The organism is Kosakonia sp. BYX6 (assembly GCF_038449125.1).
Classification (GTDB): Bacteria; Pseudomonadota; Gammaproteobacteria; order Enterobacterales; family Enterobacteriaceae; genus Kosakonia; species Kosakonia calanthes.
Map to the genome: position 1 here is coordinate 3,954,392 of NZ_CP151800.1, position 461,373 is coordinate 4,415,764.

A 461,373-nucleotide genomic window follows, 5' to 3' on the forward strand; every position below is an offset into this window, starting at 1 on the left:
GATTTCGCCGCCGAGCGCCGCCATGGCAAAGTTGATCGGCACTTCACAGTACAGGTTGTTACCTTCGCGCTCGAAAATCGGGTGCTGTTTCACCTGCACCTGAACGTACAGATCGCCCGCTGGTGCGCCGTGTTCGCCCGCTTCGCCTTCGCCGCTTAAACGAATGCGATCGCCGGTGTCCACACCCGCCGGAATTTTAACGGACAGGGTTTTGGATTTTTCAACGCGACCGTGACCGTGACATTTGTTGCACGGATCCTTAATCAGCGTACCGCGTCCCTGGCAGTGCGGACAGGTTTGCTGCACCGCGAAGAAACCCTGACGCATCTGCACCTGGCCGGAACCGTGACAGGTCGGACAGGTCTGCGGCTGCGTGCCCGCTTTGGCGCCGCTGCCGTGGCAGATGTCGCACTCTTCAAGCGTTGGGATGCGGATCTCTTTGGTCACGCCGCGAACCGCTTCTTCCAGCGTCAGATCCATGTTGTAGCGCAAATCCGCGCCACGCGCTGCGCGCTGACGTCCACGGCCACCGCCGAAGATATCGCCAAACACATCGCCGAAAATATCGCTAAAGTCCGCGCCGCCACCAAAACCGCCGCCGCCGAACCCACCGCCGCCCATGCCGCCTTGCTCAAATGCCGCATGACCGTACTGATCGTAAGCCGCACGTTTTTGGGCGTCGGTCAGGACTTCATAGGCTTCTTTGATCTCTTTAAACTTACCTTCGGCCTCTTTATCGCCCTGATTGCGGTCCGGGTGATATTTCATGGCCAGGCGTTTGTACGCCTTTTTGATTTCACGCTCTTCCGCTGTTTTCGGAACGCCTAAAATCTCGTAATAATCTTGCTTCGCCATCGGTTTATCTGCCCCTTAACATACGAGCACGGGCGTGGAGAAAACCCCGACGCCCGTGCTGGTTATCTACCCTGCATCAGGGCGATTATTTTTTGTCTTTAACTTCTTCGAACTCGGCGTCGACAACATCGTCGTCTTTCGCGTTGTTCGCGGAAGCGTCAGCGCCCGCCTGCTGCTGTGCGTGCTGCTGCTGTGCGATTTCCAGCAGTTTCTGGGAAACCTGCGCCAGCGCCTGCATTTTCGCTTCGATTTCAGCTTTGTCTTCGCCTTTCAGCGCAGTTTCCAGCTCGCTCAGCGCAGACTCGATAGCGGTTTTGTCTTCTGCCGGCAGTTTATCGCCTGCTTCTTCAACCTGCTTACGGGTGCTGTGCAGCAGATGGTCGCCCTGGTTACGTGTTTGCACCAGCTCTTCGAACTTACGGTCAGATTCAGCATTCGCTTCCGCGTCGCGAACCATTTTCTGGATTTCGTCTTCGTTCAGACCAGAAGATGCCTTGATGGTAATCTTCTGCTCGCGGTTGGTATTCTTGTCTTTCGCAGAGACATGCAGAATACCGTCGGCGTCGATATCGAAGGTTACTTCGATTTGCGGCATACCGCGCGGAGACGGGTTGATGCCATCCAGGTTGAATTGACCCAGCGATTTGTTATCGGACGCGCGTTTACGCTCACCCTGCAGCACATGGATGGTCACTGCAGACTGGTTGTCTTCCGCAGTAGAGAACACCTGGCTGTGCTTGGTCGGGATGGTGGTGTTTTTGTTGATCAGCGCCGTCATTACGCCGCCCATGGTTTCGATACCCAGCGACAGCGGGGTAACGTCCAACAGCAGAACGTCTTTGACTTCGCCAGTCAGAACACCGCCCTGAACCGCAGCACCGATAGCAACGGCTTCGTCCGGGTTAACGTCTTTACGCGGCTCTTTCCCGAAGAACTCAGCCACTTTTTTCTGCACCATCGGCATACGCGTCTGGCCACCGACCAGAATCACGTCGTTGATGTCAGATACGGACAGGCCCGCATCCTGCAGCGCAACTTTCAGCGGCTCGATAGAACGGTTCACCAGGTCTTCCACCAGGCTTTCCAGTTTCGCGCGAGTCACTTTAATGTTCATGTGTTTCGGACCGGTCGCGTCTGCGGTGATGTACGGCAGGTTCACGTCGGTCTGCTGTGCGGAAGAGAGTTCGATTTTCGCTTTCTCTGCCGCTTCTTTCAGGCGCTGCATTGCCAGCGGATCGTTACGCAGATCGATACCCTGATCTTTCTTGAACTCTTCCACCAGGTAGTTAATCAGACGGCTATCGAAGTCTTCACCACCCAGGTGGGTATCACCGTTGGTTGCCAGAACTTCGAAGGTTTTTTCACCGTCAACTTCATCAATTTCGATGATAGAAATATCAAAGGTACCGCCGCCCAGGTCGTATACCGCGATAGTACGGTTGCCGGTTTCTTTATCCAGACCGTAAGCCAGCGCAGCCGCTGTCGGTTCGTTGATAATACGTTTGACTTCCAGACCGGCAATACGGCCAGCATCTTTGGTCGCCTGGCGCTGTGCATCGTTAAAGTATGCCGGTACGGTGATAACCGCTTCAGTTACCGGTTCGCCCAGGTAATCTTCAGCCGTTTTCTTCATTTTTTTCAGCACTTCAGCAGAGATCTGCGGCGGTGCCATTTTGGTGCCTTTTACATCAATCCATGCGTCACCGTTGTCGGCGGCGATGATTTTGTACGGCATGATAGATTCATCACGCTGGACTTCTTCGTCCTGGAAGCGACGGCCAATCAGGCGTTTGATCGCAAACAGGGTGTTTTGCGGGTTCGTCACTGCCTGACGTTTAGCCGGCTGACCTACCAGAGTTTCGCCATCCTGTGTGTAAGCAATAATTGAAGGCGTGGTGCGATCGCCTTCCGCATTCTCAAGCACGCGCGCCTGAGTACCATCCATAATGGCTACACAAGAGTTGGTTGTCCCAAGGTCGATACCAATAATTTTACCCATCTAAACGTCTCCACTGAAAATTCGTCATCATGTGCTCGTGAACCTGTAATAAGGGCGAAACGTGCGGTTTCAACTACCTTATGGCTTTTTTTTCAGATTCACCGACTGCGGTTGACTACAACATGGGGTCACTACGCGTCTCATCAAGGGGGAGCGATAAAAAATATTTTAATTTACACCTGTTCAGATCATAGACAGGTTAATTAGCCCTAATTATGATGCCGCGCCTCGCCTGCTCATTTTTGACGCGGTGCGATCATTTATCTTTTTTTCTTACTTGATTTATTTTGAGGAATTATGGGCAACACTAAGTTGGCTAATCCGGCTCCGCTGGGCTTAATGGGCTTCGGCATGACCACTATTCTGCTTAACCTGCACAATATTGGTTTATTCCCGATGGATGGCATTATCCTGGCAATGGGCATTTTCTATGGTGGTATCGCGCAAATCCTCGCGGGCCTGCTTGAGTACAAAAAAGGCAACACATTTGGTTTAACCGCTTTCACCTCTTACGGTTCTTTCTGGTTGACGTTGGTTGCTATTCTGCTGTTTCCGAAAATGGGTCTCACGGATGCGACAAACGGCCATTTCCTGGGCGTTTATCTGGGTATCTGGGGCGTGTTTACGCTGTTTATGTTCTTCGGCACACTGAAAGGCGCACGCGCGTTGCAGTTTGTCTTCCTGAGCCTGACCGTGCTGTTTGCGCTGCTGGCGGTTGGTCACGTGACCGACAACGAAAGCATCGTTCATGTCGCGGGCTGGATCGGCCTGGTATGTGGCGCCAGCGCCATTTATCTGGCGATGGGCGAAGTGCTGAACGAGCAGTTCGAACGCACAATTTTGCCGATTGGCGAAAAGCACTAATCCCCGCGTTGAACAGTAAAACGGAGCCTTTCGGCTCCGTTTTTTTATGACTGCTGTACCGGTCTTTCTAACACCTGATCGTCATGATAGATGTCCTGGCGCAGCCAGATCCCCAGCGCCAGACCAATCAGCGACAGCGCCAGCACATACCAGGCCGGCGCCATCGGCGAGACGCCCATTAACATGGTGACCGCAATCGGCGTCAACCCACCGAAAACAGCGTATGAAACGTTGTAAGAGAAAGAGATGCCGGTGAAACGCACTTCCGCCGGGAACGCGCGCACCATCACATACGGTACCGCGCCGACAACGCCAACGCATAACCCCACCACGCCATACAGCATAAACAGTTGTTCAGGGTGGCTGCCCACCAGGTGATAGAAGAACCAACTAGAGCAGGCGAGCAAAATGCTGCCGACAATAAAGGTGCGGCTCGCGCCAAACTTGTCGACCAACAGCCCGGCGGCCAGGCAGCCGAAGCACAGCATAACGGTGGCGACACTGTTGGCCTGCAATGTTATTGCGGGCGCGAAACCATACTGTTTTTGCAGCCAGACGGGCGACATCAGAATCACCACCACAATGCCTGCGGAGAGTAACCAGGTCAGTAGCATTGATATCACCACGGCTTTTTTGTGGTTCAGCACCACCGATTTCACCGGCAACTCTTGCGCCAGCGCTTTACGCTGCTGCATTTCCAGGAAGATCGGCGTTTCCCGCAGCCAACGGCGCAGATACATAGCCACCAGGCCAAAAACCCCGCCCAGCAGGAACGGGATTCGCCAGCCGCCATCGTGGATCCCCTGCGCCGTCATGCTGGTGTTGACCAGCGTCGCCACAACAGAACCCAGCAAAATCCCGACCGTTAAACCCGCTGTCAGCATGCCACACGCAATACCGATACGCCGCGCCGGAACATGTTCGGCAACAAACACCCACGCGCCAGGTACTTCACCACCAATCGCCGCACCTTGCAGCACGCGCATTAACAGCAGCAACAGCGGCGCGATAATGCCCATTGAGGCATACGTCGGCAGCAGGCCAATCGCCAGCGTCGGCAAGGCCATCAGCAGAATGCTCAGGGTGAACATCTTTTTGCGCCCGACCAGATCGCCAAAGTGCGCCATCACAATCCCCCCCAGCGGACGTGCCAAATAACCGGCGGCAAAAATACCGAAGGTTTGTACCTGTCGTAGCCATTCGGGGATGTCAGCGGGGAAGAATAATTCACCGACCACGGCGGCGAAAAAGACGAAAATGATGAAGTCATAAAACTCCAGCGCCCCGCCGAGTGCGGCGAGGGTCAGCGTTTTATAATCTTGTCTGTTCAGAGGGCGTGTGTAGTTTGACATAGCGAACCGTTTGTAAAGAGGAGTGCTGATTTAATTTTTACACATTATGTAAAGTAAAAATGACTATACCGTAAATGAATCAACACGCCAGAGCTGGTGCCGTTTATGTCAGAAAAGCACTGCTTTTAGGATAATGTTTCGCGTTTTGCACTTTTTGGCCGGAAAGATGCTACAATCTGCGGATCGGTTTCCACATATGGCCCGTCAAGCAGCTGTACACAATACGGTACACTGGCAAAAATGCCTGGCACTTTCACTTCGCCGCTATCGGTTTTAACCCCTTCCAGCGTCTCTTTGATCGACTTCGGCTGACCGGGCAAATTGAGGATCAGCGCTTGTTTACGAATCACGCCCACCTGGCGCGAGAGAATGGCGGTAGGAACGAAGTTGAGGCTGATTTGGCGCATCTGTTCGCCAAAGCCCGGCATTTCGCGATCGGCAACCGCCAGCGTGGCATCCGGTGTCACATCACGGCGCGCTGGCCCGGTGCCGCCGGTCGTGAGCACCAGATGGCAGCTCATCTCATCCACTAGCTCGCATAACGTTTGCTCGATAATGCTCTGCTCATCGGGAATCAAGCGGGTTTCAATCTGAAAGGGTGTGGTGAGCGCCGTTGCCAGCCACTCTTCCAGTGCGGGCAAACCTTTGTCCTGATAAATGCCGCTGGAAGCGCGATCGGAAACCGAAACTAAACCAATGCGTAGTGTGTCCATAAATCATTCCGTTCTAAAAAAATCATTTCCGAAATGATACACGCTGAGGGGAAAGGCAAACAGAGGAGAGAGAAGAAGCGTGACCGGGAACCCGGCCACGCCTGATGATTACAGCAGATCGCCGATCATTTTTTCCAGTTTTTCCTGGTCAACGGCAAACTTACGGATACCGTCCGCCAGTTTATCTACCGCCATTGGATCCTGGTTGTGCTGCCACAGGAATTCCGCTTCGGTGATGCGCTCCGGACGCGCTTTCACGTCACCGGTGTAAGCCAGTTTGCGCTCAATCGCGCCTTCACTTTCAGACAGCTCTTTCAGCAGCGCCGGGGCGATGGTCAGGCGGTCACAGCCAGCCAGTTCAATGATTTCGCCGGTGTTACGGAAGCTTGCGCCCATAACCACGGTTTCATAACCGTGTTCTTTGTAGTACTGGTAAATTTCGGTCACAGACACCACGCCCGGATCTTCTGCCGGCGCGTACTCTTTCTTATCAGTATTGGTTTTGTACCAGTCAAGGATACGGCCAACAAACGGGGAGATCAGGAATACGCCCGCTTCAGCACAGGCACGCGCCTGAGCGAAGGAGAACAGCAGCGTCAGGTTACAGTTGATGCCTTCTTTTTCCAACTGTTCAGCGGCACGAATGCCCTGCCAGGTGGAAGCCAGTTTGATCAGGATACGATCGTTGCTGATGCCCGCATCGTTGTACATTTTGATCAGGCGTTTGGCTTTCGCGATAGACGCTTCGGTGTCGTAAGAGAGGCGTGCATCCACTTCGGTGGAGATACGGCCCGGGATCAGTTTGAGGATTTCCAGACCGATGTTAACGGCCAGGCGGTCAGTCGCGTCAACAACCTGCTGAGCGCGATCGCTGCTCTGAGCGCGAGCCCAGCTCACAGCTTCATCAATCAGTTTACGGTATTCCGGGATTTGGGCAGCGCCAAGAATCAGAGAAGGGTTGGTTGTAGCATCCTGCGGCTGGTACAGCTTCATTGCCGCGATATCTCCAGTATCAGCCACGACTGTTGTGTACTGACGCAGGGAGGTCAATTTATCCGTCATGATAATGTTTCTCTTTAAACGATACCCTGAATAAATCCCATAAAGACCGATGACGCATTTGCGGCTTGTTAACCACAAATGCTGCCAGCGCACCTGAACGAGAAGTATGACGAGTATACTTGTTAGGGGGATGTAACCGGTCTGCCCCGATGATAACACGACGTACTGCCAGCGCAACCGCAGACAATGCTGCGAAAATTGTATGGTAAACTCCCCAAATTAATTGCCTGCGAAGTGATGTGCTTACCCTAAAAGCTTCGTCACAGGCCAGATCCACGGCATAAACAAGAGGGATGTTAATGCCAGAATTTTTCTCGTTTATCAGTGAAATTCTTTGGGGCTCATTGATGGTATACCTGCTGGCGGCGGCAGGTATCTGGTTCGCGTTTCGCAGCCTGTTTGTCCCCTTCCGTTTCATTACCGACTTCGGTCAAAGTCTGAAAAGCAGCCGTACCGCCCAGCGCGGTGCGCTTTCGTCTTATCAAGCGTTATGCCTGAGCCTTGCGACCCGTCTGGGTAACGGGAATCTGGCGGGTGTGGCCTTTGCGCTAACGTCCGGCGGCCCCGGCGCGATTTTCTGGATGTGGGTTTCGGCGATTATCTGCATGGCGACAAGCTTTGCGGAATGTTCGCTGGCGCAACTCTATAAAGAGCGCGACGCCAATAACCAACTGCGCGGCGGCCCGGCGTGGTATATGGAACGTGGGCTGGGCATGCGCTGGATGGGCGTGCTGTTCTCCGTTTTCCTGCTGCTGACTTATGGCCTGGTGTTTAACACCATCCAATCCAGCGCGGTATCCCATGCGATGAATTACGCCTGGCACATTCCAGGATTTGTTACCGGGCTGGTGCTGGCGGTGGGTGCTTTTCTGGTAATGCTCAAAAGGTTGAAAACCGTTGCTCGACTTATGCAGTGGATGATCCCAACGATGGCGCTCGCCTGGCTGCTCGTCAGTTTCGGCGTCAGCCTGTGGCACGCCGATCTGCTGCCCGCAGTCTTTTCGAGCATCATTAAAAGCGCCTTCGGCTGGCAGGAAGCGGCGACCGGAACCATGGCTTACACCTTGAGCCAGGCGATAACCAGCGGGTTTCAGCGCGGCATGTTTGCTAATGAAGCCGGTATGGGTTCGTCACCCAATGCGGCCGCCATGGCGGCTTCCTCGCCGCCGCACCCTGTCGCGCAGGGCATTGTGCAGATGATTGGCGTACTCACCGACACGTTTTTGGTGTGCACCGCCAGTGCGCTGGTATTGCTGCTTTCGGGCGTCGTACCGGCGAATGGCGCGTTTGGCGGCACACAGTTGATGCAACAGGCGATGGTGTCGCTGACCGGCACTTGGGGCGCGGGCTTCGTTGCCTGCATCGTTGCCCTGTTTGCTTTTACCTCGATCGTCGCGAACTACCTCTATGCGGAAAACAACCTGATCTTTTTACGCTGCAACATCCAGCGCAATATTTGGCTGCTGCGTATGGCGGTGCTGTTGATGGTGCTGCTGGGGTCCACCATCAACTTGTCGCAAATTTGGCATATTGCCGATGTCGTGATGGCGTTAATGGCAATGATTAACCTGACGGCGATTTTGTTACTCTCGCCCGTTATTAGTGTGTTAGCGCGGGATTATCTGCGCCAGCGCAAACTTGGCGTTGTACCGGTGTTTGATCCACAGCGCTACCCGGAAATTAACCGGCAACTGGCGCCAGGTGCCTGGGATGAACGCCCTCCTTCGTCGCGCTAATCGCAACTATCGATCAAGTCTGTTGGTTTTTTTGCTAAAGTCAGCGGAATTTTCTCGCACAGCAAGGACTGAGTATGCTGATTTTAATTTCACCTGCTAAAACACTCGATTACCAAAGCCCGCTGGCGACCACGCGTTTTACCCAGCCGGAACTGCTGGATTATTCACAGCAACTGATTAAGACCGCCCGCAAACTCTCCGCGCCGCAAATCAAAGCGCTGATGGGGATCAGCGACAAGCTCGCCGACCTGAACGCGACCCGCTTTCATGACTGGCAGCCGGATTTCACGCCGGAAAATGCCCGCCAGGCGATTCTGGCATTCAAAGGCGATGTCTATACCGGTTTGCAGGCTGAAACCTTTAGCGAAGCGGATTTCGACTTCGCCCAGCAGCACCTGCGGATGTTATCTGGTTTATATGGCGTGCTGCGCCCGCTGGATCTGATGCAACCTTACCGCCTCGAAATGGGCATCCGCCTTGAGAATGCCAAAGGCAAAGATCTGTATCAGTTCTGGGGCGATGTGATCACCAATAAGCTGAACGACGCCATTACCGCGCAAGGCGACGAGATCGTGGTAAATCTGGCATCCGATGAATATTTCCGCTCCATTAAAATGCAGAAGCTGAAGGCGCAAATCATCAAGCCAGTGTTCCTTGATGAGAAAAATGGCAAATTCAAAGTGATCAGTTTCTACGCCAAAAAAGCGCGCGGGCTGATGAGCCGTTACATCATTGAGCACCGTTTGACGAAACCTGAGCAGTTAACGGGGTTTAATAGCGACGGGTATTTCTTTGATGAGGAAGCCTCTGCACAGGGCGAATTGGTCTTTAAACGTCACGCGCAGTAAGCGCTACCCTCTCCCGGGCGGGAGAGGGTAAGAAGGTTATGGATGGCGGTGCCAGTCCCGATCCGGGCCGTCATGGCGATCATCGTGACGATCGCGGTGGTCATCATGGCGGTCGTCAAAATGGCCGTGCGGCTGCCAGCGGTTTTCACGCCAATCGTAGTGTTTTTGCCACCAGCCATGGTCGCGCCAGTGGCCGCCATCCCAATAATTACCGCTGTTATCGCGGTCGCCGATTTGCAGTTTCACCGCCGGCACAAGGGTGATTTCTGCGGCCTGAGCCGCCAGCGGAGCCACCAACATCATAGAAAGCGCTAACATCACAGGTTTCAACATAGGTTACTCCTTTGCATCATCTTGCCCGTTATGGGCCGATGTAAGGAGAGTATGCAAAGCCGGTTGAGGTTGTTATTCTCCGCAATCCTAATCTCTGAACGCCCGCATTTATTGGGAATCCCTACGTTTTTCCTGCCAGATCTCCACATAATCTCTCCCTGATTCCCCCACTTGTGGGCAGGGGAACCAGAGAAATTACGCTTTGCTCATCATCAACTGGCGTAACGCAGCGAAATCCGCCGGTAAAGAGTGCGACAGCAGCGGCAGATCCGCACGGTCTGCCAGCTCTTTTGGCAGCGGCAGCGATTCACCGAGGATCGCTTCCACGCTCTCTTTGAACTTCGCCGGATGCGCTGTACCGAGGAACAAACCATACTCGCCCGGATGCAGCTGATCGCGCAGCGCCCGGTACGCCACGGCGGCATGCGGCTCAGAAACGTAGCCTTTGTCTTTCAGCTCGCGAATCGTGCCTTTCGTGGTTTCGTCGTCCACGGCGGCATAACCCAGTTCATTCAGGCGCCAGATTTTACGGCGGAAAATCTCTTCAACGCGCGGCCAGTTGTTCGGCTGGCTAACATCCATGGCGTTCGACAGCGTAGCCTGCGTCGCTTTTGGCTGCCATTCGCCCGCTTTCAGGAAGCGCGGAACGGTGTCATTGGCGTTGGTCGCGGCGATAAAGCGTTTCACCGGCAGACCCAAAGACTTCGCCAGCAGGCCGGCGGTTAGATCGCCGAAGTTGCCACTTGGCACTGAAACCACCAGCTGATTGCGCGCTTCTTGCGGTAATTGAGCAACCGCTTCGAAGTAGTAGCAAATCTGCGCCAGCAGACGGCTGATGTTGATAGAGTTCGCCGAGTTCAGACCCAGCGCGGTTTTCAGCTCTTCGTCGTCGAAGGCTTTTTTCACCAGCGCCTGGCAAGCATCGAAGTCCGCGTCGATCGCCACGGTTTCGATATTGCCGCCCAGCGTACAGAACAATTTTTCCTGCAACGGGCTGATTTTGCCCTGCGGGTAGAGGATCACCACGCGGACGTTTTTCATGCCGAAAAACGCATGCGCCACCGCTGCGCCGGTATCACCGGAGGTTGCAGTCAGAATCGTCACCGGTTTATCGCCGCTGATCGCACTCAGCATCTGCGCCATAAAACGCCCGCCGAAGTCTTTGAACGCCAGTGTCGGCCCGTGGAATAGCTCCAGGCAGCCGATGTCACTTTCCACTGGCTGAACCGGCGCCGGGAAAGCGAAAGCGGCGCGAACACGGGCTTCCAGTGCATCTTGCGGAATTTCGTCGCCGATAAACGCAGCGAGGATTTTCGCGCTGCGGGTGACGAAATCCTGGTTCAGCATGTCGTCGATTTCGGTCAGGTTAAATTCCGGCAAATCGTGCGGGAAGAACAGCCCCTGATTTTTGCCCAGCCCCTGCGTTACGGCCTGCGCAAAGCTGACCTGCTCATTGTGATCTTTTAAGTTGTAGAGTTTCATTGGTTATCCCACTACGCGTGCGCCCGCCGTGTCCAGCCGGCAAATATGAACGAAGCCTTCCTGATTTTGCAGATAGTGTTTGCCGAGCCAGTCGGCTACGCGCTGGGCGGTATCCGGCTTGTCGCATAACGCGAACAACGTTGGCCCGGAACCGGAGATCCCGCAAGCCAGCGCGCCAATATCAGCCACTGCCTGACGCGCTTCACCAAAGCCTGGCAGCAACTTCATGCGGTACGGTTCGGCAATCACGTCTTTCATTAGTTTTGCCGCCAGCGCGGGCTGGCGGGTATAACAGGCATGAATAAAGCCTGCCAGATGACGCCCGTGAGCAATACAGTCCTGGCGGCGATATTGCGCAGGCAGAATCGCGCGCGCCTCCGCCGTTGAGACTTTAATGCCCGGATAGGCAAGTACCCACAACCACTCATCAAAGCCTGGCACCTGCTGGCTGATAATGCCGCTTTCCTCAATCATCAGCTGCATGCCGCCCAGGAAGCACGGCGCGACATTATCGTAATGCACGCTGCCGGAAATACGCCCTTCTAGCTCGCCCATTAACGCCAGCATCCGCACATCGTCCAGCGGCTTTCCGCAGAACTCATTCATTGCTACTAGCGCCGCCACAACGGAGCAGGCGCTGGAACCGAGGCCGGAGCCAATCGGCATGTTTTTTTCTAACGTCATCGCGACCGGAACCTGCTTGCCAATCTCCTGGCAGAATAGCTCCCAGCATTGATAAACGATATTCTCCCGCGGCTCGCTCGGTAATTTACTGGCGAAACGGCCAATATTGTTCAGGCTAAATTGCTCTGCGGCTTCCACAGAAACATTGTCACCCAGCAACGTGCCATCAACCGGCGTTACCGCCGCACCAAGCACATCAAATCCTACGCTCATATTGGCGCTTGAAGCCGGAGCATACACCTTGACCATCTTAGACTCCCAACTTCCAGGACAGGGTACGCAGCAGGTCAGCAAACACCCCCGCCGCCGTCACATCGTTACCCGCGCCGTAACCGCGCAACACCAGCGGCAGCGGCTGGTAATAATGGCTGTAGAACGCCAATGCGTTCTCGCCGTTTTTCACTTTAAACAACGGATCGTTGCCGTCAACCGCCGCGATCTTCACGCGACAAGTGCCATCTTCTTCGATATTGCCAACATAGCGCAGCACTTTGCCTTCGTCACGGGCTTGCGCCACGCGGCTGGCAAATTCATCGTCCAACGATGGCAGACGCGCCATAAAGCTGTCGACATCGCCGGAATCATCAAAGGTCGCAGGCAATACAGGCTCAATCACGATATCGGAAAGCTCCAGCTCACGGCCGGTTTCACGGGCCAGGATCAGCAACTTACGCGCCACATCCATGCCGGAGAGATCGTCTCGCGGATCCGGTTCGGTGTAACCCAGCTCGCGTGCAACGTTGGTGGCTTCCGACAGGCTCATGCCCTCGTCCAGTTTGCCGAAGATAAACGACAATGAACCGGAAAGGATCCCGGAGAAACGCTGCAACTCATCCCCGGCGTTAAGCAGGTTTTGCAGGTTCTCGATCACTGGCAAACCCGCACCAACGTTGGTGTCATACAGAAACTTGCGGCGGGATTTTTCCGCTGCGCGACGCAGCTGATGGTAGTAATCCATCGACGAGGTGTTGGCTTTTTTGTTCGGCGTGACGACGTGGAAACCCTCGCGCAGGAAATCGGCGTACTGATCGGCAACCGCCTGATTGGATGTACAATCGACGATCACCGGGTTCAGCAAGTGATACTCCTTCACCAGGCGAATCAGGCGCCCCAGATTGAACGGCTCCTTCGCGTTGGCCATTTCGGCACGCCAGTTATCCAGATTCAGGCCATGGACATTGGTCAACAGCGCTTTGGAATTCGCCACGCCGCAGACGCGCAGATCGATATGCTTGTTTTTCAGCCACGCTTGCTGACGCTTAAGCTGCTCCAACAACGCGCCGCCAACGCCGCCGATGCCAATAACAAACACTTCAATGACTTGATCGGTGTTGAACAACATCTGATGCGTTACGCGTACGCCAGTGGTGGCGTCGTCGTTGCTCACCACCACCGAAATTGAACGCTCGGAAGAGCCCTGGGCAATCGCCACGATATTGATATTGGCGCGGGCCAGCGCAGCAAAGAATTTCGCCGAGATGCCGCGCAGCGTACGCATACCGTCGCCCACCACGGAAATGATCGCCAGATGTTCCATAACGGCCAGCGGTTCCAGCAAACCCTCTTTCAATTCGAGATAAAACTCATCGTTCATGGCGCGCTGTGCGCGGGCGCAGTCGGACTGCGGCACACAGAAACTGATGCTGTACTCCGAAGACGATTGGGTGATCAACACCACGGAGATCCCGGAGCGGGACATCGCGGCGAAAACGCGCGCCGCCATGCCGATCATGCCTTTCATCCCCGGCCCGGAGACGCTAAACATCGCCATGTTATTCAGGTTGGAAATGCCTTTAACCGGAAGGCCGTCTTCATCGGACGTCGCGCCAATCAGCGTGCCTGGTGCTTGCGGGTTTCCGGTGTTTTTAATCAGGCAAGGGATTTGGAACTGGGCAATGGGGGTGATGGTGCGAGGGTGAAGAACTTTAGCGCCGAAGTAGGAAAGCTCCATGGCTTCCTGATACGACATCGACTTCAGCAGCCTGGCGTCTGGAACCTGGCGCGGGTCGCAGGTATAAACACCGTCGACATCAGTCCAGATCTCACAGCAATCGGCACGTAAACAGGCGGCAAGAACGGCAGCGGAATAGTCGGAACCGTTACGCCCGAGCACGACCAATTCCCCCTTCTCGTTACCGGCAGTGAAACCGGCCATCAACACCATATGATCTTGCGGGATACGGCTGGCATCAATGCGACGCGTGGATTCTGCGATATCAACCGTTGATTCCAGATAGTGGCCGACTGCGAGTAATTTTTCGACCGGATCGATAACCGTCACTTTATGACCACGCGCTTCCAACAGCCCGGCCATGATGGCGATGGAGAGTTTTTCACCGCGGCAGATAAGCGCGGCGTTGATGCTGTCCGGGCACTGGCCAAGCAGACTGATGCCATGCAGAACGTGTTTGATCTGAGCGAATTCAAGTTCAACGAAGTTTTTTAACTGGGCGAGTGGAAAACCAAGCTGTGCGTCCGCCAGGCCTTGCAGAAGCTCAGAGAAAATATGTTCGGCATCGCTAATATTCGGTACTGCATCCTGGCCGCCGATCGTTTTTTCGATCATCGCGACCAGGTGATTGGTGATTTTCGCCGGGGCAGAGAGCACAGTCGCGACCTGCCCCTGCCTGGCATTGCTTTCCAGGATGTCGGCAACGCGCAGAAAACGTTCCGCATTTGCCACTGATGTACCGCCGAACTTCAACACTCGCATGGTTTTACCCCTTGATCTTTGGTCGAAAAAAAAGCCCGCACTGTTCAGGTGCGGGCTTTTTTCTGTGTTTCCTGTACGCGTCAGCCCGCACCGTTACCTGTGGTAATGGTGATGGTTGTAATCGTGGTAATGGTGCCGATGCGTGTCATGGATGTTGTGTGCTCTGTATTATTATCTGTCTGTGCTGTATGCCTATATTGGTTAAAGTATCTGCCTGCTTAAGTCAATTTATTTTTGATTTCTGCTCTTTTTGTTGAATCGTCGCCTGAACTGAAACCAGTCTGCCAGACAACCATTAGAGCCATTAATATTGCTAATCGCAGCATCATTAACTATAAGCAAGTCATATTGCGGTAACTTACTCGATAAGCTTTTTTTCGATGTCGTGGAGTAAACGATGCAACATTGCGGTGTCGCGCTGCTCAAGTAAGCCAAGCCGCTGATCTAACCAGTCAGCCATTTTGATATCATCCGCCACGCCCAATTTTTCCAATAACTCACGTGCACGCAAGCGCAACGCCCGCAGCTGATTGTCGTCGACCGGCGCTACTTCTTTGGGAGCATTTTGCATTAAAGATGCTAATTGGTAGCAAAAAACCATTACCGCCTGGCCCAGGTTAAGCGAAGGATAATCCGCCGCCATCGGCACACCGGTTAATACGTCCGCCAGCGCCAACTCTTCGTTGGTCAGCCCGGAATCTTCACGCCCAAAAACCAGCGCCGCACCGCTAAGCCATGCGCTTTTCTCTTGTAATAGCGGCACTAATTGCGCTGGAGTGGCGTAATAATGGAATTTCGCCCGGCTGCGCGCGGTTGTAGCAATGGTGAAAGGAATATCTGCGAGTGCGTCGGCAAGTGTTGAATAAGTTTTAGCATTATCAAGGATATCGCCGGAGCCGTGCGCAACACGCCGCGCAGCTTCTTGCAAATGTGCCTCACTATCCACGATGCGCAGGTCGTGAAACCCCATGGTTTTCATTGCCCGGGCAGCCGCGCCGACATTTTCCGCTCTCGCGGGGGAAACAAGTACTACAGCCAGTTGCATCTTAATCTTCTCTTTTTACTGATTCGCGTAAAATGTGACTTATATCAACATACTACGCGGAGCGAATTTACAATTGTGTAACACCAGTCACTGATTTTACCCGCGTCTAAGCTTAAAAAAAGCTAAACTGTTTATCAGTAATATTACCTGCTAAGATGTTAACAGAAGGCGCTTATCCCTCTGTTTATCCTTGGCATTTTAATACAGAATTTTGCAGTTGTGTTGGATTCAGGCTATTTATCAATTAATATGCGCAACTAGTTGGTTTATTGAAAAATTGTAAGAAAAGCTAGCAGCTGGCTATCAGGATTTCGCTAAACTGTTAACGTGCTACAATTGAACTTGATATATGTCAACGAAGCGTAGTTTTATTGAGTGTCAATTACGTCTTGGCCTGTTATGTTGCTGTTAAAATGGTTAGGATGACAGCCGTTTTTGACACTGTCGGGTTCAGAGGGAAAGTGCCCACGACCAAGCTAATGATGTTGTTGACGTTGATGGAAAGTGCATCAAGAACGCAATTACGTACTTTAGTCATGTTATGCCGTCATGTTAATTTTCGACATGTACCAGGCTGGTCAGGGACTTTTGTACTTCCTGTTTCGATTTAGTTGGCAATTTAGGTAGCAAACATGCAGACCCCGCACATTCTTATTGTTGAAGACGAGTTGGTAACACGCAACACGTTAAAAAGCATTTTCGAAGCAGAAGGCTACGATGTCTTTGAAGCGACTGATGGCGCTGAAATGCATCAGATCCTTTCTGAAAACGATGTCAACCTGGTGATCATGGATATCAACCTGCCGGGTAAAAACGGTCTTTTACTGGCGCGTGAATTGCGTGAGCAGGCGAATGTCGCTCTGATGTTCCTGACAGGCCGTGATAATGAAGTCGATAAGATTTTGGGCCTCGAAATTGGCGCTGATGACTATATCACCAAACCGTTTAACCCACGCGAATTGACTATCCGTGCACGTAACCTCCTGTCTCGTACCATGAATCTGGGTACCATCAGCGAAGAGCGTCGCAGCGTTGATAGCTATAAGTTCAATGGTTGGGAACTGGATATTAATAGTCGTTCGCTGATTAGCCCGAACGGCGAGCAGTATAAACTGCCGCGCAGTGAATTCCGCGCTATGCTGCATTTCTGCGAAAATCCGGGCAAAATTCAATCGCGTGCTGAGCTGTTGAAAAAAATGACCGGTCGCGAGCTGAAACCGCACGACCGTACTGTGGACGTGACCATCCGCCGTATTCGTAAGCATTTCGAGTCCACTCCGGATACCCCGGAAATTATCGCCACCATTCACGGTGAAGGTTACCGTTTCTGCGGCGATCTGCAGGAATAAGCGAATCCAAACGAAAAAGCGGCGCAATGCGCCGCTTTTTTATTCTCTTTTTATTTCAGAGACGTAACTCATCTTCCGTTTCAGGCGCTGACGTCGCCATTTTTTTCCTGCCGCCGAGATGCATACCAGTCAAACTTACGCACCAAGCAACCTTGCTGTATCTGGCAAGACGTCATCGACCCATATGATCATCCGCTCGCTGCACCGCAGCGTCAAGAACCGGCAACCCTCGCTCAAACGCCGTAACCGTGAACTCATCTTGTTGCAACATGTAAATCAATGTTTCGGCGATACTGACTTCCTCTTTCACCGGCCAAATCAGCAGTTGCGGCATAGACATTCTGTTTACTTACTCCATGGCATGATCGGCACCGCGCTCAAGGCGTTTTTCGGCGAACCTTCAACCACTTTATCGGAATAAGCTAAATAGGCCAGGGTGTTACGTTTCGCATCGTAGAAGCGCACCACTTGTAATTTCTTAAACACCAGAGAGGTGCGCTTCTGAAATACGACATCGCCCTGGGCTTTGCCATTTCTGACCTTGTCGCTCAGCTCGACCGGCCCGACCTGCTGGCAGGAGATCGCCGCGTCAGAGGTATCTTCTGCTAACCCCAGCCCGCCTTTGATGCCACCGGTTTTAGCCCGGCTGATGTAACAAGTAACATTCTTCACATCGGGATCATCGAAAGCCTCCACGACGATTTTGTGATCCGGGCCAAAAATTTTGAATACGGTATCCACCGAGCCGATCTGTTCCGCCTGTGCAGAACTGAATACTGCCAAAACCAACGCCGAGAGTATTAACTTTGTGTATTTCATATTGTTACCATTTTTAAATATAACGTGATGCAACTATTCAGTTTCCGAATGAGAAAATGTTTGCAGATCACCGATTTACAAAATTTATGATGAAAATCAGGCACAATGCGAACTTGTGCACAAAAAAAACACTGAATGCTAAAGCCTTAAAAACCCGCTATCATCCCTCTCCTGGTATCTGGCGGTCATTACTGCCGTGTTAAGGAAGAGGATATTGTATGGATCAGGCTGGGATCATTCGCGACTTACTTGCCTGGCTGGAAGGCCATCTTGATCAGCCATTGTCTTTAGATAATGTGGCGGCAAAAGCGGGCTATTCCAAGTGGCATCTGCAAAGGATGTTCAAGGACGTTACAGGTCACGCTATCGGTGCTTATATTCGCGCCCGTCGTCTGTCTAAATCCGCCGTTGCGCTGCGTCTCACCGCTCGCCCTATTCTCGATATCGCCCTTCAGTATCGCTTCGATTCGCAGCAGACATTCACTCGCGCATTTAAAAAACAGTTTGCGGTTACGCCGGCGCTTTATCGTCGCTCGCCGGACTGGAGTTCTTTTGGCATTCGCCCGCCAATGCGACTCGGCGAGTTCGCCATGCCGAAGCATGAGTTTGTCACGCTGCCGACGATGCATCTTATCGGTACCACGCAAAGCTACACCTGCGCATTGGAAGAGATTTCCGATTTCCGCAATCAGATGCGTATTCAGTTCTGGCGTGAGTTTTTAAGCAATGCGCCGACTATCCCGGAAGAGATGTACGGCCTGCATGAGCCGCGTCCGAGCCTTGAAAAAGATGACGAACAGGAAGTGTTTTACACCACCGCGCTGACGCCAGAACTGGCGAACGGGTATTTGAGCAGCGCACAGCCGGTGCTGCTGGAAGGTGGAGATTTTGTTGCGTTTTCTTACGAGGGCAGCCCGGACGGCTTGCAGGATTTTATCCTGACCGTTTATGGCACCTGCATGCCAATGCTCGAACTCACGCGCCGCAAAGGCCAGGACATTGAGCACTTTTACCCGCAGCGTAACGATATCAACGACCGCGAACCGCCGTTGCATATCCGCTGCGAGTATCTGGTTCCGCTTCGCCGTTAACGCTGCAACTCATCCAACGCGGGAGCGTCAAGATGCGAGACGTCTCCTGCGGTTTCCACTACCCAGCCGGAAGCTAGCCACGGGCTGTGCTGGTAATCAATACGAGAAATGGAACAGTTGCGCAGGCGCAAGCGGCGTTCTGCATAAGCGGGAAGACCAAGGATAGTGCTCACCAGGCAGCCCAGCGCCATACCATGGCTAACCAACAGCGGGCGGCTGCCTTCCGGCAATTGCAGGCAAGCTGCCAGCGCCGCGTGCATCCGGTCGCTTAACTCCTGCATTGATTCGCCATCAGGAATGCGACCATCGTCGGTGCCATTCACCAACTGGCGGCGCCAGCCCTCTTCTTCTTCGGTCAGAGAATCGATATGACGGCGCTCAAGCACGCCCATGTCCAGCTCGCGCAGTCGCGGTTCAAACACAATGTCGCAACCACAAACATCAGCGATGATTTCAGCGGTCCGGCGGGTACGACCAAGGTCACTGGAGATGATATGGGTAATGCCCAGCGCTTTCGCGCGTTCAGCAACCTGCCAGGCCTGCTTTTCCCCTTTGTCGGTTAACGGACTGTCTGACTGGCCTTGAATACGACGCTCGGCGTTCCACTGCGTTTCACCGTGGCGAACAAGGTATACCTGTAACATGCTTTTTTATCCATTATACTGCGATGAATTTATTTTCTGAGGAAGGTCATTGTCCGGGATAGAAAACGCGTCTCATGTCGGACATGCCGTTATTAATTATGCACCATGTTGTCTCAGCTACCACAAATCCCGCCAAAATTCGGGCGATTCTGCACGCTTTTAACCAGATTTTCGGCGAAGGATCCTGCCATATCGAAGCTATAGCCGTCGAGAGTGGCGTGCCGGAACAGCCGTTTGGCAGTGCGGAAACGCGGGCTGGCGCACGAAATCGCGTTACCAATGCACGTAAAGAAAGGCCTGAAGCTGACTTCTGGGTTGCCATTGAAGCAGGTATTGATGAAGGCAGCACATTTAGCTGGGTGGTTATTGAGAATAATCACCAGAAAGGCGAAGCCCGTTCGGCAACGCTGCCGCTACCGGAGGTCATTTTGCAGAAAGTCCGCGCCGGGGAAGCGCTCGGGCCGGTGATGTCACGCTATACCGGCATTGACGAGATCGGTCGCAAAGAAGGGGCGATTGGCGTCTTCACCGCGGGCAAACTGACCCGCGAAAGCGTTTACCACCAGGCAGTGGTGCTGGCGCTCAGCCCCTTCCATAACGCCATTTATCGCTGATCGTTCAGTAACGTTTGTTCCAGCCATAAGCGCAAATCCGCCGGCGCGGCTTTCAGGCTGTTCGATCCTCGCGTGATGGTGGCGATGCCAGCACCGAGCTCATTTTTAAGCTCGCGCTGGCTCATTTCACCACGCAGAAGCTCTTCAATAATCCGCACGCGCGTACCCAACGCTTCACGTTCATCCGGCGTAAGCATCAGGTTAAGTAATGGGATATGCAGATCCTTTTCGTAAGATTGCCGAACCAGCTCAACAAAACGTTGCCACTCCTGTTCACGCTGTTCGGCCATCGCCGCTGAATAAGGGGATTGCTGAGTCATAGTTTTCCGCCTGTGGGTTGCTGATGCTGCGTACTCGCGAAAGAGTACGCAGCATAGCATAAACCACACAAATCAGTAACGGCGCTGCCATTCAGCATCGTTAAGCACCACCGGTTTTTCACCGTCCAGGAAGAAACGGTAGTAGGCATCATAGGCCAGAACGTTTTTCACATAGCTGCGTGTTTCCGAGAAGGGAATGCTCTCGATAAACGCCACTGCGTCCAACTTCCCACCACTGTTATTCAGCCAGGTACGTACCCTTCCCGGCCCGGCGTTATACGCCGCCGACGAGAAAATACGGTTATTGCCGAACTGCTGATAGACATACTGCAAATAGCTGGTGCCGATAGTGATGTTCGTTTCAGGGTCGAAAAGCTGGCTGGAGCTGCTGTAACCCGGAATGTTGAACATCTTCACCGTATGCGCGGCGGTCGCCGGCATAAGTTGCATCAGGCCGCTTGCCCCCACCGGCGAACGCGCCGTTGGGTTCCACGCGCTTTCCTGGCGGGAGATGGCCATCGCATAGCTCTGGGTTATATCTTTCCCGCTGGTATAACGCGCATAAAGATCTTGATAAGCCAGCGGGAAACGCTCTTCCAGTTGGTCCCACAGCTTACCGGCAATGGTGGCTTGCACACTCAAATCCCACCAGTGTTGGTCAAAGGCATAACGCGCCAGTTGCGCTTGCTGTTGTTGGCTGCGGCTGGTCACCAGATTCGCCCACTCACTGCGCGCGGTGTTATCCAGCTTCCAGTACATCAATTCCCGCACACGGGCCATTTCGGTACCCTGAATCAGCGTCGGATCGACGCTGCCGGAGGCTTTATCAATTTTCAATTGATAGTTTTCGCCCAGCCGCTGAGCAGCGGCCATCGGGTAAAAACCGCGCTGCTGCATCAGGGCGTGCAGGATCTCTTTCGCTTCGTTTTCACGCCCACGCTCCAGCAGTAAATCCGCCTGCCAGTAGCGCCACTCATCTTTATCTTTCGCGTCCATCGGTAAACGGGAAAGCCAGGTATTCAAACCACGACGATCGCCGGTGCCTAGTGCCATACGCACTCGCCGCTCCAACAGCGAAACAGATTGCGAACGCATAATGGCGTCATCTCGCCAGCGCGCTTGTTCGCTGGTGACGTCATTACCCATCAAACGCCACGCGACAATATCGCGCAGGATCTGAGTTTGATCCTCATTGAGCTTTTGCGCCTGCGCCAACGAGGGGATCATCAAGCGAGCATTTTCCACATCCTCACGCGCCACGCTTGCAAAGGCTTCTGCCGCCATCTGGCGGGTAAAGTCCGTCGCACCCGTGGTAGTGGCGAAGGTCATCACGCTCATCGGATTGTTGGCAAGAGTAATAATCGCCGCCGAAATGGTCTGATAATCTGCCGGCATTTGCCCGGCCAACAGCGTCACCAGCCGGGTGTTACCCGCTTTCATCGCAAGGCGAATACGTTCGAGAAACGCCAGCGGATCTTGCCTACCTGACGCGCGCCAGGCACCAAACAATTGATCGCACGCGTTCGGCTGGCTTTTGCCGCTCAACCACAGATCTTTTGCGCCAGCCCAGGCTTCATCAGCCTGCCCAGTGTTCCATTTCGCAAAATAGTAATTGCACTGCGCTTCGGTGGTACCGGGTTTATCCGGGCTAAACGCCAGCAGGCCGCGCCAGTCCTGACGACGCGCCAGTTCGTTCACAAAGCGGGATTTCAGCGTACGCGCCGCAGGCAGCGTCGGATATTGCTGCACAAAATTCGTAACGGTAATCGCGGGTTGGTTCGTTAGATCGTCAATTATCTGACGATATTGCAGGTACGGGTAAAGTGGATAGTCTTGTAGCGTCGGCAGCAATTGCTGCACCACGTCCATCTGCTTATTGTCCCAGGCACTTTTGATTTGCGCGTAGCGGTTACGTTGTTCATCCAGTGAATCTGCTCGCGCCGCATTGCTGAGGGACAGCAAACAAACGCAGGCCGCCGTCAACCGCCAGGCGGCATGTTTAGCTCTCTGCACAGCTCTTTCCTCTTAGTCTTCCACATTATCTTCAGCATCATGCCGCATAATCAGTTAATGCTAACCGGGCATCCCTTAACGCGCCACGTTGCACACACTTTTTTACCTTTCTGGCGCCATTTAACACAGTGAACGCGGCTAGCTGGGATTAAACAGCGAAAACGGCTACACTCCGCTGTTAAATACAACGCTCAAACAAAGAGGCGAAGTCCAACGTGGCTCAATTCGTATATACCATGCACCGTGTCGGCAAAGTTGTCCCGCCGAAACGTCATATTCTGAAAAATATCTCGCTTAGCTTCTTCCCTGGCGCAAAAATCGGCGTACTGGGCCTTAACGGTGCCGGTAAGTCCACCCTGCTGCGCATTATGGCTGGCATCGATACTGACATCGAAGGCGAAGCGCGCGCGCAACCGGGTATCAAGATCGGTTACCTGCCGCAGGAACCGCAGTTGAACCCGGAACACACAGTACGCGAGTCCGTTGAAGAAGCCCTTTCCGAAGTGGTTAACGCGCTGAAACGTCTGGACGAAGTGTACGCGCTGTATGCCGATCCCGACGCCGATTTCGACAAACTCGCCGCAGAACAAGGCAAGCTGGAAGAGATTATCCAGGCGCACGACGGCCATAACCTGAACGTGCAGCTTGAACGCGCGGCCGATGCGCTGCGCCTGCCGGATTGGGACGCGAAAATCGCCAATCTTTCCGGGGGTGAACGCCGCCGTGTCGCGCTGTGCCGTCTGCTGCTGGAAAAGCCAGACATGCTGCTGCTCGACGAACCCACCAACCACCTGGACGCCGAATCTGTCGCCTGGCTGGAACGCTTCCTGCACGACTTCGAAGGCACCGTTGTGGCGATTACCCACGACCGTTACTTCCTTGATAACGTTGCGGGCTGGATCCTTGAGCTGGACCGTGGCGAAGGCATTCCGTGGGAAGGCAACTACTCTTCCTGGCTGGAGCAAAAAGATCAGCGTCTGGCGCAAGAAGCCTCTCAGGAAGCGGCTCGCCGTAAATCCATTGAGAAAGAACTGGAGTGGGTTCGCCAGGGTGCAAAAGGCCGCCAGTCCAAAGGTAAAGCGCGTCTGGCACGCTTTGAAGAACTCAACAGCACCGAATACCAGAAACGTAACGAAACCAACGAACTGTTTATTCCACCAGGACCGCGTCTGGGCGACAAAGTGGTGGAAGTCAGCAACCTCAGCAAGTCCTACGGCGATCGCCAACTGATTGACAATCTCTCCTTCTCAGTACCGAAAGGGGCGATTGTCGGCATCATCGGCCCGAACGGCGCGGGTAAATCGACGCTGTTCCGTATGATGTCAGGCCAGGAGCAGCCAAACGGCGGCACCATCACCCTTGGCGATACCGTCAAACTGGCCTCGGTTGATCAGTTCCGCGACGCGATGGACAACAGCAAAACCGTGTGGGAAGAAGTGTCCGGCGGGCTGGATATCATGCGTATCGGCAACACCGAAATGCCAAGCCGCGCTTATGTTGGCCGCTTCAACTTTAAAGGTACCGATCAGGGCAAACGCGTCGGCGAATTGTCCGGTGGTGAGCGTGGTCGTTTGCATCTGGCGAAGCTATTGCAGGTAGGCGGCAATATGCTGCTGCTCGATGAACCGACCAACGACCTGGATATCGAAACCCTGCGCGCGCTGGAAAACGCCCTGCTCGAATTCCCGGGCTGCGCAATGGTTATCTCGCATGACCGCTGGTTCCTTGACCGTATCGCCACCCATATTCTGGACTACCAGGATGAAGGGAAAGTGGAGTTCTTCGAAGGCAACTTCACCGAATACGAAGAGTACAAAAAACGCACGCTGGGCGCGGAAGCGCTGGAGCCGAAGCGTATTAAGTACAAACGTATCGCCAAGTAAGCGCTACACAAGCGAATGGGGAAACCCATTCGCTTTTCCCCGCTCATTCACCACAAACCCTCAGTGAAATCCTCTACTGCTTACACCTAAAAAAGTGTTTTTGTTTTTATGCTATCTGCAATGGATATTCGGCAATCAACATATTCGCCATAGAAATACTCTAAAAACAAATTACCTTACAAACACAAACCTACAGAATTAATCACTGAATAAATAATTATTTTAGTTTGTCCGTTTTAGCCTTTATAAAATAAACCCTATATTGAATAACGCTAAGTGCAAACGTTAGTATTACGCCTCCCTGAGCGAACGAAATAATCAATGGATCGATACAATGCATATCATCACGGAGGACCTATTCCTGAAATATGGGTTGCAAACACTGATTGAACAGAAAGTCATTAAGATGGACGACAATGACGTTATTTTTGATTTCGATAATAACGTTATTATTGTTACGACCTTAATGATATTAAAAGAGATATTAATTTGCGAAACACCATTCGAGCGCTTTTTATTACAGCCTTTCTTTAAAATAACAAAAGACGTTACTTTGACTGAGCTGAAACTTAGACTGAAATATAAAGCCTGGCGTCATCGAAAAGCAGAAAAACACATATCACCACTGACCAGAAAAGAGCGAGCCCTGCTGACCTATGTGATTAATGCGTGCTCTCAGGAAGGTATATTTAGCCGCGGCGAACTGGACAGTAAAACCTTAAGTACCCACAAATATAATATGCTGAGAAAAATGAATCTTCGGTCAATTGCGGCACTCACGCAGGTTCATCATCGCTGGGAAAGTTTCCGCCAGCAGCCCGCGACCGATGTATTTTGGCCGGACAGCGCTTACACATATCCGGCCAGAGAATCCGGCCTACGGCCCCACCAGCTGTTTCACCAGCTCAACACACTGTAAAAAGCGCGAGTCATAATCCGCTTCTTCAACACGGACATACTCAATATTATTTTCTTGCAGCATCGACACCAATAAATCCTGGAACTCTTTGCGGTCGACCGAACTACCAAGGCTTCTTAAGCCGTCATTGATCCACGGCGTATTATTTTCCAGCAGGATAACCAGGTCGAAACGATATTCATCAATCAACGCCTGAACAAAGGGATGTTCGCGCCCTTCATATTTTTTACAGAAAGCTTGTGTGGTCACAAAATCCGTATCGATAAAGGCCACTTTATTGGCGTACTTCACCGCAAAATCAATATATTGCGCATGCCCAAGGGCAATTTTATCGTAATCAGAATATTGCAGCGCAATTTCATCGCCACCGAGATGAGAAAAAACATAATCCCGGCCATATTCCCATGCGCTGGTGGTATTAAATATATTGGCGAGCTTATTCACCAATGTTGATTTACCGCTGGATTCGCCACCGAGAACCGCCACCGTTCGCACAAAAAACGGTTTCACTTCAGTAGGAATATATTCCCAGTAGCGGAACGGGTTAGCGCGAATTTGCGAACCGCTAATATTCATAAACGTCCGTTCCGGATCCACCAGCACCGCTTCAATACCGAGATGCTGCAAATACTGCGGCGCATCAGCCTCTTCGGAGGTGTAAATCCAGTTTGGCGTAATGCCCTTTTCGGTCATAAACGCCTCGATGCCTTTACTCCAGACATCCCAACCGTGCGGATACGGCTCCATGCCCTCTTCATTAAAAGCATGAATTCGAATATTTTTTTGATATTTGAACGTCTGTAACAGCCAGCGCAGGCGATCGCTCACCGTTGGCTGCTGCGACATCGCGCTGTCTTCAAACAGCTCGCGGTCGCGCGTCTCATCGTAACCGAGGATGATATGCAACTCATCCACTTGGCTACAGGCGCGCTGAATCAGATAAATATGGCCGGTATGCAGCGGGTAAAACTTGCCGAATACCACGCCAATATTTTTCTGCCGACGGGGAAATTCAAGGTCAAGGAAGCGGTGCAGCGCCTCCAGCTTTTGCGCGCTGGGGCTTTTGATTTTGGCATTCAACAGTTGGCTTAGATAGCCCTTGGTCATGCCGCTGGCATCGGCAACCTGCTGTAACGTGCAGCCTTTCTGGCGAATGGCGGTTTTTAAGTAGTCAAATGACGACATGCTGCCTCCTGCAAAAAACATAAGCCAATTATAAGTCGTCAAAGACGTTTAGCGCATCCGTGAGCTTCTTCACGCCATAAATTTGCATCCCTTCCGGCGCTTTCTTCGGCACATTCGCCGCCGGAACGATGGCACGGCGAAAACCGTGTTTGGCGGCTTCAGAAATACGTTCCTGACCACTCGGTACCGGGCGGATTTCCCCCGCCAGTCCAACTTCGCCGAAGACCACTAAATCCTGCGGCAACGGGCGATCGCGCAGGCTGGAGACCATCGCCAGCAACAGCGCGAGATCCGCACTGGTTTCCGTCACTTTGACGCCGCCCACCACATTGACGAACACGTCCTGATCCGCCATCTGCAAGCCGCCGTGACGATGCAGCACCGCCAGCAAAATCGCCAGACGGTTTTGCTCCAGCCCCACCGCCACGCGACGCGGGTTCGACATCATGGAGTGATCCACCAGCGCCTGAATCTCAACCAGCAGCGGGCGCGTCCCTTCCCACACCACCATCACAGAACTGCCGGAAGTGACTTCATCGCCGCGGCTGAGGAAAATCGCCGACGGGTTGCTGACTTCACGCAAACCTTGTTCGGTCATGGCGAATACGCCAAGTTCGTTGACCGCACCGAAACGGTTTTTGTGGCTGCGCAAGGTACGAAAACGGGAATCGGCATCGCCGTCGAGCAGCACCGAACAGTCAATGCAGTGCTCCAGCACTTTTGGCCCCGCCAGCGAACCGTCTTTGGTGACATGACCCACCATCACAATCGCCACGCCGCGCGTTTTCGCAAAACGTGTGAGATAAGCTGCCGTTTCGCGCACCTGTGCGACACTACCGGGCGAGGATTGGATGTCAGCCATATGCATCACCTGGATCGAGTCGATCACCATCAGCTTCGGCTGCTCTTCTTCCGCGATCATGCAGATTTGCTCAATGCTGGTTTCCGACAGCATGTTCAGATTGGCGGTCGGCAACCCTAAGCGGTGCGCGCGCATAGCGACCTGCTGCAACGACTCTTCACCGGTGACATACAGGGTTTTCATCTGTTCCGCGAGTTTGCACAGGGTTTGCAGCAGCAGCGTGGATTTACCCGCGCCAGGGTTACCGCCGATCAGAATAGCGCTGCCCGGCACAACACCGCCGCCGAGCACGCGATCAAACTCTTTGAAACCGGTGGAAAAGCGCGGCAGCGCCTCAAGGCTGATATCGGAAAGTTTTTGCACTTTCGATACGCCCGCGCTACCGGCGTAACCGGCGAGGCGCTCATTACGCGCCACGGTGGGCGAAGCGGCAACGCGCACTTCGGTAATGGTGTTCCAGGCATGACAGGCGCTGCATTGCCCCTGCCAGCGTGGATAATCAGCGCCGCACTCATTACAGACAAACGCACGTTTCGGAGCTTTCGCCACAATCACCTCTACTTCTTATTCAAACTGCCGGAAAGGATACAAAATACGCCCATCAGATCGGCGTGGCGAATCGTCACTTCCGCTTTCTCATTCACCGTCGGTTTAGCGTGGTAAGCAATGCCCAGCCCAGCGGCTTTGATCATCGGTAAATCGTTCGCGCCATCGCCAATCGCCACGGTTTGATCCGCAGGAATCTCATACTTCTCTGCCAGTTGCTTGAGCGTATTGGCTTTGAATTGCGCATCGACGATATCGCCCAGCACCTGGCCGGTGAATTTACCGTCCATGATTTCCAGTTCATTGGCGACTGCGGCCGTCAGATGCAGTTTGTCGCGCAGGTAGTCAGCAAAGAAAGTGAAGCCGCCCGAGGCGATAGCCACTTTCCAGCCTAGCGTTTCCAGCTTCAACACCAATTGCACCAGGCCCGGCATCAGCGGCAGCTTTTCACGCACTTGCAGCAGAATATTGGCATCCGCGCCTTTCAACGTGGCAACACGGCTGCGCAGGCTAGCAGTGAAGTCCAGCTCGCCGCGCATCGCACGTTCGGTCACTTCGGCAACCATTTCGCCGGTACCGGCAAGCCTGGCAATTTCATCAATGCATTCGATTTGAATGGCGGTGGAGTCCATATCCATCACCAGCAGACCCGGCGAGCGCAAATGGGGAATTTTGCCCAGCGGCGCAACATCCATACCGTCGTCGTGAGCCAGGCGCGTGGCGAGTGGCGTCAAAGAACCGGCCAGGCGAATCACTTGATAATCATCGACGCACCAGGCCGAAACAATCACCATTGCGGCGCCCAGTTTACGCTGGTAGGTCGTCAGACGCTGTTTATCAAGGCTGCGCCCATACAGCAGCCAGCCGCTGCGACCGGCGTGATAATCCAGCGGCATGACCTCGTCACCACTTAAAGAGAGCGGCAATCCCGGCCACTGAGAAACATCGTCGGGCAGATCGCACCAGGTCAAACTGTTAGGCATTAAAGCTCCTGTAAAAACGTTCGCGCCAGAAAGCATCGGAGGGGAAAATAACGCAAGAGGCTACCTTGTAACCAGCGCTTCTGGCAACATTAAGCCTCAAATTTTCAACAGGTGGAATATGACTCGCGCAAAACTTAAATTTCGGCTGCATCGCGCCGTGATAGTCCTCATCTGCCTGGCACTGCTGGTTGCACTGATGCAGGGCGCATCCTGGTTCAGCCAGAACCATCAACGCCAGCGTAATCCGCAGTTTGAAGAGCTGGCAAGAACGCTGGCGCGCCAGGTGACGCTGAATCTCGCGCCGCTGATGCGTACCGAAACGCCGGATGAAAAACGCATCAGTGTCGTGCTGCGCCAGCTTACCGAAGAGAGCCGCATTCTTGATGCGGGCGTCTACGACGCGCAAGGCGACCTGGTGGCGCGATCCGGTGAAAGCATTGATGTCCGCGATCGCCTGGCTCTGGATGGCAAAAAAGCGGGCGGTTATTTCAATCAGCAAATCGTTGAGCCTATTCAGGGGAAAAGCGGCCCGCTGGGGTATTTACGCCTGACGCTTGATACGCACACGCTGGCGACAGAAGCCAAACAGGTGGATAACACCACCAATATTTTGCGCCTGATGTTGCTGCTGTCGCTGGCGATTGGCGTGGTGCTGACCCGAACATTGCTACAGGGCAAACGCACCCGCTGGCAGCAGTCGCCCTTCCTGCTGACCGCCAATAAATCCGTGCCGGAAGAAGAAGAACCAGAAAAGAAAGAGTAACCCGGTTTACTCCCGGTAAGATAACCGAATGTTATAGAAAGGAAATCTGCTATGTCGACGCTTCGCCTGCTTATCTCAGATTCTTACGATCCCTGGTTCAACCTGGCGGTGGAAGAGTGTATTTTCCGCCAGATGCCCGCCACGCAGCGCGTACTGTTTCTCTGGCGCAATGCCGATACGGTGGTCATTGGCCGGGCGCAGAACCCGTGGAAAGAGTGCAATACCCGGCGCATGGAAGAAGATAATGTGCGGCTGGCAAGGCGCAGCAGCGGCGGCGGTGCGGTGTTCCACGATCTCGGTAATACCTGTTTTACGTTTATGGCGGGCAAACCGGAGTACGACAAAACCGTCTCCACCGCTATCGTCCTCAATGCGCTGAATTCGCTGGGTGCCACCGCCGAAGCATCCGGGCGTAACGATTTGGTGGTGAAAACTTCAGAGGGTGATCGCAAAGTTTCTGGCTCGGCGTACCGCGAAACCAAAGATCGCGGTTTCCATCATGGCACGTTGCTGTTGAATGCCGACCTTAGCCGTCTGGCGAACTACCTTAATCCGGATAAGAAAAAGTTGCAGGCTAAAGGCATCACTTCGGTGCGCGGACGGGTCGCCAATCTGGTTGATCTTCTGCCGGACATCACGCACGAGAAAATCTGCGAGGCGGTGACAGAAGCTTTTTTTGCGCACTACGGCGAACGCGTTGACGCAGAAATTATCTCGCCGGACAAAACGCCAGATTTGCCAAATTTCGCCGAAACCTTTGCCCGTCAGAGCAGTTGGGAGTGGAACTTCGGCCAGGCTCCTGCGTTCAGCCATTTGCTGGACGAGCGCTTTACCTGGGGTGGCGTGGAGCTACATTTCGATGTTGAAAAAGGCCATATCACCCGCACGCAAGTGTTTACCGACAGCCTGAACCCAGCCCCGCTGGAAGCCCTCGCAGCACGTTTGCAGGGCTGCCTGTATCGGGCAGAAATGCTTTCACAAGAGTGCGCTGCGCTGTTGGTGGATTTCCCCGAGCAGGAACAGGAGTTGCGTGAGCTTTCCGCGTGGATCGCTGGCGCGGTGCGATAGTGCCAGGCGCCTGATGGCGCTACGCGGATTTTGTAGGCCGGGTAAGAGAGCATTACCTACCCGGCACAACAATCAATTACGCTTTGTCGCCCAACAGGACAGATTCCAGCGCGATCTTGATCATGTCGTTGAAGGTCGTTTGACGCTCAGCAGAAGAGGTCTGCTCGTGGGTACGGATGTGGTCGGAAACGGTACAGATGGTCAACGCTTTCGCGCCGAATTCTGCCGCCACGCCGTAAATACCGGCGGCTTCCATTTCAACGCCCAGAATGCCGTACTTCTCCATCACGTCGAACATTTCGCCGTCCGGGGAGTAAAACAGATCCGCAGAGAAGAGGTTGCCCACGCGCGCGTCAACGCCGAGGTTTTTCGCCGCGTCGACAGCGTTACGCACCATATCGAAATCCGCAATCGCTGCAAAGTCGTGATCTTTGAAACGCATGCGGTTGACTTTGGAATCTGTGCACGCGCCCATGCCGATAACGATATCACGCAGTTTCACGTCCATGCGTACCGCGCCGCAGGAACCCACGCGAATGATTTTTTTGACGCCGAAATCGGTGATCAGCTCTTTGGTATAGATGGAGCAGGACGGGATGCCCATACCGTGACCCATCACAGAAATTTTGCGGCCTTTATACGTACCGGTGTAGCCCAACATGCCGCGCACGTTGTTCACTTCGCGGTAATCTTCGAGGAAGGTTTCAGCAATGTGTTTAGCACGCAGCGGATCGCCCGGCATCAGCACTACGTCCGCGAAATCGCCCATTTCTGCATTGATATGTGGGGTTGCCATCGTTAATTCCTTTATGTCGTGAGAACAGAAAGGGCGGGAAAGCCCCCGCCCAAAATCATCAGAACATGGCTTTGCCATAGTCCATATCAGACACGCCGTAGTATTTGGCGATTGTCTGACCAATATCCGCGAAGGTTTCACGGTGGCCCAGCGAACCCGGTTTAACTTTCGGGCCGTAAACCAGCACCGGAATGTGCTCGCGCGTGTGATCGGTGCCTTTCCAGGTCGGATCGCAACCGTGGTCAGCCGTCAGGATCAGGATATCGTCTTCACCCACCAGTTCCATCAGTTCCGGCAGACGACGGTCGAACAACTCCAGACCACCTGCGTAACCCGCGACGTCGCGGCGATGCCCCCATGATGAGTCAAAATCGACGAAGTTGGTAAAGACAATTGTCTTATCACCGGCTTCTTTCATCTCTTTCACCGTCGCGTCAAACAGCGCATCCAGGCCGGTGGCTTTCACTTTTTTGGTGATACCGCAGTTGGCATAGATATCCGCGATTTTGCCGACGGAAACGACGTGGCCGTCTTTCTCTTCCACCAGTTTTTGCAGCACGGTCGCCGACGGCGGCTCAACGGCCAGGTCATGACGGTTACCAGTGCGCTGGAAATTGCCGGCTTTGTCACCCACAAACGGACGCGCAATCACGCGGCCAATGTTGTAGCCGCCTTCGGTCAGCTCTTCACGGGCGATTTCACACAGCTCATACAGTTTGTCCAGACCGTACGTCTCTTCATGGCAGGCAATCTGGAATACAGAATCCGCAGACGTGTAGAAAATCGGTTTGCCGGTTTTCATGTGTTCTTCGCCAAGCTGATCGAGGATCACGGTGCCGGAAGAGTGGCAGTTGCCAAGATAACCCGGCAGGTTTGCGCGTTTCACCAGCTTATCCAGCAGTTCCTGCGGGAAGCTGTTTTCAGTGTCGCTAAAATATCCCCAGTCGAACAGCACAGGCACACCGGCGATTTCCCAGTGACCTGACGGCGTATCTTTACCGGAAGAGAGCTCATGCGCCCACGCGTAAGCCCCGGTGATTTCAGCATTGGCGTCCATACCGGCAGGAATAAAACCGGTCGCGCCTTCGTGCGCTTTCGCCAGACCCAGGCGGGTCAGATTCGGTAAATTCAGCGGACCTTTACGCCCGATGTCTGCTTCACCTTTCGCACAGGCTTGCGCAATATGGCCGAGGGTATCGGAACCCACGTCGCCAAAACGCTCCGCGTCTTCAGTCGCGCCGATGCCGAAGGAGTCCAGCACCATAATAAATGCACGTTTCATATGTTCTCCGTACCTTGTGCTTTGAAAAAAGCGATCAGATCAGTATACCGTTATTCAGTAATTCGGCGGTAGACCGTCGCTGTCTCTTTTGGTGCGCTGTCGATCATTGTGATAGCGGCTTTCACCGCTTGCGCGGCGTCCTGCCAGCTGGCTTCATCTTTCGCATGAATAATGGCCAGCGGGCGTTGACCGTCTACACGCTCGCCCAGACGCGCCATATCGGTAAAACCAACGCTGTAATCGATGCTGTCTGTCGCCTGGCGACGACCTCCACCCATGGAAACTACCGCCATGCCCAGCGCACGCGTATCCATGGCGCTGATAAAGCCTTCATCATCGGCGTACACCGCTTTGCTGAGCGTCGCGGTCGGCAGGTAGTTATCGTAATTTTCGACAAAATCGGTCGGGCCTTTTTGCGCGGCAACCATGCGCCCAAAGATCTCCGCCGCTTTGCCGTTATCCAGCACCGCCTGCAATTTTGCCCGCGCTTCGCCGTCATCTTTAGCCAGTTTGCCGGAGATCAGCATCTCCACGCACAGCGCCATGGTGACATCAAACAGACGCGGATTACGGTATTCACCGGTGAGGAACTGCACCGCTTCGCGCACTTCGACCGCGTTGCCCGCGCTGGAAGCCAGCACCTGATTCATATCGGTCAGCAGCGCCGTGGTGCGTACACCTGCGCCATTCGCCACACCAACAATCGCTTCCGCGAGCTGTTCAGAAAGCGCGTAGGTTGGCATAAATGCGCCGCTGCCCACTTTCACATCCATCACCAGCGCATCAAGGCCTTCAGCCAGTTTCTTGGCAAGAATCGAGGCGGTGATCAGTGGAATGGAGTCCACTGTCGCAGTAATGTCGCGGGTGGCATAGAAGCGTTTATCCGCCGGCGCAAGCGAGTTGGTCTGGCCGATAATCGCCACACCCACGTCTTTAATAATCTCGCGGAAACGGTTGTCGTCCGGGAAGATGTCAAAGCCCGGGATCGCTTCCAATTTGTCGAGCGTGCCGCCAGTATGGCCAAGGCCGCGCCCGGAAATCATCGGAATATAGCCGCCGCAGGCCGCCACCATTGGGCCGAGCATCAGCGAGGTCACATCGCCCACACCGCCGGTTGAGTGTTTATCAACGACCGGGCCATTGAGATTGAGGCTTTTCCAGTCGAGAACCGTACCGGAATCCCGCATTGCCATCGTCAGTGAAACGCGCTCCGGCATGGTCATATCGTGGAAGAAAATGGTCATGGCAAGAGCGGCAATCTGCCCTTCAGAAACGGTGTTATCGCGAATTCCGTTGATAAAGAAACGGATTTCTTCATCACTCAGCGCGAGACCGTCGCGTTTTTTACGAATAATTTCTTGAGCGAGAAACAAGGTAACCCCCTGAGGAAAGATACGGCCGGGCAACCAGCTCCGCCCGGCAAACATGGATCAGTAGGCCTGATAAACGAAGCGCCATCAGGCAATCACACATTAGTAGCCGCTGGCGCTTTTACCATCACCGTGACCCAGTGCTTTCAACAAGCTCGCCAGCAAGCTAGATGCGCCAAAACGGTAGTGACGCGCATCGGCCCACTCTGCGCCAAACAGCGTATCGGCAATAGCCAGATACTGCTGGGCGTCTTCTGCGGTACGCACGCCGCCAGCCGGTTTAAAACCTACCGTTTTCTCCACACCCATATCGCGGATCACTTCCAGCATGATGCGCGCGCTTTCCGGGGTCGCATTCACCGGCACTTTACCGGTCGAAGTTTTAATAAAATCGGCACCGGCGTTGATAGCGATTTCAGATGCTTTGCGAATCAACGCTTCTTCTTTCAGCTCACCGGTTTCGATGATCACTTTCAGCAACACGTTGGCCGCCGCACAGGCGTCTTTACAGGCTTTCACCAGATCAAAACCGACCTGTTCATTACCGGCAATCAGCGCGCGGTACGGGAATACCACGTCAACTTCATCTGCGCCGTAAGCAATCGCCGCACGGGTTTCCGCCAGCGCGATATCAATATCGTCATTGCCGTGCGGGAAGTTGGTTACCGTAGCGATGCGCACGTCCGGCGTGCCTTGCGCGTTCAGGGTTTTGCGCGCAATTGGGATAAAACGCGGGTAGATGCAGATAGCGGCGGTGTTACCAACCGGGGTTTTCGCCTGATGGCACAGGGCGATGACTTTCTCGCTGGTGTCATCGTCATTCAGGGTGGTCAGGTCCATCAGTTTCAGCGCACGCAGGCTGCTTGCAGTTAAATCAGTCATATTCTCTCCGACGGCAACAAGCCGGTTCTCTGTTCGGGTTTGTGAGTATTTTAACATTCACCCACAATTACACTTCGACACCCATCACAGTTACTGAAAACTTAATTCATGTTTGCAAAACTGCAATGAGACATTCATCAAACTTTCTCACTTCAGAATGGACGCAGCCACGGTTGGCTACATGAGAAGGAGAAGAAGACGCGAATGTTAGAATTCTAACACAAGAGAAATTCGATAGCTGATTAAAACCTATGGCGTTAAATCGGTAACGCGAAGAGTTGTTGTGTGTTTTGTAACAGCGCGTGAGCGATCTCATCGGGCGCTTCCGGGCGCAATTCGCACAACGTTTCAAACACCCTGGCCGCCTGCTCAGGGCGGTTGGGCTGCCCCTGAAACCCGCTGAGCGGCATATCCGGCGCATCCGTTTCCAGCAGCAGCGCGGAAAGCGGCAAACGCGCCATTACATCGCGGGTTTTACTGGCGCGCGGGTAAGTAATGGTGCCGCCCACGCCAATGCAATAACCCAGATCGATAAAACGTTGCGCCTGTTGCAGGCTACCGGCGAAACCGTGAACCACACCGGTACGCGGCAGATCCTGCTTTTTCAGGTGCATCGCCAGCTTATCGTGGGTGCGGCGCGAATGGAGGATCACCGGCAATTCAAACCGTTTCGCCAATTTTAGCTGCGCTTCCAGAAATTGCTCCTGGCGCGCAAACTGCGGATCACCGCGATAGAGATCGAGGCCAATTTCGCCGATCGCCACCACCTTTTCCGGCCTGGCGGCGAGATAGTGCTCCAGTTGGTCAAGGCTTTGTTCAGTATGTTCTTCTATCACCATCGGATGCAGCCCCAGCGCGGCATACAGCGCCTTGTGCTGGCGGGCTAACGCGTAAACGCGTTCGAAGTAACGGGCCGCGATAGCGGGAACAATAATGTGATCAACCCCCGCCTCACCCGCGCGGGCAATGCTTGCAGCCGCATCGCCGGTGAACGGCTCAAAATCGAAATGACAGTGTGTATCGATAAAGCGGAAACTCACGCCGTATCCTCTTTATTAATGGGAATGTCGTTAGCCTGCGGTGCGCTGACCAACGGCGTGTCCAGCGCATCGTTTGCCACAACAGCAGGCGGAACCACAAGCGTCGGCGGAGTAATAATTGGCGTATGGCGCAGCAGCGGCGGTGTTTCCGCCAGCAGTTTCCCGACCGTCGCCAGGAAATAGCGCCCGCACAATCGCCCCATTTTGTAATCATCGCGCAGCGCCGGTAAACGGCTTCCCAGCGCCATACTTTTCAGCAATCTCGGCGGATAGATCTCAAAAATACGCAGTTTTCCCGGCGGCGCGTCAATAAACCGCTGCGTCGCCAGGTAACTCTGTTCGTGATGCTGCACCAGGTTCACCAACGGTTGCAGGCTGCTCTCGCCCAGCCAGCGCTCCATACGCTTAAACCACTGCGGCGTGTAATACATTTGCGAGGGCACCGTGCGGATAACAACAATGGTCGACGCCCCACGTTTTGCCGCTTCCTGCACCGGAATGGCATCGCTCACGCCGCCGTCCAGGTAGTTGACGCCGCTGAGCGCTACGCCCGTGCGGTAAAAACCGGGGATCGCGCTGGACGCACGAATCAAATCCAGCCACGTCTGGTGCGTCGGCGCAAAATACTCCGCTGTGTAATCATCCTGGCGACAGGCGCACATATAAAAGGCTTTTCCGGCATCGAAGGATCGCGCTGCGTAATCCATCGCCAGCGGCATCTGCGTCGAGGTCGACTCCACCAACCAGTCGAGATCGATGAGATTACCGCCACGCACGAAGCGCACCGGGTTGAAGAAATCACGGGTAGTGGTGTAACGCATAATCACTTTGCGGGCGTAACCGGGTTGGTTACAGACATAGGCCGACAGGTTTTGCGCACCCGCAGAAGTTCCGAAATAGAGGTCGAACGGGTTGAAGTCCGCGCGCATAAACTCGTCCAGTACGCCGGCGGTAAAAATACCACGCTGGCCGCCGCCCTCACACACCAGTGCGAGACGACCAGGACGAAATGGTTTTAACGCCAGCGGCGCGATGTTGCCGAGCGTTATGGGAATATGCTGCCCCACCCTGTTTTCCTTTTTATTGTTTGAGGCTCACCAAAGTAGCGCAAATTTTTCGCAGCCGAAACATTAAAGCCAGTCCTGAGGACTGGCTTTAATGTAACCGAAATTTAAGCGTGTATTGCGCTATGGACGCCGACGGCCCATGAACAGGCTAACGAGGAACAGAATGATACCGACGATAAACACAATTTTCGCCGCGCCTGCAGCTGTCCCCGCCAGACCACCAAAGCCCAGAGCGGCGGCAATTAACGCGATAACCAGAAATATGATGCCCCAACGAAACATAAGACTCTCCTTTACCATAGTTAATGTCGACCGCTGAAGATGGGCGCTCAGGATGCCCACCCGCGATATTTCCTGATACTATTTTCTGCTGCATATCAACTACCTATGCATTGTTGTCGCGCCCGGAACCCTTCGGGCGCTGACGATTTCAGGAACTGTTATTTAACTTTAAGATCGTTTTTCACGCTTTTAACGCCTTCAACGGCCTTAGCGATACTTTCAGCGCGCTCAATTTGAGCCTGCGAATCAACCGTACCGGATAACTGCACCACGCCCTCGGTGGTTTCCACTTTCACCTTACGGGAAGGGACAATGTCATCGGCCAGCAACTTCGCTTTGATTTCGCTCGTTGTTGCGGTATCACCCGCATAACCTTTCATTGACTCTGATTTGCCGTCACGCACATGCAGCTTGTCGCTAACGGAGGCTACGCCTTCCACACCTTTTGCAACGGAAACGGCCTGTTCAGCCTGCGACTGGCTTTCGACAAAGCCGCTCAGCGTGACCACTTTTTTGTCCGTTTTCACGGAAATGTCAGTGCTTTTGATGCTTTCATGATCAACCAATGCCGCTTTTACCTTCGCGGTGATAGCACTGTCGTCCATGAACCCACCGACTTTATTCATTGAGCTATCAATTTTATCCCCTGCGTTCGAAGCCGCGTTTTGCGCTTTGTCGGTCGTCGTTTCCGCCGCCAGGGCAGAACCACTTACCAGAACAGAGCCCAGTGCGACAGCCAGCAGCGTCTTGGAAAGATTAAGCTTTGTCATAGTCATCGATGTCATTCCTATTAGTTTGCCCACAATTTGGGCCATCAGCCGCGACAAGGCGGCTCAACTGCTGTGGTGAAAATCACCAAATCAGCGTCCTGGGTCACGATCACAATCCCGCGATACGCTGCGCTGACGCAGTTGTTAATATCATCCTGTGATGTGTTGAATGGATAAAAGACCAATAAATACGCATTGAACAGGACTTTTAGCCACCCAACATGTCATCACTTTGTTAAATATAGATCACAATCGACAAAGATCCTGCGGAAGCGGGTAAAAAGCGAGCAACAGGAACAAAAACGGAGGGTTTTAAGAACATTCCGCAAGGGGCTAAAAAGACAAGGAAAGTGACGGAGCGCGGCGGATACCGCGCTCCGTAGAGGGATTAGTGTTCGCGGGTTTTGTGGAAGGTCACTTCCGGATAACGTTCTTGCGTCAGGTTCAGGTTGACCATTGTCGGCGCGATATAGGTCAAGTTATCGCCACCGTCGAGCGCCAGCTGAATCTCATTCTTACGCTTGAACTCTTCGAATTTCTTCACGTCGGTACTCTCAACCCAACGCGCCGTTGCCACGTTAACGGATTCATACACCGCTTCGACGTTGTACTCACTTTTCAAACGCGCCACGACCACGTCAAACTGCAGCACCCCGACCGCGCCAACGATCAAATCGTTATTGGCGATGGGGCGGAACACCTGCACCGCGCCCTCTTCCGAAAGCTGAACCAGGCCTTTCAACAACTGTTTCTGCTTCAGCGGATCGCGCAGACGAATGCGGCGGAACAGTTCCGGCGCGAAGTTCGGGATACCCGTGAACTTCATCATTTCGCCCTGGGTAAAGGTGTCGCCAATCTGGATGGTGCCGTGGTTATGCAGACCGATGATGTCGCCCGGATAGGCTTCTTCAACGTGCGAACGGTCGCCCGCCATAAAGGTCAATGCGTCAGAAATCACCACATCTTTGCCGGTGCGCACCTGGCGCAGCTTCATGCCTTTTTCGTAACGGCCGGAAACCACACGCATAAATGCCACGCGGTCGCGGTGTTTCGGGTCCATGTTGGCCTGAATCTTAAAGACAAAGCCGGTGAACTTCTCGTCGTCGGCTTTCACTACGCGGACATCTGTTTTACGCGGCATCGGCGCGGGTGCCCATTCCACCAGGCCATCAAGCATATGATCAACGCCAAAGTTACCCAACGCCGTACCGAAGAAAACCGGGGTGAGATCGCCGCTCAGGAACAGCTCTTTGTCGAATTCGTTAGACGCGCCTTGCACCAGTTCCAGCTCGTCACGCAGCTGCTGCGCCAGATCTTCGCCAACGGCTTTATCAAGATCCGGGTTGTTCAGCCCTTTAACAATGCGCACTTCCTGGATGGTGTGGCCCTGACCCGTCTGGTACAGGTAGGTTTCGTCTTTATAAAGGTGATAAACGCCTTTGAACAATTTGCCGCAGCCAATCGGCCAGGTAATCGGCGCGCAGGCGATTTTCAGCTCGTTTTCCACTTCATCCAGCAATTCCATCGGATCGCGGATGTCACGGTCGAGTTTGTTCATAAAGGTCAGGATTGGCGTATCGCGCAGACGGGTGACTTCCATCAGCTTACGGGTCCTGTCCTCGACGCCTTTTGCCGCATCGATCACCATCAAGCAGCAGTCCACTGCTGTCAGCGTGCGGTAGGTATCTTCGGAGAAGTCTTCGTGCCCTGGGGTATCCAGCAGGTTGATCAGGCTTTCACGGTAGGGGAACTGCATAACAGAGGTGGTGATCGAGATACCACGCTGCTTTTCCATCTCCATCCAGTCGGATTTTGCGTGCTGGTTAGAGCCACGGCCTTTTACTGTACCGGCGGTTTGAATAGCCTGTCCGAACAGCAGCACCTTTTCGGTGATGGTGGTTTTACCGGCATCGGGGTGCGAGATGATAGCGAACGTGCGGCGCTTCGCCACCTCTTGAAAATAAGGAGACAACGTCATGATAAAAATCTTCTGTGTAATTGCGCGGCCGCTGGCCACGCGATGAAATACGAAAAATGCGGCTATTGTACTCAACGGCTGAGTGCAGACAATCAATGTTTACACAGGAGTTGCTCCAGTTCGTTCAGGGACGTCACGGTCCAGGTCGGATTAATGCCTTCAGGCAACGTGCGCTCATGCACATTCAGCCAGCATGTCGATAGCCCAGCGTTGATGCCGCCCAGAATGTCGGACTCCGCCGTGTCGCCAACCATCAATACGCGCGCGCGATCCGGGTTACCAGCCTGCTGTAAGGCATAATCGAAAATCTTCGCATCCGGCTTGGCGACGCCAACTTCTTCAGAAATCACTAATAAATCAAAATAGTCGCGAAGCCCGGTGCGTTCCAGGCGGATTTGCTGCAAGGCAGTAAAACCGTTCGTGATGATGCCCAACTTTGCTTTGCCTTTCAGGCTGTCGAGCAGCGATACGGCGCCCGGCAGCGGCGCGCAAATTTCAGCCATCGCGTTAAGAAAGGCTTCGTTGAGCGAGCCTGCGGGCACATTCAGGCGTTCTGACCAGCCCTGAAAACGCCGGTACTGCAACTGTAACGCGCTGATGGCACCGTTCTGGTAATCGACCCATAGCGGCTTATTAACAGATTGATATTCAACAAAATCTTGGTCGGTAAATGTCACGCTATAGTCAAGAAACATCCGTTGTAAGCCGCCGAACGAGTCAAACGTGAACAGCGTTTCGTCAGCATCAAAGAGTATCCAGTCCCATTTCATTACATCACCTTATTCTATTAGAGAGGGAGAGCCATAATGATCGCATCCTCACGCCCGTTGGCCGTGGGGTAGTAATTACGGCGGATCGTCGCCTCGTTAAAACCTAAACTTTCATACAGCGCGATGGCACCCGCATTGGAGGCGCGCACTTCCAGCCACAACGTCAGCACATCGCGTTTTTCCAGCTCACTGATCAGATGCTCCAGCAACTGCCGGCCAAACCCTTTGCGTTGCCAGGCCGGATCGACGGCGATATTGAACAGCGTGGCTTCATCCAGCACCACTTGTGTGATGGCGAAAGCGACCATTTCGTCGCCCACCATCATTCGATAGTTGAGGTAGCGTTCGCCTTGATTACTGGCGAGCGTTTTTTCGCTCCAGGGAAAGGCGTGCGCCCGGGTTTCGATTTGGTATGCGCGGGCTAAATCAGTCGTGCTGAGGGAAGAAATCGTGTTCATGTTCGCAGATTTGTTGCCATAACGCGGCGCGAGCCGCAGGATTTGCGCGTAATTCATCAACCGCAGGCGTTGAGACTTGCGCGCCCGGAAGCGCCAGCGGCGCCTCAACACCCAGCAGCCAGCTATTGCATTGGCTGTCCGGCGGCAGCATCGCAACGCGATCCGGTGTGAGTTGTAACACCTGATCCGCCGTTACAGTCAGCGCGCGCAGCACATCGTTGATTAGCGGGTCGCTCAGCGCGGGTAACGCAGGGGAAACCATCACCAGACGAATATGCGCAGGCAGCGAAATGGCGATCTCACCCTGCAACGCCGCCGGGCGGCGCAGAGTCCACTGGGTGATGCCCAGTTGTTGTAATTGCCAGTCGCGTCGGGAAGTCATCGTGAAACACTCCTGTATCAGGCGCGCAAATATAGCAAACTCGACGAAAATGCGCCATCGAGAGGCGGCGTGAATAATTACGTGTATACACAAGATCATTCGTGATGCGTCGAGGCTGCGTATCCCCATGGGGTACGAAGACGCAGCCAACAAAGAGGCAGCGCGAAGGATAACGTGTATAATCGCCGGCTGAGTTTAAAGAGGAACCATCCATGTCTGCTTTTTCCCCGGCAAGTGAAGTCTTGCTGCGCCACAGTGACGATTTCGAACCAAGCCGCATTCTTTTTGCCGGTGATTTGCAGGACGACCTGCCCGCCCGTCTGGACACCGCCGAAAGCCGTGCCTGGACTCAACAGTACCACCAGTGGCAGACCTTGAGCCAACAGATGGGCGATCGCGCCAGCTACAGCCTAGTTGCCGAGAACGCAATGATCGGCGATAGCGATACGCTGATCTATTATTGGCCGAAAAACAAACCGGAAGCCCTGTTTCAGTTGATGAATTTGCTGTCGCTGTTGCCGGTTGGTACCGATATTTTTGTCGTCGGTGAAAACCGCAGTGGCGTGCGCAGCGCAGAGCAAATGTTGGCTGAATATTGCCCGCTGAATAAAATCGACAGCGCGCGCCGTTGCGGCTTGTATCACGGACGTCTGGAAAAGATCCCTGCCTTTGATGCAAACAGCTTCTGGGGCGAATATGCGCTGGATTCACTGACCATCAAAACCCTGCCTGGTGTATTTAGCCGTGACGGGCTGGATGTTGGCAGCCAGTTGTTGCTGTCGACCTTAACGCCGCATACCAAAGGTAAAGTGCTGGATGTCGGTTGCGGCGCTGGCGTGCTGGCGGCGGTGCTGGCAAGCCATTCCCCAAAAGTGCGTTTGACGCTATGTGATGTTTCGGCGCCGGCAGTCGAAGCCAGCCGCGCAACGCTTGCGGCTAACGGTTTTGAAGGTGAAGTATTTGCCAGCAATGTGTTCTCGGAAGTGACGGGGCGCTTCGATATGATCATCTCCAACCCGCCTTTCCACGATGGCCTGCAAACCAGCCTTGAAGCGGCGCAAACGCTGATTCGCGGCGCGGTTCGCCATCTGAATAGCGGCGGAGAATTGCGTATTGTCGCCAACGCCTTCCTGCCGTATCCGGATGTGCTGGATCAGGTCTTTGGCTTCCATGAAGTTCTCGCTCAAACCGGGCGTTTCAAGGTTTACCGCACCGTGATGACACGCCAGGCGCTGAAATAAGTGCCGTTCCCGGTGGGCATCGCTCACCGGGCCAATTTTTGCCCCCGCCATACAGCGCCCACTTTTACAGCAATCAGCGAAAACCCGCGCAATTAACTATTGACGAAAAGTTGAAAACATCTAGAATGCGCCTCCGTGGTAACGATACTTCTATGGTATCGATGGTATGCGAAGGTGGCGGAATTGGTAGACGCGCTAGCTTCAGGTGTTAGTGTCCTTACGGACGTGGGGGTTCAAGTCCCCCCCCTCGCACCATAATCCACGTTGATATTGCTCGCACTGTGCGAAGGTGGCGGAATTGGTAGACGCGCTAGCTTCAGGTGTTAGTGTTCTTACGGACGTGGGGGTTCAAGTCCCCCCCCTCGCACCAACGAGGCGATATCAACAAGTAAGATGACTGTGCGAAGGTGGCGGAATTGGTAGACGCGCTAGCTTCAGGTGTTAGTGTCCTTACGGACGTGGGGGTTCAAGTCCCCCCCCTCGCACCAGATATCTTATACACTCCCTGTATGCCCCCCTGTTACACCACCGTTTTCAAATTCAACAGCAGCAAAATCATTCCTCCAACCAGCGCAACGCCCGAAGGCAATAAGATAAAATGCCGCAGACTTTTGTGGTAAAGCATTGCTGGTGTCAATAATAAACCTAAGACGATCACCACGCGCCAGGCGTTGATCGACAGGTCCGCCAGTACGAGCGCGGCAACAATAATGCCAGGTAACACAATCCCCCACCGACTTCCCAGCGCCCGCTGCAGCATGGTTTCATCTCTCCAACTAAGAATGATAACCAATACGATATGATATATTTTCTCATTTGTCAGCATCCTGGTGCAGCATGAAGATTACTCATCTTCTAATGACAGCCATTCAGGAAGGTGATAAATTAAGCGCTGCTTAAATTAAAAATCAAATCACTAATTTTTCGCGATGACTGTTTCATTGCGTGACTTTCTTTTTTGACTCATAGCGCAGTGATAATTGCGGAAAATAACGATTTTTAGGTATGACATCACAAACCTGGCAATCTCTTTGCGACAAGAGATATCGATTGTCCCTACGACTCTTTTTACTGCTCAACGCGATCTCAGCGCTGTTTTCCATGGCTTTGCCGCTCTATAACCTGCGCACCTTCACCCCACCGGTGTGTATTATTTTTGTACTGAGCGTCATATTGCCCGCCTGGCACAAATTCCATCCCAAAACCAAAATTAATATCTCGTTCATTTCGCTGCTCTTTGGCTGCCTGTGGGCGTGGCATGTGGTCATCCGGGCCAGGTTATTAAGCGATAATGCCTCAACCTACCTGCTAATTGCCTTGTTGAGCGTCTTGTTCCTTGGCGCAATTGCGTTTTCAAACAATATCGTCGCGTTTCTACTGCATTCATTCCCTGTCTTTGCCGCCTGCTTGTGGTTTGACGGGGCTGAAAACGGCATCAGGCTTATCTTTACCTTCGCGTTGCCGGTGATAGGCATCGCAATCCAGCAAGCGATTCAAAGACGTAATGATAATTTCGCCCGGGCGCTAATGCAGCGGTTAATGCAGGAGAGCAAAACGCTCAACGACCTGAGCATGCTGGATCCCTTAACCGGATTGTACAATCGTCGGGGTTTGCAGCATAAACTCAACAACTTGCTGGCGCTGGATGACAGCTCCTGCTTTGTTTTGCTGCTCGATATTGATCACTTCAAAGCCTATAACGACCACTACGGGCATATGATGGGCGACCAGGCGCTGATCCGCGTTTCTGCCGCGCTGCGCGATGCAGTGCGTTCCCGTGATATCGTGGCGCGTTTTGGTGGCGAAGAATTTATGATTCTGCTGAATAACATGGACCTGGAGCATGCGCGCCAGACCGCTGAGCGCATTCGCCAAAAAGTGTATGACTTAGACATCCCGCATATGTTTAACGAAAGCGTCGCCACCAACGTTACGGTGAGCATTGGCATTGCGCCGTTGCAGGATAGTGATATTGATGCCGCGCTCTCCCTCGCCGATAAAGCGTTATATGAAGCCAAACATTTGGGGCGCAATAACATTCTGGTCAGTGGGGACTTACAAGTCGCTTAAGGCGCGCCAGCGCTAACTTTACGATAAAAATCTTGCTATCGATTTTACCTCTAGCTAGGATTGGCAATCATTATCATTTAGATTCCCTGGTTAGCTGGCGCTATGACCTACCGTACCGCATTGAGCACGCAAAATGTTAGGCGAGGCAGCCTCATTGATGAGCGCGACTCGTTGGCGAATGCTATGCGGGAAACTATCGCCAGTAGCCGTTCGCATCTGCTCGATTTTATTCGCCTTAATGAGCCAGCGCCTTATCGGGCGTTGACGCTGGCGGAATGGTCAAGCCCAACGGCGCTGCAATCGCTTATCGCCACCTACTCCGATCACATTTACCGTAACCAGCCGGCACAACCGCGGGAGAATAAACCGCTGCTTTCGTTGTGGGCGCAATGGTATCTCGGGTTGATGGTGCCGCCGCTATTGCTGACTTTGTTAACGCAAAAAAGCGCCATTGACCTCTCACCAGAACATTTCCATGTTGAGTTCCATGAAACTGGCCGTGCCGCCTGTTTCTGGATTGATGTGCAACAGGATCGCAAGCTGACATCGCAAAATGATGCGCAGCGTATTGAAGCGCTGACGACAAGAGCGATGCTCCCGGTGGTTCAGGCGCTGGAAGCAACCGGCGATATCAACGGTAAGCTTATCTGGAGCAATACCGGCTATCTGATTAACTGGTATCTGGGTGAGATGATTCCGTTGCTGGGCGAATCGCGTGTAGCCGCCCTGCGACAGATCTGTTTCTTTGAAAAACAGTTTTCCGACGGCAGCGATAACCCGCTGTGGCGTACCGTGGTGTTGCGCGACGGCGCGTTGGTGCGTCGAACGTGCTGCCAGCGCTATCGCCTGCCGGATGTTCAGCAGTGTGGTGACTGTACACTGAAGTAAACAAGGGGCGATGAATCGCCCCTTTTGTTTTAGGCAACTTGCTGTTCGTCTTCCGCGCGTCGCGCTTCTTCAGCTTCCTGCTCCAGCAACTGTTTTTCGTACACTTTAAAGAACGGGTAATAGATAACCGCTGAGATACAGGCGAGTAGCACCACCAGAATCATCGCACGGAAATCCCAACCTAATGCCCATGCCCCGCCAATTGGCGCTGGCGCAGTCCACGGCACAACCGAAATCACCCGCCCGATAAGATCCAGTTTCATTGCCGCCCAGGCGATGATCGCGTTGATCGTCGGCGCCAGCAGGAACGGAATAAAGAACACCGGGTTCATCACAATTGGCGTACCGAAAATCACCGGCTCATTGATGTTGAAAATGCTGGGCACAACGCTCAAACGCCCGATCGAACGCAAATGCACAGAACGGCTTCGCAGATAACAGAACACTAGCCCCATGGTTGCGCCCGAACCACCGATCACAATAAAGAAGGTCCAGAACGCCTCCATGAAAATGTGCGGCAGCGGTGCGCTCTGCGCCAGCGCGCTCTGGTTAATACCGAGGTTGGTCAACCAGAACATTTGCAGCATCCCGGAGACAATCGCAGCGCCGTGAATACCCGCAAACCACAATAAATGACCAATGATCACCGCCAGCAAAATCGCAGGCAGAGAATCAGCCGCCGCGACGAGTGGTTTGAACAGCGCCATAATGGCCTGCGGGATCAGCATATTAAATTGCGATTGAATCAGCAGGCTCAGCGGGTACAGCGTTAGCACCACCACCAGCACCGGGATCAACAAATCGAACGAGTTTTTGATCATCGGCGGCACTTGATCCGGCAAGCGGATCCCGATGTTATGCGCCTTCAAAAAGCGCATCATTTCCACGCAATAAATCGCCACCAGGATGGCCGTGAAAATGCCGGTACCACCAAGGCTATCCACCGGCAGCGTGCCGTTGGTTTTCGGTGCCGCAACCAGTAAAAACGCCATCAGCGACAACATCGCGCACATAAAAGGATCGAGCTGATGCGACTTTGTATAGTGTTTACCGAGGTTGTAAGCGATCGCCGCACAAATGTAGATAGACATGATGCCCATCGTCATATCAAAAGGCGTAAGGATGCGGCCTTCATATTGCTTCGCGAGATCCAACCAACCGCGGGCAAAGCCCCAGGTGGTGTCTGGCGAAAACGGCGGGTAAGCAAAAACTAACAAGAACGAACCAACAATCATAAATGGCATCGCCGAGATAAAACCGTCGCGGATAGCCATAACATGACGCTGGGAAGAGATGCGCCCGGCAATCGGGCTGACATAGTTTTCTATAAACCGGAAAATGAGATTAAACGCAGCATGGTTGGCAGACATAGTCGACCTCCTGGCAAGCTAACAGAGTAATAGCGCCGGCGGTGATTTTGCCGGGTAGCGATCCATTGCTGATATTTGAAACCATGCTGATTGGCGAACCAGCAGTACAACAAAGCAGTGTAGGTTTCATAGGTGGCTCTTATTTATTTTATGGACAGAGGGAAATGACAAAATGAGTATTAACCTCGCTTATTAACTCTGCAACCGGTTGCTGTAACCGGTTTCTGCGATTGTGAAGAGGATCGAGAATCTTAATGTGAGACGTTTGTTATGGCGGGATATTTACAGGCATAACAGCCTTGTGACAGATTAATGGCGATCTTTCGCAGGAGAACATCATGAGTTTGCAGTCCGTGCGGCAATTTTTTGCCGACAATGCCCCCGACATCAACATCATTGAAATGAATCAAAGCACGGCAACCGTAGCGTTGGCCGCTGCCGCCCACCATGTCGAGCCGGGACAAATCGCCAAGACGCTGTCATTGAAAGTGAAAAACGAAGTGATTCTGGTGGTAGCAAAAGGCGATGCACGCCTTGATAACAAAAAACTGAAAAATACGTTTGGTGCCAAAGCACGCATGCTGAGTAGCGACGAAGTGGTCACCGTTACCGGCCACCCTGTGGGTGGGGTCTGCCCGTTTGGGCTGGAAACGCCCCTGGCTGTGTATTGCGACGTCTCGTTAAAACAATATCCAGAAGTGTTACCGGCTGCGGGGGCAATCCACAGTGCAGTGCGCATTTCCCCAGAAAGAATGGCTGAGCTAACCCAGGCAAAATGGATTGATGTGTGCTTGTAACGTCGCTGCGCCAGGCGTAAACCTGGCGCTATCACGCGCTGGAGCGGAGTTACATCAATTCAGACGCTGCCCGCGCGCAGGGCGGAATCCAGGTCAAAATATCCGCCGCATCTAACAAACCAACGTCAGACGTTACCCCCAGTTTCGTCATCGCATTAAATTTATGCGCGCGGATGGTTTTGACATTACGGTGTAGCTGCGATGCGATTTCGGCAATGGAAAAGCCACGCGTCATGTAGTTAAGGATCTCCCGCTCGGTTGGGCTGAGCATACGATACTGGCTGACATACCAGTGGTTAATCATGTTCTCATTGACCCGCCGTGTCTCGCCAAGCAGCGTGGTAACTTGCTCCAGCAATACGGGCAGCATGGACGATTTACTCAAAATCCCATGCAAGCGCGACGGCGAAAGATGGCCCACCAGCCGAGCTTCGCGGTCGTCTCCCGCTAACACAATGCGCTGCACGCCGGGATATGACAGTGAAAGCAAATGCAGACACATCAGACATTCCCGCCTCTCCTTACGTTGACCAAACAGCGAATAGACGACAGAAAAAAAAGTGGTGTGCTTTAATGCCTGTCGAAACGCGAGTTGATCTCTAAAAAAATGAAAGGAATAGTTGCAAAGAGTTGACTCGTTGAATAAATTCTGTAGCCCCTCCCGACTCATCATGCATTTTTCTATGATGGCAACGTGTCCCGTTTTGCTAATGTTTTCCATTCATTATGATCTCCATATGCTGATCCTAAATTCAGCTCTTTCATTCCCTGGTGGCTATTAATCCATGTGTACAAGTCCGCATTACTGCGCAGTGACAATCGTCGCATGGCACTATTTTTTTGCGCACTGACGGTCTTATTACTTTTTTTTAGTAGCATTGCGATTTGATTTATTCCCCAGCCTTTTCCGAGAAGCCGTAACACTTTCCGCTCTGAAAATGTCAGTATTTTATCGACAGGGAGAAATTCGTCGTAAGTGTGTTGTGTTGCGTAAAGTAACGTTTGGCTAACCTTTTCCGTATTTTCATGCCCACCGCGAATCGCGTTAATCACGCCCGTAATCGGTTCGACATCAGAAAGCAAAGTTGTTTGTGACTGCAGCAAAAGTTCCGCCGCATCAGGGTAGATAACAGACGAAACAAAGAAAAGCCATCGAGGCCTGGTGCATTGAGAGATAAGTGAAAGATATTGTTCGCAGCGCTGTTTCACCAGGTGCTGTTCACTCGCTAAATCGGTGATAATCAGCCTGGCGCACATTAGCTGCGGCAGCGTTACCTCCTCTAAAGTGGAATAATACGTTAATTCGTATTCAGGAAAATGACGCTCAAATATGCTGCCTATCCCGGCCCTAAGTACGGGTGCCTGGCTAATAATAATCCCGTGATTGCCGCCTGGTGATAGCATAAAAACCTCCGCTTCCATTTGCGATTTCTATCAATCCTCGTAATGAGTATTTACTCAATCGATGCCAATAACGCGTAGGATAACAATAATGTTCCGAACAGGCCGTTGTAAGAATTATTGGAATTTATGATTAGCAATTAAGTATAATTCACCAAAATCATAATATCCCCAACTTGCGTGACAACATAGCACAACGTACATTCAAATACTTCGTGCAAAATTAAAAATAAAATAAGAAACATTAAATAATCAGGGCGCATATAATTAAGACAAAACCAATAACCTTAATAAATATTTAAGCCTTCATTCATATTAAGAATACTAACACTCTTCAATAATATCTTGAGTATGCCAATGCTATTCGCCATTTCTTCCCGCTAATTGCACCGAAAAGCGGCCGCGATTAGGGCATTTCAACAAGAATCATTGGCGAGACTTATTGCACAGTTCTTGATCTGTGTTAACACCATCCCGCCCTTCTCCTGTGCTAAAAATAGACTTTCCGCTCCATGTTTCACGAGCGTCGTTGCATCAAGTCAGGGTAATCATGCAAACAGACCAGTCATCACAGCGAGCCATTACGCGGCTGTGTATTCAGTGTGGCCTTTTTTTGTTACAGCACGGCGCAGAGAGCGCGCTGGTTGAAGAGTTATCAACGCGCCTGGGGCTGGCGCTGGGCATGGACAGCGTCGAAAGCTCAATTTCCTCTAACGCCATCGTGTTAACCACCATAAAAGAGGGGCATTGTCTAACCTCAACTCGCAAGAACAACGATCGCGGCATTAATATGCACGTGGTGACGGAGGTGCAACATATCGTGATCCTCACCGAACATAAGCTGCTGGATTTTCAGGGCGTTGAAAAACGCTTTGCCCAAGTGAAACCGCTACGCTACCCGCGCTGGCTGGTCACGGTGATGGTTGGACTATCTTGCGCCTGCTTTTGCAAACTCAACAATGGCGGCTGGGATGGTGCATTTATCACCTTTTGCGCCAGCAGCATTGCCATGTATGTACGGTTGGTATTGGCCGGTCGCCATATGCATCCGCAAATCAACTTCTGCATCACCGCGTTTGTCGCCACCACGGTGTCAGGTTTGATGTTAACCCTGCCAAGCTTTATCCATTCATCCACCGTCGCCATGGCAGCCAGCGTTCTGTTGCTGGTGCCGGGTTTTCCGTTGATTAATTCCGTTGCCGATATGTTCAAAGGTCATATCAACACCGGGCTGGCGCGCTGGGCGATTGCGAGTTTATTAACGCTCGCCACCTGCATCGGCGTGGTAATGGCAATGACACTGTGGGGGCTGCGCGGATGGATGTGATTCGATTTATCCTGGCACTGGCGCAGGATATGGCGTTGGCGGCGATTCCGGCAGTCGGCTTCGCGATGGTGTTCAACGTACCGCATCGCGCATTGCGCTGGTGTGCGCTGCTCGGCGCGATTGGTCACGGCTCCCGCTTCGCCATGATGTATTGGGGTTTCAATATTGAATGGTCAACATTTGTCGCGTCAATGCTGGTCGGTTGTATCGGCATTCGCTGGTCGCGCTGGTATCTGGCGCACCCAAAAGTGTTTACTGTGGCGGCCGTCATTCCCATGTTTCCGGGGATCTCCGCTTATACCGCGATGATCTCAGCGGTTAAGATCGGGCATTTTGGCTACAACGAAGAGTTAATGATCCTGCTGCTGACTAACTTCCTGAAAGCCTCGTCGATTGTCGGCGCGCTCTCCATCGGCTTGTCGATTCCGGGTCTGTGGATCTACCGCAAGCACCCGCGCGTTTGAGATTTGTTTTCTGTCGCGGCCATGGTGATAATCCACAAACGAATGACGGCCTGTAAGGAGCGGATGTGGAACACCCTGGCAGCGATTTTCCCGAACGTTTTGACGAATCCAACCTGAAAGACAAAATCTTTCTTAGCGCGATCGCCCTGTTTGCCGAATACGGGCTGAATGGTGCGCGCATGGAGCAGATTGCCGAGCGTGCCGGAACCACCAAGCGCATGGTGGTCTATCACTACAAAACCAAAGAAAACCTCTACTTACGGGTTATTGAGTACGTTTACACCATGATTCGCCGCAGCGAGAGGCAGCTCAATCTTGCTGAGATACCGCCCGTCGAAGCAATGGTGCAACTGGTGGAAAACACGTTTGATTACCACGCAGATCACCCTGATTTCATTCGTATTATCTGCATGGAAAATATGCAGCGAGGCCGTTTTATCCAGCAATCCGCGCTGCTGCGCAATGTCAACCGCAGCGCATTGACACTGCTGGAAGAGATTCTCAGCCGTGGTCAACAAAAGCAGTTGTTCAACAAACAGGTCAACGCCCGCGACGTTCACCGCTTGATGAGCAGCTTCAGTTTTCACTACGTTGCCAATAGCTACTCGTTCTCCATGTTGTTTGAAGAGAGCGCAGATCCTATGGCGCAACGTCAGTATTACCGCGAAATGGCCGTTCAGGTTGTCCTGCGTTACACCTGCCCATAAAAATAACTTGCAATATAATCGTGCGCTATCTATATTCAAAACCATGAAGAAAACATCGACTCCAACCGCGAAAGCGCAGCTCGCGTTAGATAACCAGTTTTGTTTTGCGCTCTACTCGACAAACCTGGCGCTAAATAAGCTCTACCGGCAGTTGTTGACGCCGATGAACCTGACCTACCCGCAGTACCTGGTGATGTTGGTATTGTGGGAAAAAGACAATATTACCGTGTCGGACATTGGCGAACGTTTGTTCCTGGATTCCGCCACGCTGACACCGCTGTTAAAACGCCTCGAAAGTGCTGGGCTTATCAATCGCCAGCGCTCGCGTCAGGATGAACGGCAGGTGGTGATTACGCTCAGCGAAAGCGGGCGTGATTTGCAGCAACAAGCGGCCGCCATTCCAGAAGCGATTCGCTGTGCGATGGCCTGTGATGACGCCGCGCTGCACGATCTCAAACAGCAACTGGAACAGTTCCGCCAACAGTTTCAACGAGCATAAACGCCTTCGCGAGGAGTTTATGCTCACCAATAAGTAGCGTGCTATTTTATAGCAAACACTCAAGATAATAAGGAACCTGTCATGTCTTTAGAAAAAGTTGTTTACACTGCCAAAGCCAAAGCGACCGGGGGCCGTGACGGCCGTGCAACCTCTTCCGACGGCGTACTGGACGTCAAACTGGGTGTGCCAAAAGAGATGGGCGGCGCAGGCGGTGAAGTGACCAACCCGGAACAACTGTTCGCAGCGGGTTACTCCGCGTGTTTCCTGGGTGCGATGAAATTTGTGGCCGGTCGCGACAAATTTACCCTGCCAAAAGACGCATTTATCGAAGGTGAAGTCGGTATCGGTCCGTTACCGACTGGCTTTGGTATCGAAGCCAAACTGAACATTCACCTGCCAGGAATGGACGCCGCTGAAGCCAAAAAACTGGTCGACGCCGCGCACATCGTTTGCCCTTATTCCAATGCCACTCGTGGCAATATCGACGTTACGCTCAATATCATCGCGTAACGCGTTTGTTTCGCGGACACTTTTGGGAAAACCAAAGCCGGGGAAACCCGGCTTTTTTCGTGCTTTACGCCCTTTCTGCTCACTGTGTTACTATGTGCCATTATGTCTGTGCGAAAAAAGCACAGTACCGTATCCGTAGTTATCCTGTTTGAGAACGCGTTATGTCTTCCAGAATCCTGACGTCGAATGTCATCGGCATTGATGAATTTGTGCGCGATCACGCCAGCGTACTGGCTCGTACGGAAGGCGGTGCCGTCGCCGTTTTTGCTAATAACAGCCCCGCGTTTTACGCCATCACACCGCAGCGCCTGGAACAACTGCTGGCTCTTGAAGAGCGTCTGGCGCGCCCGGCGAGCGATATCTCCCTTGATGCGCAATTTTATGAAGAACCCACCGCCGCGCCGGTTAATGTTCCAATGGGCAAATTTGCCATGTACGCGGGTTGGCAACCGGATGCCGATTTTCAGCGGCTGGCCGCGATGTGGGGCATTGCGTTAACGCAACCGGCAACCCCAGAAGAGCTGGCTTCGTTTGTTGCTTACTGGCAGGCAGAAGGGAAAGTGTTCCATCACGTGCAATGGCAGCAAAAGCTGGCGCGCAGCCTGCAAATCGGGCGCTCCAGCCAGAACAGCGCGGCGAAACGCGATATCAACGCGCTTTCCGAACCAGACAATCAAATCCCACCAGGCTTTAGAGGATAACGATGAAAAACGTCGGCGAATTGATGAAGCGGCTGCAAAAAATGATCCCTGCCAACGTCGAGCCCGCGTTTAAAACGGGCGAAGAGTTAATGGCCTGGCAGAAGCAACAGGGTGAACTGCGTTCGGCGGCGCTCGAGCGCGAAAACCGCGCCATGAAAATGCAGCGCACCTTTAATCGCTCCGGCATTCGTCCTCTGCACCAAAACTGCTCGTTCGATAATTATCGTGTCGAGACGGAAGGCCAAATGCGCGCCCTCAGCCAAGCGCGGCAATATGTCGAAGAGTTCGACGGCAATATCGCCAGCTTTATCTTCTCGGGCAAACCGGGAACCGGTAAAAATCACCTCGCGGCGGCCATTTGTAATGAGCTGTTATTGCGCGGTAAATCGGTGCTGATCATCACCGTGGCCGACATTATGTCTGCAATGAAAGAGACCTTTGGTAACCGGGAAAGCAGCGAAGAGCAATTGCTGAATGACTTAAGCAGCGTTGATTTGCTGGTGATCGATGAAATCGGCATGCAAACCGAGTCGCGCTACGAAAAAGTGATTATCAATCAGATTGTTGACCGCCGATCTTCCTCCAAGCGCCCCACCGGCATGCTGACTAACAGTAACCTGGAAGAGATGAACAAGCTGCTCGGCGAACGCGTGATGGACAGGATGCGCCTCGGCAACAGTTTGTGGGTGATCTTCAACTGGGACAGCTACCGCAGCCGCGTCACCGGCAAAGAGTATTGAGAGTTTTCCCATCCGTGGCGCCCCCGCGCCCGGGTGTATACTGCCCGCCTTAGCTCTCAATCAGGATTTGCCCAATGAAATTCGCCCAACGCCTGCTTTGCACCGCTGCACTGAGCAGCGCGATGCTCACCAGTTTCGCCCACGCCGCATCCTGGCAAGATTCGCTCTCCAGTGCTGCCAGCCAACTCAGCCAGAACCAATCATCATCACAACAAGGCGGGCTATCGCTCTCTTCCCTTGGCGGTCTGCTTAACGGCGGCAATCAGGCGCTCAGCGCCGATACCATGAACAACGCCGCAGGTGTGATGAGCTGGTGCGCTAAAAATAAACTCTCGTCTTTGACCAACACGGAAAATGTGAAAAACCAGGTGCTGGATAAATTAGGCCTCGGCGCAACCGAGCAAAAAGAGGACACCAACTATCTGGAAGGGATTCAGGGAATGCTGAACACCAAAAATGGTGAACAGTTAAATTTGAGCAATATCGGTAGCACGCCGCTGGCGGAAAAAGTGAAATCGAAAGCTTGCGATATCGTCCTGAAACAGGGCGTCAACTTCCTCTCCTGATTTCCCCCTGCCGCGTTGCGCTCAACGCGGCGTTTTCCCTCTGTGCGCAAATGAGAGGGCGATCACTCTTACGCCTTTCTAAACCAATTCTGAATAAACCGCCGATAAGTTGACACTACAATTGCAGGTATGTGACATCGCCGTTAAATTATATGCCCTGTTACAAAAATTAAAGGCCAGCAATATCTGGTATTGATGAGGAATGACGGTTGTCCGAATTGCTCTCTATTGCCCTGTTTCTTGCTTCCGTGGTGATTTATGCCCTGAAAGCAGGTCGTAATACGTGGTGGTTCAGCGCCACATTACTGGTTTTGGGCTTCTTTATTCTGTTGAACATCACGCTTTACGCCAGCGACTATTTTACCGGTGACGGCATTAATGATGCGGTGTTGTACACCCTCACTAACAGCCTGACAGGCGCGGGCGTCGGCAAATATGTGCTTCCCGGCGCGGGCTTAATTTTGGCGCTGGTCGCGGTGTTTTGCGCCCTCGGCTGGGTGTTACGCCGCCGCCGACATCTCCCCCACCATTTGGGCTACAGCCTGCTCGCGCTCGCGCTGGCTCTCGGTTCGGTGGATGCCAGCCCGGCATTTCGCCAGATAACCGAGCTGGTAAAATCGCAATCGCGCGACGGCGATCCCGATTTTGGCGTCTATTACAAAGTGCCCGCCAAACAGATCCCCAACCCACACCTGAACCTGGTGTATATCTACGGCGAAAGTCTGGAGCGCACCTATTTCAACAATGATGCGTTTCCCGACCTGACGCCGGAACTTGGCGCCCTGAAAAACGAAAGCATCGATTTCAGCCACACGGAACAGCTCCCCGGCACGGATTACACCATCGCTGGGATGGTTTCATCGCAGTGCGGCATTCCGCTGTTCGCGCCGTTTGAAGGCAACGCCTCGGCATCTGTTTCCAGCTTCTTCCCGCAGAACCTGTGTCTCGGCGACATTCTGAAAAATTCCGGCTACGAAAACCATTTTATCCAGGGCGCTAACCTGCGTTTCGCGGGCAAAGATGTGTTTCTGAAATCCCACGGTTTTGATCACCTGATCGGCGCCGAAGAGTTAAAAACGCAGGTTGCCGACCCTCATTACCGTAATGATTGGGGTTTCTACGACGATACGGTACTGGATACCGTGTGGAAGCAGTACGAAGCACTTTCCCGCTCCGGCAAACGATTTTCGCTGTTCGCGCTGACGGTGGACACCCATCACCCGGACGGTTTTATCTCCCGTGGCTGCGAGCGCAAAAGTTACAGTTACGACGGTAAAGCGAACCAATCTTTTAGCGCGGTCACCTGTAGCCAGCAGAACATCGCGAAGCTGATCAACAAGATAAAAGCCTCGCCGTGGTTTAAAGACACGGTGATCGTGGTGTCGTCGGATCACCTGGCGATGAACAACACAGCGTGGAAATACCTCAACAAACAAGATCGCAGCAATCTGTTCTTTGTCCTGCGCGGCGATGAACCGCAGCAGGATGTTTCCGGCATTAAACGCAGCACTATGGATAACGGTGCAACTGTGCTCGATATTCTCGGCGGCGATAACTTCCTTGGCCTTGGGCGCAGCAGTATTTCCGGCCAGTCGCTTTCCGGCGTATTCCTGAATATGAAAGAGAAAGTGTTGGCGTGGAAGCCGGATATCATCCGCCTGTGGAACTTCCCGAAAGAGATGAAGGCGTTCTCCATCGATCAGGATAAACAGATGATCGCCTTCTCCGGCAGCCAATTCCGTTTGCCGCTGCTGGTGCGGGTGTCCGACCGAGTCGAGCCGTTGCCAGAGAGTGAATACTCCGCGCCGCTGCGCTTCCAGTTGGCAGATTTCGCCCCGCGCGACAACTTCGTGTGGATCGATCAGTGCTACAAAATGGCGCGGCTGTGGTCGCCGACGTTAGCCCTTTCCACCGACTGGTGCGTGTCGCAGGGGCAACTGGGCGGTGAACAGCAGGTTCAGCGCGTTGATAAACCGCAGTGGAAAGGCAAAACCGCGTTCAAGCAAACGGTAATCAGCACCGATCGCTATCAGAAAAATGTCGATACCCTGAAAATCCTCGACGACAGCATTCGCTACAAAGCCGACAGTTTCGTCTTTAACGTGGCGGGCGCGCCGGAAGAGGTGAAGCAGTTTAGCGGCATTTCCCGGCCAGAAAGCTGGGGACGCTGGTCGAATGCGCAACTGGGCGAGGAAGTGGCTATCGAATATAACCAGCCGTTACCGCAACATTTCGATCTAGTGATCACCGCCAAAGCCTTCGGCCCGAACGCCAATCGCCCGATCCCGGTACGGGTGGGTAATGAAGAGCAAACGCTGACGCTGGGTAACGATTTGAGCACCACCACGCTGCGTTTCAACAATGCCTCGCACAGTAACAAACTGGTGATTGTGCCGCCGGATCCGCAATCGACCAACGAGGGCAATATCCTCGGTCATTCACCGCGTAAGCTGGGGATTGGTCTGGTGGAAATCAAAGTGGTGAACCGCGAAGGGTAAGAAAACGCGCCCTGCATCGCAGGGCGCATCAGGCGATTTAGAAGGTTTCCCAGTTATCGCCGCTGTCGGCAGGTGCCACTTTACGCGGCTGCGCTGTTGCCGGAGCCGCTTTTGCCACAGTCGATGCCGCTTTGCGCTGCTCGTTCATCAGGCGGAACACCGCAACAGCCTCGGTCAGACGGCTGGCCTGCTCTTCCAGGGCCGCTGCGGCCGCTGCAGACTCTTCCACCAGCGAGGCGTTCTGCTGCGTGACGCGGTCCATCTCGGCAACGGCCAGGCCAACCTGGTCAATACCGCGGCTCTGCTCGTCAGAAGCCGACGCGATTTCGCCCATGATATCGGTGACGCGGGTGACCGCGTTGACGATCTCATCCATGGTTTCACCGGCGCTTTCCACCAGGGTTGAACCCAGTTCAACGCGGCCAACAGAGTCTTCAATCAAGCTTTTGATTTCACGTGCGGCCTGCGCACTGCGCTGCGCCAAGTTACGCACTTCACCGGCGACCACAGCAAAACCACGGCCCTGTTCACCCGCACGCGCCGCTTCTACCGCTGCGTTCAGTGCCAGGATGTTGGTCTGGAAAGCAATGCCGTCGATCACGCTGATAATATCGGCAATTTTCTGCGAGCTGGCGGTGATGTCGCGCATGGTCTGCACTACGTTATCCACCACTTTGCCGCCTTTCTGCGCGGTTTCTGAGGCGCTCAGCGCCAGGTGGCTCGCCTGACGGGCATTTTCGGCGTTCTGTTTCACCGTCGCGGTCAACTCTTCCATGCTGGCTGCGGTTTCTTCCAGAGAAGCCGCCTGCTGTTCAGTGCGGGAAGAGAGATCGTTGTTACCGACAGAGATTTCGCTGGCGCCGCTGTAAATGGCATTCGCGCCATTACGCACATCACTCACGGTCCGTACCAGTTCACTTTGCATATGGCGCAGGCTGTCGGCCAGTACGCCCATTTCATTGGAGCCCTGCACATCAATGCGCTGCCCCAGATCGCCACCGGCGATGTGACGAATGTTGTCGATCAGGTGGTTCAGCGGCGCAATCAGCGCACGTTTGATGCCCACCCAAACACACACAATCACTAGCAGAACCACAATCAGCACCGTGATGATGATCCAAACCGCCGAACCATAAGAGCTTTCGCTGTCGGCTACCGCTTCGTCATACAGGTGATCGTTCTGTTGCAAATAGTTGACGTACTGCTTCTCAAAACCGTCCTGGTAGCCCTGCGTAGGCTGATCAAAGAAGTCGTTGATCTTGCCCGCGCCGAGCAACTGAATCAGCTCCGCCAGTGCGTTGTGATAAATATCGTAATTGCGCTTAATCTCTGCAGCCGCTTCATCGCTCTGACGCGGATCGCGCGGCAATACCTGATAAGCGTTCCAGTTCGCTTCCGCCTGTTTCAACGAGGTGCTGGCAATCTGCATCAGATCCGACACGGTGGCGCCGCTGCCGATATTGTTCTGATCCATCATGTAGCGGATGCCCGCGCGGTTAAGGGTGTTACGTGTTTGCAAAAGCGCGACCCAACTGCCGTTGAGCGTGGATTGTTGCTGACGAATGGTTTGTAAAACGGTGAAGTTTTCTTTGTCTTGTTTCAGCGAGTTGAAGAACAAGCCGCCGGAAGTGAGTTGTAAAAGGCCAAAAAGTCCAAGTACTAGTAACAAGCTGGTAACGATTTTAATACGGGTTAACATGCTTTCTCTTTCCTTATAGATAGATGTTAGATTTTCGGCCTGACCAGAGAAAACTTTATGGGTGAATGTACTAATTTACATCGCGCAAAATAGCATCATTCGTTTGTGCGTTTTTACGGCTAAACCCTTATGGGACGTGGCTTTGCGTGACCGCTATCACATATTTCCTCACCCCTAAGACATTTCCCAACCGCTTACTACGGCTCTCTTACCGCTTACCCGCTTTTTCTAACCACTCAGACAAATCATCGCCGTTTCGCGCGCGTAATTTGCCATGATCGTCGGCAGCATTCAGCCAACTCAACACCTCAAATCCAATTCACTATTTCTGCTAAAAATCAGGTCTGATATGGATACTAAAAAGTTATTCAAGCACATACCTTGGTTGATCCTTGGGATCATCGGTGCTTTTTGTTTGTCGGTCGTCGCGTTACGCCGGGGTGAGCACGTCAGCGCCCTGTGGATCGTGGTCGCATCCGTTTCTGTTTATCTTGTGGCTTATCGCTACTACAGCCTTTACATCGCCCAGAAGGTGATGAAACTTGATCCCACTCGTGCCACACCGGCGGTGATCAATAACGACGGTCTAAACTACGTGCCAACCAACCGCTACGTATTGTTTGGCCACCACTTTGCCGCTATCGCCGGTGCTGGCCCGTTGGTTGGCCCGGTTTTGGCCGCGCAAATGGGCTACCTGCCGGGTACGCTGTGGCTGCTGGCAGGCGTAGTACTGGCCGGTGCCGTGCAGGACTTTATGGTGCTGTTTATCTCTTCACGCCGTAACGGCGCGTCTCTGGGCGAGATGGTGAAAGAAGAGATGGGCCGCGTGCCCGGCACCATCGCACTGTTCGGCTGCTTCCTGATTATGATCATCATCCTCGCGGTATTGGCGCTGATCGTCGTGAAAGCACTGGCTGAAAGCCCGTGGGGCGTGTTCACCGTTTGCTCCACCGTGCCGATTGCGCTGTTCATGGGCATTTATATGCGCTTCCTGCGCCCTGGCCGCGTGGGCGAAGTGTCCGTTATCGGTATTGTGCTGCTGATTGCCTCCATCTGGTTCGGCGGCGTAATTGCCCACGATCCGTACTGGGGCCCGGCACTGACGTTCAAAGACACCACCATCACCTTCGCGCTGATTGGTTATGCTTTTGTTTCCGCGCTGCTGCCGGTTTGGCTGATCCTTGCCCCGCGTGACTACCTGGCCACCTTCCTGAAAATCGGCGTTATTGTCGGTCTGGCGTTGGGTATCGTGATCCTCAACCCGGAACTGAAAATGCCAGCGGTCACGCAGTACATTGACGGTACTGGCCCGCTGTGGAAAGGCGCGCTGTTCCCGTTCCTGTTTATCACCATCGCCTGTGGCGCGGTCTCTGGTTTCCATGCGCTGATCGCATCCGGCACCACGCCGAAACTGCTGGCCAACGAAACCGACGCACGTTTTATCGGTTACGGCGCCATGCTGATGGAATCCTTCGTTGCGGTGATGGCGCTGGTTGCGGCGTCCATTATCGAACCGGGTCTCTACTTCGCCATGAACACCCCGCCAGCAGGCCTTGGCATCACCATGCCGAACCTGCATGAACTGGGTGGCGATAACGCGCCGATGATCATGGCGCAGCTAAGAGATGTCACCGCCCATGCAGCAGCCACGGTTAGTTCGTGGGGCTTTGTGATTTCGCCGGAGCAGATCCTGCAAACCGCGAAAGACATTGGCGAACCGTCCGTACTGAACCGCGCCGGTGGCGCACCGACGCTGGCAGTCGGTATCGCGCATGTGTTCCATAAAATCATTCCGATGGCGGACATGGGCTTCTGGTATCACTTCGGCATTCTGTTTGAAGCGTTGTTTATCTTGACCGCACTTGACGCCGGAACCCGTGCAGGCCGCTTTATGTTGCAGGATCTGCTGGGTAACTTTGTGCCGTTCTTGAAGAAAACGGACTCGCTGGTGGCGGGTGTGATTGGTACGGCTGGCTGCGTCGGTCTGTGGGGTTACCTGCTGTATCAGGGCGTGGTTGATCCGTTGGGCGGCGTGAAAAGCTTGTGGCCGCTGTTCGGTATTTCGAACCAGATGCTGGCCGCTGTCGCCCTACTGCTCGGCACAGTGGTTCTGGTGAAAATGCAGCGCACCAAGTACATCTGGGTAACGGTGGTGCCGGCGATGTGGCTGCTGCTTTGCACCACGTGGGCGCTGGGCCTGAAACTGTTCAGCACCAACCCGCAGCTGGAAGGCTTCCTGTATATGGCTAACCAGTACAAAGAGAAGATCGCCGCCGGTGGCGGTGAGCTGACCGCCGAGCAGATTGCCAACATGAACCATATCGTGGTGAACAACTACACCAACGCGGGTTTGAGCATTCTGTTCCTGGTGGTGGTGTACAGCATCATTTTCTACGGCATCAAAACCTGGCTTCAGGTACGTAACAACAAAGTACGTACCGATAAAGAAACCCCGTATGTGCCAGTGCCGGAAGGCGGCGTGAAAACCTCTTCACACCATTAATAAGCCATCGTAGGCCGGATAAGGCGTAAGCCGCATCCGGCAAATTGCCCGGTGGCGCTATGCTTACCGGGCCTACGTTCTATCTGGATGAGACAATGTTTGGTAATTTAGGCGAAGCCAAAAAATACCTCGGTCAGGCGGCGAAGATGCTGATTGGTATTCCCGACTATGACAACTATGTTGAGCATATGAAGACCAACCATCCGGATAAACCGTACATGACTTACGAAGAGTTCTTCCGCGAGCGCCAACAAGCGCGCTACGGCGGTGATGGTAAAGGCGGTGTCCGCTGTTGCTAAAGGAGAATCTATGACCCCTATCGCAGTTACTCTGTTGACCGGCTTTCTCGGCGCGGGCAAAACCACCCTCTTACGCCATATCCTCAATGAGCAACACGGCTACCAGATTGCGGTAATCGAAAATGAATTTGGCGAAGTCTCCGTGGACGATCAGCTGATTGGCGATCGCGCCACACAAATCAAAACCCTGACCAATGGCTGTATTTGCTGTAGCCGCGCCAATGAACTGGAAGATGCGCTGCTGGATCTGCTCGACGGCCTTGATCGCGGCGATATCGTTTTTGACCGGCTGGTGATCGAGTGCACCGGCATGGCGGATCCCGGCCCGATTATTCAAACCTTTTTCTCCCATGAAATTCTCTGCCAGCGCTATTTGCTGGACGGTGTGATCGCGCTGGTCGATGCCGTCCATGCCGACTTTCAGATGAACCAGTTCACGCTGGCGCAGTCGCAGGTCGGTTATGCCGATCGCATTCTGCTGACCAAAACCGATGTCGCGCCGGACAACGAAAAGTTACGCGAGCGGTTAAGCCGTATCAACGCCCGCGCCCCGATTTATACCGTCACACATGGCGATATCGATCTGACACTGCTGTTCAACACTAACGGTTTTATGTTGGAAGAGAATGTGGTGGCGGCGAAACCGCGTTTCCACTTTATGGCGGATAAGCAAAACGACATTAACTCGATTGTGGTGGAACTCGATTACCCGGTGGATATCAGCGAGGTTTCGCGGGTGATGGAAAGTTTGCTGCTGAGTTTTGCGGAAAAACTGCTGCGTTACAAAGGGATGCTGTGGATTGACGGCGAGCCGAACCGCCTGTTGTTCCAGGGTGTTCAGCGCCTCTACAGCGCCGACTGGGATCGCCCGTGGGGTGACGAATCTCCGCACAGCACATTGGTGTTTATCGGTGTGCAACTGCCGGAAGAAGAGATCAGAACCGCGTTTGCGGCGTTGCGGAAATAACATAGCAAGGCCCGGAGGCGCTGCGCTTACCGGGCCTGGTGTTTTTGTCGGCCGGATAAGGCGCAGCCGCCATCCGGCGAACAGTGCCAAATCGAACTACTGCCGCACAACCACCAGTTTCTGGTTCACAAATTCTTTAATCCCTAAATCAGAAAGTTCGCGGCCAAAGCCGGAGCGTTTCACCCCGCCGAACGGCAGTTCTGCGGCGGTATCGGTCAACCAATTGATATAGACCATACCGGTTTCAATACGCGACGCCATCTGTTTGGCACGCTGAATATTGCGGCTGAAGATCGCCCCGCCAAGACCATAGTGCGAATCATTGGCAAGCCGTACCACTTCCTCGTCGTTATTGACCACATAAACCTGCGCAACCGGCCCAAAGAACTCTTCGAAGTACGCTGGGTTATCCCGCGTGATATTGGTCAAAATGGTCGGTTCGAAGAAGTTACCCTCGCTTTTCGCTGGTTTCCCGCCGAAGTGCAGTTTCGCCCCTTTCTGTACCGCTTCACTCACCTGCTGGCTCAGCGTATCCAGCGCCTCTTTTGAAGAGAGCGGACCGAGCGTCGTGCCCTCATCGAGCGGATCGCCCATTTTCACCTGCTGAAAAGCGTCGGTGAATTTGCGCAGGAACTGATCGGAGACGTCCTGATGCACAATAAAGCGCTTCGCAGCGGTACAGACCTGCCCGGCGTTAGCCAAACGCGCCTGCACCCCCACTTCCACCGCTTTATCGATATCCGCGTCATCCAGCACGATAAACACATCGTTACCGCCCAGTTCAAGGGTCGCTTTCTTAATATGTTTCGCCGCCTGGGCTGCCACCGCGCTCCCCGCTTTTTCCGAGCCGGTTAGCGCCGCGCCCTGCACACGTGGATCAGCAATGATCGCTGAAACCTGATCCGACGAAATAAACAGGTTGGTCCATGCTCCTTCCGGCGCCCCGGCTTCACGCACCAGGTGAGCAAAAGAGTCGGCACATTGCGGCACGATGCTGGCGTGTTTACACATCACCGGGTTCCCGGCGGCAAGATTCGGCGCCAGTACGCGCATCAGTTGGTAATAAGGGAAGTTCCAGGGTTCAACCGCCATGATGATGCCGATGGGATGATGCTCAACCCAGGCATCGCCGAGTTCAGATTGATACTTCACCGGCGCGAGGAATTGTTTGGCGTTATCCGCGTAGTAGCGGGCGATCTGCGCGCAAAGTTGTACTTCGCTGCGGCTTTGCGCGATCAATTTACCCATTTCGCGGCTGGCGATTTTTGCCAGCTCTTCCTGCTGGCTTTCCAATAAGTCAGCCAGTTTGTGCAGCACCGACAGCCGCTGGTCAATGCTTCCCTTTGACCATGACGAATGGTAAAGGGCATCGGCCTGGCGCAGCGCCACCTCAATGTCTGCATCGCTGTGGCTTGGGTACTCTTTAATGAGCTGATTGTTAAAAGGATTCACTGTCTGGTAAGCCATATTTTGTCTCCTTAATATTTGCCGCTTAGGGTATTAAGGGTAGTAAAAATGGCACAGGCTGAAAGTAAAGTTGGGTATATACGGAGTGTTCTGAATTAATAACCAACGTAATAAACGAGGGAAATGAATAATACCCGCTCAATATGAAATATATCGCCGTTATATTTAACCAACCGAACACCTTAAAAAAATTAAATAACTACTTACGATATTAATGAAACCAGGGCACCGAATCGGTGCCCTTTGAATTGCTTAACGTACACCCGTGGCATTTAAATCAATAACCGGCATCATGGCGGTTTCACCCGAATAGAACTGCGTCGAATTACTAAACGAAAAAACGCGTCCGGTTAATTTCACATTCACCCTTTTATCGCACCCATTTACGGCTGCACCGCCCGTATCAGATACGAGGAAAGGTTCGCTATTGTTAAGTTGCTCAATAGTCTGCTTATCATCAGCCAGGTAGTAGCGATAAACATCCGACATTGTCGCCCCACCGCCGTCATATTTAGTGACGTACAGCGTTACGCTTTCAGAAATTTTTTTCTTACCAATCAGGCTGTCATCTCTGGGACCATCCATCACACGCTGATACAACAAAAAGCCGCCTACCGCGACCAGCAAGCTTACTGTTGTAACCCGATGCAGCCATTTGTACACCGCTTTATCGTACATACAGACCTCCGTGTATTAACTCCCACAGAAGAATGTACGACATTGTTTAAATTTTATCCGCAAATTTTACATTATCATCGCACATTATGCTTTTATTATTAAATTCAACAGGATGAAACATATATTATGTGTTTTCTGATGATGCAGCACTAATAGTAATTAAAGTAAGTAATGTGAATCCTCGGGCAAAGGTCGATATTTGAATAATCAGGGCACCGAATCGGTACCCTTTGCATTGTTTAACGTACACCTATGGCATTCAAATTAATCACCGGTATCACTGCGCTTTCGCCTGCATAGAATAGCGTTGAGTTGCTAAACGAATAAACTCGACCGGTCAATTTCACATTCACCGTATTACCATATCCACTCACATGAGCGCCGCCCGTATCGGATACCAGAAACGGTTCGCTATGATTAAGTTGTTCAATAGTTTGTTTATCGTCAGCGAGATAATAACGATAAACATCCGATACTGTTGCACCGCCACCGTTATATTTCGTCACGTACAGTGTTACGTTTTCAGAAAGTTGTTTCTTACTAAACAAGGTGTCATCTTTCGGGCCATTCATCATGTATTGATAAAGCAGAAAGCCTGCAACAAGCAGGAGTAAAGTTGCCGTTGTTACCCGGTGTAACCATTTAATAACCATGCTTGCGCGCATAATCTATTCCCTGTTTTATCCAAAACTGATCGTGAGGATCATCCCCGTAGGGAAACTTACCATACCACGCCCCCCAATGCGGCAAGGCAGTTTTCGCCCTGGATTGTGCAAAACCTGCTCCTATATAGAGAATTTCTTCAGGAATGCCTGCTGCAAAACCTGCGGCTCCATAATTAAAATTGCCAAAATTAGCCAGATTTCTGGCCCATTGCTTGTAGTCCCAGGGGCCTTTATTTCTTACTTGCTGATAAAACCAATAATAGGTTTGTGGTAATGCCATATTTCTCGGCATACCTTTAATACGTGCTTCGCGCATATTTCTATAAATCAGAGCAAAACCTTCCTCTGGTAATAGCGGTATTACGGCCATATATTCACTCCCTCGATATATAAAGGCGTATCTCCTGATACGCGGCGCTATTTTATTTAACTGCGCAAATAAAGGCGACTTCTTCTCCGTGAAAATATTTCCTCTGTGATCCTTCCGCTATGCTTATTCATAAGAAACCAACAGGAGGAAACATGCAGCAGAGTGTTCGCGGTATCGATCATATTGGTATTACCGTTCCAAATATCGAAGAAGCCACCCGTTTTCTTACAGAGGCGCTGGGCGCGGAGCTAATTTACCAGTCCGTTTCGCCGCAGGATAAAGACCTGGATAACGACGCGCAGCAAAAGACGTTGCGTCTGGTGCCGGGTACGGTGGTGAAAGCGGTGAGCATGTTGAAATTGCAACACGGCCCCGGAATTGAACTGTTTGAAATGCAAGGGCCGTCGCAACGCGGGCCACTACGGGCGAACGATTTTGGCCTGCAACATTTTGCGGTGTATGCCGACGATATCGATGCCGCGTTGCAACGCTTTGCGGATGCGGGCGGCGAGGTGTTTACCGCGCCGCAGCCGCTGGGTTTTGCGACCGAGAAAGGCGAAGGCAACTGCTTTTGCTATGGCAGCACGCCGTGGGGCAGCATCGTCGAGTTTATCTCGCGGCCCTCGCCGATGCCTTACGAACACGAAACCCCGCTTCGCCGCTGGACGCCGTAACAATCAACCGAGCACATCCTGCACGCAGGCTTTAAACACTTTAACGCCGAGTGCCAGCGCGTCGCGATCGAAGTGCATCTCCGGGTGATGTAAACCGGGCGCAAGGTTGGCGCCCAATCCCCAGAAACCGCCCTTCACTTGCGGGCGCAGGCGCAGGTAGTGGAAGAAGTCTTCGCTGCCAGGGGTGGATTTCGGCGCGGTCAAACCCGCGTCGCCAAACACGCTACGGATCGCACGGGAGACCACCGCCGTGGCATCATCATCAATGATGGCGGCGGGCATCTCTTTCATGATGCGGATTTCAGCCCGTGCGCCATACGCCGCCGCGCTACTTTCGATAGCGCGCAGCACCTGCGGTTTCAAAGCATCCATCGCCTCGTTCTCTGCTGCACGCAGATCCCAGCACACCTGCGCTTTATCAGGAATTGAGTTGGTCACCCCGGCGTCGCAGAGAAAACGCGTGGCTTTCGCGCTCCAGGTGAGCGACGGCGCAAGGTGAATGCCGTTCACCGCCTGAACGGCGTGCGCGGCAGCGTCCAGCGCATTCACCCCTAAGTGCGGACGCGCCGCGTGCGCCGCTTTGCCGTGGAACATCACTTCAACAGTGGCTGAAGCGGAGTAGTACATCGCCGGAACGGCCTGGCCCATTGGGCACTCTTCTATCGGGCGCAAATGGAAACCGAGCAACATATCCACATCGTCCAGCACCCCACCTTCGGTCAGGGCAATCGCCCCGGTACCCAACTCTTCTGCGGGCTGGAAGATAAACTTCAGTTTGCCCTTTTTCACCACGCCTTCAGCCATCACTTCCTGTGCGGTGGTCAGCACCACGGTTGAGTGACCATCGTGGCCGCAGGTGTGGCGCGCCACATGCTCGCCATCAATGATGTGCCCGAGCGCGTCCATATCGGCGCGCAGCGCCAGCGTTGGCCCAAGTTTACCGCTGTCCAGCACGGCAACAATGCCGGTGGTATTGTTCACCTGGCGCGTGACCTGGTAGCCCGCCGCCTCCAGTACGCCTGCGATATAGGCGGAGGTTTTGTACTCTTCGAACCCGAGTTCCGGGATCTGATGCAGGTAATTAAAGTGTTCTAATGTGCGTGACACGTCTTACTCCATAGTGTTCAGGCAATAACGCGCATGATCAGCATAGCGATAACGGCGTTGAGAATGCTGACGGCCATCAGTAACGGCCAGTACTTCTTCGGCACATCGGCCACACCCAGCAGGCGGCCCATATACTGGAGTTGCGATCCCATCAAAAAGATAGCGGGCGCGAGAATGGTGATTTGGCCGACATCAAGCTGGCCTTTGCTCAGCAGGCTGATGGCCACGCCGGTGCCCGCCGAGGACGAAAGCCAGGCGGTGAGCAGCACGGTGATAGCTTCGCCCGGCAGGCCGAACAGCCCCATTAACGGCGCGCAAACATGGCCAATAATCTGCATCACGCCCAATAAATTGAGCATTTCGGCAATCACGTAGGCCATTAATACATTCGGCATCAGGTTATTGATGGCGATATTAAAACCTTTACGCGCGCCAATAACGAAAATATCAAACGGGTTGCCAGAGGCTTTGGCGGTATTACTCATTATCGAAATCCCTCTTATAAACAGTATTTAATGCCAGGCGAACCACGGCGGCGCCAACAAATTTGAGGGCAAACATTAGTACCAGCGGAATAATAATCGGGATGGTTAATGAGGCGAACATCGCCGAGCCAATCGAAAAATAGTTATTAATTAACCCCGCGCCGGAATATTGCCACGCCCCCATAATCACCACGTCTTTACGGGTAATTTTTTCGCTGTCGTACAGCTCTTTGGTTAACGCCGCGCCCGCATCGGTGCTTTGCAAATCGGTGATCAGCGCAAGTCCCGTGTAGCCCGGAATACCGAGTAAAGGTTTGAGCAGCGGTGTCAGCAGCTTATGCGCCGCGCGAATAGCACCGTAATGGGTGAAGATCTCCAGCAGCCCCAGCGCCAGCATCACCGTTGGCACCAGCGATAGCGCAAAGAGAAAACCGGCTTTCGCGCTGATGCCGCCGCTGCCGATAAACGTGTTAGTTTCCGGCGATTTCATGGTGCCGAACGCACCGCCGAGGGTGGTGAAGTCGAACGCGCCCAGCCACGCCATGCCGTCAACTTTGAAAAAGAAACCGGAAAACACCAGCAGCACAATCACTAGCGATATCCAGGCGCCTGGCCCTACTTTCCATTCCTCTGCCGTTTCATTGGCGGGCTGCTCCAACGTTTTCGATTCGCTCATATTCTCTCTCTTTAAAATAATTGAATGGCAATATACAGATGCTAAGCAGGATCCATGCCCGAATAGCCCGATGTTAAAATAAAAAGCTTTCACGGCGATTATTTACGCAATAAAAACCCTTCCCGTGAAATACAGAGAATAAAAAGCAAAGTTAGCGAAAAATTATTTAATTAAGACCTGATTCCGCTCCCACTAAAATAATCTCTCACCATTTTCGGGCACCTTTATGGTGCAAAAATCCTAACGCATATTTTCATGCCTGCTTACCCACAAAAATTGGCTGTTAATTTGATTATCACTATTCAATCGGGATGATAAATAGCCTGGGAATGATGTTATTGTTGCTCTGTGGTCAACAGTTACGGGGAAATGTGGCGGATGTTTCAGGACAAACAGGTCGGTTATTTGTATGAAGTGGGGAACCAGGGCGGCATTCGTCGCGCGGCGGATATCCTCGGCGTTAACCCGTCGGTCGTGAGCCGGCAGATAGCCCAACTGGAACGCGCGCTACAGCTTCCATTGCTGGAGCGGCGCGGGCGCAACGTGGTGCTAACCGAAGCCGGGCGCCTGCTGGCAGAAGACTATTTCGCCAGCCGCCAGCGGCGCGAAAAGCTGGAAAGCCAGCTTAAAGATCTGCGCCATATGCGCGGCGGAACCCTTTCAGTGCGCATTGGCGGCGGGTTAATTACCGCGTTTATTGAAGGCGTGATGCGCGAATTTGCGCAATCCTACCCGCAGGTGTTTGTCGATATCGTGGTCGGTAGCATGCAGGAAATGCTCAACGATATCGTCAGTGGTGAAGCGGATATGGCGCTGGCCTTCGGCCCGATTGGCACGCCAGAACTTAAACGCCACAGCTTCCAGTGGGGGCCGATTTGCGCGGTGGTATCGCCCGGGCATCCCATCGCCGATCGTCAACGCATCACCATTGAGGAACTGGTCGAGCATCCGCTGATTGCGCTGACCGAAAACTTCGGCCTGCAACGGCATATGAATGCGATGTTTAAAAGCCAGGGGCTGCAATTTCACCCCGCGTATCGCTGTAACCAATTTTCCACCGCTATGGGGTTAAGCCAGGCAGGGTTGGGGATTTCGTTTATGACGGCGTATGCCGCCGCCGATCCTATCCGCGAAGGCCGGCTTGTCGCGGTGCCGCTCGATCACCCGATTGCCAGCAGCGCGCAGTGCCATTTGCTACGCAACTCTGACCGGCGTTTTACCCCGGCGGCCCACCATATGTGGCGGCTTCTGCACAATGCGTTTCGCGATAAGTAAACGCCTGTATTACACCAAAACCTGATTTTTCTGCCGGTGACTCGCAATATTCAGCAATCGTCAACGGCATGATGTTGGGCGGGTGGATTTTGTTGAAAATCGTTTAAAGTGAATTATTCGAAAAGCTCAGCGTGGGTGCCCAAATCGGTAAACACCACCAGATGTTTTTCGTCATCAACTCGATAAACAAGAAGATAATCGCCACCTATATGCAGTTCACGAAAACCTTGCATATCCCCGGTCAAGGCGTGGTCGCTGTATTGCGCGGGAAGCGGATTGCCAGAGAGCACCATAGACATAATGGCTGCCGTCTCGTGCATATCTCTGCGACCCGCTTTGTTGTATCGAGCCCAGGCTTTAACAAACGTTTTCGTGTAATCAGAGCGGTAAGGAAGTGGCGCGCGTTTACTCTTTCCCATCGTTTAAGCTGTCCATTAGCTGGTCAACACCATCAAAGCGTCCATGCTGGTGTGCGGTGATCTCATCGGCTTCATTCATCGCGTTGCGTAAGCGCGCGGTTGGCCTGCGGGTAACTTCAAATGGGATGCCTTCGTTTTTGACTATTTGCTCAGCAAACAAACGTATCGCCGTACTCCAGTTGAGGCCGCAGCTTTCAAGTACCAGCCCGGCGCGCGCTTTAAGTTCGCTGTCGATTCGCGATCGGATAACGGAATCCATATAACCTCCTGTGCGTTTGTAGCCACAGTGTAGCCACATAATTCATTTTTTGCACCTTCGCCTCGTCTCGCTCTATGCTTAAGCCATGGAAAAGTTAGCCGAACTTAAGCGCGCCAAACGACTGGCGTTGACGTTGTTGCTGATTGCGGCGGCGACATTTGTCACCACATTATTCCTGCCGCCTAACTTTTGGGTGAGCGGGATAAAAGCCATTGCTGAAGCGGCGATGGTCGGCGCCATGGCCGACTGGTTTGCTGTGGTGGCGCTGTTTCACCGCGTGCCGATCCCCTTTATCTCTCGCCATACGGCGATTATTCCGCGTAACAAAGATCGCATCGGCGACAATCTCGGCCAGTTCGTGCAGGAGAAATTTCTCGACACCCAATCGCTGGTCGCGCTGATTCATCGCCATCAGCCCGCGCAGATGATCGGCGTCTGGTTCAGCCAGCCGGAAAACGCCCGCCGCGTTGGGGTTCATCTGCTGCAAGTGATGAGCGGTTTTCTGGAAATGGCCGACGATAGCCGCATCCAGCGCCTGTTGCGCCGCGCGGTACATAAAGCGATCGACAAAGTGGATCTAACGGAAACCAGCGCACTGATGCTGGAAAGCCTGACGCGCAATAATCGCCATCAGAAGCTGCTGGATACGCTGATTAGCCAACTGATTGCGCTGTTGCAGCGAGAAAGCTCCCGCACCTTTATTGCCCGCCAGGTCGTGCACTGGCTGGAAACCGATCATCCGATGAAAGCGAAAATCCTGCCGAAAGAGTGGCTGGGGGAACAGAGCGCCGAGCTGGTTTCCGATGCGGTCAATTCGCTGCTGGATGATATCAACGCCGACCGCACGCACCAGATTCGCCAGGCATTTGATCGCGCCACACTGAAGCTGATCGCCAATCTGAAAACCGATCCAGAGATGGCCGAACGCGCGGAAAACATCAAAGAGTACCTGAAAAATGATGAAGCCTTTAACCGTTATGTCGGTGAAATGTGGGCGGATCTGCGCGACTGGATGAAAGCGGATATGCAATCCGACGACTCGCGAATGCAAAAGCGCATCAGCGACGCGGGTTTATGGTTTGGCGAAACGCTGCTGGCGGACGGCGCACTGCGCGCCTCGCTCAATGAGCACCTGGAACAGGCCGCGCACCGCGTGGCGCCAGATTTTGCCGCCTTCCTGACGCGCCATATTAGCGACACGGTGAAAAGCTGGGACGCGCGCGATATGTCCCATCAGGTTGAGCTGAATATCGGCAAAGACCTGCAATTTATTCGGATCAACGGTACGTTGGTGGGCGGCTCGATTGGCTTGATTTTGTATCTGTTGTCACAGCTTCCCGCGCTGCTGCACGTTTCCGCTTTCTGACCTGCCGGGGATCAATAAAACCACTCATTTAGCGTGCCTATAATGCGGCGTCTTTTCATCATCTCCCGTGTTACGGGGCAGGAAAATCATGACGCTAATCACCGCACTCCCGGAGGTGTTCGAACACTTCTCCGACGCCCGCCAGAAGGGCTTTCTCACCGTAATGGATCTGAAAGAGCAAGGCATTCCGCTGGTTGGCACCTACTGCACTTTTATGCCGCAAGAGATCGCCATGGCCGCCGGCGCGGTGGTGGTATCGCTCTGTTCGACAAATGATGAAACCATCGAAGAAGCGGAAAAAGATCTGCCGCGCAATCTCTGCCCGTTAATCAAAAGCAGCTACGGTTTTGGCAAAACCGACAAATGCCCCTACTTCTATTTTTCCGATTTGGTGGTCGGCGAAACGACCTGCGACGGCAAGAAAAAAATGTACGAGTACATGGCGGAATTCAAAGCCGTGCACGTGATGCAACTACCGAATAGCGCTGCGGACGCCGCTTCTCGCGCCCTGTGGAAAGCCGAAATTAAGCGTTTGCAACAGGCCATCGAACACCGTTTTGGTCAGCCGATCAGCGAAGCCGCGCTGCGTGACGCCATCGTGCTGAAAAACCGCGAACGCCGCGCACTGGCGAACTTCTACCGTGTCGGGCAACTTAATCCGCCCGCATTGAGCGGCACGGACATCCTGAAAGTGGTTTACGGCGCGACCTTCCGTTTCGATAAAGAAGCCCTGATCGATGAGCTAAATACCATGGCCGAACGCGTGCGCGCCGAGTGGCAAGCCGGAAAACGTCTCGACGCTCGCCCGCGCATATTGATCACCGGCTGCCCGATTGGCGGCGCGGCGGAAAAAGTGGTGCGCGCAATCGAGGAGAATGGTGGTTGGGTGGTCGGTTACGAGAACTGCACCGGCGCGAAAGCCACCGAGCGCTGCGTCGAGGAGAGCGGCGATGTTTACGACGCGCTGACCGACAAATATCTCGCCATCGGCTGCTCGTGCATTTCGCCCAACAACGAACGTTTAACATTGCTCAGCCAGATGGTGGAAGAGTACCAGGCTGACGGGGTGATCGACGTGATTTTGCAGGCTTGCCACACCTACGCCGTGGAGTCGCTCGCCATCAAACGCCACGTGCGCCAGCAGCACAACATTCCCTATATGGCGATCGAAACCGATTACTCAACGTCCGATATCGGGCAACTCAGTACCCGCGTCGCCGCATTTATTGAGATGCTATAAGGAGTGGCTGTGGCTTTTACGGTAGGTATTGATTCCGGCTCGACGACCACGAAAGGCATTTTGCTCGACGGCGACACTATTGTGCGGCGTTTTCTCTGCCCAACGTCGTTTCGCCCGGCGACCTCGATTATTGAGGCGTGGGAAACATTGCGTGAAGGTCTGGCTGAGGCGCCGTTTCTGACGCTCACCGGTTACGGGCGGCAACTGGTGGATTTTGCCGATAAGCAGGTCACCGAGATCTCTTGCCACGGCCTCGGCGCGCGCCTGTTGCTGCCGCAGACGCGCACGGTGATTGATATCGGCGGCCAGGACAGCAAAGTGATTGAGTTGGATGAGCAGGGGAATCTCACCGACTTTCTGATGAATGATAAATGCGCCGCCGGAACCGGGCGTTTTCTGGATGTGATTTCCCGCACGCTAGGCACCCAGGTGGAGCAACTGGACGCGATTACCGAAGGCGTGGAACCGCATCCGCTGACCAGTATGTGCACAGTGTTTGCCGAATCGGAAGTGATCAGCTTGCGATCGTCCGGCATTGCGCCGGAAGCGATCCTCGCCGGGGTGATCAACGCGATGGCGCGGCGTAGCGCGCATTTTATCGCACGCCTTTCCACCCAAGGGCCGCTGCTGTTCACCGGCGGTGTCAGCCACTGCGCCACTTTTCGCCGCATGTTAGCCGGGCATTTAAACAGCGACGTGTTGACCCATGACGACGCGCAGTACGCTGGCGCACTGGGCGCGGCGCTGATCGGTCAGCGACAAAGGAAGCGCTAATGGCGGAGTACCTGTTGTTGTTCCATAACACGCCTGGCGTGCTGCAAACCCGTAAAGCGTTACAGACCGCCGGAATGACATTTCGCGTACAGGATATTCCGCGCCAGTTACGCGGTGGCTGCGGGTTGTGCATCCGCGTTCACTGCCCGCCGGGCGAGGAAAAGCAATGGCAAATCCCTGGCGTCACGCAGGCCATTTATCAGTGTGTCGATGAGGAGTTTGTGCTGGTTGGGTGATTCGGCGGGATGACCGGACGCATGGGTAAGGTTGCGACGGTTTTTGTAGGCCGGATAAGGCGTGAGCCGCCATCCGGCAAATTGCCAAATGGCGCTTTGATTGCCGGATGGCGCTACGCTTATCCGGCCTACTGTTTCTCAATCACGAACCGAGTTGCTTCGAAGCGGTTCAAAATCAGGTGGACCAGATAGATCAAGGTGAGCGTCGCCAGCAACGACACAGTGACGGAGACAATGCGGTACAGATCGCTGAACACCAGGTCGGTGTCCGGGTGCAGGTTCTGGCCGAACATAATGCCGATGGTGGTAACGCTCGCAAAACCGACGCCCGCACCGACTTTTTCCATCACATGCAAACGCGCGCTGAACGCCAGGCCGAGGCCGATCAGCGGCATCATCAACAGCATGTGGCTGCTGTGGTTATAAAGAATGAGCTGCACCAGCAAAATATAGAGACAGGAGAGTACCACGCCGACCACGCGCCACAGCGAGCTCAGTACCGAACCGCGATAATGCATCGGAAAAAGAATCAAGATCCCCGCCATCAAGGCTGACAGCGAATCACTCAAGTCACTTATCTGGAACACGACAAAAATCATCGTCGCCACCGTGCCGGACAGCAGGGATTCATGGCGCACGCGAGCGGCGTTTTTCTCGATCATTGGCGGGCGGGTGCGCGGCTCAACATCCGGGATCAGGTAGTTCATCAACGCACTCAGCGCGACCGCCATGATGCTGGCTTCAATATTGGAAAACAGTAACGTGTGCCAGTCGCTCGAAGGGTAGCTCATAAAGTTGAGCATCGTGCTCTGGCAAACCACGCCCGTCGAGCCAAACAAAAACAGCGGGCCTTTGCTCATAAAGCGAAAACGCATGACATACAGGCCGAACACCACCAGCGTCATGATCACTGGCCATTGCACCAGATAGCCGATGATGAACACCATTTCGACACAGTTAATCACCGCGCTAAAAATAAACTGTTTCGCGACATGGCGGTTAAACACCGGCACCAGCGACAGCAGCATCACCGGGTAAACCACATAAAACACGCCGTATTGCGTATTGTAAAAACTCGACACGCTCAGGGCGATCATCCCGGCAAACACAATACGCAGCGTCTGACGGAAGTCATTCGCCGTGTAAACGATATTGCCGTGCGGCGTAAAAACGCGGGCCAGTGTGTTAATAGACATAATGCAGCAGGCTGACCAGATGGATTTGCAGGCCGGAGAAGAAGCGGGCAAACACACCTTCGCTGTTATAAAGCTGCACCGTGGCGCGCGCACCGGTGGGCAACGCTTTTGGCAGCGGCTCGTCGAGCGCGACGTGAATACGCATACGCTGCGCGTCACGCACCCAGCGATTAGACGTTTCCGGTTCAGATAACTCGCCGTTTACCGCTTCCTGACCGGCCAAAATCCCCGCGTCGCTGCTGGTCACATGCGCCCGGAATACATGCCCAGGAAACGCATCAAACACGACTGCCGCATCAGTTCCGGCATGCGTATGACGCAGGCTCTTTTCACGAAAATCCGCCACGATATCGGTTTTCTCATGCACCAGCGCCAGCGACGCGCTGCCCGCCGTCGCGTAAAAACCGGGGCTTAATTGCAGGTTGCTGACCGTGCCATCCACTTCCGCACGCACCTGCGTCCAGCCGAGGTTAAGTTGCGCCTGCTGCAAAGTATTGCGGTATTTTTGCAGCGTCACGTTGCGGGCATCATTGCGCTCGCCGCGCTGAATGCGTAGTTCATCAATGCTGGCGTTGAGGTTGTTAACCGATTGCACACTGCCCTGCCAGGTGGTGCGCACGTTATCGAGATCGGACTGCGAGACATTGTGCAGCGTGCCCAGGCGCTGGTAGCGCTCAAACGTGACGCGATTGTTTTGCGCGGTAAGCTGCGCCGTTTTGAGGCTCGCTTGCGCGGCAATAATTTGCGCGTCCAGCTGTTGGTTGGTCAGACGCGCCTGCTCCAGCGCAATTTCCGCGGCTTCGACCTGGTTGCTAAACGGCGTAGGATCCAATTCAAACAGTAAATCGCCCTTTTTCACGCGGCTGTTGTTCTGCACATGAACCTGGGAAACATAGCCGGAAACGCGCGCGGAAACGGGCGTCACGACGCGCATGACGGTGGAATCTGGCGTCAGCGGGATCCAGATATCCGCCACGATAAAATAGACAAACATCAGCAGGAAAGAGGCAATACTGACCCTTACCCAGCGGGCAAACTTTTGTTCAGGCGTCATCATTTTCTTATTCGGTTTTATTATCTTCTTCACGCATCACGCGCAAATTACAGGCGATTTGGTTCAGGGTGGCGCTAAAAACGTGCAGATCCGTCGCCGGAATATTCTCTGAAGCCCGCACCTGGCAGGCTTCGATCACTTGCGTGATTTTCTCCAGCAGACGTTTTCCGTCTTCGGTTAACGCCAGCAGGCGAATGCGTTTGTCATACGGCGATGTCGTACGCGCGATCAGCCCCTGGATTTCCAGCTGTGTGAGGGTACGCATCAGCGGCGGTAGCTCGATTCCCTGCACTTCCGCCAGCTCGCTGACCGAGACGTTATCCCCCAACTGACGTAACTGCATCAGCACTGTCCAGCTCGACTGGGTGACCCCCGTGTCGCCCAAGGCTCTGTCAATAGTGGCGCGCCACTGACGCACAACCATTGCCATGCGCATACCCAGCGGCCGACGGGAAAACAACGCATCTTCGCTCATGGAAACTCCCCCCATTTCACAGGGGGAGTAAAGTAAAGGTTATCAAGGTAAGTATCAAGAAACGGGAGGGCAAAGAGCATAGATTGCGAAAGGAGCGCGGCTCTCAATCAAAAAATTCCATCCCTTTGTAGGGCTTCTCCCGGCAGGCCGCCAGGCGTTGCGCGAGGTTGCCGACATGGGCTTCCAGCTTGTGCCCGTCCGGGTCGAGGAAATAAAACGACGCGCCTTCGCTTTTATTCTCTTTCCAGGTGACAACGCCCGCCCGCTGCAAACACGCGACAAACGCGGCGAAATCGCTCTCATCAACGCTAAACGCGTAATGAGTGTAGTCGCTGTGCTGAGGGGGAACATACTGGCGCTGGGCATCGACGGATAAGCAGATCCACACATCACCGCAGGTGAGGTACGCGCCGTTATCCCAGCGCGCATGCATCTTCAGGCCGAGCAGTTGGCGGTAGAAATCAATGCTGCGGTTCAGGTCGCTGACGGCCAGTGTGAGGTGGTTCAGGTTACTCAACATAACGTTGTTTCCTCATTAAATGTTAAATGCTGGCGCCATTCTTTCCTGCTCACTGCGTGAAATATTCAATGACTCCGCTAACTTACGCCACTGACTGACACTGGCGAAAACGTCGCTTTTTATGCTCTGCGCTTCAGAGAAGCTAAGTTGGAAGAAATCAATAACTGACATTGCCAGGTCGTAATCCAGGCTGTTGTCTACATCACTAATATTCAGGTGCAAACCCTGAGCATCAGGAACGGGGTTGATATCGTAAGCAGGCGATAACACCCAACCGCCATCCTGATAAATAAAACCGTGGTTTCGTAGATGATCATCATTATTCGAAACGGCAATATTGAAAACAATTCGTCGCCATTATCGCGTTTCTCCTTTCTTCCTTAAAAGTTCAATATCCTGCAACTTGCGTCCCAGCTCGTCGTCCCTGGCCACTTTCAGGAAATCATCCACCAGTCCCAACACGCCGAGCACAGCAACATAATGTCCGAGCGAAACCCGTGGATCGCCCTGTTCGATTTTTCGTATGGTGATGCGACTTAGCCCCGTCCGTTCCGAAAGCATCGTTTGAGTGAGTTTTCTGCGCTTACGGGCAAGTTTGATATTTTCACCCAGCTGCCCAAGAACCTTTTGATTGCGGGGAAAGACGACGGCACTGCGTTTTTCTGCGTTCGACATGGACACTATAGTTACCAAAAAGGTCATAATTGGTAAGTATAGTGTCCATTTACAGAAGGGTAAAGTATAAAAATCGAACACTACAGTTTCCAAAATCTTCAAAAATGGAAACCACAGTGTCCAAAAATTACTTCGCTTCTTTCACGTCGCTGACCAGCTCGGGCAGATCCCAGGTGCCGCCGGCGCGGATGTAGCGGCACATGCCGGTGGTGGATTCGCTGCTCTTACGGAAGGTTTCGCCGTCCCACACCCACTCAGCCGACGCCCAGCAGTCGCCAATGCCTCGGCCGCGCTGACCCAGCGAAATAACGCCGTCGGTATAGTCGGAAGCTGAACTGGTGATCAATTGCGGAGTGCCTTTTAGGGCGTTGTCGATAACCCAATAGCCATAACCTTCGTTATAGGCTGCGCGCCAGCAGAGGGTGGAAATTAGCGCATGTTGGCTATCAAGCGGCGTCAGAGTGATGTCGTTGTCGTCCTCATTCATGGATTCTTGCGGCGACACGAGCCGGTCGCATTCATTACCGTTGGTGAGCGTCGCCAGCAGGCGCGGCGTGATGGCTTTCACTTCTTGCTCGGTCAGCGTGCGGTCTTCGCCGCCTTTTACCGACGCGGCCTGAATCACCGGCGCGGCAATCGCGGCGGTAGCGGTGGTTTCCGCTTTATCGCCCTTCTTGCTCAGCGCGCCTGGCGTGCCGACGCGACCCTGCACATCGTCAAACTTCAGCAGCACGGCATACGCGCCATCGCCGGAGAGTAAAAAGGGTTTCGCGCCGCCTTTAAATTCAACTTTGCCACTGCCTTTAACCGCATCAATCATGCTTTTCGCCTGCGCGTCCGACAAACGCCAGGTGTCGGTATCTTCCGTGGCGAGTTCGCCCTGGGATTGATCGTCAACCCACAGCGTCAGCGTTGTTTGCGGCGCGGTATCGTCGCTGTCCATTTCCGCCAGCACCACGTCGACGGTTATCGGTGTGTCCGGCCCGGCTTTACGGGTGACGAGCACCGAACCGCTGGCTTCTTCTTCCGCGCTGTAACCCGCCGCGCGGCAGGTCAGGGTGTTGTCGCACACCACCTCCCAATCTTTATGATCGAACGAGACGCTATTTTGTTCTGCCAGCGCGGACGCGCTCAACGTCGCTGCCATCACCAGCGCCGCTTTGATACTGCTGTTCATGCCATCACTCCGTAATGAGAAATGCGGACAGTGTGCAGAAATTATGGGGCGGGGAGAAGTCTAATGTGGGGGATAAGTGAGATGAGGCGAGAAAGATTTCTCGCCCCGGGGGAACGGCTAAGTCATTATTCTACGTTCAGTTCCGCGTAGGATTTCACCACGCGGGAAACGATGCCGTAATCGATGGCTTCTTTGGTGTTCATCCAGAAGTTGCGGTCGGTATCCTGCTTCACTTTCTCGACCGGCTGACCGGTCGCTTCAGCGATCATGCGGTTGACGCGCTCCAGCGTGCGGATGATCTCTTTGGCTTCAATTTCGATATCGCTCGCCTGACCACGCACGCCGCCGAGCGGTTGGTGGATCATAAAGCGGGTGTTTGGCAGCGAGTAACGGTGTTCTTTCTTCGCGGCGAGGAAAATGGTGATCCCAGCGCTGGCCACCCAGCCGGTGCCAATAATATGCACTTCCGGGGTGATGAACTTAATCATGTCGTGAATAGTATCTGCCGCTTCGACATGGCCGCCCTGGCTGTTGAGATAAATTTTAATCGGCGCATCGCTAATCCCCTGCAACAGTAACAGTTGCGTAACGACTTTTTCGGTGAGCGCCTGGTTGATTTCACCGGAGATGATGATCGAACGCGCATCCAGCAGTTTTTGCTGCATTAGCTGTGTGGCGTTGCCCGCGTCTTTCTCTTTTTTATCGTCATCATCATTGCTGTTAATAAAGTGCATGTGCTTTCTCCCTTCAGGTTATGGAGCTAAGCATAGCCCAACGCGGAGGGGGCGGAAATAACAAGATGTTATCTCCGCCTCTTCTGGTCATTACCACAGTTCATCACGACGTATTCCCAAATCTTTTAACTGCTCATCGTTTAAGCCGCGTAACAGCCGGCGGGTTTTCCAGCGTTCATACAAGTGTTTCAGGTTACGCCAGAATAAAGTAAATCCGAAAAACGGACGGTTGTGTCGGTTCTCATAAAAGCCCATAACGCTCTCCTTTCCTGAAGAGCCCTATCTTCGCCGCGATCACCCTTAACAATACAGACTCAGAAAATACTTTTCTTTAACATACAGAACCCGTAGAACATCATCTGACTGGCGATTTAGACCTTAATCTGTACCGGTTTTCTTATCTGTATGGTGAATAACAAGGATACAGCATGACACGCTATCAACATCTGGCCGGGCTTCTGGCGGAACGCATTCAAACAGGGTTGTACCTCGAAGGTGAAAAGCTGCCCTCCGTGCGCAGCCTGAGCCAGCAACACGGCGTGAGTATCAGCACCGTACAGCAGGCTTATCAAGTACTTGAAAATCAGCAACTTATTACCCCGCAGCCGCGCTCGGGTTATTTTGTCGCGCACCGCAAAGCGCCACCGCCCGTTCCGGCGATGTCGCGCCCGGTACAGCGCCCGGTCGAAGTGACGCAATGGGATGAAGTGCTAACGCTACTGGAAGCCCGCTCGGATAAAGAGATGGTGCTGTTCGGCGGCGGCGCGCCGGATATCACGCAAGCCACATTAAAACCGCTGTGGCGGGAAATGAGCCGCCTGGCGCAACACCAGGTTCTGGATGCATTGAATTACGACACGCTTAACGGGCGGCGCGAGTTGCGCGAGCAGATTGCCCGCCTGATGCTGGATGGCGGCATCGCGTTGACTGCCGATGAAATTGTTATCGCCAGCGGCTGCCACCCGGCGATGTCGCTCGCGATTCTGGCTGTTTGCCAGCCGGGCGATATTATCGCCGTGGAATCGCCAAGCTATTACGGTACCATGCAGTTACTGCGCGGTTTGGATATCAAAGCCATTGAAATACCGACCGATTCCGAAACAGGGATCAGCCTCGAAGCGCTGGAACTGGCCCTTGAACAGTGGCCGATCAAAGGCGTGCTGCTGGTCCCCACTTGCAACAATCCGCTCGGTTTTATCATGTCGGAGACGCGCAAAAAGGCGGTGCTGGCGCTGGCACAGCGTCACGACATCGTGATTTTTGAAGATGATATTTACGGCGAGTTAGCGGCTGAATACCCACGCCCGAGCACCATCAAATCGTATGACATTGATGGCCGCGTGCTGCTGTGCAGTTCGTTTACCAAAACGGTGGCGCCAGGCCTGCGGGTAGGATGGATTGCGCCGGGGCGCTATCTGGACAGGGTTATCCATAAAAAATACGCCGCGATTGGGACTAACGTCCCCAGCACGCAACTGGCGGTCGCCGCCTTTATTCGCGACGGCCATTATCACCGCCACGTGCGGCGCATGCGCCAGATTTATCAGAACCGGCTGGAAACCTACACCTGCTGGGTGCGCCAATATTTCCCGTGCGACATCTGCGTCACCCGCCCACAAGGGGGTTATTTACTGTGGGTCGAGTTGCCGGAAACCGTGGATATGGTCTGCGTCTCGCGCACGTTGGGCCGCCTGAAAATCCAGATTGCGCCAGGTTCGCTGTTCTCCGCCTCCGGCAAGTATCGCAACTGCCTGCGCCTGAACTGCGCCCTACCGCCCAACGATGAAAACCGGGAAGTGATCAAACAGTTGGGCGAGGCGATCGAAAGCGCGCTGGAGGCGTAGCGTTACTGAATCGCCTCGTTCGTCAGGATTCGGCGCGCGCCGAGGTAGTGATCCTGCCAGTAATCGGCAAGGAAATTGCTGATACGGATATTCAACCCGGTGCGCGGCGCTTCGATAAAGGTATCGTCGCCTAAATAGACGCCGACGTGATCCGCCGGGCCGCGTGATTTGCTGCGAAAGAACACCAAATCGCCCCGGCGCAGGTTAGCAATATCAATCCGCTTCAACCCCTTATCACGGAACATCGCGTGCGTGGTACGCGGCAGCTTGCGGTTCAGCACTTTGTTGTAGGCGTAATACACTAGGCCGCTACAATCGAAGCCTCTCTTCGGTGACACGCCGCCGCGAACATAGGGTTTTCCCAGTTGCTTCGTCAGGCGGTGCACCACCGTGTGGACTGACGCTTTCACGCGGGATTTAGCGTTTTTCGCCTGTTCGCGCTGCTTATCAATAAGCGCGCTGGCAGCAGACGGTTTTAACGCCTGCGAGTCGGTTGGTTTTGTTTGCGCACACCCGGAAGCGAGCACAATCATCAGAATAAGAAAAAAAGGCCCCAAAAACCCTCGGAGCGGACTCCGATTGGGGGCGACGATGGATGACAAAAGAACAAATTTCACGAGGGTAACATCAATAAAATCAAAAAATTAAAATTAAGTACTCACGGTATAGCCATGAGCACCGAGAAAAATTTTATTCCGCGCAAAAACGCTGAACCTTCTGGGCAATCGCCTTGTTGAGCTGGCAAACACGCGCTTCCGAAACCCCGAGCACCAGCGCAATCTCTTTCAAACTCATTTCATGCTGGTAATAAAGCGTCAGGATCATCTGCTCGCGTTTATCAAGGCGCGCAATGGCGCTTCGCAGCGTATAACTGCTTAGCAGTTCATCTTCCAGCGGGCGGCTGTAAAGCGCGCTGGTGTGAATATCGCTTTCCAGCAGGTTGTCGAGACTTTCCAGCGAGCTGGCAGAATCGAGCAGCAAATATTGCTGATACTCCTCTGGCGTCACCGAAAGGCGCTCACTCAGTTCCTCGAAACGCGGCACATAACCCAGTTCACGGGTCAGTTCGCGGATGGCGTCAGTGAGTTTGTGCGTTTGCTGGCGCAACCGACGCGGACGCCAATCTTGCTGGCGTAATTCGTCCAACACCGCCCCGCGAATTCGCTGAATCGCGTACCCGGCAAACTGCGCGTCCGGCGGGCCATATCGGCGCAAGGATGAAAGCAACCCCGTCAGGGCAATTTGCCGCATATCTTCTTTATCCATCACGCTACTGGTCTGCCAGCTAAACTGTTTGACCACTTTGTGTACCAGCGGCAGATAATCGCTGATATAACGCGCTTCATCGGCGGGTGTTAACGTTTTTGTGGCAATCAAGTTCATCGTTTACATTACGTATGAGGAATAGCGGATAAACAATTAATAAAAATATTCACCTACACTTAATTAACATTAAGTGAATTTAAGAAATCAGTATCAACAGACAGAGCATCTTGCTGGCTTAAAACAATACACCACAACCGCTGTTTTTAATCCGCCGAAAAGCGCTTACTAATGAATTCTCATGTAATTTAAAACGCGTATTCCGTATTATTAATGGCTCGAAACGATGAACTGGCGTTAATTATTACATTAATTATCTTATTCGCATTTCGTCATTATTTTCCAGAGATGGAGCCAGCCCGGGTGAACATGGACCATTAACCCACTATGAATAAAAATAATTTTGTCGTTAATAACTGGGTGATCGACCGCTCCTCAGGATCGATTCAACATCGCGTGACCGGGGAACAAAAACGGTTGGGCGTCTTCCAGCTCAAATTGCTGGATATCTTGCAGCAAAACGCGGGGAAAATTTTTACCCGTGAGGAACTGACCCACCTGGTCTGGGAACGCCGTGTGATCGGTAATAACAGCCTGCCCAACGCCATCCACGCCTTGCGCACCGCGCTCGAAGATGATGGCAAGCAGCAGCGAATCATCCGAACCATTCCCAAACAGGGTTATGTGCTGGAAGCGGAATATTGCCAGTACGAAGAAAAAGCAGAAAAAGAACCGGAAGAACGTGCGACTCTCGCCGAAGAAGAGCGTGTTTCGCCTCCTTTATTACCGCCTCTCGACGTTCCGATGCCACAGGAAGAACCGGTTCGCCCGACGCGTTTTACACGCGGAAAAAGAGTGCTGATCGCCCTGCTTATTACGCTCATTATTGCCTGTATCGGTTATCTGGCCATTCATCGTAATAATGTGGCCGTTCCCCGAGAAGTGGCGAAAAATATCTACAGTCATATCCGTCTTTTTGCCCTTCTTGAGCCAGGCACACAAATGAAAGAGCAAACTGTGGTATTCGACAGACTTAAAGAGAGTTATGACATCCTTAATAAAGAGATTAATAAAAAAGCGTTGCGCATGAGTATTTACTATCGCAGTGAAAATCAAATGCTCAATTACACACTACGTCTCTATAATACCTGCGAGCAAAAACTGCTTATTATGCAAATTGACCACTGGCGATCCGACGCGGTCTTATTGAATAAGCTGATCCTGAGCGAAACACGGAGAAAAATCGATGAAATGGCACCCTGCAAAGCCTACTAAGCGCGCGCTTTTTCTGCTGCTTTTCGCCCTGCTTGCGCTGGCGTGTGGCTATGTTTTGCGAAGCGGGAAAACAGCGTTAACGCAGGCAGGCGAAATCTCACAGCAGTTCGGCTTTTATGATTTGATGCTGCAAAAACATGAGCTGTACGATTCGCGCATGAGCACCCTGGGAAATATGATTGTCAGCACCATTAGCAGCCCACTGGATGCGGATTTTGTACTAAAAGGAAATTTTGTGCACTCCCGCTTGCAGGGTGGAAAATATTATTTTTCCTATACACCGGTCTTTTTTACGCCGTCGAAAGATAGCCGCATGATCACCAATAATGTTGATCTCTTGGTGAATTCCCAGATCTGGATGCAGCAAATTAAGCCTGATGGCGTACCGCTGGTGAATATGCAAAACGGCATGATTTTTTTCTATCCGCTGGAAGCCGAGTAAGGGACTTTAAGTTTGCTGCTTTTGCGGCCGTTTTAGATACTCAGTTAGCGACAAAAGATAACAGCCCCGATGAGAAACGCACACGATGAAAGCGCCGCCGATTTCTAATTCCACCCTTTCTCTGCTTAAACAGGCGCAAAAGACCCTCGACACGTTGCCGGATGTTGACCGGCAAAAAATCGAGGCGATTCGCGCGGCGATCGACAACGGTAAATTTACCGTCGACATTGATGCGCTGATCGACGCAATACGCGAATTCCACCAGCGTTGACCGCGCCCGCGCCGCCGTTTCCGCACCATGAACACCGTCACACTCTCGCGATGCATTGACGCCAAGAATAAATTATTCTTATTTTAATTTTGACGAATAATATATTATTCCTGACCGACAACCGCTAAGCGAGACGTTGATGAACATTGATCTATCCAGACTGACTACCGAAGGTCGCAACAGCGCCAGTGCCGATATCGATATGCTCGACACCGAAGCGATGTTGCGGGTGATTAACCGCGAAGACCAGAAAGTGGCTTTGGCGGTGGAAAAGGTGATCCCGGCGATCACCCAGGCGGTGGACGCCATCGTCAATGCGTTCCAGAAAGGCGGCCGCTTGATTTACTGCGGCGCTGGCACCTCCGGCCGATTAGGCATTCTTGATGCCAGCGAATGCCCGCCCACGTATGGCACGCCGCGCGAACAGGTTGTCGGCCTGATTGCGGGCGGTCATCGCGCCATTTTGCAGGCGGTGGAAAACGCCGAAGACAGCCTGACGCTCGGCGTCGACGATCTGAAAGCCCTCAACTTCAATGCAAACGACGTGCTGGTCGGCATCGCCGCCAGCGGGCGCACGCCCTATGTCATTGCCGCGATGAATTACGCCAAAAGCCTGCACGCCACCACCGTGGCGCTGACCTGCAACGAAGGCAGCGAAATGACGCGCATCGCCGATATCGCCATTGTGCCAGTGGTCGGCGCGGAAGTGGTGACCGGCTCGTCACGTATGAAAGCAGGCACCGCGCAAAAACTGGTGCTGAACATGCTGACCACCGGGGCGATGATCCGCAGCGGCAAAGTTTACGGCAACCTGATGGTCGATGTGGAAGCCACCAACCTCAAGCTGGTGCAGCGGCAAATCAACATTGTGATGGAAGCCACTGGCTGCGATAGCGCCACCGCGTCACAGGCGCTGCAAGCCTGCGAAGGCCATTGTAAAACCGCCATTGTCATGGTGCTCGGCCAGCTCAGCGCCGAACAGGCCGCTCATCTTCTGCAAGATAACGGCGGGTTTATCCGCCAGGCGCTGGTCAATGCGGGAGTGAAGTGATGGCCAAAATCACCGAGCAACTTATCGCCACGCTGCTGCAAAAGGTGGGCGGCGAGGAGAACATTAAAAGCTGCGGCAACTGCATGACGCGTTTGCGGCTCACATTGCATAACGATTCGCTGGTCGACAGCGCCGGCATCAAAGCGTTGCCCGGCGTGTTGGGCGTTGTTAATAGCGACGATCAGTTGCAAATCATTGTTGGCCCAGGTAAAGCGCAAACGGCGGTGGAAATGATGAACGCGCGGATCGGAAACCGCAGCACGCCGACAGAAGGGGCTTCGCTGAAAAGTATCGCCAGCGAGACCAAACAGCAGATGAAGGCGAAACAGACCAGCGGCCTGCATCAGTTTCTGGCGAAATTCGCCACCATCTTTACGCCACTGATTCCGGGTTTTATCGCCGCCGGGATGCTGCTGGGCTTTGCGACCTTGCTGGAGCAAAGCCTGCTCACCAACGCCGCAGAAAAGAACGCCACCCTCGCGTATATCGTCGGTTACATGAAAGTGTTCGGCAAAGGGTTGTTCACTTTCCTGCCGATTTTGATTGGCTATAACGCGCAAAAAGCCTTTGGCGGCAGCGGTGTCAATGGCGCGATTATCGCCGCGCTGTTTGTGCTCGGTTACGACCCAAAAGCGACCGTCGGTTATTTCGCCGGTATCGATAACTTCTTCGGCATGGGCATTGATCCGCGCGGCAATATTATTGGCGTGCTGATCGCCACGATCGTGGGCGCGGGGATCGAGCGGCAGATCCGCAAAGTGGTGCCGGATAATCTCGATATGATCCTCACCTCATTGCTCACTTTGCTGGTTACCGGCGCGCTGGCTTTTACGGTGATCATGCCGATTGGCGGCGAGCTGTTTAAAGGCATGTCGTGGTTGTTCCTGCACCTTAACGGCAACCCGTTTGGCTGCGCAGTGCTGGCGGGTCTGTTCCTGATTGCCGTGGTGTTTGGCGTGCATCAGGGCTTTATTCCGGTCTATTTCGCGCTGATGGACGCACAAGGTTTTAACTCACTGTTTCCGATTCTGGCGATGGCGGGCGGTGGCCAGGTTGGGGCGGCGTTGGCGCTCTATTTCCGCGCGAAGCAAGATTCGTTGATTCGTAACCAGATTCGCGGCGCGATAATTCCCGGTCTGCTCGGCGTTGGCGAACCGCTGATTTACGCCGTCACGCTGCCGCGCGTGAAACCGTTCGTCACCGCCTGTATTGGCGGTGCCTGCGGCGGTTTCTTTATTGGCACGATCGCGTGGTTCGGTTTACCGGTGGGGTTAAATACGGTTTTCGGCCCGTCTGGCCTGGTCGCGCTGCCGCTGATGACCTCCGCCCAAGGGATTTATGCCGGGATGGCGGTGTATGCGGCGGGCGTGGTGGTCGCGTATCTTTGCGGCTTTATCGCCACCTGGTTCTTCGGCCACAAAGACGTGGATCTCAGTTAGCAACATCACCCGGCGCACAGGCCGGGTGATTTTTGGCGATCAGAAGGAATACGAGAGGCTGCCGACGATGCTGCGCTCCGCGCCAAAGTAGCAGTAAGAGAGCGAGTTACAGGCAGCGACATAACGTTTGTCGGTCAGGTTGTTGACGTTGACCTGCGCACTCAACCCTTTCAGCCCGACGTTGGTTAAGTCGTAACCCAGCGCCAGATCCACCAGCGTGTAAGACGGCAAGGTGTGCGTGTTCTGGCGATCGGAAGTGATGCCATTGACGTAACGCACGCCGGAACCGACGGTCAGCCCATTCAACGCACCGGCTTTCACGTCATAGCTCAGCCAGGCGCTGGCCTGGTTACGCGGCGCATAAACGGCGCGATTGCCCTGCTCTTCCGCGCTGCTTTTCTTGTAGCGAATGTCGTTGTAGGTATACGCGGCCTGCAAACGCAGGTTGTCGGTCAACTGCCCCACCGCTTCCAGTTCAATCCCTTCCGATTCGATTTCACCGATAGAGCGATACGGATCGGTCGGCTCCACTTTGGTGGCGATATTTTCCTGATTGATGCGGTACACCGACGCGCTGTACATCGTCTGCGAACCTTCCGGCTGGAATTTCAGCCCCGCTTCCCACTGTTTACCTTTCATCGGCTTGAGGATCTTGCCGTATTCATCGGTAAAGCTGGTTGGCGTAAAAGCGGTCGAATAACTGACGTACGGGGCAAAACCGCTATCGAACAGATACATCAGCGCCGCACGGCTGCTGAAATGGTTTTGATCCAGCGTATCGCTGGTGTCGTTGATCTTGTTCACGTTGGTGATTTTCACCTGATCGTGACGCCCGCCAAGCGTCAGGCGCCAGCGATCCAACGACATCTGATCCTGCACGTAAATCCCGGTCTGCTCCAGCTTGTGTTTTTCGCGGCTGTAGACGGAAATTGACAGCGGATCGGCACCGTAAACCGGGTTAAAGGCATCGATCGCCGGGAAGCTGCCGTAAGACGCGGTCACGTTATTGCTGCGGCGCTGGTAATCAACACCCACCAGCAGGCGATGGTTGATAATGCCGGTATCAACGCTGCCATCAAGTTGGTTATCCAGCGTAATGGCGGAAAGGGATTCGGCGGAGCCAGAGTAACCGCGGTTCAATTCGGTATCGTTTAGCCAGCCCGCGGCATAAACCTGATTCAAATCCACTTTGCTGCGCAGGTAGCGCAGTTTCTGGCGCACGGACCAGCCGCTGTCAAAGGCGTGTTCGAAATTGTAACCCACCATATTTTCGCGGCGATCGTATTTGTCGTACTTGTCTTCGCCTTCGAAGAAGGTGTTGGCGATTTTCCCACCGGCGTGCGGTATTACGGTGCCTTCATACGGCAGGCCAGAGTGGCTGCCGCCTTCCGGATCGCGGTGCAGATAGGCCATCAATTCCAGGCGCGTCTGATCGGTAATACGCCAGGTCAAGCTTGGCGCGATGGCGTAACGCTGCTCTTTCAGATGATCAAACTGGGAATCCGCATAGCGGGTCATGCCGGTTAAACGCACCGCCACGCGGTCGTTATCATCCACCGGGCCGGTAACATCAAACGCCGCGCCACGCTGGTTGTTGTTCCCGGCGAACAACTTCACTTCACCGCCCGGATCAAACGACGGTTTGCGGGAGTTGAGCGCCACAATGCCGCCCGGCGAAGAGCGGCCATACAGCACTGACGCCGGGCCACGCACCACTTCTACGCTGTCTAAAAACCACGGATCGATCACCAGCGAACTATGCGAGTTGCTGTCGCCCATCATTTTCAGGCCGTCGAGATAGATGTTATCGAGGCTGCCGTCAGAAAAGCCGCGCATCACGATGTAATCAAAACGGTTCGACGCGCCAATCTGGTTGCTGTAAACGCCCGGTGTGTAACTCACCGCCTGGCGCACGCTGGTGGCGCCCTGCTCCTCATACTGCTTACGCGTGACAATCGATACCGCCTGCGGCGTTTCAATGTCCGGCGTTTCCAGCTTGGTCGCGCCACTTTGCATTTGCGAGGTGACCACCACGGTATCGTTCGTCGTTGAGGTTTCCTGAGCCAGAACCGATACGCTTATCCCACCGGTTACGCAGCCAATCATTAGCGCCAATCGCGTTTTTGCGAACATGAAAATCTCCAGAAGCGGTTATTATTGTAAATAAGAATTATTACCCTTTTGGATTCACCCATAGCTATGCGCAATGACGATTTGCATATGCGCGGTGACAAAACACCACACCAATAAGGAACTTTGGTCTATAGGGGAGAATTCAGGACGCGCGCACTTCGCTGGGGGCTACGCCGTAGCGGCGGCGAAAGGCAGTGGAAAAGTTGGTGGCATGCTGGTAGCCCGACATCCAGGCGGCCTGCTGAACGCTATAACCCTGCGCCAGGTAACGCCGCGCCAGTTCAAGGCGGCAATCGCGCAGGTAATCAAAAACCGAGTGGCCGTAAGCCTGGCGAAACTTCACGCGCAGGCTGCTGGAGCTCATCGCCGCCAGTTGCGCCAGTGCCGTCAGGGTGTACTCTTTTTCCGGCTGCTGCGCCAGCAAGCGGCGCACCGACTCCAGCCGATGTCGCTCGCCGCCTGGCGCGTGATGGCGCTTTTCACAGCCGTGCATACGCTGCGACAAAGCATGCCCCAGCAGTTGCAGCATCACGCCTTCGAGGATCAATTCGCGCGACAACGCCGGTAGCGAAGTCTGCTGCGTGTGTTGCAGGCCGGAAAGCAGAAAACCCGGCACCTGCCATAAAAAAGTGGGCGCGCCGTGGGCTTCCCACTGTTGCAACAGCGCGGTGAGCAGCGGCGATGGCCAGCACGTTTGCGGGTTAACGCCAAGGGATAAGGTGCGTAATTGATAATCCGCCAGATGGCTGGCGTTCATCACTTGCTGCTCGCTGAGGCGCGACGTAAAAGCCATACCGGAGCGCACAACAAACTCTTCGCCGTTCAAACGCAGCATCACGCTGCCTTCCAGCACCACCAGCATATAGAGCGGGCAACTTTGCAGCGACGTCGTTTCATAGGGTTGCAGAACGCGAACATCGGAGCTGGTCAGGCTAAGGCCGGAGGAGAGCGTCATCTCCTGCACATCACCCTGAATGACAATGTTTTTCTCTTTACCGAGCGTGCGACAGGACGCCAGCGCCGGAAAGCGATAATCAATACCGTAGCGCTCGCCAAAGCCGATAAAATCTTCAACCGAAAAGTGTCTGTTTTGCATAGTCGGCAGCCATTCGTTATCTGTCGAACCCAAGCCCAGAGCCGGGCGAAACGGCTTACACCTTATCATTCGCGCCTGGCGGCTTCAATATTATTGAGAATTATTCTCACATGCGATTTTCACCACATCCGCCCGGTTTTATCTTTTTTCACTCCCTCACATTGCCTTCAAATTAATCTCTCATTCCCCCGATATTATTTTCTCGGGTTTTTTCTCCACGCTTTTTCATTATTTCTCCACACTATGAATTTTTGTAAAACATAAAGATTTACCAGGAAAATGTTTACCCAACTCACATAATTTCGATTAATCTATTCACACATGAGAACGATCATTCTCACTACTTATTCAACCGAGGGTTCACCATGCCGCCAAAAATCTCGCAGGAACAGCGCCACCAGCAGCGCAAAGACGAGATTATTGCGGCGGCGCGGCGGCGCTTTCGCATCAGCGGTTTTCACGCGGCGAGCATGTCGCAAATCGCCCTCGAAGCCCAACTCAGCGTTGGACAGATCTATCGCTATTTCACCAGCAAAGACGCGATCATCGAAGAGATGATCCGCCGCATCATTGATTACCGCATCGCCGAAATGGAAGACAAAACCGAGACCAAACACCTGCCGGAAGTGCTGGCCTGGCGGCAAACGCTCAGCCCGGACGACGATGCGTTAATGCTGGAAATGGCCGCCGAAGCTACGCGTAATCCGCAAGTGGAAGCGATGATGATCGACGCCGATGCGCGCATTTTTGAAAAAGCCTGCACCCATATCCAAAGCAGGTATCCGCACTTAACGGCCGAGCGCGTTCGCTGCACCGTGGAGTTTTTGGCAACGCTGATGGAAGGCACGACATTTCGCTACCTCACGCCGCAAAAATGCGACCCGGCACAATTACAACTGCTGTATCAGGAAATCACCACGATGTTATTCGCCGGGAAATAAGTTCCCGCTCAATAAAGAAATCCGGCTTTATTTTGCTCCCGCATAAATAAAGTACTTACTCGCCTGCGCCGAATTCCTGTTTATCAAAACGGGCAGGCTTCGCTAATGCCAGGAATTTGAAAATGAAGTTAATAAAAACAACGTTGGTGGCTGCCATCGCCCTTGTCGGATGCGACAACGCCACCGCGCCTGCACCCCAAATGCCCCAGGAAGTTGGCGTCGTGACGTTGAAAAGCCAGCCGCTGGAAATCAACAGCCAGTTGACCGGCCGCACAACCGCGTCGCTGGTGGCCGAAGTTCGCCCGCAAGTGGGCGGCATCATTCAAAAACGCCTGTTTACGGAAGGCGATACGGTAAAGGCCGGGCAGGCGCTTTACCAGATCGATCCTTCCAGTTACCGCGCCGCGTTTGATGAAGCCGATGCCGCGCTGAAACAAGCGCAGGCGCTGGTCATTTCCGACTGCAAAAAAGCCATGCGCTATGCGCAACTGGTGAAAGAAGACGGCGTATCGCGCCAGGATGCGGAAGATGCGCAATCCACCTGCGCGCAGGACAAAGCCAGCGTGGCTTCGAAAAAAGCGGCGCTGGAAAGCGCACGCATCAATTTGAACTGGACCACCGTCACCGCGCCGATTGCCGGTCGTATTGGTATTTCCTCCGTCACACCTGGCGCGCTGGTCACGGCGCAACAAGACACGGCACTCGCCACCATTCGCGGGCTGGACAGCATGTATGTCGATCTCACGCGTTCGAGCGTCGATCTGCTGCGCCTGCGTAAACAAGCGCTCGCCAGCAACAGCAATACACTCGGCGTGACCTTAACGCTGGAAGACGGCAGCACCTACAGCGAAAAAGGCCGCCTGGCGCTGACCGAAGTTTCGGTGGATGAATCCACCGGTTCGGTGACGCTGCGCGCGGTGTTCCCGAACCCGCAACAGCAGTTGCTGCCGGGCATGTTTGTGCGTGCTCGCCTTGACGAAGGGGTGATGTCCAATGCCATTCTCGCGCCGCAGCAGGGCATTACGCGCGATGCAAAAGGCGATGCCATTGCGCTTGTCGTCAATGCGCAGAACAAAGTGGAACAACGCGCGGTTGAAACCAGCGATACCTATGGCGACAAATGGCTGGTGGTGAAAGGCCTCGCCGACGGCGACAAGCTGATCGTGGAAGGCACCGACAAAGTGAGCGCAGGCGCGACAGTAAAAGCCGTTGAGGTTGAAGACGCGAACGGAGGAAAAGCCTGATGTTCTCCAGCTTCTTTGTACGCCGCCCGGTTTTCGCCTGGGTGATCGCGATCCTTATCATGATGGCCGGGATATTGGCGATCCGCACGCTGCCGGTCGCGCAGTACCCGGATGTCGCGCCACCCGCGGTTAAAATCACCGCCACTTATACCGGCGCATCCGCGCAGACGCTGGAAAACAGCGTGACTCAGGTGATTGAACAGCAGCTTACCGGGCTGGATAACCTGCTCTATTTCACCTCGACCAGCAGTTCCGACGGCCAGGCGACGATCACCGTCACCTTCGAGCAAGGCACCGACCCGGACACCGCGCAGGTGCAAGTGCAGAACAAAGTCCAGCAGGCCGAATCGCGCTTGCCGACGGAAGTGACCCAATCCGGCGTCACGGTGGTGAAGTCGCAAAGCAACTTCCTGCTGATTATGGGGCTGTACGATAAAACCGACCGCGCCAGCAGCTCTGATATCGCCGACTGGCTGGTGAGCAACATGCAGGATCCGCTGGCGCGCGTGAACGGCGTCGGTAGCCTGCAAGTGTTCGGCGGCGAATACGCAATGCGTATCTGGCTGGACGCCGACAAACTCAAATCTTTCTCGCTGATGCCGTCCGATGTGGAATCGGCCATTGAAGCGCAGAACGTGCAGGTTTCCGCCGGTAAAATCGGCGCGCAACCCTCGCCCAACACGCAACAGTTAACCGCCACCGTGCGGGCGCAGTCGCGCCTGCAAACCGTCGCGCAATTTCGCGACATCATCGTAAAAAGCCAAAGTGACGGTTCGGTGGTGCGCATCAAAGATGTGGCGCGCGTGGAGATGGGCAGCGAAGACTACAGCGCGCAGGCGAAACTGAACGGCCACCCGGCAGCCGGTCTGGCGGTGATGCTGGCGCCCGGCGCTAACGCTCTGGATACCGCGACCCTGGTCAAAGATAAAATCAACGAATACCGCCACAGCATGCCGCAGGGCTACGATGTGGCGTACCCGAAAGACAGCACCGACTTTATTAAGATCTCCATTGAAGACGTGGTGAAGACGCTGATCGAAGCCATCATTCTGGTGGTCTGCGTGATGTACCTGTTCTTGCAGAATATCCGCGCGACGCTGATCCCAGCGCTGGCGGTACCGGTGGTATTGCTCGGGACGTTTGGCGTACTGGCGCTGTTTGGCTACTCCATCAACACTCTGACACTGTTTGCGATGGTGCTGGCGATCGGGCTATTGGTGGATGACGCGATCGTGGTGGTGGAAAACGTCGAGCGAATTATGCGCGACGAAGGCCTGCCCGCCCGCGAAGCGACGGAAAAATCGATGGGCGAAATCTCCGGCGCGCTGGTGGCGATTGCGCTGGTGTTGTCCGCCGTGTTCCTGCCGATGGCCTTCTTTGGCGGCTCAACCGGGGTGATTTACCGCCAGTTCTCGGTCACCATTATCTCGGCAATGGTGCTGTCGGTCGTTGTTGCGCTGACGCTGACACCCGCGCTGTGCGGCACGGTGCTTCGCCATAGTGCGCCGCATAAAAAAGGCTTCTTCGGCGCGTTTAACCGCTTTTACAACAACACCGAGCACAAATATCAGCGCGGCGTGCTGCGCGTGTTGCGCCGCGCCGTAACGGTGCTGGGCACGTATGTGGTGTTGTGTGGCGCAATGGCGCTGGTGATGTGGCGTTTGCCTGGCAGCTTCCTGCCGACGGAAGACCAGGGATCGATCATGGTGCAGTTCACCCTGCCCGCGGGCGCGACAGCAACGCGAACGGATGCTGTCGCCAAAAAGGTCACCGACTGGTTTCTGAATAACGAAAAAGCCAACACCGACGCCATCTTTACTGTCACCGGTTTTAGCTTTAGCGGCAGCGGGCAGAACGCCGGGATGGCCTTCGTCTCGTTGAAAAACTGGTCCGAGCGTAGCGGTGCGGAAAATACCGCCCAGGCGATCGCCCTGCGTGCCAGCCAGCAGTTGGGCAGCATTCGCGACGCCAGCATCTTCGCCATGACGCCGCCGTCGGTGGACGGGCTGGGTCAGAGCAACGGCTTTACCTTTGAACTGCTCGCCAGCGGTGGCACCGATCGCGATCAACTGCTGAAAATGCGTAACCAACTGCTGGGCAACGCGAACCAGAGTTCAGCTTTGCAGGCCGTGCGCGCCAACGATCTGCCGCAAATGCCGCAGCTACAGGTGGATATCGACAGCAACAAAGCCGTCGCGCTGGGGCTTTCTCTCAGCGATGTGAGCGATACGCTCTCCAGTGCCTGGGGCGGCACCTATGTGAATGACTTCACCGATCGCGGCCGCGTCAAAAAAGTCTATATCCAGGGTGACAGCGACTTCCGTTCGTCGCCATCAGATTTGAAAAAATGGTATGTGCGCGGCAGCGACGACAGCATGACGCCGTTCTCCGCTTTTGCGACCACCCGCTGGGAGTACGGCCCGGAAAGCCTGGTGCGCTACAACGGCTCGGCGGCGTATGAAATTCAGGGCGAAAACGCCAGCGGTTTCAGTTCCGGCGCGGCAATGACGGAAATGGAAAACCTTGCTGACAAGCTGCCCGCCGGCACCACCTGGGCGTGGAGCGGCCTGTCGTTGCAGGAAAAACTCGCCAGCGGCCAGGCGATGAGCCTTTATGCCATCTCCATCATGGTGGTGTTCCTGTGCCTTGCCGCGCTGTATGAAAGCTGGTCGGTGCCGATTTCAGTGATTTTAGTCATCCCGCTCGGCCTGCTCGGTGCGGCGCTGGCCGCGTGGATGCGCGGGCTGAGTAATGACGTCTACTTCCAGGTAGCGCTGCTGACCACCATCGGCCTGTCGTCGAAAAACGCCATTTTGATTGTTGAATTCGCCGAAGCGGCGGTGCAGGAAGGCAGCTCGTTGTCCCGCGCCGCACTGCGCGCCGCGCGAACCCGTTTACGCCCGATCATGATGACCTCGCTGGCGTTTATCGCCGGTGTCGCGCCGCTGGCGGTCGCCACCGGGGCCGGCGCCAACAGCCGCATCGCCATTGGTACGGGGATTATTGGCGGTACCCTGACGGCAACGTTACTGGCGATTTTCTTTGTTCCCCTTTTCTTTGTGCTGGTGAAAAAACTGTTCGCCGGTAAACGCGCACGCCAGGAGTAATTATGTTGCGTATCAGTGTTCTTTTTCTTGCCCTGCTGAGCGCCGGTTGTGTCTCTCTTGACCCAACCTATCAGCGCCCGCAAGCGCCGGTTCCGGCGACATTGCCGGGTACCAGCGGCCAGGCGCAAGCCGTTGCCGCAGACTGGCAGCAAATCATCAATGATGGCCGCCTGAAACAGGTGGTCAGTAACGCGCTGACGCAAAACCGCGATGTGCAAAAAGCGATTGCCGACATCGACGCAGCCCGTGCGCTGTACGCCGAAGAGCGTTCCGCGCTGTTCCCCACGGTCAATGCTGAACTGAGCAATACCCGTAGCCGCACGGTGGCGAGCGGTGTGACCAACAGCGCCGAAGCCGATGGCGCCGTGTCCAGCTTCGAACTGGATCTGTTTGGCCGTAATCAGAGCCTGACCCGCGCCGAGCGGGAAACCTGGCTTGCCAGTGAATACACCGCGCAAAACACCCGCTTGAGCCTGGTGGCGGAAATCACCACCGCCTGGATAACGCTGGCGGCGGATAACAGCAACCTGGCGCTGGCGAAACAGACGATGGAGAGCGCGCAAAACTCGCTGAAGATCGCCAAACGTAAACAGGAAATTGGCGTTGCGGCAGCCGGCGATACCGCCGAAGCGATGGCGGTGTTCCAGCAGGCGCGTGCCAGCGTCGCCAGCTACCAAACGCAAGTGGTACAGGATAAAAACGCCCTTAACTTGCTGGCGGGCGACACGGTGCCGGACTCTTTGCTGCCGGGCACGCTGGAGAACCTGGCCGATAACAGCATCACGCTGACACCTGCTGGCGTCTCTTCGTCTGTGCTGCTGCGCCGCCCGGATATTCAGGAAGCGGAGCATAACCTGAAAAGCGCGAACGCCAATATCGGCGCGGCGCGGGCGAATTTCTTCCCGACCATTTCGCTGACCGCCAGCGCCGGGGTCGGCAGCAGTTCGCTCTCGTCGCTGTTCAGCCACGGCATGAAAGTGTGGTCGTTTGCGCCGTCAATCTCGCTGCCGCTGTTTACCGGCGGCGAAAATATGGCGCAGTTGCGCTACGCCGAAGCGGAGAAAAAAGGGCTGATCGCCACTTACGAGAAGACAATTCAGAGCGCGTTTAAAGATGTTGCCGACGCCCTGGCGCGCCGCGAAACGCTGACAGAACAGCTTGATGCCCAGCGCGAATACGCTGCAGCCGAGCAGAAATCGCTGGATATCGCCCAGCGTCAGTACAACGCGGGCACAGGCGATTATCTTTCCGTACTGACCGCGCAGCGCTCGCTGTGGTCGGCGCAAGAGTCGCTGATTTCCCTGCAACAAACCGACCTGGAAAACCGCATCACGCTCTGGCAATCGCTGGGCGGCGGCGTGCGTTAATCCCTTCGCGCCGGGGCTACCCGGCGCATCATGCGTGATATGTCACACCGCTTCGGCACCGCCTGGTATGTGGGTTTTAATGTTTGCGAGTGTGCTCGAAAATAAAAATGTTCAGGTTGACCGGCTGGCAGCAAATGCGTACCGTTGACTGATTGGCAACGGACGCACAAGGCAAACAGGAATGCATTTGATATCAATGAAGACGATTCAGGAGGCGATAGTTCGCTTTCCTCAGCACAGAATAGCGCTGCTCACACTGGCTAAAACTATCGAAAAAGCGCACTGCCCAACGCCGGATGATCTTAAAAAACTGTATCCCACGCTGGATAACTTTAAATATTTGAGCAAGCATTACGTTATTGATATTTCGAATAATGATTTAAGAGTTGTGGCTCTCATTTTTTTCGAAAGCCAAAAATTCTATGTTCGCCATGTATTTACGCATAAGGAATATGACCGTTTTACTGAACAACATCGCACGAAGGGGAAGAAAAAATGATCGTCGCCGATGCACTTAAAGCAACCCATGCTCTGATTGCCGCCGTTCCCCTACTGGGGGAACACCCCAGCGAGAAAGATTACCTGGATGCATTAGAACTTGTTGAACAACTTCTCATCGACAATCCCACCAGCCCATTGCTCGATATCGTCTGTGCAAAGATAAGCGCATACGAAAATAATCAGCCTGAGATTGTCGCCCTTCGTGAGGACATGGCATCAATCCCGACAGGGCTTGCAGTATTGAGAACGCTGATGGATCAACACAAACTAACCACATCTGATTTCAAAGATGAAATTGGGAGTAAATCAATGGTATCCAGAGTCCTCAATGGTGAACGCCAGCTTAATATCAACCACATTAAGAAATTATCAGCGCGCTTTGGCTTATCACCGCTGATGTTTATTTCCTGACTTAGCCCTTCTTACCGCCCGGTTTTAACCCACGGTGAAACTCATTTATGCGTTTCACCGTTTTTATTGCCCGCTGCGATGTCGCAGAAGCCACCGACAAAATGATCATCTCCAGGCACAGCAGTACAGTGCCGTGCAGCGGGATTTTGCCTTTTTCGCCGCCGCGCGGAACGTGAATCACCACATCCGCTTGCTGGCTGAAGCGTGAATCCACAGCATTGGTCATCAGGATCACCGGAATGCCCAAGCGCCGCGCTTCTTTAAGCGTGGTCAGCCCTTCCCGGTGCGCCGATTTTTGCGCCATCATGATCAACACATCGCCGCGCTGGAGTGTGATTAACTGCTCCGACAGCGCAATGCCCGTGCGATTAAGCGGCGAAGCGGGCAGGCCGATACGGCTAAACAGCCGCGCGCTGTACTCGGCCAAAATCCCCGAAGCGCCAATACCAAAAATCGCCACCTGCCGGGCTTCAACCAGTAACGCCACCGCCTGCGCGATGGCATAACGGTTGTCCGGCGCAGAAAGCACTTCACAGGTATGCTGATGCCCTTCCAGCACAAAATCGATCCCCGAATTAACGTCGCAAGAGAGCGCATTCACCGTGGTGCTCATCTTTTCCGCCGACGAAATGGACGGGCCAAACCAGTGTTCCAGCGTCTGCTTCAAATCCCTTAACCCGGCAAACCCCAACGCCTGAATGGCGCGCACCACGGTGGCATCAGAGGTCTGCGTCGCGGCGGCGATTTCAATCGCCGTATGCTCCAGCACCACGTCACGGTGCTCGTTGATATAGCGCGCCACCGCCTGCAAACGCGGCGACAGCGTGTGCGCCCGCGCCCGGAAACGCTCACCGTAGACATCCACGCGGTTCTTCGCTTTTTTGGTGTTGAGCATACGCTTTCTCCCTATTTTGCCGCCGGTAGCGGTCGCCCGGCGATTTGCGATTGCACCTGCGCCACCATCAGGCTGAGCGAAGCGAAGGAGTTAGAAATGGCCTCTTCGCGTGAAATCAGCACGTAATGCCCGCTGCGACAGGCAGTGAGGAAATCGCACCAACCGGGCATCACCGCGTCCATGGCGGCGATTTCATCCTGCGGTTTGCCGCCGGTATCGCCGCGCCAGGTGGCAAACACGAAATCCGCATCCAGTTCGGGCAAGCGTTCGGCGCTGACATCAATGCGCCCGCCATCCGGGATGCTATCGATCAGTTTTGGAAAACGAAAACCGGCATCGCGCAATACGCGCCCCAGTGAGTGGTAACTGTGTAAGGCGTTGATTTTGCCGTTATTGGCCTGAATGACCGACACCGTAATCTTGCGGGTATCGAGGGTGTTTTTCAGCGCGGCAATCTGCTCATGGTAGCGACGTTCAAGGATCGCCAGCCGCGCCTGCGTGCCGGTCAGTTGCGCCAACTTGCGGTAGATTTCAGGCGCGCCGCCTTGCAGATGATCGATGCTGACCGTCGGCGCGATCTTTTCAAGCTGCTCCACCGGTGTGTTACGGCTTGGCTCGGTAATGATCAGGTCCGGTTTTGCGGCCGCGATCGCTTCAATATCAATATCCGCCGAGCCGATAAACCTGATGTCGGAATTATCAAAATCCACGCCGGTCAGCATCCCGCTGGATCGCAGCACATGGCTGCCGTCCGGTCGCGTGCGCCCGTGGCTGGCAACGGGCGGGATACCCAGCTCGATCAGCGGAATGGTGATATCCAGGTCGTGCAGCGAAACGATGCGTTTCGGGTGCAGCGGCACGGTCACCACGCGCCCTAAATCGTCGGTGAATGAGTGCGTTGGCTCGGCGGCACTGGCGGTCAACCCCACCAGCAACAGCAGCGAAAAAAGTAAGCGCATACAGATCCTTAAGCGTTATAAACGATCGCGCCGCTGCCACAGCAGCAGCAGGAAAAACGGCCCGCCGACCAGGGAAATCACGATCCCGGCGGGAATTTGCAGCGGCGCAAAGGCAAGGCGCCCGAGCGAATCCGCCAGCAGCACCAGCAATCCACCAAGCAGCGCGCTGCCCCACAGCAGTGCCCGCTGGCCGCCACGCAGCAGAAAACGCGCCATATGCGGAGCAATCAACCCGACAAAACCGAGGCTGCCGACGCAGGAAACACTGGCGGCGGTCAGCAATACCGGGGCGAAAAAGCGCAGCAGTTCAAGCCGCGCCAGACGCACGCCCAGCCCGGTCGCCGCCGGGTTGCCGAGCAGCGCAACATCGGCGGCGCGGGCGGTGAGCAGTAAAATGAGCGTTGCCGGCACCGCCCAGCACAGCGCCACCAGCAACAGCGGCCAGGTGGCGGCGTGCAGGCTGCCTGCCAGCCACATCATCGCGGTTTGCACATCGCGCACATCGGCGGTGGTCATAAACACGCCGATCCCGGCGGCAAAAGTCCAGGAAACGCCAATGCCAAGCAGCACAAAACGCGGACGCGACACATCCCGCGCCAGCGCCATCACCAGCACGGCGGCGAGCAAACCGCCCGCCATGCCCGCGAGTGGTCGCCAGACTAAGCCCACCGCCGGAAAGCTGAGCACCAGCGTTAATACCACCACGCTTGCCCCCTCTTTCACGCCGATCAACCCCGGATCGGCCAGTCCGTTGCGGGTGATCGACTGCATCGCCGCACCCGCCATACCGAGCATCGCGCCGCACAACAGCGCCATTAATACGCGTGGCAGGCGAATATCCCACACCACATAGTGCTGTTCCGGGTTAAGCGCTGAGGGGAAAAAGAGCGCCCGGCCGATGGCAGACGCCGGAACCGCCAGCGACCCTTGAGTCACGCCGTAAAGCAGCAACGCCAGAGCCAGCAGCGTAAGACCCGTTATCCAATACAATGCCTGCGGGCGCAGCAGCCGGGAAAAGCCGCCAACCCGCCATCTGCGTAGCCCGGCGCGGTGCAGGAGCGTGTTCATTTGAAAAACCTCGCGGCCAGCAGGATAAACAGCGGCGCGCCCGCCAACGCCGTCATCACACCGGTCGCCAATTCCTGCGGCGAAAGCAGCGTGCGGGCGGTGATATCCGCCACCAGCAGCAACAGCGCGCCGCCCAGCGCTGAAAGCGGCACCACAACGCGTAAATCTTCTCCCGCGAGGCGGCGCACCATGTGCGGCACCACGAGGCCAATAAAACCAATCGGCCCAGCGACCGAGACCGCCGCGCCACACAGCAGTGCGATGGCGAGCAGTGACAGCACACGCGTACGCGTGAGCGATACGCCAAGCCCTTTCGCCATATTGTCGCCCAATGCCAGCATATTCAGTGCCGGAGTGAGCCACAGCGCCAGCGCAAACCCGCCCACAGCGGCGATTGCCGCATGCTGGATTTGCCCCCAACTCAGCCCGGCGAGATCGCCTGCCAGCCAGGTGCGCATACTCAGCAGTGTTTGCTCATCAAGGATCAGGATCGCGGCGGTAATGGATGAGGCAAAGGTCGACAGCGCCACGCCGCACAGCGTGACTTTCATCGGCGTAAAACCAGAACGGCCAGCGGCGGATAGCAGCATCACCAGCGAAAAGAGCAGCGCCGCGCCGCCTGCGGCAATCAACGGACGGCTGAATGACGCATCACCTATACTGATGCCAAGCGCGGTTGTCGCCACTACCGCCAGCGCCGCTCCCGCGTTTAAGCCGAGAATATGCGGCTCACCCAATGGGTTGCGAATCACCGATTGCAGTAGCGCGCCAGCAACGCCGAGTGCCGCGCCGGTGAACAGTGCCGCCACCAGCCGCAACAAACGCAGGCTGATAATCACGCGGTGATCAAAATTGCGTGGGTCAAAATCCACCAGCGCCTGCACCACCGTGGGCGGCGCGATAACGCGTGCGCCAAACCCTAAATGCGCGATGGCCGCCGCCAGCACGCATAACAGCAGCCCGAAGAACGCGATGCTGGCGCGCCCGGTACAACGCGCGCTCATGCGTTGGAACCGTAAAGTTTGCGAAACGGCATAAAGAAGGGTTTGCCGGTCAATGGGTTAACTGACATCTGTACATCGACATCAAACACGTTTTTGATCAGTTCCGGCGTACAGTCGTCACCTTCGTGGATCACGCCCTGCAAACGCCCCTGTTTGAGGAACACCAGTGTGTCGCCGTAGTTCACGGCAAAGTTGAGATCGTGCAGCACCACAACCACGGTGCGGCCATGATCGCGCGTCAATGAATGCAGCAGTTCGAGGATCTCAACCTGGTAGCGCAGATCGAGGAATGTTGTCGGTTCATCCAGCAAGATCACCGGCGTTTGTTGCGCCAGCGCCATGGCAATCCAGCAGCGCTGACGCTGGCCGCCGGAAAGGCTGTCGACCGTTTGATGGGCAAATTCGGCGGTGCCGGTCAAATTCAGTGCTTCCAGCACCGCCAGTTCATCCTCTTCCGACCACTGGCGCATAAAGCTTTGCCACGGAAAACGCCCGCGCGACACCAGTTCAAACACTGTTAAACCTTCCGGCACAATCGGCGATTGCGGCAGAATGCCCAACTGGCGGGAAACGGTTTTGGTGGGTTGTTGATGAATGGCTTTGCCATCAAGCAGCACGCTGCCGCCGAGCGGTTTCAGCATGCGGGCGATGGTGCTAAGCAGTGTGGATTTGCCGGAACCGTTCGCGCCGACCAGAACGGTCATTTTGCCCGATGGGATCGTCAGGCTGATGTCATCAACAATAATCTGTTTGTGATAGCCCGCCGACAGGCTGTCGAGAACAATGCCGTGTCCTTCAGTTTGTTGTTCCACTCGCTGTGGCATGTTGGCTCCTGCGCCGCAACATCGTGGACTCACCCACGTACGTTAATCTTTTCAAATAAAAATAAATATCATTCTCTTTTGAGATTTTGCAATTTGCCGCTGTAGTAGTCAAGCATCGTCGAGCGTGAATCCAACAACCCTTTTCCTGGTGTGACTACAGGCAAAAACCCTTTTCTTATTACCAATTAATTTATTTATTTTTAATAAGTTAAATAATCATTAATGGTAAAAACAGGAGGTTTTTCATCGCCCAGATTCGCTGTAGCAAATTTCTCAGTTTTTGCATTTACTACTACAAACGCTCGTGATTGAATGATTCTCAATTACATATCCGATGCCAATATGTGCGGCTAACGGATAGATTCACGCAATCGAGCAATAAATATAAAAATGTTCACGCCTGCCTTTTTACGCAGGATCTCTTCGGGAAAGTAGATTAAATGGCTGAGTTAACTCGTTGTATTTCCGGGCTGAAAGGTCGCGCGTTGTTTTCCGCGCTCTTTTTAGGTTCGGTTTTCTCTCCGTTCACGCACGCGGCCGACAAGCCGGATCAAACGAAAGACGGCGATACCTTAACGGTGTTGGCAGATGCGTCATCTGCCGATAAACAGGCGACGTCCGGCTACCAGCCGATCAGTTCGTCCACCGCCACGCTAACGTCGATGCCGCTGCTGGATATTCCGCAAGTGGTCAACACCGTGAGCGATGAAGTGCTGAAAGATCAGCACGCCACCACGCTCGACGAAGCGCTGTATAACGTCAGTAATGTGGTGCAAACCAACACGCTCGGCGGCACGCAGGACGCGTTTGTGCGACGGGGATTTGGCGCAAACCGTGACGGTTCGATCATGACCAACGGCCTGCGCACCGTGGTGCCGCGCAGTTTTAATGCCGACGCCTCTCGCGTGGAAGTGCTAAAAGGCCCGGCTTCGACGCTGTATGGCATTCTCGATCCCGGCGGGCTTATCAATGTTGTCACTAAGCGCCCGGAAACAAAATTCGGCGGTTCCATTTCCGCAACCTCTTCCAGCTTTGGCGGCGGCACCGGGCAGTTTGACGTTACCGGCCCGATTGAAGGCACACGGCTGGCGTATCGCCTGATCGGCGAGTATCAACACGAGGATTACTGGCGCAATTTCGGCAAAGAGAAAAGCACCTTTATTGCGCCGTCGCTGACCTGGTTTGGTGATAACGCCACGGTGAATGTGCTCTATTCGCACCGCGATTATCAGACGCCTTTCGATCGCGGCACGATCTTCGATCTCACCACCAAACAGCCGGTGAATGTGGATCGTAAAACCCGTTTCGATGAGCCGTTTAACATTACCGATGGCGAATCCGACATTGCACAGTTGAACGCGGAGTACCGCTTCAACAGCCAGTGGACCGGCAAACTGGAGTACGGTTTCAGCCAGGATAAATACAGCGACAACCAGTCTCGTGTGATGGCCTATGATGCGGCGACCGGCAATTTAACCCGCCGCGTCGATGCCACACAGGGTTCAACACAGCGTATGCATACCAGCCGGGCGGATTTGCAGGGCAATGTTGATATTGGCGGCTTTTATAATGAGATCCTCACCGGCGTTTCGTATGAATATTACGATCTGCTGCGCACCGATATGATCCGCTGTAAAAACACGCAGGATTTCAATATTTATAACCCGAGCTACGGCAGCGCCAGCAAATGCACCTCGGTTTCCGCGTCGGATAGCGACCAGACGATCCAACAAGAGAGTTATTCAGCGTATGCGCAGGACGCGTTATATCTGACCGACAAATGGATCGCCGTGGCCGGGATGCGTTATCAGTATTACACCCAGTACGCCGGCAAAGGGCGCCCGTTCAACGTCAACACCGACAGCAGCGATGAGAAGTGGACGCCGAAATTCGGCCTGGTCTACAAACTCACGCCGTCGATTTCGCTGTTTGGTAACGTGGCGAAAGCCTTTATGCCGCAGTCGTCGATTGCCAGCTACATTGGCGATTTACCGCCGGAAACCTCCACATCTTACGAAGTGGGCGCGAAGTTTGACCTGTTCGACGGCGTTACCGCCAATATCAGCATGTTTGATATCCACAAACGCAATGTGCTGTACAACGAAATTGTTGGCGACGACACGGTGGCGAAAACCGCTGGTCGCGTGCGTTCTCAAGGCGTGGAAATGGATCTGGCCGGTTCGCTGACGCCGAATATGAATGTGATCGCCAGCTACAGCTATACCGACGCGAAAGTGTTGGAAGATCCGGATTACGCAGGCAAACCGCTGCCGAACGTGCCGCGCCACACCGGTTCGCTGTTCCTGACTTATGACATCAACAATGCGTTTGCCGGGAATACGCTAACCCTCGGCGGCGGCGGCCACGGCGTAAGCCGTCGTTCCGCCACCAACGGCGCGGATTATTATCTGCCGGGCTACGTTGTTGCTGATGCGTTTGCCGCGTACAAAATGAAGCTGCAATACCCGGTCACTTTGCAGGTGAATGTGAAGAATATCTTCGATAAGACCTATTACACCTCGTCAATTGCCACTAACAACCTCGGCAACCAGATTGGCGATCCGCGCGAAGTGCAGTTCACGGTTAAGATGGATTTTTGATTTTTTGCCCGATGGCGCTTCGCTTATGGGGCCTCCCTTTCTCTCCAGCCGGGTCAGGCGAAGCCGCCACCCGGCAAATCCCCCATGAACACCTGTTCATTAAACAGTCACCTTCCCGCCATCCTTTTGCAGCATTTTTTTCACACAATCCCCGCTTTCGAAACCCGTACATTGTTTTCAGGCACTGATGAAAAAATACTGGCTTCCCTGGCTGATTCTGTCGCCTTCGCTGCTGTTTCTGGCGCTGTTTACCTACTTTCCACTGCTGCGTTCGGTGTATGACAGCCTGTTCGATACCCGCATGGCAAGCGGCGACGCGCCTTTTGTCGGGCTGGGAAACTTTGCCCGTTTGCTGGCGGATACGGTGTTCTGGCAGTCGCTGTTCAATAACCTGGTGTATATCCTGCTGACCGTCATTCCGGGCGTGACGCTGGCGTTGCTGCTGGCGGTCACGCTGTGGGAAAACCACCGCATTAACCGCTGGCTGCGCACCGCTTTTTTCTTCCCGATGATTATCCCGATGGTCAGCGCCGCTGCGCTGTGGCTGTTCATTTTTATGCCCGGCCTCGGCATGCTCGACCATTACCTGGCGCAACTTTTCGGCCCGATGAATAACAACTGGCTGGGCCGCAGCAACAGCGCGCTATTTGCGCTGGCGCTGATTGGCGTCTGGAAATTCGCTGGCTATTACATGCTGTTTTTCCTCGCCGGATTGCAGGGCATCCCGGCATCCACCCGCGAAGCGGCGGTGATGGAAGGCGCGACAGCAACACAGGTCTTTTTCAAGGTCACGCTGCCTTTGCTGCGCCCGACCCTTAGTTTTGTCGTCACCACCGCGCTTATCTACTCGATTACGCAAATTGATCATGTGGCGGTCATGACGCGCGGCGGGCCGGATAACGCCACCACCGTGCTGCTTTATTACATCCAGAACCTCGCCTGGGACACGCACGATCTGGGGAAAGCCTCGGCCGCCACCTTTCTGACGCTGGTCGGGCTGTTCGTCTTTTCGCTGGTTAACCTGAAATTACTGGAAAGAGGTGCGCACTATGAGCGTTGACGTTTCACCCGCCATCAACCGCACGGCATCCACGCCACGCCCGCGGTGGCTGCGCTTGCGCCAGTCGCGCCCGATCACCCTTGCGCTGTTGATGAGTTGCCTGGCGCTGCTGTGGATTAGCCCGTTTATCTGGATGCTTTCATCAGCTTTCAGCGCCACGACCTTTGGCGAAGAGATGGCGTCAATCCTGCCGCGCTTCCCGCTGACGCTGGATAACTTTCGTGATGCGTGGGACAGCGCCAACTGGCTGAGCCTGTACGCCAACACGCTGATTTTCGCCTTCGGCACTTTCTTCGTGCAGCTTTTCACCATCACCACCGCCGGGTATGTCTTCGCTTGCCACGCATTTCGCGGCAAACAGACGCTGTTCATCCTGTTTCTGGTGCAGCTAATGATCATGCCGGTGGTGATGATGATCCCCAACATGCTGACACTCAAAACCTTCGGCCTGCTCAACACCCTGACCGGCGTGATGATGCCCTATTTCACCTCGGCGTTCGGCGTGTTTCTGATGCGCCAGGCGTTTCTCGCCATCCCAAAAGAGATTGAAGAAGCCGCGCTGATGGAGGGTTGCCGCTGGTGGCAAGTGCTGTTCCGCGTGATGTTGCCGATGTCGTGGCCGTCGGTGCTGGCTTTCGCCACCGTCAGCATTACCTACCACTGGAACGAGTATTTATGGCCGCTGATGATGCTCAATGACCCGGACAAACAGGTGCTGACGGTCGGGTTGGTCTCTTTTGCGATGGGCGCGGAATCCGGCGGCCAGTGGGGAATGATCAGCGCCGGAACGCTGATGGTCTGCCTGCCTTTGATGGTCGCGTTTATCGCTTTCCAGAAACAGTTTCTCCGAAGCTTTGGCTTCTCCGGCATTAAATAAGGAGCGTAGTAATGTTTTTAGCGCAAATTTCCGATACCCATTTCCGCAGCCAGAACGAGAAGCTGTACGGTTTTATCGATATCAACGCGGGCAACGCCGATGTGGTATGTCAGTTGAACGCCCTGCGTGAACGCCCGGATGCCGTGGTGGTGAGCGGCGATATCGTGAACTGTGGTCGGCCTGAAGAGTACCGCGTCGCACGCCAGATCCTGGGCGGCCTCGACTACCCGCTGTTTGTTATTCCCGGCAACCACGACGACAAAGCCCATTTTCTGGAATACCTGCACCCGCTCTGCCCACAGCTTGGCAGCGACCCGCAGAACATGCGTTACGCCATTGATGACTTCGCCACCCGCCTGCTGTTTATCGACTCAAGTCTTGCCGGGGAATCGAAAGGCTGGTTGACCCGCGAAACCCTGGACTGGCTGGAAGCGCAACTCAGCAGTAGCGGCAGCAAACCCGCCGCCGTGTTTATGCACCACCCGCCGTTGCCGCTCGGCAACGCGCAGATGGATCGCATCGCCTGTGAAAACGGCCATCTTTTATTGGAACTGGTCGCGCGTTTCCCGGCGCTGACGCGTATTTTCTGCGGCCATAATCACAGCCTGACCATGACACAGTACCGCCAGGCGACCATCGCCACCATTCCGGCTACCGTGCACCAGGTGCCGTACTGCCACGAAGATAACCGCCCGTATTACGACATGTCGCCGCCATCCTGCCTGATGCACCGCCAGGTGGGCGAACAGTGGGTGAGCTATTTGCATCCGCTCTCCCATTACGCTGGCCCGTGGCTTTACAGCGAGAGCATCAGTTGCCCGGTGGATGAGCGCTAAAGCCATGTTGAGACTGAACAACGTCAGCAAACTGTTCGATGGCAAAGCGGCGCTGAGCGCGCTGTCGCTGGAGATTCGTGACGGCGAATTTGTGGTGCTGGTTGGCCCGTCCGGTTGCGGCAAAAGTACTTTACTGCGCCTGATTGCCGGGCTGGAGAGCGTCAGCGATGGCGAGATCTGGCTCAACGGCGACGAGATCACAGCTTCTTCGCCCCGCGAGCGTAACTTCGCGATGATCTTCCAGAACTACGCGCTGTTTCCGCATCTTTCCGTGCGCGACAACATCACGTTCGGCATGAAAGTGCGCAATGAAGAGAAGGCCAGTTGGCAGCCACGGCTGGATCGCGTGGCGCAGATGTTGCAGCTTGACACCTTGCTCGACCGTAAACCGGCGAAACTCTCCGGCGGCCAGCGTCAGCGCGTGGCAATGGCGCGCGCCATCGTGCGTAATCCGAAGCTGTTTTTGATGGATGAACCACTCTCCAACCTGGATGCGCGGCTGCGTACCGAAGTGCGCGACAGCATTATGGCGATGCACCAGCAACTGAAAACCAGCACTATTTACGTGACTCACGATCAGACCGAAGCGATGTCGATGGCCGACCGCATTGTGGTGATGAAGGGCGGCCACGTGCAGCAAATTGGCCGACCGGAGCATCTTTATGCCCATCCGGCCAACTTGTTTGTCGCCGGGTTTATGGGTTCCCCGGCGATGAATTTGCTGTCGCTGCCGTGTGCGAACGGCGAGGTGCAACTCGGTGAGCAACGCCTGCCGTTGCCGGCTCACGCCAGCCATTTACCGGAAGTATGGTTTGGTATTCGCCCGGAACATATCACCGACACGCCAGAAGCGGGCCAGTTGGTTTTACCTGCCACCGTGACACAGCGGGAACTGATGGGCGCGGACTATCAGCTTTATGTCAGCACGCCAATCGGCAACCTGCGCTTTATCCGCCGACATCGGGGTGATGTACCCAACAAAGGGGACACCCTCAGCGTCGGTTTTTTCCCCCTTGATAGCCATCTTTTTGATGCACAAACGCAGCTTAACTTACACCAGGAGACAGACCATGCATAAGCCTCTGACAAAGACGTTGCGAGCGCTTACTTACGGCATCACCCTTGCGATAAGCGGCACTGCTGCTGCGCAGGAGAAAATCGACTTTATGTTTCCCGCCCCGGTGGACGGCAAATTGACGATGGAGATGACACGCGTCATCAAAGCGTTCAATGATTCACAAAACGAGGTGGAAGTGCGCGGGATTTTCACCGGTAACTACGACACCACCAAGATGAAAGCCGAGTCCGCGCAGAAAGCGGGCCAGCCGCCTGCGCTGGTGATTATGTCCGCCAACTTCACCACCGACCTGGCATTGAAAGATGAAATTCTGCCAATGGACGAGCTGTTCAAATATGGCGATAAAAAAGCGGGGGATTTCCTGCAAAACGAGTTCTGGCCGGCGATGCGTAAAAACGCGCAGGTGACAGGCGTCACTTACGCGATTCCGTTCCATAACTCGACGCCCATTCTTTACTACAACAAAACGCTGTTTGAGCAAGCGGGTATCACGCAGCCGCCGCAAAACTGGAAAGCGTTGCTCGAAGACGCGAAAAAGCTGACCGACCAGAGCAAAGGCCAGTGGGGCATTATGCTGCCCTCCACCAACGATGATTACGGCGGCTGGATTTTCTCGTCATTGGTGCGCGCCAACGGCGGCAACTACTTCAACGAAAACTACCCCGGCGAAGTCTATTACAACGCGCCGACCACTATTGGCGCGCTGCGTTTCTGGCAGGACATGATCTACAAAGATAAAGTGATGCCGTCGGGCGTGCTGAACTCTAAACAGATCAGCGCCGCGTTTTTCTCCGGCAAATTGGGCATGGCGATACTCAGCACCGGCGCACTGGGCTTTATGCGCGAAAACACCAAAGATTTCGAACTGGGCGTGGCAATGATGCCGGCGCAAGAACAACGCGCGGTGCCGATTGGCGGTGCCAGCCTGGTGAGTTTTAAAGGCATTTCCGATGCGCAGAAAAAAGCGGCCTACCAGTTTCTGACCTACCTGATTAGCCCGGAAGTCAACGGTTCGTGGAGCCGCTTTACCGGGTATTTCTCCCCACGTAAAGCCGCGTACGATACGCCGGAAATGAAGGACTATCTGAAGCAGGATCCGCGCGCCGCCATCGCGCTGCAACAGTTGCAGTACGCGCACCCGTGGTATTCCACTTACGAAACGGTCGCTGTGCGTAAAGCGATGGAAAACCAGCTCGCCGCCGTGGTGAACGACGAGAAAGTCACCCCGGAAGCCGCCGCCAACGCGGCGCAGAAAGAGGCGGACACGCTGATGAAACCGTACGTTGAAAAAACCGCGCTGCAAGCGGGGAAATAAGGTGTGGCGTACCCCGCAGGGAAGCGGGGTTGGCTTGCTTAACGACTGAAACGGTTCATGATAAGCCGGATATTCTGTAAGGAAACAGCCAATGATTAACGAGCAAAAAGCATTAGCAGCAGCCAAAGCCTACGCATTAAAAAACTTCACGAACTGCTGGGATTACGACATTCACAATGCTGCGCTTGTGGAGATCGATGGGGTGCGGTATTGGGAAATTAATACCAATGTGGCCTCGCCTCCTGATACCCCATTTTATGAGCAATTCTTACCATCGCCGATGAAGTACTACGTGAACCCAGAAACCGGGGAGTGCGTTGGTTACAAAAGCCACCGCGATAAACGGATAAACCATCGCAATCGCTAATGCTCCCGTAAGCACTTACTAACTTACAGACTCGTACTCAGCCTGGCTTGCCGGGCTTTGGGGTCATAACACAGCGTATAAAATGCCCCCTTAGCACGCTGAAAATCCACTTCGCCGCTTTGCTGGCACTGCGCATGGCTTGATCCTGGCGTTTTTGCACCTTTAAACGTGCAGTAAATCGTTAATGCCCGTTTTTAGATGCAACACACCCCTTTCACTCTTCCCGCCTCAGAATCTTCTCCAGATATTCATCAAGCTGATGGCGCTGTAAATACGCTTTCACTTCGCGTTCCCAGTCGGCGCCATCGCCCAGCACGGCGCGGCTGTGCGTCGGTGCATAGAGATAACGGGTGTCGTACAGATTCATCAGCGACTGATTCATCGCATCGATGTTTGCAGGCGTTTGCTTGCACCTCTCTTGCTGAATCGCCAGCGACCGCAAAACGCGCTGGCGCGTCTCTTCGTCCGGCGTCCAGCTCTGCTCGCTGAGTTCACTGAGCACCAGAAATTGCGGCGGTATGCCTTCGGTCAGCGCGGCCTGCAATCTGTCGTGCCCGTCGAGAATGACAAACGACGCCAGCCCGGCGATATACCACACCAGAATCGGCGGCAGCGCGTTCTCGCGGCACTTCTTGCGCCACCATTTTACGCGCCCGGAATCGGCATCCACCGGGTAGCGCCCAAGCAAAAGATGGCCGCCCCACCACCAGTCCACGTGCGTCACTTTTTCCGGGTTTTGCAGATCGGGAAAATCTTCGCCGTACAGCGACCAATTCACGCTGATATCGCTATTGCTGGCGGGCGTTTCGAAACGCCATTGCGCCAGCGGCAGTGTCTTGTTGCAGACATACGGCGCTTTCGGTTTAACCAATGACATCGGTCGCAGCAGCCAGCGGCGCGGCGGCAACAATGGCACGGACGCTTCCATCAATTGACGCGCGAAATAGCGGCACCAGTGGCTTATCCCGTTCTGTTCGCCCGCGCGTTTCGCGGTTTCAACGTCCGCTGAAGTCATCGCTGGCAGCAGCGGTTGTTGGCCGGGATGCTCAGCGTTAAACACCAGCCAGACGCCGGAGTGATCTTTTAGCATCGTCGCCCAAAACAGCGCCTCGCCGTTAACCTGCAACGCCATGCGCCCGTTATGCCCGCTTTGCATCTCCATCGCCTGGCCGGTGCCTTCACGCACTATCAGCTCCAGCCCCTGCCAGCGGTCTTTGCGATCGCGAAGATCCTTCCACCAATACTCTGTCATTACGTTCTCCTTGCGATGTGAAGGGGAAAGTGTAAGGCAATCCTTGCCGATCTCGACCTACCAAAATGGTGCGTTTTGCCGCGCCGACCCTAAAGAAATCCCTGCTCTTGCCGTAGAGTTATCACACTGATTTTGTGAAAGGGACGACGATGCTCCACGCCATTCTTAACGGTAAAGCCAGACGCGTGAACCTGAATAATGAGGGCTCGCAAAGCTGGCGAACGGTGTTTCAACATTACGAAGACCTGTTGACGGCGGCATTCTGGGGCCGCATCAGCTACCTGTCAGATGCCTCCATGCGCAGCCTGCTTTCCGCTTTGCTCGTAACCGATACCGCACAGTGGGGCAAATTCGACTCTCTCGTCTTCTGGCCCAAATACTCTTTTCCCGAGGTCATTGATGACGGCGTGCGCCACTGGGTAAATGAAAAAGATGAATTTGCCGAGCCGGATGTGGTGCTGACGTTTGAGCACGCCACGTTGATTGTTGAGGTGAAGCCACCGCAAGGCGGCCAGCAGTATCAGCAGCAATGGTGCAAAGAAATTTACGCGTGGAAAAATAGCGAAGATGCGCAACACGCACTGCATTTTCTGGCCGTCGGCAACCTGCCTAACCGCGCCGCATCGCTATTTGCCGAGCTAGCGGATCTGTTCGACGATGTGGCTTTTTACGGCGTTGAGTGGCGCGATGTGCGGGCGAAAATGGAACATCCCACCAATGACTGGTCGACAGAGCAAGACCAGCGCGTCATTGCGGATTGCCTGAACGCGCTGGATTTATACGGCATTCGCGCACCTTTGCGGCCCTGGCCGCTGTTCACTACTTTCCTCGATAACGCCGACCTTTCGGCAGGCTTCTCTTTTTTGCAAGGAAAACAATGATGTCCGATCCTTTTAGCGTGGTGCGCCTGGCGCACCGTATTTGCGCCGCTTACTATCAGCAGATCCTTCCGTTACTGAATGAAACCGCGCATCGCCTCGATACCGTATTTGTGCAGTGGGATACCTGGAGTTTTAACCTGCCGCCTCAGCGCAATAAAAATCCCTTTAACTCATGGGAGTGGGATTTCCTGCCGATCATGGATCTCTCGTTTGTTTTTAGTCGCCAGCAGGAACCTGGCGCGGCGATGGGAACCGAGGATTTTGTTATCGACTTCAAACTGGTGACCGACAGCGAGTTGAGCTGGGAACAACGCGCTAAGCACTATGGTGAAAACGAAAAACCCATCGCCAGTGCGTTAAACACCGCGCCCGAAGACGCGGAAAGCTACCTTTGCGTCTACCTTTTCGCCGCCGACAAAAAAGGCGTTTACGATTCGCCTTATACGCTGTGGGACAGTTACAGCGGCTACCCGCAAACCGATGGCAGCGTCGCGCTTTCTGATGAAGATCAGCTAAAGGGTATCGGCTTTAAAATGCCGTTACATGAACTGGCACATGACGGCAGTGGCGACGAATTGGTTGCGCGTATTAACGCGAACCTGACGATATTGCAGGCGTATAAAACACCATCGCGACCGCCAGCAAAGAGAACGTAATGAGCGCCAGCGCCGCGCCAGCCTGCGCATAGAGGATGCCAAAAAGCATTGAACCGGCGACTTGCCCGGCAGCCAGCATAAAAAACACCACACCAACGCCCGAGGCCGGGGCGGCGGGCGTGGCGTCAGCACCGCCCACCAGTAGCACACCGGAGAGCGTGATATAACCGATGCCGCACAGCGCAACCCCCGGGAAAAGCCACCAGGAAAAGGCATGGCTGAAGGCGATCAATAACAGCGGAGCAGCCATAAATAACAGCGCCAGACGGTAAACCTGTCGCATGCCGATAGCGCGCGCGACTGGCCCGGTCAGCGCACCGAGGATCCCCGCCCCGCCGCAGATTAGCCATAACAGACTGATCAGTTTGTCTGCCACATGAGCATGTTGGCGCAATACATCCGGGCCAAAACTCCACCACGCCGCACTCGCCATACCGCTGATAAAAGCGATAAGCGCAAGGCGCATCACCCGGCGTTGCAAGAGACTTTCGCCCCCCTGTTTGGCGGCTCGCTCGCTGGCTGCCTGTGGCAGATAACGCAGTACCGGAATCAGGCTCAGCAGCGCAATAACGGCAAACACAGCACAGGCGACGCGCCAGGGCAAAAACAGCAGCAACGGTACCGAAAGAATGATCCCGGCTCCGGTCCCGGCATTAATAATGGTGTTCACCTGCGTCTGGCGATGCGTATGAATAGCCTGGCTGACCACCGCCGCCAGCGAAGGCGAAGAAAGCCCGGCGCTAAGCCCGGCAATAAACAGCCCAATGGCCAGCATGATGGGCGACGTGGCAATGGCAAGCATCAGCAGTCCCACCGTCGCGCTGAGCGCGGAAGCCATTGCCGGGAGGCGCGGGCCGTAACGATCGCTAAGCAACGAAGCGGCGCTGACCGACAAACAATACGCCGCGAAACTACAGGCAGAAAGCACGCCCGCCAGACGCGGGCTGAACGGGATATCTTGCGCCACCGCGGGCAGCATTAGTCCCCATGAAAAGCGCGCCAGCCCGTAAGAAACGGCGATAAGCGCGAAGCCGGTAATCGCAACTGAATGAGACGTTTTCATTGGCCCTCCCCGCTGGCAATCAAGGCCACAGCAGCGTCACCTGCGCGATAAGCAGACTGCGGGCCGACAACCAGCGCTGACGTGATGGCGCCCTCGAAAAGCATCCAGACCGCGTCCGCCCGCGCGGGATTGTTCACACAGGCGGCGATGTAATCGCGCAGCGCATAGCGGAAATCGAGCGCCAACGCTGACAACCGCACGTTTTCCTGAGCGTATTCCCCCCAGGCTTTCAGGAAAAAGCATCCGCCTGCGCCGTACTCCTCCATCCATTCTCCCAACACAGTAAAAAGTGTGTTGATGGCCTGCGGGTGATCCGGCGTTTGCAGTTCGGCAAAAAACCGCTGCTGGCGCGCCTCGAGCACGGCTTCGGTGAGTTGTTCGCGGGAAGGGAAATGGCGATAAAGTGTACGTGTGGAAACGCCCGCCTCACGACAAATGTGGTCAGTACTGGTGGCGTGAAAACCGTTGGAATAGAACAGCCGCTCGGCGGCCTGAATGATATCTTGTCGTTTTTGCATCATTAAAAAGTAAACCGATCGTTTTACTTATGCAAAAAATTAGCGAAGATTTTTTGTGTGGATCCCTGCGATAAGCCTCTGATGACGCTATTTGATAGACGGGGTGCGTCCTGGTGCATTCCCCTCCGGCAACCACAACAAAATCAAATACCGGTAAACATTTTCCTGTCGGGAGATATAACAGATTATCGTCAACACTTTCCCTACAGGACTTACCGCTTTGATATAAAACGAATGAAACATCCTAAAAAAAATCCTTCACCTTGAATCCCTTCCCCCCTTTGCTATTAATTAAAATTCCCACGCAAATTAAATTATCTTCAGAACGATTATTTCCCGCCCCTTTCAGGGAAGTCACCAGAGTACATCTTTATCAAGAGGTTAATATGTCTGACCATGACATCCTGCCCAGGATACTGACCGGTACTGCACCGGAATACGCAGACGTATTTGATTCAGAACTGCCAGAAGCGGGTTTCAGCCCCTCAGCAAAATATGATCTCAGGGAACTTCCCGGCGATATTTATGAAATGTTTTTCGACAGCCTCCGCGAAACTATCAGCGAACATTCAGAAAATAATACGAAGAGTAGTAACCAGATCACTGAAAATACAAAAGACGAACTCAGGGAGTTTATTGCCGGTGCGTTAAACCAGAAATTGCCACAGCTGCTGGAATATCAGGAAAAGGGGTACAACCTTCCCGGGCTGGATAAAAATGCCTTACAAAAAGTGCAGGCGACGCTGCAGAAAAACCGTCCCGACATCCCCGACGCTCTGCTGAAACCTGCGCAGCGCTTTACTCATATCCTGACTTCCGTCGTGATGACCGAAGAGACTTCCCCGCCTGAACTATTACAGGCGTTGCCCGTGGTGAATGCCGTGATCCACCAGCTTGGTGCCGCGCTGGACGATATTCACGCCATCCGGAAAGTCAGCACCCTGAACTGGGAAGACGAAGTCGAACAGACAGCGCGCAGACACAGGGAGCAGCTGGTCACAGGCGCTGCGGACAGGCTTTTTCAGCAGGATATGCCGGCGACAGAACGCCAGGCCGGCCGCCAGTGGATAGAAAGTCTGATGTTTGCACAGAGCAATGCGCTCTCGGCCGAATACAAAAAATTCAGCCTGCTGAAAGAATCCCTGCTCACCGAGAGCCGCATCACCCGCCAGCGACTGACCGCGCATCTGCAGACCCGGGCGCTGTCGCTTCTTCAGGGCGCCCGGGAAGCCCGCGCCGCCGCGCTGGACATGCTGCTTGCTGAGTCTGATGTCGGGCAGATGAGCGCCGAGCAAATAATGCACTGGAGCCAGGGCTACCAGCTGTATGCCGGCTATCTTCAGGCGGTTGACGATGCACCCGATCGCAATGCCATTGTGGGAAACCCGCTGATTGCCGCCGTGCACGTAACCGCCGGCCGGGGCGGTTCGGCCAGGGCGAAGCTCGCCGGCAGTATTGTGCCGGTGGCCGAAGCACTCAGCGCCGTTGCCGTTCGTCTCCTGCAGGAAAAACAGCGCACTGAACCGGCGCCGGACAATTTTCCCCCGGAGCAAAAAGAAGGTGCAGGTTTAACGGGTACCCTCAAAAAATATGTTCGGGACCGGGGCCGCAAAAAAGGGCGCAGGATAAAAGCCACCTCCGCCGGGCTGGCGCAGACCACCGGCAGCCGGCTCAGCAGGCTGGTCCACAAAGCCCGGCATACCCTGCAGCGCACACCGGCGGTCACGGAAGGTACCCGCCAGGCCATTACCAACACCGCCCTGCTGTTACTGGATGAAATTCAGCAAGCCGAGCGGCGCATTAAACTTCTGCCAGGTTATGCCTGGATGCGCCAGGAAGCGGTGCAGCAGCAGCAACGCATCAGCCGGGAAATCGCCGATCCGCAGGAATTACCGCTGCTCAGTGAGCTGCTTTCCCTGCGCCTCGGCGAGGAGGCCACCCGCTGGCAGAACGTTGCAGAGAATGCCGCCAGACAGATTGAAACTCTGGTCGCGCCCCTCACCCGGCTTGCGGATAACACGTGGGCGAACGAGTTTTACTTTGTGCTGAGTGATGAGCTGCGGGCACGCCCGGAGCCGGGAAACGGCGAGGCCCTCAGCAGCATGGATGAGACGATGACCACCGCTGTTGAACAGCTTGCGGATATTGGCCGTCAGCTCAGCGCGTCCGCCGTACGGCTGAGCGGGCACGGGCATGAAGGCGGAAAAGCGCTGCAGGAAAAAACCGGTCACTGGCTGATGGCACTGAAAACCCTCAAGAACCAAGTCAAGACGCAGGCCATCCGGCTCACCGGCCATGCGCCGGATAACTTCTCGCGAAGCGGCATGCTGGCCCGCGGCATCAGTGAATGGGCTGAAAGTCTTAAACAGGACTACCTGGCAGACTTTCCCGTTAATGAACAAACCAGCGCCGGCACGCTTTTCGACACGTTATTCACTGAACTGCTCAGCGGGCACCGCCACCATTTTGCCGACAGTATCGATCTTCAGGGGGAAAGCCTGCTGAAGCGGGTCTCCATCGCGCTGAAACATGCGGGCGAAGGGACAACGGTCTACCCGCCGACGGCCGAGGAAATCCTGGCCGGGACACGCAGCGTACCGGCGGATATTCAGCACTGGGCCGAGAAAAAAATCCTCACCGGCGCCCTGTCCGCCGCCGTTTCAGGCGGCTTTAAACTGCTCACCGGGCCTGTTTCCCTGCCCGTGCGGATTGCCCTGCGGGGCGCAAGAACCGGCTGGACACTGAACCGAAACCTTAAGGCCATGAGCCGTGTCCGGCTCGGTGAGGGGCCGGCAACCGGCGCCAGAAACCGCCTTATCAATCAGGAACTGTCAAAACTGGCCTTCCGGCTCACCCTGTCATTATCACCGGCAGGCGCCTATGGCGTGGCCGCCACCCTCGTTGGCAGCGAACTGATGAACGGGAAAGCAGGCTACGCGAAAAATCTGGCGAAAAAAGTGGTGGCTGACCTGCCGCAGGAAGCAATGTGGTTCGGCCTTGCTTCCGGCGGCTATACCGCCTTCAACGCGGCGGTCAGGGCCAGCGCGGAAAGTGCGATGCAGAAAGTCTGGGAGCAGGCTGCCCGTGAACAGCGTGAGAAAATTGACCGGATAATACAGCAGTTCAGCACGACGGATATGCAGGAAGAAGAAGGTACTGCCGAAGCCAGTCAGGACGAAACCGCTGAAACGGCAGAAGCGACTGATACGACTCAAGCGACTGCGCAGGATGAGAGCACAAAAACCGGTGAGAGTGAAAAGCCTGCGTCAGCCGTCACTGATGAACCCCAAGAAGAGGGAAAACGAATAACTGCAGTACGTCGCAAGCGGATAAAAAGATCCAACCTCAGAGGCGAAGGCCCCGGAACAGGCATATCGCTTAACCATAAGGAAAACACATGGATACCCACCGCAGCAGACGATGCGAAAGGTCATTATCCTGCGCTGCCCGTGAAGCCAGAAAGCCCGGCATCTGAGGGGGATAAAACCGACTCAGACGCCAGTAGTCAGACGGAATCAGCAGTAAAATCCCCCGCCAGTACGGCATCAACCGAACTTAATGAACAGGCAAAAAGCTGGTCAGAAAACAGTGCCTTTTCTTATACCAATATGGATTCCGGTACAGAGGTGCAAATTTATGAGGATAGAAAAACTCAAAGAAACTATATCTATCTTAATGGCCTATACTGGCCCGTTATTATTACAGGTAACTCAACAGCGGTTGTCATATTGGAAAATAATGACCAGGAACAGAAAAAATTTGTCAACATCAGGAAAATTAATGAGCAATGGAGACTGACACCAACGATTAAATCCTGGCCTATACCGAAAAAAACTGCCGGGAATTTCAGTATTGAAACTTATATCAGAGATTTTTTTGATACTAGTCACGCAGTCACATTCGCAAACCGCACTTTACCAAAATTAGATAGCGGACTCTATTTTGACTTTTTCTCTCTCAAGTTTTATATATTGGCGAATGGATATTATTGGCATATCACACCTTTAAAATTTAACGAAAAGTATGGCAGAGAAACTTCACAAATTATTGAAACCGGAGGTAAGGAACATCTTGATGTCGTTTACAATAAAGGCACCAATACATGGGAACCATTACGAATCGAAGATGATGAAACTGATAAAAACGAGAGAACAACAAATAACTTATTGCCTGCGGATTTGATTAACGAGATGAAAAGATGGGATCGCAGTTCATCGGTACGTCCAGATGACTCAGGTCCTGGTTCAGAAGGAGAAGTATATAAAGACAAAACGGGTAGATATTATATTTACATGCAAAATCGATACTGGCAGTTTAGCTGGATAAACGATAAAGTCGGTGGTGTGACAATCACAGTCAATGGTATCCGTAAATTTATTATCCTCCGTAAGGACAATAATCAATGGCAATATTTTGATGAGGAAATTATAACAGATGATTTCGATATGGATATCCTGTTAAGTGATCTGGATAATGCAAATCTTGATAGTAATTCACGAGCAAAAATAGAGTCATTATTATGGACTGATCATTTCACTTCGTTGGACAATTTCCTGCGCGATGTACAAAAAATACTTGAAGATGCATTTTATCTGCACTATGAAAAACCTGACAGTAGTGAGCTCAGGGATATTATCTTTTTAAGTAATAGAATATCTGAGTTTCGTAAATCTTTTGCTTACTATCAACCGGACGAAGATAATGCACAAAATCAATATAACTGGAACGAAGACCTACTCGCTCTATATCGGGAAGAGTTCTCAAACGCCACAGGGCAAAGCACTTATATTTATACCGCACGACAGGCTCTCGTTGCGGCAGAACAGGCAAAAACAAGGGTTACACAATTCAACACCGCAACCATTGTTCAAGAGATCAAGAAACGACATTATGCGATCACAACGCGAAAAGCAGATCTAGATTACTGGCTCACTTTACCTGCAAGTGGCCCGATGGATAAACATCTTCAGTTAGTACAGCCTCAGATAGATGCTTCAAAGGCAGAAATCAAAAAACATGAAATTAGAATCACTCAACTTAATTCGCTAGGAAAGCAGGTTCTAAACCGCAAAGCTGAATATCAGAAGGTTATCGACAACTATGAAAAAAATTATAAGACCGCAAATATTGGTATTGATTTAGCGAAAAAATCACTTGAGCGTCAAAAGACGTTTTCAGGCAACAATGATAAACTGAAAATCACTGAATCGTCATTAATCGATCTTACCCTGCAAAAAATTGCCATCAGAAGTGCGCTAATAGATGCTTATACCACACAAGATCTCGATAAATTAAAGGTATTGAGCGTAGCGCAAACAGTGATAATGCAAATAATCGAACGCCATGCCCTGGGGCAGGAACTGATAGAAAAAATATCAGAATCGTCAGTTAAATTTCCAACACTGAAGAACAGTTACCAGGATATAGAATGGAGCAATACCGAAGCGGAGCGTATTTACAATGAGATGTTTCCTGCTGATGATAATGCTGAAGCGAACCAGTTGTTGGCACCTTTGATCTACTGGTTACTGAAGAACAAAAAAGATTATAACGCACTGCGATCCGCAGACATTGATAATGTCATCGATGTTTATTATACCGACGCCCATTCTTTAAACCCACTCCAGCAAATTAAAAAAATGCCTGCAGGTTATATGCCGTTGTCTGATTTATTGGGTAGCGAGTATTTCGCCTCTGACAGCGAATTTTATCAGCAATTTATCACCTACAAGGAAAAATTTAGCGATTATGAAGCCAGTGAGAATACAAAAAGTCTACTTTTATTATCTGACCTCTCCTTAAATGAAATAACTTCCAAAGTCAAAAAACGTTTCTATTTCAATGTCCTTCAATCCAGTGATGTTAAGGATAAACATGATGGTGCGATGTTATTTATCGAGTTAGAAGATGGGCGATGGGTATTTTTCTCGATTTTTCCCGACGCGCTTTTTAGCCGGATATTCTCACCTGAAGAAATGATGGATAATATCTGGCTACGAAAAATAGCCTCCCTTACCCCGAAAAAAACGCATTACCATGGTATTGAGTCCGTCTTTCTCGAACTTTTCTTCAACGAAAACTTTGATCCTGAAAATAAAGACAGCAAGACCAGAAAATATCACAGCCTTGAAGCCAGGAAAAATAAAGAGTTAACAGATTTGATTGATAATACCTTATACAAAGGCAGCGATGATGTCACTTATAACAATCCTTTCAAAAAACAACAATACTATGGTCTGACCTATGATTCTGAACTTAATTCAGACCAACCTCAGGAAACATTAATTGAAACCCTGAATAAAGCTTTTCGTGATGTACTGAACCGTTCCGCCACCAATCGAAAAAGTTCGCTATATAAGTCAACAATCTTTCAGAAAATAACTGATGTTCTCGTCCCGTTTTATGCTGAGATACGTGGCGCAATCAATGATCCGGAGCACAAGGTTGACGCCGCATCGATTATGCTCGATGTGGTGGGTGTTTGCTTTGTTGCCTCTCAGGCGGGAACCAAAACAGCATCACTACTCAAAAATGCAAAAGGAATTGGTAAAATTATTGGTGAAGGAACCCAAAAAGGATTATTGGGTAAAGAGTTACAAAAATATGTCATTAAGGAAATGGGAAAACAAGGTCTCATCAGTGCAACAAAACTGGCAAAAATAAGCGTCAATTCACTCCTGGATCTTGTCTTACCGGTTAATGTCGAAAGCTTAATAAAAATATCCATGCCAAAGAAAAATTTATTCTCCGGCTTCGACAACATTATTAACACGAATATTCCCGGCGCAATAAATAGCAGAGGTATTAACAGAAAATATATTAATACAGAGATATCTCTTGACGACTTATCTGAGACCAACGTACGTGGAGTGAAAGTTTATATAACAAAGGCGAGTGGAGAAAGAAAGGGGAATTATTACATCAAATCAGATGACAATATCTACCAGATACGCTGGGATGATTACGCGCAAACATGGCGAACCGTCGACCCTAAAAACCCGGGACGATTTAGCTATGGAGAACCGGTTGTCTATGAAGATGGCAAATGGGTGATAAATAAAAATTACGGCGGACTGCGCGGAGGGGGAATAAACGACACGAAATATATTATGGGTGAACAACCCTCCAGAGAGGGACTTCCGTCGGAGAAAGTAACCGAGAACCTTATCAGTACTCCTGACGTTGATGCCCAGGCACACCTGAATGAAATCAAGAAAATCAGTGAATTAAACAGCGCGATATCATCACCCAAGGAAAAATGCGAATCCGTCATCGCTCCGGTTGCCAAATACATGAATGAAAATGGTTTTACCGATATTCGGTGCCGGGCGATGGCAATTTTTGTTAACGGCATGGATACCAACGCCGGTAACCATTTCCTCCTTATCGGCACTAAAGAGGGCAAAGATTACGCTTTTGACATTACCGCCGGACAATTTCATGGCCAATTTGAAGAATTAAGCGGTCCTATTATCATGCCTGAGGAGATGTGGGCACAGAAATATGCCAATGTCACGTCAGAAAGAAAACTGATTATTTACGCTGACTATGATTTGGCAAAAACATCGGACGCAAAAATCGATTTTGGCCCCTATAAGTATTTAAGCGAGGGGCCTAATTGCCAGGTACCTAACGCGAAAGTCATCAAGCGACCTGTCTGGTATTTCCCTAAAAAAACCGTCGATGACCCTCCCGCAGCCACGACAAATACCAGGAAGGCTGGAGGTACAATACGTCTCAACCCGGTACGCGAGGCAGCAAGACGCAGCAGACTGACAACGCAAACATCCGGCGTTTGTTGGGATTATGCTGTCGATCTTCTTGAAAATGCTGAATTACTGGGTAAAGGCCCGGCCACAACCTTACGCACTGGCATCCGTCAGGCAGCCAGGTATCAACGGGAAAGTGCCGCTTCGCCTGGCGCCCTGGATGGCCTGTTTGCCAGTAATCAGGTGATTAACAGCCAGGAGAACCTGTTGCATGTAAAACAGGGCGGAATACTGGTTTTTATGGAAGTTGATCCCAATTTACCGGGCAAGGGTCCACGCCCGATTCATGCCATGGTCAGCCTGGGTAATGGCCGCTTTGCCGGCATGAAAAACAGCGTTCTTAACAGCAGCTTTGGCGATGGCAAGCAAATCTTAACAGCAGAGCAGCTGGGCGAGTTCCAGAACGGGACCTTCAGACGCAGGGGAAATGCGCAGTTACCGGGTCTGCAGCTTATCGCTGGCCGGCCTAAAGACCTGCTGACTGATTCCCCTTCACTAAAATCGTTGGCTGAGAATGCCGCTTTATCAGTCACGGACAACACGGATATCGCGACCACAACCGCAGAATTACTCAGTAAGTCGGGAGAACTGGCAGAAGAGCAGGCCAGCGCATTAAAGCACGCGCTCACGCCCCTGCTGTCATCAACGAGCACCAAACCTGTGACGGGTTTGTTGACGGATGCGGCCTCGATCACTAAGCAACAGCTGGCAACCCTGCCGGAGGGGCAACTGGTTATTTTTGATAAAACGTCCGATATCTCATCGACAAGGCATGTGATATACAGCCTGGGAAACGGCGAGTTTTTCATGGTTAATCCAAGACATCTTGATGCGGGCCTGCCCGCGGATAAAGCCATCGTCAGAGCCGATCAATTTTCCGATGAAATATTTAAAAATCGCAAAGTTTATGCGGGCAAAATTTCGCTCACCAATCTGCGGGTGACATCCCTGCTGGGGCAGGACGCCGAATTTACCGTCAGCGGCAGTAAAATAACCCTTACTGCGCATGGTGCTCCATCCAGCGTAAATTCCCTGGATGCGACTGAACTTGCAGAGGTTATCCGTGGCCTTGGGTTAAGTGAAATATCGAAAGTGGACTGGGCACAAATCAAAGAAATAGAACTCAAATCCTGTTTTGGCGCTTTCGGAACACTGCCGACCGGAAAAGTGCTGGCGAATATTTTGAATAAAAAAGTGACTGCTTATCCCTTCTACTTCAGTGAAAAAATGCGTGACACGACGAATATTATTACCCGTGCCCGAACCTATATCCCCACCGATCTGTCTGCCGTTGACCTCGAGAAACTTATGAAACAGCAAAGCCGCAACCATAATTTCTGGGCAAAGTTACTGCAGTTACGACAGAAAATTGCCGTTAAGCGGGTTCGCCGCAGCGCCGATATTTTTGAGAATACGCTTGAGGATGTGGCAAAACTGGCGAATGGCGATATCACTGTCGAACAGTTCTTTAAAGATTACCCCGATTACAGAACCGGGTTATCTGTCACCGAGGCCGAATTCAGGGCTATGATCACCGAAGCAATTCCTGATGATGAAGCGTTTGCCATGCGGTGCTGGGATATCCTGATGCTGAGCGCCCACACCGCGAATATGGTGAATAAATACCTTGAGGGTTGACCCCTCTCATTGCGAACACTGTTGCCAGCCAGCGCTTAACTTAAAATGCTGGCTGCAATATGTGCGTGCGGGCAGCGTTAGCGTTGATTTCCCCATTTCTCACAAAACGCATCAATATTTTCATCCTGAAAATCAGCCAGCCGCTCGATGATGGTTTCCAGCGGCCAGTCCCACCAGGCGATCTGTTGCAACTGACGCCCAATTTGCGGCGAGAAGCGCAAACGGATGGTTTTGGCGGGTACGCCGCCGACGATGGTGTAAGGCGCGACATCTTTACTGACCACAGCGCCGGCAGCAATCACCGCGCCATCACCAACCGTCACACCGGGTAGCACAATCGCAGCATGCCCGATCCACACATCATTACCGATGATGACGCTGTCGGCGCGGCGGCGGGCAAAAAAGTCGTGATCGCGTGTGGCGCTGGCTGAGTAATATTCCGGGCAATATGTGATGCGATGCTGTGACGGGCGCGCCATTGGATGATTGGGCGCGCCAATGCGCACATGATTGGCGATGGCGACGAATTTTCCAATCTTCGTATCGGCAACGGTGCAATATTCACCGATGTAAGAGAAATCCCTCAGCGAGCTGTATTCCAGCAGGCTATTCGCCAGCACTTCACACTGTATTCCAATCTCGCATTCACGCATGCGCACACTGGGGTCGATCCAAGTTTCGGCCAATTTAACAAGCTTCATCATATTTTCCCTCATCACACATAGCGCCACTGTATGACGCCTGTGTGTAGGGAAAATGACGAAGCGGCCGATCACTTCATATGACCGGCCTCGAACCGAACCCGACATAAGATCAGCCAAGTTTAAATACAGCTACCGCTTTTTCCAGCAACCGGGATTGTTGTTTGAGGGAGTGAGCGGCGGAGGAGGCTTCCTCCACCAGCGCGGCGTTCTGCTGCGTCACGGTATCCATCTGCGCTACCGCCAGGTTGATCTGATCAATACCGCGGCTCTGCTCACCGGTGGACAGGGCGATTCCCGCCATCAGTTCCGATACTTGCTTAACCGCGCTGATAATGCGCTGCATGCTTGCACCCGCGCTGGTTACCCGTTCGCTACCGACCAACACCTGTCGGCCAGACTGCTCGATAAGCTCTTTGATCTCTTTTGCCGCAACGGATGAACGCTGCGCCAGGTTACGCACTTCCGTCGCGACCACGGCAAATCCACGTCCCTGCTCTCCTGCGCGGGCGGCTTCGACCGCGGCGTTGAGCGCCAGGATATTGGTCTGGAAAGCGATGTCTTCAATGATGGTAATGATAGTGCCGATTTTACTGGAGCTGGCTTCAATCTCTTTCATCGACACCACCGCCTCGCCAACAATCACGTGACCTTCCTGCGCAGCGCTGCGCATGTTGCCTGCAAGGTTGTTTGCCTGCTGGGTGTTGTCTGAGGTGTGCTTCACGGTAGAAGTCAGCTGTTCCATGCTGGCAGCGGTCTGCCCCAGCGAAGCCGCCTGTTCTTCGGTTCGCGCGGAGAGATCGGTATTGCCATCGGCGATCTCTTCAGCGGCGTAGGCCACGCTCTGGCTGGACGTGCGTACCTGCGAGATGATCTCCATCAGAGAGTGACGCATCTGCTCCAGTGCGCTCAGCATGTCGCCAATTTCATCTTTCGTGCTGGAAATGATCGGGGTATGCAATTCACCGGCCGCCATTTTCTGGCAGTACAAACGCGCCATATCCAGCGGTGCCAGCACGCGACGGCGAAGCAGAACAAAAATGCCGGCAATAATCAGCGTGAACAGCGCAGCGAAGCCCCCAAGAGTCAGTATGCTGTTTACAAAGCTCGTCTGTGCGAGATTGTTCAGATGCTGTGCATGCTTTTCGCGAAACGCCAGCAGGTTATCCAGTGAGATTTCAAACTGACGATCAAGCTGCGGGATCGTGATGTTAATCAGTTGGTTGAAATGCGCCATGTCATTACTTTTCGCCGCGTCCATCAACGGGCGCAGGCCATTATCGACATAGTCTTTCCAGGCTCGGCGATAAGGCGTCGCAAGATCGTCTTCGCCCGCGACACGGGGAGTGGACTGATAAGCCTCAAACGCCGCTGTCGCCTTTTGCATCACTTCATTTGCGCTGGCAATAGACGTCTGCGCTTTCTGGGTTTCACCCAGCGAGGCATTAATCATCGCTTCCATCAGGCGCACCCGCAGAGTTCGGCTGTGGTTAATCGGGTCGATGACCGACAGCACGACGTGAATGTCGTTGTTCACATTATCTAACGACTGATTGCTACGGGTGAGCGACCAGAGGTTGGATGCGGAGCTGAGGAGAAAGATACAGAGTAATAGACCGAAAACGAGTAATGAAAAACGCCTGACTGACATAATGATCCCTTGGATGATTGAGCTACATAACGACTGGCACCTCGCAGAATGAGTTAGCCGTGAATGAGTAATCGACCAAAAGAACCCGAAATTTAATTTAAATAATTTTTTTTTGCATTTTTGCTGAAGTGCCAAACAGGCCATTTGCTGGTTTTTCAGGCAAGTAGGATCGAAAGCGAGGATCAAAACGATCTGAGTGAAAATTGAGCCGGTAAGGAGAGTGCTCACCGGCGAGAGTGTTGTTAAACCCGCAGGGGTTCACCCCGTACCGGGAGATCGCCCGCCACGAAGTAATCCGCGTCGCTGCGCGCCAGCGGCGTGCGTCCACGAATATTATCGGCAATTTTCTCACCGATCATGATCGTGGTGGCGTTCAGGTTGCCGGTGATAATCAGCGGCATAATCGACGCATCCACCACGCGCAGGGCTTCCAGCCCGTGGACGCGCCCTTCGCCGTCGACCACGGCCATGTCATCGCTGCCCATTTTGCAGGTTCCGCACGGATGATAAGCCGTTTCCGCATGATTACGCACAAACTCATCCAGCTGTTCATCGGTCTGGCATTCAAGGCCGGGGCTGATTTCCCGCCCGCGATAGTTATCCAACGCCGGCTGGTTGATGATTTGCCGCGTGATGCGAATAGCATCGCGGAACTCATGCCAGTCCTGCTCGTGCGCCATGTAATTAAACTGAATGGCCGGATGTTGGCGTGGATCGCGCGATTTCAGGCGCACAAAACCGCGGCTCGGCGAGCGCATAGACCCAACGTGACACTGAAAGCCGTGAGCTTCGACCGCGTTCGATCCGTTGTAGTTAATTGCCACCGGCAGGAAGTGGTACTGAATATTCGGCCAGCTAAACTCTTCCCGGCTGCGAATAAAACCACCGCCTTCAAACTGGTTACTGGCCCCAATACCGGTGCCGTTGAACAGCCATTCGGCGCCGATTTTCGGCTGGTTCCACCACTTCAGCGCCGGGTAAAGCGAAACCGGCTCTTTGCACTCATATTGCAGGTACATTTCGAGGTGATCCTGCAAGTTTTCACCTACGCCGGGTAAATCATGTACCAGCGGAATCGCCAACGGCTCCAGCAGTTCGGCGGCGCCGACGCCAGAACGTTGCAGAATCTGCGGCGAGGCAATCGCACCCGCACAGAGCAGCACTTCGCGGCGCGCATGCACCTGATGCGGCGCGTCGCTGGAACCTTGCAGATACTGCACGCCAATTGCGCGTTTGCCGTCGAACAAAATGCGATCGGTGGTGGCATGGGTGATGATTTTCAGGTTTGGCCGCGTTTTTGCGGTGTCGAGATAACCGCGCGCAGTGCTGGATCGACGACCTTTCGGCGTCACAAAACGATCCATCGGGCCAAAACCTTCCTGTTGATAACCGTTCAGATCCTCGGTGCGCGGATACCCCGCCTGCACGCCTGCATCAATCATCGCCGCAAACAGCGGGTTGTTACCCGGTTTGCAGGTGGTGATGCTGACCGGGCCGTCGCCGCCGTGGTAATCATTCGCGCCGATATCACGCGTTTCCGATTTGCGGTAATAAGGCAGGCAGTCGAGATAACTCCAGCGCTCAAGGCCAGGCTGCTGCGCCCAGTTGTCGAGATCCATCGCGTTGCCGCGGATGTAACACATGCCATTGATCAGCGACGAACCGCCAAGACCTTTGCCGCGCCCGCACTCCATGCGGCGGTTATTCATGTACGGCTCAGGCTCGGTTTCGTACGCCCAGTTGTAGCGTTTGCCCTGCAACGGGTAAGCCAGCGCCGCCGGCATCTGCGTGCGGAAATCAAAACGATAGTCAGGGCCGCCCGCTTCCAGCAGCAGCACCTTGACGTCGCTGTCTTCCGTCAATCTTGTGGCCAACACATTCCCTGCGGATCCGGCGCCAATAATGATGTAATCAAATTCCATTCATCGCTCCTCAGGTGACTACGCTACTCAAAATACGGACTGAAAACGGGTTAATTCGACCTGCACAGATTTCACCTGGGTGTAATTTTGCAATGTCATCAGGCCATTTTCGCGGCCGATGCCAGAGTGTTTATAGCCCCCGACCGGCATTTCGGCGGCGGATTCCCCCCAGGTGTTGATCCAGCAGATCCCCGCTTCAATCTGGTGAATAACGCGGTGCGCACGGTTGAGATCTTGCGTCACCACGCCTGCGGCCAGACCGTAGTCCGTCGCGTTGGCGCGGCGGATTACGTCCTCTTCGCGCGCATAAGTGAGGATCGACATCACCGGCCCGAAGATCTCTTCGCGCACGATCGTCATCTCATCGCGGCAATCGGTGAAGACGGTCGGCTCGACCCAGGCACCGTGGTCAAATGCCGCGCCGGTCAGGCGCTTACCGCCGCACAGCAGGCGCGCGCCTTCGCGGACGCCGGTTTCGATATAGCGCATCACATGATCGCGATGCGGGAAGCTGACCAGCGGCCCGAAGTTGGTGGCCGGATCGTTCACATCGCCTGCTTTGATGCGCGCCACACGTTCGGCAATCTTCGCTTCAAATGCCGCCTGTAATGCCGCTGGGATAAACACGCGCGTGCCGTTGGTGCAGACCTGGCCGGAGCTGTAGAAGTTGGCCATCATGGCGATGTCGGCGGCGAGATCGAGATCCGCGTCGTCAAAGATGATCAGCGGCGATTTACCGCCGAGCTCCATGGTCACCTCTTTCAACGTTGAACCTGCGGCATTCGCCATCACTTTCTTCCCGCTGGCGACGCCGCCGGTGAAGGAGACTTTATCGATGCCCGGGTGTTCGGTCAGCAGTTGCCCGGTGACCGCGCCGCGACCGTTCAGCACGTTGAACACGCCATCCGGCAGGCCAGCCTCGCTGTAAATCTCCGCCAGTTTCAGGGCGGTAAGCGGTGTCACTTCACTCGGTTTGAAGATCATTGCGTTACCGGCCGCCAGCGCGGGCGCCGATTTCCACAACGCAATCTGGATTGGGTAGTTCCACGCGCCGATACCGGCCACCACGCCAAGCGGCTCGCGGCGGGTGTAAACGAAGGAAGTATCGCGCAGCGGGATCTGCTGCCCTTCAAGCGAAGGGATCAGACCGGCGTAGTACTCCAGCACATCGGCGCCGGTCACAATATCCACCGACTGGGTTTCGCTCAGGGGTTTACCGGTATCGAGGGTTTCCAGCGCGGCAAGTTCGTCATTGCGTTCACGCAGAATATCCACCGCGCGGCGCAGAATGCGCGAGCGCGCCATCGCCGTCATCGCTGCCCAGATTTTCTGGCCTTTTTGCGCGCTCGCCACGGCGTTGTCGACATCGGCCTGCTCAGCTTCGTGAACCTCGGCCAGCACGTCACCATTTGCCGGGTTGATGGTCTGGAATGTTTTACCAGCCGCAGCCGGAACGTATTTGCCATCAATATAAAGCTGTTGTTCTGCGAATCGGGACATGATTCCTCCTTCCTCAGTGATTCTTCGCGCCAGCCAGTTGCTGACGAATGAATTGGGTGGTGAGCGTCTTGGCGATCGCCAGATTGAAAGGTTTGCCGCTCAGTGCTGCGCGCAGCCAGAGGCCATCAATCAGCGAGGCCAGCCCGTGTGCCGCAAGCCTTGCCTGTTCGCGCGGAAGTTCGCGGCGAAACTCGGCGGCCAGGCTGGAGAACAACCGGCGGCTGCTGACGCGCTCCAGACGGCCAAGCTGCGGCTGATGCATGCTGCTAGCCCAGAAATCGAGCCAGGCTTTCATCGCCGCGCTGTGTACCTGGGTGTCATCAAAATTGCCTTCGACAATCGCCAGCAAACGCGCTTCGGTACTGGCTTGCGCTAACGGTTGCAACCGCGCGGCCACCGCGTCGCGCAATTGTCGAGTGACATCGCGCATGGTGGCTTCCAACAAACCGTTTTTGTCTTTGAAGTAGTGGCTGATGATGCCGGTCGATACGCCCGCCCGACGCGCAATCTGCGCGATGGTGGCATCGTTGATCCCAACATCGTTAATGGTATCCAGGGTCGCATCAATCAGTTGCCGACGGCGTATCGGCTGCATTCCCACCTTTGGCATGACTCCATCTCCACCGCAATGTAAGGGTCATATTTAATCTTTTTTTGATTGCACGTTCAATATAAAAAAGGATTTTGTTAAGATGTCGTGCTTTAATTGTTAAAAATCGAAGCGGTAGTGAACATGCTAACGCAGGCGAACAAAGCCGTATAAACAGAGGGGGATAAAACTAAAAGGCAAGCAAGGAATTAAGGCACTCATCTGAAAATTAACAGGAAATTAACCAGAGGAACCCGATGATTAATCCACCTGCCAGTGAAAAAGACAGAATCAATCCTGTGGTGTTTTACACCTCCGCCGGACTGATTCTGACATTTTCACTTGTCACCCTTTTTTATAGCGAGCTCGCTGCGGCCTGGATCCAGACCACGGTTAACTGGGTCTCATCCACCTTCGGCTGGTACTACATGCTGGCCGCCACGCTCTATATCGTCTTTGTTATCTATATGGCGTGCTCACGCTACGGCGCCATCAAGCTTGGCCCGGAGCAGTCCAAACCCGAGTTCAGCTTGCTGAGCTGGTCAGCAATGTTGTTCGCTGCCGGGATCGGTATCGATCTGATGTTTTTCTCAGTGGCGGAACCGGTAACGCAATATATGCAACCGCCGGAAGGCGCCGGAGAAACCCTGGAAGCCGCACGCCAGGCGATGGTGTGGACGCTGTTCCACTACGGTTTAACCGGCTGGTCGATGTACGCGCTGATGGGCATTGCGCTGGGCTACTTCAGTTACCGCTACAACCTGCCGCTCACCATTCGCTCGGCCCTCTACCCTATTTTCGGTAAACGTATCAATGGCCCGATCGGTCACACGGTGGATATCGCCGCAGTGATCGGTACCATTTTTGGTATCGCGACGACGCTGGGCATTGGCGTGGTACAGCTGAATTACGGTTTGAAGGTGTTGTTTGATGTGCCGGAAGGGCTAACGGCGCAGATGGCGTTGATTGTGCTGTCGGTAGTGATCGCCACTATTTCTGTGGTTTCCGGCGTGGATAAAGGCATTCGCATTCTGTCCGAACTGAATGTCGCGCTGGCGCTTGGCCTGATCCTGTTCGTGCTCTTTATGGGCAAAACCGAGTTTCTGCTTAATGCGCTGGTGCTCAACGTTGGCGATTACATCAACCGCTTTATGGGGATGACGCTGAACACCTTTGCGTTTGACCGCCCGACGCAGTGGATGAATAGCTGGACGCTCTTCTTCTGGGCCTGGTGGGTTGCCTGGTCGCCGTTTGTCGGCCTGTTCCTCGCGCGCATTTCCCGCGGGCGCACCATTCGCGAGTTCGTGCTCGGCACGCTGATCATTCCGTTTACCTTTACCCTGCTCTGGCTGTCTGTGTTCGGTAACGCCGCGCTGTATGAAATCATTCATGGCGATGCGGGCTTTGCCCAGGAAGTGATTAACCACGCCGAACGCGGTTTCTACAGCCTGTTGGCGCAGTATCCGGCCTTTAAATTAAGCGCCTCTGTCGCGACCATTACCGGCCTGCTGTTTTATGTGACGTCGGCCGATTCCGGCTCGCTGGTGCTCGGCAATTTCACCTCGAAGTTGAAAGACATCAACAGCGATGCGCCGAACTGGCTGCGTATTTTCTGGTCGGTGGCGATTGGCGTGCTGACGATGGGTATGCTGATGACCAATGGGATTTCCGCGCTGCAAAACGCCACGGTGATCATGGGCTTGCCGTTCAGTTTTGTGATCTTCTTCATCATGGCCGGGCTGTATAAATCGCTGAAGGTGGAAGATCATCGTCGCGCCAGCGCCAGCCGTGAAACGGCGCCCTATATTCCGGCGAGCAACGATCGGTTGAGCTGGAAAAAACGTCTGTCGCGCCTGATGAACTACCCCGGTACGCGCTACACCGAACAGATGATGGAAACCACCATTTTCCCGGCCATGCAGGATGTGGCAAAAGAGCTGGAGCTACGCGGCGGCCGCGTGTCGCTAGAGTTTGTGCCGGCGGCTGAAGGTGAACTGTTGGGGCACCTGGATCTGCGCGTACATCTGGGCGAGGAGCAGGATTTTGTCTATCAGGTATGGCCGCAGCAATATTCCGTTCCGGGCTTTACCTACCGCGCGCGCAGCGGGAAATCGCACTATTTCCGTCTGGAAACCTTCCTACTGGAAGGCAGCCAGGGCAACGATTTGATGGATTACAACAAAGAACAGGTGATTATCGATATTCTCGATCAATATGAACGCCACCTGAACTTTATCCATTTACACAGGGAAGCGCCGGGGACGAATATCGTTTATCCGCAGGTGTGAATGAACGGGCCAGGGAGTGGCCTGACATTTTGACGATGGCAGAGATCAAGGCTGCGGCGTTTGATCTGATTTTTCAAGGTGAACGCTTTTTCTGCCGCGAAGCTTAACCAGCACCCTATGTAGCTGGCCGACAGAGAGATCGCGGACCACAGGGTGCGGTATGCCGCGAAGCCATCGGCAAAAATAGCCGATGCCCAATAAATCGAGACCTTCGCTGGTGAAAAGGTATTCGTTGTCCCTCAGGGAAAAGAGCGCGCGAAAATCGTCTTCTTGCGTCGCGAAACTGACAGCGAAAACAGCTTCTGCTTCTGCCAGAAGCTCCACGCCGTCATCCCCGGTGATATGCAGATCGTTTTCCAGCAACGTATTTTCATCAATCGCTTTGCTGTGCCAACCCGAAAATTCGCGCACAAAAGCGATAACGTCTTCTAACCTCGGATCCATATCGGCCTTATCCCCCGCTTGTTATATCGTCATTCGGCAGAACTAAAGCCTCCCCTACTGCCCTTCAAAACCATAGTACTGCACTGGATAACGCTGGCCATTGATTTCCAGATCGAGCCAGGGCTTGCTGACCGTTTTCAGTATGCCTTCCTGGATGGTTTTCTGCTGATTGATTGCAGCATGCAGAAGATCGCAGAACGGCAAGAAGGTTATACGCGCGCAAATCTGTGGGCATATTTTCTGTATACCGACAGCGATATTCGCAATGCGCCAAGAACATCAGAGAAGTATCACTTTACCTTCACCGCAGAAGATGGCTCTCAGCCGGGAGACAGCAGCATTGTTTACGGCCTGGATGCTGACATTACCGTTATCAGGAATTATCTGTCCTCCTTGGGATATATCAGTGTTAAGCGCGAAGGATTGCTGGAAAGATGGCAGCGTGAGGGGGAAATTACGCCCTATTTTCTTATTATCAGAGATCCGGATAAGCATACGCTCACGTGATCAAGTTTCGGCTAAGTAACCAAAGCAAATCAGTGCCTTTTAATCAAGGCACTGATAAATTTCTGCTGTAAAAAGCAATGCTGGTGCTTTATTTTAACAACCGCGTTGATTATTCAAGCGTTACCAGCATCACTTGATAATCATCGCTATCAAAAGCGACACGCAAATCGCGGCGTTTCAACCCGGGGTTCATATTAATTTCAGTGAACTTCTGGTTCAGCAGCGCTGAGGCTATTGTGGTCGCTTTCAAAAAATTCCACTTCACCGGAAAACGCCACCATCGCGTTAATCTTTTGATAGTTGTTTTCAGCGATGTATTTATCAAATGCCAATTTGTAGCGCACCGCCGCTTTACGTGAACTGGTGACAACCATCGCCTTGGCCTGCCCGGCCAGCAGATGCATGACATGCTTGCGATAGTGCTCAACGATGATTTTTACTTTCTGGGAAATATTATGGTCGTGAAGCGTAACCCACTGATTCAGTTTGATCTTGGCTTTTTTGCTGTCGACTTCTCGATCCGGATCACCCAGTTTCTGCAATAGCCTGTAGGCCACTTTGTAGTTGGTGTAGTTCTTCAGGACATCAAGAATAAAACCTTCTTCTATAGCCTGGCGCATGAAGTACACATTGAACGCTTCGGGTTTATTGGTTTTTGAAGCAGATTCATGCGGGTTAGGACGACGACCGAACAGCTCCAGGGTTTTCGCTTTCGGCGTCGCAGTAAAGGCATAGTAGTTAAGATTATTGCTGCCTTTATGTGCAGCGACGGTGGCATCAAGAATATCTTCCGATGAGAGTTCAACATCATCATCCGTCTCGTCGGTCATCAACACTTCTTTAAGCTGACGCGCCGTGGAACCACTTTGCGAAGAGTGGGCGTCGTCGGCAATGACCGCGTATTTTCGTTGCTTCAAGCTAACGCTGTTTTCAATTGCCTTTAGTACAAACGGGAAGGTCTGAATGGTGACAATAATAATCGGCTGCGAGTTTTCCAGCGCGCTGGCGAGCTTTTCTGATTTAGAACCCTCGCCTTCTTTATTGTTGATGCGCCCGACCACACCATCCTGATGCTCAAACTGATAAATAAATAGTGTCCTGCAATTGATCGTCCAGGACGGTGCGGTCTGTAACGACAATCACCGAATAGAACTGTTTCTCGCCATTCTCATCATGCAGTCGGGAAAGCTGATGGGCAGTCCAGGCAATGGAGTTGGATTTACCGGAACCGGCGCTGTGCTGAATCAGATACTTATGCCGGTCCTTTCAACCACAGCGGGCGTGATCAGTTTGTTTACCACATCCCATTGATGATAACGCGGAAAAATCAGGCCCTCTTTCTTGTACTTCAGCCCCTCGAAATTTTCCTTTTCTTCGATTTGCAGATGCACAAAGCTGGCGAGAATTTTCAGCAGATTGTCCGGCAGTAGCACTTCATTCCACAGGTAGCTGGTAGCGTATTCGTTTTCATCTTCCGGGATGTCATTTCCCGCACCACCATATTCTGAACGATTGATGACACCATCGAACACTGGCGATTTCCCCCGGTAACTCGCGCCTGCAACGGTTGTCTCGGATGAGCAAAATCTTAGGGTTTTCACAGCGCCCCCTGACGCACGGGCACGCATATGCGCACGGGGGTGCGGGCAAGCTTTACAGTTGAGGAAGGCGCAACCATAAGCGTTCAATTTTTCAAGCCGGGGAGGCTCAGTTATTCAGAACCTTTGTCAGCTCAACTTCACCCGTTGCGGCATTAAAGTACAGATAGAAAAGATCCCCATTCAACTGATCAGGTTTTGACCATATTTCCTTTTCCCCTAAGCTACGCTTTTCCTTGGTGTAGCCCAGCTTTTCAAGGTAAGAGCGCAACGGTGCAGTCCCGGCAGCTCCCTTGAAGATAATGCTATTTGAAGGCGCATAACCATCGCCGGGGTGCGACTCGAAATAGAAGTCGTCCGTCATACGCGGGGCGTTTTCAATGTCCTTGTCTGTCAGAGTGTGGTAGTTGAAGAAATCATTTTCTTTGTAGACAGTTGTTTCATCAGAGCCAGATGCAACGAGCCAGACAAACAGCCATACGAGAATAAGCACGGTGACAGCCAGTAGTGCGCACCACTTCATGACTTTTAACAGAGTTGTCATTGCTTCGCCCCCATGAACGAGAGCGATGTACCATCATTTGTAATGACCTTAACCACTCCGGATGTGAAATCGTCCCACGGCCTAAGCCATGTCATAAAATGCGGAAGATTCACCGTATACGCCTGATGTCGCACACACGGATCTTCTGGATAAGGAAACAGAATCGGACGGAACCCACGATTTTTATGGGAACCTATAGCGCCGTAGTAATCCCAGCGGCGGACGGCTGATTCATAATTCACAGGCTTGACACGATAACCATACCGACCCGGTATTATAGCCCGATAGAATCCAAACAGATCAGAAACCAAATCTTCGCCACTAAAGCCACTGTCCGTATACCAAGAGAATGATCGTAAGCTTTGCAGCCCCTCGAATCTCGATGCAGTGTTCATCATCATTGCCAGCATGATTCTGTTAATGTCTTCGGTGCTCCGGCCACGTTTAATTTCCCAGCGAGAGAACTTCCCGACCCCAAGCCGCGATTTGAACTTGATGATGCCCATATCCTGCCGATACATGACTACATAAGATGGCTGACCGCTACGTTCCCCCTCAAGAAATTGATTTCTAAGTACAGCCACGTCATTGCCACGGGCATGCCCCATATCAATCCAGCCGAGTACCTCGGTGTAAACTATTCCCCTGTCGAGTACGTCAAATAATGCCCCGTCCTTTATCTCTCTTCTGGTGCTCACGCTTTCATCTCCATATCAACTCTGACCGTCAATGGTATAGCCTATTTTTCAGGCAGTCCAGACGGCAAGCAATAGCATCATATAAGGCCCGTTGGTAAACCTGTTTATCCCCTGCGGCGACTCGCGACGGCGACAGAACGGGAGCATCGGGCTAAAATGCGCTTCACTAAAAGTTTTGGGGATTGTTTAGAGACGGTGGCTACGTCATAGCTTTCAAGTTGAGTCGGTACGTGTTTGACGCATGGAACTACACGCCACTATGAGTTAACATCCCAATTACCACTATCAACCACAGCGGCTTTTCAAGGGACATAACAGAGCATTTCTTACAGGCAAAAGAGACAGATTTTGTTGTCTAACTAGCTGTATTGTAAGGAATTTAGTGGCTTGGCGAAGGCCGGACTCGAATTTAAATATTAACAAACTGAATTGTAAGTAAATTATTATTAATTAATTGGTTATGTATACTCAGTTATATACTCAACAGTTTTCTTTCCAAAATCACCGAGTAACAGAGTATATAAACCAACTCAGATATGATGCAGCAATTATACCCGATAGCATCATTTCAGCCAGGGAGTTTTTTACTATCGAGAGGTAGCCTCCCAGGATAATGTTTCGGTCAGTTAAAACTTCAGTTTGCATGGTATTTTTTCCTATAAAAGCAAATGCCCCCAATACTGGCAGGCATATTATCTAATGAATAAACAAGGAAGAAAGGTCGGCTGTGTACACCGGGAAGACAATTCACAATCCAGAGTTACTACGGTTTCGTCGCAACAAGCCAGTGACATGCCGTGCCCGCAGAATATCGACTGCCCGCAGATATGGGGACTGTTCTTGCCAGTCGAATCCCCTGCGATCAATACGAACCAGCCCGTACTTTTCCACCAGAAAATTAACGGCATCGGCCAAAGATATACCGGCATCGATATGTTTCTGAATTACCGTTTCATCACTGAATGGTGTGTCGTTGAGTGTCAGGCCATAATGTTGTTCCAGCAGGCGTGCAAGCAGCATTTGCCACACTGCCACGGGCGACAGACATAGCGTCGCCGCCTGCGGAGTTGTTGCAGGTAGAGTTTTCATATTTGCTCTTGTGAAAGTAGTTAACGATGAGTGGGGTAAACGGCGATGTATACGTAGCCGCAACTGCCAAGGGTATCGGCTTCGCAGGTGAAACCATTGTGGTACAGGGTGACACAGTGGGCATGGCGAGGATTCATTTCACCAGTAGTCAGCATCGATTCCATCTGGCTGATAAAATGTGGGAATACTTCATCCAACTTCAAAGGTTCTGCGTTACTGAATTCACCGGTAATGCTGGCCCGGTCAACCAGATAGTGCAGCCGATTTCCCTCCTGTACCAGACGAGCGCCAAAGCAAGGCGTCACATTACGATTCAGCCCCCACTGGAGAAATGAATCGTTCTCTGAGCCAGTAGATTTCATTGAAGTACCCTCATATCCAGCCTCGCTCTGCAAACGACACAATGCCATCTGAACCGACAACCAGATGATCGAGAGTGTTCACATCAACCAGTGCCAGCGCTTCTTTAAGCCTGCCCGTAATGTTGCGGTCACATTGACTGGGCTCTGGGTCACCGGATGGATGGTTATGCGCCAACACAACGGCCGCAGCATTGAAGCGAAGCGCTGACTTCACTACCTCTCGAGGATGGACCTGGACATGGTTAATCGAACCGGCAAACAGCGTTTCACTCTCCAGTAAACGGTGCTGGTTATCGAGATAGAGCACCATAAACACTTCCCGTTCTTGTCCTGCCAGCTGTAACCGAAGCCAGTCACGGGCTGCCGTACTTGAGGTAAAGGATATGCCGGGCTGGCGCAGATATTTTTCCAGCAGGTTGATAGCGCGGCGGATGGTCCGTTGTGTAGTGGTCAAGTAATACTGGCCACGGTTTTACAGTAAGAACGGTATCGGTTCTCTGATTCTTCCGGCGTTAGCCCCCCGTTGTAATGATGAGGTCTGACGCTATTGTAGTAATTCAGGATATAACCGCCGATTTGTCGCCGGGCCTCATCCTTACCTGCGTAACCATTCGTCGGCACCCATTCTGTTTTCAGACTACGGAAGAAGCGTTCCATGGGGCTATTATCCCAGCAGTTCCCCCGACGACTGACGCTTTGCTTTATCCTGTAACGCCAGAGAACTTGCTGATATTTAAGGCCTGTATACTGGCTTCCCTGGTCGCTATGGAACATGACATCACGCGGTTGACCACGCGTCTCATAGGCCATCCGCAGAGCACTGCTTATCAGTGCGGTATCGGCATTCGCTGACAGACTCCAGCCGATAACCCTGCGGGCAAAAAGATCCATAACAACCGCCAGATAGCACCAGCGATTTCCAGCCCAGATATACGTAATATCTCCACACCATACCCGGTCTGGCTCCGGTACAGCGAACTGACGCTCGAGCAGATTCGGCAGGCAGGTATGCTCCTGACGGGCATTTTTGTACTGATGTTTTCCGGGCTGGCAACTGCTCAGGCTTAGGTATTTCATCAGACGCCCGGCACGGTAACGGGTCATCGGAACGCCATTTTGAGCCAGCATTTCAGCAAGCGTGCGTGCGCCTGCTGAGCCCCGGCTCTGGTTCCACGCCCGGCGTATTTCGCTGTACAACCTGACTCGCGCCGGATTGACAGTATCGCGTCGTTTTCGCCAGTACCGGTAACTGCTACGGTGTATTTCCAGCGCGGAGCAAAGGCTGACAACCGTGTGGCTGTCACTCAGTCTGGCGGCTATCGTGAACCGTTCAGTGAGTCGGACATCAAGAGTGCGGTAGCCTTTTTTAATATCGTATTCTGTTCCTCCAGGCGGCGAACCTGCTTTTCCAGCTCGCGAATACGTTGCTGCTCTGCAGTAATGGGAGTTGCAGAGGGCGTAATCCCCTGCCGCTCTCGCCTGAGCTGGCGCACCCAGCTCTCAAGCGTGGTAGAACCGACATTCATCGCTTCACTGGCTTGTCGATATGAGTAGCCCTTATCAACAATCAGCTGTGCACATTCCAGCCTGAACTCAGGGGTGAAAGTACGCTTAGTTTTCTTGTTCATTAAGTCACCTGTTTTATGTTGTGGTGAGAATATCACCTTTAATCAGGTGGCCAAATTTACTGTGCCACTACAAAATTACATCTCATCCCAATCCTTTGTACTCCACCTCACAAAGGAAAAATCAATGCACACACCTTACCCCTTCAACCCCAGATACACAATGAACTGGTTTCTACTGTCTCTGATCAATGACCACCTGAATCAGCTAATGAACCGATACTCCCGAATACAGGCACTCAGACTCGACCTGTTCTATCAGAAAGGTACAGAGCGCTATAAACGTCATTCATGGAACGAAACCGAACGAGAAGTACGTATGCTGGTTGAACGCACCCTGCAGCACACAAATCTGGCAGGGTATTTCTGGGTACTCGAGAACTCTGTAGACCACGGATGCCATGCCCATATCGTGTTCTATCTCGACAGGCACCTTAACCAAGCTACCTACCCAATAGCTGAGAGAGTAGGAACAATATGGCGGGAAATAACGCAACGAGAAGGCTATTACAACCGCTGCGAGTACAAACCCACTTATGAAGTCAGTATTAATAGGCCGGTGAACTACGGTGATACCGAAGCCATCGATAACCTGCGCTACATCATCAGCTACCTTGCCAAAGAAGAGCAAAAGCACGGTCATTATCATTACGGAGCCAGTGAGGTACCGCCGCCCAGCGGACTGGGGCGTCCTCGCACGGTATAACGCACATTCTGCACTTTTTTACGTATCAATCCATTGATGTGGAAGGGCTGGTGGTAACAAGAAATCAACTACCAGCTCAGGATAATCCCACAATGGAAGACAGCATCATGACAGAACATATTTCTTTGCTTGATGACCAACTGGTGGATATGCGCTTCATCACGAAGCTTACAGGGCTTACGGACAAGTGGTTTTACAAGCTTATAAAAGATGGCCAATTCCCAAAGCCCATTAAACTAGGTCGCAGTTCCCGCTGGCTACGGAGTGAAGTCGAAGACTGGCTAGAAGAACGCATTGCGGACTCACGAGGCAGTTGATGCAACCTACTCACTCTCACAGCATGCACACTTCACTATTCAGCCCTCTTTGGCAACGAACATTACATAAATGACTCAGAGGTTTCTGGGAAGCCCGTGGCGACTCAGTTTCTCCCTTTTATCTTTCAACTCCAAGCCATCACGCCTTAAAATGGCATGCCCTGCACTAATTCTCATAGTACCAATGCTCCACTGATAGCAAAATCACTTCTGCATGATAAAGAAATACAAGAAGCGCGGCTGAAGGTGAATGTGCCAAAAATCCATTCGAGAGCACAAAATCATTTTTATGAAAAATATGTACTGTACATTGAAAATCTTACTTATTGCGCTTGGCTACAATTGCATGCTTGGTAATATAGATTATAAAACACCAGACTAGCTGCCTGGTAAGTAATGTAATAGCATAGGAAATATCACGATGGATCTTGTAGATAGTGTCGAAGCAGGCAAGCTGACGATCAGTGAATTGATTGATGCCCTGGCGAAAGATAAAAATTACTCAGCTTCCAAGTGGGATCAGCGATACCGTGAATTTACGACCTTGCTACAACAAACCTCAACTTTTGCTGAGCCTGAAACGGATGATTTAGTTAAGAGGCTCTGGTATGAACGTGATAACGGTATTGCCAGTATTCGTCAGGGCGTTCCATCATTAGCAGAATATCAGCAAAGCCTCCCATTGCTTAGAGAACTCACTGAACGTGTTCGTCAGCAACCGAATGAAGCTACCTACCAATATGTAGGCAGTGCGCTGCAGCAGGCCAAAGAGACCGGACAGCTTAAGCGCATGTATTGGAGTTTAAGAAATCGTGTCTTTGCCGCGTTCTCCCCAGAAAACTACACCAGCACTGTGGATGAGAATGCTTTCAATAAAGCAGCAGAATTCCTAAATCAGCACTTCAATCTCGGTTTGGTACTGACCGGAAATTGGTTACAGAAAAACTATGAATTGAAACAAGCCATACACGCCCAATCTCCTAACACAGATCCTTATTACGTGAATATGGCCATCTGGCATCTCTATGAATTGCTCCGTGAACGCGATAATGAACAAAAGCAGGAGAAAGTAGCTAGCACTACATCCACAACCTGCAGTGAGCCCATCGAGAACAAGACCATTCCACATTCACCAACTAACGTGATCTTCTTTGGCCCCCCAGGCACAGGCAAGACCTTCACGTTGCAGCAAAAAATGAAAGATTACACTTCTCATGCTGTTCCTGCTGATCGTGATGCCTGGCTGGATTCTCGCCTTGAATCGTTGAACTGGATGCAGGTTTTAACGCTGGTGCTGCTCGATCTTGGGAAACGAGCCAAAGTTCGCCAAATGACGGAACACGACTGGTTCCAACGCAAAGCGCTGCTAAATGGCCGTAGTAGCAACTTTTCTCAAACTACCTGGGCGACGTTACAATCCTTCACCATTCCAGGATCAACTACTGTTGCGTACAAAGGTCGTCGTGAACCTGCGATCTTCGACAAAACTGCCGATAGTGAATGGTTTTTGGTCGAATCCCAGTTAGAGCAAGTGGATGAGCTACTTACTCTGTACGCAGAATTAAAACAAGGCCCTAAATCTACCGAAGCCATCCAGCGTTTTGCGGTGGTTACGTTCCACCAATCTTACGGCTATGAAGAATTTATTGAGGGTATCCGCGCTCGCTCTGACGAAAGTGGCAACATCTCTTACCCTATTGAGCCGGGTATCTTTATGCGGCTGTGTCAGCGTGCCAATGCCGATCCAGCACATCGCTACGCCATTTTCATTGATGAGATCAATCGCGGAAACATATCCAAGATCTTTGGTGAACTGATCTCACTCATTGAAGTAGACAAGCGTGCGGGTATGTCCAATGCAATGAGCCTGCAACTGTCTTATAGCGGTGATCACTTTAGCGTACCCGCCAATGTCGACATCATCGGAGCCATGAATACAGCGGACCGTTCTTTAGCTCTGATGGACACGGCTTTGCGCCGTCGCTTTGACTTTGTCGAAATGATGCCTGATCTCTCTTTACTGAGTGGAGCTAAGGTGAAAGGCATAGAGCTTGAGTCGTTGTTAGAAAAACTCAATAGCCGCATCGAAGAGCTTTACGATCGTGAACATACACTGGGACATGCATTCTTTATGCCGGTAAAAAATGCACTCGATACCGGCGATGAAGAAGCTGCGTTTAAACAATTGAAGATCGTATTCCAGAAAAAAATCATTCCCCTGTTGCAGGAATACTTTTTCGATGACTGGAACAAGATCAGGCTAGTGCTGGCAGACAACCAGAAACAAGACGACAGCCTGCAATTCGTGATTGAGAAAACCGACGATCTCGATACGCTTTTTGGTAACAACCATGGTTTACGACGCCATGATCAGCAATCGACAGCTTACGAGCTCGAAGCATTTGATCAAGAGGTCTGGAATATGCCACAGGCTTATCGTTCAATTTATCAGCCACAGCAGACCACTCCTGATGAGCAGGCCGTAAACCATGGGTGAAGTTATCTCAGTTTTTGAATATGACCTGCTGGGGAGTGGAAAAGCGGCTTCAGTTGGCGCAAAGCTGGTGCCTCAACAGGTCTTTGATTATTTAGAAACACTTAGCCTAACAAATGATCAAGGAAGCCAGTTTCTCAAACTCACCTCTCGTACAGGTTTCAAATTGCTGCAGGTGCAAAACTACGCGGGGATGCTTTCTACACCTCACGGTTTCCAGCTTGAGATACTGCCCAAGATTGGTAAAAACCTCACGGTTGCGAGTGCGCGAGAAACATTCATTACGATGCTAAGTCACTTGCCTGGGTTTCGACATATTCAAACCCAGCAGGCCACTCTTCAGGCACAACGCATGCCTTTGCTCGAGATTTTTATCAGCCAATTTTTGCAAAGCGTCAGCCAATTGCTTAAACAAGGTTTACGCTCCGACTATGTGAGCGAGCAAGGTAATCTGGCTTTTATGAAGGGCAAGCTGATGCTCTCTGCACAGCTACGACATAACGCGGTAAATCGCCATAAGTTTTGTGTCAATTATGATGAGTATATGCCTGATTGTGCTGCCAATCGGCTCTTACACTCCACACTGGATAAGTTACTTAGTCTGAAGCTGTCATCAGAGAATCAACGCTGGCTTTACGAACTGCGCTTTGCTTTTGACGGTATTCCACTTAGTAGGGATATTGAGAGCGATATGAACAGCTTACGCATTGAGCGTGGTATGACTCATTACAGCGAGCCAATGGCTTGGGCGCAGTTGATCCTGAGAGGAATGAGCCCAAGTGCATTGCAGGGAAACACCAAAGCGATATCACTTTTGTTTCCTATGGAAGCGGTATTTGAATCCTTTGTGGCACAGACCCTACCCTACGAATTACCTTCTCACCTAAAAGTTTTTCCTCAAGCAGCAACTTATTCTTTGGTAAAGCATGGACTTAAAGATTGCTTTAAGCTTCGCCCAGACTTGCTGATTCAATCTCGGCAACCGATTCAAACCAAAGTGGTGATGGATACAAAATGGAAGCAGGTGAATAGCAGCCAGCAAAAAAAATCACTTTATGGACTAGCGCAATCCGACTTCTATCAAATGTTTGCTTACGGCCAAAAATACCTTGGCGGAACAGGCGAAATGTACCTGATTTACCCTGCGCATGATGACTTTAGCCAACCGATACCGCAGCACTTTGCTTTTTCAGAGACTTTAAAATTATGGGTTGTGCCATACCGGATAATGGCAAAACGCGGTGAAAGGATGATGTGGGCGAGTGATGTGTTAACTACATAGTGACTAAGCCATTTGGAATGGGTCAGTCCAAAACATCGACGCTGTCTCAGACAAAGTGGTTGTGTTGATAGGAATGGAGACAGTAGTCCCTCATTAACCCTGACTCGAAGGCCCTGCCGCTAGCAAGAAGCTCTTATCAAAAGTACAATCAAGACCCTAAAACAGCCCTTTTCGAATTAGAATTGCTTTCAACAGGATTTATAGTGAATAAACAACAACTTGCGGCAAAAATCTGGGAATCTGCCAACCAGATGCGGTCTAAAATTGAAGCCAACGAATACAAAGACTACATACTCGGCTTTATCTTCTACAAGTACCTAAGCGACCAGTTGGTGCAGTTTGTCAGCAGACAAGGGATGACACCCGAAGACATCAAAGCCCTGAATGAAGAAGACGCCGACACCGTTGAATACGTGCAAAGCAACCTGGGCTACTTTATTGCCTACGATAATCTGTTTTCTACATGGATTGATCCAACGTCCGAATTTAACGAATCTAACGTACGTGATGCGCTTTCGGCCTTTAGCCGTTTGATTTCACCAACTTACAAAAAACTGTTTGACGGTATCTTTACCACCTTAGAAACAGGTTTAAGCAAACTGGGTGAAAGTGCGGGTAAACGTACCAAAGCTATCAGCGACTTACTACACCTGATTAAAAGCATCCCCATGAATGGCAATCTAGGGTATGACGTACTGGGCTATATTTACGAATACCTGATTGAAAAATTTGCCGCCAATGCTGGTAAAAAAGCGGGTGAGTTTTATACGCCTCATGAAGTTTCGGTACTTATATCGAACATCATCGCACATGAGTTGAAACACAAAGATACCATCAAAATTTACGACCCTACTTCTGGCTCAGGTTCGTTGCTGATCAATATCGGTGAAGCATTCGAGAAATACGCGAAAAATAAAGACTGCATCACCTATTACGCTCAAGAGTTAAAAGCTAACACCTACAACCTAACCCGTATGAACCTCATCATGCGAGGAATTAAAGCCAGCAACATTAAAACCCGTAATGGCGACACCTTGGAAGAGGATTGGCCGTATTTTGATGACAGTGATCCTCAAGGCTCATACTACGCCTTACATGTCGATGCCGTGGTGTCCAACCCTCCTTACTCACAAAATTGGGACCCCAGCTTTAAAGACAGCGATCCACGCTATTCACGGTTTGGCCTGGCGCCTAAAACCAAAGCAGATTTTGCTTTTTTACTGCACGACCTCTATCACCTAAAGCCCGATGGCATTATGGCTATCGTGCTACCTCATGGTGTCTTGTTCCGTGGTGGTGAAGAAGGTGAAATTCGCAAGCAACTCATTGAACAGAATCATATTGATGCCATTATTGGTTTACCGGCCAATATCTTTTTTGGCACCGGCATTCCTACGGTGATTTTGATACTCAAGCAAAAACGCCAAAATACCGATGTATTGGTGGTCGATGCCTCCAAACACTTTATGAAAGAAGGCAAAAACAACAAACTGCAAGCCAGTGATATCAAGCGCATTACTGATGCGGTGATTAACCGCGAAAGTATCGACAAGTTCTCGAAACTGGTGAGCAAACAAACCCTACGCGACAATGGTTACAACCTCAACATACCGCGCTATGTGGATTCCTCTGCGACGGCAGAAAGCTGGGATTTACACGCCACCATGCTCGGCGGTATTCCCAATAGGGAAATTGCCGAGTTAGACAACTTTTGGCAGGCCTTCCCTCAATTGCGCAGTACTTTGTTTACGCCAAAATCAGCTGCTTACAGTGAGCTTGCCATTGATAAACAGGACGTCAACGACCGCATTAGCGGGCACCCGCAAGTGTTAGAGTTTATCAGCGCCTACAACCAGGCTTTTAATGGCTTTAATGACCACTTAAACACCGAGTTAATACAAAACTGGCAAAGCGTAAAGCGTAACCAGCAAGAAGCAGTATTAAGTGCTGAGCTATTTGCCCGCTTAGCACCTATCGCCTTAATCGACAAATACCAGGCCTACCAATGTCTGAACAACCAATGGCAAATCATCAGCGCTGATTTAGAAATGATGCAAACCGAAGGATTTGCCGCCACCAAACAAGTTGACCCCAATATTGTTATAAAGAAAAAAAACGGCCAGGACACCGAAGTACAAGAAGGCTGGAAAGGCCACATACTGCCCTTTGATTTAGTGCTGAAAACTTACTTAAGTGATGACTTAAACGCCCTGGCAGCTAAAGAAACCCGCTTGGCGGAAATGGCTAGCGCGCTGGAAGAAATTTTAGAATCCCTGAGCGAAGAAGAAAAAGAACAAGATACGGTCAAAGAAAACAAAGATGGCTTTGCCAATGCCGAATTAAGCAAAGCCGCTAAGGCCTTCCTGAAAGAACAGAAAGACAGCAAAGTTAAATTCGCAGATGAAAGTTATGAAGCCAAAATCATTCGCGCGAACGAATTAATTGATGAAGAAAAAACTCTGAAAAAAACGGTCAAAGATGCCGCAACTACCTTGCACTCAAAAACCAAAACGACCATCGAAACATTAACTGATGAGCAAGTTAACAACCTGCTGCACCTTAAATGGATTGCTCCATTAAGCACCGAACTCGCAGCCATGCCAAACGCAGTGATTAGCCAACTCACTAGCCAAGTGCAAGCCCTTGCCGATAAATACGCCGTCACCTATTCGCAAGTTGCTAATGATATCAAAACCACCGAGCAAGAACTGGCGGAGATGATGGCTGAGCTCACGGGTAATGAATTTGATTTACAGGGCCTGACTGAACTCACCAACTTACTGAAGGATAAATAAGATGAGTATGGATAGAAAGGTGCCAGAAATCCGTTTTAAAGGGTTTAGTGAGGAGTGGGTTGGAAGTAATTTAGGTGGGTTAATAGATATTAGATCTGCCGCACGAGTTCATAAAGAGCAATGGACTGAAGCAGGCATACCATTTTTTAGAACAAGCGATGTCGTATCTATTTACAAGGGACAGGAAAACACTAAAGCCTATATTTCCAAAGAGGTTTATCACGGTCTATCCGAGAAAATAGGAAAGGTAACAAAAAATGATCTACTTATAACTGGAGGTGGTTCGATAGGTATTCCTTATCTGGTTCCGAATGATAATCCTTTATATTTCAAGGATGCTGATTTGCTTTGGCTAAAGAACAATGAAAAGTTCAATGGATACTTCCTATATACATTTTTCTTTAGCGAACCTTTCAAAAAACACATTAAAAGTATTTCTCATACGGGAACGATTGCGCACTACACAATTGAACAAGCGAAAGCAACACCAATAAATACATGTTGCGACGAAGAACAAACCCAAATCGGCAACTATTTCCAAAAGCTAGACGTGCTGATCAACCAACACCAACAAAAGCATGACAAGCTCAGCAATATAAAAAAATCCATGCTGGAAAAGATGTTCCCAAAAAAAGATGAATCCATCCCAGAAGTTCGCTTTAAAGGATTTAGTGAAGATTGGATGTGTGTTCGTTTAGGTGAGATTTGCGAGTTTATGAAGGGTCAATCATTAAGCTGGAAAGATATAGATGACGCTGGAAAAGAACCATGCATACTATACGGTCATTTGTATACAACTTATGGAATGTCGATTAATAAAATCCTCTATTTGACAAATAATGATAATGCTTCCATACCAAGAAGTCGCCACGGAGACGTTTTAATTCCAGGTTCAGACACCACGCCCACAGGGATAGCGAGAGCAGCATGTCTTGAACTAGATAATGTACTTCTCGGCGGGGATATAAATATTCTTCGCCCAGTTAAAAACATTAATGGTAAATTTTTATCTTATTGTATTAATGCTAATAAAAAAGAACTCATAAAATTAATTAAAGGCACATCGGTAAAGCATCTTGTGAATTCTGATTTAGCTGGTATCAGTTTAAAAACGCCTGCGAAGACAGAAGAGCAAATCATGATCGGTAAATATTTTCAAAAGCTGGATTTACAAATAAACCAACACCAGCAACAAATCACCAAACTCAATAACATCAAGCAGGCTTGCTTGAACAAAATGTTTGTATAGGGAGTGCACATGATCACCTTCAAAAACGAAGCACAATTTGAGCAGGCCTTTATTGAGGTACTCACCAACAAAGGTTGGGAGTCGGAGATACTCAAAAACAAAACCGAGGCCGATTTACTGCAAAACTGGGCAGACATTTTGTTTGAAAACAATTGCCAGCGAGATCGCCTAAACGATGTCCCGCTTACTGCAACTGAAATGCAGCAAATTATTGAGCAAATTAAAGAACTTAAAACACCACTCAAGCTCAACGGCTTAATTAACGGCAAAACCGTGGCCATTAAGCGCGATAACCCAGCCGATACTTTGCATATGGGTAAAGAAGTTAGCTTAAAAATATACGATCGCCAGGAAATTGCCGCAGGTCAAAGCCGTTACCAAATTGTACAGCAGCCTAAATTTGAACGCGGCAGCCCTTTGCGTAACGACAGACGAGGTGACGTGTTGCTACTGATTAACGGCATGCCGGTGATCCATGTAGAGTTAAAGCGTAGCGGGATCCCGGTTAGCCAGGCCGTAAACCAAATTGAAAAGTACAGTACAGAAGGCTTATTTAACGGCCTGTTTTCGCTCATCCAGGTGTTTGTAGCTATGGAGCCAAACGAGACCAAATACTTTGCCAACCCCGGACTAGACGGCAAGTTTAACCCCGATTATCAGTTTAACTGGGCCGATTTTAATAACGAACCCATGAACTACTGGAAAGACATCGCCTCTACCTTGCTTTCTATCCCTATGGCGCATCAGTTGATTGGCTTTTATACCGTCGCCGACGATACCGACGGCGTGCTTAAGGTAATGCGCAGTTATCAGTATTACGCCGCCAATGCGATATCAGACAAAGTAGCCAAAACCAACTGGCAACAGCTGGGTAGCGCTAATAACCCTGATCGTCTCGGGGGTTATGTGTGGCATACTACCGGTTCGGGAAAAACCATGACCAGTTTTAAATCGGCACAGTTAATTGCACAATCGAAAGATGCCGATAAAGTGATTTTTTTAATGGACAGGATTGAGCTGGGTACCCAATCTCTGACGGAATATCGCAATTTTGCTAGCGATGGTGAAACCGTTCAAGCTACAGAGAATACTCATGTACTCATTACCAAATTAAAAAGCAGTGCAACTTCCGATACGTTAATTGTTAGCTCCATTCAAAAAATGAGTAATATTTTTGAAGAAGCTAATGATGAGGGAACAGCAACAAATGCAGCTGATATAGATAAAATCCGTGCTAAGCGCTTGGTATTTATTATTGATGAAGCACATCGCTCAACGATGAGTGGAGGCAAAGAAAATAAACTAGGCATGCTGGTAAGCATTAAAAAAACATTCCCTAAGGCACTCTTTTTTGGTTTTACCGGCACGCCGATTCATGATGAAAATAAAATCAATAGCAATACTACCGCTGATGTTTTTGGTAACGAGTTGCATCGCTATAGCATAGCAGATGGTATACGTGATGGTAACGTTTTGGGATTTGATCCTTACAAAGTACCTACTTTTAGAGATAGTGATCTAAGGAAAGAAGTTGCATTAGAACAAGCCAGGGCTGAATCGGTTGCTGATGCGATGGCTGATCCAGCAAAAAAGAAAAAGTTTAATCACTTTTTAAATGACGTACCGATGGCTGGCTATAAAGATGCCACTGGCAAATACCATAAAGGCATTGAAGATTATGTACCTAAAAGCCAATATTTAACGGCTACCCACCAGGAAAAAGTCGTCAGTGACATTTTAGATAAATGGGATGTACTCAGTCAAGGCAATAAATTTCACGCGATTTTAGCCACAAATAGTATCGCTGAAGCGATTGACTATTACCGGCGTTTAAAAGCGGCCAAACCTGAGCTAAAAATCTCAGCCTTGTTTGACCCAAATATTGATAACGACGGTAGTGGTGACCGAGGCCCAACCTTTAAAGGCGATGGGCTGGATGAAATCATGAGTGACTACAATAAGCGTTATGGCCACGATTTTGATTTTGCCCGCCACGCCGCTTTTAAAAAAGATTTAGCGGCACGCCTTGCTCATAAAAAACCTTACGAACGCATTCATACCGAGCCTTCAAAGCAATTAGATTTATTGATTGTAGTGGATCAAATGCTCACTGGTTTTGATTCTAAATGGCTTAATACTTTGTATTTAGACAAGGTGATAAAATACCAAAATATAATTCAAGCGTTCTCACGCACCAATCGCTTGTTTGGTCCCGACAAACCCCACGGCATCATCCGTTATTACCGCTACCCACATACAATGGAGCAGCACATTAATGCTGCGGTAAAACTCTATTCCGGCGATAAACCTATCGGCTTGTTTGTTGACAAGTTAGAAAGCAATCTTAAAGCCATAAATGAATTAGTAGCTGACATTACTGAGCTGTTTGTTACCGCTGACGTGGAGAATTTTGAAAAACTGCCAGACGATATAGATGCCTGTGCCCAATTTGCCAAGTTGTTTAATACCTTTAACCAGCACCTGGAAGCGGCTAAAGTACAAGGCTTCCATTGGGAACAGTCGGTCTATTCCTTTACTGAAAATAATGCAGAACATGAAGTAACGCTAGCTATGGACGAACAAACTTACCTGAGTCTGGTCCTGCGCTATAAAGAATTAACAGCCAAAGGTGAGCACGATGGTGCAGGTGGTGGCGATGTGCCTTTTGATATCAGTGGTTATTTAACTGAAATAGATACCGGCAAAATCGATGCCGACTATATGAATAGCCGATTCGATAAATATTTAAAAGAGCTGAACAAACACCAGGACCCTGCAAGCATTGAATCCACATTAAATGAACTGCACAAGTCGTTTGCAACACTCACCCAAATTGAGCAGAAATACGCCAAACTCTTCTTGCACGACTTGCAGCGCGGCGATGCTCAGCTCGTTGAAGACCATACTTTCAGAGACTACATCAACATCTACAAAAATAACGCTGAAAATGCGCAAATAAACGCAGTTATTAGCGCTCTTGGTGTAGATAAAGAACTACTCATAGCATTAATGGTTGATAGTGTTAATGAAAAAAATCTAAACGATTTTGGTCGCTTCGATGCATTAAAAGAATCGGTAGACAAGGCAAAAGCAAAAATCTATTTTGAAAAACAAGATGGCATAACCATACCTCTATTTAAGCTTAATATACGCATTGAACAGTTTTTAAAACAGTTTATTTTTGCACAAAAAAATGATTTTTTAAGTGACACAGATGTTGTTGGTGATGTGAAGTGATGGACGTCCCTCAGCATGAGGCCCTATCATACTTATGCTGAGTGATCTTTTTCAGAGATTCTGCACATGAACTCGATAAAAGTGAATAGTCCGGTTATACGGAATACTTACAGTAATCTCACCACGCATGAGTTGCGTAAGGGTCATGCAGATAATTGTTTTTTGCCGCATAGACAATAGTATAAATAAAGTCGTCAATGTCTTTCGGAAAATCTAATTTAGTTTTTTCATGCGTAATCCACCTCCTAATCAGCCTAAGGGAGTCGTAGCCATTACGTTAATTTTATTATAAAACAAAGATGAAAGTTTCTTAGCCTTCACAAATTGCTCAAGCGATTTACAGCATTGCCCGAGCTGATTTATGAGTCTCTAAATAATAAATTAGCAAACACAATAAGGCATGCTCAACGCATGCCTTATAGAAACTCTTTTTAATCAGCTCGCATTTAATTTAGCAAAATCAAATGGGCTAATTCCCTTCAACCGATTTACATCCAGAAAATCCGCCCACCACTGCAGCATCAATCGTCTCTCATCCAAATGTTCAGCCTTATGAATGTAAGCAGCACGTACAGAGTTACGCTCCATATGGCTCATCTGCCTTTCAACAGCGTCCCTAGACCACAGCCCTGATTCAATCAACGAGCTACATGCCATGGTCCTGAAGCCATGACCGCAAACCTCAATCTTAGTGTCATATCCCATCACGCGCAGCGCCTTGTTCACTGTATTTTCACTCATCGGTTTACAAGGATTGTGATCTCCAACGAAAACAAAATCGCGCTCGCCACTAAGCTTATGAACCTGTTTAAGGATTGCCAGTGCCTGACGAGAAAGCGGCACTAAATGAGGAGTACGCATTTTCGAGCCACGTTCCGAATGCTTCACTCCTTCAATAGCTTCTCGTTCTGCCGGGATTGTCCACATTGCCCTTTCAAAATCGATTTCAGACCAACGGGCAAAGCGCAACTCACTGGAACGAATAAAGATTAATAACGTGAGCTCAACAGCCAGACGGGTTAAAGGTCGTCCGGAGTAGCTATCAATTCGGTGGAGTAGTTCAGGTAAGCGTTTCAGTTCAAGTGCTGGTCGATGGACACGATTACTTGAAGCAACTGCCCCAGCCATCTCCTGAGCAGGATTGTAATCGATCAAACCGCTTTGCACTGCATAACGCATAATCGCATTGGTACGCTGCTGAAGACGCGAAGCTACTTCAAGACGCCCTGTAGCCTCAACTCCTTTGATAGGAACAAGGAGATCGCGAGTACTAAAACTATCAATACTCCGCTTCCCAATTGCTGGGAACAAATTATCTTCCAGGCTCTTCAGCACCCGTCGGCTATGTTCCTCTGACCATTTCTTGTTAGTTGCATGCCACTCTCTGGCAACTGACTCAAAGGTAATAGCCTCTTTCGCCTGTTCTTCTTTCACAGCACGTTTATGCTCGCGAGGATCGATTCCAGCAGCTACAAGCCGCCTTGCCTCTTCCCTCTTCTGCCTCGCATCAGCTAATGACGTTTCAGGATAAACCCCAAACGCCATTAGGTGCTGCTTACCGCCAAAGCGAAAGCGGAACCGCCAGTATTTTGAGCCGTTGGGGTGAATCAGCAAAAACATGCCATCCCCATCGACTAGGGTGTACTCCTTTTCCTGCGGTTTCGCAGAACGCACTTTGATATCTGTCAGAGCCATAAAAGTTCTCCTTCCATGTGCCGCTGTGAGTATACAACCATTATCGAACCAGCATATATACTCGGTTCTATACTCACAAGCGACTTGATGTGGATAGACACAGTTGACATCAGTTGAATGAAATTTGGCGGAAAGCCTTACAGATACTGGATTTCAGGCACAAAAAAAGACGTCCGTTGACGTCTATTGATGTTCCGATGGTGCGAAGGCCGGACTCAAATCTCGAATTAACATTCTAATTTATAATGATTTTTAATTTTTATAATTAATATATGCCCCCTTTTGTGCCCCCAGACGTTTTGATGCTATAGCATTGATAATAGGTAGGAGCATATACCTTTTAAGGGTGGTACTTCCTGCCGGTGAGGTTCCGCTGTCAGGATCCTTACCGGAACAAAAATTAACATTCCATTAATTTCAGAGCCGCCCTTACATAACCCTCTTCAGGTTTGAATCGTGACATGTGGCGTACGCAGACAACCGGGATACTTCTACTACTAATATTGGCCATGAAAGCGAAAGTGGTGTGGTAGCCCTTGGGGTGAGAAAATTTGAGAGTAGTTGCATCGCCAAAGTGTTTTAGCAACAGGCTTGCAGCAGAGATGGACTGAAGACTGTTGCTGTATGCAACGATGAGATCTGGTTCGCTCAAATTGGCGGTCACATGCTCAAAAAATGCCATTGATTTTGTTTCGATCTCGTTCATTGTCATATTTCGACAAGCTGCTTCTTTTTTTAGGGTTACTGCATTCTGAGAGCACATCATAAATGCATTGGTATAAATAACGTCTTCCCACCTATAACCGAGGCAAACAGGTATTTGTTGTAATCGTTTTGCAAGATGCGTGATCCCCCATTTTCCTTCTATTCCTTGTTGAACCCCGGAGATAAAAGGATGAGCATAATCTTCAAGAATAGATTGGCGATTTGTCATACATGAATCAGCTAACGAGCCATTAAAGCCCATCACAACTAGCCGCTTTCTTGATGGTTTTGCAGCCAGGAGGTCAAAGGCGCAGTCATAAGGTCGACCCGGCAAATCAGCCAATCCAAATCGGGAGAGCCCTTCTAGAATGAAATCTCTGGTTTTATCCATTGCTTAAATCTTCCCATGATGTGCATAGCATCATCATATGCAAAAAAAGTTTTTTTGCACCTAACTGTTCACACTGTTCACCTCGATAATTTTCCATTAAATTTCATAAAGATAGGAGGTGATGAGTTGGTGAACAGTGAACACTCGACTCTTCACCTGTGCGCGGACTTACGTACTGAGGCAAAGGAATGCTGTATACGGATGTGCAGTGAGGGGGGGTAAAAAGTTTTTTTTGGTTTTATTGTTCACACTGTTCACCCTCCTCTTTTACCCTTTACTTTCATTGACTTGAGTGGTGAACAGAAGGTGAAGGGTGAACAGTGCACTGTTCACCACCTGGGATGTCAGATAAAAAAAGACCGGCGGCTGCCGGTCTGGTGAGGTTATGTCGCTGAGGGTTCGTCGCACTTCGGCAGCCAGTCACTGTTACTGTCTTCCCTGAGCGTGAGATTGGTCTGCGTCCCGTGTTTTGTGTGCCGCTTTTCGTAGTTTATGCCGTACTCTTTCAGCATCATCGGCAGCCCTGTTCCGAACATTTTCAGGCTCAGCACATGCTTAAACCCGTTTGCCTCCATATACACCAGGTAGGCATGATAGAGATAGCTGCGGGGCTGGCGCGGCACGATGTTGGCATTACCCATGAACATCCCGTTAGTCTGCGGCAGCGCCTCCAGATAGCCGCAGAAATCAAAGGCCGGGTCAGCATCGCGCTTGATGCTCAGTGCCTCGTCTGAGTTCTGCTGCGACTGGAGCAGCGTGCGGGCGCTCATCGGATCGCTGAACCGCTGCATAAGCTGGCGCACTATTATCGCCAGTTCGCGGGCGATTTTGTCTTTCAGGTGCGGGTCGCGCTCCGCCGGGGCTATCTGCTCCGGGAAGTGGATAATCACCCGGCGACGGGAGACACCGCCGCTGCGGTCGGTGAAGCGCATCGGGTTATTGTTCACGGCCAGAATGACCGCCGGAATATGCGTGGAATACGCATCGCGGTATTTCGGGTCAACCGACACGGCATCGCCCCCGGTGATGGCCTTGAGTCCTGCCCCGTCCCCGCTCCATTTCTCCTGGTCAGGCAGGCGGATGAGCGAGAAGCCTGTCAGCGCCGCGCGCTCCCGCGGTGATTCCAGCGTCTCGATGGTCGCCGACGTGGCGTTGTCCTCGCCTGCGAGCATGGTCGCAATCTCGGCCAGAATGCTTTTCCCGCTTCCGCCTGGCCCGGTCACCTCGAGGAAGAGCTGCCAGTCATAGCGGTTCGCCAGCACCATAAACAGGGCGGCCAGTATCACATCGCGTTTGCCAGCACTGCCACCGGCGGCGCGGTCGAGCCACTGCCAGAAATGCGGGGCATGGGATGCCAGCGTTTCGCCCGCGACCGGCGGGGTGAAATCCACGTCGCACAGGGTGCGCAGCCAGTGTGATTTGCTGTGCGGGCTGAACGTGCCGGTTTTGGTGTCCAGCACGCCGTTACGGAAGCCAATCAGGCGACGCGCCGGTGCCTCCTGTTGCGGAATAATCAGTTTCAGCGTCTCCACTACCGAGGTAATTTTCCCCGACGAGAACGGGGCGCGCAGGCGCCGGAACAGCCCGGCCACGTCGCGGGCAAAGTCTGAGGGTGGTATCACCTTCCAGATACCGTTTTCATACCGGGACAGGAGCTGGCCGTTCGCATCCACCGCCAGCGCCTCACCGTAGTGCTCTTGCACCCGCAGGGCTTTATCGCTGGAGCTCATGGCGGTAAATTCCGCCTCGCTCATGGTGTCGAACGGACTTGCAACCGGCGGGCGGATGGCGTCGTAAACTGCCCGGCGTGTGGCATCCTCCCCGTTAAGGATAAAGGCATCATTCCAGTCCCCAAACACCGGCGGCAGCGCAACCACCCCGTTGCAGGCATCTGCGGCCACTGCGGCTTTTGTCTGACCGTCACCGCTCAGGTCACGGTCGGCGGCGAGGATAATCTGACAGGCCGGGTGCTGCTTACGGGCAAGGCTCGCCAGAGAAAGGAGGTTCACGGACGAGAGCGCCACCATCACGGTCTCGCCGGTCAGGTGATGCACGGTGAGCGCGGTTGCATACCCCTCTGCTATCCACAGACGTTTTCCGGCCTGTTTCTGGCCTTCGATGATATGGCATGCGCCTTTCACCGCCCCGCCTTTCAGGGTGCGCTTTTCCCCGTCAGCATTAATGAGCTGGACGTTAACCAGCGCCCCGGTGTCGTCATGCAGGGGGACAACCACATCCCCGGCGCGGTAGCTCACGCCCCCGGTTTTGTGCGTGGTGGTCAGGGTCAGGCATTCGCGTTCGGCCAGCCCCTTGCGGGTCAGGTAGGCGTTACCGGTGGCCGGGCGGGCAGATGCCACGAGCTCAGCCGCCCGTGCTGCCGCCGCTTTGCGCGCGGCGTCCGTTCCGGCATCTGCGGTCGCGGTGGCTGCCAGGGCAACCGGCGGCAGGGTGCCGGTCACGGCATTCACCTTCCCGGCGGCCTCGGATGCAGACACACCGAACACCTTTTCAACCAGTTTCAGCCCGTCACCCGCGCCGCACTGGTTACAGAACCACGTTCCGCGCCCCTCTTTATCGTCAAAGCGGAAGCGGTCAGAGCCGCCACAGACGGGGCAGGCCTGATGCCGGTTTCTGATGACCGGCACGCCCAGCGCCGGGAGAATGCGCGGCCAGTGGCCGCACGCCATGTTAACGGTGTCCGTTACGTTCATTTTCATTGGTGTGTTCCTCAGTGCAGGACAGGCACGCTGATATGGCGGGCGCAGAGTTCATCCATCACGGCCAGACCGAGAAAGGACAGCGACGGGGCGGCTTTCAGGGGGCCGGCATCCATTAAATCTTCCAGCAGGGCACAGGCAATCAGGCGGCCTTTCTCCTCGCCGTGCTGGCGCAGGTAGAAGCCCTCCAGCTCGGCGGCAATGGCCGACTCCAGCGCATCAAGGGTGAGGTGGGGGTAACGGTGCTGACGATGGCACACGGTCAGCCAGGCACAGGCCACGGCGCGGCGGTAAAGCGCGGCGCGCAGCACGGGTGTTAGCGGGGTTTTCATGCGCTGACCTCCTCTGTGAGCCAGCGCTGCATGCAGCGCTCCACCACGCCGTCGAGCTGGGTGGTCATGAGGTAAATCACGGAGGAGAGCTGCGCCTGGTGCACCGGTTCCCGGCTGACCGTCACGCTGTCATTTAACAGCGTCATGGCATTCACGAACTGGCCGACGTTACGCAGGTGCTCAAGGCACGCAAGCTCATCACGGGTGAGCGTCAGGGTCAGGTCTTTCACGCGCACACCTCCGCCACCGGCAGACGCCCGGCAAAGCTGAGAATGTAATCCCGGACAAGGGAACGGCGTGCAGCGTGCTCGTCACCGGCAACGGTGCGGAGCATACAGATACGGGGTGTGCGGTCTGCGCGGCGAACGGCTGCGAAGACATAGACAAACTGCGGGTGTGACAGGGTGAGGTGGGTAGCCATGGTGGCAGCCTCCTTTGTTAGCTTATAAAAGCTACCACCGGAGTTCCTACGCTCATGGGTGGTAGCCCGGACGGGGGTAGGAATACCGGCAACAAAGGAAACCGGCCAGCCCGAGGGCTGCCCCGCCCGAGCCACCATTGTAAAAATGCGGCAACGGCAAAAAAACCGGTTCGCAAATAATGGATGCACGAGGGCACGGACACAAAAAAAGACGCCTGGCGCGTCTGGTGTCGCCTTTGTTTCGCTCGGGTTCCTACGCCCGGCTGCCGATTTTGCGGCAGCGGGAAAACTATACCTGGAAAAGGCCAGAAGAAGCAAGCCAGGAAAAGGCAGTTTTTGCAGGTCGAACGTCATCATGCGTCACAGCCCCGGTTACGGTCGGCGATGCGGGCAGCCATCCAGGCCGTGATTTCGCTGTGCAGCCAGGCGACATTTTTGCCGCCCAGGGAGACCTGCTGCGGAAAGGCATTCCGGCTGATGAGATCGTAAACGGTGGAGCGCGACAGACCGCAGAGGTGCATCACTTCGGGCAGGCGCAGAAAACGCTCCTGAGCGGGCTCAGTCCCCGGCATTAACGGGGCGGCAGGGGCGGAAATCGGGGAAGAAAAAGCGGTGTGCATCGGGCTACCTCATAAAGTCCGTGTGGTGCCGGTCATGTCTTTCCGGCGTCAGGTAGCGCTCTATTTTGTGAATATTTTCAGCGGGAGCAACAGGTTATTTTGCTGTCATTCTTCGTTTAACAATCCGGTAACATGCTAATGGCAAACAGTGGCAAACTCTGACAATCTCTGGCATTTCCTGATAACAGTCTGGCACATTGCTAATTATTTATGGTTATAAATAAACATTCTTTTATCGCAATAAAGTATACATGCCGTAAGTGTCTCTAAAAACAGCCGGTGAACAGTGGTGAACAGTGGGTGAACAGTCAGACCTTCAACTGTTCACCCCTTAACTTACTGTATTACTTACTTTTTATATTCTTAGTGAACAGTGTGAAGAGTTAAACACAGAAAAACAAACAGGGAGAGGGGTTTTCCTGCGACCTCTTTCTGGCGAGCCGGTTTTTTCAGCGGCTTTCTGTCCCATCCCGGTCACAACAGCAACAGCTCGTCCTGTTGTGCAGGCCACGGCAGAATGCCCTCACACTGAAAAGAGAGAGCCTGCCATGAAAACTGAAATTATCACCGCCCTGATGAAAACCGTTGCCGGCACCCGGCCTGCCCCCGACCGCGCCCTTATCGAGAATGCCGTTGCGGTCACCACTGAAAAGGCTGCGCAGAAGAATGCCGCCGCCGTGAGTGAAGCGCTCTCCCGCTTTACAGAGGCGAAAGCCGCCCACACCGGCAGCATGATGACGCTGAACGACATCAACGCAGCCATCACACGCAGCGAAAAGGAACGGCAGACTGCGCTCGAGGAAAGTGCGGAGGCTGACAAAAGCTGGCGTACCCGCCTGCGCAGCCTGGGCGGAGCCATGACACCGGAGCTGAAAGCCGAACATGGCCGCCGCATGGCCGGGCGCGAGCTGGCAGAGGAGTTCACCGGCCTGATTGCCGAACTGGAAACAGACAAATCCCGTGCCATGCTTGAGGCGTGTGCGACCGGCAGACAGTATGTCGATGAGCATGCGACCGCACTTACCGTCTGCGCACAGGCGGCCTGGACAGAAGCGATGGACACCATCAGCCCGGCGCTGGTACGCGCTTACCGTCTGCGCCTGCGTGAGCTGGAGCTGAAAGGTGAGCCACGTCCGGGTGATGTGCTGGGTGAGGAGCTGCAACAGCATGTTGCCTTACAGGCACAGTTCTATACCTTCGACATGGACAATGAGCCGGTAATCTCTCAGCTCGGCCTGCACCGCCCGCCGCTGACCGGCGTGGACATGACGCTCTATAAAAGCCCTGCCAGACGTATGCAGCTTGCCGCGGAGCTGGCCGCCCGGAAAAAGCAGGCGGAGAGCTGAGCCATGTTTCACTGCCCGTACTGCAAGCAACCCGCACATACCCGTACCAGCCGGTATGTGTCGGAGAACCTCAAGCAGCGCTATCACCAGTGCACCAGCCTTGAATGCTCGGCCACGTTCCGCACCTCCGAGACGCTCGACGGGGTGATACGTCAGCCCGCCATGCCGGAAAACGCCGTGGCGCTTTTAACCGCAGGAGAGACACCATGACCAACATCCTGACGCAGGCCGCAGAGGCCTGCCTGCAACACCGTGCCGTGTGGCTGAGCCGCCGTGAAACACCTGGTGCCCCGGAGGAAACACGGCAGGCCGCACGGCAGTATATCCGCGCCCATGAGACCGTCCAGGCGCTCAGCATCCGCCACCGGCTTGATGGCTTCATGCATCAGCACGGCGCAGAGCTGGCCGCCATTCTTGCCCCGGAGCTGGTACATATCCGCTGCCTCCCGGCGCACCTGCAACACCGGGCGCTCGACCGGGCAACGCACCACCTGCGCGACGCCCTCGCCTCCTGGCTGGCCGCCGGTAACGGGATTAACCCTGACGGCTGCGCGGTGCTGAATGCCGTCGGAATCAGACCCGATAAAGCGTCGCGCACGGACAGCCAGCAGCAATAAATCCCCGAAAAATGCGCCCCGGTCATCCCCTGCCGGGCGCATCCTCCCGCCCCTGAAAAATAGCCGAAAAATCCCTAAATAATTAAAAAAATACCCTGCATGCATATGCTGCATTTAACTGCATTTATTTCTGCACCCGTCACATTCCCGCCCGCACCAGTCCCGGCGCGGCCTGAGCCCGGTCATGCACCTGCATGTAAACCGACCTGTGAAGCGGGCAGGCGAGGAGGGGAAAGCACTGCGCGCGATAAGTATTTATTAAATATATTTAGAAGGATGTTTGAGACAAAAAAAAGGTTTAAAGTAAGCCCGATTGCACCGAAAAACTAAAAATCATGATAGACCATTAGTCAAACAGGAGGATGTCATGCAGCAAATAGGTTCAAAATGGTGGAAGTTTGATTTCCATACACACACACCCGCATCAATGGATTACGGTAAAGCAGACCATCAACTAAAACAAACCATGACTCCGAGGCAATGGTTGTTGGATTATATTCAAAAAGGAATTGAATGCATCGCAGTGACTGACCATAACACAGGGTCTTGGATCGACAGCTTAAAACTAGAAGCAGAAAACTTAAGATCAGAAGGGCATTCAATATACATATTCCCAAGTATAGAGATCACAGCACATGGTAACATTCACATCTTAGGTATATTCGATGTTGATAAAACATCTAGCTTTATATCTCAGATAATTGGTGCAACAAACTACTCTGGTACAGAAGGGGATAGTGATGCAGTAACTCAAATCAGCCCACAAGGTGTTATTGATTTAATCATTAGTCGAGGGGGAGTGGCGATTCCAGCGCATATTGACAAAGCGAGCGGGCTTTGCACCGTTCATTCATCAGGCGCGACCCTAGAGCAGATACTTACTAATGCTTCCGCAGTTGAAATAATAAAAACGCACGATGAATATGAAATCATCCAGCCAGGTTCAAGCCCACTGCGTGGGTATGTTTCGTTGCAAACAGGACTTCCTGAGGTAATTGGTTCTGATTCTCACCACCCAAACACAGTTGGGAGAGCTTTTACATGGATAAAAATGGGTACACCATCAATTGATGGCTTAAAGCTTGCTCTATTTGATGGTGATGACTCATTGAAAAGATCAGATCAACACCCGAACTCTCCAAATATTTACGCGGAAAATAGAATTATATCCATAAAGATAAACAAAACTAAATACTGCGGAAGAGTAAATGAATTTTCAATACAATTCCACCCATGGTTAAATTGTATTATAGGGGGAAGAGGAAGCGGTAAATCAACTATATTAGAATTTTTGAGAACTGCTTTGGGAAGAGAGAAAGAGCTGGAACAGTTATCATCTAATAAAGAAATGTTTAACTCTTATTCTAAACTCGCTAGAAAAGCTCAAAATAGAGACGATGATGGTGTGTTTTTGGCGGAAAGTAGCATTCACGTAGAATACTTAAAAGGCGAAAATCATTACAGGTTAGAATGGGGATATGGAGATCAACAAATATCCATAAACCGAATTGATGAACAGAACATTATCCTAGAAGAAGGTAATGTAATAAGCAGGTTTCCTGTAAAAATATTTAGTCAAAAACAAATATATGAAATATCTCGTTCACCAAATTATCTTTTGAACCTTATTGATGAATCAAATATCGTTAACTTAACTGAGTGGAACTATAAATGGGAGAATGAAGTAAGCACTATTTTTCAGCTAAGAAGAGAACTTAAAGATTTAAAGGCGAACATATCCAATAAAAGTACCTTAACTGGACAATTAAATGACACTAATCAAAAAATAGCATCTATAGAAAGATCTAGCCATGCCAGCATATTGGCAAATTATCAGAAATCTTTAAACCAAGATAATTTAATAAATAATTTTATTACAGAAAATGTTACCTTTTTAGAAAATATAACTACATACATTTCTCAAACCACACCAATAAAACTTGAAACTAACGCTGGGCTTTTTAGCAATCAAAATGAAACCACGACCCAAAACAAAATACTGGATCTTCAACAAAAAGTTGAAGATAGTATTAGCGCTTTCAATAAGACAATCAATAATGTCACTACCGAAATTAAAGGATTAATCAATTGGTTTGACTCATGTGCATTGAAGCAAGAAATTATTGCCAATAAAAGTCAATACACCACATTAGTAACTAGTCTACAAGCTAGTGGGGTTAATAACCCAAGCGAATATGAAAGCCTCATTGGCACAAGGAAAGCACTATCAGAACGATTAAGTAAAATCGCTGCCGATGAAAAAACTATAGAACAAAAAAAAACAGAACTTATTCAAAGTTACAATAAATTAGTTGAGCTTCGTAAAGAGCTTACAGCCCGAAGACGACAATTCCTTGTCGACATAAATAATAACAATGCTAATTTTAAAGTTAATGTTGATTTTTGTGGAGATAAACAATTCCTTGAAAGTGACTTTAGAAACGTCATCGATAAAAATGACACTACATTCAGCAATGAAATATACAATGAAGACGATAATGGTTTTTTAAACATATTAAACGCTAAGATCAAAGAAATTTCAGAAGACAATGATGGCATTATAAAGAAAATCCAAGAACTAAAAGATGGTTTTTTTGATAAAACCGCTAACACAATACTTGATGTGAAGTTAAGCAAGCGTTTCTTCGATTTTAAAAACTCACTATCTGATGAAGGGATAACCGCCTTAATATGCTGGTTCCCAAGTGATTCAATCACAGTAAAATATAATGATGGTAGAAGGTTTAAAGATTTATCTCAGGGCTCAGCAGGCCAGAAGGCAGCAACTGTTCTTGCATTTTTACTTTCCTATGGAGATGATCCTATAATTTTAGATCAACCTGAGGATGATTTAGATAACCAGCTAGTTTATGAGCTTATTGTAAAAAAAATAAAAGAAAGCAAATGCAAAAGGCAAATAATAATCATAACTCATAATCCTAATATTGTTGTGAATGGAGATTCGGAACTTGTTGTTGCATTAAGCCAGCAGTCAGGTAGTACCGATTTCCTCTCCTTTGGGGGATTACAAGAACGTGAAGTAAGGGAAAACATCTGTGACATAATGGAAGGTGGCAGAGACGCATTCAGTCAACGTTATAGAAGGATTGTTTCTGCTTAAATAGCTTAGCCTCTCTTAGAAAAAGAGAGGCTAAGGCTCCTAAACATCAATATGAATAAATTTTCGCATAATCGAATGGAGTAACAAATTCCTTTTTGTTTGCATCAAGATAATCGGCCCACCACTGTACCATCAACCGACGTTCATCTAAGTGCTCAGAGGTGTGAATATACGCTGCACGCACATTGTTACGCTCTGAGTGACTAAGCTGACGTTCTATTGCGTCGTCACTCCATAAGCCTGACTCACCAAGCGCACCGCGCGCCATAGTTCTGAACCCATGCCCGCAGACCTCAGTCTTCGTGTCATACCCCATCGCACGCAATGCGCTGTTTACGGTATTTTCACTCATAACTTTCGTTGAGTTATGATCTCCTGGAAACAGAAGCTCTTTATCACCACTGATTTGCTTAAGCTGCTCTATCAAGAGCATCGCCTGCCGACTAAGAGGAACGATATGCTCTTCTTTCATCTTCATACCACGATACGAATACCGCACACCCTTAATTTGTTCTCGTTTTGCAGGTACGCGCCAAAGAGATTTATCGAATTCGAATTCATCCCAACGCGCAAAACGTAGCTCGCTTGAACGCACAAAAGTGAGTAAAGAAAGCTCGACTGCAATCCGAGTCATCGTACGACCACGATATGCAGCAATACGAGTAAGAAACTCAGGGAAACGGCTTGAGGGTAAAGCGGGGTAGTGTCGCGCTTTGGTAGTTGATAACGCGCCAGCCATGTCACTGGCCGGGTTTGAGTCGATGTAATCATTCTGTACGGCATAGCGCATAATGGCCGTGACACGTTGTTGTAGGCGCTGCGCGACATCATGCTTACCGCTGGCATCAACTTTCTTAATCGGGGCAAGCAGGTGGCTGGTTTTAAGCTGCCGGATATCAGACGAGCCAATATAAGGAAAGATATACAGTTCAAGGTAACGAAGAACGCGCGATCGATGATCTTCGCTCCAGCGCTTATTGCTCGCATGCCATTCGAGGGCGATGGTTTGAAAAGTATATGCCCCAGCGTTTTCGGCCTGTGCTTCCTTCTGCTCAGCTTTTGGGTCGATGCCCTGTACTAACAGCTTTTTAGCTTCATCGCGCTTAGTTCTAGCCTGAGCAAGCGTAACAGTAGGCCAGACACCAAAAGCAAGGCGATCTTCTTTTTTATCAGAGGGTCGTCGGTATTTCATGCGCCAGTATTTAGAGCCCTTGGCCGAAACCTCAAGATACAAACCGCCGCCATCGGCCATTTTGTAGGTTTTGTCTTTTGGCTTTGCGGTCTCTACTTGTCTGGCGTTGAGCTTCATTTTGGGGGCACATTTCTAATCGAAGTTAAGATGCCCCCAATTATGCCCCCAGTACCCCCTGGATTTCAACGGACGGACTCGGACAACGCCGGATACAAAAACCGCTGAGAGCCTTGATTTTAAAGGGTTTGATGGACTTTCTCGGATGGTCTTGGAAGAGGTCTTGGTGCCGAAGGCCGGACTCGAACCGGCACGTATTTCTACGGTTGATTTTGAATCAACTGCGTCTACCGATTTCGCCACTTCGGCACTGAAGGGGATGCGGAAACGTGTTGGATTATACCTGTCACACGCGTCCATGCAAGCAGCGCCACACGTAAGTTATATCAAGTGCTGAAATTTTCAGCGCTGCCGCCTCGTTACCCCCCTGATCTCGCATCTACAAATTCACCAAACCTATCCCTTGGTGGTTTACATCACCGCGCATTTGTTATGTGATCTCGCCACACTTACCATTACTCTGCCCCAGGAAAACCTATGCGTTTTTACCAAGTCGATCCCTCGCAGGAAAACTACTGGCGGGGCGTGATCCTCTTTGGCAACAACTTCGCGGCCTATAAATTCGCGCTGGCGCATGCGCTGTATGATATCGAGCGCAGCAACGCATACATTTCGTTGCAGGATATGGCGCTGCCATTTCGCCAGCATATCTGTGCGCATCTCAAACAGTCGCTAAAACAGATCCTCAACACCACAAAACCAGGCCCATTTATCACCGCCTGCTTGCGCTTTAATAAGGGTGAGATTGCGCAGGATGAACTGTTGCATGTGCCCAATGCCGGGCTGCCGGATGTCATGAACAATCTGGCGCGCGCTGAAACCCGGCGGCATCTGGTATCTGTCGTTTAAATATGGTGATGGGGAACGCGAGCAAGCAGGCCGCCGTTTTAGTGATATGAATGAAGTACGGCTTGCCGGTTTGCTTGCTGCGTTGCCAACCATCAATGCAGAATCGATGTGGACCACACAAGATAAGCGGCCCGATCGCCACGGAACCAGGCTGAATGTGCTTCTGAGAAAGGCTAAACCGCTCTCAAAAACAGCGCCCTCTCCGCTTCGCGCCGCCGCGTCAGGCCGACCAGCACTTTACCGCCCGCTTTGTTCCAGCGCAGGAACTGCTCGGCAGCCTGTGCGTACTCCTCCTGGTTCAGCAGTTTCAGCAACGTCGAGGTCTGCAAATTGCCCGCGCCGAGGTTAAAGGTGAACGCTACCAGCGCGTCGAACTGGTTCTGATTGAGATCGACGGTCACCAGCCTGTGCACACCGCGTTCGGTCATGCGCAAGTCGGCGCGCAGCAACGAATCAGCTTCCGCCTCGGTGATCGCGTAGGGAAAACTCTCGTTCGGTAGAATCAAGTGACCGTAGCCAATGGTCCACTTATCGACAGCATCTTTGTATTTTTCAAGTCTAAGTCCTTCAAAAGTTTTAATTAACGCCAGCCCGGCCTCGCCGGTAAATTGCGGTTGATTTGCCATGCTCGTCGCTCCTGTTTATCGAACCTGCTGTTGTTTTATGTCACTCTTTGAGGATGGTTCGGACATATCATGTTGCAAAGTCGCCGCGCCGAATTAGCAGTATGGAAATTCCTAAAATCGCGCCTTTGCGAGCGATCTATTAACGAAACGGGCTTTATGTGCGCCGTCTAATCACCGGGGAATCATCTGATGCCCTACACTTCATCCATCTCCCTCCAACAAAGGAATCCATGATGAGCATCATCAAAAACTACGTCGCGCCGCAGGCGGGTGCCGCACTCGAACTACAGGAATATGATGCTGGCCCGCTGGCGGCAGAAGATGTGGAAGTACAGGTGGATTACTGCGGGGTCTGTCATTCGGATCTGTCGATGATCGACAACGAATGGGGCTTTTCCCAGTACCCGCTGGTTGCCGGGCATGAAGTGATTGGCCGCGTGGTGGAATTGGGTAGCGCGGCGCAAGACAAAGGCCTCAAAGTGGGTCAGCGCGTCGGCATCGGCTGGACGGCGCGCAGTTGCGGGCACTGCGATGCCTGTATCGACGGCAATCACGTTAACTGCCTGGAAGGCACTGTGCCGACCATTATCAATCGCGGCGGTTTTGCCGATAAGCTCCGCGCCGACTGGCAGTGGGTCATTCCGCTGCCGGACAGCATTGATGTTGAAACCGCCGGGCCGCTGCTCTGTGGTGGGATCACCGTATTTAAACCGCTGCTGATGCACAACATCACCGCCACCAGCCGCGTCGGTGTCATCGGTATCGGCGGGCTCGGGCATATCGCCATCAAACTGCTGCATGCCATGGGTTGTGAAGTGACGGCGTTTAGCTCGAACCCCGCAAAAGAGGCGGAAGTGCGCCTGATGGGGGCAGATTACGTGGTGAACAGCCGGGATACCGAAGCGCTGAAAGCGCGGGCGGGTCAGTACGATTTGATCATTAACACCGTTAATGTCGATTTGAACTGGCAGCCCTACTTCGAAGCACTGGCGCACGGCGGGAATTTTCACACCGTCGGTATTGTGCTGAAACCGCTGGAAGTACCGGCTCTCACTCTGGTTAGCGGGGATCGCAGCATCTCCGGTTCCGCAACTGGCACGCCGTTTGAATTGCGTAAGCTGATGAAGTTTGCCGGACGGGCGAAAGTGGCACCGACCACCGAGATGTTCCCAATGTCGCAAATCAATGACGCGTTGCAGCATCTGCGCGATGGCAAAGCCCGTTATCGCGTAGTGTTGAAAGCGGATTTTTAACAGACTCAAGGTTTGTAGGCCGGATTAGGCGCAGCCGCCATCCGGCAAAATTGCCCGGAAGTTTCCGGGCAATTGGGTTTATTTGGCGATGGCGGCAAACACGTCGGCAATCGCCACTGCGCCTGGGTCGGTGACCCCGGACAGGTTTTCACTGTTCACATAGGATGAGCGCCCGGCACCGGCTTTTTGCATGGTGGCGGTGCTCTCCGCCCCTTTCTTCGCGGCGTCTACCGCTGCTGCCATCCCGCTGTCGCGCAGCGCTTCCAGCGCCGGTTGCAGCGCGTCGATCAACGTGCGATCGCCCAGATCTGCCCCGCCGTAATGCTTCATTTGCTTTAATCCCAACAGCAACGCGTCCGGCAGCGCGGTGGCGTTATGCACCGCCTGGCCTGCGGCAGTGAAGAAAATCGACATCAACACGCCGCTGGAACCGCCCATCACCGTCGCCAGACGTTCGCCGACCAGTTGCAGCAACTGCGCGGTGTTGTTCAGCGGTAGCGCATCGTTCTCCAGCAGGCGTTTGATCTCCCGCGCGCCTTCGGCAAAGGTCGAACCGGTATCGCCATCGCCCACTTTCGCATCCAGCGCGTTTAGGCGGTTTTCAAGATCAATCAATATTTGCGCCGCCGTGCCGACCAGCGCTTTTACCTGCGGGTTATCAGACGGTTCGATTTCGAGTCCATCGTAAACGGCGCTATGTGACACGGTTTTCATCGGCGCGAAAGGCACCGGCTTCTGCCAGCCGACCGTCTGCACATCCGCGCAAATCGCCTGTTCGAACTCGTCGTTCAGGCGCAGCAACGACAGCGAAAAGCCTTTCATATCCAGCGAACTGACCAGCGGCGCGGGGCCAACTAAGTACGCAAGTTGGTCTTTCAACGCAGAGTGCGCCAGCTCTTTGGTCAGCAGCGCCATTTCCAGCGCGGAAACGCCGCCGAGGTTGTTGATCAGCACCGCCACGCGATCGTCGCCCACCGCCGCTTTTAACGGTTTGACCAGCGTCTCGATAAGTTCCTTGCTGTTGTGGGTGTCCACGGTGGTCGCGCCCGGTTCGCCATGGATCCCCAGCCCCAGCTCGACGTGGCCTTGCTGAATGCGACCTTCCTCGCTGTCGCTGCCCGGCAGGTTGCAGGTCTCCATCGCCAGCCCGAGGCTGTAGACGTTATCGCAGGCTTGCTGGGCGATATCGCGCACTTCGCTGAGCGACTTGCCATGCTCAGCGGCATGGCCGGCAATTTTATGCACCAGCGCCGTTCCGGCGATACCGCGCGGCTGTTTGTTGTCCGGCAGCGCAATGTCGTCGGCGACGATCACCATCTCCACTTTCAGGCCGTAGAGTTTGGCTTTTTCCGCCGCCAGACCGAAGTTTAGCCGGTCGCCGGTGTAGTTTTTGACAATCAGCAGGCAGCCACGATCACCGGTCACCGCCACAATGGCGTTCAGCACCGCGTCGACGCTTGGCGATGCGAAAACATCACCGCAAACGGCAGCGGTGAGCATGCCTTTGCCGACAAACCCGGCATGCGCCGGTTCATGGCCAGAGCCACCGCCGGAAATTACCGCCACGCGGCTTTTGTCCCAGTCGGCGCGAGCCACAATACGGATGGCAGGATCAATATCGAGTCGAACGAGGTTGCCGTGCGGTGCAGAAATCACTAAACCTTCAATGGCATCATTGACCAACTGTTTGCGGTCATTGAAAAAGAATCTGGACATAGTCTTCCGAATATATGTTGTGAATCGTTCTTCAAGCATAGCCCGCGCAATGCGCAGCGGGGCAAAGAACAGATTTTACTGAGAGGCGTTACGGCGTGGTTCGGCCAAAATCTTCCGCATAACCGCGCGCTTTTTGCAGGCGATCAACACGATACGCTTGCCAGAACCCGCCCGCCATTGCCAGCGCCAAAAGACCGCTGTGCAGGTATAGCGCGAGATGCGCATCAAGAAAGATAAACCCGGCGATCGCCGGGGGAAAAAAGGCGTAGAACAGGTACTCAAACGCGGTATCTACCGCTTTGAAGCGCGCCATCACGCGGTCGGCCTGCTTCTCTTCTGGCGAACCGCGACGCACGGTTCCAACGGCACGCGCCAGCTTATCCGCCCGGTTAATCAACCCGCTAAGCAGCCCCAGCGACAACAGCGTGACCAGCAGCTCGAACGACAGCAGCGCGCTATCGCCGCCCAGCGAGGCTAACCACTGCCCGCCGACAACCAGCGCGGTGAAAATGGCATTCAGTACAGCGGAGAAAAGCACGGCGGAAAAGCCAAGCGCAGTGCGCGTTGCGAAACGAAACAAGCTGTGCTCCTTGCAGAAAAAAGAAGAGAGGCCGCAGCCTCTCTTTTCACGATTAATTTTTACGCATCATTAGCCACAGGCTGATCAAAAAGAACGTCGCACTCGGCAACAGCGCACCCACCACCGGCGGAATGCCGTAAACCAGCGTTAGCGGGCCGAAAATCTGATCCATTACGTAGAAGACAAAGCCGAAGCTGATACCGGTGACCACACGCACACCCATCGGCACGCTACGCAGCGGGCCAAAGATAAACGACAGCGCCATCAGCATCATCACCGCTACCGACAGCGGCTGGAAGATTTTGCTCCACATATTGAGCTGGTAGCGCCCGGAATCCTGGCCGCTCGACTTCAGGTATTTCACATAGTTGTGCAGGCCGCTGATGGACAGCGCATCCGGATCCAATGCCACCACGCCCAGTTTGTCCGGTGTGAGGTTGGTTTTCCAAGTGCCGCTAACGGTCTGCGAACCGGTGACCTGTTTTGGATCGGTCAGGTTAGACTCATCCACCTGCGACAAACGCCAGATTTTGTGTTCCGCATCGAACGTCGCCGAAGCGGCATAGCGCACGGACTGCAAACGGCGCTCTTTATTGAACGAGTAGATACTGACGCCACCCAGTTCGTTATCGCCTTTCACGCGTTCGATATAGATAAAGTTATTGCCGTCTTTTGCCCACAAACCGGACTGCGTGGAGAGCAGCGAGCCGCCATACATCGACTGCGCGCGCTGGTTACGCGCCATCTGCTCGCCCTGCGGCGCAACCCATTCGCCGATAGCCATGGTCAGCAAAACCAGTGGAATGGCGGTTTTCATCACCGACAGCGCCACCTGCATACGGGTGTAACCCGAAGCCTGCATCACTACCAGTTCGCTGCGCTGCGCCAACATGCCCAGCCCGAGCAGCGCGCCAAGCAGCGCGGCCATCGGAAAGAAGATTTGGATATCTTTCGGCACGCTGAGAAGGGTGTACATCCCCGCGCCGAGGGCGTCGTAGCTCCCCTGCCCGGCTTTTTTCAACTGGTCGACGAACTTGATAATGCCGGAGAGCGACACCAGCATGAACAGGGTCATCATGATGGTGGTAAAAATGGTTTTACCGATATAGCGGTCGAGTACGCCAAAAGCCTGCATTATACCGCTCCTCTACGCAGAAAACGGGCGCGAACCCGGCGCATTGGCACCGTATCCCACATATTCAGCACCACCGCCAACGCCAGATAGATCACGTTGACCACCCACATCCACACCAGCGGATCGAGCTTCCCTTTCATGCCGTTTGAGCGAAGCGTGGTCTGCAACAGGAAGAAAACCAGGTACAACAGCATGGCAGGCAGCATGGATAATACGCGGCCCTGACGCGGGTTCACCACGCTCAGCGGCACGACCATCAGCGCCATCATAAACACGGTAAAGATAAGCGTTAAACGCCAGTGCAACTCTGCGCTGGCGCGATCGTTGTCGGTATTAAACAGCGTGCGCATATCCATTTGCTCGGTATCCGACGGATCCAACGCGACCGCCTGGTGGCCGATAATTGCCTGATAATCCAGGAAATCCGTAATGCGGAAATCGCGCAGCATCGCCGTGCCTTCAAACCGCGTTCCGGTATTCAGTGTCACGACTTGCGAGCCGTCCTTATGCTGTGAAAGATGACCGGAATCCGCCAGCACCACGGACGGGCGCGCGTTACCTTTCGGACGAAGTTGCGCGAGGAAAACGTTGGTGAATTTGCTGCCTTCAACGCCTTCAATAAACAGCACCGAGTTGCCGTCTGTCGCCTGCTGGAACTGGCCTTGCGCTAACGCGGCGAGGCCGGGGTTCGCTTTGGCATCTGCCAGCACTTGATCCTGATGACGGGATGACCACGGACCAGCCCACATCACGTTGACGGCCGCGACCACGCCGGTAAACAGCGCGAGAATCAGCGCAGCTTTCACCAGCACCGCGCGGCTCAGCCCGCAGGCGTGCATAACCGTGATTTCGCTTTCGGTGTAGAGTTTGCCCAACGTCATGAGCAAGCCGAGGAACAGACTCAATGGCAGGATCAGCTGCGCCATTTCTGGCACACCAAGGCCTAACAGAGAGAGAACGAGGTTTGTGGGGATTTCGCCGTCGGCGGCTGCGCCCAAAATCCTGACTAATTTCTGACAGAAGAAAATCAGAAGCAGGATGAATAGGATCGCAAGCTGGCTTTTAAGCGTCTCCCGCACCAGATATCTTGTGATTATCACTTTAAATACGCCCGTAAAAACCAGTCTTTTTCCTGGAAAATCGCTTGTTTCATGGCTTAAACGTCATTTATTCTCTTGAGTCGTCGAAATCATCGCTAAGATTAATATACTCAGCGGATACGTGCGTGAGACCCGATTCTGACGTGCCGAAACCGAAGTAACATTAAGATTAACACGAAGTCACCGCAACAGCGGACATGCGTTACGTAAGGTTGCAATTCTATCCGTAGCCGCCGCCGTTGTCTTTAAGATTCAGGAGCGTAGTGCATGGAGTTCAGTGTAAAAAGCGGTAGCCCGGAGAAACAGCGGAGTGCCTGCATCGTTGTCGGTGTCTTTGAACCGCGCAGGCTCTCTCCGATCGCCGAGCAGCTCGATAAGATCAGCGACGGTTACATCAGCGCGCTGCTGCGTCGCGGGGAACTGGAAGGCAAGCCTGGACAGACCCTGTTACTTCACCACGTACCAAATGTGCTTTCCGAGCGTATTTTACTGATTGGCTGCGGAAAAGAGCGGGAACTGGATGAGCGCCAGTACAAGCAGGTTATCCAGAAAACTATCAATACGCTGAATGATACCGGCTCAATGGAAGCGGTCTGTTTCCTGACCGAGCTGCACGTCAAAGGGCGCAACACTTACTGGAAAGTGCGCCAGGCGGTGGAAACCGCGAAAGAGACGCTCTACAGCTTCGACCAATTGAAAACCAACAAAAGCGAGCCGCGCCGCCCGCTGCGTAAAATGGTGTTCAACGTGCCAACCCGCCGCGAACTGACCAGCGGCGAGCGCGCCATCCAGCATGGTCTGGCGATTGCGGCTGGCATTAAAGCGGCGAAAGATCTCGGTAATATGCCGCCCAACATTTGTAATGCGGCCTACCTTGCGTCGCAGGCGCGTCAACTGGCGGATACTTACAGTAAAAATGTGATGACCCGCGTGATCGGCGAGCAACAGATGCGCGAGCTGGGCATGCACTCTTACCTCGCGGTTGGCCAGGGTTCACAAAACGAATCGCTGATGTCGGTTATCGAATACAAAGGCAACCCGTCGGAAGACGCGCGCCCGATTGTGCTGGTCGGCAAAGGCCTGACGTTCGACTCTGGCGGTATCTCCATCAAGCCGGCCGAAGGCATGGACGAGATGAAGTACGACATGTGTGGCGCAGCAGCAGTGTACGGCGTGATGCGCATGGTGGCTGAGTTGCAACTGCCGATCAACGTGACGGGCGTACTGGCGGGCTGTGAAAACATGCCTGGCGGTCGCGCGTATCGTCCGGGCGATGTGCTGACCACCATGTCCGGCCAAACCGTGGAAGTGCTGAACACCGACGCCGAAGGCCGGCTGGTGCTGTGCGATGTGCTGACGTATGTTGAGCGCTTCGAGCCGGAAGCGGTGATTGATGTGGCGACATTAACAGGCGCATGCGTTATCGCGCTGGGTCACCATATTACCGGCCTGCTGTCGAACCACAATCCGTTGGCACACGAGCTGATTGGCGCGTCCGAACAGGCGGGCGATCGCGCGTGGCGTCTGCCGATGAGTGATGAGTATCAGGAGCAGCTGGAATCCAACTTTGCCGATATGGCGAACATTGGCGGGCGTCCTGGCGGCGCGATTACCGCCGGTTGTTTCCTGTCGCGCTTTGCTCGCAAGTACAATTGGGCGCACCTTGATATCGCCGGTACTGCGTGGCGTTCCGGTAAAGCGAAAGGCGCAACGGGTCGTCCGGTGGCGATGTTGTCCCAGTTCTTGCTCAATCGCGCCGGGTTCAACGGCGAAGAGTAATTGTCGTTAATGCGAATTGATTGCCGGATGGCGGCCACGCCCTATCCGGCCTACAGATTCGGTCGGCAATTGGGCGTAAAACATTCCGTAGGCCCGGTAAGCGTAGCGCCACCGGGCTTAGCATTTAAATCCTCAACCAAAAGCCCCATATATGAAAAATGCAACGTTCTATCTTCTGGACAACGACACACAACAAGATGGCTTAAGCGCCGTCGAACAACTGGTGTGTGAAATTGCCGCAGAACGTTGGCGTAACGGCAAACGCGTGCTGATTGCGTGTGTTGATGAGCAACAGGCGATTCGCCTTGATGAAGCGCTGTGGGCGCGCCCGGCGGAAAGCTTTGTGCCACACAACCTGGCGGGTGAAGGCCCGCGCGGTGGCGCGCCGGTTGAAATTGCCTGGCCGCAGAAGCGCAACAGCAGCCCGCGGGACATCTTAATCAGCCTGCGCGCGGAATTTGCAGATTTTGCCACCGCTTTCACAGAAGTGATAGACTTCGTCCCTCACGAAGACTCTCTGAAACAACTGGCACGCGAACGCTACAAAGCCTACCGCGTGGCCGGTTTCAACCTGAACACGGCAACCTGGAAATAATGGAAAAGACATACAACCCCAAAGATATCGAACAGCCGCTGTACGAGCAGTGGGAAAAGCAGGGCTATTTCAAGCCGAACGGTGATGAAAGTAAGGAAAGCTTCTGCATCATGATCCCGCCGCCGAACGTCACCGGCAGTTTGCATATGGGCCACGCCTTCCAGCAGACCATCATGGATACCATGATCCGCTACCAGCGCATGCAGGGGAAAAACACCCTGTGGCAGGCCGGTACTGACCATGCGGGTATCGCAACCCAAATGGTGGTTGAGCGTAAAATTGCCGCCGAAGAAGGTAAAACCCGCCACGACTACGGTCGCGATGCCTTCATCGACAAAATCTGGCAGTGGAAAGCGGAATCCGGCGGCACCATTACCCGCCAGATGCGCCGTCTGGGTAACTCCGTGGACTGGGAGCGCGAGCGCTTCACCATGGACGAAGGTCTTTCCAATGCCGTGAAAGAAGTGTTCGTCCGCCTGTATAAAGAAGATCTGATTTACCGTGGCAAACGCCTGGTGAACTGGGATCCGAAACTGCGCACTGCGATTTCCGATCTGGAAGTGGAAAACCGCGAGTCCAAAGGCTCAATGTGGCATATCCGCTACCCACTGGCCGACGGCGCGAAAACCGCCGACGGTAAAGATTATCTGGTTGTTGCGACCACTCGCCCGGAAACCCTGCTGGGCGATACCGGCGTGGCCGTGAACCCGGAAGATCCGCGCTATAAAGATTTGATTGGCAAATTCGTCGTCCTGCCGCTGGTTAACCGCCGTATTCCAATTGTTGGCGATGAACACGCCGATATGGAAAAAGGCACCGGCTGCGTGAAAATCACCCCGGCTCACGACTTCAACGACTACGAAGTTGGCCGTCGTCACAAGCTGCCGATGATCAATATCCTGACCTTTGACGGCGATATCCGTGAAAGCGCGCAGGTGTATGACACCAATGGCAACGAATCCACCGTTTATCCGGCTGATATCCCGGCCGAGTTCCAGAATCTGGAGCGTTTTGCCGCGCGTAAAGCGGTGGTTGCCGCCGTTGACGCGCTTGGCCTGCTGGAAGAGGTTAAACCGCACGACCTGACCGTTCCGTACGGCGATCGTGGCGGCGTGGTTATCGAACCGATGCTCACCGATCAATGGTACGTTCGCGCGGATGTGCTGGCGAAACCGGCGGTTGAAGCGGTGGAAAACGGCGATATCCAGTTCGTGCCGAAGCAGTACGAAAACATGTATTTCTCCTGGATGCGCGACATTCAGGACTGGTGTATCTCTCGCCAACTGTGGTGGGGCCACCGCATTCCGGCGTGGTACGACAACGAAGGCAATGTCTACGTTGGCCGCAACGAAGAAGAAGTGCGCCAGGAAAACAACCTGTCAGCCGATATCGCGCTGCGCCAGGACGACGATGTGCTGGACACCTGGTTCTCCTCCGCGCTGTGGACTTTCTCGACCCTCGGCTGGCCGGAAAACACCGACGCGCTGCGTCAGTTCCACCCGACCAGCGTGATGGTCAGCGGCTTCGACATCATCTTCTTCTGGATCGCGCGCATGATCATGATGACCATGCACTTCATCAAAGATGAAAACGGCAAGCCGCAGGTACCGTTTAAAACCGTCTATATGACCGGTTTGATTCGCGATGACGAAGGCCAGAAGATGTCGAAATCCAAAGGCAACGTGATTGACCCACTGGATATGGTCGACGGGATTTCGCTGGCGGATCTGCTGGAAAAACGCACCGGCAACATGATGCAGCCGCAGCTGGCGGAGAAAATCCGCAAGCGCACCGAGAAGCAGTTCCCGGACGGCATTGAACCGCACGGCACCGACGCCCTGCGTTTCACCCTGGCGGCGCTGGCTTCGACCGGTCGCGACATCAACTGGGATATGAAACGCCTGGAAGGTTACCGTAACTTCTGTAACAAGCTGTGGAACGCCAGCCGCTTTGTGCTGATGAACACCGAAGAGCAGGATTGCGGGTTCAACGGCGGCGAAAGGGTGTTATCGCTGGCGGACAGGTGGATTCTGGCGGAATTCAATCAGACCATCAAAGCCTACCGCGACGCGCTGGACAGCTTCCGCTTCGATATCGCGGCGGGCATTCTGTATGAGTTCACCTGGAACCAGTTCTGCGACTGGTATCTGGAGCTGACCAAGCCGGTGATGAACGGCGGTTCAGAAGCGGAATTGCGTGGCACGCGCAATACGCTGGTAACGGTGCTGGAAGGTCTGCTGCGCCTCGCGCACCCGATCATTCCGTTTATCACGGAAACCATCTGGCAGCGCGTGAAAGTGCTGAAAGGCATTAATGCCGATACCATCATGCTGCAACCGTTCCCGGAATATGACGCCTCTCAGGTTGATGAGAACGCGGTTTCCGATACCGAATGGCTGAAGCAGGCGATTATTGCAGTACGTAATATTCGTGCTGAAATGAACATTTCGCCGGGCAAACCGCTGGAACTGCTGCTGCGTAACGCCAGCGCCGATGCGCAGCGTCGTGTCAACGACAACCTGAGCTTCCTGAAAACGCTGGCGCGTCTGGAGAGCATCACCGTGCTGTCTGGCGATGAGAAAGGTCCGGTTTCGGTCACCAAGATCGTTGATGGCGCAGAGTTGCTGATCCCGATGGCGGGTCTGATCGACAAAGACGCCGAGCTGGCGCGACTGGCGAAAGAAGTGGCGAAAGTTGAGCAGGAAATTGGCCGCATCGAAAGCAAACTCGGCAACGAAGGCTTTGTGGCTCGCGCACCGGAAGCGGTGATTGCCAAAGAGCGTGAGAAGCTCGATGGCTACGCGCAGACCAAAGCGAAGCTGATTGAACAGCAGGCTGTTATCGCCGCGCTGTAATCGTGAAGCATAAAAAAAGCCGGGCTATTAAAATGCCCGGCTTTTTTATTTATCTTGAAAATTCTTAAAACGCCGCCGGATAGAATGACAAACCGCGCGCCAGCAAGTTCGCCGGATCTTTTGCCGGTTTCTCGCCGTGATCCTCTAACGTCAACGCTTCCAGATCGCCATAAACATGCGTGTTTTCCAGCAGATAGCGGGTCATACGCACTTTCGCCCACGGCCACGCCAGGAACAGCGTCACGAAGCAGACCAGCATGTTGCTGATGGAAATCCAGAACATGCGACCCACGGTCACCGTTGAAGAGAAGCGAATATCCCCTTCCAGCGCTAATTGGCTATAGAGATAACTGCGCAGTTTCACGAAGGCGAAAATAAAGCACACAATCGCTCCGGCAATATAAATCAAATAGGCCAGCATTAATTTGCCGTAGAAAGGTCCCATTAGCATTGCTAACTGCTCCGGATCGCCGCCCACCGCGTAGGTATACTGCGACATCATGTAGAAAGCAGGAACAATCATATACAGCATCAGGGCGATAAACGGCACAAACAGCAGCATCGACAGCACAATGATGGTGACGCATTTTTTGATGGAAAAGGTGCCGGAGAATTTCAATTTGCCATACTGCAAATTATTCACCAGCATGCCAAACCATTGCGCCGTGTAAACACCTTGCATAATGGCCACACCCAGCAGTAATACCAGCGAACCAAGACCAATAAGGGTGATAATAGCGCCGATGGAAGTGCTGCTCATGGCCGAGGTGGTAAAGAGAGAGAACACCACCACCGACGCGATAATAATCAGCAGCGGGCAGCCCATCATCACCCACCAGGCGCGCAGCGGGCTGGCGTAAAAGTTAAAACGCACGCCATTAATTTCCGTCATCAACATTTGATAACGCAGGCCCTGGGTGATCAACCACGGGAAGAACAGCAGGAATAAGCCAATCATGCACAGTTGCAGGACCATGTTTTGATACATCACGTTAATGAAAAAGATCACATATAACGCCAGCAAACACAGCCAGCCAATGAAAATAGAACTGCCCGTTGCGTGATAAGAAAAACGCGCGCCGTCGAGGTCAGTATTCGCGTAGAAATAACGACGCGCACGCACTAACGCCCAGGGCAAATATAACCCTAGTGTTATTAGGGTAAGCAGAATATTTACCAGCCATATCACGAAATAACCTTTCCCGCTGCCCTGAAATAGAAAATGGCGCACGGGAGCGGCCACGGAACCATGAGTTTCGGAAGTCATAACAATCCTTATCGTAAAAAAGACAAGCCAAACGGAGTAAAGCACAACAATATTGCTTAAGAATTATCTCCACCATGCAGTCTAAATAGCTTATGGTCAAAAAAATAGCGCCCAATATTCCTGGTCTTGCCAGAACGCGCCTGGAGTGGTATTAAGCAAGATCACGTAAAAAGCAATAAATAGAGTACGAAGATGAATGTGACCGTTCCGGTAGAGGTAAAAATGCGCCGGATTGCTGTTGCCGATAACGCAGCAATCGCATCCGTGATCCGCAAGGTGTCCGCGGAATATGGCCTCACCGCCGATAAAGGCTACACCGTTGCCGACCCTGAGCTGGACGAGCTTTATCAGCTCTACAGCCGCCAGGGGTGCGCATATTGGGTGGTGGAACAAAACGGAGAAATTGTCGGCGGCGGTGGTGTTGCACCGTTGAAATGCAGTGAATCGGATATCTGCGAGCTGCAAAAGATGTATTTCCTGCCCACCGCGCGCGGCCAGGGACTGGCGAAGAAACTGGCGCAAATGGCGATGGAACACGCGAAATCTCAGGGTTTCAGGCGTTGTTACCTGGAAACCACCGCGTTTTTAACCGACGCCATCGGCCTGTACGAGCATCTTGGGTTTGAGCATATCGACGGGCCGCTGGGCTGTACCGGCCATGTGGATTGCGAAGTCCGCATGCTGAAAGCGCTGTAACACAGCGCTTTTTTACACCGGGACGCCGCTGTGAAAACGGAACTCGGCGTCCGGTGAGGAAATCAACGCCGCTTCCACTTCGCCGAAATGGCGCACGCGCGGGCTGATATCAACCGCCGAAATCTGCTGTGCCAGCGCCAGATAATCCTGATAATGACGCGCTTCAGAACGCAATAACGACATATAGAACTTCCGCAAATCATCCTCCAGCCACGGCGCCAGCGCCGCAAAACGTTCGCACGAGCGGGCTTCGATATAGGCCCCGCAAATCAGTTTATCCACCAGTGTCAGCGGTTCGTGCGTGCGCACTTCTTTGAGCATCCCTTTGGCATACCGGCTGGCGGTGATTTTGACGTAGGGGATATCGCGGGCACTCATCGCTTCCCGCACCTGCCAGAAATGGTGCAACTCCTCTTTAATCAGCAACACCATACTGTCGATTAACGCCTGGCCCCAGGCATCATCCGTTTGCGGCATTACGCTTTTACCGATCTGCTTATGCAAAGCGACAAAATCGGGTTCCGGCCCTTCGCGAAACGCGAATTCTTCGTAAGGTTTCAGCCATGCCAGCAACGCATCCGAGCCGCCTTTATCCGCCACATAGCGGCGCACCAGCAGCATCGCGGTTTGGGCGGCTTTCAGTTCGCAGACCATATGATCGGTCAACAGCAGCGGCAACATTGCCGGATCGCGGGCTTTGTCTATCCAGGATTGAGGGGTTGGGCAGTGCAGAAAAGCGAAAACCGGGGCGAGTATTTGCGGGTAATCCATGGCGTTTCCTTACTTTGCGGCAGCGAGCGCTGCCGCAACATTCACTCAGTGACGAACGCCGTCGTCTTCTTCGTCAACGAAATCTTCGTCGTCATCGTCACCTTCTTCGCCTTCTTCGCCGTTCGGGTCTTCGTAGTAAGTGCCCCAACCGTCGTATTCGACGTCGAATTTCTCTGCCAGATTAATCAATTGCTCAACCTGCGCGTCGATCAGGTCAGCATTCAGCGCGCTTTCGCTCAGCACGTCGCAGCAGATAACCACTTCGCCTTCGTCCAGTTCCAGCTCTTCCGGCTCGGTCACTTCATAACCCAGCTTAAAGGCTTCAACTGCGGCTTTTTCCAGCGTTTCGAAATCATCTGCCGACAGGTGATGCTCAATGGTGTACAGCGCATCAGGATCGCTGCCGTCTTCCAGCAATTCTTCAATAATCAAACGCGTTTCTTCGCGCTGCTCTTCCAGGTGTTCCGGGTTCGCCATGGCATGTTCCTCATCAAAGTGGCAGATACTCTTATTGTCACACACCGCCGCCATTGCCTCCACTCTTCGCCGAAAAGATTTCTCACCCGGGGTTGCAAATGAATATTCATACATATAAATTGAATTTTAATTCAATAAGTGGCCTAAGCCATGTGAGGGAAACATGTCTGCGTTTTATCAAAAACATTTTTTAAAACTGCTCGATTTTACACCCGCTGAAATCAACGCTCTGCTGCAACTTGCCGCACAATTGAAAGCTGATAAGAAAAAAGGCCAGGAAGTCCAGAAACTTACCGGCAAAAATATCGCGCTCATCTTCGAAAAAGACTCAACCCGTACACGATGCTCTTTCGAAGTTGCCGCATATGACCAAGGCGCTCGCGTCACTTATCTCGGCCCAAGCGGCAGCCAAATCGGGCATAAAGAATCAATCAAAGACACCGCACGCGTATTAGGCCGCATGTATGACGGCATTCAATATCGCGGTTACGGCCAGCAGATTGTCGAAACGCTGGCGCAATACGCTGGCGTGCCGGTGTGGAACGGTTTAACCGATGAGTTCCACCCAACGCAGTTGCTGGCGGATTTGCTGACCATGCGCGAGCAATTGCCAGGCAAAGCTTTTAGCCAGATGACGCTGGTCTACGCGGGCGATGCGCGCAATAACATGGGCAACTCGATGCTGGAAGCCGCGGCGTTAGTTGGCCTGGATCTGCGCCTGGTCGCGCCGAAAGCCTGCTGGCCGGAAGCGAGCCTGGTGGCGGAATGCCAGGCGTTAGCGGTGAAAAACGGTGGGAATATTCTGCTGACGGAAGATATCGCCGTCGGGGTGAAAGACGCCGATTTCATCTACACCGATGTGTGGGTGTCGATGGGAGAAGCAAAAGAGAAATGGGCCGAGCGCATCGCGCTGCTGCGTCCTTATCAGGTCAACAGCAAAATGCTGTCGCTGACCGGCAATCCGCAGGTGAAATTCCTCCACTGCCTGCCTGCGTTTCATGACGACAAAACCACGCTTGGCAAGAAAATGGCGCAAGAGTTTGGTCTACACGGCGGCATGGAAGTCACGGATGAAGTATTCGAATCACCGGCAAGCGTGGTGTTTGATCAGGCGGAAAACCGCATGCACACCATTAAAGCGGTGATGGTCGCGACACTCTGCAAGTAATGCTTTCCCCTCTCCTTTTCGGGAGAGGGGAAAAAATCAGGCCACAGACAATTTAACGACCACTTTGCGCACCTGCGCCGCCGCATTCACTGCACACAGCGGTTTATGCACTTCGCCTGGATAGAACACCACAAAATCCCCCTCGCTCAGCACCACGGTTTTTTCCTGCTCGCCTTGCGCTAAAAAGGCGATGTCTTTATCCGCCAGCCAGTCAGTATCCGGCGTGCCCGCAGGCTGCGTGCTGAAGGTCATCCCTTCCTGGCCTTTCAGGACAATTTGAATATCCAGGTAACGCGCGTGGTATTCGGCGCGACGCTCAACAAACGGCTGCGTCATATCTTCTGAAACCAGATAAAACAGGCGGCTGCCGTCGATCTCATGTTTGCCGGTAGGCGTCGCGTCGGTAACGTGCTGTTTAACGTGTTCAATGGCTTCGCGCAGTTCTGCCGGCAGCCAGGATTGTAAATTGTGAATATTGCCAACGATCATGATTTAACCCTCAAGATAAAACGTCGTTTCATTTTCAGCTTTTATACGAGAATTCCCTCTGCCATACCACCACTTTTTGCGCGAGATTTGTGTCAGCGCATGTTTATCGCGGAGATGTTATCTGCCTGTTAAGCCATGAGCGGAAAGTATGCGATATTCGTGCATAAAACAGAAATTAGCTGACCCAAGAAGCATGCTGACCTTTTGATTTTTCAGCCTTTAATTAAAAACACGTTATGCCCTCACATTTTGCCATTTCGTTTTTTGCCGCATTTATTCGCGTGTTATTTCTGTTTTTATGGCGAAACGAAACGGGTTAATTCATTTTTTTGCATAGTTATTCTAATAAAAGAGGCAATCATAATAAAATCAATATGTTATAAAATCATAGGATTTTATAAAAAGCCACAAATCGATAACACCCATGAATAAGTTCAGCCATTAATGCGTAGCCATTCAAATATCCAAAATAGCTAATTATCACTTTTCTGATAAACATCATGCATTCGAAAGACGGGTCTTTAATATCTGATTCGACGTGCGCACCATCACATTATTAATTCATACGGCTTCTACTATTAGCCGTGAAATTAATTGAGACTAACCGGCAATGAAATTAACCATTATTCATTGCCCGGCCCCTATTTATTCTGAAAATACAGCTAAAGGAATAATTATGGAAAAGCATTACGTCGGTTCTGAAATAGGCCAATTGCGTAGCGTTATGCTACACCGCCCTAATTTAAGTCTGAAACGCTTAACGCCGTCGAATTGTCAGGAATTGCTGTTTGACGATGTGTTATCCGTTGAACGCGCCGGTGAAGAGCATGATGTGTTTGCAAACACGCTGCGCGAGCAGGGTGTGGAAGTCCTGTTGTTGACCGATCTTATGACGCAAACTCTTGATATTGCAGAGGCCAAATCCTGGCTATTAGAAGTACAGATCTCTGATTACCGCCTCGGGCCAGCATTTGCCGCAGACGTGCGCGGCTGGCTGGCGGATATGCCTCACCGCGAACTGGCGCGGCGACTCAGCGGCGGCCTGACCTACGGCGAAATTCCCGCGTCGATTAAAAATATGGTGGTTGATACCCACACAGCGAATGACTTTATTATGAAACCGCTGCCCAACCATTTATTTACCCGCGACACGTCATGCTGGATATATAACGGCGTATCGATTAATCCGATGGCAAAACCGGCCCGTCAGCGAGAAACCAATAATCTGCGTGCTATTTATCGCTGGCATCCCGCCTTCTCCGATGGGGAATTTATTAAATATTTTGGCGACGAAAATATTAATTATGACCACGCCACGTTAGAAGGCGGAGATGTATTAGTGCTTGGCCGTGGCGCGGTATTAATTGGCCTCTCTGAACGCACCACCCCGCAGGGTGTTGAATTTCTGGCGACCAGCCTGTTTAAACATCGCCAGGCCGAGCGCGTGGTGGTGGTTGAATTGCCAAAACATCGCTCGTGCATGCATCTCGACACCGTGATGACCCACATCGATCTGGACACGTTCTCGGTCTATCCCGAAGTGGTTCGCCAGGATGTGCATTGCTGGACGCTGACCCCGGACGGGCGCGGCGGCCTGCAACGCCGCCAGGAAAGCAGCCTGCTGCACGCCATTGAGAAAGCGCTCGGCGTTGATCAGGTGCGGCTTATCACCACTGGCGGCGACGCTTTCGAAGCTGAACGCGAACAGTGGAACGACGCCAACAACGTGCTCACCCTGCGTCCCGGCGTGGTGGTGGGTTACGAGCGCAACACCTGGACCAACGAAAAATACGACAAAGCCGGGATCACCGTGCTGCCCATTCCGGGCGATGAACTGGGGCGCGGGCGCGGCGGCGCACGCTGCATGAGTTGCCCGCTGGAACGCGACGGCATTTAAAGGAGCCATCATGGAAAGAAAACCGACCCTCGTTGTCGCCCTCGGCGGCAATGCGCTGCTCAAACGCGGCGAACCACTGGAAGCCAGCCTTCAACGCCAGAACATTGAACTCGCGGCTAGCACGATCGCCGGGCTAACCAACCAGTGGCGCGTGGTACTGGTTCACGGCAACGGACCGCAGGTTGGGCTGCTGGCGCTGCAAAACAGCGCCTACACCAGCGTCGCTCCCTACCCGCTCGACATTCTGGGCGCCGAAAGCCAGGGAATGATCGGCTACATGCTGCAACAGGCACTGAAAAACCGCCTGCCGCAGCGGGAAATCAGCGTGCTGCTGACGCAAGTGGCCGTCGATCCTGCCGATCCGGCGTTCAACAACCCAACAAAATACATCGGTCCGATCTACAGCGAGGCGCAGGCACAGAGCCTGCGACAGGAAAAAGGCTGGTTATTTAAAGCCGACGGCAACGCTTTTCGCCGTGTCGTTCCCTCCCCACAGCCGAAACACATTGTTGAAAGCGACGCCATTCGCACGTTGATCGCCCGCGATCATCTGGTGATTTGCAACGGCGGCGGCGGTGTGCCGGTGGTGGAAAACGCCGACGGTTACCACGGCATTGAAGCGGTTATCGACAAAGACCTTTCCGCAGCGCTGCTGGCGCGGCAGATAGAAGCCGATGCCTTGCTAATCCTGACCGATGCCGATGCGGTGTACCTCGACTGGGGCAAACCGACGCAGCGCCCGCTTACGCAAGTCACCCCTGAAATGCTGCGTGACATGCTGTTCGACGCCGGTTCGATGGGGCCGAAAGTCGCCGCCTGCCGCCAGTTCGTCGAAGCCTGCCACGGCATCGCCGGAATCGGCGCGCTGGCAGATGGCCCGGCCATTCTCGCCGGGGACAAAGGCACCTTAATTCGCTACTGATTTCAAAAGGAAGACTGTATGAGCATCAACCTGAAAAACCGTAATTTTCTCAAACTGCTGGACTACACCCCGGCGGAAATTCAGTACCTGATCGATCTGGCGATTCAGCTCAAAGCAGACAAAAAAGCCGGGCGCGAGAAACAAACCCTGGTGGGCAAAAACATCGCGCTGATTTTTGAAAAAACCTCTACTCGCACCCGCTGCGCCTTTGAAGTTGGCGCATTCGATCAGGGCGCCCAGGTCAGTTATCTCGGCCCTGGCGGTTCGCAAATTGGCCATAAAGAGTCGATGAAAGATACCGCCCGCGTACTCGGTCGCATGTATGACGGCATCGAATATCGCGGCTACGGCCAGCACATCGTGGAAGAGCTGGGTGAATATGCGGGCGTCCCGGTGTGGAACGGTTTAACCAACGAGTTTCACCCCACGCAAATCCTGGCCGACCTGATGACCATGCTGGAACACGCACCGGGCAAAGCACTGGCGGATCTGCGATTTGCCTATTTGGGCGATGCGCGTAACAACATGGGCAACTCACTGATGGTGGGCGCGGCGAAAATGGGCATGGATATCCGCCTGGTTGCGCCGAAATCGTTCTGGCCTGAAGCCGCACTCGTTGCGCAGTGCCGCGCCATCGCCAAAGAGACGGGCGCACGCATCATGCTCACCGACGATGTGGAAGAAGGCGTGCAGGATGTCGATTTCCTCTACACCGACGTCTGGGTGTCGATGGGCGAGCCAAAAGAGGCCTGGTCGGCGCGCGTCAGCTTGATGAAACCCTACCAGGTCAATGGCGCGGTGGTGAAAGCCACCGGTAACCCGAACGTCAAATTTATGCACTGCCTGCCCGCCTTCCATAACGAGCACACCCAAGTCGGCAGCGAAATCGAAATGGCGTACGGGCTAAAAGGGCTGGAAGTCACCGAAGAGGTCTTCGAATCGCCCAACTCAATCGTTTTTGACGAAGCAGAAAACCGGATGCACACCATCAAAGCGGTCATGGTGGCAACACTCGGCGACTAACCACCTCCCCGGCGCATCACGGGGTGCGCCGGGTTCAAGGAGCACATCATGGGCAAGTTCAAATTCCCTTCCGCTTATACCATTCTTTTTTTATTGATTGCCGTTGTCGCGGCGCTGAGTTGGGTGATCCCCGCCGGGCAGTACCAAATGGCGATGAACGACGCCCTCGGTAAAGAAGTGCCGGTGGCGGGCACTTACGCGCATGTCGCCGCACATCCGCAGGGCATTATTGCGGTGCTGATGGCACCGATCGGTGGCCTTTACGATCCCGATACCGGCCAGGCTGGCGCCATCGACGTGGCGCTGTTTGTTTTGATCATCGGCGGCTTTCTCGGCATCGTCGGCAAAACGGGGGCGATCGATGCCGGGATCGAACGCGTCACCGCCCGCCTGCGCGGGCGCGAAGAGTGGATGATCCCGATCCTGATGGCACTGTTTGCCGCGGGCGGCACCATTTACGGCATGGCGGAAGAGTCTTTACCGTTCTACACCTTGCTGGTGCCAGTGATGCTGGCCGCCCGTTTTGATCCGGTGGTCGCCGCCGCTACGGTGCTGCTCGGCGCGGGGATCGGCACGCTGGGTTCCACCATCAACCCCTTTGCAACGGTGATCGCCGCCAACGCCGCCGGAATCCCCTTTACCCACGGTATCGCCCTGCGCGTGGCGCTGCTGGTGATCGGCTGGGTTATCTGTGTCGCCTGGGTGATGCACTATGCGCGTAAAGTGCGTGCAAACCCGGCGCTCTCGATCGTTGCCGACAAAGCGGAAGAGAATCGGACGTATTTCCTCGGTAATGTTTCCCCGGAGATGCTGGTGTTCACGCCGGTTCGCAAACTGATTTTGCTGGTTTTCGCGCTGGCCTTTGCGGTGATGATTTACGGCGTGGCGGTACTCGGCTGGTGGATGGCGCAGATCTCGACGGTGTTTCTGGCGAGCGCCATTATCGTCGGCCTGATAGCCCGCATGAGCGAAGAGGAACTGACCTCAACATTTATTAACGGCGCGCGCGATTTGCTGGGCGTCGCGCTGATTATCGGCATTGCCCGCGGTATCGTGGTGATCATGGATAAAGGCATGATTACGCATACTATTTTGCACAGTGCCGAAGAGATGGTCAGCGGGTTATCCACCGTCGTGTTTATCAACGTGATGTACTGGCTGGAAGTGGTGCTGTCGTTTCTTGTGCCGTCGTCATCCGGGCTTGCGGTGCTGACGATGCCAATCATGGCGCCGCTCGCCGACTTCGCTAACGTCAACCGCGATCTGGTGGTCACCGCGTATCAATCTGCCTCCGGTCTCGTCAACCTGGTCACGCCCACTTCCGCCGTGGTCATGGGCGGGCTGGCAATCGCTCATGTTCCCTACGTGCGTTACCTGAAATGGGTAGCTCCGCTGTTGGCGGTCCTGACCGTGGTGATCATGGCGGCACTGAGTTTAGGCGCCCTGCTGTAAGCAACGCCAGCCGTCAGCAGGGATCATTCAGGCAACACCGAGGGAAATGAAGCGATGAAAGAGTACGGAGAATATTCACCGAAAGAGCAGCTCCAGTTGGCGGTCTGCCAGCGCTTGATCAGCGAAAAAAGCTATCTTTCGCAGGAAGAAATCCGCCGTGATTTGCAGGATCACGGCTTTGATGCCATCAGCCAGTCAACCGTCTCCCGCCTGCTGAAACTGCTCGGCGTCATAAAAATACGCAATGCCAAAGGGCATAAAATCTATTCGCTCAATCCACAGTTGCGCCCAGCGCCAGATGCTGCGCGTACGGTCTCGGAAATGGTCATCAGCGTGGAGCACAACGACGAATTTATCCTTATTCACACCGTGGCGGGATATGGCCGCGCAGTCGCGCGAATTCTTGATTACCATCAGTTGCCTGAAATCCTTGGCGTGGTCGCTGGCAGCAGTATTGTGTGGGTGGCACCGCGCGTCGTTAAGCACACCGCGCTGGTGCATAAGAAGATTAGTTATTTACTCAGAACGCATTAATATTCAAAGAGAACCGATTGCATTGCTTAAAATGTGCATCAATCGCTTGATCCGGGCAAACAGCTGCGTATAATCCGGGACAATTTGCCGGGAGGAAGCATGGTCAATTGCGTACGACACTCTGTCTTGCCGCGTCTGAAAAAAGGCGCAGACCTGCCGTTTTCCTTTCCCGTTGCCACCCTATTCCACAGCCCCTCTATTGAGGGGCTTTTTTTTGCGCAGTCGTCAGGAGATAACCATGGCTAACCCGCTATATCAGAAACATATCATTTCCATAAACGATCTCAGCCGCGAAGAACTTGAACTGGTACTCAACACGGCGGCGCGGCTGAAAGCCAACCCGCAGCCGGAGCTGCTCAAGCACAAAGTGATCGCCAGTTGCTTCTTTGAAGCCTCCACCCGCACGCGTTTATCGTTTGAAACGTCGATGCACCGCCTCGGCGCGAGCGTGGTCGGCTTCTCTGACAGCAGTAACACCTCGCTGGGTAAGAAAGGCGAAACGCTGGCCGACACCATTTCCGTCATCAGCACGTATGTGGATGCGATTGTGATGCGCCATCCGCAAGAGGGCGCGGCGCGTCTGGCGACCGAGTTTTCCGGCGGCATTCCGGTGCTGAACGCGGGCGACGGCGCAAATCAACATCCCACGCAAACCCTGCTGGATCTGTTCACCATTCAGGAAACCCAGAGCCGCCTGGAAAACCTGAACATTGCGATGGTCGGCGACCTGAAATATGGCCGCACCGTGCATTCTCTGGCGCAAGCGCTGGCGAAATTCAGCGGCAACCGCTTCTACTTTATCGCCCCGGATGCGCTGGCGATGCCGCAGTACATTCTCGATATGCTCGACGAAAAAGGCATGGCCTGGAGCGTGCACGCCAGCATCGAAGAAGTGATCGCAGAAGTCGATATTCTGTATATGACGCGTGTGCAGAAAGAGCGTTTGGATCCGTCGGAATACGCCAACGTTAAAGCGCAGTTTGTGTTGCGCGCCAGCGACCTGGACAGCGCGCGCAGCAATATGAAAGTGCTGCACCCGCTGCCGCGCGTTGATGAGATAACGACCGACGTGGATAAAACGCCGCACGCCTGGTATTTCCAGCAGGCCGGTAACGGCATTTTCGCCCGCCAGGCCCTGTTGGCGCTGGTGCTTAATCGCGATTTGGTTCTGTAAGGGGAAACGACAATGACTCACGATAATAAACTGCAAGTCGAAGCCATCAAACGCGGCACCGTGATCGACCACATTCCGGCGCGCGTGGGTTTTAAGCTGCTGACGCTGTTTAAGCTGACGGAAACCGATCAGCGCATCACCATCGGTCTGAACCTGCCATCGGGTGAAATGGGCCGCAAAGACCTGATCAAGATCGAGAACACATTTCTGACCGACGAGCAGGTGAACCAGCTGGCGCTGTACGCCCCGCGCGCGACGGTCAACCGTATTGATGAGTATGAAGTGGTGGGCAAATCCCGCCCAAGTTTGCCGGAGCGTATCGTCGGCGTGCTGGTGTGCCCGAACAGCAACTGCATCAGCCACGCGGAGCCAGTTTCCTCCAGTTTTGCGGTCAAAACGCGCGAAAACGACATCGCCCTGAAGTGCAAATATTGCGAAAAAGAGTTCTCGCACCATGTGGTGCTGGCCAATTAATTGCGGTTGGTAATGACCTCTCGCCCTCCCTATAATGGGCCGGAAACTCATTACCGCTGTTAAAAACAGGAGTCATTATGACCAAAGTTATCGCCACGGAAAACGCGCCAGCCGCTATCGGCCCTTATGTTCAGGCCGTCGATCTCGGCAACATGATCCTGACCTCCGGTCAGATCCCGGTTGATCCGAAAACCGGCAGCGTGCCGGACGATGTTTCCGCCCAGGCGCGTCAGTCACTGGATAACGTGAAAGCGATTATTGAAGCGGCGGGCCTGAAAGTCGGCGACATCGTGAAAACCACCGTTTTCGTCAAAGATCTCAATGATTTCGCCACCGTTAACGCCACTTACGAAGCGTTCTTCACCGAGCACAACGCCACGTTCCCGGCGCGCTCCTGCGTTGAAGTGGCGCGTCTGCCAAAAGACGTGAAAATCGAAATCGAAGCCATCGCTGTGCGTCGTTAAGCGTTTTTTTGCCGGGTGGCGCTGCGCCACCCGTCGAAAATGCCTGATGACGGCGGCCCAATTTTTTACCGATTCGCCGTGGCGCGCAGCAGTTTTTCCAGCGGATAGACCGCCGCGATCACCACCTCGTCCTGAACTTGCGCGGCGTTATCCAGTTCGCGCTGAATAGCGGCGATTTCCTCATCATCCAGCGTGCCCTGGCGGGCAACCAAATCGGTCAATCGCAGACCAATTGACGCCAGCTTGTCGACTTCCTGCACCACCGGCTTCATTGCTTTAAGCTGATAATTGCTCTCGCAAAGCGCTAACGCGTCGCTGGTATTGTTCTGCCAACGATTGAACACATGGCGCAACGCCCCGGCGCTGGCGCTGTCTTCCGCGTCGCTGACCAACCGGTTAGCCCACTGGTTCATCTGGCGCACGGTGCTGCTTTCCGCAGTCAACGCGTCGGCAAAGCGGTTAAGCGGCTCGAACTGATGATAATTCCCGGCCTGGAATTTCAGATGCTGGCGCGTGTAATACTGCGCAGGTTCGATCGCCTGCGCGAGAATATGCAGCGGCACAGTATCCGCATTGTTTGCCAGACGCGTGAACTGCACCTGCTGCTGGCTGTGTTGTTGCAGGCCGACCGACACCGCCGACCAACTGTCGATCGCCTGTAACCGCGCGTACATATTGTCGCTGTCGTTCACGTCCTGCGCCGACCACAACCGTTCCGCCACCGCGAAGGCGCGCGGCCACAGTTTGATATCCAGCACCGGCGCGACCACATTTTCCGCCCACAGCGCCGCTTCACCGCCGAGCAAATTCGCCTGCTGGCTGGCGTCGGGCACCACCGGCGCAATGCCTTTTGGCACGTCATCAAGCCGCGCGCCGCTAATCGGGTAACGCACGTTGCCGAGCAGGAAATAACCGCTGATCTTATCGTCATTGATGGTGATGACCGGGCGAGTTTCCCCCATCCAGGTATCGACCCTAAAACTCACCTGGCGGTCGCTGCGCCAGTCAATGTCCTGCACCGCACGGCGTGATTTGCCTTTGAAATCAATAAATCCGCGCCATTTCCCCTCGCCTTTTATCAGCGTAAAACTGCCCTCAAGCGGGCTGCCTTTCAGGCGCGGCAAGGTGAAAGCCCAGCTCTGCGCGCTGTCGTTATCGGCAATCACATCCACGTTGTTTAAGCCCTGCGGCACAATTTCATTGCGGTAGTGGTAGGCGGTGTATTGCGGTTGATCGAGGTAAAAACCGGTGGAGAGAATACCTTTGTAACCTTGCTTCGCCACGTCACCCAGCGCATCTTGCCCCTGCCAGGACTGGATCAGGATGCTTTTGGGCAGATCCGGGTGGAAGATCTCATCCCAGCCGACCATCTGCCGATGGTGTTTTTCAAGAATCGTTTCCAGCTTGCGGTTGAAATAAGCCTGCAACGCGTGGCTGTCGGCAAGCTGATGCTCATGCATAAACTGCTGGATTGCCGGGTTGTTTTTCCACTGCGTGTCGTCAACTTCATCCCCGCCAATATGCAAATACGCGTCCGGGAAAATGGCCGCCAGTTCGCTCACCATGGCTTCAGCAAAGGCGTATGTCGCCGGTTTGGTCGGATCGAGCACCGGTTTCAGCACACCCCAGTGGCGCTCCATCGCATAAGGCCCCGGCGCGCTGAGCAACTCCGGGTAGGCCACGGCAATGGCTGACGCATGGCCTGGCATGTCGATCTCCGGCACCACGCGGATGCCGCGCGCCGTGGCATACCGCACAATCTCGCGCATCTGCGCATCGGTGTAATAGAGCCCATCGCTGGCAAGCTGGGTCAGTCTGGGGTAGCGCTTCGAAGTAAAACGCCAACCCTGATCGTCGGTTAAATGCCAGTGCAGCACATTCAGTTTCGCCGCCGCCATGCCGTCAATCTGGCGTTTGATATCGTCGAGCGGTACGAAATGGCGGGCCGAATCGAGCAACAAACCGCGCCACGGGAAGCGCGGCGAATCGGCAATGGTCACCCACGGCAGCGAGGTGTTCTCGGTGCCGTTTTGTATCAACTGGAGCAACGTTTCCATCGCGCGTAATGCGCCAAAGCGGGTATTGGCGGCAATTTTGACGCCATTGGCGTCGATCGTCAGCGTGTAGCGCTCATCGCTGTCGAGTTTGGGAAGTGGATCCACTTTTTGCGCAATGGTGATGGCAATGGTGGCGTTCGGCGGATTATCGGCCTGCGGTTGCAGCGTCCAGCCGGTTTGTAGGGCAATGCGCTGGCGCAAACGGCCAACCGCATCGTCAAGGTCGTCGCCGCTCACGCTAATGGAAAGGTGATTATTCAAAACCAATGCGCCCTGCTTCGCCGGGCGTTCAACGCTCGCGGGCCAGGGCATGAGAGGAAGATCGCCTGCGGGTGCGGCAAGGGCAGAAGTGCCGAGCAGTAGCCCGGCAGTTAAGAGGCTGTAACGTAACATGAATGTTCCTTAGGCAGCGGCAAGCGAAGCAAAACATCCAGTTAACATGCGCCCATTTTTAGCGTCAAGCGCACGGCCCGACGGGGATCACAACTTATTGTTTTTAGGAGGATCTCCCGGCCAATATCGCAGTGCCACCCGGCGAAATGCCCGATGGCGCTTCGCTTATCGGGCCTACGCGGCTTTTCCGGCGTTTATTGCCAACCATACCGGCGGTAATAAAACCCTTTCACCCATTGGGTCAGTGCCATATAACTCCCCAGAATCGCCACCAGCCATGGGAAATAGCTCAGCGGCAAGGCCTGTAATTGCAGATAATCCGCCAGCGGGGAGAACGGCAGCGCAATGCCGATAAACATGACAATCAGCGTCATGACCACCAGCGGCCAGGCCGCGCGGCTTTGAATAAACGGCACGTGGCGGGTGCGGATCATATGCACAATCAGCGTTTGCGACAGCAGGCCAACCACAAACCAGCCGGACTGGAACAAAGTCTGCGCTTCCGGCACATTCGCTTTGAACACCCACCACATCACGCAGAACGTCACGATGTCGAAGACAGAACTGATCGGGCCGAAGCAGATCATAAAGCGCCCCAGATCCGCCGGGTTCCAGCGCTGTGGTTTGGCGATCTGCTCCTCATCGACGTTATCAAACGGGATCGCCACCTGCGACACATCGTAGATCAGGTTTTGGATCAGCAAGTGCAGCGGCAACATTGGCAAAAACGGCAGGAAGGCGCTGGCCACCAGCACGCTAAAGACATTGCCGAAGTTGGAACTGGCGGTAATTTTGATGTATTTCAGCATATTGGCGAACGTGCGACGCCCTTCGATAACGCCCTCTTCGAGCACCATCAGGCTCTTTTCCAGCAGGATGATGTCGGCCGCTTCACGGGCGATATCTACTGCGCCGTCGACGGAAATGCCAATATCCGCCGCACGCAGCGCGGGCGCGTCATTAATGCCGTCCCCCATAAAACCGACCACATGCCCTTCGCGTTTGAGCAAGCGGACAATGCGCTCTTTATGCATCGGCGTCAGGCGCGCGAACAGCGTGATCGTTTTTGCTTTTTGCGCCAATTCATCGTCGCTCAGGTGCTCAATGTCGCTGCCGATCAGCGCGTCGCCCACGTCCAGCCCAACTTCATGACACACTTTCGCGGCGACCAGTTCGCTATCGCCGGTCAGGATTTTGACGGCGATGCCGCTGGCTTTCAGTGCCTTTAACGCCGGCGCGGTGCTCTCTTTCGGCGGATCGAGGAAGGCGATATAGCCTTCGAGAATCAGATCGGATTCATCCGCGCGCTGGTAATCGCCGCTGCGCGCAGGCAGATATTTGGTGGCAACGGCGACAACCCGCAGCCCCTGGCGGTTCAGCGAATTGGTCACGCGCTCAATGCGCCGCAGCATGGTGTCGTCCAGCGGGACAATCTCGCCATTAAAGCGTACCTGCGCACAGACGCTGAGCATTTCCGTTAACGCGCCTTTGCAAATCAGTTGATGAACATCCGCCTGTTGGGCGACCACCACCGACATGCGGCGGCGTTCAAAATCAAAAGGGATTTCATCCACTTTACGCCAGGTGGCGGCGAGGGTTTGCGCCATGTCGGCGTCAACACGTTCCAGCACAGCGGTATCCAGCAGGTTTTTCAGCCCGGTTTGATAATGGCTGTTCAACCATGCGCTGTGCAGCACTAACTCGCTCACTTTCCCGCTGATATCCGTATGATTTTCCAGCACGATTTTATCCTGCGTTAGCGTGCCGGTTTTATCGGTGCAAAGGATGTTCATCGCGCCGAAGTTCTGAATGGCGTCCAGATGTTTGACGATCACTTTCTGTTTCGACAGCTTCACCGCGCCGCGCGCCAGCGTCGAGGTGACAATCATCGGCAACATTTCCGGCGTCAGACCAACGGCGACAGAGAGCGCAAACAGCGCCGCTTCCCACCAGTCGCCTTTGGTAAAGCCATTGATCAACAGCACGATGGGCGTCATCACCAGCATAAAGCGAATCAACAACATACTGACGCGGCTGATACCCGTTTGAAACGCGTTCGGTTCGCTCTCCTGCGCATTGACCCGCCCGGCCAGCTGCCCGAACCAGGTGTCGCCGCCAGTGGCAATAACCAACGCCTGCGCCGTGCCGCTCACCACATTGGTGCCCATAAAACAAAGCGTGTCGCACTCCAGCGGGTTGCGCTGCGCCGACTGGTGAGTAATGGCGGTTTTCTCCACCGGCAGGGATTCACCGGTGAGCGACGCCTGAGCGACAAACAGATCCCGCGCCTGCATCACGCGCAGATCCGCCGGGATCATGTCGCCCGCCGACAGTTTGACGATATCGCCCGGGACAAGCTGGTCGATGGGCAATTCACACCAGCCGTTTTCGCCCTTCTCATTAATCACGCGCAGCACCGTCGCCGTGTTGCTGACCATCGCTTTTAACGCGTCCGCCGCTTTGGTCGAACGCGCTTCTTGCAGGAAATTAAGCAGCGTGGAGATCGCCACCATCAGCGCAATGATCCCGGCGGCGAACAAATCTTCCGAGGCATAAGAGACAATGCCCAAACAGGTGAGCAGCAGGTTGAACGGGTTGCGATAACAAACCCACAACAGCACCCACCAGGGTGACGGTTTTTGCGCCGGAATCAGGTTTTCGCCGTGCGTTTCCCGCGCCAGTGCAACCTCCCACGGGTTTAACCCTTCCGGGTGGCTGTTGAAGGTTTGCCACAATACGTCCTGCGCCATCGCGGCAATATTCAGGCAGCGCGCGCTCATCGACGGGGAAATGTCGCCCGGCGCGACGTTCGGTTCGCCGGGAAGCAAATCGCGCTGCACTAAACGACGGGGTAAATGGCGGTTCAGGCGAGCGAAAAGCTGCCGGGTCATGTTTTTCAGCATAAGTCTGTCCTTGCCCCCGCATCACGCGGGTGCATTACTGCGGGCGCGACAAATCCGCGCCTGCGGGCGTTTTTAGTGGGGCAGAAACGAAAATAACGTCGCTGCCTTACGCATCCGGTAAGGCAGCAAAAGCGGGCTTACCGGAAAAAGTGTCTCCATCGCGGGAGAGGGGTGGGATCAGGATCCATGTGGCCTCCGGTAAGCTATTGAAGGGTGAATTATTACGCAGCGGTATCATAGCCCTGGCGAATTAAACAGAACGTATACACACGACTATTTGCAACGCCGCAGGGCAATCATATGAATGGAAACCTATAAACCAGACTTTACTCATTGCCGTTAAGCCTTATTCAGGACAAAACTCCCCTATTCCGTAAACAGTCTGAATAAGGCCCAGGACAGCACCCATGCAAAACCGGTTGACCATCAAAGACATTGCGCGCTTGAGCGGCGTGGGGAAATCGACCGTTTCCCGAGTGCTCAATAATGAAAGCGGCGTGAGCCAGCACACCCGTGAGCGCGTCGAGGCGGTGGTTAATCAGCATGGGTTTTCGCCTTCCCGCTCCGCACGAGCCATGCGTGGGCAGAGCGATAAAGTGGTGGCGATTATTGTTTCGCGTCTCGATTCCCGCTCGGAAAACCTGGCGGTGCAAACCATGCTCCCGGCTTTTTACGCGCAGGGCTACGACCCGATCATGATGGAGAGCCAGTTTTCAACAGAACGGGTTGAAGAACATTTGCAGATGCTGAGCCGCCGCAATGTCGACGGTATTGTGCTGTTTGGCTTTACCGGCGTGACGCAAGAACTGCTCGCCGTCTGGCAGTCGTCATTGGTGCTGCTGGCGCGCGACGCCAACGGCATCTCTTCGGTCTGTTATGACGACGAGGGCGCCATTCGTATATTGATGGAAAATCTCTATGCGCGCGGGCATCGGTACATCAGCTTTCTGGGCGTGCCGCACTGCGACATCACCACCGGCAAACGCCGCCATGACGCTTATCTGGCGTTCTGCCAACAGCATCATCTTGAACCGCGCTCGGTGCTGCCAGGCCTCGGGATGAAGCAGGGTTACGAGCATGTCGCGCAGGTGCTGTCCCCCAATACCACCGCGCTGCTGTGCGCCACCGATAGCCTCGCCCTCGGCGCGAGCAAGTATTTGCAGGAGCAGCGCATCGACAACCTTCAGCTTGCCAGCGTGGGCAATACACCGCTCATCACTTTTCTGCACCCGGAAATTATCACCGTTGATCCCGGTTATGCCCAGGCGGGTCGCCAGGCTGCCGCGCAGCTAATCGATCAAATTAACGATCGCGCCTCGCCGCGTCAGATAGTGGTTCCTGCCCGGCTGGTCTAAGCGCAGAAAACTCAGCACTTTTGCAGCCTATTGCAAACACAACGGCGAACCTAATCTTGCTGTTTTTGTTGTATTTATCGCCAAAATGAAAATGAGAAAAATGACTAGTCACGTGAATGCCTTGCCCTCGCTGCGATCAAATTTTTACTTTGTTCTGCATCAATAAAATCGCAAACATGTTTGATGCAAATCACTATATATAGAATTTAGAATGCACCCCGCCCCTATATGTTGTATTAATCGTCTATTATTCACACAAGCCGAACGCTGTAAGCGGAATTTTCGTTGTGGATAATACGGGCCAAAACAGGACAAACTCATTGGTTTTAGTAATGAATAACCAGCCAGTCAGCGCGTCTTTTATTGTGGATAACCTGTTTTCTAAATGGAGTGATCATGACACCGCATGTGATGAAACGAGATGGCTGTAAAGTGCCTTTCAAATCAGAGCGCATCCAAGAGGCAATTTTGCGTGCAGCTAAAGCAGCGGGAGTCGATGACGCAGACTATTGCGCCACCGTCGCAGAGGTTATTAGTGGTCAGATGCAGGGCCGCTCGCAAGTTGATATCAGTGAAATCCAGACCGCCGTCGAAAACCAGCTGATGGCCGGGCCGTACAAACAGCTGGCTCGCGCTTACATTGAATATCGCCATGACCGCGATATCTCGCGCGAAAAACGTGGCCGTCTGAACCAGGAAATCCGTGGTCTGGTTGAGCAGACCAACTCGGCGCTGCTCAACGAGAACGCCAACAAAGACAGTAAAGTGATCCCAACACAGCGCGATCTGCTGGCCGGGATTGTCGCCAAGCATTACGCCCGCCAACATCTGCTGCCACGTGACGTGGTGCAGGCGCATGAACGGGGTGAAATTCACTATCACGATCTCGATTACTCTCCCTTTTTCCCGATGTTTAACTGCATGCTGATCGATCTGAAAGGTATGCTGACGCACGGGTTCAAGATGGGTAACGCCGAGATCGAACCGCCAAAATCGATCTCCACCGCCACCGCGGTGACCGCGCAGATCATTGCCCAGGTCGCCAGCCATATTTATGGCGGCACTACCATTAACCGTATCGATGAAGTGCTGGCGCCGTTTGTGACCGCCAGCTTCGAAAAGCACCGCAAAGTGGCGGCGGAATGGCAGATCCCGGATGCCGATGGCTATGCGCACATCCGCACCGAAAAAGAGTGTTACGACGCGTTCCAGTCGCTGGAATATGAAGTTAACACGCTGCATACCGCCAACGGCCAAACGCCGTTTGTCACCTTTGGTTTTGGTCTGGGCACCAGTTGGGAATCGCGCCTGATCCAGCAATCGATCCTGCGTAACCGCATTGCAGGGCTTGGTAAAAACCGCAAAACCGCCGTGTTCCCGAAACTGGTGTTCGCGATCCGCGACGGGCTGAATCACAAGTTTAACGATCCGAACTACGACATTAAGCAACTGGCGCTGGAGTGCGCGAGCAAGCGCATGTACCCGGACATCCTGAACTACGATCAAGTGGTGAAAGTGACCGGTTCGTTTAAGACGCCGATGGGTTGTCGCAGCTTCCTCGGCGTGTATGAAGAGAATGGCGAAATGGTGCACGACGGGCGTAATAACCTCGGCGTGATCAGCCTGAACCTGCCGCGCATCGCGCTGGAAGCGAAAGGGGATGAAGCGGCGTTCTGGAAACTGCTGGATAGCCGCCTGCAACTGGCGCGTAAAGCGCTGATGACCCGTATCGCCCGTCTGGAAGGGGTGAAAGCGCGCGTGGCGCCGATCCTCTATATGGAAGGCGCATGCGGTGTGCGTCTGAAAGCGGATGATGATATCGCGCCGATTTTCAAAAACGGCCGCGCGTCGATTTCGCTGGGTTATATCGGCATTCACGAAACCATCAATGCGCTCTCCGGCAATAAGCACATCTACGACAGTGCAGAACTTCGGGCAAAAGGCGTGGCGATTGTTGAGCGTCTGCGCCAGGCGGTGGATCAGTGGAAGGAAGAGACTGGCTACGGTTTCAGCCTTTACAGCACGCCGAGCGAGAACCTATGCGACCGCTTCTGCCGTATCGATACCGCCGATTTTGGCGTGGTCGAAGGCGTGACCGATAAAGGGTATTACACCAACAGCTTCCACCTCGACGTGGAGAAAAAGGTTAACCCGTACGACAAAATCGATTTCGAAGCGCCATATCCCCCGTTAGCCAGCGGCGGTTTTATTTGCTACGGCGAGTATCCGAACATTCAGCACAACCTGCGCGCGCTGGAAGATGTGTGGGATTACAGCTATCAGCATGTGCCGTATTACGGCACCAATACACCGATCGATGAGTGTTACGAGTGCGGTTTTACCGGCGAGTTCGAGTGCACCAGTAAAGGCTTTACCTGCCCGAAATGCGGCAACCACGACGCATCTCGTGTGTCGGTGACCCGCCGCGTATGCGGTTATCTCGGCAGCCCGGACGCACGTCCGTTTAACGCCGGTAAGCAGGAAGAGGTCAAACGCCGCGTGAAACACCTCGGCAACGGGCAGATCGGTTAACACGTTGAACGCCGGGTGGCGCTTCGCTTGTCCGGCCTACACCAGTTTGTTATTACGTAGGCCGGATAAGTTGTAGGCCGGGTAAGCGAAGCGCCACCCGGCAATGGCTAAATTATATGAATTATCATCAGTACTATTCAGTCGATATCGTCAACGGCCCCGGCACGCGCTGCACCCTGTTTGTTTCCGGCTGCGTGCATGAATGCCCCGGCTGCTACAACAAAAGCACCTGGCGGCTGAACTCCGGCGTGCCGTTTACGCAAGAAATGGAAGACCGCATTATCGCGGATCTCAACGACACGCGCGTGAAACGCCAGGGCATTTCCCTTTCCGGCGGCGATCCGCTGCACCCGCAAAACGTGCCGGAGATTTTAAAGCTGGTCACCCGCATCCGCGCCGAGTGTCCCGGCAAAGATATCTGGGTGTGGACCGGCTACAAAATCGATGAACTCAACGCCGCACAACAAGAGGTTGTCGCGCTGATCAACGTGTTGATCGACGGTAAATTTGTGCAGGATCTCAAGGACCCGATGCTTATCTGGCGCGGCAGCAGCAACCAGGTCGTGCATCATCTGCGTTGATAGTATTCCTCCCAAAAACTCCGTTCAGTGCGACGAAATGTATACCGATGCTGAATGAAGTGGCGGAACGGCAAAACTTCTCTGCATACGTCTGACCTCTTCGGCGGGCGGCAGGCCGAAGAGGCGTTTGAACTCACGGTTGAATTGCGACGGGCTTTCATAACCCACGGCGTAACTCGCGGCGGCGGCGGTGATCTGCTGGCGCACCATCAACATCCGCGCCTGATGTAAACGTACCGATTTGACATATTGCATGGGCGGCAATTGGGTTATCGCTTTGAAATGGCTATGGAAGGTCGGTACGCTCATCCCGGCTTCGAGGGCGAGTTGCGTCAGTTTTAACGGCTCGGCATAGGTCGCATGAATGCGCTGTAGCGCTTTGCCGATTTTGCCGAACTGCCCCTGCAAGGCCAGCGCGGCACGCATTGCGTCCCCTTGCGCGCCGGTCAGGATGCGGAAATAGAGCTCACGCACCCGCGCGGGGCCGAGGATCGCTGCATCGAGCGGGTCATTGAGCGCCTCCAGCAAGTGCAGCACCGCGCTTCTTACCGCGTCGTCCATCGGGCTGGACATCATACTTTGCGGCGTGGCGTAAAAGGGCGAAAACTCATGCTGCTCAATCTGCAACACCAACTCGGCGGCAAGCTGAAAATCGAGATGCATATAAATCGCCAGCAGCGGATGTTCTGCCGAAGCATCGGTTTCCATCACGAACGGCACCGGAACGGAGACCGCCAGATAATGCTGCTCATCGTATAAATAGGTCTGCTGGCCGAAATACCCTCGCTTGCTGCCCTGGCAGACAATCACAATGCCGGGATCGTAAAGCACCGGCGTTCTGGCAAGCGGGCGGTCAGAGCGCAGAATGCGCACATCGTCCAGCGCTGTCAGGTTATATCCCTCCTGCACCGCCAGTTTTTTTAACAACTCAATCATATTTGCCATCGTGCTCCCTCATAAAATCAGGCAATAAAAAGAGAAGATACGGCCTCAAAAGCCATCACGCCAGAGAATACTATGCAGCTTCCATTTTTCATGGGAGTCAGTTTTATGTCATCTGTAAAAACGATATTGATTACCGGCGTCAGCAGCGGTTTTGGTCAGGCCCTGGCGCAGGAAGCGCTGGCCGCCGGCCATCGGGTGATTGGTACGGTGCGCAACCGTGAAGCGCAACAGGCTTTTGAAGCGCTTGATGCGAATCGCGCTGTTGCGCACCTGCTGGATGTCACGGATTTCGAGCATCTCGATAACGTGGTGGCCGACATCGAATCGACCGTCGGGCCAATCGATGTGCTGGTGAATAACGCCGGTTACGGTCATGAAGGTCTCCTGGAAGAGTCTTCGCTCGCGGAAATTCGCCGCCAGTTCGACGTTAATGTGTTTGGCGCGGTGGCCATGATCAAAGCCGTGCTGCCGGGCATGCGTGAACGCCGCCGCGGGCACATTATCAACATCACGTCGATGGGCGGTTTTATTACCCTGCCGGGGATTACGGATTACTGCGGCAGTAAATTCGCGCTGGAAGGGATTTCCGAGGCGTTAGGCAAAGAAGTAAATCCGTTCGGCATCCATGTCACGGCGGTCGCGCCGGGCTCGTTTCGTACCGAGTGGGCCGGGCGCTCAATGGTTCGCACGCCGCGATCCATTGCCGATTACGATGCCCTTTTCGCGCCGATTCGCCAGGCGCGCGAGGAAAAAAGCGGTAAGCAGCTTGGCGATCCCGTTAAAGCGGCGCGCGCCATCTTAACGGTTATCGGCAGCGACACGCCGCCCGCGCATCTGTTGCTCGGCAGCGACGCGCTCGCGCTGGTGCGCGAAAAACTGGCGACGCTGAGCCAGGAAATCAATGCCTGGGAAGCGGTGACGCGTTCCACCGACGGTTAATCAAAAACGGCTGACGCACGCCATCGCCACGCTTTTAAAGGTGGCGAAATCCGCACAGGCGCAGAGCCTGGCGGTGGCGCGCTCGCGCAGGAAGGTGACAAAAATATCGTAGATCGCCATCGCCTCTTCGTACTCGCTCTTGCTTATCGCCAGCAAAAAGATAACGTGCGCAGTTTCATCCCCCCAGGCGATGCCCTGCGGCGCCAGCACGGTGTAGACGACGGTTTTTTTCGCCAGCAGCCCAAGGGCGTGCGGTAGCGCGATGCCTTCGCCGAGCATGGTGCTGACAATCGCTTCACGCTCGACCACCGAATCGAGAAACCCGGCGTCAACAAACCCTTCGTCCTGCAACTGTTCACACAGGGTGGTGAACAGCGTTTGCTGGTCCATCGCGCCGTTGATAATGCGAAAATGCGCGGCGTCGAAATACTTTTTCAGCATCCACGGGCGCGTTCTGTCCACTAGCACCAGTTTGCCGATCTGCTCGAGTTGATAATCGCTGGGGAACGGCGCGATGGTGACCACCGGTTTGTCTTTTTCACTGACGCGGGCGGTGGAAATCACAAAATCTTCGCCAATGTCGTCGCACTGCTCGTAATCGCGCAGCGTCACCGTGCGGGTCACAACAATCTGCGGGTATTTACGCGCCAGCACCGCTTCAATCATGCGCGCCATCGCGTTTCCGGCATCGCACACCAGCAACACGCGTGGCTGGCGCTGGTAACCGATGTTGTAATGACGCTCCAGCCCAACACCGATATGCAGCACCAGAAAACCGATCTCATTTTCACTGATCACATACGGCGTGTATTTGCCCCAGCTTGAAACCGCCGCCAGCGTCATATCCCACGCCATAGGGTAGTGTTGTTTGATGTTATCGAGCAGCGGATTGGGGATCATGATTTGGTAGCGCACGCGGGTGATCATGGTTTTGATATGCGTCAGCAGGTCCGCATGAAGCTGCGCGTCGTTTTGCAGGTTGTAGTTATAGTGCGTGTTGATATAGCCGAGGATGTAGTTCACCAGCGTTTCATCGTCGTCGGCGCTGATAGCGCTCGGCGCCAGTTCCTGCACGCGTCGCCCGGCAATATGCACGCGTAACCAGTGTTCTTCCGCCGCCGCCAGCGGTTTGCCCGCCAGTTGTTGCAGCGCCGCTGTAATATCCCGCGCCGCGTCACGCACGCTGTCATCGCCATCTTCGGCGGTGAATTCAGAAAGCGGATAACCTTCGCTGATGCGACGTACCGCCACGGCGCAATAGAGGCGAATAAACAGATCGCCTTCATCGGTCAAACGAATGTGGTGGCGGTTAAAGCAGTCGTGCAGGAAAGCGGCCAGCGCTTCCGGCACGCCCGGATTAAGCGCTTCTTCGGTAATTAACGGGTTTTGCGCGTTTTGTTGCGCCAGTTCCCACAGCAGATCGGTCAGGCAAGCGCGCAGCGCCATTTCGCTGCCGAACAGTTTCATACCGTGCCGCGGGCGGGTTTCCAGCGTTAAGCGATAGCGGGAAAACCATTCGCGCACCTCGGTCATGTCGTTTTGCAGCGTGGCGCGGCTGACAAACCATTCGTCGGCGAGATCTTCAAGCTTGAGGGAAAAAGCCGAGGTGAGAAAACGCACCACCAAATGGTGCACACGCTCCGGCCCGCTACGCGGAATGCGCAACGCGCGCGGGCGCGTGGCCTGCAATGATTGATACAGCGTGGCATCGTCGATTTTCAGTTGATAACCGCTGCCCCGGTTCAAAATAAACTGCGCGCCGTGGTGCTCCAACAGTGCGTTTAATGCGGTGATGTCTGCCCGGACGGTACGCGTCGAAACCGACAGCCGCTGCGCCAGTTCATCCTGCGGCAGCGTCTCGTTTTGCAACATTGTGAACAGTTGCGCTAAACGTTGGTTCGGAAATCGCACGTCGTTGTCCTCGTATTATTTTTTGCCCGTTTTTTTGCCGGATGGCGGCTGCGCCTTGATCCGGCCTACGGTGTTCCAGAGCGATTTGTAGGCCGGCGATGTTATTACACCCGCGCTTTGGTCATAGCCAATAACTGGCGAACATCCGCCGGGCGCGTATCCCCGCTCACCTTATCAATAATAGAGCTATAAATATGCGGAATGATTTTACTGACACCCGCATCCAGCGCGATTTGCAGGATCTCGCCGAAGTTCTCCAGATCGATACCGCCGGTCGGCTCCAGCCAGAAGTCGTGGCGCGCACAGGCTTCAGCAACAGCTTTGTACTCGTCGCGGCATTTCAGCCCGCCCATCGGGAAATATTTAATCGAGCTTCCGCCCATATCTTTTAACAGCGCAATCGCCGTTTCCACCGGCACAATGCCGTCTGCCGCCTGGCTGCTCAGCGGCCCGGTGGAGATTTTCACCAGTCCCGGCGTGCCGGTTGGCGATACAAGTCCGTTGACCACAGTGTCGTTTTGCCCGAGCAACGCGCGGCTGGTTGCTACGCCGGTAAACACCTGGTTGACGTGCTGCGGCTGCACCTCGCGAGAGATGGCGCTGACCATCGCCGACTGGTTCGGATCGCCCGCGCCCAGGCCGACCGAGAGCGCGTTATCGATGCGCGTGGCGTAATCGCGCATATCGGCGACTGCCGTGGCGACGTCCGGGTAGTTTTTCGACAGCACGCCCACCAGCACATGCCCTTCGGCAGCTTCATAAATGGCGCTGGCGTTCTCTTTGCTGCCTGCCAGCACGTTCAGGCAGACACGGTCATGGTAAAAATTCGGCGTCAGTTTCATGCGCGTTGCTCCTTGTTTAATTCTTCGGCGATGCGGCGATAAACAATCGCCAATTGCTCAGCGCTGACGCTGCGCACATCGGCTTCAATAATGCCTTCATTGGCTTTGTAGCCACGGAAGTAAATGGCGTATTCACCCTGTTTCAGGGCGCTGACCAGTTCGCCGGTGGCGATGCCGGTCACCGCTTCGTCAAACTTGATTTCGCTGCGCGCGATGTCGCGCCCGGCGCTGTCCCACACCACACGGGCGCTGACGCCGTTGAGGGTATTCAGTTGTTCGATAAACGGCGTCATTTTGGCGACCATCTCCGCCCCGCTCTCTTTGGCGGCCGAGAGATAGTGTTCGATGGCGCACGTCAGGCCGAGGATGCCCTCTTTGCCCACTTTCATCGCGCGGCCAATGCCCGCCGTCTGGCGTTTCACCCACTCCACATACTGGGTTTTGCCGATCACCAGCCCGCTGGTTGGCCCTTCAATCGCTTTCGCGCCGCTGTAGATAACGAGATCGGCACCAGCGCGGTAATAACACTGCAAATCCTCTTCCGCCGCCGCATCGACAATCAACGGCAGGTTGTGTTTACGCGCGACCACCACAGCTTGCTCGACGCTGAGCATGCTTTTTTGTACGCAGTGATGAGACTTGATATAGAGAATCGCCGCCGTGCGCGGTGAGATCGCCGCCGCCAGTTGATCGGCGGAGCATTCGTTGGCGTAACCCGCTTCGACCACTTTGCCGCCGCCGAGCGCCACCATCGTGCCGACCGGCGCGCCAAAGTTAACGTTGTGACCGCGCGGCAGCACAATTTCATTGTTCTCAATTGCGGTGCTGTGCAGGTTTTCCAGCAGCCAGTCGCTCTCTTTTACCAGTACAGCGGCAACGGATTGCGCAATGCCCGCCGAGGCGCACGACACCACGGTCGCGCCTTCCACGTCCAGCAGCTTCGCGATGTACTCGCCGGTTTTGTTGACCAGATCTTTCATTTCGAAGTAGTGATTCATGCCACTTAACACCGCTTCGACCACTTCCGGGCGCGGGGTGGAAACCCCTAACGCCGTCATACGCCCGGAAGCGTTAATCACCTGTTTCAACTGATATTTGTCATAAATCGAAGGCATGTTCTGCACTCCCTTGTTCGGTCAGATAGCCTTTGCCCGCGCGAATGGCGGCCAGCGGCGTGAGTAACTGTTCGGCCTGCAATGTCTCGTTTTCCGCGTCGGCGAACAGCACCGGCTGGCGACGCAAGTCGAAAATGGTCAGATCGGCGTCTAAACCGACCGCCAGGCGCCCTTTGTGTTTCAGGCGCAAACCGTCGGCGGCGTGTTCGGTCACGCAGGCAATCACCTGCGGCAATGACAGGCCGATAGCGAGGAATTTGGACATCACATTGGCAAGCGAACGCACCGGGCCATCGATGCGGTTGCGGCAGTAGATATCGGAACTGATGGTCTGCGGCAAAATGCCCAACCTGATCGCCTGCTTTGCCACCGCAAAGCTGAAACTGGCGCTGCCGTGGCCGACATCCAGGCGCACGCCGCGCGCAATGGCGCGGGTCACCGAGGCGCGCAGTTCGCCGCCCGGTGTCAGAATGCGGTTCGGTTTGCCGTTATAGCAGTGAGTAATGATGTCGCCGGAAGTCAACAATTCGGCGATCTCATCGAGGTTCGGCGGGTTATTGCCGATGTGTACCATCAGCGGCAAATCGCCATTCTCTTTCTGGATCGCTTTTGCGCGTTCCAATGGCGTGATGCCGTTTTCGCCGACCACGCTGCTGCTCATGCGCGCTTTCAGGCCGACGATAAAATCCGGGTGGCGCTGCACCGCGGCGCGCGCGGCGGCGGCATCAATATTGCTCAGGTTCGCCAGTTCGTTTTGCGCGATCAGTCCAACGCGGGAGATATTCAGCAGCGCGTAGACCTCCGTCGACGCCTGGCGGGTAATCGCATAGAAATCATCAATGTCGTCCGCGCCGGTGCTGCCGGCGTCAATCACCGTGGTGACACCGGTGGCAATGCCGACGCTGTCTGGCTGGTCGTGGTAAATCGGGGAGTTTGGATAGCAGTGCACGTGGGAATCAATCCACCCGGCGCTGACGTAATGCTCAGCACGTAAATCAACGGTTTTGCCCGCCGGGCCGCTAATGTCGCCCAGCGCGGCGATTTTACCCGCGCGGATGGCGATATCCACCACCGTATCGTCAACCAGACGCGCCCGGCGCAGGAGTAAATCAAACATGCGTATCTCCAGAAGTGACGGACGCCGCAGCGTCCGTGTGGTTCAGAGGGCTACCGGGAAAATAGAACCCAGCAGCATCGCACCAAGGATCGCGCCCCCGGTGATCGGCTTTTGCCAGAGGTAAAACAGCAGCGCGCCCACCAGCGAACCAATACCAATCGGAATCGAGGCGGTCATGGCGCTGAGAATGATCAAGGGGCCCAGGAAGCGGCCGGACGCATTGCCCGCGCCCATCATCACGTCCGCGCCGTAGGTGGAGTCGCTCTGATTGATGGTGAACTTACGCGCCAGAATAATCAGGTAGCCAATCGCCACGCCAATCACCAGGCCGGTGACCAGCGAAGCCACAAAGTTCGCCACCGGGAAGACAAAACCCGCGCCGAGCAGCAGCGCCGGAACGCCAAGCCCCACGCCGGTTTGGATCGCGCCGCCGATATCGAGAATACCGACCAGCGAACCTTCGATGATGCGGGCAAACAGGAAGCTGGCGCCAAACGCCGCCACCGCGCCGTAAACGCCGGTATCCATACCGGCACGCAGCATCGAGACAAACGCCACTTCGTTAAACGCGCCAATACCATACAGGTAATACATATGCGTCCCGGCGAAGACGCCGGATGAGAGCAGGCCGACAAAAATCGGGAATGACCAGTCGGCATACCAGAAGCCTTTATTCTGTTCCATTTCGGTTCCTTATTTGCCGCTGAGCGAGTTGTGGATGAGCTCCAGCCAGTTCGGCGCGCTCAAATGGAAGGACTCGATCATTTTCAGATCGAAGCCGCGGAAGAACGCGCTCAGCACAAACAACGCGACAATGGCGCTCATCATCACTTTGGTGACGCGGTTCCAGCCACTTTCCTCAACGCCTTTACCGATCAGGATGCCGAGCACCAGGCCGGGAACGGCATTACCCATAATCAACTGCGCTGCACCGCCGAACACGGTGGCCCAGAAACCGGATTTTTTGCCCGCGTCGATGGCCGCCAGCCAGAAGATGACGGGCATCACGGTATTGACCAGCAGGTTCGCCGCTGGCACCAGCACTTTCACCGCGGTGACTTGTAATGCCGCCGGAACCGATGACGCGGTGAGGTTCAGGAAGGTCACCACGACCATGCCGATCAACCCACAGGCGATGGCCATCTTTTTCGGGTCGTGCAGGGTTTCGCCGACATTGCGGTTTTTCACCATCAATGCCGCCGCGCCCCAGTTCGGGATGATGCGGTGGTCTACGTCCTGGGTGAACGAACCCGCCGCAACGGACGAGGCCCAGGCGTTAAAGAAGAAGCCTAAGCCGAAGGAGAAGTGCGATGCCGGATCCCCTTCGCAGGAGTTCAGTTCGCCCAACGTACGAAACGCGCCCATCCCTTGAGTGGTTGGCGCGTGGAACATGCGTGCAGCCCCTGCGCCCACACCAACGCCGACCAGGCCGCCGATAATGAGCGATTTTATTAGTATGATTAAGAACATCAGTCTGCCCCTCTTCTACCCTGCAAAAATGGCTCGCGGGGTATGCGTTGAGTTATTTCGTGACGAAATCCACTTTATCGAGATTGATGGCGGTCACGTTGACGGTAACGTCCAGCTCCACGCTGTACGTGCGTCTTTCGCGACGCAAAAAGAGGAACAAAAAAGCCTCTTTACGCGTCGTTTCCTGCGCCTGAACAACCTGCACATCCTGTGGCTCAATACGCAGTAAAATGTGCGGCGACGCTTTCATCACCGCGGCCTGAACGTGGTTCAGCGCATCAGAAAACGCGCGCGCTTTGGCGTCGCCCTTTCCCTTTACCCTGACCGTGGTGGTGAACTGTTCTTTCATGGTTATGCGCCGTATTTTTTCTGCCACGCCTGCACCAGGCGCTCGCCTAACTCTTCTTTGTCCATAAAGCCGAAGCCCAGCACATTGCAACCTTCATTAATGGCGGTGACGCCTTCATCGACAGAACGCATGCCGTATTTGGCTTTGTAGCCATATTTGTTCTGCGCGGTGATGGCGCCTGCGCCGCCGCTGCCGCAAAACGAAATGCCGAAGGTGGCGTTTTCCGCTTTCATCACATCGCCAAGCTTCATATCCGCCGCCACGCCCGGCACGACAATCGCGCGGCCACCGGCTTTTTCCACCCCCGCCGCAACTTTCTGGCCTTTGCCCAGACGGTCGCCAATCACTACGGTAATCTGTTCCATCGTTTGCTCCTTAAAGGTTGTCTTTCGCCACTTCGAAGTGCACCGACAGCAGCCAGGCTTCTTCTTCCGGGAGGTTGCCAAAGGCCGCCACCACATCGCGGGCGAGGCGCATTGATTCTGCCGAGATTTCGTCAAACAGGCTGGCGTCCACTTCTGGCAACGGTTCGCCGGTAACCGACCGATGTGCCATGGCGCGAAGATGCGACGTCAGCATCTGCTGCTGCACCGCGTTCGGTATGATGTTTTGCTCGTGAAGTAAGGTGTAAACCTCGGTCAGCATGCGCTCTGCGAGGGTTGCCGTTTGCGCGGCCTGCATGGCCGCGTCGTTCATTACCGCTCCGTTATTCACTCGTCGTACCCCGTTAATGGCTTCACACTAAAACTAACGGCGCGGGTGACGAGTTTGTAGCGAGGAGTTTTCCACTTCGAAGTGGAAACGAAGAGGGCTTTAGTGATCTGCACCACAGAATTTGACAGGCCAGGCATTTTTCACTGTGCAGCGGTCACAGGTTTGCGGAAAAAACACGGAAAAGCGGCGATTTAAAAGCACAAAAAATCGCCAGTAAGAAAGCGGAAAGTGTGAGGTCAATAAGGTTTACTTATCATTTAGCTCGCGCAGCAAGAAGTCGGTAAACGACGACACCAGCGCAAGCTGCTGTTTGCCGGGCAAGCGCAATAAATGCATCGGCCTTGCGGGCGGCTGCCAGTCCGGCAGAACGTAGCATAAACGCCCTTCGTCGATATCTTGCTGCAAGGTGATCAGGGAATGCTGCACGATCCCAAGCCCGGCAAGCGCCGCCTGGCGGATTGCTTCACCGGAATCCACCCGCAGCCGGGGCGTGATCACCACTTCCTCTTTGCCGCCTGGCCCCTCCAGCAGCCAGCCGCGATCCGATCGCCACTGGCTGAAGCTGATGCAGTGATGCTGCTTCAATTCGCCCGGCGTTAACGGCGTGCCGTAGCGAGCGAGGTACTCCGGCGAGGCGGCGAGAATCATGTGATAGGGCGCCAGGGGAATGGCAATAACGCCATCGTCACTGAGCGTGCCAACGCGAACCGCGAGCTGAAAGCGCTCTTCAATCAATGAGACTTTGCGGTTGCTGAGCACCATTTCTGCATCCACGCCGGGGTATTGCTGTAAAAAGCGCGACAGGATTGGTGTCAGGACATGGTTGCCCCAGGCAACCGGCGCGCTGATGCGCAGCAGGCCAGAGACGTTTTCATAGAGCAGGTTCGCCAGGCCATCGGCTTCACGTACCGTAGAGAGGATTTGCAGGCCGTACTGGTAGAAACGCTGGCCGGCTTCCGTTAACCCCTGGCGGCGCGTGGTGCGGTGCAGCAACATGCAGCCGGTTCTGACTTCCAGTTCGCGCACGTGTTTCCCGACCATCGCCGGGGTGATGCCAAGCGTGTCGGCGGCGGCGGTAAAGCTGCCATAAGTAACTGTGCTAACAAACGATTCGACGCACTTTAGGTAGTCCATATTGCGCTCTCATTCTAAATTTTGATTATCAAATGAAGATAACAAAGCGGCATTTATCCGCCGTCGATGAGCAGAAATAATAGTCCCATTATCGTCTGCCGGATTTTTGAATCATGCAATCGTTGGTTTTTGATGATTTTGGTAACGCGGAAGTGCTCTATTTGCACAGCAGCCCGACACCGGAGCCTGCCGCGGGAGAACTGTTGGTGGAGGTCTCCGCCGCCGGGCTGAACTTTGCTGATATTTATCGCCGCCAGGGGCGTTATCCGCTGGCCGGCGTTGCGCCGTGGGTGGCGGGCTACGAAGGCGCAGGCCGGGTTGTCGACGTGGGCAGCAGCGTGCGCGGCTGGCGGCGCGGCGATCGGATCGGTTTTGCCGATGTGCCGCTGGCGCACGCCAGCCATATTGTGGTGCCGCAAGATAACGCCATCCAACTGCCTGACTGGTTATCCGAAGCGCAAGCCGCGTCGATACTGCTTCAGGGGCTCACCGCCGATTATTTATTGCATGATGTGTTACCCGTGACGCGCGGCATGCATGTCGCGGTGCTGGCTGCCGCAGGCGGCGTCGGCAGGCTGCTTACGCAAATGTTGACGCATCACGGCGTGCATGTTTTCGCTGTCGCTTCCAGCCTGACAAAACAGAACCTTAGCCTGCGCAACGGCGCCGAGGCGGCGGCAGATTATTATTGCTGGCCTGAGCGGCTTCGCGGTTGGTACGCGCCAGGGTGCGATATTGTTTTTGATTCGCTGGGCAGCACGATGCTGCAAAGTCTGGAAAGCCTGAGAGACGGTGGGCGCGTGGTGCTATTTGGGATGTCCGGCGGCGAGCTGCCTACGCTGAACCCGGAACAGCTTATGCTCAGATCCACCGGCGTTGTCGGGGCGGATCTGTGGACGTATCTGACGTCGCAACAGGAACGCCAGCGCCGCGCCGACCGCCTTTTTGGGCTGCTGAAGGCCGGGCATATTACACTGCCGCCGATCACGTCGTTTCCGCTGTTTCGCGGGAAGGAAGCGCATAATTTGCTGGAAAACCGGTTGTTTAGTGGGAAGGTGATATTGATCCCGCAGGGAGGAATAATCATGTAGGCCTGATGAACGAAGCGCCATCAGGCGATCGCAGCAACATCGGGCATTTCGCCGGATGGCGGCTGCGCCTTATCCGGCCTACGAGATCGTGCAATAAAAAAAGCCGCAACGGTCAGGTTGCGGCTTTTTCACCCTCGAAGCCGATTAACGATACTTCTTGTGGTAGGTATTGCGGGTAGTGGCGAAATCTTTTGCGGCGGCCTGCGCCTCTTTCACCTTACCTTCATTCGCCAGCGTCAACGCGCCGTCGATTTGGCCGACCAAAATATCAAAACCGTGACGGAAATCTTTCATCTCGGGGCTGTCTGGCGCTTTGTCTTCCAGCTTCGGCGGCGTCGCTTTTTGCGCATCCAGCGCCGCGGTGCGCATTTTGCTTAACGCGTCTTTCATCTCAGCGGCATCATCAGTTTTCTGCACCACTTTGAGATTTTCATTCAGGGTATCCATATCATCTTCGAGATCGGCGGCGAACACCGTCGAACCGACAAACAACGACGACACAGCAAGGATCGCTAACAGGTTTTTACGCATTGCTCACTTCCTTTTTTATTATTCACGCTCAAGGCGCAAGTCTTTGCGCCACGGAGTTATTGCCCGGCGATTTTCATCTCCGGAAGTAACACTGAACCACACTGAATATTGCTGCGCTGTTCAATATCGTCACCAACGGTAACCATATTGCGCCACATATCTTTCAAATTTCCTGCAATGGTGATTTCGCTCACCGGGTACTGAATTTCGCCATTTTCGACCCAGAAACCGGACGCGCCGCGCGAATAATCGCCAGTGATGCCGCTCACGCCCTGCCCCATCAATTCCGTCACAACCAGGCCGGTGCCCATCTCTTTCAGCATCGCCTCAAAACTCAAACCGCGCCCGGCGATACGCCAGTTGTGAATGCCGCCCGCGTGGCCGGTGCTTTTCAGCCCCAGTTTGCGCGCGGAGTAGTTGGTCAAAAGCCACTGCATCAACACGCCATCTTTAACAATGTCGCGACGTTCCGTGCGCACGCCTTCGCTGTCGAACGGGGAGGAAGCCAGCCCTTTCAGCAAGTGCGGATGCTCTTCAATGGTCAGCCACTCCGGCAGGATCTGCTTGCCAAGGTAATCCAGCAGGAAAGTGGATTTGCGGTACACCGCGCCACCCGCGATGGCACCCACCAGGTGACCAAACAACCCGGTCGCCACTTCATTGGCAAAAATCACCGGCGCTTTCATGGTCGATAATTTACGCGGCGACAGGCGTGACAGCGTGCGGCGCGCACACTCTTCACCGACCCATTCAGGCGTTTGCAAGTCGTTGATATCGCGGCCAATGGTATAAGCGTAATCGCGCTCCATATCGCCATTTTCTTCGGCGATCACGCAGCTCGACAGGGAGTGACGGGTAGAGCAGTAGCTTTGCAGCATGCCGTGGCTGTTGCCGAAGACTTTGATGCCGTAATGGCTGTTGAAGCTGCCGCCTTCGGTGTTGTTGATGCGTTTGTCGGCTTTTAGCGCAGCCTGTTCGGCGCGCGCCGCCCATTCGATGGCTTCATCCGGCGTCACTTCTGCCGGGTGGAAAAGATCGAGATCCGGCGCGTCAAAGGCCAGCAGATCTTTTTCGGCCACGCCCGCGAAAGGATCCGGCGAAGTGTATCGCGCGATATCCAGCGCCGCTTGCACCGTGCGGGCAATAGCGTCCGGGCTGAGATCGGTGGATGACGCGCTGCCTTTGCGGTTTTGGTGATAAACCGTGATGCCGAGTGCGCCATCGCTGTTAAATTCTACATTCTCCACTTCACCGTAACGCGTGCTCACGCCGATGCCGGTTGTTTTGCTGACGGCAACTTCCGCACCGTCCGCTTTGCCCGAGGCCAGCTCAAGCGCGGTAGAAACCGCTTCTTCCAGAACTTTGCGTTGTTGTGCAACTTGTGTGATTACTTTCATCGCCAATGCCATAATTAAGGGAGAGAATCTTTGAAGTCTAACAGAGAACCGTTTTTCAGTGCGCGCCTTAACTGGTAACATTAGCCTCTTTTTTAAGGAGCCTGAGATGACAAAGCAGCCCGACGACTGGCTCGACGACGTGCCCGGTGATGATATTGAAGACGAAGATGACGAGATCATCTGGGTCAGTAAGAGTGAAATTAAGCGCGATGCTGAAGAGTTAAAGCAGCTTGGCGCGGAAATGGTAGACCTGGGTAAAAACGCGCTGGATAAACTTCCGCTCGACCAGGATCTGCGCGACGCCATTGAACTGGCGCAGCGCATTAAGAAAGAGGGCCGCCGCCGTCAATTGCAGTTGATCGGTAAAATGCTGCGCCAGCGCGATGTGGAGCCAATCCGCCAGGCGCTGGATAAGCTGAAAAACCGTCATAACCAACAGGTGGCGTTTTTCCACAAGCTGGAAAATCTACGCGATCGCCTGATTGAAGAAGGCGATGATGCGGTGCCGGAAGTGCTGAACCTGTGGCCGAATGCCGATCGTCAGCAATTACGTTCGCTTATCCGCAATGCCAAAAAAGAGAAAGAAGGCAACAAGCCGCCAAAAACCGCGCGTTTGATCTTCCAGTATCTGCGTGAACTCGCCGAAGCTAACGAAAACTGATTTCGCGCCAAAACGGCATTTCTGCCCATAAAAAAACCGCGACCGGTAAACCGGCGCGTTTTTTTTTCAGCTTGTCGCAATCAAACGCTTTCTGCGGCGATCTGCGCTTTTTTGGCTAACCCGTCGAGCAACTTCTGGTGGATGCCACCAAAACCGCCGTTGCTCATCACCAGAATGTGGTCGCCCGGCTGGGCGGATTTCACAATCATCTCCGCCAGCGTATCGACATCGGCACTCCAGTACGCCGGTTGCACGCAGGCATCCGCCACTTCCGCAACTTGCCACGGAATATGCTGGGGTTGCAGCAGGAACACTTCATCCGCGCGGCCCAGTGACGGCGCCAGATCGTCTTTGCAGATGCCCATTTTCATGGTGTTCGAGCGCGGCTCCAGCACAGCGATGATTTTCGCGGTGCCGCCGACTTTCCCGCGCAGCGCGGCAAGCGTCGCCAGAATCGCCGTCGGGTGATGGGCGAAATCGTCATACACGTTGACGCCATTGGCTTCACCGCGCAGTTCCAGGCGACGGCGGGCGTTGATAAACGAACCCAGCGCGTTTACCGCGTCGGCCGGCGTTACGCCAACATGGCGCACGGCGGCAATCGCCATCAGGCCGTTATGCATGTTGTGCTCGCCCACCAGGCCCCAGTTGACCTGGCCGACACATTCGCCGTCCAGCCAGACTTCCCAGCTCGATGCGTCGGTGGTCAGTTTTTTCGCTTGCCAGTGACCCTGTTCGCCTACCAGCTCCTGCTCGCTCCAGCAACCCATCGCCATCGTCTGTTTCAGATTGATGTCGTTTTCCGGCCAGATGATTTTCCCCTGCCCCGGTACGATGCGCACGAGGTGGTGGAACTGTTTCTGAATAGCCTTCAGGTCGTCAAAGATATCCGCGTGGTCGAACTCAAGGTTATTAAGGATCAGCGTGCGCGGGCAGTAATGAACGAATTTGGAACGCTTATCGAAGAAGGCGCAATCATATTCATCGGCTTCGATAACGAAAAACGGGCTGTCGCCCAAACGCGCGGAAACGTCGAAATTCCCCGGTACGCCGCCAATCACAAAGCCCGGTTTGTAGCCGCAGGCTTCGAGGATCCAGGTCGCCATACCCGCCGTGGTGGTTTTGCCGTGGGTACCGGCGACCGCCACAACCCAACGGTCGCGCAGGACAAAATCGTGCAGCCATTGCGGGCCGGACATAAACGGAATGTTTTTCTCCAGCACCGCTTCCACGCACGGATTTCCACGGGTCATCGCATTGCCGATAATCACCAGATCCGGCGCGGGATCAAGCTGGCTTGCGTCATATCCCTGAATTAAATCAATACCTTGCTTTTCAAGCAGCGTGCTCATCGGCGGATAAACATTGGCGTCCGAACCCGTTACTTGATGACCCAACGAGCGCGCCAGCATTGCCAGACCGCCCATGAAAGTGCCACAAATCCCCAAAATATGAATGCGCATACGTCATTATCCTTACTTAAACTGGCGCACATTTTACGCATATGTTTAACGTCTGAGAAATGCATTTCAGGATAATCCGTATGTTGCTGGCGCGATTCACCTGTGCGCGAAGTTTTGAATGTTTGTTAGTATTGTTGCATGTCCGCCGCGTTTTCGATTGCGAAAGCTCTGGTCGTTACCGCTTCGGCTGTTTACTATCCGGAACTTGCTGTAACCAGCAACCTGAAAACCACAGGCTACGATCGCTTTACTCCATATTCAAAATGCAGGGAAAGTGTTATGAAAACGTTAGGTGAATTTATTGTTGAGAAGCAGCATGAGTTCTCGCATGCAACGGGTGAACTGACTGCTTTGCTGTCGGCAATAAAACTGGGCGCCAAGATCATTCATCGTGATATCAACAAGGCCGGTTTGGTCGATATCCTGGGTGCCAGCGGCGCTGAAAACGTGCAGGGTGAGGTTCAGCAAAAACTCGACCTGTTTGCGAATGAAAAACTGAAGTCCGCTCTCCGCGCCCGCGATATCGTGGCTGGGATCGCCTCTGAAGAAGAAGATGAAATTGTCGTTTTCGAAGGTTGCGAACACGCCAAATACGTGGTGCTGATGGACCCCCTGGACGGCTCATCCAACATCGATGTTAACGTTTCTGTCGGGACAATCTTCTCTATTTATCGCCGCGTTACGCCTGTCGGTACGCCCGTCACCATGGAAGATTTCTTGCAGCCGGGTAACAAACAGGTTGCCGCCGGTTATGTGGTTTACGGTTCGTCCACCATGCTGGTTTACACCACTGGTTGCGGCGTTCACGCCTTTACTTACGACCCGTCACTCGGCGTTTTCTGCCTGAGCCAGGAGCGTATGCGCTTCCCGGAACGTGGCAACACGTACTCCATCAACGAAGGTAACTACATCAAATTCCCACAGGGCGTGAAGAAATACCTGAAGTTCTGCCAGGAAGAAGATAAGGCCACACTGCGCCCCTACACTACACGCTACATTGGTTCGCTGGTGGCGGATTTCCACCGTAACCTGTTGAAAGGTGGCATTTATCTTTACCCGAGCACCGCAAGCCACCCGCAGGGTAAATTGCGTTTGCTGTACGAGTGCAACCCGATGGCGTTCCTTGCTGAACAGGCCGGCGGGAAGGCGAGCGACGGTAAAGAACGGATTCTGGATATTCAGCCGGAAAGCCTGCACCAGCGCCGTCCGTTCTTCGTCGGCAATGAGCATATGGTGGATGACGTCGAACGCTTTATGCGTGAGTTCCCGGACGCATAATTCGCATTTGCCGCTGTAATGAATGCCCGGTGGCGCTCCGCTTACCGGGCCTACAAAATCACACGTAGACCGGATAAAGCGAAGCCGCCATCCGGCAAAAATCACCTAATGAATGCTAGGTAAAGTCGTAGACTACCTGAACAATCACGCCTATTTCGCTCTTCATTAAACTGACCATGACGGTTTCGTCGGGATCCTTTCCGTGCCAGCAGATATTGTCGATATTACAGTTACCCTGGCGTTGGTATCCTTCCGACGTAAGGTATGCATCAATCTGACGGGTATCTTCCGTGTCATAGAATTTTACAGCATACACATGCGTTGCAGGCCCTGTGATGTTGGCGAAATCGAAGTCATAGCGTGGGGATATCCGCGGCATTTTTTTCAATATATCAGGGGTATAGAAATTATATTCCCGCAAATCTTGCTCTGTGTAATGCGCGCTGCCAGCAAACTCCATTTCGATCCATGGCCAGGCAAAAGTGAATAGAACGGCAATCACGACGACAACCGCGCTGAGTACCTTTATTGATTTACGCATAGGGCAACGTGCCTCCTTTTGCACGGTCCATGTAACTGCCATTAACACTTTGAATGCCAACAATCCCTGAACGGAAATCATCCCATGGACGTACGGACTGCATAAAGTTGGGTAACACTCCTCTGCGCGGTCTCACCGAAGGAAATTTCTCCGGGTCCGGGAATAATAATGGCGTGAAAGACGCGTTTTTCCAGGAACCCGTTTTTCCGTAAAAATCCCACCGCTTGAGTGCTTCAGCTTTGCTTACCGGCCGGAGCATTTCAAAAGGATTATCAATGGAGACTACGCGATAAAAGCCGAGGAGGTCTGAAACTAAATCTTCGCCACTGAATCCACTGTCTGTTGTAAGGCTAACCGGAAATGAAGCCTGCAGCCCTTCGAATTTTCGTGCCAGAGTCATCATCATCGCCAGCGCAATGCTTTTTCGTTCGGGATACGAACGTCCCCGTTTGACAATCCAGGTGATGAATTTTCCCATTTTTATGGTGCGAGTCGGGTCCGTCATGGATTGCGAGTAAACCACTTTATAGCGTTCCTCGCCGGAGGATTCTCCTTCATTTATTTGTTTCAGCAGATTAACAATGTCAGTGCCCTGGGCATGCCCTAAATCAATCCATCCCAGCACCTCTGTATAAATCAATCCGTAAGTGCGGTTTCTGTATTCACGCCCATCAATAATGTCCTCGCGCTTGCTCATCCCTAATTCCTCTCCTTTGAACGGACGAGCGCGATTCTACTGCCGTCACATCATCAATACGGGGCGCTGCGGCAGCAAAGGCATTTTTTCAGATTTTTTATAAGGGTTTCGTCAAGCAGCGTTGTAGGCCGGATAAGCCGAAGCCGCCCGGCCTACAAAATCACCTTACAAACGTGCGTTTTACACGTTCGGAAACGATGAAATACGGAATCCAGATGCACGCGCTCAGCACATTGCGCACCAGCGGTTTCACCGTATCGTAAACGTAGGGTACGTCGAGATATTGATGGCCTAACAGCAAGTCAATGGCGACAAACGCCGTTCCTGTCGCCACCAGCACCATGTAATGGCGCGGAAGCTGACGCTTTTTGCGAAAGAACAGGCTGCTGACAAAAATCGCATACACAAACATGCCGATAAACGCGAACAGCTCGAACAAAACGATCGCTTTACGGGTATTGCTGATGACGTCGTAATGCTCCATCAGCAAACGCACAGAGAAGTTCACCGCCATCATATTGGCGAGGATCGTCAGCACTAAACCCAGCGCCGGAAGGTAGAGCCAGCCACGAATCTTTTTGAACTCGCGCTCTTCGCAAGCCGCGCAAAAATCACTGCCTTTCAGCGCGTCGTTGTCGCATTGAATACACACACCCATCTCTTTTCCCTGTTTATCCTTGTGCCTGCAAACGGAATGACGCCATTGCTTGCAATAGCTCGCGCGACTGTTCTTCAAGCGAACGGGTCGCCGCAGACGATTGTTGTACCAGCGCCGCATTTTGCTGTGCCGTTTCGTCCATTTGGCTTACGGCAATGTTCACCTGCTCGATACCACGGCTCTGCTCTTGCGATGCATTGGCGATTTCGCGCATTAACTTGGTCATGCGCAACACTTCTTCGGCGATTTCGTCCATCGTTTCGCCCGCCTGCATCGCCAGGTCGCTGCCTTCGGAAACTTGCGTCTGCGAGCTGCTGATCAGTTGGCGAATCTCTTTGGCGGATTCCGCGCTGCGGCTGGCGAGGTTACGCACTTCCCCGGCGACCACCGCAAAACCACGGCCCTGCTCCCCGGCGCGCGCGGCTTCAACCGCGGCGTTCAGCGCCAGAATATTGGTCTGGAAGGCAATGGCATCAATCACGCTCAGAATATCGGCGATACGATCGGAACTGCTGGAAATATCGCGCATTTTTTCAATCACATAGCAGACCATTTCGCTGCCACGATCGGCGGTGTCGGAGACCGTTTTCGCCAGTTTATGCGCCTGCTCGGCGTTGTCAGCATTCAGTTTCACCGTCGCGGTAATTTGCTCCATGCTTGCCGCCGTTTGTTCCAGCGACGTGGCGGTGGATTCAGTACGCTGGGATAAATCCACATTACCTGCCGCCAGTTCACGGCTGCCGGTATCAATTTGCGAACTGGCATCGCGCACGCGCATTACCGAGCCGACCAGCGACTGGCGCATCTCTTCGATAGCCGCGTTCAGGCGAGCAAACTCTTTGCTCGCCACTTTGGTATTTGTTGCGGTCAAATCCCCCGCCGCGACCAGTTCAAGCTGTTCAATCGAGGCATCCAGCGGTTTCAGCAGCATATGGCGCAGCGCCAGCCAGGCCAGCACGATAATCCCGGCGACCAGCAGCGCGACAACCATAATCAGCATCATCACGAAACGTTTGCTGTTCTGTACGTCCACCACTTCCGCTTTGCCGCGCGCTTCACCCCACACCTGAAAAGCCTGCATATCGTTGTCGAACTGGCGGGAAATGGGGATCAGCTTGGTTTCCAGAAGATCGTAGTACGTGTCAGCGCTTTGCTGATTTAGCGCATTTTGCATCGGTTTGATGCCCTGGCTGACGTAGTCGCCATAGCTTTTCGCCACGTTTGCCAGCAGGGCTGCACCTTGCTCATCATCAACACCCGTTGCGATCACGTCGGAAAGGGATTTTTCGCCCTGCTCGATTTCGCTGTTGATCATCTTCACGGATTTTGCCGCATCGTCGAGCAAACCGACTTCCATCATGCGCACCGCCTGGCCGGCTTCGTTCCGCGCACGCAGGATCAGCGTATAACCTTCGCTCAGACGCGCGATCTTCTCGCCCTGCAACTGACTGATTCGCTCAAGTGACGAGGAACTTTTATTGAGCGCGTAAATGCCAATGCCGCTCACCAGCAACAGCAGAAGCGTCATTAAAGCCAGCAGAGAAAGTAAGCCAGTACGGATCGAAAGCGTTTTAAGCATGATAAGAATTCCGGTAGCGAAGAGACTTTTGGCGTAAATTACGCCGGATTCGTCAGTTATCGGCCACTACCGGAATTACTTTAGGGGAAACAGTCAGTTCTATGTTTATTGCTTTGTTGCGGTTGTGCTGACGCGGGTAACCGGCGAACTTTGGCGGTTCTCCCACAGCACGGTCAGGCCACGTTGCAACGCGATAAAAATAAACAGCAGAATGCCGATGGCGATCTTCGTCCACCATGAACTGAGCGTGCCGTCAAAGTTGATATAGGTCTGAATCAGCCCCTGAATCGCCACGCCAAACAGCGTGCCCAACACCGTGCCAACGCCGCCGCTCAGCAACGTACCGCCAATCACCACCGAGGCGATCGCGTCCAGTTCCACGCCAACGCCCGCCAGCGCGTAACCCGCCTGGGTGTAAATCGAGAAGACAATGCCCGCCAGCGTCGCCAGCCCGGTGGAGAGCATATAAATGCGGATTGTCGTGCTGCGCGTGGAAATGCCCATCAAATTGGCCGACGTCGCATTGCCGCCAATGGCATACACTTCGTTGCCAAAACGGGTGCGATGCGCGAGGAAAATGCCAATCACCACCACCAGCAGCATCAGCAGCCCCATGGCGCTCAGCCGACCGCCGCCGGGGATCATCCACGCCAGGCTGGAAAGCGAATCATAAATCGGGTGGTTGATAGGAATCGACTCTTCGGAAAGCAAGTAACTGACGCCGCGCAGGAAAAACATCCCGGCCAGCGTGATGATAAACGCGGGGATTTTTAACGCGTCGATCAGGAGCCCCATAAACGCGCCGAAGGCGCAGCCCATCAGTAAAATCAGCGGAAACGCCAGCAGCGGCGAAATGCCCCAATCGCCAATGGCTTTGGCTAAAAATACCCCGGTGAAGGCAATGACAGACCCGACGGACAAATCGATGCCGCCAGACAGGATCACAAAGGTCATACCGACGGCGATTATCCCCAAAAAGGCGTTGTCGGTCAGGATGTTACAAATCACCCGCGTTGACGCGAAACCCGGAAATTGCGTCAGGCAGTAGAGATAGCCGAGCACGAAAACGCCCAGCGTGATCATCAGCGGTAAATTACGTTTTATCATGCCCGCGCACTCCTTTAAGCAGCGCGATAAAGCGCGGCGACTGAACCACCAGCACGCACATTACCACTACCGCTTTTACCACCTGGTTGAGTTCCGGCTGGAAACCGGAGAGCAATATGCCGGTGTTCATGCCCTGAATAATCAGCGCGCCCACCACCGAAAGCACAAGGTTAAAGCGCCCGCCCATCAACGAACCACCGCCGATCACCACTGCCAGAATGGCGTCCAGCTCCAGCCACAATCCGGCGTTGTTGGCGTCCGCACCGCGAATATCCGCCGCGACAATCACCCCGGCAATCGCCGCGCAAACGCCGCTCAGCACGTAGGTCAGCATCACCACAATGCGCGTGTTCACCCCGGCATTTTTCGCCGCGCGAATGTTAATGCCCACCGCTTCGATAAACATGCCGAGCGCGGTTTTGCGGGTAAACAGCCAGAACAGAATCAGCGTCACCAGCGCGATGATCACCGGCGTCGGGAACAGCAACAGCGAGCCGCTGCCGATCCACGCCAGCGACGGCGCGTTAAAGGTGACAATCTGCCCGGAGGTAATCAATTGCGCGATGCCGCGCCCGGCGACCATCAAAATCAGCGTGGCGACGAAGGGCTGAATTTTGAGGATCGCCACCAGAATGCCGTTCCACAAACCGGCCAGCACGCCCGTTGCCAGCGCCGCCAGCAGCACCACCGTCAGGCTGTGCCCGGCAACGGTTAATGACGCCGCCGTGGCGCCAGCGATCGCCATCACCGCGCCAACGGAGAGATCAATGCCGCCAGTGGCAATCACCAGCGTCATGCCGATCGCCAGCAGCGCGACGGGCGCGGCGCGGTTGAGAATGTCGATGGGGCTGCCGAACAGGCGGCCATCTTGCAGCACCACCTGGTAGAAGTGCGGCGCGACCAGGCTGTCCACCAACAACACCAGTAGCAGCGCTATCAGTTGCGGTGTCCCGGTCGGCCAGTTAAAGCGGCGCTTCGGCGTCGTCTGGCCCAATGATTGAGGCATCACACTCTACTCCTTATGCCGCAATGGCATTCATGATCGCCGGAACCGACAGTTCAGCGAGCGGGATCTCGGCCACCTGTTTGCGATCGCGCATGATGATCACCCGATCCGCATACCCCACCAGCTCTTCCAGTTCGGACGAAATCACCAGCAGCGCCAGCCCGTCGGCACATAAGGTTTCGATCAGGCGAATGATTTCAGCATGCGCGCCCACGTCGATGCCGCGCGTCGGTTCATCAAGGATCAGGAATTGTGGGCGGGTCAGCAGCCAGCGCGAGAGCAACACTTTTTGCTGGTTGCCGCCAGAGAGAAACTCAATCGGCTGCTCGGCACTGGGCGTGCGAATGCCAAGCTGGCGAATAAACCGCTCGGCAATGGCGTTCTGCTCTTTGCGCGGAATTGGTCGTAACCAGCCGCGCTGCGCCTGAAGCGCCAGCACGATATTTTCCCGTACCGATGCGGCGGCGATAATGCCGTCGGTTTTTCGGTCTTCCGGGCAAAAACCGATACCCAGGCAAGATGCCCGGTGCGGGGAACGCAAGGTCTGCGGCTGGCCTTTGATCAGCGCGCTGCCGCTGTCGGCCGGTTTGATGCCGAAAATCACTTCCGCCGTTTCGGTGCGCCCGGAACCGAGCAACCCTGCCAGGCCAACAATTTCACCGGGGCGAACCTGCAAATCAAACGGCGCGATAACGCCTTTTTTACCGAAGTTATTGAACGCCGCCACCGGTTTGTCGCTCAACAGCGTGCGCCCGGCGCGTTGCAGCGCGGTGGTGTCCAACTCGCGGCCGAGCATCATTTTAACCAACTCGATTTGCGGCAACTCGCGGGTGGGCCGACAGCCGACAAAACCGCCGTTACGCAGCACGGTGATGCGGTCGCTGACTTGATAAACTTGGTCGAGAAAGTGGGTGACGAAAATGAGGCTGACGCCCTGATCGCGCAACTGGCGCATCAGAGTAAACAGCATCTCCACTTCTTGCGTGTCGAGGCTGGCGGTCGGTTCGTCGAGGATCAGCACTTTCGCTGACAGATCAATGGCGCGGCAAATGGCGACAATCTGCTGCATCGCCACCGAATAGCGGTTGAGCGGCTCGCGCACATCCAGCGAAAACCCGTAGGACTCCATCAATTCGCTCGCGCGCTTTTCCATCTCTTTGCGGCGCAGCAAGCCAAAACGTCGCGGCTCGCGGCCAATAAATAAGTTGTCCGCTACCGACATATTCGGCAGCAGGTTCACTTCCTGGTACACCGTGCCAATGCCGAGTTGTTGCGCGTGGGCGGTGTTTTTCGGGTTGATGGCCTGGCCTTCCAGCCAAATAGTGCCTTTATCTGCGTGGTAAACCCCGGTTAATGCTTTGATGAGCGTGGATTTTCCCGCGCCGTTTTCCCCAAGCAGGGCCATGATTTCGCCGCGTCGCAGCGTGAAATCCACGTTATCGAGCGCTTTTACGCCGGGAAAGAATTTACTTAAGCCTTCGGTTCGCAGGATTTCCTGGTGTGCTTCCGCGTTCATTGTTGACCCCTTACGCTAAGACCCTCTCCCCGCAGGGAGAGGGTTTTCGGGACTCAGTAACCCATATTTTTCTTCTTCTCCAGCTCCTCTTTCGCCGTATCCGGCAGGTAGAGCGTGGATTTGGTAATGGTCAACTTCGGCGGCATCGTGCCGTCTTTTTTGTATTTCTCCAGCGCGTCAAACGCTGGACCCGCCATATTTGGCGTCAGTTCGACGCTGGCGTTGGCTTCGCCATCGATCATCGCTTTGTAGATATCCGGTACGCCGTCGATAGAACCGGTCAGGATGTCTTTGCCCGGTTTCAGACCCGCTTCTTTGATAGCCTGAATCGCGCCGATCACCATGTCATCGTTATGGGCGTAAACCATGCAAATGTTTTTGCCGTTGTTTTCCGCCTTGATAAAACTCTCCATCACCTCTTTACCCTTGCTGCGCGTAAAGTCGCCGGACTGCGAACGAATGATTTTGATGTTAGAAGCTTTGGAAATGGCTTCGGCGAAGCCTTTCTTACGATCGATTGCCACACTCGCGCCGACGGTGCCTTGCAGTTCAACGACATTACACTGTTTGCCATCGACGGTTTTCACCAGCCATTCGCCAATCAGCTTGCCTTCCAGAATGTTGTCGGCGGTGACGGTGGTCATATAGAGCGATTTGTCTTTGACATCAATTGAACGGTCGAGCAGGAAAACCGGGATTTTGGCCTCTTTCGCTTCTTTCAGCACCGGCTCCCAGCCGGTGGCGACCACCGGGGCGATAAAGATGGCGTCGACACCCTGAGCGATGAACGAACGCACCGCTTTGAGCTGGTTTTCCTGTTTTTGCTGGCCGTCAGCAATTTTCAACGTAATGCCGCGCTTGCTGGCTTCGCTTTTCGCGACGTTGGTTTCAGCGGCTCGCCAGCCGGATTCTGATCCGACCTGCGAAAATCCTACGGTTAACGGGGCGGCTATCGCCATAGACGACATGGCTGCCGAAACTGCTGTGACAAGAAGTAAGCGCTTCCACATAAGAGAATCCTCGTAGGGTTATTGTTGGCTACAACTTCACCTGCGGGGAAACTATAGACAATGGGCGATGTAACAGAATGAGTTACATCACAAATCCGAAAAGTGAATGAATTGTTGATTGCCAGTTGCGATCTGGCACGCGAAATGACCGTCTGAAACGCAGCATAAATCTCCCTTGAAATTGCAGGAATTTACCGCAGCAACATCGCAACGAAATGGCGTTGTAATCGGTTTCACAAAATTATTCAGGATGCTGCTGTCGTTATGGACAAAACGACTGAAAAACGGCAGAGGAAAAGGGTCTGAAAAGTGTGAGGAAGGTAAAACACATCAAGACTTTCACCGCGAGTTGGCTATAATACCCGGCACTTGTTTGCCACACATTTCAAAGGAAACAAACATGAGCTTACTCAACGTCCCGGCGGGTAAAGATCTGCCAGAAGATATCTACGTCGTTATCGAAATTCCGGCTAACGCTGACCCGATCAAATACGAAGTCGACAAAGAAAGCGGCGCGCTGTTCGTTGACCGTTTCATGTCCACCGCCATGTTCTATCCGTGCAACTACGGTTACATCAACCACACCCTCTCCCTGGATGGTGACCCGGTAGACGTGCTGGTGCCGACGCCGTACCCGCTGGAGCCAGGCTCTGTTATTCGCTGCCGTCCGGTTGGCGTGCTGAAAATGACCGACGAATCTGGCGAAGATGCGAAACTGGTTGCCGTTCCGCACACCAAACTGAGCAAAGAGTACGATCACATTAAAGATGTGAACGACCTGCCGGAACTGCTGAAAGCGCAGATCACTCACTTCTTCGAGCACTACAAAGATCTCGAAAAAGGCAAATGGGTGAAAGTGGACGGTTGGGACAACGCTGAAGCAGCAAAAGCTGAAATCGTTGCATCCTTCGAGCGCGCAGCTAAGAAGTAATACGGTTTATCTGAAAAAAGCCCTGGCGCGGTTACGCGGCCGGGGCTTTTTTTTGGCTACGTTTTGGGATGTTACGGCTGGATGTCGGATGGCGGCTGTGCCTTATCCGACCTACAAATCCCAATAATACAGACTGCTGGCGCCGTTTGTAGGCCCGGTAAGCGCAGCACCACCGGGCAATTGCCAACACACCCGTGCATAAAAAAACCGCGCCTTCCGGCGCGGTTCTCTGTGACTGATTACTTCTGATACTGGTCGCGGTCGAGCCAGTTACCGCTTTCGATAAAGACTTTACCCTCAACCGAACGCTGGTAGACATACATCCAGGCGCTGCCATACGGCGTCTGGATCAACTGACGTTTATACTCGCCGCCTGCGGTACGCAGCGCGTCCAGCTCACCAAGCGTTGCCGCGTCGATGCGATAGACTTCGCCCATGACGCTGCCTTCCCCCGGCACCGCGCCGGGATAATGCCCGAGGCTGTATAGCCGATGATTTTCGACAACAAAGTCCCCCAGCCACTGAGCGTTAGTCATCCAGTGGCTGTTGCCTTGCTTGCGTCGTAAACTGCCGTAGACAAATATTCGCATTGCTAAAACTCAAACTGATAGAGCAAATCTAGTGCCTGATCTACGCCAGACACCGCTTCAAGATACAGCTTAGGCATCAGGCGATAACGTAACGTGAGAGTCGCCAGTGAGTCAAAAATTCCTACACCATATTTTACTTGTAGACCCGGCAGCACATAGCCGCTGACCACTACTTGCGAAGAATCACCGACGCCTTGGGTATCCAGCGCCAGATTACTGACACCAAATGTCTCGCCGATTTTACCCACAACCTGCCCACTTTGTGCAACCCCTAAGCCAATCAGCATAGAAGTCATCGCCGCGCTGTCGCTCTGCTCACTCTCCAGACCTTGCCCGCGCAGCAGGTAAGAAAGCGCTTCCTGTTGCGACATCGCCGGGTCAGAGAAGATCTCCGCTTTCGGTTCATCGGCAGAACCGGTCACACGTACCCCGGCAATCACGTCGTTTTCGGTCGATTCAGGATTACGAATCGCCTCAATATTCAGCAGCGGTTGATCCGGTGGACCGGAGAACAGCAGCTCGCCTTTGCGCACAATCAGATCCTGCCCGTAAGCATGGAAGCGCCCTTCGGGGATGTTGATCTGCCCATTCAGCCCCAGCCCTTGCTTGTCCTGCGCCACTTTCAGGTCGCCGGTCAGCCGCGCTTTCAGGCCGAAAGCATCCAACCGCACGTTGTTGCCCACATGCACAGTCAAATTGCTGTTGATGGGGATCGAGGTGCTTTTCGGCTCCTCAGGTTGCAGATCCTTGTTGAGCATCACTTCATCGCTGGAAACACCCACCGCGCTTTCCGGCACATCGTGCACCACAATGCGCGCCCACGGCACATCGACATTACCATCTAGCGTAAACAGGCTCGGCGTGGCTTCAAACACCACATCCGGCGACACATCGAGGCGCACCATCGGCGGCACAGTAATGCGCACTTTGCTGCCTTTCGCCGCCACGCGCGCGCGCCAGTTGTCGATTTGGCTCCAGTCAGCGTCGCCGCTCAGGTTGATCTGCCCCTGCCCGGTGCGCACCACACCTTGCAACGTCGAACTCATCCCGTTGAAATTCATCGCCAATTGGCTGGGTTGCATGTCGAACGGCATAAAATTGCCCTCGACATCCAGCCCGGTCAGGCCGAGTTGCCCGAACAGTTGCGGGCTTTGTGCATTGCCCGCCAGGCGCAGATTCGCGTTCAGCGTGCCCGCCGCTTTTTCGCCCCGGCTGAAAATGGCGTTCGCCATCGCCAGCGAGAAGTTGCGGATATTCACATTGCCGCCAAGATTGCGCCGCCCCTGCGGATCAGTAATCTGCACCTGGCCGTCGAACTGGCCGTTATTGGTCAGGCGGATTAACCAGCCGAGATCGGCGCGGTTATTTTGCAGCTTCGCGTTAAGGTTCAGGGTGTCGAACGCCACCGGCAGCGGCGAACCATTCACGATTTGCGTGACTTTCACCCCTCGCCCGGACAGCGTGACCTGCCCCTGCGGCAAGCCCTCTTTGGTGGTGTCCCAGCTTACATCCGCTTTACCGCTAAACACGCCGCTCGCCTGGGTGGTTTCCGGCATAAACGGTTTCAGCATCGCCAAATCGAAGCGGTTGAGATTGACTATCGCGCGGCCTTGCGCGCCCGCATCAATGGTTTGCGGGATGCACAATCCGGCGTTCGGGTTCTGCCAGCAATGCGGACCGATCGCAATCTTCTGTTCCTGATTGCGGTAATCGAGCGTAATCGGCTGGCTGAGCGTCCACGGCCCCACCGGCGTGGCAAAGCGCGTATCGCTCAGCGTGCCTTTCCAGCGCTGCTGCTGGCGGTCAAAACTGCCTGCCAGCGTTAACTGGCCAGACACCGGCTCACCCTGCACGCGCAACTGTAACTTATGCTGCTTCTCGTTACCGTTGGCATCCAATGTAATCAGATTGAGATTGACACCAGGCTGCGCGACGCGCTCAACACGCACGTTCAGCTTGCCGCCGATTTGGTCGCTGGATTTCACATCGCCTTCCACGCGCACGCGCGCGATGGAAAGTTCCTGCCAGCGCAAATTGTTGGCGGTGATATCGGCCAGCGCCTGCGGCGCATCTACCGTGCCGCGCACTTTCACCACGCCCTTCGCGGTGCCGCCCAAACCTGGCAAGGCGTTATTCAGACCTGGCGCATCAATCGTGGCGTCGAGGTTGAGATCTTTAACCCCCAGTTCGCCTTTGATATCGGCGCTGTTTTTGCCCAACTCCAGGTGCAAACCGGGAATGGTCCACTGCAAATAGCTGTTGCCTTTAAGCTGCCCGTCGACGTTCACTTTGTTCTGCTTCACGTTGCCGTTCAGTTTCAGTTCCGGCACATCCACCTGCCAGGTGCCGCCATACAGGCTGCCGCGCGTTTTAACCAGGCCATTCAGTTTCGCCGGCCAGTCCGGGAACGTTTTTGCGGTGTCGATACCGTTAAGCGTCAGTTCGCCGCGCCAGCTAATGGCCTGTTGCCAGTCGAGCAACGCTTTCAGTTCGGTGGTACCTTCCAGCGCGGCGATCGACAGTTTATCGAGGCTCAGTTGCTGCTCGTTGCCTTTGCCATCCAGCGTGATGGTGGCCGGGGGGATCTGCTGGCCTTTCACTGCCGTGCGGAACGAGAGCGCGTAGTCGGTCATTTTGCCGGTGAGCTTCAGCTTCAGGTCATCGGCCTGATACTGTTTTTCGCCGGTAAATGGCCAGTACAACTGTTGGCTGGTCACGTCCAGGTTCAGCGGCAAGCCTGCTTCCGCGAGCTGCGTTTGCGCTCGCAGCGTCATGTCCACCGGGCCAGAGAGATTCACGCCAATGTCGAGTTGCTTACGCACTTCGCCACCGACTTTCATCTTCACTTTTTCGCCTTTCAGCGGATCGAAATTCAATGTCGTGTTGAGGGTGATATCCACCGGCCAGTTATCACGCAGTTGCGCGCTGCCGGTGGCGTTCACCTGGCCCTGGTTGGAGTCAACATCCAGCGCGTCGAGCTTCATTTGCCCGTCGATGCTGCTCACTTTCAGCAACAGGCTGCGCACTAGAATGTCGGTATCGCCTGTCAGGCGCAGTTGCTCGCCGCGGAACTCTTCAATATTGAGATTGAGCGGCAGATGCACATCGGTCATTTCCGGCAGCAGCGGTTTTTCAAACAGCGCTTTGAGCGTTTCGCCCAGCGGTTTCTCTTGCGGCTGTGGGTTTTGGATCTTCGGCTCAATCACCTCTTGTTGCGCCACATCGGCCACTTTGGGCAGCGCAATCAGCAGGCCTTGCAGCAAGGTCGGTTTCAGCGTCAGGTTTTTATCTTGCCAGTTCAGCCCGGAACTGAAGTCCATCACCGACACGGTGGTGTCGTCGATGTTGATATTCACATTGTTCAGCGCAACCCGGCTGAGGGTGATCGGGTACGGCGTGGAGAGGTTCAGCGGCCCGCTCTCTTCCTCTTCTTCGACCTGTGCGGCGGGCGGCATTTTTTTGCTGTCGATCGCCACATTGATGTCTTTCAGCGACAGATCGTTGACGCACAGGCTGCTGTTGCGCAGGCAACCCAGGTTAAGCGCGAAGTGGATTTCCCCGGCATTGACCGCCACGCCCGGTTGCGTATAGCGAATGTTTTTCAACGACAGATCGCGCCAGCCGCCGGTGACCTGGCCGATCTCCAGCCCTGGCACCCAACGGTTCGCCGCGTTAAACAGGAGATGCAGCCCGCTGGTGGTGCCCACCAGAAAAATAACGCTGCCCAGCACTAACAGGATAAACACCAGTACGCCGAGGCTGATTTTCTTCCATAAACTCATAATTCCGGCCCCAACCCAATGTAAAACTGTAATCCGTGCTCTTCTTTGTCACCGACCGGCACCGCGAAATCGAGCTTGATCGGCCCAACTGGCGACTGCCAACGCACGCCGACGCCCGCGCCGGTTTTGAAGTCGCTGCGGCGGATATCACTCACCGCTTCGCCGCTGTCGATAAAGGCCGCGCCCCACCACTTCCCGGTGACGTTGTACTGATATTCCAGCGAACCGGTCGCCAGTTTCGACGCACCGATCAGTTTGCCTTCGTCATTTTCCGGCGCGATGGATTTGTATTTATACCCGCGAATACTGCGATCGCCCCCGGCGAAGAAGCGCAGATCCGGCGGGACACGATCGAAATCGCCGGTTTCGATCCAGCCCAAATTGCCGCGCACCACAAAGCGGTGGCGATCGTAGAGCGTGCGGATCCAGACGTTTTGCGCTTGCAGCACCAGGAAGTCGACATCCGATCCCCAGGCGGTGTTGGAGTAATCCACCGAGTAGCGCTGTGAGTCACCCCAGGAGGGCATTAACCCGCCGCGCGAACGGGTGCGGCTGATCATCACGCCAGGATAGAGCAGCATGGTGGTATTGGTGACGTTGGCCTGCGTAAAGTGGTCGAGGCTCCAGCGCAGGTTAATGGCGCGCTGCCAGCCGCTGGAGAGATCCCAATAGCGCGACAGCGCAAGGGTTGTCGAATCGGCTTCAGTATCGTTCAGATCGGTTCGTTTGAACCCGCCCTGCACCAGGTAATATTGCTCAAGCGGGTTTTTCAGCAGCGGCATTTTATAGCTGAAATCCAACTGCTGTTCCGGCGACGAAACGCTCATGCTGGTGGTCAGGCTGTGGCCGTAAGAGTTGATCCATGGCTTTTTCCATGTCGCTTTCACGCGCGGCCCAACGTCGGTGGAGTAACCGACGCCCGTTTCGAGGGTGTTTTTGGTGCGCGGTGACACCACGCCTTTGAGCGGCAGCACTTTGGTTTTGCGCGCTTGATCGAATTCCGGCGCGACGACGACCGAGTTGAACCAGCCGGTGGCCGACAAACGGCGGTTCAGCTCCGCCAGATCCTGGGTTTTGTAATAATCGCCCTCATGGAAAGGCACGAGATTTTGCAGGTACTCCTCGCGGATTTGCGAACCTTCGAAAGTCACCGCGCCAAAACGGTAGCGCTGACCGCTGTCGTAATCGATATCCCAGAATGCCTGCTGGCGCTCCAGCGAGACGCCAAGCTGGCTTTTGTTGAACTGGCTGTCGAAGTAGCCTTTACGCAGCGCAACGCTGGTGAGGGATTTTTTAAAGCTGTCGTAGTCGTGGTGATTCAGCACCGTGCCAATCGCCGGGCGCTTTTTCAGTAACGCCAGATAATCACTGTCGGTACGCGCGCCGCCGCGCAGGATCACACTGTTGCCGCCAATCTGTATCGGCCTGCCTGCGGTGACACGGGCCACCAGCACCTGACGTCCTTTCTCCGGCGGCGGGCGCAGTTCAAAATCGATGGTCGGTTCGTAGTAACCTAACGCTTTTAACCCTTCGCGGATGGCATCATCAACGCGCGCCTGAAAACGTCGGTCAGGCGTGACTTCATCACTTTCAATAGTCGATAACTGGGCACGCACGTTTTTACGCAGTTCCCCGGTTAGCCCTTCTAGTTGCAATCGCACATTGGCGGCGAAAGCCGTTTCGCTCACCAGTAACAAACCGGCAAAACATAAAAGACGGATCTTTGGCACGTTCTCTCCTGAATATCCTCGCTCCCACCCCTGGAAGGAAACGTAAGCGCAGCTCCGCGCCGAGCCCAATTTTGCCTAAATGACAAAACGCAGGCTGATAAAAACCCGCAAAGCGGGTTGAAAAACGGACGACTACCCCAAAATTTCTTATGTTTAAATCTAGTCTGATTTATGCCGTTTATTGTGTTAAAACACACGCCTTAACACAACCCTAACCGCAATCACATCCTCCGGGAGGTATTACCGTGAGTCTGCTCGATAAAAAAGACCTTGTTTCTCAATCGGATGCATTGCCAGGACGCAATACGCCCATGCCTGTCGCCAGTTTACATGCCGTTAACGAGCATTCAATGACCCATGTTCCGGAAGGTATGGAGACCGCCCTGTTCGCGATGGGGTGTTTCTGGGGCGTTGAACGTCTGTTCTGGCAATTACCGGGGGTTTATAGCACCGCCGCGGGTTACACGGGCGGTTACACGCCAAACCCGACCTACCGTGAAGTGTGTACCGGGCAAACCGGCCATGCCGAAGCGGTACGTGTGGTTTATGACCCGAAAGTAGTGAGCTACGAGCAACTGTTGCAGGTGTTCTGGGAAAATCACGATCCTGCGCAGGGCATGCGCCAGGGTAACGATCTCGGCACGCAATACCGCTCGGCGATTTACCCGCTAACGCCGGAGCAAAGTGACGCCGCGAAGGCCAGCCTCGAGCGCTTCCAGGCCGCAATGCGCGAAGCCGGTGACGCGCGTAACGTAACGACCGACATCACCAGCGCGACGCCGTTTTACTACGCGGAAGATGAACATCAGCAATATTTATATAAAAACCCGCAGGGATATTGCGGAATTGGCGGCATTGGCGTGTGTTTGCCACCACAACTTAACCCCTAAAATCGCGCGGAAATCGCCGCCAAAAAGGGGCAAAAATTCGCCGCTGGTAGCCTGTAACAGGCTTACGCTATACTAACGGCGAAATTGCCGGTCCACCGCTTCGGGCCGGCTTTCATTGTGTTTATCACATGGATATTCAAAAACCCCCTTCCGAGGATCCGGTTAATAGCTGGATAAATTATGTTAAACAGTATCTTAGTCATACTCTGTCTGATCGCGGTGAGTGCGTTTTTCTCGTTATCCGAGATATCGCTCGCCGCGTCACGAAAAATCAAACTTAAACTGCTTGCCGATGATGGCAACATCAATGCGCAACGCATTCTCAAAATGCAGGAAAACCCCGGCACCTTCTTTACCGTGGTGCAAATTGGCCTCAACGCCGTTGCAATTCTTGGCGGTATTGTCGGCGACGCGGCGTTCTCCCCTGTTTTTCACGGCATGTTGATTAACGTCGTTTCACCGGAGCTTGCCGAGCAACTCAGCTTTATTATCTCCTTCTCGCTGGTGACCGGGATGTTCATCCTGTTTGCCGACCTGACACCGAAACGCATCGGTATGATTGCGCCAGAAGTTGTGGCTTTGCGCATCATCAACCCGATGCGCTTCTGTTTGTTCGTCTTCCGCCCGCTGGTGTGGTTCTTCAATGGCATGGCGAACATCATTTTCCGCATCTTCAAATTGCCGATGGTGCGTAAAGATGACATCACCTCCGATGATATTTATGCCGTTGTAGAAGCCGGTGCGTTAGCCGGGGTGCTGCGTAAGCAAGAGCACGAACTGATTGAAAACGTTTTTGAACTGGAATCGCGCACCGTGCCGTCGTCAATGACCTCGCGCGAGAACGTGATTTGGTTTGATCTGCACGAAGATGAGCAGAGCCTGAAAAACAAGGTTTCCGAGCATCCGCACTCAAAGTTTCTGGTTTGTAACGATGATATCGACCACATCGTCGGTTATGTCGATTCCAAAGATCTGCTGAACCGCGTGCTGGCGAACCAGAGCATGGCGCTCAACAGTGGTGTGCAGATCCGCAACACGCTGATTGTGCCGGACACGCTCACCCTGTCGGAAGCGCTGGAAAGCTTCAAAACCGCCGGGGAAGACTTCGCGGTGATCATGAATGAATACGCGCTGGTGGTGGGGGTTATTACCCTTAACGACGTGATGACCACGCTGATGGGCGACCTGGTGGGCCAGGTGGAAGAGATGATCGTTGCCCGTGATGAAAACTCATGGCTTATCGACGGCGGTACACCGGTTGATGACGTGATGCGCGCGCTGGATATCGATGAGTTCCCGCAGTCGGGCAACTATGAAACCATCGGCGGTTTTATGATGTTTATGCTGCGAAAAATCCCGAAGCGCACCGACGCGGTGAAATTCTCCGGCTATAAATTTGAAGTGGTGGATATTGATAACTACCGCATCGATCAGCTGCTGGTCACCCGCATCGACACCCGCGCGGCGGTGTTAACGCCCAAACTGCCCGACGCGGAAAACAAAGGCGCGGCGTAACGTAGAAATGTCAACGGCCCCATCGGGGCCGTTTTTTATAGTACTTAAACTACTGCATAGCACGACTGGTTAAGCCATCTCGGTTTGCAGACGCAGAACCTGACGGTTAACTTCAGACATCACAGACAGATGCTGTTTGTCTTTCACTTTCGGGATAAGGATTTTGCCCTTATCGAACTCGAAAGCGCCAACGTCCTTGATGTACAACCGTCCACGAAACAGGATTTTTACGTACTTAGCCACCTGAAGTGGGTTGTAACGCTGGAAAATTTTCATTCTTTTATCTCTCCTGTAAAGCATTACGCCCTGCGGTACCAAAATTGGACCAGCCTTTGGTGAGCGCAAATTTTAATGCTCAATGACTATAGTTCAGAACCGAATCAATACATAGCGTGAATAACTTTATTTACCTTTTGATGACAATTATTCAGAATTTTCTTTTCAGCCCGCTGAACTCAGCAGTATAAATCCACATTTTTTCATGGATATGTGCGTTCGCCCGCAAACTGGCATCCGGATTGCGGGAAAAGCGTATTGATCGCACTTATGATTAAAATGACGCACTAAGTGGTCGGATCACCTGCATAAACACAAGATAAAAGGACACACCATGACCCTACGTAACATCCTGGCAGCGACATGCTTGTTACTGCCGCTGGTCGCTTCGGCGCATAGCTTCGAAACCAACCAGCGCGTGCCGCCTGTGGGCATAGCCGACAGAGGGGAATTGATTCTGGATAACGATAAGTTTAGCTATAAAAAATGGAATAGCGCCCAGCTTCCAGGAAAAGTGCGAGTCGTGCAGCATATTGCCGGGCGAACCTCTGCGAAAGAGAAGAATGCCGCGCTGATCGAGGCGATAAAATCCGCCAAATTCCCGCACGATAAATACCAAACCACCACCATCGTTAACACCGACGACGCCATTCCGGGCAGCGCAATGTTTGTGCGCAGCAGCCTTGAAAGCAACAAGAAGCTCTATCCGTGGTCGCAGTTTATTGTCGACAGCGATGGCGTGACGCGCAAAGCCTGGAAGCTTGAAGAAGAGGGCTCCGCGATTGTCGTGCTGGATAAAGAGGGCCGCGTACAGTTCGCGAAAGATGGCGGGTTAAGCCAGCAGGAAGTGCAGCAAGTAATTGACCTGCTGCACAAATTACTCAGTAAATAGAGACCCGGAAACCGGGGTTGAGGAATGATTCACGTGGGGTGTAATCCAGACTGCGCCCCTGCCAGTCGTGAACATGCGCCCCGGCGGCGACCGCAACTGCGTGACCGGCCGCCGTATCCCACACGCTGGTCGGCCCAAAACGTGGGTATAACTGCGCTTTCCCTTCCGCCACCAGGCAGAACTTCAGCGACGAACCGATCGCCGTGGTCTGATGTTCACCAAGCTGATGCAGATACTCTTTTAATTCATCATCTGCATGCGAACGGCTCACCACCACCAATGGCGGGCGTGCATCGCGTACCTGAATCGGCTGGCGGTTGCCGGCTTCATCTTTCCAGGCTTTGCCGTCGGCTGCCGAATACATCACGTTCAACACCGGGGCGTAAACCACGCCCATCACCGGTTTTCCGTTTTCAATCAATGCGATGTTGACGGTAAATTCGCCATTGCGCTTGATAAACTCTTTGGTGCCGTCCAGCGGATCCACCAGCCAGTAACGCGTCCACGTCTGGCGAATGTCCCACGTCGGCGGGTCTTCTTCCGACAACACCGGCACATCCGGCGTCAACGCCTGCAAACCGCGCGCAATCACATTGTGGGCCGCGATATCCGCCGCCGTTACCGGAGAGTCATCCTTTTTGCTGGTGACCTCCATCGGTTTGTGACCTTCGTACACTTGCATAATGGCATCGCCCGCTTCCCGCGCGAGCTGGCAAATTGCATCTAACATATCCACCTCTTGTCTGTTCAGTGGTTGTAACTCGTTGTTTTACTTATATCGCATTGCGGTGGAATCTGCCATCTGTGAGAGGGATTGCATTTTCTTTGCTCACTTTTATGGCAGTATTCACAATTCTGTAAGCAACAAACTGTTCACAACATTTTTTTTGTGGCTTAGATCGTAAAAAGGACGCCTCTGATGATTAAGTTTAGTGCAACGCTTCTGACCACGCTGATTGCGGCCAGCGTGCAGGCTACGACGGTGGATTTACGCATTCTGGAAACCACTGATTTGCATAGCAACATGATGGATTTTGATTACTACAAAGACTCGGCGACGGAAAAATTCGGACTTGTGCGCACCGCCAGCCTGATCAACGCCGCGCGCGGAGAAGTCAAAAACAGCGTGCTGGTGGATAACGGCGACTTAATCCAGGGTAGCCCGCTGGGCGATTATATGGCGGCGAAAGGGCTGAAGAACGGTGAAATCCACCCGGTGTATAAAGCGATGAACACCCTCGATTATGCCGTTGGCAACCTCGGTAACCACGAGTTCAACTACGGGTTGGACTACCTGCACAAAGCGCTGGCCGGGGCGAAATTCCCCTACGTGAACGCCAACATTATTGATGCGAAAACCAAACAGCCGCTGTTCACGCCTTACCTCATTAAAGAGACGCCGGTTACTGATAACGGCGGCAAAACGCACACCTTGCGCATCGGTTATATCGGCTTTGTGCCGCCGCAAATTATGGTGTGGGATAAAGCCAATTTGAACGGCAAAGTGACGGTGAATGACATCACCGAAACCGCCCGCAAATATGTGCCGGAAATGCGCGCGAAAGGCGCCGATCTGGTGGTGGTTGTCGCACACTCCGGGCTGTCGGCAGAGCCTTACCAGGCAATGGCGGAAAACTCCGTTTACTACCTCAGCGAAGTGCCGGGCGTGGACGCGATCCTGTTTGGTCACGCGCATGCTGTCTTCCCAGGTAAAGATTTCGCCGCCATCAAGGGCGCGGATATCAACAAAGGCACGCTGAATGGCGTGCCGTCGGTGATGCCGGGCATGTGGGGCGATCATCTTGGCGTGGTCGATCTGGTGTTGAACAACGATGCCGGTAAATGGCAGGTCAGCGCGTCGAAAGCCGAAGCGCGCCCGATTTATGACGCGGCGGCGAAAAAGGCGCTGGTGAGCGAAGACAGCAAGCTGGTGCAGATCCTCAAGCATGACCACGATGCCACCCGCGAGTTTGTTGGCAAGCCAATCGGGAAATCGGCGGACAACATGTACAGCTACCTGTCGCTGGTGCAGGACGATCCGACCGTACAAGTGGTGAACAATGCGCAGAAAGCCTATGTGGAACACTTTATTCAGGGCGATCCCGATCTGGCGAAACTGCCGGTGCTCTCCGCCGCCGCACCGTTTAAAGCCGGTGGGCGCAAAAACGATCCCGCCAGTTTTGTCGAAGTGGAAAAGGGCCAGTTGACCTTCCGTAACGCCGCCGATTTGTACCTCTACCCCAACACATTGGTGGTGGTGAAAGCGACGGGTAAAGAAGTGAAAGAGTGGTTGGAGTGCTCCGCCGGGCAGTTTAATCAGATCGACCCACACAGCGACAAGCCGCAAAACCTGATCAACTGGGACGATTTCCGTACCTATAACTTCGATGTGATCGACGGGGTTAACTACCAGATTGATGTGACGCAACCGGCACGCTACGACGGTGAATGCCAGAGCCTTAACCCGCAGGCGGAACGTATTAAAGATCTGACATTTAACGGCAAACCGATCGATCCGAACGCGGTGTTCCTCGTCGCCACCAATAACTACCGCGCCTACGGCGGCAAGTTTGCCGGAACCGGCGATAGCCATATCGCGTTCGCCTCGCCGGATGAAAACCGGGCGGTGCTGGCGAAGTGGATTGGCGATGAAACCCAACGCGCGGGCGAAATCCACCCGGCGGCCGACAACAACTGGCGACTGGCGCCGATTCACTCCAGCACTCAGTTAGATATTCGTTTTGAAACCGCGCCGACAGAGAAAGCCGCCGCGTTTATCAAAGAGAAAGCGCAGTATCCGATGCAAAAAGTGGCCAACGACGACATTGGCTTCGCGATTTATCGCCTCGCGTTGTAAAAACGCGTGTAGGCCGGATAAGCGCAGCGCCATCCGGCAATCGAAGCCGCCATCCAGTCAGTTCGCCGGATGGCGGCTTCGCCTTATCCGGCCTACCGATTATGCAACTTCGCGCTGCTGCAACACTTGCGGCAAATTCATTTCGATCCAATCGGCCAGCGCAGCGACTTTCTCGCTCACCTGCTCGCCCAGCGGCGTCAGACTATACTCCACATGTGGCGGCACCACCGGGTACGCCACGCGGTTGACGAAACCATCCTGCTCAAGCCATTGCAGGCTTTGCGACAGCATCTTCTCACTGACGCCGCCCATCTTGCGGCGCAGGTCGCTAAAACGGTGCGTGCCGTCGCGGAGCGCCACCAGGATCAACACGCCCCAGCGGCTGGTCACGTGCTTTAGTACCTCCCGCGAAGGACACTGCTCGGAGAACAAATTGCCGTCGCGCACTTTTTCACTCAACGTCTGAGGGCGAGGATCTGTTTTCATACTTACCTTTTTGTACGTACTTACTAAAAGTTAGTTAGGGTGTTAGCGTACCACAGCACTTATCAAACACGTCAGGAGAAAAGTTATGATCGCACTTACCGGCGCGACCGGCCAACTGGGCCAGTTTGTGGTAGAAGAATTGCTGAAAACCGTCGCGGCAAAAGAGATTGTCGCTATCGTGCGTAACCCGGCAAAAGCCGAAGCACTGAGCAAACAAGGTGTACTGGTTCGCCAGGCCGACTATAACGACCAGGCCGCGCTGACACAGGCGCTGGCGGGCGTCGATAAACTGCTGCTGATCTCCAGTAGCGAAGTCGGCCAGCGCACTGCCCAGCACAGCAACGTGATTCACGCCGCCAAAGCCGCAGGCGTGAAATTCATTGCCTACACCAGCCTGTTGCATGCGGACAAATCCCCGCTCGGCCTGCATGTTGAACATGTTGAAACGGAAAAGCTGCTCGCCGAATCCGGCATTCCCTATGCGCTGCTGCGTAACGGTTGGTACAGCGAAAACTATTTGGCCAGCGCCCCGGCGGCTTTGGCGCACGGCGTGTTTATTGGTGCGGCAGGCGACGGCAAAATCGCCTCCGCCACCCGTGCGGATTACGCCGCCGCGGCCGCGCGCGTAATAAGCTCGGAGGGCCATGCGGGCAAAGTGTATGAATTGGCGGGCGATAACAGCTGGACGCTGAGCGAATTGGCCGCGCTGCTGAGCAAAGCGAGCGGTAAAAACGTGGTGTACCAGAACCTGAGCGAAGCCGATTTCGCCGCCGCGTTGAAAGAGGTCGGTCTGCCAGAAGGCTTTGCTAACCTGCTGGCGGATTCCGATGCAGGTGCGGCAAAAGGCGGCCTGTTTGATGACAGCAAAACCCTGAGCAAACTGATTGGCCGCCCGACGACACCGATCGCCGATAGCGTCAACGGCATCCTGTAAAGGTTACAAATTGGTTAATTTTTGTGGCCTGCTGCCGGATCATCCTGAATAATAACGGTCTTGCCCGGTGGAGGATGAGTGTGGAAGGCGTACCAGAACAGTTTACTGATGAGAAAGATCGCGCGAGTTTTCGCCATCTGGCCATGCTGCCGGGCGTTGAGCTGTATCATGCGCATATTTCTCGCTACGCCTTTGAACCACACACCCACGAAGCGTTTGGCATTGGCGCGATTGAAGCCGGTGCCGAACGTTTTCGCTATCGCGGCACGCAATATGTCGCGCCGGCAAATTCCGTTGTCACCATGAACCCTGATGAGTTACACACTGGCGAAGCCGAAGGCGCAGACGGCTGGCGCTATCGCATGGTGTACCTCGATCCCGATTTTCTCGAACAGGTCACCGGCATCCGCCACTGGTGGTTTAGCGATGTCACACGCATTGATCCGCTGCGCAGCCAGCAGATCTGCACGCAGATCCACGGTCTTTGGCACACCGACGATCCGTTAACACAGCAAGGGATTCTGCTGAATTTGATCGATACGTTCCGTCCGCTGGCGCACCATGCGCCGCAACGACAGGAAGGTGCGCACCGCTTCGAACGGGTGCGCGATTATCTGCACGACAACTATATGCGCAGCCTGACGCTTGATGAACTGGCGAACGTCGCGGCGCTCAGCCCGTATCACTTCCAGCGCCAGTTCAAGGCGCATTTTCACGTCACTCCCCACCAGATGTTGATGGCCATTCGCCTATGGCGCGCCAAACAATTCCTCACCGAGGGGATGCCAGCCGCTGCGGTCGCCGCCGTTACCGGCCTTACCGATCAGTCCCATCTCACCCGCGCTTTCACCCACCGTTATGGCATCACACCCGTGCGTTACCAAAAACAGGTAAGAAAATAGTAAAGAAAAAGTAAAGAAACGGTAAAACTGGAGTAAGGCACCAGTAAGGCAATCTCATACAATATTTCCGCACGTCGTTTTCCTAAACTGCTGCGGAACGATACATATGATGGATGAACCGATGATTAGTGGTGTCTTGTATGCCCTGTTAGCAGGTCTGTTATGGGGGTTAGTATTTGTCGGACCGTTGATCGTGCCGGATTACCCGGCGGCGGTCCAATCCACCGGGCGCTACCTTGCCCTTGGCATTATCGCCCTGCCGCTGGCATGGCTAGGTCGCGAACGCTTGCGCCAGCTCACCCGCAAAGACTGGCTGACCGCCACGTGGCTATCGGTGGTGGGTAATCAGATCTATTACATTTGCCTGGCGAGCGCGATAAAGCGCACGGGCGCGCCAATCTCAACGATGATTGTTGCAACGTTGCCGGTGGTGATCCCGATCTGCGCGAACCTCCTTTATAGCCATCGTGATGGCAAACTCGCCTGGCGTCGGCTGGCGCCTGCCCTTACTTTCATTGCCCTTGGTCTGGCGTGTGTGAATATCGCCGAACTGCGCCACGGGTTGCCGAACTTCAGTTGGTGGCGTTACGGCTCGGGGATCGCGCTGGCGATTGCCACCGTTGTTTGTTGGGCGTGGTATGCGCTGCGCAATGCCAGCTGGCTGCGGGAAAACCCGGACAAAAATCCGATGATGTGGGCCACGGCGCAGGCGCTGGTCACACTGCCGGTGTCGCTGGTAGGTTATCTCGCGGTCTGTTTGTGGCTCGGCGTGCAACAACCCGATTTTGACCTGCCGTTTGGCCCGCAACCGCTGGTGTTTATCACCCTGATGTTCGTGATAGCCGTGTTCTGCTCGTGGGTCGGGACGCTGTTCTGGAACATCGCCAGCCAGCGATTGCCGACGGTGATTGTCGGCCCGCTGATTGTTTTCGAAACCCTCGCCGGGCTGCTGTATACCTTTATGTTGCGCAAAAGTGTGCCGCCGCTGCTGACACTTTGCGGCATCATTTTATTGGTCGGCGGCGTGGTCTACGCGGTGATGGCGAAACCAGAGAAAGTCAGCGTGACCCCGGTGGGAGATGCAAGGTAACGTGCCGCTACAGCGCCTCGCTGCGTAACCATCTGAGCAGGCTCTCAACCGACGTACTGGATGGCGCTCGCGCCACGGGCTGACCTTGCTTCAACAGCAGTAGCGTCGGCAAGCCGCGCACGCCAAGCTGCGTCGCCAACGCCGGGTAACGGTCAGCATCCAGGTAGCGCGTGGGGAGCGAGTTAATCTGGCCAGCGAGCTGCGGATGATTAAGCTGTTGCCATAACCCACGGCAATGCACGCAGCGTTCTGCACCGATAAACAGCAACATCGGCTGCTCACTGTGCAGATCCGCGTTTTCGCTGACGGGCAAGAACGCGCTTTGCGCGACCCGGAACAATTTCGGGCTGCGCAGCAGCGAATCGTTATCAGTGGCAATGCATAGCGCGTCGGCACTTTTGCTGTACGCCTGAACGCCTGCCACGCGCACCACACTTTGCGCAGGCCCAGAGGGCGCGGCGCCTGGCTGGCGCAGCGTTCGCACATCAACGGCATCAATCGGTGTTTCAAGCGGCTGCGTTAATTGTGGGATCCAGGCATAAGGCACGCGGTAGGCGCGATAAACCATATTGTTGTTCAGCGTCTTACCCCAGAACGGCGAGACATATTCCCAGACAATCTCGTGGTCGCGGGTTACTTCGAAAATGCGCCCGTTCGAACCTTCGTTAATCAGCGTATTGCCGTTTTCCAGCCGCTGAATGTTGCTGATATAGGGGCTATAGAAACGGGACGAATCCGTCGGATGGGGAATGTTGGCCTCATATGGCGAATAACGCCATTCAATATCCAGCGTCTGCGGGTTGATCTCCAGAATGCGGGAATAGTCGCGCCAGGCATTTTTTACCCCATCCGCCGACGCGGGATTCGGCGCGCCGTAGCCCGCCCAACCGCCGTTATCAAAGACCAGAATATTACCTGCGCCTGGTAACCCCTGCGGGATCATATGCGCATGATGCTGGCCGATTATCCAGCCCAGGTGCTTCAGTTCAGGTTTGCTGTAATCCGGGCCAATCTGCCAGACGATGTTGCCGCTTTGCTTATCGGTAATGGCGATGATGTTGGATTCACGGGCGTCCCAGATAATATTATCCGGGTGGAAACGACGGTCACCGGCATCGAACCACGGATTCGGCCCCAGCGCTGACATTGAGTTGATGTGCATCCAGTCGCCCATCCCGCCACCGCTTGCCCGCATATTGGGGTTATTGCGCAGTGCGGTTCGCGCCGCCTCGTCAAAACCCAACTCGTGAAAATGGTCGCTACAGCGCCACTCCCAAATAACATTGCCTTGCCAGTCAACCTCAATGATGGTGTCGTCGAGCAGCACCTGGTCGGAAATGGCCTCGTTCACTAAATTGGTGTGCGCGAGAATCAGCGTGTTTCCACCTTCGACTTGCGGCTCCAGCCCCGGCGCGTAATAACCCACCGGGTTTCCGGCACGCTGATAATCATGGTGCGCGCGCGCCATCCAGCGCGTCGCATTTCCGGGGTCGCTGACCTGCTCATAACGTTCGAATTTCCAGGTCACATTGCCTTCCCAGTCCACCTGAATCAGATCCAGCATATCCTGCATACCGTAGCGCGGATCGCGCTCGCCGCTGTGGCCGATAATCGCCCCGCCGGGCAGAATTTTATTCGGAAAACCATGCAGTTGCGGCCATTCACGCACCACAGTGCCATTCATATCAATCAGTACCGCGCCGTGTTCGGCGGCCTGAAAAACGGTGTAGCCGCTCCAGGCGCGTTGCGGATCGTAAAGTGTCGCGCCGGTCGGATAAACAGAAGGGTGTCCCATAGAATGCTCCTTAGAAAGCCATCAGGCGGAAGTGATCGCAGTACGAATCTGGCGACAGGCGGCGGTGAAATGCGCGTTATCACGCTGGCGTGGATGGGAAAGCGATAGCGTAACCACTTCACGGATCTTGCCCGGACGTGGGGAAAGCACCACCACCCGATCGGCCAGCGTGACCGCTTCTTCCACATCGTGCGTGACCAGTAGCGTCGTCGTTCCGGCGCTGCGATGAATGTGCAGTAATTCCTGCTGTAAGGTGTGGCGCGTTAACGCATCCAGCGCGCTGAAGGGTTCGTCGAGCATCAGGATTTGCGGCTGCGCGATAAGCCCGCGTGCGATAGCGACGCGCTGCGCCATGCCACCGGAAAGTTGCGACGGCAATGCGTCGGCAAAATCGGTCAGTTGTACTCGCGCTAGCATCTGCTGCGCCCGCTGGCGCTTTTCCGCCCGGCTGATTTTCTCGTCTGCCAGCCCCAGCATCACGTTGTCGAGCACGTTCAGCCACGGAAACAGCCGAGGCTCCTGAAACACGATGCCGCGCTCTTTGCCAATGCCGGTGACCGGTTCACCATTGACGCAGATTTCACCCTGTGAAACCGCTTCAAGGCCAATCAACATACGCAGAAGCGTTGATTTGCCGCAGCCGCTGCTGCCCACCAGCGCCACCAGTTCGCCGCGGGCGATATCAAGGGTGAAATTTTGCAGTGCCGTCACCTGCTGCCACGATTTGCGTACGTGGCTAAATGAAACTGAAGGGATCATGGTTGCTCCTGTTGACGCCAGCGAGTGGCGCGGATTTCCAATACACGCCCGCCTTTATCCAGCGCCGCCCCGGTGATGCCAACCAGAATCATGCCGCAGAGAATGGTGGGCATATCCAGCAGTTGCTGAGCATTGATCATTAAGCTGCCGATGCCCGTGCCGGAGGCCATAAAATATTCAGCGCCGATATTGCCAAGCCAGGCGTAGATCAGCGCCAGCCGTAATCCCGCGAAAATCCCCGTTGCTGCCCCCGGCAAGATAAGCTGGCGTAAGCGGGCGAATCCCCGCAGTCGTAGCACTTTCGCCACTTCGTCCAGTTGAGGGTTGCGCTGGTTAACTGCCTGCAATGTGCTGAAAAACATAGGGAAGAATGACGCCAGCGCGATAAACACGATTTTGCCGCCATTATCGTTACCCACCCATGCTGTCAGCAGAGGCAGCCAGGCAAACAGCGCAATATGTCGCAGCACATTGAGCGTGGGGGTGAAGATCTGCCCGGCGCGAGGCCAGAGCGCTAGCAGCAGGCCACAGAGCAGCCCGGCAGTGATACCAAGCATGCCGCCGCTAACGGTACGGGCGAAACTCGCCAACATTGCTGAAATCAGTTCGCCATTGATCGTGCCCTGCATAAAACGCTGAGCCACCGCCAGTGGTGAAGAGAACAGCGTGGCGTCGATCCAGTGCCTCTGGCTGGCAAGCTGCCACAGTGCCACCAACAAAACCGGCAGTTGCAGCGCGCGCCAGGAGGCTTGCGGTTTCCACGCCCGGTGTCCGGTCGCCGGTTGCGGCCAAAACACCCAGCGGTCATACAGGCGATTCGCCGCCCACTCCATTAACAGCCCGCTCAGCCCCACCACCGCAATGGTGACGAAAACAATATCTAGCTGAAATAACTGGCGGCCCCAGACCATCAGGTAACCAATACCTTCGGACGACGCGAGCAGTTCGACCACAATCAATGACACCCACGCCTGCGCAAGCGCCAGACGCAGGCCGGTAAACCAGCCCGGTAAACTGGCGGGGAGCACCAACCAGCGCAGGCGCTGACAGCGGGAAAAGCGCATGACTTTCGCGGCTTCACCAAGCGTGTGCGGCACACAGCCCACCGCGTGTTGGGTGTTGATGGTCATCGGCACGATGGTGGTTTTGATGATCACCGCCAGCTTGATGCCGTTATCAATACCGAACAGCACCATAAACAGCGGGATCCATCCGAGGGTGGGGATCTGTGCGAGCGCAAAAAAGAGTGGCTCCACACGCTGCGCGACGGCAGGCACCAGGCCGAAGAGCGCACCCAACAGCGTGCCCGCCGCAACGCCGAGCAACAACCCGACAGCCAGGTGCTGAAGGCTAACGCCCCATTGCGCCAACAGATCGCTGCCAAGCAGCGACAATGCGGTCTCACCGACCGTCACTGGTGCCGGCAATATCTGCGCGGGCATCCACTGCTGTGCCGCCGCAAAATGCCACAGCAGCGCGAGCAGCGCAGGCAACAGCAGCGGCCAGCCCGTGAGCGTGACCGGCGGCCAGGCCATTGCGCCTCTTTTCAGGGTAATCAGCGACATAGCGGTTCACTCCGTTGAAGTCATGCCGCTATCAAAACGGTCTTTCCCCATTCTGTCATTGCGTTTACTGAATACTCCCGATGCAACAAATGCATTTCGCTCTGCTGCGCCCGGAACCGCCGGTTTAGCTTATTTTTGCCTTTCTTCTGCGAATAAAAGTATTTAACAGCCTGCCCTTCGCCTCTTTAGGGTGAGAAAAAACGCAGGAGAGCAACCCGTTATGATGAAAGTATTTTTTACCCGCGCGGCAGGAGCGTTGCTGGTACTGGCCAGCGTGCTCGCCAGTGCGCAGGCCGAGACGCTGCGCACGATCCGCATTGGCGTACCGGACCAAAGCGCAGGCAGCAAACCCTTTATTGGCGGCCCGATCGGCATGGCGTATATGCGCCATCAACTGGAGGACGTATTCAAACCGCAGGGCGTGGAAGTGCAGTGGCAATTCTTCAAAGGTGCCGGTCCGGCAGTCAACGAAGCGCTGGCCAATAAGCAGCTTGATTTCGTTTACTTAGGCGATCTCGCGGCAATCATTGGTAGGTCCAGCGGGCTACCAACGCGCTTACTGCTGGGTAGCCGCGGCTCTGAATCGTACCTTGCGGCCCGTCGGGCTTCCGGCATCAAAACACTTTTAGATCTGAAAGGTAAACGGGTGAGCGTTTATCGCGGTACGGCCGATCAGTTAGCATTTGACCGCGCCTTGCAAAGTGCCGGGCTGAGCGAGCGTGATTTGCAGGTAATCAATCTGGACTGGAATGCAGGCAAAGCGGCGCTGGCGGCGGGACGTGTGGATGCGGTCTGGGGCGGTGTTTCTCTGCTGGCGCTGCGCAGTGACAAAATCGATATTGTGTTAAAAAGCGGTGACCTGGGCCGCCAGCACACCACGCAGGCTGGCTTCCTCGGTAGCGACGCATTCATTCAAACATGGCCGCAGGCGACGCAACAGATAGTGGATGTGCTGGTAAAAAATGCGGCAGAAATCAGCGATCCCGCCAGGCGTGAAAGCTGGGCGACAGAAATGGCGCAGCAAAGCCAAATCCCGCAGGCATTGTTTCTGGAAGAGTTAATGCCGCAGAGTCTCAACTTTGATAACTCACCGCGCATCGACCGCTTCCTGCGCGCAAGCTTCACCCGTAGCGTGGAACAGGCGCAATCCGGGCGTTTGATCCGCAGCGCTTTCGATGTCGACAAGTGGGAAGCAGGTAAGTTTGTCGAACAGGCATTGAAAACGCTGCATCTGGAACAGCAGTGGCCGCATTATGACGAGCACGGTCAGGCGCAGAACGCCGGTTAACGTTCTTCGTCCTGCGCTAACAGCGTGAGCTGATGCTGACGGTCGGTGTGCAGAATGATATCAATCAGTTTTTCCACCAACGGCGGCTGTACCGCGTGAACCGGAGAGATAATCGCAAACCGGGTCTGCATCAACCGCCACTCTTCAGGCAAATCGCTTAACTCCAGTTTGACCAGTTGATGGCTGTGCCGACAAAGCGCGAAGCCATCTTCGCTGGCAAAGCTGACAGCCTGGGTACTGGCGAGTGTGGAAAGCAGCGCATAGATATGATCGCATTGAATGGCGGGCGCAAAATCTTGCTGCTGGCTGAGTGTTGCCAGCACTTTACGCACGCCTGGCGGTAAATAGGGCGCGGCAAACGGGTAACGCAACAGCGCCTGTAATGAAATCTGCCCCTGTTGCGCCAGAGGGTGGTTGGCATGGCAGATAAAAAAGCAGCGTTGCGGGCTAAGGGGCTGTACGCGCAATTGCGGATCCAGCTCGGCTTGCCAGCTATCCGCCACCACAAAAGGATACTGCTGGGTGGTGAGCGCATTGTGTAGGGCAAACCAGTTTTCTACCTGAAAGCGCACGCGGGCCTGCGGTGTCTGGCGGTGGAATTCGCCAACGGCAGCCGGGATCAGCCGCGCCGCCGGTGCCGGACCGCAGCCGAACGTGACTTCGCCGTTTTGACTGTCATCCGCTTCGCGAAGCTGGCTACTCAGCTCACTGTTCAATTCCTGAAAGCGCCGCGCATAGGGCAACAATTTTTGCCCGTGCGGCGTGAGCGTTAATAGCCTGCTTTGCCGGTCAAACAGCAGATGGCCGACGCTTTGCTCCAGCGACTGAATACTGCGGCTGAACGCGGATTGCGACAGGCATACGGCCTCAGCCGCGCGAATAAAGCTGCCATATTCAACTAACGCCACAAAATTGCGCAGCTGGCGAAAATCCAGGTGCATAGTTTCGCCTCAAAATCTGATGTGTCAGACAAAGTACTTGAGGGGCGAGCTGATGCGCAACAAGGGCATGATGAGGATCTTTCACCTCACAGGATTATCAGGTCTTAGATGTTAAAAAACCCGGCGAGCGCCGGGTTGGGTGTACTGAAACGAGGATTAGAAGGTTTCCCAGTTCGCTTCGTTGAAGTTTTCCGGCGCTTTCGCTTTCGGTTTGCTAACTGGCGAAAGCTGCACGTTGCTCTTTGCACTGCGGGTACGGTTGATTTTGAACACCGCGACTGTTTCGTTCAGGCGAGCAGCCTGCTCTTCCAGCGCACCGGCCGCCGCAGCGGATTCCTGCACCAGCGAGGCGTTCTGCTGGGTTACGCGATCCATTTCGGCCACCGCCTGGCCAACCTGATCAATCCCGCGGCTCTGCTCATCAGACGCGGAGGAGATTTCGCCCATGATGTCCGTCACGCGGGTGACTGCGCTGACGATCTCCGCCATGGTTTCCCCGGCTTCGTGGACCAGTGCGGCACCGGCATCCACGCGATTACCGGAATCTTCAATAAGGCCTTTGATCTCTTTCGCCGCCTGCGCGCTGCGCTGCGCAAGTGTGCGTACTTCACCGGCAACCACGGCGAACCCACGGCCCTGCTCGCCTGCACGTGCGGCTTCAACGGCGGCGTTCAGTGCCAGGATGTTGGTCTGGAAAGCGATACCGTCGATAACGTTGGTGATCTGCGCGATTTTGCTGGAGCTGGCGGCGATTTCGTCCATGGTTCGCACCACGCCATCCACCACCTGACCGCCTTTTTTCGCGGTACCGGACGCATTGAGCGCCAGTTGCGTTGCCTGGCGGGCGTTATCGGCGTTCTGTTTCACCGTGGCGGTCAGCTGTTCCATGCTGGCGGCGGTCTCTTCCAGAGAAGCGGCCTGCTGCTCGGTACGGGAAGAGAGATCGTTGCTGCCCGCTGAAATTTCACCGGCGCCGGTATAAATGGTGTCTGCGCCGTCGCGCACCACGCTCACGGTTTTCACCAGCGACTGCTGCATTTCCTGCACGTTCTGCGCCAGCAGCGCCATTTCGTTTTTGCCTTCCGCGTTGATTTGATGCGTCAAATCACCGGTTGCGATATGGCGAATGTGGCCCATCACGTCATGCAGCGGTTTCAGCAGCACGCGCTGCATTGCCACCCAGCTCATGATAATGACGATCAACACAATCAGCATCACCGCGCCCAGAATCCACATGATGCGTTGGTAGTCTTTTTCGTTCTGCGTCACACCTTCGTTGGCCAGCACGGTTTGCGCATCACGCCAGGCGCGATAGCTCTTTTGCATCGCAACCTGTTTCTGCTCCGCGTTCTGGCGGAACATATCGTCCAGGTTACCGGCCAGCAGCAGACGGTTCATTTCCGTCAGCGTAGCGTGATAGACGCCGTATTGGGTTTCCAGATCGTTGGAGAGGTCTTTGTCCAGCCCCGGCGTTTCCGGAATCGCTTTGTATTTCTCAAAATGCGCTTGCGCCGAGTTCAGCAAATCGGTGGCGGATTTCGCCAGTTCGCTGAGTTGCCCGCCATTGATCTGGCTGGCGGTGCTGCTTTGCAGGCGCAACATGCCGCGGTTCAGCGTGACACGCGCCTGGTTAAGGCTGATCCACGCGTCGGTGAATTCGGAAACGTTCTGGCTGGAAACCTGAGAAACGTTAAAGTTGTTTTTGTCAGTATTAAGCGCATTGATGAAGACGCCAGCCGAAATCAGCTGCATCGCGCCTAATACAATTAACACCATGATTAATAAAGTAATAACTTTGATACGCTTGAACATCGTTGGCCTTTATTGTGTGCAGGATATTGTCTGAAGTCTTTGTATCGGCAGCGACTGGAAGTTGTTTAATTCTGCAACATGGCTTTATCCAAAACTTTCCAGAAATATCACTTGTATTCAACATGTTAAACGCAAAAGATTTTTTGTGACGAATATCACTGTTTTTCATCGAAAAAAAGCATAAGTGGGCTTGCGGTTCCCCGAAAGGGGTATATCATCGACACAAAGATGCATTTAAAATACAACTTATAAATTCAATGATGAGGTCACTACTATGGCTTTCCGCGATCAACCCCTGGGCGAGCTGGCGCTCTCAATTCCGCGCGCTTCCGCACTGTTTCGAAAATACGATATGGATTACTGCTGCGGCGGTAAGCAAACGTTGGAGCGTTCCGCCGCGCGCAAAGCGTTGGATATCGACGCGATTGAAGCAGAGCTGGCAATCCTGGCCGAGCAGCCCATAGACAAAGACTGGCGCGCTGTCGGTCTTGCCGAAATCATCGATCACATCATTGTGCGTTACCACGATCGCCACCGCGAACAACTGCCGGAACTGATCCTGCAAGCCACCAAAGTTGAACGCGTACACGCCGACAAACCCACTGTGCCGCGCGGGTTAACCAAATACCTGACCATGCTGCACCAGGAACTGACCAGCCACATGATGAAAGAGGAGCAAATTCTCTTTCCGATGATCAAACAAGGCATGGGTTCGCAGGCAACGGGACCGATTAGCGTGATGGAAAGCGAACATGATGAGGCGGGCGAACTGCTGGATGTCATCAAACACATCACCCATAACGTGACGCCGCCGCCGGAAGCCTGCACCACCTGGAAGGCGATGTATAACGGCATTAATACGCTGATTGATGATCTGATGGAGCACATCAGCCTGGAAAATAACAATCTCTTCCCGCGTGCCCTCGCAGGCGAAAAGTAAAAAAGACGCCCGAGAGCGTCTTGATTCATGGAAGTTTAGAGCCGCTATGCGGCTCTTTTTTTATGGCTGGCGGTTAGCGAGACGCTTTTTACCGGCATACAGCCAGCCCGCGCCCAGCACGATAAACCACAGCGGGGTGACGATCAGCGCCTGGCGGGTATCCGCTTCCAGCGTCAGCAGCACGACAACAAACGCGAAGAACGCCATGCACACCCAGCACATCACTTTGCCGAGCGGCATTTTGTAGTTGGATTTTTCGTGCAACTGCGGGCGCTGTTTACGGTACACCAGGTACGAGCAGAGGATGATCGTCCAGACAAACATAAACAAGATCGCCGACACGGTGGTGATCATGGTGAACGCGGCAATCGCGCTCGGGTTCACATACAGCATCACCACACCGCCCAGCAGGCAGATGCAGGAGAAGGTCAGTCCCTTCGCCGGAACCGCGCGTTTAGAGAGCTTGCCGAACGCTTTCGGCGCCACGCCGTCCTGTGCGAGGCCAAACAGCATACGGCTGGTTGAGAAGACGCCGCTGTTGGCTGAAGAGGCCGCCGACGTCAGCACCACAAAGTTGATAATGCTCGCCGCCGCCGGAATACCGACCAGCACGAACAGTTCAACAAACGGGCTCTTATCCGGCACCACGGAACCCCACGGCGTGACCGACATAATCACAATCAGCGCGAAGACGTAGAACATAATGATGCGCAGCGGAATCGAGTTGATGGCGCGCGGCAGGGATTTTTCTGGATCTTTGGTTTCCGCAGCAGTAGTGCCGACCAGTTCAATACCGACAAAGGCAAATACCGCAATCTGGAAACCGGCAAAGAACCCGCTGATGCCTTTCGGGAACCAACCGCCGTCATTCCACAGGTGTGTGAAAGAGGCTTCCACACCACTTGGCGAGGTGAAGTGCGTCAGCACCATGCCGACCCCAACGATAATCAGTGCGACGATGGCGACGATTTTGATCATCGCGAACCAGAACTCCATCTCGCCGAACATTTTGACGGTGGCGAGATTAAGGCTCAGCAGCACAACAACCACCGCCAGCGCCGCTACCCAGTCGGCAAGGCCGGGGTACCAGAATTGCGCATAGGCGGTGATGGCCACCACGTCCGCCATGCCGGTCACTACCCAACAGAACCAGTAAGTCCAGCCGGTAAAGTACCCCGCCCATGGCCCTAACAGGTCGGCGGCGAAGTCGCTAAAAGATTTGTATTCGAGATTGGACAGCAGTAATTCGCCCATCGCGCGCATCACAAAGAACAGCATAAAGCCGATGATCATATAGACGAAAATGATCGACGGGCCGGCGAGACTGATGGTTTTGCCGGACCCCATAAACAAACCAGTACCAATCGCGCCGCCGATGGCGATGAGCTGAATATGCCGGTTTGTAAGATTGCGCCGTAGCGACTGTTCAGCCGGAGCCTGTTCGTCGGCGGCGACTTTAACCTGATCTACCATGTTGTATTCCTGTCTGTGTTGTTGGCTCTGCTGGCCTTTTTATTGTTTGATCCGCCCCTTATGGACGCATCGATCTTAGGTAAGAATCGGCAGGATGAATACTCAGAATTAAAACGAATGTTAAATATTTGTTTAAAGTGAGTGTTATATCACCCTGCAAAGGAGAAACAGCTCACAAAAATACACTCGAATAGGCGGTTTGCAAGATAATATATCGGAATTAGTTTTATCAACGAACGATTAGCGTTCTGGAGCACCTCTCCCCTGGCAGAGAGAGGTTTTTAATGCGGGGGAATTACAGGATTTCCAGCAGTTCCACTTCAAAGACCAGCGTGCTGAATGGCGGAATAGATGCGCCAGCGCCACGTTCGCCGTAAGCGAGGTTGTGCGGAATGGTCAGTTCCCATTTGGAACCCACCGGCATCAGGGTCAGGGCTTCAATCCAGCCAGCGATGACGCCGTTAACCGGGAATTCAGCCGGTTCGCCGCGCGCGACGGAGCTGTCAAATACCGTACCGTCGATAAGTTTACCGGTGTAATGCACGCGAACACGGTCGGTACGCGCCGGGATAGCGCCTTCGCCTTGGGTGAGTACGCGGAATTGCAGGCCGGATTCGGTGCTGTTCACGCCATCACGCTCACGGTTTGCGTCCAGAAATTTCACGCCATCTGCGGCCATTTCTTCGAAACGGGAACGACGAACCGCGTCGGCACGTTCGTGGATTTCACGCAGGGCGCGATGGACTACGTCCACTGGCACAGCAGGTTGTTGACCTGCCAGCGCGTCCGCGATGCCCGCGACCAGCGCTTCCGGTAACAGCCCCTCTAACCCGGATTCGCTCAGCTGCTGTCCTACCTGTAAACCAATGCCATAGCTGGCTTGCGCTTCGATCGTGTCAAAAGTTGGGGTTGTCATGGGTTTTCCTTTCATCGCTTTTTAAGGTAGCGCGCAGCATAACAGCCGGGCGTTATTGGATACAACTTTGTCGCAGGAAAGATGACAAATCGCAGGGAAAGAGAAAGAATGCAGCGCGTAAGATAAATCCCTAATTGCGGTCACAAAACGCAGCTTTGCACCACCTTTCATGCAGTTAAAACGGATGGGTGCCTTCCTGTAAGAAGAAAGTGTATATACTCAACGAGACAGGATATTAAATGACGCGGAGCAGGAGGAAAGCCATGCCCGGGCGATTTGAACTGAAACCTACCCTTGCGAAGATCTGGCATGCCCCGGACAATTTTCGCCTGATGGACCCGCTCCCGCCCTTTCACCGTCGCGGCTTAATTCTCGCGGCTTTATTGGTGGTTATCGGTTTTTTGCTACCGTCGACCGACAATAGCGCCCCGCAAACGTCACCAGACGCGCGCGATGCACAGTTCAATCTTCCCGCGTCACAAAACAACGCTGCGGAACAAGCTCCGCCGCCGCCCGTGGTCAGCGAGCCTCAGCAAAACGCGCCCAGCGCGGAAGAGTCGATGCAACAGCAGCAGTCCGTAGAACAGCAACAGCCGCCAGCGGCGCAAAATAATCAGCCGTTGACCTCCCCCACCGGGATTGAGCAGCAATGGCGCACTTATCGGGTTGAAGAAGGCAAAACGCTCGCGCAACTGTTCCGCGATCATAAACTGCCGCCGACGGATGTTTACGCGATGGCGAAAGTGGAAGGCGACGGCAAGCCGCTCAGCAACTTACAAAACGGCCAAATGGTGAAGATTCGCCAGAATGCCAATGGCGTGGTGACAGGCCTGACGATTGAGACCAGCGGTCAGCAGGTGCTGTTCACCCGCCAGCCGGACGGCAGTTTTATCCGCGCACGTTGATGGAACGCGCCGCTTACCCGGCGCGTTTATTGACCCACCAAATCCCCGAACACACCAGCACCAGCGCGACGGCGTATTTAATATCCAGAATATTTTCACCCAGAAAGATGGCGGAGAGCACCGTACCGGCGACCGGCACGACAAAGTTGAAGGGCGCGATCATGCTGACGCGGTTCACTTTCAGTAGCACGCTCCACAAGGCGAAAGCCACCGAAGAGAGCAATGTCAGGTAGCCGAGAACCGCGACAGCCGCCATGCTGTGGACTTCCAGCGTGCCGCCCGTCATATACCCACCTGCTAATAGCGCAATACCGCCGAACGCCAGTTGCCAGCCGGTCATTACCGTGGGATCGACGGTCTGGGAAATGCGTTTGCCATAGAGCGTGGCGGAAGACAAGATAAACGCCGCCAGGATAATGAACCCGTCGCCATTCCAGACAAAACGAAAATCACGCAGGCCACTGTGGAAGTTCACCAGCATCACGCCAGCAAATCCCAAAATACAGCCCAGCGTTTTGTTATAGCTGAGCTTGTCGTTCTGATAGATAAAATGCGCCAGCAGGACGCTAAAAAAGGTGCCGGTTGCATTCATGATCGAGCCATTTACGCCCGTTGTGTACGCAAGGCCAATATAGAAAAACGTGTATTGCAGCGTGGTCTGGGTCAGCCCCAGTATCGTCAATTGCCCGAACTGTGCGCCAGTCAACCTGCCGATGGGCTTACGCTGGGCCAGCGCGAACAGCAGCAATAACGCGCCAGCAAACAGGAAACGGTACCCGGCGAACACCACTTTTGATGGGATATCGTCGGTGGCAATGTGAAAGAGTTCGTAGCCGCTTTTGATAGCAGGATAGGAGCTGCCCCAGAGTAAACAACAGAGGGTGGCGCAGGCGTAAGCAACATTTCGACGAGCAAAAACAGGCGTGGGCAGAGGGGTATCCATGGCAAATCTCAAAGATAAAATTGCGTTTCAATTTATTATCTGAGGATGCAGTGGAAATAGCTACCTTACAAGGGAAAAGAACGAATTCTGGTCGTTATTAACTGATGGTTCTAAAAAGCAAAACGCCGACACAAGGTCGGCGCTTTCGTTATGTCAGAGTAAAAAATTACTCAGCAACAACGTTTACAGTCAGCTTAGCGAATACTTCGCTGTGAACCTGGAAGTCCACTTCGTGCTCACCGGTGGTGCGCAGAACGCCGTTCGGCAAACGAACTTCGCTCTTAGCAACGTTAACGCCAGCTGCAGTTACAGCGTCAGCGATATCGCGAGTACCGATGGAACCGAACAGTTTACCTTCGTCGCCTGCTTTAGACGCGATGGTAACGCTGCCCAGTGCATTGATTTGCTCAGCACGAGCGTTAGCAGCCGCCAGAACGTCAGCCAGTTTGGCTTCCAGTTCAGCGCGACGTGCTTCGAAAAACTCAACGTTTTTCTTGGTAGCCGGAACAGCTTTACCCTGCGGTACCAAGAAGTTACGAGCGTAGCCCGCTTTAACGTTAACCTGATCACCCAGGCTACCCAGGTTTGCTACTTTATCAAGCAGAATAACTTGCATTACCTTATCCTCTCAAAGTCGTATTAATGGACCGTGACCGATTACTGATGACGATCAGTGTACGGCAGCAGGGACAGGTAGCGAGCGCGTTTGATAGCGCGTGCCAGCTGACGCTGATATTTTGCACGGGTACCGGTGATACGGCTCGGGACAATCTTACCGCTTTCGGTGATGTAGTTTTTCAGCGTAGCGATATCTTTATAGTCGATCTCTTGAACGCCTTCCGCGGTGAAACGGCAGAACTTGCGACGACGGAAATAACGTGCCATTTGGCTAGTCTCCAGAATCTATCAATTCAATCTGCTCGGCATGCAGAACCATCTTGCTCAAGCCGTTCTTTGCCTTGTGGCAACTAATGAACCCTTGAACGGTTACTGCGCTACCGACCGTTATACTGTGAGTAATGGCCTGGTTCTCCTGCCCGCTGATTATTACAGGCATTTGGCACCACGCCTGCCGGTGAAAACCGGCTTCCTCCTGCACAGAACGGTGCTCAAGCACGAACTGGCAGTGAGGAATTCCTGAGGGGCTGACCTTTCGAAGCGGCGTCCTGCACACAGTGCCGGACAACACCAGGCGGTTGGCCATCAGTAATTACTCTTCAGAATCCCCAGCATCAGCATCATCTGCGGTTTCGTTTGCGAAATCATCGCGACGCTCACGGCGCTCGTCTTTCGCTTTAACCATCGGAGATGCTTCGGTAACAGCGTGTTTAGTACGCATTACCATGCTACGGATAACGGCATCGTTGAAGCGGAAGTTTGTTTCCAGCTCATCGATCGCTTCCTGCGGAGCTTCAACGTTCAGCAGAACGTAGTGAGCTTTGTGCAGTTTGTTGATCGGGTAAGCCAGCTGACGGCGGCCCCAGTCTTCCAGACGGTGGATCGTACCTTCTGCTGCAGTGATTGCACCAGTGTAACGTTCGATCATGCCCGGAACCTGTTCGCTCTGGTCAGGATGGACCATAAAAACGATTTCGTAATGACGCATCGAATTGCTCCTTACGGATTATTCAGCCTCCTGTCTGGGTCAGCCGAGGCCCGGGGAGGCAAGGAACGTGTTAAAGGTCGGCTGAAAAATTGACGCGTCATAATACTGATCTCCCCAGCCGAACTCAAGGCTCATTGCACAAATAATTCGCACTAAGCGCAAAGTGAAGTGGCCAAGGCGCATTAAAATTAAACAAGACGCATTACGGCAATTTTTTGAACGACAGCATCAGAAATGGTCGCCATACGTTTGAAAGCGAGCGAGTACACTTTTCACAGGCCTCAAAACAAAGGAGGAAAGATGTTCAAAACGTAATATTTAAAAGACGTATCGGAGCACAACATCATGAAATACATCGCAATTATACTCACAACCTTGCTGCTTAGCGCCAACGCCGCAGCGGCAATCGAAATCACCGACCGACAAGCCCGGAGCATGGACGACGTGCACAGTTTAGGCGTTATCTACATCAATCATAACTTCGCCACCGTCAATGAAGCCGAACGGGCACTCAATCAAGAAACTGACGCACAGGGCGCCAAATATTACCGCACCATGCTGACTCACGAGCCATGCAGCAACGGGAATATTCACGCCAGCGCCGCTATTTTCCGCTAATTGTGGGCTTCACGCCTTGCACTGCGGCCCCGCAACAGGGCCGCAACTTACAGATGCCGCGTAAAAAAACTCACCGCAGCTTCCAGCGCCTGCGGGGTAATGCGATGCTTTACCCCGGCTTCCCATTGGAACGTCAGGTGTGCATCCAGACCCGCATCGGCTAACGCTTGCTGCAAGCGGAAAGATTCGCCGGCGGGTACCACATCATCCTGTTCACCATGCCACAGCAAAAGCGGGCGATCAGAGACACGCGCCAGTTGCGAGCCAACCTCCCACTTCGCCAGCGGTGCGAGGATCGTTTCGAATTCTTCTTGCTGCGCGGGGTTAGTGACATCCAGCGGGGGAAAAAGCGTATGGGCAAGCGTGGTGAAATAACCGGAACCCATCAGGCTGGCCACGCAGCGCACTTCCGGGTGATGAGTCATAATGCCGAGCGCCGTCATGCCGCCCATTGAAGCACCGCCCACCGCCAACCGGGAGTTATCAATTAATTCGCGGCGTTGCAGCGCATCGCGCAGCGCGGCAAATTCTTCAATATTGCCCTGTAAGATTTGCCAGAACTGCCGCAAACGCCGCGATTCATCGCCGCTAAAGCGCGCGCCGTGATCCGGTGCATCCGGCATTACCACGCGAAAACCGGCCTGCGCCAGCGCCACGGCAAAATAGCTGTAGACCAGCTTTGAAGAGGTAAAACCGTGGTAAAACACCACGCAAGGCAGCGCCTGCGTCGATTTTCCCGCCGGGAAAGCGTGCAACGTTTCGACACCCGCAAAATGTTCTACTTGAAGCTCAATCATCACACCCTCCTTGATCTATAGTGCTGGTATGCCACTGGCGACTCCACGACGCAAGTCAGAATACGCATAAGCTTTTGGCATCTTGAGAGATAGATTACGCTTTCGGAACACTTTCATTCGAAATCAGTGCTCGGGATAACACTTCGGGAACAATCCCCCAAAGGGAAACTCATCAGGAACTACACTATGGCAATCAGGAGACATGAGAACACGATGCGCGCCTTACTGCCGGTACTGTTTGCTGTTTTGCTCAGTGGCTGTGCCGTGCTGGAAGGTAAACCGCAACCCGCGCCGCCGGTAAGCGATACACCGCAGGAAATTCAGCGTTACCAAACGCGAAGCCTGCAAGAAATCGGCGCCGTAAGCGTGATGGTATCGGGTTCTCCCATGGATGTGGAAGACGCAATTAAAGCCAAAGCCGCCGCCGCGAAAGCCGATTATTACGTCATCATTATGATGGATGACAGCGTATTTCCGGGGCGCTGGTACGGACGCGCCTTGTTATATCGGCAATAGCGAGGTGTTGATTTTAAGGACTTTTACACTGCTTTGCGTCCATTGATGTTCTCCTGTGCACAATTAGATTTCGTATCTGTTGCGCAAGGAAGCCCTGCAATGAATCGGGGTAACGTAAAATGGAGCTGACAATGAAACGATCTCTCGCCATAAACTCGCTGTTACTTTCGTCGGGAATGCTGAATACAACAGCGCAGCCCGCAGAGTTCGCTAGCGCAGACTGCGTGACAGGGTTAAACGAAATCGGTTTGATTTCCGTCAACAATGTCTCAGGAAGCCTCCAGGATGTGGAGCGCGTAATTGCGTTAAAGGCCGATGAACAGGGCGCTTCCTGGTATCGCATCATCCGCATGCAGGAAGAAAAACAGGCTGATTACTGGCGGGTACAAGCTATTTTGTATGCCTGAGCCATTTGAAAAAACCACCAAAATAGGGTGGTTTTTTATACCCCTACATTCATTAAGATTATGTTATCGTAAAGATGCATCGTTGTAGCATTTTGTTACATTGACAAACTAAATGTTGTCCAGTTTGTGCCGTTGAAGGTGGCTGATACCTAAAAAAACGGACACATTATGAGCGCCCTATTTCGTCGCACCGGTCTCGGTGCAAAATTGTCACTGCTGACTGGCGCAAGCGTCGCAACGCTTTTCCTCTTATTTACTTTTCTGATGAGCAATAAAGCCAGCCAACAGCTGGAAACGCTGGCCATGGAAGACCTGCACAATCAGTCCACCGGCGTGGTGGATATGGTTGAAATGTTCAACAGCAGTCTGAGTGAAGAGGTCGAAAGCTACACGCGCTTGTTTAGCAGTTTTCTGCCGCAACCCCTGACCATTGACCCGCAACAACGCCGGGAAATTAACGGCATCGATGTCCCCTTATTCAAAGGCGGCGACACCGAGTTGCACGACAACAACGCCATTCCTGATGATTTCCTCAACCGCACCGGCGCAATTGCGACGCTGTTTGTCCGCAGCGGCGATGATTTTGTCCGCGTCGCGACATCACTGCGTAAAGAGAACGGCGATCGCGCGATTGGCACCAAACTGGATCACGCCAGCCCGGCTTTCGCGCTGGTGATGAAAGGCGATGTCTATCGCGGCCTCGCGCAACTGTTCGGCAAACGCTACATCACCCAATATCAACCGGTGAAAGACGCCAGCGGCAACGTCATTGCCATTCTGTTTGTCGGTGTGGATATCTCCCGTTCCTGGGACGTGATGCGCAATAAAATCCTTGGTCGCAAACTGGGTGAAAGCGGGCATTTCTTCGTTCTCGACCGTAACCCAGGCAAAAATTACGGTAGCTACTTGTTCCACGATACCGATGAAGGCAAACGCCCGCAGTGGGATGAAAATGACCTGCAAACCCTGCTGAAAAACAGCAGCGGGACGCTGGCACGCGAAAGCGCGGATGGACGCACGCTGATGCTTTCCTACACCGCCCTACCCGGCTGGAACTGGACGGTCGTCGGCGAAGTCGACAAAGCGGTATTGCTGCATGATGTCACCACCATGCGCGATCAGTTCCTGATCGCCGGTGCAATTGTTTCCCTGCTGTTCGCCGCCCTGTTTGTGGTGATTATTCGCCGCTGGCTGACGCGCCCGCTGCGCAGCGTGATCGATCTTGCCCAGCAATATGCGGCAGGCGATCTGCGCGCCACGCTCGCTGTCGATCGCCAGGATGAAGTCGGTCAGTTGATCGTGGCGATTAACGGCATCGGCGATGGCCTGCATAAAATTGTGCTGCAAGTACGTGAATCCGCCGCCGAGATCAACCTCGGCACCAACGCGCTGGCTTCTGATAGCAGCGAGATCAGCGAGCAGATCAACAAACAGGCCGCCAGCGTGGAAGAAACCTCTGCCAGCATGGAGCAAATCGCCGCCACTGTGCAGCAAACCGCCGCCAATATGGAGCAAACGCAGCATCTGGTGAATGAAACGACCGAAGCGGTGCAAAAAGGCGGCGACACGGTGGATAACTCTGTCGCCACGATGGAAGATATTCGCGGCGCATCACAGCGGATCGCCGACATTACCCATGTGATCGAGTCCATTGCCTTCCAGACCAATATTCTGGCGCTCAACGCCGCGGTCGAAGCTGCGCGCGCAGGCGAACACGGAAAAGGGTTTGCCGTGGTTGCCCAGGAAGTCCGCGCGCTGGCGGCACGCAGCGCCAACGCCGTGAAAGAGATCGAAGCCTTGATTGGCGATACGTTAAAGAAAGTCGGCGAAGGCCATGCCCAGTCGGAAGCGACGCGCATCGCGATGCAGTCGATCATCAGCCATATGAACAATATCAACCAGTTAGTTCATGAGATTAACCACGCCTCCCATGAGCAATCGGCGGGGATTAATCAGGTGAACCTGGCGATGACGCATATTGGCGATGCGACGCACATCAACGCCGGGCGCGTTTCGCAAAGTGAAGAAACCGCCCGCACGCTGCGGGAGAAAGGCGCACATCTGAGCGAACTGGTGAGCCTGTTCCGCTTAAAAATGGATTAATTCGCCCCACCCGTGGCACGCAGCAGCAGGTCGTTTTTCACCTGTTCGTCGATGGTCGACGTGCCACGGGTATCCAGCATCGTCTCGCACCACGCCTGCGCCATCGGCGGCGACGCATGGCGCAGCATTTGCGCGCCTGCGCCGAGCAGCCAAAGCTGCTGCGCTATCTCCCTTCCCTGCGCTTCATCCGGCTTCGGCAGCCGTTGCTGAAGCTGCTGCCACGCATGGTCGAAATGGCGATCGAGCCCTTTCACCGCCGCAAAATCCTCCGCTAACAACTCCATAATGCCCTGCTGTTTCGCCAGTACGCGCAGCACGTCCAGGCACATCACATTGCCGGAACCTTCCCAAATGCTGTTGACCGGCATTTCCCGATACAGGCGCGGCAGCTCATTGTCTTCGCAATAACCGATGCCACCGAGCACCTCCATCGCTTCGGCAACAAATGGAATCCCCGCTTTGCAGACCGCGAATTTCGCCACCGGCGTAAACAAGCGCGCCCACAGCGTCTCTTGCACATTGCTGCGGCTATCCCACGCGCGGGCGAGGCGAAACAGCAGCGCCGTTTGCCCTTCAAGCTGGAGCGCCATCCGGCTGAGCACTTCACGCATTAACGGCTGATCGACGAGGTTTTTGCCAAACGCCTGCCGCCGGTGCGCGTGGTACAAGGCCACCGAAAAGGCACGACGCATCAAACCGTGGCTGCCGAGTGCGCAATCAAAACGCGTCAGCCCGCCCATTTTCAGGATCTGCCGCACGCCATCGCCCTCTTCGCCCAGCAACCAACCGCTGGCATCGTAAAACTCCGCTTCGCTGCTGGCATTTGAGCGGTTGCCAAGTTTGTCTTTTAAGCGTTCAAGGCGCACGCCGTTGCGCTGGCCGTCGGGCAGAAAACGCGGCACAAAGAAGCAAGAAAGACCACCGTTGGCCTGCGCCAGCACCAGGTGCGCGTCGCTTTGCGGCACGGAAAAGAACCATTTATGCCCCACCAGCCGGTATTCATCGCCGCTTTTTTCCGCCCGCGTGGTGTTGCTCAACACGTCGGAACCACCCTGTTTTTCGGTCATGCCCATGCCGATAAGCAGGCCGCGTTTCTGCCCGCCTGGCAGCATGTGAGGATCGTAACGGTCACTCAGCAACGGTTTAAACCAGTCGCGAAACGGTTTCGGTAACGCCTGTTGCAACAGCGGCGTGGCGGCAAAGGTCATGGTGATCGGGCAAAGCGTGCCAGATTCCACCTGCGCGTGCAGCACAAACCGCGCGGCGCGGGCGACAAACGACCCGGCGCGCGCCTCTTCTTCCCAGGCCAGATTATGCACACGATTGCCGCACAGCCCCTGCATCAGCAGGTGCCAGGCCGGGTGAAAGCGCACGTCATCAAGCCGCTCGCCGGTGGTGTCATAACGCAATAATTCCGGTGGGTTGGCGTTCGCCAGCCGCCCCAGTTCCAGCGATTCCGCCGTGCCCAGCTGCTGACCAATGCTGACGAGTAGCTCGGCGTCCCATGCCGCGCCTTCGCGCATCACCGCTTCGTACAACGGGCGATCGGAAAGGAATAAGTTGCTGTTATGTAAGGGGATAGGTTGATTAAAAACGGTATGTGTTTGCCAGCGCATGCTGTGTCCCTCCTTCAGTGGCAACCAGAGTAAGTATGGCTGACGCTGCATGGGAGAGGCGTCACACGGTGCGGATATACCCACGTTCATTCGTGAAACAGCTCACACAACATAAGAATAATATATTTCACACCTGCTACTGTTATTGAATAATTTATTCCCACCCTCGCAAAGAGACTCACTATGCAATCACCCCAACTTGCGCCAGATGCGCACAAGCGCGCTTTAATTGCAGGATCTATCGGCAACTTTATCGAGTGGTACGAATTTGCGGTTTACGGCTTTCTGGCCACCGTTATCGCGAAAAACTTTTTCCAACTTGCAGGCGACGCGGGGCTGACCAGCCTGATCCTCACCTATGCGTCGTTCGCCATCGCGTTCTTCTTCCGCCCGCTCGGCGCGATCGTTTTTGGCCGTATCGGCGATCGTCTCGGGCGCAAACCGACGCTGATTATTGTGCTGGTATTGATGACGCTCGCCACCGCCGCGATTGGCCTCGTGCCGGTATATGCGAGCATTGGCATCGCCGCGCCGCTGATAATCACCGGTTTGCGCATTTTGCAGGGCTTGTTCGCCGGGGGTGAATATGGCGGCGCGGTGTCGCTAATGACGGAATTCGCTCCGCGCGGTAAACGCGGTCTTTATGGGGCCTGGCAATCATTTACCGTCGCGCTGGGGTTATTAACCGGCGCGGGTATTGTGGCGTTGCTTTCCGCCGTGTTGACACCCGAAGCGCTGCATGACTGGGGCTGGCGCATTCCTTTCTTTCTGGCATTGCCGATGGGGGTCGTCGCGCTGTGGCTGCGGGTGAGCATGGAGGAGACGCCGAGTTTTGTGCAGCAGCAGGAAAAGCCGGTGGCCGAGCGGGCAAACCGTGCCGCCACGCTGAAAGCGATTGGCATGGGCATTGGCCGGGTGATGGTGTGGTCGGCGGCGGGTTATACCTACCTTGTGATCATGCCTGCGTATCTGCAATCCGCGCTGCATACCGGCTTTAACCAGGCGCTGTTGATCGCGGTGATTTCCAATATTGGTTTTGCGTTGACCATCATTCCCTCCGGCATGTTAAGCGATCGTATCGGGCGGCGAACGGTGATGGTGGTTGCCACCGCGCTGCTGTTAATCCTCGCCCTGCCGTTGCTGAAAATGTTACAGGCGGAGTCCAGCACGCTGGCGGTGAAAGCGGTTGTGGTGCTGATCGCCGGCGGTCTGGTCGGCATGTTGGCTGGCCCCGGCCCGGCGATGCTGGCAGAGATGTTCCCGACACACGTGCGTTACACCGGGCTTGGCGTGGCGTATTCGCTGTCGAATGCCCTCTTTTCGGGCTGCGCGGGGTTGATCATCACCGGGTTAATTAAAGAGACCGGCAATGTGGATATTCCGGCGTATTACGTGATGGCAACGGCGGTGGTCAGTATTGTGGCGTTGATGACACTCAGGAAAGACGACCATTTACGGTCATTAGAGGAGTGATATTGGCCGGATGACATAGGGCACTTCGTAGGCCGGGTAAGGCGAAGCCGCCACCCGGCGTTTTGCCCGATGGCGGCTTCACGAATCACCATTAACTGCGCTGACGTACCGCTTCGAACAGGCAAATACCGGTGGCAACAGAAACGTTCAAGGATGACACGCTGCCCGCCATCGGAATGCTGATCAGCTCATCGCAATGTTCACGCGTCAAACGGCGCATCCCTTCGCCTTCCGCACCCATCACCAGCGCCATTGGCCCGGTCATTTTGCTCTGAAACAGCGTGTGATCCGCTTCTCCCGCCGTACCGACGATCCAAATATTCTCTTCCTGCAACAAACGCAGGGTGCGCGCCAGGTTGGTCACGCGAATCAACGGAACATTTTCCGCCGCGCCGCAGGCCACTTTTTTGGCCGTCGCATTCAACTGCGCGGATTTATCTTTCGGCACGATCACCGCATGCACGCCCGCCGCATCGGCGCTGCGCAAACAGGCGCCCAGGTTATGCGGATCCGTCACGCCGTCAAGGATCAGGAAGAAAGGTTGGTCGAGGCTGGCGATCAGATCCGGCAGATCATTTTCCTGATACTGACGCCCCGGTTTCACGCGTGCAATGATCCCCTGGTGCACCGCGCCTTCGCTTTTCTCATCCAGATACTGGCGGTTCGCCACCTGGATAACCACGCCCTGCGCTTCCAGTGCGTGAATCAGCGGCAGCAGACGTTTGTCTTCGCGGCCTTTCAGAATAAAAACTTCCTGAAAACGCTCGGGAGCGCGCTCCAGCAGTGCCTGCACCGCATGGATGCCGTAAATCATTTCACTCATTGATGGTACTCATTTGGGGCGGTTTGCGCCGGGTTGTGTGGGGCGTGATAAAAATCACCGGCGCTCATTATAACCAACCCACGCCTCAGGTCGAACTTAACCATTCACCACCGCGCGCGGCTTCCCCAAGCTAACCGGTTGCGCAGGCAACATCGCGCTCAACAAATAACGCGTGTAGTCATGCTGCGGACGGGTAAATATCGCTTCGCTGCTGCCTTGTTCAACAATATTGCCGCGATACATCACGCCCACCCGGTCAGCAATGTGGCGCACCACATTCAAATCATGGGTGATAAACAGGTACGCCAGACCATATTCGCGCTGGAGCGACATCAACAAGTTGAGGATTTGCGACTGGATCGACACATCCAATGCCGACACCGGCTCGTCGCAGATAATCAGCTTCGGTTTGAGGATCAGCGCGCGGGCAATGCCAATACGCTGGCGCTGTCCGCCGGAAAATTCATGCGGATAACGCGCCGCATCTTCCGGGCGCAGGCCAACGTGCGTCAGCATTTCCGCCACCGCTTCTTTGCACTTGCCGATGCCGTGGATGATCAGCGGTTCTTGCAGGCTGTAACCGACCGTGCGTTTCGGGTCGAGGGATGAGAGCGGATCCTGAAAAATCATCTGCATATCTTTACGCACACTGCGCCACTGCGCCGCGCTTTGCGTGAGCAACGAGCGGCCTGCAAACAGCACGTCGCCGCCGGACGCGGGCGTTAAGCCGAGGATCAAGCGCCCGGTGGTGCTTTTACCACTGCCGGACTCCCCCACCAGCGCCCAGGTTTCGCCGGGTTGAATGGCAAAACTGACATCTTCGACCGCCTGCACAGTTTGCCCGTGGCGGTGAAAGGTTTTCGACAGATGGCGCACGGCCAACAGCGGAAGGGTCATGATGCCAGGACTCCGGTTTCATCGGCCCGCCAACAGCGAACCTGGTGAGAAGGTAAGCCAACAGGCCGCAGCCCCGGCGGCTGGGCGCGACAGCGCGGCTGCGCCAGCGGGCAACGATCGGCAAACGCGCAACCGATTGGCAGTGCATCCAGCGCAGGCACGCGGCCGGGGATCTCCGGCAACGCTGTTTTCGGCGCGCGATCCAGCGACGGGCGCGCCGCCATCAGCGCGCGCGTGTACGGGTGGCGCGGGTTGGCAAAGAGGGTATGGACATCGGTTTCCTCCACGATTTGCCCGGCATACAGCACCACCACGCGCTGGCACAACCGCGCGACGACGCTCAGATCGTGAGTGATAAACATCATGCCCATGCCGGTCTGCTGCTGAAGTTCTGCCAGCAGATCGAGGATTTGCGCCTGAATGGTCGCATCCAGCGCGGTGGTCGGTTCATCGGCAATCAGCAGCGACGGCGACACCGCAATCGCCATGGCGATCATTACGCGCTGGCGCATGCCGCCGGAAAGCTCATGCGGCCAGGCATTAGCGCTGCGCTCAGGTTCGCGAATGCCGACCTGCGTCAGTAATTGCACGATTTTTTCCCGCCGCTGCGCACGGTTCAGCGAGGTATGCAGGCGCAAGCTTTCGTCGATCTGCTCGCCGACGCTCATCACCGGGTTAAGGCTGGAGAGCGGATCCTGAAAAATCATCGCCATCCGGCGGCCGCTGAGTTGGCGGCGTGCGTTTCGCGACAAAGTGTGTAAGGCCGTTTCCCCAAGATGCACGTGCCCTTCCACGCGGCTACTGCGCACGGGCAGCAGCCCCATCACCGCCTGTGCGGTAACACTTTTTCCACAGCCGGATTCGCCGATAATGCCCAACGTTTCACCGGCGTTCACCTGGAAAGAAACATTGCGCACCGGCGCGACAACGCCGTGGTGCGTCGCAAAATGCACCCGCAATTCGTCGACGCGCAGCACCGTTTCAACCATGTTGATCCCCTTTTTTAAGCAGACGCAGCACCCGGCGCGGCAGCGGTTTGAGGGTCGGATCGGCGTTATCACGCAGATCGTCGCCGATGATATTTAGCGCAAGGATCAGCAACACAATCGCGATACCGGGAAAAAACGTCATCCACCAGGCGGTAAAGATCACCGCTTTGCCTTCCAGCAGCAGATTGCCGAGGCTCGGCATCGGCGCCGGTACGCCGGAGCCAAGAAAGCTGAGCGCCGCTTCGGTGAGGATCGCCACCGAAAAGACCCAACTGACCTGCACGATAAACGGCGACACCACATTCGGCAGCAGGTGCAGCCAGATAATGCGCGACGCCGACGCTCCCTGCGCGCGTAGCGCTTCGACAAAGTTTTTCGCTTTGATAACCATCGCCGCGCCGCGAATCACCCGCGCGATGGACGGCACGTACACCAGCGCCAGGGCTAAAACCACATTGGCAATCGTCGGCCCGAGCACGCCGACAATGGCGATCGCCAGCAGCAGCGACGGAAACGCAAACAGCCCATCGCAAACGCGCATTAAGACGCGATCGACCGGGCGATACCAGGCGCACAGCAGCCCAACGGCCAGCCCAATCGCGCCAGAAATCACCGCCACCGCCGCGCCAATGGAAAGCGACACCCGCACCGCCAGCGCGACGCGCACAAACAGATCGCGACCAAAATTGTCTGTGCCGAACCAGTGCGTTAACGAAGGCGGCTTCAGGCGGCTCAACGGATCGATGCTGTAAGGATCGAACGGGCTTAAGGCGCTGGCAAAAAACGACAGCACAACAATCGCCAGCAGCACGGCAGGCCAGATCAGCAGCGTCGGGTTTTTTGGCCTGATCATGGGTCAACCCCTTCTACGGATAAGCGCGGATCGGCGAGATAACTGAGCAGATCCACCGCCAGATTGATCAGCACGTAAGCGACGGTAATCAGCAACACCACGCCCTGGATCACCGTCACGTCGCGCCGCTCGATCGAGTCGACAATCAGCGATCCGACACCCGGAATGCCAAACACGCTTTCAATGACGATCGTGCCGGTGACCAGCGAAGCGAAGGATTCCCCGCAGATGGTCAAAATCGGGATCAGCGCATTTTTCAGCGTATGAATCAGCAGCACGCGCTGCTCCGGCACCCCTTTGGCGCGCGCGGTGTTGATAAAGCCTTCTTGCAGCACATCCAGCATCACGGCGCGGGTCATGCGGGCGATCAGCGCGGCGATGCGCAACCCAAGCGCAATGGCGGGCAGCGTCAAATACCAGAGGTTCAGCAGCAGGTCGGTGTTGGTCGAGCGGTAACCCACCACCGGAAACCAGCGCAACTGCACGGCGAACACGAAGATCAGAAACAGGCCGAGCAGAAAGCCCGGCACCGACATGCCGAAGGTTGCCAGCGCGCGGATCGCCCGATCCGCCAGCCGCCCGTGTTGCCAGGCACTTATCACGCCGCCCGCCAGCCCAAGCGCCAGTGCCAGCACTTGCGCGTAAAGTGCCAGCGCCACGGTCGGTGTCAGATGCTGTAAAAACAGCGCCATCACACTGTTATTCAGAAACAGCGAATGGCCGAGATCGCCGGACAGCACCGCGCCAAACCAGTGGAAAAATTGCATCAGAAGCGGCCTGTCCAGCCCCATTTGCTGGCGCAGGGCGGCGACATCCGCCGGGCTGGCGTCGTTGCCCAAAATCACCAGCACCGGGTCGCCCGGCGCCAGGTGCACCAGGCAGAACACCACCACCGACACGACAAACAGCACCGGTAGCAGCGCCAGCAAACGGTGAAACAGAAACCGCTTCATCGCCTTCTCCCGTCAGCCCTGGCTGATGCTGATATTCCACAGCACCGGGCCAATCAAGTCCTGATATCCCTGCACGTTGTTTTTCACCGCCACCGCATCCGGCGTGGTGTGGCCGAGCACAATCACCGGCAGGTATTGCCAGCTCAGCACATTGAGCTTATCCACCAGCCCTTTCGCCTCTTTCAGGGATGGCGCTTGTTTGATGGCATCCAGCACAGCGTCGATTTCCGGGCTGTTGGTCAAACCAGGGAATTTGGCGCGGGAATCCAGGAATGGGTATTGATGCAGCACCTGGCGCATGGAAAATTCCAGCGCGCAGAGGTCAAAGTTTTTCGGATCCTGGCGGCGTTGCAGCACCGTTGGCCAGTCGTAAACATCGAGGCGCGATTTGACGCCAATCTGCTTTAACACCTGCTGGGCGACAATCGCCAGGTTATACAGCTCGGCGTACTCTTTGGTGGCGATAATCACCACCTCTTCGCCGTGATAACCGGAGGCTTTCACCAACTGGCGCGCTTCGTCGAGCTTGTGTTGATTCCAGTACGGTTTCCCGGCTTCGCTGTACCAGTCCACCTGGTCAGGGAAACCGAGCGACGGATCTTCTTTAAAGAAACGCGGATCGCTGTAACCCGCCAGCAGCGCCTGGTGGACATCCAGCGCGAGGTTAAACGCCTGACGCAGTTTGACGTTGGCAAACGGCCCCTGCTGTTTATTGAACAGATAGGTGATCAGCGATCCGCCGCTCTGCGGCTGGAACAGCGAAAGATCCGGCGCGCTGCGCAGGGTGTCGATATTGTCTTTCGGCAACTGGAGCACCAGGTCATATTCGCCGGTCATCGCCCCGGCAAGCCGCGTGGACTCATCGGTGATGTAGCGAAACCAGATATCTTTCACGTCGGCTTTTTTCTGCCCGGCAAGCCCGCTCGACGGTTCGCTGCGCGAGACATACTGGTCGTAGCGCGTCAGGTGCAGGTAATCGCTGGTTTTGAACTCCGCCAGTTTGTACGGCCCGGTGCCAATCAGTTCGGTGACCGGTTTTTTGCTGCTGTTCGCCGCGTCGATAATGCGTTTGGGCATAATCGAGGCGATGTTTTTCACATCCGCCAGCACGTTCAGCGTGATCAGCGACGGTTTCGGCAGCGTCAACGTCACGGTGTGCGCATCCACCTTGCTGAACTGCGCGCCGGGCAAGTTGGCTTTGCCCTGCGTGGAAACCGCCAGCCAGCGGTTCATTGACGCCACCACATCATCGGCGGTCAGCAACTGCCCGTCGTGGAAATGAATGCCGTCGCGCAGCACAAAGGTGTAGGTTTTGCGGTCATCGCTCAGCGTGTAGCTTTCCACCAGTTCCGGCACTGGTTCAAACCTGGCGTTGATGGTGAACAGCGACTCAAAAATATTGCGATCGACATCGGTGGTCGCGCTGTTGGTGGTCAGATAAGGATCGAGCGTGCCGGGGCGGTTGCCGTAGGCAATGTTCAGCGTGGCGTCGCGATTGACGCCCTGCGCCAGTGTGTTTTCCCAGGGTAAAACCGCCGCCAGCAACAGGGCGGCGGCAGAAAAAATCGTTTTCATTGTGATGCTCCAGGCAGGATTAAGCCGCTTTCGTGGTCTGACGTCCGGTAAATTCATCTTTGGTTTGCTGCAACAGCGCCGCATCCGTCAGCAGACGCAACCCGGTACGCGCCAGCACGCGCGCGCCGGTGACCAGCGCCGCATAACCTTGCGGGGAGTTCGCCGCCTCGCGAAACGGCACGGTGTGACCAATCAACTCATCCGGGCCAATCTTGATGTACGGGTGCGCGGTCGGCACCGCGTGGCTGATGTCCCCGGCATCCGTCGATCCCAGCCCCTCTTTTTCGCGCAGCTCGACGGTTTCCCCGGCGGCGGTGAATTCCTCCAGCAGCACACCATTCAGCGTGTGATTAATGCGGAAATCGCGCGGGCCAACCTGGTGCTCAATTTTTACCGTCGTGCCAGTCGCCAGCGCCACGCCTTCGGCAATCGCCCGCAGGCGCGGTTCCAGCTCAATGACTTGCTCGCGGGTGTAGGCGCGAATGTAGTAATGCGCCGAAGCATATTCAGGGATCACGTTCGGCGCCTGGCCGCCGTTGGTGATAATGCCGTGTACGCGCACGCCGTCCGGCAATTGCTGACGCAGCACACTGATGCCGTTATAGAGCAGCACTAACGCATCCAGCGCGTTAACACCTTTGTGCGGCGAACTGCCCGCGTGAGAAGGCTTGCCGTAGAAGTGAAAATAGAGGTGGTTATTCGCCAGCGACGGCCCGGAAAGCCGGGTTTTGCCTGCCGGGTGCACCATCAGCGCGGCATCGACATCCTGTAAAAAACCGTGCTCGACAAAACGGGCTTTGACGTTGCCGTTCGGCCCGCCTTTGCCGCGCAAACCGCCCTCTTCCGCCGGGGTGCCCAGCACTACCACTTTGCCACCGGTTTCCGGCAGGGTTTCACTCAATGCCACCGCCGCCGCAATACTGGTGACGCCAATAATGTTATGCCCGCAAGCGTGGCCGATATCGATCAACGCATCGTATTCGGCGAGAAAAGCGATCGTCGGCCCCGGCTTGCCGCTCTCTTTCACTGCGTAGAACGCGGTTTCGTGCCCGGCGACATTGGAGGTCACCGTGAAACCGTGTTTTTCCAGTAGCGCGGTGAGCAAACCGTTGGCGTAATACTCGTTGTTGCCGGTTTCCGGGTGCGCGTGGATATCTTTCGCTATCGCAATATACTCCTCGCGGTGTTGGTCAATACTCTGTTCCAGACGGGCTTGTAATTCGCTAATGCTCATTGCTTCCACCTTTCGTTGTGACAGTTTGTGTTTCCCGACACCGGGAGGGATGCGCTAGCTCAAGTGCCGTTTCGCCTCTAGCCGAACGCGGTGCAGCACATGCTGTTTGATGTCGCTGTATTGCGGATGCCCGGCGATGGTTTCGATATCGCGATCGCGACCAAACGGCAGGGTAATCTCTTCAACGATTTTCCCCGGACGCGCCGACATCACGAGGATACGGTCGGCAAGAAACAGCGCTTCTTCCACATCGTGCGTGACGAACAGCAGCGTGGTGCGCGTTTCCAGCCAGGCTTCACGTAGCAGCTCCTGCATCATCAAGCGCGTTTGCGCATCCAGCGCGCCGAAGGGTTCATCCAGCAATAAAACATCCGGGCCGGGTAGCCAGGCGCGCGCCAGAGCGACGCGCTGTTTCATGCCGCCGGAAAGTTGCCACGGCGCATGGTGTTCAAACCCTTTCAGGCCAACGCGCGTCAGCCAGTCCAGCGCCTGCGCGTTCACTTCGTCTTTGAGGTGTTTGCCCAGCCGTGGGCCGAAGGTGACGTTATCCAGCACCGATAACCACGGAAACAGGTTCGGCTGCTGGAAGATCATCCCGCGAGACGGGCCAGGCTGCTGCACAGCTTTGCCGCCCGCCAGCACCTGGCCGCTGTCCGGTTTTGTGAAACCGGCGACCAGGTTGAGAATGGTGGATTTGCCACAGCCCGACGGGCCGAGCAGCACGACAAACTCCCCCGGCGACAGCGCCAGCGAAATGTTTTGCAGCACGGTTAACGGTTGCGGTTTCGCGGCAAATGTCAGAGATACTTTTTCCAGTGCGATATGCGCCGTCATCACTCTTTCCCCGCCCAGGGCACCAACGTGCGTTGCAGCCCCAGCAGTAATAAATCCAGTAAATAGCCAATGCCGCCGAGCAGCAAAATGCCGAGCATCACGATGTCGGTGCGCAGATACGAACTGGCGTTAATCACCATCCAGCCCAGCCCCGAACTGGCGGCGACCATTTCGGCGGCGATAAGCGACGTCCAGCCAATGCCAATCGACAACCGCACGGTGGTGAACAGTTCCGGCAAGGCATCCGGCAGCACGACGCGTAAAAAGATCTGCCCTTTGGAGGCACCCAGCGTTTGCGCCACGCGAATCCGCGCGCGACCAATGCGTTCCACCGCCGCGCTGGCGCCGACCACCACACTTAAAAAGGTGGCGATAAAAATCAGGAAGAATTTCGAGGCTTCACCAATGCCCAACCACACCACTGCCAGCGGGATCAGCGCGATTTTCGGCAGCGGACGCAGGAACTGCACGAACGGGTTGAGAACAGCGGAAAGACCGTCCGACAAGCCCATCAGCAACCCCAGCGGAATGCCGATGATAATGGCGACGGCAAAAGCGCTCAGCGCCCGCGCCAGGCTGACCGCAATGTGCTGCCACAGCGGCACTTGCCGGTAGCCGTCTGCCAACAACTCTTCAGCGGTCAGGCCGATATCGGTCAGCGACGGCAACAGCAGCGGATCGACCCATTGCCGGGTCGCCGCCACTTGCCAGAGCGCAAAGAAGATCGCCACCGACATCACGCTGATGGCGATATGTTGACGTAATTTCATTTCGCCGCTGCCGCTTCCCGAATGTAGCGGGAGTCGATGGCGCTATCCCAGTTCGCCGGAATGTCGCGCTTGCGGATTTCACCAATTCCGGCGAGGAAGTTAGAGGTTTTGCTCAGCGCTTTGCCGATGCCGCTCTCAGAGGTTTGGCTGCCGTTGCCCAACCAGGCGGCGGTGCCTTGCTCGCTCAAGGTCGGGTATTCCAGCCCGCCGAGGGTATTGGCCGCAGTGGTCACCGGCGCGCCGACTTCTTTGGCGACAATCGCGGCGGCGCGTTCAGGGTCTTTTTTGAACTCGTCCACTTTCTGCTGATGCACGCGCAGGAAGGCGGTAACTGCTTCCGGGTACTGTTCCGCAAAGGCTTTGCGCACCACGTAGTTGTTGTAAATCAGGTAACCGTCTTTTTGCAGGTCTTTGGTAGCGAACACCTGATGGCCGCCGGAGGATTCCAGCTCCTGCGCGAACGGCGCCCAAACATAACCGGCGTCGATATCACCGCGTTTCCATGCGGCGACCATTTCCGCCGGGCGCAGCGGCAGCAGCGTGATTTTGCTGCGATCGAGTTTGTTGACGCTGATCGCCGCTTCCAGTGCGTATTGCGCGGTGGAATTGGGTGGGTACGCCACGCGTTTTCCTTCGATATCCCGAATTGAGTTAATTCCCTCTTTGCCAATTAACCGTTCGTAGCTGGCAATCACCCCAGAAACACCAATAATTTCCACGGGTAATTTACGCACGATTCCGGCGGTCGCCGGGCTGGAGCCGAAATTAGCAATATCGATGGCGTTACTGGCGAAATAACTTAATGCATCGGCACCGGACGCAAATTGCACCCACTGCACTTTGCTGTTTAAGGCTTTATCCAGCGAGCCATCGGATTTTGCCAACATTAATACCTGAGAACCGCCGCTATAGGCGACACGAACTTCTTTCGGGGTTGCTGCGAAACTGGCATGAGCCCATAAGCTACCCGCTGCCAGTAATAAGCAGAGACTTTTTTTCATTTTATTTGACCTTTAATGTGTTAGCGCCAAAACACTATATCGACAGGCTGGCGTTTTATTTATTCAAATTATTGCTTTGAGTATGCGCGAAATAAGAATGGCGATATTCGAGCCATATTTGCGCGCAACGCTGCGCCAGCAATTGTGCCGGATCGTGAGTCATGGAAAGGAATGGCGCGGCAACCGCTTCCAGCGCAACGGGCACTTCGGTGCAGGCCAGCAGTAACTGTTCTGCGCCCCGTTCCAGCAGTGCGCGGGCTTGTCGAGTGAGTAATTCGCCGCCTTCGCGCAACGCGCCGCGTTTTACCGCATAGCAGCCCGGCACAAACCACTGCGCCAGTTCATCCGCTGTGGGCAGCACAACATCGATATGTTGCCCGGACAGACCGCGCTGGTACCAGCCCGCATCCAGCGTGCCCTGCGTGGCGATAAGCCCTACACGCTGTGGTTTGTGCGGCAAATTCAGCAGCGACTCGATTGTGGCCTCAACAATATGCAGCAACGGCGCGGCGCTGGCGGCGCTGAGTTCGTCATACCAGTGATGCGCGGTGTTACAGGGAATCACGATGTGACTTGCGCCCGCCTGATTGAGCTTTTCGATTCCGTGCAGCAGTTGCGGCAGCGGCGACGGCCCGCTTCCGGCCAGCGCTTTTTGCCGGTCAGCGATTTGCGGCACGTTCCACACCACCGACGGCAACTGTTGCTGGTCGTTATCAGCGGGCGTTGCCGCCAGTAATTTGTGCTGAAAATCGAGCGTGGCAAGCGGCCCCATGCCGCCCAGCACACCGAGTAAAAAGGGCTTAGCCACGGGCATGCGCCTCCAGCACCTGGCGGTAACCAAACAGCCCGGCAGAACCGCCCGTATGAATAAACACCACGTTTTCATCGCGGGTGAAGTGACCTTTGCGGATCAGATCGATAAGCCCGGCAGCGCCTTTGCCGGAGTAAACCGGATCGAGCAAAATGCCTTCATGACGCGCGAACAGCGTTAGCGCTTCCAGCATACTTTTCGTCGGCAGGCCGTAACCGTCGCCGACGTAATCGCTGTTCGCCACCACGGTATCGCGCGGCAGTTCACCCGCAACGCCAAGCAGCTCGCGGGTGCGCGACGCCAGGTTCCAGACGTTCTCTTCCTGCTTCGTCTTCGGCGCTCGCACGCTAATGCCCAGCACTGGCACATGGCTGTTGGTCGCCGTGAAACCGGCCACCAGCCCGGCCTGCGTGCCGGTGCTGCCAGTGGCGTGCACCACACAATCAATACGCAGACGCAATTGCGACGACTGGAACAGTAACTCTTCGGCACAGCCGACATAGCCCAACGCGCCAATGGCGTTGGAACCGCCGCCAGGAATGACATACGGCTTGCGATAGCCCTGCTCACGCAGTTGATCCGCGTACTCTTCCATCGCTTTTTGCATATCCGTCCCGCCTTCGAGATGCGCGACGATTTCGCCGCCCAGCAGTTCGTCCAGCAGTACATTGCCCGAACGCTGGTAATCTTCGCCAAAATCGGTGACGCGTTTTTCCAGCAGTACTTTGGTGGGTAAACCGAGTTTCGCCGCTCCGGCAATGGTCTGGCGCACATGGTTCGACTGTGTTGCGCCCTGGGTAATAATCACATCGGCGTTTAACGCCAGCGCATCCGCCAGTAAAAATTCCAGTTTGCGGGTTTTATTCCCACCGGTGGCAAGCCCAGTGGCGTCGTCGCGTTTAATCCATATTTTGGGGCCGCCAAGTAATGCGCTTAAATTTTCCAGCGGCTCTAACGGGGTGGGGAAATGACCTAATGACAGGCGGGGAAAACGGGCCAAATGCATAATCGCTCCTTGCAAAACAGAGATACCCACCGCGTTTCGCGCCGGGTGAATACAGTGAATTAACGATGGTGATTCACTATATCTTTCTGTATGGGAAGGCTAACGATAAATAATAAATATCGATGTGCGGGAAATGGATAAACACTTATGAGTTCCTGAGAACCGGGATTTATATTCAGACGAAGCTTGGCAGCAAGAATTTTCTTTTACACAGGCTGGATTTGCTCCGTGCGGTTTCCAACCGCGATACATTTTCCCTCAACCATACTGATGTAGTAATAAGACGGGTTAGGCATATGCTCCATCATCCAGGGCAATTTCTCACAGTATTTAACGTCTGAAGTGATAATTTGCCAAACAGGCTCACCATTTAACGTCATAGGATTGGCCTCATGATAACGTTCATCCCAGCCACGCCCGCTTTCTTGCGCGTAATACTTTGCTATCTCAATGGCCTTTTCTTGTGTGATCACTGCTGCACTCCGTACCAAACGCTATACATAATCCCACCTACTGTCACCGGCCCCAGTAGAATCCCTAAAGCTTCATGGCGAAGCAAAGAGAACGTTATCTCATAGGTATTTCCTAAGGGGAACTTGAATCCCTGAATAATGTATTGAGAACTCATTCCTCTGGCACGTAACAACCCGATGGTTTCAGCAAGTGCTTCTTCAAGATAGCGTAATAGATAGGATTTGTTATAACCCGCTTGTCTCATGAAGACCCTTAACTCTCGCAGAAGATAAAACTTAGGGGCAATAGCCATATGCACTTGTTCATGATAAAGCGTAGTGAGCATTTTCAGATAGGCTTCATCTTTTGACACAGTACCTGGATAGAAGTTACGCCCGACGACAACATCTCCCCATGGCTTCGTTGCACCTTGAATAACATCTTTGTACTTAGTGATGTTTATCGTTGGCGTATAACGCCAGCCACCATTTCGAGGCAAGTTCATTCGTGCAGCAATTTCGCTGCTGTACTTCGGCATCACCATTCCCCTGAAGGGTTTCTTGAATGTATCCGCAGGTTTCTTTTTAAACAGGAGAATAAGGACAGTATTCACACCAATCAATGTAATAGCATCGGCGAGATCATTAGCGGCAGCGTCAAGATCGGCTTCCATCCTGGCATTGTTTGTTTTGATTGCAAAATCATAAAGCTTCTTCCCTGCATCGACAGCAACGCCACCAACCGCTGCCCAGCCAATAATCAGCAAAATCACATCAGCAATTTCACCAATCCCGAAAAAATGAGATCCAGCCCATACCACCACAATACCGGCCATTGTTGCCAGTGCTTGTGGAGTGAGCATCGCAAGCAGTTGTTCTCCAACGTCGAAAGGAAGTAAAGCAGCAGATTTTGTGAGCACTGCTCGTAGTTTTGATTCCAAATCCATTTGCGTGATGTTCATTGCCATTCCTCAAGCTAATCCTCATACGGAACAAGTAAATCTCGCGCACAACTATGGCCTATGTATCACGCATGGTCGATTCGAAAAATAAAAACCGTGTTGTATTTTTCGGAATAAAAAAACCCCTTCACAAGTGAAGGGGTTGATCAGCATTACTCCGCGTTTTTCTTTTTCGCGGCGCGTTTTGCTTTGGTGGCGGCAGCGATTTTTTGCGTTTTATTAGACGGCTTTTTGGCTTTCTTCGGTCTGCCTTTGCCAGCCTCGCCGCGGAAGGCGCTGTCTGGCTCAAAATTCACCTTTTTGCCCGCCTGGCGGCGCGGTGGCTTTCTACTGGTGCCGTTTTTGCCCGCGGCGCCTTTTTTGCTGCGTTCACGCTCGGTTTTGCCTGGATTACGTGGCGCGCGCTCGCTGGAGATCAGTGAGAAGTCGATCTTGCGCTCGTCCATATTCACCGCTTCCACCTTCACCTGCACCCGATCGCCCAAGCGATAAGTTTGGCCGCCGGATTCGCCAATCAGACGCTGACCAATCTGGTCGAAACGGTAGTAGTCGTTATCCAGCGAGGAGACATGCACCAGGCCGTCGATAAACAGATCGTCGAGGCGCACAAAGAACCCAAAACCGGTGACGCTGGCGATAACGCCAGGGAAGGTGTTGCCCACCTGATCCTGCATAAAGTCGCACTTCAGCCAATCCGACACATCGCGGGTCGCTTCATCGGCGCGGCGTTCGGCCATCGAACAGTGCTGACCCAGTTGCAGCACCTCTTCCATGCTGTAATGCCAGCCGCCGGTTTCGGTGCTGTTGCCCTTCAGGCCCTGCTCTTTCGCCAGCAGATACTTGATGGCGCGGTGCAGTGACAAGTCCGGGTAACGGCGGATCGGCGAGGTAAAGTGCGCATAAGATTGCAGCGCCAGGCCGAAGTGACCGCGATTTTCCGGATCGTAAATCGCCTGTTTCATCGAACGCAGCAGCATGGTTTGCAGCATTTCGTGATCCGGCCGATCGGCGATGGATTCCAGCAGCGCGGCGTAATCGCGCGGCTCCGGTTTGTTACCGCCTGGCAGCTCCAGACCAAGCTCGGCGAGCACGGTACGGAATGCGGTGATCGCATCGTTGGTCGGCTTATCGTGAATACGGAACAGCGCCGGTTCTTCGGCTTTCTCGACAAAACGTGCCGCAGAGATGTTGGCGAGGATCATGCACTCTTCTATCAGCTTGTGCGCGTCGTTACGCTGCGTCTGCTCGATACGCTCAATGCGACGCTCGGCGTTGAAGATAAACTTCGCTTCTTCGCTTTCAAACGAGATACCACCGCGCTCGCTGCGGGCCTGATCGAGCGTTTTATACAGGTTATGCAGTTCTTCGATGTGCTTCACCAGCGGCGCATACTGCTCGCGCAGTTCCTGATCGCCTTGCAGCATATGCCACACTTTGGTGTAGGTCAGACGCGCGTGGGAGCTCATCACCGCTTCGTAAAACTTATAACCGGTCAAACGCCCTTTTGAGGAGATGGTCATTTCACAGACCATGCACAGGCGATCCACCTGCGGGTTCAGGGAGCATAAACCGTTGGAAAGCACTTCCGGCAGCATCGGCACAACTTGCGATGGGAAGTAGACCGATGTACCGCGATTGCGGGCTTCGTTATCCAGCGGCGTGCCGTGGCGAACGTAGTAACTCACATCGGCAATCGCTACCCATAAGCGCCAGCCGCCGCCGCGTTTCTTCTCGCAGAACACCGCGTCATCAAAGTCGCGGGCGTCTTCGCCATCAATGGTTACCAGCGGCAGGTCGCGCAAATCGACGCGTCCGGCTTTCGCCTCTTCCGGCACCTGCTCTTTCAGCCCGGCAATCTGTTTCTCGACTTCCGGCGGCCACTGGTAGGGAATTTCGTGGGTGCGCAGCGCCATGTCCACGGCCAGGCCGGTGCCCATGTTATCGCCGAGCACTTCGACGATTTTACCCAGCGCTTTGGTGCGGCGAGTTGGGCGCTGTGTCAGTTCCACCACCACCACAAAGCCCATGCGCGCGCCCATAATTTCTTCGGGCGGGATGAGGATATCAAAGCTCAGACGGCTGTCGTCCGGCACCACGAAACCGACGCCAGCATCGGTAAAGTAACGGCCCACGATCTGACCGGTTTTCGGCACCAAGATACGCACGATGCGCGCTTCGCGACGGCCTTTACGGTCGGCGCCCAGCGGTTGAGCCAGCACCTGATCGCCGTGGATGCAGGTTTTCATCTGTTCGCTGGAGAGATAGAGATCGTCCTTGCGGCCTTCGACACGCAGGAAACCATACCCATCGCGATGACCGATGACCACGCCTTTCAGCAGGTCCAGACGTTCCGGTAAGGCGTAGCACTGGCGGCGGGTAAAGACGAGTTGTCCGTCGCGCTCCATGGCGCGCAGACGGCGGCGCAGTGCTTCGTTTTGTTCTTCGCCTTCGATATTTAGCTCAATGGCCAGTTCGTCCCGGCTGGCGGGTCTTTCGCGTTTAGAGAGGTGGTCGAGGATAAATTCGCGGCTGGGAATGGGGTTGGTATATTTTTCAGATTCGCGTTCGAGGAAAGGATCTTGTGACATTGCGGTTCCTCCGTTGTCAGCTCTGGTAGAATTCTTCGTCATTCCACCAGCAATAATTTGTAAAGCGGTTGATTCTCTTCAACCAAATCGGCAAGCGTGAAGTTATCCAGTTCCTTAAGAAAACTTTGCACGGCTTTAGAAAGCGCTAGTTTCAAGCGGCAAGCACTGGTGATGTGGCAAAATTCGCTGCTGCAATTGACCAGCGACAGCGGCTCAAGAGAGCGAACAACATCACCAATACGAATATCCTGCGCGGGTTTACCCAAGCGGATCCCCCCGTTTTTCCCACGCACAGCCGCGACATAGCCTTCACGGCTTAGCTGATTGATTATCTTAACCATATGATTACGGGACACGCCATACGTTTCTGTTACTTCAGTAATGTTGGTCATTTGTCCTTCCGGCAACGACGCCATGTAGATCAGGGCGCGCAAACCGTAATCGGTAAAGCTCGTTAACTGCACATCAACCTCAATAAAAGGGAAAAATGAAGATACCCGCAGGTATTGACTCTATTGATGATAAACCAGCCACCAGCTCGGTCGCTAATTTATTTGAACAGAAGGGTGAAAAAAGCGAGGAAAAGGGCGCGAAAAACGCGCCCTGGAGTCATATTATGCGTCGAACGGATCGCGCAGGATCATAGTTTCAGTACGATCCGGACCGGTAGAGATGATATCGATCGGCACACCAGTAAGTTCTTCAATACGTTTGATGTAATCCAGCGCTGCCTGCGGCAGACCGCTGCGATCTTTCACACCAAATGTCGATTCAGACCAGCCAGGCATGGATTCATAAACTGGTTCAATACCTTCCCAGTTATCGGCGGCCAGCGGCGTGGTGGTGACTTCGCGGCCATCCGGCATGCGGTAAGCGACGCAGATTTTCACCTCTTTCAGGCCGTCCAGCACGTCCAGCTTGGTCAGGCAGAAGCCAGACAGGGAGTTGATCTGCACCGCGCGGCGCACAGCAACGGCGTCCAGCCAGCCGGTACGACGACGACGACCGGTGGTCGCGCCAAATTCGTTACCCTGCTTGCAGAGGAACTCGCCGATATCATCGAACAGCTCAGTCGGGAACGGACCCGCACCCACACGAGTGGAGTACGCTTTGATGATGCCCAGCACGTAATCAACGTAACGCGGGCCAAGGCCGGAACCGGTCGCAACGCCACCTGCGGTAGTGTTGGAAGAGGTTACGTACGGATAGGTACCGTGGTCGATATCCAGCAGCGTGCCCTGCGCGCCTTCGAACATCACGAAGTCGCCGCGCTGACGAGCTTGATCCAGCAGATCGGAAACGTCAACAACCATGGCGGTCAGGATGTCGGCAATCGCCATCACATCGTCCAGCACTTTCTGGTAGTCAACGGCTTCCACTTTGTAGAAGTTCACCAGTTGGAAGTTGTGATATTCCATCACTTCTTTCAGTTTGTCGGCGAAAGTGGCTTTGTCGAACAGGTCGCCAACGCGCAGACCGCGACGGGCAACTTTATCTTCGTACGCCGGACCGATGCCACGGCCAGTGGTGCCGATAGCTTTCGCGCCACGCGCTTTTTCGCGCGCCACGTCCAGCGCAACGTGATAATCAAGGATTAACGGGCATGCTTCAGAGAGCAGCAGACGTTCGCGAACCGGGATACCACGGTCTTCCAGTTCTTTCATCTCTTTCATCAGCGCAGCCGGAGACAGCACAACACCGTTACCGATGATGCTGGTTACGTTTTCACGAAGAATGCCTGATGGAATAAGATGGAGGACGGTTTTTTCACCGTTGATTACGAGAGTATGGCCTGCGTTGTGACCGCCCTGGTAGCGCACAACATATTTAGCCCGTTCAGTCAGAAGATCAACTATCTTCCCTTTACCTTCGTCACCCCATTGGGTGCCCAGTACGACGACGTTGTTACCCATTTTTCAAAATCACCGTTTGCTTAAAAATGGATTCTACCACCGCTTTTTTTCAGGTACAGCACTTTTTCCGTGCAAAATTGTCTAAAGAATGGCGTTTTTGGCTCAGCCAATCGTTTTCCTCAACATGTAGTAGACAACCACTCCTGCGACCACAAGCCCACCGCCAAAACGACGTAAAAGATTATCCGGCAACAGGGTTAGCGAGGCGATCATTCGCCGCCAACCACGCGGATAAAGCATCGGGCCAAGACCTTCAAGTACCAAAACCAGCGCCAGCGCGAGCCAGATTGTCGAATTCATTCTTGATCCTTATAAAACAAAACCACCGCCCGGATTCAGGCGGTGGTTTTAGTAATGAAAACCGCTGGCGCTATCTTAGCGTGTCGCGGAAGTCGGTGTCTTCATATAACGGAAGAAATCGCTATCCGGGCTGAGCACCATCACATCCTGGTTGCTCTCGAAACTGCTTTCATAGGCACGCAGGCTACGGATAAAGGCATAGAAGTCTGGATCCTGGCTGAACGCATCAGCAAACAGTTTCGCCGCTTCGGCATCGCCTTCACCGCGCAGAATACGCCCCTGACGCTCGGATTCCGCCAGTGTTTTGGTCACTTCGTAATCCGCTGTGGCACGCAGTTTTTCCGCTTCTTCCTGGCCTTGTGAACGGTGACGACGGGCAACCGCTTCACGCTCAGCGCGCATACGGTTGTAGATCGCATCCGACACTTCGGTTGGCAGGTTGATCTGCTTAATACGCACATCCACCACTTCAATACCTAACGCCGCCATACTGTTCGGGTTGACAACCGGCACTTTGCCGTTAGTTTCAGCCTGAACGCGCTCTGCGGCTTTAGCGATCGCATCGTCCGCCGCGGGCGTAGACACTTCATCTTCCGTACCGGCAGAACCGGAGTTCAGCGCATCGCGGACTTCCAGTGTCAAACGACCGCGGGAGTCGGTAACGATGTCTTTCACATCCAGACGACCAATTTCAGAACGCAGACGGTCAGAGAACTTACGTTTCAGCAGCACTTCCGCCTGGGAGACGTCACCGCCGCCGGTGGCCAGGTAGTAACGGCTGAAATCGCTGATACGCCACTTGATGTACGAATCGACGATCAGGTCTTTCTTCTCTTTGGTCACAAAGCGGTCTGCCTGGTTATCCATGGTCTGGATACGCGCATCAAGCAATTTGACCGATTCGATAAACGGCAGCTTAAAGTGCAGGCCCGGCTCGAAGACCAATGGTTTGTTGTCATCGTCGCGCAGCACTTTACCAAAGCGCAGCGAAATCCCGCGCTCGCCTTCTTTCACCACGAAAATAGAGGTGTAAAGCACTACCAGCACGATGATGATGATCGCGATAACTGACTTACGCATCGTTATTCCCCCTGACGCTGGTAGTCGTTACGCTGCGCGTTAACGCGGCGTTGGTCCATGATGTCTCCCGCGGACGTGGCCGGGGCGCTGTTCGCACTGCCGCCAGAGTTTGACGCAGGTGGCAGGCGCAGCAAATTATTCGCGCCACTGCTGTCACTCTTTGCCGCAGGCGCATTACCGCCTTTCAGCATTTGATCCAGCGGCAGAACCATCAAGTTGCCGCCTTTGTCATTAACCAGCACTTTGCGGGTATGGCTCAGCACTTTTTCCATGGTTTCGATGTACAGACGCTCGCGGGTGATTTCCGGTGCGGCTTTGTATTCCGGCAGAAGCTTGGCAAAACGCGCCACTTCACCCTGCGCTTCCAGGATGGTCTGCGTTTTGTACGCACGCGCTTCTTCCAGAATACGTTGCGCCTGGCCGTTCGCACGCGGCTGCACTTCGTTGGTGTACGCTTCCGCTTCACGGATGTACTGCTGCTCGTTTTCACGGGCGGCAATGGCGTCATCAAATGCGGCTTTCACCTCTTCCGGCGGACGTGCAGCCTGGAAGTTAACGTCCAACAGGGTGATACCCATGTTGTACGGACGAATGGTCTCTTCCAGCTCGCGCTGGGTATCGCTACGAATAACGGTACGACCTTCGGTCAGAATGCGGTCCATCGTATATTTACCGATGACGCCGCGCAGGGCGCTGTCCGTCGCCTGGCGCAAACTGTCGTCGGCGCTGGTGACGCTAAACAGATAGCGCTCAGGATCGGTCACGCGGTACTGCACGTTCATTTCCACACGCACCACGTTTTCATCAGAAGTGAGCATGACGCCGGAGGCCGCCAGTTCGCGAACGGATTCAACGTTTACCGCTGTTACGTTATCGATAAAGGTCGGTTTCCAGTTCAGACCCGGCTCGACCAGATGGCTGAACTTGCCGAAGCGCGTTACCACGCCGCGTTCCGCTTCTTTAATGGTGTAGAACCCGGTCGCCGCCCAAATAATTACGGCCGCAGCGGCAACGATGCCGACAACGCGCCCGCCCATTTGACCACGCGGGCCAGAGGAACCTGGATTACCGCCGCCGGTGCTTTTACCACCGCCCAGGCCACCGAGCTTTTTGCTCAGTTTGCGGAAAATATCATCCAGATCAGGTGGCCCCTGATCGCGACCGCCTTTGTTTCCATTTCCCTCAGAGTTGCCGCCTGGTTTGCTGCTTCCCCACGGGTCGCGGTCTTGTCCGTTGTTACCGGGCTGATTCCACGCCATGTATGTGCTCCATATAGATATCGTGCGGTGTATGCCCGCTGGCGGGCACCCCCAAAGGGGAAAAAATCTTCAGGTGTTGCCGGTCAAACGATGTACTCTTCGAGTGCCGGTTCTTGTTTACAGAGTCGACGCCAGTCGACGATCGGCATACGAACCTGCATGCCCACGCTGCCATCGTCTTCCATCCACTCTTTTTCTATCGCCTGAAGCTGGTAAAACCGGCTTCTTAAACGTCCTTCCTGCGCGGGCAGTCGCAGCGTATGCTGCGCGACTTCACCTGCAAGGCGTTCTGTCAAAGCCTGGAATAACAGTGGTACGCCAACCCCGGTCTGCGCAGAAAGCCAGACGCGGATTGGTTTGTTCTCTTCATCCCTGTCGATACGCGGCTCGAAATCTTCCAACATATCGATTTTGTTCATCACCAGCAGCGTCGGGATCTCGTGTGCTTCGATCTCTTCCAGCACAGTATTCACTGCATCGATGTTTTCCTGCACACGCACATCAGCAGCGTCAATCACGTGCAGCAACAGCGTCGCCTGGCGCGTCTCTTGCAGCGTCGCTTTAAACGCGGCGACCAGATCGTGCGGCAGATGCCGGATAAAGCCAACGGTATCAGCCAGTACGGTTTCGCCCACATCCGCTACGTCAATACGGCGCAGCGTGGGATCCAACGTCGCGAACAGCTGATCGGCGGCATACACCTGCGCTTCGGTTATCTGGTTAAACAACGTCGATTTACCGGCGTTGGTGTAACCCACCAGCGAAACCGTTGGGATATCGGCTTTCGTACGGGAGCGACGCCCCTGTTCACGCTGTTTTTCAACCTTTTCGAGGCGCGAGAGGATCTGGGTAATACGATTACGCAACAAACGACGGTCGGTTTCGAGCTGGGTTTCACCCGGACCGCGCAAACCAATCCCGCCCTTTTGCCGTTCAAGGTGGGTCCAGCCACGCACCAGACGCGTCGCCAGATGGCGCAACTGCGCCAGCTCAACTTGCAATTTCCCCTCGTGCGTACGAGCACGCTGGGCAAAAATATCCAATATAAGACCCGTGCGATCGATAACCCGACATTCGCACAGTCGCTCCAGGTTACGTTCCTGGGCTGGGGTTAGCGCATGATCGAAGAGCACGACGGATGCACCCGCTGCTTTTACGGCATCTGCAATTTCTACTGCTTTACCTTCACCAACAAAATACTTGGGATGCGGTGCTTTACGGCTACCGGTAATCACCTGCATTGCTTCGACACCGGCGGAAGAGACCAGAGCTTCAAACTCCTGGAGATCTTCCATATCTTTGTCTTGCGAAAAATAGATGTGTACCAGTACCGCCTGCTCACCGGCGTCATAACGGTCAAACAAGCGTAAACCCTCATAAAATACCAGCGGGGAACACAGCTTAACTGGCTCCCCGATCTGGAAAATCAGCCTTCAAACCTTATTCGGTTTCTTCGCCGTCCTGCTGTGCAGAGCCCTGCGCGTTGCTACCATGATGGTAGTTACTGCTAGAACCGCCGCCGGCATTGTTGCTGTGATGAGAAACCGGACGAGAAGGAACAACAGTTGAAATCGCGTGCTTATAGACCATCTGACTGACCGTGTTTTTCAACAGGATCACGAACTGATCGAAAGACTCAATTTGTCCTTGCAGCTTAATACCATTCACCAAATAAATTGAAACTGGAACACGTTCCCGACGCAGTGCGTTCAGGAACGGATCTTGTAAAGATTGCCCCTTAGCCATTCTATCTTTTCCTTATATGCTTGTTTTGTACTTAGAACCCGTAAGTTCTGAAAACTGCGTAAAAATTCGCGCACGATACGACTTAATTGTACACATTCACCTTGCGATAGCACGAACAACCTGTAACACATCACGGTAAGACTTTTCCGGCTTTTCACTCTCTAACCAGTGAACGCCATCCCAGCCCCGCAACCAGGTGATCTGTCGCTTGGCTAACTGCCTCGTGGCGCAAATACCTCGATAAACCATTTCATCGTATGAAATCTCGCCTTCAAGATATGACCACATCTGGCGATAACCCACACAACGAATGGAAGGCATATCCGTATGCAAATCTCCGCGAGCAAAAAGCGCCCGCACTTCTGCTTCAAAACCTGAAGCTAACATCTGATGAAAACGCTGCTCGATTCGTTGATGGAGCAGTTCACGGCTCGCCGGGGCGATGGCGAACTGAAGCACCTGGTAAGGCAGAGCGTCTCCTGACGTTTGCGTCAGATCCGTTAAAGTTTTACCCGAAATGAAAAAAACTTCCAGTGCCCGGGAAAGCCTTTGCGGATCATTTGGATGAATCCGCGCTGCCGCAACGGGATCGATCTCCCGCAACTGCTGATGCAACGCTTCCCATCCGCGCTCTGCCGCCTGTTTTTCAATTCCTGCTCTTACTTCCGGGTCCGCTGACGGCAGGGGCGATAACCCTTCCAGCAACGCCTTAAAGTAGAGCATGGTGCCGCCCACCAGCAGAGGAATCCGCCCTGCATCGCTAATCTCTTTCATTTCCGCCAGTGCATCACGGCGAAAATCAGCCGCCGAATACGCCTGCGACGGATCGAGAATATCCAGTAACCGGTGCGGTGCGGCTTGCAGTTCTTCCGCGTTCGGCTTAGCGGTACCGATATCCATGCCCTGATAGATAAGGGCTGAATCTACGCTTATCAACTCTACTGGCAAAACTTTACGTAGCTCAATGGCTAATACCGTTTTGCCGGAGGCCGTCGGCCCCATCAAAAAAATCGCCTTCGGCAGGCTTGCTTTACTGACTTCACTCATGTTTCAGGGCGTTCATCGCCATTTGTAAATCAATAGGTTGTAATAAACCATCCGGCGGGGTCTTTACCAGATGCGGACAAAGCCGTTCGACGTCGGCCAACAACGTAATCGCCTGGGCGACATTCCACTGCTCATGCTCGCTCGCCAGATGGCGCGCCAGCCAGTGGGCGATATTCACCGCATCAATGCTTGTCTGCTGCGCCAGGTAGCCTATCAGGTCAGGAATCAAGTTTTGTAAATTTTGTTGGCGCAAGGGTAAAGGCACAGCGCGAATGGTGACGTGCTGACCATCGGGGACAAATTCGATGCCCATTTCCGCCAATACCGGCTGCGCACGTTTGAGTGCCGCACTCTCTTCGCTGGAAATTTTTAAACGCACCGGAATCAGCAATGGCTGCCCGCAAGCGGGTGCGTTGTTAGGGGATAATTGCGCATGGCGCAGCCATCGTTCCGCGACCGGCAACGCCAGCAAGGCAAGCTTGCCTTCGCGTTCGAGCAGCGCAAAGTATGGCTCAATCAGCGTAAGCACGCGGCCAAAACTTTGGCTATGCCCGTCCAGCGCAGGCGCGGCGGGTTGTGGCTTGTTAGCTTTACGATCGGCAACCGGGGTTTCCAGCAATTGGCGATAAAGCGCGCCCTGCTGTTTTTGATAACCCGGCTGGGCATGCGGCCACACTTGCGTACCTGCATTGCCGCCGGAGTGCGAAGGCCCGGAAGACGATGACGAATAACGCGGCGCTTCAGGTTCGCGAGCAGCCCGCGGTTCAGCAAACTGATTACGCCCCGCGGCCACACGGTTTTCTGGCAACGGGCGCGGCGCGGGTTCTTCCGTCAGCGGCAACGACGCATCCAGTTGCTGTTGCAGCACGCTCAATACGCCCTGATAGATAAAATCATGTACCAACCGCGATTGATGGAAGCGCACTTCGTGTTTTGCCGGATGCACGTTCACATCCACCTGATGCGGATCGATTTCCAGATAGAGCACGAATGCCGGCTGTTGATCCGCGCCGAGCTTATCTTCGCAAGCCTGGCGAATCGCGTGGTTAATCAGCCGATCGCGCATCATGCGGCCATTCACATAGCAGTATTGAATTTCGGCGAACGCGCTGGTGGTGTTTTTGGGGTCGGCAACCCAGCCGCGCAGGGCTAAATCACCGTGCTGCCATTCGATGGCAAGCGCTTGTTCAAGAAACGGCATGCCGCAAATCGCACCAAGGCGGCGCTCTTTTTGCCCGCCTTCAGCAACCGCACGGTACTGGCGCACCATCTTACCGTTGTGATTGAGGGTAATTGTCACGTCAAAACGCGCCAGCGCGATCCGGCGGATCACCTCATCGATATGACCAAATTCTGTTTTTTCCGTGCGCATAAACTTACGTCGCGCCGGTGTGTTGTAGAACAGATCCAACACTTCAAGGGTCGTTCCCACTGGGTGAGCGGCGGGTTTGACCGTCACCGCCATATCGCGCCCTTCGGCGTAAGCCTGCCAGGCTTCTTGCTGGTCGGCCGTGCGGGACGTGAGGGTTAAACGGGAAACGGAGCTGATACTGGCTAGCGCTTCGCCGCGAAAACCGAGGCTAATGATCGCTTCCAGGTCATCCAGCGAGGCGATTTTACTGGTGGCATGGCGCGCCAACGCCAGCGCCAGTTCATCTTTCTTGATGCCGCCGCCGTTATCACGGATGCGGATAAGTTTTGCGCCGCCGCGCTCAATATCGATATCGATGCGCGTTGCGCCAGCATCAAGACTGTTTTCTACCAGCTCTTTCACCACCGACGCAGGGCGTTCAACCACTTCGCCAGCGGCGATCTGGTTCGCAAGCTGTGGCGGTAGAACCTGTATCGGCATGAAAATTTTCCTTAGTTAAGCAGACCGTTTGCGGGTACGCCCGCGCTAGCCGTTTGCCCGCTGCCGCCCTGCGGCGCGGACTGCAACGGATGCGCAAGGAAATAGCTACGCAGCCCGCCATAAATCGCCTCGGCGATTTGCTGTTGATACGCGTCGCTACCCAGTAATCGTTCTTCGCTGCGGTTGCTGATAAAGCCCGTTTCGACTAAGACGGACGGGATGTCCGGCGAGCGCAGCACACCAAGGCTGGCATGTTCCGGGCGACGTTTATGCAGTGAACCAATGCGCTGGAGCTGGCCCAGCATACTGGTGGCGACATCATAACCTACCCGCTGAGAATGGCCGAATTGTAAATCCAGCACCGCCTGGCTGAGATAAGGATCGGACTGGCTATTGGCCAGCACATCACCCGCCCCGCCCAATAATTCAGACTGCTTCTCATGCTGTTCCAGCCAACTCGCCATTTCACTGTTGGCACGGCGATTTGACAGCACCCACACCGAGGCACCCGTCGCATCGCGGTTCGGCGCGGCATCCGCATGAATGGAAACCAGGAAGTTGGCGTTTTGCTTACGCGCCACATCGGAACGGCCCATCACCGAAATAAAGTAGTCACCGTCGCGGGTCATCACCGGCTTAAACATCGGATCCGCATTTAAAAGCGCGCGAAGCTTACGCGCAATGGAAATGGTAACGCTCTTCTCCTGCGTTCCGCCCGCACCAATCGCGCCAGGATCCTGGCCGCCGTGCCCGGCATCAATGGCGATAACCACTTTGTCGCCGGACGCGGTACGCGCCTGCGCCGGTCGGGTAGCCGTGTTGCTGTTGGTCACACCGGTAATGCGATCGTTATCGGGTTTGAAAGGATTTCGCGCTGGCTTTGTCTGTTGCGGCGCGGTTTGTCGCGGCGTTACTGCGGGCGGTTCAACGCGTTTCACCACCGCTTTTGGCGGCGAAGGCGGTGGCGGCACGTCGGCATCAATGGTGAACACCACCATGTAACCCGCGCCGTTTTTCTGCTTCACCGCCCGGGTTTTGCCGTTTTGCGTCAGATCCACCACCAGCCGGATAGACTGGTTGTTTTGCGCCGTCCCGCTGCGAATGCTTTTCACAAGGTTATTGCCGCTAAACTGTAACGGCAGGCCCTGAATGATACCGGTCTGTTTGATATCCAGCGCCACACTGCGCTTACCCTGCTGCGTGAATGCGTAATCAGGATCGCCCACAAAACTGAACGTGATACGGGCCTGGCTGTCGCCATTCGACACCTGAATATCCGCCAAACTTGCTGCTCCTGCCGAGGTACAGAGCACTAACAGCGCCAGAGCCAACCAACTTTTCACGCAAGAGATCATCCCGTCATCCTTCCAGTTAACCGGCCATACGTGCCAGTAACGAATCGCCAGATGAGGATACAGCACGAATGCGCGCCTCACGCCCCTGCGCCTGGTAATCTAAATGGATTTCGACATCCGGGTCAGGCAGCACACCCGCGCCTTGTTGCGGCCACTCGACCAGACAAATTGCGTCGTTAGTGAAATAGTCACGGATGCCCATAAATTCCAGCTCTTCCGGGTCCGCAAGGCGATAAAGATCGAAGTGATACACCATCAGGTTGTCGAGAGTATAGGGTTCCACCAGGGTATACGTCGGGCTTTTCACATTCCCATTATGGCCTAACGCCTGCAAAAACCCCCGGCTGAAGGTGGTTTTACCCGCGCCGAGATCGCCATACAAATAAATCACCGTCGCGCCATCGCAGGCCTGCGCCACGCGTTTGCCGAGATCCAGTGTCGATTGTTCGTCAGGTAAAGGAATCACTCGATTAATCATTTTTTGTATCAATTACATCCGGGTTAACAACACGCAACAGCGTGCTAAAAAGATCGGTTGCCAGCATGCCACGCTGACCATACTGTGCCGCCCGCCTGTCGCCGGCCGCGCCGTGCGCAACGCAGCCCGCGCAGGCTGCGTCATACGGGCTGAATTTCTGACCGAGCAATGCGCCGATAATTCCCGAGAGCACATCGCCCATGCCGCCGCTTCCCATCCCGGCGTTACCGGCATCAATAATGCCCGTTTCGCCCTCTGCGCTTGCCACCACCGTGCCAGCGCCTTTCAGCACCACTACACCTGCATAGCGTTTTACCAGACGCTGAGCCGAAAGTAAGCGATCACTTTCAATTTCCGCCACGCTGCAATTCAGCAACCGCGCGGCCTCGCCGGGATGCGGCGTCAGTACGCGATTGTGACGTTTATCGGGATTGATTGCCAGAAGGTTCAGCGCATCCGCATCCCACAGCATCGGTTTGCGAAAGTTCTCCACTTTTTGCAGCGCCTTTTTGCCCCACTCCTTTTGCCCAAGGCCGGGGCCAATCACTACCACATCGGCCCATTCAAGGCTTTCATCAAGGGACTCGGCGGTTAGCTCATGTACCATCAGTTCTGGGCGCAGGGTAATGATCGGCGCGATATTCTCGCTGCGCGTCAGAATACGCACCAGCCCTGCGCCAGACCGCAGCGCCGCTTCACCGGTCATGCGGATCGCACCCGCCGTGCCGTGGTCGCCACCGATAATCACTAGCCGCCCGTTATCCCCTTTATGCGAGGTCGGGCGGCGTGGCGTAAACCATTCAGGAAGTTGACTAGCGTCGAAGCGAGCGATAGGCGATTCCTGGCCGTTCAGCCACGCATCAAGCCCAAGAGCATGATGATGTAACTGGCCAACAACATCGCGCGCCTTGCCCGTTAATAGGCCCGGCTTGAGGACGATAAAGGTGACGGTGTGGCGCGCCTGAATCACCGCACCGGGCGTTGCGCCGGTTTGCGCATTCAGGCCCGAGGGAATATCCAGCGCCAGCAGTGGCGCGGGATGCGCATTCGCGCGCTCAATCAGCGAAGCCACGTTGTCGCGCGGCGCGCTGGTAAGGCCTGTGCCGAGCAGGCCATCAATAATCAAATCAATGTCATCCGGCCACAGAACATCTTCGGCGTGAATCACCCCGCCGGCATTAAGCCAAGCGTCGCGCGCCTGCGTTGCCTCTTCCGGCAGAGATTTTCTGCTTTCCAGCACCAACAGGGTAACCTGGATACCCGCTGCAGCGGCTAAACGCGCGACGACATAACCGTCGCCGCCGTTATTGCCATTCCCGCACAGCACAAGCCAGCTACGCGCGTCAGGAAACTGCTCCTGTGCGACGTTGAACGCCGCTTCACCTGCACGCAGCATCAATTCGTACAATGTGATGCCGAGGCTGTCTGCCGCCTCTTTTTCAATGCGTTTAAGGTCACCAGCAGGCCAGATGGAGTGTGGTATACTTGCTGCGTTTTTCTTCATTGTATGGTCCGTCATGTCACAGCCCCTCGATCTCAATCATTTAGCGCAACAAATCAAGCAGTGGGGCACTGAACTGGGGTTTCAGCAGGTCGGTATTACGGATACCGACCTCACGGCCAGCGAGCCGAAACTGCAGGCGTGGCTGGACAAACAATATCACGGCGAGATGGAGTGGATGGCGCGTCACGGTATGATGCGCGCCCGTCCCCACGAGCTTCTCCCCGGCACGCTGCGCGTGATCAGCGTGCGTATGAACTATCTTCCCGCCAACGCCGCATTCGCCAGCACGCTGAAAAACCCGGCGCTCGGCTATGTCAGCCGTTACGCGCTGGGTCGCGATTATCATAAACTGCTGCGCAACCGGCTTAAAAAGCTCGGCGAACGGATACAACAGCAGTGTGCTTCGCTGAATTTTAGACCTTTTGTTGATTCTGCGCCCATTCTTGAGCGCCCGTTGGCTGAAAAAGCTGGGCTTGGGTGGACAGGTAAGCACTCACTTATTCTCAGCCGTGACGCCGGATCGTTCTTTTTCCTCGGCGAATTGTTGATTGATTTACCTCTGCCCATCGACCAACCCGTGGAAGAAGGCTGCGGTCGCTGCATGGCCTGCATGACAATTTGCCCAACCGGTGCCATTGTCGAGCCATATACCGTCGATGCCCGCCGCTGTATCTCCTATCTCACCATTGAGCTGGAAGGCACCATTCCTGAGGAGTTTCGCCCGCTGATTGGTAACCGTATTTATGGTTGCGATGACTGCCAGTTGATTTGCCCGTGGAACCGTTTCTCGCAATTAACCGATGAAGATGATTTCAGCCCGCGCAAGGCCCTGCACGCCCCTGCGTTAACTGAGCTGTTTGGCTGGAGCGAAGCTTATTTTCTGAAAATCACGGAAGGGTCGGCGATTCGACGGATTGGCCATCTGCGCTGGCTACGAAATATCGCGGTCGCGCTGGGTAATGCGCCGTGGGATGAAGCGAATATTCAAACGCTGGAGCAACGCCTTGGTGAGCACCCACTTCTCGATGAACACATACAGTGGGCGATTGCGCAGCAAATCGCGAAGCGAAACGCCTGTGTGGTGGAAGTGCAAACACCGAAAAAACAGCGTCTGGTGAGGGTCGTGGAAAAGGGTTTGCCGCGCGACGCCTGAGCCGTCCACAGCTTGTGAATAAAATTAAAAACACATTACGATTCAACGTTCACAAAATCGTCAAGTGATCGCATTAACACTTTGAAATGTTATTTTTATCTTATCTTTCAAAAAATTACAGGAAAACCATTTACCAGGCGAAGTATTTGATTTGTTGCGAATGAAAGGCTCACCTGTGGATAAGTCTGTTCACAAGCGTTTGGAGAAGACAATAAAAAACGTCCCCAACGAGGAATCCCGCTGTGGATAATTTATTGGATTTGAAAATTTGGAGCGGGAAACGAGACTCGAACTCGCGACCCCGACCTTGGCAAGGTCGTGCTCTACCAACTGAGCTATTCCCGCATACTTATCTGGTCAGGCTTGTCTGCCGTGGGCCAGTAAATCTGGATGGTGCGTGCCTTTCGGCATTTCAAATTTGGAGCGGGAAACGAGACTCGAACTCGCGACCCCGACCTTGGCAAGGTCGTGCTCTACCAACTGAGCTATTCCCGCATATTTACCCGGATTCAGCGTCAATACCGAAACCAGTAAATCTGGATGGTGCATTTCAAATTTTGGAGCGGGAAACGAGACTCGAACTCGCGACCCCGACCTTGGCAAGGTCGTGCTCTACCAACTGAGCTATTCCCGCTTATCATCGATTTTTCAGGAAGTTAAAAATCTTTTTCGCTGAAATTTCGTGATACCGTGTTGCACATTTCTGTGTCTTCACGGGAGGCGCATTATACGAGAAATCCTTCCTGCTGCAAGCCCCTGAAAGCAAATTTTCGCTTTTTTTGTTTAACTGCCGATTTAATCGACAAAACGCGCGTTTTTACAGCAAAGTCGCGCCAGTACTGGCTTGCAGGGGCGCGAAAAAAATCCCCGGCCCTGCACAACCATCGCATTACAGCTTAATAAAGTGCTCGCGATAGTAAGCCAGTTCCGCCACGGATTCGCGGATGTCATCCAGCGCCTGGTGGGTGTTCTGTTTTTTCAACCCTTCCAGTACGTCTGGCTTCCAGCGGCGTGCCAACTCTTTCAATGTGCTGACATCCAGATAGCGATAATGGAAGTACGCTTCCAGTTCCGGCATGTACTTAAACAGAAAACGACGATCCTGACCGATACTGTTCCCGCAAATTGGCGATTTACCTGCCGGTACCCACTCTTTCAAAAATTCAATGGTTGCCAGTTCCGCCGCGCGGTCGTCAAGCTGGCTGGCTTTCACGCGATCCACCAAACCGCTGCCGGTATGGGTACGCACGTTCCAGTCATCCATTAATGCCAGTTGCGCATCGGATTGGTGCACCGCGATCACCGGCCCCTCGGCCAGGATGTTCAGATTTGCGTCTGTTACCAGCGTTGCGATCTCAATAATGCGATCGCGCTCGGGATCTAAGCCCGTCATCTCCAGATCGATCCAAATGAGGTTGTTTTCATTTGCGCTCATGCTATTTTCCACCCTTCTCGCGTCACTATATTCATCTAGAATTGCGTGTATCATAGAGGTTTTGCCCATCCAGGGCGACCAGGAGCCAGCACGATTGAGTAAAAATAAACTCTCCAAAGGACAACAGCGCCGCGTAAAAGCGAATCATCAGCGCCGACTCAAAACGTCTGCGGAGAAAGCCGACTACGATGACAACCTGTTCGGCGAACCGTCCGAAGGGGTGGTGATCAGCCGCTTCGGGATGCATGCCGATGTCGAATCCGCCGACGGCGAAGTGCACCGCTGCAACATTCGCCGCACGATCCGCTCGCTGGTGACCGGCGATCGCGTGGTCTGGCGTCCAGGCAAAACTGCGGCAGAAGGCGTGAACGTCAAAGGCATTGTTGAAGCTGTGCATGAGCGCACTTCCGTGCTGACGCGCCCGGACTTTTACGATGGCGTAAAACCCATCGCCGCGAATATCGATCAGATAATCGTGGTCTCCGCTATCCTGCCTGAACTTTCGCTCAACATTATCGATCGTTATCTGGTTGCCTGCGAAACGTTGCAGGTTGAACCGCTGATCGTCCTGAACAAAACTGATCTGCTGGACGAAGACGGTATGAAGTTCGTCAATGAGCAGATGGATATCTACCGTGAAATTGGTTACCGCGTGTTGATGGTTTCCAGCCACGCCAAAGATGGCCTGGAACCACTCGTTGAGGCGTTAACCGACCGTATAAGCATTTTCGCGGGCCAGTCCGGCGTGGGTAAATCAAGCCTGCTCAACGCGCTGCTCGGTTTGCAGGAAGAGCGAATCCTTACCAATGACGTTTCCGGTGTCTCCGGCCTCGGGCAGCACACCACCACAGCCGCGCGCCTTTATCACTTCCCGCACGGCGGCGATGTGATTGATTCCCCGGGCGTGCGCGAGTTCGGCCTTTGGCATCTCGAGCCGGAACAAATTACTCACGGGTTTGTCGAATTCCATGATTTTCTCGGCCATTGCAAATACCGTGATTGCAAGCATGATACCGATCCAGGTTGTGCCATTCGCGAAGCGGTAGAAAACGGCAAAATTGCGGAAAGCCGTTTCGAAAATTATCACCGTATTCTGGAAAGCATGTCGCAGGTAAAAACGCGTAAAAGCTTTTCTGAAACAGATGACTGACAACTAAGCTAAGCGTCGCTAGAATCGTCCCCTTTTTGAAAAGACTCCGGCGTTTGCGCGTCGGGTCAGGAACGACAAAAACAATAGCCTGGAGGCTACCTTGTTAAATTCATTCAAACTTTCGCTTCAATACATTCTGCCGAAACTGTGGCTCACTCGCCTGGCGGGCTGGGGCGCAAGCAAACGTGCAGGCTGGCTGACCAAACTGGTTATCGATCTGTTCGTGAAATACTACAAGGTCGATATGAAAGAAGCGCAGAAGCCGGACACCGCCAGCTACCGCTCCTTTAACGACTTCTTCGTGCGCCCGCTGCGCGACGATGTACGCCCGCTCAATACCGACCCGAATGTGCTGGTGATGCCAGCAGACGGCGTGGTAAGCCAGCTTGGCGGCATCGACAATGACAAAATCCTGCAAGCCAAAGGCCACAATTACAGCCTCGAAGCGCTGCTGGCGGGCAACTACACGATGGCGGATCTGTTCCGTAACGGTAGCTTCGTCACGACTTACCTCTCCCCCCGCGACTATCATCGCGTGCATATGCCCTGCAACGGTATTCTGCGTGAAATGATTTACGTGCCGGGCGATCTCTTCTCCGTAAACCATTTGACCGCGCAAAACGTGCCAAACCTGTTTGCCCGTAACGAGCGCGTGATTTGCCTGTTCGATACTGAATTTGGCCCGATGGCGCAAATTCTTGTCGGCGCGACGATTGTCGGCAGTATCGAAACCGTGTGGGCCGGTACCATTACGCCGCCGCGCGAAGGCATCATCAAGCGCTGGACATGGCCTGCGGGCGACAACGAAGGCGCCGTTGCCTTGTTGAAAGGCCAGGAAATGGGCCGCTTCAAGCTGGGTTCTACCGTTATCAACCTGTTTGCGCCGGGCAAAGTGAAGCTGGCGGAGCAGTTGCAGAGCCTGTCGGTTACCAAGATTGGTCAGCCGCTGGCCGTTTCCACAGAGCCTTTCATCCCTGTCGATATCGAAGAACCGGCCCCGTTGCCGGAAGCCGAAATCAAAGCGGAACATGACGCCAGCCCGCTGGTCGACGACAAGAAAGACGAAAGCTAAGCCTCACGCAGGGAGAGACTAGAGTGCGCCTGATTATCGCTTTTCTGATGGCCTGGTGCCTCAGTCAGGGAGCCGTTGCCGCAACGGCTCCCGATGCCCGACAAATCACCCAGGAACTGGAGCAAGCCAAAGCGGCGAAAAATACGCCGGATCAGGCGGAAACCGTCGAGACGCTCCAGGCTGCGCTTAACGCGCTCGAAGAACGCAAAGGTTCGCTTGAGCGCGCCCAGCAGTATCAACAAATCATTGATAACTACCCTAAACTCTCCCGCTCTCTGCGCTCTCAGCTGGATAACCTGCGCGATGAACCGCAGTCCGCACCGGCAGGCATGAGCAGCGACGCGCTGAATCAAGAGATTTTGCAAGTCAGCAGCCAGTTGCTGGAGAAAACCCGCCTCGCACAGCAAGAGCAAGAGCGCGCGCGGGAAATCAGCGATTCATTAAGCCAACTTCCCCAACAGCAGACCGATGCCCGCCGCCAGGTCACCGAAGTGGAACGCCGCCTGGGGGCGCAAACGACCAATACGCCGCTTGCTCAGGCGCAAAACTTTAGCGCGCAAGCCGAATCGGCAAAATTAAAAGCGCTGGTCGATGAACTGGAACTGGCGCAATTGTCGGCCAATAACCGCCAGGAATTGGCACGTATGCGCGCCGAACTGGCGCAAAAACAGAGCCAGCAACTGGATGCTTATTTGCAGACTCTGCGTAATCAACTCAACAGCCAGCGCCAACGCGAAGCGGAACAGGCGCTGGAGAGCACTGAGTTACTGGCGGAAAACAGCGCCAACTTGCCCGCCGGTATTGTCGAGCAGTTCCGCATTAACCGTGAATTGTCGCAGGCGCTGAACCAACAAGCGCAGCGCATGGATTTGGTCGCCTCCCAGCAACGCCAGGCCACCGGCCAAACCTTGCAGGTTCGTCAGGCGTTAAATACGTTGCGGGAGCAATCTCAGTGGCTCGGTGCCTCCAATATGCTGGGCGAAGCGCTGCGCGCGCAGGTCGCCAGGTTGCCGGAAATGCCGAAGCCGCAGCAGTTAGATACCGAAATGGCGCAGTTGCGTGTTCACCGCATGCGTTACGAAGATCTGTTGAATAAGCAACCGCAACTGCGGCAGATTCGCCAGGCCGACGGCAAGGCACTGACCGCCGAACAAAACCGCATTCTGGAAGCGCAATTACGCACGCAGCGCGAATTGCTGACCTCCCTGTTGCAGGGCGGCGATACGTTGATCCTCGAGTTGACCAAGCTCAAAGTCTCCAACAGCCAACTGGAGGACGCCCTCAAAGAGGTGAACGAGGCCACCCACCGTTACCTGTTCTGGACGGCGGATGTCAGCCCGATGAGCTTCGCCTGGCCTATCGAAATCGTGCAGGATCTGCGCCGTTTGCTGTCGCTGGATACCATCAGCCAGTTGGGCAAAGCCAGCGCAATGGTGCTGACCAGCAAAGAAACTTTGTTCCCGCTGTTTGGCGCGCTGATTCTGGTGGGCTTCAGTATTTACTCGCGTCGACATTTCACCCGCTTCCTTGAACGCTCCAGCGCGCGCGTCGGTAAAGTGACGCAGGATCACTTCTGGCTCACCATGCGCACCGTGTTCTGGTCAATTCTCGTCGCCTCGCCGTTGCCAGTGCTATGGGCAACGCTGGGGTACTGTTTACAAGAAGCCTGGCCCTACCCGCTGGCGGTAGCGATTGGCGATGGCGTAACCGCCACCGTGCCGCTGCTGTGGGTGGTGATGATTTGCGCCGCGTTTGCTCGCCCAACGGGCTTGTTTGTCGCGCACTTCGGCTGGCCGCGTAACCGCGTGGCGCGCGGGATGCGTTATTATCTGATGAGCATCGGATTGATCGTGCCGCTGATCATGGCGTTGATCATGTTCGATAACCTCAACGATCGGGAGTTCTCCGGATCGCTTGGGCGGCTGTGCTTTATTCTGATCTGCGGCGCGCTGGCGATGGTGACGCTGAGCCTGAAACGCGCCGGCATCCCGCTGTATGTCGATAAGAGCGGCAACAGCGACAATATGCCTAACCGGCTGTTGTGGAATCTAATGCTATGCGCGCCTCTGTCGGCGATCCTGGCGTCGGCGGTTGGTTATCTGGCCACCGCGCAAGCGCTGCTGGCGCGCCTGGAAACCTCCGTCGCCATCTGGTTCTTGCTGCTGGTGATCTATCACATCATTCGCCGTTGGATGCTGATCCAGCGCCGTCGCCTGGCGTTCGAACGCGCCCGCCATCGCCGGGCGGAGATCCTCGCCCAACGCGCGCGCGGCGAAGAAGATTCGGCGCATCAAACCAGTACCGAAGGCACGGCGGATGTGGATGAGCCGGAAGTCGATCTGGATGCTATCAGCGTTCAGTCTCTGCGCCTGGTGCGCTCGATTCTGATGCTGATCGCCTTGCTCTCGGTAATTGTGCTGTGGTCGGAAATCCATTCGGCTTTTGGCTTCCTGGAAAATATTCCGCTGTGGGATGTCACATCCACGGTGCAGGGGGTGGAAAGCCTCGAACCGATTACCCTCGGCGCGGTGTTGATTGCCATCCTGGTGTTTATTATCACCACACAACTGGTGCGTAACCTCCCGGCGCTGCTGGAGCTGGCATTATTGCAGCATCTGGAGCTAACGCCAGGCACCGGTTACGCCATTACCACCATCACCAAATATCTGCTGATGCTGTTTGGCGGGCTGGTGGGCTTCTCGATGATCGGTATTGAATGGGCCAAGTTGCAGTGGCTGGTAGCTGCACTCGGCGTCGGGCTGGGTTTTGGTTTGCAGGAGATCTTCGCCAACTTTATTTCCGGCCTGATCATTTTGTTTGAAAAACCGATTCGCATTGGCGATACGGTAACGATCCGCGATTTGACCGGTAGCATCACCAAGATCAATACGCGCGCCACCACGATCAGCGACTGGGATCGCAAAGAGATCATCGTGCCGAATAAGGCGTTTATCACCGAGCAGTTTATCAACTGGTCGCTGTCGGATTCGGTCACGCGTGTGGTGCTGACCGTACCGGCACCGGCTGATGCTAACAGCGAAGAGGTAACACAAATCCTCTACACCGCCGCTGAGCGTTGTTCGCTGGTGATTGATAACCCGGCCCCGGAAGTGTTCCTTGTCGATTTGCAGCAAGGTTTGCAACTGTTTGAATTGCGCATCTATGCCGCTGAGATGGGGCATCGCATGCCGCTGCGCCATGAAATCCACCAGTTGATTCTGGCGGGCTTCCGCGAACACGGGATCGATTTGCCGTTCCCACCGTTCCAGATGCGCCTCGAAAGCCTCGACGGTAAACGCACCGCCAGAACGCTCTCTTCAGCAGGCAGAAACAGCCGCCCGGCGGGAAGTTTGTAGTTTTGGAAATTGGCTAACTGCCTGATGGTGCTGCGCTTATCAGCGCCTACAAACCCATGATTAACGAGTTTTGTAGGCCGGGTAAGGCGTAGCCGCTACCCGGCAAAACGCACGTATCATCTGGCGATTACAAGCAAAGCTGATAGCGCATGAAAAATCGCCATATCCAAAAAGCAAAAACGGCGAGTAACGTGAGATAAAGAAACCAATGACGCTGTTTTTTCCAAACCAGTAGATATATGTACGGGAAAAACAGCGGGATCGTGATGACCTTTCCCACATCGCGAATATCATCATTTCCAATGTATGTCATTAAATCACATATATTTTTTATGCTTCCACCATCAATAAGCCACTCTTTATCCTGAGCCGAAAAGAATGAGATCAGGAGAACAGAGAGCCAGAACCAGACAAAGCCAAGTGTAAATCCCTTCCAGCGCATCTAATTTCCTCGCATGATTTTCATCAGACTGTCTTTCTTTTCAATAATTCGGCGACCATATTCACTATATATTCTTGCGGAAGTACCCGTCTCAGCCTGTATTGAATCGATAAAATCAGCTTTGATTCTCTCAATACCGCGGTTATATCTTGAACCGGCCAATATTATCTGCTCATCCGTCAGATTGAAAGTATCGCCTCCAGGATTGTCATGAAGAATGAGATCACGAAGATGAAATGCAACAACCCTGATATTGAAACGATTATCAAGCAAGCATTGCGAAAGTTTGTATTGTTGAAAGGATGTAAGCGTGTCCGGCCTGATACCTATCGTTTGAGCAGCAGTTCGGAGCTGTATTGCAATCGAACCGACAGAGGTAGAGTTAGAATATGAATTATCTGATTTTCTCATAATTTCTTCTAATAATTGCCTAAATTGTAATACACCAGTACTTTTAAATCGTTCAGGAGTGCCACCGACTTCAGAAACGGCAACTCCAGCAAGCAATAGCTCAGGGATCTGGGCCTCTCGGGCAAACTGTTTAATCATTTCCCTGTGATGGATTAGCCAAGCTGTTTTATAGAGCCACAAATACGCCGTTCCGGTAATGTAATTCCAATTGTCAGGAAGCGCATACCAACGAAAGAAATCAAACCCATCCCAATGAGGAAAGCCTTCTTTATCGACCTTACAAAATAATAACGAATCGTCCATGACCATTCCTTGTCCATTTACGAAATTTATATTAAAGAATATTTCAAATTAAATAGTAATCACGATGAGAAATAAATACCGTGATATATATCGGAAAGATAACTTAATTAAATGGTCACAACAGAAAGAAAATAAAGGAATAAATAAAATGAATTTATTTTTTAGATATATTCAAAAGGTTATTAATTCAGGGGCGCAATATTATGCCCCCTGTTTTTTAGGAAAAATTATGCCCTGTCGACAGTAAACGCCATCACTTCTGCGATGCTTTCCGCCTGTAACGCCAGCATCACCAGGCGATCGACACCCAGCGCCACGCCGGAGCAATCCGGCAGGCCGGCTTTCAGGGCTTCCAGCAGGTTGACGTCTACCGGCTGCTGCGGCAATCCGCGCGCGGCACGCTTGCGGTTATCCTGCTCGAAACGTTGCTGCTGCTCGCGGGCGTCGGTCAATTCATGGAAACCATTCGCCAGCTCGATGCCTTTGAAGTACACCTCAAAACGCTCGGCAACACGGTGATCTTCCGTACTGATCTGTGCCAGTGCCGCCTGGCTCGCCGGGAAGTGGTAAACAAAGGTCGGCCGCTCTTTGCCGATCTGCGGTTCCACACCCATGGTAAACAGCAGTTGCAGCAAGGTATCTCTGTCTTCTTCTGTATCGGCGATATTGCTCAGATCGAGTTTCGCCGCCACTTCGCGCAACTGGGTTTTATCCGCAGAGAGCGGATCCACTTCCAGATAACGCTGAAACGCTTGTTGATAAGAGAGGGATTCCGCCGCCGGGCACTCCAGCACCTGTTGCAGCAAATCATCCACCTCATTCATCAATCGGTACATGTCATAGTGCGGACGATACCATTCGAGCATGGTAAATTCAGGATTGTGATGACGCCCCATCTCTTCATTACGGAAGCTGCGGCACAGCTGGAACACCGGGCCGCAACCCGCCGCCAGCAGGCGCTTCATGTGGTATTCCGGGCTGGTCATCAGATAGAGATTGATACCCTGAGAATGGCCTGGGCCAACAAAACGGGTTTCGAACGGGAACAGATGAACATCGGTTACCGTCGCCTGGCTCATACAGGGCGTTTCCACCTCAAGTACGCCACGATCGGCAAAAAAGCGACGGATCTCCGCCATAATTGCCGCGCGTTTCAATAGATTGGGGATGGATGCGCTCGGCTGCCAGGTTGCCGTCTCGCTCATGGTACTTTCTCCGATTTCAGACAAGGGGACGAAGTCTACCCGCATCGATCCCCTGAGACAAATTTTGCACAAAAAATTTTCATTTATACTGGCTATAAATATATAAAGACACATTTAGTGGTGATATCGATCAAGTTCGCTGCTGTGTAATGCGACAGAACAGCAAAAAAATCGAACGCATCAAATTTCCATGAAATCTCTACGGTTATACTGCTCCTTACCCAAAAAGGAGCAGTGGAACACTTCCGCAACTACCTTGAGCGCTTCTGGCTTATCGTTGCGGAACAACAATAATCTGGAGGAATGTCGTGCAAACCTTTCAAGCCGATATCGCTGTGATTGGCGCAGGCGGAGCAGGATTACGTACCGCGATCGCTGCGGCGCAAGCCCACCCAAACGCCAAAATCGCATTGATTTCAAAAGTCTATCCCATGCGCAGCCACACCGTTGCTGCAGAAGGCGGCTCCGCCGCCGTCGCCCAGGATCATGACAGCTTCGAGTACCATTTCCACGATACCGTCGCCGGTGGCGACTGGTTGTGCGAACAGGATGTCGTTGACTATTTTGTGCACCATTGCCCGACAGAGATGACCCAGCTCGAACAGTGGGGCTGTCCGTGGAGCCGCCGTCCCGACGGCACAGTCAACGTGCGCCGCTTCGGCGGGATGAAAATCGAACGCACCTGGTTCGCCGCCGATAAAACCGGCTTCCACATGCTGCATACCCTGTTCCAGACCTCGCTTCAATTCCCGCAAATCCAACGCTTCGACGAGCATTTCGTGCTGGATATTCTGGTCGATGACAACCACGCCCGTGGCCTGGTCGCCATGAATATGATGGAAGGCACGCTAGTGCAAATCCGCGCGAACGCGGTGGTGATGGCAACGGGTGGCGCAGGCCGCGTTTACCGTTACAACACCAACGGCGGTATCGTCACCGGTGATGGCATGGGCATGGCGCTGGCGCACGGTGTTCCGCTGCGTGACATGGAGTTTGTGCAGTACCATCCGACCGGCTTGCCCGGCTCCGGCATCCTGATGACCGAAGGTTGCCGCGGTGAAGGCGGGATCCTCGTTAACAAAAACGGCTATCGCTATTTACAGGATTACGGCATGGGGCCGGAAACCCCGCTTGGCGAACCGAAGAACAAATACATGGAGCTTGGCCCGCGCGACAAAGTGTCGCAGGCGTTCTGGCATGAGTGGCGAAAAGGCAACACCATTTCCACGCCGCGCGGCGATGTGGTGTATCTCGATTTGCGTCATCTTGGCGCGAAAAAAATCAATGAGCGTCTGCCGTTTATCTGCGAACTGGCGAAAGCCTATGTCGGCGTCGATCCGATCAAGGAACCGATTCCGGTACGCCCAACCGCGCACTACACCATGGGCGGAATTGAAACCGATCAGAACTGTGAATCGCGGATTACCGGCCTGTTCGCCGTCGGCGAATGTTCGTCTGTCGGCCTGCACGGCGCCAACCGTCTTGGATCGAACTCTCTTGCCGAATTGGTAGTGTTTGGTCGTCTTGCCGGTGAACGCGCCATCGAACGGTCTGCCACCGCAAGCCAGGCGAACAATGACGCACTGAATGCCCAGGCCGCCGACGTTGAACAACGGTTGAAAGCGCTGGTGAACCAGGACGGCACGGAAAGCTGGGCGAAAATCCGAGATGAGATGGGTGAATCGATGGAAGAAGGCTGCGGCATTTACCGCACGCCGGAACTGATGCAGAAAACCGTCGATAAGCTGGCCGAGTTGCAGGAACGCTTCAAACGCGTGCGCATTACCGATACTTCTAGCGTGTTCAACACCGATGTGCTTTACACCATTGAACTGGGTCACGGCCTGAATGTCGCCGAATGTATGGCGCACTCCGCGCTGGCGCGTAAAGAGTCCCGTGGCGCCCACCAGCGTCTGGATGAAGGCTGCACCGAACGCGATGACGTCAATTTCCTCAAGCACACCCTGGCTTTCCGTGATGCAGATGGCGCAACCCGTCTGGAATACAGCGATGTGAAGATCACAACGCTGCCACCGGCGAAACGCGTTTACGGTGCTGAAGCTGAGTCGAGCGAGAAGAAGGAGACGAACAATGGCTGAGATGAACACTCTGAAAGTCGAGGTGGTGCGTTACAACCCGGAAGTGGACGATGCGCCGCACAGCGTCTTCTATGATGTGCCTTACGATGAAGCGACTTCCTTGCTGGACGCGCTGAACTACATCAAAGACAACCTCGCGCCGGATCTGAGCTACCGCTGGTCGTGCCGCATGGCGATTTGCGGCTCTTGCGGCATGATGGTCAACAAAGTGCCGAAGCTCGCCTGTAAAACCTTTCTGCGCGACTACACGAAAGGATTGAAGGTCGAGGCGCTGGCCAACTTCCCGATCGAGCGCGATTTGGTGGTCGATATGACCCACTTTATCGAAAGCCTCGAAGCGATTAAGCCTTATATCATCGGCAACACGCGCACGCCGGATCAGGGGCCGGGCAAACAAACCCCGGCGCAAATGGCGAAATACCACCAGTTTTCCGGCTGCATCAACTGCGGCCTGTGTTATGCCGCCTGCCCGCAGTTCGGCCTGAACCCGGAGTTTATCGGCCCGGCGGCGATCACGCTGGCGCACCGTTATAACCTCGACAGCCGCGATAAAGGCAAGAAAGAGCGCATGGGGCAACTCAACAGCCAGAACGGCGTGTGGAGCTGTACGTTTGTCGGTTACTGCTCGGAAGTCTGCCCGAAGCATGTCGATCCGGCCGCCGCTATTCAGCAGGGCAAGGTAGAGAGTTCGAAAGACTTTCTTATCGCCACCCTGAAACCACGCTAAGGAGTGCATTATGACGACTAAACGCAAAGCCTGGGTTCGTCCCATGCCGTCAACCTGGTGGAAAACCCTGCCGTTTTATCGCTTCTATATGCTGCGTGAAGGAACGGCGGTGCCTGCTGTCTGGTTTAGCCTTGAGCTGATTTACGGGTTGTTCGCGCTCAAAAATGGCCCGGAAAGCTGGATGGGGTTTGTCAGTTTCCTGCAAAACCCGATTGTGCTGATCCTCAACCTGGTCACGCTGGCAGCCGCGTTGCTGCACACCAAAACCTGGTTTGATCTGGCACCGAAAGCGTCGCTCATCATTGTGAAAGGCGAAAAAATGGGGCCAGAGCCGGTCGTGAGAGGGCTGTGGGTGGTGGCTGCCGTGGTGACGGTGGTTGTCTTATTTGTCGCACTGTTCTGGTAAGGAGGCCAAGGTGATTAACCCGAATCCAAAACGTTCCGACGAACCCGTTTTCTGGGGTTTATTTGGCGCTGGTGGTATGTGGGGCGCGATTGTCGCGCCGGTTATCGTGCTGCTGGTTGGCGTGCTGCTGCCGCTGGGGTTCTACCCTGGCGAAGCGCTGGGCTATGAGCGCGTGCTGGCGTTTGCGCAAAGCTTTGTTGGCCGCGCCTTTCTCTTTTTGATGATTGTCCTGCCGGTGTGGTGCGGTCTGCATCGCATTCACCACATGATGCATGATTTACAAATCCATATTCCCAGCGGCAAATGGGTGTTCTATGGCCTCGCGGCCATTCTGACGGTCGTCACTCTGATTGGGGTGATTTTTCTTTGAAGCCTGTCGCTCTCCTGCGTAAGCGGGAGAGCAAATTTCCCCGCGCCTTCTACACTTACGAAAAAGCCTGGAAGGAAAATACCATGCGTTTGCTGCCGATTATCGCGGCTGTTGCCGCTGCGTTTTTGGTTACTGCCTGTAGTACTCCCACTCCCCCTGACGGCGTGACCGTCGTTCAGAATTTCAACACTCAACGGTATCTCGGTAAATGGTACGAAATCGCCCGCTTTGATCACCGCTTCGAACGTGGTCTGCAAAAAGTGACAGCCACTTATAGTCTGCGCGATGACGGGGGTTTAACGGTCATTAACCGTGGTTACAACCCGGATCGCGGTATGTGGCAGCAGTCCGTTGGCAAGGCGTATTTCACGGGCAATCCAAGCACCGCCGCGCTGAAAGTCTCGTTCTTTGGCCCCTTCTACGGCGGCTATAACATCCTCGCCTTAGACGATCAGTACCGCTATGCGCTGGTCTGCGGGCCGGATCGCGACTACCTGTGGATCCTGTCGCGCACGCCAACCATTCCGGCTGACGTGAAACAACAGATGCTGGCAGAAGCGACCCGGCAAGGGTTTGCCGTGGAAAAATTGCTCTGGATTGAGCAGCCCCATTAATGGGCGCTGAGTTTCAGGCCAATAATTCCGGCGACAATCAAACAAAGACTGAGGATACGCGCCAGGCTTGCGGATTCGCCCAATAACACAATACCGGCGATTGCCGCGCCGACGGCGCCGATTCCGGTCCAGACAGCGTAAGCCGTACCGACCGGCAGCGTTTTCATGGCCCATGACAACAGCACGATGCTGACGATCATCGCCGTGGCGGTGATAACGCTGGGGGTTAAGCGAGTAAATCCATGGGTATATTTCAGGCCGATAGCCCAAACGACTTCCAGAAGACCGGCGATAACGAGAATTAACCAGGACATAGTTGGCTCCAGTGCGGGGCCGTCCCCGATAAAAAAGGCGCGCTAACGGGTCGTCCCGCCAGGCGTTTGTAGAAGGTCAGATTCTGACCGCAACGGTTTACTATTTCAACATTTTTGTTCTTACCTAATTTTAGGGGGTTAAGGCAAGAAATAGCCCCTCTTCGCAGCGGAATTCCGGCATTTATTAATCATATCTAACCCCTATGATTAATCGCTTTCCTGAATATGGGAAGCTGTGCGCCACCTTTTTACTGCGAAGAAAAATATGTTCAAGATTCTTATGATTGACCGTTGTTACTTCACCCGCTCAGGGATGGAATCCTGGCTCAATCAAATTGATTTGTTCCCCTCCTCCTTTCTGGTGACCGCTTTGCATAACTTGATGCTGGCGAAGGAACATATTGTGCAGTGGCAACCGGATTTGATCATTGCCGATCTTCATGGTTTCAAGGATGAAATTCATCATATTCAACAGCTTGCTTCTCTGTTTTCCGTCTGCGGCGAATACAGCCAGGTGATGTTGCTCGAGTCGGGCGAAGACACGCAATTCGCCGAGTTTTATGCGCAATTTAAGATTCAGACACGCATGCAGAAAACGGAATCACTGGAAAACGTGGCACAAGCCATTCGTGCGATGGTGCGAGCGCGACCGTTGAGCACCCTCCCGCGGATCGCCACGCCGCTGCTGACCCGGCAAGAAGAGAAAGTATTAACGCTGTGGATGGAAGGCAGGAACAATGCGGCCATTGCCACGAAGCTCAGTATCAACGGCAAAACCGTGTACACCTACAAGCGGAATATTCGCATGAAACTAGGCATGGATAACCGCTTTACGCCTTTCCTGTCTTTACCTGAAAACACAAACTAGCGGTACGGCAAGTGCCGTACCGCTAGTTATCACTGTTGCGCTTTGGTTGCAGCGCCAGAAATCGCACTACCGCCATCGGAAATATCCTCGCCGACGCCACGAGTGGTATTACACGCCGTCAGGACTGATGAAAGAACCAGTACAGAAAAGATCGCAACAATTGTTTTCTTAACCATAATATCTTCCTTTTGTAGTCAATATTGTTTGTGTATAGCGACTTAAGCATAGCCAAAATCCCGGAAAGTGAGCCGGTTTGATGCTTTTTTTAGGAAGAGTGGAAGTTTTAACTGGCGGCGTGAGAAATAATATGGCCGAGCGTTTGCACATCTTCGCCGATACCGCGCGCGGTATTGCAGCCTGACAGCAGTACGCCACTGATAAGTATTAGTGAGAGGAATTTCGCAAGACGTTTCATCATCCCTGCCTACTTGTCCATCGGCGTAGCAGGACGCTACGCCGAGGTCGTGAGCATTACTTCACGCGAGATACGTATTCGCCGGAGCGGGTATCCACTTTGATAACTTCACCGATCTGCACGAACAGCGGAACTTTAACCACTGCGCCAGTGCTGAGGGTTGCCGGTTTGCCGCCGGTACCTGCGGTGTCGCCTTTCAGACCTGGATCGGTTTCAACAATTTCCAGTTCAACAAAGTTCGGCGGAGTGACGGTGATCGGCTGGCCGTTCCACAGGGTCACGATGCATTCTGCCTGATCCAGCAGCCATTTTGCGCTGTCGCCGACGGCTTTCGCGTCAGCAGACAGCTGTTCGAACGTTTCGTTATTCATGAAGTGCCAGAACTCACCGTCGTTGTACAGGTAAGTCAGGTTCATATCGACAACGTCCGCGCCTTCTGCAGAGTCAGTAGACTTGAAGGTTTTCTCTACACGGGTACCGGTCAGCAGACGACGCAGTTTAACGCGTGCGAAAGCCTGGCCTTTGCCCGGTTTCACGAATTCGCTGGCTTCAACCGCGTACGGCTCGCCGTCCATCATGATTTTAAGACCGGCACGAAAATCGTTGCTATAGTAAGTCGCCATAAGGCCCTCTGAAATTGTTAACTGGTAGCTTAGCCAAAAAAATGGCACACATTGTAACCCTAAAAACCCCTTCCAGAGAAGATTGGTTATTGCAACTTGCCGATGTAATAACCGATCCGGATGAACTCCTGCGTATTTTAAATGTAGACCTTGATGCACAACAGCTCCGTGGGCGCGAAGCAAAACGTCTTTTTGCGCTCCGTGTTCCGCGCGCCTTTGTTGCACGCATGACCAAAGGCGATCCGAACGATCCATTGTTACGTCAGGTACTTACCTCTTCGGAAGAGTTCATTGCCGCACCGGGTTTCAGCACCGATCCGCTGGAAGAGCAAAGCAGCGTGGTGCCCGGATTGCTGCACAAATACCGCAACCGCGCCCTGCTGCTGGTCAAAGGCGGCTGCGCGGTAAATTGTCGCTACTGCTTCCGCCGCCACTTTCCCTATGCGGATAATCAAGGCAATAAGCGTAACTGGCAAGGTGCGCTGGACTATATTGCCGTACATCCGGAGTTGGACGAGATCATTTTCTCCGGCGGCGATCCGCTGATGGCAAAAGACCATGAGCTGGACTGGCTGATGGCGCAACTGGAAGCGATTCCGCATATCAAGCGTTTGCGTATTCACAGCCGCCTGCCGATTGTGATTCCGGCGCGCATCACCGAAACGCTGAGCGCGCGTTTTGCCCACTCTTCCCTGCAAATTTTGTTGGTCAACCATATCAACCACGCTCAAGAAATCGGCGATGATTTCCGTGCGGCAATGGCGCAACTGCGTCAGGCCGGTGTAACGTTGCTGAACCAAAGCGTGCTGCTTCGCGGCGTGAATGATAATGCGCAAGCGTTGGCTGATTTGAGCAACGCCTTGTTCGACGCGGGCGTGATGCCGTATTACTTGCATGTGCTGGATAAGGTGCAAGGCGCGGCGCACTTTATGGTGAGCGATGCCGAAGCGCGCGAGATCATGCGCGAGCTGCTGACCAAAGTGTCCGGTTATATGGTGCCGAAACTGGCGCGTGAAATTGGCGGTGAACCGAGTAAAACGCCGCTCGATTTACAACTGCGCCAGCGCTAAAAAAAGCACGGCCACAAAGCGCAATGTGGCCGTGAAAACAGCGAGCCTGCCGCAAACAGGCTCTCGCGATGATTTAGAACGTTTCCCATCCCTCATTTCCGGCAACAGCCAGGCGCGGGCGTTGAACCGATGGCGCGGATGGCGCAGTACGCACAGGCTGCTGACCCGGCAAGCTGAAGACATCCACCAACTGCTGCAATTTCGTGGCCTGCTCTTCAAGGCTGCCCGCCGCCGCAGACGATTCTTGCACTAAAGCGGCGTTCTGTTGCGTGGTGGTGTCCATCTCCGACATCGCCTGGGCAATCTGCGCGATGCCCCGGTTTTGTTCGTTGGAGGCGGCCGCGATTTCCTGCATCAAATCTTTTACCTGGGTAACGGAATTGACGATGCCGTTCATGGTTTCACCGGCCAAATCAACCTGCCGGGAACCCTCTTCGACATAATTCACCGATTCACTGATCAGCGCTTCAATCTCTTTTGCAGCCTGTGCGCTGCGCTGGGCTAATGAACGTACCTCACCGGCAACCACCGCGAATCCTCGGCCTTGATCGCCCGCTCGGGCGGCTTCAACGGCGGCGTTAAGCGCGAGGATATTGGTCTGGAAAGCAATGCCGTTGATGACCGACGTGATTTCCGAAATGCGTTTGGAGCTCGCCATAATGTCTTTCATGCGACTCACCGCCACGCCGACCACCGAACCACCCTGTGCGGCGGTATCCGACGCGGTAATGGCGAGCTGGCTGGCCTGATGGGCATTATCCGCGTTCTGTTTCACCGTCGAGCTTAACTCTTCCATGCTGGCCGCGGTTTCAACGACGGCGGCAGATTGCTGTTCAGTACGCGCGGAAAGTTCGTTATTGCCCATCGCGATTTCATTGGCCGCCGTGTTAACGGAACCCGATGCGGCGCGCACCATCGTCAGCGATTCCGCCACGCGTTCGACCAGGTGGTTAAACGCCGACACCGCACGGCCAATTTCGTCCAGCCGCCCGGTAGGCAGCGCACGGCTAAGATCCAGCTTTTCGCTGATACGCACCATACCGTCTTTCATGTCGTTCAGGCGGCGCTTAATATTCAGAACGGTAATCAGCCCAAACAAACCGAGAATAATGGTTGCAGCAAGTGTTGCGCTCACAGATAACGTCACCGAGCGGGTAATAGAATCGGAATTACTGGCCACCGCTTTATTAACAAGCTGGGTGTTATATTCCACTTGCGCGGTAAAATCATTAATTAACAGAGTGATATTGCTGGCAACTAACCCGCCTTTTTTCATTGCCTGAATAATTAGCGCGCGATCGTTACTTTCAGAAATTTTAAAATATTGCTCGAGCACTCCGCGAAATTTATCTAAATCGGCCAGCGTTTTATTGGATAAGTCCTGATCGTGTTGATCAGAAATGAGGTTTTTAAGGTAACCCTGATGCATGGCGTATAATTCGTCATACATTTTCAGCGCATTTTGTTTTACTTCAACCATCTCTGCGGGATCATCTGTCAAACCGTGGATAAAGAGCTGACCGCGTACGCCAAGCACCTTCAACATCTCTTTGTTCATCGCATCGAGGCTGGGTAAGATGTTCGTCTGGAAGGTCTTTTGTGAATCCCCCAATTTTGATAAGGAGAATATCGCAATAAGGTTAGTACCAATAAGACTCAAAATCAGTAACGAGAAAGCAAGTAATAATTTTTTTGTAATATTCATTAAGAACTCCCGACACCATCATGTATAAAAATGACATTACACACTCCCTCGTTTTCAGTCCTGAGTTGAGTATCGGCAAACTGTAATATTACTTTAACCGCCATCTTAATTTTTAAAAGTAAAGTTCCTAAGCGTCATAAATTAACAACATTAGACAAAGCTTAAGAAATCTTAATATTAAGAAAGGGAGGAAAGATAATTAGCAGGGGAATGATTATTGCGCTTGTTTATTCTTTAATAAATAAGCGCCGCGCCCGCCATTAAAGACGAGGCAGCGCGCGGAGACTCAGTTAGGGCACTTATAAACCTGAGCGTTCATTTCGCTGGCGGTCGGCACAAAGCTCGACAGGAAACCTTGTGTCGGGCTGCTTACGCTGTACAACACGTTGCCACCCATTGCTGCGGCCTGGTTACGCAGTGCGTTTGCCGCGCCGCGCATGGAACCGCCCTCTTCGCCATGCTGCCCGGAAAGCCAGTTGCTCTGTTTTCCCGTGGCGGTACCGAGGTATTGGCACTGCGCAGCCGGTTTATCTTCTACAAAGCGCACATTCTGCCCACCAGCGGTCAGTTCATTACTGCTGCTACAGCCAGCCAACAGCACCGCCGCGCCAATAATCCCTGCTAAATGTTTTACCAACATGTTATTCCCCATAATCAATGAGCTGGACGCATGTCGTCCGTGTGTAAACCTTATACTAAAAAGATGACCAAAAGAAAAACGCCGCCATCGCAGGCCGCACAAATGGGGGAAAATCATAAAGAAAAAGCCCCGCCGTTACCGGCGAGGCTGTTGACAGGTTTAACACCCGTTCAGATTGGTATTGGTTGAGAGCGTATTGACAGGATTAACATCCACCGTGCCGTTCTGGTCGACACTGATCTTAAAGACGTACCAAACACGGCTGGTGAGATACCCGGCAGCATTATCGGACTCCAGGTCGAATGACCGGCCATCAGACAGATAGAGTTTCACTTTCGCGCCGGTCATAACCTGTGCGTCAGTTGAATACCTGTACACCGAGTAGCAGTAGTTTCCTGTATGCGTGCGATCGATGGTGATGGTTTCAGGACCATAACCCCTCGTATTATCCACATCCAGTTCTGCATCAGCGCCTGCGGGTTTGCGTGCACTGTATTGCACATGAGCGGTCGAATTTCCCATCGGTACAAACAGGTGCGAATCCATATCCCTCGGCGTGGCGTCCCAGGTCAGTACAATACGTGCCGCTTTACCATTAAGCAGCGGTGATAACACGAAGTTCTTGGTGTAATTCGTGACGCCTGCGACATCCACCTCCAGCTCAGTGTCCAACGTGATGTACCCCGCGAGTATCGCCTGCACAAAGTAAACCCCCTGTTTGGTAGTAAGAGCATAGTTACCGCTACTGTCCGAGGTCACGGTGTAGGCGGGTTGCGGATCACCTTGCGCATTGAAAATCTTCACCGTTACGCCTGGGAGAACGTTGCCCGTTACCGCATCTCTTGTCACGCCCTGAACATTCACCATTTGCTGGCCAAAGCTCACTTTCTTGTCGGCATTGACGCGTTTGACACTATCCAGTGAAGCGGCAACTTGAATAGCGAGCGTCGCATTGCGCGTACTTGTCAGCGTCGCCACAGCTACCCCGGTGCTATCTGTGACGCTCTGGCTCGTGAGGGTGACCCCCGCCCCTTTATCTTGCGTCCAATGCACCGTCGCGCCGCTGACTGGGTTAGCGTTCGCATCTTTCACCGTGGCTTTAAAGACGAAGGTATCGGTTCCGTTGGCGACTTTATCGACTGCTGTACCCTCCAGCGCCACGCTGGTCAGTTTTGCTGTTGCTACATCAGCAATAAAGTCGACGTCTTTGCTGGCCGAACTTCCCGCCACTTGTGCCGTTACGCTATAGCGTGCCGCGTGCAAGCTGGTGACATTGGTCGTTACTTTACCGTCCTGATCGCTCATGCCCTGCGCACTGCTTAGGGTCGCACCAGCGCCGACGCTAAAATTGACTCTCACGCCGCTCAGCCGATTACCGCCCGCATCTGTCACAATCGCCGTCACGCGATTAACCGCCTGACCATTCGCCAACGCGCCATTGATATCGACCAACAAATTCGCGTCGGTGATCTGCGCTGTCGCGGGATCCGGAACGAAGACGGTCGACTTACTGATGACCCGGCCATTAACCGTCGCGCTCACCGTATAAACCCCAATGTTGTTACTGACGACAGTGGTTTGCACTTTACCGTCTGGCCCGGTTACGCCAGTCGCTGCTGCAAGCGTCGCCCCTGCGCTGACGCTAAAGTCAACCGTCACACCGGAAATCGGGTTGTCATTCGCATCGACGACCGTCGCTGTCACGCCATTGCGTGCGATGCCATTAGCAACTGCGCCATCAGGTGAAATAACCAGATTTTCATCAGGAAGCTGGGCCGAGTTGCCATCAGGAATGAAACGGGTGCTGACCTGCGCCACCTGAGTCGTACCGACCAATTTCGCCGTCGCGTTAAAATTGCCTGCCCGGCGGCTGGTTAACGTCGTTTTCGCCACGCCCTGAGCATCCGTCATTGCCTGCGCGGGCAGCACGTTTACCGGGACATCCGGGACAAACTGTATCGCCATCCCCGGCACGGGGTTGCCAAGTGCATCAGCGACTTTCACTTCCATCGCATTGCCCGCAACGCCGTTGGCGAGCGCACCCTGCGCCGCGCTGCTGTTCACAAAGCGGGCGGTTGCCCGATCGACAACAAACTTCACCTGCTTGCTGAGCGTAACGTTATTCACATTCGCCGTGACGGTAGAGGTCACCACGCGAGTGTGCGTGAGGCGCAGCAAAGCGTGCCCGTTAGCATCGGTCAGTACCGTGTTCCCGCCCACTACCGTGGCGCCATTATCGGCGGAGAAGCCCACCGCATAATTGGCCAGCGGGTTGCCATAACGATCGCTGACCGTCGCACGCAGTTCATTCGCCTGCCGCCCGTTCGCCAATGCGTTGTCAGTGACAACGGCGAGATCGGCCAACCTTGCGGTCGCGACATCGGCGATAAACGACACCCTGGCGCTGCTGTCGTTACCGTTACGCAAGGCGGCGGTAATGACGCCATTACCGATAACGCGGCTTCGCACTTTCATCGTCGCGATGCCCTGGCTGTCGGTATCGACACTCAGCGATTCTTTGTCCGAAGCTTGATCGGTAAACAGCGTCGCCGCCGATACGCCGTTGCTGTCGGCGAGTTGTGAAACGCGGAACGTCACGCGCTGCCCAACAATCGGCTGCCCGTTGGCACCCACCACTTTTGCGTTAATCGTGTACGCGTTCTGGTTATTGGCGAGCTGCGGCGTGTTCGGCGCCACCGCCAGTTGTTGGATCACTTCACTGGATCGCATCACGTGGATCATCGTCGTGACAGGGGCGGCGCGGTTGCCATTTTTATCCACGCCGATCGCCGTTAACACATAATCCTGCGATGCGGCTGCCCGGCTACGGCTACTGACATACGCCGGAACCTGCACGTCCAACGCGGTCATTGACGGTTGATGCCAGCTTCCGCCATTGGAGATAAAGTTGGTCGACGCGCTCCATTCAATGCGCTCCAGGCCATATTTCGCCTTGGTCACCATGACAGGAATGCGCAACGTGGAACCGGCCTCAACCGTAAATTGCTGCGGCAAAGAGAGTGCCAACAGCGTCTGTTTGCGATACTGCATCACGATGTCGTAGTTACGGTCGACCAGCGCATATTTGCTGCCGATCAGGCTGCGTTGTATACCGACGCTATCGGGATCAAGTTGACGCCAAAGCGGAACACCGAGCCGGTAGTTCACGGCAAGATCCAGGCGCGTGTCGCGGCTGTCGCCAAACGAACGTTCGCCGGAAAAGGTCAACAACGGAAATGGCGTATAGTTCAGCCCCAACGTGAGCGCAAAAGGATCATCCTTAAGGTTGTCCGGCCCGCCGCCTGTCAGCGCAATATTTTTGCCAAAATAGCGTTCATATTTCAGTTTGCCGCCCCACTGCGGATGCGCGAGCAACCAGCCTTCCAGACGCACATCAAACCCGTTCGCCGGGCGCTCGTCATACTCTGTCATGCTGTCGATTGAAGAGGCATGCCAGTCGGTCAGGCCGTAATAGGTATTGGCCGACAACTTCAGGTAATCGGCCCAGGCTTCAGCCCCCACGCCGAGGCGGGCATTTTTACCGGTGTAGTCGTAGTCATAGAAGGTATTGACGCCGTACATCCAGCCGTTGACCTGTTGGCGATAGCCAAGCCCGACGTTGGCAATGTTGCGCTCGTCGTTGGTACGCAGGCCAAGTTGGCCAAAGACCAATTGGTTATCGTTATCCAACAACGACACAAACAGATCGCCAGCGATCATGCCGTCCGTGCCCAGCGAGGCGTTCAGGGAACCTTTCTCGCCCATCCAGTCATTGATGTGCTGGTTAACCAACCCTTCGCCGACGCTGCGCGCCATGTTAAACGATGACGCGCTGACATCCTCCGACATCAACAAACGCCCGGCCTGCGCCACTTTCGGCGCCAGCCAGCGATCTGTCGGCTCGCGATTGTTTTCATTTTGCGCAGCGTCAATATCACTGCCCAATTCGGGTAGTGCCTGAATCGTCTTCTGCAAAGCAGGGTCGTCCGGAGGCGAAGACGAGCGCGTTAGCATGCGTGGTTCGTTAACCAGTGCCTGCAAACCCGACATGGTTTCATCCATGTTGCGGTAATCTTCATATTCTTTCGCCTGCGCCACAGGCGCCAGGCTTAATAATAAGGGGCTAACTAACTGAAGAAATATTACTCCCCAGGCCGTACGCCGCATCCATTCAGGCATATGTATCGTCATCATTATTACGCCATCAAAAAAATAAGAAAAAAGCCGTTATTAAAAACGGCATTAAAAAAGGAGAGCGTTATGCGTTAAATATCAGAGAGGTTTCGCATCTTTTCTTTAACGATTTGGTAACTGGTGTAATGTGCTTTTGCGCACAAGGTATCCAGCTTCAAATCAAGCTGCATGGTGTATATTTCTTTCGCTTCCTTTCCCATGATGTTTTTGTTGATATTTAAAAATCGATAACCCTCACCAATTTTTGAGTAATCAGCAGAATAATTTTGGTAGGTATCCGTATTAGTGCCACGAATAAAATTAAATTGGTCAATACAAGGATTATTAGTTGATGCAATAACAATTCCGTCAAAGAAAGGTGATTTGCGTGTTGCGGTAACCGTCTGTTCTGATTTCTCAGCACTATTTCCCGGCAGCGAATTGGTCGCCGGATTTTTCCCTCGAGTATTACCGGCGCAAGCCGAAAGTAATAAAGTGCAAACGGCACTAAGTACTATGGCATTTAAATGCTTCATGTTAGTTTTTCCCTTAAGATTAAAACAGAACCGCGACAGAGAGGTTTCAAACCGCAGCAAATGGCCACGCGATAACGCTGTTGGCAATCTGTGCGAGCTTAATAAGACGCCATAATAAAATCTGCCGAAGCTACCAGCTATTTATATCGAGGGAGCCAGACCAAACAACATATCTTGTCGGGATATAAATGTTCTATAGAGGAAAAACCACACTTTATAAATAAAATAATAATAAAACTTCAGTGATTGATAAGCATTAAATAGATGAATTGTCGGGGGTCGGATCTTAAAAATGAAAAAAAGCCACTTGCTTTATTGACAATAAATATGGCGTCGACAATATGGTTGCATTTACGGCAGGGCGGCTTAATAATTTCGAGTAATGAGATTTTCAATAATAGAAATAATGAACGACACGTTATTAGCCGTTATTACGGCAATAAATAACATGTTCTTTTAAATTTATTCCATGATGGTAGCCATCATGCAAGGTATTAATATGCATTTTATTATAGATAAGGAAATCTATTTCAGGCCTGCCGATGGTGCCATATGGAACATCGACGCTGAAAATGAAAAAAGATATTTAACGTTGGCCAGCAGTAGGCTGCTGGCTTTTTTCATTGAACATCGTGGCGAAATCATTTCCCGCGAAGTTATTTTCCATGCGGTGTGGGAAAGATATGGTTTGCACTCATCAAATAATACACTGAACCAATACATCTCATTATTACGCAGGACCTTAGCGGATTTCGGCTTAGGCGCGCACGTGATCAAAACCATTCCTAAAACCGGCTTTTTGTTCAGCACCGAGCTCACCATCACGACAGTCCAGCAGAAACATAGCGTCACCAACAGCGAACAACCGCGCACCACACGGCAACGCTACAAAGCTCTGCTGCTGTGCTTTTTGTACTTCTTACTGCTTCTGGTGCTGATAGGCCTGTGGAAAAGCCGGAGCGTAAGCACCCCTTTATCCGACAGCTGGCAACCCTCTCAAGAAGCTGAAAAATGCAACATCGCCTTATCTGAGGTCGATGACGGCTCCCGGTTGCTGGCCTCTTCCAACAAAGTGAAATATATGACGTTAGTAGATGATCTGCCCGTGGAGCACGAACCAGCTCGCATTAAACACGCTTCGCCTTGTACCGCGTGATGATCACTGGCTGAGGTGATTTTGAGGCAAAAAAAAAGAGCGGGCTTAAAGCCCGCTCTTCTTCGTTGAATGCGCACCAGGTCAAAGCCTGGCACGCATTCGGCAGCGATTACATCATGCCGCCCATACCGCCCATGCCGCCCATACCACCAGCAGCACCTAAATCAGGCGCGTCGCCTTTCGGCAGGTCGGTTACCATGCATTCAGTGGTGATCATCAGACCGGCTACAGATGCCGCGTACTGCAGCGCAGAACGGGTCACTTTAGTCGGATCCAGGATACCCATGTCGATCATGTTGCCGTATTCTTCGGTCGCGGCGTTGTAACCGTAGTTACCGTCGCCCGCTTTCACGGTGTTAGCAACAACTGACGGCTCTTCACCGCAGTTCAGTACGATCTGACGCAGCGGGGATTCCATTGCGCGCAGCGCAACTTTGATACCCACGTTCTGGTCTTCGTTCTGGCCTTTCAGATCAGCGATTTTGCTCGCTACGCGGATCAGCGCGACGCCACCACCAGCAACCACGCCTTCTTCAACGGCAGCACGGGTCGCGTGCAGCGCATCTTCAACGCGGGCTTTTTTCTCTTTCATTTCAACTTCGGTCGCAGCACCGACTTTGATTACCGCAACGCCGCCAGCCAGTTTCGCTACGCGCTCTTGCAGTTTTTCACGGTCGTAATCAGAAGTCGCTTCTTCGATCTGCTGACGAATCTGCGTTACACGGCCCTGAATTGCCGCTTCTTCACCCACGCCATCGATGATGGTGGTGGTGTCTTTGTTGATCACAACGCGTTTAGCCTGACCCAGATCTTCCAGGGTCGCTTTTTCCAGTTCCATACCGATTTCTTCAGAAATCACGGTACCACCGGTCAGAGTTGCGATGTCTTGCAGCATTGCTTTACGACGGTCGCCGAAGCCCGGTGCTTTCACCGCAGCCACTTTCACGATACCGCGCATGGTGTTCACTACCAGGGTCGCCAGCGCTTCGCCTTCAACATCTTCAGCGATGATCAGCAGCGGTTTGCCTGCTTTCGCAACGGCTTCCAGAACCGGCAGCATTTCGCGGATGTTGGAGATTTTTTTATCAGCCAGCAGGATGAACGGGCTCTCCAATTCTACGGCGCCAGTTTCCGGCTTGTTGATGAAGTAAGGGGACAGGTAACCGCGGTCAAACTGCATACCTTCAACCACGTCCAGTTCGTCTTGCAGGCCGGTACCGTCTTCAACGGTGATCACGCCTTCTTTACCGACTTTGTCCATCGCTTCGGCGATCAGTTTACCCACGGTTTCGTCGGAGTTAGCGGAGATAGTACCGACCTGAGCAATCGCTTTAGAGTCAGAGCACGGTACAGACAGCGCTTTCAGCTCTTCAACCGCAGCAGCGACAGCCTTGTCGATACCACGTTTCAGGTCCATCGGGTTCATGCCCGCAGCAACGGCTTTCAGACCTTCAGTGATGATGGACTGCGCCAGAACGGTTGCGGTGGTGGTGCCGTCGCCCGCAGCGTCGTTCGCTTTGGAGGCCACTTCTTTCACCATCTGCGCGCCCATGTTTTCGAACTTGTCTTCCAGTTCGATTTCACGTGCTACGGAAACACCATCTTTAGTGATGGTCGGTGCACCGAAAGATTTATCCAGAACCACGTTACGGCCTTTCGGACCGAGGGTAACTTTCACTGCATCTGCCAGAACGTTCACGCCGCGCAGCATTTTTACACGAGCGTCGTTACCGAATTTTACGTCTTTAGCTGCCATTTTCTTTATTCCTTAAATTCGTTCAGGTTCGCGCGCGTTGTTACGCTTCAACAATTGCCAGAATGTCGCTTTCGGACATAATCAGCACTTCTTCGTTGTCGATCTTCTCAGCCTTCACACCGTAACCATCGTTGAAAATCACGGTATCGCCCACTTTAACGTCCAGTGGTTGCACAGTACCGTTTTCCAGGATGCGGCCCTTACCGACAGCGATGATTTCGCCACGAGTTGATTTGCCTGCCGCAGAACCGGTCAGAACGATGCCGCCAGCAGATTTAGACTCAACTTCTTTACGTTTGACGATCACACGATCATGTAACGGACGAATACTCATTGATAGCTCTCCTTTGAGAAAGTCTTTATCAGTTATGGTGACGCCGGGCCACAAACGGTTTCCGGCTGGTGACCTGAGAGATGGGGTTAACGGGCGCCCCCTTCAAGGGGTAAAACAAAAAAAAATTTTGCGAAAGTACATGCGCGCGCAAAACCGGGCGCGCTCCCACCATTGCTGGCAGGGGTTGGCGCAGCCATAAGGCAAATTGATTGTGATAACATCGACGCCCCTGAAGTAGGACAGACAGAGACCATGAGCGGATTAAAACAAGAGCTAGGGCTGGCCCAGGGCATCGGGTTACTTTCCACCTCCTTACTCGGCACCGGCGTTTTCGCGGTACCGGCACTGGCCGCGCTGGCCGCGGGCAACAGCAGCTTGTGGGCATGGCCGCTACTGATTGTGCTGGTGTTCCCGGTGGCGATTGTATTTGCCGTTCTGGGGCGACATTTCCCGAGCGCGGGCGGCGTCGCGCATTTTGTCGGCATGGCTTTCGGCCCGCGTCTGGAAAGGGTCACCGGCTGGTTATTTCTCTCGGTGATCCCGGTAGGGCTTCCCGCTGCGTTACACATTGCCGCCGGTTTCTGGCAAGGCCTGTTCGGCTGGCAAGGGCCGCTACTGTTGATGGCAGAACTGGGCACGCTGGCGCTGATTTGGTTTATCGGCACGCGCGGCGCAGGCTCCAGCGCCAACCTGCAATCGATTATCGCCGGGCTGATTGTCGCGTTGATTGTCGCCATCTGGTGGCGCGGCGGCATTACCCTCAATGAAATCCCCTTTCCGCCGCTCTCGCAGGTGACGGTTTCCGATATGTCTGCCTCGCTGGCGGTGATGTTCTGGTGCTTTGTCGGCCTTGAAGCCTTCGCGCATCTGGCCTCAGAGTTCAAAAACCCCGAGCGGGATTTCCCGCGCGCGCTGATGATTGGCCTGCTGCTGGCAGGTTCGGTCTATTGGGCGTGCACCGTGGTGGTGCTGCATTTTGATCTCTGGCAACGCTTAGGCGCGGCGGCATCGTTACCGGCGATTGTGGTCGAACTGTTCGGCAAACAGGCATTATGGATTGCCTGCATTATTGGTTACCTGGCCTGCTTCGCCAGCCTGAATATTTATATCCAGAGCTTCGCCCGGCTGGTGTGGTCGCAAGCCGCGTATAAACCCGACAGCGCGCTGGCCAGGCTTTCCGCGCGCCAGTTGCCGGTCAACGCACTGAACGCGGTTATCTTCTGCTGCATGGTCTGCACGCTTGTCATTTACGCCTTCAACATTAATCTCGACACGCTGATCATCTATGCCAACGGCATTTTCATCATGATTTATTTGCTGTGTATGCTGGCGGGCTGCCGGTTATTAAAAGGGCGGTTTAGAGCTCTGGCGGTTATCGGCAGCGCTCTGTGTCTGCTGTTGCTGGTGATCCCCGGCTGGAAGAGTTTGTACGCGGTTATCATGCTGGCGGCGCTGTGGCTGTTTTTACCGAAACGCCGCACAGCGGTCATTCGCTCCGTGCACCACTAAAAAAAAGCCCGGCGGTGCCGGGCTGCGGAAATTAATGATCATCTTTGTTATCAAGGCGTTTGTTCGGGTCATCTTTACGCTGATACTCACCTTCGAAAGTATCCCCGCCACCAAAACCACCGCCCGGCCCGCGCGAGAAACGCAGATGCGGCATCAGTTTCAGCGTCAGGTGTTTTTGCACCGGCGGCAGCAGTAACAGCAGGCCGAGGAAATCGGTGAAGAACCCCGGCAGCACCAGCAACAGCCCGGAAATGATCAGCGACACGCTTTTGATCATCTCTGCCGCCGGGCTTTCCCCCGCCGCCATTTTCTGCTGCATCAGCATGAAGTTCTTAAAGCCCTGGTTACGCACCAGCGACATGCCAATCACCGAGGTGAACAGCACAAGGATGAGCGTCATCAGCACGCCGAACACATGCGCGACCTGAATAAAAATCGAAATTTCGATGTAAACGTATAAGAAAAAAGCAATAAACGGTATCCAGCGCACTGGCTTCTCCTGTCAACACACAGACGCCCGCAGGCTTCTGTTAAAATGGGTTTGCGAATCGCATAAAGGTGAGATGGAGGCGAATGTGGAAAATTCAATTTCATCCGCGATGTAAATTTTTGTCTGTGGCGAAGCGGTGACCTGTTTCACATATTAGTAATTATGATGGAATTGCTAAGATAATAAGTGATCCCGATTACGGCATTTCGCCATTGCCAGCATATAATTTCAGTCACCTGGCCGATTGAGGGAATAATCGTCGGCCAAAAAAGACGCATAACCACGTTAATACTGTGTGTTTGGTGTATTCATTTGTAGCTTGAAAAAGAAGGTTCACATGTTAAACAACATTCGTATCGAAGAAGACTTGTTAGGTACCAGGGAAGTGCCAGCGGATGCCTACTATGGCGTGCATACTCTGAGAGCGATTGAAAACTTTTATATCAGCAACAGCAAAATCAGCGACATACCTGAATTTGTCCGTGGCATGGTGATGGTGAAAAAGGCGGCAGCGCTGGCGAACAAAGAGCTGCAAACCATTCCTAAAAACATTGCGAACGCGATTGTTGCCGCATGTGATGAGGTCCTGAACAACGGCAAATGCATGGATCAATTCCCGGTGGACGTCTATCAGGGCGGCGCGGGAACCTCCGTGAACATGAACACCAACGAGGTACTGGCGAACATCGGTCTTGAACTGATGGGGCACCAAAAAGGTGAATACCAGTTCCTCAACCCGAACGATCATGTCAATAAGTGCCAGTCCACCAACGATGCCTACCCGACCGGGTTCCGCATCGCGGTCTATACCTCCATCGTCAAACTGGTCGATGCCATCAAACAGCTTGGCGAAGGCTTTGAAAGTAAAGCCGTTGAGTTTAAAGACATCCTCAAAATGGGCCGTACCCAGTTGCAGGATGCGGTGCCGATGACCCTCGGCCAGGAGTTCCACGCGTTCAATGTGCTGCTGAATGAAGAGACCAAAAACCTGCTGCGCACCGCGGAACTGCTGCTGGAAGTGAACCTCGGCGCGACCGCCATCGGTACGCGTCTGAACACACCAGACGGCTACCAGCACCTGGCGGTGCAGAAACTGGCGGAAGTCAGCAACCTGCCGGTGGTTGCGGCGGAAGACCTGATCGAAGCGACATCCGACTGCGGCGCCTATGTGATGGTGCATAGCTCGCTGAAACGCCTGGCGGTCAAATTGTCTAAAATCTGTAACGACCTGCGCCTGCTCTCTTCCGGGCCGCGATCCGGTCTGAACGAAATCAACTTACCGGAGCTGCAAGCGGGTTCATCCATCATGCCGGCGAAAGTTAACCCGGTGGTGCCGGAAGTGGTCAACCAGGTGTGCTTTAAAGTGATCGGCAACGACACCACCGTCACCATGGCCTCCGAAGCCGGTCAGTTACAGTTGAACGTCATGGAGCCGGTGATTGGCCAGGCGATGTTTGAGTCAATTCATATCCTGACTAACGCCTGCTACAACCTGCTGGAAAAAAGCATTAACGGCATCACCGCCAACAAAGCGGTGTGCGAAAGCTACGTTTATAACTCCATCGGTATTGTCACTTACCTCAACCCGTTTATCGGCCACCACAATGGCGATATCGTCGGCAAGATTTGCGCCGAAACCGGTAAGAGCGTGCGTGAAGTGGTACTGGAGCGCGGCCTGCTGACAGAAGCTGAACTGGATGACATCTTCTCGGCACAAAACCTGATGCACCCGGCCTATAAAGCGAAGCGCTACACCGATGAAAGCGAACAGTAATCCCGGTGATTAGACCGAAAAAAAGGCACGTCCTCTGCGACGTGCCTTTTTTCTTATGGATAGTCACTAAAATATAACAATCTCATATCACTTAGTTAAACAAGGAAGCCAACTATGTTTGCAGCAGAGCTTGTCCTCGTCCTGATTGCCATCTACCTCGGCGCCAGGCTGGGAGGCATCGGCATCGGTTTTGCCGGTGGCCTCGGCGTACTCGTCCTGACGCTGTTCTTTCAAATCACACCCGGCGCCATCCCTTTCGACGTTATCGAAATTATTATGGCAGTCATCGCCGCTATCGCCGCCATGCAAGTGGCGGGCGGAATGGATTACCTCGTCAGCCTTGCTGAACGTTTGCTGCGCCGCCACCCTAAATACATCACGTTTCTTGCGCCGCTGGTCACCTGGTCGATGACTATTCTCGCGGGCACCGGGCACACGGCGTTTTCCACGCTACCGGTGATTACCGAAGTGGCGAAAGAGCAAGGAATCCGCCCGTCACGCCCTCTTTCTATTGCCGTGGTGGCGTCGCAAATTGCCATCACCGCGTCACCTATTTCCGCGGCGGTGGTGTTCTTCGCCGGGATCCTTGAACCGTTGGGCGTCAGCTATTTGACGCTACTGGCGATCTGCATTCCGGTGACGTTGATCGCGGTGATGCTGACCGCCATCGTCTGTAACTTCCTCGGCTGCGAATTGAAAGACGATCCGGTTTACCAGGAGCGCCTGGCGAAAGGCGAAGTGAAACTGCGCGGCAGCCAGGCTTTCAAACTCAAACCCCATGCAAAACGCTCGGTGTTGCTGTTCCTGATCGGTATTGTCGCGGTGATGCTCTATGCCACCGCGACCAGCCCGACGGTCGGTTTGATCGCCAATCCGGTGCTGCCGCGTAACGAAGCGATTGTGGTGTTTATGCTGACCATCGCCACACTGATTAGCCTGACCTGCAAAATCGACACCGGGGAGATCCTCAACGCGAGCACCTTCAAATCCGGCATGAGTGCCTGTATTTGCGTACTCGGCGTCGCCTGGCTTGGCGACACGTTCGTCAAAAATCACATTCAAGATATTCAGATGGTGGCCGGCGACCTGCTGCAAAGCTACCCGTGGCTGCTGGCGGTGGTGCTGTTCTTCGCCGCGACGTTGCTCTATTCACAGGCGGCGACCGCCAAAGCGCTGATGCCGGCCGCGCTGCTGCTGGGTGTTACGCCGCTGACGGCGGTGGCCTCGTTTGCCGCGGTTTCCGCGCTGTTTGTGCTGCCCACTTACCCAACGTTGCTGGCGGCCGTGGAGATGGATGACACCGGCTCAACGCGCATCGGCAAGTTTGTCTTTAACCATCCGTTCCTGATCCCGGGCCTCATCGCCATTGCGTTATGCGTGCTCCTCGGGTTCCTCTTCGGCGGCATCTTGTTGTAAATGTCGTTAAATCGGGCCGCCCGTCGGCCCGATCGCTTGCCGTCGCGTGGTATAGTCCCTGCTTTCGTTCTCAGGAGGTTGGAAATGAACACGCCCGACGCCGTTGTTGTCCTCTGCACCGCCCCGGATGAAGCCACCGCCCAGGATCTGGCGGCCAAAGCGCTGGCCGATAAACTCGCCGCCTGCGTAACCATCCTGCCCGGTGCGACATCGCTCTATTACTGGGAAGGCAAGCTGGAGCAGGAGTACGAAGTCCAGTTGTTGCTGAAAACCGACGTCGCCCATCTGGAAGATCTCTTCGCCTGCATGCGTTCACACCATCCGTACCAGACTCCTGAACTCCTGGCCTTACCTGTTTCACACGGAGATAACGATTACCTCTCATGGCTCAACGCATCCTTACGCTGATCCTGTTGCTGTGCAGCACATCCGCTTTCGCCGGATTGTTCGACGCGCCCGGCCGCTCGACTTTCGTGCCTGCCGATCAGGCCTTTATTTTTGACTTTCAACAGCATCAACACGATCTGACGCTCAACTGGCAGGTGAAAGAGGGTTACTACCTTTATCGCCAGCAAATCAAAGTGACCCCGGCGCAAGCGACGGTTGGCCCACTGGCCTTACCCAAAGGGGAGATGCACGAAGATGAGTTTTACGGCAAAACCGAGATTTACCGACAAAAACTCAACTTACCGCTGACGGTGCAGCAAGCGGCGCAAGGCGCGACACTCACCGTGACATACCAGGGCTGCGCCGATGCCGGATTCTGCTACCCGCCGGAAACCAAAGTGGTGCCGCTGATGGAAGTGGCTGCTGCACCGGTTACCGAACAGCAAGCCGTAACCGAAAAGACGCCCGATCTCCCGCTGCCCTTTTCGGCGCTTTGGGCGTTGCTGATCGGCATCGGCATTGCGTTTACGCCTTGCGTATTGCCGATGTATCCGCTGATTTCCGGCATTGTGCTCGGCGGTCAACAGCGCCTTGCCACGCCGCGTGCGCTGCTGCTGGCATTCATCTACGTGCAGGGCATGGCGCTGACTTACACCGCGCTGGGGCTGGTTGTCGCGGCGGCCGGGCTGTCGTTTCAGGCGGCACTGCAACACCCGTACGTGCTGATTGGCTTATCGATTCTGTTTGGCCTGCTGGCGCTGTCGATGTTCGGCCTGTTTACTCTGCAACTGCCCTCCGCGCTGCAAACCCGTTTAACGCTGTGGAGCAACCGCCAGCAAGGTGGATCTCTCGGCGGCGTGTTTGTGATGGGCGCCATTGCCGGGCTGATTTGTTCGCCCTGCACCACCGCGCCGTTAAGCGCCATCCTGCTTTATATCGCGCAGAGCGGGAACCTGTGGCTCGGTGGCGGCACGCTTTACCTTTATGCGCTCGGCATGGGTTTGCCGTTGATTCTGGTCACGGTGTTCGGCAACCGGCTGCTGCCGAAAAGCGGGCCGTGGATGGAGCAGGTCAAAATCGCCTTCGGCTTTGTGATCCTCGCCCTGCCGGTCTTTTTGCTGGAGCGGGTGATCGGCGAAGCTTGGGGGCTGCGGTTGTGGTCGCTGCTGGGCATGGCATTTTTCGCCTGGGCGTTTATCACCAGCCTCAACGCCAAACGCCCGATTGTGCGGGTGCTGCAAATCGCTCTGCTTGGCGCGGCACTGGTGTGCGCTCGCCCGTTGCAAGACTGGGCTTTTGGCGCACCGACCACGCAAAGCTCTGCGTCGCTGGCCTTTACGCAGGTGAAAACCGTTGATGATCTCAACCAGGCGCTGGCGCAAGCCGATAGTCGACCTGTCATGTTGGATCTGTATGCTGACTGGTGCGTAGCCTGCAAAGAGTTCGAGAAATATACGTTCAGCGACCCGACTGTTCAGGCGGCGTTGAAAGAGACGGTGTTATTACAGGCGAATGTGACGGCAAACGACGCCCAGGACGCGGCGCTGCTGCGCCATCTTAATGTGCTGGGTTTGCCAACGATTCTCTTTTTCGACACGCACGGGCGCGAGCAACCGGCCGACCGGGTAACCGGCTTTATGGACGCCGCCGCCTTTGCAGAGCATTTGCGCAATCGCGCCCCGTAAACAACACTTTGTGTGGAGTTTGCTTCAGGTAACGGAGGATATCAGCGTGCAACGCGAAGACGTTTTAAGCCAAACCTTGCAACTGCTTGAATTAAGAGGCATTGCAGACACCACTCTTGAAATGGTTGCCGAACGCATCGACTATCCGATTGATGAGTTTCGCCGTTTCTGGCCGGATAAAGAGGCGCTGTTGTATGACGCACTGCGTTATTTGAGCCAGCAGGTGGACATTTGGCGTCGGCAGTTGTTGCTGGATGAAAGCCTCAGCCACGAGCAAAAATTGCTGGCGCGCTACGCCGCGTTGACCGAATGCGTCAGCAATAGCCGCTATCCGGGCTGTTTGTTTATCGCCGCCTGCGCTTTCTTCCCCGATCCCGGCCACCCGATTCACCAACTGGCGGATCAGCAAAAAAACGAGGCTTACAATTTCTCGCACCAGTTACTGACGGAACTGGAAGTGGACGATCCGGCGATGGTGGCGAAGCAGATGGAGTTAGTGCTGGAAGGTTGCCTGAGCCGCATGCTGGTTAACCGCAGCCAGGCCGATGTGGATACGGCTCAGCGGCTGGCGGAAGATATTTTGCGTTTTGCCCGTTGCCGCCAGGGTGGCGCGCTGACTTAAGCGCCGATCAACCCCGTCCACGCGGACGCCAGCAAGCACAAGGCCATCACCCGCTGAAACCAGACCAGCGACCTCGCGGTACGAAAAAGGCGGTTCACCGCCTTGCCGAGCAGCGTCCAGGCGGCCAGACACAGCACCGAGATAGCCAAAAACGCCAGCGACATCAACGTTATCTCGCGCAGTGGGTTTCCGCTGTGCGGGGCGAACAAGCTGACCACCGCCAGCGCCATCATCCAGGTTTTCGGGTTGATCAACTGCAACATCGCCGCCGCGCGAGCGCTAAACGGGCGCTGCGCGTCGCTGTGTAAATCGGCGGCGGGCGCGGTAAAGAGCTGCCAGCTCATCCAGCTTAACCACAGCACGCCTGCCCAACTCATCCCTGTTCGCACCAGCGGGTGATCCTGCAATACCTGCCCCGCGCCGGCGCCGGAGATAAACACAATCAAACTGGCAGAAACACACGCCCCAAACACCGCGGGCAAAGTGGCTTTCACACCAAAGCGCTGGCTGCTGGTGAGGATCAGGATATTGGTCGGGCCGGGGGTTATCGACGCCACAAAGGCGAAGAGTAAATACGGCAGATAGCTGGAAAACAGGCTCACAATCAGGCTCCTTTATGACGAGCCTTTGACTTTCGCGCTATTTGCCGTCGTCGTCTGGAAGATTTGTGCACAACCTGCGGTAGTGCGCGGGAGAAAGGCGATAAGCGCGCTGGAACCAGCGGCCAAGGTGGCTTTGATCGGCAAAACCGAGTGCGGCGGCGACATCCGCAGGCAACTCGCCTTTCGCCAGTTGTGAACGCGCCGTGGCAAGGCGCAGCTGGATAAGCCAGGCGTGCGGGCTTAAGCCGAACTCGCGCTTAAAACAGCGCGTCAGGGTAAAGCGATCGGTGCCGGTTTCTCGCGCCAGATCCGATAAGCCCAGGTTGTCGCCGATATGCGCATGCAGATAATCCCGCGCCCGGTGCGCGATGGCCGCGCTTTGCAACTGCATCGGCAGCCGTTTTCGCCACTGGCAGTGGTGGGTTAGCTGGCTCAACAGCGAATCCATCGTGCTTTGCTGCACGATGCGCATCTCGTCGCTGTGCAGCGCGCAGAAGGTTTGCGCAATCGCGCTAATCAACTGCGGTTCGCGGGCGATGGTGTGGGAGAAATGCATGGCGTAGCTGGACGGCACCGATTCATACAAGCCGCGTAAGGTGGTGTTTAGCCAGCGATCGTCGAGATAAAAGGTCAGATAGGTAAACCCGCCTTCGATGGGCGCGTCGCCATCGTGGATTTCACCCGGCTCCAGCAAAAAGGCATCACCCGGCTTGCTGCGATGTCGCTCACGGCGGCAGTGAAATTGCTGCGTGCCAGACAGCGTAATGCCCACCAGATAGCTGTCATGCCAGTGCGGATCGTACGCGTGCCCTTCAAAATGGGCGCGAATGGTTTCGATGCCGGTGTCCGCATGCTGTCGCAGCTCCAGCCAGTCTTTTGACATATTTCCCCCGTATACCACCGGCAGTTAGCATTCACCACCCTAATGTAGAAGTCTGGAAGATTTGTGCAACCGCCGCTTTTCGACGCTGATTTGCGCAGGTTGCCGCAAAGTTGAGCAACTGAATAGAATTTAAGGAAATAGGGTTGACGCCCAAGAGCGATTACGGTTTAATGCCGCCCGTTGCCCGGATAGCTCAGTCGGTAGAGCAGGGGATTGAAAATCCCCGTGTCCTTGGTTCGATTCCGAGTCCGGGCACCACTTCTTCTTAACCCTCGCCTTTGGCGGGGGTTTTTCGTTTCTGGCGTATGGACTCTTCATCGAACTTCGTTCGATTATTCGCCGCAAGCGGCTCACCCCTCCGGGCCAGCGCGACAAGCGCGCTGTTCAACGCCTGACGGCGTTAGTCCGAGTCCGGGCACCGCTTCTTCTTAACCCTCGCCTTTGGCGGGGGTTTTTCGTTTCTGGCGAATGGACTCTTCATCGAACTTCGTTCGATGATTCGCCGCAAGCGGCTCACCCCTTCGGGGCCAGCGCGACAAGCGCGCTGTTCAACGCCTGACGGCGTTAGTCCGAGTCCGGGCACCACTATTTAGAGAACCCAGCCTATGGCTGGGTTTTTGCTTTTGGGGCTTCCGCCTTCAAAGCGCACTCAATACTCCTTCCTTCACCATTTTTACCGCCTGCTTTAGCTGTTTAAGTTCTTCATGTAGTTCTCTCACTTCATCGTTATCTGGAATTAACACGATGCAGCCCTCGGTAATCTTAACGGTGACGCCTGTTCCTGTGACGAACCCGGCCTCTTTAAGCCATTTACCGCTTAAGTTCAGGCAAGGTGTGCTGGTATCGCCCCGATTGGGCGCATAGCCGACGGTGTAGCGGCGGTGGGTTTTGAGGGATGGTTTGGATGACGGATGAGTCTGGGTAGGGATCATAACCATAGAGGCAGCCTCCTGTAACAGGTTTTAACCCACCACCAGAGGTTCCAATCACATGGTGGCGGACTGAGCAGAGTTGGAACTACCGGCGTTACAGGCAACCGGCGCACCTTGCGGTGCCCCCGCTCAGCCCACCATTGAGATGTAGCCGAACGCACGACATAAAAAAGACGCAAAGCGCGCCATATGTCGCCTGTAACATTATCAGGGTTCCAATCCTGGCACCTGATTTTGCAGGTGCGGGCTAAAGATATCTTGATTGGCGATTAGCAGCAAGCGAGGTTCTGGAAGGCAGTTCGCAGAAATAAAAACTGCCCAAACAATAGCCTCATGAGTGAGGGAAAAACAGGCAACTCAACGTCCATCGTCCGCGTGTCCAGCAAACACCCCCACTGAAGTGAGGAAAACCGACCCTGTGGTCATACGATGGTCTTTGTCGTGGAAACACCCCCACGCATGTGGGGAAGACACCGCGAAGATAGTGCGACTTGAATAACCGCAGGAAACACCCCCACGTATGTGGGGAAGACTCGGTCACGACAAAATTTGCTGACGCTGTAAAAGAAACACCCCCACGTATGTGGGGAAGACGAGTCAAAAGTCGTCTTATAACCCATAGAGCGGGAAACACCCCCACGTATGTGGGGAAGACGAAACGCTGCTGCACGCTGAGCTTACTCGCGCGGAAACACCCCCACGTATGTGGGGAAGACTGAAGCGTTCCCGTGAGTGGGCTACTCGGTGCGGAAACACCCCCACGTATGTGGGGAAGACCCGCTGCGGGTCAGATACCCCGGCGGATTCTTGGAAACACCCCCACGTATGTGGGGAAGACCGCGTGTGCGCGCGTTTGCAGACCGGAAAAATGGAAACACCCCCACGTATGTGGGGAAGACCCCGCACCGGCACACGGGGGTAATTACCTAGCGGAAACACCCCCACGTATGTGGGGAAGACGCCACAAGCAGGAGCATCCAGCCTTATCGCTGAGAAACACCCCCACGTATGTGGGGAAGACATCGCCTCCCTGCGCGCAGAAGGGGTGGAGATGGAAACACCCCCACGTATGTGGGGAAGACATCGCCTCCCTGCGCGCAGAAGGGGTGGAGATGGAAACACCCCCACGTATGTGGGGAAGACGCAGGCGCGACTTCGACTACCTGCCAGTAGCCAGAAACACCCCCACGTATGTGGGGAAGACCCAAAAAAGACGTAGCGAGAGCGGAGGCCGAAAGAAACACCCCCACGCATGTGGGGAAGACACAGCATTACAGGTCTTTTAACTGGCGTAGATAGAAACACCCCCACGCATGTGGGGAAGACTGGGCTTTTACCTAAACCATAATATGTTACAGAGAAACACCCCCACGCATGTGGGGAAGACAGCAAGCTAATCCGACCGATACAACCGATTATAGAAACACCCCCACGCATGTGGGGAAGACGCTTCTCTGTTTTTAATCAGGCATATCACGGCAGAAACACCCCCACGCATGTGGGGAAGACTGCGGATATGTCGCAGCAGAAAACGCCGCGCCGGAAACACCCCCACGCATGTGGGGAAGACTCACCAGACTTCCATCACACGGCTTAAAGTCCAGAAACACCCCCACGCATGTGGGGAAGACGTCCTAACCTCTATAGAAGTTATATCCATATCAGAAACACCCCCACGCATGTGGGGAAGACTAGATAGTGCATCTTCCCGGTCATCCCCTTGCGGAAACACCCCCACGCATGTGGGGAAGACGAGCCAACATAAAAATAATCTTTACTAAATTTAGAAACACCCCCACGCATGTGGGGAAGACCAATCGTAGCTCTGGTCATAAGACCACTTTTGAGAAACACCCCCACGCATGTGGGGAAGACCTTCTACGCACTCACGCCCAAGGCGCTTATAAGGAAACACCCCCACGCATGTGGGGAAGACTAAGCGCAAGTCCGGTAACTGGAACCGGGTTAAGAAACACCCCCACGCATGTGGGGAAGACTTCACCACCCGGAATTACACCACCAAAACCTTTAGAAACACCCCCACGCATGTGGGGAAGACTGGACTTTTACCTAACCCATAATAAGTTATGGAGAAACACCCCCACGCATGTGGGGAAGACCCGCTGCTCCGATTGAAAACGGAGCGCTGGATAGAAACACCCCCACGCATGTGGGGAAGACATTTCATCCAGGAGAATCCGCCTCTTGATCGAGGAAACACCCCCACGCATGTGGGGAAGACGGGACGTCATAACGGGAATATATCTGAACCATAGAAACACCCCCACGCATGTGGGGAAGACGCAATCAACAGCCTTACGGAAACGCTTAAAAAAGAAACACCCCCACGCATGTGGGGAAGACTTGAAAGATCAGCTTTTGCAAGAGCTTCATTGAGAAACACCCCCACGCATGTGGGGAAGACTTTCCTGAGAGGTAAATGATTCAACTAGTTTGGGAAACACCCCCACGCATGTGGGGAAGACTCATGTATAATAATGCGAAGTTTAATAAGTCTAGAAACACCCCCACGCATGTGGGGAAGACACGATGAAGTGATGATATGAAAAATAAGGATGAGAAACACCCCCACGCATGTGGGGAAGACTCTGCGGATCCGACGAACGCATCTTACCAGTAAGAAACACCCCCACGCATGTGGGGAAGACACCAACATATTGTGAAAGAGCGACAACCAAACCACTACATCAGCCAATTACAAAGATTTCAGGGTTTCGACAATGAGCTGCAACCCACTGATAGTAATAATCGGCTTCCTCACCTCACCTTTGTAACGGATTTCGTAACCCGGCGGTTGAGGAATGCTTCTGAACAACATAAGACCCGACTCCGCTGTGGAGTGTTGCATCAAGTAATCAACAACGGTTTGTGCGACGGAATCTTTTACACCCGAAACAAATACATTCGGGCGAGGCTCCACAAACCAAAGCTTCATACGCCCACGTACCGCTGGAGGTAAGTCATTTGCGAGCACGACGAGCATGCTTCACCCCCATCAATTCATTAATATCCGCGGTGATCAGGTTCAGCAGATCTATCGCAATGACTCGCTTTCTGAACGCATCAGAGACTTTGTGTTTATCATATCGACCCGCCATGTCCCGAGAGAGCGAAAACGCCAGATCAATACAAAGCTGTTCTTTGTAAAGGTCAGCTAAATCGTACACAAACGGCAACGGGCTACCGGAATGAATAAAGCCAATATGGGGAGAATATCCCATGGTATGAACGGCGGAACACACTATGCCGTACAACGCCGCGTTGGTGGCGGTGAGCACCTGATTCGTCAAATCACTCAGTTGAAACTTGCCCGGCGTAAACTGACGCCCTTGCCAACCCACGCCATACGCTTCCGCCTTTTGCTGATACAGCGCCCGAACCCGGTTCCCTTCCATCCCCATCATGCTGTTTAAACTTTTGCCCTCCAGATCAGCATCGGGAAAACGTTTAGCAAACATAGTCCTGGCGACCTTAAGAGCAGACTCCTCGTTGCTGGCAAGCGCCATCTGCAACTTAAGGTTGCGCGTATCGGCGGTGGGAAGAAAGCCTGCCGCATAAAAAAGCAGACTATCTTCTCCCACCCAACACACCGAACAGTTAGCGGCGGTCGCCGTTTTAATGGCTTCATGAGTGACGGTAGTGCCAGGACCAAGCAGCAATGTGTTGAGGGTTGCGACAGGGATGGGCACGACATTCCCATCCGCATCAATCCACTTAACACTGCTGTCATCAATCTCTAACCGGCCTCGCTCCAGGTATAAAAACGGATATTTGTCTTTTACCTGGGGCAATGATTCACGCGTCACTTTGACAAACAGCCGCTCTCCTTTTGCCATTACTGATGCTCCAGCAGCGTTACTCGCCGATCCCGATAACGTTTTTGTCGGCCAAACTCCACAGGCACATCATTGAGAGTGATCACTTCGCCGTCACCTTCCCCTTCGATGATCGCGTAGCTGAGCAACCGTTTTTTGCTGTCCGCCAACACCTGCGCCTGTTGCCAGGCGGTGTCTGCATCCGCAAATACGCCCTGATAGATCAACTCGGTCGGCACACAGTTTTTGCGCCCCAGATACAAGTCCCAAACGGGGTTCTGCAACGCGTCAGATAACGGTTCCACTTGCGTCTGAGGCACTTCCAACACCACGGCGAAAACCGAATCTTGCAGGTAATAGCGATAGGTCATTTTAGTACCGCCGCCGACGGCTCTTTTTCCATCAGACGTTTTAGGTATCAGCAGATTTTGCCATGGGTCACTGTCATCGTAGCCACTGCCCACCATGTGGAAATCACACAGCGCAGGTTCACGAAGCTGCGGTTGACCTTTGTCATTCGTACGGGCATAAGCCCGTACTTCCATACTCAAGCTATTCATCTGTGCCAGCCATTCGACTTCGGGGCCACCGGCCCCGCGAGCACAACAAAGCAGCCCCAAAATGCCGGATCGTGTCGGGAAGTTCAGCGTGTCGCGCACACCAAATTTCGAGTCGTGCCCCCAGGCCTGCAGCGGCCCTTCAAGCCACAGGAGCAGATATTGGCTAGATTCGCTCATCGCCCTCTCCCTTACAGATGAGACTGCAGATCGGCAATCACATTGTCGATGCTGTATTCCAGATTCTCACCCCATTCATAATCCCCTTGCTTGCCAAACAGCGAGCCGGAGAGTTTCTCTTTTTTGTCGAGCCAGCATTGCAGCGCTTCTTTGCTTGGCAGCAGATAACCTTCACCTTTGCTTTTGATGGGTTGTTCGAAAGAGGCCTGCAGGCGTTGGCCTTTACGCACCAGCACGCGAGCGTAATCCCAGGGACACGCGCCAGATTGTGTGGTCTGACGCGCATCCGGCACGGCGACATACAGTGCTTTGACAAAAGCCTCTACGGCGGCTTTCAGGTCTGCGTCTTCTCCCAACGTCTGTGCCAATTGCCCCAAATCGAGGCTCACATAGCGATAATACGTAGCGGAGTTGTACTCGAGGCTGCCCATATGCGCGGACCCGCTTTCCTCTTCTGTTTTGCAGTCATCCACCGCAGTGAAGAACTCGACTTCATTGCTGACTTTATGGGTGGAAATTGCATGCGCGAACGACGCAGCCGCCTCAACATTCATATCCGGCGCCTTAGCGACCATGCGGCCAAACAGCGCGATATCCAGCGCATCAAGTGTCTTATTGACCACTTTTTTAGCGACTTTCACCAGTTCCCTGTCTTTCAGTTTCGCAGCTTCGAAGCCGTTTTCCTGGGCGTAAACCGCAAACGCTTTCGCTTCCGCCTCGCTGAGGAATAACAAAGTGTCGTCGGCAAAAAAAGCCGCCATTGTTTCGCCACAGCTGGTTGCCTGTGCTTCATTAGCGCCCAGCGCCATGCACTCGCGGGTCAACATATCCGCGATTTTTTTGCTGCGAACCCCTAAGCGAATACCGAAATCGGGCATCGCGAGGCGCACCTGGCGCTTCCAGCACTGAGACGACACGCGCGCACGCGGCACGCCGCCGATAAGGGCAGATTTAGGCGCGCCAACGTCATCACGGTTCAGGCAGGTGACAGGGAAAGATTGCAGGATATGGAACTCAATACGGGTGTTTTTAAATGTATTAGTCATAAAAATTTCCTTAAATAAATAGGGTAAACGTCAGGCAAACGGGTTGTCGATGATGGGTACGATTTGCAGCAAGCCGCAGCCAAACGCCCTTCCTTTGCCAATGCCATTTTTGAAACTGTGTTGAAACTGCTGCAGGTCGGTGACGGTGAGCTGCCCCTGAATATGCGCTTTACCCAGCGTGACCTTGCGATCAGCCTTGTCCTGAAATTGCAGCACCTCAATGGTGTCGACTTGCAGGGTTTGCGGGTCGACGTCAAACCCCCAACTTTGCGATGCGCGTTGTAAAAACCAGTGAGCGATATCAGCGCGACCTTTTACCGCCACACGTTTCCCGCTCTGTTTATCCTTGCGAACGGGGTTGACCTGCACCTTAAAGCGGTAACGCGGATGGGCCAGAAACGAAGCAGAGATCGGTCTGGTTTGCACGTTGACGGAGTAACCCTCAACCTGGTCTGCCGGTTGGCGGTCGGAAACAATCAGCACCTTGCGACCGTGAAAATCACCGCCCTGATCGGCATAGACAATGCCGCTTGGGGTGTGAGCGAGTTTTTCACTTTCGCTGCGCACATCAGGAAACAGGCTGTAAACAACGCGATGCAGCGAATAGGTATCGGTGATTTTTAACGCTTTAACAGCAGCCCGATCGAGGTGCAAGGCGCTGGCGAATAGCTCAGTCATGTGCGTTCTCCGTCGCCTTATCCTCGTCAGTGCGGCGATAGAAATCTTGCGCCCAACGCGCCCGTACCTTTTCCAGCCCGTTACCCGAGTACCATTGCAATTGATCCAGTATCTGGATGAAATTGGGTGTCTTGCCCCGGCTTGCCATCAGCGCGAGCAACGGTCGTAAAATGCGGCAGCATTCCGCAGTGCTGGTGCAGGCCAACAAACGGCGCATGCGCGCTTTTGCCTGATCAGATTTGTTGCCGTCATCGAAACAAGCGCCAATGGCGACGCCCAAAGGTAATTGACCGTTGGTTTCAGGTTTAGCCCTCGCCAGCGCAGCACCGACAATGCAATACGGCAGGCGCTGCCACGGTTTTTCCAGATCAACGCCAAACCTGGCCAGGAACTCCCAGCTTTGGTACTCGGTGGCCGGGTTATCTGCCCGTTTAAGTCGGGCGGCGAAGCCGTTGTCCTGTTTGATGCGTTCAATCACATAACTGACGAATTGTTCAGCTTTGGAACCCTTTTCGGTGCCTTCAGTCGTCGTTTTAGGGGGCTGATCCATACCGGTGTTCTCCTTAATCAGCGTGTTTAAATTTTGAGAAATTGGGGCGAGACTGCGCCCAGGCGTCCATTTGCCGGGCGCTATCTTTGGGGCATATTTGGTTAAAAACTTGTTCGGCGTAATTGGCGAAGGTTTCGCGTAATCTCTGTCGTTTTTCTCTGGCTATTTGAGTGGTATCGCAGGCATGTAATAGAGCCTGCGCCTGGCGTTCACAGAGTTGCCAAAAGATGTCTGATGCTTTTTGCGCCTGCGATGCGACGAAAGGCTGCGCCTTGCCGGAACCGGATTTGTCGATATCCGATAACTCGCGGAAATAACGCACGACCGTGCCCCAAAGCTGCTTTTGCATCGCCTCAAGTTGCGCCATTTCATGTTTAAGCTGTTCCAGAAACAAACTACCGAGCAGATGGGAGGGTAGCCATAGTTCCGACTGTACATAGTCGTCTGTACCGGAAGCATATTGTTCCCCGGCATTACTGCTGACTCGCAGCCCACCTGACCAGATAGCAAACTGTTCGGTATTGCGGGATACCCGCTTCCGGGTACGTCTCAGTTGCGGTGTGTCAAAGCCGTCGCTTTTACCTTGCTCAATAAATTGCAATAACGAGGTCAGTTCTCGCCAGGGTCGCTTGCCGGGATTGACCCATAACGCTTTTGGCTTTTTCTGCGCAAAATCCACCGAGGCAGTCGGATCGGCCTTTCCTTCCAGATAGCTCGCATGGGCAATCCCATCGGTGTAGTGGATTCCCCCCTCGGCGAGCAGGCAAAACTTGCCCATGGGAACCAGTCGGCCAATCAGTGATTCTTTCAATGCCCGGGCAATATCATCGTCTTCACCCGCAGGCATTTGCTCCCACGGTGCAACGCCCAGAGTGGGATACATCACCAGTTCAGCAATATCTTCCTGGGTGAACAGGTTCAACCAAACGCTATGAGCAACAAATTCCCCCAGCCAGAAAGAATGCAGCAAGCCCATGTGCCCTACCGCGCAACCCGCCTTTCCACTGGCGGGTTTCCCTTTATCGTTCTGTTTGCCCTGATAACCCGCGGTCAAAATAACGGAGTTATCCGTTTTCTTCCCGCTAAGACCAAATCCCATCTGAACGATGATATTGAGGGCATTCTCAGCATCATTGGCATTCTTCTGTTGCTGGGTTTCTGTCAATACGGTTGTATTGCCGGTACTCACTTCTGGCGACAATACGCCCAGCGATTTAACCGCCGCAGCCCGAATCGCCGGCATCTGCAAAAACGGTTTTTCGCCATACAGATAAAAACGGTCGTGCCATTTATCCAGATAACTCAGGCATTTATTCGCCATGCCTTGCCAGCCCATTTCCCGCCAGTCGTTGTCATCCTCTGGGGTCGCGGCAGACTGCGCGATAGCCAATAGCAATTTAGTGAGCGCAATTTTCTGCACAGGGTTACCCCCCAATGCACGTAATTTGGGATTGCTAAAAATCTCTTTCAGACTGACCAGCCCGATATCCGCGACCGGAATCCAGGGTTCATCAATCAAGTTAAAGCGGTTTTCCATTATTTATTCCTTATTGGAAATAGCCCGGAAGCCAAGGTCTTCGCGGTATTCAAGCACGTGTTTATCACCCGCCAGGCGGCCATCCAGCGTCAGCAATTCCCCCGCATCGCTGACGATGGCGACACGCAGCAGCGCCTCATCGTCTTCAGGGCGACCAAGGTAAAACACCTCATGTAGGCGGAAATTTTCCAGTTCATGTTTGGCGATTTTGGGCGGGCAATACGCGGGATTGACACGTACCAGTTGCTGGTGAAGCTTTATTGCCAGCGTGCGCCACTCGGTTTTGGTAAGCCGATGGCGACCATGAGGAAGCGTCAACGTATTGCCATTGAGTAAACGGATATGGGTCGCGCCATCTTGTGAACGCAGGCTGCGCAGCAACAACAGGTCGTGGGTGTCCTGGTCGCTATAGCGGGTTTCGGCTTTGTGCTCAGGCAACGTTTTGCCGCCTCTGGACAAGGTCAGCCTGGCCAGCGCCTGTTGGGCTTGCTCGCCCGTGCGGAAACGGCTGCCGTTTTTAAGTTCATGTAACAGGCTCGCCCATTGCCCGGTTTCAGGCCGCTCGACATAGGTCTGGTCGATCAACGGGCGAATGCCGGAGGGCAACTGGATTGACTGCATCTCCTGCCAGACCTCAAGGCTTCGGCACAATACATATTGCGAATAGACCATAGCGCTCAGGCCAAACGCCTGGCGAGGGTTTGCCAGCGCTTGCTCAAGAGTGGGAGCCAATAACCAACATTCTGCGTTGGCGCTGGCATGACGTGGCGTGTCGGCATGCCGCCAAAGACGACCCAAACGTTGCAACAACATATCCGTGGGGGCAAAGCGGCTTACCAGGAAATCCGCGTCGATATCGAGCGACTGCTCCAGCACCTGCGTACCGACCAGAATGCGCCCGCAGTGTCCACGTTCTGACCACTTTGCCCGGCCATACTGCGCGACCCAGCGCGTTTCATTTTTGTCGCGATCGTGGGGCGTAAAACGCGAATGTAACAAGCCGGTTTCGCACCCGGCCTGCGCTGCCAGGCTGGCGATGTCCAGGTAACGCTGCTGCGCCTGTGCAACGGTGTTTTCAATCCATAAAACTTGCTGGCCCTCGGCTGCTCGCATGAGAGCTTCATCCAGCGCAGATTTATCTTCGCGGCAAAAATGGAGTGCAATGGGCTTGCCATCCACGGTGGGGACTCCCACTTCCACAAGCTCCCTTTTTTCGGCTACGGCAGTAATCAATGGGTAGGCCGCGCTGGTTGTGGTTTGTTGCAACAGGGCTTCTCGCCGGGCCTGGCTTAATGTGGCGCTAAGGATAATGACGGTGCAGTTGATCTGGCGCAGAAAGGCGACAAGCTCATCGAGAATGGTGCCGGTGTAAAGGTCATACGAGTGTACTTCGTCCAGGATCACGACTTTGCCTGCGAGGCCAAACGCTCTGACGAAACCGTGCTTGACGTTCATTACCGCCATCAATGCCTGATCAATCGTGCCGACCGCAAAAGGCGCTAACAGGCCGCGTTTATTCTGGTTAAACCATGCTCCGCCCGGGCTGCCTTCCTCGCCGATTTCGGTATCCTGCAACCAGGCCCCGGAATGCAGCAGCAAGCTCTGTTGTGGGGTTTCTCCACTTGCGATTTGTTTGAGAAACGCGTTGAAACGGTCGTAAATCTTATTGGAGGTGAGTTGCGTGGGCAGCGCGAAATAAATGCCGGTCGCTTTTTCCTGCGCTAACAATTGATAAGCGGCATAGAGCGCCGCCTCGGTTTTGCCCATTCCCATCTGCGCTTCGAGAATATAAACACCTGGCCCGGACACCTGCTCGACAAAAAGCGCCTGCGGTTCACGCATCTGCATGGCGTTATTAACGGGATCAAAAACTTCAGCAAAAGAGAGACCCTGGCGAATAACCGGTTTGATAAAACCGGCATCGTTCAGGGCAGCGGTGATATTCGGCTGCCAGTTTTCATCGGGGTTTTCAAAAAACGCGCCGGAACCAATCCAATCGGCAACGGAGGTTAACCCGGCGACGACACGCGCCTGAGCGGCGGATTGAAAGGTCGGCCAGTCGGTTTGCAGGCACGCTTTCAGCGCGGCGACCAGTTTTTTGCGTTCTTCAAACCACTGAGGGCCGCCAAAGGTTTCTGCATCACCGCGTTTGTCATCAGCCGGTGGGGTAAATCCGTGATGCTGCCCGAGGATTTCGGCAACGTATTTGGGAACATTCATCTCTTCCGCGGTGGCCTGGCTGACCCCGGCATGGCCGCCCCACTGTTTCTCCAGTTCAGGAGAAACCCTTGCTAACGCCGGCATTGCCTTGTAGTCGATATCACACGCCTTGAAGATTTTCGCCACGAATGTCGGGCTAACCTTGCCGATATCATGGCTGCCCGCCACCATTTCACTCCCTACAGGGAACAGGCGAGCACGCATCGGTTCAGGGAAACGCGACATCAGGCAACGCGCGAGTTCTCCAACAATCTGGCAGTGGCTCAGAACCGAACGGCCCTCGACGATGGTGCCATCAGGAAGGCTCCGGGTTTTGGCCGGGCAATCTTCGAAACGTATAGCAGGTGTTGCATTGCCAGCTTGCGCCGGTGTAACAGGAAAGCGACCCACGATTATCGTCCTTGTTTGAGATGAATAGTTGCGAGCTTGCTACGCAGAAAAACCCCTAACAATACTGTGTAAATCATCAGGTTAACTGAGATTACCCATTCGTCATTCACGCGCTTATCAACTATCGAAAAGCCATTGTTTAATGTCATCTCGGTTTACCAGTACCAGCTGTTGCGCTTCGGCTTTTCCATCGAGATATTTCGTATTGACCTGCATCTCTTTGAGCAAATAACCAGCAAGGGCCGCGCGGGTTTCGATGCGCAGTTGGTTGTTTTCCATTTGATAGTCGTTGGCAAGAACGCTTTGTTGGGCTGGGGTTAAACGGGTATCTGGCGATAAAACTAACGTGACGGCAGTTTGCCAGGCTTCGTCCTGGATAATGGAATAGGGAGAAGGACCTTCGATTTCGGCACCATCCCGGAAGCGGCTCAGAACAAAGTCGCGAAATCCATGCGATTTTTCACAATACCCGCGGACATGGAAACGACTCCCCGCTTTGACGATGCTATGCGGGCTGATAATCCGCCCTTCATTTTCTGGGTGAGATAAAGAGACGTAATTCACTTCTACCCGCAATTGCTGGCGAATAGCTTTCATTAATGTCGCCATTACCTGGCGAGATATGTTGCGTTCGGGTAATTGAAGGCGGGTTGCGCAATTATTCTGTAAGGGTTGGGCCAGCACGAACGTGCCCGTTTCAAGCCAGATAAGAAAGTCTTCTAATCCACCGTGGAAATATTGCGGCTGTTTGTCATGCGCAAAAACATAACGTGATTTATCGGGCTTGATCAGATGCTGGGGAAACAATGCTTGATAACGAACATAATCTTTATGAATCTGCTGCCGGGTTATCTTGAATTGATTTATAAGGTCGCGGTTCCGGAGGTCATCGGTCCAATAGGCTAGCATTTCCATAAACGCTAACCGTTCGTTAGGCTGCCTGGTTTTGCTCATATATTCTCCAGAGGATATCAACACTGCATGCGGACTTATTCGCAGTGGCGTTTTTCATTATTAATATGAATAAGATTGAAATATAAATTTTAGCCAGTGATGAATGCTGCTGGCTTGAGAATAACAACATCTCACTTCGGACTCCACACAACTTAAATTGGAAATACGACCAAGACAATCAGGAAATTAAATGAAAAATTGCTTTCAGAAAAAAACAATATCATTGAAATAAATAATTAAGTTAGAGCCTATTTTTTACATCAATAAATAGACAAGAAATAAGCTTCATTGTGCGTGAGTGATACTGAGGGAAGTTTAAGGCTCCTGAGCCCTGGAGAAATAGCGTTAGCAAGAACGGTTTTCGGAAGTTCCATAGCCTATCCACGCGTCTGGATTCATCATGCCAGTTACTTTCCATTTGATTAGAACAACAAGCACAGATCATCGCTGATTACTTTTTAATGCGTAAATTCGGGCTCAAACTTTGGTTGGGAAGAAGAGGTGAAGACCGTGAAGTTTCCTATGTGGGGCCAATAGACGATCAGCTTAATGCAAACTATCAAAACGTTCTTGAAGGGTTCCCATTCAAATGACCATGTTAAACAAATCGGTAATCTCATTAATCATCCTTCTGAGTGGTTGCACACTCGGAGACAACCTGGAACATCGATATACCAAAGAAACATCAGTCCCTGCTCACGTAAGAAATAGCGATGTCTGTCTTTCCTTACCCATACAAAGCAATGAGATTGTGGTGTCAGCAATTACTTACAATGTTGAAAAACCCTTAGAACAGGTCATTTTTCCCTCTGACAAGCAACCAAAATCCGGTCTTTTTTGCATTCTGCCTGGTGAATTTAAGTTTAAAACGGGCCAGGAGTATCTCACTCAGATTGAAGTAAATATAAAAGCTCAGGGTGAGGATAAAAAATCTACACGCAAAGCCTATGTCTCAACATTCCGGGTCGGAAAAAAAGGCGACAGTTTCGATATTATTCAAACGGTTCATAAATAAAAATAACACCCGCATTCACTCTGTGCGGGTGAGTTCATCATGCCGGTATTTTGTTTCTGAATGGAGCGGGATTTCGGGTCAGGGTTAAAATCGGTTCCTCGATCTCACATCCTTCGCTCACCCCCCCAATTCCACCCGCCAATCCCCGCACACCCCACTAAACTCCTCATCGTGTGTCACCAGAATCACCGCCGCACCTGTTCTCGCCAGTTGCCTTAGCCGCAGCGCCACCAGCATCATCCCAGCGTAATCCAGCCCAGATGTCGGTTCATCGAAGATAACCACCTCGCGCTGCGCCAGCAGTGCCAGCGCCACGGCAACGCGTTGCTGCTGCCCGCCGGAAAGCGCCATCGGGTGCTGATCCAGCAGATCATTCAGCGCCATATCTTCCACAACGCTCGCCTTTCTCTTAGCACAGATCGTATAAGCGCCCATCTGCAACTCTTGCCTAACACTGGCGGCGAAAAGCTGACGATGCACATCCTGCATCACCCAAAAACCGTAGCGCAAACGCTGGCGCTGCGGATAGGGTTTGCCATCAAGCGTGATCGCCTCGCGAGTCTTTTGCAGCCCCACCAGCTTTGCGGCCAGCGTACTTTTCCCTGCGCCATTAACACCCGAGAGCACCGTGACGCAGCCGCGCGGGAAGTACAAATTTCCATGAGACGAGTGCTGATAAACAATCCCGTCGCGCCCTGCTGGCGGCGCGGTCAGGCACGCGGTTTGCGGGGTTGTTAATGCCCGTAAACCTTGTTGAATACGCTGGAAATTATCGCGCTGCCAGAACTGGCGGGCGGGCACATCTTCAATAATGCGTCCCTGTTGCAGGCGCACAACGCGGTCAACCACCTCACGCAAAAACCACAGCCGGTGTTCGGCAATGATGATAGTTATGCCCGTGCCGCGCAGGCTCTGCAGGATCTGCGCCAGCGCGTCGATGCTCAGTAAATCAAGGTTGGAAGCCGGTTCATCCAGCAGCAGAAAGGTCGGTTGATCCATCAACGCGGCGCCAATCGCGATACGCTGCAACTCCCCGCCGGAAAGCGTAAACATATTGCGCGTCAGCAAATGGTCGATGCCCAATTCAGCAGCTATTTTACTGGCGCGTGCGAGGATCTCGCCCGGCGGTTGCCCGGCGTTCTCGCTGCCAAAGGCCAGTTCCGCCAGCGGATCGGCGCAAAAAAATTGTCGCCGTGGATTCTGGTAAACCGTGCCCACCTGCCGGCCCATCTCATGCAGCTTTGCCTGCGCAGGCGTGGTGGTGTTGACGCGAACCTCGCCCGCTATCGCGCCGGGAATCACATGCGGGATGATGCCGTTCAGCAGGCGCAACAGGGTGGATTTACCGCAGCCACACTCCCCGGTAAGCAGCACGCACTGCCCGCGCGGGATCGTCAGATTAATATTATCGAGCGCGGGGCGGCCACCGGCGGGAAAGGTCACCGACACCTGGTTGAGTTCAATGCCGCCCATCACACCCCTCCGCCGTAGAAAAACAGCGCGGCCAGGCCAATGCAGGCTATAGCTGGCAGCACATCCATCGCACCCAATCGCAGGGGAAAAATGGACGACGGCACGCCGGGACTGCCGAGCCCACGGCTGATGGCGGCGGCGGATAACGCCTCGCCTGAGCGCAGCAGCGCGCCGATGAGCGGCACCAGCATGCACTCCAGTGCACGCCAGGGGTGCAGCAGAACCCCGCCGTTGCCCGGTAAACCGCGCATCCGCATCGCGCCGCGAATCGCCTGTTGCTCCTCCCATAACACCGGGAAAAAACGCAGCATCACAGCGAGCGGAATGATCACCGCGCCCGGCACATGCAAACGGTGCAAACCGGCAATCAACTGGCTGGGCGTCGTCGCGCAAATAAAGTAATAACCCATAAAACCTGCGATGAGGTAAGGCCGGGCGTACATCAATGCCGCAATCCCTGGCTTCGCGCCGGAGGGCATAAACAGCGGCAATACCTGCATGGCACTGATACAGAACGCTAATATCGCAGCGGCAAACCAACGCCGTTGCAGCCCCAGCAACAGGCAAATTACCGCCGCGCACAGCAGTTGAAAAATACCGCCTTTCCCGGTCAGCACCAGCGTATTGATCACCAGCAATGCCAGCAGGTTGATACGCACATCAATGCCTCTCTTAACCGTTTTTCTGGACAAGCCCGGCCCTCACAAAATGCTTATTGAGCATACCCAGGCCAATCACCGCGCCCAACAATCCGCTGACAAAAATCACCGCGAAGGTCCAGCACAACACCGGGCCGGAATAAAATGCGCTAAAACTTTCGGCGTACTCCGGCCCCAGTTGCTGGGTTATCTGCGCTTCGATTTGCGGGCGCATAAACAGCAGCGGCAGCAACCCGCCAATATGCCAAAGGTTGAAAATACCGTAGCCCAGCGCCATCAACGCGCGGCGTTGGTGTTTCTTCGCCGCGCGACAGATAACGTCTGCAAGCCCGCCGGCCAACAGCGCCGAAACCAGCGTCAGCACATAATCCCCGGCCAGTACCATCACCGCCGCCAACACTAACGCCATCAGGCAGATCAGGCCTTTTTGTTCCACCCGCGCCAGGTAGAGCATAAAAGGGATGCCGACAACAATGCCGGAGAGCGATTTGGTTACCGGGATCAGGAAGGGTGAGAACACCGTCAGCATGTTCACCGCCATATCGATGACGATAATGATCACCGAAAAAATGCCGAGCACGATCAGCTCCTGGGGTCGAAAATTCATCGCAAAATCCTTTTGTTATGCGCTGTCTTCAATGGGGCAGCAGCTCTCGTAAATAGTGCGGCAAAGAGAGATCGGGCGCGGCCAGGTAGAAATGCCCGCCCAACAAGACTCTTGAGCGAAACACGCAGCGGCTCGCTTGCCGCCAACGCGCAACCGCAGCGGTATCGATCTCCCGATCGTCCTCGCCGTACACCACGGTGAGATCCGCCACCGTCCCCGGCTCGACGCGGTAAGTCTCCAGCAGCCAGTAATCATTGCGCACCGCCGGTAAAAACAGTTGGCACAGCTCGGGGTTCTCCCACAGGGCGCGGTTCGCCGGGTTCTGGCGGTTGATGTCAGCAATCAGCGCGGCGTCATCCTCCAGGTACAAATGGGTGTTGGGCGGGCAATCCGGCGGGTTCTGCCCGGAAACCACCGTCATCAGCGGGCGCTGAGGCGTCATCTGCTCCAGGCAGCGCGCGGTTTCCCAGGCGACCCAGGCACCCATCGAATGTCCGATGAGCAGCGCGGGCGCAGCGTTGTCGAGCAAGGAATCCAGCTCGCAGGCGCACGCTAATGCCAGCGCTTGCAATGTCGCGGGCGTTGCGTCACCTAAGCGAGCATCGCGCCCCGGATAGGTCACGCCCCAAAACTGGTAACGGGTTAACGCGCCCGCCCAGTGCGCATAGAACCGGGGGCTGCCCCCCGCATGGGGAAAAACCACCACGGCTGGCGCGGCGCGATGGGCCAGGCTGGCGCCCCTACTCAGTGGCACGATAGCGTTCATCGTTCCTCCTCCCTGTCGCTAAGCCCAAGGAAATTGCCGACCGCCATTGGCGCTGCCAGGCGGCATTGTTGCGGGTGCCCGGCACGCGCGCACATCGCCTGCCAGAGTTGCAAAACCGCAAGTTGCCGTTGCTGGCGCGCGCCGTCGCTAGACTCGGCGGCCATAAAGCGGTGTAGCGTCGCACGAATCGCCGAAGCCATATCGCGCTGTAAAGCCGTATGCGCAAGCGGGCTGGTCAGAATCGGCGGATCGTCCGTCTCGCCAGAAGGCGGCAGCCGCCGCTCCCAGATAACCGGGCCAAACGGCGAGTGCAGCGTCAGTTCGCCTTCATCGCTCAGTAAGGTGATGTGCATCAGCGGCTGGGCATTGTCATCGGGCGAAATGGCATCGAAGCGGTTCATCAACACGATATCGACCGCCACGTCGTGCCAGCGGCTGCCCATCAAGATTTTCTCGCCAGCCGCCATTGGCGTGGCCGAAATGGACGACGATGGCGCGCCGAGTACCTCGGATAACACCATCAGCGCGCAATGCAGCGTTTGTACCGACACGCGCATCTCCACCGAACGCAGCGGGCTGATCAGCGATAAGCGCCCGGCGGCACGAATAAAACGCCGCACGCTCGGCATCTGGTCATAAAACGGCGTGACGTCAAAACGCACGCCCTGCTGCTGCGCCGTTTTAAGCGTGTTCACCAGTTCATGTGGGTGCACCGGCAGCTCCTGCAATACCGGAACCCCGGCTTGCAACAGGCGACGGGCAATGTCATCCCCTTCCCCGCCAACAATCGCGGAGCGCACCGCCACCACCGCGCACGCCGGGCGCGCCTGCTCCAGCGCCTGTTGCAGGTCAGCAAAATAGTCACAGGCCAGCACTTTGGCTAACTGGCGTCCTCGCTCCCCGCCCCGGCCAATAATCGCCCTTAACCCCGCGCCGTGTAAGGCGCGGGCATAGTGTGCGCCAAACGTCGCGCCCACCACCCAAATCCCTTGTGAAAAGGTCATAACTCACCCTCCTCGCAGGCCTGGTGGTTTTGCCAGAGGATTTGCACCCCCGGCGGCGGCTGGTGCTGCCAGTGCGACCAGATCGCCAGCGACTGCGAACGCCGGGAAAACCAGTCCGCGCCGGTGCATTCAGCGCGGGCAGTGATCATCGTCCACGCCGCCACTTCCCCGGTAAGCCGGTAGCTGTCGGCGCAGGTCAGTTGCGTGCCCTGCCCCTCGGCTTGCACGCTCAGACAAAACCAGGGCGGCTTCTCGGCGAGCGCATCCGCGACCTGCTGGGCGGCAGAGTTGGGTATCTGCCCCGAGGCCATGATCTCATTGAGCAGATGGGTGATGGGCGCAGAGTCTGTGACGTTGAAACTGCGCAGCGCCTGCAACGACAAGTCGCTTGCCGCGCAGGCGGCTTCTTCATCGAGATAAGGATGCACGCACGCCGACGCGGGGAAACCCGCGGGGGTTGGCGGCACATCCGCTACCCGGCGCAGCGCGCCCTGTTGCACACACATGCCAGGGTAACCGGTACGGTTGTTCACTGCTTGCAGGTACTCCGCCAGCCCGGCGGGCGTGAGCGGTTGCAGGCCGCCGGTAAAGGTCTCCACGCGCAATAAGTCAGGGCGGATGAAGCGAGCCGCCAGCGCACGGATCGCCACACCGATTAACCCAGGCTGCACGCCCGCGCCAAACGTGCCCGACCAGCCCGCGTCCGCCAGCGGTTGATGCCAGCGCTGAACGGCTGCGGCATCGCCGCCGGGTTCAACAAAAACGCCAGGCGTGGCGCAGTGGGTTAACAGTTGCGTGAGCACCGGGTCGGTCAGCGCAAATGAAGGGCCAGCGCACTGAATGAAACGCCGGCAGGCAAAAACCGCCATCGGCCAGGGCATCGGCGCCAACACATCCAGCTCTACAAAGCGCAGGCGCTCACAGGGCAAATGGGCTAAGCGGCGCTGTAACACGTTGAGATCGCGCCCGATAGCCAGCACGCGCTCGCCGTGGTGCAATAATGCCTCGACACAGGCTGTGCCGACCGTTCCGCCCGCGCCGAAAACAGCAATCACGCCGTTCATGCCCATACCTCGCTCAGCAGAGCGGCGACAGACTCCGCGCCCGCCGCCTGCAAGCAATCAAAGTGGTTACCGGCAATATCGCGGATGGTCAGTTTTCCCAGGCAGTAGTGTTGCCAGAACTGCGTCATGTCGTCGCGCAGAGTGGGTAAAAACGGGATCTCGCCGCGCTGGCGCAGAAACGTTACGTCGCCGACATACCCCAGACGGGAAAACGCGCCGACGGCGCGCAGGCTGGCGACATACAACGCGCGCAGCGTCTGCAAGCTGGCAATATCTAACGGGCCATTGCTTGCCAGCAGCGCCAGCCGCTGCTGGCTGTCGGGCGGGGCATTTTTTATGATGGCGTCAATCCGTGGGAAATCAGCAGCCAGCCCGGCAATACAGCCCTGCGCAATACAGCCGTGATGGGTTTCCCGGGCGCGTTTTATCAGCGCGCCCAAATCCTGTTCCGGGAAATCCAGCCCGATATCGGCGGCCGATCGGTTAAGCAAGCGCGCCAGTGAGTAATCCAGCAGCAGATCGTCTTCGACGATAAACGGAATGCGGTAAGCGCTGGTCACGATAAGCTGTTTGACCTCAATGCCGGAGGCCATCAGCTTTTCCGCCATCACAGCGGCAATCAGCCCGCCCATGCAATAACCAAACAGATAAACCCGGCGAATCCCTTGCGCCCGCAGCGCTTGTACATAACGTTCCGCCAGCGTTTCAAACAGCATTTTGGCGGGCAGCGTCAGATAGTTGTCGCCGGGAGTCCTGCTGATGCCCAGCACCGTTGGGCGTTCGTTTTGCGTGGCGAGCGCCGTCACCAGCGCGCGGTAAGGCTCCAGCCCGCCAGAACCGTCATGCACCAGGCAAAGCGCCTCGCCCGCGCGGTGTTTAGCACAGGCCGGCAAAAGGACATGAACCGGTGAAACCTCATTCACCACGGCGGGCAACATCCGCCTGTGCTGCCAGGCTACGCGGGCGCAATTTTCCAGTGTCGGGTCGGCGACAATCTGGCGCAGCAGGTCATCCCAGGCGATGTTTTCCGCGCCGGGAATGGTGCGCCGCAGTTTGCCGACGCACTTCGCCAGCAGCAAGGAGTCGCCGCCGACATCAAAAAAACCGCAAGTTGGTGTGAGCGCATCGGCGTTATCCAGCCCCAATACCTCGGCCCACACATTTGCGACCGCACGCTGACACGCCGTCAGCGGTTCTGCGTTTTTGGGCGCAGCGGTTTGGGGAGCGGGGATTTGCCGCGCTAATGCCTGCCTGTCGACTTTGCCATTGGCGGTTAACGGTAGCGCATCCAGGATCAACAAGCGGTCGGGCACCATATACCCAGGTAAGTGTTGGCGCAGCAACGCCGTCAATTCATCCACGTCCAGCCGAGCGTGTTCCGCGGCGGAACAGGCCCAAATGACTGACTGATGGATCATCGCTATCGCACGTTCCGCCGGGTCGGCAGAATCCGCGTTATCGGGGAACATCACATAATGGCGAAACGGCGAGGCATCCAGCGCTCGTCGCCAGTTCTCACGGCAGTAAAACGCTTCACCGTTCACAGCACGTTCATCCGTAAAGCCCGTTAGCCCCTCTTTGAACTCCATGGTCATCATCAGCGGCGCATTGGGGCGCGTGGCGTCAATCACTGCCAAATCCCCGCCGGGTGCCAGTAAACCATGAAGCTGATTGAGCGCCTGCGGGATATGCCGCGCGTTATGCAACACATTGGCGCAGATGACCACATCCCAAGCGGCAAGCGGCACGCCTTGTTCGGTAAACGCGCGGTTGAGGTCAACAATGCGGGGGGTGATTTCCGGCCACTGAATAAGCGCGTCGTCGAGAAAAAAGCGGGAAACGTCGGTAAAAAGATACTCAAACTCCAGTTCCGGCATCTGCCGTAGCCGCTCAATTACCGGTGCGGTAGTGCCGCCGACGCCCGCGCCGATTTCGATAATGCGCAGCGGGCGTTGCGCGTCGATGGCACGCCGGGCGTGTGCTGAGATGCCCGCCACAATCAACTGGTTCAGATAGCGGTTAATGAAATTTTCGCCGTAGGACGCCCGTGCCACCGCCATGCTGCCTTGCGGGAAGAGTAACGCCAGCGGATCAACCTCGCCGCGCACCACGGCTTCCAGTTGTTGCAGGCACTGTTCGACATACGCCATTTGCGGGTCGCCATAGTCGATTTCCCGCGCGAGTTGGCGCGCCTGCTGCCAAAGGCGTTGCGCCGTTTCCAGGGACACCGTTTCACCGGCAAGCCGCGCGGGGCTGTCACTGAGCAGGCGATCCCAGCGCACCATCAGCGCAAGGTGCTCCGGCTTCACGCTGACCTTACGTTGGCGAATGTCCTGCATCGCCACCCGCGCGGCCAACTCCATGGTGTCGATGAGCTGCGTAAAACGCGCGGCATCCAGCGTCGATAAAATTTGCTGGTGCCGCTGTGTGATGGCCGCCATCGCACCGTTATCCATGGGCGCGGGGCCATCGCGCAGGCTGGCAGGCGTGATCGCGGCAACCAGTTGCTGGTTTGGCGTCATCAATACCGCCGCGTCATTCACTTCAGGGCGCGCGCGTAAGAGCGCGGCGATGTCGCCCGGTTCGATCCGGTGCCCGTGGCGCTTTATCTGATCGTCCTTGCGGCCTAAAAATTCAATTTCGCCATTGTCGAGATAACGCCCGACATCGCCGGTGAGAAACGCGGGCTGGCCGCTGTCCGCCAGCGTGATAAACGCCGACGCGTCAGCACCCAAATACCCCGCACTGACCGCCGGGCCGATGATCACGATCTCACCAATTTGCCCGCCAACCACCTCTTCGTGGTCGCTGTTGAGCACTTTCATGGCCTGCCCGGGAAGCGCGCGGCCATACGGAATTGAACAACGGTAGCGACGACCGGGTTCGGCTTCGTGAAAGTTGGACCAAATCGACGCTTCCGTCGCGCCGCCCAGCGCGATAAAGCGGCAATCCGGCAGCCATTCACGCAATTGTTCAGGTTGCGAGACCGGTATCCAGTCGCCGGAAACCAGCGCGGCTCGCAACGTGCAAGGCGAATGCTCTGCGTTTTCCAACAGCAGTTGCAACTGCGCGGGCACTGAGTTCCAGATTGTCACGCGATGCTGCGCGATATCCTGCGTCCAGGATTCCGGGTCTGCGCTGGTTCCGGCTTTGGGAATCACCAGCGCACCACCGGCATTGAGCACGCCAAAAACGTTGAAAATCGCCAGATCGAAAGACGGGCGCGACACCGCCAGCACCCGGTCATCCTCCTGCAACGCCAGCAGGGTTTGCAGCGCGGCCAATGTGGTCAGCGCCTGGCGATGCGTAATCGGCACCCCTTTCGGCGTGCCGGTCGAACCGGAGGTGAAAATAATATAGGCCACGTCATCCGCCGACATCGGGTACGTGTTGCAGGGCGGTTCACCCGCAAACTCAGGCGACGTGGGCGTCAGCCAAAACTGACGCTGGTTTGGGTTGCTGCGTTTGAGCGTCGTTAAGATGGCCTGCTGGCGCGCCTGTGGCCAACCGGGATCGACAGGCACAAACGCCGCGCCTGCCAGCAATGCGCCGATTTGCGCGGCGACCTGCTCAGCGCCGGGTTCAAAAACCACCAGCACGGCATCACCGGGCTGGCAGCCTTCCGCACACAGCCAATCGCGCCAGTGGCGGGCGCACTGAATGAGTTGCCCGCGCGTCAATGTGGTTTGACCGTGGATCAAGGCCACTTTTTGCGGTTCATCCACTGCCAGGCGACAGAATGCCGCGATCAGACTCGCTTCTGTGTCGATATCCATAGCAGGGATGGGCAGCGTTTTGCGCGGCAAAGGCGGCTGCAACCAGCATTCGGCATTTGCAGACAAAGCGTGAATCGCCGCGCAAAAATCGGCAAACGCGGCGTCCAGCACCGCTTCAGGATATCCGCCGACTCTGGCGTCCCAGACAATGGACATCCCGCCTTGCGCATCGGCAAGCTGGATATCCAGCAGCACCTGCGGCGTGCGGCTTAAACCTTGTTCAACGCAGTTTTGAAAAAGCGCGTTTTCATCGCTTCCGGCGCCCAGTGTGGAGGTCAACACAACCGGCGTGTCGTTGCGGTGCGTTAACATGCGCAGCACTTCCACGCCCGACACGTCGCGGTGATCCAGCCCGTCAAAAAGCTGCTGCTGAATGTCTGAAGCCGCGTCCACCACGTTTTTTTCACCGCGGCAGTCCAGCGCAATCAGCAATGTCGAGGTGAAATCACCGACGATGCGCATTACATCGTCCACCAGCGGGTGGCGGTCTAACACCGTCAGCGTAATGCGTGACTGCGGCTGATCGCCGTAACGACGGGCCAGCCTGCCCAGCACCGCCAGCGCCACCGATGTTGGCGTGACTGCATGTTGGCGGGCAAACGCCAGAAAGGCCTGCCAGGCGGGCTTTTCAAGCCGATGGCAGCGGCGGCAATAACGAACCTCGTCGGCTGAAACCGGCTGTGGATCGCCAAAATGCATCGCTGCCGGGAACGATTCCATTTTTTGCCGCCAAAACGCCTGCGCGCGCTGGTAAGCCTGCTGTCCGGCGGGAGTTTCACGCATACGCGCCAGGTGCAATACATAATCGCGAAACGACAGCGAAGGCGGCGCTAGCGCGAATTCGGGTTCGATCAGCGCACGGGCAAAATCCGCAAGAATGACGCCGATGCCGATAAAATCGGCGATCAGCAAATCAACCGACAGATGCAAAGTTGCCCGCTGGCCCGTGGTGACAATATGCGCCGCCAGCAGCGGCGGGGTGTGCGGCGCGTAATGGCGGTGTTTTAAGCGCGTGCGGATTTCGTCTTGCACGTGGGTAAAGGCGAGCGGCGTTTCGCAAACCGAAACATCAAGCGGCACAGCGACTCCAGCGTCGATTTGCTGCCAGCCCTCGGTGGAAAACCGCGCCTGCAACATGGCATGGCACGCCGCCATGCGCTGCCAGGCGTGTTGAAAATCCACCGCTGACCAGCGTTCGGGCGTTGAAATCTCCAGCTCGGCGTAGCCATGACAGCCGGTTTCCCCCGCTTCCCAGGCCGAGGTGCGCCCCAGCAAATACGCCGCCTGCACGTCGGTGAGCGGGAACGGTTCATGGCGTTGTTCAGGGTGATGCTGAACGCCATTTTGCTGGCGCAAAGCGGCCAGGATGGCCTCTTTTTGTTCGCTTACTTGCTGGCGCAAGGCGTCGGTAAACACCCCTTCCGGCGCGCGAAAACGCAGCTTTCCGCCGCTTTCCCACAGCACGATATTGCGCTGCTGTAACTCTTCAAGAAACGTACTCATAGCGTTCCCTCTTCATCATTCGACCGGCTTTCGATAAGCAGCGCCACCTGGGCGCAAAAATCACTCAGCCGGGGATACGCCAGCAACAGACGTAACGAGATGCGCGCGTCGATGGCCTCCTGTAGCGCACGGATGCAGCGCGTGGCCTGCAACGAATCGCCACCCGCCTGGAAGAAATTTTCCGGCACCAGGGGCGCGTCAGCGGGTAAATGTTGACGCCAGATCGGCGCAATCTGCGCAGGTAAACCAGTGAGTTCCACCTGCCCGACCCACTCCTCAAGACGACGAACCACACCCGCCGCAAGCGCGTTGACCCGATCGCTTGCGAGCAATTCGCGCACGTAATCCACGGTGATATGCAGCCCGCGCGCATCGTCATGCACCTGAAAATCCATCGTCACCTGCGGGGTTTGCGAGCGCGCGTAAGTCAACGTACCGAAGCCAAAATCATCGGAACGGGCGGCGCTGGCACCCAACCCTAACCCGCTGGTGAACACCACCGGGAACAGCCCCGCGATCGGTTCCCCCTGCTGGCGAACAATGTCGCGCGCCACGCGCAACGTGCTGACCTGCTCCGGCGTTTCGTGCAGGGTGAGGATTCCCAGATAGGCAACGCGCGCCAGCGCGGCGAGTTGCTGGCGGCGCGATGGCGCATCGGTTGCCCGCGGGCCAGGTTCAAAGGCCACCAGCCCAAGATGGGTAAAATCGCCGACCATCGTCGCAGCACCCGGCAAAGCCGGGTCGCGCTCAAAGGTCGTGACATTCAGGCTGAATGCCGTTTCCTCCGACCATTCTGCGATTTCAAGCGCGTAGGCCGCGAGCAGCACGGCAGCAGGCGTGATGCGCAATTGCGCGGCTCGCTGGCGAACCGCCTGCCACACGGGTTCGTCGACATCACAGGCGCTGCGGGCAAAGTGCGGTTGGCTGACCGTTTCCAGCGCGGTGAGATAAGGAAGGCGCGGCGCGGGCGGCATCGCGTTCACCGCTACGGTTTGCGCGGGTTCGCAACAGCGGTTGCGGTACTGCGCATAGGTCGTGGCAGAAAGCGGCGCAACGGGTTTGCCCTGGTACAGCGCGCCCAGTTCGCGCAGCACCAGAAACATGGATGTGCCATCAAGCATCAGGTTGTCCATGCCGATGCCGATCGTTTTCCCGTCGGGAGAAATCCGCACGCGCAGCGGGAAATCTTGCTCGGGATCAGGAGCTTCCGTTTCGGTGAGCAAACGCAGGTTATCGCTCACCGCCATCACCTCATCGACCTGTGCACTCACTCGCCCGGACGGCACGCCGTCTTGCCAGACGATGCGCGAGCGTAATGCGTCATGACGGGCAATGACCTGGCTGACGGCGTGTTGCCAGCGCACGGTGTCAATGCCCTCCGGCATAGAGAACTCAAAATAGCAGTGCGAGGCAACGCCACCGAGTAACTGCTCCGGGGCGCGCCCGGCCAGGTAGGCTTTTTGCAACGCGGTTAAGGGAAAGTTTTCGCTCTGCGCGACAGCGCTGGCGGGCGGCGCTGAATCCGCGCCCCGCTGCGCCACGACCCGCTCGACAAAGCTTGCGAAGGTGGAATGGTTAAACAAATCCGCCAGCCGCACCGAGGCATATCCCTGTTGGCGCAACGTGGTGACAATTTGAGTGGCACGCAGCGAATCGCCGCCCAGCGCGAAAAAGTCTGCCGAGTGCGGCAGCGGCGATGTTAACGCCAGCACGTTTTCCCAGCAGCGGGCAATATCGGCCTGCGCGCGGGCGCGTTCGGCGTCCGACACCGGCGAAGGCGGCGCGGCCACCGGCAAATCGGCGTTGAGCCAGGCTTTGATCCACACCAGGTTCGCCGCCAAAGGATGCATGTGGTCGAGCGTCGCGCCCTGCTGTTGCAGGCGTTGCGCCCAGGCGGACGCCGATAACAGCGGCGACTGGCCGCCATCGACTAAGGTGGGATCGAGTATCGCGGAGACCAGCGAGGCGGCATCCGGCTCGGTCACTTCCAGCACATACAGGCGCACCGGTTTCGCCGCGCGAATTGTCCCTAAGTGAGCGAGCAATTCATCATCGCGGTGTAACGACGCCGGGGCGATAACCACATCTGGCGCGACGCGCGCAATGGGCGATGCATCGCGCTGCGCCAGCGCATTCAGTACGTCGTTACGTTCGTACTCATCAATAATCAGTGCCAATGCGTTGGCAGCCGCCGCCTGCGCTAATGCCTGGCTGAATACACCGCTGCCGGCTCCCAAAATCAGTACCCGTAGAGCAGGTTCCTGACGGGAAAAGTCCGCGCGAAGCTCGGCGACCAGGTTTTCGAAAAACGGGATTTGTTGCAATGAAGCCAGTAGCAAACGCTCCGGGGCAAGCTGCGGATGGCGCAGCAGATCGCTGCGCGGGCGTTCGCCATTCACACACGCGGCGAGAAACTTTCCTGGTTCCTGCCATGCAGAGTCGTCCTCGGCGACCGTCCACGTTTTCCAGGCGTCGATGACCGGCGCCAGAACCTCAGGCACATTGCCGACAAACGTCAGCGCGGCGGCTATCGCCCGCTCGGCTATTTGATCACTCGCCGCCAGTTGCGCCACGAACCGGGCATGCGCGGCTTTCAATAGCGCCTCATCCAGGCACCCGGCAGCGTAATCCCAGCGAATTTCTAGCCCTTCGCCATCAGGTTGCACCTGGCAGTCGATCAGTACACCTGGCGTGCGGGTGTGCGTCCATTCAATGCCCGTTTCCCATTGGTACAACGCCTCGACTTCCGGCATGCCAGCCATGCTGGTAAAGACAAAGGGATACGCCGCCCGCCCCTGCGCGGCGATATAGCGATCGTCCGGCGTGTGCCCTGCAACGGCATCCGCCAGCGCATGGGCGGTGTCCGCAGGCGTATCGCCTTTTGCACAGCAGCACAGGCGCAACTGGGTAAATTGCCCTAACGCCTGCGAAGCGTGCGCCGGACGCCAGCAAACCGGCACCACAATCACCATTTGCGGGCTATCGCTTAGGGCGATCATCGCTTCGCTATAGGCATGCAAAACCAATGCTGAGAGCGTCACGCGAGCCGTTTGCGCGCGCGCTTCAAGCTGGCGGCGCGATGCGCTATCAAGGTGATACGTGAGCGACCGCGTCCGGCTGTTGGTCGGCATCACTTTTACGCAGGACAGACGCGGTGGCTGCCAGTCCTCTGGCTGCCATTTCGCCAGCAGCGGTTGCGCCGTCGACTGCGCGTTGACATAACGCACAAACGGCGCGATATGGCGCTCCAGTGGGAAGCAGGAACGCGCGTTTGTCACCCGTTCAACCAGCGCCAGCGTGATGCGAATCAGGCTCAGCGCGTCCAGCCCTAAGTAATTGAACATTAAGCCAATGCGTGTCGGCTGCCCGGCCACGGTGACCAGCATCAACGCCGGTTGCTGCCGGGCATCCAGCGGCGTTTGCGCGAGGAAATCTTCCAGCGATTGCGTTTCAGGCAGCGTGATGACCGGCGCGGGTTTGGCGTTCATCACCAGTTGCTGCGTTTCCGTGCGCACCAGCCGCAGTGCGGCGGTTTCACGGATTAGCGCATCAAGCGCCTGCTGCCAGTGCGCCAGCGGATTCGCCTCGGGGCTACGAATAATCACCGAGAAAACCGTGTCACAGCGGCTGACGCCCGCAATGCCGTCCGCGCCCAGCGCATACGCGCGTTGCAGTGAGGTCAGCGGGAAAGGCTGGCCTGGCTGTTCCTCGTCGAGAAGCGTTTCGCAAGGCGGCAACGCCCCTCGCTGGCAACGGCGGGCAAACATCTCTAAGGTGTTGGCGGCAAACAATTCGCCCACCGCAACCTGCACGCCCTGCGTCTGCAATAAGGCGCATACGCGCGTGGCCGCCAGGCTGTCGCCACCGAGCGCGAAGAAGTTATCGGCAACGCTGACCGAATCCCGTTGCAGCACCTGGCACCAGCAGTGCTGACAGGCGGTAAACAGCGGCGACGGCACGTTGTTCGCGGTGGGCTGGCGCGCGGGTTCGTCGCTTTCCAGTTCGCTCACGGCCCACGCACGATCGATTTTGCCATTGCGATTGAGCACAAGCTGGCTGCGCAGCAGGAAACGCGCCGGGATCATGTAGTGCGGTAACTGGCGGGCTAACTGCTGCTGGAGCTGCTCGGGGGTCAGTTCACAGTGCCCGCACACCACCGCGCCCAGCGCACGGCGCTGGCAAATCGGCACCACCACCGCGTTTTCAATACCTGGAAGGTTTTTCAGGGTTTGTTCGACTTCGCCGCATTCCACGCGATGCCCCTGAATTTTGACCTGTGTATCCCGCCGCCCGACAAAAAAGAGCAACCCTTCGCGCCAGTAACCCAGATCGCCGGTGCGATACCAGCGGCAATCATCAACAACAAACGCATCGGCGGTGCGCTGCGCATCGCCCAGGTAGCCCTGCGCTAAGCCTTCGCCACCGATCCACAACTCACCCGTGACGCCATCGGGACAATCGACAAATTGCCCGCTTTCGTCTTCACGCACCACGCGATACTGCTGGCCGCTGAGCGGCAAACCGTAGGGGATGGAAGGCCAGTGCGGCTGAATATCTTCTGGCGCGTTGAGCACAAACACATTAGACCAGATGGCGGTTTCGGTACTGCCGCCCATCGCCACCAACGTGGATTGCGGTGAACAGGTTTTCAAGCGGGCAAACAGCGCAGGGGCGATCCAGTCGCCGGAGCACAGCCAGGCGCGAATGGAGGGTAAATCATCCTGCGCGGCAGCCAGCATTTCGGCCAATGCGGGAACGGAATTCCATAACGTGACCTGATGGGATTTGACCAGGCTTGCCCAGCGAAACGCATCGCGCCGCTCATTTTCATTGATGGTAACAATGCAACCGCCACGGCTGAGCGGCCCGAAAATGTCGTACACGCTGAGGTCGAAATCCAATGAGGAGACCGCCAGCAGTACATCGTTTGACGTGACGTTATGGCGGGTGTTCACATCAACAATGGTGTTGTTCGCCGCGCGATGGCTCATCGCCACCCCTTTTGGCTCGCCCGTTGAACCCGAGGTAAAAATCACATACGCCAGCGCGTCCGGGTTTTCCTCGCCGATGCGCAGCGTGCTTAACGGCGTTTGCCGCGCCAGATCGGCAAAATCACTGGCGGTCAGCAAATAGCGCATCGCCGAACGTTTGCGGATTTTCGCCAGCCGATCGGCGGGCATATCTAAACCCACCGGAAGATACGCGCAGCCGGCATACAGCGTGGCTAACACGGCGACGATTTGCGACGGCCCTTTCGGCAAGCGGATACCGACAATATTGCCAGGTTCGGTGTGTTCAACCAGATGTGCCGCCAGGCGCAGCGCCAGTTGATCCAACTCGCTGTAACGCCATTGCTGCGCCATGTGTCTCGCCAGCGGATCGATATGTTCAGGAGATAAATTTTCATCGGCAGGAAACCCCACCAGCGCAATTGCCTGCGGCTGCGTTTTTACCTGCTGGCGAAACGCGCTAAACAGCATGGCCGGCGGGCTGGCAGCAGGCGTGGCATTCACCTCGCGGCGCCATGTGCGGGTGGCTTCTGGCAGCGCGCGTTCCACATTACGCCCGGCGATCACGTCATCGAGCGATTCGGTAAGCAATTCGAAAACGGCACGTTCCACATCCTGCGCAATCGCCGCGCGGCGAACGTCAAATGCTACCTCAATGTGTTGCTCATCAAGCTGGAACACCTGGCAGTCGATCACCGCTTGCGGCGTTTGCCCCCACATTCCCGGTTGCCCGAACGTTTCTAATGCTCGCGACGTAAACACCGGCTGCTGTGCGGCATAGGTGAAAATGTAGGGAGAAATTCCGGGATGCGGGTGATCGGCATCCGCCAGCGCGCCGCGTAACTCGCTTTCGCTTTCAAGCCCGCGCAGTAAGCGGTAGCGCAGATCGTCTTGCGTGTCGCGCACTAACGCTTCCAGCGACGCCGCGTTTCTGGCGCGATGCACAAAGGTGACCGTACGTTCTGCCAGCAGCATTTCAGTGCCGGTTATCGAGGCGTTGGTCACCGTGACAATAAAATCGGGCGCTGCGCTGCACAGCCGTAAAGCGCGGCTAAACAGCGCCAAAACCAGTGCCGCCGGCGCGACACCCACCCGCGCCGCGCCTTTGCGAAGTTTTGCCCATTGTTCGGCGCTATAAAGCCGAGATCGTCTTTCGAACAGCGGATCAACAACGGGTTTGAAGGTGGTAAATGGCAGGTCGGGCGGCGGGGGAAGGGTTTCCATGCGCCCTTGCGCGAGCTTCGCCAGTTTGCTCTGGTTTTGCTGCTGTTTGCGCGCGATGCGTGCGTGATTGGCAGTAAGTTGCTGATGAAGGTGTTCGGCAGAAAGGAGAAGCGGTGACAGCGCTTCGCCGTGATAGCTTTGTGCAAGATGCTCCATTAACGCGCGAAGCCCGGGTAAATCCACCACCGCCAGCGAAATGGCGATATGCAGCGTCGTTCCCCCTTCGTGCCACTGCGTTAACGCCACCTCCCACAACCGACCCGCGCTTAAATCGACGGCCTGCGAAAACATCTGTTCTCTCACCGTGGATTCATGTTCTGCGGCGTGGGCGCGATGCCGTTGGTAGACCGTGAGTTCCGGTACGCTCACCTCGCGTTGTACCAGGTGCTCGGCATCTTCAAAAAACGCGCGCAATGCCGGGAAACACGCGACCTGCTCCAATGCCCGCCGCAGTTTCTGCTCATCAATCGTTTTACCGCTAAACGTCAGATAGGCGACGCACTCCACGCCGCCTAGCGGTAAATCTGGCTGCCGTCCAACAAAATAGGCGCGTTGGATTCGGGTGGTTAGGGATCGTTCCCAATTCGCTATGCAATTCCGTTTTGACACAGGTATTCCTCCTCATGAGAACCTGCTGCGTATTTTCCTCGCATCTGGGTTGTACTCCTGACCCAGCGGTGATAATAGTAATCATTATCAATAAATTTTAGCAAGCGCTAAGGGGATTTGACTGAGGGTGCGGTGAAATAGCGTTATCTGGATCGGTTTTTTTAAAGGAGAAGGACAAAAATGGAATTTAACATCTGGCCGGCAATCGGCTGGAGCTTGTTGGCGACCGCGCAACCGGGCTTCGCGGCAAGCGAAAAAGAAGACGACATCATTGTCGAGGGCACGGTGAACGCACGGTTTGTGCCGGAATCGAACCGTTCTCTCCCGTTTACCGTTAACCATTACGACGCGCTGGCGCTGGAGCAGGCGCAGATCAAAGACGCGCAAAGTCTGTTATGGCAAACGCCGGGCGTGGCGCTGAATACCGACGGGCAAAACCCGGAATCGTCGATCAAGATCCGCGGCGTTGGCTCCATCAACCAGGTCAGCAACGACGATACGTCTGTCGTCACCATGCTTAACGGTGTTTACATCCCACAGGGCAATATCACCAACCGCCTGCTGGATATCGAGCAGGTCGATATTCTGAAAGGCCCGCAAGGCACGCTGTTCGGTAGCAACAGCGAAGCGGGTGTCATCAACATCATTTCAAATAAGCCAACGGAGAGGTTTGAAGGCCATATTGGCGGGGAATGGGGAACGCGCAGCCATGCTTTCGGCGAAATGGTGGTGAACGTGCCGCTGATCGACACACTCAGTAGCCGCCTGGCGCTGCAATATGATCAACAAGACGCGGCGCTTAACAACCAGCAAGATGGCAATAAACCGCTTACCGAACCGCAAAACTTCGCCGGGCGTGTCAGTCTCGGCTGGCAACCGGATGAGCGTGACACTGTGTTGTTTACCGCCGACAGGCAACGTCAGCGCCACAATGCCGCCGCCATGACATTGCTCGATGGGCGCAACGAGATCAGCGTACCGAAAGGCGCGATGGATGACGGCGGAAACGACACCACCCTGACGTTAAACTGGCAGCACGAATGGGATGCGCTGCTGTTCACCAGCGTGACCGGCTGGGGGCGTTATTATCACTTCTCCGCGGGCCCCAGCATCGACGCGCGTATCAGCGAACGTTTGTATGGCACCGATTACGATTCCTGGGGCATGTTCAGCGATCGGCAAGCGATGTTTTCCCAGGAGTTTCGCCTCGCGTCCACGCCAGACAGCCCCTTTTTCTGGGTCTCCGGCATCAATTACCTCCACACAGGACGTACGCATCGCTACAACGGCGGCTGGAGCGAGGTTCCCGGCTGGGATTACGATCCGATGAATGCGCAAATCCATCGCCGCTTCACTTACGATGGCATTGCGCTGTTTGGCGAGACAACCTTCCCGCTCACCGAGCGGCTGGAGTTAACCACTGGCCTGCGCCACAGCTGGGAAGAGATCGGTTATCGCGCCCGCTGGCACGCCAATCCGGGTTACGCCAACCCAGGCCCCACAATGCACAACGATGATCAGTCGCTTTTCGAGCACTATTTCACCGGACGTATCGCCGTGAATTATTTGCTGAACGACGACTGGAACGTGTATGCCACCTGGTCGCGCGGCCACAAACCGGGCGGATTTAGCAACTGGGACACCAGTATCGCCAGCGGTGAACCGTCAACGCCGTACAAAGCGGCTACCGTGGACAGCTATGAAGCGGGCGCGAAGTCGCTGATTTCCTCTTTGAAACTGGAGATTAACCCGGCGCTGTTTTACAGCCGAACCCGCAATGACCACTATTTCGCGCTGATCGATCCAAGCCGCAGTTTTGCCACCGTCACGGAAAATGTCGATACCGAAAGCAAAGGCGCGGAAGTCTCCGCCAGCTGGAAGCCGCATGCGGATTTCACGCTGAAAACGGGCATCGATTACACGCGGGCGACCATCACGAAACTGCCTGCCAACAGCCAGTCCGGCGGGCGAACGGGAAACCGCATCCCCGATGTGCCGCTTTGGGGCGCGTCATTCGCCGCAAATTATTCGCACCCGATGCAGCTTGCGGCGTTACCCGTGGTGTTCAACGCCAACCTCAACTACCGCTACAGCAGCCCGCGCGAAGCCGATATCGGCAACCATTTCAAATTGAGTGAAACTCACTTGATCAACGCGCGGTTGGGGTTCAAAAGCCACTGGGGCGATGCGTATTTGTGGTCCACCAATCTGCTGAATAACCGCAGCCCGGTGTTCGGGTTCGACTACCCGGCGCTGGCCGTGGAAGACGGCGGAACCGGGCGCGGCGCCCACGTCGGCACGCGAAGACAAGGTCGGGTGCTGGGCGTCAGCTACCAATATTACTTCTGAGCATTACCGGCACAGCGGCGTTTGCGCCAGCAGTGCCGGCCAGCGTGCGGCCCAGTCGCTGCCGTGTTGCATGCCCGGCACTGGCACAACCTGCGTGCAGCGCGCCCCGCTCGCGTGTTGATAATGTTCCGCCACCGCCAGCGGCACCGTGGTGTCTTCACTGCCGCTAAAGTGGATTTGCGGCAGTGTTGCAAGCGTCGGCGCGACATCGATCGCGCTGGTGGCATCGGGCATGGCGGAAACGTGATGCAGTTGGTTAACCATCGCGACATCAAGATTGCCCGCCACAGTGCGCAGGGATCGCACATCGTGGCGACGCGCGGCAAGCTGTGCGGCGATGGTCGCCCCGCCGGAATACCCTACCAGCTCGATTTCCACGCCCGGCAAGCGGCGAACCACCTGGCTGAGCGCCTCGTCCATCGCCGCAATCACGTCTGGAGAAAACCGTTTATCGGTCCACCAACGGGCGTTGCACTCAGCAGGCAGCGGCGGGCCGATGTACTGGCAAGGTCGCGCCAGATAGAGCACATTCGCCGACGGGTCCGCCAGCGCCAATTTTAACCCGACCGGATTGCGCGGCGTCGGATCAGTTGACGGCTGCGTTCGGCTGGCCCAGGCAAAGCCATCTCCTTCGATATAGACCCGCAAAATGTTCGCCGAGGGCGAAATTTTACTTAAAGCACGTAGCAGAAAGGTTTTTGTTTGCAAGTCTTCAGAATTAAATTCAGCACGATTAGTCAACGCATTGGCGGTTAATCGCGCATCTTGTTGGGCACATCCGGCGGTTAAAAAAGCCAATACAATCAATGGTCGGATGAGAAACTGTTTATTAACGCTAATCATTTATTGGCTCTTTATTAGCAAGTTACGTAATTTTTCATGCGTGAGATCAAGAGAAAATTAAGAAATAATTAAGCAGAGCTTATTGTTTTTTGCAACGGGATGTATATGCTGCGTTGGTGTGAGATTAGGAATAATCCTAACAACAAAAACACCTGTTCTTTTGTGCAACATCAGAAAATCGCAACGGTACACCATGAAGAAATCACGCATCAGCCAGCATGGATCTTTGCTGGTCGCTATCACCTCTGCGCAAGGATTGCTCGCCCCATACGCTCACGCGGTTCCAACAAGCGAAACAATCAGTACAGCGGTTGTTGATGGACGCGTGATCTCATCCACTTTTGACACCTTGCAAATCACCAACCAGGGTTCGCTGTCCTACAGCAATGGCCCTTCGCTGCAAGTTAGCTCCGGTGGCAATCTTGCCCTGCTGGACAACGACGGCACGATTTTCGGTAACAGCAGTTACGCGATCACCAGCAGCGGCACCATTGGGACTATCGATAACGCCGGGTTTATCAGTAACGCCAGCGGTTACGGCGGCATTTTCCTGGACGCCAGCAGCACCACTGGTACGGTTATCAACAGCGGCGTTATCGGCAGCCCGGCGGACTCCCTATCCAACGGTTTCTCGTTTTACAACTATGGCACACTGGGCACGCTGGCTAACACCGCCACCGGTTTGATGACCGGTCGCCTGCCGGTTTACAACGCCGGCACGATCAATGAGCTGAATAACGCAGGCACCATCTCCAACGCCAGCAATGACGGCAACGGCATTGGCGTTATTTACAACTCCGGTACCATTAACTCGCTGAACAATACCGGTACCATTGCGGGCAGCACCAGCAGTAGCTTAAACAGCAACAACGTGGCACTGCGTAACTACGGAACAATCGGCACGCTGACCAACAGCGGAACGATCGCCAGTGGCTCTTACGCCGTGCTCAGTAATAACACGCGCAGCGTCATTGGTACGATCGTGAACTCCGGTCTGATCCAGGCGCCGCAAGCCGTGTTGCTGGCGGGTCTTTATACCGACGCTACGCAGAGCATTACCAACAGCGGCACCATTGCCGGAAACATTCTTAATTACAACAGCTCCGTGTTGAACATCGCTGGCGGCACCGATGCTGAAGGCACCTTGACCGGTTATGCCGATGGCATAGGGACGATCCAGACCAACAACACCGACGTGAACTTTAACGGCGGCGCATTGCTGCTGAACGACAACATCGTCGCTAACACCGACGGGACAGTCATTAACAGCGCGACGAAGCTGCGCGTAAATAACCCGCTGACCATCACCGGGAATTACCACCAGAACGCAGGTGCTTCGCTGATCCTCGGCGTGAGCGACGCGGTAACCGCCAACGGCGATACCACTAACGATGCCGGCTATGGCCGTTTGACCGTGAGCGGTTCCGCCATCGTTGATGAAGGTTCGCGCATTTCTCTGGCGCGTACCGGTAACACCTATCGCTTCGCCACCGGCCAGCGTTATGTGGTGATCGACGCGGCCAGCGCCGGTACCCATTACAACGCCAGCACGCTGAAATACAAAGCGTCCGGCTACACCGGCACGGTTAAAGGTACCGAATACAACGACGGCACGCGCAGCGCGCTGGTGCTGAGCCTGGTTGATGCTCAAGCGGTAACGCCAGTCACACCGACACCGGTCACCACCGCGCCGGGAACCACGACGCCGGTTGTCACGCCGACGCCTGTAACCACCACACCGACAGCACCGGTGCAAACGCAACACGGTTGGGCAACCATTCCAAGCGCGACCGCCGCACTGAGCGGGTTGACCAGCTACTCGGGGATCTCTCCGCAACTGCTGGAGCTGTACAACGCCTCGCTGGCGATCGACAGCAAAGCGGAAGCGAACCGCGTGGGCGAAAGCCTCTCCTCCAGCCAGAACATCAATGCCAGCGCCGCAACTGGCGCGGCAGTATCGAAGGCGATGAGCGTGGTTGGCACACATATGGACAGCATTCGTAACCCGCAGACCGCCGCCGCAAGCGGTGTCTCTACCGGTGACGACTACAGCAGCAACTGGGTGTTCTGGGGCCAGCCGTTTGGCGGTTTCGCCCGCCAGGGCAGCACGGAAAATGTCAGCGGCTACAACGCGAAATTCGGCGGTCTGTTGCTCGGCGCGGATCGCGCCATCGGCGACAACTGGCGCGCGGGTGCGGCGGTGAACTTCAGTAACACCTCCGTACACGGTAAAGACAGCCTGAACGGTAACCGCTCCACGGCGGATAACTACGGCGTGATTGGTTACGCGGGCTACACCGGCAACCCGTGGTATTTGAACCTCTCCGCAGGTTTGAACCGCCAGAACTACGAGTCTACCCGCCAGGCTGATTTCACCGGCTTCTCGGGTCGTGCACACGGCAAGTTCAACGGCCAGTCTGTGACGCTGCAAAGCGAAGTGGGTTATCCATTCACCCTGCCTGCGGATGTCGTGCTGACCCCACAGGCGAGCCTGACATATGGCTACCAGCAGGTTGATGGCTATAAAGAGACGGGCGGCAACGGCATGGCGCTGAATGTCGGCGATTCCCATAGCCAGTCGGTGCTGAGCGACATCGGCGTGCGCGTCGAGAGAAGTGTCGCGACGCGCATTGGCAACCTGACGCCATTTGCGCAGGTATCGTGGATTCACCAGTACGATGACCGCCAGATGAGCAGCACCGCCACCTACGCGGCCGATACGATTGGCGAAACGCAGTTCACCACCAAAGGCGCCACGCCGGTGAAAGATATGGCTGGCGTCGCCGTGGGCAGCACGCTGTACGATGCCAACAACCTGAGTCTCGACGCCCGCTACGATTTACAGGCAGGCGAGCGTTATCAGGCTCATACTTTCAGTCTGCGCTTACGCAAAATGTTCTGATGAACACGACAACGGGGGCCGCGATGGCCCCCGTTTTTTTGCCTGGATGGTTAGCAATGACGACACCGATAACGCTGCAAGGTGCGCTCAACCTTGCGTGGCAGCACTGGAACGCCGGACAAACCGCTCAAGCCGAACACTACTGCCGCCAGATCCTCGCCCATCACCCCGGCCAGCCGGACGCGCTGCATCTGCTTGGGCTTGTCGCCCACGCCGCAGGCGATCTTGATAACGCCATCGCCTGCCTGCGCGATGCCTGCTCAGCACCCCAATTCCCCGCCCTTTACGCCAGCAACCTGGCGGAAATGTACCGGCAAAAAAAAGCCCTCGCCGAAGGCGAACGCTGGGCGCGCAAAGCGGTAAGCCTCGATCCCTCGCTGGTTGGCGGCTGGAACAACCTCGGCATTTTGTTACAGGAACAAGGCAAGCTGGTGGAAAGCGTGCTGTGTCTGGAGAAAGTACAGGCGCTAACGCCCGATTCCGCTCAGGCGCACGGCAACCTCGCCAATACGCTGCGTCGGCTTGGTCGCCTTGATGAGGCGCTGACCCATTATCAGCGCGCCCTGACCTTGTCGCCGCAAGACGCGGTTTTGCACAACAATATCGCCGGGTTATTACTGGAAGCGGGCAAGCTACAAGAGGCGCTCGCCCACAGCCAACAGGCGTTGCGGCTCAACCCCAAACTGATTGAAGGCTGGATAAATCTGGTCAGCATTTACCTGGCGGCAGGCAATCTCGATCTCGCTTCCCAGGCGCTGGTGCGCTTGCAGGGGCTGGCGCCGCTGCACCCGGCGACACAACAAAAACAGGCGCAATTGCAGACGTTGCAAGGCCAGACCCTTGAGTCCACCGACACTGCCCATGGCCCGGTGCTGGAACAGGCCGAGCACTCTCTTCATCAAGGCAAATATGCCGACGCCGAAGCGCTGCTGCGCCCGCTGCTCAGCAGTGGCAAAGGGCCGCTGGCGGTCTGGAAGTTGTTGTCGGTGGCGCTGCGCGGGCAAGGCCAGCTGGAAGAGACGCTGCATATTCAGCAGATGCTGGTCGATCACCTGCCGGGTGATGCGGTCAGCCGCTTTGATCTGGCCGAAACACTGCTGCTGACCGGGGATTTCGATCGCGGCTGGCGCGAATACCGCCACCGCTACGAGATGGAACATACCCGCCCGTTAGCGCGCCGCGTGCAGGCGCCGCGCTGGTCGGGACAGGCGATGCCAGGCAAAACGCTGCTGATTTTTGATGAGCAGGGTTTTGGCGACACGCTGCAATTTATCCGTTTTGTCCACCAGGCGAAGCGCCAAAGCCAGGCGCGCATTGTGCTGGATGTTCATCCTCTGCTGCTGGCGCTGGCGCGCCGCGCGTTCCCCGATGAGCAAGTGATTGGCCGCGGTGAACTGCCGCCCGCGTTTGACGCCCATTGCGAACTGATGGATCTGCCCGAATTGTTCAGCCTGCAACCGGCGGAGTTACCGGTGGAAACCGGGTATCTGCACGCAGATATTGAGCGCCTTGCCCACTGGCAGGAACGCCTCGCCAGGTTGCCGCACCCGTGGGTGGCGCTGGTGTGGGCCGGTCGCCCGACGCACATCAACGATCACCGCCGCTCGCTGCATCTGCAACAATTTGCGCCGCTCGCCAGGGTTAATGCGACGTTTTTGCTGATCCAAAAAGGCGACACCGCCACGCAAGCGCCGCCGCCGGGCATGAACACCGTGTCGCTCAGCGATGAGATCCGCGATTTCGACGATACCGCCGCGATCCTCGCGCTGGCAGATTTGCTGATTTCCGTCGACTCCTCGCCGGTGCATCTGGCGGGCGCGTTACAGCGCCCCTGCTGGACGCTGCTGCCGTTTATTCCGGACTGGCGCTGGCTGATGACGCGCGAAGATTCGCCGTGGTATCCCGGCATGAAACTGTTTCGCCAGCCAACACGGGATGATTGGGAAACCACGCTCGAAAGAGTGGCCCGCGAATTGGCGGACTGGTCGGCAGAACTACAGTAGAGAAAATGCGGCGAGAGTGGAGCCAAAACACTTCGCCGCCTATACTCCGAACATTGCCCCTCACTCGCCGTAATATGATGACCACGCAACTTCTTACCCGCGACTGGCGCTTACCCGCCGCGTTTACGCTGCTGGCCGCCGCGCTGGCTGCCGCTTTCACTCTGCATGCCCACTGGAGCGCGTTTTTGCAGTGGTGCCTGGCAACGCAAATCACCCTACACCGCTATTTGGTGATGTACCTGCTGCAACTCAATAACCACCAATACAGCGGCGGGTTATGGCTGCTGACCGGCGCCTTCTTTTACGGCGTGCTGCATGCCATCGGGCCGGGGCACGGTAAATTTATCGTTACCACTTATCTCAGCACCAATAAAGAGAGCGAAACCGCCGCGCGAGTGATTCCGGTGCTTGGCAGTTTGCTGCAAGGGGTGAGCGCGATTTTGTTCGTGTTTATTCTGGCGGTCGGTTTTAACCTGGCGTCGGGCGATCTCAGCGAAAGCCGTTGGTACGTGGAAAAGATCAGCGCCGTGCTGATTGGCGGCTTTGGCGCGTATGTCATTTGGCAGGCGGTAAAAGGCCTGAAACCGCGCAAACTGACGATTCACTCGATCGCCCATCAACATAGCGACAGCTGCGGCTGCGGCCACCACGGCGTTGGCGCGGCGACGCAGGGTGACTGGAAAACGCGCCTCGGCGTGATTCTCGCCATCGGCGCGCGCCCATGCAGCGGGGCAATCATGATTTTGCTGTTCTCCAACGCGCTCGGCATTGTCAGTTGGGGGATTGCGGCGGTGATGACCATGGCCGTTGGCACGGCGCTGTCGATTATGGGGCTGTCGCTGGCGGTGCGTTATGCCCGCAACCGGACGGCGGCCTTTTTTGGCAGCGAGACAGGTCAATTACAGTGGTTGATACCGGTGCTGAAAATCGGCGGCGGCGTGGCGTTGATGCTGTTTGCGCTGGTGCTGTTTTTGACGGTGATTCCGGTTAGCGCGAATGGCGACTTTATTGCGGCAGGGTGTTAAGCGCGCGACGCGACTAATTCACGCTTATTATGGTCGAATACAAAACCATTCAACATATTGTTATTAAAGAGAAATTTAATTTAAGGGCGACATAAAAAGTTAATAATCACTTCCTATACTCCCGGCCTGTTTACTTTCAGGCCAAACAAGGAGTGTTGTTGTGAATTTCGCTTTTCGCCCAATCGCGGCTCTCGTTTTTTTATCCTGCTTTTACCCTCAGGCACAGGGGGTCGCACTGGCGACTCCACATCTCTTCGGTATGGATAATTTCAGAGATATCGCCGGGAACGCCTCGGCGTATACCACCTCGCATAATGGCGTTATGCGCTCCGGCGTTTTTTATCGTTCTAACGCCCTTACCCCGCAAGGTGATGATGTGTCCGTGCTGGAAAATCTGCACGTGAAGACGGTTGTCGATCTGCGCTCGCCCGCAGAAATCGCCGCGCTGGCGGACCAACTCCCGGTGAACAGCCGCTATGTTACCGTCGATTTGATCACCAATAGCGGCGCGTTTGTTATCGATCTCAATAATATGAACGTGAATGATGTCGATGCCACAATGGCCGCCGGCGAGCGCAGTTTTGTTACCCATCCCTATGCTCGCCAGGGCTTGGGTAAGGTCTTTCGCGAACTCGCGATGGCAGACGATGCCGCGTTGTTTCACTGTAGCGCCGGTAAAGATCGCACAGGTTGGGTAAGTGCGGTTTTGCAGAGCATCGCCGGGGTAAGCGAAGCGGATATTATGGCGAACTACCTGGCAACCAACGACTATACCGCCGATCGCATCAACGCCACTGTTGCTGCCCTTCCATCGTCACAGCGGGATACCTACGCCGCGTTAATGAGCGTCCAGGCGAACTGGTTACAGGCCGGTCTGGATCAGGTCGCGATAAGCTATGGCTCGATGGATAACTACCTGAAACATGGCCTCGGCCTCGACCAGGCGACCCTCTATGTGCTGCGAGGAAAAATGGTGCGTTACCTGACGCTACCTGGCGAAGCGGCCTTACGTGGCAATGCTGCCCGTGGTGCGGCTTTTCTGCGGGCATTGCAGGATTCGCCGCTCTCAGGGCGTTACACCGCCTTTAATCATTATCTGCAAAGCGCCATCGATCAGGGCTCGCTCGGGGGTGTTGAGCAGCGTATTGGCGGCCAGGTTTTTGCGGATGCCAGCCGCTATTTACTGCACCAATCCGCCGGTTTGTACGACGCCATCGCCCCTGTGATCTCCGGTCGGGGAATGTCCGCAGCGCAGTCGCAGGTCTGGCTGCAAGGCTTATCCGGTTATTTAGCTACAGACGCCACGCGTGATGCCGGTTCAGCCAGTGAACATACCCAAGGCATGATGCTGGGCGTGACGCACCGTTATAACGATCGCAGCACAGCACATGGCGCGCTGGGTTACAGCCACGGGCAGGTTTCTTCCTCAGGTGGAACGGTTAACACCCAGACGACGTCGCTGGCACTTGGCGCACGCTATGGCGTCACCTCGCTGGATGATGGCCCGTGGGCAGGGCTGCAAGGCAGTGCGGGTTATATCGGCTACGAAAGCGCGCGCCATCCTGGCGGCGGGCTGGGTAGCGCCAGCGGCGATACCCACGGGCGGTATTACAGCGGCCAGGCTTCGCTGGGCTGGCTTTTCAGCGGATCGACAATCACCTTTGCCCCGACAATTGGGTTACAGATGACCCACTTACATCTTGATAGTTTTCATGAAAAGGGCAGCGAGACCGCGCTGAATGTGAAAGACGTCAATGAAATGCAAAGCCGCGTGGTGTTCGATGCAAACATGCAAATCCAGCCACAGCAGGTTGGAAACTGGACGCTGACACCGGGAATGACGCTGGGTTATGAACGACAGTTGAGTGATAAATCATCCACCAGCCACGCCACGCTTTATGACGCGAATGTTGAGCAGAATGCCGCGTTTACCAGCAAAAACCTCTATAAAACAGGCATTCAACTTAACGCGAAATTCCAGCGCGTTGTATTTGACGCACGCCTTGAACATGTCACCAGCCATGCCCACAGCCGGGGGTTGCGGGGAAACCTAAATATCACGCTGCCGTTCTGATCCCTCAAAAAAACAAAAAGACCCAAAATGGGTCTTTTTGTCAGGTTACACATTACTCGTTAATTTCCGGGTGCTGCTGCACCAGCCGCGTGCGTTTTTCCTGCAACTGCGCGATCTCTTCATCAATATCTTCGATTTTCTGCTCGATGTTATCGTGATGCTCCTGCAAGATTTCTCGCGCTTCCTGGATATCCGACGCCGCGGGCGTTGCCCCTTTCAGCGGCAGATTCGCCGTCTCTTTCATGGTCAGGCCGGTCAGTAAGCCAATCACCGCCACCGCCATCAGGTAGTAAGCCGGCATCATCAGATTCGCGGTGCTTTCGACCATCCAGGCCGCCAGCGTCGGGGTCAGACCCGCGATCAGAATCGAGATATTAAAAGCACTCGCCAGCGCGCTATAACGAATGTGCGTCGGGAACATCGCCGGTAACGTTGAAGCCATCACGCCGGTAAAGCAGTTGAGGATCACCGCCAGCATCAGCAGCCCGGCGAAAATCAGGCCAATCACATTACTGTTAATCAAGATGAAAGCCGGGATCGCCAGCGCAAACAGCGCGATACTGCCCAGAATCACAAACGGGCGACGACCGAAGCGGTCACTTAACAGGCCCATTACCGGCTGCACAAACAGCATACCCATCATGATCGCGATAATAATCAGCACGCCGTGATCTTCGGAGTAGTGCAGGTTATGCGACAGGTAGCTTGGCATGTAGGTCAACAGCAAGTAGTAGGTGACGTTGGTGGAAATCACCAGACCGATACAGGTCAACAGGCTACGCCAGTGTTTGCTGGCAATCTCTTTAAAGGAGACGCGCGGCCCGTCCTGAAGCCCCTGACGATCGCCCTGCTCTAACTTATCAACATGCTGCTGGAATGCCGGCGTCTCTTCCAGCGCATGACGCAGATAAAGACCAATCAGACCCAGCGGCAACGCGAGGAAGAACGGGATTCGCCAGCCCCACGCAAGGAAGTTTTCCTCGCCGACAATCGTCGAAAGCAGCACCACCACGCCCGCGCCGAGCACAAAGCCCGCAATCGAGCCGAAATCCAGCCAGCTTCCCATAAAGCCGCGTTTGCGGTCCGGGGAGTATTCCGCCACGAAGATTGACGCGCCGGTATATTCGCCACCGACGGAGAAGCCCTGCGCCATCTTACACACCAGCAGCAGGATCGGCGCCCAAATACCAATCGTTGCGTACGACGGAATAAGCCCGATACAGAAAGTACTGATCGACATTATCACGATGGTGATAGCGAGAATTTTTTGCCGTCCGTATTTGTCGCCCAGCATGCCGAAGAACAGGCCGCCCAGCGGTCGGATTAAGAACGGAACGGAGAAGGTCCCAAGCGCGGCAATCATCTGTACGCTGGGGTCCGCATCGGGGAAGAACACCTTACCAAGTGCGTAGGCCACAAAACCGTAAACACCGAAATCAAACCATTCCATGGCATTACCCAGCGAAGCAGCGGTAATGGCTTTGCGTAATTTCGCATCATCAATAATGGTGACGTCACGAAGGGTAATGGGTTTAATCTTTTTCCTTTTTAACATGCTTATATTCCTCTTAAGACTTTCGCCCTGAACCGCCCGGCTATCCTTCCCTTCCGGGCGTTTTTACGGCTTTTCAGCCATCCTGTTCAAGCGTAGCAGGTTTACTTACACTGGCTGTTCAAAGCCTGTACAACCGAACCTGTTGACGCCTGTTTGGGCAGTGAATGACCGGTCTACCCTAACAGAGTTAAAAAATGTGATCAAATTCACATAGTTTTAACCTGCAATCATCAACCGCCGTTTTTAACGTCCTCGTTCCTCTTTCATTCAAAAGAAAAAAACCGCTTTTTCCCCTGCGTTTTACAACTTGTTCACAGCCCTAAATAAATAAAGAAACATTGAGAAATCTTTACGCGAAATATGTGATCGGGATAACTAAAACACTGTTTCATTCTTATTGAATGGATATTCCAAAACACGCATGATACGCCCATCAACAGCAGCGTTAAGGATGGCATCGCGTAATAGGGCCGTGTAATTACTGCTATTTCGCGACAGTTCATAGTGAATGCTCTGACAACCGAATGCTTTAACACTTTGAAACTATTAAATATTAATTTTTAGCTTCCTCGTTCATTTTTATGACGAGCAGTGAGGATTCATTATGAAGATCAAGGCCACAATTGAACGTATTCCCGGTGGGATGATGCTGGTTCCGCTGTTGTTAGGGGCAATTCTTAATACACTGGCACCGGACACCGGCGCTTATTTTGGCTCATTCACCAAAGGCATGATTTCCGGCACGGTGCCGATTCTTGCGGTGTGGTTTTTCTGTATTGGCGCGTCGATTGATTTACGGGCGACCGGCACGGTATTGCGCAAATCCGGCACGCTGGTGCTGACCAAAATCGCCGTTGCCTGGCTGGTGGCAATGATTGCCGCGTCGTTTATTCCTGACACTGGCATTCAGACCGGTTTCTTCGCCGGGCTGTCTGTATTGGCGATTGTTTCCGCCATGGACATGACCAACGGCGGCTTGTATGCCAGCTTGATGAACCAGTACGGCAGTAAAGAAGAGTCTGGCGCGTTTGTGTTGATGTCGCTGGAATCCGGCCCGCTGATGACGATGGTGATCCTCGGTTCTGCCGGTCTGGCGTCGTTTGAACCGCACCATTTTGTCGGCGCGGTGCTGCCGTTCCTGATTGGTTTTGCGCTCGGCAACCTCGATCACGATCTGCGTGCGTTCTTCAGCAAAGCCACGCCGGTGCTGATCCCGTTCTTCGGTTTCGCGCTGGGTAACACCATTAATCTGAGCGTGATTATGGATACCGGCCTGCTGGGTATTTTCCTCGGCGTGGCGGTGATCATTATTACCGGTATTCCGCTGATCATTGCCGACCGCGTGATTGGCGGCGGTAACGGAACCGCCGGTGTGGCGGCCTCTTCCGCAGCAGGCGCGGCGGTGGCGAACCCGGTGATTATTGCGCAGATTAACCCGGCGTTTGAACCGGTGGCCGCAAGCGCCACGGCGCTGGTTGCTGCCAGTGTGATTGTGACGGCGATTCTGGTGCCGATTATCACCGCGCTGTATGCAAGACGTTTCGGTAAACTGCCGGAACACGCCGCCGAGGCGGAGAAAACCGCCGAATCAGCGAGCCACTAAAACTCGCCGAATATCTCATCCACCATCGCCGTGGCGATGCGGGTTGCCGAGCAAAGTCTCGGCATTCCGAGCGCCACGGTTTGCCAACTTTGCGTAACCGACCAGCAAATCGGGTGACGCTCTGCATCACACCAGTCGCCAAGCCAGCCGAGCAAATCTTTGTAATCCATCAATCCCGGTGTTGAAGGCGTTGCCAACCATTGATGGTAGAAATGGCGCGTTGCCGGTGAAGCATTAATGCCCTGCGCCAGAAAATCAGACGCCATCGCCCGCAGATTATCTTTCAGCATCTTCGCCACATCGTCGTTGGCTAAACGACACGCGTCGCCGAAGGCTCCCCAGCGCAACTCTTCCAGCGCGATGTAACAGCGCCCGGCCATCGACCAGCCGTTGTAACTTCCGGCGCGCCAGTGGGTAAAGACCTGATCGCTGTGAACGCCCGCCTGTACCGCCAGCCCGCGCTGAGTAAGCGCTTTCTCTTTCCACACCGCGCGTTGGCTAAAGTGAGTGACCAGCTCGTCATATTGCTGCTGCAAACCCGGTTGCGTATTGCCGGGACGGCGCTCCGCCTGTTGCAGTGACATCAGCCGTTGGGTAATGCGCGTCAGCGCGAGATGACCCGGATCGAGCATGCTGGCCAGTTTTTCCGCCAGCCCAAGACGCAGCGTATCGTTTTCGTTGAGCACGCCGGACATCGCCCATGGCCGCAATTGCGTTTGCGCCATGACCTCCTGCGTCAACCGTTCACGAAACAACTGCTGTTGGGGCACGATCGCCGTCTGGCGCGGCGCATCGACGCCCTGCACCAAGTCCACGATAAATTTAGGATGGATACACTCCAGTACGCGTCCTGGCCCGTCCAGTAGTCGATTTTTCATGGTTGATCTGCCGCGAATAAGGTTTGTATGTCATCGCGTAACAGACGCGCGTCCTCATGGATCCAACTCGCCGTCCTGATGGATTGTTGCAGATGCTGTCGCAACGCGGTCACTGAGGATTCGTTTTGCTGACGAATCGCCAGACTGTCACGCAAACTTTCCTGGAGTCCCGCGAGACTTAACGAGAACTCGGCGAAAAATGTTGCCATCCCCGCCGTGACTGAAACATCGACCTGCGCGGCCAACGCTTTACGAATTTGTTCACAAAAATGAGCAACATGGGCGATCAATTTCTGATGCAGCGAGGCGATATCGATAACATACCGCGTGCGTGTCGCCACATAGTCGTCCCATCCCCAACTGGGGTTGTTCAGCCAGCGCGACACGGTTTCACGCACGCTGCCGGGGCGCTGCGCCTGTGCGGCGGTGGCATCTTCCGGGGCGATAGCATTGCTGAACAGTGAGCGGGTATTGAAGTTCAGCGCGCTCGGCTGAAATGCCGGGAACGAAATGCGCGCGCGGAACCCAGCGTGGCTCAACTCTTCTTTAATCCGTGTTTCGATGGGGCGCATCGCGTCGTTTAACGAGCGCGTCAGCGTGTTTTCCAGCTCGTCAAAACGCAGCGCCAGCTCGCGGCTGATACGCTCCTGCGCCGCCAGTAAAATGGTTTCGCAGGCCGAGCGAATCTTGCTTAAGGCGATTTGCGCCTGGCCTTCATCTTCCAGCACCAACTGGCCGGGGCTAAAGCGTTCATCCAGGCGCAAATCGGCCTGGCTTTCACTGACCATTGCCATTAATTGACCATCGTGGAACCAGGCATCAATGGCTTCGACGATTTCAAACTGCTGGCCGTGAATAAAGATTTCCGCCGCCGCCAGCGCTTCTTCGACTTCGTGTTCAATTTCGTCGCTGACGTTATCCTGGCAGTTACGCAACAGCGCCATATCCTCTTCAAGCCGAACAATATTTTGCTCCAGCTTTTCATAGGCGACGGTCAACCCTTGATAGCGGAAATCGAGGTATTCGCGGGCGCTTTGGGTGTAATTCAATAATTTATGCGAGGCGGAACGCAGCGCGAAAAGCGAGGCGTTGGCATGGGCGGCGTGCAGTAATTTGCGGATTGGCTTCTCAAACAGCGAATCTTCCCACAGCAGATCGGCAGCGTGGTGAATGTGTTCGATATCGTCGAGATCGGCATTGCGCCAGCGACGGCCCAGCGCCGCTTCGGCAAAGTCCTGCACCCAGGGTTGATCTTCCGGATCTGGCAGGCGGCCGTTTGTTTGCAGTTCGTGGCGGGCGCGGTTCGCCAGATAACCCCACATCGACGAAACCGGGAAAATCTGCGTCGGGTTAATGTTGCCTTTCATTAAGGTGCCGGAAATCAGCGCGCGCACCTGATCTTCATCGTCGCTGTTGCGATCCTTCTGATCGAATTTATTCACCAGCGCGTACAGCGGCACAGAGCGACCAACGGCGGAGATCGCTCGGCGGACTTCTTCATCGGAGATCGATTTCAACTGCGTGTAATCCATCACCGCCAGCACCGCCGAGGCGCGCGCCAGTTGCTCGTTGAGCATCTTCTGCAAATGCGGCTGCCCGGCTTCGTTCGGCCCTGGCGTATCCAGCAACGTTAATTGACCGAGTTCATTATCCAGCCCCGCCAGATGCACAAACTCCACCTCAATCACCGGAATATGTTCAATCGCCGCATAAGCGGAAAAGGGGAAATCGACGCCCAGCGCTTTCGACAGACGCACTAAATCATTGAGGCTTTTTAAACAGTGGAAGATGGGCTGCGCGCCCAGGTAATGTTTATCGAACGCATTGCCTTGTTCAATACGCGCCAGCAGCGACGCCATATCGCGATCGATTTCAATCTTTTGCGCCAGCTTTTCGCGGTCATAGTTGAACAAACGCGTCTGAAGCTGTTGCGCAAGGGCATCAATCGGCCCTACGTGTGAGAAATGCAGCACCGGCTCTTTTTGACCCGGCGTATGGCGGATAAGCGTCGGCAAGGCCGTCATCGGCCGGTTGCGGTTGGGCAACACTTCTGTGCCGACAATCGCGTTGATGGTGGTTGATTTGCCTGCCTTCATGGTGCCAACAATCGCCAGCACCATTTCCAGTCGGGTAATTTTCCGTAATTCGTTATGCAGCGTAGCCTGTTGCGCCTCAACGCCGCGCGCGCTGAAATGCAAAGGCAAAACATTGGCGCTTTCCGCCTGACCAAGTGCGCTCGTCTCATCAAACGTCGCCGCCGGCATTTTTTTCAGTGCCTGGATATTATGCAATGAAAGTTGCAATAACCTTTCTGCTTCCTGGCTTAATTCAAAAATGGTTTGTGTGTGCATGTCAAAAGTCTTTCCTTAACGCAAATTTTCTTACTTTTATTTAGCCGGGAAGTTTTATTAGTGAAGTTTCGGCTTTTATAATTACGTGTGGAAAATATCTTCAAAAAGATAAGCATCTGATGACAATCAAAATTATATTTTTTTGATTGCAAAAAATGACAACAAAGGTTCTCCGGTCATTAAAAACCAAAGAGTTAGAGCTTAGCTCATTTTTAAGAATAGCCAGGATATATCATCATTTATTTACCCACCCAATTTGAGAGGTAATAATCGGCCATGAATGGCGGACTTAGCAGGTATGACAGTCTGGTTATCAAATAACACCGGATGCTACCGCCACCTTATCTGAATTAGTAAATGCTGGCAATTTCCGCCCGCAAATATTCTAAATATCGCGCATGAGTTCTTTCTTAATCACGCGCTGAGATAAGCATCGCTTAAGCGAATGACAGGTGATGTCACAAGTGGCTTTTTTTATCTATTCTTAAAAAAGATAATAACAACGGCAATTGTACGGTTTTGCTGTATAATTGCGGCCTTTCCGGCATTATGCCTTTTGTGCTGTTTAACTTTCAGCTCTGTAAGTTCTTTTGAGGTAATCCTTATGCAACTTCCCCACTGCCCTAAATGTAATTCCGAATACACCTACGAAGATAATGGCATGTTCATTTGCCCGGAATGCGCCCACGAGTGGAACGACAGCGAAACCGCGCATGAAACCGATGAATTGATCGTCAAAGATGCGAATGGAAATCTGTTGGCCGATGGCGACAGCGTCACCGTAATTAAAGACTTGAAAGTAAAAGGCAGTTCTTCAATGTTGAAGATCGGCACAAAAGTGAAGAATATTCGCCTGGTCGAAGGCGATCATAATATTGATTGTAAAATCGACGGCTTCGGGCCAATGAAACTGAAATCAGAATTCGTTAAAAAGAACTGATGATTCGTCAGGCCATTTCGAACCCTGGCCTGACATTGCCCGGCAAAGAGGCACTGCTGCCTGATGGCGCTTCGCTTATCAGGCCTACACACGGCTGATCAGGCATCGCCGCCACCCGGCATAACGCCGCACTCCTCTTTGTCAGCAATTTGAAGGCTCCGAATCCGGAGCCTTTTTTATTTCCCCGTCTTTATTCATCCCTTCGCAATCATTGCATAACCCAACTGCAACATTCGCTCTCCACCATAGACCCACACTTACTCAGTCTGCGGGGCAATGATGACCATGCACTTATCCAGACATCCGACCAGCTTCCCCACACGCTACCAGGAGATCGCCGCGAAACTGGAGCAGGAGTTACGCACGCAATACCGCCGCGGCGACTGGCTTCCCGCCGAGCAACAACTGGCGGCGCGTTTTGAGGTCAACCGCCACACGCTGCGCCGCGCCATTGATCAACTGGTGGAAAAAGGCTGGGTGCAACGCCGCCAGGGCATCGGCGTATTGGTGCTGATGCGCCCGTTCGATTACCCGCTCAACGCGCAAGCGCGTTTTAGCCAGAACCTGCTCGATCAGGGCAGCCACCCGACCAGCGAACGCCTGCTGGCGGTGCTGCGCCCGGCATCCAGCCATGTCGCCGACGCGCTGGGCGTGCAGGAAGGCGAAAACATCATCCATCTGCGTACCCGCCGCCGGGTTAACGGCATCGCGCTGTGCCTTATCGATCACTACTTTTCCGACATGCAACTGTGGCCGCTGCTGCAACAGTTTGATAGCGGTTCACTGCACGATTTTCTGCGCGAACGGGCCGACATCAGCCTGAAGCGCACCCAAACGCGCATCAGCGCCCGCCGCGCGCAAGTGAAAGAGAGCCGCTGGCTGGAGATTCCCAACATGGCACCGTTGCTCTGCGTGCGCACCCTTAACCATCGTGAAGGCGACATCAACGCGACGGAATACTCCGTCAGCCTGACCCGCGCCGACATGATCGAATTCACCATGGAGCACTGAATGCATTTTGATACGCCTACTCGCCAGCGCTGGATGGCGACACTTGCGCACGCTTCGTCCGACATGCTGCGCGGACGGATGCGCACCCTCGGCCTGGCACCGGTTTATGAACAGGTGCGCGCGCCGCAAACCGGCCTGGTGCAAATCCAGGCGCGTATGGGCGGCACCGGCGAGCGTTTTTTCCCCGGCGACGCCACGCTAACCCGCGCGGTGATTCGCCTGGACACCGGCACGCTGGGCTTTAGCTGGGTGCTCGGGCGCGATAAAGGCCACGCCGAACGCTGCGCCGTGTGCGATGCCCTGTTACAAGAACCGTCCTGGTTCCAAACCCTGATGGAAACCCTCATTACCCCGTTGGAAGCGGACCGTGCCGCCCGTTTACAAGCGCGCCAGGCCGAAGTCAACGCCAGTCGGGTCGACTTCTTTACCCTGGTTCGCGGAGATAACGCATGACTTTACAACCCGCATTCGCATCGGCGGTTCACGATGCCCAACACTGTTTTCGTCGTCTGCTAAAAGCCATGAGCGAACCGGGCGTGATTGTTTCCCTGCCGCAGTTAAAACACGGCTGGCCGCCGCTCAACCCGGCGACCACCAGCGTGCTGCTGACACTGGTCGATAACGACACGCCACTCTGGCTTTCGAACGCGATGGATAACGATCTGGTACGCCAAAACCTGCGCTTTCACACCAATGCGCCGCGGGTCTCCCAGCCGCAGCACTCGCTGTTCGCCATTGCCGATCACACCCTGAGCGCAGAACAGTTAAACGCACTGCCAAGCGGCAGCGATATCAGCCCGGAAAGCAGTGCGACCCTGATTTTGCAGCTCCCGGCATTGAGCGGCGGGCGCATGTTGCGCTTGACCGGCCCAGGCATTCAGGAAGAGCGCATGATCGCCCCGCAGTTGCCGGCGTGTATTACCGACGAGTTGACCGACCGCCCGCACGCGTTTCCCACAGGTATTGATGTGATCCTGACCTGCGGCGATCGCGCGCTGGCCATCCCAAGAACCACGCTGGTGGAGGTGTACTGATGTACGTTGCTGTCAAAGGGGGTGAAAAAGCCATCATGGCGGCGCACGCGCTACAGGCGCATAAACGCCGTGGCGACACACAACTGGCGGAACTGAGCGTCGCGCAAATCGCCGAGCAGATGCACCTGGCGGTCGATCGCGTGATGACCGAAGGCGGCATTGCCGACCGCCAACTGGCGGCGCTGGCATTAAAACAGGCGAGCGGCGATAACGTCGAAGCCATCTTTCTGCTACGCGCTTATCGCACCACGCTGCCGCGCCTTGCGGTGAGCGTTCCCATCGACAGCGCGAACATGCGTTTAGAGCGCCGCATTTCGGCGGTCTACAAAGACATTCCCGGCGGCCAGTTGCTTGGCCCGACTTACGATTACACCCACCGCCTGCTGGACTTCGCGCTGCTCGCTGAAGGTGAAACGCCTGAACTCACGACGCGTGAAGAACAGCAAGACGCCGCGCCGCACGTCTTTAGCCTGCTGGTCAACGAAGGGCTGGCAAAAGCCGAGCGCGACAGTGGCGCGACGCCAGATGACATCACCCGCCAGCCGCCGGTTTTCCCCTGCTCGCGCGCGTCGCGCCTGCAACAGCTAGCCCGCGGTGACGAAGGCTACTTGCTGGCGCTGGCCTACTCCACCCAGCGCGGTTACGGGCGCAATCACCCTTTCGCCGGTGAAATCCGCAGTGGTTATATCGACGTGGAAATTGTGGCGGAAGAGCTTGGTTTTGCGGTGAACATCGGCGAACTGCTGATAACCGAATGTGAAATGGTCAACGGTTTTGTCGCCCCGCAAGACGACGCTCCACACTTTACCCGTGGCTACGGGCTGGTGTTCGGCATGAGCGAGCGCAAGGCGATGGCAATGGCGCTGGTCGATCGCGCCCTGCAAGCCATCGACTACGGCGAAGCCATCAAAAGCCCGGCGCAGGACGAAGAGTTTGTGCTGGCGCATGCGGATAACGTCGAAGCGGCGGGTTTTGTGTCGCACCTCAAACTGCCTCATTACGTTGATTTCCAGGCCGAACTGGATCTGCTCAGACAGCTTCAACAGGAGATGCCCCGTGGCTAACGCGCTGACCGGTTACAACTTTGCTTTTCTTGATGAGCAAACCAAACGCATGATCCGCCGCGCGCTGTTAAAAGCGGTGGCGATCCCCGGTTACCAGGTGCCCTTTGGCGGACGGGAAATGCCGATGCCCTATGGCTGGGGCACGGGCGGGATTCAGCTTACCGCCAGCGTGATCGGCGAAGATGATGTGCTGAAGGTTATCGATCAGGGCGCGGACGACACCACCAACGCTGTCTCCATTCGCCAGTTCTTCACCCGCGTCACCGGCGTGGAAACCACCGAGCGCACCGCCGAGGCGACGCTGATTCAAACCCGCCACCGCATCCCCGAAACGCCGCTGCGCGAAGATCAAATCCTTATTTACCAGGTGCCGATCCCAGAGCCGCTGCGCTTTATCGAACCGCGTGAAACCGAAACCCGCACCATGCACGCGCTGGAAGAGTACGGCGTGATGCAGGTGAAGCTGTACGAAGATATTGCGCGCTTTGGCAACTTCACCACCCGCTACGCCTGGCCGGTGAAAGTGAATGATCGCTATGTGATGGATCCGTCGCCCATTCCGGCGTTCGATAACCCGAAAATGCACATGACGCCCGCCCTGCAACTGTTCGGCGCCGGGCGTGAAAAGCGCATCTACGCCGTGCCGCCGTTCACCCCGGTGGTGAGCCTCGATTTTGACGATTACCCCTTCGCGCCGCAAAAGTGGGATAAACCCTGCGCCATTTGCGGCTCGACACACAGCTATCTCGATGAAGTGGTGCTGGACGATACCGGCACGCGCATGTTCGTTTGCTCCGACACCGACTATTGCCGCCAACAGAGCGAGGCTTTACGCAAATGACCCAACCGCTGCTTTCGGTGAATCACCTTTCCCATCTGTATGCGCCAGGCAAGGGCTTTCAGGATGTGTCGTTCGATTTATGGCCGGGCGAAGTGCTGGGCATTGTCGGCGAATCCGGCTCCGGCAAGACCACCCTGTTGAATGCGATATCAGCGCGCCTGGTGCCGCAACAGGGCACCATCACCTGGCAGAATCGCGATCTCTACGCGATGAGCGAAGCCGAGCGCCGTCGCCTGCTGCGCACCGAATGGGGCGTGGTGCACCAACATGCGATGGACGGCCTGCGCCGCCAGGTGTCCGCCGGGGGCAATATCGGCGAGCGGCTAATGGCGACCGGCGCGCGGCATTATGGCGATATCCGCGCTAGCGCCGAACAGTGGCTGAGCGATGTTGAAATTCCGCCGTCACGCATTGATGACCTGCCCACCACCTTTTCCGGCGGCATGCAGCAGCGTTTGCAAATCGCCCGCAACCTCGTCACGCGCCCCAAATTGATGTTTATGGACGAACCCACCGGCGGGCTGGATGTCTCCGTTCAGGCGCGTTTGTTGGATCTGCTGCGCGGGCTGGTGGTGGAGATGAACCTGGCCGTGGTGATGGTGACCCATGATTTAGGCGTCGCGCGCCTGCTGGCGAACCGCTTGCTGGTGATGAAACAGGGCCAGGTGGTGGAAAGTGGGTTAACCGACCGCGTGCTCGACGATCCGCATCACCCGTACACCCAATTGCTGGTCTCCTCGGTATTGCAAAATTAAGGAGTGGTTGATGACTGTGTTGCGTGTGGAAAATGTCAGCAAGACCTTTGTCCTGCATCATCAAAACGGCGTGCGCCTGCCGGTGCTGCGCGAAACATCGCTTACTGTCGCGGCCGGTGAATGTGTGGTGCTGCATGGGCACTCCGGCAGTGGAAAATCGACGCTGCTGCGATCGCTGTACGCCAACTATTTGCCCGACGCCGGGCATATTCATGTCAAACATGGCGAAGAGTGGGTGGATCTGGTCAGCGCCCCGGCACGTAAAGTGCTTGAAGTGCGCCGCCACACCATCGGCTGGGTGAGCCAGTTTTTACGCGTGATTCCGCGCGTGAGCGCACTTGATGTGGTGATGCAGCCGTTGCTGGAAAAAGGCGTTCCCCGCGAAGCGTGCGCCGAGCGCGCGGGCAACCTGCTTACCCGGCTGAATGTGCCGGAACGCTTGTGGCACCTCGCGCCCGCGACCTTTTCCGGCGGCGAACAGCAGCGCGTCAACATCGCGCGCGGCTTTATCAACGAGTACCCGATTTTACTGCTTGATGAACCCACCGCCTCGCTGGACGAAAAAAACAGCGCCGCCGTCGTTGAACTGATCGCGCAGGCCAAAGCGCGCGGCGCAGCGATTGTCGGCATCTTTCACGATGGCAGCGTGCGCGAGCATGTCGCCGACCGACTCTATCCAATGGGTAGCAACGCATGATTATCAATAATGTAAAACTGATCCTCGAAAACGAGGTGATGAGAGGCTCGCTGGAGATGCGCGACGGCATCATTCGCGCTTTCGCGGAAACCCAGAGCAGCCAACCTGGCGCGCACGATGGTGACGGCGGCTGGCTGATGCCGGGGCTTATCGAGTTGCATACCGATAACCTGGATAAATTTTTCACCCCGCGCCCGAAAGTGGACTGGCCAGCGCACTCCGCCATGAGCAGCCACGACGCGCTGATGGTCGCCAGCGGCATTACCACCGTGCTCGACGCGGTGGCCATTGGTGATGTGCGCGACGGCGGCGATCGGCTGGAAAATCTGGAGAAGATGATCAATGCCGTGGAAGCGTCGCAAAAACGCGGGCTGAACCGCGCCGAGCATCGTTTGCATCTGCGCTGCGAATTGCCACACCACACCACCTTGCCGCTGTTTGAAAAATTGGTCGGCCGCGATCCGGTGGCGCTGGTGTCAGTCATGGATCACTCGCCCGGTCAGCGCCAGTACGCCAGTTACGAAAAATATCGCGACTATTACCAGGGTAAATACCATCTCACGGACGAACAAATGGATCTGTTTGAGCAGGAGCAACTGGCGCTGGCCGCTGAGTGGTCGCAGCCCAACCGATTAGCGATTGCCGCCATTTGCGCGCAGCGCAATTTGCCGCTCGCCAGCCACGATGACGCAACACGCGAACATGTGGTGGAATCCCACCAGCTTGGCAGCGTGATCGCCGAATTTCCTACCACGTTCGCAGCAGCGGAAGCGTCTCGCGAACATGGCTTGCGCGTGTTGATGGGCGCGCCAAATATCGTGCGTGGCGGTTCCCATTCCGGCAACGTGGCGGCACATGAACTGGCGCAATGCGGCATGCTGGATATTTTGTCCTCCGATTATTACCCCGCCAGCTTGCTGGATGCGGCGTTTCGCATTGCGGTAAACGAAGAAAATGCGTTCACCTTGCCGCAGGCCATTCATCTGGTGACCAAAAACCCGGCGCAGGCATTGAAGCTGGATGATCGCGGGGTGATTGGCGAAGGGAAACGCGCGGATCTGGTGCTGGTACACCACAAAGGGGATCACGTGCATATTGACCACGTCTGGCGCGAGGGGAAAAGGGTGTTCTGATGGGCAAGCTTGTCTGGTTAATGGGGCCTTCCGGCGCGGGAAAAGATACCTTACTCACCGCGCTGCGCCAGCGGGAACAGCCGCAACTGCTGGTGGCGCACCGCTACATCACGCGCCCGGCCAGTCACGGTCACGAAAACCACATCGCGCTGAGTGTTAAGGAGTTTTTCACTCGCGACGCGCAGCACCTTTTTGCCTTGAGCTGGCATGCCAACGATCTCTACTACGGTATTGGTGCGGAGATCGATCTCTGGCTGCATGCCGGTTTTGATGTGGTGGTGAACGGTTCGCGCGGGCATTTGCCGCAGGCCCAGGCGCAGTATGGCGATATGCTGCTGCCAGTCTATTTGCAGGTGTCGGCGGAGATTTTGCGAAAGCGTCTGGAAAAACGCGGGCGCGAGAACGCTGCGGAAATCGCCGCGCGGCTGGAAAGGGCGGCGCGTTACACCCCCGGCGGCTGCCTGACGCTGAACAACGATGGAAGTTTGCTACAGTCAGTTGATGGATTGATCACGCTAATACGTGCCCAGCAAGGGAAAAGTGCGTAATGACGTCGGCGCGCCAACGCAGCGCCGGTTACGTTGACTCAACCGTTATAGCGAGGCGTTATGAGCCTGACAATTACCCTGACCGGCACCGGTGGCGCGCAATTAGTGCCGGTATTTGGCTGTGATTGCGCCGCGTGTCGCCGTGCCCGCCTGAACGAAACACACCGCCGCCGCCCTTGTAGCGGCGTCGTGCAGTTTAACGACGCGGTGACATTGCTGGACGCCGGCATGCCCGATGTGATGGATCGTTTCCCGGCTGGCCAATTCCAGCAATTTCTGCTCACGCATTACCATATGGATCATGTGCAGGGCCTGTTTCCGTTACGGTGGGGCGTGGGCGAAAAAATCCCGGTTTATGGCCCGCCGGACGAGCAAGGCTGCGACGATCTGTTTAAACACCCTGGCCTGCTGGATTTTAGCCATACGGTCGAACCGTTTGTGGTGTTCGATTTGCAAGGACTGCAAGTCACGCCGCTGCCGCTTAATCACTCGAAATTGACCTTCGGTTATCTGCTTGAATCGGCGCACAGCCGGGTGGCGTGGCTCACCGATACCGCCGGGCTGCCCGATAAGACATTGAAATTTCTCCTCAACAATCATCCGCAATTGATCGTCATTGATTGCAGTTATGCCCCTCATCCAGAAAGTCCGAAAAATCATAACGATTTGAACGCCGTCATCGCCCTGAATGCGGTGATTGGCTGCCCGCGTGTGATCCTAACCCATATCAGTCATGTCTTTGATCAATGGATGATGAAAAACCCGCTGCCGACGGGGTTTGAAGCAGGTTATGATGGCATGCGGATTGTGCTGGATTAGACCGCACATTATGGATATATTCGTCCCAATTTCCCGGCGGAATCGGGACGTTTAGCAGCCTGTAATGAGGTCGTTTGAAGGAAAAAGCGGACAGACTCGCACCGAAGGGTTGCGCACAACGCAACTGGGCCTTAATACCCGCGTGTGGCAATAATTGATGGGCTCAACGCGGCATTGAAGAGTATTGACTTGCCATGAATGTGCTTTTTATTTGTAGCCGAAACCAATGGCGCAGCCCCACTGCTGAGCATGTGTTTCGTCGCTACCCTGGGCTTAATGCCCGCTCCGCTGGCACACAACGCCAGGCGAGAAAAACCGTCTCGCCGGCCATTATTTCCTGGGCAGATGTTATCTGCGTGATGGAAGAAGAACACAAAATCCGGATTCTGGCCGACTATAGCCGTCTGGTGCAGCATAAACGGATATATGTGCTGAATATCCCAAACCATTATCAATTTATGGACCCGCAGCTGATTGCGTTGCTGGAAGATGTCGTTCCGGCTCAGCTTGGGCTGCGAGTCCCGGCATAACCGCGTTACACCCTTTTCATCCCGCCGGGCTTACTTAATAAATTGCACGCGCGGCGCGGGTGATGTCAGTTGAGGATGTTTCGTTACGTATGCCGTTAATAATGTCGACATGGGCACATCATAACGATCGCGAATGTTTATTTCGCGAATCCCATAATCGCTGACCTGCTCGTTGCAGGCCACTCGGTAAGTTTTGTCCAGATCCAGCGGTTCCCCCTTAACCAAAATCGCCGTCATCCGCGAACCTGCCGGTTTTGCGAAATCCACCGTAAATGTCATGCCGCTCACGTGCGCGTAAGCCCCCGAAATAATATTTTGCTGCACATAATTGTGCTCAATAAAATCTTTGATTTGCTTACCGCTCATTTCACGGGTGACCAACGGCAGGCGAAACGGCAGCGCATTGAGTACTTGCCCGTAAGTCACCTGCCCCGCCTGAATGCTGTCGCGCAGAAACGCGCCGACGGTAAACGCCACATCCGCTTTCGCGTATTCACGCTCGGCATCGGCAACAAGAGAACCCAGATTGGTCTGCCCGGAGCGCACATGCTCGCGTTCGCCATCCAGGGTGAAAGGCAGCGTCATCACCACCTGGTTAAGCATATCGGCGTTTTCGGCTTGCGCCTGATCGATGCAGGCCTGCGTTTCCTTATCAGTCGCGATGGCGCTTAACGCCTTTTTATCAAGCAGTTGCTCGCTCCAGGCAACGATTTTCTTATCTTTCAGCGTTAACGTCAGATGCCCAAGAAAATCGCCATATTGCCCGGCATTGACCATCACCGTGTTGCCCTGCTGTTTCCCCCCTTTCACCGCGATGTGATCGTGTCCGTCCACCAGCACATCAATCTCCGGCACGGCAGCCACCAGTTTGGAAATGTTGACCTCCGGGTCAACCTTCCCCAGGTGCGCCAACACAATAATCAGGTCGGTTTTATCTTTAATGCGTGACACCGCGTCGCGAACGGCTTTTATCGGATCGCTGACCGAAAAACCGGCCAGTTTGCTCTCGGTGGTCGCCACCATGGCGTTGAGCGGCGAGACGCCAATAATGCCAATATTCAAACCAGCCACTTTTTTGATAATAAAAGGCTCAAACGCGAGTTTGTCTTTGAACCAAATATTGGCGGAGATAAACGGGAAATTCGCTTTCTCGCCCAAAGAAACAATTTCCTGGCCGCCAAAAATAAAATCTGCGTTGCCGGGTGTAAATGCGTCATAGCCCATTGTATTCATGGCGCGTAAATTGGGCTCCCCCATTGCCAGGTCGGTGACCGGCATTCCGCTGACCGCATCGCCAACATCCACAAACAACACATTCTGCGATGTATTACGCATTGCTTTAACGTAAGCGCTTATTTTTCCGTAACCGATGCCCTCTTCGCTCATTCCGCGCCCGTGCGTATCGCCGGTGTGGATCAGCGATAATTTCACCTCGCTGGCCTGTAACGAGAACACGCTAAATAACAGAGGAAGTATTATTAGCCCTCTTTTCATTCTATTTTCCTTTTGATGTTGACGATCCCTAAAAACAAAAAAACCTGAAACTCACAAACGGGATGAAATAATCCCGCGTGGGTTTCAGGTTTAGCCGTTATTGAGTCACTATCCTGACGGCAAACAATTTATCGGGCGCGACTCACCAGAGCAAGCGACTTTATGCCGCGATACGCCGCAGCGCCTGCGCAAGTTGTAAACGCGTAAACGGTTTGCGCAACAGTTCGACATCCGGCAATGCCGGGTTATGCGCCGGGCGCAGATCCTGCCCGCTAATCAGCAGTAACGGCAAATGCGGGTAGTGCTGCCGCGCAACGTTAATCACCTCCGCGCCGCTTAACCCCCCCGGCAGCATCAAATCGCTTATCAGAGCGCCAATCGCCGGCGACGCGCCAAGCATTTGTAATGCCTGCTCGCCGCTTTCGGCTTCCAGCGTCAGGTAACCCAGTTCATGAAGCTGCTCGCACAAGGTCTGGCGCACATCGGCTTCATCTTCCAGTACCAGAATCAACGTGTCGCGGCGATCGTCGCCCTGCGCAATATCCGGCTCGTCGGCGTTCGCCACCGCCACCGCCGCGCGCGGCAGTTGTAAACGCACCGTGGTTCCCTGGCCTGGCGCGCTTTCGATTTCGACCCGCCCGCCGGACTGGCGCACAAAGCCGTAAACCATCGACAAGCCCAACCCGCTGCCGCTGCCGGTCTGTTTGGTGGTAAAGAACGGTTCAAACACCTGCGCTTTCACTTCTTGCGACATGCCGCAGCCATGATCGATAACCTCCAGCGCCACCATATCCTGCTTGCGCCCGTCGCTGCGGGTGACGCGCTGGTTCCAGGTGCGCACTTTGATCACGCCGCTTTGCCCGTCCATCGCATCGCGGGCGTTCATCACCAGGTTGATGATGGCGTTTTCCAGTTGCCCGACATCAATCCACGCCGGCCACGCCGGATGCTGGGCTTCGATTTCCAGCGCCAGCGTCGCGGGCAAAGAATGGCGCATCAGTTCCCCCAGGTTTTCCAGCAGTGCCTGCATTTCCACCGCGTGCGGGTGCAGCGATTGCTTGCGGGAAAAAGCCAGCAGCCGCTGCGTGAGCATTGCGCCGCGTTCGGCGGCTTTCAACGCGCGCGAAATACGCGCCGCATCGGGCGAATCCGTCGACACCAGTTCCAGGCTGCCGATAATCACCGCCAGCAGGTTATTAAAATCGTGCGCCAGCCCGCCGGTCAATTGGCCGACCGCTTTCATCTTCTGGCTGTGCAGCAGCGCCTCTTCCAGCCCTTTGCGCTCGGTACGATCCAGCACCACATTGACCATGCCGCGCCCCGGCACCGGGCTGAAACGCAGTTCGATGGTGCGGTTGTCGGCGAGTCGCAACTCCTGGGTTTTGGGGATTGGCCGCGCGAGGTTTTCCTGCACATGGGTGGGTAAATCGTTCACCCGTTGCAACAGCGTTTGGTAATGCTGCCCGCGTTGCAGCGCGTCGGCGCTCAGCCCGAGCAACAGCGGGTATTGCGGGTTCCACACCACCAGGCAGCCCTGGTAATCGAACAACGCAAAGCCGTCGCGCATCGCATGAAAGGTGGTTTCCAGTTGCGTACTTTTCTCTTTCAAAAGTTTGGACGTGTGCTCCAGCGAAGCGGTATTACGGGCGAAAACGTTGAAGGCGCGCGCCAGTTCGCCCAGTTCATCACGCCGTTGCAGCGCTGGCACCGACACATCCTGCTCGCCGTGCGCCAGCCGTGACATGGCGCGGGAAATGGCGGTGAGATTGGAGCCAAGATTGCGGTAGATATACCAGCCTGCAAAGCCCGTAATGATCAGCGCCAGCAGAGCGAAAAGGCTGATAAAGGCAATGATCGAGCGCATCTCCTGGTGGCTTTGCGCGGTGCGCTGATCCGAGGCCTGCGCCACTTCGGCAACATACTGATTAATGTCGCTGTTGAGCAGCGCCACCAGCGCTTTGATATGAAACATCGACCAGCTAATGGCTAAATCGCTCTCTTCAAGCTGGCGCGACAGCGGCTCCAGTTTGCGCAATTCGGCGCTGAAATCCGGCAGGATAAACGCCACCACCGGGCTATCCGCACGGATCGGTAATGGCGCCATGATCGCGGTGAGTTGCGCAATGGTAGCGCGCGGCGAAGGGGTTTGAATGGCGGCGATAATCAACCTATCCATCTCTTCCAGTAAGCGCGAATCGGGAATGTTGCTGCCGTCGCGCGCGTTGATGCCCTGCAAATGGCGCAAATAACTTTGGTTCTGGTACAGCGAACTGAGCAGCGCATTACGCTCCAGATGGCGGCGCTGCCCGCGTTGCAACATCTGCGTGACGCTTTGCTGCAACGCCTGGCTGCGACGGGTAATTTGCTCGACTAATTGCGGCTCCAGTTGCGCCAACGGCGCACGCGCCAGTTGGCTCAGCGAGTGTTGCAGCGCGCTTTGCGTCGCTTTCAGGCGGTCGGCTTCGCCTTTGTACTCCAGCGCGCCCACGACCTGCGACAAACGCACCGCCGCCGTGGCAACGCTCGCGGTGTCGCGCGCCAGATTCATGCTGCTGGTCATATCATCCAGCGTTTGCTGCTGCACTTGTTCCTGAATCCGGCTGGCATGGCGAAAACCCAGCACCGCCACGCCGCAGACCATCAATGTCACCGCCACCACCAGCAAATTAAAAAACAGCAAACGCCCACGGGCGCTGGTGAAAAACGGGTTTGTGCGGTTGCGCATAGAGGCTCCTGAGCAGGCAAACAGTTGCGTTGCGTCACTATGACAAATATGAACAGCTTCTGACATTTTGCATTTACCGGGGTGTGATGAAGTGCGGATATCGAGAATCAAGGGAGCTTCGTCATGAGCAACATGCCCGTTCTGGAGATGCGCAACATTGCCAAAGCCTTTGGCAAGTTTTACGCGCTCAAAGGGGTGGATCTGACGGTCTGGCCTGGCGAGATCCACGCGTTAATGGGGGAAAACGGCGCCGGGAAAAGCACGCTGATGAAGATCCTCGCGGGCGCTTACGGCGCCACCAGCGGCGAGATCCTGATCGACGGCCAGCCGTATGCCATCAAAAGCCCGAAAGATGCGCTGGCGGCGGGGATCACCTTGATCTATCAGGAGATGCAGCTCGCGCCCAACTTAACCGTGGCGGAAAACATTTTTCTTGGCAGTGAAATCGCCCGCGGCGGGCTGGTGCAACGCAAAGAGATGGCCGCACAGGCGCAAGCGGTGATCGACCGTCTCGGCGCCAACTTTAGCGCCACCGACCGGGTGATGAAGCTGACCATCGCCGAACAGCAGCAGGTGGAAATCGCCCGCGCCCTGCACCGCAACAGCCGCATTCTGGTGATGGACGAACCCACCGCCGCCCTCTCTTCGCGCGAAACACACCGTTTGTTTGAACTGATCATGCGCCTGCGCGATGAAGGCATGGCGATTATCTATATCAGCCACCGTATGGCCGAAGTGTATGAACTTTCGGATCGCGTCAGCGTGCTGCGCGACGGGCAATACGTCGGCAGCCTGACGCGCGACAAACTCAACGCTTCCGAACTGGTGCGCATGATGGTCGGACGGCCACTAAGCGATCTGTTTAATAAAGAGCGCGATATTCCGCTCGGCGACCCGCGTTTGAGCATTCATCACCTGACCGATGGCGAAAAAATCCAGCCGATCAGTTTGCAGGTGCGATCCGGGGAAATTGTCGGTCTCGCCGGGCTGGTGGGCGCGGGGCGATCGGAACTGGCGCAACTGATCTTCGGTGTGCGCAAAGCCACCGGCGGCATGATCGAAGTCGACGGCGAACCGGTGGTGATCCACTCGCCGCGCACCGCCATTGATTTGGGTATCGGTTTTTTGACGGAAAACCGCAAAGAGCAAGGGCTGTTCCTCGAACTGGCGGCGCAGGAGAACATCACCATGGCGACGCTGGAGCGTGATGCCGCCTGGGGGATGCTGGATCGTAAAAAGGCGCAGACCATTTCCGATGACGCCATCAAATTACTCAATATTCGCGTGCCGCACGCACAGGTGCGGGCGGGCGGGTTGTCCGGCGGCAACCAACAAAAGCTGCTGATCTCCCGCTGGGTGGCGATTGGCCCGCGCATCTTGATCCTCGATGAGCCAACGCGCGGCGTGGATGTCGGCGCGAAAAGCGAAATCTACCGCATCATGAACCAGATGGCGCGCCAGGGCGTGGCGATCTTGATGATCTCCAGCGAACTGCCGGAAGTGGTCGGCATGAGCGATCGCGTGTATGTGATGCGCGAAGGCAGCATTGCCGGGGAACTGCACCACGGCGACATCACCCAGGAAAACATCATGACGCTGGCGACCGGCGTCGACGAATCCCATCACCAGGCGGTACACCATGACTGAATCGAAAGAGCACGCAGCCACCACGCCGCAGCAGGAGGCGAAATCCGCATCCGCCAAAAAATTGCTGATGGGCGATTTGATGCAAACAGTCGGCATTTTGCCGATTCTGATCCTGATCGTCGCGGTTTTTGGCTTTATCACGCCGAACTTCTTCACCGAAAGCAACCTGCTGAATATTACCCGCCAGGCCTCGATCAACATCGTGCTGGCGGCCGGCATGACTTTCATCATTTTGACCGGCGGGATTGATCTGTCGGTGGGCTCGATTCTCGGCACCACGGCGGTGGCGGCCATGGTGGTGTCGCTGATCCCGGAATTCGCCCTGCTGTCGGTCCCGGCGGCATTGATGCTCGGCTTACTGCTCGGGCTGTTTAACGGCGCGCTGGTCGCGTTCGCCGGGCTACCACCGTTTATTGTCACCCTCGGCACCTATACGGCGCTGCGCGGCGCGGCCTATTTACTGGCCGATGGCACCACGGTGATCAACTCGGACATCAGCTTCGAGTGGGTCGGCAATAACTATCTTGGCCCGGTGCCGTGGCTGGTGGTGATTGCGCTGGCGGTGATTGTGCTGTGCTGGTTTATTCTGCGCCGCACCACGCTGGGCGTTCATATCTACGCCGTCGGCGGCAACATGCAGGCAGCGCGGCTGACCGGCATCAAAGTGTGGCTGGTGTTGCTGTTCGTTTACGGCATGAGCGGCCTACTCTCAGGCCTTGGCGGGGTGATGAGCGCCTCGCGCCTTTATAGCGCGAACGGCAACCTCGGCATGGGCTACGAGCTGGACGCCATTGCGGCGGTGATCCTCGGCGGTACCAGTTTTGTCGGCGGCATCGGCACCATCACCGGCACGCTGGTTGGCGCGTTGATCATCGCCACCTTAAACAACGGCATGACGCTGATGGGCGTCTCCTATTTCTGGCAATTGGTGATCAAAGGGGCGGTGATCATCATAGCGGTGCTGATCGACAAATACCGTACCCGGCATCATCAGGCAGCATAACAATACCCTACAAAACAGTAACATAAGCGAGGATTACAGCATGCGTCTTAAACCTCTTGTCACTGCGCTCTGCGCGGCCGCGATTTTGGCCAGCACGCCGTTTGCGCAGGCCAAAGATCTGAAATCCATCGGCGTCACGGTGGGCGATCTGGCGAACCCTTTCTTTGTGCAAATCACCAAAGGCGCGGAGCTGGAAGCGCGCAAACTGGCGGGCGATAAAGTCAAAGTCACGCTGGTTTCCAGCGGCTACGATCTGGGCCAGCAAGTGACGCAGATCGATAACTTTATTGCCGCGAAAGTCGACATGATCATTCTCAACGCCGCGGATTCGAAAGGCATCGGCCCGGCGGTGAAACGGGCGAAAGAGGCCGGCATTGTGGTGGTCGCGGTTGACGTGGCGGCCGAAGGCGCCGACGCCACCATCACCTCCGATAACACTCAGGCGGGCGAAATGGCCTGTAAATACATTACCGACCGCCTGAAAGGCAAAGGCAATGTGGTGATCATCAATGGGCCGCCGGTTTCCGCCGTGCAAAACCGCGTGGAAGGCTGCCAGACCGAGTTCAAACGCCACCCGGACATCAAGGTGCTTTCCGATAACCAGAACGCCAAAGGCAGCCGCGAAGGCGGGCTGGAAGTGATGACCTCCCTGCTTGCCGCTAACCCGAAAATTGATGGCGTCTTCGCGATAAACGATCCGACCGCGATCGGCGCCGATCTGGCGGCGAAACAGGCGCAACGTAACGAGTTCTTTATTGTCGGTGTTGACGGCAGCCCGGACGGTGAAGAAGCGTTGAAACGCAAAAACTCGCTGTTTGTTGCAACGCCCGCGCAGGATCCGCAAGTGATGGCGGCGCGCGCGGTGGAGATCGGCTACGACATCCTGCAAGGCAAAGCCGCGCCAAAAGAGCCGGTTTTGATCCCAGTGACGATGATCGATAAACAGAATGTCGGCAGTTACAAAGGCTGGACGGTGAAATAACGTGCATCACCCTCTCCCGCAAGGGAGGGGGAATGCTCACGCAGGAGAGACCATGAAACGCTCCGCCATTAATGAAATCCTCGGGCATACGCGGCAGTTTTTCTCCATGCACGATGTGCATCTGCCGCCGTTCGCCAGCTTTCCGCCCACCAAATGGCAGCAACTGGACAAAGCCGCCTGGCGCGAAGTGTTCGACCTGAAACTGGGGTGGGATGTCACCGCCTTCGGCAGCGCGAACTTCGACGCGCAAGGGCTAACGCTGTTTACGCTGCGCAACGGTTCGCCGAACGGCACACCGTATGAAAAGTGTTATGCGGAAAAGATCATGCATGTACGCGACGCGCAGGTGACGCCGATGCATTTTCACTGGCGAAAGCGCGAGGACATCATTAATCGCGGCGGCGGTAATTTAATTATTGAACTGTGGAACGCCGGTGCGCATGAAGAGACGATCAACACCGACGTCACCGTGGTCATTGATGGCTGCATTCAAACGCACGCGGCGGGCAGCCAGCTGCGCCTCTCACCAGGGGAAAGTATTTGTCTTACACCGGGGCTGTATCACAGCTTTTGGGGCGAACCGGGTTTTGGCGATGTGTTGGTCGGGGAGGTGTCATCGGTCAACGATGATGAACACGACAACCACTTCCTTTACCCGGTGGATCGCTACAACAACGTGCTGGAAGATGAACCAGCGCAACTGGTGTTGTGCAACGAATATCATCTGTTTATGAGTTAAAGGAGAGCGCAATGCCGATGATTTCTCTCGCCGAAGGGCTGGCGCACGCCCGCGAGCACCAGTACGCGCTGGGCGCGTTTAACGTGCTCGACTCCCACTTTTTACGCGCGTTGTTCGCCGCTGCAAAGCAGGAGCGATCGCCGTTTATTATCAATATCGCCGAAGTGCATTTTAAATATGTCTCGCTCGATTCGCTGGTCGAAGCGGTGAAGTTCGAAGCGGCCCGCAGCGACATCCCGGTGGTGCTGAACCTCGATCACGGCCTGAATTTTGAGTCTGTGGTGCGCGCGTTGCGCCTCGGTTTCAGCTCCGTAATGTTTGATGGTTCAACGCTTGCGTATGAAGAGAATATTCGCCAAACGCGGGAAGTGGTGAAGATGTGCCACGCGGTCGGTGTTTCGGTGGAGGCGGAATTGGGCGCGGTGGGCGGCGATGAAGGCGGCGCGCTGTATGGCCATGCCGATGAAGCCTGTTTTACCGATCCGGAACTGGCGCGCGATTTTGTCGATCGCACCGGCATCGATACCCTCGCCGTCGCCATCGGCAATGCACACGGCAAATACAAAGGCGAACCGAAGCTCGATTTTGTCCGCCTTGACGCCATTCGCCAGCAGACCGGCCTGCCGCTGGTGCTGCACGGCGGCTCGGGGATCAGCGATGCGGATTTTCGCCGCGCGATTTGCCTCGGCATCCATAAAATCAATTTCTACACCGGCATGTCGCAGGCGGCGCTCGGCGCGATTGAGCAGCGTATGGCGAACCGCCAGCCGTTGTATGACGAGTTCGCCCAGTTGTTGCTCGGCATTGAAGAAGCCATCACCGACACGGTGGCCGGGCAGATGCGCATCTTTGGCAGCGCGGGACAACTCTGATGGCGCGCACAGGGGTTATCGCCGCGGGCAATATGCTGGTCGATCATGTGCATCAAATTGTGCAATGGCCGGAGCGCGGCTGGCTGGCGGAGATCACTCAAAGTGAGCGTTCAACGGGCGGCGCGCCGCTGAATGTGTTGCTGACGCTGGCGAAAATGCATGTCGGTTTGCCGTTGCAGGCCGTCGGTTTGGTGGGGGAAGACGGCGACGGCGATTACATTATGGCGATGCTGGACCAGTATCACGTGAATCGCCAGCATGTGCAGCGCACCACGTTTGCGCCCACATCGATGTCGCAGGTGATGACCGATCCTTCCGGGCAGCGTACTTTTTTCCATTCGCCTGGTGCGAACCGGCTGCTGGATTTACCCGCTTTTGACCGGCTGGACAGCAGCATGAAGATTTTCCATCTTGGGTATTTGTTGCTGCTCGATAGCCTTGATTTGCCCGATGAAACATTCGGTACGCGCAGCGCGCGCCTGCTGGCGCAAATGCGCGCCCAGGGGTTTGAAACCTCGCTCGATTTGGTGTCGCGTAAAGGCGACCCGCGTTATAAACCGCTGGTGTTGCCGTGTCTGAAGCACCTTGATTACCTGGTGATCAATGAGCTGGAAGCCGGGGAATTTAGCGGTTTGGAAATGCGCACGGCAGATGACAAGCCACATGTCGACAATATCGCCCACGCCGCGAAAGAGCTGCTGGCGGCGGGCGTGAGGCAGCGGGTGGTGATCCACTGCCCGGAAGGCGCATGGGGCGAAGCGCCGGGCGAGGCAGGCAGTTGGATCCCGTCCAGAATGTTGAACCAGTCCGAAATTATCGGCAGTGTCGGCGCGGGCGATGCCTTTTGCGCCGGGTTTTTGTATGGCTGCCATGAAGCCTGGCCGCTGCAACAAAGCGTGCAACTGGCGCACGCCTGCGCCCGCACCAGCCTGCTGTGCGCTAACGCCATCGACGGCGCCAAAACGCTGGAAGAGTTGCAGCAGGAGATGGGGGTTTGATCGCCCATCTCCCGCATGATCGCCGGATGGCGCGTAAACGCTTATCCGGCCTACAAAACCCGTCCATCAAACCCGTGCGATCCCGTAGGCCGGATAAGGCGGTAGCCGCCATCCGGCAAAATGCCCCCTGCGCGCTGATCGCCGGATGGCGCGTAAACGCTTATCCGGCCTACAAAACCCGTCCATCAAACCCGTGCGATCCCGTAGGCCGGATAAGGCGGCAGCCGCCATCCGGCAAAATGCCCCCTGCGCGCTGATCGCCGGATGGCGCGTAAACGCTTATCCGGCCTACAAAACCCAACATGCTCGAGCGCGCATCGCCATCCGGCATCAACCATCAAAACTGATAGGTCATGCTCACTGAATAATTGCGCGGTTCGCCGTACACACCGTAATCGCTGAGCCATGAATAATAGGTGCGGTCAAACAGGTTGTTGACGTTGGCTTGCACGCCTAACTGCCTGTTGATTTGGTAACGGGCGAACAGGCTTGCCAGCGGGTAGCTGCCCTGGTAAACGCGGTGCGTTTCGCCATCCGGACCGGTGGCATCCTGGAAGGTACGGTTTTGCCAATTCACACCGCCGCCGACGGTCAATTCCGGCAGCATCGGCAATTGATAACGGGTATACAGCTTCAACTGCGTTTGCGGCATGTTGCTGTTAAAGCGCCCTGTTGAATCCCGCGCAACATAGCGCGTGGCGCCAAAAGTCATCTGCCAGCGATCGGTTAACGCGCCATTCAGTTCAAATTCCGCCCCTTTGCTGACCGCCCCTTTCGCCGCGTAATAGGCCTGCTCGCTACCGCCGTTTACGTGGTTGTCTCCGTCTTCCTGACCAACGTTTTCCTGTTCGATACGGAAAATGGCGAAGGAGGCCGTCAAACGCCCGTTCATCCAGTCGGATTTCAGGCCGGTTTCATAGTTCTTACCGGTAATCGGCGAGAGATATTTACCGCTGCTGTCGCGATAAGTCTGCGGCTGGAAAATCGAGGTGTAACTGGCGTAAGCCGACCAGGTATCGTCGATGTCATACACCAGCCCGCCATAGGGCGTGAGGTTGTTTTTGCGCATATCGCCGCTGCTGCCGCGGGTGCTCCACTGGCTGTAACGCGCGCCAATAATCAGTGACAGCGGGTCCGCCAGCGAGAAACGCGCCGCGCTGTAGAGGGCTTTCTGGCGCACAACATCGTTGGCGTTTTGATACCACCCTTCCCACTCCGGCTCGGCGACATTGCCATTCCAGCTATTACTGAAGCTGCCCATTTGGTCGCTATCGATCGATCCATCCTGGCTGTAAGTGGAATTGTGCTGGCGGCTGTAACTGGCGCCGACCACCAGTTCATGCTGGCGACCGAAGAGTTCGAACGGCCCGCTGGCATAGCTATCAACCGAATCGAGCTTGCGCGTGCCTTTATCCTGGCTGCCGAAACCGGTGGTGCCCTCGCCGGTGGTTTTATCGGGGAAGTCCATAATGTAGAGCAGCTTATCGCTGAAGGTTTGTTCGCCGTGCGTGCCGTTGACGCGCCAGGTCCAGCCGTTGTCGAAGTCATGTTTCACATCGGCGAACACTTTGCGGGAGTTGATGTTGTAACGGCTCCAGTCGGCGGAAACGTTGGTGCTGCGATCGTAATGGGTGCGCGTACCGTCGCTGTACCACGTTGGCAAGCCGCCCCAGGTCGGGTTGCCGGTGTCGTTTTGCTGATAGTCATACCCCAGCGAAACGGTGGTGTTGTCCGTCACATCGGCGTCGATCACGCCGTAAATAAATTTTTTGCGCTTATGGTAGCGATCCAGCCAGCTATCCTGATCCTGATAACCGGCAATCACGCGCCCGCGCACCGAACCGCTGTCGTTGAGCGCACCGGAAACATCCGCCACATAACGCTGCTTATTCCAGCTGCCGTAACTCGCCGACACCGTGCCGGTAAAATCGCGGCTGTCGGCATGTTTGCGCACCATATTGACCGATGCCGCCGGGTTACCGGCGCCGGTCATCAAGCCCGTTGCGCCACGCACGATTTCCACACGGTCATAAATGGCCGTGTCTTCGCTGGCGTCGCCAAAGTTCCAGGTGTCGCTCACCGAGGTGGGAATATCGTCATAGGTGTAGTTGTTGATGAAAAAACCCCGCGCGAAATAGGCCGAGCGCTCGCTGTCGATGATTTCTGTCGCCACGCCGGTGGCGTTATTCAGTACATCACCCACGGATTCGAGGTTCTGATCTTTCATGCGCTGTTCAGTAATAACGCTAAAAGATTGTGGGACATCGCGTGGCGTGAGCTGCATCTTCGTGCCGGCGCGGGTGGTTTTGACGGCATAATCTTGCGTGGTCGAATTGTCAGTGTTGGTGGCGCTGCCATCGACAATGATTTCGTCCTGCGTGTTGGTTGCGGCCTGCGCGGGCGCAATAAGCGCGTGAATTGTGAGAGCCAACACCGAAACGGTGAAAGCCTGCTTGCCATTGAAAGACATAATGATTCCCTGCGGGATATTGTTATTTAATTTGTTTAATGAATGCGAATGACAATAATAATCATTTCTGTGAATGAATAGCAGTGGCGCAGGCAAATAATGTAAGAAAATATATATACACAGGAGTGGGATTTACGCGGCTTTATCCCCGTGTGCGACATCTGCCGCAAACACGTAGCCGAGGCCGCGCAGGGTTTTGATTAACGCCGGTTGGTGCGGGTTGATTTCGATTTTTCGCCGTAAGCGCATGATTAACACATCAATTGTACGATCAAAAACATCCACGCTTTCGCTGTGGGTCAGCTCCAGAAGCTGTTCGCGATTTAATACCCGCCGCGCGTTTTGCACCAGCGCCAGCAGCAGGCTGTACTCCCCTTGCGTCAGGTCGACCACCTGGCGCTGCGGATTCATCAATTCGCAACGCATCGGGTCGAGATGCCAGCCGTTAAAGGCAAAACCGGCGCTTTTCACCGGCACAGTTTCCACGGCCAACACCCCCGTGCGCCGCAGCACCGCATTCACTCGCGCCACCAGCACGCGGGCGTTAAACGGTTTGCCAATGTAGTCATCCGCGCCCATTTCGAGGCCGACCACCACATCCGCTTCGCTTCCCATTCCGGTGAGCATGACGACAGGCAGGTGCGGGCGCAATTTCTGCAATTGCTGTAACACGCGCAATCCGTTGATATCCGGCAACATCATATCCAGCAATACCAGCGCGATATCCGCATGCTGAGCGCTCAAGGTGACCGCTTCCAGCCCGTTATGGCAGACGTAAACCGTAAAGACGTGCTCGCTGAGCACATCTTCCAGCAGGGCGCAGATCGCCGGATCGTCATCCACAACCAGAATCGCAGGTTTCATTGTTCGCTTCCGTCAGGCTTGGTTTGCTAAGTCTGACTCATTCTGTTGGTAGCCATTGATAAATGCAGCGAATAAATGCCGAATTTTTAACCGGGGTCACATCCCCCTCGCCTTTCGACACGTCACTTTTGACGATGGCCTGCGCTTCGTCAGTATTTTGCCTAAAACTTCGCCGTAATATCCGTAAATACCCCCAATAACGTAGTGGCACAGAAGATGCATAATCGGGGGCGACAGCGGAAACGCGATTTTTTAACTGGAGCGAATGTGATGAAAAAAGTCGTCACGGTTTGCCCGTATTGCGCCTCAGGATGCAAGATTCACCTTGTGGTCGATAACGGCAAAATCGTTCGGGCGGAGGCGGCACAGGGGAAAACCAATCAGGGTACCCTTTGTCTGAAGGGCTACTACGGTTGGGATTTTATTAACGATACCCAAATCCTGACGCCACGCCTGAAAACCCCGATGATCCGCCGCCAGCGCGGCGGCAAACTGGAGTCGGTCTCCTGGGATGAAGCGCTCGATTATGTCGCCGGGCGTCTTAACGAGATCAAAGCGAAGTACGGCCCGGACGCGATCCAGACCACCGGTTCTTCGCGCGGTACGGGTAATGAAACCAACTACATAATGCAAAAATTCGCGCGCGCCGTTATTGGTACCAATAACGTTGACTGCTGCGCGCGCGTCTGACACGGCCCATCGGTTGCAGGTCTGCACCAGTCGGTCGGTAATGGCGCGATGAGTAATGCCATCAATGAAATCGATAACACGGATTTAGTGTTTATCTTTGGTTACAACCCGGCGGACTCTCACCCTATCGTCGCTAATCATGTGATTCGCGCGAAACAAAACGGGGCGAAAATCATCGTCTGCGATCCGCGCAGAATCGAAACCGCGCGTATTGCCGATATGCACGTCGCCTTGAAAAATGGCTCAAACATTGCCCTGCTGAATGCAATGGGCCATGTGATCATTGAAGAAAACCTCTACGACCAAGCGTTTGTCGCCCATCGTACGGACGGGTTTGAAGAGTATCGCAAGATTGTTGAAGGCTACACGCCGGAATCGGTCGAGGAAATTACCGGCGTCAGCGCGCAGGAAATCCGCCAGGCCGCCCGCATGTACGCCGGCGCGAAATCCGCCGCCATTCTGTGGGGCATGGGCGTGACCCAGTTCTACCAGGGCGTGGAAACGGTGCGTTCGCTGACAAGCCTGGCCATGTTGACCGGCAACCTCGGCAAACCGCATGTCGGCGTGAACCCGGTGCGCGGCCAGAACAACGTGCAAGGTGCGTGCGATATGGGCGCGCTGCCGGATACGTTCCCTGGCTATCAGTTTGTGAAAGAGGACGCCCACCGCGCGAAATTCGCCAAAGCCTGGGGTGTGGAAAGCCTGCCTGCGCATACCGGGTATCGCATCAGCGAGTTGCCGCACCGCGTGGCACATGGCGAAGTACGCGCCGCGTACATTATGGGCGAAGATCCGCTGCAAACAGATGCCGAGCTTTCAGCGGTGCGCAAGGCGTTTGAAGAGCTGGATCTGGTGATTGTGCAGGACATTTTCATGACCAAAACCGCGTCAGCGGCGGATGTCATCCTGCCGTCCACCTCATGGGGCGAGCATGAAGGGGTGTACACTGCGGCGGATCGCGGCTTCCAGCGTTTCTTTAAAGCCGTCGAGCCGAAGTGGGACCTGAAAACGGATTGGCAAATCATCAGCGAGATCGCCACCCGCATGGGTTACCCGATGCATTACAACAACACGCAGGAGATTTGGGACGAGTTGCGTCATCTGTGCCCGGACTTTTACGGAGCCACCTACGAAAAAATGGGTGAACTTGGCTACATTCAGTGGCCGTGCCGTGACACCTCCGAAGCCGATCAGGGTACGTCGTACTTGTTTAAAGAGAAGTTCGACACGCCGAACGGCAAGGCGCAATTCTTCACCTGCGATTGGGTCGCGCCGATGGACAAACTCAATGACGAGTATCCGATGGTGCTTTCCACCGTGCGTGAAGTGGGCCACTACTCTTGCCGCTCTATGACCGGCAACTGTGCGGCGCTCGCCGCGCTGGCGGATGAACCCGGCTATGCGCAAATCAACACCGCCGATGCCGCAAGGCTCGGAATTGAAGATGAAGCGCTGGTGTGGGTGAACTCGCGCAAAGGCAGAATCATCACCCGCGCGCAGGTCAGCGATCGCCCGAATAAAGGCGCGGTGTACATGACTTACCAGTGGTGGATTGGTGCCTGTAACGAGTTGGTGACGGAAAACTTAAGCCCGATTACCAAAACGCCGGAGTACAAATACTGCGCCGTGCGCGTGGAGCCGATCGCCGATCAGCGCACCGCCGAGCAGTATGTGATTGATGAGTACAACAAGCTGAAAACCCGCCTGCGCGAAAGCGCGATGGGCTAATAGCCGCCAGTCTTCACATCCTTAAAGCGGAGTGATTTATTCACTCCGCTTTTTTATTTATGCAGCAGGCTGCGGGAGGAGCGTCGTTCATGTAATGTCGGATAACCCCCCTTGTGATTGCGAGCGTCATCATTGGATCTTTTGGAAACTGAACTGCCTGCCAGTCAGCAAAACAGAAATATTGTTTGCCTTGCGACCGCGCAGGCGCTGGCGGGCGCCAACTCGGTGGTGTTTTACGCCACTGGGGCGATTGTCGGTAATACCCTCGCGCCAAACAGCGCGCTGGCGACATTGCCGATCACCGTTTTTGTGTTGGGCATGGCGGCGTGTATTTTGCCGTTTGGCGCCCTTGCCCGCCGTTGGGGAAGGCGCGCGGCGTTTATCACCGGCACCAGCGCGGGAGTGTTGACGGGTTTGCTGGCGGCACTCGCGGTGGTGATTAACTCATTCAGCCTGTTCTGCCTCGCCGCATTTCTCGGCGGTGCTTACGCCGCCGTGGCGGTTTCGTTTCGCTTCGCCGCCACCGATGGCGTGGGCAAAGCGCGGCGGGCAAAAGCGCTGTCGCTGGTGATGGGCGGCGGCGTGGCGGCAGGTGTGCTCGGGCCGATGCTGGTCACCGGCACCATGAACATCTGGCCTGCCCATCTGTTCGCCGCCACCTTTATTGCGCAGGCCATTGTCGCGCTGATTTCCGCCGGGGTATTGCTGGGCGTGCAGTCACCCGCACCCGCCGGAGAGGCAATGCGCAGTGGTCGACCGCTCGCGGACATCGTGCGTCAGCCAGGCTTTGCCCGCACCGTTTTTGGTGGTGCGATTTCCTACATGATCATGAACTTCCTGATGACCGCCGCGCCGCTGTCGATGCATCAGCACGGCCTTTCGCAGCAGGCCGCCAATCTCGGTATTCAGTGGCATGTGATTGCCATGTACGGGCCGGGATTTTTCACCGGCAGGCTGATCAACCGCTTCGGCGCAAACCGTGTTGGCGCGGCGGGGTTGCTGATCACCGCGCTTTCCGTGCTGGCAGGTTTGATGGGTACAGACGTCGCGCATTATTGGGTGTCGTTGATTTTGCTCGGGCTGGGCTGGAATTTTGGCTTTACCGGTGCGTCGGCGAAAATCATCGATTACCACCGCCCGGAAGAGAAAACCCGCGTTCAGTCGCTGAATGACTTCATCGTTTTCGGCGTGATGATTATCGGCTCTTTCGCCTCTGGCGCGCTGCTCAATACTTTTGGCTGGAACGCCGTGCTGTGGGGATCGCTGGTGCCGGTTGGCGTGGCTTTTCTGGCGGTTGTATTCGCGAAGCGGTAAAAAAAATCCCTCCGCGAAGGAGGGATTGGCATGTTTACTGATCGGCGGTTTTATCGAATTTGCCGAGCATTTCGCGCTCATACGCTTGCGCTTTTTTGCGGTCGAATTTGTGTTCCCACTTGGCAATGACCAGCACCGCCAGCGCGTTACCCACCACGTTCAACGCGGTACGCGCCATATCGAGGATACGGTCAACACCGGCGATAAACGCCAGGCCTTCCAGCGGAATACCCACACTGCCAAGCGTCGCCAGCAGCACCACAAACGACACGCCCGGCACACCCGCGATACCTTTTGAAGTCACCATCAGCGTCAGCACGAGGATGATTTCCTGCCACAAAGAGAGATCGATACCGTAAAGCTGCGCGATAAAAATCGCCGCAATGCTCTGGTACAGCGTCGAACCATCGAGGTTGAAGGAGTAACCGGTCGGCACCACGAAACTGGTGATCGACGCCGGTGCGCCGTAGGCTTCCATCTTTTCGATAATGCGCGGCAGCACACTTTCGGAGCTGGCTGTCGAGTACGCGAGAATCAGTTCGTCTTTCAGGATGCGAATCAAAATCCAGATGCTCAGCCCGCAGATGCGCGCCACCAGACCCAACACCACCAGCGCGAAGAACAGAATGGCGAAATAGACCAGAATCACCAGCTTCGCCAGCGGCCACAGCGAGGCGAAACCAAAGTTTGCCACCGTGACCGAGATCAGCGCGAACACGCCGACCGGCGCATAGCGCATCACCATATGGGTAACTTTAAACATGGTTTCGGAAATGGAGCGGAACACGGTGACCAGCGGTTCGCGGTGCGTGGCGGGCAGTGAAGAAAGCCCCAGACCAAACAGTACCGAGAAGAAGATGATCGGCAGCATATCGCCTTTCGCCATCGACGCGATGATATTGGTCGGCACCAACGACAAAATCGTCCCCATCAGGCCGTGGGCGTGGCTTTGCACATCCGCGGTGGTGCTTTGGTATTTCGAAATATCCACTGTCGCCAGCTGCGACATATCAATCCCCGCGCCCGGCTGGAAGACATTCGCCAGCGTGATGCCAAGGATGATAGCAACCGTAGTGATCACTTCGAAATAGATGATGGTTTTCGCGCCGATACGGCCAAGCTGTTTCGCGTCACCAACGCCAGCAATGCCAACAATTAATGTCGAGATGACAATCGGCACCACAATCATTTTGATCAGATGGATAAAGATATCGCCCGCCGGAGACAGGAGATTCGCAATCAGCCATTCGCGGCTGTCGCTCTGATAATGCAAGTAACTACCCAGAAGAATACCCAGCACCAGGGCCAGCAAAATCTGCCAGGCCAGGCTGACTTTCATGTTTTTCATAACTACAGACATCCTCAATGAAGCACCATTCCATGCTCAGGAACGACACATACTGAAAGGGTATGGTTAGCGTCGCACGGTATTGCGGGGGTTTTTAAAGCGCATTATCAGTACCATTTGCGGGGTATAGCGCGCAACCCTATACCGGGAGGGGGTTTGACTGAATTCTTGAGGAAAAACCGTCTTTTATTCCAGTTATTAACAATAAGTATTTGTTATAAAAAACGTTTCACTCATGCGAAATCCAATATTCGCTGTTGGAAATTATTCCCTGAAATTCGTTCATTTGCGCATTTTTTAACCGCGAAAAATGTCGTGCTAACAATTCATAGACGAAATTTCTCCTGCGGTTCTCTATTAGTAGAGTGAATAATCCACATGCAAAATAATTATGACCCTACTGGTTCAGTGGTGAATTTTCAGGCGCTTCAATGAATGCGTGATCTGTCGCGCAAATAATAAACAAACCGGCCAAAGACCCTACAATTAACGTTTATGCGACATATTATTAACATCTTACAAGGAGAGCAACCGCCATGAGCCAAATACATAAACACGATATTCCCGCTAATATTGCGGAACGTTGCCTGATAAACCCGGAGCAGTACGAAACCCGATACCAGCTTTCGGTTTCTGATCCCAACACATTCTGGGGCGAGGAAGGCAAAATCCTCGACTGGATCACGCCTTATAAGACGGTAAAAAACACCTCTTTCGCGCCCGGCAACATCTCCATCAAATGGTATGAAGATGGCACGCTGAACCTGGCCGCCAACTGCCTCGATCGCCATCTCGCCGAACGCGGCGATCAAACCGCCATTATTTGGGAAGGCGATGACGCCAGCCAAAGCAAAAAAATCACTTACCGCGAATTGCATCGCGATGTTTGCCGTTTCGCCAATGTGCTGGTGGATCTGGGTATTAAGAAAGGCGATGTGGTGGCGATTTATATGCCGATGGTGCCGGAAGCGGCGGTGGCGATGCTCGCCTGCGCACGCATTGGCGCGGTGCATTCGGTGATTTTTGGCGGTTTCTCGCCGGAAGCCGTGGCTGGGCGCATTATCGATTCCAGCTCACGACTGGTGATCACCGCTGACGAAGGCGTGCGCGCCGGGCGTGCGATCCCGCTGAAGAAAAATGTCGATGACGCGCTGAAAAACCCTAACGTGAACAGCGTTGAACATGTGGTGGTGCTGAAACGCACTGGCGGCAAGATCGACTGGCAAGAAGGCCGCGACCTGTGGTGGAGCGATCTCAGCGAGAAAGCCAGCGACCAGCACCAGCCGGTGGAAGTCGGCGCTGAAGACCCGCTGTTTATCCTCTATACCTCCGGCTCGACCGGTAAACCGAAAGGCGTACTGCACACCACCGGCGGTTACCTGGTGTATGCCACCACAACCTTTAAATATGTTTTCGATTATCACCAGGGCGACGTGTACTGGTGTACCGCCGATGTCGGTTGGGTCACCGGCCACAGCTATTTGCTGTACGGGCCGCTGGCCTGCGGTGCCATCACGCTGATGTTTGAAGGCGTGCCGAACTGGCCAACGCCAGCGCGCATGAGCCAGGTTGTCGATAAACATCGCGTCAATATTCTCTACACCGCGCCGACGGCGATCCGCGCGCTGATGGCCGAAGGCGATAAAGCAATTACCGGAACCGACCGCTCTTCGCTGCGTATTTTGGGCTCCGTCGGCGAGCCGATTAACCCGGAAGCCTGGGAGTGGTACTGGTCGAAAATCGGCAATGGTAAATGCCCGGTGATGGATACCTGGTGGCAGACAGAAACCGGCGGTTTCATGATCACCCCGCTGCCTGGCGCGACCCAACTGAAAGCCGGTTCCGCTACGCGTCCCTTCTTTGGCGTGCAGCCTGCGCTGGTGGATAACGAAGGCAACCCGCAAGAGGGCGCGACCGAAGGCAACCTGGTGATCACCGATTCCTGGCCAGGCCAGGCGCGGACGCTGTTTGGCGATCATGAGCGTTTTGAGCAAACCTACTTTTCGACCTTCAAAAACAGGTATTTCAGCGGCGACGGCGCGCGTCGCGATGAAGACGGTTACTACTGGATAACCGGGCGAGTGGATGATGTGTTAAACGTCTCCGGTCACCGCCTGGGCACCGCTGAGATTGAATCGGCGCTGGTGTCGCACCCGAAAATCGCCGAGGCCGCGGTGGTAGGCATTCCGCATAACATCAAAGGGCAGGCTATTTATGCCTATGTGACGTTAAACCACGGCGAAGAACCGTCGCCGGAACTCTATACCGATGTGCGCAACTGGGTGCGCAAGGAGATTGGCCCGCTGGCAACGCCGGATGTGCTGCACTGGACAGACTCACTGCCGAAAACCCGTTCCGGCAAAATCATGCGCCGTATTTTGCGCAAAATCGCCGCTGGCGATACCAGCAATCTCGGCGATACCTCAACGCTTGCCGATCCTGGCGTAGTGGAAAAACTGCTCGAAGAGAAGCAGGCCATTACCATGCCATCGTAACCGAACAACAACCCTTACCAACCTATCTTCCCCAAAGGATTTCGTGTTGCAGGAAGGCGGCAAACGAGCACATCCCCAGGAGCATAGATAACTATGTGACTGGGGTGGCGAGCGCAGCCAACGCACCTGCGGCGCGAAAGACGAAGGGGAAACCTCTGGAGATCCTGCGATGAATGAAATTTATCAGCGGATAGAAAATAGTGCGCATTTCAGGGAGTTAGTTGAAAAACGGCAACGGTTTGCCTTCCTTCTTTCCATCATCATGTTGATTATCTACGTCGGCTTTATTTTGCTTATCGCGTTTGCCCCGCAGTGGCTCGGCACGCCGTTATATGACGGAACCAGCGTGACGCGCGGTATTCCGATTGGCATCGGCGTGATTGTGATTTCGTTCGTGCTGACGGCTGTTTATGTCTGGCGGGCGAACAGTGAATTTGAACGTCTGACAAGAGCCGTGCTGAGCGAGGTAAAAGCATCATGAAGAGAGTCCTGACGGCGCTTGCCGCCACACTTCCCCTCACGGCCCTTGCCGCCGATCCGGTTAGCGGCGCGGTTGAACGCCAGCCGACCAACTGGCAGGCGATTATTATGTTCCTGATTTTTGTCGCCCTGACGTTGTACATCACTTACTGGGCGTCGAAACGTGTGCGCTCGCGCAGTGATTACTACACCGCGGGCGGCAATATTACCGGCTTTCAGAACGGGCTGGCGATTGCCGGTGACTTTATGTCGGCGGCGTCGTTCCTTGGGATTTCCGCACTGGTTTACACCTCCGGTTATGACGGGCTGATTTACTCGCTCGGCTTCCTCGTCGGCTGGCCGATTATCCTGTTCCTGATTGCTGAGCGTCTGCGTAACCTTGGGCGTTACACCTTCGCCGATGTGGCGTCGTACCGCCTGAAACAAGGCCCGATCCGCACCCTTTCCGCCTGCGGTTCGCTGGTGGTGGTGGCACTGTATCTGATTGCGCAAATGGTCGGCGCGGGCAAGCTGATCGAACTGCTGTTCGGCCTGAACTACCATGTCGCGGTGGTGCTGGTTGGCGTGCTAATGGTGATGTATGTGCTGTTCGGCGGCATGCTCGCCACCACCTGGGTACAGATCATTAAAGCCGTGCTGCTGCTGTTCGGCGCCAGTTTTATGGCTTTTATGGTGATGAAACACGTCGGCTTCAGCTTCAATAACCTGTTTACCGAAGCGATGGCGGTACACCCGAAAGGCGGCGCGATCATGAGCCCTGGCGGGTTGGTGAAAGACCCGATCTCGGCGCTGTCGCTCGGTCTCGGCCTGATGTTCGGTACTGCGGGCTTGCCGCATATTTTGATGCGTTTCTTTACCGTCAGCGATGCGCGCGAAGCGCGTAAAAGCGTACTCTACGCCACCGGGTTTATGGGCTATTTCTACATCCTGACCTTTATCATCGGCTTTGGCGCCATCATGCTGGTTGGCGCGAACCCGGCGTTCAAAGACGCGGCGGGCGCGTTGATTGGCGGCAACAATATGGCGGCAGTGCATCTGGCTGACGCGGTGGGCGGCAACTTGTTCCTCGGCTTTATCTCCGCCGTGGCGTTTGCCACCATTCTGGCGGTGGTTGCCGGTCTGACACTCGCAGGCGCATCGGCGGTTTCCCATGATCTTTACGCCAACGTGTTCCGCAAAGGGGCAACCGAACGCCAGGAGCTGAAGGTGTCGAAAATCACTGTGCTGGTGCTCGGTGTGGTCGCCATCTTGCTGGGTATTTTGTTCGAAAACCAGAACATTGCCTTTATGGTTGGCCTGGCCTTCTCCATCGCCGCGAGCTGTAACTTCCCAATAATTCTGCTGTCGATGTACTGGTCGAAACTGACCACGCGCGGCGCGATGATTGGCGGCTGGCTTGGCCTGCTGACGGCGGTGATTTTGATGATCCTCGGCCCGACCATTTGGGTGCAGATCCTCGGTCACGCAACCGCGGTGTTCCCGTATGAATACCCGGCGCTGTTCTCCATTGCAGTGGCGTTTATCGGCATTTGGGCCTTCTCGCTGACCGATAATTCCGAAGAGGGTAACCGCGAGCGCGAGCGGTTCCGCGCACAGTTTATCCGTTCGCAAACCGGTATTGGCATCGAACAGGGCCGCGCACATTAATCTTTGCCCCGGTCAGTAATGGCCGGGGATCACACTTTCCCACCTTCGTTGTAGGCATCCCCCGCTATCGCGCTACAGTATCCTCAGAAAATTGAAACAATGTTTTTATTACATCAGCACGTTAATTCATTAATGAGGATGCAATGAAAAAATATGCGTTAGTGGGCACGGGCGGGCGTGCCGGATTATATATTTCCGCGATTGGCGGGCAGTGGAAAGAGAATGCCCGGATGGTGGCGTTTTGCGACAGTAATCAAACGCGCATGGATTACGCCAATCAATTGTTAGCCAACGAAGGCGCGGCGGCGGTTTCCACGTGGAAAGCGGCGCAATTTGAAGCAATGATCCGCGAAACGCGCCCGGACGTCATTATCGTTACCACCATGGACCGCACCCATGACGACTATATTGTGCGGGCGTTGCATGCCGGTTGCGATGTGATCACCGAAAAACCGATGACCATCGACGAAGCGCGTGCGCTGCGTATTCTCGATGCCATTGAACAGACCGGGAAAACGGTGCGCGTGGCGTTCAATTACCGTTATGCGCCGCACCACAGCAAAGTGCGCGAATTGCTGATGAACAACACCATCGGCGAGGTTTTTTCGGTGCATTTCGAGTGGTTGCTGAATACTGAACACGGCGCGGACTATTTCCGCCGCTGGCACCGGGAAAAACGCAACAGCGGCGGGCTGCTGGTGCATAAATCGACGCACCATTTCGACCTGATGAATTTCTGGCTCGACAGCTACCCGCAGCGCGTGTATGCCGAAGGCGGGCTGCGCTTTTACGGCAAAGAGAACGCGGAAAAACGTGGCGTCACCCAGTTTTACCCGCGCGCACACGGTTACGCCGCCGCCCAGGACGATCCGTTTGCGTTGAAGATGGCGGACAATCCGCAGTTGAAAGCGCTCTACCTTGATGCCGAACATGAAGATAACTACTGGCGCGATCAGAGCGTGTTCAGCGACGGCATTACCATCGAGGACACGATGTCGGTATTGGTGAAATACCAAAACCAGTGCCAATTAAGTTACTCACTGAATACCTATTTGCCGTGGGAAGGGTTAAACGTGGTGTTCAACGGAAGCCAGGGGCGGCTGGAGATGAAAATCGTCGAGAAATCCTATGTGAACGCGGGCGGCGAGCGCGCCAATGAAGGCAGCCTTGAATCCTGCGATATCACCGTGTTTCCGATGTTTTCCGCACCCTGGAAAGCAGATTTCACCCTCGGCGAAGGCGGACACGGCGGCGGCGATAACGCCATGCTGGCAGACTTATTTGGTACTCCAGGCAATGACCCACTAAAACGCGCAGCCGATCACCGCGCAGGCGCCATGTCGATCCTCACCGGCATTGCCGGGAATATTTCCATGCAACAACAACGCCCGGTGAATTTTAACGAATTCAACCTGGTCGCCCGGCTGAAAAAACAGTGACCGCCCTCCCGCCCCGCAGCCATTGGCGGGGCGTTAAAATTGCCTGTTATTAATGAATTCTTAAAAAGTTCGGCTTGTATCTTCGCCTGAAGTACCTGTTATCTCGCCAAATAAGGCGCCCTGTTGTCACAGTCCGAACACACGCGCCTGAACAACCTGCTCAGACCGCAAAAACCATCAACAGCAAAGCCGCTGGACGGCTGCTGGCCGCAGGCGGAATTTATAACGGTAATATCGAGGGATTCAGAAGGACCGCGCAACAACTCGGCGGTGATGCGCCAACCGGCTACGGCCAGGTGATGAATGAGCAGACCAAAGGTTTACTCATCGCAGGTACATCAATCGCGGCGGGAGTGATGATGGGGAGAATGAAATTCCCCGAATTAGAGGAGCTTGAACACTTTGGTGCCAGGGGTGTCTCATCCTCGCGTAATTTCGATCCCGAAAAAGCGGGTGGACCCATTGAAAAGCTGACCACGGACGGTGTAGTGATCGATCACGACGGCATCGCAATTGTTGAAAAACATCTGGCACGATTCGATCACGATCCTGCTAATGATGTCATGGTTAGCAGGCTAAAAAACATCGCAAAAGGTGAGATGCCTCCGGAACAAGTAGACTTGAATTACTACACACATGAATGCCGGGAGTATACACGTTACTGTAAGTTAGGCTGGGAAACGGGTGAACCAGAAGGCGATGCTGGCTATGAACTTTGGAATAACGCTCACACGGCAACATTGGAAGATTTTAAACTTAAAGATGGCGATTTATTCCATCCGGATGCAACGAAATGACGATAACTAAAATTGAATTAAATGTTTTAAAAGTCATGGCAGAAAAAGACATTGACTGGACCTGGATAATCCTCGATCGCGCACTCTCTATGAGAAATATTCCCGGATTTGGTAATGTCGCAAATATCGTCACCAGCCTGATTAATAACGGAATGGTGGATATTGTGCTCAATGAGGATGGATCCCGATCCCGCTATCGCGTATCCCCTCTGGGCCACAAATTTCTGGATGAGTTAAATACAACGCGCCTGGACGATTAAACCCACGAGCAGCTTAACGAACTCAACCTGGTCGCCCGGCTGAAAAAACAGTGACCGCTCTCCCGCCCCGCTGACATTGGCGGGGCGTTAAAACATAACGCTGTTAACGATTCGTTTAAAAAAACGCCAAACCTTCTTACAGACAGCTTTCTCCGCCAGGTGAATGAATTACAATCGCCGCAGGCCTGCCTGGTTCAAAGGAACAGTTATGGACATCCGGACGCTGCGTTATTTTGTGGAGGTGGTGCGCCAGCAGAGTTTCACTCGCGCGGCGGAACGTTTATTCGTGACCCAACCCACCATCAGCAAAATGTTGAAAAACCTCGAAGACGAACTGCGTTGCACATTGCTGATTCGCGATGGGCGCAAATTATTGCTGACCGATACCGGCCGCGTTGTTTTTGAGCGCGGTGTGGCAATCCTCGCAGAATTTCGCCAATTGGAAGCGGAGCTCGAGGACATCAACCACCTGAATAAAGGCGTGCTGCGCCTCGGCATTCCGCCGATGGTCGGCATGTTGATTGCCGGGCCAATCAGCCTGTTTCGCCAGCGCCACCCTGGCGTGGAGTTGAAAATAGCTGAATTCGGCGGCCTGACCGTGCAGCAGGCGGTAAGCAATGGTGAGCTGGATTTGGCGATGACGGCACTGCCCGTGGAAGATGAAAGTGGTCTGGCGACATTGCCGCTGTTTAGCCACCCGCTGTGCGTGCTGGTGCCGCGATCCGGCGATTGGTTAAGGCATGATGTGGTGACGCCCGAAGAGCTAAGCGAGCATCCGTTGCTGATTTACAACGAAGATTTCGCCCTGAGCCGCCAGTTGATGCGGTTGTTTAATCAGCATGGCGTGAAGCCGCGCATCGCCGTGCGCAGCGGGCAGTGGGATTTTCTCGCCGCGATGGTGCAGGCGGGCGTTGGGATTGCGATTTTGCCGGAGCCAATTTGCCAGCGTTTGGACAACCGCACCTTGCGTTGGATCCCGTTGCAGAGTGAGTTGCGTTGGCAATTGGGGATGATTTGGCGCGAAGGCAGTTATTTGTCGCACAGCACAAAAGCGTGGCTGGCGTGTTGCGAAGGGTTTTGGCTGGAACCGACCGGGGATCGATGAATGAATACCGTGTGGCGCTGAATGCCTGATGGCGCTGCGCTTATCAGGCCTACGGGGTTGTGCGGTGTTGTCGATGATTGCCTGATGGCGCTGCGCTTATCAGGCCTACGCGACACAGTAGGCCGGATAAGGTGCAGCCACCATTCGGCATCACAAAAAGCGCTTACTTGCTCTCTATCAACAACGCTTCCAGCAAATCGAGGTCGTGCAGCATCTTTTGCAGCGTCTCGTTGCTGATTTGCCGAGTAGCGCGTAAATGGTAAAGCTCGGCGCGTTCGGAGCGCAGCGCCGCCAGGCGGAAGCGGCGTTCGAGGTTCTCTTCCAGCAGCGAACTTTCGGCGTTGTTGCGGCCATCGGCGCGGCGCCGCAGGTTACCAATCACCCGCGAACTGACCTCTGTCAGCAGCTGATTATCGATATTCTCTTCGGTATCGGCCGCCAGACGCTCTTCCATTTTCTGGATGGCCACAATCGCCACATCGGCGGTCGCCGCGCGCGCCATGCGCTCCTCTTTATGCTGCTGCGCGTGATCGCGAATCTCAACGTGCTGCAACAACGCCGGCAATGCGACCACACCCACGAACAGCGAGAACAGGATCACCCCAGCGGCCAGGAACACCAATTCATAACGCGCCGGGAAAACATCACCGCTCGGCAACAACAGCGGAATAGAGAGCACACCAGCCAGGGTAATCGCCCCGCGCACCCCGGCAAAGGTGGCAATCAGCAGCTCGCGGTCGCTCCATGCGCCAAACTCCATCGGCTTTTTGGTCAGGAAACGGCGGCTAAACCTTTTCATCGTCCACAGCCAACCAAAACGCACCAGCATCAAGGCGGCGTAAATCAGGATGATATCGGTAAACAGCATCCAGGTTTCAACGTTCGGATCGGCCTCGGCCGCCACCAGAGAAGACTCCAGAATGCCCGGCAATTGCAGGCCCAACAGCAGAAACACCATGCCGTTGAAGACAAATTCCAGCATCGCCCAGGTGCTGTTGGCGCGCAGACGCATCGCTAACGGCGCGGTGCGCATCACGCCGGAACGGGTGATGGTCATCCCGGCCGCGACCGCCGCGAGAATGCCGGAAAAGCCAATATGCTCCGCAATCAGATAAGAGGCGAACGGCAGCAGGAACAGCAGCACGATTTGCGTCGCGGGTTCATCACCGCCCCAGCGGCTGAGAAAACGCAGCGAGCGCCCGTACAGCCAGCTCACCACAAACCCGGCCAGCAGGCCGCCAATCGCCACTTTCAGGAACTCAAGCGTTGCGCCGCCGACGGTAAAGATCATGGTGCCCATCACCACGGCGACCGCGAATTTCAACGACACCAAGCCGGACGCGTCGTTCATCAACGCTTCGCCCTGCAAAATGCCCATGATTTTTTTCGGAATGCGCCCTTCCCCAACAATGCCGGAAAGCGCGACCGCATCCGTTGGCGACAGCACCGCCGCCAGCGCGAAGGCGGGCACTAGCGGAATACCCGGCACCACCCAATAAATTAAGAAACCGATACCGACCACAGTGACCAACACCAGCGCCAGCGCCAGACCGAAGATCTCGCGACCATGTTCAAGGAACTCGCGCGTGGGCGTTTTCCAGCCATCGGCGAACAGCAGCGGTGGAATAAACAGCACCAGGAACAGTTCGGGGTCGAACTCAACATGCAGGCCGAACGTCGGCAAGGCCAGCAACGCGCCAATGGCGATTTGCATCAGCGGCAGAGGAATTTGAAACGGCAGAACTCGCGTGATGACGCCCGAGAGCGAAACCACAAGGGTCATGATGAGAATAGTAAAGAAAATTTCCATGCGTTCCCTGTTTGCAGTGTGTTTATAAAAGCATCAGGCCTGATGCCAGAACATCCAGCTTAACGCAAAGAAACCGGGCTGTGGGCAAAAAAATGGGCGACCGAAGTCGCCCATTGTAAGAATATTTTTAGATGAGAAGCGCAGGCGAATAAGCGCCAGCGCCATCAATCAGATAGCCCAACCGCCAGCATAGAAGGCAACCAGCGCCACGGCGATAACCACGGTGCCAATGTTCAGCTTGCGCCATTCACCGGAAACCACGCGGCCAATCACCAGCGAGGCGAAACCGATCATGATGCCGGTGACGATGTTGCAGGTCAGCACGATAAACACCGCGGTGATCAAGCCTGACATGGCGTCAACGAAATCAGCGAAGTCGATTTTCGCCACGTTGCTCAGCATCAGCAGGCCAACATACATCAGCGCTGGCGCGGTCGCGTAAGCCGGAACCAGGTAAGAGAGCGGAGAGAGGAACAGGATCAACAGGAACAGCACGCCAACGGTGATCGCCGTCAGGCCGGTTTTACCGCCCGCCGCCGTACCCGCCGCAGACTCGATATATACCGCAGCCGGTGCCGCGCCGACCAGGCCGGAGAACACGCTGCTCAGGGAGTCGGTGGTCAGCGCTTTGCCGCCATCGATAATCTGGCCGTCTTTATCCAGCAGATTCGCCTGGCCCGCTACCGCGCGGATGGTACCGGTGGCGTCAAACACCGCCGTCATCACCAGCGCCAGCACACTTGGCAGCACCACCGGGTTTAACGCGCCCATGATGTCCAGGCTGCCGATCAGCGAGTTGCCTTTGTCATCGCTCAGCGACGGCATGGCGAAAATACCGGAAAAATGCACGCTCGGATCGAAAATCAGGCCAACAATCGACACGCCGATAATGGTCAGCAGAATGCCGCCTGGCACTTTCAGTTTTTCCAAACCGATAATCACCGCCAGACCAATCAGCGACATGATCACCGGGAAGCTGGCAAAGTGGCCCAGCGCAACCGGCAAGCCGTCCAGCGGGTTCTTAATCACCAGACCAACGCCGTTTGCCGCGATCAGCAGCAGAAACAGACCGATACCGATGCCGGTGCCGTGCGCAACGCCGTGCGGCAGGTTACGCAGGATCCAGCTACGAATGCCGGTTGCAGAGATAATGGTGAACAGCACACCCATCAGGAACACCGCGCCGAGGGCAACCGGGACGCTGATATGCTGACCCAGCACCAGGCTGAAGGCGGTAAACGCAGTAAGAGAGATAGCACAGCCGATGGCCAGTGGCAGGTTAGCCCACAGCCCCATGACGATGGAGCCAATACCGGCAACCAGGCAGGTCGCGACGAAAACGGCTGCCGGCGGGAAACCGGCTTTGCCCAGCATGCCAGGCACAACGATGACGGAGTAGACCATCGCCAGGAAGGTGGTGAGACCGGCAACGATTTCCTGACGAACATTACTGCCACGTGCAGAAATTTTGAACAGTGCGTCAAGCGAACCGCCGGTACGCGCAGATGGCGTAGACATAGAAACATCCCCTGAAAATATTATTGTGCATTGTGATGCGTGGTGGACAGTCCACTGCCGGTTAAACATCATCTCCCTGTGCTGCGTTGTGGCAAGGGGCCACAAAAAAGCAAACGTTTAACTCCGCGCATACAACGGTTGGTCAAAAAAAGGCAAACGATTATCCAGCGTTTATATGACGCTTTTCAACTGAACTTTGCCGCTTTTTGCCAAATATTGCCCAAAGCGGCGAAGAAGTACCCGGCCGATGCGCAAACGTTATCGTCGATGCGCAACTTTGCAACAAAATACAAACATTCCTAGTCGCCAGGGAGATCGAACGGGCCGCCCTGGACAATGGCGCGTTGCCAGGCTGGGCGCATTTCAACGCGCTTTTTCCACGCGCGCAAATTGGGAAGGTTGTCGATACCGCCACGCGCCAGCAGCGCGAAAACCGGGAAGCTCATCTGGACGTCCGCCATGCTGATGTGATCGCCCGCAAACCAATTTTTTTGCGCCAGTTCCGTTTCCATAAAGCGCGCGTGAGTTTCCAGTTGTTTGTTTAAAAAAGTTTTTTCGATGCCGTTGGCGAGCACTTTCCCGATGCTGCGCACGCCAAACGGCACCGGCGGTTTGCCAAGGCGGCTTATCACCAGTTTCATCAGCAGAAGCGGCATCAGCGAACCTTCGGCGTAGTGCAGCCAGAAACGGTAATCGAGTTTCTGTTTTGTCTCCTGCGGCTTAAAGCGCTGTTGGTTATCGTAGGTTTCCTGTAAGTACTCCAGGATCGCGCCGGATTCGGCAATGATGAGGCCGTTGTCTTCAATAACAGGGGATTTACCCAACGGGTGCACTTTTTTGAGCGATTCCGGGGCCAGCATGGTTTTTTCACGCTGGTAACGCACAATTTGATACGGCACGCCCAACTCTTCCAAAGCCCAGAGCACGCGCTGCGAGCGCGATTGATTCAGGTGATGCACCGTGAGCATGTTTTTCTCCTGCGGGGTTATTCGTTTTAACTATAGAAAAGCGGCGGCTTTATGGACAAAAAATCATAAAAAAACGGTCAAAAAAGTGGCAGAAAGGCCTCTCTGACCTACACTAAAAGTGTCAGCACAATCCGGAACCTGGAACATCATGAGGGGTGCTGATGTCGGGGGAAACCCTCCCGTTCATAAACGGGATAGAGAGAAAGACAAAGACCGGAAAACGACTAAAGCGCCCCAACGGGCGCTTTAGTTTTTTGTGCGCGTCAATCGTCTTCCAGCAGCCGGGCGCCGGTGCCCTGCTGGCCCAACGTATCGCCGGGGTTACGCAACGGGCAATCGCTGCGCGACAAGCAACCGCAGCCGATACACCCATCCAACTCATCACGCAGCGCAACCAGCGTATGAATGCGCCGGTCCAACTCTTCGCGCCATTGCGACGAGAGCTGTTTCCACTCTTTTTTGCTGAGCGTGTGCCCTTCCGGCAACACGCCGAACGCGTCGCCGATGGTCGCCAGCGGAATGCCGATACGCTGCGCAATCTTGATGATGGCCACATAACGCAATACATCACGCGTATAACGGCGCTGGTTTCCGGCATTACGCAAACTTTTTATGAGGCCTTTGCTTTCATAAAAGTGCAGAGCCGAAACGGCCACCCCGCTGCGCTTCGCCACTTCGCCAGGGCTGAGCAGCGCTTTGATACGCGGCGTTTTCTTTTCCATAAAACCTCTTTACCTCAAGTTAACTTGAGGAATTATACTCGCCCGCAGACAAAACGACGAATCGGGAAATGAGGAAGCTTTATGTCCCATCAGCAAATTATTCAGACCCTAATTGAATGGATTGATGAACATATCGACCAACCAATGAACATTGATGTTGTCGCCAGAAAGTCAGGTTATTCAAAGTGGTATCTGCAAAGAATGTTCCGCACCGTAACACATCAGACGCTGGGGGATTATATTCGCCAGCGCCGTTTACTGCTGGCGGCAGAAGCGTTACGCACCACGCAACGCCCTATTTTTGATATCGCGATGGATTTGGGATACGTCTCGCAACAGACGTTTTCACGAGTGTTTCGCCGGGAGTTTGATCGCACACCCAGCGATTACCGCCATCACGCCTGAAGCAGGGTTACTTTAAGGAAGGCGGCTGCTGCACCCAGTGTTTGAATTCTTGCGGCGGCAGCGCCTTTGCAAAGTGCCAACCCTGGCAGAACTGCACGCCGCGTTTTAACAGCCAGGTGACCTGCTCCGCCGTTTCGACCCCTTCCGCAATAATTTTCAAGCGCAGGCTCTGCGCCATCTCAATAATGTGCTCGGCAATCAGATGGCTGGTGCTGTTTGTCGTCAGCGTGTCGATAAAGGATTTGTCGATTTTCAGGATATCGACATTGAGCGAATAGAGGTTGTGCAGATTGGAATAGCCGGTGCCGAAATCATCGATCGCCACTTCATACCCGGCCTGGCGAAACGCCTGAATGACTGGCGTGGTTTTTGGCACATCGATAAAGCCGCGTTCGGTGACTTCAATTTTGATTTGCTCGGCGCGGACGGCGTGCATTTTGGCTTTATTGGCAATCATGGAGATCAGCCGCGAAGAATGGAAATCCGCCGCAGAAAGGTTGATCGAAATATAGAGGTTTGGCACTACCGCCAAAAAATCCCCCAGATCGCTGAACACTTCATCGACGACATAATCCGTAATGCGTTCAATCATGCCCTCTTTTTCCGCCAGCGGAATAAATTCCGCCGGGCTCATCACCTGGCCATTAAAACCCGGCCAACGTAATAGCGCTTCCGCACCGACGCAGGTCCCGTTTTTGATATCAATAATAGGTTGGTAATGAAGGCAAAGTTGGCGACGGACTAAAGCCCGGTGGAGCATGCGGCGCGGCGAGTTAAATTCCTGCCGCGTTCGCGACCACATTAATAAGATGAGGACGCTACAAATCATCCCCAGCGGCAACGCCAGCATCGCCTGGTGATAAAGCGCCTGGTAATAGCGCTCGCTGGAGGTTGACACGATGATGGCAATCGGGCGTGTTGTGGAGTGCACAATGGCGTAAAAACGATCGCCTTGCCGGAATGTGAAATCCGTACGGTTGGTCAGTTTTGCCAGCGTGGCGAGTTGGGCATGTTGGCTAACGGAAAAGAATTCCCCGGAAATCGTGTCATAAACGCCATATGCCAGCTGAGAATCATCTGATGTGACATCGCTATAAGTGAGCGGATTAATGACCGCCACATAATTACCCTGTTGCATGTAGACCATTTTGTAGCCGGCATAAAAAGGAGTGTCACGGTAATAATAAACAGCAATATCAGGGGAGCGTTTATAATCCGCTGGCGAAATAGCATACGATTGCGCAGGCGTTATTACGCTCGAACATAAAAAGTCGTTACCACGGGCATAAATGAGGTCGGCAACATATTGGCTGCTACGCACAATATTGAGCATCGCGGCGCGGTGTTCTGCGGTGCAGGGTTGCCCCTGATATTTTTCGGCGGCGGCGCGAACGCTATCCACTTGTTGGATAACGACTTCTGTTTTATTCAGCGCCAGTTGGGAAAATGAACGAAGTTGCGAGCCTGTTTCTTTCACTGCACGGATATGCGCAAACCATAGCGAAAGCATCACCGGTATGAGGACTACCAGCATCACCCCGACTATTCTGAGCATCTTGCGACGCACGCTATGAATCATGTCCGCCAATATCCCTGCATATGATGTGCCTATTTAATGTTCGGCAGGATGCTTTGATAAACAGGTGATTACGTTGCATGAAACATACGACATTAGCAACTGACTTTTCTCTTTAAAAACCTAATATTTGGTTATGCCGAGAATATTTCCACCGTAACCCAAACTAAAAGTCTGCCCGATGTTTATATTAAGGAAACCATTTATCTATTCGCCTGGGTGAGTTTTTACTTAATGCCGCACAGTATCGCAGATTAAGCCAAACTAACCACAGGATAAAAAAATAGCGGGCCATCAGGGTATTTTTTCATCTATAGATGACATTCTTTCATCATCACGCTTTTATTTATAAAAAGGCACCCGCCACCACGGTTTTACTGCGTCCTGCGCGTTTCGCATCGTACAACGCATTGTCCGCAAGCGTAAGTAAAACTGAAGTATCTGCTTGTTCATCCGTCACGAATACTAAACCAGCGCTAAAGGATAGGACTATCTTTTCAGCCCCACTTAATAATGGTGTTTGCGCTAATGCTGCACGAATTTTTTGGCTAAAACGCAATGCCGCTTTGCCATTGATTTGCGGCATTAAAATCAGAAATTCCTCACCACCGAGACGACCAAAAATCCACGACGGATCGCTGTGTTCGCGAATTTGTTCGCAGAAATGGATTAAGGCGGCATCGCCAGTTAAATGCCCCCAGCGGTCGTTGATGCTTTTAAAGTGATCGAGATCGAGCATCAGCAGGCTGAAATGGCTGCGCGGATCGTTAGGGTGACACGCTTTCAGCGCCTCTTTTAATTTGCGTAGCATAGAAAAGCGGTTGTAGCAGCCCGTCAGATCGTCAATGGTGGCCTTCATCTCCAGTTGCTGCTCCACTTTTTTACGCTCGGTGATATCAAGGCCGATGCTGAGAATAGAGTGGTCCGGCAGCAGAATGTTTGACCACAGCACAGTCAGCGTTTGACCGTCGCGGCGAATCGGGTGCCATTCATGCATGTCGACAGCCGGTGAAGTATTAACCGAAGCGCGAACTTTTTGCCGCACCTCCGGATCAGGGAAAAACAGCGCTAATGGATCAGCCTGCTGGTTTAGCTCATCCAGGCTCCAGCCGAATAGACGTTCGCATTCGCCATTCCATAAAATACAGCGGTTGGTTTTATCGAAAGAATTCATTAAAACCGGGGCGCGATCAAATAACGCTTTATATTGCGAGACAATACGCTGCATTTCTTTTGCGGCGCGTTCTTTGGCAATAATTTCCGCCAAATAGTCTTTTAATTTTTCGACCAGAATAACCACGACATTTTTGATAACTGATAATGATTGCAGGGGTTGTGTAAAACCCAAAAAGAAATATCCCTCAAGGCCAGGTTCTTTATAATTCAGCTTGCACAAAATACCGCTTTGCAATTTATTGGCGGTAATTTCTTGGTCAGGAAATAATAGTGTTCCGACATGCCGACGCCAGCAAATGACACGCCAGGCGCGTTGATGGCGGCGTAACTGTGACTGTTCAAGCAGGGTTTGCGTGTCCTGTAGCGTACAGCCAGGCACGCCAACGCTTACCATCTCTGGCTTGCCACCCTGCCTGACAACCACCCATGCCAGGCTTGCCCCTAAAGCCGCGTTGATGGTTTGCAAAATCTCTTCTGTCGAACGCTGCGCCGTCAGCCACGGCATCAGCTTTGCCAGAAGCGCCAGCGCCACTGCGCCGTCGGTCGGTGGAATGGTTGAATGCTCTTTTTTCATTTTTTTCATTCACAGGTTATAAAACGCCAGACCGACCCGGAATGATTAAATCAGGAAGAAATAAGCAGCCGCCAATAATGCATTAAGCGCAAAGCTGCACGGGCGGATGATCGCCATGCACAAAAACGTTACGCGAAGAATATATCGATTAAGATCAACCCCCTGAAACATCATTCACAGGCAAATAAGATTTTCCTCATCAGCATAATATATGAGATGAAAACTGTAAATATTGTGGCAATTAGGATGCTAAATATCACACGAATTTATTACATGAAACAGGGTCGGATTTTTACCGATATAAAATATATCCTTAATAAAAAAAGGATATATCCATGGTACGAAAAGCTCCCTTTTTGCACTGGTCAATAAAAGAACAAATGTGATATAGTTCACACATTCCTGAAACACGGAACACCTTTTCACTTTGTTGTGCTACGCCTGCGGACACCTGCATCATCGCCACGTAAGTGCCTGTCCGCCTGGTATTCGATTCTTTCTGAGGATGGTTTCATGGCAACCTTTACCACCAGCGTGGTGTTATTTCGCTGGCAGTTATTGAGCGCAGTATTGATGTTTATGGCCAGTACGCTGAACATTCGTTTTCGTCGTGCTGACTATATTGGCCTTGCAGTGATTAGCAGCGGGATGGGGCTGGCGGCGGCATGCTGGTTTGCCACCGGTCTGTTGGGCATTACGGTCGTGGATTTCTCCCACGTCTGGCAGAACATGGTCGCTGTGATGGAAGAGATCTCGCAAAAAGCGCCACCCGAGTGGCCGATGGTCATTACCTGATAACATTTCGCGCCCCCACAATAGGGGGCGCAACGCGTTACATCGCCGGCCACTGGTTAAGATGAATACCGCGCTGCGGCGCGTTTTCAGCAAACTCACTCAGCCCCGAAAGCAAATTCCCGGCGCGCAGCAGCCCCATCATCACATTGGCTTTCACCCGTGGGTTGAGAGTGCCTGGATCGCTGTGTAATTTTTGCAGCGCCCAACTACGGTTTCTGGCCAAAAGTGGTTTCAGCGTGTTCACGATGTGGCTCCCTTATTGTCAATGAGCGTATTGGCAGGCTTTATGCGGGAACTTTTACTACTAGCACTGGCGGGGGAAATACAATTCTAAGGAAATTCCTATTATGGATTTAAATTACTAAAAAAAGTCGCAGTGTAAATAAACGAAAAAAGAAAAGTGGTGAGATATAGAGATTTTTTTGAGCTTATTGATAAGGATGCTAATAGTAAACAGCAATGCCCCCAATAAATTGGGGGCAATATAAATGATCTCTTCGTGGTTTATTTCACGACTTTATCCCACGCCATGCTCCAGGCGCTGCCGGTGGCCGGTGCATATGCGCTGGCAAGGCCGCCGCACCATGCAGTGTACGGATGTGGCTTGCATTGATACAGCTTGCCGTCGGTCGCCGTGACAATATCGCCCGCTTTATAGGCATAGCCCGCCTGATACTTCGGATAACTTTGCTCTTGTTCGTCGTCGCTCTGCTCCGTGGTAGTAACGTTTAACACCGCAGACAGCGCCGATTTATTGCCTGCCGCATCCACCGCGTTGATGGCGTATGCATATTGAGTGTTGGCATTAAGATCTTCATCGGTAAAGGTATTTCCGCTGACATCGGCAATTTTCTGCTGATTGCGGAACACTTCATAACCCTTCACGCCAGAGGCGGAATCCGTAGAGGCTTTCCAGGTGAGATGCACAGTGGTTGCGGTGGCTTGCGCATGCAAATCGGCCGGTACGCTCGGCGCAGTCGTGTCTTTTTCCGGCGTTTCGACAACGCTGCCATCGTGAATTAACTGGGTATACGCCTTACGGAACTGGCCGCCGAACGGCACGTGATTCACGTTTTCGCCTTCATCCCAGTTAATTGACCAGGTCATTAAGCCTCTAAGCGGCATGCCCTCTTTTTGCATATCCGCAAATACGCGATAAACATCTTCCGGTGTTTTCACAAAACCGGTCGCAGCGGCGGAACCATTACTTGGCAGGCCGATCACCAGTTTGCTGGACGGAATTTTCACCGCAGCCAGACCGTGCTTATCGGTAATTAACTCTTTGCTGAAGTGATACAAGAATTCATATTTTTTGCTGTCATCATCCTGGGTGTAATTCACCCACCAACCGTCTTTGGCGGTGTCATCCGGCTGGAAGCCAATCCCGAACGCGCCCTGGTTATAAAATTGCGGCGCAATAAAGTCATAATAACCGTCGAGGCTATTAATATAATTTTGATATTGCGGGTTGGACTTCGTCAGATACGGAATTTCCGGAGCCATACTGATAATAAAGTGCTTACCTTGCTGCTGATAATGTTCACGCACCTGTTTCAGCGCGGCAGGAATAACGGTTTCATTATCGGCTTTTTTAATGGCGCTCTGTTCCAGGTCGATATCCAGACCATCAAAACCATACAGATCGACGAGTCGGATAATTTCGTCAGCGAAATGTTGCGTATCGCCATTTGCGGCGTGCAGTTCAATATGCGCATCCGCGCCGCCCAGCGATAACAGCACCGCCTGACCACGCTGGTTCAGCGCGGCGATTTCGGCGCGAAACGCCTGATCGGAACCGTAATACGGCACGAAGGTTGGCATGCTTTTGCCATCAGACGACTTCATGAATGACGCCATTACCACGTTGTATTCTTTTGGCGTATCTTTTAGCGCTAATTTTAGTGGGTAACCCTGCTCATAATCACCGGAGAAGCCCTGGTCCCAGTTATGCCAATAGCCGACCAGTAATTTTTGTCCCTCAATGGACGGCATGGTGTCTGCGTAATCGGTCTCCGCAAAAACATGGCCACTGAGGCTCATCAGCCCAACCAATGCCAGCGAGGTACAAATCTTATTCATCTTAAATAAGCTTTTCATTTTTTAATCCCTTAATGAAGAGGTAAGTAAATCTTCGCAATAAATATCTTTTGCCGAACACAAACGGTGAAATTCATATTACCGTTTACTGCACCATTTTCATTATCTAAATGCTAAGAAACCTCTTTTCCTTATTGAGCGAATTTTATTTCAGCAAAGAACACTCTAAATAATTATCTGAATTTCAGAAAATAGACGAAAAAAATCACAGCCTTGTTTTATAACGCGCCGTGATTACCATGATTATTCCGACCAAAACGGTGTGAAGATCTATTCCAGTTCGCGTTTCGCCGATTTGCCATAGTCTTTATCATTCAGCAGGCTTTTTAACGCCTCAATAGCTTTAGGGTGTTGTTTATTATGGGAAAGCAGCGAGAATGCCGCGCCCTTAAACAAGATATAGCTGTCGCTTTGAATGATGTTCAGCGCGAATTCAATAATTTCATCCGTCATTGACAATAATGCCAGGGTATTAATGCAGTTCACAATCAGGCTATCATCTTCAAAATCATCGTTATTAATGATGATGATAAGTTCTTTTTTAATAAACTCATCATCATAATCACCGCGATATAAACCTAATATTTTCACCGCTTCGATTCTGGCATCGTCATCGCCATTAATATCTGTCGCAATCGCCAGCATAAATTTTGCTAATTCCCGATCCAACGGCTGCGTGAAGTTGCGCAGGAAATTAAACTTCCCTTCTTCATTCAGCGAATTATATTCTTGTATGATTTTTTGATTATCAGCCATATACCCTCCTAAAGAAGAAACAGTTTCGACCTGAGTTTATCAACATCGTCCGCCATTGCTAATATTTGATCGGCAATCTGCGGGGCATTGCCGCCGGAGGCGTACTGGTTTTCTTCGAAGGCGTACTGCGCGCCGGCCACCAACCATTTGGCGTTGTCGGCGTAATTCGGCGCATTGGTCAGCGTAAAAACGTGGCCCGGCGCAATACCGGTCGCGGTGCCGGAACCTTGCGTCTGCTGCTGTTCCGCTTGCCAGGCCTGCTGGCGAATGCGCGCGTCAGTTGGTCTTCAACGGTGACGTTGTATTCAGAAAACAGCGTCTTGGCGATATCCGGAACGCGCTGTTGCTGGAAAATGCGGAAGTTGCGATCGCGCATCATCGGCCAAAAATCGGGTTCGAGGATCACCTGCCAAACCGCATAACGCGTGCCGCCCAGTTCTTCGGAACGCACGGAAACCGCCGTGACTTTGCCGGAAAGGTAGCGCTCGCTGCCCAGTTGCGCGGGGATCACCACCGTCATGTCCTGCCCCAGCAGTTTTTGCCGATCGAGGGTGAAATCTTGACTTAGCAAATCAACCTGAAAGCGAAATGGCGCAGAAAGACGTTCTTCCCCGGTTAACCTCCAGAAAAGGAGCGACTCACTACCAGCAGATGACAGCACGGTTATCCGGTTAACCATACGTGTTCCTTAATTGCAGAGGTGAATAAAACCGGGAGAGGAGCTTCTCCACGCTTAAAGAATGTCGCGAATGATGTTTTTAAATATAGGTGGCGTTATTATTTTCAGCGCCAGAAAATTGCGTTTTATATTGTCCGTATATCACCTTAATCGGTGGATAATAAGAGATGAGATAAATCCTATTCTTGCTTAAAAATAATAACTTATTAATTTAGAAGGAATTATTAATTCGCTTAATTTTATTAAGGTTTTCGCGTTATGTGATGCAGTCTATGTTCTCTGACGTATCATATATTCTTGGCTGCTTAAAATAATTAAAAACGACAGCGAAATAGTTACGCAGGTTATTTTTATGCGGTTTCGTCTTTAATTGAAATAATAGGCGGGAAGAAAGAATGACGGCCCTTATCCGGGCCGTGAAGTTATGCCAACTGGCTGGCAAACAAACCGGCGGCGCTCACCGCGTCAATGGCGGTTTTGCCGAGCTTTGTGCGAATGGCATCCGCCAAAGCGATGGTGGAAAAGCCCGTGCAGGAGAAGGCGATCACTTCCGCGCCTTCCTGATAGAGCTTATCGGCGCAGTCGAGCGCGCTGGCACGGCCCTCTGGTGTGAGCAGATCGGTGGTTTTTGTCACCCCCTCAGGCCGCGCATAGCGGACGTTTTCACCGAGTAACGCGCGAAACGGCGCGGGCGCGGCTTCGCCGATCCCCATCACCGCCACCGGGCGTTTGAGCATCGCGGCAATGCTCGCCGCCGCGCTGCCTGCGCTCACCACCGGTATGGTCACAGCGGCGCGAAGCTGCGCGAGACCAGGATCGGCCGCGCAACTGAGAAAAAGCGCGCGACAACCCTGCGCCTGCAATGCTTGACCCAGCGCCACGATCTTAGGCACCGCCAGCGCTTCGCTTTGCGCATCAAAAATACCGCTGCGCTGATCCGCAATGCAGCGGCTGACAGAAGCAATGCCGTACTCTTGCTGGATCAGGCGCCCGTGCTCTTCCACAAAATGCGCGTCGTCATGGGTTAATACACGAATAATGCCGAGCATAAAGCCCCCTCAGTAAAAACGATGATCGCTGGCCAGCGGGATGGCCGCTTCATTGGCCTTAAACAGCAGCGCTGTTTTGTCGCCGCCCAATTGCGCACTGCCGTTTTGTACCGAAATCCAGCTTCCTTCCGGCAAGCCGATGACCTCAAGCGCAGGATCAACCACCAGCAGTTCACGGATGCGCTGCTCGCGGGTTTCGCCCTGATGCCCGGTCGGCAGGGCGTTGGTGAAGTGCGGATTGATCTGTAGCGGCACCAGGTTAAGCGCATCCAACCCACCCGGATCGATAATCGGCATGTCGTTGGTGGTGCGGATGGTCGGGCACGCCAGATTCGCCCCGGCGCTCCAACCCACATACAGCGCGCCGTTGCTCACCGCCTGACGGATCGGTTCGATCAGCCCGCGATCGCGGCAATTTTTCAGCAAATGAAAGGTGTTACCGCCGCCGACCATCACAACATCTGCGGCGGCAATCGCCGCTGGCGCGTCATCAACGGTGTGAATACCGGTGATCGAAAGATCGAGATCCGCCAATGCCAGCCGGACTTTGTCGGTATAGGCGTCATCACTTTGGGTGACGCCCGCAAAGGGGATAAACACCACGTTGCGACGCCCGTCGAGCTGCGCTTTCAACAGCGGCAGCGCATAGTGCAGATATTCCGTGCCCGGCAGCACCGAATTACTCAGTAACAGCAGGTTCATCCTGGTCTCCTTTTAGAGCAGATTACGCAGCAGATCGGCCAGCAGCTTATTCGACAGCACCACTGGCGCCGCGACATGGCGTGCGCAGATTTCCTGATGCCAGCCGGTGTAGCCCATGCAGTCCGTCAGGATCACCTCCGCGCCCTGCGCTTCCAGCGAACGGGCCGCTTCGGCAATGTCTTCTTCGCTGGCAGTGTAGGGTGATGCAACAGCAAAAACCGGCGTCTGTGTAGCGCCCCGCCACTTTTCCAGTTCGCTGGCAACTTGTGATTCCAGCGGCACAAGGATCCCGGCGCGACGCTTGCCGACCAGCGCATTTAGCGTCGGCGGCAGGAGCTGATCCGGCTCGATCAACCAGGCTTTCTGGCTGCTTAAGCCGTGAAACTCACCGGTACATAGAATGGCGATGATCTCGCAGCCTTGCGCTTCCAGCCAGTCGATCTTCTGCTGGAGCGCTTCGCCCACGGCGGGCTTGCCCATCACCACCGCGCGCCCGTCAAGCAAGCGCGAGGTTAACAGCGCGTCCCCCGGTTGCGGTGTGAAACGCGCGGCAATTTCGACATCATCCAGCCCGTCCAGCACCCCGGCATGCACACAGTTCACGTGCGCCGGTAACGCGGCGTCGAGGATCGGCGTGATGTCGCTGCGCGGTGCCTGACCGATGGTCAGCGTGCCAATTTTGCGGATCGCCATGTCACACCCCCGGCTGGCGTTTTTGCAGATGCGCCAGCGAACCGTACAAATCCAGCAGGCGCTGATACTCTGCTTTATCAAAGAACTGGCAGGTGCCGCGCGTGAACTCTTTCGCCACTTCGACCGCGTATTTGCAGGCCAGTGCGATATCCGTTTCGTGGCTCGCGCCGGTTCCGCAGCCCGGCACGGCGCTGACAGCGGTGATCGCCACACCGACAACCGGGGCGGCGGTGGCGATCGACGGTTGCAGGATGCTGTTGAGGTGGTAAACCCCGTTGCCGTATGGCGTGATGTCCTGAGTGGTAATCGGGAATGTCACCGGCAACTGCCCGGTGGTCATTTCCATCACCCGCAGCAGATCGTCTGCCACACGCAGGATGTACCCCTCTTTCACCGTCGGAGAAATGGCAAAGCCTTTATGGTTGATGATGCGGTTGCCTTTGGTGGTATCGATAGAGAGCACCGCGTCCATTTCGTCGGTCACTTCCTGCTCGTTCATATCTTCGGTTTCCACCGGGGAATCCATAAAATCGACCGGCTCATGCGGGCGGGTTGGCGCGTCCGGGCAGATATGGGTGGTGACAATCACATCGCCTGGCAGGGTGTCGCCCTGGCGCTGCATTTCGGCCAACTTGAGCGCACTGGCGATCGCCGCGACGGCGCCATCGGCATCGGACACCAGGCCAATACGCCCCGGACGCGCGCCGATTCCGCCCAAACGCCCAACAATCCCCAGCGTCGGTGCCGTACCGCCGCTGCGCTTACCTTCTGAACCCGGAATCACGATTTTGACGAAGTCGGTGCTGCCTTTCGGGCCGCTTACCGCTTTCACGCTCACCTCAAGGTCGCGATATTCCGCCAGCAGGGTTTTCACCTTTTCGCCGCTGGCATACGCGCTGTCGAGTAACGCAAAGACCTGTAATGTTTGTTGTAAGCTCATAATGTTTTCTCTGATGTTGCGTGATTACTTTTTGCCGCCCGGCAGGACGGAATTAAAGAAGCTGAACAGGGCGTCCCCGGCGATCAAGCCTGCCGCCAGCACCTCGATTTTGTTACGCATCGGCTCGCCACCCACGCGCAAAACCACGGCGCGGATGGCAATCCCGATAATCACCGCCCAGCCGGCCAGTGGGTTGTTGATCAACAGACCGGTTGCCAGCATGACGCCCATTTGGCGGCCTGGCCCGCCAATCAACTGGATGATGGCACCCGGAATAGCCCACATCAGCAATGATTTCGCGATATCCAGCGAGACACCCGCATTGATGGCCGCGACATAGACTTTCGCCACCGGCGGTACCAGCCCCTGCGCGAAGTAATCGCGGAAGATAAACAGCACCACCGGCATGGCGACCACAAAGGCCAACATGGCGGCAATCAACTGTTGGCGGCGACCTTCCAATTCGAAACGGGTATGCGCACCTTTGCCGCGCAGGATCCAGCCGGCTTTCAGGTCGTAACCCATATCGGCAAACGCCGGGCCGGTAGCAGCGGAGAAACCGCACAGCATCGCCAACGCTTCCGGCGGGAAGCCAATCAAAATCCCGATAAGCAGTGTGATGAGCGCAACGGCGAAGGCCGGGAACCAGCCGGAGTGCATGGCGGCGAGGCCGACAATCATTTCATGCAGGAAGGCGGCGAACGCGGCGTAAAGCATGAAACCAATCAGCCACGGCAATGAGAGGTGTGCATACAGCCCGCTGCCCAGCGCAATCAGCGCGGAGAGCGCGACAAAACCGAGCGCGCCTAAGCGAATGGTTTTGCCAATCTGCTCGTTTTGCGCCAGCGGCAGCGCGTCGTCGCTTTCAGCGGCATGTTTCGCCTCCGTTGCCGGGCTTTTTTTGCCAATCAGGCGCGCAATCTGGAACAAGGCGACGACACCCGCGCCCGCCATCACGCCGTGCGGAATATAGAGTTTGTTGATATCAATGCCGAACATGGGGTCGGAGTAGCCGCGCAACAGGAAACCGACGCCGAGCATGCCGAGCGCCCAGATATTGCCGATAAACGCCGTACCCAGCGCGGCCATCGGGAATTTAAACCAGGAGCCGATTGCGCCAATCGCAATCCCGGTGCCGAGCAGCGCCGCCTGTTTGCCGCCCTGATCCCCGGCTTTAATGGATTCCGCCGCCGCAATGCCCGGCGGCCAGGCGCCTTCCGCCGGAAAAATGCGCGTGTTGAACAGGCGATAAAGCAGCCAGGCATCCAGCAGCATCGCCAGCGCCACGCCGATAAACATCGGCATCACCATTTCGTTGTGACCAAACAGCCACGGAATGGAGATCGGCAACAATAACGAATTCGCCGCGCCAAACGTGGCGGCGGAGGTGGCGCTCTGCGCCAGGTTCTGGATATGAATAGAGCGAAAACGGGCGAAGCACTGAAGCGGAATACGGGCAATGATCATCGCCGCCATCGCGCCAATGATCGCCGTGTTCGGTGTAACCCCAAGCGTGGTGAGAAGCTGCACGCCGATGACAGCGCCAAAAATGCTTAGCACCAACAGCATTAACAAAGTGGCCGGGGCAAAAGCGCGCGGGTGGCTCTCGTGCTTCTCAGGCTGCGTTTCACAACGGACGGTCTGACTCACGGTTATTCTCCTGGCATTGGCAAAAGGAAAAGAATCAAAGCGGGCTGCTTACCTGCGTGTCGCCGGTTTTCCCGGCAATCGTGAGGGCAGCCTCTTTCAGTAATGTCGCGATCCGTTGCAACTCTTCAGGGGTGGCAAGCTGTTGCGGAAATGAGAGGCAGAACGCCACAGCATCGTGGGTGGCCGGGTCGCCGACGGCGCAACTTACGGACGCCGTATCGGCGACCGATTCGTTAACCGCCGTCGCATAGCCCGCGTCGCGGGTTCGTGCGACCGTCGCGACCAGCATGCTGACATCCTGCTGGCTACCGGTAAGTTGGGAAACCACCTGCGGGCTGGCGAAGAAATCATGCAGTTGGGTATCAGTAAAGCGCGCCAGCAGCGCCCGGCCGGTGGAGGTTCCCCAGGCGGGCGATCGCGAACCGGGCCAGGTGACGACCGGTAAAGACTGGCGGCCGTGAATCACCCGCAGCACGAGGATCTCCTGGTTATCCAGCATCGAGATATAGCCGGTATAACCGGTGCGCTCGCACAAGCTACGCAGCGCGGCATCAACGTGATCGTTCAGGGTAAGCTGGCGATTTACCAGGTGCGACGCCGACATGATCAGCGGACCAGGCAAAAAAGTGCCGTGAATTTCGTCCTTTTCGAGGTAGCCATAGGATTCAAGCTGGCTCATGACGCGTGAGGCCGTGCTTTTTGGCATACCCAGATGATGAATAACATCGCTGATGCGGATCGCGCCCTGGCGCTCGACCATCAGTTTAAGAATGCTGGCAGTGGTTTCTAATATCGACATAGCAAGTCTCATTAAATGGGACTACAGTTTCATTTAATGGAACTGCAAGAAGAATGCCAAAGCGTAATTAGCTGAAATGATTGAATTCACATCAGACTGATCAAATTTTACGCACCTTGATGGTGCCCTTATTTGGTGCAGTGAAGGAGCAATAACACGCAAATGGTGCAATCAGAGGGGAAATGGCCGCGTATCGCTTGTAGCGAAAAAGCATGGCTTAGCACATTTAGTACTAACGTTATGCGCATATATTCGTTTTCGCTGTAGGCGCAAAGCATATAATCCGCGTTAATACAGCATCAGAATTATAAACTAGGCTTATCATTTATCATTCTGCCAGCTTTTTCTGGTAACAAGCTTTCCGGAAGGTGTGTAGTGCCAACATGGTTACCCTTAGCGATTGATTCTTTCTGGCCGATGCTTTCCGCAGGGCTAAAATTTACGATCCCATTAACGCTTAGCTCTTTTATTCTCGGCTTGTCTCTCGGGTTTATTGTTGCGCTGTTGCGGTTATACGGGCCGGCATTTCTTAAACCGGTGGTCAGATTTTATGTCTGGCTGATTCGCGGCACGCCATTATTGGTGCAGCTCTTTTTGATTTTCTATGCGTTGCCGAGCGCCGGGATCACCATTGACGCTTTTCCGGCGGCGGTGATCGGTTTCACGTTGAATATTGGCGCCTATACCTCGGAAGTGATCCGCGCCACCCTGCTCGCCGTGCCGAAAAGCCAGTGGGAAGCCGCGCACTCCATTAGCATGACCTGGGCGCAGGCGCTGCGCCGGATCATTCTGCCGCAGGCCGCGCGCATCGCCGTTCCGCCGCTCTCCAATACCTTTATTTCGCTGGTGAAAGACACCTCGCTCGCTTCGGTCATTACCGTGCCGGAGATGTTTCTCGCCGCGCAACAAATTGCGGCTACAACGTATGAACCATTAATTCTGTATAGCGAAGCCGCGGTGATTTATTTGTTCTTCAGTTCTGTCTTATCTCATTTGCAGGAGAAGCTGGAACGGAAATTAGCGGGCACGACAGTTAAGGAGAAGGTCAGTGATAACGCTCTCCAGCATTAATAAGAGTTTTGACGGCAATCGTGTTTTGCGGGATATCCATTTAACGATTGAAGAAGGGACGGTTACCGCGTTAATTGGCCCTTCCGGCAGCGGTAAAAGTACCTTACTGCGTTGTATTAACCTGCTGGAAATTCCGCAATCGGGCGAATTAACCATCGGGATAGAGCAGATTAAATTCGCGCCGAACGCCCGCATTAAAGGCCATGATATTCGCCGCATTAGCCGCCAGACAGGCATGGTGTTTCAGAACTTCGCGCTGTTTCCGCATATGACCGCCCTCGACAACATTACCGAAGGGCTGGTGACGGTGCACAAATGGGATCGCGCACACGCCCGCAAGCGTGGCGAAGCGTTGCTGGAGAAAGTCGGCATGTTGCACAAACGCAATGCGCTGCCTAACACCCTCTCCGGCGGCCAGCAACAACGCGTGGCGATTGCCCGCGCGCTGGCGCCCTCTCCTGCCGTGTTGCTGTGCGATGAACCGACGTCCGCCCTTGACCCGGAGTTATCCGGCGAGGTGGTTGCGGTGTTGCGCCAACTGGCGCAGGAAGGCACGACGATGATTATGGCTACGCACGACCTGCGATTAGCGGCGAATATCGCAAGCCAGGTGGTGTTCCTCGAAGCCGGGGAGATCGTCGAGGCGGGCAGCGCTAAATCTCTTTTCACGGATGCGAAGAAACCCCGGACCGCGGAGTTTATCGCCTCTTTAAGCACAGCGCTTCCGGATATCGGGGCGATTTAATAACAATAGTTACGGGGTAATTGACATGAAGGCATTCGCAACACTCGTTCTTGCCGGAGTTATGCAACTTGGTTTTGCCCACGCGGCGCTGGCGCAGGACGATCTGGCAAAAATTCAGTCCGCTGGCGTACTGAAAATCGGTACTGAAGGGACTTATCCGCCATTCACGTTCCATAATGCTTCCGGCACGCTGGAAGGCTTTGACGTTGAGATCGGCCAGGAAATCGCTAAGCGTTTGAAAGTGAACGCACAGTTTGTTGAAGGCAAATGGGACGGTCTGATCGCCGGTATCGACGCTAACCGTTATGACGCGGTGATCAACCAGGTTGGTATCACGCCGGAGCGCCAGAAGAAATATGACTTCTCCGAGCCGTACATCGCGTCAAAAGCCGTGCTGATTGTGAACACCAAGAACAGCGACATTAAGAGTTTCGACGATTTGAAAGGCAAGAAATCTGCCCATTCGTTGACCAGTAACTATGCGCAGATCGCGCGTAAATACGGCGCGGATATCGTTGCGACCGACGGTTTCAACCAGTCGGTGGATTTGGTGGTTCAGGGGCGTGCTGACGCGACCATCAACGACAACCTGTCTTACCTTGATTTCAAAAAACATAAACCTGCCGCGCCGGTGAAAATTGTGGCGGCACAGTCTGACGCGGAGAAATCCGGCGTGTTGATCCGTAAAGGCAACCCGGAACTGAAAGCGGCGATTGATAAAGCGCTGGAAGAGATCAAAGCCGACGGCACTTATGAGCGCATTTCCCAGAAGTACTTTGGTGCTGATGTGTCAAAGTAATGTGTTAATGATGTAACAAACAGAAACCGTAATTTCACAATGGAATTACGGTTTTTTCGTATAATCACGCGGCTGTAAAATCACATTTGCATTCTTTTTCCGTACTGAAGTGCTTCTCTGGTTCGAATACACCCAGAAGTATCAGGTGAAAGGCCACTTTTATCGTCTTCGGAGATTGATTATGGATTACAAGATTTACTCCGCCGTGTTACTTCTCGCTGCCGCGAGTTTCTCCGCTGCGGCAGCCTCAAACACTGCCCCTTCCATTGGCTCACTGGTCAATGAACGCTTATCCTGGATGAAAGATGTCGCCGGGTACAAAGCACTGCATCACCAGGCTATTGAAGATCTCAAGCAAGAAAAGAAGGTACTCGAGAGTGCGGTTGCCGACGCGGAAGCGCTGGGTATCAGAGGCGAGAGCGTGAAGCCTTTTATTCAGGCGCAAATGGACGCCGCAAAGGCCATTCAGTACCGTTACCGCGCCGACTGGCTGCCCGCGCCGGAAGCCAACTGGCACCCCCGCCCGCTGGATGAGGTGCGCTATCAAATTAGCCAACTCAGCGACCAAATTCTTAAAACGATGGCAGAGCGGCTGAACGCCGGGGCGCGTCTGACGGAACGAGACAAAGACGAGTTTATAAATGCCATCCAGCAAAAGAATTTACATGAACAGGATAAGCAGCGGATCTGGAATGCGATGAAAGAGATTACGCTGAAGCGTTAAACAAAAACCCCGCTGAAAAGCGGGGTTTTTGTTATTGAATAGTGGCAACCATCGCACAATGCGTAAAGCTATTTTTTGACGTGTAAACCATTCGAGCTTACACTGCAAAAAATGCCTTTACACGGGACTGGAAATGAACGCTCAGGCAGCAGCGCTACGCGAATATCTCGAATCCATCTTAGGTTTTCGCACCAAGCTCACCAGGATAAAACTCGACGTCCCCTTCAGCGTGCAGGAAGCCTTTTATCTCTTCAAACTGGAAATTAATGTGCCGGGCACGACAACTCCCTTAATCATGCTAGCGGCGCTACAGCGTGAGGATGATTACCCCGGCATCGTCGCTTTAAGGAAACGCCTGGCGGTTATCGAAAAGGCGACGGATTGGGTTGTGGTGTATATCAGTAACGCGATTTCCTTGGTGGAACGCCGAAGCTTAATTGATAACCACATCAATTTTATTGCCATCAGAAAGCAATTTTTTGTTCCTGAATTAGCCATGGATCTGCGGGAAGCATTCAGCGTCAGGAAAAAGAAAGTGCTCGAAGAGAGTGAATTTTCTCCGGCAACGCAAGCGATGTTTATTCAGCTTTTATTTGATGAATCCGCGTTCAAACCCGATGCGCTTTACACGGCAGAAAAATTGATGGGTTCCTACAAATACAGCCGGGTAACCCTCTCCAGGGCTATAGCTGAGTTAAGGGAATCAGGGCTTCTGACATTGATTTCTGAAAAAGATTTTTCGACCAGACTCTACAAACTCAAATATTCGCGTAGCAAAACCTTCGGAAAAGCCCTCAAAATGCTTCGCAGCCCCGTTAAAAAAAGAGTCTGGGTTAACAAGATTCCACCATTAAATAATGGGATTTGTTACGCAGGTGACACTGCCCTGGCGGAATATACCCTGCTCGCACCTGGCTCGAAGCCTGTATTTGCCATGACGCAAAAGGTTTTCAGCGCGATGGTGAAGGACCACGAATTTGAGGAAGTCGCTCATATCGACAGCGCCAAAGCGACGGTGGAAATCTGGCGTTACCGTAGCCCTAAAGCGTTTACGCATATTGTCGATGAGGTTTCGCTCTATTTGACTCTGAAAGATGACAAGGACGAACGTGTCCAATTAGCGCTGAGTGAACTTAAGGAGGAAAACACATGGATGGCATTCGGGGATTAACACGCTTCGGTGAGCATTTTAAAGACTATCAGGATCAGTACGTATTGATTGGTGGCGTGGCATCCTGGATAACCATGGATGAGGCGGGTGAAACGTTTCGTGCGACAAAAGATCTCGATATCGTGCTGATTATTGAAGCGCTCAGTCCTGAATTCGTGAACCGGTTTTGGGATTTTATTAAGTCCGGGGGCTATAGAATTCGCCAAACCGGGGGTGGTAAGCCCATTTTCTATCGCTTCCAGCAGCCTGCGGACATAAGCTTCCCTATGCAAATTGAGCTGTTTTCGCGCGCTCCGGAAGGGATAGCACAACCAGAAGATGCTCAGATCACGTGGATTCCGACAGAAGAAGGCGTTTCCAGCCTCTCCGCCATTCTTCTCAATGACGATTACTACGCTTTTCTGAGAGAAGGTTTACAGCACACAGAACGCCTCTCCTATATTGGCGCGGATCGGCTGATTCCCTTCAAAATGAAAGCATGGCTAGATCTGAGTGCCCGTAAGGCTGCGGGAGAACTGATCGATTCGAAAAATATCACTAAACATCGAAACGATGTGATCCGCTTATCCGGCCAACTAACTGAAAAAGCGATAGATATTCCCGATAGTATTCGGGCTGATATCACGCAATTCCTCGCGCAATTGCCTGATGAGCAAATTGATGTCAAACAACTCAGTGTGCGCAGTAGCCTTGAAGATATCGCCTATCGTATTAGAACGGGCTTTGGTTTGTAGATTTAAAGGTACTGAACACAAAAAACCCCGCTAAAAAGCGGGGTTTTTTGTTATCTGATGACAAGAATCAGAACGGGATATCGTCGTCGAAGTCCATCGGCGGTTCGTTAGACGGCGCCGGTGCGGACTGCTGCTGTGGACGAGACTGCGCGCCGCCGCTGAACTGGTTGTTATTGCCCTGCGGCTGCTGAGGCTGACCCCAACCACCTTGCTGCTGGCCCTGGCCGCCACCTGCCGGTGCGCCGCCGCCCTGACGTCCACCCAGCATTTGCATGGTGCCGCCAACGTTGACAACGACTTCAGTGGTGTATTTTTCCTGACCGGATTGATCGGTCCATTTGCGGGTACGCAGCTGGCCTTCGATATAAACCTGAGAACCTTTACGCAGATATTCACCCGCCACTTCAGCCAGTTTGCCGAACAGCACAACACGGTGCCATTCAGTCTGCTCTTTCGTTTCGCCGGTCTGCTTGTCACGCCAGGATTCGGAAGTAGCCAGCGTAATGTTGGCAACTGCGCCACCACTCGGCATGTAGCGTACTTCCGGGTCCTGGCCCAGATTACCGACGAGAATCACCTTGTTTACGCCTCTGCTGGCCATGATCGTGTCTCCTGAAAACGTTTCTTAGTAGTGTAAACGCGCGAGTGTACCATTTCCATGTAGCATTTTGATAGCTGCGAAGCACGTTCCAGAGATCTCTCACGGACCGCCTAATTTTGCGTACCTGTACGAAAGAGGCATTCGAACACTGTATATTCATTCAGGTTAAATTGTGTCATAATTAGCCGTTTGTGACCGCCGGTTGTCCTTCAAACACACCAGGCAAAATGTGTTCCACCGGGTAAAAGGTGAATGGATTGGATAAGATAGAAGTACGGGGCGCGCGCACCCATAATCTCAAAAACATCAACCTCGTCATCCCTCGCGACAAACTGATTGTTGTCACCGGGCTGTCGGGTTCGGGCAAATCCTCGCTGGCTTTCGATACGCTCTATGCTGAAGGGCAGCGTCGCTATGTGGAATCCCTCTCCGCGTATGCCCGTCAATTTCTGTCGCTGATGGAAAAACCGGACGTTGACCACATCGAAGGTCTGTCCCCTGCCATCTCTATTGAGCAAAAGTCGACATCGCACAACCCGCGTTCAACCGTCGGCACCATAACCGAAATTCATGATTATCTGCGTCTGCTGTTTGCCCGCGTTGGCGAACCGCGCTGCCCGGATCACGATGTGCCGCTGGCGGCGCAAACCGTCAGCCAGATGGTGGATAACGTGCTGTCGCAGCCGGAAGGTAAACGCCTGATGCTGCTGGCGCCGGTGATCAAAGAGCGTAAAGGTGAACACACCAAAACGCTGGAAAACCTGGCAAGCCAGGGGTATATCCGCGCACGTATCGACGGCGAGGTCTGCGATCTGTCCGATCCACCGAGTCTTGAACTGCAAAAGAAACACACCATTGAAGTGGTGATTGACCGCTTTAAAGTCCGTAGCGATCTATCCCAGCGCCTGGCGGAATCCTTTGAAACAGCGCTGGAGCTCTCCGGCGGTACGGCGGTCGTCGCCGATATGGACGAGCCGAACGCCGAAGAACTGTTGTTTTCCGCTAACTTCGCCTGCCCGATTTGCGGCTACAGCATGCGCGAACTGGAACCGCGCCTGTTCTCGTTCAACAACCCGGCGGGCGCGTGCCCGACCTGCGACGGCCTTGGCGTGCAGCAATATTTCGATCCAGACCGCGTCATCCAGAACCCGGAATTGTCGCTGGCCGGTGGCGCAATTCGCGGCTGGGATCGCCGTAACTTCTACTATTTCCAGATGCTCAAATCACTGGCGGAACACTATAAATTCGACGTCGAAGCGCCGTGGGAAAGCCTGAGCGCCAACGTGCAGAAAGTAATTCTGTCCGGTTCCGGAAAAGAGTCTATTGAATTCAAATACATGAACGATCGCGGCGACACCTCGGTGCGTCGCCACCCGTTCGAAGGCGTGCTGCACAACATGGAGCGCCGTTATAAAGAGACGGAATCCAGCGCGGTGCGTGAAGAGCTGGCGAAGTTTATCAGCAACCGTCCATGCACCTCGTGTGAAGGGACGCGTCTGCGTCGCGAAGCGCGCCACGTGTTTGTGGAAAACACCCCGCTGCCGACCATTTCCGATATGAGCATCGGTCATGCGATGGACTTCTTCAACAATCTGAAACTTTCGGGTCAGCGGGCAAAAATCGCTGAAAAAGTGTTGAAAGAGATTGGCGATCGTCTGAAATTCCTGGTCAATGTCGGCCTGAATTACCTGACCCTTTCCCGCTCGGCAGAAACGCTTTCCGGCGGCGAAGCGCAGCGCATTCGCCTGGCAAGCCAGATCGGCGCGGGCCTGGTGGGGGTTATGTACGTGCTGGATGAACCGTCTATTGGTCTGCATCAGCGCGATAACGAACGCCTGCTGGGTACGCTGATTCATCTGCGTAACCTCGGCAATACAGTCATTGTCGTTGAACATGACGAAGACGCGATTCGCGCGGCGGACCATGTGATCGATATCGGTCCGGGCGCGGGCGTGCACGGCGGCCAGGTGGTAGCCGAAGGCTCGCTGGACGCGATCATGGCGGTGCCGGAATCCCTCACCGGTCAGTATATGAGCGGCAAACGCAAAATCGAGCTGCCAAAACAGCGCGTGAAAGCCGATCCGCAAAAAGTGCTGAAACTGACCGGCGCGCGCGGTAACAACCTGAAAGACGTGACGTTAACGCTGCCGGTTGGCCTGTTCACCTGTATCACGGGTGTTTCCGGCTCCGGCAAATCGACGCTGATTAACGACACGCTGTTCCCGATTGCCCAGCGCCAGTTGAACGGCGCGACCATCGCGGAACCTGCGCCGTACCGTGACGTTCAGGGGCTTGAGCATTTCGATAAAGTGATCGATATCGACCAAAGCCCGATTGGCCGTACCCCGCGTTCCAACCCGGCGACCTACACCGGTGTCTTTACGCCTGTGCGTGAACTGTTCGCTGGCGTGCCGGAATCCCGCTCTCGCGGTTACACGCCGGGGCGTTTCAGCTTCAACGTGCGCGGTGGGCGGTGTGAAGCCTGCCAGGGCGATGGCGTGATCAAAGTCGAAATGCACTTCCTGCCGGATATTTACGTACCGTGCGACCAGTGCAAAGGCAAACGCTATAACCGCGAAACGCTGGAAATCAAATACAAAGGCAAGACCATCCACGAAGTGCTGGATATGACCATTGAAGAAGCACGCGCGTTCTTTGATGCCGTTCCGGCGCTGGCGCGTAAGCTGCAAACGCTGATGGATGTCGGTCTGACCTATATTCGTCTTGGCCAGTCGGCGACCACGCTTTCCGGCGGTGAAGCCCAGCGCGTGAAGCTGGCGCGCGAGCTGTCGAAACGCGGCACCGGGCAGACGCTCTACATCCTTGATGAGCCGACCACCGGCCTGCACTTTGCCGATATCCAGCAGTTGTTGGACGTGCTGCATCAGTTGCGGGATCAGGGCAACACCATTGTGGTGATTGAGCACAACCTGGACGTGATTAAAACCGCGGACTGGATTGTCGATCTCGGCCCGGAAGGCGGTAGCGGCGGCGGGGAAATTTTAGTCTCCGGTACGCCGGAAACCGTCGCCGAATGCGAAGCGTCGCATACAGCGCGGTTCCTCAAACCGATGCTGAAGTAGTCACACTAAAAGCTGGTGTCGAATGTTTTCCGGCACCAGCTCAATGGCTTGCTTGTACGAGGCATCCACCAGGTAGTAAATCTGCGAATCCGGCAGTGAACCATCAAGATAAACCGTGCTCCAGTGCGCTTTGTTCAGATGGCGGCTGGGGCGTACATCTGCATGCTGAACGCGCAGCAGTTCCGCCAGCTCCGGGCTGGTTTTCAGCGACACCGCCGGGCGACCTTCCACCTCTTTCACCATCGCGAATAGCACGTCTGCGACCTTAATCTGCGTGGCTTTCCAGTCGCTGTGCACGCTCTGCTTTGCACCGGGTTTCGCCATGCAATATTGCAACAACTCCGAAATTGTCATCGTTTATTCCCCTTGTAGTGTCGCGATAATCCTCCGCGAACCGCCATGGATGCGATGCTCTCCCAGCCAAATCCCCTGCCATGTACCAAGCACTACGCGCCCGTTTTGCACAGGCAACAGCAGTGAAACGCCAAGCGTGGAAGATTTAATATGCGACGGCATATCATCCGGCCCCTCGTAATCATGCTCATACGGCGCGTTGTCCGGCACAGCGTTTAAAAAGTGGCGCTCCATATCGTGGCGCACAGTGGGATCGCAATTTTCATTCAGGGTGAGAGAAGCGGAAGTGTGCTGAAGAAGCAGGTGCAACAAACCCACTTTCACGCGGGAGAGATCGCGAATTTGCCCGAGCACCTCGTCAGTGACCAGATGAAAACCGCGCGGTTTTTCGCCAAGCGTAAGGGTTTGTTGGTACCACATTTGCTGCTCCTTTCGGAAAATGAATCCTTGTAAGTGTGCAGCATGACGCCAAAAGGGGAAACCCGACCGCCCGATTTAGTTTAAAAAACCGTCAAAACATCAATATTCAGAATCGACAATCACTTCTTCGCCCAGCGCGCCCGCTTGCGGCAACGGTCGGTATGTCGAATTGGACGCACGCAGCACGCGGATAGGCCGCGCTTCGCTGTCACGCGCCGCCGTGATATCGCTGTCTGAATCGCCGTAAAAAATGCGAATTTGTTTCGCCTTCAGCCACTGGGTTTTGTTGTTCTGACCTGTCTGATCGCCCGCGAAAATCACCGGGTTCATATTGGCGGCGGGAATAAGAAAATCGTCCTGTAACGTTTTCGACACCGTTTCCGTTTTGGTCTGGCTACGTCCGGTAATGAAAAAGATGCTGTCGCCGCGCTTCACATGCATGGCAATTAACTGGCGCGCCGCTTCTTTGGGAATGCTGAATTCATCCCAACCGTTATTCATCTTTTCCCAGAATGCCGGGTTTTGCAGATAGGCTTCGCTGTCGGGCGACCAGGTTTTTTTACCGCGCCAGAAGCCGGGGCTGGAAAAAAGTACAGTGTCATCAATATCAAAACCCACTGCCATGGGCGGGCGCTCAAGCAGCGAGCGTTCAATTTGCCCCACGGAAACCCAGTGGATGGGCGCCTGTTCGGCGAGTTTTGCAACATTGGTGCCCTCAGTCACGGGCGAAGGCGCGGAGGCATAAACCGCAGCGCTGCCAAATGCTATCCACAGGCAAGCAGCGCCAAGAGCACGAGTGAACTTTCGCATATTTATCCCTAAATTATCAGTTCGTTATATTTTATAAATGGTGCGAATGGTCAAAATACTACCAGACCTTAACCCCAGAGACGGGTTAAAAAAAGAGTTTTCTGTGGAATATCCATAGATTAAGAGAATACAGAGGGTGATGATCCCCTGCGAAAGCGCAGAGGATCGGGCAGGAATAGCGCTAAGTAAGTGAGTACTTACATAACTGCGGCGAATGCTTGCGCCACGCGGTGCACATTACGGCTGTTCAGGCCCGCCACACACATACGCCCGCTTGAAATCAGGTAAATACCGAACTCTTCACGCAGACGATCAACTTGCGCCGCACTAAGACCGGTATAGCTGAACATGCCACGCTGTTTGAGCAGGTAATCAAAATTGCCGCCCGGTACCGCGTCTTTCAACACGTTCACCAGTTCCTGGCGCATCGCCAAAATACGCATGCGCATGGCTTCCACTTCCGCCAGCCAGGAGGCTTTTAAACCTGCATCGCCGAGCACCGTTGCCACCAGCTGCGCACCAAAATTCGGCGGGCTGGAGTAGTTGCGGCGCACGGTGGCTTTTAACTGACCCAGCACGCGGCTCGCGGCTTCGGCATCTTCGCACACCACGGAAAGCCCGCCGACGCGCTCGCCATACAGGGAGAAAATTTTCGAGAATGAGTTGCTGACCAGTGCCGGCAAGCCCGCATTGGCGATAACACGAATCGCGTAGGCATCTTCTTCCATACCCGCGCCAAAACCTTGATAAGCGATATCGAGGAAAGGAATCAGGTTGCGCGTTTTCAGCACGTCTACCACCTGGTCCCACTGAGCGTTGGTTAAATCCGCGCCGGTCGGGTTATGGCAGCACGGATGCAGCAGCACAATGCTCTGCTCCGGCAGAGTGTTCAGTTTTTCCAGAAACGCCTCGAAACGCACGCCGTGGGTGGCGTTGTCGTACCACGGATAAGTGCTGACTACGAAGCCAGCGCCTTCAAAGATGGCGATGTGGTTTTCCCAGGTCGGATCGCTCACCCAAACACCCGAGTTGGGGAAGTAACGTTTCAGAAAATCCGCGCCGATTTTCAGTGCGCCAGAGCCGCCCAGCGTCTGGATGGTGGCAATACGTTTTTGCGTTAATAACGGACTTTCTGCGCCAAACAGCAGCGGAGCGATGGTGTGACGGTAGCTGTTGAGGCCTTCCATCGGCAGATAGAGCGATGCGCCATGTTGCTGGGCAGTGAGACGCGCTTCAGCTTCGGCAACGGCTTGCAGGCGCGGGATAATATTATCTTCGTTGTAATACAGCCCAATGCTGAGGTTAACTTTGTCGCTTCGTGGGTCTTCCTTGAAACGCTCCATCAACGAAAGAATCGGGTCGCCGGCGTAGGCGTCAACTTTCTGAAACACGCTTGTATTCTCCAGGTTTACAGTGGGCAGGCCCACCACAATAAACCGGAAGCTAAGGAAGATCGAGAGGAGCAGCGCTTTCCAGGTAAGGAAAGCGCTAACGTTTAATCGATATAGACAAGTGTCGCCCTTGAAGTAAGGCGCGTGATAAGTTCGTAAGCGCTCACTTTTGTGACTTCGGCGATGCGTTCAACGGGCAAACCGTCCCCCCACAGCACCACTTCATCACCGGCTTTTTCCTGCGCATCCGGGCCGAGATCGACACAAATCATGTCCATCGCCACGCGCCCGACAATCGGCACTTCGCGCCCGTTAACCATCACAGGCGTACCGGACGGCGCCGCGCGCGGGTAACCGTCGCCGTAACCCATGGCGACCACGCCCAAGCGGGTGTCGCGCGTACTTTCCCAGGTTCCGCCGTAGCCCACCGGATCGCCGGTTTGATGTTCGCGCACGGCAATCAGTTGTGACTTCAGCGTCATGACCGGCTGGAAGCCGAAATCCGCGCCCCAGGGTTTTGTGTCCAGCGGTGAAACGCCGTACAAAATGATGCCGGGACGTACCCAATCGAAATGAGATTGCGGCCACAGCAGCGTACCGCCCGATGCGGCAATCGAACGCAAGCCGGGTTTCCCTTCGGTGAAGGTGGTGAAAATATCGAGCTGGCGCTCTGTCGCGCCGCATTGCGGTTCATCAGCACGGGCAAAGTGACTGGCGATATTCACCGGCTGGCGCACATTTGCGCACTGCGACAGGCGGGCGTAAAACGCCTCGGCTTCATGGGGGTGTACGCCAAGTCGATGCATGCCGGTATCGAGTTTCATCCATACGGTGACCGGTTCTTTTAGCATCGCGGTTTCCAGCGCTTCAAGCTGTTCAACGCTATGAATAACCGTATGCAGTTGGTTTTCCGCTACCAAAGGCAGGTCGCTGGCGGCGAAAAAACCTTCCAGTAACAAGATGGGTTGTGTAATGCCGCCCGCGCGCAGTTGCAGGGCTTCTTCAAGACGGGAGACGCCGAAAGCATCGGCATCGGGGAGCGTTCGCGCGGTCTCGAGAAGACCGTGTCCATAGGCGTTCGCTTTCACGACCGCAACCAGTCGGCTGGCGGGAGCCAGTTCGCGCAGGCGTTGCAGATTGTGTCGCAGAGCGCGGCGGTTAACTACTACGGTTGCCGCTTGCATGTTTTTCCTTATCACCAATCTTTATCAGCAATCTTCGAAATCATTCGTGCTGCAGGAAGGCGACAAGCCCGGGAATCCCCGGGAGCTTAGACAAACTAAGTGACCGGGGTGAGCGGGCGCAGTCAACACACCTGCAACGCGAAGGATGAAGAAGATTTTATTCGTCGTCGTACTGTGGCCCTGCATAATTATCAAAACGCGACCACTGCCCATTAAATGTCAGACGTACCGTACCGATCGGGCCGTTACGCTGCTTACCAATAATGATTTCTGCAATGCCTTTTAAGTCACTGTTTTCGTGATAAACCTCATCACGGTAGATAAACATGATCAAGTCGGCGTCCTGCTCAATAGAACCGGATTCACGCAAATCGGAGTTGACCGGGCGTTTGTCGGCGCGCTGTTCCAGAGAGCGGTTAAGCTGCGACAGCGCCACCACCGGCACCTGCAACTCTTTGGCCAGCGCTTTCAGCGAGCGGGAGATTTCAGCGATTTCCAGCGTACGGTTGTCCGACAGCGCCGGGACGCGCATCAGCTGAAGATAGTCGATCATAATAAGGCCAATGCCGCCATGCTCGCGGGCAATGCGCCGCGCACGAGAACGGACTTCCGTCGGCGTCAGACCGGAAGAGTCATCAATGTAGATATTGCGTTTTTCCAGCAGGATGCCCATGGTGCCGGAGATGCGCGCCCAGTCTTCATCGTCCAGTTGGCCGGTACGAATACGCGTTTGATCCACGCGCGACAGCGACGCGAGAGAACGCATCATAATTTGTTCGGAGGGCATTTCGAGACTGAAAATCAATACCGGCTTATCTTGTAACATCGCCGCGTTTTCGACGAGGTTCATCGCAAAGGTGGTTTTACCCATCGACGGACGAGCCGCGACGATGATCAAATCCGACGGCTGCAAACCGGCGGTTTTTTTATTGAGATCATCGTAACCGGTGTTCACGCCGGTCACGCCGTCGTGCGGTTGCTGGAATAACAGCTCAATACGCGCAACAGTCGCCTCGAGCACATCGGCGATGTTTTTCGGGCCTTCGTCTTTATTGGCGCGACTTTCGGCGATTTTAAAAACGCGGGATTCCGCCAGATCCAGCAGTTCTTCGCTGGTGCGGCCCTGCGGATCAAAACCGGCGTTAGCGATTTCGTTCGCTACGGAGATCATTTCACGAACAACGGCACGTTCACGCACGATGTCCGCATATGCGCTGATGTTTGCCGCACTTGGCGTATTTTTGGAAAGCTCCGCCAGGTAGGCGAAACCGCCGACAATCTCTAACTGGCCCTGTAACTCGAGCGACTCCGCCAGCGTAATCAGATCGATGGGTTTACCCATCTCTTGCAGGCGGTGCATTTCCGTAAAGATATGGCGATGCTGGCGCGTATAAAAGTCATCAGAAACAACGCGTTCGGCGACGTCGTCCCAACGCTCGTTGTCCAGCATTAACCCGCCCAACACTGACTGCTCCGCTTCGATGGAATGCGGAGGAACTTTCATCCCCTCAAGCTTGATGTCGCGGGGTTCAGTCTGTTTGTTGAAGGGTTTATTTCCTGCCATAGTGAAAGGAGCTATCCGGGTAATGAATGGTTTGAGAGATTATCACAGAGTTCAGGAGGAAGCATGGCGACAAGAATAGAATTTCACAAGCATGGTGGGCCTGATGTGTTGAACGTGGCGGAGTTTTCGCCCGCAGATCCGGCAGAAAATGAAGTGCAGGTGGAGAATAAAGCCATTGGTATCAATTACATCGACACCTATGTTCGCAGCGGATTATATCCGACGCCCTCGCTGCCAAGCGGGCTGGGGACAGAGGCGGCAGGTGTGGTAAGTAAAGTGGGCAGCGGCGTAACGCATATTCATGTCGGCGATCGCGTGGTTTATGCGCAATCCGCATTGGGTGCTTACAGCTCGGTCCATAATGTTCCGGCCGATAAAGTGGCGGTTCTGCCGAACGCCATCTCTTTTGAACAGGCTGCTGCGTCGTTTTTGAAAGGGCTGACGGTGTTTTACCTGCTACGCAAAACCTACGAAATCAAACCCGATGAAGTATTTCTGTTCCACGCCGCCGCGGGCGGGGTTGGGCTTATCGCTTGCCAGTGGGCTAAAGCGCTCGGCGCGAAATTGATCGGTACTGTCGGATCCGCGCAAAAAGCCCAGCGCGCGCAGCAGGCGGGCGCCTGGCAGGTGATCAACTACACCGAAGAAAATGTGGCGGAGCGGGTGAAAGAGCTTACCGGCGGCAAAAAAGTCAGCGTGGTATACGATTCAGTGGGTAAAGACACGTGGGAAATCTCCCTCGACTGCCTGCGCCGCCGTGGCCTGATGGTGAGCTTTGGTAATTCATCTGGGCCGGTCACCGGTGTGAACCTTGGGATCCTTAACCAGAAAGGTTCACTCTACGCCACCCGTCCGTCGATGAATGGCTACATCACTACGCGTGAAGAGTTACAGGAAGCCAGCAACGAGCTGTTTTCGCTGATCGCCAGCGGAGTGATTAAAGTGGATGTGGCAGAGAACCAGAAGTTTGCGCTGAAAGATGCGCAACGGGCGCATGAGATGTTAGAGAGCCGTGCGACGCAGGGTTCAAGCCTGCTTATCCCTTAAGCTATGTCACTGAAAGAATTAGGGCTTCCCGTAGGAAGCCCTTTCTTTTTTAGTTCGGCTGCATTGTAGGGTACAGCTCGATGAATTCGTAACGCCGCGATAGTGACAGATTTGATATCTAAATCCTATTCGGTTCTAAGCAATGTGCCTGGAAATGTCTCAGGGATGTGACGAACCACGCAATACTTTAGTAACGCCAGCGGTTATTGCGTTGATAACGTGGAACCTTTGGCGCTTTGACAGCCCGAATCACCCAGACAATCGCCACGGCCAACAGCAGCCAGGGCAATAACTTAATCATCAACGTAAAAAGCCCGCCGAGAAACATCACTGCGGTCGCCACCAGCAATGCTGCGATAATCCCCAGCAGTGAAATGCCGGTGAACAGCAGCATGATAAAAAACCCAACAATAAACAGTAGTTCCGGCATGAGATTCTCCTGAGAAATCGGTAACTCCCTTCCCCATTACAAGAACTATGCCAAAACTAACCTACTGATTTAGTAATAAAAAACCCCGCAGCGAACGAGCGGGATTTGGTGAAATTGACCATCTTTTAGTGAATTCTTAACGCTTTGACGCCACCAGGTTGAGCGCGTGCTCGACAACATGGATATCTGCGCCAGCTTTATGGGCATTCTCACTCAGGTAACGACGCCATTGGCGCGCGCCCGGTACGCCCTGGAACAGGCCCAACATATGGCGGGTGATATGGCCGAGATAAGCGCCCTGGCTCAGTTCGCGCTCAATGTACGGATACATGGCGCGCACCACCGCGACGGGATCGGCATCTGCGCGAGTCGCGCCGAAGATCTCGCGGTCCACCGACGCCAGAATGCCGGGGTTCTGGTAGGCTTCACGCCCGACCATCACGCCATCCAGATGTTCGAGGTGCGTTTTGGCGTCTTGCAGCGACTTGATGCCGCCATTGATCGCCATTTTTAAGTGCGGGAAATCGCGTTTGAGCTGATAAACACGCGGGTAATCCAGCGGCGGAATTTCGCGATTCTCTTTCGGGCTTAAGCCGGAAAGCCAGGCTTTACGGGCGTGGATAATAAAGCTTTCGCACTCGCCTTTACCGGCAACAGTATTGATAAAGTCGCAGAGAAATTCGTAGCTGTCCTGATCGTCAATGCCGATACGCGTTTTCACGGTCACTGGAATGGAAACCACGTCGCGCATCGCTTTGATACAGTCCGCCACCAATTGCGCTTCACCCATCAGGCAGGCGCCGAAACGACCATTCTGCACGCGATCGGACGGACAGCCGACATTGAGATTGATTTCATCATAACCGCGCACTTCAGCGAGCTTCGCACAGTGAGCCAGTTGCGCCGGATCGCTGCCGCCAAGCTGCAACGCGACCGGATGTTCTTCTTCGCTGTAGGCCAGATAATCCCCTTTGCCATGAATAATCGCGCCGGTGGTCACCATTTCGGTGTACAGCAGCGTCTGGCGTGACAACAGGCGCAAAAAGTAGCGGCAATGTCTGTCGGTCCAGTCCAGCATGGGCGCAACGCTAAAGCGACCGGGCCAATGAGAAGCAGAATCGGTGGTCGTTACGCGGGTTTGAGGGGTGTTTGTCATATCAGGATTACCGTGCATTTTTTGGCCGTTATAAAATCATTATCTCGTCACCGCGCCCACTCAAGGCGCGGCTGATACCGGCTCCTGAAATCGCGGGGCGTCATTCTAGCATAGTGAAACGCCTTAAACCCGGTGGAGTGCAGTTGGCTATACCGGGTTATCTTTTCACCTTTATTTGTACAAATTTGAATCAACACCTATCATTTTTGGTAGTCATAGGAAATGCATGTAAATAGCTGAGCGCTGTTCACTACCATCACGGAAAAGGAGTTGAAAAATGACCACACCTTATGTTCGCCTCGATAAAAATAATGCTGCTGTTCTGCTCGTCGATCACCAAACGGGTTTGCTGTCCCTGGTGAGAGATATCGATCCTGACAAGTTCAAAAACAACGTGTTGGCATTAGGCGATCTCGCGAAATATTTTAAGCTTCCCACCATTTTAACGACCAGTTTCGAAACAGGTCCGAATGGCCCTCTTGTCCCTGAATTGAAAACGCAATTTCCCAATGCGCCTTATATTGCGCGGCCCGGCAATATCAACGCCTGGGATAACGAAGAGTTCGTGAAAGCCGTGAAAGCGACGGGTAAAAAACAGCTGATTATCGCGGGCGTAGTGACGGAAGTTTGCGTGGCTTTCCCCGCGTTGTCCGCACTGGAAGAAGGTTACGAGGTGTTTGTTGTAACCGACGCGTCGGGAACGTTCAATGAAATCACCCGGCATTCGGCATGGGATCGCATGTCACAAGCCGGAGCACAGCTAATGACCTGGTTTGGTGTCGCGTGCGAGTTACATCGCGACTGGCGTAACGATATTGAAGGTCTGGGTAATCTGTTCTCCAACCATATTCCGGACTACCGCAACCTGATGACCAGCTACAACACGCTCAGCAACAAATAACCGCAGACGAAAACCGGAGGCGCTGCGCCTCCGGTCGATCCTTAGAATGTCAGGCTAAACTGCGCGCCCGCCCCCCAGGTTTCATCTTCGCCAACCAGGCCCATTAAATCGATATGAACCCGGTTAAACGGCGCGAAACCGACACCGCCGGTGAAGACGTTTTTGTCATCGCCTTTGACATCTGCGCGATAACCAGCGCGCACCGCCAGCCAGTTAAGCGGGCGCACTTCCGCACCGACACCCACATACTGCGAGTTCTCTTCGCTCTTAAAGCCTTTGGTCTCGGTTAAATCACCGTCCGCGCTCAGGGTCACTAAATCGTTGTGCCATGCCGCGCCTGCGGTCACCACTGGGCTAATCTGGTAGGTATCTTTGTAGTTGGTGACAACGCCCGTGCGGCCGTTACGGATATACACGTTTTGGGTGTCGATATCGCGGGAAATCAGGTTCTGCCCGGTTAAACCGACCGTTACGTTATCGCCAAAATCGGCCGCCATGCCGACATCGATGTTAAAACCGGTGTCATCCTTGCGGTAGCGGCTGCTGTTCCAGTCGCTGCTGTCGTAGTCGTAAATCGACGCCGTGTAGTTGTAGACCCAGGTTTTTTGCAGTTTCGGCGTCATACCGATGGATAACGGCACGCCGCCGACATCAAACTGACGCGCCATCGCTATACCGAAATCTGAAACAATGGCGGCGCGGCCTGCGGCGGTCGAGTTCAGGTTTTGAGTTATCTCATCGCTGCCGTTCGGCGATAACGCCGCGTTCAACGCTTCGCCAACCGCGACGGTGGTGCTGTTTTGAATGCTGCGCAGGTAATCAATATCTTGCTGATCGATATTGGAGCTGACGCGTGCATGCGCATACGCTTTGGTGACAAAGGCGACGGAGAGCACATCATTGGGAATGCTGACGGCAAGCCCGGCAGCGGCTTTCGCTTGTGCGGTTTTGCCTTTCAGAAAGACCAGTTCATCGGCGAGATCTTTCGCCGCGCTCTGGAATTGGTTTACCGTACCGAGCGGGTCGGCAATGATTTGCGCAGCGGTGAGGTTATCAACAACGTCTTTATAGTCATCGATCTTGTCATTGATGTGGTCAATTTCATCGCGCAGATTATCTTTATCGGTAATTTGCGCCTGAATGGAAGGAAGAATAACCGTTATATCGTCTTCCGGTTGTGCTTTTGCCAGCAACGCCGGGTTAATCAATGCTCCACTGCCGTAATTCGCGGAGGCAACGCCTGTTCCCCCCATTGCATCATTGCGTGCTTCTGCCCAGGTATTTGCTGCTCCCGCCTGATTTGCCACAAAAAAGGAGACAGCGATCGCGACCACCGAAAGTTTACATTTTTTTTCCACAGTATGTGTCTCGTAGCCAGATGAGTATTTAAGCCTGTTAGTTTTCGCACAAACAGGAATGCACTATTGCTGTGAATAACATCAAAAAATGGGGCTAACTCTTTCGAACGTCTTGCCGCGCGCGAATATTGTTGTTTTAGAGATAACACTCCTATTTATAGAAGAGGATAGGCGTTTCGGGTAGCAAACAGCGAAAGGAGATTGCGGGCGGCGATCTCGGCGTTTCGGGTAGGACATGGTAAAGTGTGGCTCTTGTGTTTCCACCGACCAGAGAGCGCCAATGGATAAGACCACTTCGCAAGAGATGTTAGTGCAGGCTGAAAAGCTATGCGCACAGCGCAATGTGCGCCTGACTCCGCAGCGTCTTGAGGTATTGCGGTTATTGAGCCTGCAACAAGGTGCGATTAGCGCCTATGACCTGCTCGATCTGTTACGTGAAAGCGAACCACAGGCTAAGCCACCAACCGTTTATCGCGCCCTTGATTTCCTGCTGGAGCAAGGCTTTGTTCACAAGGTGGAGTCAGCAAACAGCTATGTGCTGTGCCATCTTTTCGATCAACCGACGCACACATCCGCCATGTTTATTTGCGATCGCTGCGGTTCGGTAAAGGAAGAACAAGCAGAAGGCGTGGAAGATATTATGCACGCGCTGGCGGCGAAAATGGGCTTTGCCCTGCGCCATAACGTGATTGAAGCGCATGGTTTGTGCGCGGCCTGCGTGGAAGTGGAATCTTGCCGTCATCACAGTGATTGCCAGCATGACCACAGCATTCAAGTTAAAAAGAAACCACGCTAACTACTTATTTTCTTCTATTATTTTTCGCTTTTCGCGTCTTTCACTTTCTATATCCCGAAAGATTTCGCGTTTTAGCAAGGCGGCAAGCGCACGAATCAAGAGGAGCATACTCAAGTATGTGACTCTTGTGAGTAAGCGTAGCCAACGCAGAAAAAACGTGAAAGATAAAGGGATTGGGGAGCATACATCAGTATGTGACCCGTGTGAGTAAGTGCAGCAAACGCCGATAAAACGTGAAAGATAAAGGGAGATAAGGGATGGTACATCCTTGTACCTTCGGGCAGGGTAGCCTTTAAAACTTAACACTTTGAGGGGGAGTGCTTGCTACCAGCGGTAATCGTTACGCGTTTCCCAATCCGTAACTTCCTTCTCCGCCTGATCTTTTGCGTAACCGTAACGCTCCTGGATTTTACCAACCAGCTGCTCACGTTTACCTTCGATGACCGTCATATCGTCATCGGTGAGTTTGCCCCATTTCTCTTTAACAGTACCTTTGAACTGTTTCCAGTTACCGCCGACTTCGTCTTTATTCATAGTTGACTCCTTATCGTTCGGTTAAAAATAACGTTCTCGTTGTGCTGAACGTAATGATTATTGTAGTTAAGGATTCCGCATAATGTTTCATATTCGGAATCTTCACCCATCCAAACGACAAGAAATAGTGAGTGCGAGTCGAGAAAAAGCGTGATCAAGAGTGGTCGACAGCGGCAAACCAGCTGCCATTACGCCAGTGACGTCGCCACACCAGCGCAAGCGTCAGGCCGCGCAACGCCAGAAACACGGCCAGCGATAACCATAAACCGTGGTTGCCAAGCACAGGTACTGTCAGAAGCGTGACGGCAAAACCCGCCGCGGCGATCGCCATACTGTTTCGCATCTCAGCGGCGCGCGTGGCGCCAACGAACATGCCATCTAACAAATAACACCACACACCCACCAGCGGCAGAACAACTTGCCAGATCAGGTAATGCCCGGCGAGCTGTTGCAGCTCTGGCAAAGAGGTTAATAGCGCAATGATCGGCTTGCCCGCCAGCGCATAAACGGCGGCGAAAGCCACGGCGACAAGCCCGGCCTGACGGCATGCGGCTCGCCAGATATGCAGCAACTGGCTGCCATCGCGCGCACCGTAAGCCTGCCCGGAATGCGCTTCAACCGCGTAAGCAAAGCCGTCCAGCGCATAGGCGGTGAAGGTCAGAAACATCATCAGCACCGCATTGGCGGCGACCGTCTCACTGCCAAGACGCGCACCCAACACTGTTATCGAACCGAAGCAGAGTTGCAGCAACAGCGAGCGCAACATGATGTCGCGGTTCAGCGCCAGCAAACGCCGGACACCACCGCGCCAGGCATTTTTTAGCATCGACAACGCGATGCCCCGCCGCTGCAACACCTGCCAGACCATCAGCAACCCGATAGCAAACGTCACATATTCGGCAATCACCGTGGCGAGCGCCGCGCCCTGCACATTCATATGCAGACCCATAACCAGCCATAAATCGAGCACGATATTGAAGACGTTGCCCACCACCAGCAGGATCACCGGTGCGCGGGCATACTGCACACCAAGTAGCCAGCCGAGCAGCACCAGATTCCCCAGCGACGCGGGCGCACTGAGCCAGCGAATTTCAAGAAAACGCCGCGCCTGAAATAACACAGCCTCGCTTCCGCCGGTGATATGCAAAGCAAGATCGATAAGGGGTGTGCGTAGCAAAACAATCAGAACACCCGCGCCAAGTGCCAGTAAAAGAGGCTGCACAAGTGCGCGCGCTAGCGCGAAGGCGTTTTTCGCGCCGAAAGCCTGAGCGGTAAGACCGGTCGTGCTCATGCGCAGAAACAGCAGCAGCATAAATAAGAAGCTGGTTGCCGTTGCGCCAATCGCCACGCCGCCGAGATAAACGGGACTATCGAGATGCCCAATAACAGCGGTATCCACCAGCCCCAACAGTGGGACAGTGATGTTAGAGAAGATCATGGGCAGCGCGAGCCGCCACAGAGCTTTGTCGGATGCGGTCAGCAGCGGCATAGCATGAGCGTTAATGGATGAGAATAGAATGACGCTGCGGCGCGAAATACTGCACCGCAGCAGAGAAAGTGGGCGTTACAGCCATTCACCGTTGCGGATGACGCCAACCGCCAGCCCTTCAATGGTGAAGTTTTGATCGCGCAGGTCGACAACAATTGGGGAAAAGTCGGTGTTTTCCGGTAACAGTTCAACGGTGTTGCCCTGCTTTTTCAGGCGCTTAACGGTTACTTCGTCTTCGATACGCGCCACAACCACCTGGCCGTTACGTACATCCTGCGTTTTATGCACCGCCAGCAGATCGCCGTCCATAATACCGATATCTTTCATCGACATACCGCTAACGCGCAGCAGGAAATCCGCATGCGGTTTAAAAAGGCTGGGATCGACCTGATAGTGGCCTTCGATATGCTGTTGCGCCAGCAGCGGTTCACCCGCAGCGACGCGACCAATCAGCGGCAGCCCGGCATCATTTTCTTCTTCCACCAGCAGGCGAAGACCACGTGATGCGCCAGATACGATTTCGATCACCCCTTTGCGTGCCAGCGCTTTAAGGTGTTCTTCGGCTGCATTTGGGGAACGGAACCCCAATTGCTGTGCGATTTCCGCACGCGTCGGTGGCATACCGGTTTGGGTGATACGATCGCGAATAAGATCGAACACCTCTTGCTGCCTGGCCGTTAATGCTTTCATCCCGCCCCCTGGGTGTATATACAGTTATGCTGTGAGTATATACAGTTAACGGCGATTTTGAAACCAAAATTAAGTAAAAAACCAGGGCGTTATCGAATTATGGAACCCCTATCGAAAATGCGACCAAAGCAGCGAGATCCAGGTAAACAGCGCCAGTAGAATCGACATCAGCACCGCCGCCGACCCCATATCTTTTGCCCGGCCGGAAAGCTCATGGAATTCAGAACCTATACGGTCGACCACCGCTTCGATGGCGCTATTGAGGATTTCGACAATCATCACCAGCGTAACGGAGCCAATTAACAGGACACGGGTTATCGCGTCGATATCCAAAAAGGCGGCAATAATAATAGCCAGAATGACCGCCACCGCCTCCTGTCGAAATGCGGCTTCATTGATCCAGGCGGCACGTATACCTTTCCAGGAATATCCCGCGGCTTTAATGATCCGGGTGAGTCCGGTGCTATTATTGGCCATTAAAAGAACCTTTTTAAAAATTAAGCGTCAATGTCTACGCAAGCGCGTAGCAGTACAACAGAAATTATGCGCGCTTTCTGATATTCTTGCGGCGCAATGGCACTATTAACCAGAGGCTTTACATCCTTTATGTCCGGCTGGCCACGAATTTACTACAAATTACTGAATTTACCATTAAGCGTGCTGGTAAAAAGTAAATCGATTCCTGCAGAACCTGCACAGGAACTGGGTCTCGATACATCACGTCCCATCATGTACGTGTTGCCTTATAACTCTAAGGCTGACTTGATGACTTTGCGCGCTCAGTGTCTGGCACATGAATTGCCCGATCCCCTGGAACCGCTGGAAATCGACGGCGCGCTGTTACCACGTTTCGTGTTTATCCACGGCGGCCCGCGTGTATTCACCTATTACACGCCGAAAGAAGAGTCGATCAAACTGTTTCACGACTACCTGGATTTGCACCGCAGCCATCCTGATTTGGATGTGCAAATGGTGCCGGTGTCGGTGATGTTTGGCCGCTCGCCAGGGCGTGAAAAAGGCGAAATCAACCCGCCGTTACGCATGCTGAATGGCATCCAAAAATTCTTTGCTGTCTCCTGGCTTGGCCGCGACAGCTTTGTGCGTTTCTCTCCGCCGGTTTCGCTGCGCCGTATGGCGACCGAACACGGCACGGATAAAATCATCGCGCAGAAACTGGCGCGCGTGGCGCGTATGCACTTCGCCCGTCAACGCCTGGCTGCGGTTGGCCCTCGCCTGCCGGCACGCCAGGATCTGTTCAATAAACTGCTTTCGTCCAAAGCGATTGCCCGCGCGGTCGAAGATGAAGCGCGCAGCAAAAAAATCTCTCATGATAAAGCGCAGCAAAACGCCATCGCCTTGATGGAAGAGGTTGCCGCCAACTTCTCCTACGAGATGATTCGCCTGACCGACCGTATCCTTGGCTTCACCTGGAACCGTCTCTATCAGGGCATCAACGTGCATAACGCCGAGCGCGTGCGTCAGCTAGCGCACGATGGCCACGAAATTGTCTATGTGCCCTGCCACCGCAGCCATATGGACTATCTGCTGCTCTCGTACGTGCTCTATCACCAGGGGCTGGTGCCGCCGCATATTGCCGCCGGTATCAACCTGAATTTCTGGCCCGCCGGGCCGATTTTCCGCCGCCTGGGCGCCTTCTTTATTCGCCGTACCTTTAAAGGCAACA

Annotated in this window: 410 protein-coding genes, 8 tRNA genes, 7 pseudogenes, 1 CRISPR repeat array and 1 other annotated feature (2 of these 427 only partly in view); of the genes and pseudogenes, 177 read left to right on the plus strand and 248 right to left on the minus strand. The window is 54.4% G+C overall.

Translation table 11 applies throughout. The features are described 5' to 3' along the window. Together dnaJ and dnaK are read right to left on the minus strand one after the other, a co-directional pair. A protein-coding gene (gene dnaJ / locus AAEY27_RS18530; RefSeq protein WP_342322273.1) for a molecular chaperone DnaJ crosses the window boundary here: on the minus strand, nucleotides 1-855 show its 5' portion. Its footprint begins 291 nt before the window's first position; only the first 855 of its 1,146 coding nucleotides appear in the window; its start codon is at nucleotides 853-855; its stop codon lies beyond the left edge, outside the window. Between the two features lie 85 nt (nucleotides 856-940). Further along, nucleotides 941-2,854 (minus strand): molecular chaperone DnaK, encoded by a 1,914-nt coding sequence (gene dnaK / locus AAEY27_RS18535; RefSeq protein WP_342322274.1) that lies wholly within the window; start codon nucleotides 2,852-2,854, stop codon nucleotides 941-943. A 297-nt stretch (nucleotides 2,855-3,151) separates the two neighbouring features. Between dnaK and satP the strand changes: the two genes are divergently transcribed. Beyond that, the gene (gene satP / locus AAEY27_RS18540) at nucleotides 3,152-3,718 is read left to right on the plus strand and encodes an acetate uptake transporter (RefSeq protein WP_342322275.1); all 567 of its coding nucleotides are present in this window, start codon (nucleotides 3,152-3,154) and stop codon (nucleotides 3,716-3,718) included. A gap of 44 nt (nucleotides 3,719-3,762) precedes the next feature. Here the strand turns inward: satP and AAEY27_RS18545 are convergent, their stop codons facing one another. The 3 genes from AAEY27_RS18545 to tal all read right to left on the minus strand — a co-directional run bounded on the left by AAEY27_RS18545 (nucleotide 3,763) and on the right by tal (nucleotide 6,845). Further along, nucleotides 3,763-5,070, minus strand: coding sequence for an MFS transporter (locus tag AAEY27_RS18545; RefSeq protein WP_342322276.1), 1,308 nt, complete (start codon nucleotides 5,068-5,070; stop codon nucleotides 3,763-3,765). Nucleotides 5,071-5,195: 125 nt separating this feature from the next. Then, on the minus strand, nucleotides 5,196-5,783 hold the full coding sequence (mog, locus tag AAEY27_RS18550; protein WP_342322277.1) for a molybdopterin adenylyltransferase: 588 nt from the start codon (nucleotides 5,781-5,783) through the stop codon (nucleotides 5,196-5,198). Between the two features lie 108 nt (nucleotides 5,784-5,891). Further along, nucleotides 5,892-6,845 (minus strand): transaldolase, encoded by a 954-nt coding sequence (tal, locus tag AAEY27_RS18555; protein ID WP_342322278.1) that lies wholly within the window; start codon nucleotides 6,843-6,845, stop codon nucleotides 5,892-5,894. Between the two features lie 299 nt (nucleotides 6,846-7,144). On the opposite strand from tal, the gene AAEY27_RS18560 reads away from it, so the two are divergent. Both AAEY27_RS18560 and yaaA read left to right on the plus strand, forming a co-directional pair. Next, on the plus strand, nucleotides 7,145-8,581 hold the full coding sequence (locus tag AAEY27_RS18560) for an alanine/glycine:cation symporter family protein (RefSeq protein ID WP_342322279.1): 1,437 nt from the start codon (nucleotides 7,145-7,147) through the stop codon (nucleotides 8,579-8,581). A gap of 74 nt (nucleotides 8,582-8,655) precedes the next feature. Then, nucleotides 8,656-9,429: a peroxide stress protein YaaA gene (yaaA, locus tag AAEY27_RS18565; protein WP_342322280.1), complete on the plus strand. Its 774-nt coding sequence runs from the start codon at nucleotides 8,656-8,658 to the stop codon at nucleotides 9,427-9,429. A gap of 36 nt (nucleotides 9,430-9,465) precedes the next feature. Here the strand turns inward: yaaA and AAEY27_RS18570 are convergent, their stop codons facing one another. The 7 genes from AAEY27_RS18570 to yjjY form a co-directional block, all read right to left on the minus strand. Continuing rightward, nucleotides 9,466-9,762: a DUF2502 domain-containing protein gene (locus tag AAEY27_RS18570; protein WP_342322281.1), complete on the minus strand. Its 297-nt coding sequence runs from the start codon at nucleotides 9,760-9,762 to the stop codon at nucleotides 9,466-9,468. Between the two features lie 195 nt (nucleotides 9,763-9,957). Continuing rightward, nucleotides 9,958-11,244 (minus strand): threonine synthase, encoded by a 1,287-nt coding sequence (gene thrC, locus AAEY27_RS18575; RefSeq protein ID WP_342322282.1) that lies wholly within the window; start codon nucleotides 11,242-11,244, stop codon nucleotides 9,958-9,960. Nucleotides 11,245-11,247: 3 nt separating this feature from the next. Next, on the minus strand, nucleotides 11,248-12,177 hold the full coding sequence (thrB, locus tag AAEY27_RS18580; RefSeq protein ID WP_342322283.1) for a homoserine kinase: 930 nt from the start codon (nucleotides 12,175-12,177) through the stop codon (nucleotides 11,248-11,250). Between the two features lies 1 nt (nucleotide 12,178). Continuing rightward, nucleotides 12,179-14,641: a bifunctional aspartate kinase/homoserine dehydrogenase I gene (thrA, locus tag AAEY27_RS18585; protein WP_342322284.1), complete on the minus strand. Its 2,463-nt coding sequence runs from the start codon at nucleotides 14,639-14,641 to the stop codon at nucleotides 12,179-12,181. 24 nt (nucleotides 14,642-14,665) lie between these two features. After that, nucleotides 14,666-14,783 (minus strand) — a sequence feature (Thr leader region). Then, nucleotides 14,722-14,790, minus strand: coding sequence for a thr operon leader peptide (locus AAEY27_RS18590; RefSeq protein ID WP_342325635.1), 69 nt, complete (start codon nucleotides 14,788-14,790; stop codon nucleotides 14,722-14,724). Its footprint overlaps the feature before it by 62 nt. Before the next feature lie 209 nt (nucleotides 14,791-14,999). Continuing rightward, nucleotides 15,000-15,686 carry a tRNA/rRNA methyltransferase gene (locus tag AAEY27_RS18595; RefSeq protein WP_342322285.1) on the minus strand — a complete coding sequence of 229 codons (687 nt, stop codon included), beginning with the start codon at nucleotides 15,684-15,686 and terminating at the stop codon, nucleotides 15,000-15,002. A gap of 397 nt (nucleotides 15,687-16,083) precedes the next feature. Beyond that, nucleotides 16,084-16,224 carry a protein YjjY gene (gene yjjY, locus AAEY27_RS18600; RefSeq protein WP_086870418.1) on the minus strand — a complete coding sequence of 47 codons (141 nt, stop codon included), beginning with the start codon at nucleotides 16,222-16,224 and terminating at the stop codon, nucleotides 16,084-16,086. Between the two features lie 94 nt (nucleotides 16,225-16,318). Here yjjY and arcA (AAEY27_RS18605) point away from each other — a divergent pair, with 94 nt between their 5' ends. Next, the gene (gene arcA, locus AAEY27_RS18605; RefSeq protein WP_342322286.1) at nucleotides 16,319-17,035 is read left to right on the plus strand and encodes a two-component system response regulator ArcA; all 717 of its coding nucleotides are present in this window, start codon (nucleotides 16,319-16,321) and stop codon (nucleotides 17,033-17,035) included. 196 nt (nucleotides 17,036-17,231) lie between these two features. On the opposite strand, the pseudogene AAEY27_RS18610 reads toward arcA (AAEY27_RS18605), so the two are convergent. After that, nucleotides 17,232-17,369 (minus strand): annotated as a pseudogene (locus AAEY27_RS18610) (two-component system response regulator CreB); the annotation flags it as partial. Nucleotides 17,370-17,380: 11 nt separating this feature from the next. Next, nucleotides 17,381-17,854 carry a protein CreA gene (gene creA, locus AAEY27_RS18615; protein WP_342322287.1) on the minus strand — a complete coding sequence of 158 codons (474 nt, stop codon included), beginning with the start codon at nucleotides 17,852-17,854 and terminating at the stop codon, nucleotides 17,381-17,383. Between the two features lie 218 nt (nucleotides 17,855-18,072). Between creA and robA the strand changes: the two genes are divergently transcribed. Further along, on the plus strand, nucleotides 18,073-18,945 hold the full coding sequence (gene robA, locus AAEY27_RS18620) for an MDR efflux pump AcrAB transcriptional activator RobA (RefSeq protein WP_342322288.1): 873 nt from the start codon (nucleotides 18,073-18,075) through the stop codon (nucleotides 18,943-18,945). On the opposite strand, the gene gpmB is transcribed toward robA, so the two are convergent. Beyond that, on the minus strand, nucleotides 18,942-19,589 hold the full coding sequence (gene gpmB, locus AAEY27_RS18625) for a 2,3-diphosphoglycerate-dependent phosphoglycerate mutase GpmB (protein WP_342322289.1): 648 nt from the start codon (nucleotides 19,587-19,589) through the stop codon (nucleotides 18,942-18,944). The genes robA and gpmB overlap by 4 nt on opposite strands. Nucleotides 19,590-19,687: 98 nt before the next feature. Here gpmB and yjjX point away from each other — a divergent pair, with 98 nt between their 5' ends. Beyond that, complete coding sequence (yjjX, locus tag AAEY27_RS18630) at nucleotides 19,688-20,203, plus strand: inosine/xanthosine triphosphatase (protein ID WP_342325636.1); 516 nt, start codon at nucleotides 19,688-19,690, stop codon at nucleotides 20,201-20,203. Here yjjX and trpR read toward each other — a convergent pair. Further along, nucleotides 20,194-20,523, minus strand: coding sequence for a trp operon repressor (gene trpR / locus AAEY27_RS18635; protein ID WP_342322290.1), 330 nt, complete (start codon nucleotides 20,521-20,523; stop codon nucleotides 20,194-20,196). The two genes, yjjX and trpR, sit on opposite strands and share 10 nt — an antisense overlap. 72 nt (nucleotides 20,524-20,595) lie before the next feature. Then, the gene (gene sltY / locus AAEY27_RS18640; RefSeq protein WP_342322291.1) at nucleotides 20,596-22,536 is read right to left on the minus strand and encodes a murein transglycosylase; all 1,941 of its coding nucleotides are present in this window, start codon (nucleotides 22,534-22,536) and stop codon (nucleotides 20,596-20,598) included. Nucleotides 22,537-22,751: 215 nt separating this feature from the next. Between sltY and ettA the strand changes: the two genes are divergently transcribed. Together ettA and AAEY27_RS18650 are read left to right on the plus strand one after the other, a co-directional pair. Then, nucleotides 22,752-24,419 (plus strand): energy-dependent translational throttle protein EttA, encoded by a 1,668-nt coding sequence (gene ettA / locus AAEY27_RS18645; RefSeq protein ID WP_342322292.1) that lies wholly within the window; start codon nucleotides 22,752-22,754, stop codon nucleotides 24,417-24,419. A gap of 334 nt (nucleotides 24,420-24,753) precedes the next feature. Continuing rightward, nucleotides 24,754-25,338, plus strand: coding sequence for a LuxR C-terminal-related transcriptional regulator (locus tag AAEY27_RS18650; protein WP_342322293.1), 585 nt, complete (start codon nucleotides 24,754-24,756; stop codon nucleotides 25,336-25,338). Here AAEY27_RS18650 and nadR read toward each other — a convergent pair. Genes nadR through serB form a run of 3 tightly spaced genes read right to left on the minus strand, consistent with a single transcriptional unit; the run spans nucleotide 25,297 to nucleotide 28,914 of the window. Next, nucleotides 25,297-26,523: a multifunctional transcriptional regulator/nicotinamide-nucleotide adenylyltransferase/ribosylnicotinamide kinase NadR gene (gene nadR / locus AAEY27_RS18655; protein ID WP_342322294.1), complete on the minus strand. Its 1,227-nt coding sequence runs from the start codon at nucleotides 26,521-26,523 to the stop codon at nucleotides 25,297-25,299. The two genes, AAEY27_RS18650 and nadR, sit on opposite strands and share 42 nt — an antisense overlap. A gap of 28 nt (nucleotides 26,524-26,551) precedes the next feature. Continuing rightward, nucleotides 26,552-27,934 (minus strand): DNA repair protein RadA, encoded by a 1,383-nt coding sequence (radA, locus tag AAEY27_RS18660; protein WP_342322295.1) that lies wholly within the window; start codon nucleotides 27,932-27,934, stop codon nucleotides 26,552-26,554. A gap of 8 nt (nucleotides 27,935-27,942) precedes the next feature. Further along, nucleotides 27,943-28,914, minus strand: coding sequence for a phosphoserine phosphatase (gene serB, locus AAEY27_RS18665; RefSeq protein WP_342322296.1), 972 nt, complete (start codon nucleotides 28,912-28,914; stop codon nucleotides 27,943-27,945). A gap of 118 nt (nucleotides 28,915-29,032) precedes the next feature. Between serB and AAEY27_RS18670 the strand changes: the two genes are divergently transcribed. Both AAEY27_RS18670 and lplA read left to right on the plus strand, forming a co-directional pair. Continuing rightward, complete coding sequence (locus tag AAEY27_RS18670) at nucleotides 29,033-29,677, plus strand: YtjB family periplasmic protein (protein ID WP_342322297.1); 645 nt, start codon at nucleotides 29,033-29,035, stop codon at nucleotides 29,675-29,677. A gap of 51 nt (nucleotides 29,678-29,728) precedes the next feature. After that, complete coding sequence (lplA, locus tag AAEY27_RS18675; RefSeq protein WP_342322298.1) at nucleotides 29,729-30,745, plus strand: lipoate--protein ligase LplA; 1,017 nt, start codon at nucleotides 29,729-29,731, stop codon at nucleotides 30,743-30,745. Nucleotides 30,746-30,821: 76 nt separating this feature from the next. On the opposite strand, the gene deoD is transcribed toward lplA, so the two are convergent. The 12 genes from deoD to AAEY27_RS18735 form a co-directional block, all read right to left on the minus strand. Then, on the minus strand, nucleotides 30,822-31,541 hold the full coding sequence (gene deoD / locus AAEY27_RS18680) for a purine-nucleoside phosphorylase (RefSeq protein ID WP_342322299.1): 720 nt from the start codon (nucleotides 31,539-31,541) through the stop codon (nucleotides 30,822-30,824). Between the two features lie 58 nt (nucleotides 31,542-31,599). Then, nucleotides 31,600-32,823, minus strand: coding sequence for a phosphopentomutase (deoB, locus tag AAEY27_RS18685; protein WP_342322300.1), 1,224 nt, complete (start codon nucleotides 32,821-32,823; stop codon nucleotides 31,600-31,602). 50 nt (nucleotides 32,824-32,873) lie between these two features. Further along, nucleotides 32,874-34,196, minus strand: a complete 1,323-nt coding sequence (gene deoA, locus AAEY27_RS18690; RefSeq protein WP_342322301.1) for a thymidine phosphorylase — start codon at nucleotides 34,194-34,196, stop codon at nucleotides 32,874-32,876. Nucleotides 34,197-34,295: 99 nt separating this feature from the next. Beyond that, the gene (gene deoC, locus AAEY27_RS18695; protein WP_342322302.1) at nucleotides 34,296-35,075 is read right to left on the minus strand and encodes a deoxyribose-phosphate aldolase; all 780 of its coding nucleotides are present in this window, start codon (nucleotides 35,073-35,075) and stop codon (nucleotides 34,296-34,298) included. Between the two features lie 257 nt (nucleotides 35,076-35,332). Further along, a complete protein-coding gene (locus tag AAEY27_RS18700; protein WP_342322303.1) occupies nucleotides 35,333-36,115 on the minus strand; it encodes a TatD family hydrolase in 783 nt (260 codons plus the stop codon). Further along, a complete protein-coding gene (locus AAEY27_RS18705; RefSeq protein ID WP_342322304.1) occupies nucleotides 36,112-37,182 on the minus strand; it encodes a patatin-like phospholipase family protein in 1,071 nt (356 codons plus the stop codon). The genes AAEY27_RS18700 and AAEY27_RS18705 overlap by 4 nt, the downstream gene beginning before the upstream one ends. A 120-nt stretch (nucleotides 37,183-37,302) precedes the next feature. Next, the gene (locus AAEY27_RS18710; protein WP_007373037.1) at nucleotides 37,303-37,464 is read right to left on the minus strand and encodes a DUF1328 domain-containing protein; all 162 of its coding nucleotides are present in this window, start codon (nucleotides 37,462-37,464) and stop codon (nucleotides 37,303-37,305) included. A gap of 158 nt (nucleotides 37,465-37,622) precedes the next feature. Beyond that, nucleotides 37,623-38,240: a molecular chaperone OsmY gene (gene osmY / locus AAEY27_RS18715; RefSeq protein WP_342322305.1), complete on the minus strand. Its 618-nt coding sequence runs from the start codon at nucleotides 38,238-38,240 to the stop codon at nucleotides 37,623-37,625. A gap of 382 nt (nucleotides 38,241-38,622) precedes the next feature. Further along, nucleotides 38,623-40,212: a peptide chain release factor 3 gene (gene prfC, locus AAEY27_RS18720; RefSeq protein WP_342322306.1), complete on the minus strand. Its 1,590-nt coding sequence runs from the start codon at nucleotides 40,210-40,212 to the stop codon at nucleotides 38,623-38,625. Nucleotides 40,213-40,304: 92 nt separating this feature from the next. Then, the gene (yjjG, locus tag AAEY27_RS18725; RefSeq protein WP_342322307.1) at nucleotides 40,305-40,982 is read right to left on the minus strand and encodes a pyrimidine 5'-nucleotidase; all 678 of its coding nucleotides are present in this window, start codon (nucleotides 40,980-40,982) and stop codon (nucleotides 40,305-40,307) included. Between the two features lie 17 nt (nucleotides 40,983-40,999). Further along, nucleotides 41,000-41,440, minus strand: coding sequence for a ribosomal protein S18-alanine N-acetyltransferase (rimI, locus tag AAEY27_RS18730; RefSeq protein WP_342322308.1), 441 nt, complete (start codon nucleotides 41,438-41,440; stop codon nucleotides 41,000-41,002). Further along, nucleotides 41,409-41,822 carry a DNA polymerase III subunit psi gene (locus AAEY27_RS18735; protein WP_342322309.1) on the minus strand — a complete coding sequence of 138 codons (414 nt, stop codon included), beginning with the start codon at nucleotides 41,820-41,822 and terminating at the stop codon, nucleotides 41,409-41,411. Before AAEY27_RS18735 ends, rimI begins: the two co-directional genes overlap by 32 nt. Nucleotides 41,823-42,034: 212 nt before the next feature. Here AAEY27_RS18735 and rsmC point away from each other — a divergent pair, with 212 nt between their 5' ends. The 4 genes from rsmC (at nucleotide 42,035) to AAEY27_RS18755 (ending at nucleotide 43,551) form a co-directional block, all read left to right on the plus strand. After that, on the plus strand, nucleotides 42,035-43,063 hold the full coding sequence (gene rsmC, locus AAEY27_RS18740) for a 16S rRNA (guanine(1207)-N(2))-methyltransferase RsmC (protein WP_342322310.1): 1,029 nt from the start codon (nucleotides 42,035-42,037) through the stop codon (nucleotides 43,061-43,063). Nucleotides 43,064-43,231: 168 nt separating this feature from the next. Further along, a tRNA-Leu gene (locus tag AAEY27_RS18745) sits at nucleotides 43,232-43,318 on the plus strand. A gap of 28 nt (nucleotides 43,319-43,346) precedes the next feature. Then, nucleotides 43,347-43,433, plus strand: a tRNA-Leu gene (locus AAEY27_RS18750). Nucleotides 43,434-43,464: 31 nt separating this feature from the next. Next, a tRNA-Leu gene (locus AAEY27_RS18755) sits at nucleotides 43,465-43,551 on the plus strand. Nucleotides 43,552-43,583: 32 nt separating this feature from the next. Here AAEY27_RS18755 and AAEY27_RS18760 read toward each other — a convergent pair. Next, nucleotides 43,584-43,823 carry a DUF1435 domain-containing protein gene (locus tag AAEY27_RS18760; RefSeq protein WP_342325637.1) on the minus strand — a complete coding sequence of 80 codons (240 nt, stop codon included), beginning with the start codon at nucleotides 43,821-43,823 and terminating at the stop codon, nucleotides 43,584-43,586. 245 nt (nucleotides 43,824-44,068) lie between these two features. Between AAEY27_RS18760 and AAEY27_RS18765 the strand changes: the two genes are divergently transcribed. Both AAEY27_RS18765 and fhuF read left to right on the plus strand, forming a co-directional pair. Continuing rightward, nucleotides 44,069-45,133 carry a GGDEF domain-containing protein gene (locus AAEY27_RS18765; RefSeq protein WP_342322311.1) on the plus strand — a complete coding sequence of 355 codons (1,065 nt, stop codon included), beginning with the start codon at nucleotides 44,069-44,071 and terminating at the stop codon, nucleotides 45,131-45,133. Between the two features lie 102 nt (nucleotides 45,134-45,235). Then, nucleotides 45,236-46,021, plus strand: a complete 786-nt coding sequence (gene fhuF / locus AAEY27_RS18770; protein ID WP_342322312.1) for a siderophore-iron reductase FhuF — start codon at nucleotides 45,236-45,238, stop codon at nucleotides 46,019-46,021. Nucleotides 46,022-46,050: 29 nt separating this feature from the next. Here fhuF and AAEY27_RS18775 read toward each other — a convergent pair whose 3' ends face one another. Then, on the minus strand, nucleotides 46,051-47,391 hold the full coding sequence (locus AAEY27_RS18775) for a PTS sugar transporter subunit IIC (RefSeq protein WP_342322313.1): 1,341 nt from the start codon (nucleotides 47,389-47,391) through the stop codon (nucleotides 46,051-46,053). Nucleotides 47,392-47,729: 338 nt separating this feature from the next. On the opposite strand from AAEY27_RS18775, the gene AAEY27_RS18780 reads away from it, so the two are divergent. Then, nucleotides 47,730-48,188 (plus strand): YbaK/EbsC family protein, encoded by a 459-nt coding sequence (locus AAEY27_RS18780; RefSeq protein ID WP_342322314.1) that lies wholly within the window; start codon nucleotides 47,730-47,732, stop codon nucleotides 48,186-48,188. Nucleotides 48,189-48,237: 49 nt separating this feature from the next. On the opposite strand, the gene bglJ is transcribed toward AAEY27_RS18780, so the two are convergent. Both bglJ and AAEY27_RS18790 read right to left on the minus strand, forming a co-directional pair. Beyond that, nucleotides 48,238-48,858 carry a DNA-binding transcriptional activator BglJ gene (gene bglJ / locus AAEY27_RS18785; RefSeq protein ID WP_342325639.1) on the minus strand — a complete coding sequence of 207 codons (621 nt, stop codon included), beginning with the start codon at nucleotides 48,856-48,858 and terminating at the stop codon, nucleotides 48,238-48,240. 11 nt (nucleotides 48,859-48,869) lie between these two features. Continuing rightward, complete coding sequence (locus tag AAEY27_RS18790) at nucleotides 48,870-49,592, minus strand: helix-turn-helix domain-containing protein (RefSeq protein WP_342325641.1); 723 nt, start codon at nucleotides 49,590-49,592, stop codon at nucleotides 48,870-48,872. A 547-nt stretch (nucleotides 49,593-50,139) separates the two neighbouring features. On the opposite strand from AAEY27_RS18790, the gene AAEY27_RS18795 reads away from it, so the two are divergent. The 9 genes from AAEY27_RS18795 to opgB all read left to right on the plus strand — a co-directional run bounded on the left by AAEY27_RS18795 (nucleotide 50,140) and on the right by opgB (nucleotide 57,601). Then, nucleotides 50,140-50,916: a threonine/serine ThrE exporter family protein gene (locus AAEY27_RS18795; RefSeq protein ID WP_342322315.1), complete on the plus strand. Its 777-nt coding sequence runs from the start codon at nucleotides 50,140-50,142 to the stop codon at nucleotides 50,914-50,916. Then, on the plus strand, nucleotides 50,907-51,380 hold the full coding sequence (locus AAEY27_RS18800) for a threonine/serine exporter (protein WP_342322316.1): 474 nt from the start codon (nucleotides 50,907-50,909) through the stop codon (nucleotides 51,378-51,380). Before AAEY27_RS18795 ends, AAEY27_RS18800 begins: the two co-directional genes overlap by 10 nt. Before the next feature lie 65 nt (nucleotides 51,381-51,445). Next, nucleotides 51,446-52,087, plus strand: a complete 642-nt coding sequence (locus AAEY27_RS18805; protein ID WP_342322317.1) for a TetR family transcriptional regulator — start codon at nucleotides 51,446-51,448, stop codon at nucleotides 52,085-52,087. 43 nt (nucleotides 52,088-52,130) lie between these two features. Next, on the plus strand, nucleotides 52,131-52,586 hold the full coding sequence (locus AAEY27_RS18810; protein WP_342322318.1) for a MarR family winged helix-turn-helix transcriptional regulator: 456 nt from the start codon (nucleotides 52,131-52,133) through the stop codon (nucleotides 52,584-52,586). Nucleotides 52,587-52,667: 81 nt separating this feature from the next. Beyond that, complete coding sequence (locus AAEY27_RS18815) at nucleotides 52,668-53,096, plus strand: organic hydroperoxide resistance protein (protein WP_342322319.1); 429 nt, start codon at nucleotides 52,668-52,670, stop codon at nucleotides 53,094-53,096. Nucleotides 53,097-53,257: 161 nt separating this feature from the next. Continuing rightward, nucleotides 53,258-53,797: a primosomal protein DnaT gene (gene dnaT, locus AAEY27_RS18820; protein WP_342322320.1), complete on the plus strand. Its 540-nt coding sequence runs from the start codon at nucleotides 53,258-53,260 to the stop codon at nucleotides 53,795-53,797. Between the two features lie 2 nt (nucleotides 53,798-53,799). Continuing rightward, nucleotides 53,800-54,537 (plus strand): DNA replication protein DnaC, encoded by a 738-nt coding sequence (gene dnaC, locus AAEY27_RS18825; RefSeq protein WP_342322321.1) that lies wholly within the window; start codon nucleotides 53,800-53,802, stop codon nucleotides 54,535-54,537. 74 nt (nucleotides 54,538-54,611) lie between these two features. Beyond that, on the plus strand, nucleotides 54,612-55,103 hold the full coding sequence (locus AAEY27_RS18830) for a DUF2501 domain-containing protein (protein ID WP_342322322.1): 492 nt from the start codon (nucleotides 54,612-54,614) through the stop codon (nucleotides 55,101-55,103). Between the two features lie 209 nt (nucleotides 55,104-55,312). Then, on the plus strand, nucleotides 55,313-57,601 hold the full coding sequence (gene opgB, locus AAEY27_RS18835; RefSeq protein WP_342322323.1) for a phosphatidylglycerol--membrane-oligosaccharide glycerophosphotransferase: 2,289 nt from the start codon (nucleotides 55,313-55,315) through the stop codon (nucleotides 57,599-57,601). 37 nt (nucleotides 57,602-57,638) lie between these two features. Here the strand turns inward: opgB and tsr are convergent, their stop codons facing one another. Further along, nucleotides 57,639-59,300: a methyl-accepting chemotaxis protein gene (tsr, locus tag AAEY27_RS18840; RefSeq protein ID WP_342322324.1), complete on the minus strand. Its 1,662-nt coding sequence runs from the start codon at nucleotides 59,298-59,300 to the stop codon at nucleotides 57,639-57,641. Between the two features lie 349 nt (nucleotides 59,301-59,649). Here tsr and AAEY27_RS18845 point away from each other — a divergent pair, with 349 nt between their 5' ends. The 3 genes from AAEY27_RS18845 (at nucleotide 59,650) to yjiA (ending at nucleotide 63,069) form a co-directional block, all read left to right on the plus strand. Continuing rightward, nucleotides 59,650-61,803: a carbon starvation CstA family protein gene (locus tag AAEY27_RS18845; RefSeq protein ID WP_342322325.1), complete on the plus strand. Its 2,154-nt coding sequence runs from the start codon at nucleotides 59,650-59,652 to the stop codon at nucleotides 61,801-61,803. Between the two features lie 95 nt (nucleotides 61,804-61,898). After that, a complete protein-coding gene (locus AAEY27_RS18850) occupies nucleotides 61,899-62,102 on the plus strand; it encodes a YbdD/YjiX family protein (protein WP_312687047.1) in 204 nt (67 codons plus the stop codon). Between the two features lie 10 nt (nucleotides 62,103-62,112). After that, nucleotides 62,113-63,069 carry a GTPase gene (gene yjiA / locus AAEY27_RS18855; RefSeq protein ID WP_342322326.1) on the plus strand — a complete coding sequence of 319 codons (957 nt, stop codon included), beginning with the start codon at nucleotides 62,113-62,115 and terminating at the stop codon, nucleotides 63,067-63,069. Nucleotides 63,070-63,165: 96 nt separating this feature from the next. On the opposite strand, the gene AAEY27_RS18860 is transcribed toward yjiA, so the two are convergent. From AAEY27_RS18860 to AAEY27_RS18875, 4 genes are all read right to left on the minus strand, one after another. Next, the gene (locus AAEY27_RS18860; protein ID WP_342322327.1) at nucleotides 63,166-64,536 is read right to left on the minus strand and encodes an NAD-dependent succinate-semialdehyde dehydrogenase; all 1,371 of its coding nucleotides are present in this window, start codon (nucleotides 64,534-64,536) and stop codon (nucleotides 63,166-63,168) included. A 252-nt stretch (nucleotides 64,537-64,788) separates the two neighbouring features. Continuing rightward, the gene (locus AAEY27_RS18865; protein WP_342322328.1) at nucleotides 64,789-65,214 is read right to left on the minus strand and encodes a hypothetical protein; all 426 of its coding nucleotides are present in this window, start codon (nucleotides 65,212-65,214) and stop codon (nucleotides 64,789-64,791) included. A 239-nt stretch (nucleotides 65,215-65,453) separates the two neighbouring features. Beyond that, nucleotides 65,454-65,879: a hypothetical protein gene (locus tag AAEY27_RS18870; protein ID WP_342322329.1), complete on the minus strand. Its 426-nt coding sequence runs from the start codon at nucleotides 65,877-65,879 to the stop codon at nucleotides 65,454-65,456. Further along, nucleotides 65,857-66,249, minus strand: coding sequence for a polymorphic toxin type 44 domain-containing protein (locus AAEY27_RS18875; protein WP_342322330.1), 393 nt, complete (start codon nucleotides 66,247-66,249; stop codon nucleotides 65,857-65,859). Before AAEY27_RS18875 ends, AAEY27_RS18870 begins: the two co-directional genes overlap by 23 nt. A 203-nt stretch (nucleotides 66,250-66,452) precedes the next feature. On the opposite strand from AAEY27_RS18875, the gene AAEY27_RS18880 reads away from it, so the two are divergent. Next, nucleotides 66,453-66,923 (plus strand): VOC family protein, encoded by a 471-nt coding sequence (locus AAEY27_RS18880; protein ID WP_425294686.1) that lies wholly within the window; start codon nucleotides 66,453-66,455, stop codon nucleotides 66,921-66,923. 3 nt (nucleotides 66,924-66,926) lie between these two features. Here the strand turns inward: AAEY27_RS18880 and AAEY27_RS18885 are convergent, their stop codons facing one another. From AAEY27_RS18885 to AAEY27_RS18895, 3 genes are read right to left on the minus strand one after another with little or no spacing between them, the layout of a single operon-like run. Continuing rightward, the gene (locus tag AAEY27_RS18885) at nucleotides 66,927-68,030 is read right to left on the minus strand and encodes a M20 peptidase aminoacylase family protein (protein WP_342322332.1); all 1,104 of its coding nucleotides are present in this window, start codon (nucleotides 68,028-68,030) and stop codon (nucleotides 66,927-66,929) included. 17 nt (nucleotides 68,031-68,047) lie between these two features. Continuing rightward, entirely contained in the window at nucleotides 68,048-68,515 is a 468-nt protein-coding gene (locus AAEY27_RS18890; RefSeq protein WP_342322333.1) for a YjiG family protein, read from the minus strand. Next, complete coding sequence (locus AAEY27_RS18895) at nucleotides 68,508-69,191, minus strand: nucleoside recognition domain-containing protein (protein WP_342322334.1); 684 nt, start codon at nucleotides 69,189-69,191, stop codon at nucleotides 68,508-68,510. The genes AAEY27_RS18890 and AAEY27_RS18895 overlap by 8 nt, the downstream gene beginning before the upstream one ends. A 378-nt stretch (nucleotides 69,192-69,569) precedes the next feature. Between AAEY27_RS18895 and AAEY27_RS18900 the strand changes: the two genes are divergently transcribed. Beyond that, nucleotides 69,570-70,466 (plus strand): LysR substrate-binding domain-containing protein, encoded by an 897-nt coding sequence (locus tag AAEY27_RS18900; protein WP_342322335.1) that lies wholly within the window; start codon nucleotides 69,570-69,572, stop codon nucleotides 70,464-70,466. Nucleotides 70,467-70,579: 113 nt separating this feature from the next. Here AAEY27_RS18900 and AAEY27_RS18905 read toward each other — a convergent pair whose 3' ends face one another. Together AAEY27_RS18905 and AAEY27_RS18910 are read right to left on the minus strand one after the other, a co-directional pair. Next, on the minus strand, nucleotides 70,580-70,885 hold the full coding sequence (locus tag AAEY27_RS18905; RefSeq protein WP_342322336.1) for a type II toxin-antitoxin system YafQ family toxin: 306 nt from the start codon (nucleotides 70,883-70,885) through the stop codon (nucleotides 70,580-70,582). Beyond that, the gene (locus tag AAEY27_RS18910) at nucleotides 70,872-71,144 is read right to left on the minus strand and encodes a type II toxin-antitoxin system RelB/DinJ family antitoxin (RefSeq protein WP_342322337.1); all 273 of its coding nucleotides are present in this window, start codon (nucleotides 71,142-71,144) and stop codon (nucleotides 70,872-70,874) included. The genes AAEY27_RS18905 and AAEY27_RS18910 overlap by 14 nt, the downstream gene beginning before the upstream one ends. Nucleotides 71,145-71,229: 85 nt before the next feature. On the opposite strand from AAEY27_RS18910, the gene AAEY27_RS18915 reads away from it, so the two are divergent. The 4 genes from AAEY27_RS18915 to AAEY27_RS18930 all read left to right on the plus strand — a co-directional run bounded on the left by AAEY27_RS18915 (nucleotide 71,230) and on the right by AAEY27_RS18930 (nucleotide 74,760). Next, nucleotides 71,230-72,510: a DUF445 domain-containing protein gene (locus AAEY27_RS18915; RefSeq protein WP_342322338.1), complete on the plus strand. Its 1,281-nt coding sequence runs from the start codon at nucleotides 71,230-71,232 to the stop codon at nucleotides 72,508-72,510. An 88-nt stretch (nucleotides 72,511-72,598) separates the two neighbouring features. Beyond that, entirely contained in the window at nucleotides 72,599-73,750 is a 1,152-nt protein-coding gene (locus AAEY27_RS18920) for a double-cubane-cluster-containing anaerobic reductase (protein ID WP_342322339.1), read from the plus strand. Between the two features lie 9 nt (nucleotides 73,751-73,759). After that, a complete protein-coding gene (gene yjiL, locus AAEY27_RS18925) occupies nucleotides 73,760-74,524 on the plus strand; it encodes a putative 2-hydroxyacyl-CoA dehydratase activator YjiL (RefSeq protein ID WP_342322340.1) in 765 nt (254 codons plus the stop codon). Beyond that, nucleotides 74,524-74,760 (plus strand): DUF3343 domain-containing protein, encoded by a 237-nt coding sequence (locus tag AAEY27_RS18930; RefSeq protein WP_342322341.1) that lies wholly within the window; start codon nucleotides 74,524-74,526, stop codon nucleotides 74,758-74,760. The genes yjiL and AAEY27_RS18930 overlap by 1 nt, the downstream gene beginning before the upstream one ends. Before the next feature lie 128 nt (nucleotides 74,761-74,888). Here the strand turns inward: AAEY27_RS18930 and AAEY27_RS18935 are convergent, their stop codons facing one another. From AAEY27_RS18935 to AAEY27_RS18975, 9 genes are all read right to left on the minus strand, one after another. Continuing rightward, nucleotides 74,889-75,956 (minus strand): DUF2955 domain-containing protein, encoded by a 1,068-nt coding sequence (locus AAEY27_RS18935; protein ID WP_342322342.1) that lies wholly within the window; start codon nucleotides 75,954-75,956, stop codon nucleotides 74,889-74,891. Further along, nucleotides 75,946-77,013: an HlyD family secretion protein gene (locus tag AAEY27_RS18940; RefSeq protein WP_342322343.1), complete on the minus strand. Its 1,068-nt coding sequence runs from the start codon at nucleotides 77,011-77,013 to the stop codon at nucleotides 75,946-75,948. The genes AAEY27_RS18935 and AAEY27_RS18940 overlap by 11 nt, the downstream gene beginning before the upstream one ends. 4 nt (nucleotides 77,014-77,017) lie before the next feature. After that, nucleotides 77,018-77,485 carry a MarR family transcriptional regulator gene (locus AAEY27_RS18945; RefSeq protein WP_342322344.1) on the minus strand — a complete coding sequence of 156 codons (468 nt, stop codon included), beginning with the start codon at nucleotides 77,483-77,485 and terminating at the stop codon, nucleotides 77,018-77,020. Nucleotides 77,486-77,588: 103 nt separating this feature from the next. Next, entirely contained in the window at nucleotides 77,589-78,005 is a 417-nt protein-coding gene (locus AAEY27_RS18950) for a FosA family fosfomycin resistance glutathione transferase (RefSeq protein ID WP_342322345.1), read from the minus strand. 15 nt (nucleotides 78,006-78,020) lie between these two features. After that, nucleotides 78,021-78,353 carry a HipA domain-containing protein gene (locus AAEY27_RS18955; protein WP_342325643.1) on the minus strand — a complete coding sequence of 111 codons (333 nt, stop codon included), beginning with the start codon at nucleotides 78,351-78,353 and terminating at the stop codon, nucleotides 78,021-78,023. Nucleotides 78,354-78,362: 9 nt separating this feature from the next. After that, a complete protein-coding gene (locus AAEY27_RS18960; RefSeq protein WP_342322346.1) occupies nucleotides 78,363-78,680 on the minus strand; it encodes a helix-turn-helix domain-containing protein in 318 nt (105 codons plus the stop codon). 127 nt (nucleotides 78,681-78,807) lie between these two features. Further along, the gene (locus AAEY27_RS18965) at nucleotides 78,808-79,857 is read right to left on the minus strand and encodes a DUF1176 domain-containing protein (protein ID WP_342322347.1); all 1,050 of its coding nucleotides are present in this window, start codon (nucleotides 79,855-79,857) and stop codon (nucleotides 78,808-78,810) included. 125 nt (nucleotides 79,858-79,982) lie between these two features. Then, nucleotides 79,983-80,591 (minus strand): ATP-dependent Clp protease proteolytic subunit, encoded by a 609-nt coding sequence (locus AAEY27_RS18970; protein ID WP_342322348.1) that lies wholly within the window; start codon nucleotides 80,589-80,591, stop codon nucleotides 79,983-79,985. 90 nt (nucleotides 80,592-80,681) lie between these two features. Beyond that, nucleotides 80,682-80,846 (minus strand): DUF1127 domain-containing protein, encoded by a 165-nt coding sequence (locus AAEY27_RS18975; protein ID WP_342322349.1) that lies wholly within the window; start codon nucleotides 80,844-80,846, stop codon nucleotides 80,682-80,684. A gap of 173 nt (nucleotides 80,847-81,019) precedes the next feature. Between AAEY27_RS18975 and AAEY27_RS18980 the strand changes: the two genes are divergently transcribed. Continuing rightward, entirely contained in the window at nucleotides 81,020-82,435 is a 1,416-nt protein-coding gene (locus AAEY27_RS18980) for a PLP-dependent aminotransferase family protein (RefSeq protein WP_342322350.1), read from the plus strand. A gap of 2 nt (nucleotides 82,436-82,437) precedes the next feature. Here AAEY27_RS18980 and AAEY27_RS18985 read toward each other — a convergent pair whose 3' ends face one another. Both AAEY27_RS18985 and AAEY27_RS18990 read right to left on the minus strand, forming a co-directional pair. After that, nucleotides 82,438-82,992 (minus strand): C40 family peptidase, encoded by a 555-nt coding sequence (locus tag AAEY27_RS18985; RefSeq protein WP_425294641.1) that lies wholly within the window; start codon nucleotides 82,990-82,992, stop codon nucleotides 82,438-82,440. A 133-nt stretch (nucleotides 82,993-83,125) separates the two neighbouring features. Beyond that, complete coding sequence (locus tag AAEY27_RS18990) at nucleotides 83,126-83,818, minus strand: FliA/WhiG family RNA polymerase sigma factor (RefSeq protein WP_342322351.1); 693 nt, start codon at nucleotides 83,816-83,818, stop codon at nucleotides 83,126-83,128. Between the two features lie 327 nt (nucleotides 83,819-84,145). On the opposite strand from AAEY27_RS18990, the gene AAEY27_RS18995 reads away from it, so the two are divergent. The 5 genes from AAEY27_RS18995 to murP all read left to right on the plus strand — a co-directional run bounded on the left by AAEY27_RS18995 (nucleotide 84,146) and on the right by murP (nucleotide 88,236). Beyond that, on the plus strand, nucleotides 84,146-85,033 hold the full coding sequence (locus AAEY27_RS18995) for a winged helix-turn-helix domain-containing protein (RefSeq protein WP_342322352.1): 888 nt from the start codon (nucleotides 84,146-84,148) through the stop codon (nucleotides 85,031-85,033). Then, complete coding sequence (locus tag AAEY27_RS19000; protein ID WP_342322353.1) at nucleotides 85,005-85,475, plus strand: hypothetical protein; 471 nt, start codon at nucleotides 85,005-85,007, stop codon at nucleotides 85,473-85,475. Before AAEY27_RS18995 ends, AAEY27_RS19000 begins: the two co-directional genes overlap by 29 nt. 85 nt (nucleotides 85,476-85,560) lie before the next feature. Beyond that, nucleotides 85,561-85,746, plus strand: a complete 186-nt coding sequence (flgM, locus tag AAEY27_RS19005; protein WP_342322354.1) for a flagellar biosynthesis anti-sigma factor FlgM — start codon at nucleotides 85,561-85,563, stop codon at nucleotides 85,744-85,746. Between the two features lie 139 nt (nucleotides 85,747-85,885). After that, a complete protein-coding gene (murQ, locus tag AAEY27_RS19010; protein WP_342322355.1) occupies nucleotides 85,886-86,797 on the plus strand; it encodes an N-acetylmuramic acid 6-phosphate etherase in 912 nt (303 codons plus the stop codon). After that, nucleotides 86,797-88,236, plus strand: a complete 1,440-nt coding sequence (murP, locus tag AAEY27_RS19015) for a PTS N-acetylmuramic acid transporter subunit IIBC (RefSeq protein WP_342322356.1) — start codon at nucleotides 86,797-86,799, stop codon at nucleotides 88,234-88,236. The genes murQ and murP overlap by 1 nt, the downstream gene beginning before the upstream one ends. 39 nt (nucleotides 88,237-88,275) lie before the next feature. Here murP and foxA read toward each other — a convergent pair whose 3' ends face one another. Then, the gene (gene foxA, locus AAEY27_RS19020) at nucleotides 88,276-90,369 is read right to left on the minus strand and encodes a ferrioxamine B receptor FoxA (RefSeq protein WP_342322357.1); all 2,094 of its coding nucleotides are present in this window, start codon (nucleotides 90,367-90,369) and stop codon (nucleotides 88,276-88,278) included. Between the two features lie 142 nt (nucleotides 90,370-90,511). Further along, nucleotides 90,512-91,465 (minus strand): helix-turn-helix transcriptional regulator, encoded by a 954-nt coding sequence (locus tag AAEY27_RS19025; RefSeq protein ID WP_342322358.1) that lies wholly within the window; start codon nucleotides 91,463-91,465, stop codon nucleotides 90,512-90,514. 365 nt (nucleotides 91,466-91,830) lie between these two features. Between AAEY27_RS19025 and AAEY27_RS19030 the strand changes: the two genes are divergently transcribed. The 6 genes from AAEY27_RS19030 to AAEY27_RS19055 all read left to right on the plus strand — a co-directional run bounded on the left by AAEY27_RS19030 (nucleotide 91,831) and on the right by AAEY27_RS19055 (nucleotide 99,036). Next, a complete protein-coding gene (locus tag AAEY27_RS19030) occupies nucleotides 91,831-92,406 on the plus strand; it encodes a TetR/AcrR family transcriptional regulator (protein WP_342322359.1) in 576 nt (191 codons plus the stop codon). Between the two features lie 122 nt (nucleotides 92,407-92,528). After that, nucleotides 92,529-93,650: an efflux RND transporter periplasmic adaptor subunit gene (locus tag AAEY27_RS19035; protein ID WP_342322360.1), complete on the plus strand. Its 1,122-nt coding sequence runs from the start codon at nucleotides 92,529-92,531 to the stop codon at nucleotides 93,648-93,650. After that, the gene (locus tag AAEY27_RS19040) at nucleotides 93,650-96,757 is read left to right on the plus strand and encodes an efflux RND transporter permease subunit (protein ID WP_342322361.1); all 3,108 of its coding nucleotides are present in this window, start codon (nucleotides 93,650-93,652) and stop codon (nucleotides 96,755-96,757) included. The genes AAEY27_RS19035 and AAEY27_RS19040 overlap by 1 nt, the downstream gene beginning before the upstream one ends. 2 nt (nucleotides 96,758-96,759) lie before the next feature. Beyond that, nucleotides 96,760-98,124 (plus strand): TolC family protein, encoded by a 1,365-nt coding sequence (locus AAEY27_RS19045; RefSeq protein ID WP_342322362.1) that lies wholly within the window; start codon nucleotides 96,760-96,762, stop codon nucleotides 98,122-98,124. 181 nt (nucleotides 98,125-98,305) lie between these two features. Beyond that, on the plus strand, nucleotides 98,306-98,623 hold the full coding sequence (locus AAEY27_RS19050; RefSeq protein ID WP_342322363.1) for a type II toxin-antitoxin system HigB family toxin: 318 nt from the start codon (nucleotides 98,306-98,308) through the stop codon (nucleotides 98,621-98,623). Beyond that, nucleotides 98,620-99,036 (plus strand): helix-turn-helix domain-containing protein, encoded by a 417-nt coding sequence (locus tag AAEY27_RS19055; RefSeq protein WP_342322364.1) that lies wholly within the window; start codon nucleotides 98,620-98,622, stop codon nucleotides 99,034-99,036. Before AAEY27_RS19050 ends, AAEY27_RS19055 begins: the two co-directional genes overlap by 4 nt. A 1-nt stretch (nucleotide 99,037) precedes the next feature. Here the strand turns inward: AAEY27_RS19055 and AAEY27_RS19060 are convergent, their stop codons facing one another. From AAEY27_RS19060 to AAEY27_RS19080, 5 genes are read right to left on the minus strand one after another with little or no spacing between them, the layout of a single operon-like run. Beyond that, a complete protein-coding gene (locus tag AAEY27_RS19060; RefSeq protein WP_342322365.1) occupies nucleotides 99,038-99,931 on the minus strand; it encodes a MurR/RpiR family transcriptional regulator in 894 nt (297 codons plus the stop codon). 11 nt (nucleotides 99,932-99,942) lie between these two features. Next, nucleotides 99,943-100,890 (minus strand): iron-siderophore ABC transporter substrate-binding protein, encoded by a 948-nt coding sequence (locus tag AAEY27_RS19065; RefSeq protein ID WP_342322366.1) that lies wholly within the window; start codon nucleotides 100,888-100,890, stop codon nucleotides 99,943-99,945. Nucleotides 100,891-100,905: 15 nt separating this feature from the next. Further along, a complete protein-coding gene (locus AAEY27_RS19070) occupies nucleotides 100,906-101,958 on the minus strand; it encodes a FecCD family ABC transporter permease (RefSeq protein WP_342322367.1) in 1,053 nt (350 codons plus the stop codon). Further along, on the minus strand, nucleotides 101,955-102,962 hold the full coding sequence (locus AAEY27_RS19075) for a FecCD family ABC transporter permease (protein WP_342322368.1): 1,008 nt from the start codon (nucleotides 102,960-102,962) through the stop codon (nucleotides 101,955-101,957). The genes AAEY27_RS19070 and AAEY27_RS19075 overlap by 4 nt, the downstream gene beginning before the upstream one ends. Beyond that, nucleotides 102,959-103,786, minus strand: coding sequence for an ABC transporter ATP-binding protein (locus AAEY27_RS19080; protein WP_342322369.1), 828 nt, complete (start codon nucleotides 103,784-103,786; stop codon nucleotides 102,959-102,961). Before AAEY27_RS19080 ends, AAEY27_RS19075 begins: the two co-directional genes overlap by 4 nt. 440 nt (nucleotides 103,787-104,226) lie before the next feature. On the opposite strand from AAEY27_RS19080, the gene AAEY27_RS19085 reads away from it, so the two are divergent. The 7 genes from AAEY27_RS19085 (at nucleotide 104,227) to AAEY27_RS19115 (ending at nucleotide 111,919) form a co-directional block, all read left to right on the plus strand. Next, complete coding sequence (locus AAEY27_RS19085) at nucleotides 104,227-106,386, plus strand: TonB-dependent siderophore receptor (protein ID WP_342322370.1); 2,160 nt, start codon at nucleotides 104,227-104,229, stop codon at nucleotides 106,384-106,386. 187 nt (nucleotides 106,387-106,573) lie between these two features. Next, nucleotides 106,574-107,446 carry a carbohydrate ABC transporter permease gene (locus AAEY27_RS19090; protein WP_342322371.1) on the plus strand — a complete coding sequence of 291 codons (873 nt, stop codon included), beginning with the start codon at nucleotides 106,574-106,576 and terminating at the stop codon, nucleotides 107,444-107,446. Further along, complete coding sequence (locus AAEY27_RS19095) at nucleotides 107,436-108,323, plus strand: carbohydrate ABC transporter permease (RefSeq protein WP_342322372.1); 888 nt, start codon at nucleotides 107,436-107,438, stop codon at nucleotides 108,321-108,323. The genes AAEY27_RS19090 and AAEY27_RS19095 overlap by 11 nt, the downstream gene beginning before the upstream one ends. Nucleotides 108,324-108,334: 11 nt before the next feature. After that, nucleotides 108,335-109,159, plus strand: a complete 825-nt coding sequence (locus AAEY27_RS19100; RefSeq protein WP_342322373.1) for a phosphodiesterase — start codon at nucleotides 108,335-108,337, stop codon at nucleotides 109,157-109,159. 4 nt (nucleotides 109,160-109,163) lie between these two features. Continuing rightward, a complete protein-coding gene (locus AAEY27_RS19105; RefSeq protein ID WP_342322374.1) occupies nucleotides 109,164-110,237 on the plus strand; it encodes an ABC transporter ATP-binding protein in 1,074 nt (357 codons plus the stop codon). After that, entirely contained in the window at nucleotides 110,230-111,552 is a 1,323-nt protein-coding gene (locus AAEY27_RS19110) for an ABC transporter substrate-binding protein (RefSeq protein ID WP_342322375.1), read from the plus strand. The genes AAEY27_RS19105 and AAEY27_RS19110 overlap by 8 nt, the downstream gene beginning before the upstream one ends. A 91-nt stretch (nucleotides 111,553-111,643) precedes the next feature. After that, the gene (locus tag AAEY27_RS19115; RefSeq protein ID WP_342322376.1) at nucleotides 111,644-111,919 is read left to right on the plus strand and encodes a hypothetical protein; all 276 of its coding nucleotides are present in this window, start codon (nucleotides 111,644-111,646) and stop codon (nucleotides 111,917-111,919) included. A 214-nt stretch (nucleotides 111,920-112,133) separates the two neighbouring features. On the opposite strand, the gene AAEY27_RS19120 is transcribed toward AAEY27_RS19115, so the two are convergent. Further along, nucleotides 112,134-113,171 carry a hypothetical protein gene (locus AAEY27_RS19120; RefSeq protein WP_342322377.1) on the minus strand — a complete coding sequence of 346 codons (1,038 nt, stop codon included), beginning with the start codon at nucleotides 113,169-113,171 and terminating at the stop codon, nucleotides 112,134-112,136. 149 nt (nucleotides 113,172-113,320) lie between these two features. On the opposite strand from AAEY27_RS19120, the gene AAEY27_RS19125 reads away from it, so the two are divergent. Beyond that, nucleotides 113,321-114,052 carry a hypothetical protein gene (locus AAEY27_RS19125; RefSeq protein WP_342322378.1) on the plus strand — a complete coding sequence of 244 codons (732 nt, stop codon included), beginning with the start codon at nucleotides 113,321-113,323 and terminating at the stop codon, nucleotides 114,050-114,052. After that, entirely contained in the window at nucleotides 114,049-114,708 is a 660-nt protein-coding gene (locus AAEY27_RS19130; RefSeq protein ID WP_342322379.1) for a hypothetical protein, read from the plus strand. The genes AAEY27_RS19125 and AAEY27_RS19130 overlap by 4 nt, the downstream gene beginning before the upstream one ends. Here AAEY27_RS19130 and AAEY27_RS19135 read toward each other — a convergent pair. Beyond that, complete coding sequence (locus tag AAEY27_RS19135; protein WP_342322380.1) at nucleotides 114,641-115,771, minus strand: MFS transporter; 1,131 nt, start codon at nucleotides 115,769-115,771, stop codon at nucleotides 114,641-114,643. The genes AAEY27_RS19130 and AAEY27_RS19135 overlap by 68 nt on opposite strands. Continuing rightward, a complete protein-coding gene (locus AAEY27_RS19140) occupies nucleotides 115,768-116,289 on the minus strand; it encodes a TetR/AcrR family transcriptional regulator (RefSeq protein ID WP_342325644.1) in 522 nt (173 codons plus the stop codon). Before AAEY27_RS19140 ends, AAEY27_RS19135 begins: the two co-directional genes overlap by 4 nt. A gap of 386 nt (nucleotides 116,290-116,675) precedes the next feature. On the opposite strand from AAEY27_RS19140, the gene AAEY27_RS19145 reads away from it, so the two are divergent. Next, nucleotides 116,676-125,696, plus strand: a complete 9,021-nt coding sequence (locus tag AAEY27_RS19145) for a hypothetical protein (RefSeq protein WP_342322381.1) — start codon at nucleotides 116,676-116,678, stop codon at nucleotides 125,694-125,696. Nucleotides 125,697-125,773: 77 nt separating this feature from the next. Here the strand turns inward: AAEY27_RS19145 and AAEY27_RS19150 are convergent, their stop codons facing one another. The 5 genes from AAEY27_RS19150 to betI form a co-directional block, all read right to left on the minus strand. Next, the gene (locus tag AAEY27_RS19150; RefSeq protein ID WP_342325645.1) at nucleotides 125,774-126,397 is read right to left on the minus strand and encodes a DapH/DapD/GlmU-related protein; all 624 of its coding nucleotides are present in this window, start codon (nucleotides 126,395-126,397) and stop codon (nucleotides 125,774-125,776) included. A 112-nt stretch (nucleotides 126,398-126,509) separates the two neighbouring features. Beyond that, the gene (locus AAEY27_RS19155; RefSeq protein ID WP_342322382.1) at nucleotides 126,510-128,048 is read right to left on the minus strand and encodes a methyl-accepting chemotaxis protein; all 1,539 of its coding nucleotides are present in this window, start codon (nucleotides 128,046-128,048) and stop codon (nucleotides 126,510-126,512) included. Between the two features lie 242 nt (nucleotides 128,049-128,290). Continuing rightward, on the minus strand, nucleotides 128,291-129,970 hold the full coding sequence (gene betA / locus AAEY27_RS19160) for a choline dehydrogenase (protein WP_342322383.1): 1,680 nt from the start codon (nucleotides 129,968-129,970) through the stop codon (nucleotides 128,291-128,293). Between the two features lie 27 nt (nucleotides 129,971-129,997). Further along, nucleotides 129,998-131,470 (minus strand): betaine-aldehyde dehydrogenase, encoded by a 1,473-nt coding sequence (gene betB, locus AAEY27_RS19165; RefSeq protein WP_342322384.1) that lies wholly within the window; start codon nucleotides 131,468-131,470, stop codon nucleotides 129,998-130,000. A 13-nt stretch (nucleotides 131,471-131,483) separates the two neighbouring features. Further along, a complete protein-coding gene (gene betI, locus AAEY27_RS19170; RefSeq protein WP_342322385.1) occupies nucleotides 131,484-132,080 on the minus strand; it encodes a transcriptional regulator BetI in 597 nt (198 codons plus the stop codon). Between the two features lie 236 nt (nucleotides 132,081-132,316). Here betI and AAEY27_RS19175 point away from each other — a divergent pair, with 236 nt between their 5' ends. Beyond that, nucleotides 132,317-134,347, plus strand: a complete 2,031-nt coding sequence (locus AAEY27_RS19175) for a choline transporter (protein ID WP_342322386.1) — start codon at nucleotides 132,317-132,319, stop codon at nucleotides 134,345-134,347. A 45-nt stretch (nucleotides 134,348-134,392) separates the two neighbouring features. Here the strand turns inward: AAEY27_RS19175 and AAEY27_RS19180 are convergent, their stop codons facing one another. Further along, complete coding sequence (locus AAEY27_RS19180; protein ID WP_342322387.1) at nucleotides 134,393-134,791, minus strand: hypothetical protein; 399 nt, start codon at nucleotides 134,789-134,791, stop codon at nucleotides 134,393-134,395. 18 nt (nucleotides 134,792-134,809) lie between these two features. On the opposite strand from AAEY27_RS19180, the gene AAEY27_RS19185 reads away from it, so the two are divergent. Next, on the plus strand, nucleotides 134,810-135,298 hold the full coding sequence (locus tag AAEY27_RS19185; RefSeq protein ID WP_342322388.1) for a hypothetical protein: 489 nt from the start codon (nucleotides 134,810-134,812) through the stop codon (nucleotides 135,296-135,298). Nucleotides 135,299-135,419: 121 nt separating this feature from the next. Here the strand turns inward: AAEY27_RS19185 and AAEY27_RS19190 are convergent. From AAEY27_RS19190 to AAEY27_RS19220, 7 genes and pseudogenes are all read right to left on the minus strand, one after another. Continuing rightward, nucleotides 135,420-136,797, minus strand: a pseudogene (locus AAEY27_RS19190) (DEAD/DEAH box helicase family protein); the annotation flags it as partial. Nucleotides 136,798-137,005: 208 nt separating this feature from the next. Next, nucleotides 137,006-137,440 (minus strand): hypothetical protein, encoded by a 435-nt coding sequence (locus AAEY27_RS19195; protein WP_342322389.1) that lies wholly within the window; start codon nucleotides 137,438-137,440, stop codon nucleotides 137,006-137,008. Continuing rightward, nucleotides 137,437-138,138 carry a hypothetical protein gene (locus AAEY27_RS19200; protein ID WP_342322390.1) on the minus strand — a complete coding sequence of 234 codons (702 nt, stop codon included), beginning with the start codon at nucleotides 138,136-138,138 and terminating at the stop codon, nucleotides 137,437-137,439. Before AAEY27_RS19200 ends, AAEY27_RS19195 begins: the two co-directional genes overlap by 4 nt. Nucleotides 138,139-138,885: 747 nt before the next feature. Beyond that, nucleotides 138,886-139,227: a TA system toxin CbtA family protein gene (locus AAEY27_RS19205; RefSeq protein ID WP_342322391.1), complete on the minus strand. Its 342-nt coding sequence runs from the start codon at nucleotides 139,225-139,227 to the stop codon at nucleotides 138,886-138,888. 20 nt (nucleotides 139,228-139,247) lie between these two features. After that, nucleotides 139,248-139,589 (minus strand): type IV toxin-antitoxin system YeeU family antitoxin, encoded by a 342-nt coding sequence (locus AAEY27_RS19210; RefSeq protein ID WP_342322392.1) that lies wholly within the window; start codon nucleotides 139,587-139,589, stop codon nucleotides 139,248-139,250. Nucleotides 139,590-139,599: 10 nt separating this feature from the next. Then, nucleotides 139,600-140,043 carry a RadC family protein gene (radC, locus tag AAEY27_RS19215; protein ID WP_342322393.1) on the minus strand — a complete coding sequence of 148 codons (444 nt, stop codon included), beginning with the start codon at nucleotides 140,041-140,043 and terminating at the stop codon, nucleotides 139,600-139,602. Beyond that, nucleotides 140,040-141,253, minus strand: a protein-coding gene (locus AAEY27_RS19220; RefSeq protein ID WP_342322006.1) for an IS3 family transposase whose coding sequence is annotated in 2 segments (ribosomal slippage) — nucleotides 140,040-140,959 and nucleotides 140,959-141,253 — 1,215 coding nt in all. Because the reading frame shifts where the segments join, the coding sequence is not laid out codon by codon here. Before AAEY27_RS19220 ends, radC begins: the two co-directional genes overlap by 4 nt. Nucleotides 141,254-141,341: 88 nt before the next feature. On the opposite strand from AAEY27_RS19220, the gene AAEY27_RS19225 reads away from it, so the two are divergent. The 7 genes from AAEY27_RS19225 to AAEY27_RS19255 all read left to right on the plus strand — a co-directional run bounded on the left by AAEY27_RS19225 (nucleotide 141,342) and on the right by AAEY27_RS19255 (nucleotide 153,294). Further along, nucleotides 141,342-141,920 (plus strand): YagK/YfjJ domain-containing protein, encoded by a 579-nt coding sequence (locus AAEY27_RS19225; RefSeq protein WP_342322394.1) that lies wholly within the window; start codon nucleotides 141,342-141,344, stop codon nucleotides 141,918-141,920. Nucleotides 141,921-142,012: 92 nt separating this feature from the next. Further along, the gene (locus tag AAEY27_RS19230; RefSeq protein ID WP_236926507.1) at nucleotides 142,013-142,237 is read left to right on the plus strand and encodes a helix-turn-helix transcriptional regulator; all 225 of its coding nucleotides are present in this window, start codon (nucleotides 142,013-142,015) and stop codon (nucleotides 142,235-142,237) included. A gap of 421 nt (nucleotides 142,238-142,658) precedes the next feature. Next, a complete protein-coding gene (locus AAEY27_RS19235) occupies nucleotides 142,659-144,734 on the plus strand; it encodes an McrB family protein (RefSeq protein WP_342322395.1) in 2,076 nt (691 codons plus the stop codon). Further along, the gene (locus AAEY27_RS19240; protein ID WP_342322396.1) at nucleotides 144,727-146,013 is read left to right on the plus strand and encodes an McrC family protein; all 1,287 of its coding nucleotides are present in this window, start codon (nucleotides 144,727-144,729) and stop codon (nucleotides 146,011-146,013) included. Before AAEY27_RS19235 ends, AAEY27_RS19240 begins: the two co-directional genes overlap by 8 nt. 203 nt (nucleotides 146,014-146,216) lie before the next feature. Further along, the gene (locus tag AAEY27_RS19245; RefSeq protein WP_342322397.1) at nucleotides 146,217-148,808 is read left to right on the plus strand and encodes a type I restriction-modification system subunit M; all 2,592 of its coding nucleotides are present in this window, start codon (nucleotides 146,217-146,219) and stop codon (nucleotides 148,806-148,808) included. A 1-nt stretch (nucleotide 148,809) separates the two neighbouring features. After that, a complete protein-coding gene (locus tag AAEY27_RS19250; protein WP_096810247.1) occupies nucleotides 148,810-150,057 on the plus strand; it encodes a restriction endonuclease subunit S in 1,248 nt (415 codons plus the stop codon). A gap of 9 nt (nucleotides 150,058-150,066) precedes the next feature. Continuing rightward, nucleotides 150,067-153,294, plus strand: a complete 3,228-nt coding sequence (locus AAEY27_RS19255) for a type I restriction endonuclease subunit R (RefSeq protein ID WP_342322398.1) — start codon at nucleotides 150,067-150,069, stop codon at nucleotides 153,292-153,294. Nucleotides 153,295-153,729: 435 nt separating this feature from the next. Here the strand turns inward: AAEY27_RS19255 and AAEY27_RS19260 are convergent, their stop codons facing one another. The 7 genes from AAEY27_RS19260 to AAEY27_RS19290 all read right to left on the minus strand — a co-directional run bounded on the left by AAEY27_RS19260 (nucleotide 153,730) and on the right by AAEY27_RS19290 (nucleotide 160,175). Beyond that, entirely contained in the window at nucleotides 153,730-154,989 is a 1,260-nt protein-coding gene (locus tag AAEY27_RS19260) for a tyrosine-type recombinase/integrase (RefSeq protein WP_342322399.1), read from the minus strand. A 400-nt stretch (nucleotides 154,990-155,389) separates the two neighbouring features. Next, complete coding sequence (locus tag AAEY27_RS19265; protein WP_105629452.1) at nucleotides 155,390-156,085, minus strand: hypothetical protein; 696 nt, start codon at nucleotides 156,083-156,085, stop codon at nucleotides 155,390-155,392. A 383-nt stretch (nucleotides 156,086-156,468) separates the two neighbouring features. Continuing rightward, complete coding sequence (locus tag AAEY27_RS19270; protein WP_342322400.1) at nucleotides 156,469-158,802, minus strand: primase-helicase zinc-binding domain-containing protein; 2,334 nt, start codon at nucleotides 158,800-158,802, stop codon at nucleotides 156,469-156,471. A gap of 11 nt (nucleotides 158,803-158,813) precedes the next feature. Further along, entirely contained in the window at nucleotides 158,814-159,134 is a 321-nt protein-coding gene (locus AAEY27_RS19275; protein WP_076736647.1) for a DUF5375 domain-containing protein, read from the minus strand. Further along, nucleotides 159,131-159,364, minus strand: a complete 234-nt coding sequence (locus tag AAEY27_RS19280) for a hypothetical protein (RefSeq protein WP_342322401.1) — start codon at nucleotides 159,362-159,364, stop codon at nucleotides 159,131-159,133. The genes AAEY27_RS19275 and AAEY27_RS19280 overlap by 4 nt, the downstream gene beginning before the upstream one ends. After that, nucleotides 159,361-159,912: a host cell division inhibitor Icd-like protein gene (locus tag AAEY27_RS19285; RefSeq protein WP_342322402.1), complete on the minus strand. Its 552-nt coding sequence runs from the start codon at nucleotides 159,910-159,912 to the stop codon at nucleotides 159,361-159,363. Before AAEY27_RS19285 ends, AAEY27_RS19280 begins: the two co-directional genes overlap by 4 nt. Continuing rightward, complete coding sequence (locus AAEY27_RS19290; protein WP_045513618.1) at nucleotides 159,909-160,175, minus strand: helix-turn-helix transcriptional regulator; 267 nt, start codon at nucleotides 160,173-160,175, stop codon at nucleotides 159,909-159,911. The genes AAEY27_RS19285 and AAEY27_RS19290 overlap by 4 nt, the downstream gene beginning before the upstream one ends. 548 nt (nucleotides 160,176-160,723) lie before the next feature. Between AAEY27_RS19290 and AAEY27_RS19295 the strand changes: the two genes are divergently transcribed. From AAEY27_RS19295 to AAEY27_RS19310, 4 genes are all read left to right on the plus strand, one after another. Then, the gene (locus AAEY27_RS19295; RefSeq protein ID WP_342322403.1) at nucleotides 160,724-161,521 is read left to right on the plus strand and encodes a capsid protein; all 798 of its coding nucleotides are present in this window, start codon (nucleotides 160,724-160,726) and stop codon (nucleotides 161,519-161,521) included. Between the two features lie 3 nt (nucleotides 161,522-161,524). Then, nucleotides 161,525-161,731, plus strand: coding sequence for an ogr/Delta-like zinc finger family protein (locus AAEY27_RS19300; protein WP_342322404.1), 207 nt, complete (start codon nucleotides 161,525-161,527; stop codon nucleotides 161,729-161,731). Next, the gene (locus tag AAEY27_RS19305; RefSeq protein ID WP_342322405.1) at nucleotides 161,728-162,138 is read left to right on the plus strand and encodes a phage polarity suppression protein; all 411 of its coding nucleotides are present in this window, start codon (nucleotides 161,728-161,730) and stop codon (nucleotides 162,136-162,138) included. Before AAEY27_RS19300 ends, AAEY27_RS19305 begins: the two co-directional genes overlap by 4 nt. Before the next feature lie 367 nt (nucleotides 162,139-162,505). After that, nucleotides 162,506-165,259, plus strand: a complete 2,754-nt coding sequence (locus AAEY27_RS19310) for a TrlF family AAA-like ATPase (RefSeq protein ID WP_342322406.1) — start codon at nucleotides 162,506-162,508, stop codon at nucleotides 165,257-165,259. Between the two features lie 46 nt (nucleotides 165,260-165,305). Here AAEY27_RS19310 and AAEY27_RS19315 read toward each other — a convergent pair whose 3' ends face one another. Both AAEY27_RS19315 and AAEY27_RS19320 read right to left on the minus strand, forming a co-directional pair. Further along, complete coding sequence (locus AAEY27_RS19315; protein WP_342322407.1) at nucleotides 165,306-166,568, minus strand: tyrosine-type recombinase/integrase; 1,263 nt, start codon at nucleotides 166,566-166,568, stop codon at nucleotides 165,306-165,308. 164 nt (nucleotides 166,569-166,732) lie between these two features. Further along, nucleotides 166,733-166,817: transfer RNA gene (locus AAEY27_RS19320), tRNA-Leu, on the minus strand. A 228-nt stretch (nucleotides 166,818-167,045) separates the two neighbouring features. Here AAEY27_RS19320 and AAEY27_RS19325 point away from each other — a divergent pair. After that, entirely contained in the window at nucleotides 167,046-167,417 is a 372-nt protein-coding gene (locus AAEY27_RS19325) for a hypothetical protein (protein ID WP_342322408.1), read from the plus strand. Nucleotides 167,418-167,590: 173 nt separating this feature from the next. Here AAEY27_RS19325 and AAEY27_RS19330 read toward each other — a convergent pair whose 3' ends face one another. Beyond that, the gene (locus AAEY27_RS19330; RefSeq protein WP_342322409.1) at nucleotides 167,591-168,043 is read right to left on the minus strand and encodes a lysozyme; all 453 of its coding nucleotides are present in this window, start codon (nucleotides 168,041-168,043) and stop codon (nucleotides 167,591-167,593) included. Nucleotides 168,044-168,276: 233 nt separating this feature from the next. Here AAEY27_RS19330 and ahr point away from each other — a divergent pair, with 233 nt between their 5' ends. Next, nucleotides 168,277-169,296 (plus strand): NADPH-dependent aldehyde reductase Ahr, encoded by a 1,020-nt coding sequence (ahr, locus tag AAEY27_RS19335; protein WP_342322410.1) that lies wholly within the window; start codon nucleotides 168,277-168,279, stop codon nucleotides 169,294-169,296. Nucleotides 169,297-169,374: 78 nt separating this feature from the next. On the opposite strand, the gene AAEY27_RS19340 is transcribed toward ahr, so the two are convergent. The 5 genes from AAEY27_RS19340 to AAEY27_RS19360 form a co-directional block, all read right to left on the minus strand. Further along, nucleotides 169,375-171,012: a dihydroxyacetone kinase subunit DhaK gene (locus AAEY27_RS19340; protein WP_342322411.1), complete on the minus strand. Its 1,638-nt coding sequence runs from the start codon at nucleotides 171,010-171,012 to the stop codon at nucleotides 169,375-169,377. An 88-nt stretch (nucleotides 171,013-171,100) separates the two neighbouring features. Further along, nucleotides 171,101-171,592 (minus strand): hypothetical protein, encoded by a 492-nt coding sequence (locus AAEY27_RS19345; protein ID WP_342322412.1) that lies wholly within the window; start codon nucleotides 171,590-171,592, stop codon nucleotides 171,101-171,103. A 52-nt stretch (nucleotides 171,593-171,644) separates the two neighbouring features. Further along, complete coding sequence (gene lptG, locus AAEY27_RS19350; protein ID WP_342322413.1) at nucleotides 171,645-172,727, minus strand: LPS export ABC transporter permease LptG; 1,083 nt, start codon at nucleotides 172,725-172,727, stop codon at nucleotides 171,645-171,647. Further along, on the minus strand, nucleotides 172,727-173,827 hold the full coding sequence (gene lptF / locus AAEY27_RS19355) for an LPS export ABC transporter permease LptF (RefSeq protein ID WP_342322414.1): 1,101 nt from the start codon (nucleotides 173,825-173,827) through the stop codon (nucleotides 172,727-172,729). The genes lptG and lptF overlap by 1 nt, the downstream gene beginning before the upstream one ends. Before the next feature lie 63 nt (nucleotides 173,828-173,890). Further along, the gene (locus AAEY27_RS19360; RefSeq protein WP_216637209.1) at nucleotides 173,891-173,941 is read right to left on the minus strand and encodes a hypothetical protein; all 51 of its coding nucleotides are present in this window, start codon (nucleotides 173,939-173,941) and stop codon (nucleotides 173,891-173,893) included. Nucleotides 173,942-174,094: 153 nt separating this feature from the next. Between AAEY27_RS19360 and pepA the strand changes: the two genes are divergently transcribed. The 3 genes from pepA to AAEY27_RS19375 all read left to right on the plus strand — a co-directional run bounded on the left by pepA (nucleotide 174,095) and on the right by AAEY27_RS19375 (nucleotide 179,056). Then, entirely contained in the window at nucleotides 174,095-175,606 is a 1,512-nt protein-coding gene (gene pepA / locus AAEY27_RS19365; protein ID WP_342322415.1) for a leucyl aminopeptidase, read from the plus strand. A gap of 151 nt (nucleotides 175,607-175,757) precedes the next feature. Continuing rightward, on the plus strand, nucleotides 175,758-176,201 hold the full coding sequence (gene holC / locus AAEY27_RS19370; RefSeq protein ID WP_342322416.1) for a DNA polymerase III subunit chi: 444 nt from the start codon (nucleotides 175,758-175,760) through the stop codon (nucleotides 176,199-176,201). Beyond that, complete coding sequence (locus AAEY27_RS19375) at nucleotides 176,201-179,056, plus strand: valine--tRNA ligase (RefSeq protein WP_342322417.1); 2,856 nt, start codon at nucleotides 176,201-176,203, stop codon at nucleotides 179,054-179,056. The genes holC and AAEY27_RS19375 overlap by 1 nt, the downstream gene beginning before the upstream one ends. 64 nt (nucleotides 179,057-179,120) lie before the next feature. On the opposite strand, the gene AAEY27_RS19380 is transcribed toward AAEY27_RS19375, so the two are convergent. Then, complete coding sequence (locus tag AAEY27_RS19380; protein WP_342322418.1) at nucleotides 179,121-180,323, minus strand: YjgN family protein; 1,203 nt, start codon at nucleotides 180,321-180,323, stop codon at nucleotides 179,121-179,123. A 192-nt stretch (nucleotides 180,324-180,515) separates the two neighbouring features. On the opposite strand from AAEY27_RS19380, the gene AAEY27_RS19385 reads away from it, so the two are divergent. Next, a complete protein-coding gene (locus AAEY27_RS19385; protein WP_342322419.1) occupies nucleotides 180,516-181,019 on the plus strand; it encodes a GNAT family N-acetyltransferase in 504 nt (167 codons plus the stop codon). 12 nt (nucleotides 181,020-181,031) lie between these two features. Here AAEY27_RS19385 and miaE read toward each other — a convergent pair whose 3' ends face one another. Together miaE and rraB are read right to left on the minus strand one after the other, a co-directional pair. After that, nucleotides 181,032-181,790, minus strand: a complete 759-nt coding sequence (miaE, locus tag AAEY27_RS19390; RefSeq protein ID WP_342322420.1) for a tRNA isopentenyl-2-thiomethyl-A-37 hydroxylase MiaE — start codon at nucleotides 181,788-181,790, stop codon at nucleotides 181,032-181,034. Nucleotides 181,791-181,835: 45 nt separating this feature from the next. Further along, a complete protein-coding gene (rraB, locus tag AAEY27_RS19395; RefSeq protein WP_342322421.1) occupies nucleotides 181,836-182,267 on the minus strand; it encodes a ribonuclease E inhibitor RraB in 432 nt (143 codons plus the stop codon). Between the two features lie 98 nt (nucleotides 182,268-182,365). Here rraB and argL point away from each other — a divergent pair, with 98 nt between their 5' ends. Next, the gene (gene argL / locus AAEY27_RS22460) at nucleotides 182,366-182,461 is read left to right on the plus strand and encodes a putative translational regulatory protein ArgL (RefSeq protein ID WP_425294642.1); all 96 of its coding nucleotides are present in this window, start codon (nucleotides 182,366-182,368) and stop codon (nucleotides 182,459-182,461) included. Continuing rightward, entirely contained in the window at nucleotides 182,431-183,435 is a 1,005-nt protein-coding gene (gene argF, locus AAEY27_RS19400) for an ornithine carbamoyltransferase (protein WP_342322422.1), read from the plus strand. The genes argL and argF (AAEY27_RS19400) overlap by 31 nt, the downstream gene beginning before the upstream one ends. Before the next feature lie 36 nt (nucleotides 183,436-183,471). Here the strand turns inward: argF (AAEY27_RS19400) and AAEY27_RS19405 are convergent, their stop codons facing one another. Next, complete coding sequence (locus AAEY27_RS19405; RefSeq protein ID WP_342322423.1) at nucleotides 183,472-183,924, minus strand: YhcH/YjgK/YiaL family protein; 453 nt, start codon at nucleotides 183,922-183,924, stop codon at nucleotides 183,472-183,474. Between the two features lie 676 nt (nucleotides 183,925-184,600). Here AAEY27_RS19405 and arcA (AAEY27_RS19410) point away from each other — a divergent pair. The 9 genes and pseudogenes from arcA (AAEY27_RS19410) to ridA all read left to right on the plus strand — a co-directional run bounded on the left by arcA (AAEY27_RS19410) (nucleotide 184,601) and on the right by ridA (nucleotide 191,864). After that, nucleotides 184,601-185,821: an arginine deiminase gene (arcA, locus tag AAEY27_RS19410; protein WP_342322424.1), complete on the plus strand. Its 1,221-nt coding sequence runs from the start codon at nucleotides 184,601-184,603 to the stop codon at nucleotides 185,819-185,821. 10 nt (nucleotides 185,822-185,831) lie between these two features. After that, nucleotides 185,832-186,743 carry a carbamate kinase gene (arcC, locus tag AAEY27_RS19415; protein WP_342322425.1) on the plus strand — a complete coding sequence of 304 codons (912 nt, stop codon included), beginning with the start codon at nucleotides 185,832-185,834 and terminating at the stop codon, nucleotides 186,741-186,743. Between the two features lie 18 nt (nucleotides 186,744-186,761). Next, a complete protein-coding gene (gene argF, locus AAEY27_RS19420; RefSeq protein WP_342322426.1) occupies nucleotides 186,762-187,766 on the plus strand; it encodes an ornithine carbamoyltransferase in 1,005 nt (334 codons plus the stop codon). 48 nt (nucleotides 187,767-187,814) lie between these two features. Next, nucleotides 187,815-189,218: a YfcC family protein gene (locus AAEY27_RS19425; RefSeq protein WP_342322427.1), complete on the plus strand. Its 1,404-nt coding sequence runs from the start codon at nucleotides 187,815-187,817 to the stop codon at nucleotides 189,216-189,218. A gap of 54 nt (nucleotides 189,219-189,272) precedes the next feature. Further along, nucleotides 189,273-189,752, plus strand: a complete 480-nt coding sequence (locus AAEY27_RS19430; RefSeq protein ID WP_342322428.1) for an arginine repressor — start codon at nucleotides 189,273-189,275, stop codon at nucleotides 189,750-189,752. Between the two features lie 99 nt (nucleotides 189,753-189,851). Continuing rightward, nucleotides 189,852-189,932: pseudogene (locus tag AAEY27_RS22465) on the plus strand (pyrBI operon leader peptide); the annotation flags it as partial. Between the two features lie 58 nt (nucleotides 189,933-189,990). Then, on the plus strand, nucleotides 189,991-190,926 hold the full coding sequence (gene pyrB / locus AAEY27_RS19440; protein WP_342322430.1) for an aspartate carbamoyltransferase: 936 nt from the start codon (nucleotides 189,991-189,993) through the stop codon (nucleotides 190,924-190,926). A gap of 12 nt (nucleotides 190,927-190,938) precedes the next feature. Next, nucleotides 190,939-191,400 carry an aspartate carbamoyltransferase regulatory subunit gene (pyrI, locus tag AAEY27_RS19445; protein WP_342322431.1) on the plus strand — a complete coding sequence of 154 codons (462 nt, stop codon included), beginning with the start codon at nucleotides 190,939-190,941 and terminating at the stop codon, nucleotides 191,398-191,400. Between the two features lie 77 nt (nucleotides 191,401-191,477). Continuing rightward, nucleotides 191,478-191,864: a 2-iminobutanoate/2-iminopropanoate deaminase gene (gene ridA / locus AAEY27_RS19450; protein ID WP_342322432.1), complete on the plus strand. Its 387-nt coding sequence runs from the start codon at nucleotides 191,478-191,480 to the stop codon at nucleotides 191,862-191,864. A gap of 65 nt (nucleotides 191,865-191,929) precedes the next feature. On the opposite strand, the gene AAEY27_RS19455 is transcribed toward ridA, so the two are convergent. The 3 genes from AAEY27_RS19455 to mgtL all read right to left on the minus strand — a co-directional run bounded on the left by AAEY27_RS19455 (nucleotide 191,930) and on the right by mgtL (nucleotide 197,405). After that, entirely contained in the window at nucleotides 191,930-194,314 is a 2,385-nt protein-coding gene (locus tag AAEY27_RS19455) for a beta-N-acetylhexosaminidase (RefSeq protein ID WP_342322433.1), read from the minus strand. Between the two features lie 194 nt (nucleotides 194,315-194,508). After that, the gene (gene mgtA / locus AAEY27_RS19460) at nucleotides 194,509-197,217 is read right to left on the minus strand and encodes a magnesium-translocating P-type ATPase (protein WP_425294643.1); all 2,709 of its coding nucleotides are present in this window, start codon (nucleotides 197,215-197,217) and stop codon (nucleotides 194,509-194,511) included. Between the two features lie 137 nt (nucleotides 197,218-197,354). After that, the gene (mgtL, locus tag AAEY27_RS22470; RefSeq protein ID WP_425294687.1) at nucleotides 197,355-197,405 is read right to left on the minus strand and encodes a mgtA regulatory leader peptide MgtL; all 51 of its coding nucleotides are present in this window, start codon (nucleotides 197,403-197,405) and stop codon (nucleotides 197,355-197,357) included. 219 nt (nucleotides 197,406-197,624) lie between these two features. On the opposite strand from mgtL, the gene treR reads away from it, so the two are divergent. The 3 genes from treR (at nucleotide 197,625) to nrdG (ending at nucleotide 201,685) form a co-directional block, all read left to right on the plus strand. Next, nucleotides 197,625-198,572, plus strand: coding sequence for a trehalose operon repressor TreR (gene treR / locus AAEY27_RS19465; protein WP_342322434.1), 948 nt, complete (start codon nucleotides 197,625-197,627; stop codon nucleotides 198,570-198,572). Between the two features lie 396 nt (nucleotides 198,573-198,968). Beyond that, nucleotides 198,969-201,104 carry an anaerobic ribonucleoside-triphosphate reductase gene (nrdD, locus tag AAEY27_RS19470; protein ID WP_342322435.1) on the plus strand — a complete coding sequence of 712 codons (2,136 nt, stop codon included), beginning with the start codon at nucleotides 198,969-198,971 and terminating at the stop codon, nucleotides 201,102-201,104. Between the two features lie 116 nt (nucleotides 201,105-201,220). Further along, nucleotides 201,221-201,685 (plus strand): anaerobic ribonucleoside-triphosphate reductase-activating protein, encoded by a 465-nt coding sequence (gene nrdG / locus AAEY27_RS19475; RefSeq protein WP_342322436.1) that lies wholly within the window; start codon nucleotides 201,221-201,223, stop codon nucleotides 201,683-201,685. Between the two features lie 24 nt (nucleotides 201,686-201,709). Here the strand turns inward: nrdG and AAEY27_RS19480 are convergent, their stop codons facing one another. Continuing rightward, complete coding sequence (locus tag AAEY27_RS19480; protein WP_342322437.1) at nucleotides 201,710-202,630, minus strand: AraC family transcriptional regulator; 921 nt, start codon at nucleotides 202,628-202,630, stop codon at nucleotides 201,710-201,712. 105 nt (nucleotides 202,631-202,735) lie between these two features. Between AAEY27_RS19480 and AAEY27_RS19485 the strand changes: the two genes are divergently transcribed. Further along, on the plus strand, nucleotides 202,736-203,569 hold the full coding sequence (locus AAEY27_RS19485; RefSeq protein ID WP_342322438.1) for an oxidoreductase: 834 nt from the start codon (nucleotides 202,736-202,738) through the stop codon (nucleotides 203,567-203,569). Here AAEY27_RS19485 and AAEY27_RS19490 read toward each other — a convergent pair whose 3' ends face one another. The 10 genes from AAEY27_RS19490 to AAEY27_RS19535 form a co-directional block, all read right to left on the minus strand. Continuing rightward, nucleotides 203,570-205,480: a BglG family transcription antiterminator gene (locus tag AAEY27_RS19490; RefSeq protein WP_342322439.1), complete on the minus strand. Its 1,911-nt coding sequence runs from the start codon at nucleotides 205,478-205,480 to the stop codon at nucleotides 203,570-203,572. A gap of 104 nt (nucleotides 205,481-205,584) precedes the next feature. Beyond that, nucleotides 205,585-206,322 (minus strand): 2-dehydro-3-deoxy-phosphogluconate aldolase, encoded by a 738-nt coding sequence (dagF, locus tag AAEY27_RS19495; protein WP_342322440.1) that lies wholly within the window; start codon nucleotides 206,320-206,322, stop codon nucleotides 205,585-205,587. Beyond that, nucleotides 206,319-207,437: a DgaE family pyridoxal phosphate-dependent ammonia lyase gene (locus AAEY27_RS19500; RefSeq protein ID WP_342322441.1), complete on the minus strand. Its 1,119-nt coding sequence runs from the start codon at nucleotides 207,435-207,437 to the stop codon at nucleotides 206,319-206,321. Before AAEY27_RS19500 ends, dagF begins: the two co-directional genes overlap by 4 nt. Next, on the minus strand, nucleotides 207,421-208,554 hold the full coding sequence (locus tag AAEY27_RS19505; RefSeq protein ID WP_342322442.1) for an amidohydrolase/deacetylase family metallohydrolase: 1,134 nt from the start codon (nucleotides 208,552-208,554) through the stop codon (nucleotides 207,421-207,423). Before AAEY27_RS19505 ends, AAEY27_RS19500 begins: the two co-directional genes overlap by 17 nt. A 42-nt stretch (nucleotides 208,555-208,596) precedes the next feature. Continuing rightward, on the minus strand, nucleotides 208,597-209,238 hold the full coding sequence (locus tag AAEY27_RS19510) for a DUF4310 family protein (RefSeq protein WP_342322443.1): 642 nt from the start codon (nucleotides 209,236-209,238) through the stop codon (nucleotides 208,597-208,599). Nucleotides 209,239-209,247: 9 nt separating this feature from the next. Further along, a complete protein-coding gene (locus AAEY27_RS19515; protein ID WP_342322444.1) occupies nucleotides 209,248-210,024 on the minus strand; it encodes a DUF4311 domain-containing protein in 777 nt (258 codons plus the stop codon). 52 nt (nucleotides 210,025-210,076) lie between these two features. Continuing rightward, nucleotides 210,077-210,373 (minus strand): DUF4312 family protein, encoded by a 297-nt coding sequence (locus AAEY27_RS19520; protein WP_342322445.1) that lies wholly within the window; start codon nucleotides 210,371-210,373, stop codon nucleotides 210,077-210,079. 2 nt (nucleotides 210,374-210,375) lie between these two features. Continuing rightward, nucleotides 210,376-210,738, minus strand: coding sequence for an SFCGS family glycine-rich protein (locus AAEY27_RS19525; RefSeq protein ID WP_342322446.1), 363 nt, complete (start codon nucleotides 210,736-210,738; stop codon nucleotides 210,376-210,378). 10 nt (nucleotides 210,739-210,748) lie between these two features. Next, nucleotides 210,749-211,087 (minus strand): glycine dehydrogenase, encoded by a 339-nt coding sequence (locus tag AAEY27_RS19530; protein WP_342322447.1) that lies wholly within the window; start codon nucleotides 211,085-211,087, stop codon nucleotides 210,749-210,751. Nucleotides 211,088-211,333: 246 nt separating this feature from the next. Continuing rightward, nucleotides 211,334-212,221, minus strand: coding sequence for a LysR family transcriptional regulator (locus tag AAEY27_RS19535; protein WP_342322448.1), 888 nt, complete (start codon nucleotides 212,219-212,221; stop codon nucleotides 211,334-211,336). 113 nt (nucleotides 212,222-212,334) lie between these two features. Between AAEY27_RS19535 and AAEY27_RS19540 the strand changes: the two genes are divergently transcribed. Then, complete coding sequence (locus AAEY27_RS19540) at nucleotides 212,335-213,312, plus strand: zinc-binding dehydrogenase (RefSeq protein WP_342322449.1); 978 nt, start codon at nucleotides 212,335-212,337, stop codon at nucleotides 213,310-213,312. Nucleotides 213,313-213,456: 144 nt separating this feature from the next. Here AAEY27_RS19540 and cybC read toward each other — a convergent pair whose 3' ends face one another. Continuing rightward, entirely contained in the window at nucleotides 213,457-213,843 is a 387-nt protein-coding gene (gene cybC / locus AAEY27_RS19545) for a cytochrome b562 (RefSeq protein WP_342322450.1), read from the minus strand. 56 nt (nucleotides 213,844-213,899) lie between these two features. Further along, nucleotides 213,900-215,252 carry a metalloprotease PmbA gene (gene pmbA / locus AAEY27_RS19550; protein ID WP_342322451.1) on the minus strand — a complete coding sequence of 451 codons (1,353 nt, stop codon included), beginning with the start codon at nucleotides 215,250-215,252 and terminating at the stop codon, nucleotides 213,900-213,902. Nucleotides 215,253-215,346: 94 nt separating this feature from the next. Between pmbA and yjgA the strand changes: the two genes are divergently transcribed. Next, nucleotides 215,347-215,901, plus strand: a complete 555-nt coding sequence (gene yjgA / locus AAEY27_RS19555) for a ribosome biogenesis factor YjgA (RefSeq protein ID WP_342322452.1) — start codon at nucleotides 215,347-215,349, stop codon at nucleotides 215,899-215,901. A gap of 80 nt (nucleotides 215,902-215,981) precedes the next feature. On the opposite strand, the gene mpl is transcribed toward yjgA, so the two are convergent. Further along, complete coding sequence (mpl, locus tag AAEY27_RS19560; protein WP_342322453.1) at nucleotides 215,982-217,364, minus strand: UDP-N-acetylmuramate:L-alanyl-gamma-D-glutamyl-meso-diaminopimelate ligase; 1,383 nt, start codon at nucleotides 217,362-217,364, stop codon at nucleotides 215,982-215,984. A gap of 279 nt (nucleotides 217,365-217,643) precedes the next feature. On the opposite strand from mpl, the gene fbp reads away from it, so the two are divergent. Next, nucleotides 217,644-218,642: a class 1 fructose-bisphosphatase gene (gene fbp / locus AAEY27_RS19565; protein ID WP_342322454.1), complete on the plus strand. Its 999-nt coding sequence runs from the start codon at nucleotides 217,644-217,646 to the stop codon at nucleotides 218,640-218,642. Between the two features lie 115 nt (nucleotides 218,643-218,757). On the opposite strand, the gene AAEY27_RS19570 is transcribed toward fbp, so the two are convergent. From AAEY27_RS19570 to ytfQ, 8 genes are all read right to left on the minus strand, one after another. Beyond that, on the minus strand, nucleotides 218,758-219,183 hold the full coding sequence (locus tag AAEY27_RS19570; RefSeq protein WP_342322455.1) for a hypothetical protein: 426 nt from the start codon (nucleotides 219,181-219,183) through the stop codon (nucleotides 218,758-218,760). Then, nucleotides 219,176-219,880 (minus strand): hypothetical protein, encoded by a 705-nt coding sequence (locus tag AAEY27_RS19575; RefSeq protein ID WP_342322456.1) that lies wholly within the window; start codon nucleotides 219,878-219,880, stop codon nucleotides 219,176-219,178. Before AAEY27_RS19575 ends, AAEY27_RS19570 begins: the two co-directional genes overlap by 8 nt. 160 nt (nucleotides 219,881-220,040) lie before the next feature. Continuing rightward, entirely contained in the window at nucleotides 220,041-220,538 is a 498-nt protein-coding gene (locus AAEY27_RS19580; protein WP_342322457.1) for a DUF2569 domain-containing protein, read from the minus strand. Between the two features lie 13 nt (nucleotides 220,539-220,551). Then, entirely contained in the window at nucleotides 220,552-222,117 is a 1,566-nt protein-coding gene (locus tag AAEY27_RS19585; protein ID WP_342322458.1) for a methyl-accepting chemotaxis protein, read from the minus strand. 105 nt (nucleotides 222,118-222,222) lie between these two features. After that, complete coding sequence (gene yjfF / locus AAEY27_RS19590) at nucleotides 222,223-223,224, minus strand: galactofuranose ABC transporter, permease protein YjfF (protein WP_342322459.1); 1,002 nt, start codon at nucleotides 223,222-223,224, stop codon at nucleotides 222,223-222,225. Next, nucleotides 223,211-224,233 carry a galactofuranose ABC transporter, ATP-binding protein YtfT gene (gene ytfT, locus AAEY27_RS19595; RefSeq protein ID WP_342322460.1) on the minus strand — a complete coding sequence of 341 codons (1,023 nt, stop codon included), beginning with the start codon at nucleotides 224,231-224,233 and terminating at the stop codon, nucleotides 223,211-223,213. The genes yjfF and ytfT overlap by 14 nt, the downstream gene beginning before the upstream one ends. A 10-nt stretch (nucleotides 224,234-224,243) precedes the next feature. Continuing rightward, nucleotides 224,244-225,746: a galactofuranose ABC transporter, ATP-binding protein YtfR gene (ytfR, locus tag AAEY27_RS19600; protein WP_342322461.1), complete on the minus strand. Its 1,503-nt coding sequence runs from the start codon at nucleotides 225,744-225,746 to the stop codon at nucleotides 224,244-224,246. Nucleotides 225,747-225,799: 53 nt separating this feature from the next. Beyond that, the gene (ytfQ, locus tag AAEY27_RS19605; protein ID WP_342322462.1) at nucleotides 225,800-226,756 is read right to left on the minus strand and encodes a galactofuranose ABC transporter substrate-binding protein YtfQ; all 957 of its coding nucleotides are present in this window, start codon (nucleotides 226,754-226,756) and stop codon (nucleotides 225,800-225,802) included. Nucleotides 226,757-227,156: 400 nt separating this feature from the next. Here ytfQ and ppa point away from each other — a divergent pair, with 400 nt between their 5' ends. Then, entirely contained in the window at nucleotides 227,157-227,687 is a 531-nt protein-coding gene (gene ppa / locus AAEY27_RS19610; RefSeq protein WP_023478348.1) for an inorganic diphosphatase, read from the plus strand. 239 nt (nucleotides 227,688-227,926) lie between these two features. On the opposite strand, the gene AAEY27_RS19615 is transcribed toward ppa, so the two are convergent. Genes AAEY27_RS19615 through tamA form a run of 3 tightly spaced genes read right to left on the minus strand, consistent with a single transcriptional unit; the run spans nucleotide 227,927 to nucleotide 233,789 of the window. After that, complete coding sequence (locus AAEY27_RS19615; protein ID WP_342322463.1) at nucleotides 227,927-228,277, minus strand: gamma-glutamylcyclotransferase family protein; 351 nt, start codon at nucleotides 228,275-228,277, stop codon at nucleotides 227,927-227,929. Between the two features lie 2 nt (nucleotides 228,278-228,279). After that, on the minus strand, nucleotides 228,280-232,059 hold the full coding sequence (gene tamB / locus AAEY27_RS19620; RefSeq protein ID WP_342322464.1) for an autotransporter assembly complex protein TamB: 3,780 nt from the start codon (nucleotides 232,057-232,059) through the stop codon (nucleotides 228,280-228,282). Further along, complete coding sequence (tamA, locus tag AAEY27_RS19625) at nucleotides 232,056-233,789, minus strand: autotransporter assembly complex protein TamA (protein WP_342322465.1); 1,734 nt, start codon at nucleotides 233,787-233,789, stop codon at nucleotides 232,056-232,058. Before tamA ends, tamB begins: the two co-directional genes overlap by 4 nt. Nucleotides 233,790-234,034: 245 nt before the next feature. Here tamA and msrA point away from each other — a divergent pair, with 245 nt between their 5' ends. Continuing rightward, nucleotides 234,035-234,679: a peptide-methionine (S)-S-oxide reductase MsrA gene (gene msrA, locus AAEY27_RS19630; protein ID WP_342322466.1), complete on the plus strand. Its 645-nt coding sequence runs from the start codon at nucleotides 234,035-234,037 to the stop codon at nucleotides 234,677-234,679. Nucleotides 234,680-234,859: 180 nt separating this feature from the next. Further along, complete coding sequence (locus AAEY27_RS19635; RefSeq protein ID WP_342322467.1) at nucleotides 234,860-236,194, plus strand: hemolysin family protein; 1,335 nt, start codon at nucleotides 234,860-234,862, stop codon at nucleotides 236,192-236,194. Nucleotides 236,195-236,263: 69 nt separating this feature from the next. Here the strand turns inward: AAEY27_RS19635 and AAEY27_RS19640 are convergent, their stop codons facing one another. Further along, nucleotides 236,264-236,470 (minus strand): DUF1107 domain-containing protein, encoded by a 207-nt coding sequence (locus AAEY27_RS19640; RefSeq protein WP_004857160.1) that lies wholly within the window; start codon nucleotides 236,468-236,470, stop codon nucleotides 236,264-236,266. A 334-nt stretch (nucleotides 236,471-236,804) separates the two neighbouring features. On the opposite strand from AAEY27_RS19640, the gene AAEY27_RS19645 reads away from it, so the two are divergent. Beyond that, nucleotides 236,805-237,362 (plus strand): YtfJ family protein, encoded by a 558-nt coding sequence (locus tag AAEY27_RS19645; protein WP_342322468.1) that lies wholly within the window; start codon nucleotides 236,805-236,807, stop codon nucleotides 237,360-237,362. On the opposite strand, the gene cysQ is transcribed toward AAEY27_RS19645, so the two are convergent. After that, complete coding sequence (gene cysQ, locus AAEY27_RS19650) at nucleotides 237,352-238,092, minus strand: 3'(2'),5'-bisphosphate nucleotidase CysQ (RefSeq protein ID WP_342322469.1); 741 nt, start codon at nucleotides 238,090-238,092, stop codon at nucleotides 237,352-237,354. The genes AAEY27_RS19645 and cysQ overlap by 11 nt on opposite strands. 189 nt (nucleotides 238,093-238,281) lie before the next feature. On the opposite strand from cysQ, the gene AAEY27_RS19655 reads away from it, so the two are divergent. Next, complete coding sequence (locus tag AAEY27_RS19655) at nucleotides 238,282-240,219, plus strand: bifunctional 2',3'-cyclic-nucleotide 2'-phosphodiesterase/3'-nucleotidase (protein ID WP_342322470.1); 1,938 nt, start codon at nucleotides 238,282-238,284, stop codon at nucleotides 240,217-240,219. A 99-nt stretch (nucleotides 240,220-240,318) separates the two neighbouring features. Here the strand turns inward: AAEY27_RS19655 and AAEY27_RS19660 are convergent, their stop codons facing one another. Continuing rightward, nucleotides 240,319-240,705: a winged helix-turn-helix transcriptional regulator gene (locus AAEY27_RS19660; RefSeq protein WP_342322471.1), complete on the minus strand. Its 387-nt coding sequence runs from the start codon at nucleotides 240,703-240,705 to the stop codon at nucleotides 240,319-240,321. An 85-nt stretch (nucleotides 240,706-240,790) separates the two neighbouring features. On the opposite strand from AAEY27_RS19660, the gene AAEY27_RS19665 reads away from it, so the two are divergent. The 3 genes from AAEY27_RS19665 (at nucleotide 240,791) to AAEY27_RS19675 (ending at nucleotide 243,631) form a co-directional block, all read left to right on the plus strand. Further along, nucleotides 240,791-241,639: an SDR family oxidoreductase gene (locus AAEY27_RS19665; protein ID WP_342322472.1), complete on the plus strand. Its 849-nt coding sequence runs from the start codon at nucleotides 240,791-240,793 to the stop codon at nucleotides 241,637-241,639. A gap of 80 nt (nucleotides 241,640-241,719) precedes the next feature. Then, a complete protein-coding gene (locus AAEY27_RS19670) occupies nucleotides 241,720-242,541 on the plus strand; it encodes an AraC family transcriptional regulator (RefSeq protein ID WP_342322473.1) in 822 nt (273 codons plus the stop codon). Between the two features lie 121 nt (nucleotides 242,542-242,662). After that, entirely contained in the window at nucleotides 242,663-243,631 is a 969-nt protein-coding gene (locus AAEY27_RS19675; protein ID WP_342325647.1) for a DMT family transporter, read from the plus strand. A gap of 7 nt (nucleotides 243,632-243,638) precedes the next feature. Here AAEY27_RS19675 and AAEY27_RS19680 read toward each other — a convergent pair whose 3' ends face one another. From AAEY27_RS19680 to AAEY27_RS19690, 3 genes are read right to left on the minus strand one after another with little or no spacing between them, the layout of a single operon-like run. Beyond that, a complete protein-coding gene (locus AAEY27_RS19680; RefSeq protein WP_342322474.1) occupies nucleotides 243,639-245,426 on the minus strand; it encodes an aryl-sulfate sulfotransferase in 1,788 nt (595 codons plus the stop codon). 21 nt (nucleotides 245,427-245,447) lie between these two features. Continuing rightward, nucleotides 245,448-246,185: an ABC transporter ATP-binding protein gene (locus AAEY27_RS19685; protein WP_342322475.1), complete on the minus strand. Its 738-nt coding sequence runs from the start codon at nucleotides 246,183-246,185 to the stop codon at nucleotides 245,448-245,450. Then, on the minus strand, nucleotides 246,182-247,750 hold the full coding sequence (locus AAEY27_RS19690; RefSeq protein WP_342322476.1) for an ABC transporter permease: 1,569 nt from the start codon (nucleotides 247,748-247,750) through the stop codon (nucleotides 246,182-246,184). Before AAEY27_RS19690 ends, AAEY27_RS19685 begins: the two co-directional genes overlap by 4 nt. Nucleotides 247,751-247,970: 220 nt before the next feature. Here AAEY27_RS19690 and AAEY27_RS19695 point away from each other — a divergent pair, with 220 nt between their 5' ends. Then, nucleotides 247,971-249,038: an ABC transporter substrate-binding protein gene (locus tag AAEY27_RS19695; protein WP_342322477.1), complete on the plus strand. Its 1,068-nt coding sequence runs from the start codon at nucleotides 247,971-247,973 to the stop codon at nucleotides 249,036-249,038. On the opposite strand, the gene AAEY27_RS19700 is transcribed toward AAEY27_RS19695, so the two are convergent. Continuing rightward, entirely contained in the window at nucleotides 249,035-249,979 is a 945-nt protein-coding gene (locus AAEY27_RS19700; protein ID WP_342322478.1) for a LysR family transcriptional regulator, read from the minus strand. The genes AAEY27_RS19695 and AAEY27_RS19700 overlap by 4 nt on opposite strands. 156 nt (nucleotides 249,980-250,135) lie before the next feature. After that, a complete protein-coding gene (locus tag AAEY27_RS19705) occupies nucleotides 250,136-251,791 on the minus strand; it encodes a methyl-accepting chemotaxis protein (protein WP_342322479.1) in 1,656 nt (551 codons plus the stop codon). Nucleotides 251,792-252,065: 274 nt separating this feature from the next. Between AAEY27_RS19705 and ytfE the strand changes: the two genes are divergently transcribed. Beyond that, the gene (ytfE, locus tag AAEY27_RS19710; RefSeq protein WP_342322480.1) at nucleotides 252,066-252,731 is read left to right on the plus strand and encodes an iron-sulfur cluster repair protein YtfE; all 666 of its coding nucleotides are present in this window, start codon (nucleotides 252,066-252,068) and stop codon (nucleotides 252,729-252,731) included. Between the two features lie 60 nt (nucleotides 252,732-252,791). On the opposite strand, the gene cycA is transcribed toward ytfE, so the two are convergent. Further along, nucleotides 252,792-254,204, minus strand: a complete 1,413-nt coding sequence (gene cycA / locus AAEY27_RS19715; protein WP_342322481.1) for a D-serine/D-alanine/glycine transporter — start codon at nucleotides 254,202-254,204, stop codon at nucleotides 252,792-252,794. 295 nt (nucleotides 254,205-254,499) lie between these two features. After that, the gene (gene fklB / locus AAEY27_RS19720) at nucleotides 254,500-255,120 is read right to left on the minus strand and encodes an FKBP-type peptidyl-prolyl cis-trans isomerase (protein WP_342322482.1); all 621 of its coding nucleotides are present in this window, start codon (nucleotides 255,118-255,120) and stop codon (nucleotides 254,500-254,502) included. A gap of 263 nt (nucleotides 255,121-255,383) precedes the next feature. Here fklB and AAEY27_RS19725 point away from each other — a divergent pair, with 263 nt between their 5' ends. After that, a complete protein-coding gene (locus AAEY27_RS19725; RefSeq protein WP_342322483.1) occupies nucleotides 255,384-256,025 on the plus strand; it encodes a LysM-like peptidoglycan-binding domain-containing protein in 642 nt (213 codons plus the stop codon). 13 nt (nucleotides 256,026-256,038) lie between these two features. Here AAEY27_RS19725 and AAEY27_RS19730 read toward each other — a convergent pair whose 3' ends face one another. The 5 genes from AAEY27_RS19730 to rpsF all read right to left on the minus strand — a co-directional run bounded on the left by AAEY27_RS19730 (nucleotide 256,039) and on the right by rpsF (nucleotide 258,574). Then, a complete protein-coding gene (locus tag AAEY27_RS19730) occupies nucleotides 256,039-256,968 on the minus strand; it encodes a DMT family transporter (protein WP_342322484.1) in 930 nt (309 codons plus the stop codon). 166 nt (nucleotides 256,969-257,134) lie between these two features. Next, nucleotides 257,135-257,584 (minus strand): 50S ribosomal protein L9, encoded by a 450-nt coding sequence (rplI, locus tag AAEY27_RS19735; protein WP_342322485.1) that lies wholly within the window; start codon nucleotides 257,582-257,584, stop codon nucleotides 257,135-257,137. 41 nt (nucleotides 257,585-257,625) lie between these two features. Beyond that, nucleotides 257,626-257,853 carry a 30S ribosomal protein S18 gene (gene rpsR, locus AAEY27_RS19740; RefSeq protein ID WP_000135199.1) on the minus strand — a complete coding sequence of 76 codons (228 nt, stop codon included), beginning with the start codon at nucleotides 257,851-257,853 and terminating at the stop codon, nucleotides 257,626-257,628. 4 nt (nucleotides 257,854-257,857) lie between these two features. Further along, entirely contained in the window at nucleotides 257,858-258,172 is a 315-nt protein-coding gene (priB, locus tag AAEY27_RS19745) for a primosomal replication protein N (RefSeq protein ID WP_288881485.1), read from the minus strand. Between the two features lie 6 nt (nucleotides 258,173-258,178). Beyond that, a complete protein-coding gene (rpsF, locus tag AAEY27_RS19750) occupies nucleotides 258,179-258,574 on the minus strand; it encodes a 30S ribosomal protein S6 (RefSeq protein WP_039055524.1) in 396 nt (131 codons plus the stop codon). A 345-nt stretch (nucleotides 258,575-258,919) separates the two neighbouring features. Between rpsF and AAEY27_RS19755 the strand changes: the two genes are divergently transcribed. Continuing rightward, nucleotides 258,920-259,192, plus strand: coding sequence for a DUF1471 domain-containing protein (locus AAEY27_RS19755; protein ID WP_342322486.1), 273 nt, complete (start codon nucleotides 258,920-258,922; stop codon nucleotides 259,190-259,192). A 47-nt stretch (nucleotides 259,193-259,239) separates the two neighbouring features. Here AAEY27_RS19755 and yjfP read toward each other — a convergent pair whose 3' ends face one another. Then, entirely contained in the window at nucleotides 259,240-259,989 is a 750-nt protein-coding gene (yjfP, locus tag AAEY27_RS19760) for an esterase (RefSeq protein WP_342322487.1), read from the minus strand. A gap of 186 nt (nucleotides 259,990-260,175) precedes the next feature. Between yjfP and bsmA the strand changes: the two genes are divergently transcribed. The 3 genes from bsmA (at nucleotide 260,176) to AAEY27_RS19775 (ending at nucleotide 263,015) form a co-directional block, all read left to right on the plus strand. After that, entirely contained in the window at nucleotides 260,176-260,505 is a 330-nt protein-coding gene (bsmA, locus tag AAEY27_RS19765) for a biofilm peroxide resistance protein BsmA (RefSeq protein ID WP_342322488.1), read from the plus strand. 119 nt (nucleotides 260,506-260,624) lie between these two features. Next, nucleotides 260,625-260,912 carry a DUF1471 family protease activator YjfN gene (gene yjfN, locus AAEY27_RS19770; protein WP_342322489.1) on the plus strand — a complete coding sequence of 96 codons (288 nt, stop codon included), beginning with the start codon at nucleotides 260,625-260,627 and terminating at the stop codon, nucleotides 260,910-260,912. Between the two features lie 168 nt (nucleotides 260,913-261,080). Continuing rightward, nucleotides 261,081-263,015, plus strand: coding sequence for a methyl-accepting chemotaxis protein (locus AAEY27_RS19775; RefSeq protein ID WP_342322490.1), 1,935 nt, complete (start codon nucleotides 261,081-261,083; stop codon nucleotides 263,013-263,015). Here AAEY27_RS19775 and AAEY27_RS19780 read toward each other — a convergent pair. Beyond that, nucleotides 263,012-264,631 carry an isovaleryl-CoA dehydrogenase gene (locus AAEY27_RS19780; RefSeq protein WP_342322491.1) on the minus strand — a complete coding sequence of 540 codons (1,620 nt, stop codon included), beginning with the start codon at nucleotides 264,629-264,631 and terminating at the stop codon, nucleotides 263,012-263,014. The two genes, AAEY27_RS19775 and AAEY27_RS19780, sit on opposite strands and share 4 nt — an antisense overlap. Nucleotides 264,632-264,814: 183 nt before the next feature. Here AAEY27_RS19780 and AAEY27_RS19785 point away from each other — a divergent pair, with 183 nt between their 5' ends. Further along, nucleotides 264,815-266,104, plus strand: a complete 1,290-nt coding sequence (locus AAEY27_RS19785; protein WP_342322492.1) for an MFS transporter — start codon at nucleotides 264,815-264,817, stop codon at nucleotides 266,102-266,104. 91 nt (nucleotides 266,105-266,195) lie between these two features. Here AAEY27_RS19785 and rlmB read toward each other — a convergent pair whose 3' ends face one another. From rlmB to nnr, 27 genes are all read right to left on the minus strand, one after another. Then, nucleotides 266,196-266,927, minus strand: a complete 732-nt coding sequence (rlmB, locus tag AAEY27_RS19790; protein WP_342322493.1) for a 23S rRNA (guanosine(2251)-2'-O)-methyltransferase RlmB — start codon at nucleotides 266,925-266,927, stop codon at nucleotides 266,196-266,198. 96 nt (nucleotides 266,928-267,023) lie between these two features. After that, nucleotides 267,024-267,824 carry an ABC transporter ATP-binding protein gene (locus tag AAEY27_RS19795; protein ID WP_342322494.1) on the minus strand — a complete coding sequence of 267 codons (801 nt, stop codon included), beginning with the start codon at nucleotides 267,822-267,824 and terminating at the stop codon, nucleotides 267,024-267,026. Beyond that, nucleotides 267,821-268,813, minus strand: coding sequence for an ABC transporter ATP-binding protein (locus AAEY27_RS19800; RefSeq protein WP_342322495.1), 993 nt, complete (start codon nucleotides 268,811-268,813; stop codon nucleotides 267,821-267,823). Before AAEY27_RS19800 ends, AAEY27_RS19795 begins: the two co-directional genes overlap by 4 nt. Further along, nucleotides 268,806-269,666 (minus strand): ABC transporter permease, encoded by an 861-nt coding sequence (locus AAEY27_RS19805; RefSeq protein ID WP_342322496.1) that lies wholly within the window; start codon nucleotides 269,664-269,666, stop codon nucleotides 268,806-268,808. Before AAEY27_RS19805 ends, AAEY27_RS19800 begins: the two co-directional genes overlap by 8 nt. After that, on the minus strand, nucleotides 269,663-270,619 hold the full coding sequence (locus AAEY27_RS19810) for an ABC transporter permease (RefSeq protein ID WP_342322497.1): 957 nt from the start codon (nucleotides 270,617-270,619) through the stop codon (nucleotides 269,663-269,665). Before AAEY27_RS19810 ends, AAEY27_RS19805 begins: the two co-directional genes overlap by 4 nt. Before the next feature lie 12 nt (nucleotides 270,620-270,631). Continuing rightward, nucleotides 270,632-272,194, minus strand: coding sequence for an ABC transporter substrate-binding protein (locus AAEY27_RS19815; RefSeq protein WP_342322498.1), 1,563 nt, complete (start codon nucleotides 272,192-272,194; stop codon nucleotides 270,632-270,634). A gap of 19 nt (nucleotides 272,195-272,213) precedes the next feature. Continuing rightward, complete coding sequence (locus tag AAEY27_RS19820) at nucleotides 272,214-273,428, minus strand: M20 family metallopeptidase (protein ID WP_342322499.1); 1,215 nt, start codon at nucleotides 273,426-273,428, stop codon at nucleotides 272,214-272,216. Between the two features lie 54 nt (nucleotides 273,429-273,482). Then, entirely contained in the window at nucleotides 273,483-274,262 is a 780-nt protein-coding gene (locus tag AAEY27_RS19825) for an ABC transporter ATP-binding protein (protein ID WP_342322500.1), read from the minus strand. Further along, a complete protein-coding gene (locus AAEY27_RS19830) occupies nucleotides 274,262-275,032 on the minus strand; it encodes an ABC transporter permease (protein WP_342322501.1) in 771 nt (256 codons plus the stop codon). Before AAEY27_RS19830 ends, AAEY27_RS19825 begins: the two co-directional genes overlap by 1 nt. Then, nucleotides 275,029-276,033 (minus strand): glycine betaine ABC transporter substrate-binding protein, encoded by a 1,005-nt coding sequence (locus tag AAEY27_RS19835; protein ID WP_342322502.1) that lies wholly within the window; start codon nucleotides 276,031-276,033, stop codon nucleotides 275,029-275,031. Before AAEY27_RS19835 ends, AAEY27_RS19830 begins: the two co-directional genes overlap by 4 nt. A gap of 55 nt (nucleotides 276,034-276,088) precedes the next feature. After that, on the minus strand, nucleotides 276,089-276,841 hold the full coding sequence (locus tag AAEY27_RS19840) for an aspartate/glutamate racemase family protein (protein ID WP_342322503.1): 753 nt from the start codon (nucleotides 276,839-276,841) through the stop codon (nucleotides 276,089-276,091). Beyond that, complete coding sequence (locus AAEY27_RS19845) at nucleotides 276,834-277,850, minus strand: D-cysteine desulfhydrase (RefSeq protein ID WP_342322504.1); 1,017 nt, start codon at nucleotides 277,848-277,850, stop codon at nucleotides 276,834-276,836. Before AAEY27_RS19845 ends, AAEY27_RS19840 begins: the two co-directional genes overlap by 8 nt. A gap of 206 nt (nucleotides 277,851-278,056) precedes the next feature. After that, complete coding sequence (locus AAEY27_RS19850; RefSeq protein ID WP_342322505.1) at nucleotides 278,057-278,323, minus strand: hypothetical protein; 267 nt, start codon at nucleotides 278,321-278,323, stop codon at nucleotides 278,057-278,059. Further along, the gene (locus AAEY27_RS19855) at nucleotides 278,320-279,264 is read right to left on the minus strand and encodes a hypothetical protein (protein WP_342322506.1); all 945 of its coding nucleotides are present in this window, start codon (nucleotides 279,262-279,264) and stop codon (nucleotides 278,320-278,322) included. Before AAEY27_RS19855 ends, AAEY27_RS19850 begins: the two co-directional genes overlap by 4 nt. 152 nt (nucleotides 279,265-279,416) lie before the next feature. Then, complete coding sequence (gene rnr / locus AAEY27_RS19860; protein ID WP_342322507.1) at nucleotides 279,417-281,852, minus strand: ribonuclease R; 2,436 nt, start codon at nucleotides 281,850-281,852, stop codon at nucleotides 279,417-279,419. A 38-nt stretch (nucleotides 281,853-281,890) separates the two neighbouring features. Continuing rightward, the gene (gene nsrR, locus AAEY27_RS19865) at nucleotides 281,891-282,316 is read right to left on the minus strand and encodes a nitric oxide-sensing transcriptional repressor NsrR (protein ID WP_342322508.1); all 426 of its coding nucleotides are present in this window, start codon (nucleotides 282,314-282,316) and stop codon (nucleotides 281,891-281,893) included. Nucleotides 282,317-282,466: 150 nt separating this feature from the next. Next, nucleotides 282,467-283,765, minus strand: a complete 1,299-nt coding sequence (purA, locus tag AAEY27_RS19870) for an adenylosuccinate synthase (protein ID WP_342322509.1) — start codon at nucleotides 283,763-283,765, stop codon at nucleotides 282,467-282,469. Between the two features lie 102 nt (nucleotides 283,766-283,867). Continuing rightward, nucleotides 283,868-284,065 (minus strand): DUF2065 domain-containing protein, encoded by a 198-nt coding sequence (locus tag AAEY27_RS19875; RefSeq protein ID WP_342322510.1) that lies wholly within the window; start codon nucleotides 284,063-284,065, stop codon nucleotides 283,868-283,870. A 75-nt stretch (nucleotides 284,066-284,140) separates the two neighbouring features. Beyond that, on the minus strand, nucleotides 284,141-285,145 hold the full coding sequence (gene hflC / locus AAEY27_RS19880; RefSeq protein ID WP_342322511.1) for a protease modulator HflC: 1,005 nt from the start codon (nucleotides 285,143-285,145) through the stop codon (nucleotides 284,141-284,143). A 2-nt stretch (nucleotides 285,146-285,147) separates the two neighbouring features. Continuing rightward, complete coding sequence (gene hflK, locus AAEY27_RS19885) at nucleotides 285,148-286,404, minus strand: FtsH protease activity modulator HflK (RefSeq protein ID WP_342322512.1); 1,257 nt, start codon at nucleotides 286,402-286,404, stop codon at nucleotides 285,148-285,150. Nucleotides 286,405-286,487: 83 nt separating this feature from the next. After that, nucleotides 286,488-287,768, minus strand: a complete 1,281-nt coding sequence (gene hflX / locus AAEY27_RS19890; RefSeq protein WP_342322513.1) for a ribosome rescue GTPase HflX — start codon at nucleotides 287,766-287,768, stop codon at nucleotides 286,488-286,490. Between the two features lie 76 nt (nucleotides 287,769-287,844). Beyond that, on the minus strand, nucleotides 287,845-288,150 hold the full coding sequence (hfq, locus tag AAEY27_RS19895; protein WP_342322514.1) for an RNA chaperone Hfq: 306 nt from the start codon (nucleotides 288,148-288,150) through the stop codon (nucleotides 287,845-287,847). A gap of 96 nt (nucleotides 288,151-288,246) precedes the next feature. Next, the gene (gene miaA, locus AAEY27_RS19900; RefSeq protein WP_342322515.1) at nucleotides 288,247-289,197 is read right to left on the minus strand and encodes a tRNA (adenosine(37)-N6)-dimethylallyltransferase MiaA; all 951 of its coding nucleotides are present in this window, start codon (nucleotides 289,195-289,197) and stop codon (nucleotides 288,247-288,249) included. Beyond that, the gene (mutL, locus tag AAEY27_RS19905) at nucleotides 289,190-291,049 is read right to left on the minus strand and encodes a DNA mismatch repair endonuclease MutL (RefSeq protein ID WP_342322516.1); all 1,860 of its coding nucleotides are present in this window, start codon (nucleotides 291,047-291,049) and stop codon (nucleotides 289,190-289,192) included. Before mutL ends, miaA begins: the two co-directional genes overlap by 8 nt. A gap of 11 nt (nucleotides 291,050-291,060) precedes the next feature. Next, nucleotides 291,061-292,404 carry an N-acetylmuramoyl-L-alanine amidase AmiB gene (gene amiB, locus AAEY27_RS19910; protein ID WP_342325649.1) on the minus strand — a complete coding sequence of 448 codons (1,344 nt, stop codon included), beginning with the start codon at nucleotides 292,402-292,404 and terminating at the stop codon, nucleotides 291,061-291,063. A 16-nt stretch (nucleotides 292,405-292,420) separates the two neighbouring features. After that, a complete protein-coding gene (tsaE, locus tag AAEY27_RS19915; protein WP_342322517.1) occupies nucleotides 292,421-292,882 on the minus strand; it encodes a tRNA (adenosine(37)-N6)-threonylcarbamoyltransferase complex ATPase subunit type 1 TsaE in 462 nt (153 codons plus the stop codon). After that, nucleotides 292,875-294,401 carry a bifunctional ADP-dependent NAD(P)H-hydrate dehydratase/NAD(P)H-hydrate epimerase gene (nnr, locus tag AAEY27_RS19920; protein ID WP_342322518.1) on the minus strand — a complete coding sequence of 509 codons (1,527 nt, stop codon included), beginning with the start codon at nucleotides 294,399-294,401 and terminating at the stop codon, nucleotides 292,875-292,877. Before nnr ends, tsaE begins: the two co-directional genes overlap by 8 nt. On the opposite strand from nnr, the gene queG reads away from it, so the two are divergent. Next, nucleotides 294,400-295,539: a tRNA epoxyqueuosine(34) reductase QueG gene (queG, locus tag AAEY27_RS19925; RefSeq protein ID WP_342322519.1), complete on the plus strand. Its 1,140-nt coding sequence runs from the start codon at nucleotides 294,400-294,402 to the stop codon at nucleotides 295,537-295,539. The two genes, nnr and queG, sit on opposite strands and share 2 nt — an antisense overlap. A 269-nt stretch (nucleotides 295,540-295,808) precedes the next feature. Here queG and AAEY27_RS19930 read toward each other — a convergent pair. From AAEY27_RS19930 to orn, 4 genes are all read right to left on the minus strand, one after another. Continuing rightward, nucleotides 295,809-295,884 (minus strand) — tRNA-Gly (locus AAEY27_RS19930). A gap of 74 nt (nucleotides 295,885-295,958) precedes the next feature. Further along, a tRNA-Gly gene (locus AAEY27_RS19935) sits at nucleotides 295,959-296,034 on the minus strand. Between the two features lie 63 nt (nucleotides 296,035-296,097). Beyond that, nucleotides 296,098-296,173 (minus strand) — tRNA-Gly (locus tag AAEY27_RS19940). 255 nt (nucleotides 296,174-296,428) lie between these two features. Further along, nucleotides 296,429-296,974 (minus strand): oligoribonuclease, encoded by a 546-nt coding sequence (gene orn / locus AAEY27_RS19945; protein ID WP_342322520.1) that lies wholly within the window; start codon nucleotides 296,972-296,974, stop codon nucleotides 296,429-296,431. 94 nt (nucleotides 296,975-297,068) lie between these two features. Between orn and rsgA the strand changes: the two genes are divergently transcribed. The 3 genes from rsgA (at nucleotide 297,069) to mscM (ending at nucleotide 302,552) form a co-directional block, all read left to right on the plus strand. Beyond that, a complete protein-coding gene (gene rsgA, locus AAEY27_RS19950; RefSeq protein ID WP_342322521.1) occupies nucleotides 297,069-298,124 on the plus strand; it encodes a small ribosomal subunit biogenesis GTPase RsgA in 1,056 nt (351 codons plus the stop codon). Between the two features lie 100 nt (nucleotides 298,125-298,224). Then, nucleotides 298,225-299,196, plus strand: a complete 972-nt coding sequence (gene asd / locus AAEY27_RS19955) for an archaetidylserine decarboxylase (protein WP_342322522.1) — start codon at nucleotides 298,225-298,227, stop codon at nucleotides 299,194-299,196. Between the two features lie 23 nt (nucleotides 299,197-299,219). After that, entirely contained in the window at nucleotides 299,220-302,552 is a 3,333-nt protein-coding gene (gene mscM, locus AAEY27_RS19960) for a miniconductance mechanosensitive channel MscM (RefSeq protein WP_342322523.1), read from the plus strand. Between the two features lie 127 nt (nucleotides 302,553-302,679). On the opposite strand, the gene AAEY27_RS19965 is transcribed toward mscM, so the two are convergent. The 3 genes from AAEY27_RS19965 to epmA form a co-directional block, all read right to left on the minus strand. Then, complete coding sequence (locus AAEY27_RS19965; RefSeq protein WP_342322524.1) at nucleotides 302,680-302,994, minus strand: YjeO family protein; 315 nt, start codon at nucleotides 302,992-302,994, stop codon at nucleotides 302,680-302,682. Beyond that, the gene (locus AAEY27_RS19970; protein ID WP_342322525.1) at nucleotides 302,995-303,708 is read right to left on the minus strand and encodes a hypothetical protein; all 714 of its coding nucleotides are present in this window, start codon (nucleotides 303,706-303,708) and stop codon (nucleotides 302,995-302,997) included. It abuts the gene before it with no gap. A 227-nt stretch (nucleotides 303,709-303,935) separates the two neighbouring features. Continuing rightward, complete coding sequence (gene epmA / locus AAEY27_RS19975) at nucleotides 303,936-304,913, minus strand: elongation factor P--(R)-beta-lysine ligase (RefSeq protein ID WP_342322526.1); 978 nt, start codon at nucleotides 304,911-304,913, stop codon at nucleotides 303,936-303,938. Between the two features lie 308 nt (nucleotides 304,914-305,221). Between epmA and frdA the strand changes: the two genes are divergently transcribed. The 5 genes from frdA (at nucleotide 305,222) to AAEY27_RS20000 (ending at nucleotide 309,129) form a co-directional block, all read left to right on the plus strand. Continuing rightward, a complete protein-coding gene (gene frdA, locus AAEY27_RS19980; RefSeq protein WP_342322527.1) occupies nucleotides 305,222-307,012 on the plus strand; it encodes a fumarate reductase (quinol) flavoprotein subunit in 1,791 nt (596 codons plus the stop codon). After that, nucleotides 307,005-307,739 (plus strand): succinate dehydrogenase/fumarate reductase iron-sulfur subunit, encoded by a 735-nt coding sequence (locus AAEY27_RS19985; RefSeq protein WP_342322528.1) that lies wholly within the window; start codon nucleotides 307,005-307,007, stop codon nucleotides 307,737-307,739. The genes frdA and AAEY27_RS19985 overlap by 8 nt, the downstream gene beginning before the upstream one ends. 10 nt (nucleotides 307,740-307,749) lie before the next feature. Continuing rightward, nucleotides 307,750-308,145: a fumarate reductase subunit FrdC gene (frdC, locus tag AAEY27_RS19990; protein ID WP_342322529.1), complete on the plus strand. Its 396-nt coding sequence runs from the start codon at nucleotides 307,750-307,752 to the stop codon at nucleotides 308,143-308,145. A 10-nt stretch (nucleotides 308,146-308,155) separates the two neighbouring features. Further along, nucleotides 308,156-308,515, plus strand: coding sequence for a fumarate reductase subunit FrdD (gene frdD, locus AAEY27_RS19995; RefSeq protein ID WP_342322530.1), 360 nt, complete (start codon nucleotides 308,156-308,158; stop codon nucleotides 308,513-308,515). An 83-nt stretch (nucleotides 308,516-308,598) separates the two neighbouring features. Beyond that, entirely contained in the window at nucleotides 308,599-309,129 is a 531-nt protein-coding gene (locus AAEY27_RS20000) for a lipocalin family protein (protein WP_342322531.1), read from the plus strand. Here AAEY27_RS20000 and sugE read toward each other — a convergent pair. Next, nucleotides 309,126-309,443: a quaternary ammonium compound efflux SMR transporter SugE gene (gene sugE, locus AAEY27_RS20005; RefSeq protein WP_342322532.1), complete on the minus strand. Its 318-nt coding sequence runs from the start codon at nucleotides 309,441-309,443 to the stop codon at nucleotides 309,126-309,128. The genes AAEY27_RS20000 and sugE overlap by 4 nt on opposite strands. 265 nt (nucleotides 309,444-309,708) lie before the next feature. On the opposite strand from sugE, the gene AAEY27_RS20010 reads away from it, so the two are divergent. After that, nucleotides 309,709-310,311: a helix-turn-helix transcriptional regulator gene (locus AAEY27_RS20010; RefSeq protein ID WP_342325651.1), complete on the plus strand. Its 603-nt coding sequence runs from the start codon at nucleotides 309,709-309,711 to the stop codon at nucleotides 310,309-310,311. 29 nt (nucleotides 310,312-310,340) lie between these two features. Here the strand turns inward: AAEY27_RS20010 and ecnB are convergent, their stop codons facing one another. The 3 genes from ecnB to efp all read right to left on the minus strand — a co-directional run bounded on the left by ecnB (nucleotide 310,341) and on the right by efp (nucleotide 311,349). Beyond that, nucleotides 310,341-310,487: a lipoprotein toxin entericidin B gene (gene ecnB / locus AAEY27_RS20015; RefSeq protein ID WP_342322533.1), complete on the minus strand. Its 147-nt coding sequence runs from the start codon at nucleotides 310,485-310,487 to the stop codon at nucleotides 310,341-310,343. 107 nt (nucleotides 310,488-310,594) lie between these two features. Further along, nucleotides 310,595-310,726 carry an entericidin A/B family lipoprotein gene (locus AAEY27_RS20020; protein WP_342325652.1) on the minus strand — a complete coding sequence of 44 codons (132 nt, stop codon included), beginning with the start codon at nucleotides 310,724-310,726 and terminating at the stop codon, nucleotides 310,595-310,597. A gap of 56 nt (nucleotides 310,727-310,782) precedes the next feature. Next, a complete protein-coding gene (gene efp, locus AAEY27_RS20025) occupies nucleotides 310,783-311,349 on the minus strand; it encodes an elongation factor P (RefSeq protein ID WP_342322534.1) in 567 nt (188 codons plus the stop codon). Between the two features lie 41 nt (nucleotides 311,350-311,390). On the opposite strand from efp, the gene epmB reads away from it, so the two are divergent. Beyond that, nucleotides 311,391-312,419: an EF-P beta-lysylation protein EpmB gene (epmB, locus tag AAEY27_RS20030; RefSeq protein WP_342322535.1), complete on the plus strand. Its 1,029-nt coding sequence runs from the start codon at nucleotides 311,391-311,393 to the stop codon at nucleotides 312,417-312,419. A 73-nt stretch (nucleotides 312,420-312,492) separates the two neighbouring features. Here the strand turns inward: epmB and AAEY27_RS20035 are convergent, their stop codons facing one another. From AAEY27_RS20035 to AAEY27_RS20050, 4 genes are all read right to left on the minus strand, one after another. Then, nucleotides 312,493-314,124 (minus strand): methyl-accepting chemotaxis protein, encoded by a 1,632-nt coding sequence (locus tag AAEY27_RS20035; RefSeq protein WP_342322536.1) that lies wholly within the window; start codon nucleotides 314,122-314,124, stop codon nucleotides 312,493-312,495. Nucleotides 314,125-314,410: 286 nt separating this feature from the next. Continuing rightward, the gene (locus tag AAEY27_RS20040; RefSeq protein WP_342322537.1) at nucleotides 314,411-314,764 is read right to left on the minus strand and encodes a DUF4156 domain-containing protein; all 354 of its coding nucleotides are present in this window, start codon (nucleotides 314,762-314,764) and stop codon (nucleotides 314,411-314,413) included. Nucleotides 314,765-314,923: 159 nt separating this feature from the next. Beyond that, a complete protein-coding gene (locus AAEY27_RS20045; RefSeq protein WP_342322538.1) occupies nucleotides 314,924-318,958 on the minus strand; it encodes an Ig-like domain-containing protein in 4,035 nt (1,344 codons plus the stop codon). A gap of 71 nt (nucleotides 318,959-319,029) precedes the next feature. Then, complete coding sequence (locus AAEY27_RS20050) at nucleotides 319,030-319,473, minus strand: hypothetical protein (RefSeq protein WP_342322539.1); 444 nt, start codon at nucleotides 319,471-319,473, stop codon at nucleotides 319,030-319,032. Nucleotides 319,474-319,957: 484 nt separating this feature from the next. Between AAEY27_RS20050 and AAEY27_RS20055 the strand changes: the two genes are divergently transcribed. Further along, nucleotides 319,958-320,629: a winged helix-turn-helix domain-containing protein gene (locus AAEY27_RS20055; protein ID WP_342322540.1), complete on the plus strand. Its 672-nt coding sequence runs from the start codon at nucleotides 319,958-319,960 to the stop codon at nucleotides 320,627-320,629. A gap of 109 nt (nucleotides 320,630-320,738) precedes the next feature. Here the strand turns inward: AAEY27_RS20055 and groL are convergent, their stop codons facing one another. Both groL and AAEY27_RS20065 read right to left on the minus strand, forming a co-directional pair. After that, entirely contained in the window at nucleotides 320,739-322,385 is a 1,647-nt protein-coding gene (gene groL / locus AAEY27_RS20060) for a chaperonin GroEL (protein ID WP_342322541.1), read from the minus strand. 40 nt (nucleotides 322,386-322,425) lie between these two features. Beyond that, complete coding sequence (locus AAEY27_RS20065; protein WP_342322542.1) at nucleotides 322,426-322,719, minus strand: co-chaperone GroES; 294 nt, start codon at nucleotides 322,717-322,719, stop codon at nucleotides 322,426-322,428. 252 nt (nucleotides 322,720-322,971) lie between these two features. Between AAEY27_RS20065 and yjeH the strand changes: the two genes are divergently transcribed. Then, nucleotides 322,972-324,228 carry an L-methionine/branched-chain amino acid transporter gene (gene yjeH, locus AAEY27_RS20070; RefSeq protein WP_342322543.1) on the plus strand — a complete coding sequence of 419 codons (1,257 nt, stop codon included), beginning with the start codon at nucleotides 322,972-322,974 and terminating at the stop codon, nucleotides 324,226-324,228. Nucleotides 324,229-324,259: 31 nt separating this feature from the next. On the opposite strand, the gene AAEY27_RS20075 is transcribed toward yjeH, so the two are convergent. Next, nucleotides 324,260-324,718 (minus strand): FxsA family protein, encoded by a 459-nt coding sequence (locus AAEY27_RS20075; RefSeq protein WP_342322544.1) that lies wholly within the window; start codon nucleotides 324,716-324,718, stop codon nucleotides 324,260-324,262. Between the two features lie 337 nt (nucleotides 324,719-325,055). On the opposite strand from AAEY27_RS20075, the gene aspA reads away from it, so the two are divergent. The 5 genes from aspA to AAEY27_RS20100 all read left to right on the plus strand — a co-directional run bounded on the left by aspA (nucleotide 325,056) and on the right by AAEY27_RS20100 (nucleotide 330,602). After that, the gene (gene aspA / locus AAEY27_RS20080) at nucleotides 325,056-326,492 is read left to right on the plus strand and encodes an aspartate ammonia-lyase (protein WP_342322545.1); all 1,437 of its coding nucleotides are present in this window, start codon (nucleotides 325,056-325,058) and stop codon (nucleotides 326,490-326,492) included. A gap of 114 nt (nucleotides 326,493-326,606) precedes the next feature. Then, nucleotides 326,607-327,908 (plus strand): anaerobic C4-dicarboxylate transporter, encoded by a 1,302-nt coding sequence (locus AAEY27_RS20085; RefSeq protein WP_342322546.1) that lies wholly within the window; start codon nucleotides 326,607-326,609, stop codon nucleotides 327,906-327,908. An 84-nt stretch (nucleotides 327,909-327,992) separates the two neighbouring features. Beyond that, nucleotides 327,993-328,316, plus strand: coding sequence for a divalent cation tolerance protein CutA (gene cutA / locus AAEY27_RS20090; RefSeq protein WP_342322547.1), 324 nt, complete (start codon nucleotides 327,993-327,995; stop codon nucleotides 328,314-328,316). After that, nucleotides 328,292-329,980 carry a protein-disulfide reductase DsbD gene (locus AAEY27_RS20095; protein WP_342322548.1) on the plus strand — a complete coding sequence of 563 codons (1,689 nt, stop codon included), beginning with the start codon at nucleotides 328,292-328,294 and terminating at the stop codon, nucleotides 329,978-329,980. Before cutA ends, AAEY27_RS20095 begins: the two co-directional genes overlap by 25 nt. A 46-nt stretch (nucleotides 329,981-330,026) precedes the next feature. Further along, complete coding sequence (locus AAEY27_RS20100) at nucleotides 330,027-330,602, plus strand: transcriptional regulator (RefSeq protein WP_342322549.1); 576 nt, start codon at nucleotides 330,027-330,029, stop codon at nucleotides 330,600-330,602. Here AAEY27_RS20100 and AAEY27_RS20105 read toward each other — a convergent pair. Together AAEY27_RS20105 and AAEY27_RS20110 are read right to left on the minus strand one after the other, a co-directional pair. Continuing rightward, a complete protein-coding gene (locus AAEY27_RS20105) occupies nucleotides 330,599-331,204 on the minus strand; it encodes a LysE family translocator (RefSeq protein ID WP_342322550.1) in 606 nt (201 codons plus the stop codon). The genes AAEY27_RS20100 and AAEY27_RS20105 overlap by 4 nt on opposite strands. A gap of 37 nt (nucleotides 331,205-331,241) precedes the next feature. Then, nucleotides 331,242-332,087 (minus strand): AraC family transcriptional regulator, encoded by an 846-nt coding sequence (locus AAEY27_RS20110; protein ID WP_342322551.1) that lies wholly within the window; start codon nucleotides 332,085-332,087, stop codon nucleotides 331,242-331,244. 182 nt (nucleotides 332,088-332,269) lie between these two features. Between AAEY27_RS20110 and AAEY27_RS20115 the strand changes: the two genes are divergently transcribed. Continuing rightward, nucleotides 332,270-332,345: transfer RNA gene (locus AAEY27_RS20115), tRNA-Phe, on the plus strand. Nucleotides 332,346-332,725: 380 nt separating this feature from the next. On the opposite strand, the gene AAEY27_RS20120 is transcribed toward AAEY27_RS20115, so the two are convergent. From AAEY27_RS20120 to AAEY27_RS20165, 10 genes are all read right to left on the minus strand, one after another. Continuing rightward, the gene (locus AAEY27_RS20120) at nucleotides 332,726-333,019 is read right to left on the minus strand and encodes a SymE family type I addiction module toxin (RefSeq protein ID WP_425294688.1); all 294 of its coding nucleotides are present in this window, start codon (nucleotides 333,017-333,019) and stop codon (nucleotides 332,726-332,728) included. Nucleotides 333,020-333,462: 443 nt separating this feature from the next. Beyond that, a CRISPR array of direct repeats spans nucleotides 333,463-335,688; the repeat unit is 29 nt; unit sequence AGAAACACCCCCACGCATGTGGGGAAGAC. A 47-nt stretch (nucleotides 335,689-335,735) separates the two neighbouring features. Beyond that, nucleotides 335,736-336,023 (minus strand): type I-E CRISPR-associated endoribonuclease Cas2e, encoded by a 288-nt coding sequence (gene cas2e / locus AAEY27_RS20125; protein ID WP_342322553.1) that lies wholly within the window; start codon nucleotides 336,021-336,023, stop codon nucleotides 335,736-335,738. Continuing rightward, on the minus strand, nucleotides 336,001-336,876 hold the full coding sequence (gene cas1e / locus AAEY27_RS20130) for a type I-E CRISPR-associated endonuclease Cas1e (protein WP_342322554.1): 876 nt from the start codon (nucleotides 336,874-336,876) through the stop codon (nucleotides 336,001-336,003). Before cas1e ends, cas2e begins: the two co-directional genes overlap by 23 nt. Continuing rightward, nucleotides 336,876-337,592: a type I-E CRISPR-associated protein Cas5/CasD gene (gene cas5e / locus AAEY27_RS20135; RefSeq protein WP_342322555.1), complete on the minus strand. Its 717-nt coding sequence runs from the start codon at nucleotides 337,590-337,592 to the stop codon at nucleotides 336,876-336,878. The genes cas1e and cas5e overlap by 1 nt, the downstream gene beginning before the upstream one ends. 11 nt (nucleotides 337,593-337,603) lie before the next feature. Then, the gene (gene cas7e, locus AAEY27_RS20140; protein WP_342322556.1) at nucleotides 337,604-338,638 is read right to left on the minus strand and encodes a type I-E CRISPR-associated protein Cas7/Cse4/CasC; all 1,035 of its coding nucleotides are present in this window, start codon (nucleotides 338,636-338,638) and stop codon (nucleotides 337,604-337,606) included. A 30-nt stretch (nucleotides 338,639-338,668) separates the two neighbouring features. Further along, nucleotides 338,669-339,316 carry a type I-E CRISPR-associated protein Cas6/Cse3/CasE gene (gene cas6e, locus AAEY27_RS20145; RefSeq protein ID WP_342322557.1) on the minus strand — a complete coding sequence of 216 codons (648 nt, stop codon included), beginning with the start codon at nucleotides 339,314-339,316 and terminating at the stop codon, nucleotides 338,669-338,671. Further along, nucleotides 339,309-339,866 carry a type I-E CRISPR-associated protein Cse2/CasB gene (casB, locus tag AAEY27_RS20150; protein ID WP_342322558.1) on the minus strand — a complete coding sequence of 186 codons (558 nt, stop codon included), beginning with the start codon at nucleotides 339,864-339,866 and terminating at the stop codon, nucleotides 339,309-339,311. Before casB ends, cas6e begins: the two co-directional genes overlap by 8 nt. A gap of 13 nt (nucleotides 339,867-339,879) precedes the next feature. Continuing rightward, nucleotides 339,880-341,403 carry a type I-E CRISPR-associated protein Cse1/CasA gene (casA, locus tag AAEY27_RS20155; protein WP_342322559.1) on the minus strand — a complete coding sequence of 508 codons (1,524 nt, stop codon included), beginning with the start codon at nucleotides 341,401-341,403 and terminating at the stop codon, nucleotides 339,880-339,882. Between the two features lie 3 nt (nucleotides 341,404-341,406). After that, a complete protein-coding gene (gene cas3 / locus AAEY27_RS20160; protein WP_342322560.1) occupies nucleotides 341,407-344,013 on the minus strand; it encodes a CRISPR-associated helicase Cas3' in 2,607 nt (868 codons plus the stop codon). Nucleotides 344,014-344,130: 117 nt separating this feature from the next. Then, entirely contained in the window at nucleotides 344,131-344,967 is an 837-nt protein-coding gene (locus tag AAEY27_RS20165; protein WP_342322561.1) for a WYL domain-containing protein, read from the minus strand. Between the two features lie 288 nt (nucleotides 344,968-345,255). Between AAEY27_RS20165 and AAEY27_RS20170 the strand changes: the two are divergent. Further along, nucleotides 345,256-345,387, plus strand: a pseudogene (locus AAEY27_RS20170) (type IV secretion protein Rhs); the annotation flags it as partial. Between the two features lie 169 nt (nucleotides 345,388-345,556). After that, entirely contained in the window at nucleotides 345,557-345,982 is a 426-nt protein-coding gene (locus AAEY27_RS20175) for a putative T6SS immunity periplasmic lipoprotein (RefSeq protein WP_342322562.1), read from the plus strand. Nucleotides 345,983-346,099: 117 nt separating this feature from the next. On the opposite strand, the gene AAEY27_RS20180 is transcribed toward AAEY27_RS20175, so the two are convergent. The 8 genes from AAEY27_RS20180 to AAEY27_RS20215 are packed head-to-tail and all read right to left on the minus strand — an operon-like array spanning nucleotide 346,100 to nucleotide 363,574. Further along, the gene (locus AAEY27_RS20180) at nucleotides 346,100-347,455 is read right to left on the minus strand and encodes an ABC transporter ATP-binding protein (protein ID WP_342322563.1); all 1,356 of its coding nucleotides are present in this window, start codon (nucleotides 347,453-347,455) and stop codon (nucleotides 346,100-346,102) included. Then, nucleotides 347,455-348,147, minus strand: a complete 693-nt coding sequence (locus tag AAEY27_RS20185) for an energy-coupling factor transporter transmembrane component T (RefSeq protein ID WP_342322564.1) — start codon at nucleotides 348,145-348,147, stop codon at nucleotides 347,455-347,457. The genes AAEY27_RS20180 and AAEY27_RS20185 overlap by 1 nt, the downstream gene beginning before the upstream one ends. After that, nucleotides 348,128-348,721, minus strand: coding sequence for an MptD family putative ECF transporter S component (locus tag AAEY27_RS20190; protein ID WP_342322565.1), 594 nt, complete (start codon nucleotides 348,719-348,721; stop codon nucleotides 348,128-348,130). Before AAEY27_RS20190 ends, AAEY27_RS20185 begins: the two co-directional genes overlap by 20 nt. A 28-nt stretch (nucleotides 348,722-348,749) precedes the next feature. Next, entirely contained in the window at nucleotides 348,750-349,487 is a 738-nt protein-coding gene (locus AAEY27_RS20195) for a thioesterase II family protein (protein ID WP_342322566.1), read from the minus strand. After that, nucleotides 349,484-350,491, minus strand: coding sequence for a Gfo/Idh/MocA family oxidoreductase (locus AAEY27_RS20200; protein WP_342322567.1), 1,008 nt, complete (start codon nucleotides 350,489-350,491; stop codon nucleotides 349,484-349,486). Before AAEY27_RS20200 ends, AAEY27_RS20195 begins: the two co-directional genes overlap by 4 nt. Continuing rightward, on the minus strand, nucleotides 350,488-351,555 hold the full coding sequence (locus AAEY27_RS20205; protein WP_342322568.1) for a hypothetical protein: 1,068 nt from the start codon (nucleotides 351,553-351,555) through the stop codon (nucleotides 350,488-350,490). The genes AAEY27_RS20200 and AAEY27_RS20205 overlap by 4 nt, the downstream gene beginning before the upstream one ends. Then, nucleotides 351,552-356,834: an AMP-binding protein gene (locus tag AAEY27_RS20210; protein ID WP_342322569.1), complete on the minus strand. Its 5,283-nt coding sequence runs from the start codon at nucleotides 356,832-356,834 to the stop codon at nucleotides 351,552-351,554. Before AAEY27_RS20210 ends, AAEY27_RS20205 begins: the two co-directional genes overlap by 4 nt. Beyond that, nucleotides 356,831-363,574, minus strand: coding sequence for an amino acid adenylation domain-containing protein (locus tag AAEY27_RS20215; protein WP_342322570.1), 6,744 nt, complete (start codon nucleotides 363,572-363,574; stop codon nucleotides 356,831-356,833). Before AAEY27_RS20215 ends, AAEY27_RS20210 begins: the two co-directional genes overlap by 4 nt. 282 nt (nucleotides 363,575-363,856) lie before the next feature. Between AAEY27_RS20215 and AAEY27_RS20220 the strand changes: the two genes are divergently transcribed. Continuing rightward, nucleotides 363,857-366,025, plus strand: coding sequence for a TonB-dependent receptor (locus tag AAEY27_RS20220; RefSeq protein WP_342322571.1), 2,169 nt, complete (start codon nucleotides 363,857-363,859; stop codon nucleotides 366,023-366,025). Nucleotides 366,026-366,028: 3 nt separating this feature from the next. Here the strand turns inward: AAEY27_RS20220 and AAEY27_RS20225 are convergent, their stop codons facing one another. After that, a complete protein-coding gene (locus tag AAEY27_RS20225) occupies nucleotides 366,029-366,868 on the minus strand; it encodes an alpha/beta fold hydrolase (protein ID WP_342322572.1) in 840 nt (279 codons plus the stop codon). Between the two features lie 193 nt (nucleotides 366,869-367,061). Here AAEY27_RS20225 and AAEY27_RS20230 point away from each other — a divergent pair, with 193 nt between their 5' ends. From AAEY27_RS20230 to AAEY27_RS20245, 4 genes are all read left to right on the plus strand, one after another. Continuing rightward, nucleotides 367,062-369,770 carry an autotransporter domain-containing protein gene (locus AAEY27_RS20230; RefSeq protein WP_342322573.1) on the plus strand — a complete coding sequence of 903 codons (2,709 nt, stop codon included), beginning with the start codon at nucleotides 367,062-367,064 and terminating at the stop codon, nucleotides 369,768-369,770. Nucleotides 369,771-369,826: 56 nt separating this feature from the next. After that, complete coding sequence (locus AAEY27_RS20235) at nucleotides 369,827-371,773, plus strand: tetratricopeptide repeat protein (RefSeq protein WP_342322574.1); 1,947 nt, start codon at nucleotides 369,827-369,829, stop codon at nucleotides 371,771-371,773. 77 nt (nucleotides 371,774-371,850) lie between these two features. Continuing rightward, on the plus strand, nucleotides 371,851-372,798 hold the full coding sequence (locus AAEY27_RS20240) for a nickel/cobalt transporter (RefSeq protein ID WP_342325654.1): 948 nt from the start codon (nucleotides 371,851-371,853) through the stop codon (nucleotides 372,796-372,798). Nucleotides 372,799-373,057: 259 nt separating this feature from the next. After that, a complete protein-coding gene (locus tag AAEY27_RS20245) occupies nucleotides 373,058-374,872 on the plus strand; it encodes a tyrosine-protein phosphatase (RefSeq protein WP_342322575.1) in 1,815 nt (604 codons plus the stop codon). Between the two features lie 52 nt (nucleotides 374,873-374,924). On the opposite strand, the gene proP is transcribed toward AAEY27_RS20245, so the two are convergent. Beyond that, nucleotides 374,925-376,427, minus strand: coding sequence for a glycine betaine/L-proline transporter ProP (gene proP, locus AAEY27_RS20250; RefSeq protein WP_342322576.1), 1,503 nt, complete (start codon nucleotides 376,425-376,427; stop codon nucleotides 374,925-374,927). Between the two features lie 604 nt (nucleotides 376,428-377,031). On the opposite strand from proP, the gene kdgT reads away from it, so the two are divergent. Next, entirely contained in the window at nucleotides 377,032-378,030 is a 999-nt protein-coding gene (kdgT, locus tag AAEY27_RS20255; RefSeq protein WP_342322577.1) for a 2-keto-3-deoxygluconate transporter, read from the plus strand. Here the strand turns inward: kdgT and AAEY27_RS20260 are convergent. Together AAEY27_RS20260 and crfC are read right to left on the minus strand one after the other, a co-directional pair. After that, nucleotides 378,027-378,908, minus strand: a complete 882-nt coding sequence (locus tag AAEY27_RS20260; RefSeq protein ID WP_342322578.1) for a diguanylate cyclase regulator RdcB family protein — start codon at nucleotides 378,906-378,908, stop codon at nucleotides 378,027-378,029. The two genes, kdgT and AAEY27_RS20260, sit on opposite strands and share 4 nt — an antisense overlap. Beyond that, complete coding sequence (gene crfC, locus AAEY27_RS20265; protein ID WP_342322579.1) at nucleotides 378,905-381,259, minus strand: clamp-binding protein CrfC; 2,355 nt, start codon at nucleotides 381,257-381,259, stop codon at nucleotides 378,905-378,907. Before crfC ends, AAEY27_RS20260 begins: the two co-directional genes overlap by 4 nt. 604 nt (nucleotides 381,260-381,863) lie before the next feature. On the opposite strand from crfC, the gene AAEY27_RS20270 reads away from it, so the two are divergent. From AAEY27_RS20270 to AAEY27_RS20325, 12 genes are all read left to right on the plus strand, one after another. Further along, a complete protein-coding gene (locus tag AAEY27_RS20270; protein ID WP_342322580.1) occupies nucleotides 381,864-382,199 on the plus strand; it encodes a zinc ribbon domain-containing protein YjdM in 336 nt (111 codons plus the stop codon). Nucleotides 382,200-382,484: 285 nt separating this feature from the next. Further along, a complete protein-coding gene (gene phnF / locus AAEY27_RS20275) occupies nucleotides 382,485-383,210 on the plus strand; it encodes a phosphonate metabolism transcriptional regulator PhnF (protein ID WP_342322581.1) in 726 nt (241 codons plus the stop codon). After that, nucleotides 383,211-383,663, plus strand: a complete 453-nt coding sequence (gene phnG / locus AAEY27_RS20280; RefSeq protein WP_342322582.1) for a phosphonate C-P lyase system protein PhnG — start codon at nucleotides 383,211-383,213, stop codon at nucleotides 383,661-383,663. Beyond that, entirely contained in the window at nucleotides 383,660-384,244 is a 585-nt protein-coding gene (gene phnH / locus AAEY27_RS20285; RefSeq protein ID WP_342322583.1) for a phosphonate C-P lyase system protein PhnH, read from the plus strand. The genes phnG and phnH overlap by 4 nt, the downstream gene beginning before the upstream one ends. Then, nucleotides 384,244-385,308, plus strand: coding sequence for a carbon-phosphorus lyase complex subunit PhnI (locus AAEY27_RS20290; protein WP_342322584.1), 1,065 nt, complete (start codon nucleotides 384,244-384,246; stop codon nucleotides 385,306-385,308). Before phnH ends, AAEY27_RS20290 begins: the two co-directional genes overlap by 1 nt. Beyond that, complete coding sequence (locus AAEY27_RS20295) at nucleotides 385,301-386,149, plus strand: alpha-D-ribose 1-methylphosphonate 5-phosphate C-P-lyase PhnJ (RefSeq protein ID WP_342322585.1); 849 nt, start codon at nucleotides 385,301-385,303, stop codon at nucleotides 386,147-386,149. The genes AAEY27_RS20290 and AAEY27_RS20295 overlap by 8 nt, the downstream gene beginning before the upstream one ends. After that, nucleotides 386,146-386,904, plus strand: coding sequence for a phosphonate C-P lyase system protein PhnK (gene phnK / locus AAEY27_RS20300; RefSeq protein WP_342322586.1), 759 nt, complete (start codon nucleotides 386,146-386,148; stop codon nucleotides 386,902-386,904). The genes AAEY27_RS20295 and phnK overlap by 4 nt, the downstream gene beginning before the upstream one ends. A 16-nt stretch (nucleotides 386,905-386,920) precedes the next feature. Next, entirely contained in the window at nucleotides 386,921-387,601 is a 681-nt protein-coding gene (phnL, locus tag AAEY27_RS20305) for a phosphonate C-P lyase system protein PhnL (RefSeq protein WP_342325655.1), read from the plus strand. After that, complete coding sequence (gene phnM, locus AAEY27_RS20310; RefSeq protein WP_342322587.1) at nucleotides 387,598-388,734, plus strand: alpha-D-ribose 1-methylphosphonate 5-triphosphate diphosphatase; 1,137 nt, start codon at nucleotides 387,598-387,600, stop codon at nucleotides 388,732-388,734. The genes phnL and phnM overlap by 4 nt, the downstream gene beginning before the upstream one ends. Beyond that, nucleotides 388,731-389,282, plus strand: a complete 552-nt coding sequence (gene phnN, locus AAEY27_RS20315; protein WP_342325657.1) for a ribose 1,5-bisphosphokinase — start codon at nucleotides 388,731-388,733, stop codon at nucleotides 389,280-389,282. Before phnM ends, phnN begins: the two co-directional genes overlap by 4 nt. A gap of 60 nt (nucleotides 389,283-389,342) precedes the next feature. Continuing rightward, nucleotides 389,343-390,101: a phosphonate metabolism protein PhnP gene (gene phnP, locus AAEY27_RS20320; RefSeq protein ID WP_342322588.1), complete on the plus strand. Its 759-nt coding sequence runs from the start codon at nucleotides 389,343-389,345 to the stop codon at nucleotides 390,099-390,101. Nucleotides 390,102-390,295: 194 nt separating this feature from the next. After that, nucleotides 390,296-390,631 (plus strand): low molecular weight protein tyrosine phosphatase family protein, encoded by a 336-nt coding sequence (locus AAEY27_RS20325; protein ID WP_342322589.1) that lies wholly within the window; start codon nucleotides 390,296-390,298, stop codon nucleotides 390,629-390,631. Between the two features lie 30 nt (nucleotides 390,632-390,661). On the opposite strand, the gene AAEY27_RS20330 is transcribed toward AAEY27_RS20325, so the two are convergent. Both AAEY27_RS20330 and AAEY27_RS20335 read right to left on the minus strand, forming a co-directional pair. Further along, nucleotides 390,662-392,125: a bifunctional metallophosphatase/5'-nucleotidase gene (locus AAEY27_RS20330; RefSeq protein ID WP_342322590.1), complete on the minus strand. Its 1,464-nt coding sequence runs from the start codon at nucleotides 392,123-392,125 to the stop codon at nucleotides 390,662-390,664. Nucleotides 392,126-392,285: 160 nt separating this feature from the next. Continuing rightward, nucleotides 392,286-394,850 carry an ATP-binding protein gene (locus AAEY27_RS20335; RefSeq protein ID WP_342322591.1) on the minus strand — a complete coding sequence of 855 codons (2,565 nt, stop codon included), beginning with the start codon at nucleotides 394,848-394,850 and terminating at the stop codon, nucleotides 392,286-392,288. A 123-nt stretch (nucleotides 394,851-394,973) separates the two neighbouring features. Between AAEY27_RS20335 and AAEY27_RS20340 the strand changes: the two genes are divergently transcribed. The 6 genes from AAEY27_RS20340 to AAEY27_RS20365 are packed head-to-tail and all read left to right on the plus strand — an operon-like array spanning nucleotide 394,974 to nucleotide 401,091. Further along, nucleotides 394,974-396,497: a sugar ABC transporter ATP-binding protein gene (locus tag AAEY27_RS20340; protein ID WP_342322592.1), complete on the plus strand. Its 1,524-nt coding sequence runs from the start codon at nucleotides 394,974-394,976 to the stop codon at nucleotides 396,495-396,497. After that, nucleotides 396,490-397,500 (plus strand): ABC transporter permease subunit, encoded by a 1,011-nt coding sequence (locus AAEY27_RS20345; RefSeq protein ID WP_342322593.1) that lies wholly within the window; start codon nucleotides 396,490-396,492, stop codon nucleotides 397,498-397,500. The genes AAEY27_RS20340 and AAEY27_RS20345 overlap by 8 nt, the downstream gene beginning before the upstream one ends. A gap of 40 nt (nucleotides 397,501-397,540) precedes the next feature. Next, on the plus strand, nucleotides 397,541-398,482 hold the full coding sequence (locus AAEY27_RS20350; protein ID WP_342322594.1) for an ABC transporter substrate-binding protein: 942 nt from the start codon (nucleotides 397,541-397,543) through the stop codon (nucleotides 398,480-398,482). A 52-nt stretch (nucleotides 398,483-398,534) separates the two neighbouring features. Beyond that, nucleotides 398,535-399,221 carry a D-lyxose/D-mannose family sugar isomerase gene (locus tag AAEY27_RS20355; protein ID WP_342322595.1) on the plus strand — a complete coding sequence of 229 codons (687 nt, stop codon included), beginning with the start codon at nucleotides 398,535-398,537 and terminating at the stop codon, nucleotides 399,219-399,221. Nucleotides 399,222-399,232: 11 nt separating this feature from the next. Continuing rightward, nucleotides 399,233-400,093, plus strand: coding sequence for a ketose 1,6-bisphosphate aldolase (locus AAEY27_RS20360; protein ID WP_342322596.1), 861 nt, complete (start codon nucleotides 399,233-399,235; stop codon nucleotides 400,091-400,093). Next, entirely contained in the window at nucleotides 400,090-401,091 is a 1,002-nt protein-coding gene (locus AAEY27_RS20365; RefSeq protein WP_342325659.1) for a carbohydrate kinase family protein, read from the plus strand. Before AAEY27_RS20360 ends, AAEY27_RS20365 begins: the two co-directional genes overlap by 4 nt. 337 nt (nucleotides 401,092-401,428) lie before the next feature. Here AAEY27_RS20365 and fhuE read toward each other — a convergent pair whose 3' ends face one another. Both fhuE and AAEY27_RS20375 read right to left on the minus strand, forming a co-directional pair. Further along, the gene (gene fhuE / locus AAEY27_RS20370) at nucleotides 401,429-403,561 is read right to left on the minus strand and encodes a ferric-rhodotorulic acid/ferric-coprogen receptor FhuE (RefSeq protein ID WP_342322597.1); all 2,133 of its coding nucleotides are present in this window, start codon (nucleotides 403,559-403,561) and stop codon (nucleotides 401,429-401,431) included. A 132-nt stretch (nucleotides 403,562-403,693) separates the two neighbouring features. After that, nucleotides 403,694-404,425 (minus strand): response regulator transcription factor, encoded by a 732-nt coding sequence (locus tag AAEY27_RS20375; protein ID WP_342322598.1) that lies wholly within the window; start codon nucleotides 404,423-404,425, stop codon nucleotides 403,694-403,696. Between the two features lie 270 nt (nucleotides 404,426-404,695). Here AAEY27_RS20375 and fdhF point away from each other — a divergent pair, with 270 nt between their 5' ends. Both fdhF and AAEY27_RS20385 read left to right on the plus strand, forming a co-directional pair. After that, complete coding sequence (gene fdhF, locus AAEY27_RS20380; protein WP_342322599.1) at nucleotides 404,696-406,843, plus strand: formate dehydrogenase subunit alpha; 2,148 nt, start codon at nucleotides 404,696-404,698, stop codon at nucleotides 406,841-406,843. A gap of 141 nt (nucleotides 406,844-406,984) precedes the next feature. Then, nucleotides 406,985-408,157 (plus strand): MFS transporter, encoded by a 1,173-nt coding sequence (locus AAEY27_RS20385; RefSeq protein ID WP_342325661.1) that lies wholly within the window; start codon nucleotides 406,985-406,987, stop codon nucleotides 408,155-408,157. Nucleotides 408,158-408,191: 34 nt separating this feature from the next. Here the strand turns inward: AAEY27_RS20385 and gltP are convergent, their stop codons facing one another. Continuing rightward, on the minus strand, nucleotides 408,192-409,505 hold the full coding sequence (gene gltP, locus AAEY27_RS20390) for a glutamate/aspartate:proton symporter GltP (RefSeq protein WP_342322600.1): 1,314 nt from the start codon (nucleotides 409,503-409,505) through the stop codon (nucleotides 408,192-408,194). Between the two features lie 536 nt (nucleotides 409,506-410,041). On the opposite strand from gltP, the gene acs reads away from it, so the two are divergent. The 7 genes and pseudogenes from acs (at nucleotide 410,042) to AAEY27_RS20425 (ending at nucleotide 417,728) form a co-directional block, all read left to right on the plus strand. Further along, entirely contained in the window at nucleotides 410,042-412,000 is a 1,959-nt protein-coding gene (acs, locus tag AAEY27_RS20395; RefSeq protein WP_342322601.1) for an acetate--CoA ligase, read from the plus strand. Nucleotides 412,001-412,169: 169 nt separating this feature from the next. Further along, entirely contained in the window at nucleotides 412,170-412,481 is a 312-nt protein-coding gene (locus AAEY27_RS20400) for a DUF485 domain-containing protein (protein ID WP_342322602.1), read from the plus strand. Beyond that, nucleotides 412,478-414,127: a cation/acetate symporter ActP gene (gene actP, locus AAEY27_RS20405; protein WP_342322603.1), complete on the plus strand. Its 1,650-nt coding sequence runs from the start codon at nucleotides 412,478-412,480 to the stop codon at nucleotides 414,125-414,127. The genes AAEY27_RS20400 and actP overlap by 4 nt, the downstream gene beginning before the upstream one ends. Nucleotides 414,128-414,270: 143 nt before the next feature. After that, nucleotides 414,271-415,566, plus strand: a complete 1,296-nt coding sequence (locus tag AAEY27_RS20410) for a Gfo/Idh/MocA family protein (protein ID WP_342322604.1) — start codon at nucleotides 414,271-414,273, stop codon at nucleotides 415,564-415,566. A 170-nt stretch (nucleotides 415,567-415,736) separates the two neighbouring features. After that, nucleotides 415,737-416,363, plus strand: a pseudogene (locus tag AAEY27_RS20415) (hypothetical protein); the annotation flags it as partial. Next, entirely contained in the window at nucleotides 416,360-416,623 is a 264-nt protein-coding gene (locus AAEY27_RS20420) for a MarR family transcriptional regulator (RefSeq protein ID WP_342322605.1), read from the plus strand. The pseudogene AAEY27_RS20415 and the gene AAEY27_RS20420, both read left to right, overlap by 4 nt. A gap of 208 nt (nucleotides 416,624-416,831) precedes the next feature. Further along, nucleotides 416,832-417,728 (plus strand): LysR family transcriptional regulator, encoded by an 897-nt coding sequence (locus tag AAEY27_RS20425; protein ID WP_342322606.1) that lies wholly within the window; start codon nucleotides 416,832-416,834, stop codon nucleotides 417,726-417,728. 163 nt (nucleotides 417,729-417,891) lie between these two features. On the opposite strand, the gene AAEY27_RS20430 is transcribed toward AAEY27_RS20425, so the two are convergent. The 4 genes from AAEY27_RS20430 to soxR all read right to left on the minus strand — a co-directional run bounded on the left by AAEY27_RS20430 (nucleotide 417,892) and on the right by soxR (nucleotide 422,746). Then, nucleotides 417,892-419,538, minus strand: a complete 1,647-nt coding sequence (locus tag AAEY27_RS20430) for a Na+/H+ antiporter (RefSeq protein ID WP_342322607.1) — start codon at nucleotides 419,536-419,538, stop codon at nucleotides 417,892-417,894. 168 nt (nucleotides 419,539-419,706) lie between these two features. Then, nucleotides 419,707-421,056: a guanine/hypoxanthine transporter GhxP gene (gene ghxP / locus AAEY27_RS20435; protein WP_342322608.1), complete on the minus strand. Its 1,350-nt coding sequence runs from the start codon at nucleotides 421,054-421,056 to the stop codon at nucleotides 419,707-419,709. A 299-nt stretch (nucleotides 421,057-421,355) separates the two neighbouring features. Continuing rightward, nucleotides 421,356-422,024 (minus strand): glutathione S-transferase family protein, encoded by a 669-nt coding sequence (locus tag AAEY27_RS20440; RefSeq protein ID WP_342322609.1) that lies wholly within the window; start codon nucleotides 422,022-422,024, stop codon nucleotides 421,356-421,358. A 263-nt stretch (nucleotides 422,025-422,287) separates the two neighbouring features. Beyond that, complete coding sequence (gene soxR / locus AAEY27_RS20445) at nucleotides 422,288-422,746, minus strand: redox-sensitive transcriptional activator SoxR (protein ID WP_342322610.1); 459 nt, start codon at nucleotides 422,744-422,746, stop codon at nucleotides 422,288-422,290. Between the two features lie 81 nt (nucleotides 422,747-422,827). Here soxR and soxS point away from each other — a divergent pair, with 81 nt between their 5' ends. After that, a complete protein-coding gene (soxS, locus tag AAEY27_RS20450) occupies nucleotides 422,828-423,151 on the plus strand; it encodes a superoxide response transcriptional regulator SoxS (protein WP_342322611.1) in 324 nt (107 codons plus the stop codon). 7 nt (nucleotides 423,152-423,158) lie between these two features. Here soxS and AAEY27_RS20455 read toward each other — a convergent pair whose 3' ends face one another. Beyond that, nucleotides 423,159-424,730, minus strand: a complete 1,572-nt coding sequence (locus AAEY27_RS20455) for an EAL domain-containing protein (protein WP_342322612.1) — start codon at nucleotides 424,728-424,730, stop codon at nucleotides 423,159-423,161. A 343-nt stretch (nucleotides 424,731-425,073) separates the two neighbouring features. Continuing rightward, nucleotides 425,074-426,369, minus strand: coding sequence for a GGDEF domain-containing protein (locus AAEY27_RS20460; protein WP_342322613.1), 1,296 nt, complete (start codon nucleotides 426,367-426,369; stop codon nucleotides 425,074-425,076). A 621-nt stretch (nucleotides 426,370-426,990) separates the two neighbouring features. Here AAEY27_RS20460 and AAEY27_RS20465 point away from each other — a divergent pair. Continuing rightward, entirely contained in the window at nucleotides 426,991-427,272 is a 282-nt protein-coding gene (locus AAEY27_RS20465; RefSeq protein WP_342322614.1) for a YjcB family protein, read from the plus strand. Between the two features lie 37 nt (nucleotides 427,273-427,309). Here AAEY27_RS20465 and AAEY27_RS20470 read toward each other — a convergent pair. The 10 genes and pseudogenes from AAEY27_RS20470 to AAEY27_RS20520 all read right to left on the minus strand — a co-directional run. Further along, nucleotides 427,310-427,459: pseudogene (locus AAEY27_RS20470) on the minus strand (hypothetical protein); the annotation flags it as partial. Between the two features lie 317 nt (nucleotides 427,460-427,776). Then, a complete protein-coding gene (locus AAEY27_RS20475) occupies nucleotides 427,777-429,369 on the minus strand; it encodes a glycosyl hydrolase family 18 protein (RefSeq protein WP_342322616.1) in 1,593 nt (530 codons plus the stop codon). Between the two features lie 270 nt (nucleotides 429,370-429,639). After that, the gene (locus AAEY27_RS20480) at nucleotides 429,640-430,125 is read right to left on the minus strand and encodes a hypothetical protein (RefSeq protein WP_342322617.1); all 486 of its coding nucleotides are present in this window, start codon (nucleotides 430,123-430,125) and stop codon (nucleotides 429,640-429,642) included. An 89-nt stretch (nucleotides 430,126-430,214) separates the two neighbouring features. Then, nucleotides 430,215-430,804 (minus strand): annotated as a pseudogene (locus AAEY27_RS20490) (contractile injection system protein, VgrG/Pvc8 family); the annotation flags it as partial. A gap of 422 nt (nucleotides 430,805-431,226) precedes the next feature. After that, nucleotides 431,227-431,853 carry an aspartate/glutamate racemase family protein gene (locus AAEY27_RS20495; RefSeq protein WP_342322619.1) on the minus strand — a complete coding sequence of 209 codons (627 nt, stop codon included), beginning with the start codon at nucleotides 431,851-431,853 and terminating at the stop codon, nucleotides 431,227-431,229. Between the two features lie 9 nt (nucleotides 431,854-431,862). Next, nucleotides 431,863-432,555, minus strand: coding sequence for a dipeptidase PepE (gene pepE, locus AAEY27_RS20500; RefSeq protein WP_342322620.1), 693 nt, complete (start codon nucleotides 432,553-432,555; stop codon nucleotides 431,863-431,865). A gap of 12 nt (nucleotides 432,556-432,567) precedes the next feature. Then, nucleotides 432,568-433,248 carry an AroM family protein gene (locus AAEY27_RS20505; protein WP_342322621.1) on the minus strand — a complete coding sequence of 227 codons (681 nt, stop codon included), beginning with the start codon at nucleotides 433,246-433,248 and terminating at the stop codon, nucleotides 432,568-432,570. 1 nt (nucleotide 433,249) lies between these two features. After that, entirely contained in the window at nucleotides 433,250-434,188 is a 939-nt protein-coding gene (locus AAEY27_RS20510) for a DUF1177 domain-containing protein (protein ID WP_342322622.1), read from the minus strand. Between the two features lie 24 nt (nucleotides 434,189-434,212). Further along, a complete protein-coding gene (locus AAEY27_RS20515) occupies nucleotides 434,213-435,757 on the minus strand; it encodes an OPT/YSL family transporter (protein WP_342325664.1) in 1,545 nt (514 codons plus the stop codon). Between the two features lie 115 nt (nucleotides 435,758-435,872). Beyond that, nucleotides 435,873-436,637 (minus strand): IclR family transcriptional regulator, encoded by a 765-nt coding sequence (locus tag AAEY27_RS20520; protein WP_342322623.1) that lies wholly within the window; start codon nucleotides 436,635-436,637, stop codon nucleotides 435,873-435,875. A gap of 375 nt (nucleotides 436,638-437,012) precedes the next feature. Here AAEY27_RS20520 and AAEY27_RS20525 point away from each other — a divergent pair, with 375 nt between their 5' ends. The 6 genes from AAEY27_RS20525 (at nucleotide 437,013) to AAEY27_RS20550 (ending at nucleotide 441,881) form a co-directional block, all read left to right on the plus strand. Then, entirely contained in the window at nucleotides 437,013-437,708 is a 696-nt protein-coding gene (locus AAEY27_RS20525) for an amino acid ABC transporter permease (protein WP_342322624.1), read from the plus strand. After that, entirely contained in the window at nucleotides 437,686-438,453 is a 768-nt protein-coding gene (locus AAEY27_RS20530) for an amino acid ABC transporter ATP-binding protein (protein ID WP_342322625.1), read from the plus strand. Before AAEY27_RS20525 ends, AAEY27_RS20530 begins: the two co-directional genes overlap by 23 nt. 25 nt (nucleotides 438,454-438,478) lie before the next feature. Continuing rightward, on the plus strand, nucleotides 438,479-439,252 hold the full coding sequence (locus tag AAEY27_RS20535) for an amino acid ABC transporter substrate-binding protein (RefSeq protein WP_342322626.1): 774 nt from the start codon (nucleotides 438,479-438,481) through the stop codon (nucleotides 439,250-439,252). A gap of 181 nt (nucleotides 439,253-439,433) precedes the next feature. Beyond that, the gene (locus AAEY27_RS20540) at nucleotides 439,434-439,976 is read left to right on the plus strand and encodes a chorismate mutase (RefSeq protein ID WP_342322627.1); all 543 of its coding nucleotides are present in this window, start codon (nucleotides 439,434-439,436) and stop codon (nucleotides 439,974-439,976) included. A gap of 133 nt (nucleotides 439,977-440,109) precedes the next feature. Continuing rightward, entirely contained in the window at nucleotides 440,110-441,147 is a 1,038-nt protein-coding gene (locus tag AAEY27_RS20545; RefSeq protein WP_342322628.1) for a hypothetical protein, read from the plus strand. Beyond that, nucleotides 441,126-441,881, plus strand: coding sequence for a hypothetical protein (locus AAEY27_RS20550; protein ID WP_342322629.1), 756 nt, complete (start codon nucleotides 441,126-441,128; stop codon nucleotides 441,879-441,881). The genes AAEY27_RS20545 and AAEY27_RS20550 overlap by 22 nt, the downstream gene beginning before the upstream one ends. A 67-nt stretch (nucleotides 441,882-441,948) precedes the next feature. On the opposite strand, the gene ssb1 is transcribed toward AAEY27_RS20550, so the two are convergent. Further along, complete coding sequence (ssb1, locus tag AAEY27_RS20555) at nucleotides 441,949-442,482, minus strand: single-stranded DNA-binding protein SSB1 (protein ID WP_342322630.1); 534 nt, start codon at nucleotides 442,480-442,482, stop codon at nucleotides 441,949-441,951. A gap of 257 nt (nucleotides 442,483-442,739) precedes the next feature. Here ssb1 and uvrA point away from each other — a divergent pair, with 257 nt between their 5' ends. After that, nucleotides 442,740-445,565, plus strand: a complete 2,826-nt coding sequence (gene uvrA / locus AAEY27_RS20560; protein WP_342322631.1) for an excinuclease ABC subunit UvrA — start codon at nucleotides 442,740-442,742, stop codon at nucleotides 445,563-445,565. On the opposite strand, the gene AAEY27_RS20565 is transcribed toward uvrA, so the two are convergent. From AAEY27_RS20565 to dnaB, 6 genes are all read right to left on the minus strand, one after another. Beyond that, nucleotides 445,566-445,919 carry an MmcQ/YjbR family DNA-binding protein gene (locus AAEY27_RS20565; RefSeq protein WP_342322632.1) on the minus strand — a complete coding sequence of 118 codons (354 nt, stop codon included), beginning with the start codon at nucleotides 445,917-445,919 and terminating at the stop codon, nucleotides 445,566-445,568. It lies immediately after the preceding gene. 3 nt (nucleotides 445,920-445,922) lie between these two features. Then, a complete protein-coding gene (locus tag AAEY27_RS20570; protein WP_342322633.1) occupies nucleotides 445,923-446,339 on the minus strand; it encodes a secondary thiamine-phosphate synthase enzyme YjbQ in 417 nt (138 codons plus the stop codon). A gap of 99 nt (nucleotides 446,340-446,438) precedes the next feature. Continuing rightward, complete coding sequence (aphA, locus tag AAEY27_RS20575) at nucleotides 446,439-447,149, minus strand: acid phosphatase AphA (RefSeq protein WP_342322634.1); 711 nt, start codon at nucleotides 447,147-447,149, stop codon at nucleotides 446,439-446,441. Nucleotides 447,150-447,346: 197 nt separating this feature from the next. Continuing rightward, entirely contained in the window at nucleotides 447,347-448,540 is a 1,194-nt protein-coding gene (tyrB, locus tag AAEY27_RS20580) for an aromatic amino acid transaminase (RefSeq protein ID WP_342322635.1), read from the minus strand. 104 nt (nucleotides 448,541-448,644) lie between these two features. Then, entirely contained in the window at nucleotides 448,645-449,724 is a 1,080-nt protein-coding gene (alr, locus tag AAEY27_RS20585) for an alanine racemase (RefSeq protein WP_342322636.1), read from the minus strand. A 157-nt stretch (nucleotides 449,725-449,881) separates the two neighbouring features. After that, nucleotides 449,882-451,288, minus strand: a complete 1,407-nt coding sequence (dnaB, locus tag AAEY27_RS20590; RefSeq protein WP_342322637.1) for a replicative DNA helicase — start codon at nucleotides 451,286-451,288, stop codon at nucleotides 449,882-449,884. A 63-nt stretch (nucleotides 451,289-451,351) separates the two neighbouring features. On the opposite strand from dnaB, the gene AAEY27_RS20595 reads away from it, so the two are divergent. Continuing rightward, nucleotides 451,352-452,335, plus strand: a complete 984-nt coding sequence (locus AAEY27_RS20595; RefSeq protein ID WP_342322638.1) for a quinone oxidoreductase — start codon at nucleotides 451,352-451,354, stop codon at nucleotides 452,333-452,335. A gap of 187 nt (nucleotides 452,336-452,522) precedes the next feature. Here AAEY27_RS20595 and pspG read toward each other — a convergent pair whose 3' ends face one another. Beyond that, nucleotides 452,523-452,765 carry an envelope stress response protein PspG gene (gene pspG, locus AAEY27_RS20600; protein WP_342322639.1) on the minus strand — a complete coding sequence of 81 codons (243 nt, stop codon included), beginning with the start codon at nucleotides 452,763-452,765 and terminating at the stop codon, nucleotides 452,523-452,525. Between the two features lie 136 nt (nucleotides 452,766-452,901). After that, nucleotides 452,902-453,939: a tRNA dihydrouridine(20/20a) synthase DusA gene (gene dusA / locus AAEY27_RS20605; protein ID WP_425294644.1), complete on the minus strand. Its 1,038-nt coding sequence runs from the start codon at nucleotides 453,937-453,939 to the stop codon at nucleotides 452,902-452,904. A gap of 259 nt (nucleotides 453,940-454,198) precedes the next feature. Here dusA and ycaC point away from each other — a divergent pair, with 259 nt between their 5' ends. Then, nucleotides 454,199-454,822, plus strand: coding sequence for an isochorismate family cysteine hydrolase YcaC (gene ycaC / locus AAEY27_RS20610; RefSeq protein ID WP_342322641.1), 624 nt, complete (start codon nucleotides 454,199-454,201; stop codon nucleotides 454,820-454,822). Between the two features lie 41 nt (nucleotides 454,823-454,863). Here the strand turns inward: ycaC and traF are convergent, their stop codons facing one another. Beyond that, nucleotides 454,864-456,180, minus strand: coding sequence for a conjugal transfer protein TraF (gene traF, locus AAEY27_RS20615; protein ID WP_342322642.1), 1,317 nt, complete (start codon nucleotides 456,178-456,180; stop codon nucleotides 454,864-454,866). Nucleotides 456,181-456,460: 280 nt separating this feature from the next. Between traF and zur the strand changes: the two genes are divergently transcribed. Beyond that, nucleotides 456,461-456,976 carry a zinc uptake transcriptional repressor Zur gene (zur, locus tag AAEY27_RS20620; protein WP_342322643.1) on the plus strand — a complete coding sequence of 172 codons (516 nt, stop codon included), beginning with the start codon at nucleotides 456,461-456,463 and terminating at the stop codon, nucleotides 456,974-456,976. 324 nt (nucleotides 456,977-457,300) lie between these two features. Here the strand turns inward: zur and AAEY27_RS20625 are convergent, their stop codons facing one another. The 4 genes from AAEY27_RS20625 to AAEY27_RS20640 form a co-directional block, all read right to left on the minus strand. Continuing rightward, nucleotides 457,301-457,510 (minus strand): CsbD family protein, encoded by a 210-nt coding sequence (locus AAEY27_RS20625; protein ID WP_342322644.1) that lies wholly within the window; start codon nucleotides 457,508-457,510, stop codon nucleotides 457,301-457,303. Nucleotides 457,511-457,664: 154 nt separating this feature from the next. Next, the gene (gene dinF, locus AAEY27_RS20630; RefSeq protein ID WP_342322645.1) at nucleotides 457,665-458,999 is read right to left on the minus strand and encodes an MATE family efflux transporter DinF; all 1,335 of its coding nucleotides are present in this window, start codon (nucleotides 458,997-458,999) and stop codon (nucleotides 457,665-457,667) included. Between the two features lie 75 nt (nucleotides 459,000-459,074). After that, on the minus strand, nucleotides 459,075-459,689 hold the full coding sequence (lexA, locus tag AAEY27_RS20635) for a transcriptional repressor LexA (protein WP_342322646.1): 615 nt from the start codon (nucleotides 459,687-459,689) through the stop codon (nucleotides 459,075-459,077). A gap of 108 nt (nucleotides 459,690-459,797) precedes the next feature. Beyond that, on the minus strand, nucleotides 459,798-460,166 hold the full coding sequence (locus tag AAEY27_RS20640; protein WP_342322647.1) for a diacylglycerol kinase: 369 nt from the start codon (nucleotides 460,164-460,166) through the stop codon (nucleotides 459,798-459,800). Nucleotides 460,167-460,295: 129 nt separating this feature from the next. Between AAEY27_RS20640 and plsB the strand changes: the two genes are divergently transcribed. Beyond that, a protein-coding gene (plsB, locus tag AAEY27_RS20645) for a glycerol-3-phosphate 1-O-acyltransferase PlsB (RefSeq protein WP_342322648.1) crosses the window boundary here: on the plus strand, nucleotides 460,296-461,373 show its 5' portion. The gene runs 1,346 nt beyond the window's last position; 1,078 of the gene's 2,424 nt are visible here — the first part of the coding sequence; its start codon is at nucleotides 460,296-460,298; its stop codon lies beyond the right edge, outside the window.

Excerpts from the sequence above, each read along its gene's own strand:
- ssb1 (WP_342322630.1), bottom strand. The coding sequence starts at position 442,482 with ATGGCCAGCAGAGGCGTAAACAAGGTGATTCTCGTCGGTAATCTGGGC.
- AAEY27_RS19695 (WP_342322477.1), top strand. The coding sequence starts at position 247,971 with ATGATGAAAGTATTTTTTACCCGCGCGGCAGGAGCGTTGCTGGTACTG.
- AAEY27_RS19520 (WP_342322445.1), bottom strand. The coding sequence starts at position 210,373 with ATGAAAGAACAGTTCACCACCACGGTCAGGGTAAAGGGAAAGGGCGAC.
- argF (WP_342322426.1), top strand. The coding sequence starts at position 186,762 with ATGAGCATCAACCTGAAAAACCGTAATTTTCTCAAACTGCTGGACTAC.
- AAEY27_RS20350 (WP_342322594.1), top strand. The coding sequence starts at position 397,541 with ATGCGTCTTAAACCTCTTGTCACTGCGCTCTGCGCGGCCGCGATTTTG.
- AAEY27_RS19705 (WP_342322479.1), bottom strand. The coding sequence starts at position 251,791 with ATGTTCAAGCGTATCAAAGTTATTACTTTATTAATCATGGTGTTAATT.
- yaaA (WP_342322280.1), top strand. The coding sequence starts at position 8,656 with ATGCTGATTTTAATTTCACCTGCTAAAACACTCGATTACCAAAGCCCG.
- AAEY27_RS19425 (WP_342322427.1), top strand. The coding sequence starts at position 187,815 with ATGGGCAAGTTCAAATTCCCTTCCGCTTATACCATTCTTTTTTTATTG.
- bglJ (WP_342325639.1), bottom strand. The coding sequence starts at position 48,858 with ATGAGTCGGGAGGGGCTACAGAATTTATTCAACGAGTCAACTCTTTGC.
- AAEY27_RS20360 (WP_342322596.1), top strand. The coding sequence starts at position 399,233 with ATGCCGATGATTTCTCTCGCCGAAGGGCTGGCGCACGCCCGCGAGCAC.
- AAEY27_RS19875 (WP_342322510.1), bottom strand. The coding sequence starts at position 284,065 with ATGAATTCGACAATCTGGCTCGCGCTGGCGCTGGTTTTGGTACTTGAA.
- AAEY27_RS20355 (WP_342322595.1), top strand. The coding sequence starts at position 398,535 with ATGAAACGCTCCGCCATTAATGAAATCCTCGGGCATACGCGGCAGTTT.
- AAEY27_RS19480 (WP_342322437.1), bottom strand. The coding sequence starts at position 202,630 with ATGGCAAATATGATTGAGTTGTTAAAAAAACTGGCGGTGCAGGAGGGA.
- aphA (WP_342322634.1), bottom strand. The coding sequence starts at position 447,149 with ATGCGAAAGTTCACTCGTGCTCTTGGCGCTGCTTGCCTGTGGATAGCA.
- AAEY27_RS20480 (WP_342322617.1), bottom strand. The coding sequence starts at position 430,125 with ATGGCTGATAATCAAAAAATCATACAAGAATATAATTCGCTGAATGAA.
- AAEY27_RS18870 (WP_342322329.1), bottom strand. The coding sequence starts at position 65,879 with ATGCGCGCAAGCATGGTTATTAAATGGTTACACCGGGTAACAACGGCA.
- AAEY27_RS19500 (WP_342322441.1), bottom strand. The coding sequence starts at position 207,437 with ATGCCTTCGATTTATGACAAATATCAGTTGAAACAGGTGATTAACGCT.
- cybC (WP_342322450.1), bottom strand. The coding sequence starts at position 213,843 with ATGCGTAAAAACCTGTTAGCGATCCTTGCTGTGTCGTCGTTGTTTGTC.
- dnaC (WP_342322321.1), top strand. The coding sequence starts at position 53,800 with ATGAAAAACGTCGGCGAATTGATGAAGCGGCTGCAAAAAATGATCCCT.
- AAEY27_RS18850 (WP_312687047.1), top strand. The coding sequence starts at position 61,899 with ATGTTTGGTAATTTAGGCGAAGCCAAAAAATACCTCGGTCAGGCGGCG.
- AAEY27_RS19835 (WP_342322502.1), bottom strand. The coding sequence starts at position 276,033 with ATGAAAAAAAGTCTCTGCTTATTACTGGCAGCGGGTAGCTTATGGGCT.
- AAEY27_RS19150 (WP_342325645.1), bottom strand. The coding sequence starts at position 126,397 with ATGAAGCTTGTTAAATTGGCCGAAACTTGGATCGACCCCAGTGTGCGC.
- tsr (WP_342322324.1), bottom strand. The coding sequence starts at position 59,300 with ATGTTAACCCGTATTAAAATCGTTACCAGCTTGTTACTAGTACTTGGA.
- AAEY27_RS19285 (WP_342322402.1), bottom strand. The coding sequence starts at position 159,912 with ATGATGACGTTCGACCTGCAAAAACTGCCTTTTCCTGGCTTGCTTCTT.
- rimI (WP_342322308.1), bottom strand. The coding sequence starts at position 41,440 with ATGAACACGATTTCTTCCCTCAGCACGACTGATTTAGCCCGCGCATAC.
- nadR (WP_342322294.1), bottom strand. The coding sequence starts at position 26,523 with ATGTCGTCATTTGACTACTTAAAAACCGCCATTCGCCAGAAAGGCTGC.
- AAEY27_RS18970 (WP_342322348.1), bottom strand. The coding sequence starts at position 80,591 with ATGCACTTTATTAACAGCAATGATGATGACGATAAAAAAGAGAAAGAC.
- AAEY27_RS19145 (WP_342322381.1), top strand. The coding sequence starts at position 116,676 with ATGTCTGACCATGACATCCTGCCCAGGATACTGACCGGTACTGCACCG.
- AAEY27_RS19830 (WP_342322501.1), bottom strand. The coding sequence starts at position 275,032 with ATGAAATTACGTCAACATATCGCCATCAGCGTGATGTCGGTGGCGATC.
- AAEY27_RS20345 (WP_342322593.1), top strand. The coding sequence starts at position 396,490 with ATGACTGAATCGAAAGAGCACGCAGCCACCACGCCGCAGCAGGAGGCG.
- groL (WP_342322541.1), bottom strand. The coding sequence starts at position 322,385 with ATGGCAGCTAAAGACGTAAAATTCGGTAACGACGCTCGTGTAAAAATG.
- AAEY27_RS20020 (WP_342325652.1), bottom strand. The coding sequence starts at position 310,726 with ATGAAACGTCTTGCGAAATTCCTCTCACTAATACTTATCAGTGGCGTA.
- AAEY27_RS20010 (WP_342325651.1), top strand. The coding sequence starts at position 309,709 with ATGTTCAAGATTCTTATGATTGACCGTTGTTACTTCACCCGCTCAGGG.
- tsaE (WP_342322517.1), bottom strand. The coding sequence starts at position 292,882 with ATGATTAATCGAGTGATTCCTTTACCTGACGAACAATCGACACTGGAT.
- pepA (WP_342322415.1), top strand. The coding sequence starts at position 174,095 with ATGGAGTTCAGTGTAAAAAGCGGTAGCCCGGAGAAACAGCGGAGTGCC.
- AAEY27_RS18845 (WP_342322325.1), top strand. The coding sequence starts at position 59,650 with ATGGATACTAAAAAGTTATTCAAGCACATACCTTGGTTGATCCTTGGG.
- AAEY27_RS19260 (WP_342322399.1), bottom strand. The coding sequence starts at position 154,989 with ATGGCTCTGACAGATATCAAAGTGCGTTCTGCGAAACCGCAGGAAAAG.
- AAEY27_RS20540 (WP_342322627.1), top strand. The coding sequence starts at position 439,434 with ATGGATTACAAGATTTACTCCGCCGTGTTACTTCTCGCTGCCGCGAGT.
- AAEY27_RS18910 (WP_342322337.1), bottom strand. The coding sequence starts at position 71,144 with ATGGATTCCGTTATCCGATCGCGAATCGACAGCGAACTTAAAGCGCGC.
- AAEY27_RS20290 (WP_342322584.1), top strand. The coding sequence starts at position 384,244 with ATGTACGTTGCTGTCAAAGGGGGTGAAAAAGCCATCATGGCGGCGCAC.
- argF (WP_342322422.1), top strand. The coding sequence starts at position 182,431 with ATGTCTGCGTTTTATCAAAAACATTTTTTAAAACTGCTCGATTTTACA.
- AAEY27_RS19970 (WP_342322525.1), bottom strand. The coding sequence starts at position 303,708 with ATGGACGATTCGTTATTATTTTGTAAGGTCGATAAAGAAGGCTTTCCT.
- yjjG (WP_342322307.1), bottom strand. The coding sequence starts at position 40,982 with ATGAAATGGGACTGGATACTCTTTGATGCTGACGAAACGCTGTTCACG.
- sugE (WP_342322532.1), bottom strand. The coding sequence starts at position 309,443 with ATGTCCTGGTTAATTCTCGTTATCGCCGGTCTTCTGGAAGTCGTTTGG.
- AAEY27_RS19095 (WP_342322372.1), top strand. The coding sequence starts at position 107,436 with ATGAGCGTTGACGTTTCACCCGCCATCAACCGCACGGCATCCACGCCA.
- AAEY27_RS18945 (WP_342322344.1), bottom strand. The coding sequence starts at position 77,485 with ATGAGCGAAGATGCGTTGTTTTCCCGTCGGCCGCTGGGTATGCGCATG.
- dnaK (WP_342322274.1), bottom strand. The coding sequence starts at position 2,854 with ATGGGTAAAATTATTGGTATCGACCTTGGGACAACCAACTCTTGTGTA.
- AAEY27_RS18940 (WP_342322343.1), bottom strand. The coding sequence starts at position 77,013 with ATGATGACGCCTGAACAAAAGTTTGCCCGCTGGGTAAGGGTCAGTATT.
- AAEY27_RS19585 (WP_342322458.1), bottom strand. The coding sequence starts at position 222,117 with ATGCTTAAAACGCTTTCGATCCGTACTGGCTTACTTTCTCTGCTGGCT.
- AAEY27_RS19680 (WP_342322474.1), bottom strand. The coding sequence starts at position 245,426 with ATGGGACACCCTTCTGTTTATCCGACCGGCGCGACACTTTACGATCCG.
- AAEY27_RS19385 (WP_342322419.1), top strand. The coding sequence starts at position 180,516 with ATGAATGTGACCGTTCCGGTAGAGGTAAAAATGCGCCGGATTGCTGTT.
- treR (WP_342322434.1), top strand. The coding sequence starts at position 197,625 with ATGCAAAACCGGTTGACCATCAAAGACATTGCGCGCTTGAGCGGCGTG.
- yjeH (WP_342322543.1), top strand. The coding sequence starts at position 322,972 with ATGAGCGGATTAAAACAAGAGCTAGGGCTGGCCCAGGGCATCGGGTTA.
- AAEY27_RS20055 (WP_342322540.1), top strand. The coding sequence starts at position 319,958 with ATGCAAGGTATTAATATGCATTTTATTATAGATAAGGAAATCTATTTC.
- AAEY27_RS19800 (WP_342322495.1), bottom strand. The coding sequence starts at position 268,813 with ATGGTTGAAACGGTGCTGCGCGTCGACGAATTGCGGGTGCATTTTGCG.
- miaE (WP_342322420.1), bottom strand. The coding sequence starts at position 181,790 with ATGGATTACCCGCAAATACTCGCCCCGGTTTTCGCTTTTCTGCACTGC.
- AAEY27_RS18865 (WP_342322328.1), bottom strand. The coding sequence starts at position 65,214 with ATGTACGATAAAGCGGTGTACAAATGGCTGCATCGGGTTACAACAGTA.
- priB (WP_288881485.1), bottom strand. The coding sequence starts at position 258,172 with ATGGCCAACCGCCTGGTGTTGTCCGGCACTGTGTGCAGGACGCCGCTT.
- AAEY27_RS20550 (WP_342322629.1), top strand. The coding sequence starts at position 441,126 with ATGGATGGCATTCGGGGATTAACACGCTTCGGTGAGCATTTTAAAGAC.
- AAEY27_RS19655 (WP_342322470.1), top strand. The coding sequence starts at position 238,282 with ATGATTAAGTTTAGTGCAACGCTTCTGACCACGCTGATTGCGGCCAGC.
- AAEY27_RS20400 (WP_342322602.1), top strand. The coding sequence starts at position 412,170 with ATGAATGAAATTTATCAGCGGATAGAAAATAGTGCGCATTTCAGGGAG.
- AAEY27_RS19300 (WP_342322404.1), top strand. The coding sequence starts at position 161,525 with ATGTTTCACTGCCCGTACTGCAAGCAACCCGCACATACCCGTACCAGC.
- thrC (WP_342322282.1), bottom strand. The coding sequence starts at position 11,244 with ATGAAACTCTACAACTTAAAAGATCACAATGAGCAGGTCAGCTTTGCG.
- thrB (WP_342322283.1), bottom strand. The coding sequence starts at position 12,177 with ATGGTCAAGGTGTATGCTCCGGCTTCAAGCGCCAATATGAGCGTAGGA.
- ridA (WP_342322432.1), top strand. The coding sequence starts at position 191,478 with ATGACCAAAGTTATCGCCACGGAAAACGCGCCAGCCGCTATCGGCCCT.
- AAEY27_RS20000 (WP_342322531.1), top strand. The coding sequence starts at position 308,599 with ATGCGTTTGCTGCCGATTATCGCGGCTGTTGCCGCTGCGTTTTTGGTT.
- AAEY27_RS18815 (WP_342322319.1), top strand. The coding sequence starts at position 52,668 with ATGTCTTTAGAAAAAGTTGTTTACACTGCCAAAGCCAAAGCGACCGGG.
- AAEY27_RS19270 (WP_342322400.1), bottom strand. The coding sequence starts at position 158,802 with ATGAAAATGAACGTAACGGACACCGTTAACATGGCGTGCGGCCACTGG.
- AAEY27_RS19040 (WP_342322361.1), top strand. The coding sequence starts at position 93,650 with ATGTTCTCCAGCTTCTTTGTACGCCGCCCGGTTTTCGCCTGGGTGATC.
- nnr (WP_342322518.1), bottom strand. The coding sequence starts at position 294,401 with ATGACGGACCATACAATGAAGAAAAACGCAGCAAGTATACCACACTCC.
- AAEY27_RS19120 (WP_342322377.1), bottom strand. The coding sequence starts at position 113,171 with ATGACAGAGTATTGGTGGAAGGATCTTCGCGATCGCAAAGACCGCTGG.
- AAEY27_RS18595 (WP_342322285.1), bottom strand. The coding sequence starts at position 15,686 with ATGCAACTGGCTGTAGTACTTGTTTCCCCCGCGAGAGCGGAAAATGTC.
- AAEY27_RS20465 (WP_342322614.1), top strand. The coding sequence starts at position 426,991 with ATGGCAACCTTTACCACCAGCGTGGTGTTATTTCGCTGGCAGTTATTG.
- AAEY27_RS20515 (WP_342325664.1), bottom strand. The coding sequence starts at position 435,757 with ATGCTGTTGGTGCTAAGCATTTTTGGCGCTGTCATCGGCGTGCAGCTT.
- AAEY27_RS20340 (WP_342322592.1), top strand. The coding sequence starts at position 394,974 with ATGAGCAACATGCCCGTTCTGGAGATGCGCAACATTGCCAAAGCCTTT.
- AAEY27_RS19055 (WP_342322364.1), top strand. The coding sequence starts at position 98,620 with ATGATCGTCGCCGATGCACTTAAAGCAACCCATGCTCTGATTGCCGCC.
- lplA (WP_342322298.1), top strand. The coding sequence starts at position 29,729 with ATGTCGACGCTTCGCCTGCTTATCTCAGATTCTTACGATCCCTGGTTC.
- AAEY27_RS19085 (WP_342322370.1), top strand. The coding sequence starts at position 104,227 with ATGGCTGAGTTAACTCGTTGTATTTCCGGGCTGAAAGGTCGCGCGTTG.
- rnr (WP_342322507.1), bottom strand. The coding sequence starts at position 281,852 with ATGTCACAAGATCCTTTCCTCGAACGCGAATCTGAAAAATATACCAAC.
- ycaC (WP_342322641.1), top strand. The coding sequence starts at position 454,199 with ATGACCACACCTTATGTTCGCCTCGATAAAAATAATGCTGCTGTTCTG.
- murP (WP_342322356.1), top strand. The coding sequence starts at position 86,797 with ATGGCCAAAATCACCGAGCAACTTATCGCCACGCTGCTGCAAAAGGTG.
- cutA (WP_342322547.1), top strand. The coding sequence starts at position 327,993 with ATGAACACGCCCGACGCCGTTGTTGTCCTCTGCACCGCCCCGGATGAA.
- AAEY27_RS20205 (WP_342322568.1), bottom strand. The coding sequence starts at position 351,555 with ATGAACGGCGTGATTGCTGTTTTCGGCGCGGGCGGAACGGTCGGCACA.
- AAEY27_RS20330 (WP_342322590.1), bottom strand. The coding sequence starts at position 392,125 with ATGAAAAGAGGGCTAATAATACTTCCTCTGTTATTTAGCGTGTTCTCG.
- casA (WP_342322559.1), bottom strand. The coding sequence starts at position 341,403 with ATGGAAAACCGCTTTAACTTGATTGATGAACCCTGGATTCCGGTCGCG.
- trpR (WP_342322290.1), bottom strand. The coding sequence starts at position 20,523 with ATGACTCAGCAATCCCCTTATTCAGCGGCGATGGCCGAACAGCGTGAA.
- AAEY27_RS19330 (WP_342322409.1), bottom strand. The coding sequence starts at position 168,043 with ATGGCAAATCAACCGCAATTTACCGGCGAGGCCGGGCTGGCGTTAATT.
- AAEY27_RS19755 (WP_342322486.1), top strand. The coding sequence starts at position 258,920 with ATGAAATACATCGCAATTATACTCACAACCTTGCTGCTTAGCGCCAAC.
- AAEY27_RS20430 (WP_342322607.1), bottom strand. The coding sequence starts at position 419,538 with ATGGAAATTTTCTTTACTATTCTCATCATGACCCTTGTGGTTTCGCTC.
- epmA (WP_342322526.1), bottom strand. The coding sequence starts at position 304,913 with ATGAGCGAGACGGCAACCTGGCAGCCGAGCGCATCCATCCCCAATCTA.
- AAEY27_RS20440 (WP_342322609.1), bottom strand. The coding sequence starts at position 422,024 with ATGCTCACGGTGCATCACCTGAATCAATCGCGCTCGCAGCGCGTGCTC.
- AAEY27_RS19025 (WP_342322358.1), bottom strand. The coding sequence starts at position 91,465 with ATGCAAAACAGACACTTTTCGGTTGAAGATTTTATCGGCTTTGGCGAG.
- AAEY27_RS18990 (WP_342322351.1), bottom strand. The coding sequence starts at position 83,818 with ATGAACTTGATTGCCACAAAAACGTTAACACCCGCCGATGAAGCGCGT.
- AAEY27_RS19485 (WP_342322438.1), top strand. The coding sequence starts at position 202,736 with ATGTCATCTGTAAAAACGATATTGATTACCGGCGTCAGCAGCGGTTTT.
- AAEY27_RS20045 (WP_342322538.1), bottom strand. The coding sequence starts at position 318,958 with ATGATGACGATACATATGCCTGAATGGATGCGGCGTACGGCCTGGGGA.
- AAEY27_RS19115 (WP_342322376.1), top strand. The coding sequence starts at position 111,644 with ATGATTAACGAGCAAAAAGCATTAGCAGCAGCCAAAGCCTACGCATTA.
- AAEY27_RS19130 (WP_342322379.1), top strand. The coding sequence starts at position 114,049 with ATGATGTCCGATCCTTTTAGCGTGGTGCGCCTGGCGCACCGTATTTGC.
- AAEY27_RS18915 (WP_342322338.1), top strand. The coding sequence starts at position 71,230 with ATGGAAAAGTTAGCCGAACTTAAGCGCGCCAAACGACTGGCGTTGACG.
- AAEY27_RS20065 (WP_342322542.1), bottom strand. The coding sequence starts at position 322,719 with ATGAGTATTCGTCCGTTACATGATCGTGTGATCGTCAAACGTAAAGAA.
- AAEY27_RS19615 (WP_342322463.1), bottom strand. The coding sequence starts at position 228,277 with ATGCGAATATTTGTCTACGGCAGTTTACGACGCAAGCAAGGCAACAGC.
- AAEY27_RS19250 (WP_096810247.1), top strand. The coding sequence starts at position 148,810 with ATGAGTATGGATAGAAAGGTGCCAGAAATCCGTTTTAAAGGGTTTAGT.
- AAEY27_RS19675 (WP_342325647.1), top strand. The coding sequence starts at position 242,663 with ATGATTAGTGGTGTCTTGTATGCCCTGTTAGCAGGTCTGTTATGGGGG.
- holC (WP_342322416.1), top strand. The coding sequence starts at position 175,758 with ATGAAAAATGCAACGTTCTATCTTCTGGACAACGACACACAACAAGAT.
- queG (WP_342322519.1), top strand. The coding sequence starts at position 294,400 with ATGTCACAGCCCCTCGATCTCAATCATTTAGCGCAACAAATCAAGCAG.
- AAEY27_RS18875 (WP_342322330.1), bottom strand. The coding sequence starts at position 66,249 with ATGGCCGTAATACCGCTATTACCAGAGGAAGGTTTTGCTCTGATTTAT.
- AAEY27_RS18775 (WP_342322313.1), bottom strand. The coding sequence starts at position 47,391 with ATGTCTGCCAACCATGCTGCGTTTAATCTCATTTTCCGGTTTATAGAA.
- fbp (WP_342322454.1), top strand. The coding sequence starts at position 217,644 with ATGAAAACGTTAGGTGAATTTATTGTTGAGAAGCAGCATGAGTTCTCG.
- AAEY27_RS19135 (WP_342322380.1), bottom strand. The coding sequence starts at position 115,771 with ATGAAAACGTCTCATTCAGTTGCGATTACCGGCTTCGCGCTTATCGCC.
- pepE (WP_342322620.1), bottom strand. The coding sequence starts at position 432,555 with ATGAACCTGCTGTTACTGAGTAATTCGGTGCTGCCGGGCACGGAATAT.
- AAEY27_RS19505 (WP_342322442.1), bottom strand. The coding sequence starts at position 208,554 with ATGTTTGATTTACTCCTGCGCCGGGCGCGTCTGGTTGACGATACGGTG.
- thrA (WP_342322284.1), bottom strand. The coding sequence starts at position 14,641 with ATGCGAGTGTTGAAGTTCGGCGGTACATCAGTGGCAAATGCGGAACGT.
- epmB (WP_342322535.1), top strand. The coding sequence starts at position 311,391 with ATGGCACACATTGTAACCCTAAAAACCCCTTCCAGAGAAGATTGGTTA.
- AAEY27_RS19275 (WP_076736647.1), bottom strand. The coding sequence starts at position 159,134 with ATGAAAACCCCGCTAACACCCGTGCTGCGCGCCGCGCTTTACCGCCGC.
- AAEY27_RS20230 (WP_342322573.1), top strand. The coding sequence starts at position 367,062 with ATGAAGAAATCACGCATCAGCCAGCATGGATCTTTGCTGGTCGCTATC.
- soxS (WP_342322611.1), top strand. The coding sequence starts at position 422,828 with ATGTCCCATCAGCAAATTATTCAGACCCTAATTGAATGGATTGATGAA.
- hflK (WP_342322512.1), bottom strand. The coding sequence starts at position 286,404 with ATGGCGTGGAATCAGCCCGGTAACAACGGACAAGACCGCGACCCGTGG.
- AAEY27_RS19240 (WP_342322396.1), top strand. The coding sequence starts at position 144,727 with ATGGGTGAAGTTATCTCAGTTTTTGAATATGACCTGCTGGGGAGTGGA.
- AAEY27_RS20475 (WP_342322616.1), bottom strand. The coding sequence starts at position 429,369 with ATGAAAAGCTTATTTAAGATGAATAAGATTTGTACCTCGCTGGCATTG.
- AAEY27_RS19775 (WP_342322490.1), top strand. The coding sequence starts at position 261,081 with ATGAGCGCCCTATTTCGTCGCACCGGTCTCGGTGCAAAATTGTCACTG.
- phnP (WP_342322588.1), top strand. The coding sequence starts at position 389,343 with ATGAGCCTGACAATTACCCTGACCGGCACCGGTGGCGCGCAATTAGTG.
- arcA (WP_342322286.1), top strand. The coding sequence starts at position 16,319 with ATGCAGACCCCGCACATTCTTATTGTTGAAGACGAGTTGGTAACACGC.
- AAEY27_RS20035 (WP_342322536.1), bottom strand. The coding sequence starts at position 314,124 with ATGAATATTACAAAAAAATTATTACTTGCTTTCTCGTTACTGATTTTG.
- pspG (WP_342322639.1), bottom strand. The coding sequence starts at position 452,765 with ATGCCGGAACTACTGTTTATTGTTGGGTTTTTTATCATGCTGCTGTTC.
- AAEY27_RS20410 (WP_342322604.1), top strand. The coding sequence starts at position 414,271 with ATGAAAAAATATGCGTTAGTGGGCACGGGCGGGCGTGCCGGATTATAT.
- bsmA (WP_342322488.1), top strand. The coding sequence starts at position 260,176 with ATGGCAATCAGGAGACATGAGAACACGATGCGCGCCTTACTGCCGGTA.
- AAEY27_RS19105 (WP_342322374.1), top strand. The coding sequence starts at position 109,164 with ATGTTGAGACTGAACAACGTCAGCAAACTGTTCGATGGCAAAGCGGCG.
- AAEY27_RS18570 (WP_342322281.1), bottom strand. The coding sequence starts at position 9,762 with ATGTTGAAACCTGTGATGTTAGCGCTTTCTATGATGTTGGTGGCTCCG.
- flgM (WP_342322354.1), top strand. The coding sequence starts at position 85,561 with ATGAAAGCGCCGCCGATTTCTAATTCCACCCTTTCTCTGCTTAAACAG.
- AAEY27_RS19780 (WP_342322491.1), bottom strand. The coding sequence starts at position 264,631 with ATGCGCTGGCAAACACATACCGTTTTTAATCAACCTATCCCCTTACAT.
- AAEY27_RS19230 (WP_236926507.1), top strand. The coding sequence starts at position 142,013 with ATGGAAGACAGCATCATGACAGAACATATTTCTTTGCTTGATGACCAA.
- AAEY27_RS19690 (WP_342322476.1), bottom strand. The coding sequence starts at position 247,750 with ATGTCGCTGATTACCCTGAAAAGAGGCGCAATGGCCTGGCCGCCGGTC.
- AAEY27_RS19635 (WP_342322467.1), top strand. The coding sequence starts at position 234,860 with ATGTTAAACAGTATCTTAGTCATACTCTGTCTGATCGCGGTGAGTGCG.
- AAEY27_RS18545 (WP_342322276.1), bottom strand. The coding sequence starts at position 5,070 with ATGTCAAACTACACACGCCCTCTGAACAGACAAGATTATAAAACGCTG.
- rlmB (WP_342322493.1), bottom strand. The coding sequence starts at position 266,927 with ATGAGTGAAATGATTTACGGCATCCATGCGGTGCAGGCACTGCTGGAG.
- AAEY27_RS19000 (WP_342322353.1), top strand. The coding sequence starts at position 85,005 with ATGAAATGGCACCCTGCAAAGCCTACTAAGCGCGCGCTTTTTCTGCTG.
- AAEY27_RS20180 (WP_342322563.1), bottom strand. The coding sequence starts at position 347,455 with ATGGGCGGCATTGAACTCAACCAGGTGTCGGTGACCTTTCCCGCCGGT.
- dinF (WP_342322645.1), bottom strand. The coding sequence starts at position 458,999 with ATGCCGCTGCTGACCGCATCCGACAAAGCTCTGTGGCGGCTCGCGCTG.
- AAEY27_RS19100 (WP_342322373.1), top strand. The coding sequence starts at position 108,335 with ATGTTTTTAGCGCAAATTTCCGATACCCATTTCCGCAGCCAGAACGAG.
- yjiA (WP_342322326.1), top strand. The coding sequence starts at position 62,113 with ATGACCCCTATCGCAGTTACTCTGTTGACCGGCTTTCTCGGCGCGGGC.
- AAEY27_RS19090 (WP_342322371.1), top strand. The coding sequence starts at position 106,574 with ATGAAAAAATACTGGCTTCCCTGGCTGATTCTGTCGCCTTCGCTGCTG.
- AAEY27_RS19815 (WP_342322498.1), bottom strand. The coding sequence starts at position 272,194 with ATGAAAACGATTTTTTCTGCCGCCGCCCTGTTGCTGGCGGCGGTTTTA.
- AAEY27_RS20425 (WP_342322606.1), top strand. The coding sequence starts at position 416,832 with ATGGACATCCGGACGCTGCGTTATTTTGTGGAGGTGGTGCGCCAGCAG.
- AAEY27_RS20165 (WP_342322561.1), bottom strand. The coding sequence starts at position 344,967 with ATGAGCAAAACCAGGCAGCCTAACGAACGGTTAGCGTTTATGGAAATG.
- AAEY27_RS19540 (WP_342322449.1), top strand. The coding sequence starts at position 212,335 with ATGCAATCGTTGGTTTTTGATGATTTTGGTAACGCGGAAGTGCTCTAT.
- AAEY27_RS19340 (WP_342322411.1), bottom strand. The coding sequence starts at position 171,012 with ATGTCCAGATTCTTTTTCAATGACCGCAAACAGTTGGTCAATGATGCC.
- hflC (WP_342322511.1), bottom strand. The coding sequence starts at position 285,145 with ATGCGTAAGTCAGTTATCGCGATCATCATCATCGTGCTGGTAGTGCTT.
- alr (WP_342322636.1), bottom strand. The coding sequence starts at position 449,724 with ATGCAAGCGGCAACCGTAGTAGTTAACCGCCGCGCTCTGCGACACAAT.
- deoD (WP_342322299.1), bottom strand. The coding sequence starts at position 31,541 with ATGGCAACCCCACATATCAATGCAGAAATGGGCGATTTCGCGGACGTA.
- AAEY27_RS19645 (WP_342322468.1), top strand. The coding sequence starts at position 236,805 with ATGACCCTACGTAACATCCTGGCAGCGACATGCTTGTTACTGCCGCTG.
- rpsF (WP_039055524.1), bottom strand. The coding sequence starts at position 258,574 with ATGCGTCATTACGAAATCGTTTTTATGGTCCATCCTGACCAGAGCGAA.
- arcC (WP_342322425.1), top strand. The coding sequence starts at position 185,832 with ATGGAAAGAAAACCGACCCTCGTTGTCGCCCTCGGCGGCAATGCGCTG.
- AAEY27_RS19050 (WP_342322363.1), top strand. The coding sequence starts at position 98,306 with ATGCATTTGATATCAATGAAGACGATTCAGGAGGCGATAGTTCGCTTT.
- AAEY27_RS19315 (WP_342322407.1), bottom strand. The coding sequence starts at position 166,568 with ATGAAGCTCAACGCCAGACAAGTAGAGACCGCAAAGCCAAAAGACAAA.
- purA (WP_342322509.1), bottom strand. The coding sequence starts at position 283,765 with ATGGGTAACAACGTCGTCGTACTGGGCACCCAATGGGGTGACGAAGGT.
- pmbA (WP_342322451.1), bottom strand. The coding sequence starts at position 215,252 with ATGGCATTGGCGATGAAAGTAATCACACAAGTTGCACAACAACGCAAA.
- AAEY27_RS19180 (WP_342322387.1), bottom strand. The coding sequence starts at position 134,791 with ATGGATCCGAGGTTAGAAGACGTTATCGCTTTTGTGCGCGAATTTTCG.
- dnaB (WP_342322637.1), bottom strand. The coding sequence starts at position 451,288 with ATGGCAGGAAATAAACCCTTCAACAAACAGACTGAACCCCGCGACATC.
- AAEY27_RS19075 (WP_342322368.1), bottom strand. The coding sequence starts at position 102,962 with ATGAGCGCGCGTTGTACCGGGCGCGCCAGCATCGCGTTCTTCGGGCTG.
- AAEY27_RS18765 (WP_342322311.1), top strand. The coding sequence starts at position 44,069 with ATGACATCACAAACCTGGCAATCTCTTTGCGACAAGAGATATCGATTG.
- miaA (WP_342322515.1), bottom strand. The coding sequence starts at position 289,197 with ATGAGTGAAGTCAGTAAAGCAAGCCTGCCGAAGGCGATTTTTTTGATG.
- cysQ (WP_342322469.1), bottom strand. The coding sequence starts at position 238,092 with ATGTTAGATGCAATTTGCCAGCTCGCGCGGGAAGCGGGCGATGCCATT.
- AAEY27_RS19045 (WP_342322362.1), top strand. The coding sequence starts at position 96,760 with ATGTTGCGTATCAGTGTTCTTTTTCTTGCCCTGCTGAGCGCCGGTTGT.
- AAEY27_RS19665 (WP_342322472.1), top strand. The coding sequence starts at position 240,791 with ATGATCGCACTTACCGGCGCGACCGGCCAACTGGGCCAGTTTGTGGTA.
- cas7e (WP_342322556.1), bottom strand. The coding sequence starts at position 338,638 with ATGACTAATACATTTAAAAACACCCGTATTGAGTTCCATATCCTGCAA.
- AAEY27_RS18710 (WP_007373037.1), bottom strand. The coding sequence starts at position 37,464 with ATGTTTCGTTGGGGCATCATATTTCTGGTTATCGCGTTAATTGCCGCC.
- ppa (WP_023478348.1), top strand. The coding sequence starts at position 227,157 with ATGAGCTTACTCAACGTCCCGGCGGGTAAAGATCTGCCAGAAGATATC.
- ytfQ (WP_342322462.1), bottom strand. The coding sequence starts at position 226,756 with ATGTGGAAGCGCTTACTTCTTGTCACAGCAGTTTCGGCAGCCATGTCG.
- AAEY27_RS18560 (WP_342322279.1), top strand. The coding sequence starts at position 7,145 with ATGCCAGAATTTTTCTCGTTTATCAGTGAAATTCTTTGGGGCTCATTG.
- AAEY27_RS19405 (WP_342322423.1), bottom strand. The coding sequence starts at position 183,924 with ATGATCGTTGGCAATATTCACAATTTACAATCCTGGCTGCCGGCAGAA.
- AAEY27_RS18920 (WP_342322339.1), top strand. The coding sequence starts at position 72,599 with ATGACGCTAATCACCGCACTCCCGGAGGTGTTCGAACACTTCTCCGAC.
- AAEY27_RS19845 (WP_342322504.1), bottom strand. The coding sequence starts at position 277,850 with ATGCATTTGGCCCGTTTTCCCCGCCTGTCATTAGGTCATTTCCCCACC.
- AAEY27_RS18895 (WP_342322334.1), bottom strand. The coding sequence starts at position 69,191 with ATGAGCGAATCGAAAACGTTGGAGCAGCCCGCCAATGAAACGGCAGAG.
- betA (WP_342322383.1), bottom strand. The coding sequence starts at position 129,970 with ATGGAATTTGATTACATCATTATTGGCGCCGGATCCGCAGGGAATGTG.
- AAEY27_RS18980 (WP_342322350.1), top strand. The coding sequence starts at position 81,020 with ATGACACGCTATCAACATCTGGCCGGGCTTCTGGCGGAACGCATTCAA.
- AAEY27_RS19175 (WP_342322386.1), top strand. The coding sequence starts at position 132,317 with ATGATTAATCCACCTGCCAGTGAAAAAGACAGAATCAATCCTGTGGTG.
- AAEY27_RS19310 (WP_342322406.1), top strand. The coding sequence starts at position 162,506 with ATGCAGCAAATAGGTTCAAAATGGTGGAAGTTTGATTTCCATACACAC.
- AAEY27_RS19060 (WP_342322365.1), bottom strand. The coding sequence starts at position 99,931 with ATGCTCAACACCAAAAAAGCGAAGAACCGCGTGGATGTCTACGGTGAG.
- AAEY27_RS19795 (WP_342322494.1), bottom strand. The coding sequence starts at position 267,824 with ATGACCCTTCCGCTGTTGGCCGTGCGCCATCTGTCGAAAACCTTTCAC.
- AAEY27_RS19295 (WP_342322403.1), top strand. The coding sequence starts at position 160,724 with ATGAAAACTGAAATTATCACCGCCCTGATGAAAACCGTTGCCGGCACC.
- ytfR (WP_342322461.1), bottom strand. The coding sequence starts at position 225,746 with ATGAACGCGGAAGCACACCAGGAAATCCTGCGAACCGAAGGCTTAAGT.
- yjfN (WP_342322489.1), top strand. The coding sequence starts at position 260,625 with ATGGAGCTGACAATGAAACGATCTCTCGCCATAAACTCGCTGTTACTT.
- AAEY27_RS18760 (WP_342325637.1), bottom strand. The coding sequence starts at position 43,823 with ATGCTGCAGCGGGCGCTGGGAAGTCGGTGGGGGATTGTGTTACCTGGC.
- yjfP (WP_342322487.1), bottom strand. The coding sequence starts at position 259,989 with ATGATTGAGCTTCAAGTAGAACATTTTGCGGGTGTCGAAACGTTGCAC.
- robA (WP_342322288.1), top strand. The coding sequence starts at position 18,073 with ATGGATCAGGCTGGGATCATTCGCGACTTACTTGCCTGGCTGGAAGGC.
- AAEY27_RS19080 (WP_342322369.1), bottom strand. The coding sequence starts at position 103,786 with ATGCCACAGCGAGTGGAACAACAAACTGAAGGACACGGCATTGTTCTC.
- AAEY27_RS19725 (WP_342322483.1), top strand. The coding sequence starts at position 255,384 with ATGCCCGGGCGATTTGAACTGAAACCTACCCTTGCGAAGATCTGGCAT.
- ytfE (WP_342322480.1), top strand. The coding sequence starts at position 252,066 with ATGGCTTTCCGCGATCAACCCCTGGGCGAGCTGGCGCTCTCAATTCCG.
- phnM (WP_342322587.1), top strand. The coding sequence starts at position 387,598 with ATGATTATCAATAATGTAAAACTGATCCTCGAAAACGAGGTGATGAGA.
- AAEY27_RS19255 (WP_342322398.1), top strand. The coding sequence starts at position 150,067 with ATGATCACCTTCAAAAACGAAGCACAATTTGAGCAGGCCTTTATTGAG.
- AAEY27_RS20110 (WP_342322551.1), bottom strand. The coding sequence starts at position 332,087 with ATGTCAAAAGACTGGCTGGAGCTGCGACAGCATGCGGACACCGGCATC.
- AAEY27_RS20455 (WP_342322612.1), bottom strand. The coding sequence starts at position 424,730 with ATGATTCATAGCGTGCGTCGCAAGATGCTCAGAATAGTCGGGGTGATG.
- AAEY27_RS19070 (WP_342322367.1), bottom strand. The coding sequence starts at position 101,958 with ATGAACACGCTCCTGCACCGCGCCGGGCTACGCAGATGGCGGGTTGGC.
- AAEY27_RS18735 (WP_342322309.1), bottom strand. The coding sequence starts at position 41,822 with ATGACTTCCCGACGCGACTGGCAATTACAACAACTGGGCATCACCCAG.
- AAEY27_RS19305 (WP_342322405.1), top strand. The coding sequence starts at position 161,728 with ATGACCAACATCCTGACGCAGGCCGCAGAGGCCTGCCTGCAACACCGT.
- AAEY27_RS18890 (WP_342322333.1), bottom strand. The coding sequence starts at position 68,515 with ATGAGTAATACCGCCAAAGCCTCTGGCAACCCGTTTGATATTTTCGTT.
- AAEY27_RS18930 (WP_342322341.1), top strand. The coding sequence starts at position 74,524 with ATGGCGGAGTACCTGTTGTTGTTCCATAACACGCCTGGCGTGCTGCAA.
- rsmC (WP_342322310.1), top strand. The coding sequence starts at position 42,035 with ATGTCTGCTTTTTCCCCGGCAAGTGAAGTCTTGCTGCGCCACAGTGAC.
- AAEY27_RS18860 (WP_342322327.1), bottom strand. The coding sequence starts at position 64,536 with ATGGCTTACCAGACAGTGAATCCTTTTAACAATCAGCTCATTAAAGAG.
- AAEY27_RS19785 (WP_342322492.1), top strand. The coding sequence starts at position 264,815 with ATGCAATCACCCCAACTTGCGCCAGATGCGCACAAGCGCGCTTTAATT.
- AAEY27_RS19805 (WP_342322496.1), bottom strand. The coding sequence starts at position 269,666 with ATGATCAGGCCAAAAAACCCGACGCTGCTGATCTGGCCTGCCGTGCTG.
- ahr (WP_342322410.1), top strand. The coding sequence starts at position 168,277 with ATGAGCATCATCAAAAACTACGTCGCGCCGCAGGCGGGTGCCGCACTC.
- AAEY27_RS20210 (WP_342322569.1), bottom strand. The coding sequence starts at position 356,834 with ATGAGTACGTTTCTTGAAGAGTTACAGCAGCGCAATATCGTGCTGTGG.
- AAEY27_RS19125 (WP_342322378.1), top strand. The coding sequence starts at position 113,321 with ATGCTCCACGCCATTCTTAACGGTAAAGCCAGACGCGTGAACCTGAAT.
- AAEY27_RS20270 (WP_342322580.1), top strand. The coding sequence starts at position 381,864 with ATGCAACTTCCCCACTGCCCTAAATGTAATTCCGAATACACCTACGAA.
- mog (WP_342322277.1), bottom strand. The coding sequence starts at position 5,783 with ATGGACACACTACGCATTGGTTTAGTTTCGGTTTCCGATCGCGCTTCC.
- AAEY27_RS20220 (WP_342322571.1), top strand. The coding sequence starts at position 363,857 with ATGGAATTTAACATCTGGCCGGCAATCGGCTGGAGCTTGTTGGCGACC.
- AAEY27_RS20595 (WP_342322638.1), top strand. The coding sequence starts at position 451,352 with ATGGCGACAAGAATAGAATTTCACAAGCATGGTGGGCCTGATGTGTTG.
- aspA (WP_342322545.1), top strand. The coding sequence starts at position 325,056 with ATGTTAAACAACATTCGTATCGAAGAAGACTTGTTAGGTACCAGGGAA.
- foxA (WP_342322357.1), bottom strand. The coding sequence starts at position 90,369 with ATGTTCGCAAAAACGCGATTGGCGCTAATGATTGGCTGCGTAACCGGT.
- phnG (WP_342322582.1), top strand. The coding sequence starts at position 383,211 with ATGCATTTTGATACGCCTACTCGCCAGCGCTGGATGGCGACACTTGCG.
- rraB (WP_342322421.1), bottom strand. The coding sequence starts at position 182,267 with ATGGCGAACCCGGAACACCTGGAAGAGCAGCGCGAAGAAACGCGTTTG.
- yjfF (WP_342322459.1), bottom strand. The coding sequence starts at position 223,224 with ATGATAAAACGTAATTTACCGCTGATGATCACGCTGGGCGTTTTCGTG.
- AAEY27_RS19965 (WP_342322524.1), bottom strand. The coding sequence starts at position 302,994 with ATGCGCTGGAAGGGATTTACACTTGGCTTTGTCTGGTTCTGGCTCTCT.
- AAEY27_RS20120 (WP_425294688.1), bottom strand. The coding sequence starts at position 333,019 with ATGATCCCTACCCAGACTCATCCGTCATCCAAACCATCCCTCAAAACC.
- betI (WP_342322385.1), bottom strand. The coding sequence starts at position 132,080 with ATGCCAAAGGTGGGAATGCAGCCGATACGCCGTCGGCAACTGATTGAT.
- AAEY27_RS19700 (WP_342322478.1), bottom strand. The coding sequence starts at position 249,979 with ATGCACCTGGATTTTCGCCAGCTGCGCAATTTTGTGGCGTTAGTTGAA.
- AAEY27_RS20495 (WP_342322619.1), bottom strand. The coding sequence starts at position 431,853 with ATGCTCGGCATTATTCGTGTATTAACCCATGACGACGCGCATTTTGTG.
- AAEY27_RS20225 (WP_342322572.1), bottom strand. The coding sequence starts at position 366,868 with ATGATTAGCGTTAATAAACAGTTTCTCATCCGACCATTGATTGTATTG.
- AAEY27_RS20200 (WP_342322567.1), bottom strand. The coding sequence starts at position 350,491 with ATGACCTTTTCACAAGGGATTTGGGTGGTGGGCGCGACGTTTGGCGCA.
- AAEY27_RS18975 (WP_342322349.1), bottom strand. The coding sequence starts at position 80,846 with ATGGGCTTTTATGAGAACCGACACAACCGTCCGTTTTTCGGATTTACT.
- AAEY27_RS19580 (WP_342322457.1), bottom strand. The coding sequence starts at position 220,538 with ATGGGTGTGTGTATTCAATGCGACAACGACGCGCTGAAAGGCAGTGAT.
- fhuE (WP_342322597.1), bottom strand. The coding sequence starts at position 403,561 with ATGTCTTTCAATGGCAAGCAGGCTTTCACCGTTTCGGTGTTGGCTCTC.
- AAEY27_RS20535 (WP_342322626.1), top strand. The coding sequence starts at position 438,479 with ATGAAGGCATTCGCAACACTCGTTCTTGCCGGAGTTATGCAACTTGGT.
- orn (WP_342322520.1), bottom strand. The coding sequence starts at position 296,974 with ATGAGCGCAAATGAAAACAACCTCATTTGGATCGATCTGGAGATGACG.
- deoB (WP_342322300.1), bottom strand. The coding sequence starts at position 32,823 with ATGAAACGTGCATTTATTATGGTGCTGGACTCCTTCGGCATCGGCGCG.
- AAEY27_RS20640 (WP_342322647.1), bottom strand. The coding sequence starts at position 460,166 with ATGGCCAATAATAGCACCGGACTCACCCGGATCATTAAAGCCGCGGGA.
- AAEY27_RS18790 (WP_342325641.1), bottom strand. The coding sequence starts at position 49,592 with ATGCTATCACCAGGCGGCAATCACGGGATTATTATTAGCCAGGCACCC.
- AAEY27_RS19290 (WP_045513618.1), bottom strand. The coding sequence starts at position 160,175 with ATGCACACCGCTTTTTCTTCCCCGATTTCCGCCCCTGCCGCCCCGTTA.
- hfq (WP_342322514.1), bottom strand. The coding sequence starts at position 288,150 with ATGGCTAAGGGGCAATCTTTACAAGATCCGTTCCTGAACGCACTGCGT.
- yjjY (WP_086870418.1), bottom strand. The coding sequence starts at position 16,224 with ATGACTAAAGTACGTAATTGCGTTCTTGATGCACTTTCCATCAACGTC.
- AAEY27_RS18650 (WP_342322293.1), top strand. The coding sequence starts at position 24,754 with ATGCATATCATCACGGAGGACCTATTCCTGAAATATGGGTTGCAAACA.
- AAEY27_RS19035 (WP_342322360.1), top strand. The coding sequence starts at position 92,529 with ATGAAGTTAATAAAAACAACGTTGGTGGCTGCCATCGCCCTTGTCGGA.
- AAEY27_RS19265 (WP_105629452.1), bottom strand. The coding sequence starts at position 156,085 with ATGGATAAAACCAGAGATTTCATTCTAGAAGGGCTCTCCCGATTTGGA.
- rplI (WP_342322485.1), bottom strand. The coding sequence starts at position 257,584 with ATGCAAGTTATTCTGCTTGATAAAGTAGCAAACCTGGGTAGCCTGGGT.
- mgtA (WP_425294643.1), bottom strand. The coding sequence starts at position 197,217 with ATGCTGAAAAACATGACCCGGCAGCTTTTCGCTCGCCTGAACCGCCAT.
- AAEY27_RS19065 (WP_342322366.1), bottom strand. The coding sequence starts at position 100,890 with ATGCGCTTACTTTTTTCGCTGCTGTTGCTGGTGGGGTTGACCGCCAGT.
- AAEY27_RS18800 (WP_342322316.1), top strand. The coding sequence starts at position 50,907 with ATGGATGTGATTCGATTTATCCTGGCACTGGCGCAGGATATGGCGTTG.
- actP (WP_342322603.1), top strand. The coding sequence starts at position 412,478 with ATGAAGAGAGTCCTGACGGCGCTTGCCGCCACACTTCCCCTCACGGCC.
- yjjX (WP_342325636.1), top strand. The coding sequence starts at position 19,688 with ATGCACCATGTTGTCTCAGCTACCACAAATCCCGCCAAAATTCGGGCG.
- deoC (WP_342322302.1), bottom strand. The coding sequence starts at position 35,075 with ATGACTGATTTAACTGCAAGCAGCCTGCGTGCGCTGAAACTGATGGAC.
- mutL (WP_342322516.1), bottom strand. The coding sequence starts at position 291,049 with ATGCCGATACAGGTTCTACCGCCACAGCTTGCGAACCAGATCGCCGCT.
- casB (WP_342322558.1), bottom strand. The coding sequence starts at position 339,866 with ATGGATCAGCCCCCTAAAACGACGACTGAAGGCACCGAAAAGGGTTCC.
- pyrB (WP_342322430.1), top strand. The coding sequence starts at position 189,991 with ATGGCTAACCCGCTATATCAGAAACATATCATTTCCATAAACGATCTC.
- AAEY27_RS19140 (WP_342325644.1), bottom strand. The coding sequence starts at position 116,289 with ATGCAAAAACGACAAGATATCATTCAGGCCGCCGAGCGGCTGTTCTAT.
- AAEY27_RS19380 (WP_342322418.1), bottom strand. The coding sequence starts at position 180,323 with ATGACTTCCGAAACTCATGGTTCCGTGGCCGCTCCCGTGCGCCATTTT.
- tal (WP_342322278.1), bottom strand. The coding sequence starts at position 6,845 with ATGACGGATAAATTGACCTCCCTGCGTCAGTACACAACAGTCGTGGCT.
- AAEY27_RS19730 (WP_342322484.1), bottom strand. The coding sequence starts at position 256,968 with ATGGATACCCCTCTGCCCACGCCTGTTTTTGCTCGTCGAAATGTTGCT.
- AAEY27_RS18900 (WP_342322335.1), top strand. The coding sequence starts at position 69,570 with ATGTTTCAGGACAAACAGGTCGGTTATTTGTATGAAGTGGGGAACCAG.
- AAEY27_RS19455 (WP_342322433.1), bottom strand. The coding sequence starts at position 194,314 with ATGTTACGTTACAGCCTCTTAACTGCCGGGCTACTGCTCGGCACTTCT.
- AAEY27_RS20190 (WP_342322565.1), bottom strand. The coding sequence starts at position 348,721 with ATGAATTTTCGACCCCAGGAGCTGATCGTGCTCGGCATTTTTTCGGTG.
- AAEY27_RS20195 (WP_342322566.1), bottom strand. The coding sequence starts at position 349,487 with ATGAACGCTATCGTGCCACTGAGTAGGGGCGCCAGCCTGGCCCATCGC.
- murQ (WP_342322355.1), top strand. The coding sequence starts at position 85,886 with ATGAACATTGATCTATCCAGACTGACTACCGAAGGTCGCAACAGCGCC.
- ghxP (WP_342322608.1), bottom strand. The coding sequence starts at position 421,056 with ATGTCTACGCCATCTGCGCGTACCGGCGGTTCGCTTGACGCACTGTTC.
- nrdD (WP_342322435.1), top strand. The coding sequence starts at position 198,969 with ATGACACCGCATGTGATGAAACGAGATGGCTGTAAAGTGCCTTTCAAA.
- AAEY27_RS20245 (WP_342322575.1), top strand. The coding sequence starts at position 373,058 with ATGGATAATTTCAGAGATATCGCCGGGAACGCCTCGGCGTATACCACC.
- AAEY27_RS20420 (WP_342322605.1), top strand. The coding sequence starts at position 416,360 with ATGACGATAACTAAAATTGAATTAAATGTTTTAAAAGTCATGGCAGAA.
- cas5e (WP_342322555.1), bottom strand. The coding sequence starts at position 337,592 with ATGAGCGAATCTAGCCAATATCTGCTCCTGTGGCTTGAAGGGCCGCTG.
- AAEY27_RS20375 (WP_342322598.1), bottom strand. The coding sequence starts at position 404,425 with ATGAAACCTGCGATTCTGGTTGTGGATGACGATCCGGCGATCTGCGCC.
- rpsR (WP_000135199.1), bottom strand. The coding sequence starts at position 257,853 with ATGGCACGTTATTTCCGTCGTCGCAAGTTCTGCCGTTTCACCGCGGAA.
- AAEY27_RS20565 (WP_342322632.1), bottom strand. The coding sequence starts at position 445,919 with ATGACAATTTCGGAGTTGTTGCAATATTGCATGGCGAAACCCGGTGCA.
- efp (WP_342322534.1), bottom strand. The coding sequence starts at position 311,349 with ATGGCGACTTACTATAGCAACGATTTTCGTGCCGGTCTTAAAATCATG.
- amiB (WP_342325649.1), bottom strand. The coding sequence starts at position 292,404 with ATGATCTCTTGCGTGAAAAGTTGGTTGGCTCTGGCGCTGTTAGTGCTC.
- dusA (WP_425294644.1), bottom strand. The coding sequence starts at position 453,939 with ATGCACGGTAATCCTGATATGACAAACACCCCTCAAACCCGCGTAACG.
- crfC (WP_342322579.1), bottom strand. The coding sequence starts at position 381,259 with ATGCACACACAAACCATTTTTGAATTAAGCCAGGAAGCAGAAAGGTTA.
- lptG (WP_342322413.1), bottom strand. The coding sequence starts at position 172,727 with ATGCAGGCTTTTGGCGTACTCGACCGCTATATCGGTAAAACCATTTTT.
- proP (WP_342322576.1), bottom strand. The coding sequence starts at position 376,427 with ATGTTAAAAAGGAAAAAGATTAAACCCATTACCCTTCGTGACGTCACC.
- AAEY27_RS19030 (WP_342322359.1), top strand. The coding sequence starts at position 91,831 with ATGCCGCCAAAAATCTCGCAGGAACAGCGCCACCAGCAGCGCAAAGAC.
- AAEY27_RS20625 (WP_342322644.1), bottom strand. The coding sequence starts at position 457,510 with ATGAATAAAGACGAAGTCGGCGGTAACTGGAAACAGTTCAAAGGTACT.
- AAEY27_RS19430 (WP_342322428.1), top strand. The coding sequence starts at position 189,273 with ATGAAAGAGTACGGAGAATATTCACCGAAAGAGCAGCTCCAGTTGGCG.
- AAEY27_RS19570 (WP_342322455.1), bottom strand. The coding sequence starts at position 219,183 with ATGCGTAAATCAATAAAGGTACTCAGCGCGGTTGTCGTCGTGATTGCC.
- cas6e (WP_342322557.1), bottom strand. The coding sequence starts at position 339,316 with ATGACTGAGCTATTCGCCAGCGCCTTGCACCTCGATCGGGCTGCTGTT.
- AAEY27_RS18780 (WP_342322314.1), top strand. The coding sequence starts at position 47,730 with ATGAGTTTGCAGTCCGTGCGGCAATTTTTTGCCGACAATGCCCCCGAC.
- AAEY27_RS19205 (WP_342322391.1), bottom strand. The coding sequence starts at position 139,227 with ATGAAAACTCTACCTGCAACAACTCCGCAGGCGGCGACGCTATGTCTG.
- AAEY27_RS19535 (WP_342322448.1), bottom strand. The coding sequence starts at position 212,221 with ATGGACTACCTAAAGTGCGTCGAATCGTTTGTTAGCACAGTTACTTAT.
- AAEY27_RS18810 (WP_342322318.1), top strand. The coding sequence starts at position 52,131 with ATGAAGAAAACATCGACTCCAACCGCGAAAGCGCAGCTCGCGTTAGAT.
- phnH (WP_342322583.1), top strand. The coding sequence starts at position 383,660 with ATGACTTTACAACCCGCATTCGCATCGGCGGTTCACGATGCCCAACAC.
- AAEY27_RS19110 (WP_342322375.1), top strand. The coding sequence starts at position 110,230 with ATGCATAAGCCTCTGACAAAGACGTTGCGAGCGCTTACTTACGGCATC.
- AAEY27_RS19575 (WP_342322456.1), bottom strand. The coding sequence starts at position 219,880 with ATGAGCAAGCGCGAGGACATTATTGATGGGCGTGAATACAGAAACCGC.
- AAEY27_RS20325 (WP_342322589.1), top strand. The coding sequence starts at position 390,296 with ATGAATGTGCTTTTTATTTGTAGCCGAAACCAATGGCGCAGCCCCACT.
- zur (WP_342322643.1), top strand. The coding sequence starts at position 456,461 with ATGGATAAGACCACTTCGCAAGAGATGTTAGTGCAGGCTGAAAAGCTA.
- dnaT (WP_342322320.1), top strand. The coding sequence starts at position 53,258 with ATGTCTTCCAGAATCCTGACGTCGAATGTCATCGGCATTGATGAATTT.
- cycA (WP_342322481.1), bottom strand. The coding sequence starts at position 254,204 with ATGGTAGATCAGGTTAAAGTCGCCGCCGACGAACAGGCTCCGGCTGAA.
- phnK (WP_342322586.1), top strand. The coding sequence starts at position 386,146 with ATGACCCAACCGCTGCTTTCGGTGAATCACCTTTCCCATCTGTATGCG.
- AAEY27_RS20235 (WP_342322574.1), top strand. The coding sequence starts at position 369,827 with ATGACGACACCGATAACGCTGCAAGGTGCGCTCAACCTTGCGTGGCAG.
- AAEY27_RS19810 (WP_342322497.1), bottom strand. The coding sequence starts at position 270,619 with ATGAAGCGGTTTCTGTTTCACCGTTTGCTGGCGCTGCTACCGGTGCTG.
- AAEY27_RS18670 (WP_342322297.1), top strand. The coding sequence starts at position 29,033 with ATGACTCGCGCAAAACTTAAATTTCGGCTGCATCGCGCCGTGATAGTC.
- fklB (WP_342322482.1), bottom strand. The coding sequence starts at position 255,120 with ATGACAACCCCAACTTTTGACACGATCGAAGCGCAAGCCAGCTATGGC.
- AAEY27_RS19685 (WP_342322475.1), bottom strand. The coding sequence starts at position 246,185 with ATGATCCCTTCAGTTTCATTTAGCCACGTACGCAAATCGTGGCAGCAG.
- AAEY27_RS18795 (WP_342322315.1), top strand. The coding sequence starts at position 50,140 with ATGCAAACAGACCAGTCATCACAGCGAGCCATTACGCGGCTGTGTATT.
- lexA (WP_342322646.1), bottom strand. The coding sequence starts at position 459,689 with ATGAAAGCATTAACGGCCAGGCAGCAAGAGGTGTTCGATCTTATTCGC.
- serB (WP_342322296.1), bottom strand. The coding sequence starts at position 28,914 with ATGCCTAACAGTTTGACCTGGTGCGATCTGCCCGACGATGTTTCTCAG.
- AAEY27_RS20520 (WP_342322623.1), bottom strand. The coding sequence starts at position 436,637 with ATGTCGATATTAGAAACCACTGCCAGCATTCTTAAACTGATGGTCGAG.
- AAEY27_RS19235 (WP_342322395.1), top strand. The coding sequence starts at position 142,659 with ATGGATCTTGTAGATAGTGTCGAAGCAGGCAAGCTGACGATCAGTGAA.
- gltP (WP_342322600.1), bottom strand. The coding sequence starts at position 409,505 with ATGAAAAACATGAAAGTCAGCCTGGCCTGGCAGATTTTGCTGGCCCTG.
- AAEY27_RS20040 (WP_342322537.1), bottom strand. The coding sequence starts at position 314,764 with ATGTTGGTAAAACATTTAGCAGGGATTATTGGCGCGGCGGTGCTGTTG.
- arcA (WP_342322424.1), top strand. The coding sequence starts at position 184,601 with ATGGAAAAGCATTACGTCGGTTCTGAAATAGGCCAATTGCGTAGCGTT.
- mpl (WP_342322453.1), bottom strand. The coding sequence starts at position 217,364 with ATGCGCATTCATATTTTGGGGATTTGTGGCACTTTCATGGGCGGTCTG.
- AAEY27_RS19640 (WP_004857160.1), bottom strand. The coding sequence starts at position 236,470 with ATGAAAATTTTCCAGCGTTACAACCCACTTCAGGTGGCTAAGTACGTA.
- AAEY27_RS18995 (WP_342322352.1), top strand. The coding sequence starts at position 84,146 with ATGAATAAAAATAATTTTGTCGTTAATAACTGGGTGATCGACCGCTCC.
- AAEY27_RS19820 (WP_342322499.1), bottom strand. The coding sequence starts at position 273,428 with ATGAGCATTAGCGAATTACAAGCCCGTCTGGAACAGAGTATTGACCAA.
- AAEY27_RS20545 (WP_342322628.1), top strand. The coding sequence starts at position 440,110 with ATGAACGCTCAGGCAGCAGCGCTACGCGAATATCTCGAATCCATCTTA.
- AAEY27_RS19375 (WP_342322417.1), top strand. The coding sequence starts at position 176,201 with ATGGAAAAGACATACAACCCCAAAGATATCGAACAGCCGCTGTACGAG.
- AAEY27_RS18960 (WP_342322346.1), bottom strand. The coding sequence starts at position 78,680 with ATGTCGAACGCAGAAAAACGCAGTGCCGTCGTCTTTCCCCGCAATCAA.
- gpmB (WP_342322289.1), bottom strand. The coding sequence starts at position 19,589 with ATGTTACAGGTATACCTTGTTCGCCACGGTGAAACGCAGTGGAACGCC.
- argL (WP_425294642.1), top strand. The coding sequence starts at position 182,366 with ATGAATATTCATACATATAAATTGAATTTTAATTCAATAAGTGGCCTA.
- osmY (WP_342322305.1), bottom strand. The coding sequence starts at position 38,240 with ATGACTATGACAAAGCTTAATCTTTCCAAGACGCTGCTGGCTGTCGCA.
- AAEY27_RS20175 (WP_342322562.1), top strand. The coding sequence starts at position 345,557 with ATGACCATGTTAAACAAATCGGTAATCTCATTAATCATCCTTCTGAGT.
- ecnB (WP_342322533.1), bottom strand. The coding sequence starts at position 310,487 with ATGGTTAAGAAAACAATTGTTGCGATCTTTTCTGTACTGGTTCTTTCA.
- AAEY27_RS19660 (WP_342322471.1), bottom strand. The coding sequence starts at position 240,705 with ATGAAAACAGATCCTCGCCCTCAGACGTTGAGTGAAAAAGTGCGCGAC.
- AAEY27_RS19195 (WP_342322389.1), bottom strand. The coding sequence starts at position 137,440 with ATGACAACTCTGTTAAAAGTCATGAAGTGGTGCGCACTACTGGCTGTC.
- betB (WP_342322384.1), bottom strand. The coding sequence starts at position 131,470 with ATGTCCCGATTCGCAGAACAACAGCTTTATATTGATGGCAAATACGTT.
- kdgT (WP_342322577.1), top strand. The coding sequence starts at position 377,032 with ATGAAGATCAAGGCCACAATTGAACGTATTCCCGGTGGGATGATGCTG.
- AAEY27_RS19985 (WP_342322528.1), top strand. The coding sequence starts at position 307,005 with ATGGCTGAGATGAACACTCTGAAAGTCGAGGTGGTGCGTTACAACCCG.
- AAEY27_RS19225 (WP_342322394.1), top strand. The coding sequence starts at position 141,342 with ATGCACACACCTTACCCCTTCAACCCCAGATACACAATGAACTGGTTT.
- yjgA (WP_342322452.1), top strand. The coding sequence starts at position 215,347 with ATGACAAAGCAGCCCGACGACTGGCTCGACGACGTGCCCGGTGATGAT.
- AAEY27_RS19510 (WP_342322443.1), bottom strand. The coding sequence starts at position 209,238 with ATGGAACAGAATAAAGGCTTCTGGTATGCCGACTGGTCATTCCCGATT.
- AAEY27_RS19825 (WP_342322500.1), bottom strand. The coding sequence starts at position 274,262 with ATGACGGCGCATATCGCACTGGAAAAAGTATCTCTGACATTTGCCGCG.
- AAEY27_RS20095 (WP_342322548.1), top strand. The coding sequence starts at position 328,292 with ATGGCTCAACGCATCCTTACGCTGATCCTGTTGCTGTGCAGCACATCC.
- AAEY27_RS19325 (WP_342322408.1), top strand. The coding sequence starts at position 167,046 with ATGCGTTTTTACCAAGTCGATCCCTCGCAGGAAAACTACTGGCGGGGC.
- nrdG (WP_342322436.1), top strand. The coding sequence starts at position 201,221 with ATGAATTATCATCAGTACTATTCAGTCGATATCGTCAACGGCCCCGGC.
- cas1e (WP_342322554.1), bottom strand. The coding sequence starts at position 336,876 with ATGGCAAAAGGAGAGCGGCTGTTTGTCAAAGTGACGCGTGAATCATTG.
- AAEY27_RS19515 (WP_342322444.1), bottom strand. The coding sequence starts at position 210,024 with ATGTTCTTAATCATACTAATAAAATCGCTCATTATCGGCGGCCTGGTC.
- AAEY27_RS20335 (WP_342322591.1), bottom strand. The coding sequence starts at position 394,850 with ATGCGCAACCGCACAAACCCGTTTTTCACCAGCGCCCGTGGGCGTTTG.
- AAEY27_RS20510 (WP_342322622.1), bottom strand. The coding sequence starts at position 434,188 with ATGAGCTTACAACAAACATTACAGGTCTTTGCGTTACTCGACAGCGCG.
- AAEY27_RS19155 (WP_342322382.1), bottom strand. The coding sequence starts at position 128,048 with ATGTCAGTCAGGCGTTTTTCATTACTCGTTTTCGGTCTATTACTCTGT.
- AAEY27_RS18965 (WP_342322347.1), bottom strand. The coding sequence starts at position 79,857 with ATGAACAGCAGTATCAAAGCGGCGCTGGTGATGGCAGCGACGTTGAGC.
- AAEY27_RS19525 (WP_342322446.1), bottom strand. The coding sequence starts at position 210,738 with ATGGAACAGATTACCGTAGTGATTGGCGACCGTCTGGGCAAAGGCCAG.
- soxR (WP_342322610.1), bottom strand. The coding sequence starts at position 422,746 with ATGGAAAAGAAAACGCCGCGTATCAAAGCGCTGCTCAGCCCTGGCGAA.
- prfC (WP_342322306.1), bottom strand. The coding sequence starts at position 40,212 with ATGACGTTGTCTCCTTATTTTCAAGAGGTGGCGAAGCGCCGCACGTTC.
- pyrI (WP_342322431.1), top strand. The coding sequence starts at position 190,939 with ATGACTCACGATAATAAACTGCAAGTCGAAGCCATCAAACGCGGCACC.
- cas2e (WP_342322553.1), bottom strand. The coding sequence starts at position 336,023 with ATGCTCGTCGTGCTCGCAAATGACTTACCTCCAGCGGTACGTGGGCGT.
- AAEY27_RS20050 (WP_342322539.1), bottom strand. The coding sequence starts at position 319,473 with ATGAAGCATTTAAATGCCATAGTACTTAGTGCCGTTTGCACTTTATTA.
- acs (WP_342322601.1), top strand. The coding sequence starts at position 410,042 with ATGAGCCAAATACATAAACACGATATTCCCGCTAATATTGCGGAACGT.
- AAEY27_RS20260 (WP_342322578.1), bottom strand. The coding sequence starts at position 378,908 with ATGAAAAATCGACTACTGGACGGGCCAGGACGCGTACTGGAGTGTATC.
- AAEY27_RS18905 (WP_342322336.1), bottom strand. The coding sequence starts at position 70,885 with ATGGGAAAGAGTAAACGCGCGCCACTTCCTTACCGCTCTGATTACACG.
- dagF (WP_342322440.1), bottom strand. The coding sequence starts at position 206,322 with ATGAAACTGACGCCGAATTTTTACCATGACCGTGTCTGCCTGAACGTG.
- AAEY27_RS20240 (WP_342325654.1), top strand. The coding sequence starts at position 371,851 with ATGACCACGCAACTTCTTACCCGCGACTGGCGCTTACCCGCCGCGTTT.
- AAEY27_RS20570 (WP_342322633.1), bottom strand. The coding sequence starts at position 446,339 with ATGTGGTACCAACAAACCCTTACGCTTGGCGAAAAACCGCGCGGTTTT.
- AAEY27_RS18830 (WP_342322322.1), top strand. The coding sequence starts at position 54,612 with ATGAAATTCGCCCAACGCCTGCTTTGCACCGCTGCACTGAGCAGCGCG.
- creA (WP_342322287.1), bottom strand. The coding sequence starts at position 17,854 with ATGAAATACACAAAGTTAATACTCTCGGCGTTGGTTTTGGCAGTATTC.
- satP (WP_342322275.1), top strand. The coding sequence starts at position 3,152 with ATGGGCAACACTAAGTTGGCTAATCCGGCTCCGCTGGGCTTAATGGGC.
- phnF (WP_342322581.1), top strand. The coding sequence starts at position 382,485 with ATGCACTTATCCAGACATCCGACCAGCTTCCCCACACGCTACCAGGAG.
- AAEY27_RS19855 (WP_342322506.1), bottom strand. The coding sequence starts at position 279,264 with ATGAACATCACGCAAATGGATTTGGAATCAAAACTACGAGCAGTGCTC.
- tamB (WP_342322464.1), bottom strand. The coding sequence starts at position 232,059 with ATGAGTTTATGGAAGAAAATCAGCCTCGGCGTACTGGTGTTTATCCTG.
- frdC (WP_342322529.1), top strand. The coding sequence starts at position 307,750 with ATGACGACTAAACGCAAAGCCTGGGTTCGTCCCATGCCGTCAACCTGG.
- AAEY27_RS19210 (WP_342322392.1), bottom strand. The coding sequence starts at position 139,589 with ATGAAATCTACTGGCTCAGAGAACGATTCATTTCTCCAGTGGGGGCTG.
- AAEY27_RS18950 (WP_342322345.1), bottom strand. The coding sequence starts at position 78,005 with ATGTTGAGTAACCTGAACCACCTCACACTGGCCGTCAGCGACCTGAAC.
- AAEY27_RS20085 (WP_342322546.1), top strand. The coding sequence starts at position 326,607 with ATGTTTGCAGCAGAGCTTGTCCTCGTCCTGATTGCCATCTACCTCGGC.
- AAEY27_RS18935 (WP_342322342.1), bottom strand. The coding sequence starts at position 75,956 with ATGTCTATTAACACACTGGCCCGCGTTTTTACGCCGCACGGCAATATC.
- fhuF (WP_342322312.1), top strand. The coding sequence starts at position 45,236 with ATGACCTACCGTACCGCATTGAGCACGCAAAATGTTAGGCGAGGCAGC.
- AAEY27_RS20505 (WP_342322621.1), bottom strand. The coding sequence starts at position 433,248 with ATGGCGATCCGCAAAATTGGCACGCTGACCATCGGTCAGGCACCGCGC.